Here is a 454,436-nt window from a genome sequence, read left to right on the forward strand (position 1 = left end):
TTTGTTGCCGCTGTCGAGGCAACGGGCCGAAAGACTCTGCTCATCGCGGGTGTCTGGACGAGCGTTTGTGTCGCCTTCCCCGCACTGCAAGCCAAAGCCGAAGGCTATGACGTGTTCGTTGTGATGGATGCTTCCGGCGACGTGAGCAAAATGGCGTCGAATGCGGCGATGATGCGCATGGCAAACGAAGGTATCGTGCCTGTCACCACCAACTCGATCCTCAGCGAAACACAGCGCACATGGAACCGTCCCGACGCTGCCGACTGGGGCGTTCTTTACGGTGAGGTGTCTCCCGGCTACCATGCTGTGTCAGAAAGCTTCAACCGCGCTCAGGAAGCTGCCCAAGCCGCTGAATGAGATAAAGCTTCTCAGAAGAACAGAGGCTGACACCAGTGGTCGCGCGTACTGTGCGGCCACTTCACGAGTGAGGTACTCCCCGATCGCTGGCTAGGATCTGGCGTAATTTCCGCTACTCGTTGCACCTGTCGATTGGGTTAGTTGTTATCATCTCTCTGCCAATAGACCAGCGCCGGTGGTGTGCCGCCCAAAGCTGAATGAGGGCGCTGGTGGGTGTAGAAGGTTATCCATTTCCGGAAAGCCATCTTCGTCTCGCAGCCGGTCTCCCAACCAAGCAGCTAGACGCACTCGTACTTCAGTTTCCACCAAATACTCGCGATGAAGATGTTATCGAGGAAGCGCATGTTTCCGTTCATCACGAGGCGCACAGAATCCGGCGCAGCCTGTCGGTTTAGGCGAAGGACGTGAACCGAGATCCTTGATCGGTATTTATGATCTTGCGCGGCCCGAACTCGCGGATGTCCCCGGTCAGCGCCTCAACACAGAAGTTTGCCTCCATGGTGTTCGAGATACGCCAGGTCAGGACCTTGCCAGTGTACCAATCCATGATAGCGACCAGATAAAGGCAGTCGCGCCGTATGGGGAGGTAGGGTGTATACGAGCACCCGCTGCCCGGTGGGGACATGCGCAGCATTATCCCGTGAGGGGGGGCTAGTTGGAGCGCTCTACACGCAGACCGCTGAGCAGATAGTGATAGATCTCGTGTACCTTCGATGGCCTGCTGGTTTTGTGATTTTGGTAAATCGCCATGGGCCTCATGAGGCGCACCGTCCGCCGGATACGCTTCTCGCTCACGAGGTGCCCGTCACTGCGCATGTACCAGATCACCCACTGCGCGGCAGTTTTCTGCAATGAATTCAGGTATGGTGTGGACGCGTGCTGATGAGCCGCTTAACGGGTGGGTATTCGATACCCTGCTGGACGCCAGACGCAAAATGGCGCTACGAAAGCAAAACTGTCACACCGTACTCATCGCTTGGAAACCAAACGCCGCAGGAAGCGCGACGGACGCTCGAGTATCTTGAGGGCTCTCCGCCCGGAACGATTGCCCAAAAGCACCCCTAGAGACGACCAAACGACGGACCAATGGGGGCAAGTCATACTAGGTTTCTCTGGGGATGATTTGAGCTTCCGACAAAACAAAAGCCGGTTCTAGGCTCGAAGTTTGTTAATATCGACGGAATCCAGTTTCAAGGAAGGAGTTCGTGGATCTGATTGTTGCGTTGCTCCGCCGCGACGACTTTGAGGAAAATGTCTCATGAGTGTAGACTTGTCCTGATCTGTTTGCAGTCCTTGCATTATGCTGTCGTCCGGGACGGTGATGCGTGGAGCCGACTAAAGTCCAAGGAGCGCGCCTGGGGCTGGCGATCTTCAGAGTTGCGTTATGCCGCCATCGGCGACCAGATCGATGCCCGTGGAATAGCTGCTTTCGTCGGATGCAAGAAACAGAATTGCCGAGGCCATTTCTTCCGCGCGACCTATACGGCCTAATGGGGTAAGCCTTTCAACGTGGCCGAGCGCCTCATCAGCCTCGTCTTGTGTCTCAAAGCGGTCTTTCGTGATGGGGGTGTCGATGGACCCTGGACTGAGCGTATTGACCCGGATGTTGCGATCAAGCAGTTCGTTCGCCCAGCTTCGCGCAAAAGAGCGGACCGCCGCCTTGCTTGCTGCATAGGTGCTGTGCGCTGCATATCCCTTGAGGTGCAGGTTCGAAGCGATCAGCACCACGGCACCGCCGCGCGACATCAGGGGCAACGCCTTTTGCACCGTGAAGAAGACGCCCCTCGCATTCACACCAAAGGTCATATCGAAATGATCTGGTGTTGCATCTTCAAGTGGCTGCGGTTCCACATAGCCCGCATTGGCCACGAGAATGTCGATGACGCCTTTTTCGGCGGAGACTTGAGCGTAGAGGCGATCCAGATCAGCCAAGCTCGCGACATCGCCATTCACCGTTGAAACATTCCGGCCAATCGCCAAGCGCGCGGCTTCCAGCGTCTCCGCCCTTCGCCCGGTGATGAACACATGTGCGCCTTCGGCAACAAAGCGATGCGCCGTGGCCAAACCTATTCCGCTGCTGCCGCCCGTGATGACGGCAACTTTTCCTTGTAGTCTGGCCACTGATTGACCTCCTTGTTGAAGTTGAATGTCTGCATCTCCGTAAGATGCCGTCTCCCGCTGTTCGGTTTGCGCCGCATCGAGCGCAGCCTGGAGCTGTTCATGGGAGTTTGCGCCTTCAGGCCTTGATGAAGGCAAGCAGGTCCGCGTTGATCAGGTCGGCGTGCGTCGTCGCCATGCCGTGGGGCAGTCCGTCGTAAACCTTTAGAGCGCCCTGGCTGAGCAGTTTCACGGTAGGCATCGCAGTGTTGCTGATGGGAACAACCTGATCGTCATCGCCATGCATGACCAATGTTGGCACATCGATGCTTTTCAGGTCGGCGGTGAAGTTCGTTTCCGACCAGGCCTTGATGCCGTCATAGTGCGCCTTTGCCGACCCCATCATGCCTTGACGCCACCAGTTGCGGATCGCGCCATCGCTGACCGTCGCGTCTGGCCGGTTGAAGCCGTAGAAGGGGCCGCTCGCCACGTCGAGGTAGAATTGTGCCCGATTGGCCGCCAGTCCGGAGCGGAACCCGTCGAACACTTCCATGCTCAGACCGCCCGGGTTGTCCGCGGATGCCAGCATGATCGGCGTGACCGCCCCGATTAGAACGGCCTTCGCTATCCGACCTTCCGGTTGACCATGCCGCGCCACATAGCGCGCCACTTCGCCACCACCTGTCGAGTGCCCGATATGGACCGCATCTCTCAGGTCAAGGTGCTGGGCCAGGGCCGCGACATCGGCCGCGTAGTGATCCATGTCATGGCCGTCAGAGACTTGGGCTGAGCGACCGTGACCGCGCCTGTCGTGGGCAATGACACGATAGCCATGATTAAGGAAAAACAGCATCTGGGTGTCCCAGTCGTCCGCGCTCAGCGGCCAGCCGTGGTGAAAGACGATCGGTTGAGCGTCCTTGGGACCCCAATCCTTGAAAAAAATCACTGCGCCATCTGTGGCTGTAATAGAGTTCATAATCATATTCCTTGTGTCTGAAAGAGCATCGGGAAGGTGGGTTTGTGCTGCGGCAGGAAGAACAGCGAGCGCCGCCGCACCAAGGCCCAGACTAAGGACGGCGCGGCGATCGGTTTCATAGGCGGCGTGCACGTAAAAGTCGGGTTTGGGCATGACTGCCTCCTTGAATGATTCAAAGCTCTGATCTTGCGTCCTTCGATGGTGTGCGGCATCTCCAAGGGCGGTGAGGACGTGTGCCGCATTTTTCGCGACCTCGGGCAATGATTGGCTCCCGCACTTGGATTAGAGGCGCGCAGGTTGCGTGTCCGGGCACCTGAAACCCCGCGTCTTACGCGGCGGCGAGGGCAGCCTGCATGCCGGCCCGGTCAAGCGGGATGCAATAACCCGGTGTGTCTGGCTGAAAGCGACGGCCTTCGGCCAACGGTCCGGCGTCAACAACATCAAAGCCAAACTGATCAAACAATTCGGTCACTATTTCTTTGGCCGCGGCGTTTTCACCGGCGATTGGCAATGCCCGACGCTTAGCTGCGCCAGCTGGTCGACCGTCCTTTTCAATATCAGCGGCCGCTATGGCGTTGAAGGCCTTCACAATCTGCGACTCTGGCAGATGGCGGGCAATCAGCTCGCTGCTGGTCAGCTCGCCACGATCGAGATCCTCGAGCTGTCCATCCCGAGCGGCGTAGTAGTTGTTTGCGTCCACAACGATTTTGCCTTTCAGTTCGGCAATCGGTATCGTCTGATAGGCTTTCAATGGAATGGCGATCACCACAAAATCGCCAAAGGCAGCGGCTTCGGCCGTCGTCCCTGCCTTGCAGCCTGTCGAGCCAACAAGGCTGAACAGTGTTTCCGGGCCGCGGCTGTTGGAAATCATGACATCATGCCCTGCCTTCATTGCAACGGCGGCGACGGCGCGGCCGATGAAACCCGCGCCAATAATTCCGATTTTCATGTGGATGTTCCTTAGATGAGAATTGCAGACAGGGGGGGGCGGGCTATAAGTTGAACCAGACCCTTCGTCGTGTAGCTCGCAATCGGGCGGTCGGCCGCCCGTGGGTGGGCGACGCGTCAGTGCGCATCACCCTGCGATATTTGCTGCGGCCAGAGCCGCTCCGAGGTGGCTCAGAGCCCGGCGGCAACTGCGGCGGCCTCGATCACGTCGGCCACATCTTGGGGGTGCGACAGAAACACCGAATGGCTTGCGTCGATCTCGGTTACGTCAGACCCGGCCCGGGCATACATCGAGCGCTGCAGGTCGGGATTGATCATCCGGTCCGATGTGGTGAGGACGGCAAAGCTGGGCTTGTACTGCCAGGCCGGCGCACCGATCGGAGTGCCCCAGATCTGACCATTCATCGGGATCTGCGAGATTGCCATGAACTCCGCCGTCGCTGCGGGCACATCGGCCGCGAAATCAGCCGGGAACTGTGCGGGATCGACCAGAAGGAAACCGTCCGAGGTCGCCGTGATGCTGTGCGAGGCGGGCGGCGTGCCTTCGGACATGGCCCCCAGGACGTCGCCCTCGGCGGGTGCGAAGGCGGCGACGTAGACCAGGCTGGCCACATTGGCGTGATTTCCTGCCTCGGTGATGACCGCGCCGCCGTAGCTGTGACCGACCAGAACGGCCGGGCCTGACTGGCCATCCAGAATGCGGTTGGTCGCCGCCACGTCATCGGCGACCGAGGTCATCGGCTGCTGGACGACGCTGACGGTATAGCCATCGGCCTGAAGGATTTCGGCGACCGGCTTCCAGCCCGAACCGTCGGCAAAGGCGCCGTGGACCAGGACGACATTGCGGACCGGTTCGGCAGATGCGGCTCCGGCAAGACTGGCGACAGAGACGGCGGCGAGAAGGGTTTTCGACAGGGTCATGCTATTCTCCTGCATCTTGCGGACGATGCCTGCAGACGCGTTTGCTAAAGGGGGGTAAGGTCGTGACACAAGCGATGTCACAGTTCCAACGACAGCGGAAACGATGGCTCTTCATCTTCAAGCTGCACGAAATTCAACAAGGAGCTGTCATGGCTATTGGCCCTATCGATCTGAACCTGATCAAGATCTTCAATGCCGTCTATGAGGACAGGAACCTGCTGCGTGCGGGAAAGCGGCTCAACCTGAGCGCGTCGGCTGTCAGTCATGCGCTGACCCGGCTTCGCCATGTGGTCGGCGACGAGCTGTTCGTGCGAACTCCTAGCGGCATGATGCCGACCGCCCGCGCGGACGCAATGGCACAGGATCTGACGGATTCATTGAACAGGATTGTCGCGACCCTCGGTGTGGACCCATTTAGCCCAGCCACATCGACGCGTCAGTTCGTGCTTGCCGCCAACGATCATCTCGCCTCTGTTATCATGCCCCACTTGACCCGGCTGATGAGCGCCGAAGCGCCGAGGATACAGTTGGTTGTGCGCCCGGCGACGCGGCTCGACCTGGCAGAGCAGATCGACGTCGGTCGCATCGACCTTGCCATGGGTGTATTCCAGAAAATCCCTGAGCATTTCAGATCATTTGCTCTCATGACTGAGGGCGATCTGGTCATCATGCACTCTTCGCACCCAGCCGCGGGACGCAAACTGACCCTACAGGACATGGTCACCTATCCTCTGCTGACGATCTCAGTCGGCGGAAAGGAGGAGGGCGCGGTGGACGGTTTCATTCTCGAACGAGGGCTTGCGCGTCAATCCGAGATGTTCGACCGGAATGCATTGCAGGAGGCACTGGCGACGATCGGCGCAGTTCCACGATACCACATCACGATCGCCCATTCGATGGTTATCGCTTCAGTGATGGAAAGGACGGAGATGCTCAGTATTCTGCCCTGTTCATTGGCACGCCTGTTTGTCGCAACCGACGATTTACTGATGGTTTTGCCACCCTATCCGGTCAGCCACTCAACCTTCCGCGGAATTTGGCACAACCGCAACGATCATGATCCGGCACATCTATGGTTTCGTAAAATCGTGCAGCGTGCTGTGGAGCTGATGCCAAAAGGCGTTCCTAGTTGATGCCAGAGCCAGGTCGCCAGGTTTTTGTGAATGTCCTGGGGGAGAGGTTCACTTCCATCACCCCATAATGAACGCCGTGCATCTTCACACTGCATATCCATCGTTTTCATTCATGATGCGGATCTGCCATCAGTTTTTGACGCTAGGCTCAGGAGTGCGACGCAAAGCGATACCGTATCGGATCGCCGTGCCGACCCTTCGAACGCCTTTCAACCCGCATTGTCCCGCATACCTTATAAACTGATTGCGCTTGCGCCCCCTTATGAGCCTCGCCAGAGGCCTCAAGGAAAGCACACCTGCGGTCATGTCTGACGGGATCAGCACAATGAAGGATCTGTCATGACCAATGAAACGTGCCAATTACTACTCCGCATAGACGAAACAATTGCGAGGTAGGGGTTAATATAACGGGGAGCGACTATTTTTAGGCTGAGCCCGGTTTCACCCCCTGTTCTTGGTATGTGTGCGGGCTCAGAGAAGTGATAAGTAATTGAAATCATTCGAAGTCTAAGCTATTCAAAATCCCTCGCCGCAACATTTCGTGCTTCAAGATGGTTCCCATTTACCTCGGTCTTTACTCCTTAATCGGACGCACTTTCGCCTTTGGCGAGCGCGAGAAGCCAAGGCCATTCGTCATACTTGTCACCCCTTTCGTGTAGATGAGTGTAGCGCTGGAGTGATTGCCAGGATCTGTGCCCTGAGACTGCAGCAGCTTGAGGAATATGTAGTCCCATTTCGAAAAGCCGGGATACTCCTTCGTGCCGGAGGTCGTGAAAACGCAAATCGTCGATGGCGAGTACTTTGCAAGCTCTCGTGAATGCCGCACTGATTGCATCGGTTGAAAATGGAAAAATGAACGCGCTGTTGCGAGGCATGCTGAGGGCTATGGAGCAAGCGGCGTCTGGCAGGTCACATAGGACATCGTTGCCAGCCTTGTCGCCCGGATGTTTCATGTCCTTGACCATGATCCTTTTGGCGTCGGCATCCAAGTCAGCCCATTTGATACGTGTGATCTCCTCCTGACGCCGCGTCGAAAAAAGAGCAAAGGCAGTGATCATGTGCATGGGGGCACTGGAGGGCCGCGCAGCGTGTTTTTTCGCAAAGTGTTCCATCAGGGAGTTCAGTTCAACCAAGGTGGGGCGGCGTGCGCGTGCGCGGGATTTTCCCGTGATTCCGAGTCGGTTACAGACCGCGAATGCATCCTTCATCTGTTGGTGCTCGAGCGGCATGTTCCAAGCAGGTTTGGCGATGGCGAAGACTGAGGATAGATGGGAAAGGTAGTTGCTGACCGTAGCAGCGGAGCGCTTTATGCCGAGTTCTCGTGCGAAAGCTACAATGTCCGAGCTTCGAATTTCTGCACAAAGCATGTCAGAAATGTCGAACTCCAAGATCGTCGAAAGGACTTGGGCCTTTGTTCTACCAATCTGCTTTTCGCTTTGATCGGTGTAGGTTCTGATAGCATCCGCCAGAGTTTTCTGCCGTGTCTTCAAAGCAAACAGGTTTTCGCCTGCTTTGTTCAGCTCATCGGTCCTCTTCTTGGCCCAGACTGTGGCAGCACTTTGGCGGTCGAAGGTTCGAGCTTCCCTGTAAGTGGGTCTACCCTTTTGTGTAAAGATGATCTGTACCATATAGGCGACTGAACCGTCTTTCCGGACCCGCTTTCGTATCGTAGCCATGGGTTATGACATCCTGATCTTAGTTATGACATTTGTCATGACTATAATCATAAACGGGCAAAGATGGGCAATATTCTTGTTGTGTTCTGCGTCGAGAAAGGCAGCTGATGTGGTGAAAAGTTATACAAAATCAGAGCTTTGGCGTGCGTCACGCCTATCTGTGGCGCCTATGATGGACTGGACGGATCGTCATTGCCGCTATCTGCACCGCCTGCTCAGCCGGCACACGTTGCTCTACACCGAGATGGTGACAGCGCCGGCTTTGGTGCGCGGTGGGGCACTGCATCTGCTGGACTTCAATGCCGAGGAACATCCCGTCGCACTACAACTTGGTGGATCGGATCCGGCAGAGCTGGCAAAGGCGGCAAAGCTGGGGCAGGCGGCGGGTTACGACGAGATCAATCTCAATTGTGGCTGCCCGTCTGACCGGGTGCAATCTGGCACCTTCGGGGCCATCCTGATGCAAGATCCGGGGCTTGTCGCGGAGTGCGTGCGTGCCATGCGTGAAGCGGTTGATATCGAAGTGACGGTGAAATGCCGCATTGGCGTTGATGACCAGATTGCAGAAGACGTCCTGCCCGAGTTTCTGTCGCGTGTTGGTGCAGCCGGGTGTGGGCGTTTTACGATCCACGCGCGCAAGGCTTGGCTTCAGGGTCTCAGCCCCAAGGAAAACCGTGATATTCCGCCACTTGATTACGGTTTGGTGCAGCAGATGCGCGGACTGTTTTCCGGGCTGCATCTGTCGGTGAACGGCGGCGTGACGACACTGGATCAGGCCGAGGCGTTTCTGGCAGCCGGGCTGGACGGCGTGATGATCGGCCGGTCTGCCTATCACGATCCGGCCAGCGTGCTGATAGATGCCGATCGGCGTATCTTTGGCGATACCGCTCCGGGTCATACTGCGGAAGGCGCTGTGCTGGCCATGCTGCCTTATATCGAGGCGCATCTGGCATCAGGTGGTAAGCTGGCACAAGTGACGCGGCATATGCTGGGGTTGTTTCAGGGGCGTCCCGGTGCGCGCGTCTGGCGGCGGATGCTGTCTGAGGGGGCGCATCGCAAGGGCGCTGGCACGGCGCTGGTGGAACAGGCTCTGGCTGCATTTGAACAGGCGCAGGCCGAGGCTGCGGACAGCGACGCGGCCTGAAAGCGCCATTGAAAAACGCGGACCAGAAGGCCCGCGTTTTGCAGTTGTTTCAGTCCTGTAAGTATCAGGCGACGGCTGGGCGGCGATTCAGAACCAGCGTCGTCAGCAGGAAGGCCATCAGGCCACAAACCGCAATTGCAGTGGCCATCGGCAGGGCTGTGCCATCGAAGAACGGCCCTGTCAGTGCGATCATCACCCCGCCCGCGACCATCTGCATCGTGCCCCCGATTGAGGACGCGAGGCCTGCAATATCGCCGTGTTCATCCAGCGCCAGCACCATCGAGGTCGGAATGACCAGCCCGAGGCAGGCGTTTGCCAGGATCAGGCAGCCCCCCATCACGAAAACTGAACCGAAACCGGCCAGCACCAGCAGGAACAGCAGCAGTGTGAACAGGAAGAACCCGGTCACGGCCAGTCGGACCATGCGCGACATGCCGACCTTTTGCGCGACCATGCCGGCGACCTGACTGGCGCCGAAAAAGCCGATGGCATTGACGGCAAAGGCCAACGAAAATTGTGTCTGGGTCAGCCCGAAGCTGCCCATGTAAACGAAAGAAGCAGAGGCGATGAAGACGAAAAAGCTCGCCATGCCGAAACCGCCAACCAGGGTCAGGCCCATGAAGGTCGGATCGGTGAACAGCACCTTGGCGCCCTTTGCCATATGGCTGAAGGAAATCGGTCGGCGGTTTTCTTTCGCCATCGTTTCAGGAAGCACGAACAAGGTCAGAGCGATTCCGACGGCCGCGAGCACCGCCAGCACGGCAAAGATCGCGCGCCAGTTGCCAAAGCTGAGTACGATGGTGCCGAACAACGGCGCGAGCATGGGCGAGATCGAGATGACCAGCATCACCATCGCCATCAGTTTGGTCGCGTCCGGGCCGGTATAGCGGTCCCGCACAACAGCGCGCGGGATCACCATCAGAGAGGCGCCGCCGAGACCCTGAAGAGCGCGCCAGCCGACGAGGCCGGGCAGGGTGGTGCTGAACAGCGCGCCGAGGGAGCCGATGAGGAAGATCCCAAGGCCCAGCAGCAGCGGCAGTTTGCGACCGCGGGAATCGGCGAGTGGGCCGTAGAACAGCTGCGCAAGGCCGAAGGGAATGAAATAGCCGATCAGGGTGGCCTGAACCGCGGCCTCGGTTGCGCCAAAGTCGCGGGCAAGCTGGGGTAGGGCGGGCAGGTACATATCAATCGCAAGCGGGCTGGTGAGAGCGAGAACTCCCAGCACTAGGGCAAATCTAAGCATTTGGAAAACCGGTTCTGTTTTGCGCAGTCAAGCTCTCAGGCTATCGCTGCAATGCGGCAAAGCCAAGAACGGTTACACAATTCCCTCGGTGCCTGAATGCACAGGCGGCTGTGCAGCAGCGTATTTCGACGTGCGCGCCCGAGGCAACTTCTTGCAAGTCAGCGCGAAACTTGCTTGAGGTCAGGCGCGGCGACAGGTTCACGAAAGGAACGACAATGGATGATATGGGTCTGGTGATGGCGATGTTCGCCCTGCTGGTGGTGATCGGCGGGATCGCCGGTGTGCTGGCGGGGTTGTTGGGTGTCGGGGGTGGTATCGTTCTGGTGCCGTCTTTCTTTTATGCGTTTCAGACGCTTGGATATGGCGGCCCGTCGCTGATGCAGGTCTGTCTGGGCACATCGCTGGCGACGATCATTGTCACCTCGCTGCGCTCTCTTCAAAGTCACAACAAGAAGGGCGCGGTTGACTGGTTCATCCTCAAGACCTGGGCACCCGGGATCGCCATCGGTGCGCTGATCGGTGTCTTTATCGCCTCCAAGCTGGCGTCGCGTGAATTGCAGGCGCTGTTTGGCTGTCTGGCGCTGATCATCAGCCTGTATCTGGCGTTTGGCAAAAGCGAATGGCGTATCGGAACAGAGATGCCCGGTGGGCTGACCCGCGCGATCCTGTCGCCGCTGATGGGCTTCCTGTCGGTGCTGATGGGGATCGGCGGCGGCAGCTTTGGCGTGCCGACGATGACGCTGTTTGGCCGACCGATCCACCGCGCCGTGGCGACGGCTGCGGGTTTTGGCCTGCTGATCGCGGTCCCCTCGGTGCTGGCATTCCTGCTTGTCAAGATCCCGGACGGATCGCGCCCGCCCTACAGCATCGGTGCCGTGAACCTGCCCGCGTTCTTCGTGGTGATCTGCATGACGACGCTGACCGCCCCGCTGGGGGCCAAGCTGGCCCATGCAACCGACCCCAAGCCGCTGCGCCGGATTTTTGCGGGGTTCCTCTTCCTCGTGGCACTGAACATGCTGCGCAAAACCTTCTACGGTTAAGCAAAAAGGGGGGCCTTGGCCCCCTTTTCAAATGCTCAGTCGAGGTCGCTCTGACGCCTCAGACGTCCGCTGCGTCCGCCCTTGCGTGTCGCTTTCAGCGGACCACGGGCAGGCAGCTCTGACATCACGGCGCGCCGCTCCTCCTGCGACATCTGTGACCAGCGCGTGATTTCGTCTATCGAGCGCAGGCAGCCGGTGCAGAGCCGCGCTTGCGGGTGGATGACGCAAATATTGATGCAGGGAGAGGCGACGTCCTCCCGCTGCCAGATGTCCTTGCCAGCACTCATACAGCACCCCCGCGCAGATGGCGCAGCCGGTCGAGAGCGCCTTGCAGGATATAGGACGCCGCAACATGGTCGATCACCTCGGCTCGGCGCCTGCGCGAAGTGTCGGCCTCCAGCAAGGCGCGTTCGGCGGCGACGGTGGACAGACGTTCATCCCAGTAGGAGATCGGGATCTCGGTCAGGCGCGCGAGGTTGCGCGCAAAGGCGCGGGTCGACTGACAGCGCGGCCCTTCCGAGCCGTCCATGTTGCGGGGCAGTCCCATGACGATGCCACCGATATTGCGCTTGGCCAGGATCTCCAGCAGCGCCTCTGCATCAAGGGTGAACTTGCGCCGCCGGATTGTCTCCAGCGGCGTCGCGATGCCGAGGAAGGTGTCGCTGACCGCCACACCGATGGTTTTTTCGCCAAGGTCCAGCCCGGCAATCGCGCGCATCGTGGGCAGGGCGGCGGCGAGGTCTTCAATGGTTTCGGCGATCATTCGGATATCCCAGCTTGGTTGGCGGCCCCGGCAAGCGTTGCAAGTGCCGCGTCTTTTCCGGCAAACACCTGTACCGCCTCTTTGTAAATCGCACTCGCGCGATCTTTTTGCCCCAGAACGCCAAGCGCGTTGATCAGGCGGGCCCATTCCTCGACGCTGCCACCCTGTGTGGCAAGGCGCGAGGAAAGGCCATCGACCATGCCCTGAACCATCTCCTGACGGGCCTCGGGCGTCATTTCGCCCGCCGCATCGATATCGGCGGCAGAGGGGCCTGACAGGGTTTCCTGCGGTGTGGGTTGCTGGTAGCGCGGCTGACCGGCGCGTTGCGCCACCTGATCGATCTGGCTGCGGATCGGCGGCATCCAGGGGGCATCCTCGGCACTGCGGCGCAACAGGCCATCCCAGAGACGGAAGGCGATGTCGGGCCGTCCGGTCTGTGCCATGAGCAGCCCGGTGTAATAGGTCGCCGCACCATTCGTGGGGTCGCGCTTGAGCGCATTTTGCAGCGCATCCGATGCCTCCGCCGAGATCAGGCCCCCTGCCGAGAGGATCATCATGTCGGCGTAATCGGCGTAGTCCTGCCCGGTGGCCGCCGCGCCTGCCAGCGCGATGACGCGGCTCTGCGCCTCGTACCCAGCCTTGAAGTTGCCCAGAGTGGCCTCATTCTGTGCCAGCAGGCGAAAGCCACGAATGTCGTCGGGACGGGTGGCGACGGTGGCGCGCAGCTTGTCCATCAGCTCGACGTATTCCGGCGCGGGGTTCATGTCCGGCACGCTCACGGGGCCATCCATGCGCGCCTCGGCCTGGGGTTGCGAGGGGCGGCTGTCGAGCGCGGATTTCGCAGCCAGAATGCGCGAACTGCGCGGCATGTCGGGATAGCCCGGCGCGCCCAGCCAGACGTACATGCAGAGCGCGGCGATAAACACTGTCCCCGCCAGAACCATTGCCATAGGACGGCCTGCACCGGGCGCGCGCTGCGCCGGTGCGATTTCTGTGTCGTCGGCATGACGGATCGCGGAGTCCGCGCTCAGAACCCGTCGTGAGATTTCGGTGCGCAGACGCTCTGCCTCGGGGGCGGAAATAACGCCGCGCGCCAGATCGCGGTCAACCTCGGCCAGCTGATCCCGGTAAACCCGCATGTCGAATTGCGCCGCCGGACCGGTTGCGCGGGCGCCACCATGCAGCGCCGCGCGACAGAGTAGCACCGCAACGGCGAAGGCGAGGGCAATCGAGACGAACCAGAAGACCATGCAGAGGCGACCTTTTTTTCAGCGACTTTCGTGTTGCTCCTGATCTACCCTGTGCCCGGGGTGCAAAAAAGGGGCAAATCCGCGCAACGACTGGCCATGTCGCAAGCGCACGGTATTGTGACGGTTTGCGGCGTGGCAAAGATGGGCAAAAGGCTAGGGTCTGCGAAACGGCAGGCCTTCGGTCCGCCGCTGAGTCTCATGCCCCGAAAACCATGCCGGATCACGCCCCCGGCCTTGACGCCCCCGCTGACACGATCCCAATTCCCTGCTTTCTCTGTCCCAGTGAGATGCCGATGAAACGATATTCTGCCTTTGCCATCGCCCGTGAAGCGGTTCGCCACCATACCGGGTGGGAGCGCGCATGGCGTTCGCCCAAGCCGAAGGACCGCTATGACGTGGTTATCGTCGGCGCCGGCGGGCATGGTCTGGCGACGGCCTATTACCTGGGCAAGAACTACGGCATCACCAATGTCGCGATCATCGAAAAGGGCTGGCTGGGCGGCGGCAACACTGGGCGCAATACCACCATCATCCGCTCGAACTACCTGCAGGACGACTCGGCGGCGATCTATGAAAAGGCCCGCTCGCTCTATGAGGGGCTCAGCCAGGATCTGAACTACAACGTCATGTTCAGCCCGCGCGGTGTCATCATGCTGGCGCAGACCGAGCATGAGGTGCGCGGCTACAAGCGCACCGCCCATGCCAATGCGCATCAGGGCGTCACGACGGAATACATCACCCGCGAACGCGTCAAGGAACTGGTGCCGATCATCAATATCGACGGACCGCGCTATCCGGTTCTGGGCGGGCTCTATCAGGCGCGTGGCGGCACGGCGCGTCACGATGCGGTGGCGTGGGGCTATGCAAGGGCCTGCTCCGGCATGGGCATGGACATCATTCAGCAGTGCGAAGTGACTGGCGTCGAGACGGGCGCGGATGGCAATGTCTCCGGCGTTCAAACCACCAAGGGCCGCATCGCCTGCGGCAAGCTGGGCATCGTCGTCGCCGGGCACTCCGGCGTTCTGGCGGAGATGGCCGGGTTCCGCCTGCCCATCGAGTCCGTTGCCCTGCAGGCGCTAGTCTCCGAGCCAATCAAGCCCTGTATGGATGTGGTCGTCATGGCCAACACGGTGCATGGCTATATGAGCCAGTCCGACAAAGGCGAAATGGTCATTGGCGGCGGCGCGGATGGCTACAACAATTACACGCAGCGCGGATCTTTCCACCATATCGAGGAGACTGTGCGCTCTCTGGTGGAAACCTTCCCGATGGTGTCACGGCTGAAGATGCTGCGGCAATGGGGTGGGATTGTCGACATGACGGGCGACCGTTCTCCGATCATCTCGCGCACGCCATTGGGCAATTGCTTCATCAACTGCGGCTGGGGCACCGGCGGCTTCAAGGCGATCCCGGGGTCCGGCTGGGCCATGGCCGAGATGATGTCGAAGGGTACACCCGGGCCGCTGGCCAAGGGGTTCGGGTTGGATCGGTTCCGCGAGGGGCGCTTTATCGACGAAAGCGTCGCTGCAGGCGTGGCACACTAGGGGGGAAGACCATGGCACTGGGTCATGAAACGAAGTCTTTCAGGATCCGGCCGGTCGATCGGAGATGACAATGTACGGTGGTCTTTGCTTTCCCCATCACATCCCCGCGCGCGCCAGCCGGAGGGCTGGTCGCGCAACGGTTTTTGACGGTGCTGTGTCGTTACTCCGCAGCCAGCGGAGCGATCGTCAGCTGCGACGCACTTCTGTGTGCCGCATCGATGTCGCGCACGGCGCGGCGCAGCGTATTGATCGGCGCGTTATGCACACGGCCCAATCGCTCTGCCAGACGGGCACTGTCACGTCCGGGCACCTCTTCCGCGATGGCGGCAAAGGTGAATCCCTGACGCAGCGCGGCCGCGAATTCGGGTTGAAACTTGAGGTGTCTCGACAGGCTGCCCGCGACATGGCCGAACGCCAAGGGACGCGGGGCTGCGTCCGGTTGCGCGCCCATCAGAACGTAAATCCCGGCCTCATCGGGCAAGGCGTCGAGGCTGTCGAGCACCGTGAAACGGATCGCTTTGTGAAGTGTGCCATCCAACGCACCGGTGTCAAACTCAAGGGGGAAGTCGATCGTGTCAGTCATGCTGCTCAATCTCCATCGCAGTTTCAGAAATGTCCGCGTGACGGGATCAGGGTACAGCAAATAGCTGTTTTTCCGTTAACGCGAACATATCCGAGGGGGTGGGCGCCTGCATGGTCGCCCAAATATCAAGCACAACGCGACGATCTCTACATTGGTTCCCCTGCCGCTGATCAGGCGTTGAGCGGGGCAACGGGGGCTGGCACTTTGTTCCGGAACCGAGTGACAGCATACGGCGTTCTTCTTTCGACACATGGTAGAAGAAAGAGATTAAAATGGCTGAAAGATCTGGCAACAGTGGTATCGCGTTTGTGCTTGGCGCGGTTGTCGTCGTGCTGGCGGGCCTCATCTGGTATCTCTATTCCGGCGGCGATTTGCCCGGCGCGGATGAGCCTGAAATCCAGATCAATCTGCCTGACGGCAACTGACACCACCCTTTTCCCAAATCTGTCCTATCGGCCGGTCGCGTCATGCGTCCGGCCTTTTTTCGTCCGCAAGCCAGATGTTTGCGGGTCGTTCTTCAACTACGGAGTTGCGTGATGCTGCTGCTGAATTGCCCCTGCTGCGGTGTCACCGCCGAGGAAACCGAATTCCATGGCGGCGGTGAGGCCCATGTCAAACGCGCCGGACCCGCGTCCGAGGATGCCGCGTTCGAGACCTACCTGTTTCACCGCGAAAACCCCAAGGGCGTGCATTTTGAGCGCTGGCGCCATGTCACGGGCTGCGGCAAGTGGTTTCTGGCGGCGCGCGACACCGCCACGCTTGAGGTTTTCGGCACCTACTCCGCCCAAACACTGGCCCCGCCAGAAGTTCTGCTGGCCCGGATCCGCGCCAAGCGGCCGGGCTTTACATGGCGGGATGTCCAATGATCGCCTTCTCTCAAGCAATCAAGTCACACGTATTTAACAAGGGAGCGCAGGCGCGATGAGCAGCAGGCTTGCGAAAGGCGGACGTAAGATCGACCGCAACACAAAGGTCACCTTCACCTTCAACGGACGGCAGATGCGCGGCTTTGCAGGCGACACGCTCGCCTCGGCGCTGCTGGCCAATGACCAGATGCTGGTGGGGCGGTCGTTCAAGTATCACCGCCCGCGCGGCATCGTCGCCTCGGGCGCGGAAGAACCCAACGCCCTCGTCGGTCTGGGGGAAGGTGCCCGGTTCGAGCCGAACCAGCGCGCCACCACGACCGAGCTGTTTGACGGTCTGGTCGCCACAAGCCAGAACCACTGGCCCAGCCTGGAATTCGACGTCGGTGCGATCAACAGCAAGCTGTCGCGGTTCTTTCCCGCCGGGTTCTACTACAAGACCTTCATGGGCCCGCGCGCCTTCTGGAAACATGTGTATGAGCCGATCATCCGCATGTCCGCCGGCCTCGGCAAGGCCCCCACGGAGAAGGACGCCGACACCTACGAACACCTATATGCTTTCGCTGATGTGCTGGTGATCGGCGGCGGCGTTGCGGGCCTGACGGCGGCGGCTGAGGCCGGTCGCGCCGGGGCGCGGGTGCTGCTGATGGAACAGACCGCCCATTGGGGTGGTCGCGCGCCGGTCGACGGTGGTCAGGTCAACGGCGCGCCAGTGGCCGATCATATCGACGCGCTGGTGGCCGAGCTTGCAGCCATGGAAAACGTCACGATGCGGCTGCGCTGCATGGGGGCGGGTGTCTACGATCACGGCTACGTGCTGGGCTATGAACGCCTGACTGACCACGCGCCACAATCGGGCGTGCCGCGTCATCGCCTCTGGCGGATCCGGGCGGCGCAGGTCGTGACGGCAACGGGTGCGATTGAGCGGCCTTTGTCTTTCGCGGGCAACGACATTCCCGGGGTCATGCTTGCCTCGGCTGTGCGCGACTATATCGTCGACCTCGGCGTTTCGCCCGGCGATCGGGTGGCGATTGTCACCAACAACGACGACGCTTATCGCACCGCCTTCGCGGTGAAAGACGCCGGGCTTGAGGTCGCGGTGATCCTTGACGCGCGTCCCGCTGGCGGCGGCGATCTGGCGATCCGTGCCCGCGAACTGGGGATCCGGGTCGAGGTGAACCGCGCCATCGCCCATGTCTCGGGTACTAAGCGCGTCACCGGCATTGCGATCTGCGCTCAGGCGGGCAGCGGCAGTGTGATCGAGGAGATTGCCTGCGATGCGGTCGCCATGTCGGGTGGCTGGTCGCCGGTGGTTCATCTGTGGTCGCATTGCGGCGGCAAGCTCATCTGGGATGAGGCCGGTGCCATGTTCCGACCGGATGCGGAGCGCGCGCCGACAAGCCACGACGGCAAGCCCTTCGTCATCTGCGCCGGTGCTGCCAATGGCGCCTTCAGCCTGTCCGATGTGCTGGTGGATGCGCGTGCGGCAGGCGGGTCAGCTGTTTCGGCGACCGGATATTCGGCCGGTGAGGAAGTGGCCACAACTGTCGAGGATGTCGCGGAGATTCCGCTTGCGCCCGTCTGGATCATGCCGGCAGGGGCAACTGGAAAACTGCGCTCAAAATCATGGCTGGACTATCAGAACGACGTCAAGGTTTCCGATATCCAGCTGGCCGCTCAGGAAGGTTTCGAGAGCGTCGAACATGCCAAGCGCTATACCACTTTGGGCATGGCGACGGATCAGGGTAAATTGAGCAATATCAATGGACTCGCGGTGCTTTCTAATGCGTTGAATGAAGCGATTCCGCAGGTCGGTACGACCACTTTCCGCCCGCCATATACACCGATCTCTCTCGGCTCGATTGCCGGGGCGGCGCGCGATGCGGCCTTTCAGCCGCTGCGCCGGACACCTATGCATTCCTGGCACGAGGCCAATGGCGTGAAGTGGGAACCGGTCGGTCACTGGCGTCGCCCCTTCTGCTACACACGCGACGGCGAGACTGCGCACGAGGCAGTCACCCGAGAGGTCAATGGCACGCGCAATCGCGTCGGTCTGCTGGATGCCTCGACCCTCGGCAAGCTGGTGGTCAAGGGGCCGGATGCGGGCAAGTTCCTCGACCTGCTCTACACCAACATGATGAGCACGCTGAAGCCGGGGCGCTGCCGTTACGGCCTGATGTGCGACGAAAACGGCTTTCTGATGGACGACGGAGTCGTGGCGCGGATCGACGAGAATACCTTTCTGTGTCACACCACCACCGGCGGTGCGGACCGTATCCAGGCCCATATGGAGGAATGGCTGCAAACCGAATGGTGGGACCTCAAGGTCCATGTCGTCAACGCGACCGAGCAATACGCGCAGATCGGCGTTGTCGGTCCGCAGGCGCGCCAGCTGCTTGAGGTGCTGGGCACCGCAAGCATCGATGCCGAGACGCTGCCGTTCATGGCTTGGGCCGACCGCGTCGTCGCGGGCATTCCGGTGCGGCTCTACCGCATCAGTTTCTCGGGTGAGCTGAGCTATGAGCTGGCGGTGCCCGCGGGGCAGGGTCTGGCGCTTTGGCAGTCGCTGATCGAGGCGGGGCGCGCCTTTGACGCCGTGACCTATGGCACCGAGGCGCTGCACGTCATGCGGGCTGAAAAGGGCTTCATCATGATCGGTGACGAAACCGATGGTACCGTCATCCCGCAGGACCTCAACCTCGACTGGGCGATTTCCAAGAAGAAGACGGACTTCCTCGGCAAGCGTGGCCAGACCCGCAGCTTCCTTGCGGACCCGAACCGCTGGAAGCTGGTCGGGCTGGAAACCACCGACAGCAGTGTCATCGAGGATGGCGCCTATGTGCTGGCGGAGGGTCAGAACGACAAGGATCAGCGCAACATGCAGGGACGTATCACCTCGACCTACTATTCGCCAACGCTGGGACGAGGCATCGCGATGGGTCTGCTCAAGGGCGGCATGAGCCGTCTCGGCGACGTGGTGCAGGTCACGCGGATGAGCGGCGGACCGGTGTCGGCCAAGATCGTTGATCCGGTGTTTTACGACAAGGCAGGAGACAAGCAGAATGTCTGATCTGACAGGACCGGCGCCGGTGAGCGCGCTGCACGGCGCCAGCTATGACGGCTATGTGCGCGTGGCCGAAGAACCCATGCGCGCCATGATCACCCTGCGCGGCGATATCTCGGGGACGCTTGGAAAGGCTGCCAAGGCATTGACAAGCCTGGATGTTCCCGGCCAGCGCGAAGTCACGGTGATGACCGAGAAGGCAATCGCCTGGATGTCGCCGGATGAGCTGCTGGTGATGCTGCCCTATGCGGATCTGCCAGATGCCCTTGGGACGCTGGAGCAAAAGCTCAGCGACCCAATGGCCTCGGCTGTGGATGTCAGCCATGCGCGGGCGATCTTTTCGATCACCGGCCCGGATGCATTGGTGCGCGAAGTGGTGGCCAAGCTGGCACCCGTGGACATGGCTCCGGCCCAGTTTCGCCCGGGTATGTTCCGCCGCACGCGACTGGCGCAGGTGCCCGCAGCGTTGTGGCTGCCCGCACCGGGGCGGGTGGAACTGATCTGTTTCCGCTCCGTCGCAGAATATGTTTTCACCATCCTCTGCGATGCTGCAAAACCGGGCAGTGAGGCGGGGCTTTTCGCCTGAACGCCCAGAGGGTTAGCAGGGTTGTCAGCTTTACAACCCTGCACCTCTCTGAAGGGCGCATATGCATTGTTGCACGGGGGTAGCCCCTTGACCTTCGGTGCGCAGGAATACCATCTAGGCCACATCGCATTAACGAACTCCAGAAAAGGGGGCCCACATAATGGCTTTTGAACTTCCTGATCTTCCTTACGCACACGATGCTCTTGCCGACCTCGGCATGTCCAAGGAAACGCTGGAATATCACCACGACATTCACCACAAGGCCTATGTCGATAACGGCAACAAGCTGCTGGCCGCCTCGGAATACGAGGGGATGTCGATGGAAGACGTCATCACCAGCACCTACAACCCCGACGCGGTTGCCCAGAGCGGTCTGTTCAACAACATCTCGCAACTCTGGAACCACAACCAGTTCTGGGAAATGATGAGCCCCGGCACCTCGGCAATGCCGAGCGAGCTTGAGCTGGCCCTGGCCGAGAGCTTCGGTTCGGTCGACAAGTTCAAGGAAGAATTCTCTGCCGCCGGCGCAGGTCAGTTCGGCTCCGGCTGGGCATGGCTGGTCAAGGACAAAGATGGCAGCCTGAAGGTCACCAAGACCGAAAACGGCGTCAACCCGCTGTGCTTCGGCCAGACCGCTCTGCTGGGCTGCGACGTGTGGGAACACTCCTACTACATCGACTTCCGCAACAAGCGTCCTGCCTACCTGACCAACTTCCTCGACAAGCTGGTCAACTGGGAAAACGTCGCCTCGCGCATGTGATCCGCTAAGGTCCGCAAGACACTCAAGCAAACCCCCGCGCAGCATTGCGCGGGGGTTTCGCGTTGTGGAACTCTCGCCCGGTCTTCGCGTTTTGTTGTTGAGAAACAACACAAAAGGAGACGTCCCATGACAATCCGAATGACGCCTGAGGTGAAAACGGGGGCAGTGACATGAGCGGTCTTCCACACAAAGCCTGGGTTCTGGTCGCGGATGGCGAAAAGGCCCTGTTCCTGCGTAATGTCACGGATGAGGAGGACCCCTTCCTTCAGGTGATCCGCAAGGAAGAGCAGGACAATCCCAAGGACACAGAGCAATCTGCCAATCGCCCCGGTCGGGTCAGCGACAACGGCCCCGGGCAACGCTCGGCGCTGGATGACACTGACTGGCACGAGCTGGCCAAGGAACGCTTTGCCGCCGATCTGGCGCAGATGCTGTATGAACGGGCCCACCGGGGCGCGTTTGAGCATATCGCCCTGATCGCGCCGCCCAAGACGTTGGGTGAGCTTCGCCAGGCCTTGCACCAGGAGGTCAGCGATCGTGTGATCGCAGAGGTTCCCAAGACCCTGACCAACCACCCGATCGAAGAGATCGAGCGGCAGTTGCGCAATGGTCTGATCGCGGCTTAACCCGCGATCAGCACGCCGAGGGCGTCAATCGCGGCCTCGGCATCCACCGCCGTTTGAACCATGTCGAGCATGGACGGATCGGCAAAGCCTTCCTCGACAATCTGCTGCATCATCTGCAGGAGAGGGCTCCAGTAGCCTTCGGTATTGAGCAGGATGATTGGCTTGGCATGCAGCCCCAACTGGCGCCAAGTCAGGACCTCGAAGAACTCGTCGAGCGTTCCAGCCCCACCGGGCAGCACCACGATGGCATCCGAGTTCATGAACATGACTTTCTTGCGCTCATGCATGGTTTCGGTGATCACGAAGCGGGTCAGATCGCGCTTGCCAGCCTCGGCGCTCATCAGGTGGGTAGGGATGACGCCGAAGGTCTCTGCGCCATTGGATTGGGCGGCACGCGCCACCTCACCCATCAAACCGACGTCTCCGGCACCATAGACCAGCCGCCAGTCCTTGCTGGCCAGAAGCTGACCAAAGCGGGCAGCCTGTGCCACATATGCGGGTCGCGCCCCCGGACGTGAGCCGCAATAGACACAGATGGAGGGTTTCGTCATGGCTAGGCACTCCTTGAGACCATTGCGCTTTTGACCGTTGTTAACCCGGCTGATATATGTCCTCAACCGTGTTGAGCGGCCATTGTGTTGGGGGATGACACTTGAAATCGGGCGAATTTGCAGGATGGCCGGGCATCGCCGCCGCAACGACGTTCGTCGTTGTCGGTGCCGCTGCGATCCATTTCGGTTGGATCGGCCCGACTCCGCAAGCCCCGAACGAGACGGCCACGGCAGCCTCTCCCAATGTCGCTGCGCTCGATGCTCAGCCGACGGCGCAGGCGATCGCAGCGCCCGAGACCGTATCTGCCGCCAGTGAACCGCAGTCTTCCCGCATGCCACCACTTCCCGAGCCGCCTCGTTTCGACGTTGTGCGCATCGAGCTGGATGGCTCGACGCTCGTCGCGGGCGCCGGAGCACCGGACTGGCCGGTTGCGGTACTGCTCGACGGACATGAGGTGGATCGCCCCACCATCGGGAGCGACGGGCGCTTTGTGACGTTTCTGGACCTGATGCCAAGCGATGCGCCCCGTATCATGACGCTGGTCATGCATGGCCCCAAGGGTGAGGGCGATGTCACCTCGACCGAGCAGGTGATCCTCGCGCCGAGCGCGGCAGTGATCGCCGAGGCTCAATCCGACGTTTCACAGCAAAGTGAAGAGGTTGCGGACGTAACTTCGTCCGGTACTGCAGGCGATGATACGCCAGCTCTGGTCGAGATAGCGCAGACGCTGACTCAAGCCACGGCTGCGACAGATCAGAACATCACGGGCACCCCTGTGCTGCCCGAAGCCCCGGCCAAATCCGATGACGCGCCGCAAACCGAAGCGGCCCCGGCGCAGGCGAATGACACCGCGTTGATGTCTGCGCCAACTGCAGAGGCAGGAGCCGGCGAGCAGACCACCACGGTTCTGTTGGCTGACGGCAACGGCGTCCGGGTGCTGCAGGGCGGCGCGCCCGAGGTTGCCGGGACTGTGTTGCTGGATACGATCTCATACGACACGGCTGGCGAGGTGGTCTTGTCGGGGCGCGGCACGCCCGGTGCCTTCGTGCGGATCTATCTGGATGACCTGACGAATGCGACGGCCGAGATCGCACAGGATGGCAGCTGGGGGACGACACTGCCCGAAGTCGATACTGGCGTTTATCGTCTGCGTGTCGACGAAGTCGATGGCGCGGGCGCAGTGGTCAGCCGCGTTGAGACGCCCTTCAAACGCGCCGATCAGGAGCTGGCGGCCGAGCTGAATGATGGGCTTGTATCGCAGGTGACGGTACAGCCGGGATCGACTCTTTGGGCCATTGCCCGGCAGAATTATGGGGCAGGCGTGCTCTATGTGCGTGTATTTGAAGCAAATCGCCCGCTGATCCGTGATCCGGATCTGATTTACCCCGGCCAGATCTTTACGGTGCCCGAGCCTGACTGAGGCACTGCGCGCCGGCAAACATTGCTTTCATTTCATATGGTGCGAAGCCTCTGGCCACGGCGTGCTCCGCCTGAGCTTGTCGGGTGATCCTGTCGCGACGCGCAAGCAATGTTGAACCCGCAGAGTGATAGGGTATACCGCGCTCAGAACACGACAGGACCGTGCGACGCACGCCGTCCGCGATCACGCCCCAATGAGGGGCGGCAGGCCAGCCAGAGCGCCAGCCGGAACAAGGAGCCAACTGCATGAGCCCACGACATTCGGTGACAACATCGGCCGAGATGCCCAAGAACGGTGGCAAGATCGTGGCGCGCGTGGTGCCCTATCTCTGGCCCGCCGAGCACCCCTGGATCAAGCGTCGCGTCGTGCTGTCGCTGTTTGTGCTGTTTCTCGCCAAGTTCATCGCCGTGGGAACGCCGTTTCTCTACAAGGCTGCAGTGGATGCGCTGGCCAAGGACGGAGGCGACAGCGCGGCTTGGATGCTCGGGTTTGGCGCGGTCGGGCTGACCGTGGCCTACGGGATGGCGCGTCTGATGGGCGTCGGTTTTCAGCAGCTGCGCGATGTGATCTTTGCCCGCGTCGGGCAGAGGGCGTTGCGCAAGCTGGCGCTGGAGACCTTCGTGCATATTCACCGGCTTTCGATGCGCTATCATCTCACGCGCAAGACCGGCGGGCTGAGCCGGATTGTCGAGCGTGGCGTCAAGGGCGTCGAGTTTCTTCTGCGCTTTCTGCTGTTCTCGATCGGACCGTTGATCATCGAGCTGCTGATGATCGCCATCGTCCTCGCGACATTGTTTGATATCAGTTACTTGCTGGTCGTGGCGGCGGTGATTGCGCTCTATACCCTGTTCACGTTCAAGGTGACCGAGTGGCGCGTCAAGCTGCGCAAGGTGATGAACGATCAGGACACCGACGCGAACCAGAAAGCTGTCGACAGCCTGCTGAACTTCGAGACGGTGAAGTACTTCGGCGCCGAGGCGCGTGAGGCGCGGCGTTATGATCATGCTCAGGCGGGGTATGAGGCGGCGGCGGTCAAGACCTCGTATTCATTGGCGTTTCTCAACTTTGGGCAGGCGTTCCTGATCACCATTGGCCTTGTCGCCGTGATGGTGATGGCGGCGATCGGGGTGCAGAATGGCACGCTGACGGTGGGGGATTTCGTGCTGGTGAACTCCTACATGATCCAGATTACATTGCCGCTGAACATGCTGGGCACCGTCTATCGTGAGATCCGCCAGGCGCTGATCGATATGAGCGAGATGTTCGTGCTGCTGGATCAGCCGGCCGAGGTGCAGAACAAGCCGGGTGCCAAGGCTTTGGCGGTTGCTGGCGGTGAGATCGAGCTCGACAATGTGATCTTTGGCTACGACCCGGAGCGGGTGATCCTGAAGGGCGTCTCGCTGAAGGTCGGCGCGGGGCAGAAGGTGGCTTTGGTGGGCTCTTCCGGGTCGGGGAAATCGACCATCGGGCGGTTGCTGTTCCGGTTCTATGATGTGACCGGGGGGGCGATCCGCATTGATGGGCAGGACCTGCGCGACGTCACGCAGGACAGTCTGCACGATGCCATCGGGGTGGTACCTCAGGACACTGTTTTGTTCAATGATACAGTGGGTTACAATATCGCCTATGGCCGCGATAACGCCAGTCGAGAGGAGATCGAGGTAGCGGCGCGAGCGGCGCAGATCCATGACTTTATCGTATCGTTGCCGGAGGGGTATGAGACCCGGGTCGGCGAGCGGGGGTTGAAGCTGTCGGGCGGGGAAAAACAACGGGTTGGCATTGCAAGGACGCTGTTGAAGAACCCGCCGATCCTGTTGCTGGATGAGGCGACCTCGGCCCTGGATACCGATACCGAGCGTGAGATCCAGTCGGCTCTGAACCGGGCGGGCGAGGGGCGGACTGTGTTGACCATTGCGCACCGCTTGTCGACGATTGCCGATGCGGACAGGATTGTGGTTCTGGAACAGGGGCTTGTCGTGGAAGAGGGGACGCATGTCGAGCTGTTGGAGCGCAATGGGCGGTATGCGTCGTTGTGGCAGAGGCAGTCGGCGGAGGCGGATGAGGCGGCGTGAGCTGAGAGGGGTGTGGGGGGCGCTGCCCCCGGCGCGAGCGCGCCTCCCCCCGAAGTATTTTCGGCAAGATGACGGGGATGGCGGGGTGTTTGTTGCGGTCGTTGTGTCGTTGAAAAGCGGCAAATCGGGGTGTCGGTATCTGGTCGGTATCTGAACGGTAAGGGGGCGGTGCGTTATTGTGCCGGTTTCGCCGAGGCGGCGAGCTCTGGGGTGTCTTCAAGCGGCCAGAGGATTTCGGGAGAGCGGGTGCGCCGGGCTGACCTGCGCAACGCCCAGTCCTGCGCGGCTCGGCTGCCGCGTCCGAAGGAAAGCCGCGCCAGCAGGCGCGCCAACCACTGCGCATAGGTGGTGAGCCAGACGCGCAGGGCCAGCATCGACGGCGTGAAGACCAGCGTCAGCACCGTGGCGATGCCGAGGCCGAAGACCACGGCTGTCGCCAGCTGTTTCCACCAGAGCGCCGTCGGGCTGTCGATCGAGTAGCCGCCGCCGATGAAGTCGAGGCTGAGGCCGAACATCATTGGCGCGAGGCCTGCCATGGTGGTGATGGTGGTCAGCAGCACCGGGCGGATGCGATCCTCGGCGGTGCGGATGATCGCCTCGATCCTTGGCATGTAGCCGGAATATTCCTGATAGGTGTCGATCAGCACGATGTTGTTGTTCACCACGATGCCCGCCAGCGCGACGATGCCGGTGCCGGTCATGATGATGGAGAACGCCTGATCCATCACCAGCATGCCGATGAGGACGCCTGCGGTCGACATCACCACCGCCAGCAGCACCAGCGCCGCGTTGTAGAAGCTGTTGAACTGCGCCAGCAGGATGATGAACATCAGCGCCAGCGCGGCTGAAAAGGCGGTCATCAGGAAGGTCTGGCTTTCTTCCTGATCCTCCTGATCGCCGGTCCATTGGTAGCTGACGCCGGGCGGCAGGGCGCCGCTGTCGAGCCATGTGGTGAGCTTTTCGATCCGTTCGGACGGGGTGACGGGGGCTTGGGTGATCGTGCCGGTGTCGGGGTCGGTGCGGGGGGTGGTCAGGCCGCTGGCGACGCCGGCCTTGACGTCGAAGAAGCGTTTCTGGCCGACGCGCTTGATCTGGGCCAGTCTGGCGACCGGCTGGCGGGTGATGAAGTTTGACAGCGGCACGAGGCCTTGCGGCGTGCGCACCTTGAGGGTGTCGAGGGTGGAGAGCACCCGGTCGGCCTCTGGCAGGCGCAGGCGGATCTCGATCTCCTCATCCGAGGTGTCGACGGGCATGGTGTCGAGCAGCAGGCCTTGCGTGATCAGCTGGACCATGGCGCCGACGGTGGCGACATCGGCGCCGTAGCGACCGGCCTTTTCGACGTCGACGTCGATCTGCCAGTCGATGCCGGGCAGGGGCAGGGTATCCTCGATCAGGGTCAGCCCGCCGAGGCGTTCAAATTCGGCGCGCGCGGCCTGTGTTGCGGTGATCAGCTGGTCCCAGTCGTCACCGATCAGGCGCAGGTGGACGGGCTTGGCGGAGGCGGGGCCCATGTCACCGGCAAGGATCTCGATTTTGATGCCGGGGACGGCGGCGGTGGCGGCGGTGAGCTCGTCTATCACGCGGTTGCCGTCGAGGTCGGGGCGGTCGCGGCGATCCTCCCACGGGATGATCTCAAGCTGGACCTGACCGATGGTGTCGAGGGGGGCTTCGGCGCCGCCGGTGTTGGAGTTGAGGCCGCCCTCGCCCGCGAAGGCGAAGGCGGTCTTGACGCCGGGGTGGGCGAGGACGATGGCTTCGACCTGGGCCACCAGCGCGTCCTTTTGTGACAGGCTGAGATTGCCGCGGCCGCGCACGTAGACGATGGCCTGTTCGGGTTCGCTCTCGACAAAGAACTCCACGCCTTTGCTGTGGCTGCCGTAGTAGCCGAAGGTGGCGATGATGAAGCCCACGACGGCGGCGATGGTGACCAGCGGCATGATCGGGTTGCCGGCGATGAAGTGGATCAGCCAGCCGAAGGCGGTGCGGCGGTGGCCGCCGCGGATCCGGGGGCGGCGCCAGTGCAGCCGGGCCGCGCCGAGGGTGATGGATGCGGCGAAGGCGGAGAGCAGGAACAGCAGGATGCCCGGCAGCGGCGCTAGGACGCCGGGCAGGATCGGCGCGCCGGTGAGGTAGGCGGGGTTGATCGTCTGCATGGCGCCGAGGAACATCGCGTAGAGGGCGAGGGGCACCAGCGCCGCGCGCAGACCCCAAGGCAGGGTGCGGCGCAGGGCGTCGGAGGAGCGTTCAAAGCTGCGCGAGATGCGGCCAATGACGCCGCCCATCACCGGCAGGTAGATCAGCGCCACGATCAGCGAGGCCGAGAGCACGAAGATCAGCGTCACCGGCAGCATGCCCATGAACTGGCCGACGACGCCGGGCCAGAACAGCATCGGCAGGAAGGCGCAGAGGGTCGTGGCGGTGGACGACACAACGGGCCAGAACATGCGCTTGGCGGCCTCGACATAGGCGTGCATCGGGCCTGCGCCCTCAGAGATGCGCTTGTCGGCGTATTCCACCACGACGATGGCGCCGTCGACCAGCATGCCGACGGCGAGGATCAGGCCGAACATGACGATGTTGGAGATGGTGATGTTCATCATCCCCAGCAGCACGAAGCAGAGCAGGAACGACGTCGGGATCGAGAAGCCGACCAGCAGTGCCGGCCGTGGCCCGAGGGCGGCGAGGACGACGATCATCACCAGCGCGATGGCGGTCAGCACCGAGCCTTCGAGCTGGCTGACCATGGAGGCAACGACGCGGCTTTGGTCGTTTGAGGTGCCGACATGGACGGCGGCGCGCAGCTGGTCGGGCCACTCGGCCGCGCTGTCTTCGACGAGGCGCTTCACCTCGGCGGCGGTGTCGATCAGGTTGTAACCCTTGCGCTTGACGACCTGCAGGGCGACGGTGCGCTCTCCGTTAAAGCGGGCGGTGCCGGTGCGATCCTCAAACGTGCGGCGGATGGTGGCGAGATCGCCGAGGGTCACGACGCGGTCGCCGTTGAGCTTGACCGGCAGGGCGTAGATGTCGCGCACGTCATCGAAAGAGCCGGGGATCTTGATGGCGAAGGTGCCCTGATCGCTGTCGACCTCGCCCGCCGCGATCAGCTGGTTGTTGTTGCGCACGACGGAGAGGAGTTCGTTGGCGGTGACGTTGTAGCTCTCCAGCCGGAGGGGGTCGATCAGCACCTCGACCATCTCGTCACGCTCGCCCGCGATCCCGGCTTCGAGCACGGCGTCGAGGGATTCGACCTTTTCCTGCAGGGCTTTGGCGACGCGGATCATGGTGCGTTCGGGGACCGCGCCCGTCAGGTTGACGATGATGATGGGGAATTCGGAGAAGTTGATCTCGGACACGGAATAGGTGTCGGCGCCGTCGGGGAAATCGCCCTCGGCCTTGCCCATGGCATCGCGCACGTCGGCCATGGTCTTGGTCTTGTCCCAGCCGAACTCGAACTCCAGCGCGACACCGGCGTAACCCTCGGACGCGGTGGAGGTCATGGTCTTGAGGCCGTCGAGATCGGAGAACTGCGTCTCCATCGGCTTGACCAGCAGGGTTTCGCTGTCCTGTGCCGAGATGCCGGGGAAGGGGACCGAGACGAACAGGGCCGGGATCTCGATGTCCGGCTCGCCCTCTTTCGGCAGGCTGGCGTAGGTATAGCCGCCCGCGAGCAGGGAGACGGCGATGAAGGCAAGGATCATGCGGGCGCGCGAGGCGGCCCAGTCGATGACGCTGGTCATTGGCCGGGCTCCGCGTGCAGCGCACCGGGGTCGGTGAAGCTGGCGATCACGGGAACACCGGCGACGATGTAGTCCTGACCGATGGTGATGACGTCGGCGCGGTCGGGCAGGCCGGTCAGCAGGACCCCCTCAGAGGTGTCGCGCAGCAGGGTGACGGGGGCGAAGCTGGCAATGTCGTCGGTGACGAGGCGCACGCCAAGGGTGCCTGCGTCGTTCAGGGTCAGCGCGGATTGCGGCAAGAGGTGGGCGAGGACGCCGGGTGCTTCGATCGCGATGGCGGCGGTCTGGCCGTCGCGGATGGCGAAATCGGGGTTGGGCACCGAGACTTCGACCCGGAAGGTGCGGGTGGTGGGATCGGCGGAGCGCGACAGGAAGGTGACCTGCCCCGTGACCTCATCGCCGCTGGCCGAGAGACGGGCACGGGCGGGGGCGCCGAGGCGGGCGCGTTCGACATCGGTTTCGGGCATGTAGCCGACGAGGCGGATCGGATCGAGGCCGATCACCGTGGCGCAGAGGCCGCCGGGCTGCAGGAACGAGCCAAGCTCTGCCGTGTCGGATTCGAGCAGGCCGTCGAAAGGGGCGTGAATGGCGAGACGCTCGATCTCTTTCTCGGCGGTGGCGACGGTGGCGCGGGCCGACTGGATGCGGGCGCGGGTGCTGGAGAGACCGGCGCGCGCGGCGGCGAGCGTCGCCTCGGCAGAGCGGACGGAGGCGCGGGCGGAGGCGAGGGTGGTGTTGGAGGCAAAGCCGCCAGCGGAGAGTTTTTCGGCGGCGTTATAGTTGATCTGGGCTTCCTCAAGACGGGCTTCGGCTTCGGCGACGCGGGCCTCGTCTGTGGGGGGGCCGGTTTCGGCCTCCGACAGGCCGGCCTGCGCTTCGGAGAGCGCGGTTTCGCGGGTGCCGGATTCGAGTTTGCAGAGCAGGTCGCCCTTTTGCACCATGGTGCCCTTGGCGAGGGGTTCGGATTCGACGATGGAGTTGGTCTCGGAGCGCAGATCGACGGAGCGGGCGGCCTCGGTCTGGCCGCGCAGCAGGATGGCGCTGTCGACCATCTGGGCGGTGCTGTGCAGGGCCACGACGCGGACGGGGTCGGGGGCCGGTTCTGCGTCGGGCGTGCTTGGTGGCGGGGCGGTGCTGGCGTCGTCCGAGGCGGCGTCGCTGGAGGCGGCATCAGCGGGCGGCGTCGGGGCCTCGGTGCCCTTTGCGACGGCAATGGCGCGATCCAGCCCTTCGCCGCGGGCGAAGGTCATCAGGGCGTCGCGTTCGATCAGCAGCAGATAGAGCACCGCAACGACCAGCAGAGCAGAGATAAACGGGATCAAACGCATTGTGGTGCCTATCGTTCCGGGAAAAAATCAGTGTAGCGAAGAATTGATCGCAGGTGGTTATGGTTTGCGCCAATGCAACCTTTCCTTGCGAAATTCCTAAACCAGCGCGCGAAGAATGTGCCGAGTGATACCGCAGCGCAACTCAGGGACATTGGGTAGGCGCGCGGCTGTGCGCGGGCGGCGGGACGGCGTGAGATTGCCTGCGGGGCGGGCGGCGACGGGCCTGCGGGGCGGGGCGGGCTTGGCAGGGTCGGTGGGCTGGGGTAAGAGAGGCCGAAAGTCCCGAGGAGAGTGCGCGTGAGCGAGACCGACAGTTTCATCGATGAAGTCAACGACGAGGTCCGCCGCGACCGGCTGTTCCGGGCGTTCCGGCGCTATGGCTGGATTGCCGTTGTCGGGGTGGTGGCCGTTGTCGGCACGGCCGCGTGGTTCGAATATTCCCGCAGCCAGACCGAAAGCGATGCACAGGCCTTTGGTGACGCGATCCTGAACGCTCTGGATGACGAGACCTCGGAGCAGCGGATTGCTGCGCTGAAGGCGATCCCGACCGACCGCCCCGGACAGGAGGCGCTGGTGGCGTTCCTGACCTCGTCCGAGGCAGCTGCGGGTGCGGATGACAAGACTGCCGCTGCGGATGCGCTGAATGGCGTCGGCGGTGAGGGGCTGGAGCCGTTTTATGCGCAGCTCGCTCAGTTCAAGCGCCTGATGCTGGAGACCGACACGCTGGAGCCGCAGGCCCGCCGTGAGGAATTCCGCCAGCTGGCCGCGCCGGGCAGCCCGCTGAGCCTGCTGGCGCAGGAGCAGATCGCGCTGACCTATGTGGAAGAGGGCGATACGGTGAAGGCCATCAACAGCCTGCAGGAAATCCTCGACGATGCCGAGGTGACCCAGAGCTTGCGTCAACGGGCGTCTCAGTTGATGGTGGCGCTTGGCGGCGTCCCCAATCAGGCGGGCTGAGGCGCGTGGGGGAGGCTTTGGCCTCCTCCTCTCTCTAGGATACGGCGTCAGGGGGCGTGACCCGGCAAGACGGGCCATGTGAAAACCCCCTCAGGGCCGTGACGAAACGGATCAAGTCGTGCGGGCGCGAAAGCGCGCAAACGCCACGGCAACAAGGCGAAGGCAAGGGCATGGCGAAGGCAGTGACGAATTTGAGCGGGCTTTTGGCCGGAACGGCCGTGCGGCCCCTGTTGGGCGGCAAATCGGCGCGTCTGGTGTCGCTGGGACTGCTGGCCGGTCTGGCGCTGGCAGGCTGTACCGAACGCGAAGTGCTGCTGAGCGGCCCGCGCGAGCCGCTGCGCTCGGTGATGTCGGAGCAGGTGCCGGGTGATCTGGACACGCTGCCGGTGAACCGCAGTGCGCCGATCTCTCTGCCCGGTGCGCGCACCAACGCCGACTGGCCGCAGAGCGCAGGCTCGCCCGCCAGCCGGACCACCAACGCCGCGCTGAGTGGCGCACCGCAGCTGATCTGGTCCGCCGCGATCGGGCAGGGCGATGAGCGCAAGGCGCGTATCACCTCTGATCCGGTGGTCGCAGGCGGGCGCATCTATACCATCGACAGCGGTGCCACGGTGACGGCGACGGCGCTGAACGGGCAAACGCTCTGGAGCACCAATCTGGTGCCGGCGCAGGACGCCCCCGGCTCGGCCTCGGGCGGCGGTGTGGCCTATGCCAACGGCAAGGTCTTTGTCGCCTCGGGCTATGGCACGCTGACGGCGCTGGATGCGAGCACGGGCGCGCAGATCTGGCAGCAGAAGCTGCTGGCCTCGGCCACCGGCGCGCCGGGGGTTTACGGCGATCTGGTCTATGTCACCTCCGGTGCCGATCAGGCCTGGGCGGTCGATCAGAACAATGGCCGCGTGCGCTGGCAACTGTCGGCAACGCCCAACGTCAACAATCTGGCAGGCGCACCGACGCCTGCGGTGACGGACCAGTATGTGCTGTTCGGCTTCGGCTCGGGCGAGGTGCAGACCGCGTTCCGTCAGGGCGGCATGCGGGTCTGGGACGCGCTGATTTCCGGGCGTCGTGCCGGGTTTGCACGCTCCAACATCAATTCCATCACCGGCGATCCGGTGGTCGAGGGCGATACGGTCTATGCGGGCAACCAGTCGGGCCGCACGGTCGCGCTGAACCTGAGCAGTGGCGAGCGCCTCTGGACCGCCGACGAGGGCCCGATGAACCCGGTCTGGCCTGCGGGCGGGTCGGTCTTTCTGGTCAGCGATCAGAGCGAACTTGTGCGTCTGAACGCCAGCACGGGCGAACGCATCTGGGGCGTCAAGCTGCCGTTCTTCGTCAAGGACAAGCCCAAGAAGCAAGAGGCGATCTTTGCCCACTACGGCCCGATCCTGGCCGGTGGGCGTCTGGTCGTGGCCTCCAGCGACGATCTGCTGCGCTTCTTTGATCCGGTCTCGGGGGCGCTGGTGAACACCGTTGCGCTGCCCGGTGGCGCGGCCTCGGCCCCCGTGGTGGCGGGTGGTGTCCTTTATGTTCTGTCCAAGGATGGCAAGCTGCTGGCCTATCGCTGAGGGCGCCCATCGCGGGCCGATTGGGCGTCGCTGAGGCGCGCGCACAGCCGGCCTGCGCAGACAGACCTTTCCGCGCCGGGATAATTCGTGTATCTGGCGCGGTCTAACGCTTCGGAGCATTACCTCATGTCCTTCACCCTGGCCATTGTTGGCCGTCCCAATGTCGGCAAGTCGACGCTTTTCAACCGTCTGGTTGGCAAGAAGATCGCGTTGGTCGATGACCAGCCCGGCGTGACGCGCGATCTGCGCGAGGGTCAGGGGCGGATCGGGGATATCTCCTTTACCGTCATCGACACCGCCGGTCTCGAAGATGCCACCGACGACAGCCTGCAGGGCCGGATGCGCAAGCTGACGGAACGCGCGGTCGAAATGGCCGATGTCTGCCTGTTCCTGATCGATGCCCGCGTCGGCGTCACCCCGACCGACGAAGTGCTGGCCGAGATCCTGCGCAAGAAATCCGCCCGCGTGCTGGTGGCTGCCAACAAGAGCGAAGGCCGCGCCGCCGACGCCGGTGTGATCGAGGCCTGGAGCCTTGGCCTGGGCGAGCCGATCCGCCTTTCTGCCGAGCATGGCGAGGGGATTTCTGAACTTTATTCGATGCTTATGCCGATCTCGGATGAATTCGAGAACCGCGGGCAGGACATTCAGGAATTCGCGCCGACCACCGATGTCAGTGTCTCGGACGAGGACGACGAGGGCATCGACCTTGTGGCCGCAGAGCGCGTCTGGCGTCCCTCGGTCGAGCGGCCCTTGCAGGTTGCCGTCGTGGGCCGCCCGAACGCGGGCAAGTCGACCCTGATCAACAAGATTTTGGGCCATGAGCGCCTGCTGACCGGCCCGGAAGCCGGGATCACGCGCGATTCGATCTCGGTCCAGATCGACTGGGACGGCACGCCGATGCGGGTGTTCGACACCGCCGGTATGCGCAAGAAGGCCAAGGTTCAGGACAAGCTCGAGTCGATGTCGGTCAGCGATGGCTTGCGCGCGCTCAAGTTCGCCGAAGTCGTCGTGGTGCTGCTGGATGCTGCCATTCCGTTTGAAACCCAGGATCTGCGCATCGCCGATCTGGCGGAACGCGAGGGGCGCGCCGTCGTCATCGCGGTCAACAAATGGGATATCGAGGACGAAAAGCAGGACAAGCTGAAGGCGCTGAAGGAAGACTTCGAGCGCTCTCTGCCGCAGTTGCGTGGCGCGCCGCTGGTCACCGTCTCGGCCAAGACCGGCAAGGGACTGGACCGTCTGCAACAGGCGATCGTCAAGGCGCATGAGACCTGGAACCGCCGCGTCTCGACCGGGCAGCTGAACCGCTGGCTGATTGGCATGCTGGAGCAGCACCCACCGCCCGCGCCCTCGGGCCGTCGTATCAAGCTGCGCTACATGACGCAGGCCAAGACCCGTCCGCCGGGCTTTGTGGTGATGTGTTCGCAGCCCGACAAGATGCCCGAGAGCTATTCGCGCTATCTGGTCAACGGTCTGCGCGAAAGCTTCGACATGCAGGGCACGCCGATCCGGCTGTACATGCGCGGGCAGGGCGATCAGAACCCCTTCAAGGGCCGCACCAAATCGACGCCGTCGCGGCTGCGCAAGCACCTCGGCAAGGCGCCTGCGGATCAGAAGCCGAAGCGTGGCACGCGGCCAACCGGCGGGCGGCCTCTGGGGCGCAAGCCGAAGTAAGACGCTGAGATTTAACGGATTATACGAAAAGGGCGCCGGGATGACCGGCGCCCTTTTTAGGTTTTACGCCTTGGCCAGACGGGCCTTGGCGCGGGTGTAGTTCTGCCAGCCGGTCGGGATCAGCACCAGCAGGATGACCCCGGCGAGGGCGGCAAAGATCCAGCGCCCGGCCTGCAGGTTGTCCACCAGAATGCCGAAGCTGGCCCAGATCATCGCCAGCACATAGAAGGGATAGCCCGGCCCCATGCGCGCCAGCGTCAGCGCGATCCAGCTGGCGACGATCAGAAAGGCGGCATGCACCGGCTGCACCGGCACCGCGCCATAGCCGGTGGCGACGACAGCCGTGCCGACGTTGGCGGCGGCGGTCAGCCAGCCCGCATAGAGGCCGATGGGTGCCTGCAGCCACAGCCCGTCGCGCGCAGGCGTGCGGATCAGCGCCCAGAGCGCGGTGCCCAGCATCGCCCAGATCAGCAGGGTCGCCCAGAGCGGCGACAGGTTGGCGACCGGGATCCATGTCGCCCCAATGGCGAGGCTGGCGATCAGCGGCCAGCGCACGCGGTCCCAGTCGGGATTGTCAGCGCGCTTGACCAGCCCATAGACGGCCATGACCAGCAGCCAGAGGTAAATCACGCTCCAGATCACGGCAAAGGTCCAGCCGGTGGGCTGGATCGGCGGATCATTCTGCGGGATCGGGAACTGGTCGGCGGTAAAGCCGGAAAATCCGCTCGACAGCACCGGCGAGAGCATGAAGGCCACCGTCGCGACGAGGACCAGAATTGCTTTCATCCGTTTCATTTGATTCGACCTTTCAATGTCTTGCCCAATATATACGCAAAAGGCCCCGGTGTGGTTCACCGGGGCCTTTTTGTTTTCGCGTGGAGGGGGCGCCTCAGGCCAGCGTGCCGTCAGCGGCCAGCATCGTCTTGCCGCCAAGGTAGGGATGCAGGGCGGCGGGCAGGGCGACCGAGCCGTCCTCCTGCTGGCCATTTTCCAGCACCGCGATCAGGCAGCGCCCGACAGCCAGACCCGAACCGTTCAGCGTGTGCACGAACTCGGGCTTGCCACCGCCTTCGGGACGGAAGCGGGCGTTCATGCGGCGGGCCTGAAAATCCCCACAGACCGAGACCGACGAAATCTCGCGGTAAGTATCCTGACCGGGCAGCCAGACCTCGATATCGTGGGTGCGGCGGGCGCCAAAGCCCATGTCGCCAGTGCAGAGCGCCACGGTGCGATAGGCGAGGCCGAGCTTCTCGAGAATACCCTCGGCGCAGGCGGTCATACGGTCCAGCTCAGCCCGCGAGTGATCGGGATGGGTGATCGAGACCATCTCGACCTTCTCGAACTGGTGCTGGCGCAGCATCCCGGCGGTGTCACGCCCCGCCGAGCCTGCTTCGGAGCGGAAGCACTGCGTATGGGCAACCATGCGGTTTGGCAGGGTTTTTTCGTCAACAGTGGTGCCATTGACGGTATTGGTCAGCGTCACCTCGGCGGTCGGAACCAGCCACCAGCCATCGGTGGTCTTGTAGCTGTCCTCGCCGAATTTCGGCAGCTGGCCAGTGCCATACATCATCTCTTCGCGCACAAGTACGGGCGTCCAGGTCTCGCGCAACCCGTTCTCGTCGACATGGGTGTCGAGCATGAACTGCGCCAGAGCGCGGTGAATGCGCGCAACCGGCCCCGAAAGCACGACAAAACGCGCGCCCGAGAGCTTCGCGCCCATCTCGAAGTCCATGCCGGGTACGACGCCTGCAAGCTGGTAATGCTCCTTCGGGGCGAAGGCGAAACTCGGGATGTCGCCATGCCGGCGAACCTCGACGTTGTCGCTCTCGTCCTTGCCATCGGGGGTGTCCTCGAACGGCAGGTTCGGGATGCCCATCAGCAGATCAGTGAGCTCTGCGTCCAGATCCTTGGCCTCGGCCTGCATCGCGGCGATGGAGGCCTTGGTCTCGGCCACCAGCGCGCGCAGACGCTCGAACTCAGGCTCATCGCCGGAGGCTTTTGCGCGGCCGACGTCCTTGGAGGCTTTGTTCTGCTCAGCCTGCGCGGTCTCGGCGGCATGAATGCGGGCGCGGCGCGCATCGTCCAGCGCAAGGATCTGTGACGACATGGGGGAGGCATTCCGGCGCGACAGGGCCGCATCAAAGGCAGCAGGGTTGTCACGGATGGTGCGGATATCATGCATGTCTTGCACTCCCTCATATGGATTCGTGTGCGCGTTATGCCGGATTTATTTGGCAAGCGTAACCGGGCAGATGTCGGTGGTGGACAGAGGGGGGCTCTGCCCCCGCGCCTGACGGCGCTCCCCCGGAATATGAGAGCAAGAAGAAGCCGCGTCCCCCGCTCTGAGCACGAGGCTCAGGATCAGGGTAGAGCTGGAATGCGGAACTGTGCGATCAGGGGCGCAGAGGTCCTGCTGTTTCCCTGTTTCAAATATCCTGCGGGGGTGTGGGGGGCGCAAAGCCCCCCGCGGCTGTCCTCTCCGCCTCTCGAACGGCAGGGGGATCCGCGTCGCTCATGCAGCCATGTCGCACCCGCGGCGTTGTGCCTTGCAATCTTGCCCCCTCGCACATAGGTTCCGGCGGAATTCGCATGGGCGTAGTTGCGCTTCGTGTCGGGCTATTCGCGGCGCTGTCCGCGGTGTCATATCGTCAGCGGGCCCGCCCGCTCTGTCAAAAAGAAGGAACCCCCATGCAAGGGAACGCTATCGCGCAGTTTCTGCCGCTCGTCCTGATCTTCGCGATCATGTATTTTCTGCTGATCCGTCCGCAGCAAAAGAAACTCAAGGACCACAAGAAGATGGTCGAAGGCGTGCGCCGCGGCGATCAGGTGATCACCCAGGGCGGCATCATCGGCAAGGTGTCTAAAGTGCGTGAAGACGGCGAGATCGAAGTCGAGATCGCTGAGAACGTCAAAGTGCGCGTTCTGAAGTCGACCCTCGCAAATGTGATTTCCAAGACCGAGCCGGCGGCTGCAGAGAGCAAGTAAGCTCTTCGCATCCTCGACATAACCTCGAAAGGGCCGGCAAAATGCTGCACATCGAGACGTGGAAACGGGTCCTGATCTGGGGGCTTGTTGTCCTCGGGTTGCTGCTGGCCCTTCCCAATGCCTTCTACTCCCGAGTTGAAACGTATAATGACGCCGTCGCAGCCAATGGTGGCGATGACACCGGGGTCTCCGGCTGGCCGTCGTTCCTGCCCTCCGGGCTGGTGAACCTCGGCCTCGACCTGCGGGGCGGGGCGCATCTGCTGGCAGAGGTCCGCGTGACGGATGTCTATGAGACACGGATGCAGGGCCTTTGGCCCGAGATCCGCAACCTGCTGCGCAATGAACGCGAGAAGATCGGCACCATCCGCCTGCTGACCACCACGGACGGCACGCTCAAGGTGCGCATCGGCAACGCCGATGGCATGCCAGAGGCGATGCGTCTGGTGCGCACGCTGGCGCAGCCCGTGAGCAGCCTGACTGCCGCCGGAACCGATGACATTGTCGTGACCTCTGCTGGTGATACCCTCGTCGTCGGGCTCTCGGATCCCGAAAAAGAGGCGATGGACGACCGCACTGTGCGTCAGTCGCTTGAGATCATCCGCCGCCGCATCGACGAGGTCGGCACGCGAGAGCCGACCATCCAGCGTCAGGGCACCGACCGTATCCTCATCGAAGTGCCGGGCGTCGGATCTGCGGATGAGCTCAAGAGCATCATCGGCACCACCGCTCAGCTGACTTTCCAGCCGGTCGTCAGCCGCACCAGCGATGGCAGCACCCCTCCGGGTCCCGGAGAAGAAGTGCTGCCCGCCAGTGACGAGCCCGGCACGTTCTACGTGCTCGAGACCGTTCCTGTCGTGTCGGGCGAGCAGCTGACCGACGCGCAGCCGACCTTCGATCAGAACGGGCGGCCGGCCGTCAGCTTCCGCTTCAACCCGTCGGGCGCGCGCAAGTTCGGTGACTATACCGCGCAGAACATCGGCAACCCCTTCGCCATCGTGCTGGACAACGAGGTCATCTCGGCCCCGGTCATCCAGTCGCATATCGCGGGCGGCTCTGGCATCATCACCGGCAGCTTCAGCGTCGAGGAGAGCACCAATCTGGCGGTTCTGCTGCGCGCAGGGGCGCTGCCGGCGGGGCTCGACTTTCTTGAAGAGCGCACGATCGGGCCGGAACTGGGCGCTGACAGCATCCACGCCGGGCAGATTGCCTGCCTGATAGCGGGTGTCGCAGTGCTGGTGTTCATGTTCGCCAGCTACGGGCTGTTCGGCTTTTTCGCCAACGTCGCCCTAATGATCAACGTCGGGCTGATCTTCGGCCTGCTGTCGATGATCGGCGCCACGCTGACCCTGCCGGGGATCGCGGGGATTGTGCTGACCATCGGCATGGCGGTCGACGCCAACGTGCTGGTGTTCGAGCGGATCCGCGAAGAGCTCAAGAGCGCCAAGGGGCCGGCACGGGCGATGGAGCTGGGCTATGACCGGGCGCTGTCGGCCATTGTCGACGCCAATATCACCACGTTCATCATCGCGGTGATCCTGTTCCTGCTCGGCTCTGGGCCGGTCAAGGGTTTTGCCGTCACGCTGGGCATCGGGATCCTCACGTCGGTCTTCACGGCAATCTGGGTCACGCGACTGCTGATCGTCCTGTGGTTCGAACGGGCGCGTCCCAAAACGATCGAGGTATGACATGAAACGTCTGAGACTTGTTCCCGATGAGACCCATATCGACTTCTTCAAATACCGCGGGCTGACCTTCGGGATCTCCTGCGTGGCCATGGTCGCCTCGGTGATCATCTGGGCGACGATGGGGCTGAACTTCGGCATCGACTTCCGCGGCGGCACGACGATCCGCACGGAATCCGAGAGCGCGATCTCGGTCGCTGACTACCGCGCGGCGCTGGACCCTCTCGGCCTCGGGGACGTGGTGATTTCGGAGGTCTTCGATCCGACCTTCGAGGGCACCAAGCACGTCGCCTCGGTGCGTATCCAGAGCCAGGATGAGCAGGAAAGCGTCGCCACCGATACGATTGCAAAGGTCGAGACGGCGCTGAAAACGGTGGACGAGAGCGTCCGCTTCACCTCCGTTGAATCGGTCGGTCCGAAGGTCTCGGGCGAGCTTGTGACAACGGCGCTGCTGGCGGTCGGGGCCTCCCTTGGGGCGATCCTGCTCTACATCTGGCTGCGGTTTGAATGGCAGTTCTCGCTCGGCGCGGTGTTTGCGCTGTTCCACGATGTGCTGGTGACGATCGGGATCTTTGCGCTGCTGCAGATCCGGTTCGACCTCGCGACCATCGCGGCGCTGCTGACGATCATCGGGTATTCGATCAACGACACCGTGGTCATCTTCGACCGGCTCAGGGAAAACCTGCGCAAGTTCAAGACGATGCCACTTGTCGACGTGATGAACGTATCCGTGAACGAAACGCTGAGCCGGACGCTGATGACCTCGGGCACGACGTTGATCGCGCTGATTGCGCTGCTGGTGCTGGGCGGCGACGTGATCCGTGGCTTCGTCTTTGCCATCACCTGGGGCGTCATCATCGGGACCTATTCGTCGGTCTACGTCGCCAAGAACGTGGTTCTGTGGTTCGGGGTCAAGCGCGACTGGTCCAAACCGGACAAGAGCGCGGGCAACCAGTTCGCCAATATCGACGCCTGAGGGCGTGCCGGAGGCGATGCTCGCCTCCGGCTTTTGCACCGCAGCCCGGTTTGCTCGCAAGCGCGCTGCGACGTGACGCAAGAAAGGCTGGCACATGCATCTCAATGAAATCGACTACGGAAATGCCCGCCCGATCGAGGGCTATGGCCCCGGCTTTTTCCGCATTGCGGGCGAAGTCTATCAGGGGGCGCTTCTGGTCACCGCCGACGAAACCGAAAGCTGGGGCGGTTTCGATGACATCGCGACACTCCTGACATTCGCCGGTCAGGTCGATGTGCTGTTCATTGGCAACGGTCCGTTGATGGGCCCGATCCCCAAGGCGTTCCGCGACAGCCTCGAAGAAGCCGGTATCGGGATTGAACCGATGGCGACAGATGCCGCCTGCCGCACGTTCAACGTCCTGTTGTCCGAAGGCCGCCGGGTCGCCGCGGCGCTGCTGCCGATGTGATCAGGCCATAGGCCACCCCTGAGCGCAGGCCGTGTTTGCCTCCGGCGGAAGTATTTAGGGCAAAGTGAGAGAGCGCCTCCCAGTTCCTGAGGTCAGTTCACGGCGCAGAGGCTCCCAATCATCTTGCCAAAAATACTTCCGCCGGAGGCGTGGCCGCGGGCAAGCGGCACCGGGGCCGCAGTTGATTGGGTTCGGCAAGAAGCAGGCTTTTGCGTCGAGAAGCAATGCAGTAAGCGGGGGGCATGGAACTGGTGGTCAAAGAACTTGGCGTCGCGCGCGGCGGTGTGCGGGTGCTGGAGGGGCTGTCCTTCGTGCTCGGCGCGGGGCAGGCGTTGATCTTGCGTGGGCCAAATGGATCTGGAAAAACCACCTTGCTGCGGGTGCTGGCGGGGTTGCAGCCCTCCGTGGCCGGGCGCATTTCGGTCTCTCGTGACAGCGTGGCTTATGCCTCGCATGCCGACGGCATCAAGGGCCAGCTGAGTGTCGCCGAAAACCTGCACTTCTGGGCGCGTCTGCATGCCGAGCGCGATATCACCCGCGCTTTGGAGGCGTTTGATCTGCGCGCGCTGCAGGATCGTCTGGCGGGCGCCCTGTCGGCGGGGCAGAAGCGGCGGCTGGGACTGGCGCGCCTGATGGTGACCGGGCGGCCGCTCTGGTTGCTGGATGAACCGACCGTGTCGCTCGACAGTGAGGCGGTGGCTCTGTTTGGCGCGGCGATAGAAGCGCATTTGCAGCGCGGTGGCATGGCGGTGATCGCGACGCATATCGATCTGGGGCTGACCTCCGCGCGGGTGCTGGATGTGACACCCTTCCGGGCCCGGCGTCCTGTCGGGGATGCGTTTGACGAGGCCTTTCTGTGATCGCCCTGCTGATGCGCGATCTGCGGCTGGCGGTGCGGGCCGGGGGCGGCTTTGGTCTTGGGCTGGCGTTCTTCCTGATCGTGGTGGCGCTGGTGCCGTTCAGCGTCGGGCCGGAAACCGCTCTGCTGGCGCGGATCGCTCCGGGGGTGCTATGGCTCGGGGCACTTCTGGCCTGTCTGTTGTCTCTGGACCGTATACTGGCGCTGGATTGGGAGGATGGGTCGCTCGATCTGCTGGCCACAGCCCCTATTCCGCTGGAGGGCATTGTCAGCGTCAAGGCGCTGGCGCATTGGATCACGACGGCTCTGCCGCTGGTGATCGCTGCTCCGGTGCTGGGCGTTCTGCTGTCGCTGCCTGCGCAGGGCTATCTCTGGCTGATCGTGTCGTTGCTGGTGGGCACGCCCGCGCTGAGCGTGATCGGCACGTTTGGCGCGGCGCTGACGGTCGGCATCAAGCGCGGCGGCCTGCTGCTGAGCCTGCTGGTGCTGCCGCTCTATGTGCCCGTGCTGATATTCGGCGCCGAGGTGGCCCGGCGCGGTGCCGAGGGGCAGGCAGTGCAGGTGCATTTGCTGTTGCTCGGGGCGATCACCTGCGGCGCTATGGCGCTGCTGCCCTTTGCCAGTGCGGCGGTGTTGCGGGTGAACTTGCGATAATGTGAAGTGACGCCGCCCTGGCGTCAGGTAGGGAGGGGGCATGGCCTCGATCTGGGAATATGCGAACCCGAGGAAATTCCTCGAAACCTCCGACAGGGTACTGCCCTGGCTGGCGGCGCTTGCCGGCGTTGCTCTGGTGGTCGGGCTGGTCTGGGGGTTCTTCTTCACGCCGGACGATTACCGGCAGGGCAGCACGGTCAAGATCATCTACCTGCATGTGCCGAGCGCGCTGATCGCCATCAATGGCTGGCTGATGATGCTGGTCGCCTCGCTGATCTGGCTGATCCGGCGGCACCATGTCAGCGCATTGGCCGCACGGGCGGCCGCGCCGATTGGCGCCACGATGACGGTGATCGCCCTGCTGACCGGCGCGATCTGGGGCCAGCCGATGTGGGGCACCTGGTGGGCCTGGGATCCGCGGCTGACGTCCTTTCTGATCCTGTTCCTGTTCTATCTTGGCTATATCGCCCTCTGGGCGGCGGTCGAGGATGACGATACCGCGGCGGATCTCACCTCGATCCTCTGCCTCGTCGGATCGGTGTTTGCGGTGCTCAGCCGCTATGCGGTGAACTTCTGGAATCAGGGGTTGCACCAGGGCGCGTCGCTGTCGATGGACAAGGCCGACAATGTCGCGAATGTGTTCTATCTTCCGCTGCTCGTCTGCATGGCGGCCTTTGTGCTGCTGTTTCTGGCGCTTGTGCTGCTGCGCACCCAGACCGAGATCCGGGCGCGGCGGATGCGGGCGCTGCTGGCGCGCGAGCGGATGAGCTGAAGGAGTGATAATGCCGGAACTGGGAAAATACGCGGGCGCGGTGCTGTCGTCTTACGGGCTGTCACTGCTGCTTCTGGCGCTGCTGACGGGGCTGAGCCTGTGGCGGGCGCGCCGCATGAAGGCTGCGCTGCGCAAAGTTGAAGAAAGGGTGAAGCGACATGGCTAAGATCCGGCCCCTAATGGTGCTGCCTCCGGTGATTTTCCTCGGGCTGGCAGCTCTGTTCTATTTCGGGATGCAGCGCGAGGACCCGGACCAGCTGCCCTCTGCGCTGTCGGGCAAGCAGGCGCCGCCGGTTGTGATCACCCAGCTGGGGGATCTGCCGGGCTTTGACGATGCCACACTGCGCGATGGCCAGATCAAGCTGGTCAACTTCTGGGCCAGCTGGTGCGCGCCCTGCCGGGTCGAACATCCCAACCTTTCAGCCCTGTCAGAACAGGAAGGCGTGCCGATCTACGGCGTCAACTACAAGGACAAGCCGGAAAACGCGCTCGGCTTTCTGGCAGAGCTTGGCAATCCCTATGCCGCGACCGGCGCGGATTCGCAGGGGCGCATGGCGATCAACTGGGGCCTCTACGGGGTGCCGGAAACCTATGTGATCGACGGCGAGGGGCGTGTGCTGCTGCGCTTTGCCGGCCCCGTCACGCAGCGGGTGATCCGCGAACAGATCGCGCCTCTGATCGAGGGTGCCAAAGGCGGCAGCTGAACCCGACGCGGTGTCGCCTCCCTAATCACCGTGATCTGTCATGCGCGGGTCCATCATGCCCTCTTTCACGCCATGGCGGATCAGCCAGAGGTTCACCGGATAGGCCGCAAGCAAGCCGCAACTCAGCGAAATCACCATCGAGGACCAGAACTTCCAGTCGCCCATGCCAGCATTGCCCGCCAGCAGCAGATCGACTGCGATGGCGACAATCTCCATGACGGCGATCGAGGGCGTCTCGGCCAGAAGCGCGTCGTGAAAGGCCTGGCGAAAGCCGGTGCCGCCCTGCATCTCGGGCCCGATGGTCATGGCGAACCCTGACACATAGGCCAGCACGAAGGTGATCAGCGCCGTCCAGAGATTGCCGAGGGAAAACAGACCCACTGCGATCGACACCCCGATAATTTCGCCAAAGCCGCAGCCGGAATAGCAATGCGCGACCGAGCGGAAAGCGCGCCGCCAGTCGTTGTCATCCGCAATCTCCTTGCGCCCGGACATCCAGTAGATCAGCAACCCCAGCGGGCCGGAATAGGCCACGGTAAACCCCCAGACCAGCTTCATCAGCGGCATCAGATGGGCATTCCTGACGCGGATGTCCTGTATCAGTATGATCAGACTGGGGATCATCAGCACGGCCCAGAGGCCAACGAACCAGGGGCTGGAAACGATCATCTGAATGGTCTGCACGGCATTACCTCCTCAGTTCCAACCGATCAGACCCCGACATGTTCCAAAACCCCGCATCCTTTCTACCCGTCGCCGCCGCTCCAGCGACAAAAAAAGTCAGCCGAGCACCATTTCTGACCGCCAGAGCCAGATGTCTCGCCGCTCCGCAAAGCCTGTCCTGATCACCCCGCGGCCCCAGAGCGACGCTTCCCTGTCATCTTGCCCGAAATACTTCGGGGGGCCGCAAGGCGGGGGCAGCGCCCCCTCCACCGCCCGCCCAAAAGAAAAGGGCCCCCGAAGAGGCCCTTTCCGTCACACTTTCAACTGGCTTCAGCTTTTCGCCAGGTCACGCAGCACGTAGTGCAGAACACCACCGTTCTCGACGTATTCCTTTTCGATCGCGGTATCGATCCGGCATTTCAGCTCGATGTCTTTCGAGGTGCCGTCCGGGTAGGTGATCGTGCAAGGCACGTTCGACAGCGGCTTGAGATCGCCCTCAAGACCGGTGATCGACACGGTTTCTTCACCGGTCAGCTTCAGCGACTTGCGGCTGTCGCCATTGGTGAACTCGAACGGAATGACGCCCATGCCGACGAGGTTGGAGCGGTGAATACGCTCAAAGCTCTCGGCGATGACAGCCTTGACGCCGAGCAGAGCCGTGCCTTTGGCCGCCCAGTCGCGCGACGAGCCCGCACCGTACTGTTCGCCACCGAAGATCACCAGCGGGGTGCCGTTGTCCTGATAGGCCATCGACGCGTCGTAGATCGAGGTCTGATGACCATCGGGACCGTTGGTGTAGCCACCTTCAACGCCGTCCAGCATCTCGTTCTTGATGCGGATGTTGGCGAAGGTGCCGCGCATCATGACTTCGTGGTTGCCGCGACGCGACCCGTAGGAGTTGAACTCGCGCACCGGCACCTGACGCTCGACCAGGTATTGACCGGCGGGGGTGGTTTCCTTGAACGACCCGGCAGGCGAGATGTGGTCGGTGGTGATCATGTCGCCGAGCAGAGCAAGAACGCGGGCGTCCTTGATGTCGGAGATCGTGCCGGCCTCTTGCGCCATGCCCTGGAAGTAGGGCGGGTTCTGGATGTAGGTCGAGGTCGGCGGCCAGTCGTAGGTGGCACCGCCCGACACTTCGACCGCCTGCCACTTTTCGTCGCCTTTGAAGACATCGGCGTATTTCGACAGGAAGGCTTCGCGGGTCACGACTTTTTCGACCAGCTCGGCAATTTCGGCGTCGGTGGGCCAGATGTCTTTCAGGTAGACGTCTTTGCCATCCGGCGTCTGCGCGATCGGATCGTTGGCGATGTCGATGTTCATGTCACCGGCCAGCGCATAGGCGACAACCAGCGGCGGCGAGGCCAGGTAGTTGGCGCGCACGTCGGGGCTGATGCGGCCCTCGAAGTTGCGGTTGCCCGACAGGACCGAGGTGGCGATCAGGTCGTTGTCGTTGATCGCCTTGGAGATCTCGGGCTGCAGCGGGCCGGAGTTGCCGATGCAGGTGGTGCAGCCATAGCCAACCAGGTTGAAGCCGACGGCGTCGAGATCTTCCGACAGGCCAGCCGCATCGAGGTATTGCGTGACAACCTGCGAGCCAGGCGCCAGCGAAGTCTTGACCCAGGGCTTGCGGTTCAGGCCGAGAGCGCGCGCCTTGCGTGCCACCAGACCCGCGCCGATCAGCACGTATGGGTTGGAGGTGTTGGTGCAGGACGTGATCGAGGCGATCACGACCGAGCCGTCGCGCAGCTGGTAGTCTTCGCCATCGACCGAAGCCGATTTGCGCGGATCAACGACGCTGTCGGGGGCAGGGGCTTCGTCCAGCATACGCTCGGATTCAGCGCTTTCGTCCTGACCGCGGAATTCCATCACGACCTTTTCAAAGGCGGCGGCGGCGGAGGTCAGCTTGACATAGTCCTGCGGGCGTTTCGGGCCGGAGATGGCGGGCACGATCGTGTCCATGTCCAGTTCCAGCGTCGAGGTGTAGATCGGGCTGTAGTCGGCATCGCGCCAGAAGCCGTTCTCTTTCGCATAGGCTTCGACCAGGGCGATACGGTCTTCGTCGCGGCCGGTCTGACGCAGGTAGCGCAGTGTCTCGTCGTCGATCGGGAAGAAGCCGCAGGTGGCGCCGTATTCGGGGGCCATGTTTGCGATCGTGGCCCGCTGTGCCAGCGGCAGGTTGTCGAGGCCTTCGCCGTAGAATTCGACGAACTTGCCGACAACGCCGTGCTTGCGCAGCATTTCGACGACCTTCAGCACCAGGTCGGTGCCGGTGGTGCCTTCAACCATCGCGCCGGTCAGCTTGAAGCCGACGACTTCGGGGATCAGCATCGAGATCGGCTGACCCAGCATCGCGGCCTCGGCCTCGATCCCGCCCACGCCCCAGCCAAGAACGGCCGCGCCGTTGACCATGGTAGTGTGGCTGTCGGTGCCGACGAGAGTGTCGGGATAGGCAACCTCTACGCCGTCCTGATCCTTGTCGGTCCAGACGGTCTGCGCGAGGTATTCCAGGTTGACCTGGTGGCAGATGCCGGTGCCCGGCGGCACGACGCGGAAGTTGTTGAACGCGGTCTGACCCCATTTCAGGAAGGTATACCGCTCCATGTTGCGTTCGTATTCGCGGTTCACGTTCTGCTGGAAGGCACGTGGGTTGCCGAATTCGTCGATCATCACCGAGTGGTCGATCACGAGGTCGACAGGCACCAGCGGGTTGATCTTTTTCGCGTCGCCACCCAGGGCGACGATCCCGTCACGCATCGCGGCGAGGTCGACAACGGCGGGAACGCCGGTGAAATCCTGCATCAGCACGCGGGCCGGACGGTAAGCGATTTCGCGGGGGTTCTGACCACCCTGAACGCCCCATTCGGAGAAGGCCTTGATGTCGTCAACGGTGACGGTCTTGCCGTCCTCGAAGCGCAGCATGTTCTCCAGCACCACCTTGAGCGCGGCGGGCAGCTTGGAGAATTCGCCGAGCCCGATGGCTTCGGCCTCGGGGATCGAATAATAGGCAATACTCTGGTCACCAACCGTCAGCGTCTTGCGCGTCTTGCTGGTATCCTGTCCGACTACGATGGTCATGGAGATGGCTCCCTTCCGGTATGTATGAGGGGTTCGTGCTGCTTTTGCTTCTGCCCGATTGGCGATTGGCAATCAAGAGGCTGTGCAAAATTTTAGTATACATTTGTGCACAACGGCGGAGTTTCTCTGATTTTCAAGCCCTCCTGTCCGGGGATGCGGCGATCTGTCGGGGCAATGCCTTGCCCTTGGGCGTTGGCGAGAAGCCACACTTGATCGCTGCGCACGCCCCTCTCGCAAAACCTTGATTGGCTATTTCAGGGCAGCTTGGGTAGCTAAAACAGGGACATGAACTCACCGGAGACATTGGGTATGATCGGACGGCGCGTGGCGATACTAATGGCGGGACTGCTGGCGGCGCCAGTTCTGGTCCCGACCTCGGGCGCCTTTGCGCAGGACGCGGGCGGGAAAAGCGCCGCGCCATCCCCCGTGGTGGTCGAGCTGTTTACCTCGCAGGGCTGTGCCTCCTGTCCCAATGCCGACCGCCTGATGACGCAGCTGGCGGACCGTCCTGACGTGCTGCCGCTGGCGCTGCATGTTGATTACTGGGACTACCTTGGCTGGAAAGATACGCTGGCCGACCCTCAGTATACCCGCCGCCAGAAGGCCTATGCCCGCGCGCGTGGGACGCGGATGATCTACACGCCGCAAATGGTCGTGTCGGGCACCGGGTTCGTCAAAGGCTCGCATCCGATGCAGCTGGCGGAGTACATCGACATCATGCAGAACCGGGCGCCGGAATATCAGATGGCCGTGTCGGCGATCGGTGAGGGGCGCTACCGTGTCGTGGCCCATGCCCTGAGCGGCGCCAAGACCGGGCCGATGGTGGTGCAGCTGGTTCACTACACGCCGAGCAAGACGGTGGACATCCTGCGCGGCGAAAATGCCGGGTCACAGATCACTTACGTCAACGTCGTCACCCAGTGGGCGCCCGTGGCTGAATGGGACGGCCAAGCCGATATGTCTGTCGAGATTGATGCCGGGCAGGATCAGCCCGGCGCGGTGCTGCTGCAGCGTCAGGGCTTTGGTGCGATCGAGGCTGCGGCCCGCCTGCCTGAGTGATCTTTCATCTGATATCTAAGTGAAATCAGGGGTGTAGGGTGCGAAGCTCAGCTTTCGCTGTCCTGGCTGCCGGGTTTCCAGCGGCGATGGATCCAGAACCACTGGTCAGGATATTCGCGGGTCATCGCCTCAAGTGAATCGTTGAGGGCCTGCGACATCTCGGTTGCGGTGCTGTGGGCCAGAGGCTCCTGCACCACGACGCGAAAGCTGAGGCCGTCGGGCTGGCGAATGCCATAGATCGGGATCATCAGGGCGTCGTATTTCAGGGCCATTTCCGCCGCCGATGTGGCGGTAAAGGCGGGCTGGCCGAAAAAGCTGAGTGCTGCGCCCTTGCCGAAATGCTGATCGGTCAGCATGGCGATGATATTGCCCTGACGCAGATATTTCACCATTTCGGCCAGACCGCGGCGGCCCCGGGCGAACATCGGGGTGGCGATGCTCTCCATCGCGCGGACGTAGTGACGGTTGAAATAGACGTTGTTCAGCGGACGATAGAGCGCGCCGACATTGCCGTAGCGCATGGCGACGGCGGCGCGGAAGGCGTCGTAATTGCCAAAATGCCCGGAGACCAGCACCACGGGACGCTTGGCGGCATGTGCCGCATCCAGCGCCGCAAGGCCGGGACCTTCCAGCGTGCCCTCGCCGAGGCGGGCCTTGAGCTCGGGTCCGGAGTAGATCTCGATGAGGGTGCGCCCGGCGTTGTCGGGGACGGCACGCTCCATCTCGCGAATGCGCGACGGTGCGATGTCGGGCCAGATATGGGTGAGGTTGTTGCGCACCCGGCCCCGGTAGGCGATGGGGGCGACGATCCGGCTGACCATCCAGCCCATCAGGCGCACCCGCATGGCATAGGGCAGCGCCAGTGCCAGGCGGACCAGACCGCCGAGGGCCAGGTTGACAATGTATTGGCCCGCACGCTGGCGTGGCGTCAGGTCGCTGGGTGTCATGGCGTCTCAGAGCCCCTCGGGCGGTGTCTTGGCTTCTGCGGGCAGCGCGGGGATGGCGCCGCGGGTTTCGCGGTGCCACACATAAACACCCGCCACGACGATCACAAGCGCACCGCAGATCGTCCAGGTGTCGGGGTATTCCCCGTAGGCAACGATTCCCCAGAAGGTCGCGTTGATCAGGCCGACATAGGCGAAGGGCGCCAGCATGGCGGCCTCTCCGATGGCGAGGGAGCGGATCATCATCAGTTGCGCGATGGTGCCGAGGCCCGCAATCAGCACCATCTTCAGCAGAACGCCGAGGGAGGGCGTCTGCCAATGGCCGGGCAGCAGCACGGTGATCACCAGAGCGCCCAGCAGGGCAGCGTAGAACAGCGAGGTCCAGGGATCTTCGCGCGACCCGACATAGCGCGTCGTCAGGGAGTAGCCCGCATAGGCGAAGGCCGCGATCAGGGGAAAGATCGCGTCGAGTGAGAATACCGACGAGCCGGGGCGTATGATGATCATCGCGCCGATCATTGCCGCGACGATGCCGGCAATGCGCCGAGGCCCGAGCTTTTCGCCCAGAAAAATCGCGGCCCCGAGGGTCACGAGGACAGGGTTCACATCCATGATGGCGGTGTTTTCTGCCAGCCCGTTGCGGGTGAGCCCGTAAAAAAAGCTCGCCGTGGCGGTCAGCAGGAAGGCCGAGCGCAGGAACTGCATCACCGGGTAGTGGGTCTGCGCGACGCTGCGGATGCGCGGCAGCACCAGCACGATCACCAGCAACGCCTGTCCCGCATACCGCGCCCAGAGCGCCATGACGGTGTTCGTCTCAAGCGCCACGGACTTGGCGGTGGCGTCCATCGAGGTGAAGCAGAAAACCGCAAGGATCATCATGAGAATCGCGCGGGCGTTGTTGGACATTGGGCGATCCTTGCCGACGCCGCATGTGGGGTCGGGGTGCGGGCTTGGGCAGGGGAGTCAGACGCGCAGGGGCAGTCAAACGGTTCGCCCGGACCCTAGGTGTGCGGTCGCGGCAAGTCCAGTGGTGGCGGCAGGTGCTCCCCGGTCGAGGGGGGAGCGGGTCCGGGCGCGCGGCGCGCTGCCGGGCTGGTACGTCGGCCGGAAAGGGCGCTAGCCCTCTTCCTCCTCGTCTCCGGTGAGGAGGAGGAGTTCGCCTGCGGCTTCGAGGGCGCGCACCTCGTTGACGACTTCTGTCATGGCTTCCTCGCCATCCTTGGCTTTGACCTTGCCGCGGTCCTTGACCTCCTCCCGGATGGAATCGGCAAGGCGGGCGGACATGTTGCCGAGGATGTATTCGGCGGTCTTGGCGGCTTCGGGGTCGGTTGAGGCCGCCAGCGCGGTGACCAGAATTGCCGGATCCAGACCGCGCACGATCTTGGGAATGTCGCGGGGCGCGATCCGTTGCGGGATGTTGGTATAGGTGAAGATCGCCTTGCGCACCCGTTCTGCAAAATCGGAGTCGGTCTCATCCAGGCCGGTCAGCACGTCATCGCGGGTGGCGGCGGTGGAAAAGTTGAGGATGGCGCCGACGCGTACCACAGGATCCTTGTCAAAGACACTGTCGGCGACGGCATCCAGCTGCGCCGCCAGAGAGATGCCGATCCGGTCGAGCGATTCGGCGGTGATGCCGCTGGTCAGCGACACGGCATAGGTGATGCGCCGCGCCTTGGGGCCGGGCAGCATCGACAGCAGCTTGGCCGCCTTGCCGGTGTCGAGCTTGGACAGCATCACGGCGGCGATTTCGGTGCTCTCGGAATCAAACACCGGCAGCAGCTTCTTGATGTCGAGCGCGCGCACCCGTTCCCATGGATCGCCGGTCTGGCGCACGCCGGCTTCCTTGCGCAGGCGGGCGGCGGTATGGGGGCTGATCTTGCCGTCGAGCTGCGCCAGCGCCCCGGCGAGGCCTTTCGGGAAGGTCAGGCCGAGTTCTTCGAGCTCAACGATGAATTCGTCGATGACATTGCCGAGGGTGTCGCGGTCGATATGGCGCATCGACCCGATCATCATGGTCAGATCGACCTGCAGTTCGTCCGGCAGATCCTTGAGCGGCAGGTCGGTGCCGTGTTGCAGCAAAAGCCGCACGATGATCGCCGCCTTCTGCCTGCGGTTCAACTGCCCCGGAAAGGTCGGGGGCGTCGGCGAGTATTGTGCCAGCGGCGTCAGATTGCCCATGATCCCCTCGTGTCTGGTTTCAGCCAGATAAACCGGGAAGGGTGAACAAAGGCTGAAAAGGGATGCGGTTAGGGGGGCTTCAACACGAACGCCGCGCCTGTTGCGGGCGCGGCGTGTGAATATTTCAGCAAGAAGAAGCCGGAGGCGGCTTAGCAGACTGCTGGCTTCACCTCAGCTGCGGGCCGGTGACAGCGGCCCGCAGGGCAGGGCGTCAGGCTTCGCCGAAGACGCGTTTGAAGATCGTGTCGACGTGTTTGGTGTGGTAGCCGATGTCGAATTTCTCTTCGATCTCGGCGGGGCTGAGGGCGGCAGTGACTTCGGGATCGGCCAGCAGCTCGGTCTTGAAATCAGCGCCCTTTTCCCAGACCTTCATGGCGTTGCGCTGCACCAGACGGTAGCTGTCTTCGCGGCTGACACCGGCTTGGGTGAGGGCGAGAAGCACGCGCTGGCTCATCACCAGACCGCGGAACTTGTTCATGTTGGCCAGCATGTTGTCGGGATAGATGACCAGTTTCTCGATCATGCCCGCAAGGCGGTTGAGGGCGAAATCCAGCGTCACGGTAGTGTCGGGGCCGATCGCGCGCTCAACGGAGGAGTGCGAGATGTCCCGCTCGTGCCAGAGGGTGACGTTTTCCATCGCCGGGGTCACCGACATGCGCACGAGGCGGGCGAGACCGGTCAGGTTTTCGGTCAGCACCGGGTTGCGCTTGTGCGGCATCGCGGAGGAGCCTTTCTGACCGGCGGAGAAGAACTCCTCGGCTTCCAGAACTTCGGTGCGCTGCATGTGGCGGACTTCGGTGGCGATGTTTTCCATCGACGAGGCGATGACGCCGAGGGTGGCGAAGAACATGGCGTGACGGTCGCGCGGGATCACTTGCGTCGAGATGGTTTCCGGCGTCAGGCCAAGCTGGGCGCAGACGTGTTCTTCAACCGAGGGGTCGATGTTGGCGAAGGTGCCGACAGCGCCGGAAATCGCACCGGTGGCGATCTCTTCACGGGCGGTGACAAGGCGTCTGCGGCCACGCTCCATCTCGGCGTAAAAGCGCGCGAAGGTCAGGCCCATGGTGGTCGGCTCGGCGTGGATGCCGTGGCTGCGACCAATGCGGACGGTGTCTTTATGCTCAAACGCGCGGGTCTTCAGGGCAGCCAGAACGCGGTCCATGTCGGCCAGCAGCAGGTCCGCGGCGCGGGTCAGCTGGACGTTGAAGCAGGTGTCGAGCACATCCGAGGAGGTCATGCCCTGGTGCACGAAGCGCGCGTGATCGGCGCCGACATGTTCGGCGAGGTGGGTCAGGAAGGCGATGACGTCATGCTTGGTGACGGCTTCGATCTCGTCGATGCGGGCAACGTCGAATTCCACGTCCTTGGCTTTCCAGACGGCCTCGGCGTTCTCTTTCGGGATCACGCCGATGGCGGCCAGCGCGTCGCAGGCATGGGCTTCGATCTCGAACCAGATGCGGAACTTGGTGGCGGGCTCCCAGATCGAGACCATTTCGGGGCGGGAATAGCGAGGGATCATCGGGGGCTCCTAGTTGTTTACGGGCGCGCGTGGTGCAGAGTGCATGGGCGGCGGGCGTGGCCACTGGCCAAAGGCTTTACGTCAACTTGCGCGGTCTTTACTGCCTTGACGCAAGGGCGGCAAGACCGCCGGGTGCTGTCGTCACGGGCGGAGGAGAGATAGATGCCGGAGCTGGCGGATTTTGAAGGCGCATGGCGGATCGAGCGGATCGTGCGCAATGCCATCGGTGAGGATGCGACCTTCGCAGGCGCTGCCAGATTCGTGCGCGAGGGCGACGTGCTGCGCCTGACCGAAGCCGGGCAGATGCGGATCGGCGCGCAGAGCTTTCATGCCGAGCGTCAGTATCTTTGGCAGCAGGACGGCGGGCTGATCCGACTGAACTTTGACGATGGGCGGTTCTTTCATGCCTTTGACCCTGCCGCCCCGGCCCCGCAGGCACATCACGACTGTGCGCCGGACCTCTACCGTGTGGGCTATGACTTTTCACACTGGCCCGACTGGCGCGCCGAGTGGCATGTGACGGGCCCGCGCAAGGATTATCGTATGTGTTCAAGCTATTTCCGCGACGCGGCATGAGGCTTGATTGGCGTCGCGGCCTAAGGCATTAAGGACGAAACGATGGATCCAAGGAGGAACACCCATGTCCCAAGCCGCCGACAAGGTGCTGAGCGAAGTTTTCGGCCCGCAGGAGGGCACTGCGCTGCGTCTCAAGCAGGTTGCCATGGTGCTGCTGGGCGTCGCCGTTCTGGCGCTGGCCGCCAAGATCAAGGTGCCGGTGCCCGGTTCGCCCGTTGCCATCAGCATGGGCACCTTCGCCGTGCTGAGCATTGGTGCCGCTTATGGCCCGCGCATGGGTCTGACCACGATCATGACCTGGATGCTTGTGGGCATGCTGGGCTTCGACGTCTTCCAGAGCTCGACCGCTGATCTGAACGGCGTCAGCTACATGATGGGCTCGACCGGCGGGTATCTGGTTGGCTACGTGATGGCTACGGTCCTGCTGGGCGTGCTGGCGCGGCGCGGCTGGGACAGGACGGTTGTCGGCATGGCGGCTGCGATGCTGCTGGGCAACGTGCTGATGTATGTGCCGGGCCTGCTGTGGCTGGGTGAGCTTTACGGCTGGGACAAACCGATTCTGGCCTGGGGCCTGACGCCCTTCATCCTCGGCGACGTGCTCAAGCTGGCACTGGCCGCTCTGGTGCTGCCGCTGACCTGGAAACTGATCGGCCGCGCCCGCGACTGATCACTCTATCCGCTGACTGTGACGAAGGGCGCCCGCTGTGGCGCCCTTTTTCGTTTGCGCCTCTTTTGCGCGGGAGTGGGGCGGTCTAGCCTGTTGGAATGAGAGAGATCCTGCAATCCCGACTGCCCTACGATATTCCCCAGCGCCTGCCGGGCACGGCGCCGATGGACCCTGCCGATTGGATCATGGTCGATGATGCCTTTGCCCCGCAGATGGCGCTGCGCGACGCGCTGATTGCAGAGCGCCCTGCGGAGGTGCTGGCACTGGACGTTGAGGCGCGCCCCGCAGCTGAGGAACTGCTGGCCGTCGTGCTGGGGGTTCTGTCCGGGCGCGGCGATTATAGCGTCGCTGCTGCTGACAGCGTGACCCGGCCCGACGGTGTGACAGTGCCGCTGGAGCGGGATGCGCCGATGCGCACGCTGGGGCGATTGGTGCAGCAGGATCTCTGCCTGATGGAAAAGCGCGGCGGCGAGGAGCATGTGCTGACAGCAGCGGTGCTGTGCTTTCCAGCCTATTGGACGCTGGCCGAGAAATTCCTGCGCCCCATGACGGCGATCCACACCCCTGTGCCGGAATATGACGCAGCGCTCGCGCGCAGGGTGCAGCGCTTGTTCGATGGCATTCAGGTGGGGCGTCCGATGTGGCGCGCCAATGAGCTGCGCCGCAGCGATCCCGGGTTGTTCCAGCCGCGCCCGGAGGCTGCCGAGCGCGAGCACCGGGTCGCGCCAGAGGGACCGTATCTGCGCAGCGAACGCCAGAGCCTGTGGCGGCTGGAGCAGACACGTGCCGTGGTCTTTGGCATCCACACGCACATGGTGCGGCTGCCACTATAAGGCACGCTGGGCTGACGCGAGTGACACGCCTGGGATGGTCTGCGCCGTATTTGCTCAGGCTGGGTCCAAGGGTGATTTGCGGAGCAAGGGGCGGTTTCGGTGCTTGAGCGAACACACATGAGGCCAGCAGAGGATCCTCTGCTGGCCTCATGCACTTCGGGAGTGCCTTGGCAAAGCCTTTATGGCCTGTCCGGGCGTGTCATCGCTCTGCCCAGACCCTGTGGTGTGAAGACGGGCACTTGCAGTCTGGGACGCCTCACTTCTGACGTCTGAGGGCGAGCCAGATCTGCCAGCTGCGGATATCTCCAGCAAATGCGTTCAGATCGACGATCCCTTTCACACCGGGCACGACACCGGTGCCGGTGTATTGCCAGAAGGTCCAACGCTCGCCCGGGTAGCGCTCAGAGGGGTGTCCCGCGACGGAGCGGAGCCAGAAATCATAGCCCTGCAGGGCGCCGAGGCTGTTTTCGGCGTAGAAATCCGGTGTCGTGTAGATGACGGGTGCGACGCCATAGTGCTGTTCGATGATCCGGGCGAATTGCTGGATATCGGCGCGCACGGTGGCAGCATCGGGGCGGCGCGGGCAGGTCTTGGACTGGTGGTTCCATTCCATGTCGAGCAGGGGCGGAAGATCACCCGGCACGGCGGGGACGTTCTTGATGAACCAGCGGGCCTGTTCGACCGGCGTCCGGCAGAAGTAATAGAAGTGATAGCCACCAACGGGCACGCCGGCGGCGCGCGCACTTGGGGCATTCAGCTCAAACCCCGGATCGCTGTGATCGCCGCCTTCGGTCGCCTTCAGCCAAGCGAAGTTGATGCCGTTGCGACGCGCGGTGAACCAGTCGATCTCGCCCTGATAGCGCGAGGCATCGATGCCGTGCACCGGATAGCGGTCAGGGGTGATGCCGTCCCATTCGATAGGCTTGGTATCCCCGAAATTGCCGGGCAGACCGCTGGTGCGATAATCCGCCGCGTTCAGGGGGCGAGGATCGGCCATCCGACCGCGCGAGGTTTCCTCCCGCGCCGAACACCCCAGCAGAACTGACGCTGCCAGTACGAGGGCAGCTCCGGCTTTCAGCCGACACATAAACAACCGCATTCAGAATTCCTTTGCCTCCGACGTTTCTGGGGGAGGAGCTAGCGCGATAAACGCGGATTTGTACCATTGCGTTCCAATGACTTGCGCGTTTTTTTGCGCGCCAGTCGTGGTCACTTTTATCGCAGCCGCAAAACGGGCGAAGGGGTGCCACGCGAAAGGGGCGCCCCGAAAGGCGCCCCCTCTTAAACCGAGATCCGTATAGGGATCAGCAGCTGTAGTACATCTTGTATTCGATGGGATGCGGCATGGTCTCATAGGCCAGCATCTCTTCGGTTTTCAGGTCGATATAGCCCTCGATCTGGTCTTTGGTGAAGACGTCGCCGGCCAGCAGGAAGTCCATGTCTTTCTGCAACTCGTCCAGGGCTTCGCGCAGCGAGCCGCAGACGGTCGGGATGTCGGCCAGCTCTTCCGGCGGCAGATCGTAGAGGTTCTTGTCCATGGCTTCGCCGGGATGGATCTTGTTCTTGATCCCGTCGAGGCCGGCCATGAGCAGAGCTGCGAAGCACAGGTAGGGGTTCGCCGACGGATCGGGGAAACGGGCTTCGACGCGCTTTGCCTTGGGGGATTCGGACCACGGGATCCGGACGCAGCCAGAGCGGTTGCGGGCCGAGTAGGCGCGCAGAACGGGCGCTTCAAAACCGGGGACCAGACGCTTGTAGGAGTTGGTGCCGGGGTTGGTGAAGGCGTTCAGGGCCTTGGCGTGGGTCAGGATGCCGCCGATGAAGTACAGCGCCTCGTCGGAGAGGTCGGCGTATTTGTCGCCAGCAAACAGCGGCTTGCCGTCTTTCCAGATCGACATGTTCACGTGCATGCCCGAACCGTTGTCGCCATAGATCGGCTTCGGCATGAAGGTCGCCGATTTGCCGTAAGCCTGAGCCACGTTGTGGATCACGTATTTGTACTTCTGGATCTCGTCAGCCTGCTTGGTCAGCGTGCCGAAGATCAGGCCGAGTTCGTGCTGCGACGAGGCCACTTCGTGGTGGTGCTTGTCGACCTTCATGCCCATGCGCTTCATGGTCGAGAGCATTTCGGCACGGATGTCCTGCGCGTCGTCGATCGGGTTGACCGGGAAATAGCCGCCCTTGATGCCGGGACGGTGGCCGGTGTTGCCCATCTCGTAGTCGGTGTCGGAGTTCCAGGCGGCGTCGATCGCGTCGACCTCAAACGAAACCTTATTCATTTCAACGGAGTATTTCACGTTGTCGAACAGGAAGAATTCCGCTTCGGGGCCCATGTAGGCCGCGTCACCAATGCCCGAGGACACGAGGTAAGCTTCGGCTTTTTCGGCCGTGCCGCGTGGGTCGCGGTCGTAGGCTTCGCCAGTGTCGGGTTCGACGACAGAGCAATGCAGGCAGATGGTTTTTTCTGCGTAGAACGGATCGATGTAGACCGACTCGGTGTCGGGCATCAGTTTCATGTCGGAGGCTTCGATCGACTTCCAGCCAGCAATCGACGAGCCGTCGAACATGAAGCCTTCGTCAAGGAAGTCTTCGTCGACCAGATCGGCGACAACTGTGACGTGCTGCAGCTTGCCACGCGTGTCGGTGAAGCGGATGTCGACGTAGGCGACGTCCTCATCCTTCATCAGTTTGAGAACCTTGTCCTTGCTCATTCCCTTTTCCCTTCGGTTTTGAGTCTCTTAGAAGTGCGCTGTTTTACAGAGCGTCGGTGCCGGTTTCCCCGGTCCGGATGCGGATGGCCGTCTCGATCGACGACACAAAGATCTTGCCGTCGCCGATTTTCTCGGTCTTGGCTGCATCAATGATCGCCTGAATCGCGCCATCCACCTGATCGTCGTCCAGCACTGCCTCGATTTTCACCTTCGGCAGGAAGTCGACAACATATTCGGCGCCACGATAGAGCTCGGTATGGCCTTTTTGACGGCCAAAGCCTTTGACTTCGATGACTGAGAGGCCCTGAACGCCCACGTCCTGAAGCGCCTCCTTCACTTCATCAAGCTTGAACGGCTTGATGATCGCTTCGATTTTCTTCATCGGAAACTCCTCGCAGTAACGTCGGACAGGTCAGAACACTTTCACGGCGCCCTAACAATTGAGTAATGTCAAACCGGGGGAAGAGGCCAGAGGCCACGGGAAAAAGGCGCAAGAATACTGTGCGTGTTGATTAAAATATAGGCGTTATGAAAAACACATGTCAAATCTCATGACTGGCGGACAGATGCGGACCCATGAACAGGCCGTGATCGGCGGGGGATCCGTCACCGGATTGGCGCTGATGCAGCGCGCCGGGCAAGGTGTGTTTGACGCAATTTCACAAGCTTTCCCTGAGCTGAGCGATGCTTGCGGACGGCGTGCGCTGATTCTGTGCGGACCCGGTAATAACGGCGGGGATGGTTTCGTCGTGGCGCATCTGCTGGCCGCGGCGGGATGGGCCGTGGATGTTGCCTTGCTCGGGGAGGCGGGACACCTGCCACCGGACGCTGCCGCAAACCATGCGAGATGGGTGGGGACGGGTGCGAAGCGGCGCGATGTGCTGTCGTTGGATCAGGTTGTGCCGCTGATCGCGGCGCAAGGGGCGCCCGATCTGGTGGTCGATGCGGTGTTCGGCACGGGGTTGCGCCGTGGCCTGAGCGCGGACGTGGTCGAGGCGCTGCGGGTCAGCATCGAGGCGGCCCGGCACTCCGTCGCCGTTGATATCCTCTCCGGCCTTTGTGCTGACAGTGGCAAATGGCTCGGTCAGGCGGCGGATTTGACCGTCGATCTGACGGTGACCTTCCATACCGCGAAACCGGGGCACTACCTTGCGGCAGGTGGTCGTGCGACGCGCCGCCTTGTCATCGTCGATATCGGTTTGCCGGTCCAGAGCGCGCGGATCGAGGATGCTGAGCTGATAGATGCGCCTGCGTATAGTGGCGAGGTGGCTCGAAAGGACCCCGCTTCGCACAAGTACGGTTCAGGTCACGCTCTGGTGCTGTCGGGCGGGCCGGGCCGCACCGGAGCTGCGCGTCTGGCCGCGCGTGCGGCGTTGAGGATCGGGGCAGGGCTGGTCACCATCGCCGTGCCGCCAGGCGCGCAGCAGGAAGTCGCCTGTCAGATCACCGCCATCATGCTGACGCGCGTGGCAGATTCCGAAGCCTTGGGCGTTGTCCTTGAAGATAAACGCTATTCGGCTCTCTGTCTTGGCCCCGGTCTGGGGGTAGGGGAGCGCACACGGTCGTTGGTGTCCGAGGCGCTCTCTGCCGGCAGATCGGTTGTGCTGGACGCTGACGCGCTGACGTCCTTCGCAGACGATCCGATGAGCCTGTTCGAGCAGGTGCGCGGCGCAGATGTTGTCCTGACACCCCATGGAGGAGAGTTCGCCCGCCTCTTCCCGGACTTGGCCGAGCAACTGAGGGCCGTGGCCGAAACAGGGCCGGCGGTTTCCAAAATAGACGTGGTGCGGGCCGCCGCAGCGCGGGCGGGCTGCACCGTTTTATTGAAGGGCGCTGATACGGTCATTGCTGCGCCTGACGGTCGGGTGCGGGTGCATGCCGCCTGCCGCGAACGCGCCGCCCCGTGGCTTGCGACGGCAGGGGCGGGCGATGTCCTTGCGGGTTTCGTGACTGGCCTGATGGCGCGCGGTCTGGAGCCGCTGGAGGCCGCAAGTCACGCGACCTGGCTGCATGTGGAATGCGCCCGTGCCTTCGGGCCGGGGCTGATTGCAGAGGATTTGCCAGAGGCTTTGCCGGGCGTGCTGAAGGCTTTGCTCTGACGCTGAGGCGCGGGTATCGCCCTGTGGATTTGCTATCCTGCGAGGAGAGTCGGAGGATCGGGCGGGCTCATGGTGATCCTGTCGCGAGACACGCATTTTAGCGCTTCTCTCTCATGCGTGGCTTTGCTAGAACACGCGTCACAAGTGGCGGGGCTGAGAGAGCATTGCACTTGTCGGATGCGGGTGTGGCGGAATTGGTAGACGCACCAGATTTAGGTTCTGGCGCCTAGGCGTGGGGGTTCGAGTCCCTTCACCCGCACCACTTATTGTTTTGGTTTCAAGTCAATACGAGACATTTCCCGAAGAATATCAGCTTTTAGCGCTCTGTGTCGCTCGTCCTGTTTGGCAGATTTCGTAGTTTTGGGCAGCCGTTTACGCGCGAAATACGAAGCGCGCGGGGATTCGTAATTTGTCGAGTATCCGGAAGCAGAAAACTGGCTGTTGGCAGGCGCAGATCGCGCGCCGTGGTGTCCGTAAATCCAAACTATTCGATACGAAGCAGCAGGCCAAGGATTGGCGCGCGCGAAGAATATTTGATACTCAACGCGGCCCACCCCTGCCGAAGCAGGCAGATGAGCGGCTTAGTCTGATCAGATGTGGATGGGTCGATACAGCGGCCTTTCCCGGGACGTTGGCCCCTGAATCTCGTGCCGCCAGCATCTATGTCGCTGCTCAAGGCACTGCGGTGGCGTTTGAACTGGGCGCCAGCCGGGCGCGGTAATCGCCGAAGCAGTGTTGGATCGACGACATCAAGCTGCGCTGCCGCAAGTCCGCTGCTCTATTTGGTCATTTGGGGCAAGCTCGTTTTCCTTCTTTCTTCAGGGCAGAACGTCAGGATCAACCGCTCGGAATTTCGATGACGAGATGCGGTGTGCCATCTGATGTCTTGCGTGGGGATCGACCGTCAGGGCCTACAACGCTTCTGATATGGCTACGCAGGTTTGAGAAGCTGGCGAACTGCACGATATCGACGGGTTGATCCAGCTGAAGAGAGATTTGTGTGTTTTTGCCTACCTTCGCAAGTGCCACGATCCGCCCTGTGAAGGGCTGGCTCATGTAGCGCCCTCTCACCGTCGCGTTCGGTGTGAAAGGCTCCTGCTTTGAACGTGACAGCCTCGCTTGCAACGTATTCCAGTCGCGCGATCCGTTCTGGTGAGCAATAAGCTCTAATGCCTGCGCATGGGTGAGGGGCTGCCCCTGCGCGGCAAGAGCAATCCGCAGGGCTTTGGCCTGTGATTTGGCTTGGGTCACAGAGTGCAGTTTCGTCATGCTTCCGCCCCCTCTGACATTCCGAAGCCGATGGCCTCACTGCCGACCCTTTGGCTCAGGATCATGATCCGAAGTGCGATGGCAACCACAATCCCATCCGCAATCGGGAAGGCAAACCAGATTGCCTTATCGCCGTAGAAAATTCCTAAAGTGGCAATTAGCAGAGGGCTGAGCAGGAATGGCTTGACCAAGGTGAGAGCCGCGGTGTGCAAAGGCTTTCCGATGGCCTGGAAATACAAGGCAAGGACGAGAATTGGACCAGCGAAAAGATAAAGCGGTGCCATTGGGGGCAGAACTTGACCGACCTGCGCGATGACTTCCAGATCCGTGACAAACCCACGGCCAATCCAGCAGTGTCCCGTCAACAAGATGACCTCGACCGCGGCACAATAAAGAGCTGACACAGTAAGTGCGAGCCGCAGAACGGCGTTCGAGCGCCGATAGCGTTTTGCGCCCACGTTGTTCCCGACAATGCTCTGGGTCGCCAGCGCAATGGCCATCAGCGGCATGAATGCGAAACTGAAGATCCGTGTGACGATCCCATAGGCAGCGATGCTGTCGACATAGCCCGAGGCCGAGGTCAGTCGAAGGGCCGCGATCACAGTTGCAGAAACCAATGCAATCCCTATGAAACTGAGGCTGACAGGGGCCCCAAGGGTCACTATGGCGCGCCATTTACCGATCCAACGAGAGGTTCTGAGGCCGGAAAGCGTCAAGGTGCCGGCCCCACGCCCGCGCAGGCCCAAGAGGAGCGCGAGCCCCAGAGATTGCGCGATTGCTGTCCCCCAAGCCGATCCGGCGACGCCCATGTCGAGACGCACGATCAATGCATAATTTAGCGCGATATTGGCAAAGGTGACGCCGACAGACATCAACGCCATGAGGCCCGCGCGCCCTTCATTGCGCCATGCATCTGCATGGACGCTCAGAAGCAGTTGGACAGGTGTCGCGAGGATCAGGATCGCCAGATAAGTGTAGGCCATCCGTGCAATTTCGGGTTGATTGTCCGCCAGAGCGTTGGTGATGAAACCTCCGCCAAGCCCAAAGGCGAGAATAAGGGTGATCGACAGGAACACCGCCAGTCCATGTGCTTGCGCAAAGACATCCGCTGCGTCACTGTGATGACCCGCCCCCAACTGTCGGGCCAAGAGGCTGGACATGCCCCCGCCGACAAGAGTCGAGAGGGCTATGGTGATCATGACAATCGGGAATACGACGCTGACGGCTGCAAGGGCATCGGCCCCGACAAAGTGACCCAGAAATGCAGCATCGACCACGGTCAGCAGTCCCCCCATCATCATGATGAGCATCATTGGCAGGGCATTGGTGAAAAACAGCCGTCCAGGCGAGGCCGTCAGAAATCGGTTATCGGATGCGTCTTGAAGCGACATCTTACACTCCTCAAAAGAGGCATTTCGAGAGAGATGGGAGCCTGCATTACCACCTGCGAAATGCTTCGAGGGTGAGTGTCGTTTTCAAGTTGGGCTTCACCGTGACTTACGTCCGCAGGCGGCAGGTGCCCAATACCTGTGCTTGCTGTACGGTCTTGTAGCTGGCGCTGTCAAGTTGGGGTGCGCACACCAAAGTGGACGATACACTGGGTTTTGTCGCATCCACTTGGGTCGGCTATCAAAAGAGAGTTGTTGAACGGCTTGCGCAGTGCGGAGATTGCGGTGTGTGAACCTGCCTGCAGTATGTGCGTCTACCTGCGTAGGCGGGATTCCGAAAAGATGGTTTGGCGAGACAGCTTTGCCCGTGCCTAGACCTCGATGAAGTCACAGCCGCTTTCGTTGCCTGCGGTCTTAAGCCTTTGCGACAGCGGACCTCCGCAAATTGTGCGCTCCAGATCTTGTATCCGGCCCCAGCGGTGAGGAGCCGTTCGCCCAATCTTGGCGTGATCAATCACCAGTGTGCGCTCACGGGCACAGGCATAAATCGCCTGGCGCGCACGGATCTCGTCGAGATTGAAGTCAAGCAGATCCCCGGTCTCGGAGACGCCGCCAACAGAAAAGACCGCGTGGTCGAAGCAAAGGCCATCGAAAAAGTCGCGGCTCTCGGCCCCGATCAGGTCCAGATCACGCAAGCGAACCTTGCCCCCGGCCAGCAGGATGGTGATGTGTTCGGCCATGCGCAGCGCCAGAACCACGTGGATGTTGTTGGTGGCAACTGTCAGCCCCTCGTGTCCGACAAGGGCGCGCGCCACGGCCTCGACCGTCGTGCCGGTTCCCAGCGCGACGGTCGCGCCGTTTGGGATCATTTTGGCAACCGCTGCAGCGATCCTGTTCTTTTCCTGCCGTGAGACGGAGAGGCGAGGCTGATAGTCGATATTCTCGCTCGCCGCGAGGCTCGCTCCGCCGTGGCGGCGCTTGACGATTTGGGAGTCATCAAGGGCCCGCAGATCAGATCTGAGCGTTTGGACCGTCACGCCCAGCATCTCGGAAAGGGCCGAGGCAGACAGCTCTCCGTAGCTGGAGAGCAGGTTAACAATCCGGTCACGACGTCGGGCCGCTTCGCTGGAAATCATTTTCGATCGAACCTTGTTGCACTGATCTGAAACTACAGCGGAGCACTCGAAAACTCAACGATACCTCAATGAAATAAATATTCCGGCTTGTCGCGGAACTGTCATGTCGAGCCGATAGGAAGCCCGCAAGAGAGACGAATCGACATTCCGCTCTTTCGAACGAAAATTCACTTTGGCAGGAGACTTTGATGTCCCGTTCCCTTTTGGCCGCTACCCTCTTACTGGCGCTTCCGACTCTGGCAGGCGCGGAAACCTTGACGCTCTATACGTCGCAACCGAACGAGGATGCGCAGAAAACGGTTGATGCCTTCACCGCAGCCAACCCCGACATCGAAGTGGATTGGGTCCGTGACGGCACCACCAAGCTGATGGCACGTCTGACCGCCGAGATCGAGGCCGGTCAGCCGCAAGCAGATGTGCTGCTGATCGCAGACACGGTGACCCTTGAAGGTCTGGCGCAGGCCGGTCAGCTGGCCGCTTATGCCTCGCCCGAGGAGGCAGCATACGACGCCTCGCTCTACAGCGCCGAAGGATACTATCATTCCACCAAGCTGATCACGACGGGCATCGTCTATAACACTGGTGCCGACACGGTACCGACGTCCTGGGCCGACCTTGCCAAACCCGAGATGGCCAATCTGGTCGCCATGCCGTCGCCGCTGTATTCCGGCGCCGCGTTGATCCACCTGGCCACGCTGACCGGAACCGATGGTCTGGGCTGGGACTATTACGAGGCGCTTGCAGCCAACAACACGCGCGCCGAAGGCGGCAATGGCGGCACGTTCAAGGCCGTCGCATCGGGTGAAAAGCCCTACGGTGTGCTGGTCGACTACATGGCAGTGCGGGCCAAGGCCGAGGGATCGCCCGTCGATTTCGTGTTCCCGAAAGAGGGCGTGTCCTACGTCACCGAACCTGTCGCGATCATGGCCGGCACCAAGCACATGGATGCGGCAGAAAAGTTCGTTGATTTCGTTCTTAGCGAAAAGGGTCAGGATCTTGTTGTCGACATGGGCTACATCCCCGCGCGCAACGGCGTGGCCAGCCCCGAGGGTTTCCCGGCACGTGATGCGATCAAGCTGATGGATTTCGATCCGGCCAAAGCACTGGCCGAGACGGACGCCAACAAGGCCCGCTTCGCAGAGGTGTTTGGCGTCCAATGAGAACGCCCACGTTCACCAAAGGTGGCAGCCGGTCTCTGGACCGGCTGTTGCCGCTTATTCTGCTGCCGGTGGCGCTGATCGCGCTCGGCCCGGTCGTGCGCCTGTTGCTTGAGGGCATTGGGTTTGGCGACGGCCTGACCAGCGAGCATCTGACAACGGTTCTGTCGCGGCCGTCGACGGGCACCGCGCTGCTGCATTCGCTGATCACCGCAGGCGGCGGGACAGTGCTGTCAATCCTGATCGGTGCGAGCTTTGCCTTTCTCGTCGCGCTGACGGATATCCGGGGCAAGGGAGCTTTGGTCTTTTGCCTGATGATCCCGATGATGATCCCGCCGCAGATCACCGCGCTGGCCTGGATGCAAATGGCCGGTCCGTCTTCGACCTTGCTGAAGCTTATCGGACTGGCCCCGCCCCTTGGCAGCCCGCAACCGCTGCATTCGCCCGGTGGCATCATCCTGTTGCTCGGCATCCAGCATGCGTCGCTGGTTTTCCTGACCCTGCGCGCAGGTCTGCGGATGATCCCTGCTGATCTGGTCGAGGCCGCCCGGATGTCTGGCGCGGGATCGCTGCGGGTCTGGGCGCAAACCGTCCTGCCGCTCTCAATGCCCTCTCTGATTGCTGGCGGCGCGATGGCCTTTGTCACCGCCTTGGGCAATTTCGGCATTCCCGCCATGCTGGGTATTCCCGCAGGCTACGCGACCCTGCCGACACTGATTTATCAACGCCTTGTCGGCATGGGGCCATCGGTCCTGCCCGAGGTTGCCGTGCTGTCACTGTTGATCGGTGCGGTTGCGATTTTGGGCATTCTGTTCAGCCGCTATGTTCTGTCGCGCAAGGGCTTCGGGTTGGTCGGACTGTCTGGCAATCCGCTGGCATTGTCGCTCGGGCGGGGGCGTCGCGCCATTGAAGTGCTGCTCTGGGGGTTCATCTTCGTGATCCTCGGCCTGCCTCTCTTTGCCCTGCTCGCAACCTCGCTTATCCCGGCGTATGGGGTGCCGCTGACGTTCACGACCGCCACGTTTGACGCATGGAAAGAGGTGCTGTTCGTCCAGCCGGGTACTCGGCGCGCCTATGGCAATTCGCTGATGCTCGCGACCTCTGCGGCGGCGATCCTGCTGGTGATCAGCTTGCCTCTGGCCTGGCTGATGGAGCGCCGCTCCAACCGGCTCAGCCGCATTCTGGATGCGCTGATTGACTTGCCCTATGCCTTGCCTGGTGTCGTTCTGTCGATTGCCTGCATCCTGACCTTCCTGAACCTTCCGTTCACGGACATGACGCTGTACGGCACGATCTGGATCATCCTGCTGGCCTATCTGGCGCGGTTCTTTGTGGTGATGCTGCGACCGATCCAGGCCAGCATCGCGCAGCTTGATCCGGCGATGGAGGAAGCGGCGGCCAGCGTTGGTGCGCGCCTGTCGCGGCGTCTGCGCGACATCGTTTTGCCGCTCGCGGCACCGTCTGCGGCGGCAGGGGCGATCCTAGTGTTTCTGACGGCCGTGAATGAACTGACCGTGTCGGCGTTGCTCTGGTCCTCGGGGACCGAAACGCTGGGCGTTGTCATCTACAATCTCGAAGACAGCGGTGAAACCGTCATGGCCTCGGCCCTGGCGATGTCCATCGTGCTTCTCATCGTCTTGCTCATGGGGCTGGTTCAGGCCGGGGCAAAGCGTTTTCCAAAAGGTGTCATCCCATGGCAGAGCTGAGCTTTTCCAACCTCTCCAAGCAGTTCGACGGTGTCGCCGCGCTGGACAGCATCAATGCGCAGATCACCTCGGGGGAATTCGTCGCGCTGCTGGGACCGTCGGGCTGTGGCAAGACCACGCTGCTGCGTCTGACGGCGGGGTTTGAACACCCGAGTGCAGGTGAAATCCGTATCGGCGGTCAGACGGTGGCCGGCGCGAGCCAGTTTGTGCCGCCAGAAGATCGTGGCATCGGCATCGTCTTTCAATCCTATGCCCTCTGGCCGCATAAGAGCGTGTTTTCAAATGTCTCCTATCCGCTGGAAGTGCGCCGCGTGCCGCGCGCCGAACGTGAAGCGCGCGTGGCTGAGGCGCTGTCCCTGACGGGGCTAAGCGATTTGGCGCAGCGCATGCCTTCGCAATTGTCGGGTGGTCAACGTCAACGCGTGGCTCTGGCCCGCTGTCTGGTGTTCGATCCGCGCGCGGTTCTTCTGGATGAACCGCTTGCCAACCTCGATCTGGCTCTGCGAGCCTCGATGCAGGAGGTGTTTTCGATGTTCCACCGCCGGACGGGCGCCACCATGCTCTACGTCACCCATGATCAGGGCGAGGCGCTGGCCCTCGCCGACCGGGTTGCGGTGATGGCAGCGGGCAAGATCCGGCAATTTGCAGCACCTGAGGTTCTGTACCGCGAACCTGTGGATTGCTTCGTTGCAGGGTTTGTCGGCGATGGGGCCGTGGTCTCGGCCCGACGTACAGGGCAAACCGACAGAAACCTTCTGCTGCTGAATGTCCTTGGCCAGGAGGTTCTGTCGCGCAGCGCCACGCCAGAGCCGAGCCATGTCAGCGTCCGCCCCGAGTCGATTTCTCTCAGCGATGATGCGCCGCTGCGGGCCCGTGTCACCGGCTGCACATATCTCGGCGGACAATTCCGCCTGACGCTGGATACCGCCGGTGAAACCCTTGTCGCCTTCGCCCGCCAGCGCGCCCGCATCGGGGAAACCGTCGGTGTCAGGCTGCACGATCTCTGGGCCTTTCGCGATCCTGAAGGGGTGGTGACGATGGAGAGGGCCCTGGCACATGCGTGACGATAGCCTTCAGTACGCGCCCTGGATCGAGGTTCTTTCGGGGCTCGGCGAAAAGGGACCGGCCTGCATCCGCCTGTGGACGGGGCAGGCCCTTTGGGTGCTGGATGTGGGGGTCGGACCCGAAGCCACCTCTCCCTTCAATCCGGACTGGATCGAGGGCGCCGAGCGTGTGTTCATCACCCATGATCACATCGACCACATCGGCGGGGCCGCACATGCGGTGACCGCTGGCTTGCCGATCCATTGCACCGCCCAAACAGCGCGTGCGCTTCCGCCCGGCAGCAATGTCGCGGTTCTGCCCGAAGTCGGTCGCACTGTGATTGACGGGATCAGCGTGACCACTGGTCGCAATGGTCATGCCTTGGGCGGTGTCTGGCTTCATTTCGATCTCGGGGACGGATTGTTCTTTTCCGGCGACTGGTCCGAGGAAAGCGCATGGTTCGCTTTTGATCCTCCGCCCCGCGCCCAGACAGCCCTGATCGACTCATCCTATCATCTTGATGACATTCCGCAGGCGCAGCGCATTTCGGCGCTCGATCAGATGCTGCTTGAAAATCAGGGGCGGCAGATCCTGTTTCCGGTACCGCCTTCGGGGCGGGCGGGAGAGCTGGCATTGCATCTGATGCGGTATGGCGCGGTCAGCTTTGATGACAGTTGCCGCAGGGCAGTTGATCGCGCCCTGCACAGTGGCAGCCTGAACAGCATGGCAGATCAGCTGGCCCCGCTTCTGGACGTCGGTTTTGACCCCGAAGCACGCTTTCTGCTTTGTGATACACCGAATGCGGATGCTGGCATGGCCGCACAGGTTGTGCGCGACTGGCATGACGCAGGGCGGCTGGGACGGCAGGCGATGGTGCTGTTTACCGGGCATATGACGGCCCATGCGCGGGTGATTGCGGCGGAGGGCGGGCAGTTCCTGCGCTGGAACGTCCATCCGCCGCTGTCGGAGCAGATCTCCATGGTGCGCCGTCTTGAGGCGCAGCGCTACGCACCTCTGTTTTGCTCTCAACCCGAGGACTACCTGCTGGAGCCGCGCTTTCAGGCCCAGCTTGTGCTGAACGAAAGGTGCCTGTTGTGAGCTTGCCAGCGAAGCCATTCGTGCTGATCCGCCATGGTCAGACAGATGCAAACCGCGACCTGCGCATCGCAGGCCGCACAGAGGCGCAGTTGACACAAGCAGGCCGCCGCTCGGCCCAAGCGCTGTCGGGATGGGCATGGCCCCAGGACATGATGCTGTTCGCCAGCCCTCAGCAGCGGGCGCAGGAAACGGCCCGTCTGGCCTTTCCCCATAGCAGCCCGTTTCTGCTCGAGGGATTGCGGGAACGCGACTGGGGCCAGCTGGAGAACCGCCCGGTGTCCGAGCTTTTACCACGCGACCAGACGCCAGAGGGGGGCGAGCCCTGGGCGGACATGATTGATCGCGTTCGCATGGCGATCACCGAGGCGCAGAGGTTTGCCGCTGCTCACGTGCCGGTCTGTGTCGCCCATTCGGGCGTCATCAGGGCCGTGCGCCATCTGACTGGCGGTGCCGCCGATGGCCCGTCACCCGCAAACACCACACCCTATCTATTTTCGCCCGGCCCGGAGGGTTGGCGCGAAACACTGCTGGAACAGAAAGACACACGATGGATTGCGTAATTTTCGACATCGATGGCACTCTGGCTGAATTTGATGCAGATCGCTTGGGCCATCTTGTGCATGACGAGGTCAAGCACTGGCAGAGCTTTCACGAAGAGATGGCGAGCGCCGCGGTGATCGCACCGGTCGCGCGCCTTCTGCACAAGCTCAAAGCGCAGGGCGATGCAATCGTTCTGTGTTCCGGTCGCCCCGACGGATGGCGGAGTCATACTGCAGCTTGGCTCGAACAGATGGAAATACCATATGATGCGCTCTATCTCCGCGGCCATGACGAAGATGGTGCAAGCGATCCGGAGGTAAAGCGCAGCGCACTCGCACGGATACGCGGCGATGGGTATCGCCCCTGGCTTGTGGTAGATGACCGAAGCGCTGTCGTCGCGTTCTGGCGTGACGCCGGACTGACCTGCCTGCAGTGTGCTGTTGGGGATTTCTGATCGCAACACTCGCCGTCGGCACGGGCGAAGCTGACGCGGAAGCAATACGGAGCCCTAACAGCCAGATGGAGATAAGCCTTCGCCTTGCCCGCGCGACGCTTGCCTAGCAACTGTATCCCTCACGCGGTCGAAGGCGTCCATTTCTGACGGCTTTTACACAGAGCGTGAGCAAGGTTGACCCGTTTCCGGGCGCCGGCCGTTATGATGAGCTTGTGCGGTTTCCCGGCTTTTCGCAGGCGATCCGCAAAGGTTTTCATGGTCAGGTTGTGATGCGCGGCGACCGAAGCAGCTTGGAACATCACATGCCTCAGAGCACGGCGATCGCCTGCAATAGTTCGCTTCCCAGGAAGGGTTCCACTGTTATGCACGACGGGGGCGAGCCCTACGAGAGCTGCGGCCTGTTCGCCGGTGACGGTGCCAGGCTCATGCATCTGCGCGACCAGCATTGTGCTGGCCACTGGTCCGATCCCGGGGATGGAGTGTAGAACACCAGTGGTCTTTGCCCGCAAATCGTCGAAAGATATGGCGGCACCGATTCTATCTTCCATCGCCTTGATCCGGCAGTCGAGCCGCGCCTTCAGTTCGGTATCGATGCTGTCGAACATTTCGGCTGCGCCAGGCTTCTGATGCGCGCGCATCTGTGCCAGTTGCCGTTTGCGCATCTCGACGACCTGGGCCCGCCTTGAGGTCAAAGCTCTAAGAAATCGCAGCTTTTCTGTGGGAAGGCGGCGACCAGCATCGGGTCGAAAGGCAAAGAATCGGGCAATAAGCTCCGCGTCAATTCGGTCGGTCTTTGCACGCGTGCCCCGGCTTCATGCGAACGCCCTTATCTGCACGGGCGGCACTTGCCGGGCGATGACGCCTTCTGTTTCGAGCGTTTCAAAGCAAGCGACGGCCTCTCGATCGCGGGCAAGATCCGCGATGGCCCCGTGACTGTCTGGTCCATTCGGCACGCGACATTGGAGCCCATCGGGCAGGCAATGAAGGTCCAGCCAGTCACGGCTGACGTCTATGCCGACAACGCGGCGGTGTGATAGATTGTCCATGCTCTCTTCGTTCTGGTGCGCGGTCCAGAGCGGAAGCAATCAACTCTCCGAGACGGTGCCGACAGGCTAAGAAGCGCGGTCATGCCACAAGGGTCAGACGTCGCGCACCATCCCGTCATTGTCCTGGCCAGGGAGAGTGACGGGGGTCGTTTAGCAGATGCCAGATACAGAAGGGTCAGGACCCATTGATCACCTTGTGGCTATGAGGGTGTGCATAATTCGCCGTTCCCGAACCAAAGGGGCTTGATGCGCAATCTGTATAGGCCGAGCAAGGCTCAGATAGACTCGCTTCGGCCCTATTTCGCGAAGATACATGGCGTGACGCGGGGCGATGACCTGTTGCCCGGCAGGTGTGGCTTGGCATCGCCGACAGGGGACGAGGCCTGAGCTGCATTCTCTTTACCAATTGCAATGGATTGTACTGATTTGAAACGCCGTGGGAGTATGGTCCGCACTAGACGATCTCCATCGACGCGACTGATCTCGAAGCACATCACATAACGTAGACCCTTGGGTCAACTAAGGGAGGCGTGACGTCCAATCCACGACCCCGCAGGGTACTGCGCAGCAATGACACGAGAGGGGCCAAATTGCACACAATGAGTGATGCGCGCGGCCCATACGGAGGCGAAACCGGATCGAAATCAAGTTCGGACGTTTGAAAGGCTGGAGGCTAGTGGCCACACGGTGCAAACGAAGCGCCAATGTCTTTCCCTCAGCCATTGCTCTTGCTGCGTCGCTTTTCTCTTGGTTGTGAAGCCAGAGCCTAGATAGGTTTGATCATCGAAGACATGCCCTTGAAAGGGCGGAATAGCATGAAATCGTCCAAGGACCCTTGCGAGTCCAACACGCGCAACGCTCATGGTGCACCGGTGCAGGGTACTCGGCGGAGATCCAAAACCTGTCTGACCAGCCCGCACTCGTCTGCGAGAGGAGGCGCCATCAGGCGCCCGAACCACTCGACAGAGCATTTTGTGCGGACTAACAATACGCAAGAGGTTCGGCGCAGCCCGGATTAGACATTGTGAAATCAGGAGACTGAGCAGGCAGTCGCGTCGGCACTGTCCAGTTTCGTGGAGATGGGCTTTGCCGTCTCTGCCGAAGTGTGCTGGCTGGCGAACATGGCTTTGGCCGGGACAACGGGAAAACCAAATCTCGACGAGGCGGGCCGCGACGGCTGGATTGGTGACAAAGGCACATGCGGAATTCTGGCGCGAGTTGAGAAGGATCTTACCCTTGCAAGACACCACAATGGAAAACGATATCCTTTTGCGCGCGCTGGATGACGACGGCATCTTGCGCCTGACGCTGAATGACGTGCCTCGGCGCAATGCCCTGTCCGAGGCGATGCTGGCGGCTCTGGCGGCGGCGATCGGCGAGGCTGGTTCCAATCCTGCGGTGCGCGTGATGGTTCTGACGGCGAACGGACCGGCATTTTGCGCCGGGCATGACCTTAAGGAAATGACCGCGGGCCGGGCGGATGCGGATGGCGGCAGGGCCTATTTCGCGAAGGTGATGGTGATGTGCTCCGGTGTCATGCAAGCGATTGTGACTTGCCCCAAGCCGGTGATCGCCGAGGTGACGGGGGTTGCCACTGCAGCAGGCTGTCAGCTGGTCGCCAGCTGTGATCTTGCGCTGGCCGCAGATACCGCGCAGTTCAGCACACCGGGGGTGCATATCGGGCTGTTCTGCTCCACCCCCATGGTGGCGCTGTCGCGCAATGTGGCCGACAAGCACGCGATGGAAATGCTGCTGACCGGCGATATGACCCCGGCCCGCCGTGCGGCGGAAATCGGGCTGATCAATCGCGCCGTTGCCCCGGAGACCCTGCGGCAGGCGACGATGGAGATGGCCCGCAAGATCGCCGCCAAATCCAGCATGACTCTGGCCACCGGCAAGCGCGCCTATTACGCGCAGCGCGAGATGGACCTGTCCGACGCCTATGCCTATGCCTCGGGGGTGATGGTCGACAACATGCTGGCCCGCGACGCCGAAGAGGGCATTGGCGCCTTCCTTCAAAAACGCACACCCGAATGGCAGGATGCCTGATCCCATGAGTGATAGCCCCTATGACATCGGCCTGCAGCGCAGGCCCGCCAACCACCAGCCGCTGACGCCTCTGACCTTTCTGGAGCGCGCCGCGAGCGTGTTTCCCGAGCATACGGCGATCGTGCATGGCCCGTTGCGGCGCAGCTACGGCGCTTTCTATGCCCGTGCGCGGCAGCTCGCGTCGGCGCTGGCGCAGAACGGCATCGGGCGGCGCGACACGGTGTCGGTCGTTCTGGCGAACACACCCGCGATGTTGGAGTGCCACTACGGTGTGCCGATGAGCGGAGGCGTCCTGCATTCGGTCAACACCCGTCTGGATGCCGCCAATATCGCGTTTCAGCTCGATCATACGATGTCGCGTGTGGTGATCGTGGACCGCGAGTTCATGCCGCTGTTGCAGGACGCGCTGGCCTTGGCAAAGGCCCGGCCCCTGGTGATCCAGTATGATGATGCGGAGTTTGACGGGCCAGGTGCCGATGCGGGCGTCCTCGACTATGAGGCCTTTCTTGGCAACGGGGATCCGGAGTTCGCCTGGCTGATGCCCGAGGACGAGTGGGACGCGATTGCGATCAACTATACCTCCGGGACGACGGGCGATCCCAAGGGCGTGGTCACGCATCATCGCGGGGCATATCTGCTGGCGCAGGGCAATGCGCTGACCTCGTCCATGCACAAACATGCGGTCTATCTTTGGACGCTGCCAATGTTTCACTGCAATGGCTGGTGCTTTCCCTGGACGCTGTCGGCGATCATCGGCACCCACGTCTGCCTGCGGCAGGTGCGGGCGGAACCGATCTGGAGCGCGCTGTCGGAAGAGCGTGTCACGCATCTCTGCGGTGCGCCGATTGTCATGTCGCTGATGATTTCGGCCCCTGAGGACGCGAAACGCGACCTTGCGCAGCGGGTGCAGTTTTTCACCGCCGCAGCGCCCCCGCCCGAAAAGCTGCTGGCCGAGATGAAGACGGCGGGCTTTGACGTCACGCACCTTTATGGCCTGACCGAAACCTACGGCCCGGCGGTGGTGAATGACTGGCACGACAGCTGGTCTGATCTGCCCCCCGCGCAGCAGGCGGCGCTGAAGTCCCGTCAGGGGGTGCGCTATCTGCCGCTGGAACAGCTGGACGTGCTTGACCCGGACACCATGATGCCGGTGCCGCGCGATGGCGAGACGATGGGCGAAGTGATGTTTCGGGGCAACGTCGTCATGAAGGGCTATTTCCGCAATGCCGAGGCGACGGAGGCGGCCTTTGCCGGAGGCTGGTTCCATTCCGGTGATCTGGGCGTCGTGCATCCCGATGGCTATATCCAGCTCAAGGACCGCTCAAAGGATATCATCATCTCGGGGGGCGAGAATATCTCCTCCATCGAGGTCGAGGAAGCGCTGTACCGTCATCCCGCGGTGGCTGTGGCCGCCGTGGTGGCGATGCCGCATGAGAAGTGGGGAGAGACCCCCTGCGCCTTTGTCGAGCTGGCCAGAGGACAGCAGACGGATGCCGACACCCTGAAGGCGTGGTGCCGCGCCCAGTTGGCAGCCTACAAGGTGCCCGGTCGCTTCATCTTCATGGAGATCCCCAGAACATCAACGGGGAAGATCCAGAAATTTGCGCTGCGTGAACATGCCAGGACCCTGCCACTCTGCGCGACATCGTCACCGACCGGATAGGTCTGGGGCGGCGCTTGTCTGACGGTGTTTCGCCAAGGCAGCCGGGGAGGGCGTCGTGACGGGGGGGGCCGAAGCGGGGAGGCAAAACCGAACGTCCTGCATATTTCTGAGGTGCTTTATCGCGATCAAGGTCTCGCGACCACGGGTGTTCTGGCAGGACTGAGGCATTCATTGTCTTTGGAGAACCCTCATGAAAACTCTCAGCTTGATACTTGCCGTCCTTGGATGGGCGGGCGCCGTTGCGGCCAGCGACGGGCCTCTGCCCGTCGGGGCTGGCACGCTTGATTTGCCCGGGATCGAGACCGTGGTCCTCTATCCCACCAGCAGTGCCGCCCCCACCAGCCTGCTTGCGGACAATCCGGTCTTTGTTGGCGTGCCCGTGGTCCGCGATGGCGCCGTTGCCGCCGGTGTCCATCCGGTGGCGCTGCTGTCGCATGGCTATAGCGGCCTCTGGAGGAACCAGATCTGGCTGGCGGAAGAGTTGGCGCGGGCCGGATATATCGCCGTCCTGCCCAGTCATCCGGGCACGACCTTTGGCGATATGGACCCGTCCTGGGCGCTGCACCCCGCCGACCGTCCGCAGCAGATGTCGCGTGTGCTGGACGGCCTGCTGGCAGACGCAGAGTTTGCCGCGCACATCGATGCAAGCCGAATCTCAGTGATAGGGCATTCCCTCGGGGGATCGACGGCGTTGATGATGGCGGGCGGCGTATTTTCCGGTCCGCGTCTGATGGAGGCCTGTGGGGGGAGCACCGACAAGCTGGTCTGCCTGCTCTATCGCGACGGCGGCGCGGGCCAGAGCACAACCCCGGCCTCGGCCAGAGATCCCCGGATCACGGCGGCGGTGTTGCTGGATATGGAGGGGATTCAGGGCTTTACGCCCGAAAGTCTGGCGGACCTTTCGATCCCTGTTCTGGCTCTGGCCGCTGGCATCGAAGATCCCCGGCTGCCGCTCGGCTGGGAGTCGCGGATGCAGAGCCAGCGCCTGCCGGCTGCAACCTCGCGCTACGCGGAAATGATCGGGGCGACGCATTTCACCTTTATGAGCGAGTGCAAACCGGGCGCTGAGGAGATCCTGGAGGAAGACGCCTATGTCTGTCAGGGCGAGACCGCACCGCGAGCCACCCTGCACCAGGAGATCGCGGCGATCATCCTGCGCTTTCTGAACGCCGGTACGCAGTTGGAGTCTGCCCTGCAGTCGCTCTGAAGGCGCGATTGAAGTTCGACTTGGTTTGAAAGCCGGCGTCCAGCATCACCTGAGTGACAGGAAGATCGCTGTCTCTGAGAAGGCGCATGGCCTCGCGGACCCGGTATCCGTTGACCAGATCGGTCACAGTCGTTCCATGACCCCGGTTCACGGCGTGCGAGATTTTGCGCGCCGTGATGCCGGTCCGGCGGGCAATGCGTTGCAGCGTCAGATCATGGTCGCGATACAAACCGGCCTCAAGCGCCGTTTCGACGAGGGCAAGGATGTCCTGATCGACCTCTTCCGAGGGGGTGCTGTCAGCCTGCGTCTTGTCGGGAGGGGGTGCGACATCGCTGTCCACGATGGTTTCACCGGCGCGCCCGAACAGCGCTGCGGCGAGAGCAACCAGAATAAGCCCCATCATGGCCGCAATGGCGGGTGCGGCCGTTGTCCCCGCGCGCCCTGCGAGGTCCAGCGCAACGATCGTGTCAACAAGCGCACTGAGGATCAGCAGGATCGCAACACCATAACGTGCCCTGCCGACCGTCCACTCATCGCCGATCCGGATCTGGCTCAGTGCAGTGTCGGGCAGTTTCAGCCGCAGGATCAGCAGGCCGAAGACGACAAATTCAGTGATCAGGACCGCGTCGATCGCCACAGGCAGGACAAACCACAAAACGACGACCGAGACGGGCCAGAACAGGATGCGGGCCGACACCTTGCGGCCGCGAAGGCCGTCGAAGGCTGCGAAGGCGAGGGGCGGCAGGCAGGCTGCAGACACCGGCTGAACAAACTTCACCCAGCTGAGATCCAGGCTCCATCGGAGCCCCACCAGACCCGTCTGCAGCGCGCAAAGGGCCACGAACAGCAGGAACAGCGGTTGCTTGCGCTGCGCGCCCAGCATCCGGGCAAGAAGACCGAGCAATACGGCCGTGACGATAAACGGCAAGGGTATTGAAGGCATCGGTCGGATTTTCCTTGCCGGGGGAGAGAGAGGGGGCAGCGCGGGCGCCTCTCTGCCGAACGCACTCTCTCTGGTGTCACGCACTGCGTGCCCGAGGGTGTTGGACTTGGGGGGCTTTGTCCATAGTCCTGCGCCGGGAGTGAGGCGCGCAGACCTTGCAATTTGCCCCGGCACGACGGCGTGCCGGGGCATGAGAGGGGCGAAAGCGAGGGGCTTGGCCCGAAGCTCAGGCGGCTTTGAAATCCGCGTAGCATTCGTCCAGAACCTGCCGGGTGAACCGCCCGATCGAGGCGTATTCAATCTCCGTGAGGTTGGCGAGAGAGACGCGTGCGGAGGTGTCGACGACCTCAAACCCTTTGCCGGGCAGCAGGACGACACCGGTCTCTTGTGCAAGGCGGAACAGGAAGCTGAGGCCAAGATCACTGTTGATGAACCATGCCTTGAACTCTGCCCCGTAGAGATCGCCACCGATCTCCTGAAGGTCCAGCAGGGTGTAGTAATTGACGTCGTCTGGCAGATGCCGGGCCTCGATCCCCATGTGGCTGTAGAGGGTCTGGTATCTTTTGCGGATCAGTTGTTTCGCCGCATCTTTATAGCGGTGTTCGCGGTCCATCAGGCCATGTAGGGCAAACAGCGCCATCTGCAGCTGCTGGGGCACCGAGAGACCGGCGGTGTGGTTGAGGGCCACCGCGCGACTGTCCGCGACCAGCCGGTCGATGAACTTCAGCGCCCGCGGCTCGGTTGTCAGGGAGGCGTAGCGGGTGTCCAGACGGCGTTTCGTATCCTCTGGCAGCGCGGAGAGGGCGGCCTCGAACACGTTGTCGTCGTGCAGGGCGATCACCCCGAGGCGCCAGCCGGTCGCGCCGAAGTACTTCGAGAACGAATAGACGCAGAGCGTGTTGTAGGGGCACTTGGCGAAGACCGAGACGAAATCGTCGGCGAAGGTGCCATAGACGTCATCCGTCACGATGAACAGATCCGGCCGGTGATCGCGCACCAGCGCGGCCAGTTGATCCAGCACGGCGTCCGACAGTTTCGAGGAGGGCGGATTGCTGGGGTTCACAAGGCAGAAGATCTTGATCGCCGGGTCGAGCAGCTTGTCCAGCTCTGACTGCGGCAACTGCCAGTCGTCGGTGCGATCCATGCAGATGTCGATGATGTCCAATTGGTATTCGCTCAGGATCGGAATCTCGAGGTACGGCGAAAAGATCGGGGTCGCGATGGCGATCTTGTCGCCGGGTTTGATCAGGAAATTCGCGTGCAGCGTCTGGAAGATATAGGCCATCGCGGCTGTGCCACCTTCGGTGGCGAACAGCGATGTGCTGCCGGCGGGGGGCGTCGGGCCGAACATCTCCTGCGAGAGGTAGGCTTTCACGATCTCCTCGGTATGGGTCAGCATCCGGGGCGGCGTGGGGTAGGTGCTGCCGAGAAAGGCGCTGACCACCTCGAACAGAAAGTCATCGCGGTTCAGGCCCAGCTGATCCTTCACGAAAGCGATGGCTGAGCGCAGGAAAATGATCCCGTCGCTGTCGCGGTGGTGGGTCGCATAGGCGTCGAACCTCTGAACGATGCCGTTGCGCTCAGGCAAGCCGCCAAGGCCGCTGTCGAGGTAGGAATAGGACCGCTCGGCCTCGCGCAGGGCGAAATCGCCCAAGCTGAGAAAGGCCCAGCGGGGCAGGGTGGCGAGGAAGTTCGGATTGCCGCGCCCTGCATTCAGCATCAGGCGCTGGGCATCCGAGGACGCGATGGAGATCAATTCGTCCTTGAGTTCGAAAGGGCTGAGCTGCGCAAAACGACTGTAATTTGTGTCTGGCATGAGAGTGATCTGGACCTTTTCGAGGTTATGGGGTGGCGTTCTTGGTGATGACGCCGACGATGATCGGCCCCCAGAGCGTGAGGAACACGTTGGCGACCGCATAGGTGACGGTGAAGGACACGACCGGCGTGGCGTTTCCGGCCTTTTGCAGCAGGGCGGCGAAGGCGGGGTTGGCGCTGCGCCCACCCGCGACACAGGCCAGAGCCTCGATCGGGTTGCGGATGCGCAGGACGTAGTAGGAAAAGAAGAAGGTGACGATCTGCGGGATCAGCGTGACCGCAACGCCCAGCAGCAGCAGCGTCAGCCCGTATTGCTGGATCGCGACCAGCGCCTGCGGGCCGGCGGCGATGCCGACGATCCCGACAAAGACGGCCAGCCCGAAGTCTCGCAGAAAGTTCGACGCACCGAAGGGCAGGGCGGCAAAGCGTGGATGCACACTGCGCAGCCAGCCGAACAGCAGGCCCGACAGCAGGCAACCGCCGCCGCTGCCGATGGTGATCGGCACGCCCCAGATCGTGAAATGCGCCATGCCGATCAGGATACCGATCATCATGCCGATGCCGAAGAAGATGAAGTCAGTGACCTCGGCCGCCGTGATCTTGTAGCCGATCCGGGATTGCACCCGGTCGAGATCTGCCGGGCTGCCGGTGAAGTGCAGCTCATCCCCGCTTTTCAGTTCAAGTTTGGGCAGTAGGGGCAGATCGCGCCCCATCCGCTTGACGGCCGTCAGGAAGACACCCCGGCGGGTAGCGACGTTGACGCTATCGTGGATGTCGGAAATCGCGCGGCCACTGAGGGTGCGATTGGTCAGGATGATCTCGCGCCGCTCAAGCACCAGCAGCAGGCCATCGGGGGCGACAACTTCGCGCCCCAGAACCCCGACGGCGGTTTCCAGGCCCGCGATGTTGCCGGTCAGGGCAACGGTGTCGCCCGCGTGCAGGGTCGTGTCTGCGTCGAGGGTGATGATCTCGCCCTCGCGGAAGATGGCTTCGACGGCGGCGTCCGAGAGCTGCTCATCCAGGGCCGCGGGCGTCTTGCCGATGGCGGGGCTGTCGGGGCCCATCAGATAGATGCGCGTATCAATCGCGCGCACGGCGTTGAATTCGCCCGGATCAAGCTCGGCATGGCCGCCGGACATGGTTTTCGCCAGCTTGATGGCCTCCTGGCGGACGTTCCATTTCATGATCAGCGGCAGGAACCAGCTGACCATCAGGATCGGCCCGAGCGAGCCGAAGATATAACAGACCGCATAGCCGACGGCGATATTGGACTGCATGATCTTGGTGACATCCGGCGCGAGGCCGAGCTTTGCGATCGCATCGCCCGCCGTGCCCAGAATGGCCGATTGTGTCAGCCCGCCGGCGGCCAGGCCTGCTGCCATGCCGCGATCCAGCCCGAACATCCAGGCGGCCCCCAGCACACAGATCAGGCCGACGAGGCACATCACGAAGGCCGAGGTGAGCTGGTTCAGCGAGCGCAGGTTCAGCGCGTGAAAGAACTGCGGACCGCCCTGAAAGCCGACGGCATAGATGAACAATGCAAAGAAGATCGACTTGATGCCGCCGGCGATCTGGATGTCGAGCTGGCCAATGACCACGCCCACCAGCAATGTGCCAGCAATGCCGCCGAGGACAAAAGTACCGACCTTCAGTTTGCCGACGAAATAGCCAAGGGCGATGGTGAAAAAGAGCGCCAACAAGGGCTGACTCGCGAGGAGGTCGTGTAAGACTGTCATGCTGCTCTTTCAACTTGGCTTTGGATCAGGCGACAGTCGCGCCGATCAAGGGGGCGCACCGCTTTCGACGCAGCGCGAGACCCCGTTCAAGCCAGTAGCCCGAGCGTCAGCGCCGCCCATGCAAGGGTGTCGAAAGTGTGCTCGCACGGAGCCCTGCTCGATGCACTGACGCACGTTAGCCTTGGTTGAGTTGGCGAGGATGCCGGTGGTCGCGGTGCGGAGACTGCGAAAATTGACGGGCTGTGCGCAGTACCTGCTGCACACAGCCAGACGGGATCTAGCCTTTTGGCGGGATGATATTGCGCGCTCTCAGATCTTCGAAGACAGATATGAACATCGCTTCTGTGTCGATGTGCTGATGAAAGCCATGGCGTCTTGCTTTGGAGCCATCTGCAAAAAAGTCGTAGTTCCAGCTAAAGACCGCATCAGCAAACGCCCAGGACGATACGTTTTGATATGAGGCTTCTGAAAGCGCATGCTCCGTGACGAGTTGGCTCCAGAGATCTGCCTTGTCTGCCATGAGTGTCGACAGGGTCATCGGCAGCGGCGGCGCGATCTGCAGGTCGAAATACGCCGCGATCTTCGGCCACATTTCCGACCAGCGAAACAGATCGCCGTTGGTGATGTTGAACGCCTGATTGGCGCAGGAGGGTGTGGTTGCCGCCCAGACCATGGCGCGGGCAAGCAGGCCGGCGTCTGTCATTTCGATCAGGCTGTCGTAGGCTCCCGGTTTGCCGGGGAACCGCAGCGGCACGCCAAGCGCCTTGGAGAGTGTCGCGTAGACTGCGATGGCAATCGCGAGGTTCATGGGGTTGCCCAAGCCGAACCCGATCACAACCGAGGGGCGCAGGGCAGACCAGGACCAGGTCTGGCCAACCTGCCGCGCGTCGAGGAAATCCTGCTGATCAATGTTGAATTCCGGCGGCATGTGGTTGGCATCGCTTTCGCGCGCGGGCGTTTTGAAGGGGCCAAGGTGGGCACCATAGACCTTGTAGCCCTGCATCAGATTGATGTGTTGCAATCCCGGGGCCACGGCTTCGATCACCTCGACGACATTTTTCAGCATCGCGAGGTTGGGCGCCACAAGCTCCGCCCAGGAGGGTCTGTCCTGATAGGCGGCATAGAAAATATGCGTGACATCAGTGAGATGGGAGAGCTTGGCCTGTGTTTCCTGTCTGTCCAGAAGATCGACAGGAATATAGGTGATCTGATCCGTCGATGGGCCACCACGCCGCGACAGGCCGATGATCCGCCAGTCTTCTAGGGTCAGGAGGTGATCGATCAGGTTGCCACCGATGACCCCGTTTGCCCCAACGACGAGTGCCACTTTTTCAGAATTTTGCATGTTGTCTTCCCAATCTCATTGAAACGCATTGGCTGAAACGTCACACATTAGGATGAGTGGCAGAAGTGAGTTCCATCTTCTAATATTTATAAGCAAAGGTTCTGAATATTCATGGATATGCTGCGCGCCATGGCGTCATTTGTACGCGTCGTCGATGCTGGCAGCCTGTCTGCGGCGGGCAGGGATCTGGGGGTATCGCAATCGGCGATCAGTCAGCAGATCGCAGCGTTAGAGCAGCTGCTAAAAGTGCGCTTGATCCGCAGAACAACCCGACAAATGGCGCTGACAGACGCTGGAGCCGAATACTATCGAAAGGCCCAGGCAATCCTTGAGGCCGTGCAGGAAGCCGGCGAGGCCGCGGCGGGGCATGCCGCCGCTCTCAAGGGTCGGCTGCGGATTCACGCGCCGGTCGGCTTTGGTCAGAGCTACATTGCCGATGTCGCGATCGCGTTTCAAAAGAGCCACCCGGGTGTGATCGTGGAGCTTATTCTGGACGACCGCTTCATCGATCTGACCGCAGATGCTGTTGATATTGCGATCCGTTTCGGAAACCTCGCTTCCTCAGGTCTTGTTGTGCGGCGCCTGGGGCGCATGCGGCGCATTCTGGTAGCCTCTCCGGCCTATATTGCGGAAAACGGCCACCCCGATGACGCCACCATGCTTACGCACCATGTGCAAGTCCGCTTCAACGGCGCCCCCGAGCGGGACGCGATACCCCTGATTGGTCCTGACGGGCCTCTGGAGGTGCCCGTCAGGACGGTTTTCATGGCCAACAACGCGTTTGCGCTGACCAAAGCGCTGGTCGCAGGTGTCGGTCTGGGCGGGGCACAATTGCCGCTTGTCCAGACCGAACTGGAGAGCGGAGAGCTGGTGCGTCTGATGCCTGACTTTGAATATGCACCGCTTGATGTTCATGCTGTCTATCCGTCCGGACATTTCATTCCGCAGAAGGTGAGTGCTTTCGTCCTATACCTTCAACAGGCAACCAAGGGCGTCTGGTGAGCTCGGCTTTTGTCGGGGCCGTCGGATCTTGGGACATGATCCGGAAAGATGCGGGGCGGATCTGCTGCGGAATGCTTGCCGCGCCTCAGCCATGAAGCGGTCATTTCGCCCAAATACGGATCTTCAGGCGCGGGAAAAGCTTGTTTTGCAGCGTCTCATTGACTGCGCTGAGTCAGCCGCGCAGCCCAGTCTATGGAAGGTGCCGGAGGCCACTTCTGGCCTGCCGGATCGCGCGTTGGTTGGCATCTTGTGCCAGAGGAGAAGGGCAGTTGCGCCCTACATCGCCATGCGTTCGCTGCAGCGTTCGACCCAGTCCCGGATCGCTTTGTGATCTTGCAGAATGCCCGCAAACCACTGGAAGGGCGAGGCGCAGAGCATATCGGCCGCGGTGAACCGCGCGCCCAGAAGGAAGGGGCCGCGCGCGAGCGCTTCGTCAAGGCGCGCGATCATTGCGTCGAAATCGCGAAAAGTGGCCGTGAGGGCGGGGTGATGGATCCCCATCATGTGCTGAACGATCACGGGCTCCATCACCCCCTGATAGTAAAACAGCCAGGACAGATAGGCCCCGCGTCCCGGCTCGCCCGGCAGAGGCGCCAACCCGGCTGCAGGATAGGCATCGGTCAGGTAGGTGACGATGGCCCCGCGCTCGCGAACGCTCTGGTCGCCGTCGACCAGATAGGGGACCTTTTTCTCGGGGTGCGGATTGCGCGGGTCGGGCGCGCCCGAGCCATCCTGCCGCGAGATGGAGACTTCGACCATCTCGATATCGGCCTTCAGCATGTGCACCAGAGCGACGATGGTGTCGGAGCGCGATTGCGGCGCACAATAAAGTATGGGCATGGAGAGTACCTTTCAATTTCCTGAGCGTCAGGGTAGCTCTTGGCTGCTGACAGAAAGCGGCAGTAGGATATGGCACGACAAGACCGATTAATGCGCCTTCTGGCGGCCCTTCGGCGGCTGCCAGCGCCCGTCACAGCCGCCCGGCTTGCCGCCGAGACCGAGATCTCGCAGCGCCAGCTTTATCGTGACATCGCCACCCTGCGCGCGGGCGGGCTGTTGATCGATGGCGCCGCAGGGCTGGGCTATACGTTGACAGAGGATCCGGTGCTGCCGCCGCAGAGCTTTTCGCGGTTTGAGATCGAGGCGCTGATGCTGGCGGTGAGCAGCCTTGAACATTTCAGCGATGCGCGGCTGGCCGAGGCGGGGCGCGACGCGATGGCACGGATCATCGCGACGCTGCCGGACCGGCAGGCCCGCCAGGCCATGCATCGCGCCCTGCGCAGCTGGTGGCGGCCAGATCAGAGCCGCCCTGAGATTGCGTTCGATCTGGACGTGCTGTTGCAGGCCTGTTGGGACGAGACCAGCCTTCGAATCCGGTATCGCGATCTCAAGGAGCGTGTCACGGAGCGGGAAATCTGGCCGCTTGGCGTGTCCTATGGTCCGCAGTCGCTGATGTTGCTGGGGTTTTGTCAGCTTCGGCAGGACTACCGGACCTTTTATGTGGGTCGAATCGAAACGCTTGCCCCCGGAGGCACGACGTTTCGACCGCGACGTGCGGCTTTGCTGCGCGACTATGCGGCGTCGCGGCATCCGACTGATCGCTGATGCAACAGGACAGGCGTCCGTTGAAGGTCGCGAAGCGCGGCCTCTCGCGACCGTTCGGGGGTGGATGGCTGAAAAGCCGTCTTGACTTGCCGATCTGACCGGGCGCAAGGACAGGCCTGCGTCCAGCGCCCCACCTGTCCGGGAAATACTGAAACCTTGTCCACAAATCCCTATGAAACGGTCGGCTTTTACGACTCCGCCATCGTCGCCGGCAGGCATCGCGCCATTGTCGGTGGCCGCTGGGAAGAGACCGGCCGGATCGAGATGGCGGTCCTGCAAGAGGCTGGCCTCTTGCCGCATCATCATCTGCTGGACATCGGCGCCGGGGCGCTTCGGTTGGGCTGCAAGGCCGTGCCCTATCTGGACCCGGGGCATTACTGGGCAACGGATGCCTCGCGGAAAATCCTGCTCGCGGGGTATGACAATGAGCTGGCTGATCCGGAGAGGCTGAACCCCATGCAGCTTGTCGAGGATGCGGTTTTCGAGTTTCCGGGTGTGCCGGCGATCATCACGCATGCGATCGCCTTCGCGGTCTTTCCGCATCTGACCATGGCCTATCTGCGGCGCGCCCTGACAAACCTTCGCCGGTTTGACCGGCTGGAAAGTTTTCTGTTCACGGTCTTCCTGGCCCCCGATGTCGTCACCGCAATGTCGCCCTATCGGCAGCCCGATGGCGTCGTGACCCATGACATTCGCGCGCCATATCATGTGCTTGCCGAAGACGTGGCACATTTGGCGCAGTGCAGTGGCTGGCAGGTGACACGCAGCGATGTGATGCTTCCCCGGGGGCAGGTCCTGTTCGTGGCGCAGCCAATTCGGCTCTGATCTAAGGCTCCTCCACTGCTTGGGCCGCATTGGCCAAGTCCGAGAGCGAGTCCGTGTTTTTGATGGTCCAGTAAAAAGACCTTCTGCACACCCTGCCAAAGCATATGCCGGTGGTAACTGTAGTGTCGCCATCTGCGTCGCGTCCGGAGACATTCATAGCTCCGGGCTCTGCCGCTTCGGTGTCCAAGTCACCGAAGTTGAAAGCTTGGTTTCAAGAACAGATTTGATCGATGAACCGCGAGGATAACGGGGGCGAAGCGGGCAAAGCTGTCCTCGATCGAGCAGTTCAGGTTGGCGCGGCTGAAGCCTTCGGAGGCAGAGGCGAACACCGCGATCTCGTCACAGTCCGCAGCCAGCGCCTGATCGAGACCCCGTTCGTTGGGGGTCAGGGCGGCATAGGTCACGCCGTCCTGACGACTGATCCCGGCCATCACCTGCGCTGCATCGGCCATCTGCGGCACCCAGGGGGGGCTGACAAAGCTGGTCGCCTCGATCTTGCGCAGCCCGGCGCGGGCCAGCGCGTCGATCAGGGCGATTTTCGTCTGGGTTGCAACGTGCGCCCCCAGACTTTGCAAACCGTCGCGGGGGCCGACCTCAAAGACGGTGATGGTGTCGGACATCGGGCTACCTCGCGTTGGCGTTCAGGGCTTCGGGCAGCCAGGTGACAAGGCCGGGGAACACCGCGAACAGGATCAGCACGACGACCTGGATCAGGAAGAAGGGCACGACGCCGCGATAGACCTGCCCGATGCCGATGCCTTCTGGCAGCACGCCCTTGAGGTAGAACAGCGTGTAGCCGAAGGGCGGCGTGATATAGGCCATCTGCGCGGTGATCATGAACAGCACGCCGAACCACAGCGGGTCGAAATCCAGAGCGATGATGATCGGCAGGAACACCGGCACGCAGAGCAGGATGATGCCGATTTCGTCCAGGAACAGGCCGAGGAAGACCAGCACCAGCACCATGACGCCAAGGATCAGCCAGCGTGAGGCCTCAAGATTCTCGACGAAGCCGAGCAGGGAGTCCGCGCCGCCCGTGGCCACGAAGACCGAGATGAAGGCCCGCGCCCCGATGGTGATCCACAGGATCATGGCGGTGACGCGCAGGGTGTCCGTCGCGGCCTCCGACAGCATCGACGCCGACAGGCGCCGGGTGACGATGGCCGAGATCGCGGCGCCAAGGACACCGACGGCTGCGGCCTCGGTCGGGGTGGCGATGCCGGCGTAGATCGACCCCAGCACACCGACGACGACGAAGGCGGGCAGGATCAGGCTTTTCAGCTTGGAGAGTTTGACACGCAGCGGGATCGGCACGCTTTGATCCGGCTTCGGGGCGAGTGCGGGGTTCAGCCAGGTGCGCACCAGAATGTAGAGGACGTAGGCCGAGGCCAGGATGATGCCGGGCACGATCCCGGCGGCGAACATCTTGCCGATCGAGATCTGGGCGGTGATGGCATAGACGATGGTCACGACCGAGGGCGGGATCAGGATACCGAGGGTGCCCCCGGCGCAGATCGCCCCAAGCGCCAGCGGCGGGTAATAGCCACGTGACAACATGGCGGGCAGGGCGAGGATGCCCATGGCGGCGACGGCCGCGCCGACGACCCCTGTCATGGCAGCCAGAAGCGTGCAGATGGCAATGGTGCCAACCGCCAGCCCGCCATTGACGCCGGAGAACCAGGTCTCCATCGCATCATAGAGGGCGTCGATGATCGAGGATTTCTGCAGGATCGAGGCCATCAGCACATAAAGCGGGATCGCCATCAGGGATTCCGAGGTCATTGTCTCGAACGTGTTCAGCACCGCGACGATCAGCGCCGAGGGGCCCCAGAGCAGGATCGTCGAGATGAAGGCGATGGCGCCGAGCACGAAGGCCAGACCGGCCCCGCTGAGCATGAAGGCAATGAGCGAGAGGAACATGAACGCGAGGATCAGTGTGCTTTCCATCATGCGGCTTCTTTTTGGGAGGAGAGGGTGAACCCGACATCGGCCAGTGCCTGCAACAGCAGCAACAGCGCGGCCAGCGGCAGAAACGCCTTGGCGGGCCAGATCACCGGGTTGAAGGCGGAATAGCTGGTTTCGCCATAGCTGAAGGACTGCCAGACAAGCGGCAGGCTGAACCAGAGGAGGATCGCGCCGGTGACGGCGGCAAGCACAAGCCCGGCGAGTTTCAGCGCGGTGGCAAAGCTGCCGGTCGCCTTTTCAGAAATGATGTCGACGGCGACGTGCCCGCCGAGGTGCAGCAGGTAGGGGCCGCCCAGCAGGAAGTAGGGGCCGAAGGTCAGGGTGGCGAGCTCGGGCGCCCAGGAGGTCGGGCTGTTGAACAGGTAGCGCGACAGCACCTCCCACAGCATCAGCAGGACGATGGCATAGACCAGCCATTTCGCCCCGGTGAACAGCAAACGGTTGAGCGCGGTGATGCGCTGGCACAGGAAGATCATGGACCGCTCCACATAGGGGACGCCGCAGCCCGTCGGGCGCGGCGTCTTGGGGGCTTCAGAGAAGGCGCAGCTCTTGCATCAGGGCGACCTGGGACTCCATCATGCGGGTCGACAGATTGTCCGTTGCGGCCTTCTTCCAGGATTCCACCGCCTGATTGCGGGCCTCGGCGATATCCACCGGATCGAGATCGATGATCTCGACGCCCGCGTCCTGGTACTTTTTGAGGTATTCGCCATCCGAGACGATGATGTTCTGGCGCAGACTGCCGGAAATCTCGCGCGCAGCGACGGCGAGGGCGGCCTTCTGCTGGTCATCCAGCGCGTCATAGGCCCGCGTGTTGGCGACATAGGACGTGGCGGTGGTGGGCTGGTGTATGCCGGGCAGGATCAGGTATTTCGCGACTTCCTGCAGGCCTTCTTCGTAGTTGGCCTTGATGTCGCCCCGGTCGGCAACCTCGATCAGGCCTTTGTCGAGGGCGGAATAGACCTCGGACGTGGGCAGAGGCGAGACGGCAACGCCGAAATCCCCCATGACCGCCGCGGCGAGGCCGACAAAGCGGCCCTTCAGCCCGTTCAGATCGGCGATCGTGCGGATCGGTACGGTCGAGTGCATCGGTTCCTGACCATAGACCGTCGGGGCGATATAGGTCAGCCCGGCGGGGGCATAGCTTTCGCGCGCCAGCTCCAGACCGCCGCGTTCATAGAACCACGCCTCGTACTGGTCGGGATCGGGAAAGCCGAAGGGCACGGTGGACGAAAAGCCATGCGCCGGGATCTTGCCAGCGGTGTAGCCATCAAAGGTCTTCATCATCTCGAACGCGCCGCCGCGCACGGCGTCGAAGGCCTGCGCCGAAGGCACGATCTGCCCGCCCGCGAAGGGCGTGATTTCCAGCGACCCGTTGGTCAGCTCGGCGACGCGGGCGCAGAAGGCTTCCTCGTAGATCATCGGAGTGGTGCCGCCGCCCCAGAGGGCCTGCATGCGCCATTTCGTACCGTCGGCCGCGCGGGCCCTGCCGGCTGTCAGAAGTGCGGGCGCAGCCAGAGCCGCCGCCCCAAGCCGCAGGAATGCGCGCCTTTTGGACATAGTCATCGTGTATCCTCCCTTATTTGAAGTTCAGGCGCCCTCCAGCACCTTTTTTGCGTGTGCGACACTGACGTCGCCCGCAGCAACCAGGGCCTTTGCGACCCGGTCGATCTCTGCGCCGGCTGCGCCAGCGGTAATTGCGATGTTTCTGGCGTGCAAGGCCATGTGCCCGCGCTGAATGCCCTCGGTCGAGAGCGCGCGCAGGGCGGCCATGTTCTGGGCCAGCCCGACAGCCGCCGTCACTTCGCCCAGCTGCTGGGCCGAGGTGATCTGCATCAGCCTGAGCGAGGCCTGCGCGGCGGGGTGGGTGCGGGTGGCACCGCCGACGATGCCAAGCGCCATCGGCATTTCCAACGTGCCGATCAGCGCGCCATCGGTGGCAATTTCCCAGGTGGTCAGTGAGGTATAGCGCCCCGAGCGCGCGGCATAGGCATGTGCGCCCGCCTCGATCGCGCGCCAGTCGTTGCCGGTGGCGACGACGACCGGATCAATGCCGTTCATGATGCCCTTGTTGTGGGTGGCCGCCCGGTAGGGGTCGATGAGGGCGAGGGCGCAGGCCTCGACCATGCCTTGCGCGACCTCGGCGCCGGCCAGCGTCTTGGTCGTCAGCGCCTCGGCAGGGATGCGCACGCTGGCGGTGACAAGACGGCGATCGGCGAGGTTGGACAGGATGCGCAGGCGGACCTTGCCACCGCTGATCTGCTCGACCTTCGGGGCCAGCATTTCGGCCATCGAGTTGACGGTATTGGCGCCCATGGCGTCGCGCACGTCGACCATCAGGTGCAGCACGACCATCGGACCGATGGGCGAGGTGGCAAACACCTCGATCTCGATATCCTTGCAGCCGCCGCCGAGGCCGACCAGCACGGTGTCGCGGGAATTGGCCATCTCGATCAGGGTGTCGCGCTGTGACAGCAGGCGGGCGCGGGCGCCGTAAGGATCGCTGAGGCCGACAACCTGGATCTGGGCGCGCATGATCGGCAAGGTGCTGCTGGCAGTAAATCCGCCGCCCGCCCGCGCGATCCGGGCCATGTAGGACGCCGCAGCGACGACCGAAGGCTCCTCGACCGCCATGGGGATCAGGTAGTCGCGGCCGTTGACGGTAAAGTTGGTGGCGACCCCCATGGGCAGCTCGAAGGTGCCGATGACGTTCTCGATCATGCCATTGGCCATCTCGAGCGGTAGGGCGCCAGCGCCCGCCAGCAGGGCATCGTCGGATGGGGCCAGATTGGCGCAGTCGATGATGGCGCGGCGACGCGTGGCGGGGTCCATGTCGCGCATGCCTTCGATGCGGGAATTGACGTCGGGGGTGTCCGGGGTGGGGCTGGTCATGAACGCTCCTCCTTCATGTTGCGGCAGTTATCGCGGAGAGGGGCGGGTATGTATTGGTACAGTTTGAGGAAATGTCTCTGTACTGTACCTGCTCAATTCCGGGTACACTTGGCCATGGCTCAGACAAAGACAGACCGGATTTTTCATGCCCTGCGTGAGCGGATCGAAGCCGGCGAGCTGGCCGAGGGCGTCAAGCTGATGTCCATTCGCCAGGCGGCGGCGCATTTCGATGCCTCGAAAAACATCGTGGTGACAGCTTATGACAGGCTGGTCGCCCATGGCCTTGCGGCGTCGCGTCAGGGGGCGGGATTCTATGTCACGCGCAGGCTGGCCGCCAATGCCGAGCCTTTGAACCTGCAGGAGGCCAGCGACAACATCAGCCTCCTGCACGCCCAGCTTGACCGGCCCTATACTGTGCTGGTGGGCGACGGGCGTCCCCCGGGGGCTTGGTTGCTGACCAGTGCGCCAGCGGTGACGCTGACCCATGAGGAGGTCGGCTATGGTGCGCCGCATGGCTTGCTGGCGCTGCGCGACTGCATCGCCGCCGGCCAGATCGCGGCCGGAATTGAGGTCTCTCCGGCGCAGATTGTCACGACCTTTGGTGCCAACCATGCGCTGGATCTGGTCTTGCGCCGCTTTACCCGGCCGGGCGACACCGTGCTGGTGGACGACCCGGGGTACTATCCGCTGTTCGCCAAGCTGACGTTGGCTGGTGTTACCTTCGTCGGTGTGCCCAGAACGCCGCGCGGCCCGGACCCTGCTGCGCTTGCGGCTCTGGCGGATCTGCACGGGGCGCGCCTCTTCTTCACACAGTCGCTGGCGCAGAACCCGACGGGGTGTTCCATTGACCTGCCGACGGCCCATGCCATCCTCCAGGTGGCAGCACGGCGCGACATGCTGATCATAGACGACGATCCGTTCATCGATCTGCCCGGGGTCAGTGGCACGCGTCTGGCCGAGTTGGATCAGTTCAGCCGAGTCATTCAGATCGGCACCTATTCGAAGATCCTGTCACCCTCGCTACGCTCCGGCTTCATCATTGCCAGTGCCGAGATTGCAGACAGTCTGGCCGAGCTGAAGATGATCCTGGTGGTCAACAGCTCCAGCTACACCGAGCGTCTGATCGCTCAGATCATACGCTCGCGTCGCTACGAGAAGGTGCGCACCAGTCTGGCGAGGCGTTTGGAGCGTGAGCGCAGCAACGGTATCAGCAGGCTGGAGCAGCTGGGGTTCAGTCTGTTCGCGCCTCCCTCCGGAGGGCTGTATGGCTGGATCCGATTGGCGGAGGGGACGAATGATCTTGACGTCGCGCATGCCGCGGCGGGACACGGGATCTTCCTTGCACCGGGCACCTTGTTCCGCGCGGCCGAGGACACCAGCCTGCCGGGATTGCGAGTCAACTGGAGTCGCGTGAATGACAGTCGTTTCTTCTCTTTTCTAAAGGGATTGAGGTGATTGCCCGAGTATAGGAGTGCAAGGAAAAAGCGCCCCGCATGTGCGAGAGGTCGCAGTCGTTGCAGGCTATCAGCGCTGGCAAGCCGCGGTACCGAGAGTGCAAAATCGAGTAGTCAGTGGCGTGTGAACCGCTCCTCTCTGGGCGCGTCTGCGTCGGCTCCGCTGACAAACCGTGGCTGCGAAAATTGCAGTGTCAGTCGCTATGACAGGCAGCGCCTAGGGCTGGGACACTTGATAGTCCTCTGTCGAAAGTGCCGTCATCCAGCGCGACAAAGCCGGTGAACCAGCCAAAAGGTGACTGGCGACAAAGCCCTTGCGGGTCGATAGCCAAGCCTTTTGATGGTTCTACAAGGCCGGGATAGCCGTCAGCACGCCACCTTTTGAGGTGGATCACGTGCCGAAAGCCTCCGCCCGCCTGCCCCTAATCTGCGTACTGGCGAGTCCCTTCCACCCGTATCTTTGGGTGCCGCAGACAGCGAGCGATCTGGAACGCTAGGCTGGTTGGCCTGTCCTGTGGCCCCTCTCGTAATGCGCTTTGTGCCGAGTGGAGGGGTGCTGCGTGCCGCGTGTGACGGGCACAGGATCTGCTGTGACTTGAGACAGGAAGCCAAGCCGGAGCAATCCTCCCGGCCTGATCTGGAAGGAAACGTTCTAAATGGGGAAATTTGACGCAAACATTCTCGCTGGACGTGAGTTCCTTTCGGCGTAAAGGTTAATATCTCGTTAATTTTGGCTGGAAGAGAGGGACTTGTTCCCGCTGACTGTTTGCTGAGCCCCTTGCTCGGATCCACGTTCCCTAAGGACTTCCTGTTGTGATCAAAGCACTTTTGAGCTTCGCGCTTTCCATCCTCTTTGTGACCTCGCTTTCGCTACCTGCATCGGCGCATGGCGGCGGGTGCCGCAAAAGCTCCCCTCCGGGACAGTGCTGCCATATGGAAAAAGCCGTCGGTCGGGTGCACTGCCACTAATCCTGAAGGCCTAAAACTGGCGCCGGGCGGGCCGTCACGGACTTTCTTGGCGCCGAGAGGGGTGCCGACAGTGCCGGGTTGGCCGAGACTGTTTTTGGCGCAGTGCGATCTGCAAAACTCGGGATTTTCGCGTCGGTTTGCCTGTTTGGGCGGCGGGAAAACGAAGAGCGCGCGATCCGCGCCTGGCCCTGCGGGCTTGTCGTATCCAGATCGGTTTCAGAGCGATATCACCGAAAGTGTAAAGGGTTAGAAGGGGCGCGCCATGACCTGCGATGCACTTTGGCAAATGGATGCCACGGCACTTTCACAGGCATTCTCCAGAGGCGAGACGGATCCGGTGGACGCCCTTGAGGCCTGTCTGGCGCAGATGGATCTGCTGGAGCCAATGTTGAATGCCTATACCTGCCGGGGCCCGGAGGCGCGTGGCGAAGCGGAGCGGGCGGCCCGGCGCTGGCGTGAGGGCAGGGCGCTCAGCCCGTTGGACGGGGTGCCGGTGATCGTGAAGGACAACCTCTGCGTGGCCGGAATGGCGGCATCCTGGGGCACCAGGGTGCTGGCGGGGCGGGTGTGCGCGGGCGACGAAGCGCCGGTGCAGCGCCTGCGCTCGGGCGGAATTATCGTTGTGGGCAAAGGGAATACACCGGAGTTCGCAGTCGAGGGGTATACCGGAAATCAGACGTTCGGGGCGACGGGCAATCCCTTCGCGCCGGGGCTGACGCCGGGGGGATCTTCGGGCGGGGTGGTGGCGGCTGTGGCGGCGGGCATGGCCTTTGCCGGGCTGGCCACGGATGGCGGCGGATCGATCCGGCGTCCGGCGGGCTACACCGGGCTGTTTGGGCTGAAACCGGGCATCGGGCATGTCCATCGCGCCGGGGGGCTGGCGCAACTTTTGCTGGATTTTGAAGTGGTTGGCCCTGTCGCGCGATCGCTGCGTGACCTGCGGGCAATCGATACGCTGCTGAGCGAGAAGGCCCATGAAACGGTGCGCCCCGGGCCGCGCAGGATCCTCGCCGTTGCGGCGATTTCGGACCATCGGTATGACGTCGGTATCGCGTCGGTATTTGAACAGTGCGTTTCTGAGCTGGAGGCCGCCGGTCACACGATCACGCCCGGGCCTCTGCCGGTCGATCTGGAGCCGCTGAACGCGGTCTGGGGCAGCATCGCCGAGATCGGTCTGGCCCGCCTGTTTGCCGCCGATCCGGAGGTCGCCGCCTCGGCTGCGCCGAAATACCGCGAGATGGCGCAGCGCGGCCAGAGCTATGACGCGGCCTACCTCTATGACGTGCTGACCCGGGTCTATGCGCTGCGCGAGGCGGCGCGCGATCTCTGGGGGTATGACGCTGTGCTGATGCCGACGAGTGCGGCCTACCCCTGGCCTGCGGATCAGGCCTATCCGCCCCAGATCAATGGCCATGACGTCGGCCCACGCGGCCATGCGGTCTATACCGGCTGGGTCAATGCCGCAGGGTTGCCGGCGGTGGCGTTTCCGGCGTCGGTACCCGAGGGGCTGCCGGTCGGGGTGCAGCTGATCGGGCGCATGGGCAGCGAGGCCAGCCTGATGGCCATCGCGGAGGGCGTCGCGCCGCCGTTCCGCTGGCCGGATCTGGCGCTCAGCGCAGGGTGAGGGAGACGCTGCCCAGCCCGTCGATCTGGCCGCGCACTTCGCAGGTGTCGCGGACATAGGTCAGCGGGTGCAGCGATCCGGTGATGACGATCTGACCGACCTGAAGCCCACCGCAATGCGTGCCAATCTGGCCCAGCAGCGCCACGAGGGTGGCCAGAGCAGAGCCGCCGGGCACCTCGGCAGGGCCGTCGAGCAGCAGGGTGTCGCCCGCCTGCATCCGCGCGGTGACGGTGGCAAAGTCGCGTCCGTCCCAGTTGGCGAGGGGCGTGCCGATGATCAGACCGTGGTTGATCTGGAAGTCGGCGAGTTTGGCGAGCGGGTCTTCGGCGCGCGGACCGCTGAGCCTTGTATCGACCAGCTCGATCACCGGGACGGGCTGGATGCAGCGCAGCAGGGCGGCGTCGAACCCGGCCTCCGCTGGGTCGGGCAGCGGGGCGATGATCTTCCAGCCGACCTCAAGCTCGATCCCCATCTCGTCGCCAAGCGTCACTTCGGCGCCGGAGGGCAGGGTGAATTCGGCGCGGATGGGGGCCATGGTCGGGGGGGCTGCGGATTTGCACGCGGTCTTGAACCCGGCGACGGGGCCGAGATCGGCAAGGCCAGCGATGATGCGGCTTTGCACCTGATAGGCCTCGGCCAAGGTGGCGGGTGCGGGGGCGTCCGGTGCGGCGCGGGTGCCGCTGCGATGCGCCGCGATCAGGGCGTCGGCAAAGGCGTTGAGATCGGTCATGCGGTGTCCTGAAGGAGAAGAGCGAGGCCGCGTGCCGCCTCGGGGATGGGCGCGACAAGAGCGCAGGGGGCAAGCGGGCGCAAGCGCTCTGCGGCCTCGCCCAAGGGGCCGCCGCCGATGATCACGGCCTTGGCCCCTGCGGCATGGGCGCGGTGGGTGGCGGCCAGCAGAGCGGCGTCAAGCGCGATGGTATCGTGCGACAGCGCATCGGGGTCGCCGTTGGTCAGGAAGGTGCCGAGGTACGCGCCGTTGGGGGCAGAGCTGCGCATCAGGGCGTCGATGCCGGTGACCAGCGCGGGTGTATGCGTCACCACGGCGTAGCGCCGACCACCCTGCGCAGCGGCGCGTGCCGCAGCCGCGCCGATGCCGACGACGGGAATGGAGAGGCGCGCCGCGAGGGCCGCGCGCCCGGGATCGCCAAAGGCCGAGACGATGATGCCGCCGATGCCCGGGGGGATCGGCGCGCCGCCCACGACGCTGGCGGCCGCGGCGAGGCTGTCCAGCGTGGTGATCAGGGCGGGGCCGCTGGGGGCGGTCCAGCCCCGCACGCCCGGCAGCACGCGGCGCGCGATCGCCACCATGGCCTCGGTCGTGGCGGCGTTGCTGTTGGGGTTCATCAGCAGGACACGGGGTGCGGCAGGCATCGGTTAGCCGACGGCAAGCGGCGCGTTGGCGTGGATGCAGGCCACCCGTCGGCGGGCGTTCGGCACATGCACCGGCGGCAGGGCGGCGCGGCAGCGGTCCTCGGCCAGCGGGCAGCGCGGCGCGAAGGAGCAGGCATCTGGGCGGGTCTCCAGCGCGGGCGGGGCGCCGGGGATCGCGTTTAGCCGCGCACCGCGGGCCGCGTCGTGCAGGTTCGCCGCCAGCAGGCCCCGGGTGTAGGGGTGACGCGGGTCCTTGATGATCTCGCGGGTGGTGCCTTCCTCGACGATCTGACCGGCATACATGACGGCGATGCGTTCTGAGACTTCGACCGCGACGCCGATGTCATGGGTGACGAAGATCACGCCCATGCCGAATTCCTTCTGCAGGTCGCGCAGCAGCAGCAGGATCTGGATCTGCACGGTGGCATCCAGCGCCGTCGTCGGCTCATCCGCCAACAGCAGGCGCGGACGGCAGGCCAGCGCGAGGGCGATCATCACCCGTTGCAACATGCCGCCCGAGAGTTCGTGCGGATAGTTCTTCAGGCGGCGTTCCGGCGAGGGGATGCGCACCCGGCGCAGCATGTCGAGGGCGGTCGATATGGCCTCGACCTTGCTGATGCGCTTGTGGCGCATGACCGCCTCGGCGATCTGGTCACCGACGGTATAGACCGGGTCGAGCGCCAGCCCCGGTTCCTGAAACACCATCGAGACCTCCTCGCCGCGATAGGCCTGCAGCTTGCGCCCCGAGAGGGTGAGGACATCGGTACCGTTGACCTCGATCGCGCCGTCGATCTGGGTGCGTTTGGGGGGCAGCAGGCGCAGCAGGGTCTTCAGCGTCACCGATTTGCCCGACCCGCTTTCGCCCAGCAGGGCAAGGGTTTCGCCCTGTTGCAGGGTCAGGGTCAGGTCGTTGATGGCATGCACCGTGCGCGCGCCGGTAAAGCGGACGCTGAGGTTGCGGATGTCGACGAGGTTGGTGGTCACGAGAGCACGTCCTTTCCGGCCAGTTTGTGTCCCGATCCGAGGTCATGCAGGTGACAGGCCGCCATGTGCTGGCCCCCCGCCGTCAGGGGGCGCAGGGCGGGCACCTTGGTCTTGCAGACCGAATCGACAAAGCGACAGCGGGTGTGAAAGCGGCAGCCCGGCGGCGGGTTGATCGGGTTCGGTGGATCGCCGGCAAGGGGCGGCTCTTTGGTACGGTTGTCGGGGTCCATCGAGGGCATCGCTGAAAACAGCGACTTGGTGTAGGGGTGCGCCTGCGATGACCAGATGTCATCGACGGGCGCGATCTCGACCACCTCGCCGAGGTACATCACGAGGATGCGGTCCGAGATGTAGCGCACGACGTTCAGATCGTGGCTGATGAAAATATAGGTCAGGCCGAATTCGCGGCGCAGATCGGCGAGCAGGTTCAGCACCTGCGCCTCGACCGATTTGTCGAGGGCCGAGACGGCTTCGTCCAGCACCACGAGGCGCGGCGACATGGCCAGAGCGCGGGCGATGTTGATGCGCTGACGCTGGCCGCCCGAGACTTCGTGTGGATAGCGTTGCGCGAAGCGGTCGGGGGCGAGGCCGACGCGGTCCATCAGCTTGCGCGCCCGGCCCACGGGGTCGGAGAGGCCCTGGATGCGCGCGCCGAAGGCAATCGAATCCTCGATCGTCAGGCGCGGGTTGAGCGAGGCATAGCTGTCCTGAAACACCATCTGCACACCGCGCCGCAGATCGCGCAGGGACAAGGCTCCGCCCAGATCCTGCCCGTCATAGATGATCTCTCCGCTGTCTTTTTCCAGTAGGCCGATCAGCAGCCGGGCGGTGGTGGACTTGCCGCAGCCGGACTCGCCGACGATGCCGAGGGTCTCGCCCTTGCGGACCTCGAACGACACGCCGTCGACGGCCTGCACCACGGCCTTCTTGCCGCCGAGGATGCCGCCGCGCACGGGGAAATACTTCTGCAGGTCGCGCACGATCAGCAGCGGCTGGGCCGGGCCGCCCTTGTCGGGGGCGCTGTCGGCAAGGGGGGTGGGCAAGGGGGGCGTCTGGGGTTCAGTCACGGACATTCATTGCACTCCTCACGCCATCGCTGAGCAGGTTGAGGCAGAGCGAGGTGATAAAGATCATCAGCCCCGGCAGGGCCGACAGCCAGGGGTTCACATAGATCGCGGATCTCAGCGTGTTCAGCATCAGCCCCCATTCGGGCTCAGGTGGGCGCACGCCGATGCCGAGGAACGACAGGCCAGCGGCAAGGATCATGCAGACGGAGGTCAGCGAGGTGGCATAGACGAAGATCGGCGACAGCACATTGCCGATGACATGCACCCGGATCACCGTCAGCGCACTGGCCCCCGAGGCGCGGGCGGCGTCGATATAGTCAAGCGCGCGCACGCCGGAGGTGACGGCCTCGGCCACGCGGGTCAGGGGCGGGATGAAGACGATGGTCAGCGAGACGAGCGAGTTCACGATGCCCGCGCCAAGCGCGCCGGAGATGGCGATGGCCAGCAGGACCGAGGGGAAGGCGAAGAACACGTCGACCGTGCGCATGATCAGGGTGTTAACCCAGCCGCCCGCGTAGCCTGCAACGATGCCCAGCGTACCGCCAATGAAGAAGGCCAGCACCACCGGCGTCAGGCCGATGAACAGCGTCAGCCGTCCCCCATAGATCAGCCGGGCCAGCATGTCGCGGCCCTGTTCGTCCGTGCCGAGGATATGGCCGGGGGTGCCGATGGGCTTCAGTCTGGCGATCATCGAGCCCTTGTAGGGGTCGCCGAGGCCGAGCCAGGGGGCAAAGATCGCCGACAGGATCAGCAGGGCAATGACGCTCATGCAGATCAGCGTCAGCGGGTCGCGGATCAGCCGGGCGCCGACGCCGGACCAGTAGCCCTTGCCGGCTTCGGTGACGGGCATGTCGAGGGGGTCAATGGCGGTCATGGCTCAGCTCCTCTTGATGCGCGGGTCGATGGCGGCCTGGGCGACATCGACGATCAGGTTCATGGCGACAAAGAACAGCGCCAGCACCAGGATCGTGCCCTGCAACAGCGGCAGGTCGCGCTGGAAGATGGCGTTGGACAGCAGAAAGCCGGAGCCGGGCCAGTTGAACACCGTTTCGATCAGGATTGAGCCGCCGAGAAGGTAGCCGAGCTGCAGGCCCATCACCGACAGGGCGGTGGCGGCGGCGTTGCGCGCGACATGGCGCAGCACGTCGCCCCGGCTCATCCCCTTGGCATAGAGGGCGAGGACGAAGTCCTGCGTCAGCAGATCGCCCGCGAGTGCCCGCACGGTGCGCGCCACGATGCCGATGGGCACGACCGCCAGCGTCACGGCGGGAAGGACGAGGTGGCGCATGTGCAGCCAGTCCCAGGACCAGTCCTGCGAGCCGCCGGGGCCAGCCCCCATCGAGGGCAACCAGCCGAGGTTGACGGAAAAGATGATCACCAGAACGATGCCGAGCCAGTAATTCGGCACCGACACGCCCGCGATGGAGATCGCGGTGACGACGCGGTCGATCCAGGTGTCGCGGAAATACCCGGCCAGAAAGCCGAGGAAAATACCGATGGGAAAGGCGATGACGGCGGCGCTGAAGGCCAGCAGCAGCGAGTTGTTCACGGCACCAAAGACCTCGCCTGCGACGGGGCGGCCGGTGGCGATGCTCTTGCCCATGTCGCCATGGGCGAGGTTGCCGATCCAGATGGCGTATTGAATGGGGAGGGGTTTATCGAGGCCGTAGATGGCGCGCATGGCGGCCTGTTCATCGGCGGTGGCATCCACCGGCATGATCGCGGTCAACGGATCGCCGGGGGCGATCTGGACCAGCAGAAAACAGATGACCGACACGCCGAAGGCGACCGGCAGCATCAGGATCACACGGCGCAGGAAATAGCTGAACACATGCAGCTCCTCAACAAAGCGGGGAAAAAGCCCCCCTGCCGGTGGTCCGGCAGGGGGGAGAGGTCAGATCATTCCATCGTGATGGAGGAGAAGTTCTGATACCAGTTCTGGGCCTGCACGAAGCCTTTGACCTTGGGCGACAGGGCGCGCGGTGCGACGTCGTGGGTGACCATCAGGAACAGCGCGTCGTTGACGAACTTTTCGTGGGTTTCGCGCATCACGGCGTCCTGCGCCTCGGGGTCGAAGGTGGTCTTGATCTTGTCGAACAGGGCCTGCATCTCGGGGTCGCAGTAATGGCCCCAGTTGGTGCCGTTCGGCGCGATCAGATCGCAGGACAGGTGACGGATCAGACCGGTGAAGGGGTCTTGGATGAAGTAGGTGAAGTTGATCGACTCGGCCCCCTCGACCGCCGGATCGGCAGCGCCGGCGCGCCAGAGGTTGATCATCTGGTTCCACTCGACAACCATGAACTCGACCTCGATGCCGACTTCGGCGAGGCTCTGCTGGATGTATTCGTTCATCGGCAGCGGCAGCATCTGACCCGAACCGGAGGGCGAGATCAGCGCCTTGACCTTGAGCGGGTTGTCGACGCTGTAGCCTGCTTCGGCCAGCAGCTTCTTGGCTTCTTCGGGGTCATAGCGCACGTCGAAGGTGGGTTTGCCGAACCACTGCGAGGACGGCGGCAGGAAGCCCTTGGCGGGCACCATCAGGCCGCCCAGAAGCGCGCTCATCCCGTCGCGGTCGATGGCGAGGTTGGCGGCCTTGCGCACGCGGATGTCGTTCCAGGGCGACCCTTCCAGACGCGACAGGTGCCAGGTCCAGTTGTGCGGATAGGCGTTGGAGGAGATGACAAAGCCATTGCCGGTCATCGCGGGGATGGTGTCGGGCGCGGGCGCTTCGATCCAGTCGACCTGACCGGACAGCAGGGCGGCGGCGCGGGCGTTGGGTTCGGGCAGCGGGATCAGCACCATCTTGTCGAGCTGCGGCACGCGGGTTTCGTCCCAGTAAGCCTCGTTCGGGGTCAGCTCAGCGCGTTCGCGCGGCACGAAGGTGTCGAGCTTCCACGGGCCGGTGCCGGAGGGCGACATGGCGACCTTTTCCCAGCTCTTGTCGTTGGCTTCCCAGTTCGCCTTGGAGGACATCAGGATCCAGGCCAGCTGATAGGGCAGGGTGGCGTCGGGCTCCTTGGTGATGATTTCCAGCGTGTGGTCATCAATGGCGCTGTAGCTGGCGACCGCGGGAATACGCGATTTGCCCTGAGCGGACTGGCGCGAGTCGTATTGCTCGGAGGTATCATCCAGCAGCTTGTCGAGGTTCCAGACCACATCGGCGGCAGTGAAGGGGCTGCCATCGTGGAAGGTGACGCCGTCGCGCAGCTTGAACGTCCACTTGGTCTTGTCGTCGGCGTCAACGGCCCATTCGGTGGCAAGGCCCGGGATCAGCACCGAGGGTTTGTCGGCGCTGGTCAGATCCCATTCGATCAGCGAGTCATAGACGGTATAGCCCATGAAGCGCATACCTTCGCCGCCCTGATCGGTCTGGCCGGTGGTCAGGGGGATGTCGGACGCGGTCATGCCGATGCGCAATGTGCCCTGCGCGACGGCCCCCGTGGCGCAGAGAGAGGCCGCAACAACAAGCGCCGCGAAGCCTTTCGTCAGATGTTTCATTTTAAACTCCATGTCGTCTCGGGGCAGTTATGTCGCGCCCCTTGCGCCGGAGCTTGCGCGAGGCAGAAATCGCATTCCTGCCCGAAACGGGCGCAGCTGCGGCTGAGCGACGGGAATGCGGGCGTTGCGATTATTTTGCAGGCAATTCGGCGGCGTATGGTTGCTATTTAGGCAGTTTTACCACCTTTGCAGCCCGCTTTTGCCCGGATCAGCGATCCGCAGGCCCTTGCAGCTGCTGCGGGGCGGTGTGCCTCTTGCGTGGATCGGGTGGCCGCAACGGCGACGGGCCGCTCTTTTGGAGCGGCCCGTGCGTGGCAGATCAGCGGGGTGGGCAGGCCTGTCGGAGGCTTACCAGGAGGTGATGACCGCGCCGTCGTAGGACTGCTCGATGAAGGTTTTGACCGCATCGGAGTGATAGGCGTCGACCAGAGTCTTGACCCAGGGCAGATCCTCGTCGCCTTTACGCACGACGATGATGTTCACATAGGGGCTGTCGGGCTTTTCGATGGCGATCGAATCGTCCTTGGGGCTGAGGCCGGCCGAGGTGGCGTAGTTGGTGTTGATGATCGCGATATCGACATCGGCCAGGGTGCGGGGCAGTTGCGCTGCGTCCAGCTCAAGGAACTTCAGGCCCTTGGGGTTGTCCTGAATGTCGAGCGGGCTTGGCACCAGGCCGGAGCCTTCGGTCAGCGTGATGATCCCGAGATCCTGCAGCAGCAGCAGCGCGCGGCCACCGTTGGTGGGATCGTTCGGGATGGCAACCTTGGCGTCGTCGGCCAGATCGGCGATGTCCTTGATCTTGTCGGAATAGATGCCCATCGGCGTGGTGATCGTGGTGCCGACGACGCTCAGTTCAAAGCCCCGGTCCTTCATCTGGTTGTCCAGATAGGGTTCGTGCTGGAACGAGTTCGCCTGAATGTCGCCATCGACGAGGGCCGTGTTGGGGATCACGTAGTCGGAGAATTCCACGACATCGATGTCCAGACCCATGGGCGCGGCAACCTTGGCCACTTCTTCCATGATCTGGGCATGCGGGCCGGGGGTGACGCCGACCTTGATTTCCTCAGCCATGAGCGAGGTGGCGGCCAGCGCAAGAACGGAGGTGAGAGTGGTGAGACGCAGCATAGGGATACTCCTGATAATCGGTAGGGAAAGGGGTATGCGGGAGGGGCTTATTGCCCACGGCCCTTGGGGGCGCGTTTGTCGACCCGGGCGGCAAACCATTCGCCGATGGTCTGCACGAGCTGAACGAGAACGATGAGGATGACGACCACGATGGCCATGACCTCGGGCATGAAGCGCTGATAGCCGTAGCGAATGCCCAGATCGCCGAGGCCTTCGCCGCCCACGGCCCCGACCATGGCAGAGTAGCCGATCAGGCTGACCACGGCCAGCGTCAGGCCGAGGGTGATCGAGGGCAGGGCCTCGGGGATCAGCACCTTGCGGATGATCTGCAGGGGCGTGGCACCCATTGCGCGTGCGGCTTCGATCAGGCCGCTGTCGACCTCGCGGATGGCGTTTTCGATCAGGCGCGCGATGAAGGGGACGGCGGCGATGGTCAGCGGCACGATGGCCGCAGTGGTGCCGATCGAGGTGCCCGCAACCATGCGGGTGAAGGGGATGATCGCCACCACAAGGATGATGAACGGCACCGAGCGCGCGGCATTGACCACCAGCCCCAGCACCTTGTTGATCAGGGGGCGCGACAGCAGCTCTCCCCTCTGGGAGGTGGCCAGGAAGACGCCGAGCGGCAGGCCGAAGACCGTGCCCAGTGCAGCGGAAACGGCGACCATATAGAGCGTTTGCCAGGTCGCATCGATGAGCAGGTTGATCAGGTTAGCCGACATAGCCGAGTCCTTGCGTCAGAAGTCCGTGGCGTTCGAGATAGGCGCGCGCTTCGGCGGCCCGGTCCGCATCGAGCGAGATCAGCAGATTGCCGAAGGGCTGGTCGCCGATTTCCTCGATCGCGCCGGAGAGGATGTTGACCTGCAGCCCGAGATCGCGCGTCAGGAGCGCCAGCATCGGATCGGTCGCATGTTTGCCCGCGAAGGTGACATGGATGACCTCGTCGCAGGGTCGGGCGGGGCGTGTGTCGCTGATCTTGCCCTTGATGAAGGCGGGCAGGGTGACGCCGGTCAGCCCGGACAGGAAGGACCGCGTGGTGGGGTGCTGGGGCGCGGTGAAGACGTCATAGGTCTTGCCGGCCTCCACGATCCGGCCGCCCTCGATCACGGCGACGTGGCTGGCGATATCGCGCACCACGGCCATTTCATGGGTGATCAGCAGGATCGTCAGGCCCAGCTCTCGGTTGATGTCCTTGAGCAACTCAAGCACGGTTTGCGTGGTCTCTGGGTCCAGCGCCGAGGTCGCCTCGTCCGAGAGCAGCACCTTGGGTTCGGTTGCCAGAGCCCGGGCGATGCCGACGCGCTGTTTCTGACCGCCAGAGAGTTCCGCCGGATAGCGATCGGCCTGCGCGTCCAGACCGACGCGGTGGATCAGATCGGCGACACGGGCCTTGATGCGCGCGCCGGGCACACCGGCGACCTCAAGCGGCAGGGCGATATTGCCCGCGACGGTGCGCGAGGCCAGCAGGTTGAAGTGCTGGAACACCATGCCGACGTCACGCCGGATGGCGCGCAGGGCGGTCCCCTGCGCGGCGCCGACATCCTGCCCGCCGACCAGAATCTTGCCCGAGGTGGGACGCTCCAGCCCGTTGACCATGCGCAGCATCGTTGATTTGCCCGCGCCGGAGCGGCCGATGATTCCGGTGATGGCGCCCGCGTCGACGGTCAGGGACACGTCGTCCACGGCAGAGACCATGCCGCCGCCGGGTTTCGCAAAGGCCTTTCCAACCGATTGAAAAACGATGGAGGCTCCTTGGATTTTTCTGTCTGACATCAGGGTGCGATCCAACTGGTATGAGCTTTGTTTGGAGGTCGCTAAATAGAGTTCGGCGCATAAGTTCAAGACGCCATTCCCCCAAGGGGGCGGTGATGCCACGTCCGACGTTTGCGAAACAGGGCTAATTTGAGGGCGGCGTTGCGCAGGCGCGCAGGACGCCGGGCCGCTGTTTTGACGCAGCGCTCAGCGCCGGACAAACGTTCTTCTCATGCGGTTTGCGGGGCTCTGTGCTGTGCGACGATTCGGGGGGCTCAGATGTAGATTGCGGACTTTTGGTGACGCTCACGCGGGCTTGTGCGCGCGGTGGCGGACTTCGCTGTCGGAGTGTGCTAGCGCAAGGCGGCAATACCCGTGCTCAATCCAGGACAGCCCTTCATGACCCTCCCCACTCGTGTACTTGATCACGCTCGCATCCCCGAGCTCAGCAATCCCTATTTCGGCAAGGTGCGGGATTGTTACGACCTGCCGGGCAACCGGCGGATTCTGATCACGTCTGACAGGATTTCCGCGTTTGACCGGATTCTTGCGTCGATTCCCTTCAAGGGGCAGGTTCTGACGCAGATGGCGCGCTACTGGTTCGAGCGGACGGGCGATATCTGCGAGAATCACGTGATCAGCTATCCCGATCCCAATGTCGTGCTGGCGAAGAACCTGCAGATTCTGCCGGTGGAGATCGTCGTGCGCGGCTATCTGGCGGGCACCACCAGCACCTCGATCCTGACGCGCTACAAGGCTGGCGAGCGGGTGATCTACGGACACAGCTTCCCCGAGGGGCTGCGTGCGCATGAAAAACTGCCCGAGCCGATCATCACCCCGACCACCAAGGCCTTTGACGGTGGCCATGACGCGCCGCTGACGGCCGGGGATATCCTGTCGCAGGGCTTGCTGACGCAGGCGCAATGGGACCGGGTCTCGGCCATTTCGCTGGCGCTGTTCGCCCGTGGGCAGGAGATGGCGGCCGAGCGGGGGCTGATCCTGGCCGACACCAAGTACGAATTCGGCACCGATGAGACCGGCACCATCGTGCTGGCGGACGAAATTCACACGCCGGACAGTTCGCGGTTCTGGCTGGCCGATGGCTATGCCACCGCTTTTGCCGCCGGGACGCGGCCACCGTCGTTCGACAAGGATGTCATCCGCACCTGGGTCGATGCCAGATGCGACCCCTACAAGGACGATGTGCCGACCATACCGGAGGATCTGATCGCGACCACCTCTCAGGTCTATATCGACGCCTATCAGGCCATCACCGGCCAGACGTTCGAACCGGATCTGAGCGGCGAGACGCCATTGGCGCGCATTCGAGGCAATCTGGCGCAATATTTTTCCGCCAGCTGAGACCCGAGGCGCGGGCCGGGCTGCCCTGTGGTGGCCCGGCCCGCCGGATCAGCTCGACAGGACGGCGCTTTGCACGGTTTCGTCCCATCCCAGATAGAAGCTGTCGTGATCGCGCAGCACCGGGCGCATCATCACCTTGGGCTGTGCGGCAATCTGGGCCTCGGCCTCGGAGGCCTTGAGCCAGTCGCTCAAGCCTCTGTAATCATTCGATTTACGGTCCACGAGCCGGTCGCCGAACTCAATGATCAGCTCGGCCAGTTCCGCCTCGCTCAGCGGATCGGCGCGGATATCGCGAAAGACGACCTCTCTGCCCTCTGCCTCCAGCGCCTTGCGGGCCTTCTGGCAGGTGGCGCAGGTGCTCAGTCCATAGATGATCATGTCGCAATCTCCCTCGGCGATGATCTGGCACTGTCTCGCATCGCGGCGCGCGGCACAATGCGCCGTGGCAGGACGATGCGGGCGGGGCGGCTTAATCATTCCTACACGCGGATGGGATTTCCTCGGCTCCGCAATGGCCTTTTCTGAGGAGCTTCCCTTGTTTCGTCGAGTCTATCGCGCCCTGGTCGCAGTCCTTCAGCCGGGCCTTGTGGGCCTGTTCGTCCTTGCGCTGCCGGCCCACCCGTCGCTGGCGGAGGAGCCGTCGCCGCTGATCGAAGCCGCCAAGCGCAAGATCAACCTAGCGGGACGCCAGAGGATGCTGTCGCAGCGGATCGCGATGCAGGCCTGTTTTGCGCAGTCCGGCGTTTTGTCCGAGGTCAGCCTGACACGGGGCAGAGAGGCGGCGGATCTGTTCGATCGCACGCTGGACGGTTTGCGTCTGGGCGATCAGGGGCAGGGGCTCGCGGTGGAGGTCGACCCCGAGGTGCTCGCGGGCTTGAACGCGGTGGCAGCGCTCTGGCAGGGGTATGGTGCCTCTGTCGATGGCCTTTTCGGCAGCCCCAATGAAACGGCCTTGAAGCAGATTCACAGTCACAACGGGCCCGTTCTGGTGAGCATGAACAAATCCGTCGGCGTGATGGAGCGGGTCTATGGCGAGGGATTGATCGCGCCCGAAATTGCAGCCGCCCTCAACGTCGCCGGGCGCCAGCGCATGCTGGTGATGAAGGCCGTGAAAGAGGCCTGCATGATCACCCGAGGCTATGCGCCAGAGGAGGATCGCAAAACTCTGGCCAAGACGATCTCGCTGTTCGAGAGCAGCCTTTACAAGCTGCGCCAAGGCAATGAATGGGACAACATCATCGCGCCACCGTCGTTCGAGATCGAAATGCAGCTGGATCTGGTGCAGATGATCTGGGACTGGATGTCGCCCCGGCTGAAATCTCTGGCCGATGGCGAACAGATGGCGCCAAAGGAGATGGTCGAGATGGCCTACCACGCAGAAGTGGCGCTGACGGAAATGAACACGGCGGTCTGGCTGTACGAAGCCTTCTGATCTGCCTGCGCGAACGGCCCTTCCACCGTCCTTTCTGCTGTCTTGCGGTCCAAGTGCATCGGGATCGGCGTCAATCGCACCCCGCTCCGGCGCGTTCTGGCCCTCGGATTTTCTGTTGTTTTCTCCAAAGTCATCCGCCTCAGGGGCGCCTTCGCGCTGACAGGCCCATTGATATGCCGGGGTTTTTGGTAAACCGCTGGTCGGCGCAGTGAATCCGCCTTGCACGGCAGGGGTTGACCGCATAGAAGAGCGACTGATTTTGAAGGCCGCGCGACTGGCGCGGCACCCGGCATAGAAGGACACGCAAGGATGCAGGTCACTGAGACCACGAATGAGGGCCTGAAGCGCGGCTACACGATCACCGTCCCCGCCTCTGAACTCAATGACAAAGTGAACGCCAAGCTGGCCGAAGCTCAGCCCGAAGTCGAAATGAAGGGCTTCCGCAAAGGCAAAGTGCCGATGGCGCTGCTGAAAAAGCAGTTCGGTCAGCGCATCCTGGGCGAAGCAATGCAAGAGACCATCGACGGCGCGATGTCCAAGCATTTCGAAGACAGTGGCGACCGTCCGGCGATGCAGCCGGAAGTCACCATGGTGGATGGTGAGACCTGGAAAGAGGGCGACGATGTCGTCGTCAACATGTCCTACGAAGCTCTGCCCGAGATCCCGGACGTCGATCTGAAAGCGATCGAGCTGGAAAAGCTGATCGCCAAGGCTGACGATGCGGCTGTCGACGAAGCCCTTGCGAACCTTGCTGAATCCGCTCAGGATTTCGAGGAGAAAGAGGGCGCTGCGGAAGAGGGTGACCAGGTTGTCATCGATTTCCTCGGCAAGGTTGACGGCGTTGCCTTCGACGGTGGTTCGGCCGAGGATTACCCGCTTGTGCTGGGCTCCAACAGCTTTATTCCCGGCTTTGAAGAGCAGCTGAAAGGCGTCTCCGCCGGCGAAGAGAAAGCCGTCGAAGTGTCCTTCCCCGAGGAATACGGCGCTGAGAACCTGGCCGGCAAGGCCGCTGTCTTTGAATGCAAGATCAAAGCTGTCAAAGGTCCGAAAGCTGCCGAGATCAACGACGAGCTGGCGAAGAAGTTCGGCGCCGAAGATCTGGCCGCCCTCAAAGGTCAGATTGCTGAGCGTCTGGAAGCGGAATACGCCGGTGCTGCTCGCGCCGTGATGAAGCGTAACCTGCTGGACAAGCTGGACGAAGTTGTCACCTTTGACCTGCCGCCGAGCCTGGTCACCGCAGAAGCCGACCAGATCGCGCACCAGCTGTGGCACGAAGAGCATCCCGAGGTTCATGATCACAATCATGACAGCGTCGAGACGACCGACGAGCACAAGAAGCTGGCCGAACGTCGCGTGAAGCTGGGCCTGCTGCTGGCCGAGCTGGGCCAGAAAGCCGAAGTTCAGGTGACTGACTCCGAGATGACGCAAGCGATCATGAACCAGGCGCGTCAGTACCCCGGTCAGGAACGTCAGTTCTTTGAATTCATTCAGCAAAACCAGCAGATGCAACAGCAGCTGCGGGCGCCGATCTTTGAAGATAAAGTCGTCGACTATGTCTTTGAACTGTCCACAGTGACGGAAAAAGAGATCAGCAAGGATGAGCTTCAGGCCGCTGTCGAAGCGCTCGAAGAAGACGAATAATCCTTCAGGCTTTACCGCCTGATGCGAAGGGCCGCCCGGTTGGGCGGCCCTTTTGCGTTTGTGATCTGGCGGGGATGGGGGCGGTGTCGCCCGGCTGGACTGCGAAATCGCAACGTCGGTATCGCGTCGGTATCCGGTCGGTAAGTGGGCGGTGCGATTTTGGGCCGCGTCCGCTGTGGACCTCGGGTGGGGGCGGCGCAGTTGGGCGGCGAGCAGGTTAGCGGGTGCCGATCTCGATCCGGTCGCGGCCGGCAGATTTGGCGGCATAAAGGGCGGCGTCGGCGCGGGTGTAGATATCGTCCACGGTATCGCCAAACCGCAGATCGGCCAGACCGGCGGAAAAGGAATATCTGCACGGCTTATCCGGGCCAAGGGGATCGGAGCGGCGGATGCTGTAGAGCATGCGTTCGATCACCAGTTCGGCTTCGGGCAGGCTCGCCTCGGGGAGGATCAGCATGAACTCTTCCCCGCCGATCCGCCCGAAGGTGTCGTTACGGCGCAGCATCGCCAGCAGGGTCCGGGTGAAATCGCGCAGAACGACATCGCCGCCACTGTGGCCAAAGCGGTCGTTGATGCTTTTGAAGTGATCGATGTCGAGCAGGCAGACGCAGCCGAGGTGCTCGCCGGGCGCGGTGCCCTGCGCCAGAACATCCTGAAGCCGCTGGGTGACAAAACGGCGGTTGGCGATGCCCGTCAGATCGTCCGTCTGCGAGGCCTTGATGGCGAAGTCGCGATCCTGACGCAGCAGCCGATCTTCGGCGCGCAGGCCACTGATGTCGGTGGCAATGCTGAGCAGCCAGCCATCGGCCTGAACGGTTTCGGTCATCTGCAGCCAGCGACCATCGTAGAGGTCGGTCTCGTAGCTTTTGAAGCGCGATTTGCCGCGCCGCGCCTGTGTTTCCGTCAGCCACTTTTCAAAGTTGTCCGCCTTGATGATGGTGCCGAGCTTGAGGGGGTAATTGCGCCGCATATGATCGGCCCAGGTCGGCTCCTCGTCAGGGGTGAGGCCGAAGGCGTCGCGGAAGGCCGCATTGGCATAGCGCATGCGGTCAAATCCGTCATAAAGCGCGAACATCACACCCGACCGCTCGATCAGCCCGATGAGCTGCGTGTGGGCTTCGGTCAGTGTTGCTCTGGCTTTGCGGCCCTTCGGAGCAGTCTTGCCCTGCAGAGTATCAACGGTCTTCACGGGGCCTGAGCCTTGCGAAGTGGGAGCCAAAAAAGGTCGGATCATCTATTGCCCCGAAGATGCGGACAGCAAACTGTCCTTTGCGTCGATGCTTGGTCTGTTAAGAATAGTGCCATTTCTGCATATTGGATTCAACTTTAACAATATGTTTCGACGAAGAATGCAATAATCTTGCGGCTCAACCCAGATCCGGAGACACAGCGTGGGTCACTGCCCAAATCTTACAAGTCTGCTGTGTACAGGTCGAGAGGAGTCGGCCCGCGCAGAGGGCTAACTGCGCAATCGGTGAAAAAAGGGCCACCCCGTTGTCGGGATGGCCCTTTGTCATTCTGCGAGGTCGGCCTCAGCCGAGAAGCGGTCAGTCCTTGCGGCGCGGCGCGGAAGAGCCGCCGGGCTTGGCACCGCGTGCCGGGGCACCACGGGGCTTGCCTGCGGGTTTACCGGCCGGCTTGCTGCCGGGACGGGTCACACGCTGCGAGGGGTCGGAGGCCGAGAAGCGGGGCTTGGCGGGACCGTCGGATTTGCCCTCAGCCGCTTTGCCGTAGGGTTTGCCAGCCGGTTTGCCAAAGGATTTACCCTCGGATTTGCCGAACTTGCCTTCGGGTTTGCCGTAGGACTTGCCCTCGGATTTGCCGAACTTGCCCTCAGGCTTGCCGAATTTGCCAGCGGGTTTGCTGCCCGTCGGCTTGCCAGTGTACTTGCTGACGCCGGGCAGATCGCCCGCGACCTGCGGCTTGGGCTTTTTGAAGCCAGCGGGTTTGGACGCCGGTTTGCGATCGCCGGAGTAGGGCACCTTTTCAAAGGCGCGCTTTTCCGAGCGGGGCTCGGCAGGGGCTTCGACGGCCTCGGTGCGCGGGCTATGCTGGACGGCGGCGTCCTGCGCAGGCGCGGTCTGGGCGACGGCCTCATAGGCGGGTTTCTCGGCACGCGGTTTGTCGTAGGCGGGCTTGTCGGACGCGGGCTTGTCATAGGCAGGCTTGTCGCCGCGCGGCTTGTCGAACTTGGGCTTGTCGAACTTCGGTTTGTCGAATTTCGGCTTGTCGGAGCTGGGCGCGCGGTTGGGGCGCGGCGGGGCGTCGTCCATCGGGCGGACGCCGACGCCGTCTTCAAGCTCCTGTGCGGCACCGATGGCGTTCAGGAAGCCGGGGGCGCTGGATTCGAGGATCTCGACATAGGTCTCGGAGTCCTGCACGCGGATCGCGCCGATGGATTCCTTGGTCAGGTTGCCCGAACGGCAGAGCAGCGGCAGCAGCCAGCGGGCTTCGGCCTTGTTGTCACGACCGACCGAGAGGGCGAACCACTTGGACGGGCCGAAAGGCGTGCGGTCAGCGCGTTCGCCGCGCTCAGGGCGGGTCGGGCGCTCATCCGGGTTGCCGAGCTCTTCGGGCGCCGACTGGCGCGCACGGTAGAGGCGCAGGTAGGCGGCGGCGACCTTTTCAGGGCTGTGCTGTTCGAGAAGCTTGGCCGCGAAGGTTGCGGTCTCCTCGGAGATGTCCTCGTCCCATGCAGGATCGGTGAGCAGGCGTTCTTCGTCGCGGCGCAGGATCTCGTCTGCGGTGGGGGCGACGCCCCATTCGGCCTTGATCTTGGCCCAGCCGAGCAGACGCTCGGCCTTTTTCACATCGCGCGGGCCGACGATCAGGGCAGAGATGCCCTTGCGACCGGCGCGCCCGGTGCGACCCGAACGGTGCAGCAGGGCTTCGGCGTTGGTCGGCAGATCGGCGTGGATCACCAGCTCAAGATTGGGCAGGTCGATGCCGCGGGCGGCGACGTCGGTGGCGACGCAGACGCGGGCCCGTCCGTCACGCATGGCTTGCAGCGCGTGGGTGCGTTCGTTCTGGCTCAGCTCGCCGGAAAGGCAGACGACCGAGAAACCACGGTTCGAGAAGCGCGCGGTAAGGCGGTTCACGGCGGCGCGGGTGTTGGCGAAAACGATGGCGTTTTCAGCGTCATGGTAGCGCAGGGTGTTGATGATGGCGTTTTCGCCGTCCGCCTGTGCGACGCGCAGCGCCTGATAGGTGATGTCGGAGTGCTGCTTGCCCGAGGTGGCCGTGTTGACGCGCACGGCGTCACGCTGGAACTGCTTGGCAAGGTTGGCGATCATCGGCGGCACGGTGGCCGAGAACATCAGCGTGCGGCGGTCGGCAGGGGCCTCGCCCAGCATGAACTCAAGGTCTTCGCGGAAGCCGAGGTCGAGCATCTCGTCCGCCTCATCGAGCACGACAGCGCGCAGGCTGTTCATGTCGAGCGAGCGACGCTTGATGTGGTCGACCAGACGGCCGGGGGTGCCGACAACGATATGGGCGCCGCGTTCGAGGTTGCGACGCTCTTCGCGCATGTCCATGCCGCCAACGCAGGAGGCCATGCGGACGCCGGCCTTGGCATAGAGCCAGGCCAGTTCACGCATCACCTGCAGGGCCAGTTCGCGCGTCGGCGCGATGATCAGGGCCAGCGGGGCGGCGGGGGGCGCGAGGCGATATTCGTCGCCAAGAAGGGTGTGGCCAATGGCGAGGCCAAAGCCGACGGTCTTGCCGGAGCCGGTCTGGGCGGAGACCAGAAGGTCTGCGTCCTGCAGCTCAGGTGCGGTTACGGCCTCCTGTACGGGGGTCAGGCTGTCATAGCCACGCTCGGCGAGCGCATCGGAGAGGGAAGATATCATGCTTTGGGGCGATCCGTGAGATGGCGGGCGGAGCGGGGCTGGAGAGCGCCGGGGCCGCGGAAAAAGGGACGTTTAGCTGGGAATGTTGCCGTTGTATATCTTAAACTTCATCAGATTTCCATGCGCGATTGGCAAAACGTCTTTATGACGCGCGCGCGGGCCTGTCAGCCGGGAAAGATCCGCGCCATCTCGGCGTCGAAACGCGCCCATGTCATCGAGGCGCGGTTGCCTGCAAGGCCGTGGTAGTAGGATTTGCCAGAGGCGCTCGGCAGACCTGCCCAGACCTGCGAGAGGTTGTGCATGAAATCGTGACGCGACAGCTGGTTGCTGAGGAAGTCGTGATAGCCTGCGTCCTGCAGCAGCTTGTCGGCAAAGCGGTCCTGCAGCGCGGGCGAGAAGACCTCGCGCGGATCGGTGCCGAGGCTGGCAACGAGGTATTTCAGCGTCTTGGGGATGATCTGGTAGCGGCCAATGGCGTGCTGCTGGCCGGGGGTGGCGGTGGTCCAGTCGTAAATCTCCTGGAGGGTCATCTGGGTCGGGCGCTTGGCGGGGCGCACCGTGGCGGCGTATTGCACGGCGTCATAGCCATCGCGGTGGGATTCGACGCTGGCAATCAGGTGCTTGAGGCGCTGCGCGTGGCTGCCCGAGAGCAGGGGCGTGTAGCCCGGCGCGGCGAAGGCGGCTTTGCCGCGCGACGGACGCACACGCGTCGAGGGGGCAAACAGGCTGGTGGCACTCCGGCCGCTGAACAGGCTGGAGACGTGGTTGACGACTGGTGTTTTGGCAGAAGTCTGAATGACACCAGTAGGTTGCGCGATGTTGTTCAGGGTTTGCATCAGCGGGGGCATTGCGGATTTCGGGGCAGGATCGCTCTGGGCTTGGCGCAGCAGGTCGCGGGCGACGGCGGCGGCGATGTCGCCCGCACTGGCACCGGTGTTGGTATCGGCGGGCGGTCTGTCGGCCAGCGCCTGTCCGGGGGCGACACTGCCGAGGTCAGGCAGCAGCGCCGCACGGCGCGGCTGGGCGGAGAGAGGCGCAGCCTCAGCGCCCTGAGGGGCGAGCAGGGAGACGGGGGTGGCGAGGCCGGGCGCGGCGCTGAGCCCGCCCCAGAGGGCGAGGAGGATCAGACAGCAGCGCACCTTGGCGCAAAACCTCAACAACATGGCCAGCCTTCGTTTCTACGTCGGTGTCGGCGCTGCCGAAGGGGCAGACCGGAGCCGCAGAATGGCCGGGGAGAGGTTTATATTTCGTCAGCGCGATTTCGGGAGTGGGCTGAAAATGAAAGAACCGCGCCCCTTGCAGGGCGCGGTTCCGGTCGCGGCAGACGTGGCGAAGATTACTCTTCGTCTTCGTCCGATGCGTTGTCCGAGCCGGCGTAGTCGTCGTCGTTGGCAGCGGAGCCCATGTCGTCGAACAGTTCCGAAATCTCGAATTCGGCGGCGGCTTCTTCTTCAGCAGCCAGTTCGCGGATGGATTTGCCAGCGGCCTGAACTTCGGCTTCTTCGCGGGTGCGAGCGACGTTCAGGATGACTTCGACGACCACTTCGGGGTGCAGCGTCACGTTGGCGACGTGCAGGCCCAGATCCTTGATCGGCAGCGGGATGATGACCTGCTTGCGCGCAACGGTGTAGCCGTTTTCGGTGGCGATGATGGCGACGTCACGCGGGGTGACCGAACCATACAGGTTGCCGCCATCGGAAGCTGCGCGAATCACGACGAACTTCTGTCCGTCGAGTTTCTCGCCCAGAGCTTCGGCCTCTTTTTTCGATTCGAGGTTGTTGGCTTCGAGCTGAGCTTTCTGGCCTTCGAACTGAGCCAGGTTCTCTTTCGAGGCGGTCAGGGCCTTGCCTTGCAGCAGCAGGTAGTTGCGGGCGAAACCCGGCTTGACGGAGACAACGTCTCCCATCTGGCCAAGCTTGGCGACGCGTTCGAGAAGAATGACTTGCATCTGATCGGTCTCCTTACTTCACGGCGTAGGGGAGCAGGGCGAGGAAGCGGGCGCGTTTGATGGCGCGGGCCAGCTCACGTTGCTTCTTGGCCGAGACGGCGGTGATGCGGGACGGCACGATCTTGCCACGTTCGGAAACGTAGCGCTGCAGAAGGCGCGTATCTTTGTAGTCGATCTTCGGCGCATTGTCGCCCGAGAAGGGGCAGACCTTGCGGCGGCGGAAAAATGGTTTCGTGGCCATGTGTTAGGTCCTTTCGTTCAGGCGTTGATCAACGACGTTCGCGACGACGGTCGTCACGTTCGTCACGTTTCTGCATCTGCGCGGAGGGCAGCTCGGCGTGCTCGTCGACCTTGATGGTCAGGACGCGCATCACGTCGTCGTGCAGGCGCATCAGGCGTTCCATTTCCTGCACGGCGGCCGAAGGCGCGTCGGTGCGCAGGAAGGCATAGTGGCCCTTGCGGTTCTTGTTGATCTTGTAGGCCATCGTTTTGACACCCCAGTACTCGTGATCCACGAGCGTGCCACCGTTGTCGGTGACGACGGCGCCAAAGTGTTCGATGAGGCCTTCGGCCTGCGCGTTGGAAAGATCCTGGCGCGCGATAAAGACATGCTCGTAAAGCGGCATGTGCACTCCTGTTTATATCAAGGCGCATTTCATAGGAGGGCCGGATCCTTCCGCGACCCATCCACGAGAGACTGCGCGGTTCATCATTACCTGCGGAAGGAGCCGCCCAATACACCGGATGCCCGCGCAGGGCAAGCGCCGGGGTGCGCTTTTGGCAGCCCGTTTCTGAGCCCGGTTTCTGCGGGAGGGGCCTTTTAGGGGGCGGGGTGGCAGATGCGGTTCGATTCAAGGCCTGGGTAAGATTCGGCTGTGCATTTGGCGGCACCTGCCGGGCGGCTGTTTTCGGCGGGGATATCTGCGGTTGGCCTGTGAGCGGGCCGCGACGCGGGCAGCCGACAAGGAGAGCGGTGAGATGCGCAATGGACGGTTCAGTCAGGCAGAGGGCTATCAGCGCAACTTCGTGCCCGCACACCCCAGTTCTCAGATGCCGCGCGGCGTGCCGGCGCGGTTGTGTCTGCGCTTGCTGCTGCGGCAGGCGGTTTCTGTGACGCTGGTGTTTGCGGGGCCGCTGGTGGCGGTTCTGCATGGGGCGCATCTGACGCATCTGGCGACTGGCGCTGCGCTGTGTCTGATCGGGGTTGTCGGCACGAAGCGGGTGCGCGCGGATGCGCAGCGCCATCGCAGAAGCAGTCGTCGGCCGCGCTATCGCGCGTTCGATGATCCGCGCTTTGACGGTATTCGCACGGACCGACCGCGCTACTGAGGCGCGGGGCGGCGCAACCGCGTTGAGGGCTGAGCGCGGCCTTGCTTGGCAGGGCGGCATCGCCAGCAGTGCATTGCCATATGGCGCTCTGGCCGCTATCCCCCGGCGCAACATGACGCAAGGGAGTGAGCCATGAGCCGCGCATTTGTTTTTCCCGGTCAGGGAGCCCAGACCATCGGCATGGGCAAAGCTTTGGCCGATGCCTATCCGGCGGCCCGCGCCGTCTTCGACGAGGTCGACGCGGCGCTCGGTGAAAAGCTGAGCACGCTGATCTGGGAGGGCGATCAGGACGCGCTGACCCTGACGCAGAACGCCCAGCCCGCCCTGATGGCGACCTCGCTGGCCGCGTTTCGTGCGCTGGAGGCCGAGGGTGTCAGCATCACCGACGCAAGCTTTGTCGCCGGGCACAGCCTTGGCGAATATTCCGCACTGGCCGCCGCTGGCGCGCTGAGCGTGTCGGACGCGGCGCGTCTGCTGCGCATTCGCGGCCGGGCCATGCAGGAGGCCGTGCCGGTTGGTGTCGGCGCCATGGCGGCGCTGCTGGGTCTGGACTTTGAGACGGTGCGCGAGGTCGCGGCAGAGGCCGCTCAGGGGCAGGTCTGTCAGGCCGCCAACGACAACGATCCCAGTCAGGTGGTCGTCTCGGGGGACAAGGATGCCGTCGAGCGAGCCTGCGAGATTGCCAAGGCACGCGGTGCGAAACGTGCGCTGTTGCTGCCGGTGAGCGCACCGTTCCATTGCGCGCTGATGCAGCCTGCCGCCGAGGTGATGGCCGGAGCGCTGGCCGAGGTCACGCTGAATGCGCCTGCCGTGCCGCTGGTCGCCAACGTGCGCGCCGCAGCGGTGAGCGATCCCGACGAGATCCGCGCGCTGCTGGTCGAGCAGGTCACGGGCTCGGTCCGCTGGCGCGAGAGCGTGCTGTGGATGGCCGGGCAGGGTGTCGATGAGATTTGGGAAATTGGTGCCGGGAAGGCTCTGTCGGGGATGATCCGGCGGATCGACAAGGCGGTGGCCTGCAAGGCTGTTGGCACGCCGGACGAAGTGAAGGCGGCGGTGGCCCCGAGCGAGGGCTGAGACGCTAGCGGGGGATTGTGCGGGGCTTTGCGCCCCATTGGTTAAAGTAAAAGGGGGGCTTTGCGCCCCCCGGGCCCCCCGCAGGATATTTGAAACAGGGAAACCGGGTGTAGGTGCACCCTGAGGAGAACGGTATGTTTGATCTGACAGGCAAGACGGCGCTGGTGACCGGCGCGAGCGGTGGAATCGGTGGTGAGATCGCCAAGGCGCTGCACGGCGCGGGCGCGACCGTGGGGCTGAGCGGCACACGCGTGGCGCCGCTGGAGGCGCTGGCGGCGGAGCTGGGCGAGCGGGCACATGTGTTGCCGTGCAACCTCGGGGACGCGGCGGCGGTGGATGCGCTGCCCAAGCAGGCGATCGAGGCCATGGGGTCTCTGGATATTCTGGTGAACAATGCCGGGATCACCAAGGACCAGCTGTTCATGCGGATGAGCGACGAGGACTGGCAGAGCGTCATCGACGTCAATCTGACCTCGACCATGCGGCTGTGCCGGGCTGTCATGCGGCCGATGATGAAGGCGCGTTGGGGGCGGATCATCAATATCTCCTCCATCGTCGGGACGACGGGCAATCCGGGGCAGGCGAACTATGCGGCCTCCAAGGCCGGGATGGTGGGGCTGTCGAAGTCCATCGCCTATGAAGTGGCGAGCCGGGGCATCACGGTGAACTGTGTCGCGCCGGGCTTTATCGCCACCGCGATGACCGACAAGCTGAGCGACGAGCAGAAGGCCAAGATCAACGTGCAGATCCCGGCGGCGCGCATGGGCACGCCCGAGGAGATCGCGGCGGCGGTGATCTATCTGGCGAGCGTCGAGGCCGGCTATGTCACCGGCGCAACCCTGCATGTGAATGGCGGCATGGCGATGATCTGAGGGCCGTGGCGCGGGGAATCGTGGCGAAATGCCGGGGAAAACTGCGCTGCATCCGATGCAATCGAGAGGGGCCGGATCGCTGTATCCGGCCTTTTTTTATGGCGGAATCGGCCTCGTTTGCCAGGCGCGCGCGAAAAGGCGCGGCCCGGAGCAACTTGCAGGGGGCGAGGGAACACACCAGGTTGTGAAAGCGTTTGCCTACTGCTGAGCATGTGCTATAGGCGGCGCAGATTGGCGGGGCGCTTGCAAAGGCTGTCCCCGTGCCTACGCCATGCGGCGGAGGTGTCAGCGCCCGCAAGGGCATTGGTAGATGCCCCCGGTTGGGGGCAAGACAAGAACCGGGCCCGAGGGGCCCAACTGACGTGAGGGGAATACCTATGAGCGATGTCGCAGAACGCGTGAAGAAGATCGTTGTCGAACATCTCGGCGTGGAAGAAGACAAGGTCACCGAGAACGCTTCGTTCATCGACGACCTGGGCGCAGACAGCCTCGACACCGTCGAGCTGGTCATGGCCTTCGAAGAAGAATTCGGCATCGAGATCCCCGATGACGCCGCTGAGAACATCCAGACCTTCGGCGACGCGGTCAAGTTCATCACCGAAGCCGCCTGATTTCAGGCGCTGTCCCGGCATCGCCGGGGTGAGAAGATCCTGAAAGACCCCTGCCAATTCTGGCGGGGGTCTTTTCTTTTTGCGCCACAGGTGCAGATTGGGGGAGAGTTGCGCGGGGCGCGTGGACTTTTCTGAGGGGGGATTTGCGCAGAAATGCGCCTGCTGCCTCATAGGCTTGCCCCCGGAGGCTGCGCCGGGGTATGAGCGTCGGTGAGAAAATGAGAAGGGCAGTATAGATGCGTCGTGTCGTTGTCACCGGGCTTGGGCTTGTCACTCCTCTGGCCTGCGGGGTTGAGGAAAGTTGGAGCCGCTTGCTTGCGGGTCAGTCCGGTGCGGACCGGATTGGTCAATTTGATCCCGAAGGTCTGACCACAACCTATGCCTGCGAAGTGCCGCGCGGAGATGGCAGCAACGGCACCTTCAATGCCGATGACTGGATGGAGCCGAAGGAACAGCGCAAGGTTGATACCTTTATCCTGTTCGGTGTTGCCGCCGCGCAGCAGGCCGTCGAGGACAGTGGCTGGAAGCCCACCGACATCGAGGCGCAGGCGCGCACCGGCGTGCTGATCGGTTCGGGCATCGGGGGTCTGAATTCGATCGCCAATACCGCCGTGATGATGGAAGAGAAGGGCCCGCGCCGCGTCAGCCCGTTCTTCGTGCCGGGCGCGCTGATCAACCTGATCTCGGGTCAGGTCAGCATCCGCTACGGATTTCGCGGCCCGAACCATTCGGTCGTCACCGCCTGTTCGACGGGCGCCCACGCCATTGGCGATGCGGCGCGGCTGATCCAGTGGGGAGATGCGGATGTGATGGTTGCAGGCGGCGCCGAGGCGGCGATCTGCAAGATCGGCATCGCGGGCTTCAACGCCTGCAAGGCGCTGTCGACGAAATATGCCGATGATCCCACCAAGGCCAGCCGGCCCTATGACGCGGACCGCGATGGTTTCGTGATGGGCGAGGGCGCGGGCATTGTCGTGCTGGAAGAATACGAACACGCCGTGGCGCGCGGCGCCAAGATCTATGGTGAATACCTCGGCTATGGCATGTCGGGCGATGCCTATCACATCACGGCACCTGCCGAGGATGGCGATGGCGCGCGCCGCAGCATGGAGATGGCGCTGAAGCGCGCCGGGCTGACCCCTGCGGATATCGATTACGTCAACGCGCATGGCACCTCGACCATGGCCGACACGATTGAACTGGGCGCGGTGGAGCGTCTGATGGGCGATCACGCGAGCAAGGTCACCATGTCTTCGACCAAATCGGCCACCGGGCACCTGCTGGGGGCGGCGGGCGCGATCGAGGCGATCTTCTCGATTCTGGCGATCCGCGATCAGGTCGCACCGCCGACGATCAACCTGGACAACCCGGCCGTCGAGACCAAGATCGACCTGGCGCCGAATGCCAAGGTTGAACGCAAGATCGATACCGTGCTGTCGAACTCCTTCGGCTTTGGCGGCACCAATGCCAGCCTGGTCTTCGGGAAGGTCCGCTGAATGTGGCGCTCTATCGCGTCTAACGGGATCTCGCTGCTGATCGTGCTGACGCTGCTTCTGGGCGGCGCCATCATCTACGGCAAGCGGGAATACCGTGCCGAAGGCCCGCTGAGCGAGGCGATCTGCGTGCGGGTCGCGCCGGGCGAAACCATGCGCGGTGTCTCGGCTGATCTGCAGGAACAGGGCGCCGTCAAGAGTGGTGCGCTGATGCGGGTCGGGGCCGAGTACACGGAAAAGGCCGATGACCTGAAGGCGGGGGCCTTTCTGGTGCCCGCGCGCTCCAGCATGGCCGATATCGTGGGTCTGGTGACACGCGGCGGCGCCAGCACCTGCGGCACCGAGATTGTTTATCGCGTCGGCGTGCGCTCCTCTGATGTGCTGGTGCGGGAACTGGATCCGGCGACCAGCCGCTTTATCGAACGCGCCAAGTTCGTCCCCGGCGAGGGCGATGCGCCCCAGGCCTATACCGACGTCAAGGCGCAGTCTGACACGCGCTTTCGTGTGGCGATGGCCGAAGGCGTGACCAGCTGGCAGGTGGTTCAGGTGCTGAAGGCCGCCGATGTGCTGAGCGGTGATGTGGCGACGGTGCCTGCCGAGGGCTCGCTTGCCCCTGACAGCTACGAAGTGCTGAAGGGCGATTCCCGCGAAAGCGTGCTGGAGCGTATGGCCGCCCAGCAGAGCCTGCGTCTGCAGGCCGCCTGGGAAAGCCGCGCCGACGATCTGCCGTTTGATACGCCTGAAGAGGCGCTGATCATGGCTTCGATCATTGAGAAGGAAACTGGCGTGCCGGACGAGCGTGGCATGGTCGCCAGCGTCTTTGAAAACCGTCTGCGGCGCGGCATGCGTCTGCAGACCGACCCGACGGTGATCTATGGCATCACCAAGGGCGAAGGCATTCTGGATCGCGGGCTGCGCCGCAGCGAGCTGGACCGGGCGACGCCCTACAACACCTACCAGATCGACGGCATGCCTCCGACCCCGATCGCCAACCCCGGCCGTGCCAGCATCGAGGCGGCGGTGAACCCCGAGGTCAGCGATTACGTCTACTTCGTGGCGGACGGCTCGGGTGGTCATGCCTTTGCCGAGACGCTGGAGCAGCACAATGCCAACGTCGCCAAATGGCGCCAGATCGAACAGAATGGTGCCAACCAGTAGCGTGTGATATCAATGACTTGCGGCGGCTCTGCATGAAATCCTTGAGATTTCGTAAGCCGCCGCAAACGCGCGCATTTTTGACAGAGCGCGCGCTGTAGCGTATAGATTGTGACATGCTGGAAGACATGGGTAAGCGGCCCGGGAGAGATCCCGAGGCCGTTTTTTTCGTGCCGCTCGATCGGGGACAACAAACGCACGAGGCAGAGCAAAAATGACAAACGTAACGTCCGAGAGAGAAGACACCCGTTTGCGTACGACGATCGAAACGATCGAAAGACAGGTGCTGGACATCACACAAGACCTCAAGGCGCTGCAGGACAGGGTGCGCGCCGGAGAGGTCGAGGCGGTCAGCGACGCGACCGCGATGTGCGGCGAAATCCGGTTCTGGGTCCGGTTTGCTATGGAGATGGAGGCCAAGCTAGATGAAGGAAGACAACGCAATGGAGCACCGACCTCAGGAGGCGGGGATATCGACCTCGCCGCCGCAAGGACTTCGATCGGGTGCCGACTGGATCGCCTGCGCAGATGCGGATACGCAAAGGTCGTTTCTGGATGAACTGAATGAGGGAGAGCTTCGTGCTCTCCCTTTTTTGTTCGAGTTCTGGGCCTTGCCGCATCAATTGCCGCCCGAGGGCGACTGGCGGACATGGCTGATCCTGGGCGGGCGTGGCGCGGGCAAAAGCCGCGCCGGGTCGGAATGGGTGCGCTCTCAGGTCGAGGGGGCGGGGCCGCGGGATGCGGGCAAGTGCCGCCGCATCGCGCTGGTGGCCGAAACCTTCGATCAGGCGCGCGACGTGATGATCTTCGGCGAGAGCGGCATCATGGCCTGTTCGCCCCCCGACCGCCGCCCGGTCTGGAAGGCCAGCGAGCGCAAGCTGATCTGGCCCAACGGCGCCGAGGCGCAGGCGTTTTCCGCCAGTGAACCCGAGGCGCTGCGCGGGCCGCAGTTCGACGGCGCCTGGCTGGATGAGCTGGCCAAGTGGAAGAAGGCGCAAGGCACCTGGGACATGCTGCAGTTCGCGCTGCGGCTGGGCGAGGATCCGCGGGTTTGTGTGACCACCACGCCGCGCAATGTCGGGGTGCTGAAGCAGCTGATGGCCAGCCCCTCGACCGTGGTGACGCAGGCGCCGACCGAGGCCAATCGCGCCAATCTGGCGGAGGGTTTCCTCGAAGAGGTGCGGGCGCGCTACGCGGGCACATGGCTGGGCCGGCAGGAGCTGGACGGCGTGATGCTGGCCGATACCGAAGGCGCGCTCTGGACCGAGGCGATGATTGTGGGGGCGCAGGTGGATGTGGTGCCCGCGCTGGATCGCATCGTGGTGGCGGTGGACCCGCCGGTGACGGGGCACGCTGGCTCGGACGAGTGCGGCATCGTGGTTGCCGGTGTGGTGACCAAGGGGCCGCCGCAGACATGGCGGGCTTACGTGCTGGAGGATGCGAGCGTGTCGGCGGCCAGTCCCGCGCAATGGGCCGAGGCGGCGATTGCGGCGATGGAGCGCCACGGGGCTGACAAGATCGTCGCTGAGGTCAATCAGGGCGGTGATCTGGTGGAGGCGGTGATCCGGCAGGTCGACCCACTGGCGCCGGTCAAGAAGGTGCGCGCCGCGCGGGGCAAGTCGGCGCGGGCCGAGCCGGTGGCGGCGCTCTATGAACAGGGCCGTGTGTTCCATGTTCGCGGTCTGGGTGCGCTGGAAGATCAGCTGAGCCAGATGACCATGCGTGGCTGGGAGGGGCGCGGCAGCCCGGATCGCCTCGACGCGCTGGTCTGGGCGCTGCATGAGCTGATGATCGCGGCGCAGCCGAAATGGAACCCGACGGTGCGCAGCATCTGAGACGCGCCAACTTTGCAAAGTTTGACAGGGCCCCGGGAAACCGGGGCCCTTTTTGCATATTCAGGACTTAACCCACTGAAATTGCGCAGAACGCCCATCGTACGTTGGCCCAGCCAGTTCTTAAGGAATTGCAGACAAATTATGTCTCATGGATCGCCAGACGGGTGAGCCGGAACACGCAAGCAAGGAGACGCGCATGGGGGTCATCGACTATTTCCGCCGCGACGGGGCTGCCAAGACCACCGTTGCCGCGCCGGAGCAGAAGGCTTCGGCAACCGGCAAGCTGGTGGCCTATCAAAGCTCGGGCCGGGTCGCCTGGTCGCCGCGCGATGCGGTGTCGCTGACGCGGACCGGCTTTACCGGCAATCCGGTGGGCTACCGCGCGGTCAAGATGATCGCTGAGGCCGCCGCCGCCCTGCCGCTGATCCTGCAGGACCGTCAGCGCCGCTATGAGGAGCACCCGGTGCTGTCGCTGATCCGCAAGCCGAACCAGGCGCAGGGCCGCGCCGAGATGTTCGAGGCGCTCTATGGCCACCTGCTGCTGACTGGCAACGCCTATCTCGAGGCGGTCGCCGCAGAGGAGGGCGCGCCGGTCGAGCTGCATGTGCTGCGCAGTGACCGCATGAGCCTTGTGCCGGGTGATGACGGCTGGCCGGTGGCGTTTGATTACAACGTGAACGGCAGCAAGCACCGCTTTGACGTCACCGGCGACCGGCCCGCGATCTGTCACATGAAGAGCTTTCATCCGCAGGACGACCACTATGGTCTGTCGCCGATGCAGGCGGCGGCGCAGGCGCTGGACGTGCACAACAGCGCCTCGCGCTGGTCCAAGGCGCTGCTGGACAATTCTGCGCGGCCCTCAGGCGCGATCGTCTACAAGGGGTACGAGGGCGAAGGCTCGATGACCACGGAGCAATATGACCGGCTGGTCAACGAGATGGAGATGCACCATCAGGGCGCGCGCAATGCCGGGCGGCCGATGCTGCTGGAGGGCGGGCTGGACTGGAAACCGATGGGCTTCAGCCCCTCCGACATGGAGTTCCAGAAGACCAAGGAGGCCGCCGCGCGTGAGATCGCCCTTGCCTTCGGGGTGCCGCCGATGCTGCTGGGGATCCAGGGCGACGCGACCTACGCCAATTACCAGGAGGCGCACCGGGCTTTCTTTCGTCTGACGGTGCTGCCGCTGGCAACGCGTGTCACGGCCAGCGTGGGTGAGTGGCTGGAGCGCTTTACCGGCGAGGATCTGATGCTGGGCCCCGACCTCGACAAGGTGCCGGCGCTGGCGGACGAACGCGATGCGCAGTGGCGGCGCGTCAGCGAGGCGAGCTTTCTGAGCGAGGCCGAAAAGCGGCTGATGCTGGGTCTGCCGCCGCTGGACCCCGATCATGGGTAACCCCCGCGAGGTCGCGCGGATCAGCTACGAGAGCTTTGAGTGCGCGCCCTCGCTGAAGCTGGAAGCGCATGAGCGCGTCTCAAAATTGCAGATCGACGGGTTGAACGGGCGCATCGACCGGCTGGAGATCATCATCGAACGGCTGGAGCGGCGTCTGTGGCTGACCGTCTACGGCGTCGTCGGGGTGATCCTGGCGCAGGCCTTTCAGTCGATCATCGAACGTTTGCCGTGAGGAGTACAAGATGCAGGAAATGACCAGCGGGTTGGAGCGCAAGTTCTGCCAGTTCGACGAGGGCTTGAGCGTACAGGAGGACGGTCTGTCGATCGAGGGCTACGCCTCGCGCTTTGGCGCCTGTGATCAGGGTGGCGACGTGGTGGCGCAGGGGGCCTATGCGGCCAGCCTGGCCGCGCTGGCCGCCGAGGGTCGGCGGGTCAAGATGCTGTGGCAGCACGATCCGTCCCAGCCGATCGGCGTCTGGGACGAGATCCGTGAGGATGCCACCGGCCTCTGGGTCAAGGGCCGCCTGTTGGAGAGTGTCGCCAAGGGGCGCGAGGCGGCGGCGCTGATCGGCGCTGGCGCGATTGACGGGCTGTCGATCGGCTATCGCACCAAGCGCGCCACCAAGGATACCGGAGGCCGCAGGCTTCTGACGGAACTGGAGCTTTGGGAGGTGTCGCTGGTGACCTTCCCGATGCTGCCCAGTGCACGGGTTGCCGGCAAGGGGGACACCCCGTTCGACGATGGCCTGCGCGAGCTGGCAGCGGCCTTTCGGGTCGCACGGGCCGAATTGGGCGACCGCTAGGGCGCGCGCTCACTTTCCATCACAGGAGAAGACGATGGGTATGACCGAGATCACGTCTCGGCACGGAGAGCTTGTGTCTCCCGTGGCCGAGGTGAAATCCGCCGTGACGGATTTCATGAGGGAGTTCAAGGACTTCCAGTCTGATATTCACGCAAAGCTTCAACAACAGGAAAGCCGACTGACCATGCTTGATCGCAAAACCCTGACCGCAGCGCGCCCGGCGTTGGCACGGTCCGCCGAAATCGAAGCCCCGCATCAGAAGGCCTTCAACGCCTATCTGCGCTCTGGCGATGACGATGGCCTGCGTGGCCTTGAGCTGGAGGGCAAGGCGATGTCCACGGCCGTCAATGGCGACGGCGGCTACCTGATCGATCCGATGACCTCGGAGACGATCCGCTCGGTCCTGATGGCGTCGTCCTCGATCCGCCAGATCGCCAATGTGGTGAATGTCAACGCGACGTCCTACGATGTGCTGGTGGACACGACCGATATCGGGGCGGGCTGGAACGACGAAAGCTCGGTCTCGGAAACCTCGACGCCGACGGTGGATCGCATCGCCATTCCGCTGTTCGAGCTGTCGGCGCTGCCGAAAGCCTCGCAACGTCTGCTGGATGACAGCGCCTTCGACATCGAGAGCTGGCTGGCCGAGCGCATCGCCGACAAATTCTCGCGGGCGGAGGCGGCGGCGTTCATCAGCGGTGATGGTGTCGACAAACCCACTGGTTTCCTGAACCATCCCAAGGTCGCCGATGCCAGCTGGTCCTGGGATAACCTCGGCTATATCGCGACCGGCGCGAATGGCGATTTCGATCTGAACGATCCGGCCGATGCGATCGTCGATCTGGTCTATGCACTGGGGGCGCGCTACCGCGCCAATGGCACCTTCGTGATGAACTCCAAGACGGCGGGCGCGGTGCGCAAGCTCAAGGATGCCGATGGCCGCTTCCTGTGGTCCGACAGTCTGAGCGCAGGCGAGCCGGCGCGTCTGATGGGCTATCCGGTGCTGGTGGCCGAGGACATGCCCGACATCGCCTCGGATGCCTATGCGATTGCCTTCGGGGATTTCCACGCGGGCTATACCGTGGCCGAGCGCCCCGATCTGCGTGTGCTGCGCGACCCCTTCAGCGCCAAGCCGCATGTGCTGTTCTACGCCACCAAGCGTGTCGGTGGTGACGTCAGCGATTTCGGCGCCATCAAGCTGTTGAAATTCGCCGCAGTCTAAGCGCGGCGGGTCGGTAGGGCCGGGTTTCCGGCTCTACCGGGTGCGTGTCTTCTGAATGCGTTGTCCAGCTGCTCCCTCCGTCAGAGCAACGATGGGAGACACGCGCCGGGGGGGATGACCCGGAGCGTCATGGGGTCGGGGAACACCGGCCCGGATCGTCGGAGAAACAAGATGATATTGATCGAAGAATACCAAACGCCCCAGAGCAGTCTGCCGATCGAACATTTCAAGGCGCACCTGCACCTTGGCAGCGGGTTTTCGGAAGATGCCGTTCAGGATCAGGTTCTGGAGGGATACCTGCGGGCCGCAATCTCGGCGATCGAGGGGCGGACCGGGCAGGCGCTCTACGCGCGGGATTTCGAATGGTCCGTTGGCGCGTGGGAAAGCCCGGACAGCCAGCAGTTTCCGCTGTCCCCTGTCCGCACGATCACCGAGTTCAAGATCGTCAAAGCCAACGGCGACGAGACCAGTTTCGACGTGGGCCAGTTTCAGATCGTCACCGACAGCATGTCGCCGGTGTTGCGCAGCCTGTCGGGGTCTCTGCCGACAATCCCCGAGGGCGGCAAGGCGGTTGTGCGCATGTACGCGGGCAGCGCATCGCAATGGAGCGATGTGCCCCCAGATCTGGCGCAGGCCGTGCTGCTGATGGCAGCGCATTACTACGAATACCGCAGTGATCTGTCGTTGTCGCGCGGCTGCACGCCCTTTGGGGTCACCGCCCTGATCGAGCGCTACCGCACGATCCGCATTTCGATGCGAGGCACGGCATGATCCCGCGGCTGAACCGTCAGCTGGTGCTGGAGCAGTCGATGCGCAGCGCTGACGGCGCAGGCGGGTATGCTACGATCTGGTCCGAGCTTGGCACCCTCTGGGCCGAGGTCTTGCCGGGGTCGAGCACGGTGCTGCGTCAGGGTGGTCTGACGGTGCATCGCCAGACGCTGAAGATCTCGGTGCGGGGGGTGGCAATCGGGCGGCCCAGTCGCCCGCTGCCGGGCCAGAGGTTTCGTGATGGCGGGCGTATCTACGACATCGAAGCGGTGAGCGAACGCGATGCCGAGGGTCGTTTTCTGGTCTGTACTGCGCGCGAAGAGGTGACCTCATGACCTATGCGGTGTCCGCGGCCCTGCAGGCGGCGATCTTTCAGCACCTGAGTGCAGATGCGGCGCTGGTGGCGCTGGTCGGGGCCAATATCTTTGACGCACCGCCCGCCGGCACGCCGCCCGCCACCTACGTCAGTCTGGGCGAAGAGCAGGTCAGCGACCGGTCCGACAAGACCGGAGCGGGGGCGCTGCACGATCTGACGGTCTCGGTGATCACCGAGGAGTCCGGCTTTCAGGTGGCCAAGACCATTGCCGCCGCGATCAGCGACGCGCTGGCGCAGCCCTTGCCGGCCCTGACACGCGGTTTCCTCGTCAGTCTGAACTTTCTCAAGGCGCAGGCGCGCCGCGACGAAGCCGGTGCGCTGCGCCGGATCGATCTGAAATTCCGCGCCCGCGTGCAGGACAACTGAACCTTTCCATAGGAGTAGAGAACATGGTGGCCCAGAACGGCAAGGACCTTCTGATCAAGGTGGACATGACCGGTGCCGGTCTGTTCGAGACACTGGCGGGCCTGCGGGCCACACGGCTGAGCTTCAACGCCGAAACCGTGGATGTGACCAGCCTGGACAGCACCGGCGGCTGGCGCGAACTGCTGGGGGGCGCGGGCGTCCGCTCGGCCTCGATCAGCGGCTCGGGGGTGTTCAGGGACGAGGCCAGCGATGCGCGCGCACGCCAGATCTTCTTTGACCGCGAGACGCCGGATTTTCAGGTGATCATCCCCGATTTCGGCGTGGTGGAGGGCGCGTTCCAGCTGACCTCGATCGAATATGCCGGCAGCCACGATGGTGAGGCGACCTATGAGATGTCGCTGGCCTCGGCCGGGGCGCTGAGCTTTTCGGCGCTGTGATGGCCAACCCCTGGGCAGGTGAGGTGGCGCTGGTTCTGGATGGTCAGCGCCACGTCATGAAGCTGACGCTGGGTGCCTTGGCCGAGCTGGAAGCGGGGCTTGAAACAGGCTCGCTGGTCGAGCTGGTCGAACGGTTTGAGACCGGGGGCTATTCCAGCCGCGACGTGCTGGCGCTGATCGTCGCCGGTTTGCGCGGGGGGGGCTGGCAGGGGCGGGCGTCGGATCTGCTGGCGGTCGAGATCGAAGGCGGACCACTGGGGGCAGCGCGCAAGGCGGCTGAGCTTCTGGCGCGCGCCTTTTCGCTACCGCTTGAGCGGGCATGAGCGGCTTTGACTGGCCTGCTCTGATGCAGGCGGGGCTGCGCGGACTGGGGCTGCGCCCCGACGATTTCTGGCGGCTGACCCCGGCAGAGTTGCGGCTGTTGCTGGGCAATGCGCCCGGTGCCGAGACCAGGCTGGGCCGCGCCCGGCTGGATGAATTGCTGGCGACGTATCCGGATGACGGTGTTTCGCCTCGGACGTGAGGAGCGTGGTATGGATGAGCTGAACGGCATTGAGGATCTGCAGGCGCAGGCCGAGGCACTGGACGCCAGCCTCGGAGGCGCTGCCGGCATGGCCGCCGGGTTCGATGGTGAATTGCGCCGGATGCGGTCTTCGCTGTCGGAGACTGGCAAGGACGTCCAGATCCTCGAACGCGGTCTGAGCCGGGGTTTGCGCAGGGCGCTCGACGGTGTGGTGCTGGACGGCGGCAAGCTGTCGGATGCCTTGCAGACCATGCGCAACTCGATGGTCAATTCGGCCTATTCTGCGGCGGTGCGCCCGGTCACCGATCATTTCGGAGGCCTGATGGCGCAGGGGATCGGCGCGCTGATGAAGGGCGCCTTGCCCTTCGCCGATGGCGCCAGCTTCAGTCAGGGTCGGGTGCAGCCCTTTGCCACTGGCGGGGTGGTGTCGGGTGCGACCTATTTCCCGATGCGCGGCGGCGCTGGCCTGATGGGCGAGGCGGGCCCGGAGGCGATCATGCCGCTGGCCCGCGGCGCTGATGGACGGCTCGGCGTGCGCAGCAATGGGGCGGCCGCTCCGGTCACTGTGGTGATCAATATCTCCACCCCGGATGTCGAGGGGTTCCGCCGTTCGCAAAGCCAGATTGCCGCGCAGATGGGGCGTGCCCTGACCCGCGGCCAACGCAACCGATAAGGAGCGATTCAGATGAGCTTTCATGAGGTTCGTTTCCCCACCAACCTGTCCTTTGGCGCCATCGGCGGGCCTGAGCGGCGCACCGACGTCGTCACCCTCGCCAACGGGTTTGAGGAGCGCAATACGCCCTGGCAGCATTCGCGCCGCCGCTATGATGCGGGTGCCGCGATGCGCTCGCTCGACGATATTGAGATATTGATCGCCTTTTTCGAGGCGCGGCAGGGCCAGTTGCATGGCTTTCGCTGGAAGGACTGGACGGATCACAAGTCGTGCAAGCCCAGTGACACGCCTGCCTTCGACGATCAGGTCATCGGTGCAGGGGATGGCGCGTGCCAGACTTTCCAGCTGATAAAAACCTATGCTTCGGGCGATCAGAGCTATCAGCGCCCAATTTGCAAACCTGTGGGTGGCACTGTGCAAATTGGTGTGGCGGGGGTGCAGCGTACTGAAGGTGCAGAGTTCAGCATCGATGCGACGACGGGACTTGTGACGTTCGTGACCCCGCCTGCGGCTTCGGCAGTGATCACGGCGGGCTACGAATTTGACGTGCCGGTCCGGTTCGGGTCCGACAGCTTTCAGACCTCGGCGGCGTCGTTCGGGGTGGGGGATGTGCCCGATGTCCCGGTGGTCGAGGTGCGCGTCTGATGGCCTTCAACAGCGCACTCTCCGATCACATGGCCACCGGGGCCACCACCGTCTGTCATGCCTGGGCGATCACGCGGCGGGACGCAACCGTGATGGGGTTCACCGATCACGACCAGGCCCTGTCGTTCGATGGCATCACGTTTCTGGCGGACAGCGGTTTGTCGGCCTCTGCCTTGCAGCAGAGCACTGGCCTGTCCGTCGACAACGCCGAAGCGCTGGGGGCGTTGTCTGACGCCGCCATCAGCGCGGCCGAAATCGAGGCTGGCCGCTATGACGGGGCTCAGGTTCTTGCCTGGCTGGTCAACTGGGCCGACCCGTTGCAGCGCCAGATCATCTTTCGTGGCACTATTGGCGAGCTGACGCGCTCAGGCGGGGCATTTCGCGCTGAATTGCGCGGATTGTCTGAACTGCTGAACCAGCCGATGGGCCGGGTCTACCAAAAGCCATGCTCCGCTGTCCTCGGGGATGCACGTTGCGGTGTGGACCGGACGTTGAGCGCCTATCGCACAGATGTCACTTTGATCGGAGTGGAGCATGCGCAGCGGTTCACACTTCCCCCTCTAAGCGGATTTGCCGAGGGCTGGTTTGCGCGTGGTACGTTGACCGTCCTGGACGGGGCGGCGCAGGGCCTTTCCGCTGCGATCAAGAGCGACTCGGTCGCTGCAGGCGCGCGCGTCATCGAACTGTGGATGCCTTTGCGCATGGCGCCGATGTCAGGCGCGGCGCTGCGGCTGGACGCGGGGTGTGACAAACGCTTTGCAACCTGCCGCACGAAGTTTGCAAATGGGCAGAACTACCAAGGCTTCCCCGATATTCCGGGGGATGACTGGCAAATGGTCAATCCCGGCAACAGCGCCGCCCTGAATGGAGGCAGCCGCAGGTGACGCTCACAAACCCCTATGTTGCGGCCGCGCGTGGCTGGATCGGGACGCCTTACGTGCATCAGGCCTCACGACGGGGGGCAGGCACCGATTGCCTCGGCCTGCTGCGCGGTGTCTGGCGTGAGGTGCGCGGTAGAGAGCCTGAGTTGGTGCCGCCCTATACTGCCGACTGGTCCGAACCTCAGCGCCAGGAAAGCCTTTGGCAGGCGGCAGAGCGCCATCTGGTGCCAAAGCCGCTGAGCGATGCTGCCCCCGGTGATGTGCTGTTGTTTCGCATGCGCGCCGGGGCCGTGGCCAAGCATCTTGGCATCATGGCCGAGGTTGGCGCCAGCCCCAGCTTTATCCACGCCTATTCCGGCCACGCGGTTCTGGAAAGCCCGCTCAGCGCGCCCTGGGCCCGCCGGATCGTGGCGCGTTTCGCCTTTCCCAAGGAGGGCCTGTGATGGCTACCATTCTACTTTCTGCCGCAGGTGCGGCCATTGGCGGCACTGTCGGCGGCTCCGTGCTGGGGCTCTCCGCTGCTGTAACCGGGCGTTTCGCCGGCGCTCTGCTTGGCCGTGTGATTGACCAGCGCATCATCGGCGCAGGCTCGGACGCCGTAGAGACGGGACGTGTCGCGCGCTTTCGCCTGACCGGCGCGGGCGAGGGTGATGCCCTGCCACGTGTCTATGGCCGGATGCGCATCGCGGGCCAGGTGATCTGGGCCTCGCAGTTCTCTGAGGTGTCCACGACCTCAGGCGGTGGCAAGGGCGCGCCGCGCCCGCCCAAGGTCGCCAACTTCAGCTACAGCGTCAATCTGGGCATCGGCCTGTGCGAAGGGCAGATCTCCGGGGTTGGTCGCATCTGGGCGGACGGGGCCGAAGTCTCGCCCGAGATGCTCAACATCCGCGTCTATGGCGGCAGCACGACCCAGTTGCCCGATCCCAAGATGGAGGCGATCGAGGGCGCAGGCAAAGTGCCCGCCTATCGCGGCAGTGCTTATGTCGTGATGGAGGATCTCGACCTCGCGCCCTTCGGGAACCGTATTCCGCAATTCACCTTCGAGGTACTGCGCCCCGCGCCGGTATCCCTTGCTGGGGCGAACACCGAGCCAGCATTCGCGATCCGGGGCGTGGCTCTGATGCCAGGCAGCGGCGAATATGCCCTCGCAACCTCTGCCGTCAGCTATGACTACGGTGCGGGGCGCGGGGCGCTGGCGAATGTGAATTCTCCCTCCGGCAAATCCGACCTTGCCACGTCGCTGGATCAGCTGAATACCAGCCTGCCCAACTGCGAGGCGGCGTCGCTGATCGTCAGCTGGTTCGGCGATGACCTGCGCTGTGGCAGCTGCACGATCCGGCCCAAGGTCGAACAGAACGAACACGACGGGACCGAGATGCCCTGGCAGGTCGCCGGGGTGGATCGCAGCAGCGCGCAGGTCGTCGCGCAGGACAACGAGGGCCGCCCGATCTATGGCGGGACGCCGACCGATGCCTCGGTGATCGAGGCGATCGAGGCGCTGAACGCCCAAGGCAAGGCCGTGATGTTCTATCCCTTCATGCTGATGGATCAAGGCAGCGGCAATGTCCTGCCCAATCCCTATAGCGGCAGCGCCGGACAACCTGCCTTGCCCTGGCGCGGGCGGATCACCGGGTCTGTGGCACCGAACCAGCCGGGCACGCCTGATGGGACCGCTGCGCAGGCGGTCGAGGTCAGCGCCTTTTTCGGAACCGCTGACGCCAGCGACTTCGCGATCACGCCGGGACAGGTGGTCTACACCGGCCCGGCAGAGTGGCGCTATCGCCGTTTCATCCTGCACTGCGCTGCGCTTTGTGCGGCGGCTGGCGGCGTCGACTCCTTTTGCATCGGGTCCGAAATGCGCGGCCTGACCCAGCTGCGGGGCGCGGCCAACAGCTTTCCCGCCGTCGTGGCCCTGCGCGCGCTGGCCGCTGAGGTGCGCAGCATCCTCGGCGCCGGCACCAAGATCGGCTATGCCGCCGACTGGACCGAGTATTTCGGCTATCAACCCGAGGATGCGTCGGGCGACCGGTTCTTCCATCTCGATCCGCTCTGGGCCGATGCTAACATCGATTTCGTCGGGATCGACAACTACATGCCCCTGTCCGACTGGCGCGATGGCGATGATCATCTCGATGCGGCCAGCCACACCTCGATTTATGACCCCAGCTTTCTGATGGGCAATATCGAGGGGGGCGAGCTGTTTGACTGGTATTATGCCTCGGATGCCGACCGGGCCGCGCAGCTGCGCACCCCGATCACTGATGGGGCCTACGGCGAGCCTTGGGTCTATCGCATCAAGGATGTGGCGAACTGGTGGCAGAATGCTCACCACGATCGCATTGCCGGGGTGCGTCAGGCCAGCGCCACATCCTGGGTGCCGCAGTCGAAACCGATCTGGTTCACCGAGCTTGGGTGCGCCGCCATCGACAAGGGCACCAACCAGCCCAACAAGTTCCTCGATCCGAAGTCTTCGGAATCCGCTCTGCCGTTCCATTCCAACGGGCAGCGCGATGACACGATCCAGATGCAGTATTTGCGCGCCATGTATGGCTACTGGAGCGACCCGTCGCACAACCCTTCCTCTGCCGTCTATGGCGGCCCTATGATCGACATGTCGCGCGGCTTTGTCTGGGCCTGGGATGCGCGGCCCTTTCCCTTCTTCCCCAACAACCGCGCTCTGTGGAGCGACGGCGCCAATTATCACGCCGGTCACTGGATCAACGGACGCGCGTCCAACCGCTCTCTGGCGCTGATCGTCGCCGAAATCTGCGAAGACGCCGGGCTGACCCACTACGACGTCTCCGGCCTCTATGGCAGCGTCAGCGGCTACCTCGCCGATGATGGGGGAGAAGCGCGTCGCACCCTGCAGCCCCTCATGCTGCGCTACGGTTTCGACGCTGTTGAGCGTGAGGGCCAGATCGTGTTTCGCATGCGCACCGGGCGCGCCACGGCAACTGTCGATGCGTCAGAGGTCGCTCTGCATGCCGATGTCGAAGGACGGATCGAACATCAGCGCGCCGCCGAGGCCGAGCTTGCCGGCCGGATGCGTCTGAAGTTCATAGAGGCGGAGGCCGATTTTGCCGCCATCACCGAAGAGGCCATCCTGCCGGATGAGACGAGCCGCGCCGTTGCGGGCAGTGAGATGCCGCTTGCCATGTGGCGCGGCGAGGGGCGGCAGGTGGTCGAGCGCTGGTTGACCGAATCCCGTGTGGCCCGCGATACCCTGCGTCTCGCCCTGCCGCCATCGCGCTGTGATATCGGGGCAGGGGATGTCATCTCTCTGACCGAGGCGGGACAATCTGCTCCCTACCGCATTGACCGTGCCGAGGTCGGCACGGCCACGCTGATCGAGGGGGTGCGCGTCAAACCACAGGTTTACCTGCCCGGCAAGATCGATGCCGATCCCCCCAGCAGTCTTCCGTTCCGCGCGCCGCTGCCTGTCCTGCCGCTGTTTCTCGACCTGCCGCTGATGCGCGGCGATGAGGTGCCTCATGCGCCGCATCTTGCGGTGACCAGCGATCCCTGGCCGGGCAGTGTTGCTCTCTACAGCTCTGGCAGCGACTCGGGCTATGCTCTGGATCAGGTGATCCCGGTCCGTGCGACGGTCGGCGTCACCACCACGCCGCTGGCCCGTGGCCCTGTCGGGCGCATCGACCTTGGCACGCCGCTGGGCGTCGAACTGACCTCGGGCAGCGTTTCCTCGACCGACACGGCGGGTCTGTTGTCCGGGCGCAATCTGCTGGCCATCGGCGACGGCACCCCGGAGGCGTGGGAGGTGCTGCAGTTCCGCGATGCAACGCTCACCGCCCCCGGTCACTACCTGCTCAGCCACCGTTTGCGTGGCCAGCTTGGTACCGAAACCATGATGCCCGATGTCTGGCCCGTGGGCACGTACATCGTGCTGTTGGATGGCATTCCCGACCAGATCCCCCTCGCGCCGAACCAGCGCGGTTTGCAACGTCACTACCGGATCGGTCCGGCCAATCGCAGCCCGGATGATCCGTCCTATCGCCACCTCGTGCAGGCCTTCAACGGCGTCGGCCTGCGCCCCTATGCGCCCTGTCATCTGCGCGTTGCCTCCGGCGTGCCCGGCGATCTGCACTTCACCTGGATCCGCCGCACCCGCACCGGCGGCGACAGCTGGTCCGCTCCCGACGTGCCTTTGGGAGAGGAGAGCCAGTCCTTCCTGATCAGCATCCGAAGCGCGGGCGCTCTGGTGCGCCAGCTCTTCACCGATCAGCCGCAGTGGACCTACAGCGCGCTCGATCGCAGTGCGGATGGCCTGAGTGGCGCAGCAGAGATTGAGGTGGCGCAGGTGTCTGCCAGCTATGGGGCAGGGCCCTCCGCAACGCTCTCCTTCACCGCCTGAGATACGACCTCCTGCTTGACGGCCCTTTGCAACAAGGGCCGTCAGGCTATTTCAATCGGTGATCAACCGGTTCACGGTTTTGCGTTTCCCCATCTGACGCCTTTCTGCTAATCTTGGGCTCAAACTTTGGGAACATCGCCATGGCCAACACACGCGCAAAACTTGCCGAGCTCGACCCGGTCTGGGACCGTATCGTCCGCGAAGCAAAGGCAGCCATTGCCGACGAACCGCTGCTCGGCGGTCTCATTCACAACACCGTGCTGCACCATCCCTCGCTCGAACGCGCCCTCGCCTACCGGATCTCGCTGAAGCTGGCCTCGGATGAAATGTCCGGCCAGATTCTGCGTGAGATCTGTGATGAGGCTTTCGGTGCCGACACCGGCATTGCCGCCTCGGCGCGTGCCGATATCGTCGCGACCTATGAACGCGACGCCGCCTGCCACCGCTTCATCCAGCCGCTGCTCTACTTCAAGGGCTTCCAGGCAGTGCAGGCCTATCGCGTCGGGCACTGGCTTTGGCAGCAGGGCCGCGTCGATCTGGCCTATTTCTTCCAGATGCGTTCGTCCGAGGTCTTTGGCGTCGATATCCACCCCAATGCCCGCATCGGCAAGGGCATCATGATCGACCACGCGCATTCGATCGTGGTCGGCGAAACTGCGGTCGTGGGCGACAATGTCTCGATGCTGCATTCCGTCACGCTCGGCGGCACCGGCAAGGAAGAAGAGGACCGTCACCCCAAGATCGGCAACGGCGTTCTGATCGGTGCCGGGGCCAAGGTTCTGGGCAATATCCAGATCGGCCACTGCTCCCGTATCGCCGCAGGCTCTGTGGTTCTGCACGAAGTTCCGCCCTGCAAAACCGTCGCGGGTGTGCCGGCCAAAATCGTCGGTGAAGCCGGCTGCGATCAGCCTGCTCTGGCGATGAACCAGCTGCTCGGACTGTGACAATCCGAGCCTAACCCACTGCCACGATTTCGAAAACAAACCGCCCCGGCTTTCGGGGCGGTTTGTCGTTCTGCAACCATGCGCCTGCGTATCCATAAAAAATCTGCCCCGTTGGAAAAAACCGTCATGCCTTAAATCAAAATTTACCTGCTCTCGTCAGAAACTCTGTTTACGGCAAAAGCCGAGACAAGCAGGATTGTGAGGTGTGCAGATAATGATCGAAGGCGTGACTCGTAGGGCGTCCACGATGCCAGCGATAGAAATTTCCCTGATTCGGGAACGCGGGGCCGATGAATGGCGCCTCGACGGCGTCAAATTCGCACAGGAGGCGTTTCGTCTCTCCGTGGTGCCAATGGGGGAAAAACCCCGGCTCTCAAACGCTCTCTCGCCTCAGTTTCTTGAGGCGCTCACCCCCTATCTGCCGCTGCATGACGGCGCGGACAGTCTGCTGGCCTCGTCTGTCTGCATCGAGCTGCCTGAACTGGTGCTGGGCAAGATGCGGGCGTTTTTCACCAATCGCGGTGGCAGTGTCGAACGTATGATGGTGCGCTTTCAACAGGCGCTCGGGGATCTGCAGACCATCCTGTCGCCGCATCTGCGCAACACTTCGCTGTCCAATCGCACGATGGAGATCGAGGCCGCGCGGGCCCTGTTCGATCTGCTGCATCCCTGCCTCGACTTGGCCAATGTCGAGATATCCGATCTGAGCGCTGATCAATACCAGCTGATCATGGCGCGGCTGGTGGCGCTGAAAAGCACCAAGGCCGAACTCGGGATCTTCTCGCATCTGCTGCGCAGGTTTCTCGAACGCTCCAAGCCGGGCTGGGGGGATCCGCTGCTGGCTCTCAACTCGCCCGCTGAGGAGGCCGGAGATCTGATCGAGATGGAGCCGATCTACCCCCGCTATCAACCGCTCAACGGCATCTCCTGACCAGGGGCTCGCGCGGGTCAGGCTGCCGACCTGCGTCACCGGGGGACCCTTGCCCCGGAGATACCGACGCACAGCAAAAAGGCCGCCCTCGGGGGCGGCCTTTTCAGAGCATTATTATCGGCCCAAATCAGGCCAGCATGACCATCGGGTTCTCAAGGTTCTCGACGATGGCTTTCAGCAGCTCGGCCCCAAGCGCGCCGTCGATGACGCGGTGATCGACCGACAGCGTCACGGACATCACCGTGGCGACCTCGATCTCACCGTCCGCGTTGACGACAGGCTTCTTGACGCCCGAACCGACCGCCAGGATCGCGCCTTGCGGCGGGTTGATCACGGCGTCGAAGTTGTCGATCCCGAACATGCCGAGGTTGGACACGGCGAATGAGCCGCCCTGGTACTCATGCGGCGCCAGTTTCTTGTCGCGCGCACGTCCTGCCAGATCCTTCATCTCGGCAGACAGAGCCGAGAGGGACTTCATGTCGGCATCGCGCAGAACCGGCGTGAACAGCCCGCCCTCGATGGCGACAGCCACAGCCACATCCGACGGCTTCAGCTTCAGCACCCGGTCGCCTGCCCAGACGGCATTGGCATCCGGCACCGACTGCAGCGCCAGCGCGCAGGCCTTGATGATGAAGTCGTTGATCGACAACTTCACGCCACGGCCCTCAAGCTGCTTGTTCAGCTGCGCACGGAACTTCATCAGCGCGTCCAGCTTGATATCCCGACGCAGATAGAAGTGCGGGATGGTCTGCTTGGCTTCGGTCAGGCGGGCCGCGATGGTCTTGCGCATCCCGTCCAGCTTGACCTCTTCGAAGTCGCGATCGGCGTACATCTTCAGCACCGCGTCGGTGCTCAGACCCGTCGGCATGCCGCCAGTCGCCGCGGCAGGTTTCGCCGCCGCCGCAGAAGCAGGCGCCGCCTCGGCCGATTTCGCCGGAGCCGCCTCAGCCGCCTCGACATCCGCCTTGACGATCCGCCCATGCGGGCCGGATCCCTTCAGCGTGGCGAGGTCCAGACCCTTCTGCGCTGCAATCCGCCGCGCCAGTGGCGAGGCAAAGATGCGCTCGCCATCCGCGCCCTTGGGCGAGGCCGGGGCAGGGCTCACTTCGCCCTGCGGCCCCTTCTGAGCTTCCTTGGGGGCCGGAGCGGCCTTTGAGGTCTCTTCGGGGTTCGCCTTCGCTTCGGCGGGGGCCGACGCCTTGCCGATATCGTCGGCGGTCTCGCCCTCTTCCAGCAGCACGGCAATCGGCGTGTTCACTTTCACGCCTTCGGTGCCGGCCTCGATGAGGATCTTGCCGATGACACCTTCGTCAACGGCCTCGAACTCCATCGTCGCCTTGTCGGTCTCGATCTCGGCCAGCAGATCTCCGGAGGAGACAGTGTCCCCCTCCTTGACCAGCCATTTCGCCAGCGTGCCTTCCTCCATCGTCGGAGACAGCGCAGGCATCAGGATTTCCGTAGGCATATCGCTCTCTCCCTCAGCGGTAGGTGACTTTTTTCACCGCCGCGATGACCTCTTCCGTGGTCACCAGCGCCAGCTTCTCAAGGTTCGCCGCATATGGCATCGGCACGTCCTTGCCGGTGCAGTTGATCACCGGCGCGTCGAGGTAATCGAACGCGCGCTCCATGATCACAGCCGACAGGTGGTTGCCGATGGAGCCGACGGGGAAACCTTCCTCGACGGTGACGCAACGGTTGGTCTTCATGACGGAGGCCAGCACGGTGTCGTAATCCAGCGGACGGATCGTGCGCAGATCGATCACCTCGGCGTCGATGCCCTCTTCCGCCAGCTTTTCAGCGGCTTCTAGAGCGTACTGCATGCCGATCCCGAAGGACACGATGGTGACATCCTTGCCCTCTTTCCAGATCCGGGCCTTGCCGAAGGGAATCATGAAATCGTCGATCACGGGCACGTCGAACGAGCGACCATAAAGGATCTCGTTCTCGAGGAAGATCACCGGGTTCGGATCGTTGATCGCCGTCTTCATCAGGCCTTTATAGTCGGCCGCCGAATAGGGCATCACCACCTTCAGACCCGGGATCTGCGCATACCATGCCGCATAATCCTGGCTGTGCTGGGCACCAACGCGGGCAGCCGCCCCGTTCGGGCCACGGAACACCATCGGCGCCCCCATCTGACCACCGGACATATACAGCGTCTTGGCGGCCGAGTTGATGATCTGGTCAATCGCCTGCATGGCGAAGTTGAAGGTCATGAACTCGACGATCGGTTTCAGGCCACCAAAGGCCGCACCCACCGCGATACCGGTAAAGCCGTGCTCGGTGATCGGCGTGTCGACGACGCGCTTGGGGCCGAACTCGTCCAGCATGCCCTGAGACACCTTGTACGCGCCCTGATACTCGGCGACTTCCTCGCCCATCAGGTAGACGTTCTCGTCCTTGCGCATCTCTTCCGACATCGCATCTCGCAGCGCTTCGCGCACGGTCTGCGATTTCATCTCGGTGCCCTCGGGCCAGTCGGGGCTGGCCTTGGATTTCACCTCGACGGGGGCGGCGGCTTTGGCAGGGGCCTTTTCGGCCTCTGCCTTCGGCGCCTCGTCCTTGGCGGCAGGCGCCTCGGACGTCTTGCCGATATCGTCGGCGCTCTCACCCTCTTCCAGCATCACGGCGATCGGCGTGTTCACTTTCACGCCCTCGGTGCCGGCCTCGATCAGGATCTTGCCGACGACACCTTCGTCAACGGCTTCGAACTCCATCGTCGCCTTGTCGGTCTCGATCTCCGCCAGAATATCACCGGAGGCGACGGTATCGCCTTCCTTGACCAGCCATTTCGACAGCGTGCCTTCTTCCATGGTGGGAGAGAGGGCGGGCATCAGTATTTCAGTGGGCATATGCTAGTCCTCCCTCAGGCGTCTTCGTCTTGCGGCGCCACATCGGCATAAATATCGGTCCAGAGCTCATCCACGCCGGGCTCCGGGCTTTCCTTGGCGAACTCGGCCGACTGGTTGACGATGCTCTTGATGGATTTGTCGATCTCTTTCAGATCATCCTCGGTGGCATGGCCGCCCGACACCAGCAGATCACGCACGTGATCGATGGGGTCTTTCTCGGTGCGCATCTTCTGCACTTCTTCGCGGGTGCGGTACTTCGCCGGGTCCGACATCGAGTGGCCGCGATAGCGATAGGTCTTCACTTCTAGAATGTAGGGGCCGTCACCGGCGCGGCAGTGGGCAATCGCCTTCTCGCCTGCGGCTTTCACGGCCAGCACATCCATACCATCGACCATCTCGCCGGGGATGCCATAAGGCTCACCACGCTTGAAGATCTCGGGCGACGAGGTAGAGCGTTTCTGCGAGGTGCCCATGGCGTACTGGTTGTTCTCGATGACGAAAATCACCGGAAGCTTCCAGAGCGCCGCCATGTTGAAGCTCTCGTAGACCTGACCCTGGTTTGCGGCACCATCGCCGAAATAGGTGAAGGTCACGCGGTCATTGCCAAGGTACTTGTCAGCAAAGGCGAGGCCGGCACCGATCGGCACCTGCGCGCCCACGATGCCATGCCCACCGTAGAAGTTCTTTTCCTTGGAGAACATGTGCATAGAGCCGCCTTTCCCCTTGGAATAGCCGCCCTCGCGTCCGGTCAACTCGGCCATGACCCCATCGGGGTTCATGCCGCAGGCCAGCATGTGGCCGTGATCGCGGTAAGATGTGACGCGCTTGTCGCCTTCCTCCGCTGCGGCCTCAAGGCCGACAACAACGGCTTCCTGACCGATATAGAGGTGACAGAACCCCCCGATCAGACCCATGCCATATAGCTGCCCGGCTTTTTCTTCAAAGCGGCGGATCAACAGCATGTCGTGATAGTAGGTTTTCAGCTCATCTGCCGAAATATTCGGCGTGGCTGGGGCTTTGCGGGTTGCCATATAAGGTGTCCTCCCCGTGAATCGTCGCCGATCTTGTTGATAAGCCGGTGACTCAGTGGCGCAAAACTTGGATAGTTTAATACTAAACTATCTCTTACATCAGATCCCCGCAGGATGCGAGGGCGAAAATGCCGCAACCCTGGCGGCGGCAGTGCCTTTGGCGTTCACCCCGAAACATGCGTCGCAGGGCTTCCCGTTACCATAGCCCACTCAGTCTCAACGACAATCACTCTTTGAAAGTCCGCGCGCCAGCACTGGGCCACACCCGGCAAAACCCGCACGCCCCCACCCCGTCATCTTGCCACAAATACTTCGGGGGAGGCGCCCTGCGCCGGGGGCAGAGCCCCTCTTTTGCGCGCCCGGATCCGCCAAATCGCACCGTTCAGTTACCGTTCGGATACCGACGCAATACCGACAGTCAAATCAGGCAAAATCAGCCCCTTGCCGGGATGGGTTCCCACCCGGCCGGCACAGTCTCAGGCCATGCCGATCTCAGCGCAGAACGAATTCGTCGCCTCGCACCAGACCCAGCACATCGCGGGCCTGCTGGTCCAGCAGATCGAGGTCGAGGAAGCTGTCCGACAGCCGCCGCGTGCGATTTTCCATCACCGAGATTTCGCCCTTCAGCGCCTCAAGTTGTTGTTCCAGACGGGTATTGTCGGCCTGCACGACGGCACGTTTGAACAGCCCATATTCCCCCTGCACAGCGGCAAAGGTGAAATACATCCCCAACATGAGGACGGCGGCGAAATAGAAAAACAGCCCAAATGGCGGGCGATTGTCACTGATCATGGTTGCCTCACACCCCTTCAAGGGGGTTATCGCCTCTGACGGGCGGTATCCGGCCAACATGCCACATGCGATTCGCCAAGGGAATCCCATTTTTGACGGACAGCAAAAAGGGGCGCAAAAGCGCCCCTTTTCAGTGCCATAGAGCAACAGTCTCAGCCAGCGACAGAGGCCTGGTAGATGCCATCGATTGTCTCGGCCAGGGTCGCGTCGAACTCGGCTTCGGGCTGCTGGGCCGACAGGCCCTCGGTCAGAGCGCGCGAAAAGCTCGCGATCATGCCGGTCTGTTTCGACAGGCGTGCATTGGCATCCAGACGCTCATAGCCACCCGACAGCGCGACCACTTTCATGACCGCAGGGTGATCGACCAGTGCTTTGTATTGATTGACCTTTTCCGGGATCGACAGCTTCAGCATGACCTCGACGCCCGTCGGAAGGGCGTCCAGATGCGCCAGAATTTCGTCGCGCAGAAGGTCTTCCGCTTCGGCTTTATCGGCGATTGTGATGGTGACTTCCGGCTCAAGAATCGGCATCAGGCCATGGCTCAGGATCTGCATACCGACCTCGAACTGCTGGTCGACAATCGCCTTGATCCCGACCGGGTTCGCCTCATCGACAACACTGCGCATCTTGGTGCCGAAGATGCCCTTCTTGACGGCCCGCTCGCAGAGCGCATCCAGATCCGGCATCGCCTTCATCAGCTTGACGCCATCAGCTTCGTCTTTCAAGCCCTTGTCTACCTTCAGAAAAGGCACAACCTTGGTCTCTTTCCAGAGGTATTCTGCGGTCGGCACACCGTCGATATCGCCGTCCATCGTGCGCTCGAACAGGATCGCGCCGATGACTTTTTCCCCGTTGAAAGCCGGGCTCTTGATGATCCGCGCGCGCATCTGGTGCACCAGCGAAAACATCTCTGCCTCCGAGGAATAGGCATCCTCTTCAATGCCATAGAGCTTCAGCGCTTTCGGGGTCGAGCCGCCGCTCTGATCCAGGGCCGCGATGAAACCGTCGCCGCTGCGAATCTGTTCTGCCATGGCTGCGTCGGCGCGTACCAATTCGGCCTGAGTCGTTTCCGTCATTTGCAATCGCCTGAAAATAATTGGGTTGGTGCAGGCCGCGGCGCCTCCGCGACCTTTGCCCCATGTTTAAGGGGTTGCGCCATTTCATGCAATTCAGGTTGCGCTAACGGAGGGGAGATCCCCTCCGAAGTGCGCTAATCACCCGCCCAGAGCTGCGACGCCGGGCAGGGTCTTGCCCTCCATCCACTCAAGGAAAGCGCCCCCCGCGGTCGAGATATAGGTGAAGCTCTCGGCCGCGCCACTGGCGTTCAGCGCCGCCACGGTATCGCCGCCCCCGGCGACCGAGACAAGCTTGCCGGCCTTGGTCAGCTCGGCGGCTTTCAGGGCTGCTGCATCGGTCGCCGCATTGAACGGCTCGATCTCGAAGGCACCCAAAGGACCGTTCCAGATCAAGGTCTTGGAGGTCTCGAAGGCCTCGCTGAGGCGCGCCACACTCTCGGGGCCTGCGTCCAGAATCATCGCATCCGAAGGGCACTGTGTGGCAGGCACGGTCTCGTTCTCGGCATTGGCCTTGAACTCGCGTGCGACGACGACATCGGCGGGCAGGATGATCTCGCAGCCGACATCCAGCGCCTTCAACTGGATCTGTTTCGCGATCTCGGTCATGTCGTGTTCCGCCAGCGATTTGCCGACGTCGATGCCCTGAGCGGCCAGAAACGTATTGGCCATGCCGCCGCCGATCACCAGCCGGTCGACCTTGCTCACGAGGTTGCCCAGCAGCTCCAGCTTGCTCGACACCTTGGCGCCGCCGACGACCGCGATGACCGGACGCACCGGATCGCCAAGCGCGGTTTCCAGCGCCTCCAGCTCGGCCTGCATCAGGCGGCCTGCACAGCACGGCAGCTCACGCGCCAGCGCCTCGGTTGAGGCATGGGCGCGGTGCGCGGCAGAGAAGGCATCGTTGCAATAGATGTCACCCAGCTTGGCCAACTGCTTGGCAAACTCGGTATCGTTCTTTTCCTCACCGGGCCAAAAGCGAATGTTTTCCAGCAGGATAACATCTTCATCAAGACCAGCGGCGGCCTCCAGATCCTCGGCAAAGGCGACTTTCTGGCCGAGGGCCTCTTCCAGCGCGGGCAGCACTACCTGCAGGCTCATCTCCGGCACGACCTTGCCCTTGGGGCGGCCGAAATGCGCCAGCATCAGCACCTTGCCGCCCTGCTCGAGGATGTATTTCACGCTCGGCACGATTCGCTCGATCCGGGTGGCGTCGGTGACTTTGCCATCCTCGACAGGCACGTTGATATCCACGCGGGTCAGCACCCGTTTGCCGTCAAGCTCCATGTCGTCCAGCGTTTTCCAGCCCATGCGTCCCACTCCTTGTGTAAGTTGGGCCAAGTTCTGGCGGCTTCGCGCTCTCCGGTCAACACGGGTTACTTGGCAATTGCGCCTCATAACCGTATTGCTGGCGCAAACATGAGTAAGGAGAGACTAATGGCCGATATCAAGGATCCCGAAAACACCATCCTGATGGAGCTCAAAGGCGGCACTGTCGTCATCGAGCTGCTGGCGGACGTCGCCCCCAAGCACGCCGAGCGGATGAAGGAACTGGCGCGCGCCGGCTCTTATGATGGCGTGGTCTTCCACCGCGTGATCGACGGCTTCATGGCGCAGACCGGCGATGTGGCACACGGCAACTCGACCGGCGATTTCAATCTGCGCATGGCCGGCACCGGCAGCTCGGATCTGCCCGATCTGCCCGCCGAATTCTCCAAACTGCCGCATGAGCGCGGCACTTTGGGCGCGGCCCGCAGCCAGAACCCGAACTCGGCAAACTCGCAGTTCTTCATCAACTTCAAGGACAACAGCTTCCTGAACGGCCAGTACACCGTTTATGGCCGCGTCATTGACGGGATGGAGCACGTCGACGCCATCACCCGTGGCGAGCCGCCTGCGCAGCCCGACGTGATGATCTCGGTCAAGGTGGCCTCGGATGCGTAAGCTCACGATTGCTCTGGCGACGGCAGGCTTTGCCGCGCTGGCGGGGCAGGCGGGCGCCACCGGTCTGGATATCCAGGTCGAAGGTGCCGCCAATGGCACCGTCCACGTCGAGCTGTTTGACGACGTTGCCCCCAAGCATGTCGCCCAGATCACCGCTCTGGCGGAAAAAGGTGCCTATGACGGCGTCGTTTTCCACCGTGTGATTGATGGCTTCATGGCGCAGACCGGCGACGTTCAGTACGGCAAGGTCGGCGGCGACATGAGCATGGCTGGCCGTGGCGGCAGCGATCTGCCTGATATCAAGGCAGAGTTTTCCGACAAGCCGTTCAAGCGCGGCACGGTCGGTATGGCCCGCTCGCAAAGCCCGGATTCGGCGAATTCGCAGTTCTTCATCATGTTCGCGCCCGGCGATTTCCTGAACGGCCAGTATACGGTCGTCGGCGAAGTGACGGATGGCATGGATGTGGTGGATCGGATCAAGCGCGGCGAAGGTCAGAACGGTGCCGTTGTCGGCGCCCCTGACGTGATGTCGAAAGTCACCGTGACCGAGTGATCGGGTCTGGTTTGTATTGAGAAACGGGCGTGCCACTGGCGCGCCCGTTTTGCGTTTGCGGCTCAGCCCTTGGCCGTGCCCTCGATCAGCATCTGATCAATCTCGGCACCGGAAACGGATTTCTTGAGGCGCGAGAAACTGCCATCCTCGAAAACCTCGCTCATCGCGTCGATGATGACCCGGTGGGTGATGCGCGCCAGCGAAGAGCCGAGCGAAATCCGCGCCACACCGATGCGGGCGAAATCCTCAAGCGTATAGCTGGCAAGGGTGCCGACCGTCAGCGCATTGACCGGCAGAGTGGTGCTTTCGCAGATCTTCTGCAGGTCCTCAAAGCTGGCGGGCGCGGGGACGTAGAGGCAATCGGCGCCTGCGGCCTCGAACCCGGCAAGCCGGGCAAGGGCTTCGTCCAGATCGTAATTTTCCAGCATGACGCCATCGGCGCGGGCCACCAGCACGAAATCGCGGGGCAGGGCACGCGCGGTGGCGGCGGCGGCACGGATACGCTCGATCGCGAGGTCGCGGTCATAGGAGGTCTTGGCGCCACCGATGGTGTCCTCGATGGAAATCCCGGCCAGACCGGCCTCGAACGCCAGCTTCACCGTTTCGGCCACCATGTCGGGATCGTCGCCATAGCCATTCTCGAAGTCGCCAGAGACGGGCAAATCTGTCGCCGCGACAAGGCTTTGCGCGTGGGCGAGCGCCTCGTCCCGCGACACCTGACCGTCGGGCTTGCCGATGGTGAAGCCGAAGGCCGCAGAGGAGGTGCCGATGGCACTGGCCCCCATCGCCGCCAGCATGCGAGCCGATCCGACATCCCAGGCATTGGCGAGGACAAAGGGGGTGCCGGGCTGGTGCAGGGCGCGAAACGCCGGGCCGGGGTCATGCATGTGCTGCCTCCTCTTTCACAGATCTTTGCGGTGTTGCGGGAACGGTCCTGCAATACTCCGGTCAGCGCAAGGATTTTCCGGCCTGCAGCCCAAGGGCGGCAGGCGGTGGCTGACAAGATGATCAGGAACCCGAGGCGAGCCGGATGCAATGAACACTTGGCAAACCTGTGTCTGCGCTTTATCCACGGTGCCATGAACCGGAAAAGCTGCACCCTTATTTGCTGCATTATTCCCTGCTGAGATAATCTCGCGGGCGGCTTCTTCGTTTCCAACTTCCAACGATCCTGCTAAGCCGCCTGCGCACCTGCTTGCCCCATGAGGCATGCCCGAGAGGAACGTGAGATGGTCGAGATCAAGCTGCACAATTCGCGCACCCGCAAGAAGGACATTTTCACGCCGATCGATGCGGATGACGTGCGGATGTATGTCTGTGGCCCGACCGTGTATGACCGCGCCCACCTCGGCAATGCCCGACCCGTGGTGGTGTTCGATGTGCTCTATCGCATGCTGCGCCATGTCTATGGTGCGGATCACGTCAAATATGTGCGCAATTTCACCGACGTGGACGACAAGATCAACGCCCGCGCCACCCGCGATGGACGTTCGATCCGCGAGATCACGGATGAGACGATCGGTTGGTATCATTCGGATATGGAAGCCCTCGGCACGCTGCGCCCCGACCTGGAGCCGCGCGCAACCGAGTTCATCCCGCAGATGGTGGCGATGATCGAACGGCTGATCGCGAAGGGTCATGCCTATGAAGCCGAGGGGCATGTGCTGTTCTCCGTCGGCTCCTACGCCAACTACGGAGCGCTCTCGGGACGCACGGTTGAGGACATGATCGCCGGTGCGCGGGTCGAAGTCGCGCCCTACAAGCGCGATCCGATGGATTTCGTGCTCTGGAAGCCGTCGTCCGACGATCTGCCCGGCTGGGACAGCCCTTGGGGCCGCGGGCGTCCGGGCTGGCATATCGAGTGCTCGGCCATGAGCTATGAGCTGCTGGGCGAGAGTTTCGACATTCACGGCGGCGGCATCGATCTGCAGTTTCCCCACCACGAGAACGAGATCGCGCAGAGCTGCTGCGCCCATCCCGAGGGGGGATTTGCCAACGTCTGGCTGCACAACGAGATGCTGCAGGTCGAGGGCAAGAAGATGTCCAAATCCTTAGGCAATTTCTTCACCGTGCGCGATCTGCTGGATCAGGGCGTGCCGGGCGAGGTGATCCGGATGGTGTTCCTCGGCACGCATTACGGCAAGCCAATGGACTGGACCGAGAAGAAGCGGGCCGAGGCCGAGGCGACGCTGCGGAAGTGGCGGGAAATGGTTGGTGGTGTGGCTTACCTGCCTGAAGCGGAGCGTGTCTCCGAAGCTCTGGCTGATGATCTGAACACCTCGGAAGCTATTGCGCGGCTGCACAGTTTGTACAATCAGGGGGACGCGCAGGCACTGCTCGCCTCTGCTCGGTTGATGGGCTTGCTCCGTGACGAATTGGGGCAGTGGGCTGAGGCGGCGGACGTGGACTTGTCAGGTTTCGAGGCCGCGCTCGAGACAGCGCGGGCCGAGGCGATGCAGAGCAAGGATTTCTCGCGGGTGGATGCGTTGAAGGCCGGGCTGATCGCGGCCGGTGTCGAGGTCCGCATGTCCAAAGCGGGGGTTGAGCTGCTGGCGGGGCCACAGTTCGATGCCGCCAAGCTGGAGGGGCTGGTGTGATGCGGGCTGAGACCGGGGAGAGGGGGCTGTCTGCCCCCTCTTGCGCGGGGCGCGCAATTCACCCCCGAGAATATTTCGACCAGGGAAACATGACGGTTTGGGGAGAGCTGTGATGGAGCGACTCTATTTGTACGACACCACGTTGCGCGACGGGCAGCAGACTCAGGGGGTGCAGTTTTCGACGGCCGAAAAAGTGCGGATCGCCGAGATGCTGGATGGTCTTGGGGTCGATTATATCGAGGGTGGCTGGCCGGGGGCGAACCCGACGGACAGTGCGTTCTTCGAGGCGGCGCCGGCAACCCGTGCGACGATGGCGGCCTTTGGCATGACCAAGCGTGCCGGGGTATCGGCGGAGAACGACGATGTGTTGGCGGCGGTGGTCAATGCGGGGACAGAGGCAGTCTGTCTGGTGGGCAAGGCCCATGATTTTCATGTGACGACGGCTCTGGGCATCACGCTGGAGGAGAACCTCGAGAATATCTCACGCTCCGTCGCGCATCTGGTGTCGCTGGGGCGCGAGGCGCTGTTTGATGCCGAGCATTTCTTTGATGGCTGGAAGGCAAACCGCGAGTATGCTCTGGCCTCTGTCAGGGCTGCCTATGCGGCGGGGGCGCGCTGGATCGTGCTTTGCGATACCAATGGCGGCACCCTGCCGGTGCAGATCGGCGAGATCGTGGGCGAGGTGATTGCGGCGGGCATTCCCGGGGATCATCTGGGGATCCATACCCATAATGATACCGCCAATGCTGTCGCGGGCTCTCTGGCGGCGGTGGATGCCGGCGCGCGCCAGATTCAGGGGACGCTGAACGGCTTGGGCGAGCGGTGCGGCAATGCCAATCTGATCACGCTGATCCCGACGCTGCTGCTGAAGGAGCCTTACGCGCGCCTTTATGAGACTGGGATTGACCGGGCTGCCTTGCAGAGCCTCGTCAGTGTGTCGCGCAAGCTGGATGACATCCTGAACCGGGTGCCGGTGCGCCAGGCGCCCTTTGTCGGGGCCTCGGCCTTTGCGCATAAGGCGGGGCTTCATGCCAGTGCGATCCTGAAGGATCCCTCGACCTATGAGCATATCGACCCGGGGGTCGTGGGCAATGAACGCGTCATTCCGATGTCGAACCAGGCCGGGCAGTCGAACCTGCGGCGCCGTCTGGCTGATGCCGGGGTGGCGGTGGAGAAGGGCAATCCGGCGCTGGCGGCGATTCTGAACGAGGTCAAGGCGCGTGAGGATCGCGGCTATACCTACGATTCCGCTCAGGCCAGTTTCGAGCTGCTGGCGCGGCGGGAACTGGGGCTGTTGCCGGCCTTTTTCGAGGTGGAGCGGTATCGCGTGACCATCGAGCGCCGGCGCAATCTGGCGGGGCAGATGGTCAGCCTGTCAGAGGCGGTCGTGGTTGTGAACGTCGAGGGCGAGAAGCGCCTGTCTGTCTCGGAGAGCCTGGACGAGACCGGCGCGGACCGCGGGCCGATAAACGCCTTGTCCAAGGCGCTTGCGAAGGACCTCGGCAAGTATCAGGAGATCATCGACGACATGCGTCTGGTCGACTTCAAGGTGCGCATCACGCAAGGTGGCACCGAGGCCGTGACCCGGGTCATCATCGACAGTGAGGATGACTCCGGCCATCAATGGTCGACCGTGGGCGTGTCGGCGAACATAGTTGATGCCTCGTTCGAGGCCCTGCTGGATGCGGTGATCTGGAAGCTGCTGCATGCATCGCTGAAGGTCCCTGCCTGAGGCACCCACGCGCATTGCGCCCCTAATCGGAGATTTCCTTGCCCAACTCTGCGCCTGTGTCTGACTGGACCGACGATCTGACCGCCTGTGCCTCGCTTGTTGAACGCGGTGATCCGGGGCGGTTTCGCGCTGTGATGGCGGCGCCTTTGGCGGCCCGTCTGGCGTTGTTTCCGCTTTATGCCTTCAACATCGAGGTGGCGCGTGCGCCCTGGGTAACGCAGGAGCCGATGATTGCGGAAATGCGGCTGCAATGGTGGCGGGATGCGCTGGAGGAGATCGGCGCGGGCACGGGCATTCGTCGCCATGACGTCGTGACGCCGCTGTCGCTTCGGTTGTCGCCAGAGGGGGCCGCGCAGCTGGATGCGCTGGTCGATGCGCGCCGCTGGGATGTCTGGAAGGAGCCGTTCGAGGATGCGGCGCAGTTTGAAGACTATCTCGACGTGACCAGTGGCAATCTGTTGCGGGCCGGTGCGGTGATGTTGGGGGCGAGGTTGCCGGAGGCGGTGGCCGCGGATGCGGGCTATGCCATCGGGCTGGCCAACTGGTTGCGCGCGGTGCCGGAGCTGGAAGCCTCGGGGCGGTATCCGCTGCCAGACGGGCGGCGCGAGACCGTGCAGACGCTCGCCACTGAAGGTTTGGTGCGGATTGCCAGGGCGCGTCAGGCGCGGGGCTCGGTCGATGCCGTCGCTGCGCCCTTGCTGTTCGGGGTGTCCGAGGCTCAGGCGCTGCTGAAGCAGGCAGCGCGTGAGCCCGGAGCGGTGGTCTCGGGCGCCCTTGCCGTGGCCCCGTTTCGCGAACGCATCGGGCTGGCAAAGGCGGCGCTGACCGGGCGCTGGTAGGCGCGCCCTCAGACGGTGTCTTCGTCCTTGGGGCGCATGACCAGCCAGATCAGCGCGCCACCCGCCAGAACCAGCAGTGGCACCATCGCCAGATTGACCGCCGACCAGCCCGCCTCAGGGCTGGAGCCGGCGCAGTTCATCAGACCGCCTGACGCGAGCGAGCCTATGGTCACGCCGCCGAAGACGATCAGGTCGTTCAGGCCCTGCATGCGGCCCCGCTCAGACGGCTCATGCGCACCGGACAGCATCGTCGTGGCGCCGATGAAGCCGAAGTTCCAGCCGATGCCGAGCAGGATCAGCGTGCCGAAGAAATTCTCCAGCTGCACCCCCTGAAGCGCGACAACCCCGGCGCTGCCGAGGATCAGCAGGCCCAGCCCCATGATCTTGTGCACGCCGAAACGCGCGATCAGGTGGCCGGTGAAAAAGCTCGGGACATACATCGCCAGAACGTGGCTGGTGACGACGTCCGCCGCATTGCCCTTGTCAAAGCCACACCCGACGACCGCCAGCGGGGCCGAGGTCATCACCAGGTTCATCAGCATATAGCTGACGGTGGCGACGATGACGGCGACGGCGATGCGCGGGGTGGTGATCAGCTCACGCCGGGTGCGGCCCTTTGGGGCGTCATGGGCCGGGGCGACCGGCTTGGGGATGTCGAGGAACAGGAACAGGAACGAGCCCGCGACGTTCAGCGTGATCATCGTCAGGTAGGTGCCAAGGAAGGGGATCACCATGGCGTCCGCTGTGACCTTGACCAGCTGCGGCCCGATCACCGCCGCCGCCAGCCCCCCGGCCATGACGTAGGAAATCGCCTTGGGCCGGAAGGCATCCGACGCCGTGTCCGTGGCGGCAAAGCGGTAGAACCCCTGCGCCGACATGTAGACGCCTGTCAGCAAAGAGCCGAGCAGGAAGATCGGGAAGGACGCGAGGTACAGCCCCGTCGCGCCGACGATTGCCCCGATGGTGCCGAAGAACGCGCCGGTGAAGAACCCGGTGCGGCGGCCATATTTCTGCATGATCCCCGACACCGGCGTCGCCGCCAGCATGGAGCCGAGCACCACCAGCGAAATCGGCAGCGTGGCGAGGCAGGGGGTCGGCGCAAGGCTCTGCCCGGCGAGGCCGCCGATGGTGAAAAGCATCGGCATCTGCGCGCCGAGAATGGCCTGGGCCATGACCAGCACGCGGACGTTGCGGCGGGCTCGGCTGTCGTCGGGGAGGGGGGCTGTATGTGTCATGGCGAAATCCGTAGCGACTGCGCAGGGTTCCGGCAATAGGATGTTTGTGCAAAGATTTTGCCTGTGGCGCGGCGGTGTCTGACCCGTATAGGCGCGGGCTATCTCCGCTCGATCAGATGCGCGAAGCTGCCGCTGACCCTGCCGTGACGCAAGCCCATGGGTGGCAGGTGTGTGCCTTCGGCGTCGCGGGCGGTAAACAGCGCCTCGCCCTCGGCGCGCAGGGTCGTGGCATAGTGGAACTCATGCCCGGCCCAATCGCCCGTCATTGGGCCGGCACCTGCGGACAGACGACGATAGCCGAGGTGCAGTTTGCGCTGCTGAAAGCTGGTCTCAAGCCGCAGCAGGCCTGCCATGGCGTGGCGGGTGCCTTCGGCATCGGTCAGGCCATCGCCCAGCACCATGTAGCCCCCGCATTCGCCGTACACCGGCGCGGTTTCGGCGTGACGGCGCAGGCTGGTCAGAAAGCGTGCATTGGCGGCGATTCGCCCTGCGTGCAGCTCCGGATATCCGCCCGGCAGAAAGACCAGATCGCAGGCTGGCACCGGATCATCCGCGAGCGCAGAGAAGAACGTGACAGTCGCGCCCGCTGCACGCCAGCCGGTCAGCATATGCGGATAGGCAAAGGCAAAGGCCTGGTCCTGCGCCACGGCGATATGCTGGGCGGGGGGCGGTGTCTGGGGCGGGAGTGCGGGCTCTGCGAGCGGATTGGCGAGCGCCAGTGTGGTGGCGAGATCAAAGGGCTGATCGCCCGGCGCTCCCTCTGCCAGCGCATCAGCGGCGTTCTCCAGAAAGTGCTCCAGCTCTGCGGTCTCAGCCGCCTGTACCAACCCGAGATGGCGCGAGGGCAGCGCCAGATCGGTGCGGCGGGGCAGGGTCCCGAGGACGGGCAGACCGAGGGGGGCCAGCGCCGCGCGCAGCATCCTTGCGTGGCGGGGAGAGCCGACGCGGTTCAGGATGACCCCAGCGACCCGCACGCGTGGATCAAAGCCCGCAAAGCCCGCGACCAGCGGCGCGACGCTTTGTGCCATGCGCCCGGCGTCGACAATCAGGATCACCGGCAGATCCAGCTGGCGCGCCAGATCCGCCACTGCGCCGCGCCCCTCGGGCGGGGCACCGTCGAACAGACCCATGGCGCCCTCGATCAGCAGCAGCTCGGCCGGGGCTGAGGTGGCAAGCGTGGCGATGCGTTCGGGCGACATAGCCCAGGCATCAAGGTTGAGACAGGGCTGGTGACAGGCCGCCTCGTGAAACTTCGGGTCGATATAGTCGGGGCCGGATTTCGCGCCGCGCACCTGGACTCCGTTCCGCGCGAGCATCCGGAGCAGGGCCAGCGTCACGGTCGTCTTGCCCGCACCTGAGGAGGGCGCGGCGAGGATCAGCCCCTTCACGAGACCTCGGCCGGGCGGCCCCGTCCCAGCGGGTCCAGATCGCGTGGGCTCTCGCCTGCGGCCAGCGCCTGCCAGTCCAGCACCTGACGCATCAGGACAGAGCGACCGATGCACAGGATGGCGGGCGGCTTCATGTCCGAGGCGTCGATGTCGTCTGCCAGACGGCTCAGTGTCGTCTCAAGCACCTGCTGCTCTGGCGTGGTGGCGTTGCAGACCACGGCGGCGGGCTCATCCGCGGGGCGTCCGGCCTCCATCAGTGCGTCGGCGATGCGGCGGGCGTGCTTCATGCCCATGTAGATCACGAGGACCTGCGCGCCTTCGGCAATCGCGCGCCAGTTCAGCGAACCCGGAGCCTCGCCCGACTGATCATGGCCGGTGACAAAGGTGACGGACTGGTTGACGTCACGGTGGGTGACCGGGATGCCCGCATAGGCGAGGCCGCCGATGCCCGCTGAAATGCCGGGGATGATGCGCACATTGACGCCGTGCTGAATCAGGGTCTGCGCCTCTTCCCCGCCGCGGCCAAAGACGAAGGGATCGCCGCCCTTCAGCCGCAGCACCCGCTTGCCCGCGCGGGCCAGATCGACGAGATGCAGAGAGATGTCGCTTTGCCGGGCCGAGGGTTTGCCGCCGCGCTTGCCGGCATAGATATGCTCAGCCTGCGGTGCCCATTCCAGGATCGCGCTTTGTACCAGTGCGTCATAGACCACCACATCTGCCTGGCGCAGTGCGTTCAGGGCATGAAGCGTCAGCAACCCAGGATCCCCGGGGCCTGCGCCACAGAGCCAGACCCAGCCAGGTTGGAGGGCTGGCCAGGAGCTGCCGGGCAGCGACGGGGGCAAGGAAGGTGCAGGGGGCGTTGAGTCGGTCATGCGCGAGTATAGGCCGCTCTGCCTGCGCCGCGAAAGAGCGGGTCGCAAAAAGGACGGCGATTTCAGGTGGCTGCGCGGCGGGGTGGATTTCCGTCTGCACCGGTGCGGCGGGCCGGAAAAGTGTTTGCGCCGCGCGAAGCTTGGAGGGCCAGATTCCCGTGGCATCCCGCGATGGCCCGCCTATGATCGCGCGTGATGAGCCGTAAACCCGACAGAGAGTTGCGCCGTGGCTGGACCACAGGCGCCTGCGCCACCGCTGCCCTCAAGGCCGCGTTGCAGGCGCTGTGGGGTGGCGAGACGCCGCTGCGCGTCACGATCACCCTGCCGCGCGGCGAGGTGCCGGAATTCGCGGTTGAGGCCCTTGAGGTTGGCGAGGGCTGGGCGCAGGCCGCGATCATCAAGGATGCGGGCGATGATCCGGACGTGACCCATGGCGCGCACATTGCGGTGCGGGTCACTCCGGGCGGCGCGGGCATTCGATTTCGTGCGGGCGAGGGGGTCGGCATGGTGACGCGCCCCGGCCTGCCGATTGCGCCCGGTGAGCCAGCGATCAACCCGGTGCCGCGCCAGATGATGGAGGAGGTCCTGCGCGATATGGCCGCCGCGCATGACCGCGCACTGGACGCGGAAATCACGGTCTCGGTGGCGGATGGCGCAGCGCTGGCCCTGAAGACTTGGAACCCCCGGCTGGGGATTGAGGGCGGCCTGTCGATCCTCGGCACCACCGGGATCGTGCGACCGTTTTCCTGCGCGGCCTGGATCGCCTCGATCCACCGGGGCATTGATGTGGCGCGGGCCGGAGCGCTTGCCCGTGTCGCGGGCTGCACCGGGGCGACCTCGGAACGGGTGGTGCAGGGGCTCTACGGCCTGCCGGATCACGCGATGCTGGACATGGGGGATTTCGCGGGGGGAATGCTGAAGTACATCGCCGCCCATCCGGTGCCGCATGTGACGGTTGGCGGCGGGATCGGCAAGCTGACGAAACTGGCGCAGGGGGCGGGGGATTTGCACTCTGGCCGCTCTCAGGTGGATTTCGAGGCGCTGGCCACCACGTTCGAGGCACCGGAACTGCGCCAGATGCGCACGGCGCTGGAAGTGCTGGAGCATCTGGGGCCGCGCTTTGGTGCCTGGGTCGCGGAAAAATCCCTAGACGAAGTGCGCAGGCGGTTGCCGCCCGAGGTCGGGGCCGATGTCGTGGTCATTGATCGCAAGGGCAGCGTGGTGGGACGGGCATGACCTTGTTGCTGCTGGGCGGAACCGGCGAGGCGCGCCGCCTGGGTGGCAAGCTCGCCGAAGCGGGCAGGCCCGCCATCGTCTCGCTTGCGGGGGCGGTGCGTTGCACCACCCCTCAGCCCCTTGCGAGCCGCATCGGCGGGTTCGGGGGCGAGGCTGGATTTCGGGACTATCTGGCGGAGGCCCGGATCACAGCGATCCTTGATGCCACGCACCCCTTTGCGGCCCGCATCACAGCGCGCACGGCCCGCGTCTGCGCCGATCTCGGGCTGCCCTACGCGTTGTTGAGGCGCCCGGGCTGGCAGGCGCAGCCGGGCGACAAATGGACATTTCTGGCGCAGGAAAATGCCGTCGCCCAGCACATCCAACCCGGTGCCCATGCCTTTCTGGCGACGGGGCGGCAAAGCCTGACGGGCTATGCCAACATGCTCGGTCGGCGGATGACCCTGCGGGTGATTGACCCGCCCGAGCTGCCCTTTCCATATCCCGTAGGACAGTTCCTCGTTGGGCGCCCGCCGTTTTCCCAGGCCGAAGAAGAGGCTCTGTTTCGCGCGCTGCGCATCGACTGGCTGGTCACGAAAAATGCAGGAGGCGCGGCCTCGCGCAGCAAACTGGACGCGGCGCGTGCGCTTGGCCTGCCCGTGTTGCTGATCGCCCGCCCGGATGCGCCCGAGGGCGTGACGCTGCTGCGCTCCGTCGCTGCGGCATGGGACTGGGTCTGCGCGCTATGATCCTGCTCGAGAGTGAGGCCGTGCTGGCGCAGGGGGTTGCATGGCTGGCCGACCACGACGCGGGCATGGCGCAGATTGCGGCCTCGCTGCCCTTGCCGCCGCTGCGTCGCAAGCCGCAGGGCTTTGCCAGCCTGCTGAACGCCATCACCGGGCAACAGGTGTCAACCGCGTCTGCCGCCGCGATCTGGGGGCGTATCGAAGCCGCGGGCCTGATCACACCCGAGGCCGTGCTGCTGGCGGGGGAGGACGGGCTGCGCGCGGTCGGCCTCAGCCGCCCGAAAATCCGCTATGCACTCGCCATCGCAGCCTCGGGGCTGGACTTCGCCTCCCTTGCGGACCTTCCCGACGAGGAGGTGATAGCCCGTCTCGTTGCCCTTCCCGGTATCGGGCGGTGGAGCGCCGAAATCTATGCCACCACGGCCCTCGGGCGCCCCGACATCCTGCCTGCGGGCGATCTGGCCTTGCAGGAGGCCGCCCGCCTGCTTTACCGCTTGGACGCGCGGCCAAAGGAGTTGGCCTTTCGCGCCATGGGGCAGGCCTGGTCACCCTGGCGCGGGGTTGCGGCACGACTGCTGTGGTCCTTTTACCGGGCCGAGACAAACAAAGAGGGACTTGCATGACACGGGTATTGAACGCCGAAAGAAAACTACCGGTTTCGGGAGAGACCCGCTCCATCGTGGTGTTCCTGCACGGCTATGGTGCCAATGGCGCCGACCTGCTGGGGCTGGCCGATCCGATGGGGGAACACCTGCCTGATACGCTGTTCGTGGCGCCTGACGCGCCCGAAACTGTGCCGAGTTCGCCGATGGGCTTTCAGTGGTTTCCCATCCCCTGGCTCGACGGCTCCTCTGAGGAAGAGGCCGAGCGTGGCATGGCGGCGGCGGTTCAGGACCTTGACGCGTTTCTCGATGCGCTGATGGTGGACGAAGATGTCATGCCCGAACAGGTGGCGCTTGTCGGCTTCTCGCAGGGCTCGATGATGGCGCTGCATGTCGCACCGCGCCGCGAAGACGCCGTCTCGGGCGTGGTGTCGTTCTCGGGGCGTCTGCTGCGTCCGGAAACGCTCGCGGATGAGCTGACGGTGCGGATGCCGATCCTGCTGGTGCATGGCGACGAGGATGACGTTGTGTCACCCCAGAGCCTGCCGCAGGCCGCCGAGGCGCTGCAGGAGGCGGGCTTCAAGGAAGTCTTCGCCCATATTGAAAAAGGCACGGCGCATGGCATCGCCCCTGACGGTTTGTCAGTGGCACTGGCCTTTCTGCGCGACAAATGCGGCTTCTGAAAACGATCTGATCCGGGCGCCTGCGATCAGGCGTCCGGAAACCACAGGCGGGGCTCGGCAAATTCGATCGAATTGCCCGCAGGGTCGCGCAGATAGATCGAGCGTGCGCCGCCGGGCCAGTGGAAATCCGCTTCGATCTGCTGTCCCGCAGCGCTCAGCCGTTCGACCCAATAGGTCAGCTCGGCAGCGGTCGCGGCAAAGCACATATGCCCCTCGCCCCGTGCCCCATGTGCGGGGACCGGCAGGGCGGGATTTGCCCCTCCCTCAACGGTGCGGGCGGGATTGAAGATCAGCAGCACCGTATCGCCAAGGCGATAAAAGACGTGGCGATCCTCCGATCTGGTGATCTTTTCCAGACCAAGCACGCCGCCATAAAACGCTTCGGCCGCATCGAGGTCGGAAGCGTAGAGCGCGAATTCAAGCAAAGCAGCGGGGGGCGGGCCGACAGGCGGATCTATATCAATCATGGCACGACGATATCCCGGCGGCGTCCGGTGTCAACGGGCCGATGCGCGAGCCCGCAGTGTATCGCAGCGCAAAGGCCCGGCCCGCGAGGCGGCTGCAGGTGAAATCCCGGTCTGTTTCGCGATTGTCATTTGGGCGTTACGCTGCGGGGTTAGGGCTTTGCGGCGTATCTATATATCATGGGGCTTGTCAGGCCCTTAACGCGATATATAGTCAAAGTGTTGCTGGGGCGGGGTGTCCCGCTCTGGTGCCCCACGCGGGCAGACAGGGCGGAAACGGAGTCGCAGATGGACGGAGATTTCAGAACGGAATTCGTGAGAGAGCCAGCGGCGCTGAAACAGCACCCGGCGCTAGTGTTGAACGCGGATTACCGGCCCCTGTCATATTACCCATTGTCGTTATGGCCCTGGCAGGAAGCGGTGAAGGCGGCCTGGCTGAACAGGGTGGATATCGTGGCCGAGTACGACACCTTCGTGCGAAGCCCCAGTACCCGGATACGGATCCCTTCGGTCGTTGTCCTGAAAGATTATGTCAAACCTCAAAAGCGCGTGGCCTTCACGCGCTTTAATCTTTTTCTGAGGGATGAATTCGCCTGTCAGTACTGTGGCGCACGGGGCGATCTGACCTTTGATCATGTGGTGCCCCGCGCCAGTGGCGGGATCACCAGCTGGGAAAATGTCGTGGCGGCCTGTTCCCCCTGCAACCTCAGGAAAGGCAGCAACAGTCTGCGCCGGGCGGGCATGAACCTGCGCAAGCCGCCGCGCGCGCCGGGCGCTGAAGAGCTGCGCAACATGGGTCGGCGCTTCCCGCCAAACCATCTGCACGAAAGCTGGATGGACTACCTGTACTGGGATGCTGAGCTGGAGGCCTGAGCGCCTCCAGAGACCGGCCTGCACCCAAGCCTGAAACGCAAAAGCCCCGGCAAATCGCCGGGGCTTTGTCATGTCAGAGTCGCGGCCTTAGCCTTCGGTGGGGGCGTCCGGCGTCGGGGGCGCCAGTTTCTTCGGCGCGTTCTTGCCGCCGGTCAGAGGATCGTCCTGACGCTGAACGGAGCCTTCGAAATGCGCACCGGATTCGATGGCGATGGTCTTATGAATGATGTCGCCTTCGACGCGCGCGGTCGAGGTCAGACGCACCTTGAGGCCACGCACACGACCGATGATGCGACCGTTGATCACCACGTCATCCGCAGTGACTTCACCGCGGATCGTGGCGCCTTCGCCGATGGTCAGCAGATGGGCGCGGATATCGCCCTCAATGGTGCCTTCGACCTGAATGTCACCGGTGGTCTTGAGATTGCCGGTGATGTGCAGATCAGTCGAGAGAACCGAGGCAGGAGGCTTGGCCTTGGGCGCCGTCGGTTTGTAGTCAGGGCTGGTGGCAGTCTTGGGCGCCGAAACGTCTGTGCCTGCCGAATGTGTGCTCTCGGAGGTTTTCGGTCCGGGTTCGTTGATTTTGCTCTTAGAAAACATCTTTTGCAGCCTTGATATAGGTCATCGGGTTAACAGGTTTGCCATTTACACGCACTTCATAATGCACGTGCGATCCAGTCGAGCGTCCGGTTGACCCCATATCACCGATGCGGTCACCGCGCGAGACCCTTTGGCCCACCTTCACGGAAATGCGTGACATATGACCGTAACGGGTCTCGATCCCGAAGTCGTGCTGTATCTTTACCAGTTTGCCATAGCCGTTCGACCACCCTGCATGGATGACGACGCCATCGGCGGTGGAATAAAGCGGCGTGCCGACCGGGCCTGCCAGATCCACGCCATAGTGATTGCGCCGCCCGCCGGTCTTGGGGTCGCGGCGCACGCCGAAGGGCGAGGAGTAGCGGAACGACGAGTGCACCGGGATCGCAAAGGGCGCCTTGGAGGCCGCGAGGCGGTAGAGGTTCAGTGTGTCGAGCTTGGCCAGAATGGCGTTGGCACGATCCGCATCGGGAGAGGGGAGTTCGTCCGTCATGGGGAAGGAGATTGGTGTCAGCGGGCCGCCCTGGCCGGAATAGCCGCGGCGCACCTGCTTGAGAAGGCTGTCCGTGTTCAACCCTGCGGCGCGAAACATCTTGTTCAGCGGGGCGACAGAGACATCCATTGCGTCTTCAAGCTGGTGGAAGATGGCATCGTTCTGATCCTGCATCAGAGCGATACGCTGCGACAGCTCGTCCGCCTGCAGCAGGGCGTCCTGCGCGTTGGCGTCGATCTTGTCGCGCTCCATGGCCGTGTCGGTGAGGGCGCTGGACAGGAAGGCCAGTGTGTCTTCGGCGTAGGCAGGCAGCTCTTCACGCTCGCCGCTGGCATCGGGGGCTGTGGCGGCGGTCAGCTCGGTGCGGACCTCGTCGCGTTCGCGGATGGTGCGCCGCAGTGTCGTCTGGATGACGTCGATGCCGGTCTCAAGCTCGCGGTTGCGGGCCTCGGCCTTGAGCAGTTCGGTCTGCATGTCCGAGACGCGGGCGAGTGCGGCGTTGAAGCGGTTCTGCGCCGCGAGGGCTTCGGATTCACGCAGGTCACGCTCGGTCGCCATGTCGTTGAGGCTGACCTGATAGGTGATCTGATCGCGCAGCGCCTGTTCGCGGTAGTTGCCCGATCCGATGGTGTCCATCAGCAGGATCGCGGTGGCGATGATGGTCCAGGCGACAATGCAGGCGCTGCCAGCGAGGGCGAAAAGCTGGGTTGCGGGCCGAAGCCGGATGAACCGTGTTTCGCTGTCGGAGCGTAGAAAGAGCCGACGTTCCGGAAAGTGCCGTTCAAGCACCGCATGCAAGCGGATGGCGAGCCGTGTCCTCACGAGGTCAATGTCCCTTATCGTTCCCCTGCGCCCGTCGTTCATGGTCCCCACCAGGGCGCTTGAAACCTGTTACCCAAGCGATGGTCCTGCGGCAACCGTTTTGGCCGGAGAGCCCGGGTGAGAGGCGAAAAATCGCGGATCGGGCAGGAAATCGCCGAAATGAATGGTTTTTCGGGGCGGATGGCTGGGTGAGGGGGCGTCGGTCGCGCGGGATTTCGGAGGTCAATCGCGCTCGGTCAGGGGCCAGTAGAAATCTGGCGGAAGACCGGCTTCGGCGCGTTTTTCCTCGTTGAAGGGGGGCTTCAGGGTGCCGTGGAAGTACTGGCGTACGAGGGCGTGGAACATCGGTTTGGGGTCGTGTTCGTGGCGCCCGCAGAGGTAGTGGAACCACTTCGAGCCATAGGCGACATGGGCGACCTCTTCGGCGTAGATCGTCTCAAGCGCTTCTACGGCCTGGGAAATATCGGCCTTGCGGAAGATCTCGATGATGCCGGGGGTGACGTCGAGGCCGCGGGCCTCCAGCACCATCGGCACCACGGCGAGGCGGCCAAAGAGGTCGTCCACGGTATCCTCGGCAGCGCGCCACATGCCGGCATGGGCCGGCAGCGCGCCATAGTGCGAGCCGAGCGCCTCAAGACAGTCGCACATCAGGTTGAAATGCTTGCTTTCCTCATCCGCGGCCTTGACCCAGTCGTCATAAAATCCTTGCGGCATATGCACATGGCCGAAACGGGCGATGATGTCCCAGTGCAGGTCGACGGCGTTGAGCTCGATATGCGCGACGGCATGCAGCAGGGCGATACGGCCCGGGCCGGTGCCGGGACGACGGCGGGGCACGTCACGCGGTGCGAGCAGGTCGGGCTTGACGGGACGGGCGGGTTGCAGCGGCGGTGTGGCGGTGCCGATCGGGATCGGTGCACCGGCGTCGCGTGCGGCGCGCCAGGCGGCGGCATGGGCATGAGAGAGCGCCGTCTTGGCGCGGCCGTCGGCGGTGCTCAGCACCTCGACCGCCATTTGGGTGAGGGTCTTTGCACTGGCTGGCGTCATGGCGGGGTCCTTCATCTGGGTCGGTTGCCGGGGCCGGTATAGAGGGCGCGCGGCGTCGGCGGAAGGCTCGGAAACGGCTGAATCGGGATGTCGGTATCTGGTCGGTATCGCGTCGGCAACTGAACGGTGCGAAAACGCGGTGCAGGTGCTGCGGGGGCGGCGAGGTCCGAGAGCGCGCAGGGGGGGCTCTGCCCCCGCGCCTTTGGCGCTCCCCCGGAGTATTGAGGCAAGAAGAAGGTGGTGGCGGGGCGCTTGATGGGGGGCGACGGCGGCGAAGGGGGCCGCCGTCGGGGAGGGTCAGAGTGCCTTGACGGCTTCGAGGACCTCTTCGGCGTGGCCTGCGACCTTGACCTTGGGCCAGGCGCGCACGACGGTCCCGGTCGCATCGATCAGGAAGGTGGCGCGCTCGATCCCCATGTAGGTCTTGCCGTACATGTTCTTTTCCTTGAAGACGCCCCAGTCTTCGCAGACCGTGGTATCGGCATCCGAGAGCAGTTCGGTGGCAAGCTCATGTTTGGTGCGGAATTTCTCGTGCTTGGCGATGGTGTCTTTGGAGATGCCGAGGACGCGGGCACCGGCCTGCTGGAAATCCTGCGAGAGGGCGGTGAAATCCTTGTTTTCGGTGGTGCAGCCGGGGGTGTCGTCCTTGGGGTAGAAGAACACCACCACCGGCGCCGGACGCAGGGCCGAGAGAGTGATCGTGCCGCCGCTGGTGCTGGGGAGGGTGAAATCCGGGGCGGTATCGCCTTCGATGGGCATAGTTTTGCCTTTCCTGAGGAACATTTCGTGCTTCCATATTAAGCGCTGGCGGAAGAGATTAAAGGCATCGTCTGACGTGCTTCGCTTTTTCGCGGGCAAGCGGATGGTTTGCGTGCTGTAGCGATGGCCTGAGAGCAGGGCCCTGGCGCAGTGCGGGACGTAACGGGACAGGGTATGGACGACAGGCACAGGTCTTCAGGGGCGGACCAGGAGAGCGCGGGCGATGTCGTGGACCGGGGTGGCGAGGCTGGCCCGCAGGCGACGGCTGCGCCGGGCGATCATGCGCATGCCCATGGCACGGCCGCGGGCAAGGGCGCTGCCAAGGGCGCGCGGGCGCGCAAGCGGTTCGCCTTGCCGGGCAAGCCCGTGCCTGTCGCCAGCAAGGCGGCGGCGGACCCTGCGGCGCGCAAACGCTGGCGGGCGCGTCAGCGTGCGGCGGCCGAAAGTGCCTCCGAGACGACCCCGGCGACCGAGCATGGCCGCATGGGTCCGCGACGCTATCACCACAGGCGCAAGGCCCACTGGACGCTGCGCAGCTGTTCGGCGCTGATCCTGCTGTCGCTGCGCGCGGTCTTTGCTATGGCGCTGGTGATCCTGGGGGTCACGACCTTTTATGTCGCGGGCGACAACGGCAGGCTGGAGGTGCCCGAGTGGCTGCGTGCCGAGATCGAGCGCAAGATCGAGGCGCAGACACCGGGGCTGGAGGTCGGGTTTCAACAGCTGTCGCTGGTGGTGGAGCATGGCTGGCAGCCTCGGGTGCAGCTGAGCGGTGTCACACTGGCGATGGGGGACGGGCGCACCCGGCTGACGCTGGCGGACATGTCGGCGCGCATGGCGATGGAGCCGCTGTTGCTGGGGCGGTTGCAGCCGAGGGAGATCATGCTGTCGGGGGTGCATCTGCGGGTGCGGCGCAATGCCGATGGCGATTTCGACGTGGTGTCGCATAGCGAAGCGGCTCCGCTGACGGCGCCTGCGGGCGAGGATGCCTCGGCTGCGGAGGCGGGGCGCGATGTGGCCGAGGCCATGGAGGAGCTGAAAGACCTGCTGGGCACACCGGCGCTGTCGCGTCTGCGGCGAATCGACGGGCAGGGCCTGACGATGGTCTATGAGGATTTGCGGGCGGCGCGGCGCTGGTCGCTGGATGGTGGGCGGCTGAGCCTGAGCCGGGATGGCGATAACCTGCGCATCGGTGGCGACTTTGCGCTGCTGGGGGGGCGGTCCTATGCCACGGTGATCGACACCAGCTATACGACGACGCTGAGCAGCCGGGCCGGGCAGTTTGCCCTGTCGGTGCAGGATATGCCCGCGGCGGACCTTGCGACGCAGAGCCCGGCGCTGGCCTGGCTGGGGGTGCTGGATGCGCCGCTGTCGGGCGCCCTGCGGGTGAGCTTGGACGAGACCGGGGCCGTCGGGCCGCTGAACGCGACTTTGCAAATCGGCGCCGGGGTTTTGCAACCCACCCAAGGCGCCAAGCCGATCCCGTTCAATGCGGCGCGGACCTATTTCACCTATGATCCGGCCAGCCAGTCGCTGCGTTTTTCCGAACTATCGGTCGACAGCCATTGGGTGCAGCTGGAGGCAGAGGGCGAGCTGAAGCTGACCGGCGGCGAGGGCGCGCCGGTGGCGCTGGTCGGGCAGCTGCGCGCCAGTGACGTGGTGGCCGACCCGGCGGATCTGTTCCCCGAGCCCGTGCATGTCGAGGGGGCGCAGCTGGATCTGCAGTTGCAGCTGGAGCCGTTCCGCCTCAGCCTCGGGGCGCTGACGCTGCGCCAGGGCGATCAGCGGATGGTGTTGCGCGGCGACATGGCGGCGGATGCCGGGGGCTGGGGGCTGCATCTGGACGGCCATATGGACGCGATCGAGGCGCGCACGCTGCTGAGCTACTGGCCGCCCTCGGCCGTGGGCAAGACGCGCGACTGGATCGACAAGAACGTGCAGTCCGGCACGCTGGAGAACCTGCAGCTGGGGGTGCGCGCCACGGATGGCGGCAAGCCCGACATCTATCTGGGGTTCGAGTTTCGCGATTTGACGGCAAAGTACCTCAAGACCCTGCCGCCGATCACGGGTGGGCGTGGCCATGCCAGCCTGTTGCGCAACCGTTTCGTGGTGCAGGCCGATGCGGGGCAGGTTGCCGCCCCCGAGGGCGCAGGCACCGCCGGGATGATCGATATCGCGGGCTCCTCCTTCGTGGTGGCGGATGTGACGCAAAAGCCGACCATCGGGCAGATCAACCTGCGCACGCACAGTCAGATCCGCGACATGCTGGCCCTGCTGGACGAGGAGCCGTTCCGGTTTCTGAGCAAGGCCAACAAGCCGGTTGACCTCGCCTCGGGCGAGGCTCGGGCGCAGGCCGAGATCACCCTGCCGCTGATCAAGGATCTGCCGCTGGAGCAGGTGAAGCTGAAGCTGAGTGCCGAGCTGGTTGATGTGGCCAGCGATCAGCTGCTGCCGGGCAAGACGCTGAAAGCCGAGAACCTGTCGGTGACCGGCGACACCGGGCAGCTGAAGATCGCCGGGGCCGGGACGCTGGACGGCGTGCCCTTTGAGGGCGGCTGGAGCACGGCGCTGGGCAAGGATGCCAAGGGGTCTGAGGTTGTGGCCTCGGTGACGCTGGATGACCGCTTTGCCAAGGCCTTCCTCAACGGTTTGCCCGAGGGCACGGTGGCGGGGCGCGGCACGGCGCAGCTGCGGGTCGATCTGCCGAAAGGCGGGGTGCCTGCGTTCCGGCTGACCTCGGACCTTGCGGGGCTGGGCCTGCGCATCGACGGGATCGGCTGGCGGCTGAGCGAGGCCGCCAAGGGCACGCTGGAGATCGGCGGGCAGCTGAGCACGCCGGTGTCGATCGACAAGCTGCATCTGGAGGCGCCGGGACTGGCGGCCGATGGCAAGATCGAACTGGCGGCGGATGGCAGCATGGCGGCGGCGCGGTTTTCGCGCGTGACGGTCGGGCGCTGGCTGGATGCGCCGGTGGTGCTGAGCGGGCGCGGCAAGGGCCAGTCGCCCGGCGTGGCGGTCAATGGCGGCACCTTCGATCTGCGCTATCTGCCGCAGCTGCCGTCAGGTGGTGCGGGCGGTCCGCTCTCGGTCAAGTTTGACAGGTTGCTGATTTCAAACGCGATGCGGCTGGACGGGTTCGTCGGGGATTTCTCGACCGTTGGGGGGATGCAGGGCAACTTCAGCGGCCGCATGAATGGCGGCCCGGTGGTGCAGGGCCGGGTGATCCGCGACAAGGGCGATCAGGTGATCCGCATTGACGCCGCCGATGCGGGCGCGGTGATTGCCGCCGCCGGTCTGCTGTCCAAGGGGCGCGGCGGCGCGCTTGGCCTGACGCTGAGGCCCACGGGCGAGAAGGGCAGCTTTGACGGCAAGCTGGTGGTCAAGGACCTGTCGATTCAGGATGCCCCGGCGATGGCGGCCTTGCTGAGCTCGATCAGCGTGGTCGGTCTGCTGGAGCAGATGGCGGGGCAAGGCATCCTGTTTGCCGATGTCGAGGCCGATTTCCGCCTGACGCCGGACAAGCTGTACCTGCGCAGTTCAAGCGCTGTCGGGGCGTCGATGGGGATCTCGATGGACGGCACCTATGACATGGGCAGCAAGGCGATGGACATGCAGGGTGTGGTGTCGCCCTTCTATGTGCTCAACGGCATCGGGTCGTTCCTGACCCGCAAGGGCGAGGGGCTGTTCGGCATGAACTTCACGCTGAAGGGGCCCGCCTCGGCGCCGTCGGTCGGGGTCAACCCGCTGTCGCTGCTGACGCCGGGCATGTTCCGCGAGATCTTTCGCAGGCCCGCGCCGGTGGTGCCGAAATAGCCGCAGCATTGCGAAGCGGGGCGGTTTCGGTGTAGCGCAACAGCCGCTGCCAGGAGAGACGACATGCACCTATCCGATTTCGACTTTGATCTGCCCGAGCGGCTGATTGCGACCCGCCCCGCCAAGCCCCGCTCCGCCGCGCGGCTGCTGGTGGCCGAGGGCGATGCGATCAGCGATGCGGTGGTGCGCGACCTCGGCGACTGGCTGCGCCCCGGCGACCGGCTGGTGCTGAACGACACCAAGGTGATCCCGGCGCGGCTGTCGGGCGTGCGGGCGCGGAGTTCGGACGCAGGCGACACGCAGGCGCAGATCGAGGTGACGCTGCTGGAGCCGCGCGCCGATGGCACTTGGGCCGCGCTGCTGAAGCCGCTGCGCAAGGTGAAGGAGGGCGAGGTGATCCGCTTTTCCGACCGTCTGTCGGCGGTGCTGGAGGCCAAGGAAGACGGGCAGGGCCTGTTGCGCTTTGACCTTGCGGGCGAGGATTTCGATGCCGCGCTGGCCGAGGCCGGCAACATGCCGCTGCCGCCCTATATCGCGGCGCTGCGCGCCCCCGATGCGCAGGACAAGGATGACTACCAGACCGTCTGGGCGAAGCATTCCGGGGCGGTGGCGGCGCCCACGGCCTCGCTGCATTTCGACGAGGACCTGCTGGCGCGGCTGTCGCAGATGGGCGTCGGGTTCACCCATGTGACGCTGCATGTCGGCGCGGGCACCTTTCTGCCGGTCAAGGTCGAGGATGTCACGACCCACAAGATGCATGCCGAATGGGGCCATGTCAGCGAGGCTGCCGCGGCCGAGATTGCCGCCACGAAAGCGGCGGGGGGCCGTGTCATTCCCGTCGGCACCACGGCGCTGCGCCTGATCGAGAGCGCGGCGCGCGCGACCGGCGCGATCGCGCCCTGGCAGGGCGAGACGGATATTTTCATTTATCCGGGATTTAAGTTCGCCGTCGCCGATGCGCTGATAACAAATTTTCATCTGCCCAAGAGTACATTGATGATGCTGGTCTCGGCGCTGATGGGGCAAGAGCGGGTCCGGCAGATCTACGCCCATGCGGTGACGGAAAATTACCGATTCTTCTCGTACGGAGATGCCTCTCTGTTGATCCCGCGCTCGTGACGTGAAAAAGCAGGCACTTGTTGTATCGTGTCGTGACGCGACTGAATTTGAAACTGCCGTTCTCATGACCGATTGAGCCAAGTTCTGGTTTGACCCGGTCTGTTCGGTGCCCTGAAAGGGAGAAACCGGATGATCCAGGTTCTTAGAAGCTCTTGGGCGTTGCTGCTCGGTCTGATGTTGCTGATGCTGGGCAATGGTCTGCAAGGCACCCTGCTGGGTGTGCGCGGCGAGATCGAGGGCTTTTCGACCTTCCAGATGTCGCTGGTCATGTCGACCTATTTCGCAGGCTTCCTCGGCGGGTCGCGTCTGGCGCCGGGAATGATCCGGCGGGTCGGGCATGTGCGGGTGTTTGCGGCGCTGGCCTCGTTCATCTCGGCGGTGCTGATCCTCTATCCGGCCTATGCCAACCCCTATGCCTGGATGGTCGAGCGGCTGATCATCGGCTTCTGTTTCTCGGGCGTGTACGTCACCACCGAAAGCTGGCTGAACAACGCCGCCACCAACGAAACGCGCGGCCAGTCGCTGGCGCTCTATTCCATCGTGCAGGTGCTGGGCATCCTGTCGGCGCAGGGCATCCTGCTGCTGGGCGATCCGGCGGGCTTTGTGCTGTTCATCGTGCCCTCGATCCTCGTCTCGATCTCTTTTGCGCCGATTTTGCTGTCGATCTCGCCGACCCCGGCGTTCGAGAGTACCAAGCCGATGTCGTTGAAAGAGCTGTATAAAACCTCTCCGCTGAGTATCGTCGGCGTGTTCCTGGTGGGCGGCGCGTTCTCTGCGCAGTTCGGTATGGCGGCCGTTTTCGGCACACAAGCCGGGATGAGCATTCCGCAGATTTCGCTGTTCATCTCGATGTTCTATGTCGGCGCGGTGCTGGCGCTGTTCCCGCTGGGCTGGCTGTCGGACCGCATGGACCGCCGCCTGCTGATCGGCTGCGAAGCGGTCATCGCCGGGGTCGGGGCGCTGCTGGGCTTTGTCTTTGGCGACAACTTTTACGTGCTGCTGGTGGCGGCGGCGATCATCGGCTCGATGATCAACCCGCTCTATTCGCTGCTGCTGGCCTATCTGAACGACTACCTCGACACCGATCAGATGGCGGCGGGCAGCGCGGGCATGATGTTCATCAACGGCCTCGGCGCGATCGGCGGGCCGGTGCTGACCGGCTGGGTGATGACCATGGTGGGGCCGGGTGGCTTTTTCCTGTTCATCGCAACGCTGTTGCTGGCGACCGCAGGCTACGCAGCCTACCGCATGACGCGCCGCCCGGGCATGTCCTCGGACGATACGGCGAGCTATGTTCCGGTCATGATGTCGGCCTCGCCGGTGGCAGTCGAGGCGGCGCAGGAATGGGCGGCAGAGGCGGCTGAGGATGCAGCGGCGGACGAAAGCACCGCCTGAGGGCAATGTTAGCGCCTGAAATTCCGAGATTTGGCATTTCAATATTGTAAAACCTCTGTAAGGCTGCAGCCAACGGCGTAATGGCTAATAGAGAGGAGTCCGCCATGATTGCCCCAGATGAGGTGCTTTCGTTCTGGCTTGACGAGGTTGGACCGGCCGGGTGGTACTCGGGCGGCGAAGAGATTGATCAGACCATACGCGACCGGTTCGGCGACGCCTGGCAGAATGCCTGTGACGGTGCCTTCGGGCTGTGGCTGACCTATCCCGCTGGCGCGCTGGCCTATGTCATCCTGATGGACCAGTTCCCACGCAACATGTTCCGCGGAGACGGCAAGGCGTTCAAGACCGACGGTATCGCGCTGGCCGCGGCCAAGATGGCGATCCGCCACGGCTGGGACATGCGGATCGACGAACCGGCGCGGCAGTTCTTTTACCTGCCGCTGATGCATTCGGAAAACCTCTGCGATCAGGAACGCTGCATTCGCCTGATGGTGGATCGGATGCCCGAAACCGGCGATTCCAACATGCTGCACGCACAGGCGCACCGCGAAGTGATCCGCAAGTTCGGCCGCTTTCCTTACCGCAACGAGGCGCTGGACCGCTCTTTCACCGGGCCCGAGGCCGCCTATCTCGAAGAGGGTGGCTATGGCCTGACGGTGAAAAAGCTGCAAGCCGCAGGCTGATCCGGCACCGCCCGACGACATTGACCGCCGCACCCGGAAACGGGGGCGGCGTTTTCACATGCGCCGCAGGGCAGCTTGTTGTTTGACAGCGGGCGCAGGGGTTGTGACAGTGGGCGTCAGGCCGCGTCGCCCGCTATCGGGGCGATGCATAGCAGCCTGTCAGGTGCGACCGGGCAGAAGTGCCCTGGCGTTCTTGTGGGTTGAGTAGAGATAGTTTAACGTCAAACTATATTCTGAACGAGTTTGCAGCGGAGGGGCACATGGCGTCCAAATCTTTCGATTTCATCGTGATCGGGTCGGGTCCGGGCGGGTATGTCTCGGCCATTCGTGCCGCACAGCTTGGCCTGAACGTGGCCATCATCGAGCGTGAGAACCTGGGCGGCATCTGCCTGAACTGGGGCTGTATCCCGACGAAAGCGCTGCTGCGCTCCTCCGAGGTGTTCCACCTGATGGAGCGTGCCAAGGAGTTCGGGCTGTCGGCGGACAAGTTCGACTTTGACCTTGGCGCGGTGGTCAAGCGGTCGCGCGGGGTCGCGGCGCAGATGGAAGGTGGCGTGAAGCACCTTCTGAAGAAGAACAAGGTCACGGTAATCATGGGCGTGGCGAAACTGGCCGGCAAGGGCAAGGTCTCGGTGAAGACCGACAAGGGCAGCGAAGAGCTGACGGCCAAGCACATCGTCGTCGCCACCGGCGCGCGGGCGCGTGAGCTGCCGGGCTTGGAGGCCGACGGCGATCTGGTCTGGACCTACCGCCACGCGCTGAATCCGCCGCGGATGCCGAAGAAACTGCTGGTCATCGGCTCGGGCGCGATCGGCATCGAATTTGCCAGCTTCTACAACACCTTCGGCGCCGACACGACAGTGGTTGAGGTGATGGACCGCGTCCTGCCGGTGGAGGATGCCGACATCAGCGCCTTCGCCAAGAAGCAGTTCGTCAAGCAAGGCATGAAGATCATGGAGAAATCCGGGGTCAAGCAGCTGGACCGCAGCAAAGGCAAGGTCGTCGCCCATATCGAAACCGGCGGCAAGATCGAGAAGATGGAATTCGACACCGTGATCTCGGCTGTCGGGATCGTCGGCAATACCGAAAACCTCGGGCTGGAGGATCTGGGCGTCAAGATCGACCGCACCCATGTGGTGACGGACGAGTTCTGCCGCACCTCGGTCGAGGGCCTCTATGCCATCGGCGACATCGCCGGGGCGCCCTGGCTGGCGCATAAGGCGAGCCATGAAGGCGTCATGGTGGCCGAGCTGGCGGCAGGCGGTCATCCGCATCCGATCAAGCCGGGCAGCATCGCGGGCTGCACCTATTGCCACCCGCAGGTTGCCAGCGTTGGCCTGACCGAGGCGAAGGCGAAAGAGGCGGGCTTTGAGGTCAAGGTCGGCAAGTTCCCCTTCATCGGCAACGGCAAGGCCGTGGCGCTTGGTGAGCAGGAAGGCATGGTGAAAACCGTGTTCGACGCCAAGACCGGCGAGCTGTTGGGCGCGCATATGGTTGGCGCGGAAGTGACCGAGCTGATTCAGGGCTATGTCATCGGCCGTCAGCTGGAGACGACGGAGGAAGATCTGATCAACACCGTCTTCCCGCACCCGACGCTGAGCGAAATGATGCACGAGGCGGTCCTTGCCGCCTACGGTCGCGAGATCCATATGTAATCTGTCACCAGTCGCGCAAATCTGGGGGCGTCCTGCGGGGCGCCCTTTTGCTTTTGCGCGGGTCTGGGCCGCTGCAATGCGGCGAAAACCGTTAAGTTCGTTAAATGTTCTTCAATTACCCTTGGAAGATCGGCGGGCTTAAACTAGATTTCAACCATTCACCCGAGGGGGCCTGCAATGGCGGAACAGAAGAATATCGAGGTGCGCGGCGCGCGCGAACATAACCTGAAGAATATCGACGTGGATATTCCGCGCGATCAGCTGGTGGTGATCACCGGGCTGTCGGGCTCGGGCAAGTCGAGCCTGGCGTTCGACACGATCTATGCCGAGGGCCAGCGCCGTTATGTCGAGAGCCTGTCGGCTTATGCGCGCCAGTTCCTCGACATGATGGAAAAACCGGACGTGGACCATATCAGTGGCCTGTCCCCGGCGATTTCCATCGAACAGAAGACGACCAGCAAGAACCCACGTTCGACCGTGGGGACCGTGACCGAGATTTACGACTACCTGCGGCTGCTCTACGCGCGCTCCGGCACGCCGTTCAGCCCGGCGACCGGTTTGCCGATTGAGGCGCAGCAGGTGCAGGACATGGTAGACCGCGTCATGGGCATGGAAGAGGGCACCCGCGCCTTCCTGCTGGCGCCCATCGTGCGCGACCGCAAGGGGGAATACCGCAAGGAATTCCTCGAGTTGCGCAAGCAGGGCTTTCAGCGCGTCAAGGTCGACAACACGTTTTACGAGCTCGATGAGCCGCCGAAGCTGGACAAGAAATTCCGCCATGACATCGACGTCGTCGTCGACCGGATTGTCGTGCGCGAAGGCATGGAAACGCGTCTGGCAGATTCGTTCCGCACCGCGCTGGACCTGGCTGACGGTATCGCCGTGCTGGAAACCGCGCCTCGCGAAGAGGATGGCGGCGAGGCGGAGCGGATTACCTTCAGCGAGAATTTCTCGTGTCCCGTCAGCGGGTTTTCGATACCGTCGATTGAGCCGCGGCTGTTTTCCTTCAACGCGCCGGATGGGGCCTGCCCGCATTGCGATGGGTTGGGTGTCGAGCTGTTTTTTGACGAGCGGCTGATGGTGCCCGATGCGCAGCTGAAGATTGCGGATGGCGCGATCGCTCCCTGGCGCAAAGGCAAGTCGCCGTACTTTCTGCAGACGATCGAGGCGCTGGCCAAGCACTATGGTTTCGACGCCAACACCCGTTGGAAGGACCTGTCGGCGAAGGTCCAGAAGGCGTTTCTTTACGGCTCGGGCGAGGAAGAGATCGCCTTTCGCTATGACGAGGGCGGGCGCGTCTACAACGTCACCCGCACCTTTGAGGGCGTGGTGCCGAACATGGAGCGACGCTATCGCGAGACCGACAGCAACTGGGTGCGTGAGGAGTTCGAGCGCTACCAGAACAACCGGCCCTGCGGCGTCTGCAACGGGTTCCGTCTGAAGTCCGAAGCGCTGGCGGTGAAGATCGCCGGGCTGCACGTCGGGCATGTCGTGCAGATGTCGATCCGTGAGTCGCTGGACTGGATCCAGACGGTTTCCGATCAGCTGAGCAAGCAGAAGGGCGAGATTGCCCGGCCCATTCTGAAAGAGATCCGGGAACGTCTTGGGTTCCTGAATAACGTGGGTTTGGAATACCTTACGCTGGCACGTTCAAGTGGTACTTTAAGTGGTGGCGAGAGCCAGCGCATCCGGTTGGCCAGCCAGATCGGCTCGGGCCTGACGGGCGTTTTGTATGTGCTGGATGAGCCCTCGATCGGTCTGCATCAGCGCGACAACGGGCGCTTGCTGGAGACGCTGAAGAACCTGCGCGATCAGGGCAACTCGGTGCTGGTGGTGGAGCATGATGAGGAAGCGATCCGCGAGGCGGATTATGTCTTTGATATCGGCCCCGGTGCCGGGGTGCACGGCGGCCATGTCGTGGCCAAAGGCACACCAGAGGAGATCGCGGCCAATCCGGACAGCATGACCGGGCGATATCTGTCGGGCAAGCGCGCCATCGAGGTGCCGGCAGAGCGGCGCAAGGGCAATGGCAAGTCCATCGAGGTGGTCAAGGCGACGGGCAACAACCTGAAAGACGTCTCGGTCAAGTTCCCGATGGGGATGTTTGTCTGCGTCAGTGGGGTTTCGGGGGGCGGCAAGTCGACGCTGACCATCGAGACGCTGTTCAAGACGGCCTCGATGCGGCTGAACGGGGCGCGGCAGACCCCGGCACCCTGCGAGACGATCAAGGGGCTCGAACACCTCGACAAGGTCATCGACATCGACCAGCGGGCCATCGGGCGCACGCCGCGCAGTAACCCCGCGACCTACACCGGGGCCTTCACGCCGATCCGGGACTGGTTCGCCGGTCTGCCGGAATCCAAGGCGCGTGGCTACAAGCCGGGGCGGTTCAGCTTCAACATCAAGGGCGGGCGCTGCGAAGCCTGTCAGGGCGATGGCGTCATCAAGATCGAGATGCACTTCCTTGCCGATGTTTACGTCACCTGCGAGACCTGCCGCGGCAAGCGCTACAACCGTGAGACTTTGGAAGTTAAGTTCAAGAACAAGAGCATAGCCGACGTTCTTGATATGACGGTTGAAGATGCGCAGGAGTTCTTTCAGGCGGTGCCGAACATCCGCGAGAAGATGGATGCGCTGGTGCGTGTGGGCCTTGGCTACGTCAAGGTGGGCCAGCAGGCGACGACGCTTTCGGGCGGTGAGGCGCAGCGCGTCAAGCTGTCGAAAGAGCTGTCGCGTCGGGCCACGGGGCGCACGCTCTATATCCTCGACGAGCCGACGACGGGTCTGCACTTCGAGGACGTGCGCAAGCTGCTGGAGGTGCTGCACGAGCTGGTCGATCAGGGCAATACGGTGGTGGTGATCGAGCATAACCTCGACGTCATCAAGACGGCGGACTGGATCATCGACATCGGCCCCGAGGGCGGCGATGGCGGTGGCGAGGTCGTGGCCATCGGCACGCCGGAAGACGTGGCGCAGGTCGAGGCCAGCCATACCGGACGCTACCTGAAGGATATGCTGAAGACAGCGAAGGTGGCGGCCGAATAGGCCTCCACCGCTGGAGGATGCGAAAAGGGGCGCGCTGGTGACAGCGCGCCCCTTTTGGGTTCTGGTTCAGGGAAGGCTCAGCGGACGAGGCGGGCCTGATAGAAGGTGTTGGCCTCTTGCGTGACCCGGTCGATCACTTCGCGCGTGCTGAGGCTGGCGCGGTAGATCTGACCGTCGACGTCGAAATAGACCCAACCGTCTTGCGCATTCGGCAGGCCGTAGCGCGCGGTGTTCATCAGGACCATGTATTTGTAGGGCAGCACGTCGCCGGGCTGGAAAGCCTGCGTGTCGGCAGGCTGGGTGACGGCGTCCTGATCGATCAGGGACGAGTCGTTGCTGAGATGGGCGGCGGGATTGAGATCGGTGCTGATGGGCTCGGCCGAGAGGCAGGCGATACCTTCGCTGATGGCGTCACAGCTGCGGGCATTGGCGGCGGTTGCACTCAGGGCGGGAATGGCCAGCGACAGGGCAAGCAGGGTCGGCAGGCGCAGAGCAAAATGCGTCATCATCAGGTCCGTTTCGTGTTTTGCGGTGGGGCGTTACGCGATCAGGGGGCAGCCCTGTCGCGGGCGGGAAAGGGCCGTCAGTTCAGCACGTCAGCGACGGCACCGATCAGGCGGACGATCTTCATCGTCTGGCTGTCGACCTGCACCACACGATCATCGACGCGGTAGTATACGGCACGCGGGTCGAGGCCATAGAGGCCGGGCTGGCGCACGCGGATCACATCGCTGTAGCCGGGGTCGATACGGTCGCCGATGACATAGGGCATGACTTTCTTGGCCAGGCCCGGCGGCACGCAGGCGGGGGACTTCTTCGCCAGACCCGGAGGGCAGCCACGGGTGTTGCCATGGGAGGCGGCCTTGAAGACCATCACATCGTCGGGGATCAGAGCATTGGCGGAGTGTGGCAGGGTGGCAAGGGTCGCGCTGCCGAGGGCGATTGTCAGGGCGAGGGGGATCATGCGCTTCATCTGTCTCTCCATCTGGCTTTCCCGGGGGTCGTCTGTCTTGCCGGGATGGCGTCCCGTGTCCGGGATGTCGGCTTTTTTCCGCCTGTTGAGATGTGAACGCAAGCGCGCCCCGAAAGGTTCCGGGGCGCGCTTGTCGATTTGTTAATTATGTTTTCCGAGGCCGGATCAGCGCGTGACGGTCAGCGCGGTGAACAGCCCCAGTATCGCCAGAACCGCGCCGGTGTTGTCGTTGATACGCACAACCCGGTCACCGTCGCGGCGATAGGATTCGCCCCGTGGCAGACGCGGCAGGTGGTGGTATTCACGCTCGCTCAGACGGTAGAACTTGCGGCCATCGCGGTTGTCGTGACGGCTGTCGCGCTCGTACCGGTCGTCTCTGTCGTAGCGACGGTGGTCGTCTTTCTTGTCGTGGCGACCATGGTCGTCCTTCTTGTGGCCTTTGTCATACTGCACGATGCAGCGCTGACCCTTGCCGCAGTTTTCCGAGTGATCATTGCCGCGGGCCAGAGCCGGTGCGGTGACCATCCCGAGGGCGAGGCTGCCGGCCAGAAGGGTGCGGACGGTGTTCTTTACGAAAGAGAGTGACATGGGAAGCTCCTCTTTGCCTGTGTCATGCGTTCTTGAGAGGTTAAACGCGCAAGGAGAGAGCTTCCGTCTGATCTGATTTTCCGATGGGCCGAATGTCGCCGAAGGTCAGCTGCGGCTGCGCGCGGAAAAGCGCGGCAGCATGGCGCTGAAATCCCGGCCTTTGCCGTCTTCCTCCTCGACAAAGCGGGCATAGAGCTGTTCGGCGGCGGCGCCCATGGGGGTGTCGGCGTCTGCGCCTTTCGCGGCGAGCTGTGACAGGCGCAGGTCCTTGAGCATCAGATCGGCGGCAAAGCCGGGAGCATAGCCATTGTCGGCGGGGGATTTCGGGCCGATGCCGGGGGCCGGGCAATAGGTGTTCATCGACCACGACGACCCGGAGGACGTCGAGACGACATCGAACATGGCCTGCCGGTCGAGGCCCAGCTTGTCGGCGAGGGCAAAGGCCTCGCAGGTGGCGATCATGGTGACGCCGAGGATCATGTTGTTGCAGATCTTGGCCGCCTGACCATTGCCGGAAGCGCCGCAATGCACGGCCTTCTGGCCCATGATGTCGAACAGCGGTTTCGCGGTGGCAAAGGCGGCGTCGGAGGCACCGACCATGAAGGTCAGCGTGCCGGCCTCGGCCCCGCCTGTGCCGCCGGAGACGGGCGCATCGGCGGCCAGCAGGCCCTGCGCGACGGCGAGGTCGGCAACGGCGCGGGCGCTGTCGACATCGACGGTCGAGCAGTCGATGTGGCAGGCCCCCTTGGTCATCGCTGGCAGGATCTGGGCGGCGACGCGGCGCAGGATGTCGCCGTTGGGCAACATGGTGATGACGACGTCGCGGCCCGTCGCGGCCTCGGCTGCGGTGGCGGCCATGGTGACACCGTCGAGGCTGACGTTTGCCGTGTCAAAGCCGGTGACGGCATGGCCCGCGGCGGCCAGATTGCGCGCCATCGGGGCGCCCATGTTGCCAAGTCCGATAAATCCGATGTTCATCTCTGCTCCTCCTCCCAAAGGGCGCGCGCCGCTGATCGCTCAGGGCGCGCTGTCGAATGTCAGTTCCGCTTCGCCCAGCGGGGCGAGCATGTCGGTCACGGTCTGATCGGGCACGCTTTTCAGGCCATGACGCCATTTCGGTTTGCGGTCGCGGTCGATGATCTGGGCGCGGATGCCCTCCAGAAAATCGCCATGCTCCATCGCGCGGTGGGTAAAGCGGTACTCCAGCGCCAGCGCCTCGCGCAGGCTGTGCTGGCCGTGCAGGCGCGTCAGCATCTCAAGCGCGCAGGCCATGGAGAGCGGCGCGTTGCGCTGGATCGCCTTCAGCGCGGCGGCGGCGAATTCGTCGGAGACGTCCTCCTCCAGCGCGGCGGTGATGCTGGCGAGGTCGCGGGTGGCAAACAGCGCGTCGATCAGCGCCGATTCGCCGCTGAGGCGGCCCGGCTCGGGCTTGCGCGCGGCGCTGCGGATCGCGTCGGGCTTGCCGGTGGCGATCAGCGTGGCTTTCAGTGCCTCCCATCCGGCGGCAGGGACGTAGTGATCGGCAAAACCGGCGTGAATGGCGTCCGAGGCCCCCATGCGCGCGGCGGTCAGGGCAAGGTAGTCGCCCAGACGCCCCGGGGCCTGCGCCAGCAGTAGCGAGCCGCCGACGTCCGGCACAAGGCCGATGCTGACCTCGGGCATGGCGATCTGGGTGCTGTCGCAGACGATGCGGTGACTGGCGTGGCAGCCGACCCCGACGCCCCCGCCCATGACGAACCCCTGCAGAAAGGTCACGACGGGCTTGGGATATTCGGCGAGGCGCGCGTTCATGCGGTATTCGTCGCGCCAGAAGGTGCGGCCATAGCTGTAGTCGCCGGCGGTGCCGGTCTCGTACATCTCGCGGATGTCGCCGCCGGCACAGAAGGCCTTGTCGCCCTCGGCGTCGATGATCACCAGCGCGACGGCGTCGTCATCGGCCCAGCCGGCCAGCGCCGCATCAATCGCCATCCCCATGCCGTAGGTCAGGGCGTTCAGGGCGGCCGCGCGGGTCAGGGTGATATGCCCTGCGCGACCGGTCTTGCGAATTAAGATATCACTCATGCCTTGAGCATCGTCCTTGCTGTGATCAGCCGCATGATCTCGTTCGTGCCCTCAAGGATTTCATGGACACGCAGATCCCGCACCAGTTTTTCAATTCCGTAGTCGGCAAGATAGCCGTAGCCGCCATGAAGTTGCAGACACTGATTGACGATACGAGAGCCTGCTTCGGTGACAAATTTCTTCGCCATGGCGCAGTATTTGGTGGCATCTGGTGCGCCGGTGTCAAGCTTCCACGCGGCTTGCCGCAGGAATATGCGGGCGGCCTGCAGCTCGATCTCGATATCGGCGAGGCGGAATTGCAGAGCCTGGAACTGGTCGAGGCTGGAGCCGAAGGCGCGGCGTTCGGACATATAGGTCAGCGTGGCGTTCAGCGCGGCCTGCGCCGCCCCCAGCGAACAGGCCGAAATATTCAGCCGCCCGCCGTCGAGCCCGCCCATGGCATAGGCGAATCCCTTGCCCTCGACCCCCAGCAGGTTGTCGGCGGGGACCGGGCAGGCGTCCATCTGCACGGCGCGGGTCGGCTGAGAGCGCCAGCCCATCTTCTGCTCCAGCCCGCCGAAGGACAGCCCGTCGGTGTCGGCAGGCAGATAGAGGCAGGAGATGCCGCGCGACCCGGCTTCGCCCGTGCGGGCCATCACGAGGTAGCCGTCGGAATACCCGCCGCCGGAGATGAAGGCCTTGGTGCCGGTCAGGGTGTAGCCGTCCTGCGTCCGCTCGGCCCTGGATTTCAGCGCGGCGGCGTCGGAGCCTGAGCCGGGCTCGGTCAGGCAGTAGGACAGCACGGTGTCCATCGTCAGCACGCCAGGCAGCAGCGCGTCGCGCAGGGCGTCACTGGCGTAACTGTCGAGCATCTTGGCGCACATGTTGTGGATCGAGAGAAAGGCCGCGACCGAGGGGCAGGCCATCGACAGTGCCTCGAACACCAAGGTCGCATCAAGGCGCGTCAGACCGGCGCCGCCGTTGTCTTCGCTGACATAGAGGCCGCCAAAGCCGAACTCGGCAATCTCGGGCCAGAGCGTCTTGGGGATTTCTCCCCCGTCTTCCCACGCGCGGGCGTGGGGCGCAATCTTGTCCTGCCCAAAGGCATAGGCCATGTCGAAAATGGCCTGCTGTTCGTCGCTGAGTGCGAAATCCATCTGTCTCCTCCCTCCCAGTCGGATGTGAAGCGGCACCTCCTCAAACGCCGCTCAGAGTGACAGCCGATACCGTGCGGGCGAAAAGGTCAAGGCGATGTTGAAACCGCTTCCTGATTCCATTGCGTCGCGATATGGCAGACGCTGCGCATCGCCGTCGGACCTGTAGCCGCCGGCCGGCGCCTGGATCCTTCAAATTGTCTCAAGAACCTCTCGACTGTGTCGCGTGTGGTGCCTGCTGTTTCGGCGGCCACGACAGGTATATCCAACTGTTTCCCGAAGATCTGGGCCGTGGGCTGCCCGCCCATGCTGTGGTTGCGCTGGAGGGTGAAACCTACATGCGGATGGAGGCCGGGCATTGCGCCCAGCTGATGCCGCTGCCGGGGGGCGGGCTGGCCTGTGCGGTCTACGCGGCGCGCCCGACGGCCTGCCGGGCGTTTCGCGAGGGCAGCTTTGAATGTGGGCGCAGCCGTCATCACCGCTTGGCGCAGGCGGATGCGATACGCCTGCCACTGGTGGCCATCGTCGAGGTGCTGCAACCAGGCACGCCGGCCAATTTCCCGGACGTGCCAAGCGAGGATCCCTTCGCGGCGTGACGCCGGCAGGGTGGGCGGGACCGTCTAGTCCCGCTCGTAGCTGTCGGTCGGGCGAATCTGCCAGAGCTGCCCGGTATATCCGCCGCATTTCAACAGGATCGGCTGATTGTCATCCGGTCCGCCGTTGAACACGTCCAGACACATGCCGGGGCCGTGCAGGCGGGTGCTGAGACGCAGATAGCCCAATTCGCCCTCAGTGATGCGCCACAGCTGACCGTTGAAATCGGTGCAGGGAGCCAGCTTTGCCTCGCCCCGTTGGGCGCCGCTGGTGATCACTTCGAGGCACATAGAGCCGCCGCGAAACATCGTGCTGAGCCGCCAGAAGCCATGTCCGGCTGGCTGGATGCGCCAATATTGCCCCGAGACGCCAGAGGCCGAGGCGAGGCGCGGAGTATCCGTCTTCTCGCCCCCGTTGACGATATCGAGGCTCATCTTCGGGCCCCGGAACATCGTGCTGAGCCGGTAGTAACGCTGCCCCTCAAAATCCGGTGCGGAGGCTGCATATGCAGCAACGCCAACGGTGCAGGAAACGGCAGTCGTGAACCCCATCAAGGCCTTCCTCCAGACAGGACGCATTGTCAGTCTCCTTATTCAGATCGGTGTCAGTTCTCTCAGTCTGGCTGCAAAGCGAAAAGGAAGGGTTTCGTCGCCCCATCTCACTACAAATACGAAGGGGGCAGCCAAAGGCCACCCCCGACGTGTCATCGCGGCATGAAATTTCTATTCCATGGCTTTGAAATTGAACTCGCCGCCCTCTTTGATGCCGGAAAACCACCGCGCGGTGACGGTTTTGGTCTTGGTGTAGAATTTGAAAGCGTCGGGGCCATACTGGTTGAGATCGCCGAAAGCCGACTTCTTCCAGCCGCCGAAGCTGAAGTAGGACAGCGGCACGGGAATCGGGAAGTTGATGCCGACCATGCCGACGTTGACGCGGCTGGCAAAGTCGCGCGCGGTGTCGCCATCGGCGGTGAAGATCGAGGTGCCGTTGCCGTATTCATTGTCCATGGTCAGCTTGAGCGCTTCCTCATAGGTCTCGGCGCGGACCTGGCTGAGGACCGGGCCGAAGATCTCCTGCTTGTAGATCTCCATGTCGGCGGTGACGTTGTCGAACAGCGTCGGGCCGACGAAATAGCCATCCTCATAGCCCTGCAGCGAGAAGTTGCGACCGTCGGTCACAAGCGTCGCGCCCTGCTCAACCCCGGAGGTGATCAGGCCGTTGATCTTGTCCTTGGAGGCGGCAGTGATGACGGGGCCGTAGTCGACATCTTCGCCTGCGGTGTAGGGCCCGACCTTCAGCTTTTCGATCCGCGGGATCAGCTTTTCGATCAGAATGTCGGCGGTTTCCTTACCAACGGGCACCGCGACCGAGATCGCCATGCAGCGTTCGCCAGCCGCGCCGAACCCAGAGCCGACCAGCGCATCGGCGGCCTTGTCCATATCGGCGTCGGGCATGATGATCATGTGGTTCTTGGCACCACCAAAGCATTGAGCGCGCTTACCATTTGTCGCCGCGCGGCCATAGATGTACTGCGCGATCGGGGTCGAGCCGACAAAGCCGACAGCCTGAATGGTGTCGTTGTCGAGCAGGGCATCGACGGCCTCTTTATCGCCATGCACGACCTGCAGGATACCGGCGGGCAGGCCCGCTTCGACAAACAGTTCAGCCAGACGGATGGCGCAGGAGGGGGTGCGCTCAGAGGGCTTGAGCACCATGGCGTTGCCGCAGGCAATCGCGGGGGCCATCTTCCACAGCGGGATCATCGCGGGGAAGTTGAAGGGGGTGATGCCAGCCACAACGCCGAGGGGCTGACGCATCGAATAGAGGTCGATGCCGGGGCCGCCGGAGTCCATGAACTCGCCCTTCAACATGCTGGGTGCGCCCATGCAGACTTCGACCACTTCAAGGCCGCGCTGCACGTCGCCGCGCGCGTCGGGAAGGGTCTTGCCATGTTCGCGGCTGATCAGCTCGGCCAGCTCGTCCATGTGTTCGTTGATGAGTTGTCCGAACTTCATCATGACGCGGGCGCGGCGCTGCGGGTTGGTCGCGGCCCAGCCTTTTTGCGCCTCGGCCGCCTTTGCGACGATGGCATCGACTTCGGCAGGGGTGGCCAGCGGCACGCGCGCCTGCACTTCGCCGGTGGCGGGATTGTAGACATCGCTGAAGCGGCCCGAGGTGCCGGCAACTGCGACGCCGTCGATGTAATGTTTAAGTTCTTGCATAGGATCCTCCAAGATCTGTCCCGCGTAGCGTAGTCTTGCATTTCTGCGTGATAAAGAGGAAAGTTTTCAAATAGGCTTTGCAGAAATAGCTGTACGAGGTGGCGATGAATTGGGACGATTTGCGCTATTTTCTCAGTGTGGCGCGGCTGGAGAGCCTGTCTGCCGCCGCGCGTCAGCTCAAGATCGACCCTGCCACGGTGGGGCGGCGCATCGCCCGGCTTGAGGAAGGCGTCGGCGCGGCGCTGTTTGCCAAAAGCCCGCAGGGCTATGCGCTGACCGAGGCGGGGCAACGTCTGATGCAGCACGCGGCGCGTGCCGAGACGGCGCTGATGGCGGGCGAGGCAGAGGTGGCCGGGCAGGGAGAGGCGGGGCTTTCGGGGCAGATCCGCATCGGTGCGCCGGATGGTGTCGCGAACTTTCTGCTGCCGCAGGTCTGCGCCGGGATCGTCGATGAAAACCCCGATCTGGAGGTACAGATTGTCGCCCTGCCGCGCCTGTTCAACCTGTCGCGGCGCGAGGCGGATATTGCCATCACTGTCAGCGCCCCGACCGCCGGGCGACTGACGGTGCAGAAGATCAGCGACTACCATCTGCACCTTGCCGCGACACGCGGCTACCTCGCCGAGCATCCACCGATCCGCTCGCTTCAGGATCTGCGCCAGCACCGGCTGGTGGGCTATATCCCGGATATGATCTTCGACAAGGAACTGGACTATCTGGGCGAGATCGGCGCTGAACGGGTGCCGCTGGCCTCGAACTCGGTCTCCGTGCAATTTCATTGGGTTGTGCAGGGCTGCGGCGTTGGAATAATCCATGATTTTTCCCGCATGGGCTATCCGGGGCTGGTGAAGGTGCTGCCGAAAGTGGTCAGTCTGAAGCGCAGTTTCTATCTGGTGCGCCATGCCGATGATGGTCGACTTGAGCGCATGAACCGCTTTGCGGTGCTGCTGGCTGAGCGATTGAAGGCGGAAATCGCGCGGTGCGAAGCGCTCGCTTGACTTGCGGGGCGCGCTACCGGAGGCTTGTGGTTGAGGAGTGAGCTTCAACCAAGGGAGGAATCGCATGCTGGTTCAGCAGATTCTCAAGAGTAAATCCACAGACGGTGTTTTTACCGTGACACCCGACACCCCTGTGCATGAAGTCGCGCGGCTGCTGGCGGAAAAGCGGATCGGGGGTCTGGTGGTCAGCACGGACGGCGTGCACGCAGAAGGCATCCTGTCTGAGCGCGATATCGTACGGGCCCTTGCCGTGCGCGGGGCAAGCTGTCTGGAGCTGGCGACCTCGGCGCTGATGACAAAGGACCCGGTCTGCTGCACGCTGGACATGATGTCCGACGAAGTGCTGCGCAAGATGACCGAGGGCCGGTTTCGCCACATGCCCGTGACCAAGAACGGAGAGCTGGTGGGCATCGTCACCATCGGCGATGTGGTCAAGGCGCGGCTGACGCAGTTGTCGGCCGAAAAAGACGCGCTGGAAGGCATGATCATGGGGCATTGAGCCGCATGAGCGCTTTGCACCACGAGGGGGCGTCGCCGTTGGGTGGCGCCTTTTTTGATTTTCGCCAAGGCTGCCCGAGTGATACGCCATGCCAAAGGTTTGGTGCGGGGCCTTAAAATTCCAAGACAGCCCTTGCAAAGGCGCGCGCAATATTGTTGCGTGCGGCGCAGGTAAACCCCGTGGAGAGCCCCCTCATGCGTATCGGATTGTATCCCGGAACCTTCGATCCCATCACCCTTGGCCATATTGATATCATCCGTCGCGCGGCGGCTCTGGTGGATCGTCTGGTGATTGGCGTGGCGATCAACCGCGACAAGGGGCCGTTGTTTTCACTGGAAGAGCGTGTCGAGATGATCGAGGCGGAATGCGGCGCGCTTTCAGCCCAGACCGGCACGGAGATCATCGTGCATCCCTTCGAGAACCTGCTGATCCAATGCGCCCGCGATGTCGGGGCCGGGGTCATTGTGCGGGGGCTGCGGGCCGTCGCGGATTTTGAGTACGAATATCAGATGGTTGGCATGAACCGCTCGCTCGATTCCTCGGTCGAGACGGCGTTCCTTATGGCGGACGCCAAGCATCAGGCGATCGCCTCCAAACTGGTGAAAGAGATCTGCCGGCTGAACGGGGACGTCTCGAAATTCGTCCCCGCTGCGGTCAATGACAAGCTGAAAGCGAAATACGCCTGAGCCTTACGCGCCGGGCATGTCCTGCACGGCCTTGCGGATGAACTCGGCGCAGGTGTCGGGCTGCGTGACGGGCAGCATATGCCCGCCGGGCACCAGCGTCAGTCCGATGGCGGGGTGCAGGGCGGCCAGCTCCTGTCCCTGACGGGTGTGGTCGAGGGTGCGATCCTCGGTGCCGTAGAGGACGCGCACGGGCAGGGCGAGGCTGTCATAGCGCTCGGCCATCTGCTTGAGCCCGCGACCCGAGGCCATGAAGTCCCGGCTGGTGTTGAAGAAGTGGCGCGGGCGGAGCCCAAGCAGGCCACCGCCTTGTGTCGGGGCATTGGCGGGCATGGTCTCGGGGCCATAGATCTGGTCCAGCACCACGGCGGCATTGCGAAAACCGCCAGGTGTCGCCAGCGTCCAGGCGATCAGCCAGCGCAGCCAGTTGCTGGAAATCTTCAGGTTGTTGAAGGCCGCTGCCGGGGCGGTCTTGGAGGGCAGGGTCAGCGGCGCGATCAGCGCAAGACCACGCAGCTTTTCCGGGGCCTGCAGCGCCATGGCGAGGGAAATCGCCCCGCCGAGCGAATGGCCGACAACGAGGGGCCGGTCGATCTTCAGCGCCTCGATCACCTCGAACATCAGCTGTGCGTTTTCGGGGTGGCCGGTGGGGGCGGTGTCGGGACGTTCGGAGTAGCCCATGCCGGGGCGGTCGATGGCGATGACGCGGTGATCGCGCGCAAGGTTGTCGATCACGCCGCAGTCGAAATTGCCGAGCTGGCCGCCGAGGCCGTGGATCAGCAGCACGGCGGGGCCGGTGCCACGTTCGACATAGTGCAGCTTGCCGGTGGAGATCTGGGTGAACTGGCCACGCGGAGGCACGATCTTCTCGATCCGGATTTTCCAGCGCAGGGTGTAGGAGAGCAGCCCTATGCCCCAGAGCAGGGCGATGAAGATGACGATCGCAAGAAGGGTCAGAAGTGTGTGCATGGGGTCCGTCCGGGTCTGAAAAGGTGCCCGCCGAAACTGGGCCGTCTAGCGCCAGAAGGCAATCCATTCCAGAAAGTCGGAGAATTTGCGCAGCAGAAACAGCGTGTACGCACCGCCCGCCAGTTGCGCATCGGCCACCAGCGCGGCGAGGATGACCCCGCCAAGGAGGATCGCTGTCTTGTTGCTCATCACATCCCCTTTTGCGCGACTTTTCCCCGGCCTCGGGGCTCCGGCAAAGGAAAACCCCCACCTGCGTCATACTGCAGATGGGGGTTAAAAAGCACTAACGCGCTGCGGTCTCTTAGCGGATCAGGCCGCCAACGACGCCGGCCATGTCGGCCATGCGGTTCGAGAAGCCCCACTCATTGTCGTACCAGGACAGGATGCGCACCATGGTGCCGCCGATGACCTTGGTCTGGTCCAGCGCCACGGTCGAGGAGCGCGGGTCGTGGTTGAGGTCGATCGACACCAGCTTGTCGGTGGTGACCCCGAGGATGCCCTTCAGCGGGCCGGATTCGGAGGCCTTGACGAGGGCGGCGTTGATTTCCTCGGCCGTGGTTTCGCGCGAGGCGGTGAAGGTCAGATCAACGCAGGAGACGTTGGGGGTGGGGACGCGGATCGCGACGCCGTCCAGCTTGCCCTTCAGCTCCGGCAGCACCAGACCGACGGCCTTGGCAGCACCCGTCGAGGTCGGGATCATGCTCATCGCGGCAGCGCGGGCGCGGTAGAGGTCGGAGTGCGCGCGGTCCAGCGTCGGCTGGTCGCCGGTGTAGGAGTGGATCGTGGTCATGAAGCCATGCTCGATGCCGACGGTGTCGTTCAGCACCTTGGCGACGGGCGCGAGGCAGTTGGTGGTGCAGGAGGCGTTCGAGATGACCATGTGATCCGAGGTCACCGAGGTGTGGTTCACACCGTAGACAGCGGTCACGTCAGCGTCGGTGCAGGGCGCCGAGACCAGAACGCGCGCCGAGCCGTTTTCGAGGTGACGGGCAGCAGTGTCGCGCTTGGTGAAGAAGCCGGTGCATTCCAGCGCCACGTCGACGCCGGTCCAGGGCAGTTCCTCGGGGTTGCGGATCGCGGTGATCTTGATCTGTCCGCTGCCCACATCCATCCAGTCGTCGCCGGTCTTCACCTCGCCGTTGAAACGGCCATGCACGCTGTCGTAGCGAAACAGGTGCGCGTTGGTTTCGACCGACGTCAGATCGTTGACGGCGACGACTTCGATATCGGTGCGACCGCTTTCGGCGATGGCGCGCAAGACGTTGCGCCCGATACGCCCGAAACCGTTAATCGCGACTGTGGTGACCATGGTTTTTCCCTTTTCTCGGCAGACATGCGCGAGTCTCGCCGGTTAGCGCTAACACATTGCCTTGAAAATCCACCCTTTGGGGCCAAAGGTCAAGGGCCGCGTGGGCAAACGCGAAAAGGCCCGCCGGGAGGGAACCGGCGGGCCTTTCTGGCGCGGGGGACAGGCTTAGTGCTGCAGGTGGCCGAGGGCGGCGGCAACATCGGCCATGCGGCAGGAAAAGCCCCACTCGTTGTCGTACCAGGCCAACACGCGCACAAGGCGGCCACCGGAGACCTTGGTCTGATCGGGGGCGAAGATCGAGCTGTGTTCGGTGTGGCAGAAATCGATCGAGACTTTCGGCTCGGGGTCATAGGCGAGCACGTGGCCCATGTGACCGGCGGCGGCTTCGCGCACCACTTCGTTGACGTCGTTCACGGTGACGTCCTTCTTGGCGATGAAGGTCAGATCGACGCAGGAGACGTTGGGCGTGGGCACGCGGATCGACGACCCATCCAGCTTGCCCGCCAGTTCCGGCAGCACCAGACCGATGGCCTTGGCGGCCCCGGTCGAGGTGGGGATCATGCTCATCGCGGCGGCGCGGGCACGGTAGAGATCGCTGTGGCGACGGTCCAGCGTCGGCTGGTCGCCGGTGTAGGAGTGGATCGTGGTCATGATGCCGCTCTCGATGCCGATGGCATCGTTGAGGACCTTGGCCAGAGGCGCGAGGCAGTTGGTGGTGCAGGAGCCGTTGGAGATCACGGTGTCGGTCTCGACAAGGCTGCGGTGGTTGACGCCGTAGACGATGGTTTTCGAGACGTTGGTCGCCGGGGCCGAGATCAGCACCGCCTTGGCGCCGCGTTCACGGTGGATATTCGCCTTGAGGCCGTCGTTGAACTTGCCGCTGCATTCCAGCACGACGTCGACGCCTTCCCAGTCCAACTCGGACGGATCATAGGTCGAGAAGACCTCCATCGGGCCGCGGCCGATATCCATGGTGTTGCCGGCGACCTTGATATCGCGCCCGAAGCGGCCATGCACGGAGTCATATTTCAGCAGGTGTGCGTTTGTTTCGATCGGCCCGGTGGCGTTGATCTTGACGACGTGGACGTCATTGCGGGCGGCTTCGGCGATATGCGCCAGGGTGCTACGCCCGATGCGGCCAAACCCATTGATCCCCAGTGTGATGGTCATCCCGATGTCTCCTGCATGTCAGCTTGAGGACGTCTATAGCCGCCGGACATCACAAGAGTAAGGCAAAATACCATTTAAGGACAAAGTGTTAGCGGAAACATTAACGGTTTGCTCATGGTTGCGCTAACCCTCGGGCAGGGTTCGCGCTAACTGTTTGCGCCACCAGTCCCGGGCGGCAAATTGGCGCGACGGAGAGAGAATCTCTGCGGATGCCGCGATGCAGCGTCGGGGCCAGCGGCCAGAACGCGAAAAGGCCGGGCGAGGGGGGAACCCTGCGCCCGGCCTTTTGCGATTTTGTAAGCGGGATGCCTTACAGCAGCGCTTTGACCTTAGCGGCGATGGCTTCGGCGGTGATGCCGAACTTCTCGTAGAGGGTTTCGGCGGGGGCGGAGGCACCGAAGCCGTCCATCCCGACGAAATCCGCCTTGGCCTCGCGGCCACGCTCGCCCATCAGCCACTTGTCCCAGCCCATGCGCACGCCTGCCTCGACGGCGACGCGGACGGGACCGGCGGGCAGGACGCGCTTGCGGATCGCTTCGTCCTGCGCCTCGAACAGCTCCCAGCAGGGCATGGAGACGACGCGGGTGCCGATGCCTTCGGCCTCTAGCAGCGCGCGGGCGTCCATGGCAATCGCCACTTCCGAACCGGTCGCCATCAGGATCGCCTGACGTTTGCCAGTGGCCTCGGCCATCACATAGGCGCCCTGAGCGGTCAGGTTCTTGTTCTTGTGCTCGGTGCGCAGGGTCGGCACGTTCTGACGCGTCAGCGACAGGGTCGAGGGCGTCCCGGTCTGGCTGAGCGCCAGTTCCCAGGCCTCGGCCGTCTCGATCACATCGGCGGGGCGGAACACCAGCATGTTGGGCGTGGCGCGCAGCATGGCAAGGTGTTCAACCGGCTGGTGCGTCGGGCCGTCTTCGCCCAGGCCGATGGAATCGTGGGTCATGACGTAGATGGTGGAGGTGCGCATCAGCGCGGACAGACGCATCGCGGGGCGGGCGTAGTCGGTGAAGCACATGAAGGTGCCGGAGTAGGGCTTGATGCCGCCGTGCAGCGCCATGCCGTTCATCGCCGAGGCCATGCCGTGTTCGCGGATGCCCCAGTGCACGAAGCGGCCCTTGCGGTTGTCGATGTCAAAGACGCCGAGGTCGGGCGTCAGGGTGTTGTTCGAGCCGGTCAGATCGGCAGAGCCGCCGACGGTCTCTTCCAGCACCGGGTTGATCACCTCAAGCGCCATCTCGGACGCCTTGCGGGTCGCCACGTTGGGCTGGCTTTCGGAGAGCTGCTTTTTCAGCGCGCGCACGACAGCCGCCAGTTTGTTCGGGACTTCGCCCGACAGGCGACGGTTGAATTCGCCCTGACGACGCTCGGACAGACCGGCGAACCGCTCTTGCCATTCGGTGTATTCGCTCGCGCCACGGCGGCCGATGGTTTCCCAGGCGGCTTTGATGTCGGCGGGCACTTCGAACGGGCCGGTGGTCCAGCCGTAGGCGGCCTTGGCGGCGGCCATCTGATCGGCATTGGTCAGCGCGCCGTGACCCTTGGAGGTGTCCTGAGCGGCGTGGCCAAGCGCGATATGCGTCTTGCAGGCAATCATCGAGGGCTTGTTGGACTGCTTGGCGGCCGTGATGGCGGCATCAATCGCTTCGGGATCGTGACCGTCGATCTCCTGCACATGCCAGCCCGCAGATTTGAAGCGCATCGGCTGATCGGTGCGGTCGGACAGTTCGACCTTGCCGTCGATGGTGATATTGTTGTTGTCCCAGAAGACGATGAGCTTGGACAGCTCATGACGGCCGGCCAGCGCGATGGCTTCCTGGCTGACGCCCTCCATCAGGCAGCCGTCGCCGGCGATGACATAGGTGTGGTGATCCACGACCTTCTTGGAGAACTGGGCGCGCAGCATTTCCTCGGCCATGGCAAAGCCGACCGAATTCGCCAGCCCCTGACCCAGCGGGCCAGTCGTCGTCTCGATCGCCTCGGCGAGGAAGTTTTCCGGGTGGCCAGCGGTGCGGGCGCCCCACTGACGGAAATTGCGCAGCTCCTCAATCGGGAACTGTTCGTAGCCGGTCAGGTGCAGCAGCGAATAGAGCAGCATCGAGCCGTGGCCCGCCGACAGGATAAAGCGGTCGCGGTCCGGCCAGCTGGGCTGGGCGGCGTCGAATTTCAGGTGCTTTTCAAACAGCACGGTCGCCACATCGGCCATGCCCATCGGCATGCCGGAGTGACCGGAGTTGGCAGCAGCCACGGCATCAAGTGTCAGCGCGCGGATCGCGGCGGCCTTGGACCAGTGTTCGGGATGGGCGGAGCGCAGGGCGTCAATATCCACGGCAGGTTTCCTCTGTCCTGGGGGGCGGTGATAGCCGAAATGTTAGCGCTGCTCTTAGCAGCCGCACAGCGAAAGGCAAGGATAGCCGGGGCTTCTGGCCCGAAAACGTGGGGGATTTGGGAAAATACGGAGCATTCGATAGACTTGCCTAAACTCAACGCAGATCTATGATTCGCCAGATATGTCAAAAGGCTGGGCGGATTGCTTCAGGTGACGCCGAACGATATGAAAACCCGGATGCAAGTGCGCGCGGACCGGGATAAGACAGCCGGAACCAAAGGTCGGCTTCGTGATACCCCGGGCATTTCCGGACCAATTGCGCGGGTTGGCCGCAGTTTGATGAGGGCAGATGAGTAATCTCGAAGACTTGCAGGGCCGCATTCTTGCGGCAATGGAACGGATCGGTGCCGGCCTGGATGGCCTGGAGCCCGTCAAGGAGGCGCCGCCACCGGCCGCCCCTGGCGAGAGCGCTGAGGAGCTGATGCAGGCGCTTGAGGATGAGCGCTATGTCAGCGCCCAGCTGGAAGAACGCGTGCGTGCGCTGCATGAGCGACAGGACCAGCTGGAGGCCGAGCTTGAAGCGGCGCGCAACGCGCCCGCCGTGCTGCCAGAGGACGACACTGCCGCTGAAGTGATCGCAGCCCTTGGGCAAATGGAAACTGAAATCAACAAGTTGCGGGCGGTGAACGCGCATCTGCGTGAGAACAACCGTGCGATGCGGGACGTGCTGGCCAGTGGCTCAGGCGCGGATGTCGAGCTGCTGACGACCTCGGTCGAGGCCGAGATGGATGCATTGCGCGCTGATCACGCCGCTGCTCAGGCGCAGGCCGAGGCCATTCTGGCTGCTCTTGCGCCGTTTATTGCCGAACCCGAAACCGGAGAGAGCTGATGCCCGAAGTCGAGATTTCCGTTGGTGGCCGCACCTTTGAAGTCGCTTGCCAGGAAGGCGAAGAGGCGTTTCTTCAGGCGGCTGCGGCCATGCTGGACAGCGAAGCCACGGTTCTGGTCGAGCAGACGGGGCGTATTCCTGAAACCCGCATGTTGCTGATGTCGGGCCTGATGCTGGCGGATCGCACCGCCGGGGTCGAGGACAAGGTCAAAGGCATGGAGAGCGAAATCGAGTCGCTGAAAGCTGAGCTGAAGGCGTTGAAAGACGCGCCCCCGCCAGAACCTCAGCGTATCGAAGTGCCCGTCGTGCCCAATAGCGTGACCGACACGCTGGCCGAGCTGGCCGCACAGGCCGAAGCTCTGGCAGAGCGGGTTGAAGAGCGCGCCAGCGACAGTTGATCTGTCACGTTTAAGAAGTGCAAGGTGTTGAAGATGTTTACGAAAATATGTCTGACAGTTCTCGCTCTGGGCGCGGTTGCGGCGCCTTTGGCGGCTCAGGAGAGCCCCGTCCTCAAGGCGGTTTATACCTGCGAACGCGGTGTCAAAATCCCCGTGGCCTATATCATGGGGAAAAAACCGATGGCGGTGCTTTGGGCCGAAGGGCAGCTGGTGACGCTGTCGCAGAGCAAATCGGACGCGAATGAGCCCTATCGGACGGCCCAGGGCACCTCGGGCTATGTCTGGTGGAGCGAGGGCAAAAACGGCAAACTGGACTGGTTCGACAAGGAAAAAGGCGAAGAAGTGACCCTCTTCGCCTTCTGTAAAACACCAGAATAAAAGCCGGTTCAGCCGTTGGCTGCGCGGATCTTCTCAGCGGCGTCCTTGTCATAAGCGACGCCGCTTTGTTCAAACAGCGTGTCCAGCTCGCCCGACAGGGTCATTTCGGTGATGATGTCGCAGCCACCGACGAATTCGCCTTTGACATAAAGCTGCGGAATCGTCGGCCAGTCGGAATAATCCTTGATGCCCTGACGAATGTCGGTATCGGCCAGAACGTTGACGTCGGAATAATCGACGCCCATGTAGTTCAGCACACCGGCCACGCGGCTGGAAAACCCGCACTGCGGCATTTCCTTGGTGCCCTTCATGAAGAGAACGACGTCGTTCGCTTTTACGACGTCTGAGATTTTTTCTTTTACATCAGTCATTTGGTATCTCCGTTTAGGACGGGTGCGCTGGCTGTGTCAGCCGGGCCGCACTTGATTTCTCAGGGCGCGCGGGTGGTCAGGGCGAGGGCGTGCAGCTCGCCGGCGGGGCCGTCCATCTTGCCTTTCAGCGCGGCGTAGACCTCGCGCTGTTGCTGCACCCGGTTCTTGCCGCGGAAACTTTCATCCACGATCATGGCCGAGAAATGGGCGCCGTCGTCCCCCTGCACCTCGATTTGCGCATTGGGGAAGCTTTCGCGGATAAGTGCTTCGATATCCGAGGCCTGAATTGACATGCAACTCTCTCCGTATTCGTCTTCGTGGAAAATGTAAGCCTTGCCGGTCATGCCTGCAAGAGCCGTGGTTTTGAAGGCCTGACAGGGCCGTGCGGTATCCCGTCGGTACTGCGTCGGTAACACGTCGGTATTGCAGCGCGGCATTTCAACCGGGCCGCACCCGGCTGTTCAGCTGGTGCGGCCCGAAAAAACCATCGCTTGGCGTCAGGCGAACGCCGCGCCGAAGCTGGAGCGGTAGATCGCGGCGAGGTCTGCCAACGGCGCGGACTGGCCGCCGAAATTGACATTGTCACCGCCGAACTTGCCGACGGATGTCAGCGGCACGCCGGCGCGACCGGCATTGACCATCAGCGCCTCGGCCGAGTCGAAGTTGCAGGCGATGAGGTAGCGCGCCTGATCCTCGCCAAACAGCTCGGCCTGATCCGAGGTGGAGAGGGTGACGCCGACACCGGCGGTCTCGGCCATCTCGAAGGCGGCGAGGGCGAGGCCCCCGTCCGAGAGGTCCGTGCAGGCGGTGATCCAGTCGATATTGTCGCGGATGAAGGTGCCGTTGCGCTTTTCGACCTCAAGATCGACCGGCGGTGCGTCGCCCTCAACCCGGTTGAAGACCTCGGCGAGCAGGGCTGACTGGCCAAGGTGGCTGCCGACCTCGCCGACCATCAGCAGAACGTGGCCGTCGCGGGCCTTGCCGTTGATCGCCTTGGAGGCATCGGCAATCAGGCCAACGGCGCCAATCGTCGGGGTCGGCAGGATGCCGGAGCCGTCGGTTTCGTTGTAGAGCGAGACGTTGCCCGACACGATCGGCATGTCGAGGGCCGCGACGGCAAGGCCGATACCTTCGATGGCGCCGACGAACTGGCCCATGATCTCGGGCTTTTCGGGGTTGCCGAAGTTCAGGTTGTCGGTCGAGGCGAGGGGCAGGGCGCCGACGGCACAAAGGTTGCGATAGGCCTCGGCCACCGCTTGCTTGCCGCCCTCGACCGGGTTCGCCTTGACGTAGCGCGGGGTCACGTCCGAGGTGAAGGCGAGGGCTTTTTTCGTGCCGTGTACCCGGATGATGCCTGAGCCCAGACACGGGCCTCGTGTGGTATCGGCCATCACCATCGAATCGTACTGGTCATAGACCCACTGTTTCGAGGCGTAGTTGGGCGAGGAGATCAGCGCGCGCAGCCCGTCGATGGGATCGACAGAGGCAATTTCGCCCAGCGGCTCTGCCGGCGGGGTCGGCACATGCGGGCGGTCGTATTCCGGGGCGTTGCCCGAGAGCGCGCGCAGCGGCAGATCGGCCATGACCTTGCCATTGTGTTCGATGATGAAGCGATCCTCGGCAATGGTTTCACCGACGATGGCGAAGTCGAGGTCCCATTTGTCGAAGACGGCGCGGGCGACGTCTTCTTTTTCCGGGCGCAGCACCATGAGCATGCGCTCCTGGCTCTCGGACAGCATCATCTCATAGGCGGTCATGTTTTCTTCGCGGCAGGGCACGAGGTTGAGGTTGAGCTTGACGCCCAGCTCTCCCTTGTCGCCCATTTCCACGGCAGAGCAGGTCAGACCCGCAGCGCCCATATCCTGAATAGAGATGACGGCGCCGGTCTGCATCAGTTCAAGGCAGGCCTCCATCAGGCGTTTTTCGGTGAAGGGGTCACCGACCTGAACAGTGGGGCGCTTTTCCTCGATCGTGTCGTCGAATTCGGCCGAGGCCATGGTGGCCCCGCCGACGCCGTCGCGGCCGGTTTTCGCACCGAGGTAGACGACGGGCATCCCGACACCAGAGGCGGCGGAGTAAAAGATCTTGTCAGCATCGGCCAAGCCCGCCGCGAAGGCGTTGACCAGGCAGTTGCCGTTATAGGCGGGATCAAAGCGGACTTCGCCGCCGACCGTCGGCACGCCGAAGCAGTTGCCGTAACCGCCGACACCTTCCACGACGCCGTGCACCAGTTGCTTTGTCTTGGCCAGCGAAGGGTCGCCGAAGGAGAGCGAGTTCATCGCCGCAACCGGACGCGCGCCCATGGTGAAGACATCGCGCAGGATGCCGCCGACGCCGGTGGCCGCGCCCTGATAGGGTTCGATGTAGGAGGGGTGGTTGTGGCTTTCCATCTTGAAGACGACGGCCTGACCATCGCCGATATCCACCACACCGGCGTTTTCGCCGGGACCACAGATCACTTGCGGGCCTGTGGTCGGCAGGGTGCGAAGCCATTTCTTCGACGACTTGTAAGAACAATGTTCGTTCCACATGGCCGAAAAGATGCCGAGTTCGGTGAACGTCGGTTCGCGCCCGATGATGCGCAGGACTTCGGCATATTCCTCGGGTTTGATCCCGTGGCTCGCGATCAACGCATCGGTGATTGCCGGTTCTTGCATATTTGTCCCCTCTGACGATGCGCCCCGATTTACGCGACTGACGCGCGATGGGAAAGGGCTTGACGCAAAAATGCCGCTCTTGTGGTGTCCTTGGCGCATCCGGCGGCGTAACGCGCTGCGATTTTCGCGCCTTTGGTGGGCATGCAGTACTCTCGGGGCCGAGGACGGGACAGATAGAAGGGGACGCGAGCGTGCCGCATCTCCTTTCGGGCTCCCCCCATCTGGAGCATGGATCAATCGCGCTCTGCGATCAACTGGTCGTCATGCGCCGTCAGTACTGGCCGCCATTGGGTGTCACAGGGACAAATTCGCCACGACGGTCGTAGGTGACGTTGGACGAGGCGGTGGTGCTTTTGGTCACGATCATCGGGGTGTCGCCGGGTTTGGCAGGCACGATCATGCCGCGGCGGTCATAGGTGAAAGCGGTCGTGACGGTGGTGCCTTTGGTGACGATCATCGGAGTGTCGCCAGCCTGGGCGGGCACGATCTTGCCACGGCGATCATAGGTGAGGCTGGAGACGATGGTGTGGGTCGCCGTGCTGGTCACAACTGGTGCGCTGACGTCGCCGTTTCCGGTATAGCCATTGGCAACAGCGGTGAGTGGCAGAAGTGCGGCAATAGCAGCGCCAGAGATGATTTTTGCAAACGTGTTCATGGATTTAGTCCTTATTCAGAATGTCGCCGGACGGTGTCGTCTTGGCGTCTGGTAAGGATTTAAGCGCAGCAACGGCACTCTGCGAGGGCCCGAGACGAACAGTTCACTTTGCAGAAATGCACCATCTGAAAGTGATCAATTCCGGAGGGTATACGGGGCTCGTTCTGGGCAGGTTTCCAGTGGTGAAATCATCTCTGAAAATGCAAAAGGGGGACCCGAAATATCGGATCCCCCTTATATGAGGTGGGCCGCCTGAGCAGAGGCGGCTCAGATCAAGACCAATCAGTTGTTGGTTTTGATCTCGACACCTTCTTCGGCTTGGAACGTGGCTTTGATGGCGTCATAGTCGCCCTTCATGACCAAGCTGCCGTCGGTTGTGATCGTGGTCACCGGAAGCAGAGCGCGCATGGCTGTGGTTTCCAGCGTGGAGTCCAGTGCCACTTCGGCCAGCAGGTCGCCGTTGGCCTGTTCGTAAACGCTGCTCACCGAGCCGACCGCTTTGTTGTCGCTGGAGACGACCAGTTGGCCATCCAGCGGCGATTCGACCAGTTTGGCGTTGGCCAGCAGTGTGTCGAAATCACGCTCTTGCACGGGGATCATGTCGGGGCCGTTGGCTTTGGTTGCGACGATTGCATCGCTGAAGCGTTTGGCCGGATCCATGTCGCCACGGCTGTCATAAGTCTGGTCGGTGACAACCTTGGGATTGCTTTTGTCGGCTTCAACAGACTCGACGGAAGGGACGGCTTTGCCTGTGCCTTTGAAGGTCGAATTCACGTCAGCAACCGTTTCGGCATTGGCGATGCCCGCGAGGGGGATAAGTGCTGCAACGGATGCGCCGGCGAGGAATTTTGCAAAGGTGTTCATGGTGTTACTCCTTAAGTTCGTTCGTCGTTATCGTTGAGAATGAAATGCCTCGCAGGCCAAATAGTTCCCAAAAAATGCGCTGATCTACGTCGCTGTATGGTCCAGGACCGGGCGCATATGCATACTTTCGTATGCAAAAATCCTGATTTTTCCCAAAGGTTACGGGCTCCTAGAGGCTGAGGACCGAAGCACGACATCTGCGAAAAATAAAATGCGTCTGGCCTTGGATCTCCACGGTGATGTCTGGCATGGCCTGCAGTTTTTAGGGATCCGGCTGCAACTTCAGGCGCAGTGCGGCGGCAAAACCGGGGCGGCCTGGACATATAGAAGGGGACACGGCGCGCCGCATCCCCTTTCAGGCCCCTATTGAAGGGCAGAGTGATCAATCGCCTGTGCGATCAATCTGTCTTTGGGTCGTTCAATCGAAAAGCGTCTCTTTTGCGCGGTCGCCATTCTGGGCCGGCACGATTTTGCCGCGACGGTCATAGGTGAAGTTCGTGACGACGCTTTTGCCTTTGGATTCGATCAACGGCTGGTCACCTGGTGTGGCGGGCACGATGCGGCCACGGCTGTCATAGGTGTACTGACGCTTAACCGAGGTGGCGGCGGAGTCTTGCGCCACAGCGGCGGCATTGCGGCCGGTGCCCTCAAAAGTGACGTTCTGTTCTGCGCTGGTGTTGGCAAAAGCCGACAGAGGCAGAAGGGCAACAACGGCAGCGCCGGAGAGGATTTTTGTAAAGCTGTTCATAACATTTTCCTTTTCAGTCTCGTGCCGGACGTTTCCGTCTCGGCGTCTGTTATGGATCTAGGTGCGGCAGTGGTGGTCTTGTATGGTCCGAGATGAACAGCCGGGATGCGTATATGCACAGACGGAAATGGGAACCAAATGCGATGTCGCTGCAGCGCCTGCGATTCCGTTCCTGTCGGCTGATGCGGCGTTTGGAGGGAGCGGACATATAGAAGGGGACGCGGCACGCCGCATCCCCTTTCGGGCTCCGATCCCGGAGCAGAGTGATCCGTCGCGTTCTGCGACCGATCTGTCGTTGGGTCGATCAGTCGAAGTTCGAAACCACAGCGCCGTCATTGTGCGCCGGCACGAAGTCACCGCGACGGTCATAGGTGAAGTTCGACACGACGCCCGTACCTTTGGTCACGACGAGGGGGGTATCACCGGGGGTGGCGGGCACGATGCGGCCACGGCTGTCGTAGGTGTACTGACGCTCGACCGAAGTCGTGCCGGAATCGGCTGCAACGGCGGCTGCGTTACGGCCGGTGCCTTGGAAGGTGATGTTCTGTTCTGCATTGGTGTTGGCGAAAGCCGACAGCGGCAGAAGAGCAACAACAGCAGCACCGGAGAGAATTTTTGTAAACGTGGTCATAATCATAATCCTTTTCAGAGTGTCGCCGGACGTTCCCGTCTCGGCGTCTGTGAAGGATTTATGACGCGGGCATGCTCTCTGCCACCTGCCGAGATGAACAGTTCAGTTTGCAAAAACGCACAGGGTCCCCCCCCTTGAAATCCGAGACCGGCAGTACAGCAGGTTGGGGAGCGGTTGACGTCTGACAGCACGAATCGACCGGCCTGGCACCGGGGGATATTTATGACATGTTTTCGGGGAACAAAAAAAAGGCCGGACACGAAGTCCGGCCAAGTCCAACAGGGAGGTATGAAGATGATGCGCTGGTAAGCAGCATCACCGTCGAACGCTGAAATATGCGTCGGAGTTGAAACGATCAAGTCCGAAAATACCGCCGGTTTGACATGCCTGCCATGCGTCTTGCGCAAGGGCGGACGGCGCGATCCTGCCAGCGCCAAGCCTGCAAGGGTCCGCGGCTGTGCGGAGCCGCGCAATGTATCGGGGGTGTGGTGGTTCTGAGGCCAATATCTGCGCGCAGATGTCGCGGCGATAGGGCTGGGCCGTGTACCAGACAGGCAGCGGGGCTGCCGGTCTGGTATGTGTCGTGCTCAGTTGTCGTCGGGGGTGCGTTCGCGCAGCTCACGCAGGTTACGGCGGTGGCTGATGATCTCTTCCTGGACGAAATCACGGAAGGCGGCGACGCGCTTGGAATGGCGCAGCTCCTCCGGGAAGGCGAGGAAAACGGGGACTTCGACCGACTCGATATCGGGAAAGACCCGTTCGAGATTGGGGAAATCCTCAATCAGGTAGTCGGGTAGCACGCCGATACCAAGGTCATGGATGACGCCCTGCAACACGCCGAAGTAGTTGTTGACGGTCAGATTGGAGTGCACGTCATTGGCCAGCAGCCGGTTGATCAGCGACGCCCCGGCGGAAACCTGAGGCGCGCTCGGCGCCTGGCAGATCAGACGGTGCGAGGAGAGTTCCTCAAGCCGTTCGGGGCGGCCCATCTTGGCAAGGTAGCCGGAGCTGGCATAGCAGCGCATCCGGATCGACATCAGCCGCTTGCGGATCAGGTCGGCCTGAGAGGGTTCCTTCATGCGCACGGCCACGTCGGCCTCGCGCATCGGCAGGTCGAGCACACGTTCCTCAAGCATCAGGTCGATCTTGAGGTCGGGGTACTTGTCGTAGAGCTTGGGCAGGCGCGGCGCGAGCCACAGCGTGCCGAAGCCGACGGCGGTGGTGACGCGCAGCTCTCCGAAGACCTCTTCCTCGGAATCGCGGATCCGGGCGGTGGCTGTATCGAGTCGTTTTGCCATCGAGCGCGTGGCATCGAACAGCAATTCGCCCTGCTCGGTCAGAATCAACCCGCGTGCGTGGCGGTGAAACAGGGTGGTGTTGAGGCTTTCCTCAAGACCGCGGATCTGACGCGAGACGGCTGATTGTGACAGATGCAGGGAATCCCCGGCGTGTGTGAGACTGCCAGCATCCGCGACTGCGTGGAATATTCTGAGCTTGTCCCAGTCCATATTACTCAATTCTGCTGTTGGTTCTGACGTCCGCGCAATTATTCATCGCATAAACGGCTAACGCCAGTGTTAACGGGGGTAGGGCCATTTTCTTGGGGTCCACATAGCGATGACTATAGTGCAGTAACAGGAAATTTTTGAAATTTACTTCCTAAGGTCACCCTTTGTGACCTAACCTTGCTCTATAATAAGGCAGGGGAGGCACTATTATGACTCAACCTCGGATCAGCCTGAACGACAGGTTCGACCTGACCAAGTCCCCGGTGCTGCTGAACGGTACGCAGGCACTGGTGCGGCTTATGCTGGCACAAAAAGCGCGCGATACGGCACGGGGTCTGCATACGGCAGGCTTTGTCACCGGCTATCGCGGCTCGCCTCTGGGGGCAGTGGATCAGCAGATGTTGCGGGCGCAGAAAATTCTGACCGAACACGACATACGCTTTCAGGAGGGCCTGAACGAGGATCTGGCCGCGACCGCCCTCTGGGGGGCGCAGCAGGCCGAGCTGCGCGGCGAGGGGCGTTTCGACGGCGTCTTTGGCCTATGGTACGGCAAGGGGCCGGGGGTGGATCGGTCGGGCGACGCGATGCGCCATGCCAATATGGCCGGGACGGCGGCCAATGGCGGCGTGCTGATGGCCATGGGCGATGATCACACGGGCGAGAGCAGCACCGTGCTGCACCAGAGCGAGTGGGCGCTGGTGGATGCCTATATGCCCATCGTCAGCCCCGCCGGTGTGCAGGAGATCATGGACCTCGGGATCTATGGCTATGCGCTGAGCCGGTTTTCCGGGCTCTGGGTCGGTCTGAAGACGATGAAGGACACGGTTGAGGCGACCAGCGTTGTCGATGGCGATCCTGAACGCGTGCAGATCACCCTGCCAGAGTTCGACATGCCCGAGGGCGGGTTGAACATTCGTCTGGGAGATTCCCCGCCCGCGCAGGAAGCGCGGATGATCGACTACAAGCGCTACGCGGCGGAGGCGTTCGCGCGCGCCAACCGGATCGACAAGCGGGTCTGGGGCAAGCCCGGCGCCAAGATCGGCTTTGTCGCGGCGGGCAAGAACTGGCTGGATCTGCAACATGCGCTGAGCCTGCTGGGCGTGGATGAAGCCGAGGCCGAGCGTCTGGGCATCACCACCTACAAGGTGGCGCAGGTCTGGCCGCTGGACATGCTGTCGTTTCACGAGTGGGCCGAGGGGCTGGATCTGATCGTCGTGGTCGAGGAAAAGCGCAAGCTGATCGAGGTGCAGGTCAAGGAGGCGATCTTTGACGACCGCCGGGGCCGTCGCGTCTATGGCTGGCACAAGGGCGGTGGCGCGGGCAATATGCACGGGCCGGAGCTGTTTCAGACCAAGCTGGCGCTGGACCCGGTGATGATCGCCGAACGCCTCGGCGCGATCCTGATCGAGGAGGGGCGCGACACCGACCGCATCAAGGCGGGGCTGTCGGCCCTCGGCGAGGTACGGCGCAACGACAATGTCACCGATATTGCGGCACGGCTGCCGTACTTCTGTTCGGGGTGTCCGCATAACTCCTCCACCAAGGTGCCAGAGGGCAGCCGCGCTTATGCCGGGATCGGCTGTCACTATATGGTGCAGTGGATGGACCGAAAGACCGAGGGCTTCACCCATATGGGGGCCGAGGGCGCAAACTGGATTGGCGAGGCGCCGTTTTCCACCCGCGACCATGTGTTCCAGAATCTCGGGGATGGGACGTACAACCACTCCGGCGTGCAGGCGATCCGGGCGGCTTTGGCCAGTGGCGTCAACATCACCTACAAGATCCTGTTCAACGACGCGGTGGCGATGACCGGGGGCCAGGCGAATGAGGGCGGGTTGACCGCCTATCGCATCGCACGCGAACTGCTGGCCATGGGCGTCACCCATGTCGAGGCGGTGTACGACGAGAAGGAAGAGCTGGACCTGACGTTGTTCCCCAAAGAGGTCAAGCTGAGCGAGCGGGCCGAGCTGGAGCGCGTGCAGAAGGATTGCACTAGGATCGAGGGCGTCAGCGCCATCATCTACGTGCAGACCTGCGCCGCTGAAAAACGCCGCCGTCGCAAAAAGGGCAAGTTCCCTGATCCCGACAAGCGGGTGTTCATCAATACCGACGTTTGCGAAGGCTGTGGCGATTGCGGTGTGCAGTCGAACTGTGTCTCCATCGTCCCGGTCGAGACGGAGCTGGGCCGCAAGCGGGCGATTGACCAGTCCAGCTGCAACAAGGATTTCAGCTGTGTGAAGGGCTTCTGCCCCAGCTTCGTGACGCTGGAGGGCGCCGTGGTGCGCAAGGAGGCCGCGGATACCGCCGCGCTTGAGCTGCCCGAGATGCCGAGCCCCGAGATCGCGCCGATTGTCGGCACGCATAATATCGTCCTCACCGGCGTCGGCGGCACCGGCATCGTCACCATCGGCGCCGTGTTGGCGCAGGCCGCGCAGATCGACGGCAAGGGCGCGGGCATGATGGAGATGGCGGGCCTCGCCCAGAAGGGCGGCGCGGTGCATATCCACCTGCGGCTGGCCGAAACCCCCGGCGCGATCAACGCCATCCGTGTGGCCACCGGCGAGGCGGATGCGCTGATCGGTGGCGATCTGGTGGTCTCTGCCGGGTCCAAGACGCTGGGGCTGACGCGCACCGGCAAGACCGGCGGCGTGGTGAACAGCCATGAGATCATCACCGGCGATTTCACCCGCAATACCGAGTTCGCTCTGCCCGCCGACCGGCTGGCGCTGCAATTGCAGGCGCGCCTGAACGACCGGCTGAGCCTGTTCGACAGCTCGGATCTGGCGAAGACGACGATGGGTGACAGCATCTATTCCAACATGATGCTCTGTGGCGCGGCGTGGCAAAAGGGGCTGGTGCCGCTGAGCTATGATGCGATCTCTCAGGCGATCACGCTGAACGGGCAGGCGGTGGAGGCCAACAAGCGCGCCTTCGAGATTGGCCGCTGGGCGGTGCTCTATCCCGAGCAGGCCGAGGCGCTGCTGACCCCGAAGGCCGCCGCCGCCCCGAAAACGCTGGAGGAGCGCATTGCCTTCCGCGAGACGCATCTGACGGCCTATCAGAACAAGGCCCTCGCCCGCCGCTACCGCGCGGCGGTGGAGCGTTTCACCGACCCCGCGCTGAAGGAGGCGGTGGCGAAAAGCTATCACAAGCTGCTGGCCTATAAGGACGAATACGAAGTCGCCCGGCTGCTGCGCGATACCCGCAGAAAGGCCGAGGCGGAGTTCTCGGGTGATTTCCGCATGACCTATCACCTCGCCCCGCCGGTGGTTGAGAAGACCGGGCAGGACGGGCTGCCGGTGAAGCGTACCTTCGGCCAGTGGATGGGGGTGCCGTTGTCGGTGCTGTCGCACCTCAAGGTACTGCGCGGCACACGGCTCGACATCTTCGCGCGCACCGAGGAGCGCAAGATGGAGCGCGCCCTGATCACCCAGTTCGAGGCGGATATGGAGCTGTTGCTGGCGGGCTTTGCGCCGGAACAGCACGAAACGGCCCTCGCATTGGCCGAACTGCCGCTGTCGATCCGCGGCTATGGGCCGGTGAAGGCTGCGAACGAGGCCAAGGCAGCCAAGCAGAGAGAGGCTTTGCTGGCCAGTTTGCAACACGGACCTGTGCGGGCCGCAGCCGAATAAGGGGGATCTTAAGACAATGCTGGAACGAATCCGGGGAGGCGACTAGAGAACCTGAAATGTCTGCAGATAGTCCGGACCCGATGCCATGACTGTGAATGTCCTGCCCAATCCCGATGGCCCGCGCGCCCCGACCCGGCGTCAGATCGCGCGCGAGCTGTCCTATGCCCATAGCGCCGCAACGCGCGGTGGGCGGACGGTGATCCGCGTCATGGAAAACGCGCTCGGTCGGCATGCGCTGATCCGGCGCGCCGATGGCTATGATCGTGACATGGAAGAGGCCGGGCGCGATTTCTGGTCGATCATCATGGAGCGCTACGGGCTGAGCCTGAACGTGATCGGCGGCGCGCTGGAGAATATCCCCGCCACCGGGCCGCTGATCGTGATCGCAAACCATCCCTACGGTATCCTCGACGGGCTGATGATGGGGCATATCCTGCAGGAGCGGCGCGGCGATTTTCGCATCCTCGCCAACCGGGTCTTCAACAAGTCCAGCGATCTGGACCGGGTAATCCTGCCGATCAGCTTTGACGGCACGCGCGAGGCCGTGGCGATGAACCTTGAAACCCGCAAGGAGTCGCTGCGCTACCTCGGGCAGGGCGGCGCGATGGGGATCTTTCCCGGTGGTACCGTCAGCACAGCGATCAGGCCTTTTTCGCACCCGATGGACCCCGGCTGGCGCGGCTTTACCGCTCGTATGATCGCCAAAAGCGGCGCGACGGTGGTGCCGGTGTTCTTTGACGGGCAGACCTCTCGGCTGTTCCAGATCGCCAGCCACCTGCATTCGACCCTGCGCATGGGCCTGCTGCTGCGCGAATTCAAGACGCGGATCGATCTGCCGGTGAATGCTGTGATCGGGGAGCCGATAGCGCCAGCGGTGTTGCTCGGGCTTTCGGGCGATACGAAAGCAATGATGGATTTCCTGCGCAAAGCGACCTATGAACTGTCGCCGAAGCCGCTGGAAACTTACGACTACGGCTTTGAATTTGATACCAAATATCGGGCACAATAGACTGCGGGGCGCAGATCCCGCGGCACATCAAGACAGGCGCAGAACATGGCTGTTGGGATTTTCGATTCGGGTCTGGGCGGGCTGACCGTGCTAGATGCTTGCACAAAGCGGCTGCCTGAGGTGCCCTTTGTCTATTACGGCGACAACGCCTGCGCGCCTTATGGTGTGCGCGACGCCGATGACATTCTGGAGCTGACCAAGAAGGGCACGCAGCGGCTGTTCGACGCCGGCTGCGATCTGGTGATTCTGGCCTGCAACACCGCCAGCGCCGCCGCTCTGCGCCGGATGCAGGAAAGCTGGGTGCCGCAGGACAAGCGCGTGCTCGGCGTCTTCGTGCCGCTGATCGAGGCGCTGACAGAACGGCAATGGGGTGACAATTCGCCACCCCGCGCCGTCGCTGTGGAGCATGTGGCGCTGTTCGCTACGCCCGCGACCGTGTCCAGCCGGGCGTTCCAGCGTGAACTGGCGTTCCGCGCCATCGGTGTCGATGTCGAGGCACAGGCCTGTGGCGGTCTGGTCGATGCGATCGAGGAAGGCGACATGATCCTGGCCGAGGCGCTGGTGAAATCCCATGTCGAGGCGTTGAAGCGCAAGATGCCGAAACCACAGGCCGCGATCCTTGGCTGCACCCATTATCCATTGTTGCAGGAGGTGTTTCAGGCGGCGCTCGGGGCCGATGTCTCGGTCTACAGTCAGGCCAACCTCGTGGCCGAGTCACTGGCCGATTACCTGATCCGCCGCCCGCAGATGCGTGGCCCGGGCGAGGTGTCGATGTTCCTGACCACGGGCAATCCGGGCCGGGTATCGACCCATGCGACGCAATTCCTGCGCCGACGGATCGACTTTCACGCGGCCTGAGGGCTGGCGGCGCGTTGTTGCCATTGGGCCGCGCGCCACCGAAACGTCTTGAATGCATGCGGGCCATGCCGCATGTAAGTCTCGTTTACGCTGTTGCGGGGAAACCATGACCAAGAAGATCGCTATCATCGGCGCCTCGGGCTATACCGGGGCCGAGCTTATCCGTCTGATCGCCACCCATCCGGGGATGGAGATTGCCGCCCTGGCCGCCAATTCCAAGGCGGGGCAGAGCATGGCTTCGGTCTATCCGCATTTGCGACACCTCGGGCTGCCGGATCTGGTGACCGTGGATCAGATCGACTTTGACCAGATCGACCTCGCCTTCTGCGCACTGCCGCACAAAACCAGCCAGGAAGTGATCCGTGATCTGCCGAAAACGTTGAAGATCGTCGATCTTTCGGCGGATTTCCGGCTGCGGGACCCGGCAGAGTACGAGAAATGGTATGGCAATGCCCACGCCGCGGCCGAAATGCAGGGCGAGGCGGTTTATGGCCTGACCGAGTTCTACCGGACCGAGATCGCCGCTGCGCGTCTCGTGGCCGGCACCGGTTGCAACGCCGCGACGGGTCAGTTCACCATCCGTCCGCTGATCGAAGCTGGCGTCATCGACCTCGACGAGATCATCCTCGACATGAAATGCGCTGTCTCTGGCGCCGGGCGCAGCCTGAAGGAAAACCTGCTGCACGCCGAGCTGAGTGAGGGCTACAATGCCTATGCTGTTGGCGGCACGCACCGGCATCTGGGCGAGTTCGATCAGGAGTTCTCCAAACTGGCTGGGCGCGATGTGAAGGTGCAATTCACCCCACATCTGATGCCTGCAAACCGCGGTATCTTGTGCACCGCCTACCTCAAGGGCGAGGCGCAAGCCATTCACGCCGCGCTGCAAAACGCCTATGCCGATGAGCCGTTCATCGTGGTTCTGCCGTTTGGCGAGACGCCCTCGACCCACCATATCCGCGGCTCGAATTTCGTGCATATCGGGGTGACAGGGGATCGTATCGGCGGGCGTGCGATCGTGGTCTCTGCACTGGATAACCTGTGCAAAGGCTCCAGCGGGCAGGCGATTCAGAATGCCAACCTGATGCTTGGGCTGCCTGAGACAGAGGGGCTGATGATGGCCCCGCTGTTCCCGTAAGGTCGGCTGATGCGCGGGCTGAAGAAGAAGCGCCGGATCCAGATCATCGTTCTGGCTTTCGTGGCGCTGGCAGGCTCCACCGCCTTGGTGGGCTATGCCATGCAGGACGGCATCAACTTCTTCCGCTCGCCCAGTCAGGTGATGGCCCAGGCCCCCAGCCCGAACGAGCGGTTTCGCATCGGCGGGCTGGTGGAAGAGGGTACTCTGACGCGCGACGCGGGCGAGGTGATTCACTTTGCCGTGACGGATGGCGGGGCCTCGGTTCCCGTCGTCTACAAGGGTATCCTGCCGGATCTGTTCGGCGAGGGGCAAGGCATGATCGGCACCGGACGCTACATCAACGGTGTCTTTGAAGCCACAGAAATCCTTGCCAAACATGACGAGAGCTATATGCCGAAAGAGGTCGTCGACGCGCTGAAGGAACAGGGCGTCTACAAGCCCTCCGAAGGCAGCAAGGCCGGCAGCTGAGCGACAAGCGCGCGGTGGCAGAAGGCCCGGTTAACCGGGATTGCCACATCCTTGCCACGGTGAAAATCGTGCAGGAGACGCGACCATGTCCACCGAGGTACATCGCATAGCAGAGCAAATCGTGGCGCGCGAAGGCGGCTACGCCAATGATCCCGACGATCCCGGCGGGGCGACAAATTTTGGCGTCACACTGGCCACGATGCAGCGGTTGAAACTGGATCTGAACAATGATGGCCGCGTAAACGCGCAGGACGTGAAGACACTGAGCCGTGAGCAGGCGGTTGATATTTTCGTCGATCATTATTTTCACCGCCCCGGCATTTCGAAATTACCCGAACCGCTCTGGGCCAGTGTGTTTGACATGCAGGTCAATGCCGGATCGAACGCGGTCAAGATCCTGCAACGGCTGCTCTGTCAGATGGGCTGGGCTGTCAGTGTCGACGGTGCCATTGGCCCGCAGACCCTTCGTGCCTGTGCCGCCGCGTTCGAAGACGCGGGAGAGCTGCTGCGAGACGCCTATGGGATCGCGCGGCGCAATTATTACTTTCAGATTGCGGACAAACGTGTGTCGAGCCGGAAATACGTGCGCACGCGCGCGGGAGGGAAAGGCGGCTGGATCCGCCGGGCAGAGGAATTCATCTCGCCACGCTACCACATGACCGACGCGGATTTTCAGCGGAGGGTTGCCGCATGGGCCTGATCGATCTGGTCTTTGGTGCGCTGTTCGGTGGTGGCCGCAACGTCGTGCGCGAGACGGCGGAGGTGTTTCGCGTCAATGCCGAGGCCGCCTCGCAGCGCGAGAACGACGCGGTGAACGCTGCGTTGCAGCAGCACGCGGGCGAATTCCGGGACACGCGGCAGGGCTTTGATCGCTTCATGGATGCCCTGAACCGGTTGCCGCGCCCGGCCATGGCGCTTGGGTGTATCGGGCTGATGGCGTCCTCCATGGCCAGTCCGGTTTGGTTTGCCGAGCGGATGCAGGGCCTCGCGCTGGTGCCAGAAGCGCTGTGGTGGTTGATTGGGGCTGTCGTGTCGTTTTATTTCGGGGCGCGTCATCAGGCGAAAGGGCAAGAGTTTCAGCGCGACATCGTTCAAAGCGTGGCGCGCGTGCCGCAGGTAACCGAGGCGATACAGCGGCTGGAGGAGCTGCGCTCCGGCGCGAAGCCTACTGCTTTGCTCGAGGAAGCAGCGGATTCCAACGCGGCGCTGGAGGCATGGACCCAACGCCACTGAAATCATGCGGAAAGCGGCAGGGGGGCGCGACAATTCTGTCGCGTCCATACGCGTATTTGAATTGGCTCCGGAGCGACGGGGGCCCTATAACCGGGACATGTTTACAGAGCTTGGCCATTTCACCCTGATCCTTGCCTTCGTGGTCGCGATCTTTCAGACACTCGTGCCCTTGATCGGCGCGCATAAACGCTGGCCCGGCTGGATGGCGGCAGGCGAAACGGCGGCAATTGCCCAGTTTCTGCTGGTCGGGTTTTCCTTCGCGGCTCTGATGTATGCCTTCATCACCTCGGATTTCTCGCTGCGGCTGGTGGTGGAGAATTCGCACTCCGCCAAGCCGATGCTCTACAAGGTTAGCGGAGTCTGGGGGAATCACGAAGGCTCCATGTTGCTTTGGATCCTGATTTTGGCACTGTTTGGGGCCGCAGCGGCGCTGTTCGGAACCAACCTGCCACCGACCTTGCGGGCGAGGGTGCTGGCGGTACAGGGCTCCATCGGCGTGGCGTTTCTGGCGTTCAGCCTGTTCACCTCAAACCCGTTTCTGCGCCTTGCGGTGCCACCCTTTGATGGCAATGACCTGAACCCGCTGCTGCAGGACCCCGGTTTGGCGTTTCACCCGCCGTTCCTCTACCTAGGCTACGTTGGCCTTTCGATGAGCTTTTCCTTCGCCGTGGCCGCCCTGATCGAAGGTCGGGTCGATGCTGCCTGGGGTCGTTGGGTGCGGCCCTGGACGCTGGCAGCCTGGATCTTTTTGACCATCGGCATCGCGCTCGGATCCTGGTGGGCCTATTATGAGCTGGGCTGGGGCGGTTTCTGGTTCTGGGACCCGGTCGAGAACGCCAGCTTCATGCCTTGGCTGATCGCCGGAGCCTTGCTGCATTCGGCCATCGTCGTCGAAAAGCGTGAAAGTCTGAAAGCGTGGACGGTTCTGCTGGCGATCATCGCCTTCGGCTTTTCACTGATCGGGGCATTCATCACACGCTCAGGTGTGCTCACGTCGGTTCATGCGTTTGCAACCGATCCGGAGCGGGGAGTGTTTCTGCTGGGGATCCTTGCTCTGTTCATGGGCGGCGCGCTGCTGCTCTTCGCCGCGCGGGCCGAGGCAATGACCTCCAAGGGTGTGTTCTCTCTGGTCAGCCGGGAGTCTGCTTTGGTGGTCAACAACCTTCTGCTGGGGGTTGCGGCTTTTGTCGTCTTCACTGGCACCATCTGGCCGTTGGTCGCTGAGATGTTCTTTGATCGCAAACTGTCGGTCGGCGCGCCGTTTTTCGACATGGCCTTCACGCCCTTCATGGTGGCCATTGGCGTGGCCTTGCCCATCGGGTCCATGCTGGCCTGGAAGAGAGCCAAGCTGGGCCGTGTTTTGCGCCGTCTGATGCCAGCGGCGGTGCTGGCGATTGCCGTGGCCGCGCTGGTCTGGGCGATGCAATCCGGGCGCTCGGCGCTCGGTCCTGTGGGGATGATGCTGGGAACATGGCTGGTTGTCGGGGCTGCAACGGATTTGTGGAGCCGGACCGGCACGGGTGGTTTTGCCCGGTTGCGTCGTTTGCCGCGGGCCGACTGGGGCCGGGTCGTCGCGCATGGTGGGCTCGGCGTCTGTATCGCGGGTGTATCGGCCATGCTGGCCTGGCAGCAGGAAGATATCCGTGTCGTGCAGCTGGGCGATACGGTTGATCTGGCAGGCTACCAGATCACGCTGAATGCGGTCGAGCGTGTCGAGGGACCGAACTATGTCTCGACCATGGGCGATGTGACGTTGGCGAAAGGCGGGCGCGCGATTGCAACGATGCATCCCGAAAAACGGTTCTACCCGGTGGCAGGCATGCCAACGACCGAAGCGGCGATTAACAATGGTCCGTTGCGCGATCTCTATGTCGTGATCGGGGATGAACAGGCGGGCGGCGGCTGGGCCATGCGCAGCTATTACAAGCCGTTGGCCAGCTGGATTTGGGGCGGCGCGTTGCTGATGGCACTTGGCGGCGGGCTGAGCCTGTCGGACCGACGCTACCGGGTGGCGGCAGGCGCGGCAAAGGGTGCGCACCGCGAGGTGCCAGCGGAATGAGGCGGTTCTGGCTGACGATATCGCTGCTGCTGGCGCTGGCGGCCCCGGCCTTCGCTGTGCAACCGGATGAGATCCTGAGCGATCCTGTGATGGAAGCGAGGGCGCGCGAGATTTCGCAGGGGCTGCGCTGTCTGGTGTGTCGCAATGAAAACATCGACGATTCCAACGCCGATCTCGCGCGCGACCTGCGCTTGTTGGTGCGGGAGCGGCTGGTGGCGGGGGACAGCGATGCTGAGGTCGTGGATTTCATCGTCGCGCGCTACGGTGAATATGTGCTGCTGATGCCGACGACAGGTGGGTCAAACTGGCTGCTTTGGGGCGCGGGCCCGGGGATGCTGCTGATCGGTCTGGGGATCGGAGCGTTGTTCATCCGGCGCCGTGGGCGCGCTGGTGGAGAGGCGAGCGGGCTGACGGCCGAGGAAGAAGCCAGGCTGAAGGAAATTCTGCGCGACTGACGCAGTGTTTCTGTGGGATGCTTGGCTGACTTCTGGTTCTCTCTGGCAAAGTTCATGAGGGAGGAGCCACACTGTGACTTATCAGACCATTACGCTCGATATCACTGACGACATTGCCGTTCTGAAACTGAACCGGCCGGAGGTGATGAACGCACTCAACAGCCAGATGCGGGCCGAGATCACCGATGCCGCAAGATCAGTCGCGGACAAGGCGCGTGTGCTGGTGCTCACGGCCGAGGGGCGGGCATTTTGCTCTGGTCAGGATCTGTCGGACCGGTCCAGCGTTGCGAACCCGGATCTGGAGCGGTCGCTGCGCGATGAATATCTGCCTATGCTGCGGGCCATTGTGGAATGCCCGATCCCTACGATCAGTGCTGTCAACGGTGCTGCGGCAGGCGCGGGGGCGAACCTCGCGCTCTGCGCTGATGTGGTGATCGCGACGCAGAGCGCCTATTTTCTGCAGGCGTTTTCGCGCATCGGGCTGATCCCGGATGCCGGGGGCACCTACTGGATGCCGCGCAGCATGGGCACTGCGAAGGCCATGGGGGCTGCCTTGTTTGCCGACAAGATCAGCGCGACGCAAGCCGATGACTGGGGGATGATCTGGGAAGCGGTGCCGGATGAGAGCTTTGCCGAAGTCTGGCGGGGGCGTGCCGCGCATCTGGCGACGGGGCCGACGCTGGCCTATCAGCAGATCAAGCAGGTGATCCGGGGCAACTGGGACCGCACCTTGGAAGAGCAGTTGGCGGCAGAGGGCAAGGCTCAGGGGATTTGCGGCAACTCACGCGACTTCAAGGAAGGCGTGATGTCGTTTCTGGAGAAGCGTGCGCCAAAATTCGAAGGGCGGTAGGGGGCGCTGCCCCCCGTCGCGTCGCGACGTCCCCCGAAGTATTTCGGGCAAGATGACGGGGAGGCGCGGCTGGCGGGCTTGATGTGCAATAAAAAAGGGCGGTGCATATGGCACCGCCCTTTTTTGTGTGTCGGGTCGGTCCGCTCAGCGGTTTTCGACATCCACGTAGTCGCGCATTGTGGCGCCGGTGTAGAGCTGACGTGGGCGACCGATACGCATGGTCGGATCCTCGATCATCTCTTTCCACTGCGAAATCCAGCCGATGGTGCGCGACAGCGCGAAGATCGGGGTGAACATGGACGTGGGGAAACCCATCGCCTCAAGAATGATGCCGGAGTAGAAATCGACGTTCGGGAACAGCTTCTTCTCGGTGAAGTAGGGGTCCGCGAGAGCCTGACGTTCCAGTTCCTTAGCGACTTGCAGAGTGGGGTTATCCTCGATCCCGAGCAGGTCGAGGACCTCGTCCGCGGATTCCTTCATCACGGTCGCGCGGGGGTCGAAGTTCTTGTAGACGCGGTGGCCGAAGCCCATCAGGCGGAACGGATCGTTCTTGTCCTTGGCGCGGGCAATGAATTCGGGGATCCGGTCAACGGTGCCGATTTCACGCAGCATTTCCAGGCAGGCCTGGTTTGCGCCGCCATGTGCCGGACCCCAGAGGCAGGCGATGCCCGCTGCGATACAGGCGAAGGGGTTGGCGCCCGAAGACGAGGCCAGACGCACCGTCGAGGTCGAGGCGTTCTGTTCGTGGTCGGCGTGCAGCGTGAAAATCCGGTCCATGGCGCGGGCCAAGATCGGGTTGACCTGATATTCCTCGGCCGGGACGGCAAAACACATGCGCAGGAAGTTCGACGCATAGTCTAGGTCATTGCGCGGATACACGAAGGGCTGACCGATGGTATACTTGTAGGCCATCGCGGCGATCGTCGGCATCTTGGCGATCAGGCGGATCGAGGCGACCTCGCGCTGATGCGGATCATTGATGTCGGTGGAGTCGTGGTAGAAGGCCGACATGGCGCCGACTGTACCGACCATGATTGCCATCGGGTGTGCATCGCGACGGTAGCCGGTGAAAAAGCGGTGCATCTGTTCGTGTACCATCGTGTGGTTGGTCACGATGGATTCGAATTTCTCAAGGTCCGCGCCATTGGGCAGCTCGCCGTAGAGCAGCAGGTAGCAAACTTCGAGGAAATGCGATTTCGACGCCAGCTGGTCGATCGGATAGCCGCGGTGCAGCAGGATGCCTTCTTCGCCATCGATATAGGTGATGGTCGAGTCGCAGGCGGCCGTCGACGTGAAGCTTGGATCGTAGGTGAACATGCCGGTCGTGCCGTAAAGCTTACGGATGTCGATCACGTCGGGACCGGCGGAGGGCGAAAGAACCGGGAATTCGAAGGTCTTATCCCCGACGGTTAGAGTTGCCTTTTTGTTCGTATCAGACATTTACTATTTCCCTTCCTCTTTATCCCGCGCCAGTCCAATCCGGCGCCCCTATTTCTCATGGCCAGTCTCAACGATAGGTTAAGCTGTCCCCTTGACGTCCTGAAGGCGAAGAAGTGTTTCCTCGCGGCCCAGGAGAAACATCATGTCAAATACACTGGGGGTGGCGCTGCGTCCCGCCAGCGCGGCGCGGAGAGGCCCGGCCAGTTGACCGAATTTCATCTCCCGCGCTTCGGCGAAAGCGTTCAATTCACCCTCCAGAGCTTGACGGTCCCAGCTAGCATTTTGCAGATGCGGCGTCAATTCACTCAGTATACCAAGGGATACCGCATCGAGGAATTTTGCCGCCTTTTCGTCGGGGGCAATTGGCCGGTCGGCCAGGATAAACTCTGCTTTTTCAATGAGTTCGATGTAGGTCTTGGCACGCTCCTGCAGCAGGGGCATGGCCTGGCTCAGAAGTGAAATTTTTGTGTCCGAGGGGGTCGGCTGGCCGGTCACTGCCATGAAGTCGAGCAAATCATGCAGCAGTGCAGCATTTTCAGCAGCCGCGATGTGCTGGCCGGAAATGCTTGCCAGTTTTTTGAAGTCGAACCGCGACGGGCTCTTGCCCATGCCGTCGAAACTGAACCATTCCTGCGCCTGAGCATCGGTGAAGAATTCGTCGTCGCCATGGCTCCAGCCGAGCCGCGCAAGGTAGTTGCGCATCCCAGCCGCAGGATAGCCCATGTCGCGATATTCCTCGACGCCGAGCGCGCCGTGACGTTTCGACAGCTTCTTGCCGTCGCCGCCGTGAATCAGCGGAATGTGGGCGTAAACGGGCAGGTCCCATCCCATCGCCTCGTAAATCCCCATCTGGCGGGCCGCGTTGTTGAGGTGGTCATCGCCGCGGATCACATGGGTCACGCCCATGTCGTGGTCGTCGACCACCACCGCCAGCATATAGACCGGTGTGCCGTCCGAGCGCAGCAGCACCATATCGTCGAGCTGATCGTTGCCGATTCTGACGTCGCCCTGCACCTTGTCATGGATCACGGTCTTGCCGGTCTCGGGCGTTTTCAGACGAATGACGAAAGGCAGGTCGGGGAAGGTCGACGGATCTGCATCGCGCCACGGGCTGACGAACAGGGTCGAGCGGCCCTCGGCCTTGGCGGCATCGCGGAAGGCCTGGATTTCATCCTGCGTCGAGAAGCATTTGAAGGCGCGGCCCTTTTCCAGCATCTCGAGTGCCACGGCGCGGTGACGGTCGGCGCGGTCAAACTGGCTGACGATCTCTCCGTCGTGGTCCAGACCGAGCCAGGCCAGACCGTCGATGATCGCCTGAGTGGCTTCGGGGGTGGAGCGGGCGCGATCGGTATCTTCGATCCGCAGCAGGAATTTACCGCCGTGACCACGGGCAAACAGCCAGTTGAACAGCGCAGTGCGCGCGCCACCGATGTGCAGAAATCCGGTGGGAGAGGGAGCGAAACGGGTGACGACCTGTTCAGTCACGGGCAGGGTATCCTAACGGTTGTTTAACTATGCGCCTTGTAGCGTTGCACATTGTCTATCGGCGGTCCGGAGGGGTGACAAGTGCAGCGGATCGGCGACGTCAGGTTGGCTGAGCTTTTCCGCAAGGCAGGTTCAGGCGCGGCGGGTATGATGCTGGCGCAGCGGGGGCAGTTGTTTCATTGGGTTCCGGTGTTCATGGGTATCGGGATCGGGGGCTACTTTGCCCTCAAGGTCGAACCGGCTCTGTGGATCTTGGGCTCAGCTTTGCTGCTTGCGATGATCTGCGCGGGTCTGGCTTTGCGTACCTCTGCCGTGGTGCAGCCGCTTCTGTTGGCGCTCGCTCTGGCCTTGGCGGGGGGGGGCCTTGCGGGTGCGCGCGCTCAGAGCGTCGGCGCCCCTGTTCTGGGGTGGCGCTATTATGGGCCAGTGGAAGGGCGGGTTGTCGAAATCGACCGCTCGGCCTCGGACGCGGTGCGCCTGACGTTGGATCGCGTGCATCTGGATCGGCTTGCGCCGGAAAAGACTCCGGCGCGTGTGCGGATATCGCTGCACGGACCCACCGGGACAGACCCTTTGCCGGGCATGGTGGTCATGACCACTGCGCATCTGTCGCCGCCGGGTGGCCCCGTCGAGCCCGGCGGATTTGATTTTCAGCGCCATGCCTGGTTTCAGCGTTTGGGAGCGGTGGGATACGCGCAGGTGCCACTGATGGCGCTGGAGCGGCCTGAGCCCGCAGATTTGCGCATTTTTCGCTGGAGCATGGCGCTCTCCGCCCGATTCCAGAGCGGCTTGCCGGGCGAGGCGGGGGCCTTTGCAGCCGCCGTCACGGCAGGCGATCGCTCGGGGATGGGGCAGGAGACATTGCGCGATCTTCGCGTGTCGAATCTGGCGCACCTTCTGGCGATCTCCGGGCTGCACATGGGGTTGCTGACGGGGTTCGTCTTTGCCGCCATTCGCACTGGGTTGAGCCTGTCGCGGCACGCCAGCCTGTTCTGGCCGGTCAAGATCATTGCCGCGATGGCGGCGCTGATGGCGGCAACAGGATATCTCATGCTCTCCGGCGGGAGTATCGCGACGGAGCGCGCCTTTGTCATGGTGGCCGTCGCGCTGGTTGCGGTGATGGCGCAGCGGCGCGCGATCAGTCTGCGCGCGGTGGCTCTGGCCGCGGTTCTGGTGTTGCTTCTGCGCCCCGAGGCGTTGCTCTCACCGGGGTTTCAGATGTCGTTCGCAGCGACTCTGGCCCTGATCGTCGTTTTCGGAGTGATGCGCGACAGGCAGTGGCGGCTGACCGGTTGGTGGGGGCATATCGCTGCAGTGATCCTCTCGTCAGCTGTCGCAGGCGCTGCCACCGCACCAGTCGCAGCGGCTCAGTTCAACCAGCTGGCGCACTACGGATTGCTGGCAAACTTGCTGTCTGTGCCGGTGATGGGCGTGCTGGTCATCCCTTCTGCGGTGGTTGCTGTTCTGGCGATGCCTCTTTCGCTGGAGGCACTGCCACTCTGGGTGATGGGGCTGGGCTTGAAGTGGATCCTCTGGGTTGCCCACTGGGTCGCGGGGCTTGACGGCGCGCGCAGCATGGTGCCCTCGCCACCCTCCGTTGTACTGCCGATGCTGACGCTGGGGGCTTTGGTTATGGCGCTGTGGTCGGGACGCGGCCGCTGGTTTGGCGTGCTGCCCGTCATGCTGGCCATGGTGCTCTGGGTGCAGGTTCAGCGCCCGCTGGTGGTGATCGCGGAGTCTGGCGGCCTTGTGGGTGTCATGACAGAGCAGGGCCGTGCGCTGAGTCGGGACAAGGCGCAGAGCTTTGTTGCCAGCATCTGGCTGGAGAATGACGGCGATCCCGCAACGCAGGAGTTGGCCGCACAGCGCTGGCCCCTTATTGACGGGCTAGAGGTGCGGCACTTCACAGGCCTGCGGGCGGCGGCGCAGGCTGGCCCTTGTGCGCCGGGCGGTATTCTTGTGCTCAACGTCGCCGCGAAACAGGCCCCGATGGCCACAGGCTGCAGGATTTACGACCCCGACAGCCTGCGGCGCAGTGGTGCCGTGGCGCTATGGCGCGACGGCACGGCAGTGCGGGTTGTCACCGCGCAAGAGGTAAGGGGAAAACGCTTCTGGACCCAGCCAGAGATCCACGACTCACTTGAGATGCGCTTGCAGGACCTGATGCGGCTGTTCAAGCTGCCAGAGCCAAGCAGGTCCGATCCGGACACACTGGCTCTGGCGCGATCATCTTCTCAGGTGATGGATCAGACCGACGCGTCTCAGTAGCTGCGGATCAGACCCACAAGACGGCCCTGAACACGCACCTTGTCTGCAGGTAGCACGCGTGTCGGATAGGCCGGGTTGGCGGCGACAAGTTCGACGGTGCCATCGCGACGGAACAGCTTTTTCAGTGTCGCCTCTTTCTCTTCGACCAGAGCCACGACGATATCGCCGTTATCAGCCGACGCGGTTTCGCGGATAATCACCACATCGCCATCATTGATCCCGGCTTCGACCATCGAATCGCCGTTCACTTCGAGTGCGTAGTGATCTCCGCCACGCGACAGCATGCTGCCCGGCACGGCAATGTGATACGAGACGTCGCTGATCGCGGCAATTGGCACACCGGCTGCTATCCGGCCCATCACGGGCAGCTCCATTGCATGAATCACTTCGATGCCCTGACCGGGCTCGCGCCGTGCGCCAGACTTGCCGCCACTTTCGGCGAAGTTCGGCGTAAAGACAGCAGCTGAAGAACCAGCGGTCATATTGTCCGGTAGCTTGACGATTTCGATCGCGCGGGCCCGATGCGCAAGGCGCCGGATGAAACCGCGTTCCTCAAGTGCCGTGATCAGGCGGTGGATGCCGGATTTCGACCGCAAATCCAATGCATCTTTCATTTCGTCAAACGACGGCGGTACGCTGTCGCGCTGCATACGATTGTGAATGAATACAAGTAGATCCAGCTGTTTCTTTGTCAGCATTACGGGTGCTCCTGATTTTTAACGGTTGCACGTCGTTCTATACATGTTCCCTTTTTGTGTCAACGCGTTGAGAGCAAAGGTTTATTCGTCAAACGCAAAAAAATCAGATCGGAATGTAGTGAACCGTCTCGCCAGCGACGGCTGCCGGGGCGTTCGGGGCGCGCAGGATAAGGGCGTCCGCATCTGACAGAACCGACAGCAGCGAACTGTCCTGACGGTCGGCGGCAAAGATCCCCTCAGGTGTGATGCGCCCACGCAGATAATGTTCTCGGGGGCCATTCGCGGCCAGCGGTTGGGACAGCGCGGCGGCATAGAGCTTTGCAGCACAGGCGGGCAGTCCCTGCATCGCGCGCAGCACGGGCGCGACGAAAACGTGCCCACACACAATGGCGGAGACAGGATTTCCCGGCAGGCCGATCATCATCGCGCTGCCCGTCTCAGCACTCATTTGCCCTGCCATGAGCGGTTTGCCGGGGCGCATGGCGACTTTGTAGAAACTCCGTTGCACGCCGAGTTCTTCGGCCACGGTGCCCACAAGATCGTGATCGCCAACCGAAGCGCCGCCGATTGTGATCACCAGATCAGCCCCCTGTGCCATCGTGAAGGCGGCACGCAGACTGGCGCGGGTATCGCGCGCGATCGGCAACATACGGGTGCGCGCACCGAGGCTGCGAAACAGCGCTTCGAGTGCAAAGGTATTGGAGGCGATGATCTGATCAGGGCCGGGTGTTTCTCCCGGCAGGACCAGCTCATCTCCGGTGGCGATCAGAGCCACTTCGGGGCGACGGGCAACACGCACCTGCGCGATATTCATCGACGCCAGTAATGCCAGATCCGAGGGAGAGAGAAGGCGCGGCGCCTGCATCTTGTCACCACGGCGGAAATCGGCACCCGCCGGGCGCACGTTGTCACCGCGATCCAGCCTGTCGCCAAGGGTGATCATGTTGCCGTCTCGGCGTACGTCTTCTTGAATCACGACGCGGTTGGTGCCTTTTGGCATCGGCGCGCCGGTGAAGATGCGGATCGCCTCGCCGGGTCCTGCGGTGCCGTCAAAGCGGTGGCCCGCCGCAGATTCGCCCGTGACGCGGAACTGTGCGCCGGGCTGTGCATCGCTGCCGTTCACCGCATAGCCGTCCATGGCTGACCCATCAAAGGGGGGCTGATCGCGCCCGGCAGTGACGGTTTCCGCGAGGACGCGCCCCGCGGCTGCGCGCAGCGGCACGGTTTCGGCCGGCAACGTTTTTGTCAGGGAGAATAGCGCCGAAAGCGCCTCTGAGACCGTAATCATTCCGCCTGATAACGGCCTGATTTGCCGCCCTCTTTTAGCAAAAGACGGATGCCGCCGATCTCCATCGCCTTATCGGCCGCCTTGACCATGTCGTAGATCGTCAGTGCAGCAGTCGACACCGCCGTCAGCGCCTCCATCTCGACACCCGTCTGCCCGCCGGTCTTGATCGTCGCTTCAATCCGCAGACCCGGCAGCTCGGGGTCGGCCGTGATCTCGACGGCGGCCTTGGTGATCGGCAGGGGGTGACAAAGCGGAATCAGCTCAGAGGTTTTCTTGGCCCCCATGATCCCGGCCAGCCGCGCGACGCCTGCGACATCGCCCTTCTTGGCAGTGCCTTCGGTGATCATCGCCAGGGTTTCTGGCAGCATCCTGACCCAGCCAGTCGCCACAGCCATGCGCGCTGTGGTGGGTTTGTCCGAGACATCCACCATATGCGCATCGCCCTTGCCGTCGAAATGGGTCAGTGCCATCAGATCATGCCCGTGGTCTGCGACCGGCTGAGCAGGGCGCGGGTTGCGGCCTCGACATCGTCCTGACGCATCAGGCTTTCGCCGATCAGGAAGCAACGCGCACCGAAACGGGCCAGCTCGGCCAGATCATCGGCACCGTCCAGTCCGCTCTCGGCGACGATCGTGCGATCCTCGGGCACAAGTCGCGCCAGCCGCCGCGAGGTGTCGAGCGAGGTTTCAAAGCTGCGCAGATCACGGTTGTTGATGCCGATGAGCGGGCTTTTGAGGGCACTGGCGCGCTCAAGTTCGGCTTCGTCATGCACCTCGATCAGCACGTCCATGTCCCAGTCCAGCGCGGTCTGCTCAAGCTCTTGCGCCTGTGCGTCACTGACCGAGGCCATGATGATCAGGATGGCATCGGCGTTCAGGGCGCGGGCTTCGACGACCTGATAGGGGTCGTACATGAAATCCTTGCGCAGGACCGGCAGCGAGCAGGCGGCGCGCGCCTGAGTGAGAAAGTCCTTTGCCCCCTGAAACGACGGCGTGTCGGTCAGCACCGAGAGGCAAGCCGCCCCGCCGGCCTCATAGGCTACGGCGATGGCTTCGGGATCAAAGTCAGGGCGAATCAAACCCTTGGAGGGGGAAGCTTTCTTGATTTCGGCAATCAGCCCATACCCCTCACGCGAGGCCTCGTGCAGAGCGGCAGCAAAACCGCGCACGGGGTCTGCACTGCGGGCCTCGCCCTCAAGAACGTCCTGAGGTTTGGCCAGCTTGTCGGCCTCAATCTCTTGCAGCTTGTACGCCTTGATGCGGTCCAGAACGGTTTCGCTCATGAGGGGGCTCCCGGGTTGGTCCAGTTGATTGCGTTTTCGCCTTTTCCTGTAAGCCAGTTATTGACAGTTGAAAATGGTCGCGTGCCGAAAAAACCCCGGTGTGCCGATAGCGGCGAGGGGTGCGGGCTGCTCAGGATCAGCGCATCTGGCGCGGTAATCAGCGGCGCATAGGCCTGCGCGGGCTTGCCCCAGAGCAGATAGGCGCGCGGGCGATCGTTCAGCGTTTCAAGGACCTGTCGGGTCAGGTCGCGCCAGCCGAGCTTGGCATGGGCGTTTGCCGCGCCCGCCGGCACCGAGAGCGCGGTGTTCAGCAGCAGAACCCCCTGTCGCGCCAGAAACCGCAGATCGGCATTGGGGGGGCAGGCTCCAAGATCGGCCTGCATCTCCTTGTAGATATTGGAAAGGGAGCGCGGAAGTGGGCGGACCTCCGGCTCAGCTGAAAACGCCAGACCATGGGCGTGGCCGGGGGTCGGATAGGGATCCTGACCAAGGATGACGACGCGCACGGCCTCAGGCGGCGTCAGATCCAGCGCGGCAAAGCGCTGCGCGGCGGGGGGCAGGATCTGACGGGTCTCTGCGGCAAGGGCGGCGGCAATGCGCGGATAGTCCTGGGAAAAGAACGGCAGATGGGCCCAGTCGGCGGGAATACCTGCACTCATGCTTGCGATGTAATGCGGGCGAGGGTTTCGATGCTTTTCAGAGCGGCACCACTGTCGATGCTTTCGGCAGCGATCCCAGCGGCCTCTTTCAGGTCCGTCGTGCGCCCGGCAACGACCAGAGCGGCGGCGGAGTTCAGCAAAACCGCGTCGCGATAGGCCGAGGCGGCGCCGTTCAACAGCGCCCGGAAAGCAGCGCCGTTTTCCTTTGGTGTGCCGCCGATGATCGCCTCAAAGGGATGCACAGGCAGACCGGCCTCTTCCGGGTGCAGTTCAAAGTCGCGGATGCTGCCATCTTCTTCCAGCGCCGAGATCCAGCTGATGCCGGTGATCGTCAGCTCGTCCGTGCCGTCCGAGCCGTGCACCAGCCAGGCTTTTTCAGACCCGAGCGCTCGAAGGGTCTCGGCCATCGGGCGGATCACGTCGCGGTTGAACGCACCGGTCAGCTGTCGTTTGACGCCCGCCGGATTGGTCAGCGGGCCAAGGATGTTGAAAATGGTGCGGGTGCCCAGCTCAACCCGTGTCGGGCCGACATGGGCCATGGCGGGGTGGTGCATAGGGGCCATCATGAAGGCGATACCGGCCTCGCGCAGCGCGCGCTCGACCACCTCGACCCCGACCATGACGTTGACGCCCATCTGGCTCAGCGCATCTGCAGAGCCGGATTTGGAGCTGAGGTTGCGGTTGCCGTGCTTGGCAACAGGCACCCCCGCGCCCGCCACAACAAAGGCCGTCGCGGTCGAGATGTTCAGCGTGCCCTTGCCGTCGCCGCCAGTGCCAACGATGTCGATCGCGCCCTCGGGAGCCCTGACCACATGGCATTTCGAGCGCATGACCTGCGCGGCGGCGGCATATTCATCCACCGTTTCGCCGCGTGTCCTCAGCGCCATCAGAAAGCCACCGATCTGGCTCGGGGTCGCTTCTCCCTCAAACAGGATCGCGAAGGCGCGCGCGGCCTCGTCACGGGTCAGAGGGCGTTCGGCGGCGGCGGCGATCAGCGGCTTGATGGCGTCGGACATGGGCATCTCCTCTCCCTCATCACGAGGGCGGTATCGGTCTGCCGAAGCCCCGGGAATGGGCCGGGTCCGGCGCTGTGCCCCCTTGCCTGTGCGGCGTTGCTCCGCCGATCGGCAGGTCGGCCGCAGGAGGGGTGGGGTGCGCGCCATAGATCCCGCGCTTGCAGGGCAGCGTCAAGGGCACTTTCCGCGCATCTGACGCGGCTGTCGGGGGTGACGCGCTGGCGTGATGATGCGAAGATGGGGTAAGCGGCTGGCAAGGCCAGCAGCCTAAGGTGTTGTAACAGTTGAAGGGGCGGACGTGGGACGCGGATTTTTCGCAGGGGTGATCTGGGGTGTGGGGCTGGCTGGGCTCGGCTTGGCGACAACGTCACTGAGCCTGCCATTGCCAGTTGCGGCGCCGGGCGCCAGCCCAGAGGCGGGATCAGATCAGACAACGCGTGCCGCGCCCTCTGGTCTTGAGACAGCGCCACAGGCCCGCACGCCTGACCTCTCACAAGCGCAGCAACAGGCGCAGGCGCCCCGCACCGGTCTGGCCGATGTGCCGGCCGGATCGCAGTTCAACCGTGGGCGCTCGGATGGGCCGGTGCGTCTGCCGGTTGTCGGGGGGGATCAGCCTCAGGTCAGCAGTGTCATGCGGCCGGAGGGGGCCGCGCCCGAAGCCTTTGCCTTCACCCCGGACACCACCCGCAATCCCGGTTTGCCGGATGCCACCGGCGTTGACTCGCGGTTTCCGCCTCTGCCCCAAATCGGCTCAGAGGCAGGCCCCGGTCTGGCGCTTGAGGAGGTTAGTCCCGTTCTGGCCAACCCGCTGATCCAGCCGCTTGTGGCGCCGCGTCAGGAAGGAGGGCCGGATCTGACGAACCGCCCTTCCATGCCTTCGGTCGACGCGACGCGGCAGACCCCGGTTCAACAGCCCGAGCCGACCGCCGGTTTTCCCGCGGGTGACCTCGACGCAGTGAACCAGGCCCCGGAGATCGCATTGGCCACGCCCGGTGCGCTGCCGGTGCCGCCCGAAGACCCCTCGGGCCTGCCCAGCTTGCCCGGAACGACGGCGGCGCGCAGTCCGCAAACGCCTGCCGCGCCGCGCCCCGAGATGACTCCTGAGGCTGCCCCAAGCGAAGATCTGGCGATGTCCGCACCCAGACCCTCCGCTCCGGCGCTGACGGTGACTTCCGCCGAGATCCCTGAAGGGGAGCGCGACATGGGCCCCAAAGTTGCCGCGATCGATGCCTTCGCGATGCCCTTTGACGCCAGTGATCCGCGTCCGCGCATGTCGATCGTGCTGATCGATGCGGGCACAGGGGCGGGGCTCGGCACCAGTGCTCTGCGCGATTTTCCCTACCCGGTGAGCTTTGCCGTCGATGTGACGCGCCCTGATGCCGTTGTCGCCATGGCGCGGTATCGCGCCGCCGGGTTCGAGGTGCTGGCTCTGGCCGGGTTGCCGGCGCATTACGCGGCCCGCGATATCTCTGCCGAGACTGCGGAGTGGTTCGCCCAACTGCCCGAGGTTGTCGCCGTCATGGAGGCCCGTCCCGGTGCCCTGCAACAAGGCCGTGCAGAGGCGGAGGCTTTGGCCGGCGCGCTGAGCGAAACGGGCCACGGCGTCCTGTTCTACCCTGAGGCGGGCGACACCACCCGCAAGCTGGCGGCGCGGGCAGGTGTCCCGGCCGCAACCCTGTTCCGGGACTTTGACGCTGGAGGCGAGGATGCGGCGGGAATCGGACGCTTCCTCGATGCTGCGGCGGTCCGGGCCGCGGATGAGCATGGCGTCGTCATGGTCGGGCGACTGCGGCCTGAGACCGTGTCGGCGTTGCTGGTCTGGGGCCTCGCGGATCGAGCCAGTCAGGTGCAGCTGGTGCCCGTCTCTGTGGTGCTGAAAGCGCAATCTTCGCAGCCGTGAGGGATGCGATAAGCCCTTGTCATTAAAGAAAAAGGCCGCCCACAGGGGCGGCCTTTCGTTTGTCTGAGGCGATGTCGCCTTACTGCATCTGTGCGTTGACGGCGTTCAGGGATTCCTGATTGATCCGCACGTCGGTACGGGCGCGGACATCGGCGCTGTAAGCCTGATAGATATCCTGAGCCAGCGAGCTTGAGACCTGATCCGACAGCGACTTGCGCAGTTCGGTGGTCTGGGCATTGTCCTCGGCAGGCGGGATGATCTGATCCAGACGCAGGATCAGCACGGAGTCGATGCCATCGGTGATCTGGACATCGCCCTGCTTCATGCCAAAGACCGTCTGGTTGAAACCCTGCGGCGTGCCAAGCACCGATCCATTGCGGCTGACCGAACCTTCGGACTTCAGCGTAAGGCCAAGATCTTCCAGCGTTTTGCCATCTTTCAGCTCAGCCACAAGCGCCTCAGCGCGAGCGCGCAGGCGGGCTTCGGTCTCGGCTGTGGTCCAGTCTTCGGCCACCTTGTCACGGGTTTCGGCCAACGGGATCGGCGCGGCGGGGATCACCTCCTCCAGACGCATGGCGAAGATGCCGCCGTCGTCCAGTTCGGCCACGGTGGGATAGTCGTCGGCGGTCAGCGCGGCGGCAGCCTTGGCAAAATCCGCATAGCCTGCGATGCCGTCGCTCATGCCCTGCGCCCAGTCGATGGTGCCGAGCTGCATCGGCGTCTCTTTGGCGACGTCTTCCAGTGTCGCTCCGCCTGCGAGCAGATCTTCGACCGGCTCCATCTGCTGCGCGACAAGGCGGCGCGCGGCATCGGCGGCAAGATCGGTGCGGATCGTCGCGGCGGCCTCTTCATAGTCGGTGCTGCTGGCTTGCAGAACACCGTTGACGCGGAACAGGGCCGGGCCGAGGTTGCTGTCGAGCGGGCCGACAACATCACCCTGCTGTGCGGCAAACACGGCATCGCCCGCGGCGCCAAGTTCGTCCTTGCCAAGGTCGCCAAGGTCGATGTCCGACAAGGCCAGACCGCGATCGGTGACCAGACTGTCAAAGTCCGTCTCGCCCGCATCGAGCTTGGCCTTGGCCGCTTTGGCCGCATCTTCGTCAGGAAAAACAAGACGTTCGACAAGGCGACGCTCAGGCTGTTCGAACTCGTCGAGGCGCGCGTCGTACTGCGCACGGATGGCGGCATCATCGATCTTGACCTGATCCATCACCATCTCTGGCGACAGTTCTACGTAGGTGATGCGCTTTTTCTCGGGCGCGGAGTAGTCCGCGACATGGGCATCGTAGAAGGTCTGCAACTGGTCGTCCGTCGGCGCGGGCACGGGGGCGTCGAGACTGTCGGGGGCCAGCGTGGCATAGGTCACGGCGCGCTCTTCCGCGACGTAGTTGGCCATCGTGTCTGAATAGGCGGCGGGCATCCGGGTGGCGGCGATCACGGCCGCCTGTAGCATGGAGCGCGCAGAATCCGAGCGCATGTCGGCTTCAAAATCGGCTTCGCTGATCCCGGCGCGGTCCAGAGCGAATTTGTATGTATCGCGTGAGAATTTGCCCGTAGCATCTTGGAAAGCCTGAATTTTCACGATCTGATCGCGCAGCTCGGCGTCGCCGATCGACAGGCCGATGCGGTCCGCTTCGGCATCAAGAGCGCGGTCGTTGACGAGGCTGGCGACCACCGAATTGGTGATGCCGAAAGCCTGCGCCTGGGCGAAAGTGATCGGCTGACCCAGCTGCTGCTGTAGGTTCGCAATCTGGTCCTGCACGGCGCGCGTATAGGTGTTGATGCGGATCGGCTTGCCGCCAACCTCGCCGATATTGGTCACGTTGCCGGTGAAATTGGTCGCGCCAAACCCACCAAGGCCCAGGACCAGGAGCACGAGAAGGCCCCAGACCAGCGTGTTGGATTTCTTCATCGCCATACGGCGTCCTCCGCTATTTCCGTTGCGCGCCAGAGGGTTGGCAGGCAACGCTCATGCCATGCGCCACGTTCCTCCGGGGAGGGGGCGTGGCGCGTCTGGCCCTTGTTAAAGCCTTGCCGGGTAAGGGGCAAGGCGGGGTTCTCAGCCCTGTGATGCCTGGGTGAGGCGGTCGATGAACTGGCCGATCCCGGCGGTGTCGAGATTGGCGAAGGCGATGCGCATCTGACGGGCGCCGCTGGGGTCATTTGCAGGCGTGAACATGGTGCCAGGCAACATCAGGATACCGGCCTCACGGACCAGCTGAGGGGCAAGCTCGGCCGAAGATTTCTCATTGGAATGAGACGCATAGCCGAAATAGGCCCCGGCGGAATGCAGCGTCCAGCCGACGGTCGCCAGGGCCTCGCGCCCGGCCAGCATGGCGGCGCGGCGGGCGAGGATCTCGTCCCGTTCACCGGCGAGCCATTGCGACAGGTTCTCCATCCCCCAGAGCGCTGCGATCTGGCCGAGTTGCGGCGCGCAGATGGCGACGGTATCTAGGAATTTCTCTATGTCTGCCAATGTCTTGGTCGAGGCGATCACCGCGCCTGTGCGGTGGCCGGTCAGCCGGTAGGCCTTGGAGAAGGAGTAGAGGTGGATCAGCACATCGTCCCAGTCGGGGTCGCTGAACAGGTCATGCGGCGCGCCCGAAACAGAATGAAAATCGCGGTAGGTCTCGTCCACGATGAGCTTCAGGCCATGGGCGCGGGCGAGGTCGCGGAAGGCGGCGATCAGGGCGGGTGGGTACTCCATCCCCGTCGGATTGTTCGGCGTGACCAGCACGATGGCCCGGGTGCGGGGCGTGATCAGGGCCGCCGCGCGGTCGGGATCGGGCAGCAGATCGGCCTCGCAAGGCAGCGGGACGGCGCGCACGCCTGCCATGTCGAGCCACATCTTATGGTTGAAATACCAAGGGGTTGGCAGGATGACTTCATCCCCTTCAGTGGTCAGTGCGGTGATCGTGGCGCAGAAGGCCTGGTTGCAACCGGCGGTGATGGCGACCTGAGCGTCGGCGATCTGGCCCCCATAGGCGGCGGACCAGTCGGCGGCGATACGGGCGCGCAACGCGGGCAGGCCGAGGACGGGGCCATAGAGGTGGGTCTCGGGGATTTGCAGCGCGCGGCTCATCGCCTCGATCATCGGCGCGGGGGGCGGCGCGACGGGCGCGGCCTGCGAGACGTTGATCAGGGGGCGGTCCGCCGGGAAGGTGACGCCGTCGAGCCAGCGGCGCGCCTCCATCACAGGGGGGGCGAAGGTGGCGTCGGTGCGGGTCAGCGCGTGGGTCATGCAAGCCTCGGAAAAGGTGAAATTCTGACGTCGGTATCTGGTCGGTATCTGAACGGTATCCGAACGGTGCGAAAATCGCCCGCCCGCGGGTCCGAGGAGAGGCTAGCAGGGGGCGGCGGAGAGGGAAAGCATCGCGTGCGACCCGCGCGCGACAGTCAGGCGACTGTGGCGCGAGCCGCCTCAGAGCGGCGCGGTTTCTAGGGTGTCGTAGAGGCGGCGCGAGGCGCGGATGGCGTCGTGATGGGCGCTGGCCCAGCTGACCAGCGCCACAACCGGCACCAGAGAGGATTCCCCCATCGCCGTCAGCGCATATTCGACCGAGGGCGGCTTGGTCGGGAAGACCTGCCGCGACACCAGCCCGTCGCGTTCGAGGGTGCGCAGCGACTGGGTGAGCATGCGTTTGGAGATATCGCCGATGGCGCGTTGCAGGGCGCTGAAGCGTTGCGGCGCGCGCGACAGGGCGATCAGGATCAGCAGGGTCCATTTGTCGCCGACCCGGTCGAGGATGTCGCGCACCGGGCAGCGCATCTCGTCCAGCGCGCGGGCCTCATCGGACTTGTCCCAGAAGATCTGCAGCACCGCGCGCGCGGCGGCGTCGAGGACCACTGGGTTACCTTTAGGTTCCCTTGTCATGAATTAGTGCCTCCTTACCATGCGCCTCGGGGTGGTCTACTTTTGAGACCATAGGCCGATTCGAGACTTGCCGATAGAGGGCAGGTGCGGGCCGCATAAGGAGAGAGATCATGGACGATAAGATTCTGGTAACCGGTGCTTCGGGTCAACTCGGCGCTTTGGTGGTGGATGCGCTGATCGCGCGGGTGCCGGCGGCGCAGGTTGTGGCGCTGGTGCGGCGTGAAGAGGCCGCCGAGGCGCTGCGCGCCAAGGGTGTCGAGGTGCGTCTGGCGAGCTATGACGACCGCGCCGCGCTTGAGTCCGCGTTTCAGGGTGTAGGGCGTCTGCTGCTGATCTCGGGCAATGATTTCGCCTCGCGTCTGGCGCAGCATACCACTGTGATCGAGGCGGCGCAGGCTGCGGGCGTCGGGTTTGTCGCCTATACCTCGGTGCTGCGGGCCGATACCTCTGCGCTGATGGTGGCGGATGATCACGTGCCGACAGAGGCGCTGCTTGTGGCCTCGGGGCTGGACTACGCGTTGCTGCGCAATGGTTGGTATACGGAGAATTACACCGTGTCGGCGCCGATGGCGGTGCAGCATGGCGCGCTGATCGGGGCGGCGGGTGAGGCGAAGATCGCCAGCGCGGCGCGGGCTGACTATGCCGAAGCGGCTGCGGTGGTGTTGAGTGCCGAGACGATCGAGAGCGGCAAGGTCTATGAGCTGGCGGGCAGTGAGTCCTATACGCTGGCCGAGCTGGCGGCGGTGATCAGCGACGTCTCGGGCAAGCCGGTGCCTTACGTCAATATGAGCGAGGCCGAGTACAAGGGCGCGCTGATCGGCGCGGGTCTGCCAGAGGGTCTGGCGACGCTGCTGGCCTCAAGCGATGCGGCGGCGCGTGATCATGGCGATCTGGACGGAGACGGGGCTGTGCTGGAGACGCTGATCGGGCGCAAAACGACTCCGTTGCGGGTCAGCGTTGAGGCGGCGTTGGCCTGAGAGGCTGTCGCGATCTGAGAGGGAGGGTGGGGGCGCTGCCCCCGCCTTCGGCTCCCCCGGGATATTTCTGACAGGGAAACGGAGTGGCGGGGGCACAGATTGACGGGGGCGCGGGGTGCCGGGGTGTTATTCGCGGCCGCGGTAAGGTTCGACGTATTGCAGGGCCATGTCCCAGGGGAAGAAGATCCAGGTGTCTTGCGAGACTTCGGTGATGAAGCTTTCGACCTGGGGTTTACCCTGGGGCTTGGCGTAGAGCGTGGCGAAATGCGCTTTGGGGTAGAGGGCGCGGACGAGTTCGAGGGTCTTGCCCGAGTCCACGAGGTCGTCGATCACCAGAATGCCGGTGCCATCGCCCATCATTGCCGCATCGGGGGATTTCAGGACGCTGGCCTCGGATTGGCTCTGGTGGTCGTAGGATTTGATCGAGATCGTATCGACGGTGCGGATGTCGAGTTCGCGCGCGATGATCATCGCCGGGGCCATGCCGCCGCGGGTGATGGCGACAACGGCTTTCCAGGCGCCGTCATCGGGGCCATGGCCGTCGAGCCGCCAGGCCAGGGCGCGGGCATCGCGGTGAAGCTGATCCCAGCTGACGTGGAAGCCTTTTTCGTGCGGCAGTCGATCGGTCATGGCAGGTCTCTTTCAGATCAGCTTTTGTCGATATCGGGGGCATCGACGGCTTTCATCCCGACGATGTGGTAGCCCGAATCAACGTGCAGGTTTTCGCCCGTGACCCCGGAGCCGAGATCGGACAGCAGGTAGAGCGCGGATTTGCCGACGTCGTCGATGGTGACATTGCGGCGCAGGGGCGAGTTCAGCTCGTTCCATTTCAGGATGTAGCGGAAGTCGCCGATGCCGGAGGCGGCGAGGGTGCGGATCGGGCCGGCGGAGATCGCGTTGACGCGGATGCCGTCCTTGCCGAGGTCTTCGGCGAGGTATTTCACCGAGGCCTCAAGCGCGGCCTTGGCGACGCCCATGACGTTATAATGCGGCATGACCTGTTCGGCACCGTAGTAGGTGAGGGTCAGCATCGAGCCGCCGTTGGGCATCATCTTCTCCGCACGCTGCGCCACGGCAGTGAAGGAATAGACGGAAATGTCCATTGTCAGGTTGAAATTGCCCCGGCTGGTGTCGACGTAGCGACCGCGCAATTCGTTCTTGTCCGAGAAGCCGATGGCGTGGACGATGAAGTCGATCGTCTCCCAGTCGGCTTTCAGCGCGTCGAAGGCGGCGTCGATCGAGGCTTCGTTCGAGACGTCGCAATCATAGAGCTTGGTGACGCCGAGCTGTTCCGCCAGCGGCACCACGCGTTTCTTGAACTGATCGCCCATATAGGTGAAGGCCAGTTCAGCCCCCGCGTCCGCCAGGGCTTTTGCGATGCCCCAGGCGATGGATTTGTCGTTGGCAAGGCCCATAATCAAGCCGCGCTTGCCCGCCATCAGAGTGTTCGCCATGCTGCGGTCTCCGCCCTGTAATTTCCGGTCAAACTCCTTTAGGCGATAGGGTGGGGCGCTTCAAGCCTGCCGAACGCGCCGAGGGGCGCCAATTCGGGGGCAGGGCGCAGTATTTCAGACGATGCAGGTGGCATCGTCGTGAGTGACGGAAGGGAAGCGACATGGCTGATCGTGAAGGTATATTTGCCGGGGCGGACCCGTTTGCCATTGCAAAGGACTGGCTGGCCGAGGCGACTGAGGCCGAGGTCAATGATCCCAACGCCATCGCCCTTGCCACGGTCGACGGTGAGGGCCTGCCAAATGTGCGAATGGTGCTGTTGAAGGATATTATGACAGACTCATTCGTATTTTATACGAATTACGAAAGTACCAAGGCGGGTGAGCTTGACCTCAGCGGAAAAGCTGCGTTTGTCATGCATTGGAAGAGTTTGCGTCGGCAGATTCGGGTTAGGGGTACGATTTCACGCCTTGAGGGCGCGGAAGCGGACTCCTATTTCGCGTCGCGGTCGTTGAAATCCAGATTGGGGGCATGGGCGTCGCAGCAATCGCGGCCCCTGGCCTCACGAGCGGCGCTCATGGCGGAGGTTGCAAAAGTTACGGCAACCAAGGGCATGAACCCGTCCAGACCCCCGTTCTGGGGTGGGTACCGAGTGACGCCGAGTGAGATCGAGTTTTGGGCTGATGGTGCGTTCCGGTTGCATGACCGGTTCCGCTGGACGCGCAATCCTGAGTCACAGACCTGGATTACGCAGCGTCTTAACCCTTGAATTCAGCCTCTCCGGAGGCATGAAAGCTTGATCTACCTCAGTTTTATAAGCCTAGTTGTGTGATCCGTACCGCTTGGGAACAATATTGCGGTGCGGACACGTGCAGAAAAACGGGGATAGAATTGACTCAGTTTGACGATACGACCCGGACGGTCGAAGGCCATGTAAAATGGTTTGATCCGTCCCGGGGCTTTGGCTTCGTCGTCTCAGAGGGAGGTGGATCTGATATTCTGCTGCACGCCAATGTGTTGCGGAACTTTGGACAAAGCTCAATTGCGGACGGAGCGCGGGTAGGAATTGTTGTGCAACAGACGTTAAGGGGGGAGCAGGCGGTAGAGGTCCTGCACATTGAGCCCCCCGAAGGCGCGGGCATGGCGATGCTTGAAGATTTCCGCAGTCTCGATCCTGAAATGATCCGGTCGGTTCCGATGGAACCGTCCCGGGTGAAATGGTTCGATAAAGTAAAAGGGTTCGGCTTTGCCAATGTGTTTGGCCGATCTGACGATGTTTTCATCCATGTCGAGGTGCTGCGCGCCTCGGGCCTTTCGGATCTGGCGCCCGGCGAAGCGGTGGCGTTGCGGGTCATCGACGGCAAACGCGGGCGCATGGCGACCGAGATCTGCGCATGGGAGGCCGCGCTTCGCACTGCGGACCCCTCTGCTGTGGAATCCTGCGGAGAGGCCAATGGCTGACCGGCTGCGTCCTTAGGCGCCGATCAATCGTGCACCGGAGCCTGTTTCGTGTTAGCCAACGGTGTGTAACAAACGCCGGGGAGAGCCCCGGATCTGCGCCTGAATTTCCAGGCGCATCAAAACGCGCCAGGACAGGCTCCGGCGCACAGAAAATGCAGGGAGCAGCCAAAGTGCGGTTTCAGTCGATCACTCTAGCCAGCCTCTGCCTTTTACTCACATCCCTTGTACCCGCCGCCGCGACAGAGACCTGCCGCGAGGACCGGGTGGAGCTGCGCGGGCCCTGGGGTGCGGCGCGGTTTCGCGTCGAGGTCGCCGATGATGCGACTGAGCGCGCACAGGGTCTGATGTTTCGTGAGCAGATGTCGAGCGGTGCTGGCATGCTGTTTATCTATGAGCGGCCGCAGATCGCCAATTTCTGGATGCGCAACACGCTGATCCCGCTCGACATGATCTTCATGGACCCGACCGGCAAGGTCACCGCCATCCAGCGTATGGCCAAACCCAAAGACGAGACCCCGCTGAGCGGTGGCGCGAATGTGCTCTATGTGCTCGAAATCAACGGCGGTCTGGCCGAGCGGATGGGAATCGATATCGGCAGCCAGATGCGCCATCCCGCCGTCGCGCCCGATCTGGCGGTCTGGAGCTGTGATCCTGCCGTCGCCGAGTGAGGTGCGACATCGGGTTTTACAGGGCAATTGGGGCGACTTTGAAGTTGCTGCGAAAAATCTGCGCTTTGGGCTTTTCAATCCGCGCAGGCTTCGCTAGAGACGACCTCGGTTCGGGGCGTAGCGCAGCCTGGTAGCGCATCTGTTTTGGGAACAGAGGGTCGGGAGTTCGAATCTCTCCGCCCCGACCACTTTCAGCCAGTCTTTGTGATGTGATAAGATCCCGCCTTGCGGCAGGGGTCTGATCACGCGTTTGTTGAGCGGCTTTGACTTGCCCAAGGGACGCTCTGTGGTCATACCGCCGCGACAGCCAGGACGCTCCACCCCAGCCAGATAGATGTGAGACAGACCCCGCAGGACGGGTAGGAGAGAGTTATGAGCGAACAGACGCCCGCTGTGGGCTGGATGGACACGACGCAGGCCTATGGTCGGATCAGCCGGATCCTGCACTGGGGGCTGGCGGCGCTGTTCCTGTGGCAGTTTCTGGGCATGGCGGTGAAGCTGGTGCTGGGCCGGGTGCCGCTGTCGGGGTTTTTCGTCGGGCTGCATCAGCCGGTCGGGCTGGCGATCTTTGCACTGATCGCGCTGCGGGTCCTCTGGGCGTTGCTGAACCGGGGTCATCGGCCCGGGCATGGCGCGGGCGCGCTGGGGCTGGCGGCGCGGCTGGGGCATCTGACGCTCTATACGGTGATGGTGGCGGTGCCGCTGCTGGCGCTGCTGCGCGCCTTCGGCAATACGCGCGGGTTCGCGCCCTGGGGGTTCGAGATCTTTGCGCCGCGCGCGCAGGAGATTGCGTGGATGGTCAACCTTGGCAATGCGGCGCATGGGCTGCTGGCCTGGACGCTGGCGGCGCTGATCGCGGGCCATATCGTGATGGCGCTGCTGCATCATTTCGTGCTGCGCGACGGTCTTTTGCGGCGCATGATCGGCTAGGGACGGGCTCTGCCGCTGCCATAGGCGATTCTCTGGCCGCGACCGGGGTTTCCCGCCCATCTACCAGATGTAGTGTCATGCACGTGTTGCATCTAAGGCATATTGTGCGCGCTTGGCACAAAAAATGGCAGCGGCCTGTCCACAAGGGGATGTGGACAGATTCAGGCAAAACCTGAGGTCGCTGGCCAAACGACCTGAATCTCAAGGATTTTCCATCGAGGTTTCATCCACCGGAGAATCGGTCGGGTTTACCAGCCTCTGTGAGTATTTCCGTCAACAGCAAAGATTCGCTTTTTTGCCATAACAGCGTGTTGACCGAGACCAAAAAAATACCGCAAATTGTTGCTGCAGGCGGGGTGTCCACTAGATCTAGTGGCCCCAACGGCACAAAGGACAGAGACAAAAGATCACCCTCCGGACGACCCGGTGGTGACGGCCGCGCAATGCAGGCCAAGGCTCCTTTGTGCCCGGAAACCGGCGGCATTGGTGGGGGATGACCCGGACCCGCGGACGCAAAGCGCACGCGAGGCCCGGTGGAGCATTCAGGCGCAGCTATGACGATGAGGCACAGCATATGAAGATTGACCGGACGTTCACGACGCAGGGGCAGGATGCCTATGCGGGGATCACATTCGTCACCACCACCTCGGAAATCCGCAATCCCGATGGCACGGTGGTCTTCAAGCTGGCCGATCTGGAAGTGCCGAGCAGCTGGAGCCAGGTCGCGAGCGACGTCATCGCCCAGAAATATTTCCGCAAGGCCGGCGTGCCGAGCGAGACCAAGCGCGTGCGCGAAAAAGACGTGCCGGAGTTCCTCTGGCGCTCGGTGCCCGCGCATGACGGTGTGACCTACGGTGGCGAGACCTCCTCCAAGCAAGTGTTCGACCGGCTGGCCGGAGCCTGGACCTATTGGGGCTGGAAGGGGGGCTATTTCACCTCCGAAGCCGATGCGCAGGCCTATTTCGACGAGATGCGCTTTATGCTGGCGACCCAGAAGGGCGCGCCGAACAGCCCACAGTGGTTCAACACAGGGCTGCATTGGGCCTATGGCATCGATGGTCCGGGGCAGGGTCACTACTATGTCGACTACAAGACCGGCAAGCTGACGAAATCCACCTCGGCCTATGAACATCCGCAGCCGCATGCCTGCTTCATCCAGTCGGTGAAGGATGATCTGGTGGGCGATGGCGGCATCATGGACCTGTGGGTGCGTGAGGCACGTCTGTTCAAGTATGGCTCAGGCACCGGCACCAACTTTTCCTCGCTTCGGGCGGCGAATGAGCAGCTGTCGGGCGGCGGTAAATCCTCTGGCCTGATGGGGTTCCTGAAGATCGGTGACCGGGCGGCGGGCGCGATCAAGTCGGGCGGCACCACGCGGCGGGCGGCCAAGATGGTCATCGTCGATGCCGATCACCCGGATGTGCAGGAATACATCAACTGGAAGGTGAAAGAGGAGCAGAAGGTTGCCTCGATCGTCGCCGGGTCAAAAATGCACGAGCAGAAGCTGAACGCGATCTTCAGCGCCATTCGCCTTTGGGATGGCAGCACCGAGGATGCGGTGGACCCGTCGAAAAACCCCGCTCTGAAGGATGCGATCCGCGACAGCAAGAAGACCGCGATCCCCGAGACCTACATCAAGCGCGTGCTGGATTATGCCAAGCAGGGATACACCAGCATCGAATTCCCGACCTACGACACCGATTGGGACAGCGAAGCCTATGCGAGCGTTTCGGGCCAGAACTCGAACAACTCGGTGCGGGTGACGGATGCATTTCTGAAGGCCGTTGAGGATGACGCGGATTGGGAGCTGATCCGGCGCACCGACGGCAAGGTTGCCAAGACCATCAAGGCGCGTGATCTGTGGGAAGACATCGGCCACGCGGCCTGGGCCTGCGCGGATCCGGGGATCCAGTACCACGACACCGTCAACGCCTGGCACACCTGCCCGGAAGATGGCGCGATCCGAGGTTCGAACCCGTGCTCGGAGTACATGTTCCTGGACGATACGGCGTGCAACCTGGCGTCGATGAACCTGCTGACCTTCCTCAAGGACGGCACGTTTCAGGTCGACGATTATATGCAGGCGACGCGTCTGTGGACGCTGACGCTGGAGATCAGCGTGACCATGGCGCAGTTCCCCTCCAAGGAAATCGCGCAATTGTCGTATGATTTCCGTACGTTGGGTCTGGGCTATGCGAACATCGGCGGTTTGCTGATGAACATGGGCTATTCCTATGACAGCGACGAGGGCCGTGCGCTCTGTGGTGCGCTGAGCGCGATCATGACCGGCGTCGCCTATGCGACCTCGGCTGAGGTGGCGGGCGAGCTGGGGGCGTTCTCAGGCTACGAACGCAACGCGAAACACATGCAGCGCGTCATGCGCAACCACCGCAATGCGGCCTATGGTGCGACGGACGGGTATGAGGGGTTGGCGATCAAGCCGGTGCCTCTGGACCTGACCAACTGCCCCGATCCGCGCCTGACCCAGCTTGCGATGACCGCCTGGGACGAGGCTGTGCGGCTGGGTGAGGTGCATGGCTTCCGCAATGCCCAGACCACGGTGATTGCCCCCACGGGCACCATCGGGCTGGTGATGGATTGCGACACCACGGGCATCGAGCCTGACTTTGCGCTGGTGAAATTCAAGAAGCTGGCGGGCGGCGGCTATTTCAAGATCATCAACCGCTCGGTCCCCGGCGCGCTGGCAAAGCTGGGCTATGCGCAGTCGCAGATACAGGAGATCATTGCCTATGCGGTCGGTCATGCCAGCCTGGGCAACTGCCCCGCGATCAACCACACCTCGCTGGTTGGTCATGGCTTCGGCCCGGTCGAACTGGCGAAGGTCGATGCGGCGCTGCAGGGTGCCTTCGACATCCGCTTCGTGTTCAACCAGTGGACGCTGGGCGAGGATTTCTGCAAGCAGACCCTCGGCATTCCTGAAGCCAAGCTGAACGACCCGAGCTTTGATCTGCTGCGCCATCTCGGCTTTACCAAGAAAGAGATCGAAGCGGCGAACGACCACGTTTGCGGCACGATGACGCTGGAGGGCGCGCCGTTCCTGAAGGACGCGCATCTGTCGATCTTCGATTGCGCCAACCCATGTGGGAAGACCGGCAAGCGCTACCTTTCGGTCAACAGCCACATCACCATGATGGCGGCGGCGCAGAGCTTTATCTCCGGTGCGATCTCCAAGACGATCAACATGCCGAACGACGCCACGATCGAGGACTGCAAGGCGGCCTATGCGCTGAGCTGGTCGTTGGGGATCAAGGCGAATGCGCTGTACCGCGACGGCTCCAAGCTGAGCCAGCCGCTGGCGGCGGCGCTGGTGGCTGAGGACGACGAGGCGGCGGAGGTGCTGGAGAGCGGCACACCGCAACAAAAGGCCGCCGTGCTGGCAGAGAAGATCATCGAGAAGGTGATCTACCGCGATGTCGCACGCGGCCGCGAGAAGATGCCGGAACGACGCAAGGGCTACACCCAGAAAGCCATCGTGGGCGGCCATAAGGTTTACCTTCGCACCGGTGAATACGGTGACGGCACGCTAGGCGAGATCTTCATCGACATGCACAAGGAGGGCGCGGGCTTTCGCGCCATGATGAACAACTTCGCCATCGCGGTCTCGGTCGGTCTGCAATACGGCGTGCCGCTGGAGGAATTCGTCGACGCCTTCACCTTCACCAAGTTTGAACCCGCCGGCATGGTGCAGGGTAACGACAGCATCAAGAACGCGACCTCGATCCTCGACTACATCTTCCGCGAGCTGGCGGTCAGCTATCTCGACCGCACCGACCTCGCCCATGTCAAACCGCAGGGCGCGAGCTTTGACGACCTTGGCAAGGGCGTTGAGGAAGGTGTCCACAATGTGCGCGAGATGAGCGAAGCTGCGGCCAGCAAGTCATTGCAAGTGCTGAAACAAATCAGCTCGACCGGGTATCTGCGCAAGCGGCTGCCGCAGGAGTTGATGGTGCTGAACGGTGGCGGTCTGGGCGATGTGGTCACGCTGTCGCCACGCGCGGCGCAGGTGGCGGCGACGGTCACCGCGACGGCGACCTCGACCACGGCGATCAGCGGTGGCGCGACCGGCATGGACGCCCGCGTCAAGGCCAAGATGCAGGGCTACGAGGGCGAGGCCTGCGGCGAGTGCGGCAACTACACGCTGGTGCGCAACGGCACCTGCATGAAGTGCAACACCTGCGGCGGCACCTCGGGCTGTAGCTGAGTTCTGGAATACGCGGGGCTGGCGCCGGATGCGCCGGTCCCGACATCAATGACCGTCCCGCGGCGCAAGGCGTCGCGCAGGGCAGAAGGGAACGCTCAATGGAGCTGATCGTCGGAAACACACGCCTGAGCCCGGTTGACATGCAACTGACAGAAGAGGGTGTCGTGGCAGAGGTGTCGGGGGCCGAGCTGGCCTCGGTGCTGAATGCGACCCATGGCGGCCGCATCTCGGTCGAATTGTTCGGCGAGGGGATGCCCGCGCGGCCCATGTCGGTGGCCGAGATCCGGATGCATGGCGCGTCGAGCACGGTGACGCTGCATTACGCGGGCGAGGCTGTGGTTCTCAACTGAACCTGAGTTCATAGAGTAACGGGCGCCCCGCGAAGGGCGCCCGTTTGCGTTCAGACAGACTGCATCTGGCGGGTCGCATTGGCCCAGTCCGGATCGTCGACCGCCTGCGCCAGAACGGCCGCCACGTCACCACGGGCGGCTTCGCCCTCGGGGTCGATGTCGTCACCGAAGCGGATATTGCGGTGGCCGTCGTCGTCGGTCAGCGCGATCGGGCGCAGGATGGCATAGCTCAGCCCGGAGGACTTGAGGTGGGCATCCGCGTCATGCTTGGCCTGCAGATAGTGGCCGAGCTTGCTGTCTGGATCGGGGTTTTCAGCGCCGTAGGAGCTGAGCATCACGAACCGCTTTGCACCCGCCTTGGCCGCCAGATCGACGAGGCGCTTTGCGCCATCGCGGTCGACCTTGTCGGTCATTTCGGGGCCGGTGCTGCCGCCTGAACCGGCGGCGAAGATCACGGCCTCGCAGCCCTCGCAGACGCCGTCCTGCAGGTCGGTCAGATCGCCGTGGCGCAGGGTCACGTCAGCAGGCAGGGCGCTGGTGTCGGAGCTGTCGCGCACCAGAGCGATGGGGGTATGGCCGTTGGATTTCAGCGCGTCGATCACGCGCAGGCCGGTTTTGCCGGTGGCACCGGCGACGAGGATGTTCATGACAAACTCCTGTTTTATATCTGGAATGAGGTGTGGGGCCGCGCGTGGCGCGACCCCTGTCCGTTACAGCAGCGTCAGCAGTTTGCGCGCAGCTTCTTCGGAGGAGGCAGGGTTCTGGCCGGTGACAAGCTTGCCATCCATGACCACGAAGGAGGCCCAGTCGGGACCTTTCTGGTAGTCGCCGCCATTTTCTTTCAGCATGTCTTCGACGAGGAAGGGCACCACCTTGGTGAGGCCGACGCCCTCTTCTTCGGTGTTGGTGAAGCCGGTCACGGTCTTGCCGGAGACGAGCGGCTTGCCGTCCGCGCCCTTGGTGTGGCGGAAGATGGCCGGGGCGTGGCAGACCGCACCGATGGGCATGTCCTGCGCGGCGAAGGTTTCGATCAGGGCGATGCTGTCGGAATCCTCGGCAAGGTCCCAGAGCGGGCCGTGGCCACCGGGGTAGAAGATCGCGTCATAGTCGGTTGCGGTCACATTGGTCAGCACCTGGGTATTGGCCAGGGCCGTCTGTGCGCCTTTGTCGGCTTTGAAGCGCTTGGTGGCTTCGGTCTGGGCATCCTCGGCGTCGCTGGAGGGATCGAGCGGCGGCTGACCACCTTTGGGCGAGGCGAGGGTGATGGCCGCGCCCGCGTCCTTGAAGACGTAATAGGGGGCCGCGAATTCCTCAAGCCAGAAGCCGGTCTTGTTGCCGGTGTCGCCAAGCTGGTCGTGGGAGGTGAGAATCATCAGAATTTTCATTGGGCTGTTGCCTCTGTCTTTATGGGTATTTCCGTCGCGGGACCTCTCGGCACAGGGGCAAAGGGCCGCGACCTTGCACTGCCCAACACGGGGCAGAGCGGGTTGTTCCACCGGCATCATCACGTCCGTGCGACCAGAGCCGGGTGCCGTGGCGGCAGGGGCGGCGCAACATCCGGTAGATCCCGCGCCATGGGCGGCTGAGCGGCGCATGCGGTGGCGCTGCATCGGGGCCCGCTGGCGGCGCTCTGGCAGAGCGGTACGCAGGGCGATAACATTCTCTTTATGGTTGTTAAGACTCGGTTCTTCATTTTAAACTATAGCCTTAAAGCCCGTACAGACTGGCCGCCGCATGTTCAGAGTTCTTCTTCTTGTCACGAGTGTTGTCAGTTGCCTTGCCGGTGTCAGCGCCGCTATTGCGCAGGATCTGAAGGTGACGGTGCCCTGGGCGCCCTTTGCCGGGCGCTATGAGCTTGCCCCCGATGGGACGCTCAGCGGCTATTACGCCGATCTGACGCGGCTGATTGCGGAGGAGGCGGGGCTGGAGGTCAGTTACCGCGAATATCCGCGTGTCTATGACGCCATGCGCTCGCTGGCTCTGGGCGAGACGGATATGCGGGCGGGGGTGGCGGCGCTGCCGGTGCTGGGCGAGAGCCTGCTGTCGGACCCGATCGCGGAGGCCGGGGTTTATCTGTTCGTGCGCGACGATCCCGATGTCACGCTGTCGGTGGATCAACTGGACGGGCAGAGCATCGGCGTCGTCAGTTCGGTGGCGCAGACACCGCGTGTGGTTGCCGAAAGCGGCGCCGAGGTGCGGGTCTTCGAGGATGCCTATGGCGCGTTCGGGGCGCTGGTGACGGGGCGGCTGGACGGGGTGGTGACCTCGCTCAAGCAGGCGACGGATCTGCTGCGCCGGACACGGCTGGACTACCGGGTGCAGATCTCCGGTGCGGCGCTGGAGCAGCCACAGATCTATGTCGCGGTGGCCCCGGGTCGCGCTGATCTGCTGCCCCCGATCAATGCGGCCATCGCGCGGCTTAAGGCCTCGGGCGCGTTGGACCGGCTGCTGGCGCGGTGGAATGTGATTCGCCCGGCGACGGTGCCCGATGTGCTGCGCGTCGGGGTGTCGCAGTTTCCGCCTTATCAGATTATCACCGAAACCGGGGAATTCACCGGCTATGGCGTCGAGGCGCTGCGCGATCTGGCGCGGCTGACCGGGCTGACGCTGGAGTTCCTGCCCCTCACCACCGAGGAATGGGCGGTTGGCCCGGCGCAGGACACCTATGACATGCTGCCGCCGCTGAGCATCACCGACGAAAAGCGGGTGATCATGGATTTCACCATCCCGATCCAGCAGTCGCCCTATTCCATCTTCATGCGTCAGGGCGAGGCCGCAGCGACAGGGGTCACGGGGCTGGAGGATCTGGTGGGCAAACGGGTCGGTGTGTCGGTCAACAACTGGGCGCTGCAGGTGGCGCAGCGTCAGGACGGGCTGGACCTGGTGATCTACGACACGCCCGAGGCCATGCTCTCCAGCCTGCTGGAGGGCGAGGTGACGGCGGTGCTCTACGCCACGCAGACCATGCAGCGTCTGGCCGAGGCCGAGGATGTGAGCGCAAAGATCGAGGCGGTGCAGCCGCCCTTTACGCAGTCTGAACGTGCCATTGCCCTGCGCCCCGGTCTTGCCACGATCCGCGAAAACCTCAATGCGGTGATCCCGGGGTATCTGTCCTCGGAAGCCTATCAGAACCTGCACAATCGCTGGCTGTCGCCGCCAAGCTTCTGGACGTCGCAGCGTGTCCGGCTGGCGCAGCTGGCGGGGGTCGCGTTGCTGGCGCTGATCGCCCTTGCCTTCGTCGTGCTGATCCTGCGGGGGCGTGCGGTCGCGCTGGATCATGCCCGGCGGATGGAGAGCGTCTCCAACCGCTACGGGGCGATCCTCAACACCGCGCGCAGTGGCATTCTGGCGCTGAACCGGGACGGGCGGATCGACACCGCCAACCCCGGCGCAGTGCGTATGCTGCGGCTGAGCGATCAGAACTGGCCAGCGCCCTGGCCCGCGGCGATCCGGTTTCTCGATCCCTACGACCTTTCGCCGCTGGAGGCCTCCAGCGATCCGGTGCGCCGGGCGCTGTCGGGGGCGGTGCTGAAGGGCGAAAAGGCCGTGCTGACCACCTCGGACGAGGCGGAGCCGATCCATGTGCATGTCTCGTCCTCGCCGGTCAATGACCCCTCGCAGCCCGAATTGTCGTCAGTTCTTGTGCTGGAGGACATCACCGAGCAGGAAACCGTGCGGCGTCTGGCAGAGCGGTCCAGCCGGCTGGATGCTCTGGGTCAGCTGACCGGGGGGGTGGCGCATGATTTCAACAACATCCTCGGCACCATCGAATATGCGACCGAACTCGCGATGCAGAAGACCGATGACGAGGGGCGTAAATATCTGCGCACCAGCCTCGGGTCGGTGCGGCGCGGGGCTGAGCTGACATCGCGCCTGCTGGCCTTTGCCAAGAAGCAACCGGGCAAGCGACGCTCGGTCGCGCTGATGTCCGTGTTCGGCGATCTGCGCCAGCTGGTCGAGCCGGTGCTTGAACGGTCGGTGGGCTTGCGGTTTGCGACGTTGTCGCCGGGGCTGCAGGTGTGCTGCGACCCCAGCCAGCTGGAGAACGCTCTGCTGAACCTGTGCCTGAACAGCCGCGACGCGATCGTCCAGTCGGGCAGAAGCGGCCAGATCTCGGTCAGTGTGGCGATCACGGACGAGCTGGGCATCAACGGGCGCCCTCTGGTGGCGGTCTCCGTGGTGGACGACGGGCCGGGCATGCCGCCGGAGGTGCGCGAACGCGCGACGGACCCGTTCTTTACCACCAAATCCGCCAACAAGGGCACCGGCTTGGGTCTGGCGATGGTCTATGGCTTTGCGGATCAGTCCGACGGGCGGATGGAGGTGGTGAGCGCCGTGGGCGAGGGCTGCCGCGTCACGCTCTATCTGCCGATGGGCGAGACCTCGGAAGCGGTGCCCGCGCAAGCCAATGAAACGCAGGTGCGCAACGGTGAGGGAGAGACGATCCTGATCGTCGAGGATCAGCCGGATCTGCTGGACATGCTGTCGGAGGTGCTGCGCGCGCTCGGCTATCAAGTGGTTTCGGCGCCCTCTGGCCGCGAGGCGGTGGTGCTGCTGGAGCAGGGCATCCGCTTTGATCTGCTGCTGACCGATATCGTGATGCCGGGGGGCGTCGGTGGCTATCAGCTGGCCGAACACATGCGCGGCCTCGGGATCACGCAGCCGATCGTTTATATGTCGGGGTATTCGGGGATCGGCAAGGACAGCTATCACTCGGTTCCCGGAGAGGTGCTGGCGAAACCCTGTTCGCCGTCCGAGCTGTCGGAGGTGCTGAGGCGCGCGCTTGGTTAGGCGCGCGCCTCAGGGTGTCATTTCTCTGGCATCAATCCGCGTGGGCTGAAGCGTAGCACCACCAGCAGGATGATCCCCATCACCAGCATGCGCATATGCGCGGCCGAGTTCAGCAGGTGGTCCTTGAGCGGGCCATCGGCGAAGGGCGAGGCCGCCCAGCCCATGATGTCCGGGCCCCAGTCGCCGGCCTTGACCCAGAGATACCAGACCAGAATACCGCCGAGGACCGAGCCCCAGTTGCTGCCTGACCCGCCGACGATCACCATGACGAGGATCAGGAAGGTATAGCGCAGCGGGTTGTAGCTGGCCGGGGTCATCTGCCCGTCGAGCGAGATCATCATCGCCCCCGCCAGACCGATCACCGCCGAGCCGAGCACAAAGATCTGCAGGTGGCGGCGGGTCACGTTCTTGCCCATGGCGGCGGCCGAAACCTCGTTATCGCGGATCGCGCGCATCATCCGGCCCCAAGGGGATTTCAGCGCCAGCTCGGTGCCCCAGATCAGCAGCAGGATCACCACGACGAAGAGGGCGAGGAAGGCCAGCTTCACCGTCAGCGTCGACGCGAGCGTCGGATCCATGCCCCAGCTCTGCGCCTTTGCGACGAAGCTAGCGGAGTTCTGCAGGTCGATCTCATACGGGACAGGCCAGGGGCGCGGGATGCCATTGACGTTGAGGACGCCGCGATCAAGCCACTGTTCGTTCTTCAGCACGGCGACGATGATTTCGGCAATCCCGAGCGTCGCAATGGCGAGGTAGTCCGAGCGCAGCCCAAGGGCAGTCTTGCCGACCAGCCAGGCAGCACCCGCGGCCAGCAGAGCGCCCACCGGCCAGGAGATCAGCGTCGGCCAGCCAAGCCCACCGAGGTTGCCCGCAGCGGAGGGGTTGATCGCCTCGACAGCCGTGACCGCCGGATCGAACACCCAGCGGAAGGCGAAGAAACCGACGATCAGGATCAGCGCCACCAGCAGACCGCGCAGCTTGCCCGACGTGCGCCGGTAGGCCTGAACGGCCAGCAGCACGGCGATCACCGCCACGGCGAAGGCGGTGATCAGCCCGGGCCCGCCCGCGCGAAACGCCCCCGGTGTCGGCGCGGTCGAGATCAGCACGGGCGCGAGGCCGCCGAGCGCGAGGAACCCCATGGCGCCGGCGTTGAACAGCCCGGCATAGCCCCACTGCATGTTGACGCCGAGCGCCATGATCGCCGACAGCAACCCCATGTTGAGGATGCCGAGGGTCGAATTCCAGCCCGAGGTCAGCCCCTCGATCACCAGCAGGGCGGCGAGGATGGCAAAGCAGATGGGGCCGCGCAGGGTGCTGCTCTGCCCCGGTTGATGGGTTCCGCTCATACGATTTTCCCCTTCAGAAGGCCCGTCGGCTTGAAGATCAGCACGAGGATCAGGATCGTGAAACTGACGGCGAATTTATAATCGGTGGAGAGCAGCTGGACGAGGCCGTCCGGCTCCCAGTGCGGGATCAGGTAGGTGGCGACCTTCTTCCAGGCGTAGGTCAGGCCCACCTCGGAGAAGGAAATCACAAACCCACCGAGGATCGCGCCCACCGGGCTGCCGATGCCGCCGACGATGGCAGCGGCAAAGATCGGCAGCAGCAGCTGGAAGTAGGTGAAGGCCTTGAAGGACTTGTCCAGCCCATAGAGCGTGCCCGCGATGGTCGCCAGCGCCCCGGTGATGATCCAGGTGACGGTGACGACGCGGTCGGGGTTGATGCCCGAGAGCAGGGCCAGATCCTCGTTATCAGAGAAGGCGCGCATCGATTTGCCGGTGCGGGTGCGGTTGAGGAACCAGAACAGCGCCACCATCACCAGCAGGGCGGTGACGATGGTGATGACCTGGGTCGAACGCAGGGTCAGCGGTTCGCTGAGGCCGGTCATGTCGCGCCACTGGCGGGCGCTGATGACGAAGCGTTCGCCGTCGTCAAAGGTGATCTGGTCGACGCCGATCAGAAAGCGGGTGAGGGCGTTCATCACGAACATCACCCCGACCGAGACCATGACGAGGATCACCGGCGCGGCGCGCACCTTTCGATAGAACTTGTAGACGACGCGGTCGGTCCCCAGAAGCAGCGCCGCCGTGACGATGATGCCGAAGGGCAGCGCCAGCAGGGCGGTCGGCAGCGGGCCGAGGCTGATGCCCCAGCTCTGGAACAGCCACGTGAACAGGATCACGATGCCGGTGCCAAACGCCATGGTGTCGCCATGGGCGAAGTTGGAAAACCGCAGGATCGAATAGACCAGCGTGACCCCGAGCGCGCCGAGCGCAAGCTGCGCGCCATAGGCGGTGGCGGGGATGAGGACGTAGTTGGTGAGTGCGACGAGCGCGTTGATGACATCCATCTCTCAACCCCCCAGAAAGGTGCGGCGGACCTCCGGATTGGCCAGAAGGGCCTCTCCGGTGTCGGTGTAGCGGTTTTCGCCCTGGGCGAGTACATAGCCTTTGTCCGCGATCTCAAGCGCTTGCCGGGCGTTTTGTTCGACCATCAGGATCGAGATGCCAGAGCGGGCGACCTCGATGATGCGATCAAACAGCTCGTCCATGACGATGGGGCTCACGCCTGCGGTGGGTTCGTCCAACATCAGAAGCTTGGGTTGCGTCATCAGCGCGCGCCCGACGGCGACCTGCTGGCGTTGCCCGCCCGACAGCTCGCCCGCGTTCTGGCGGCGCTTGTCCTTGAGGATCGGGAACAGATCGAAGACCTGCGCCATGGTGGCGCGGTAATCGTCGTTGCGGATGAAGGCGCCCATCTCGAGGTTTTCCTCGACCGACATGGTCGGGAAGACGTTGTTGACCTGCGGCACGAAGCCCATGCCCATCTTGACGCGATCCTGCGGCGACAGGGCGGTGATGTCCTGACCGTCCAGTGTGACCGAGCCTTCGCGCAGCGGCAGCATCCCGAAGACGGCCTTCATCGCGGTGGATTTACCAGCACCATTGGGGCCGACGATCACGGCAATTTCGCCCTTTTCGACGGTCAACGTGCAGCCGTGCAGAATGTCGGCCTTGCCGTAGCCGCCGGTCATGTTGGCGGCATTGAGATAGCTCATTGCGCGCCCTCTTTGGTTTTGTTCTTGAGGCCGGTGCCGAGGTAAGCCTCGATCACCGCTTCGTTTTCCATGATATGCGCGGCGGAGCCTTCGGCCAGCACGCGACCCTCGGCCATGACGATGACCGGGTCACACAGGCGGCCGATGAAATCCATGTCATGCTCGATGACGCAGAAGGTATAGCCGCGCTCCTTGTTGAGCCGCACGATGGCGTCGCCGATGGTGTTGAGCAGGGTGCGGTTCACGCCCGCGCCTACCTCGTCCAGAAAGACGATCTTGGCCTCGACCATCATGGTGCGACCGAGTTCCAGCAGCTTCTTCTGACCGCCGGAGAGGTTGCCTGCCTTCTCGTCGCGCAGGTGCGAGATGGTGAGGAAGTCGAGCACCTCATCGGCCTGTTTCAGCAGGGCGGCTTCGTCGTCGCGGATGCGTTTGCGCCCGATCAGCGTGTTCAGCAGCGTCTCGCCCGACTGGTGCGCGGGCACCATCATCAGGTTTTCGCGCACGGTGAGCGAGGGGAATTCATGCGCCACCTGAAAGGTGCGCAGCAGGCCCTTGTGAAACAGCTCATGCGGTTTCAGCCCGGTGATGTCTTCGCCGTCCATCGTCACGCGGCCAGAGGTTGGTTGATGAACCCCGGCGATAACGTTGAAAAGCGTGGATTTTCCGGCCCCGTTCGGGCCGATCAGACCGGTGATCGAGCCATCGGCGATCTCAAGACTTGCCCCATCGACGGCCCGGAACCCGCCGAAGGATTTCACTAGATTATCGACCCGGATCATGGGGCCCCCCGACTTTATGCGTTACACGAAGATCGCGCCGCAAAGTTCTGTTATAAATCGAAAATAGCCCGGACTGAATCCGGGCTATTTTCAGGTTGAGTAGAGATCAGCGGTATTTGACCGTGGTGATCTTGTCGTCCTTGATCTCGATCTCGCGGAAGGTGCCTGCGGCTTCGCCGTTGCCGATCAGGTTGATCGCGGTGGCGCCTTCATAGTCGATGGCGGTACCGGCTTCGATCAGCTCAAGGCCCTTGGCCAGCTCACCGGGATAGATCTTTTCGCCGGGACCGTTGGCGATTTCCATGATCTTGTCCTTGTAGACCGATGGGTCGGTGGACTCGGCGGCCTGCATCGCCAGCAGCATCAGCGCCGCGCCATCATAGGCACCGCCGGAATAGGCGGAGGAGCCGTCATAGCCTGCAGCCTCGGCCATCGAGAGGTAGGTCTGCATGCCCTGACCTTCGGAGTCGGGCAGCTGGCCGAAGGAGCCGTTGATCTCGGAGCCGAAGTTGTCCTCCAGCGTCTGGCTGACCATGCCGTCGGGGAAGACGAAGGTCTCGAACGCGCCGGAATCCAGCGCGCCGCGCAGCACGCCCGAGCCGCCCTGATCGACATACCCAGCCACGACCAGCGCATCGCCACCGGCGGAGGCGAGAGAGCCGACTTCGGCGGAATAGTCGCCTTTGCCGTCTTCATGAGCGGTCGAGATGGTGACGGTGCCGCCAGCTGCCTTGAACGCGGTTTCAAAGCTGTCGGCCAGACCCTTGCCGTAATCGTTGTTGGTATAGGTCACGGCGACGGATTTGAGGCCCTTTTCCATGAGCTCGTCGGACATGACTTCGCCCTGACGCGCGTCGGAAGGCGCGGTGCGGAAGAACAGGCCGTCGTCGTCCATCGTCGACAGAGCAGGCGAGGTGGCGGAGGGCGAGATCATCACGATGCCGTTGGGCATGGCGACGTTCTGCAGCGCGGCGGTGGTCGCACCAGAGCACATGGCGCCCAGGATGCCTTTTACGCCATCGGTGGTGACGAGGGTCTCAGCCGCAGCGGTGGCCGCTGCCGCGTCGACGCAGGTGGAATCACCGCGCACCGGGGTCACGGTATCGCCACCCAGCAGCTTGCCGGAGTCAGAGACCTCTTTCATCGCCATTTCGGCGCCTTGCGCCATGGCGGGGGCGAGCGATTCAAGCGGACCGGTAAAACCCAGCAGGACACCCATCTTGATGTCTTCTGCGTAAGACGCGCTTGCGCACAGGCTAATGGCCGCGGAGGCCAGAAGAAGCTTTTTCAATTCGTTACTCCCATGTTGGAACTTGCGTTCTGGGAAGAGATTAATTTGTGGTCAATGAAAAGGAAAGCACTGTGTTAGCGGCTAACAAAGTGTTTCTTATAGTAAAGTTTGCAAGGTTTTCGGCGACGTAGGGGAAAGGAAAAGCCCCGCCACGTATGGCAGGGCTGATCGGGCTTTTTGTGGCGAGTGCCGGGCTATTCCGCTGCGATGGCAATATCCTTGCGGCAGGCCATCAGCGGCTGGATGTGCTGGCCGAAGGCGTCGATGCCTTCGACGAAATCGTCAAAGGTCATCATGATGCCTTTCACGCCCGGCACGGCGGCGGCTTCGTCCAGCATCCGGGCGACGGTGGCGTAGGAACCGACGATCGTGCCCATGTTGAAGTTGACCGCGCCTTCGGGAAGGTTGATCGCCTTGGCGGTCGATTCCTCGCCTGCGGTGGCGTCGGCGGCGCCTTGCACGCCCATGTAGGAGAGCGCCTCCATATCCGCGCCTTCGCGGTAGCTGTCCCATTTGGCGCGCGCGGCCTCGTCCGTTTCATCGGCGATGATCATGAACAGCACATAGGCGCCAACATCACGACCGGTCTCGGCAGCCGCCTCGCTGAGGCGCGCGGCGGTGGTGGCGAAAGCGGTGGGGGTGTTGATGCCGGAGCCGAGCACGAAGGAATAGTCGGCGTAGTTCGACGAAAACGCCATGCCTGTGCCGGACTGGCCCGCCGCCACGATCTCGATCGGGCTGGAGGGTTTCGGCGAGAGCTTGCAGTCTTCCATGGTGAAGTGCTTGCCCTTGAAATCCGATGTGCCCTCGGACCACAGATCCTTCATCACCTGGACATATTCGCTGGCATATTCATAGCGATAGCCGAAGTAGTCGTCGCCGGGCCAGACGCCCATCTGGGTGTATTCATTGGGTGCCCAGCCGGTCACGATATTGATGCCGAAGCGGCCCGGTGCAACGCTGTCGATGGTCGAGGCCATGCGCGCAACGATGGCAGGGGGCAGGGTCAGGATTGCGGTCGAGGCGAAGAGCTTGATCTTGCTTGTGACGGCGGCGAGGGCCGACATCAGGGTAAAGCTCTCAAGGTTGTGGTCCCAGAATTCCGTCTCGCCACCAAAGCCGCGCAGCTTGACCATTGAGAGCGCGAAATCCAGCCCGTAGCCTTCGGCCTTTTGAACGATCACCCGGTTGAGGTCAAAAGACGGCATATATTGCGGCGACGATTTGGAAATCAGCCAGCCATTGTTCCCGATTGGAATGAAGACACCCATGTCCATGTCGAATCTCCCCTTATGTGCAGATGTTGATGGCGTGATTTTTGCATTTTTGAGGCGGGGCGTAATGTGGTGCGCTGATTATTCACGAAATGCAGCACAGAAATGTTGGGATATGCCTGCTTTTGAGGCGCGATTTCATGACGCCGAATGTGGCCAAAGGGAAACGGATTTAGCGCCGTAAATCAGTGATTTACAGCGCTGGTATGATTTGAAAAGGCATGGGGTCTTTGTGAGGCTCAATGCCCGCTATCAAGGCAAGGTCATTGGATCTCAGGCGGCCTGAGATGCCTTGGCTCCAATCCCATTTCGCGTTTTCATCAAGGGCTGGATGTATTGGCCGAATTGCTCGATCCCGATAACGAAATCATCAAATGTCAGCATGATGCCTTTCAACCCTTTGGTGGCGGCAATTTCATCCAGCATTTCAGCAACCTGTTCATAGGAGCCGATCAGTTTCAGCAATCCGGTAGGCTGGGGATTGGAAATGGCGCGGGTCAGAGCGACGGCGGTGGAGCCCTCCTTGGCGACCTTGTCCATGCCGGCCTGCGCGGCCTGCCACTCCAGCGCCTCGATATCGGTGCCCTCTTTGTAGAGGTTCCATTTGGCCCAGGCAGCTTCTTCGGTGCGGTCGGTGATGACCATCAGCAGCAGGAAGGCGCCGGTGTCGCGGCCATGCTTTTCCGCGGCGGCCGTGACCTTGGCGACCATCTCGCGGCTTTTTGTGGTCTCGTTGATGTCGCCTCCGGCACCGACGAAATTATAATCGCCATACTTGGCGACGAACTCCATGCCCTTTTCAGACTGGCCCGCTCCGACGATGGGGATGCGGTTGCCGGTGGGCTGCGGCGACAGTTTGCAGTCGTCCATCTGGAAGAAGTCGCCCTTGAAGTTGGAGGTGCCGGTGCCCCAGAGATCCTGCATGACCTGCACATATTCGCTGGCATAGTCGTAGCGGCGGGCGAAGTGTTCTGGGGTCAGCTCGATCCCCATCTGCTGGTACTCCTTTGGCTGCCAGCCGGTGACCATGTTGACGCCGAAACGGCCCGGCGCGATGGAATCGATGGTGGTGGCCATCCGCGCGGTGACGGCGGGCGGCATGGTCAGCATGGCGCAGGAGGCGAACAGCTTGATCCTGGTCGTCACGGCGGCAAGACCGGCCATGAGGGTGAAGCTTTCCAGATTGTGCACCCAGTATTCGGACGGGCCGTTGTAGCCGCGCAGCTTGATCATCGAGAGGGCGAAATCGAAGCCGAAATGTTCGGCCCGCTGCACCACGGCCTTGTTGAGATCAAAGCTCGGCATGGTTTTCGGCGAGGTGGTCGAGATCAGCCAGCCGCGGCTGCCGATCGGAATGAAGATGCCAATCTGGGTCATGTGCTACCTTTCAATGTCTCTCGACCACGGTGGGGTGGTGCGCTGGGTTGGGCTCAGCTTTCGCCAGACTGGGCTGCGGGCCAATCGACTTATTTCGCCGGGGGGCTTGAGATTTTCTCAGCCCCGGTGCGACGGGGCCTGTGTCTGCAGGGGCGAGGCGTGCCAGAACCGGCAGTGACAGCAGTGGGATCACGGCCATGCAGAGGAAGGCTGCGTGGAAATCGCCCAGAGAAACGGCAGCCGCGTCGCCCTGCAGCAGCGACAGCAGCGCCGCCGACAGCGATATGCCAAGGCCCATGGAGAGCTGCTGGAACACACCCGCCGAGGAGACGGCGCGCGACAGCTGGTGATCTGACAGCGCCGTATAGGTCAGCGTGTTTGCCGCGTTGAAATAGAGCGTGCGGATCGCCCCCGCGACGATGCAGACCGCGAGCAGAGGCAGCAATGGCCAGTTGGGCGTGATCAGAGCGAAGACGGCGACGGAGGCCGAGCCGGTCAGTGTCAGCGTGATCATCACGCAGCGAAAACCATGGCGCGCGATGAAGCCCTTGAGCAGAGGTTTCGAGGCGAAGGAGCCAAGGGCGGCGAGCGCCGAGAGCAGACCGGCGGTGATTGGGCGAAACCCCAGCCCCAGTTGCAGGATCAGCGGTGTCAGAAAGGCCATAGAGTTCAGCCCGCTGCGCCCGATGCCGCCCGCGACGACGCCGATGGCAAAGCCACGCTGCGCAAACAGCGACAGGTCTAGGGCGGGGGCCTGCATCCGGCGGGCGTGGCGGCGATAGACCAGAAACAGCGCCAGCGCGCCGCCCCCCAGACAGGCAGCACCAAGCGGGCCGAAGCGGGCATGGCCGAGCGCCTCGATCCCCAGCTGGAACAGGACCAGCGACAGCCCGGCAAGGGCGAAGCCTTTGAGATCAAAGCGTTTGGCACCCACGGGCGCCTCAGCCTCGATCAGGTGACGTGCGCCAAGGATCGCGGCGGCGCAGATCGGCAGGTTGACCAGAAACAGCAGCCGCCAATGCGCCATCTCGGCCAGTGCCGCGCCAATCAGCGGCCCGATAAGCGGCCCGATCAGCACCGGGATCGTCAGCCATGTCATCGCATCCAGCGTCCGCCCCCGGCCAAAGGCGCGCAACACGATCATGCGCCCGACGGGCGTCATCAGCGCGCCTCCGAACCCCTGGAGCAGGCGGAACGGCACCATCATCCACAGCTCCGGCATGACCGAGCACAGCACAGAGCCCGCCATGAAGACGCCCAGAGCGCCGCAGAACACCCGTCGCGCGCCAAAACGGTCGGCGAACCAGCCCGAGACCGGCATGAAGACCGCCAGACTGAGCAGATAGGCGGTGATCAGCACATGCAGCGACAGCGGCGACTGGCCCAGATCGCGGGCAATGGTCGGAATGGCGATCGTCAGCAGGGTTGAATCCACGCCCTGCATCAGAAAGGCGCAGGCCACGACGAAGGCGATCGAGATCTGGCGCCGATGAGACAGTTTGGACAAGGAACACCTCTACGTGCGACGAACAGGGCGCGTCCTGTTGGAATGGTCCGTGCGCGCGTGAGGCGTCAAAAGAGAAAAGCTAAAGCCGGCGCGCAACTTTTCTCAGCAGGGCGGTGCAAAGCTTTTCTCAGCCAGCGCCAGAGATTTCCGCATTCGGAGGCGGTGCCCGGGCGTCATAGCCTTTGCGCAACAACGACAGGAGAGGTGCGACATGGCGCGAGTTTGGGAAGAATTCCTCACGCAGGAGGACCGCGAGGTGGCGCGTCGGCGGAATTTGCGGGTGCCACACGGTCCGGGGCGGAAGACGGCGCTGCTGGTGATCGACATGCAGGTGACGGCGATTGGCGAGGACCGCCCGATTCATGAGCAGTTGGAGCGCTATCCGGGGGCCTGTGGGCCGCATGCCTGGGCGGCGATTCCGGTTCAGCAGCGGCTGCTGGCGGCGGCGCGCGCAGCGGGCATGCCGGTGATCTATTCCAAACATGTGTTCCACCCGCATACCGGCTTGGCCAAATCCGCCGCAGGCGTATTCGCCGCGAGCGATCCACGGTCGGAAATTCAGGCCGAAGTGGCGATGCAGCCGGGCGATATCCTGTTGGAAAAGCAGACTCCAAGCTGCTTCACCTTCACCAACCTGCACATGATCCTATCCGAGCTGGGCGTGGACGGGCTGCTGACCGTCGGCAACTCGACCTCGGGCTGCGTGCGCGCCTCCTGTGTCGAGGGCGAAGCCATGGGCTACAAGATGATGGTGGTCGAGGAGGGCGTGTTTGACCGCATCCAGATGAGCCATGCCGCCGCGCTGTTCGACATGCAGTTCAAGATCTGTGACGTGATCGACGAGGCGGCGGCGATGGCGATCATTGCCGGCCCCGATGCCGTGCAGAAATCTGCCTGAGGTGACGAGATGAGCCCCAATCGAACGCCTCAGGATCGCTTCAATGTCGCAGCGCTGCAACTTGGCCCGGCCTCCGCCACGATTCCCGAGACGACGGAGCGTATTGTCGCTCTGCTGGCAGAGGCGGCGGCGCGGCAGGTGAAGATCGCGGTCTTGCCTGAACTGGCGCTGACGCCTTATTTCGCCACCGAAATCCGCCCGTCGGTCGAACCCTTTGCCTCGGTTGCGCTGAATGCGGCGGCGATGGCCCGGGTCTGCGCGGCGGCGAAAGAGCATGCCATGTCCGTGGTGCTTCCTCATGCCGAAGCGCATCCGGCTGGCGTCTACAATGCCATGGCCTTTATCGATGCACAGGGGCAGGCGCGCGGGCTGTTTCGCAAGGTGCATATCCCCGGCCAGACCACGCCGGACCCCGAAAAGGAGATCACGATTCTTGAGAAACACTATTTCCTCGAGGGTGATCTGGGGTTTCCGGTCTTCGATCTGGGGGCGGCGCAGGTTGGCGGAATGATCTGCTATGATCGTCGCTTTCCCGAAAGCTACCGCGCGCTGATGCAGGCCGGGGCCGAGCTGTTCGCCGTGTCCTACAACACGCCGGTGATGAACGGCGGCACGCTGGACAAGGCGCGCGCGGCGTCGCGGCTGGCGATCTGCGGCGGCGCTTTCGCCAATGCCACCTATACGATTGCGGCGGGCAAGGCGGGCGTGGAAAGCGGCGTGACTTATATCGGCGACAGTTTCATCTGCAGCCCCGAAGGCGAGGTGATCGCCACGGCGGAGACCATGGGCGACGAGGTCGTCGTGGTCGAAGTCTCACTCTCGCATCAGGCGGCGTTGCGCGCGCGCTGGGATTTCGCTGCCAACCTGCGCCCGCAGGCCTATCAGGCACGTCCGGGCGGCGTTTCCCGCCGCTGAGGTCATGGGCGCGCGATATGCGGGCCCATGGCTATTTAGGCACTTGTCCGGACGTATGCTCATTTTATCGCCGTTCGTTGTCAGTCTCGCAGGCAGCTGTTGCAGGCCGCTTGCGGCGTCACGGCCCGCTGTGGTTCGCTAAGCTCAGGGTGGGGATCCGCCCGGTTTCGGGCTTTGTGCAACAGGTGAGAAACATGCGAAAACGAGCGCCCCTGAATGCCATTCGTGCCTTTGAGGCAACGGCGCGCCACGGCTCTGTCGTCAAGGCTGCGGACGAGCTTTGCGTCACCCCGACGGCCGTCAGCCATCAGATCCGCATGTTGGAGGAGTTCCTGCAGGTGCAGTTGTTCCTGCGCAAGAACAGCCGGATCGAGTTGACGCAGGACGCCCGCGCCAATGTCGCCCGGATCACGCAGGCGCTGGATCTGATCAACGACGCGGTGATGTCGCTGACCCAGCTTGAGGAGGACGTGCGGCGCCGTCTGACCGTCTCGGCCTCGACCTCTGTCGCCTCGCTCTGGCTGATGCCGCGGCTGGGCGAGTTCATGGTGATCGAGCCTGATGTGGATCTGAATGTACGTACCTTCATCTCGCGCCGGGAGGCTGAGGAGCAGGAGAGCGATTTTCGCATCCTGAACTGGCAGAGCGCGCTGGATTGTCAGGTCGAGCCGCTGCTGGAAGAAGAGATCGTGCCGGTCTGCGCGCCGGAGTTGGCCGCGCGCTTTGGCAATGATCCGAAAGAGATACTGGCCCATGCGCCTCTGGTGCATGTCGACCGCAATCAGGACGGGCTGGAGGGGACATATCCCGACTGGACCCGATACCTCGCGGAATATGGCGTGTCGCGGGGCGATATCTCCCATGGATCGCGTTTCAATCAGGCTTCGACGGGTATTGATGCCGCGCGTGCCGGGGCCGGGGTGATCCTGGGGCGGTCGCTGCTGACGGGACAGGCGATTGCGCGTGGCGATCTGGTCAAGGTGGCGGAAAGCTATCCGATCCGCAGCGCCTATTACCTGCTGTCGCCGTGGAAGCCCGACAGCCGCGAGACGATGCAGCGGTTCAAGGACTGGATCCTTGGCAAAGTGCGCCAGAACACGCTGGTGCATGCGGCCTGACGGCCTGTTTGCAAATTTCCCAGCAGAGTTTGCATATCCGACAGGCCGCCCATGACACGGGCGGCCTGTCGCATTTCAGTGCGGCGCAGGCTCAAGTTGGTGCAAGGATATGTTCGTCGCTCGCCTGCCAGCTCATCATCGCGGTGTCGCCGATCTGGGGGTTTTGCGCGAAATAGTCAGTGTCGCTTTGCAAAACCGTCATCTCGTCCCCGAGTGGGGTTTGCAAAGTGATGCGGACGATATTGCCCTGATATTCGATCATCGCGATCTGGCCCTCGACGCTGCGCAGACCCGTCGCGTGACCGAGCCTGCAGCGATCCGTGCGCACAGAGACCTCGCGGCCATTGCTGTTGAGCACGTTTTGCCCGCCAAGGAAGCGCGCGACAAAGGCGTTCGTCGGCGTCTCGAACACCTCGCGCACCGGGGCGGCCTGCATGATTTTGGCATCATTCATCACGACGATCATGTCCGACAGGGCCAGAGCCTCGTCCTGCGAATGGGTGACGTGGATGAAGGAGATGCCGAGCTCTTTCTGGATACGCTTCAACTCTGAGCGCATCTTGACCCGCAGGAACGGGTCCAGCGCCGACAGCGGCTCATCCAGCAGCAGCACCTTGGGCCGGGTGATCAGCGAGCGCGCCAGCGCGACGCGTTGCTGTTGGCCGCCCGACAGCTGATTGGGCAGGCGGTCGGCGAGGTGGTCCATCTGCACCAGCTCAAGATATTGGCGGGCCTGCGCGCGGCGCTCCCTGGTGGCGACGCCGCGCACCTTCAGCGAAAAGGCGACGTTGTCGAGGCAGGACAGATGCGGAAACAATGCGTAGTCCTGAAACATCATCGAGGTGCCGCGATCGACCGGCAGCTTATGGGTGACCTCTTCGCCATGGATCAGGATGGCGCCTTCGCTGACGTCCTCATGCCCGGCGAGCATGCGCAGGGTGGTGGACTTGCCGCAGCCAGACGGGCCAAGCAGACAGCAGTAACTGCCACGCGGAATGCGCAGGGAGATATCTGCGACCGCCGCAGGCCCGGTGCCGTAGCGTTTGGTCACGGCAACCAGCTCGGCATCGAAACGGTGGCCCTGCGTGGCCTGCTTGAGGTGGCTTTTGCCGGACGCGGCGGGGGCGGTTTGCGGTTTCAGCTGGATCAGGCTCATTGGGCGGTCCTTGAAGAGCGGCGCTTGGCCAGTCGCGTCATGACGAGCAGCGACGCGATGACCAGCGAGAAGGAGACGAAGGTGGTGATGGTGCCGACGGCAAAGATCACGGGAGAGGTGGCGGCGGTCAGCAGGCCGGTGATCTCCATCGGCATGGTGTTGCCGGTGCCGACGTTCAGCTGGGTCCGCGCGATTTCCTCGTAAGATGAGGTCAGCGAGGCCATGGTGATGGCAATGATGCCGGGCAGGATGATCGGCACGATCACCATCCAGAACCGCTGGCGGGCATTGGCCCCAAGATCGGTCGCGGCTTCCTCGTAGGCGGGGTTGAAGCGGCCCAGCACGATGAACATGATCAGCATGCCGAAGGGCAGGGTCCATGTCAGCTGCGCGCCGATGCCGGAGGTGAACCAGTTCACCCGCCAGCCGAGCAGGTTGAAGGTCAGCGCGATGCCGAAGCCGACGAAGATGCCCGGCAGCACCATCGAGGCGATGGCGGAATAGAACACGAGGTTGGCACCGGGAAACTTGCGTCGGTAGGCCATGCCCGCCGCGACCGAGATGATCATGCTCAGCACGGCCACGATCACCGCCATGCGGATCGAGCGGCGGAAGGCGGCGGGAATGTCGCCGACGCCTTGCCCGCCGGTGCCCTGAAACAGCACCTCGAACCAATGCGTCGACCAGCCGACCATGGGAAAGGACATGCCCCCCTGTGGCCCCTGAAACGACAGCACATAGACGCAAGCCATTGGGGCATATAGAAAGATCGCATAGCCCCCAAGCAGCGTGGCGAGGACGTAGAAGCTGAGCGGGCGTTTGCGTTTGCGGGTGGCCATGGCGGGAACCTTCCTATTTCGTCAGTTCTTTGCGGATGTCGGCAAAGCGCAGCAGGATCGCCACAAGGCCCAGCACGATGGCCAGCATCAGCACGGACTTCGCGGCGGCGGGGGGGTACTGAAAGGCGTTCAGCTCGGTCACGATAGCCATGGTGGCCGTGTTGACCTGACCGCCGGACATCGTCTTGACGATGAAAAAATCACCCATGACGGCGGTGACGACAAAGATCGTGCCGATGGCGATGCCGGGACGGGCGAGGGGCAGAATGATCTCGCGGATGATCTGGAACTCGGACGCTCCGGCGTCCTGCGCGGCCTGAATGATCGAGCGGGGCACTTTCATCATCGAATTCGAGATGGTGATCACCATCGGCATGGTCAGCAGGTGGATATAGGCGATCAGAATGGCGAATTCGGAATACATCAGCCAGCTGACAGGCTCGGTCACGATGCCGAGGCCGAGCAGCGCCTGATTGACCAGCCCCTCGCGCCCCAGCAGGGGCACCCAAGCGACGGCGCGGATCGGGCCGGAGGTCCAGAATGGAATGGCGATGGCCGCCAGCAGCATCAGGCGCACCTGCATGGAGCGGACATGGAACACCAGAAAATACGCGATTGAAAAGCCCAGGGTGAAGGTGACTACCCAGACGATCGCGACGAATTTGAACGTCGTCTCGTAGAGGTTCAGCGTCAGCTGTGACGTGAACACATCCTTCCAGGAGCCGAGGTAGATCTCGGGGAAGACTTGGGCGAAATCGTAGTCGAGGAAGCTGACGACAAAGATGATCACCAGCGGCACCAGCACCATCGCCGCAAAGATGATGCCCATCGGCGCGATCTGAAGCAGCGAAACGGCTTTGGGAGAGAGCTTCATGAAAGGCCTCCTTTATGAGCGACAGGGGGCCGTGGCGCAGGCGCGCCACGGCCAGTCGGGGATCAGGCGGCGATGAAATCCTGCCAGCGACGCACCAGATAGCGGTCCTCGTCCATCAGCGAATTCCAGATGCCGATATTGCCCATCCGGTCCCAGAGGGCGCCGCCATCGCGCACGGCGCCAGCTGTCTCCATCACCTTGCCGAAGGGGTTGAGGATGTCGGCGGTGGCGGGCTTGCCCTCGTACCAGTAGCCGTATTCGTTCTCGCTCATCAGCGGCTTCACGTTGTCGGGGACCGAGTTGTAGAAGCCCTGACGTGAGATGAAGGCGCCGACCCAGCCGGAGTTGTACCAGTTCATGTACTCGATGGCGCAGTCGCGCTGCAGACCGGTCAGATGGCCCATGCCCATCATCATGATGTACCAGCCGCGATAGCCTTCCTTCATGCCGTTGTACTTGCACTCGATTCCGCGGGTGCGGACCTCGGTCACGGCGGGGGCCCACATCGATTCAAGCACCACTTCGCCGGAGGCCATCAGCTGTACCGACTGCTCGAATGTGGTCCAGAAGCTGCGGAAATGGCCGTCCTTCTTGTAGGCGATCAGCTTGTCTATGGTGGCGTCGATCTCGGCCTTGGTCATATTGCCCTTGTCGACGTAGGTGACTTCGCCCATGGCCTCCAGCGCCATGGCGGCGTCGGGCACGCCGATCGCCACGCCGTCCTGCAGCGCCACCTTGCCGGTGAACTCCGAGCTGAGCAGATCGGCCCAGCTGGTGATCGGACGGTCGATCAGATCGGGGCGGATGCCGATGGTGTCGGCGTTGTAATAAAGCGGCACACCGACCAGCCATTCCGTTGGGGTCAGCGAGTATTCATCTGCCTTTTCAGAGGTATAGTACTGCGCCTTGATCGGCGCATAGCCCTGCATCGAATAGGCCTCGCCGCTGGGATAGGTGCCGGCGGTGAACAGCGGCACGGTCTTGTCCCACCATTTGTAGTCCTTGACCGCCAGCGGCATCAGGATGTCACGCCCGAGGAAATATTTCATCGAGGTATTGGGCAGATCGACCACATCCAGCGTATCGGCCTGCGTCAGCATGCGGTTGGTCTGGGTGGTCTGGTCGAGGGTCTGCATCTCGACCGTGAAGCCCAGATCCTTGTTGGCCTGTTCGGCGATATTGGGGATCGTCGAATAGCTTTGCCCGGCATGGACGATCTTGATGTCCTTGATGTTCTGCGCCCAGAGCATCGGTGCCGGGAACAGGCTGGCGACGCCTGCGGCGGCACCGGTTTTCAGCAAGCTGCGGCGCGACAGGCCGGTCTTTTCGGCTTTCGGTGTCTTGGGTGTCATACATCCCTCCTGCGGACGTGAGTGGCGCACGGCCCATTTTTGTGACGCCACCCCGGGTTGCCTTTGCGGCGGGCCGGGGGGCGGCTGGGTCCTTGATGCGCGTCGGTTCTGTTGGTCTTGTGGTCTGGGCTGCGTCGGGCCGCCCCTTCTCAAAGCTTCGCGGAGGCAGGCGGGATCGGGCAATTGAGGAAAACTCACGCGTGCGCTGAGGAAAGCTGCGGTGCAGCGAAACGCGGATGCTGTTTAGGTGGTCCCGACCCGTTATGCAGAGGCACGCGATGAACTTCGAACACCAGATTGACCGTCCAAACCCGCAGTCCATGACGGCCTGCGCCCTTGTGGCCGAGGTCGCCTCGGGGCGCATCAGCGCGCTGGACGTGGCCGAAGCCACCATCGCCGCCATCGCCGAGAGCGAGCCCGATGTGCAGGCCTTTGCCTATTTCGACGCCGATCTGCTGCGCGCCCAGGCCGTGGCTGTCGATGCGGGCGAGAGCCTTGGTAAGCTGGCGGGCGTGACCGTGGGCGTCAAGGATGTGATTGCCACGTTCGATATGCCGACTAGCCATAATACGAAGCGTTATGAGGGGGTTATGACGGGCGTGGATGCCGCTTGCGTCGATACCCTGCGCGCCGCCGGGGCGCTGATCGTGGGCAAGACGGTGACCACGGAATTCGCCGCCGGGCAGCGCGGTGGCAAGACGCGCAATCCGCATGACCTGACGCGCACGCCGGGGGGGTCCTCCTCTGGCTCGGCAGCGGCGGTGGCGGCGGGGATGTGCGCGGTGGCGCTCGGCACGCAGACCGGGGGCTCGACCATCCGCCCGGCGTCGTTCAACGGCATCTTCGGCTGGAAGCCGACCTGGAACGCCATCTCGCGCGAGGGGCTGAAAGTTTATTCGCTGACCTGCGACACGCTGGGTCTATATGCCCGCGAGATAGGCGATCTGCAGCTTCTTGCGGATGTATTCGACCTCGACCCGAGCCCTGAGCCGCAGAGCCTTGAGGGATTGCGCATCGCGCTGTGCCGCACGCCGGTCTGGGAGGCGACAGAGCCCTCGATGCGCGATGCCATGGCGCGGGGCGCGACCTATCTGCGCGGGCAGGGCGCGCAGGTGGTCGAGCTGGAATTGCCCTCTATCTTCAATGACCTGCATGCGGCCCATACGATCATTCTGGCGCGCGAGGGACGCAGCGCCTTCCTGAACGAAGTCCGCCGCTGCCCCGAGCTGCACGACCAGTTTCACGACATGGTTGGCAATGCCCGCCAGATCACCCCGGATCAGGCCCGCTGGGCCTATGCCCATGCCGACAGCTGTCGCGCGGCCTTTGACGAAATTGCCCAAGGCTTTGATGCGGTTATGACCCCCTCCGCCTGTGGTGAGGCGCCCGTCGGGCTGGCCTTTACCGGCGATGCGACGATGAATTCACTCTGGACGCTGCTGCAGGTGCCTGTCGTCTCGGCGCCCGGTCTGACGGGGCCGAACGGGATGCCGCTGGGTCTGTCCTTCGTCACGCGGCGCTATGCGGATCGCACCGCTCTGGTGATCGCAGGGCTGGCGGCACAGGCGATTCTGGAGGGGTGAGGAATGCTCAGCCCCTGCCAAATGAAACGTCATTCGTCCGGGCGCGGTGCTCAGCTTAGGCTTTGGGAAAACAGGGAAAAAGGAAGATGTCATGCGCCATAGCCATGTCACTCAGGCGGCTTTTCGCGATGGGATGGCCAGCCTCGCAGGGGCGGTCAATATCGTCACCACGGATGGCGAGGCGGGGCGGTCGGGCTTCACCGCGTCCGCCGTCTGCTCGGTCACCGACAGCCCGCCGACCTTGCTGGTCTGCCTGAACCGATCCTCCTCGGCGGCCCCGGCGTTTCTGGCGCATGAGGCGCTCTGCGTGAATACGGTGGGGCCTCTGCATCAGGATCTGGCGATGCTGTTCGGCGGCAAGACCCCGATGGAGGAGCGCTTTGCAAAAGCCACCTGGGGGCGCGCGGTGACGGGCGCACCGGTGCTGGAACAGGCCGTCGTCAGCTTTGACTGCATGATCACCCACCGCCACGCAGTTGGCACCCATGAGGTGCTGTTTTGCGAGGTGGTGGGCATCGTGCAGCAGGCGGGCGCTGCGGCATCAGCCTATTTCGGGCGGCGATTTCATGAGCTTAGGGTTTGACAGATGATACTGCAGGATATGGATTTCGATGGGAACACCGCGCTGAGCGAAGAGGTTACACAGGCCTGTGAGGCGCTGGCCGAGGGCAGGATCGTCGTGCTGAGCGGCACCCGGGCCGGGCCGGTTCTGGCGATGGCGGCCGAGGCGGTGACGCCAGAGCGCGTGAACTTCATGGCGCGCGAGGCCCGTGGGCTGGTCGGCATGGCGCTGACACCGCGCAAGGCGGCAATGCTGGGACTGTCGCTGCAACCGCGCCGGGGCGGCGGCGAGCGGCCGCTTTTCACCGTCTCGATCGAAGCACGCGAGGGGATCGAGACCGGAATTTCCTCGGCAGATCGGGCGCTTACGATTCTGACGGCGACTCACTGCGACACCGGAGAGCGGATCGTCACACCGGGCCATATCTTCCCCCAGATCAGTGAGGGGGATGCCGGTGCGCAGGCCGATTGCGCACTGGCTTTGCTGAAGGCGGCGGGGCTTTCCCCGGTGGCGGCGCTCTGTTCGATGATCGGGGCGGGGGGAGAGGCGCTCAGCGATGCGGACGCCGAGGCCTTTGCCAGGGCGCAGGGGCTGGTCTGTGTCGATGCCAGAGCGATTGCGCCACTGGTCTGAGGTCGAAAAATAGCACGTAATTGCAAGGGGTTGAGGGGCGCCCGTGACAGGAAAATGCAGGAAGTTTCAGAACTTGGGAAATTCCTGCTTGACGCCTGCGCACCCTCGCCATAGAACGCGCTCCACGGCAGCTACGCGGTTGTAGCTCAGTTGGTTAGAGTACCGGCCTGTCACGCCGGGGGTCGCGGGTTCGAGCCCCGTCAACCGCGCCACTGCCGTCATAGAAAAGCGTCCCCTAGGGGACGCTTTTTTCATATCTGGCAATACCTTACACCCAAACAAAAAGATCTGACCAAGAGGTCATTTTTGCATTGACGCCCCCGGCCCCTCGGTCTATTCCGCCCCACATGCGCGGTTGTAGCTCAGTTGGTTAGAGTACCGGCCTGTCACGCCGGGGGTCGCGGGTTCGAGCCCCGTCAACCGCGCCACTTATCCCCTAAAGATATCCGATTGTGACACGCCCCCTTCGGGGGGCGCGGATCTCTTTGCGTTAACGATATGTTTCGGCTGCCGGTGACGGCTTGGGGCAGGGCAGCTGGCTCCTCCCGCCTCGGTCAGAGGTTAACGCCGCGAAATCCCTCAAATCGCCCTGTCGGTATCTGGTCGGTATTGCGTCGGTATCTGAACGGTGCGGTTTTGCGCTACGCCGCCGTGGTTAACGCCCCGGCGCGAGAGCCGCATTGCGCGACCTATCGATCATCTCGATCTCTCGTGCCCGCGCACCGGCGATCAGATCGGGGATCAGCGCGGCCTCTGGCAGGTTCTTCCAGTACTTCTTCGGCATCTCGCTGAGCATCGCCTTGGGGTTCAGGCGGGCGGGGTTGAAGATGGCGGCGTAATAGGCCTTCCAGACCTCCTCCAGCGGGTCACCGGGGGCGGCGTCCTGCACGCTGGCCCCGGGGCCCTGGCGCAGGGTCTCCGTGTCCCAGTGCAGCGAGGTGTCGGGCGTCAGAATCGACCAGTGCATCGTGGCGAAACGGCCGACGAAAAAGCCAGCATTGGCGCGGGTGATGTGGTGATCGGGTTCGAACCACGCCACATAGCGCGGGCCGGTCGCGGTGCTCATCTCGCGAAAGCGCAGGAAGGCGTGCATCTTGTGCATGTCGCGGTGGACGGTCTGCGCGAGGGCGTCGATGCGGCGGCACAGCGGGTCGGTCTTGTCGTGCAGCAGGCCGGGCTGGCGCGCGACGCGCAGCAGCAGCGCATAGAGCAGGGCAAAGCGTTCGGGATCGCGGTGCAACAGCGCGCTGCGGGCGAGGGGCAGGAAGCCTTTCGGCACGGTGAGGGCGCGCGTGGGCGTCGGCAGAGGGCGCGGCGCGGGGGCGAAGAGGTCGGCGGGCTGGTCGCCGACCTGCCACAGGATCTGGTCGGCGGGCACCTCGGCCGCGGCCAGCGCCCGGGCGGCGCTGCGCCAGCCGTCGAAATCATCGGCGGCGTCGAGGCGGATCAGATGGCGGGTCATGCGGGGAACAGCTCCAGCTGTTTTGGTTTCGGCGCGATGAGGGCCTTGAGGTCGGCGCTGTCGGTCAGGGTCACGGGGCGCCAGTCCTCGCAGATGATGAAGGGGCGCAGCTTTTTCAGCGAGGTGGTGGCGCGGGCGACGTCCGACAGGCGCAGGCTGCGGTAGCGGCGCGCGGCGAGCAGGCGTTTGACGGCGGTCGGCCCGAGGCCGGGGATTCGCAGCAGCATCTCGCGCGGGGCGCGGTTCACATCCACCGGGAACTGGTCGCGGAATTTCAGCGCGTAGGCGAGCTTTGGGTCGATATCGAGGGGGAGCATGCCGCTGGGGTCGGTGACGGAGGTGACGTCGGCCAGCGAAAAATCATAGCAGCGGATCAGCCAGTCGGACTGATAGAGCCGGTGTTCGCGCAGCATCGGCGGGCGCTGCAGCGGCAGCACGGCAGAGGCGTCGGGAATCGGGCTGAAGGCGGAGTAATAGACCCGCTTGAGCCGGTGGCGCGTATAAAGCCCGGAGGCGCGGTGCACGATGTCGCGGTCGCTGGCGGCGTCGGCGCCGATGATCATCTGGGTCGACTGGCCAGCGGCAAAGGCGGGCGCGGATTTGTAGCGCCGGCGGGCATCGGCGCCGTCCTCGATCACGCTGGCCATATTGGCCATGGCGCCTTCGATCTGGGTCTCGGATTTCTCGGGGGCGAGGATTTGCAGGCCCTGTGTCGTCGGCAGCTCGACGTTGATCGAGATGCGGTCGGCGTAGCGGCCAGCCTGCGCGATCAGCGCGGGGTCGGCATCGGGGATGGTCTTGAGGTGGATATAGCCGCGAAAGTCGTGGTCTTCGCGCAGGCAACGCGCGACCTCGTTGATCTGCTCCATCGTGTAGTTGGAGCTGGCGATGATGCCGGAGGAGAGGAAGAGGCCTTCGATATAGTTGCGGCGATAGAAGCTGAGGGTGAGGTCGACGACCTCCTGCGCGGTGAAACGGGCGCGGCGGACGTTGGAGCTGCGGCGGTTGATGCAATAGTGGCAGTCGAAGATGCAGCTGTTGGTCAGCAGGATCTTGAGCAGGCTGATGCAGCGCCCGTCCGGGGCATAGGCGTGGCAGATGCCGCCGCCGGTGATCGAGCCGATGCCGGTGCCCGTGCGCGAATCGCGTTTTTTGGCGCCGGAGGAGGCGCAGGAGGCATCGTATTTCGCGGCATCCGCGAGGATGGTGAGCTTTTCGCTGGTGTCGAGCTGCGCCATGGGCGGGGTCCTTCCTGTCTCAGCCCCTTTGCGCCGTCTTTGCAAACTGCGCTGAGGCTGTTTGCAAATATGCGAGTCGGGGGATTTGTGAACAAAGATAGAACATTGGCGCGGATTTGCAAGATTTGGGTCTTGGGCCGGTGGGCCAAGGGCACTTATCCGCCGGAAGTCGCCGAGAGCGGGGACGTTTAGAGCGAGGACGGCGGTTAGGACGGGAGGGTGGAAGGTAGTGCAGATGGCAGGGTGGATGGCGGTTCAGACGGCAGCTTGGACGGCGGCGCGGACTGTCCGAGGATCCAGCCCTCCCACTGCGTGACGCGGGGCGTGTCGGGGGCGCCTGAGGGGCGGTGACCGTCGAGCACGTCGAGCATCCCGAGCAGACCGATCAGCGCATCGAAGGGATCCTCGCCAGAGGGTTTGGGACCGAAGCCATCGGTGATGCTCTCTTGCAGACCGGGGGCGAGGGTGTGACCGCGCCGGGTGATGTGCGACAGGATTGCCGGGGCGACCGAGGCGCGGCCGGTCTGGGCGCGCTTGCTCCAGCGGGGGGCGCGGGGCAGGCCGATCTGGCCGTAGACTTCGCCCGGGTAGGTCTCGGCCACGGTGATGCCGCTGCGCAGCAGCGTGTGCAGCGGGCCGTGGAAGGGCCAGAGGCTGAGCTGGGCGAGGTTGGGTTGCAGCACCTCGCGCCAGCCGGTGATCGCGCCCTTGCCGACCTGATTGCCGCCCAGCGTCCAGAACAGCGCACAGGCGGCGGGGCGGTCGGGCGTGGCGGACTCGCACGCACGCAGCAGAGCGGCGGGTCCGGGCAGGGCGAGGCCGCTGAGCAGGTGGTCGCGCTTGGTGCCGCCGGGGCGTTTTGGGTAGAAGGGACGGTGCTGCGAGATCTGCGCTGGGGTTTCGCAGACGTCGAACCATTGCTCCCACGGCGGCGTGCCGAAGGCCCTGAGGGCGGCGGGAAAATCCGACAGGCCGGTGCGCGCGCCGTAGGCCGCAGGCAGGCCGATTGGGAAGTCGAAGCCGAGGAACAGCGCGCCCGGTGCGCGGGCCTGCAGGCGGGGCAGCAGGTCCTGCGTCGGGCCGACGGGCTCAGGGGCGGTGATGTGCCAGTGATCCGCTTTGCGCAGGGCCGTGGCCATCTGGCGTTTGTCTGGGTCCATGCTCCAGTCGCAATGGGCGACAAGGGCGGGTGTCGCGAGGGGTGTCGCGGCGTGGGTGGGCCGGGGCAGCGCATCGGCGACGAGACGGGCGATTTCAGCCGCGAGTTCGGTTGCGAAATCTTCGGTGATCGCGGCGATATGGGGCGTCAGAATGGTGTTGGGCAGGGTCGCAAAGCGCGGATCGGGCGTCGGCTCATCACGGAAGACGTCGAGGGCGGCGGCCTTGATGGTGCCGCAGGTCAGCGCCTCGATCAGGGCCTCCTCGTCGATGACGGAGCCGCGGGAGATGTTGATCAGCGCGCCGTTTGGGCCGAGGGCGCGCAGGATCGTGGCGTCGATCAGGCCAGTGGTGGCCGCGCCGCCCGGGACGGCGATGATCAGGAAGTCAGAGCGTTCGGCGAGCGTGGCAAGGTCAGGCTCGTGCGGCCATGGCGCGTCGGGGCGCGGGGTGCGGGTGTGGTAGATCGGCTTGAGGCCAGCCCCGGCGAGGCGGGTCGCGATCAGCCAGCCGATGCGGCCCAAGCCCACGACACCGACGGTCTTGCCCGCGACGCGGGTGCGGTGGCCGAAGTGCGCCTGCGCCCATGTGCCGGAGCGGACATGGGCATCGGCGTGGACGAGATCGCGGGCCAGCGCATAGAGCAGAGCGATCGCCATATCGGCGGTGTCGGAAGAGACCAGCGCGCCGGTGTCGCAGAGCGCAATGCCGCGCCGGGCGAGGTCATCTTGGTCGAACCGGTCGCGCCCGGCCCCGGCCGAGACGATGCGCGTGAGGTTGGGCAGCAGGTCGAGCAGCGCGGGAGGCGCGCCGTTCACGGCAGAGGTCACGGCGCAGGTGATGGCGTCGCGGCGGGCCTGTGGCAGGGCGGCGAGCTGATCGTGCGGGATCGGTGTGCCGAGGCGGCGCAGCTGGGCCTGAACGCTGTCCATCATGGAGCCCAGCAGCGCGATATCAGGCATCTTCGGACTTGTGCATCTCGGAATCGAGGAACAGCTGGCGCGTGGTCTCCCACGCGCGCCAGACCAGTTGCTCGGTGACGCTGCGGGCCTGCTCGACATGACCGGCGCGGATTTCGGCGACCATCTCGGCGTTGCTGGTGATCATCGAGGTCAGCATCTGCGGCATCTGGCGGTAGGCGCGGTAGCGATAGCGCAGGGCCGAGACGTCGAGCTGGCTGAGCAGGCGCACCAGAACGCCGTTGCCGCAGCGATTGTGCGACAGCAGGGTCATGCGGACGTTGGCCTCGAACCCGGCGAGGGGGTCGCCGCTGGTCTGGGCGGCGCGCATGGCGTCAAGCTCCACCTCCAGCGCGGCGGCGACGCGGGCGTGATCGGGCAGCGCGGCGAGCAGGCCGGAGCAGGCGGCCTCAAGCGGGGCGCGGCAGAGCGTGATCTCGTCCAGGGTCTGGACGGAAAGCTCGGTGACGCGGGTGCCGATGCGGGGGCGGCGTTCGACAAGGCCACGGTTCTCAAGGATCTGGAAGGCCTCGCGCAGGGGCGAGCGGGAGACGCCGAACTGGGCGCAGATCTCGACCTCGCGCAGCTTTTCACCGGGCGGGAAGGTTTCGCGCACGATGGCCGCTTCGAGACGGTCGGCGACCTCAAGCCCGATGGGGCGCAGGTTCAGCTGGGCATTGAGCTGGGTCATCGTGTCAGTCACGCCGTCCGAACAGAAGGTCGGCGGCGACCACCAGAACGAGGGTCATCAGGATGGAGACGGTGGACACGGCGGCGGCCTCGGGGGTGAAATTGAAACGCAGGTAGTCAAACAGCTGGATCGGCAGGGGTGCGGACCCGGTGCCCTTGAGGATGAAGGAAATCCCGAAGGTATCAAAGCTGATGATGAAGGCGAAAACCGCCCCCGTCGAGAGGCCGGGTGCAATCAGCGGCAGAGTCACGCGACGGAAGGCAGTGTAGCGCGACGCCCCCAGCGTGCGGGCAGCGAGTTCGATCGAGTCGTCGCGCCCCTGCAGCGAGGTGTTCACGTTGAGGAAGATGAACGGCAGGGTCATCAGCACGTGGCCGGTGAACAGGGCGATCTTGTGCTCGGTGCCGACGCCGATCTCATAAAAGAAGAACAGCAGGGCGATGGCGGTCAGGATTTCCGGCAGGATCAGCGGCAGCAGGACGGCGATGCGCACCGCCTCGGCGTGTTTGCCGGCGTGGCGGGTGAAGTAGAGCGAAGCCATGGTGCCCAGCACCAGCGAGACGGCCGTCGCGCAGGCGGCCAGCGTCGCGGAATAGGCGATGGCGTTGAGGAAGATGTCGTTGTTCAGGAAGGTCCAGAACCAGCGCAGGCTGAGGCCTTGGGGCGGGAAGGTCAGGAAGTTGCCTGCGTTCAGCGAGGCGAGGACCACGACAACGATGGGTGCCAACAGGAAGACATAGACCAGCGTGCGGAACAGGGCGAGCAGGGGGGTGGCGATACGCATCTCAGGTCCACTTCATGCGGGTCAGGCGGGCGAAGATCAGCACGACGATCCCGGCGGTGACGGCAAGGATCAGCGCCATGGCCGAGCCAAAGGGCCATTGGTACTGGTCGATCAGGGCGTCAATCACCAACAGCGTGGTGGTCTTGACGCGCATGCCCCCGACAAGTGAGGGCGTGACGTAGGAGGAGATCGCCAGCACGAAGACCAGGATGCAGCCTGCCTGAACGCCGGGCATCGAGACGGGAAAGGTCACGCGGCGGAAGATGGTGAAGCGGCGTGCGCCGAGCGAGCGGGCGGCTTGGGCGATGGCGGGGTCGATGCTTTGCAGCGATGACAGCAGCGGCAGCACCATGAACGGCAGGAAGACATGCGCCAGCGCAAGGATGACGCCGAAGTTGTTGTACATCAGCGGCAGCGGCCGGTCGATCAGGCCGAGGTTGCGCAGGGACGAGTTGATGACGCCGGAGTTGCCCAGAAGGATGGTCCAGCCGTAGCTGCGCACCACGATGCCGACCAGAAGCGGTGACAGCACGATGCCATAGAGCAGACCCCGCCAGCGGCGCGAGGCGGTCGCGATATGCAGGGCGATGGGATAGCCGAGCACGAGGCAGACAAAGGTCGTCGCCATGCCCAGCGCAAGCGAGCTTGGCAGCGACAGCGCATAGTAGGGCTGGCTGAAGAACTGCTGGTAGCCCTCAAGGCTGAACCCCTGACCGTAGGGCTGGCCGTCGGCGGGGGCGCGAAAGCTCATCAGCAGGACGGTGACATACGGCAGGATCACGAAGAAGAAGATCAGCGCGGCAGTGGGGACGATCAGGAGGGTGGCGCGGAACCGCTTCATTGCGCGCTCTCCGCATCGGGCAGGGGCCAGAGGCGGGCGGGATCGAAGCAGAGACCAACCGAGTCGCCCTCGGCGAAGTGCTGCGTCGTGGGGCCGGTGACGAACAGCGGGCCGCAGTCGGTCGCGACGCTGTATTCGACATGGCCGCCGCTGAAGTAGCGCTTCTCGATCCGGCCCGGAAGCTGGCCGAGGTCGGCGCTGGTCAGGGTGATCTGTTCGGGGCGGGCCATGACGCGCAGACGGCTCTGCCCTGAGGGCGCTGGGCGCGTGATCTGCAGTGTGGCACCGCCGGGCAGGGTGACGGTGGTGCCCTGTGCATCGGTCCGGGCGATGGGGAGGTCGAGGATATTGGCGTTGCCGACAAAGCGCGCGACGCGTTCGGACGCGGGGCGGTTGTAGACATCTTCGGGGGTCGCGGCCTGCGCGATCTCGCCGTCGAACATGACGACGACGCGGTCGGACATGGTCATCGCCTCGTTCTGGTCATGGGTGACGTAGATCGTGGTGATGCCGACGCGCTTTTGCAGATCGCGGATGAAACCGCGCATCTCGTCGCGCAGCTTGGCGTCGAGGTTGGCAAGGGGTTCGTCGAGCAGCAGGATCGCAGGCTCGATCACAAGGGCGCGGGCAAGGGCGACACGCTGCTGCTGACCACCCGAGAGCTTCTTGGGGTAGCGATCAGCATAGGGGGTGAGCTGGACCATCTCCATCGCGCGGGCGACGCGCTGGGCGATCTCGGCCTTGGGGACGTGGCGCATCTCGAGCCCGAAGGCGAGGTTCTGCGTCACAGTCATATGGGGGAAGAGTGCGTAGGACTGGAAGACCATGCCGATATCGCGGTCCTCGGGCAGTTTGCGCGAGATGTCCTTGTTGTCGAAGCAGATACGACCGTCGGTGATATCCTCGAAGCCGGCGATGCATTTCAGCGTGGTCGACTTGCCGCAGCCCGAGGGGCCGAGCAGGGAGACGAATTCACCGTGGTTGACGTCGAGCGAGATCGCCTTGAGCGCGGCAGTCTTGCCGTAGAACTTCTGCAGCGAGCGGAGGGAGACTTCGGTCATGGGATGAGGGCCGTTTCTGGATGAAAAGCCCGCCCGGCAGAGAGGCAGGCCGAACCTGGAAAAAAGCCCGCCCTGCACGAGGCAGAGCGGGAAGTTGGGGAGGTAACGGGGGTTAAGCGCCGAAGATCTCGTTCCAGCGGCGCGAAATTTCTTCGGCGTTGTCGTTCATCAGGTCCCAGTCCCAAGCGATGAACTGATCCATCGCGGCACCGGAGACGGGAACGTCGCGGGCCAGATCTTCGGGCACCGTCACGGTCTTGTTGACGGGGGAGACGAAGAATTCACGCATCAGCAGATCCTGACCGACCGGGCTGAGCACGAAGTCGAGGTACTGGTAGGCCGCATCACGCGCCGGGGTGTTCTTGCAGATGTTGAAGGTCTGGTCCCACATCATCAGCCCCTCGGCGGGGATGGTGCAATCGACGGGCAGGCCCTGATTGCGCAGACGGGCAATCTCACCGAAGTCGAAGGGGGCGATGGCGATTTCGCCGGTGGCCATGGCCGTGCTCATGTTGAAGTCGGTCTGGTAGACGGGGCCGAGTTCCTTGAGCATCTCGAAGCCGGTGTCGAGATCGTCCATGCCTTTGCCGTACATCATGGAGGTCAGCATCAGGAACATCTTACCGGCGGAGTTCTTGATGTTGTAGAGACCGATGCGGCCCTTGAACTCGGGGTTCTCCCAGAGATCCTTCCACGAGGTCGGGGGGGTAGAGACCATATCGCTGCGATAGCCCAGACCGATGGGAGAGATCAGCCCGACAGCGGCCCAGCCCTTGGAGGCTTCGGTCGCGACGGGATAGAGATCGGCGTAGTTCGGCAGCTTGGCGAGGTCGAGTTCCTCGAAGTAGCCCTCAGAGCGCAGGACGGTGGCGTAGATCTCGTTCGTCATCAGGCAGCTGTAGGGCGGGTTCTCGGTGCCGGCGGCGCGCAGGTTGGTCATGTAGGTGCGCCCAAGGCCGATATCGAGCGTCGGCTCGATCCCGGTCTCTTTGGTGAAGCCGGGCACGAGGGTGTCACGCCAGAACTTTTCCCAGGACCCGCCATAGGTGGTGATCACGAGGTTTTCTGCCTGCGCATAAACCGCGGGCACGTTGAGGATGGAAGCGCCGCCCAGGGCGACAAGCGCCTTGAGCATGTGGCGACGGTTCAGTTCGATCATATGGGTGGTTCCCTGTTGCTGGGTGCCTGTACGGTGCCTTGCGGGCCCTCAGGACGTTTTTTTGCGGTAGTCGTAGTTCTTGTTGAGCCGTTCCAGCAGATACTCGCCATAGAGCACCGGCTGCATCTGCGGGGTTTCACCGGCCTCAAGCATCTGCGCTGGGCATTCCACCAGAGCACGCATCGAGGGGTCATAGAAGAACGGCTGCGAATAGCGGTCGCGGCGGCTGAGGTTCTTCACCCGGTGGGGGGTAGAGACAAAACGCCCGTTGGACCATTTCGCAAGGATATCACCGACGTTCATCACGAAGGTGCCCTCAATGGGGGGCGCGGGGATCCAGTCGCCACGCTTGTTGCGCACCTCAAGCCCGCCGACGTTGTCCTGCTTGAGCAGGGTGACAAAGCCATAGTCGGTATGGGGAGCGGAGCCGAACAGCTCTTCCTCGTCCTTCTGCTCGGGGTAGTGCAGCAGACGCAGGAACAAGGTCGGGTCCTGGAAGTGGGGGGCGAACCAATCCCGCGGCAGGCCCAGCGCTTCAGCAAGGCCTTCGGCAATGCGCGCGCCAAGCTTGGTCATCTCGGCCATATAGGCTTTGGCAGTCTGTTCGACCTCGGGGAGGCTCTCGGGGAACTGGTTGGGGCCTTGCAGCGGCTCACCGGCATGGGGGGCGCCCTCGGGCACCTCATGCATGACCATCAGGCTTTCGGACTGGTTCGGCTTGGTCACCTTGGCCACCGAAGACGTCACGATCGTCGAGGTCGACATCGGCATGTAGCCACGGTGGAACTCGTTGATCTTGAGCGCGGCCTTCTCCTCCTCGGGGAGGGCGTGGGTGGCCACGTTCATCTGCCGCATCCGCTCGACCAGGTCCTCGGGGACGCCATGGTTGGACAGATAGGCAAAGCCGGATGTTTCAAGCGCGGCCTTCAGCGCGGCAACCGCCGCGGCCCGATCCTGCTCCGATGCCTCATTTGCGAGCCCGGAAAGGTCCACGATGGGAATGTTGTCGAATTCACCTTTCACACTGCACCTCTTGTTTGCATATTGTATACCAAAATGAAGCATTGCCGTATGGGAAGCTCTGCCGGGACCGGGACGCGAAAAAATCTCGACCCCTGTGCCGTCGCGCACAAAATTGCAGCGCAGAGTCACCTTATGGTTGCACCCCTCCCTGGAAAAGGACCCCTCCTATGCCGCGTATTCCCGTTATCATCGACACTGACCCGGGGCAGGACGACGCTTTTGCGATCCTGCTGGCGCTGGGCGCCCCTGAGCTGGAGGTGCTGGGCCTGACCACGGTCGCCGGAAACATGGGGCTGGAGCAGACCACCGATAACGCCCGCCGCATTGTCGAGCTGGCCGGGCGGGGCGATCTGGCGGTGACGGCGGGCTGTCCGCGCCCCTTGCTGCGCGCGCCGCGCCCGGTGCCCGAGATCCACGGCGAGACCGGGATTGACGGCTGGGACTGGGCGCCCGCGCGTCAGGGGCCGACAGAGGGGCACGCGGTGGACTTCATCGTGCAGAGCGTGCTGGCCCATCCTGAGCCGGTGACGCTGATTGCGCTGGGCCCGCAGACCAATATCGCGATGGCTTTGCGCCGTGCGCCCGAGATGGCGCAGAATATTGCGCGCATCGTCTTCATGGGGGGCGGCTACTTTGAGGGCGGCAACATGACCCCCGCCGCCGAGTACAACATCCTTGTCGACCCAGAGGCGGCGCGCATCGTGCTGGGCGCGGGCATCCCGGTGACGGCGGTGCCGCTGGATTGCACCCACGCCGCACCCGCGCCGGTGAACTGGTCGGCCAGTCTCGCGGCCCATGGCGGCGACGTGATGCTGGCCTGCGCGGGGATGATGGAGTTCTTCGAGCGTTACGGGAATGCGAAATACGGCACCGCCTCGCGGCCGCTGCATGATGCCGTGGCAGTGGCGGCGCTGATCTGGCCCGAGCTGTTCACCGGGCGGCTCTGCCCCGTCGATGTGGAATGCGCGGGTGAGCTGACGACGGGGATGACCGTGGTCGACTGGCTGCGCCAGACCGGCAATCCCGACAATTGCCTGTGGCTGAACGGCTGCACCGACCCGGCCGAGCTTTATGCCCGGATCGAGGGCGCGTTGCTGACGCTACGCGCGCCCGTCTGAGCTTTCCGCGACGCGCTGGGACGGGAGGGGTCTGACAGCGCGTCGGGGTTCGGAAAGTGGAATGGAACTCCCGTCCGGCGGGTGTTCGTGAGGGCCGATGCCTGTCGCCTTGTTGTGGCGCGCGGCTGCGTAGATTTAAAAATACCATTTGAAATCAGATGTATGGTCATCCGTTTCGATGGAAACCAATCCCTGAGCTGAAGGGGCTGCTGACACCAAGGCATCCGCTGTTTCAATCGGAGAGAGCCTCGGCTCCATCCTGTATCGCAACGGGACGAAGCTGGCGGAATGACCCTCTATCTTGTGGCCCTTTTGGTTTTCATGATCGTCGGTGTGCCGATTGCCTTTTCGCTGGGGCTGGCCCCGGTCGCTTATCTGCTGATCAACGATCAGTGGCGGCTGATGATCGGCTTGCCGCAAAAGATGATCGCCGGGATCGACAGCTTTGTGCTGCTGACCATGCCGTTCTTCATTCTGGCGGGCAACCTGATGGATTCGGAGAACCTGACGCGTCAGGTCCTGCGCTTTGCGCAGATGCTGGTGGGCCGGGTCAAGGGCGGGCTGGCGGTGGTCAAGGGCGTCTCTTCTATGATGTTTTCCGGTGTCTCGGGGGCGGCGACGGCCGAGGCTTCGGCCATCGGGGCGGTGATGATCCCGGCGCTGTTCCTGCCGGTGATCATCGTCGGGGGCATCCGCTTGGTCGTGTTCACCCCGACCGAGGCAGTGGTGGCGCTCTGTGCGCGGCTGATCGGCACGCTGCTCTATCGCACGCTGTCGGGCTCAAGCATCGCGCAGGCCTTCTTTGACACGGCGACGATGACGGCGGGGGTGATGCTGATTGTGGCCATGGCCTCGATGAGCGCGTTCATTCTGCGGATTGAGAATATCCCGCGCGCCATTGCCATCGGCATGCGCAGCATCAGCGCACAGCCTTGGATCATGACCCTGCTGCTGAACCTCGTGCTGCTGGTGCTGGGCCTGTCTCTGGAGCCGCTGGCGGCGCTGGTGCTGGCGATGCCGATCCTGAACGAGGTGTTTGCGCTGCTGGAGATCAAAGCGGTGCAGTTCGGCGTGCTGGTCGTGCAGAACCTGATGATCGGGATGATCACGCCGCTGGTGGGGCTGTGTCTGTTCATCGTCGCGGCCATCAGCAAGCAGCGGCTGGAAAAGGTCGCCCACGCCATTCTGCCAATGATCGGCATCTGCCTGATCGTGCTGGTTCTGATCGCCTTCGTGCCTTTCCTGTCACTGCCAGCTTTCTTCCGAGCTTAAGCATGACGGACATGACCAACTCCAACACCACCAACCAGTCAACGGTGGCGGCTTTCTCGATTCTTGAGGAAGTGGCGGCGCAGTCCCAGCCCAGCCGGGTGACGGATCTGGGGATCCCGCTGGGGATGCCGCGTGCCCGGGTCTATCGTTATCTGCAGACGCTGGTCAGCCTTGGCTGTGTGCTTCAGGACCCTGTGACCGAGCGCTATCGGCTGAGGCTGAAGCTGTTTCACATCGGCCAGGCGATTGCGGATGGCACGCAGCTGACCTCGGTGACGCGGGGCCGGTGCATGCCTGCATGGTCGCCGAACTGACCGAAAGCCCCAAGGGGATCTATCCTCCGCTGGCCTCGGTTCTGTCGGCCTTCGGCACTCTGGTGACGCCGGTGCGGATCGAGCGCGCGGCAGACCCGCGCAAGCTCCGCAGCACCTGCGATATTCTGGCGCTGTTCTAGGCAGAGTATCACCGCCAGTACGTACTGAAACTGGACGGGATGAAGGTCGAGATCGTCAACGGGCTGGTCACGGCGGCGGTCAGGCCCCAGATGACAGCGCCCGTGTCACGCAAACCCGGCCTGTGCAGATCCGGGGCGCGGCGCAGGAGGTGCCGGTGTGGCAGCGCGTTAGCATCACCAGTGTCGACCGCATTGCCGGCCCGGTGATCGTCGAAGAGCGCGAAACCACGATTTTTGTCCTCTCTGGCTGTCAGGTGACCCGCCAAGAAAGCGGCAGCTTGGTTGCCGAAAAAGTCGCAACTGAAAGGGACGCAAACTGATGGACGGCGTTAAACTGCAAGTCCTCTGGAGCAACCTGATCGGGATCGTCAGCGAACAGGCCTGCGCCCTGCAACGCAACGCCTTCAGCCCCATCGTGCGCGAAGCCGGGGACCTCTCCAATGCTCTGTTCGATGAGCAGGCGCACATGGTGGCACAGGCGGTGACGGGCACGCTGGGGCACTTTTTTGACATCACCCTCCTGTCGCCGATCTTTCGCGGCGATCGCATCATCGCCTATGCCGGATCGACGATCCACCACTCTGATATCGGCGGCTATGGCATCGGATCGGGGGCCCGCGACATCCATGAGGAGGGCCTCGGGATCCTGACGATGAAGCTCTATGAGGCGGGCAGGCCGAACGAGACGCTGTTCCAGATCATCCGCCGCAATGTGCCCCCGCCGGAGGCGCTGATGGGCGATCTTGGGGCTCAGGTGTCGTAGGGCATCATCGCCTCGGACCGGCTGAACGCGCTTTGCGATCGCTATGAACTGGAGGATATTTCCGAGCTTTCACAAGGGATTATCACCCGATCCGAAAAAATGACGCGCGAGGCCATGCGCAAGCTGCCGGGCGGGACCTATCACGGGGCGTCATGCTTTGATGGGCCGGGCGGGCAGGTGATCGACCTGCAGGTGGCCGTCACTGTCGAGGCGAAAAGGGCGAGATCCTCATCGATTTGAAGGCTCTTCGCCGCCGTCTTTGATGGGGATCAACGCAGGCTCGCTGGCGCCGATCCGCCTGAAATTGCCGGAGGGTTGCGTGGTCAATGCCAAGTACCCCTCGCACGTCAATGCGCGCCATCTCGGCCGTGTGTGATCCGACGCAGATGTCGCGCGGTGTGATGGCGGCGGCGCGGCAGGGCTGTTTCTGGGCCAACCCGCGCGCGAAGGTGAAGGGGCAGAGCAGGGGGCGAATCTGTGCGTGCTGGGCACCGATCAGAGCTTCGTGGTGCAGGGCGCGAAACGGGCGCCGGCCGAGATGACCGGAGCGCGGGGCGCGCCGGAGGGTTAGGGCCGCAGAGCGCGAAACGGCGCAATTTGGCCTGTCGGTATTGCGTCGGTATCTGAACGGTATCCGAACGGTGCGATGTTTCGCAGGCGAGCGGCGGTGAACGTGACGACAGGCAGGGGCTGGCGCGGCGTCGGGCAGGCTGAAATCCGGTGGGCGAGGCGTAAAGTTTTACACATTTGCGGGAGGGTGGTGGTGTAGCGTGGCGTCAACCACCGCCGATCAGGCGTGCAAACTCGGGATGCGCTTGACGGGGCGGCCCCATGCCTGACAGAACGAACAACCAAGACGCGGCTCGCAAAGGACGCTCGATGAAATTCCGTTTCCCCATCGTCATCATCGACGAAGACTTCCGCTCCGAGAACACCTCGGGGCTTGGCATCCGGGCGCTGGCCGATGCCATCGAGGCCGAAGGCATCGAGGTGCTTGGCGTCACCAGCTATGGCGACCTGTCGCAGTTCGCCCAGCAACAAAGCCGGGCCTCGGCCTTCGTGCTGTCCATCGACGACGAAGAATTCACCGCAGGGCCAGAGCTGGACCCGGCGGTTGAAAAACTGCGCGCCTTCATCGACGAAGTGCGCTGGAAAAACGCCGATGTGCCGATCTTCCTGCACGGCGAGACCAAGACCTCGCGCCACCTGCCCAATGGCATCCTGCGCGAGCTGCACGGCTTCATCCACATGTTCGAGGACACGCCGGAGTTCGTCGCCAAGCACCTGATCCGTGAGGCGAAGGTGTATCTTGAGGGCATCAAGCCGCCGTTCTTCAAGCAGCTGCTGGAATATGCCGAGGACGGGTCCTATTCCTGGCACTGCCCGGGGCACTCGGGGGGCGTCGCCTTCCTGAAATCCCCCATCGGCCAGATGTATCACCAGTTCTACGGCGAAAACATGCTGCGCGCGGATGTCTGCAACGCGGTCGAGGAGCTGGGCCAGCTGCTGGATCACAACGGGGCGATTGGCGCGTCCGAGCGCAATGCGGCGCGCATTTTCAACGCGGACCATTGCTTTTTCGTGACCAACGGCACCAGCACCAGCAACAAGATGGTCTGGCACCACACGGTTGCGCCGGGCGATGTCGTCGTGGTGGACCGCAACTGTCACAAGTCGATCCTGCACGCCATCATCATGACCGGCGCGATCCCTGTGTTCCTGCGCCCGACGCGCAACCAGTGGGGCATCATCGGCCCGATCCAGAAGTCCGAGTTCGAGCCGGAGGCGATCCGCGCCAAGATCCGCGCCAACCCGCTGCTGAAGGATTACGACGCGGATACGGTGCGCCCGCGCATCATGACGCTGACGCAATCGACCTATGACGGCGTGCTCTATAACACCGAAGTCATCAAGGGCATGCTCGACGGCTGGATCGACAACCTGCACTTTGACGAAGCCTGGCTGCCGCATGCTGCCTTCCACCCGTTCTATGGCCAGTTCCACGCCATGGGGCTGAAACGCGGTCGCACCAAAAAGTCGATGACCTATGCGACGCAATCGGTCCACAAGCTGCTGGCCGGCATCAGTCAGGCGAGCCATGTTCTGGTGCAGGACAGCGAGGAAGTGCAGCTGGACCGGCCGCTCTTCAACGAGAGCTATCTGATGCACACCTCCACCAGCCCGCAGTATTCGATCATTGCCAGCTGCGATGTCGCGGCGGCGATGATGGAGCCTCCGGGTGGCACGGCGCTGGTCGAGGAGAGCATCGTCGAGGCGTTGGATTTCCGCCGCGCCATGGGCAAGGTCGACGAGGAATACGGTGCCGACGACTGGTGGTTCCGGGTCTGGGGCCCGGAAGATTTCGACCATACCGAAGACGGTATGGGCGAGGCCAGCGACTGGGTGTTGCAGAAGACCAACGCGGATGGCGCGATCTCGGGCGGCGGCGAGAGCTGGCACGGCTTTGGCGACATGGCCCCCGGTTTCAACATGCTGGACCCGATCAAGGCGACGATCATCACGCCGGGTCTCGACCTTGACGGGCGCTTTGACGAGAGCGGGATTCCGGCCTCCATCGTGTCGAAATACCTCGCCGAGCATGGCGTTGTCGTTGAAAAGACCGGGCTTTACAGCTTCTTCATCCTGTTCACCATCGGCATCACCAAGGGCCGCTGGAACACGCTGCTGGCCGCCTTGCAACAGTTCAAGGACGACTACGATCGCAACCAGCCGCTTTGGCGGGTGATGCCGGAGTTCTGCGCCAAGCATCCGCGCTATGAGGGCATGGGTCTGAAGGATCTGAGCCTGCATGTGCACAAGCTCTATGCCAAGTACGACGTGGCGCGGCTGTCGACCGAGATCTATCTGACGGACCACCATCCGGCGATGACGCCCTCGGATGCCTTCGCCCATATCGCGCGGCGCAAGACCCAGCGGGTGCCGATCGATGAGCTGGAGGGGCGGATCACAACCAGCCTCGTCACACCTTATCCGCCGGGGATCCCGCTGTTGATCCCGGGCGAGGTGTTCAATGCGCGCATCGTCGATTACCTGCGCTTCAACCGTGAATTCGCGCAGGAATGCCCCGGATTTGAGACCGATATTCACGGGCTGGTGCATGAAGCGGGCGCGGATGGCGAGATGCAGTATTTCGCGGATTGCGTCGCCGTCTGATCTGGCAGTGACTTTGCAAACTGGGGCCGGCACGTTGCAAAGCGTGCCGGCCCCAGCCGTTTCGACCTACGGCGGGGCAGGAAATCTGCCACGGCAGCGAGAAACTTTGCAAACTGTCACATCAGTTACGTCTGGCAGGCTTAGGGCGCAGGTCTGATTCATCGAACGGACTGACCTGAATGACCTCTCCGACTTCTGTCTCTCTGACCTCTCCCGCCCGCCGCGGCGCGGGGGGGGCGGTGCGCGATCCCTTTGCCCTGCAACGGTCGGGCGTTTTGTTTCTGGCCGGGCTGTCGGGGGTGATCAACCTGCTGATGTTGACCGGCCCGATCTTCATGATGCAGGTCTATGACCGGGTGCTGTCGAGCCGCAGTGTCGTGACGCTGCTGGTGCTGCTCGGCATGGTGCTGGCGCTTTATGGGCTGCAGGCGGTGCTGGATGGCATCCGCAGCCGGGTCGCAACGCGGATTGCGGCGCAGAGCGATGCGGCGCTGGCACCGATGGCCTTTGCCATGGCGGGGCAGCGCGCAAGAATGTCGGCGCGCGACGGCGACGGGATGCAGCCCCTGCGCGATCTCGATACCCTGCGCCAGTTCGCCGGAGGGGCAGGGCCGATTGCGCTGTGCGATCTGCCGTGGACGCCGATTTATCTGATTGCGATCAGCCTGTTCCACCCGGTGCTGGGGATGATTGCGGCGGGCGGTGCTGCGGTGCTGTTCGTGCTGACGCTGCTGACCGAGCGGTTTTCCCATCGCGCCGGCCAGAACGCTTCGGAGAAGATGTCGCAGCGCAATGCCCTGGCCGAGACCGGGATGCAGGACGCCGAAACCCTCGGCGCGCTCGGGATATTTGACCGGCTGGGCGCGACCTGGGCGACCGCGCACGCAGGGATGGTGCGCGCGCAGGTGGCGCTGGCGGATCGTGCGGGGACGCTGGCCTCGGCGGCCAAGGGGTTCCGGTTCATGCTGCAGTCGGGCACGCTGGCGGCGGGCGCCTGGCTGGTCATTCAGGGAGAGCTTTCGGCGGGCTCGATGATGGCGACGTCGGTGTTGTCGTCGCGCGCTCTGGCGCCGATCGAACAGGTGATTGCACAATGGCGCGGCTTTAGCGCGTCGCGGGCGGCGCGGGGGCGGCTGCGCGCTTCGATGGCGCTGCTGCCGAAGGGGCAGGCGGGGATCGACCTGCCGCCGCCGGTGGAAAGTTTGCAAGTTAGCAATTTGCAGGTGGTGCCGGTGGGCGGCGCGCGGCCCTTGCTGGCGGGGGTGAGCTTCGCGCTGTCGGCGGGCGACGGGCTGGGCGTGATCGGGCCGAGCGGTGCGGGAAAGACGACTTTGCTGAGGGGGCTGCTGGGGATCTGGCCGGTGAATGACGGCGCGATCCGGTTGGACGGCGCGACGCCGGACCAGTGGCAGAACGGGGTGCGCGGCTTCACCGGCTATCTGCCGCAGGAGACGCGGCTGCTGCCCGGCACTATCGCCGAAAATATCGCCGGGTTCGATCCGGCGCAGAGCACGGAGGCGGTGCTGAAGGCGGCCCAGTTGGCCGGGGTGCACGAGATGATCCTGGCGCTGCCCGAAGGCTACAACTGTCGCATCGGGGCCACCGGCACGACGCTGTCGGCGGGGCAGCGGCAGCGGCTGGCGCTGGCGCGGGCGGTCTACGGCGATCCGTTTCTGATCGTGATGGACGAGCCGAACGCGCATCTGGACGCCGAGGGCGACACGGCGCTGGCGGGGGCAATTGCCGCTCTGCGGGCTGCGGGTCAGATCGTGATCTGCATCGCGCACAGGCCGAGCGCGCTGAAGGCGCTGAACATGGTGCTGATGATCGAACAGGGGCGGATGCGCAGCTTTGGCCCCAAGGACGAGGTTCTGGGGCAGGTGGTGGCCCATCCACGGGCGGTGCAACAATGACACATTCCTATTCCACACGCGGGCTCGCGTGGTCTGCGGCGACGGTCTGCGTTGTCGGCCTGGGCGGTTTCCTCGGTTGGTCGGCCTTTGCGCCGCTGCAGTCTGCGGTGATCGGCGCGGGCACGGTCGATGTCGAGGGCGCGATCAAGCACGTCCAGCATCCAGATGGCGGCGTGGTGGCGCAGCTGCCGGTGCGCGACGGGCAGAGCGTGGCGGCGGGCGATCTGGTGCTGCTGCTGGATGACACGGGGCTGCGCGCCGATCTCGACACGATCGAGACGCGGCTGATCGAGATTGATGCGCGCCGGGCGCGGCTGCTGGCGGAACGTGACGGGCGCGATCTGGTGTTTCCGGCGGCGCTGCTGGCGCTGGCCGAAGATGCGCAGCGCGGCGAGATGGCGCGCGAGGCGATGGCGGATGAGCGGATCCTGCGCGACGGGCGGCTGGCGGGCACGCAGGCCAAGATTGCGCAGCTGCGCGAACGCATCGGCCAGCTCGGCAATGAGGCGGAGGGGCTGCGGGCACAGAAGGCGGCGGCCGAACGCTCCGGCGAACTGGTGCGCGAGGAGCTGGCGGATCTGCATCAGCTGCTGGAAAAGAGCCTGATCTCGCGCACGCGGGTCCGCTCGGTCGAGCGGGAGGCGGCCGATCTGGAGGGGCAGCTGGGGTCGCTGATTGCCGATCTCGCGCGTACCGAGGGCGAGGCGAGCGAGATCCGGTTGCAGATCCTGCAGGCCGAGCAGGACACCCTGACCGGTGTGATCGAGGAGAGCCGCACGCTGGAGGCCGAGCGCGGCGAGCTGGTGCAACGCCAGATCGCGGCGCGGGACAAGCTGGGGCGGACGCAGATGCGCGCGCCGGTGGCGGGGGTGGTGCATGAGATGGCGGTGCATACCCGGGGCGGCGTGTTGCAGGCGGGGCAGACGGCGATGTCGATCGTGCCGGCCTCGGGTGTGCTGATGATCGAGACGCGGGTGTCGCCCGCCGATATCGATCAGGTGGCCGTCGGGGATGCGGCGCGGCTGCGGCTGAGCGCCTTCAACCAGCGCCAGACGCCGGAAATCACTGGAACCGTGACACATGTGGCCGCCGATCTGAGCCATGACGCGGAGACCGGCGCGAGCTGGTACACGCTGAGGATCACGCCCGATGCGGCGGATATGGCGGGGCTGCAGGGGCTGGTGCTGAAGCCGGGGATGCCGGTGGAGGTGTTTCTGCTGGGCAGTGAGCGGACGATGCTGAGCTATCTTCTGAAACCGGTGCGCGACCAGATGCAGATGGCGCTGCGTGAGGATTAGGTGAGGCCGACGCGGCCCCAGTCTTCACGCTCGGTCGCCTGAAAGAAGGTGCGCACGAGGGGGCTGCGGCGGCGCTCTTTCAGGCAGACGGCGTATTCGGTGAGCAGGATCGCCGCGTCGCGGATCGGGCGTTCGATCAGGCGGCTGTCGTGGCCCGCCTCAAGCGCGGCACCGATGCCGAGGCCGAAGCCCTGGGCGATCATCTCGCGCACCGCGTCTTGGCGGCCGACCTCAAGCACCGCGGCGGGCTCAAGCGCGGCGGCGGCGAGGTTGGCCTCGAACACCGCGCGGGTCTGGGAGCCGCGTTCGCGCAGGATCAGACGCTCGGCCACCAGATCCGACAGCGCCACGTCGGGCCGGGTGCTGAGCGGGTGGCCGAGGGGCAGGATCGCGACCAGCGCACTGCGCGCGAAGGGCAGGGTGAACAGGCGGCTGTCCTTCGTTTCATGGGCGGTGATGCCGACATCGGCGCGGTATTCAAACAACCCCTCCAGCACCTCGGAGGAGTTGGTCACGGTCAGGCTGAAACGCAGATCGGGGCGGTCGCGCGCCAGATGCGACAGGATGCGCGCGGGCAGGATCGCGCCGTCGCCCGTGACGCGCAGAGTGCCGCCGGCGAGGGCAATGCCGGCGTGCAGCAGGTTCTGGGCCTCGCGCTCGGCCTCGAACATACGCTCGGTCACGGCGTGCAGCGATTCCCCCTCAACCGTCAGGCGGACGCCGCGGGCGCGGCGTTCGAACAGCCGTACTCCGGCGGATTGTTCCAGCCCGCGCACCTGCGCCGACAGGGTCGATTGCGTGACCGAGTTGTCGCGCGCGGCCTGCGAGAAACTGCCCGCTTCGGCGACAAGGTGGAAGGCGCGCAGTTCTGTGAGGGAGGTCATGGCGGAGCCTGTGTGGTGTCAGGCGGCCTGTCTGCCGCAGCGGTGCGACAGGGGCATGACAAAACGCGCTGCCATCGAAAATACCACTGCAATCCATTGAGACAATGATTGGCTCGGCCCGGCGTCTGTCAAGGAACTGTTAACTATCGTTCCTAAGAACCGGGGGAGTACGGACCCGCAGCCAAGCCTCTGCCGGTTCTTTTCGATGCACACAGGAAGACACCATGCCCAGCCTCACAGCCCCCCTTCTGGATTTTCTTGTCAAGCGCGGCACCGACAGCCAGAGCTTTGATTTGTCGCAACATTTCGCGGGCGAGGGCCTGACGTACACGGTCACCTCATCGAATGGCACGGTGCTGGACGCCAGCATCGACGGCGCGGTGCTGAGCCTGAACTATCACGACGCGCTGGACTACAGCGACCTTGTGATCACAGCGACCGACAGCAGCGGCCATAGCGTCAGCGAGAGCACGCGGGTGCGGGTGACGGGCGAGAACGCCTTTACCATCGCGGTGCTGCCGGACACGCAGAACTACTCGGACGTGGCGGGTGCGCCGACGATGGTGAAAATGGCGCAGTGGCTGGTCGATCACAAGGACAGCCTCGGCATCGAATTTGTCACCCATGTCGGCGATATCACCAACTCCAACCAGCAGTTCCAGTGGGACAACATCAGTCAGGGCCTGCATATTCTGGATGGCGAGATCCCCTATGCGCTGACCGCAGGCAACCACGATCAGGGCCCCGGTGGCGGCGCGCAGGCGCATGAAACCGGCTATATGGACCAGTATTTCTCGCCCGAGGCGCAGGCGGCCAACAGCGACACCTTCGGCGGCACCTATGACATGGCGCCCGAGCGCGCGCCGAACAACTTTCATACCTTCACCGCGCCCGACGGCACCGAATGGCTGGTGCTGAGCCTTGAGTTCGGCGCCTCGGATGATGTCATCCGCTGGGGCAAGGACGTGATCGAGGCGCATCTGGATCACCGTGTCATCCTGACCACCCATGCCTATATGAACTGGGCCGGGCGCCATGATGCCACGGGCCGTCCGCTGTATGGTGAGGGCACGGGCTACGACTATGGCATGGGCAGCGCGCCGGAGAATGCCAACGACGGCGAGACGATGTACCGCGAGCTGGTGCAGCCCTATTCCAACGTCACGATGACCTTTTCGGGGCATATCTTTGGCGATGGGGCCGAGACGCTGGTGTCCTATGATGCCTTCGGCAATCCGGTGCATCAGATGCTGGTCAACTACCAGAACGGTGTGTCGACCGAGATCAACGATGGCAATGGCGGCTCTGGTGCGATCCGGCTGCTGACGATCGATCCGGCAAACGGTCAGGTCTATACCTCGACCTATTTCGCGGAAGAAGAGCGCTATCTGAGCAACGACCGGGGCGACGTGCTGGATCGCGATGATCTGGCGGGGCCGTACCGGGGACAGGAAGAGACGCTGCATATGGATCTCGGCACGCCGGATCTGCATGCGATCGCCAAGGCGGGCAATGACCTCTATCTTGACGTCGAAGGCACTGGCGCGACGGTTGTGACGCTGCAAGGTGCGGCGCTGAACCCCGGTCACGACGACGGGCTGAGCTATGTCTGGCGCGACGCGGACGGCAACATCGTGGCCGAAGGCGCGACGCCTGAGCTGACGCTGGAGGCCGGTCGCCACTCCCTGACGCTGACGGTGACTGACAGCACCGGGGCGCAGTCGCGTGACAGTGTGCTGGTGGTCGTGGGCAATGACGAGACGCTGCTGGTAGACAACTTCAACGACGGTGATGCCGCGGGATGGAGTTCATTCGTCGCGGTCGATGCGGTTGAGCTGAAGCATGGCACGACGGAAGACTTCGGGATTGTCGGCCTGCCCGGCGCGCCGACCCCGGTGGCGGCGCAACAGCCCGAGGCCGTGGTGGCCGCTGTCGCGCCTTTGCTGGACGGCGATCAGGCGGTGGATGCGGTGCTGGTTGCGGCGGCGAGCCCGGCGCAGAGCCTGCTGCTCAAGCCCGGTCTGGCGGCGCAGGGCAGTCTGCGCTCCTACTCCATCGCTTTTGATCTGATGGTGCCGTCGGCGACGGCCGAGGGCTATATGGGGTTGATCCAGTCGAACCTGAGCAATGGCGATGACGCCGACATGTTCCTGCGCAAGATTGGCTCCGGTGTCGGGATCGGCACGCTGGGGGATTACGCGGGCACCATGTCGATGGACGCCTGGCACCGCGTGGTGATCACCTACGAGCATATCGGCGAGGCGGTCACGATCACCAAATACGTCGATGGTGCGGCGGTCGGCAGCCAGACGCTGAGCGGGGATGTCGCCCGCTATGCGCTGGATACGGTGAACGGCCTGGCTCTGTTTGCCGACAATGACGGCGAGACCGCGCCGGTGGCCGTGTCGGGCGTGATGGTGACAGATGCGGTGATGAGCCCGCAGCAGGTCGCCGCCCTGGGTGGCACCAGCGCCGGGGGCATCGCGGTGCCCGAGGGCGCTGAGGGGACGGCGTTTGTCGCCGATGCTGCGGGGCTGAACTCTGTTTCAGGCGCTGGCAGCCTTGTGGCGCAGGGCGGTCTGGTCGTCGCGCCGACCACGGATGTGGACCTCGGCGTGGCGATTGGGGACGAGACACCTGAGGAGCCGGAGGTGCCGGAGCTGCCCGATACCCCGGATGCGGGTGTCAGCGCTGGCGTGACCTTCCTGCCCGCGCTCAGCAAGTCGCAGTCGATGCATGTGACGGTGGACAATCCTTTCCCCGAAGGCTCGGTCATCTCGAGCTATACGCTGGTCTATGACATCCTGTTGCCGGGGCAGACGGGGGGCTGGACCTCGCTGTTCCAAGCCGACACGACGAACAAATCCGACGGCGAGCTGTTCATCAACTCGGCGGGCGGCATCGGCATCAGTGGCGATTATGAGGGCTTCGTGTCGCCCAATGAATGGCACCGGATCGCCTTCGCGATTGAGCGGGTGAATGGCGCGTCCTTCATCAGCAAGTATATCGACGGTGTGCTGGTGGGCACCACGACGACGGATGCGGGGCGCTTTGATGTCGATCTGTCCAAGGGTCTGATGCTGTTCACGGACGAGACGGACGAGACCCGCGATCTTTATATCTCAAGCGTGCTGTTCACCGACAAGGTGATGGATGCGCAGGAGATCGGCGCGCTTGGCGGCGTCACGGCGGGCGGGATCGTGGCCGAAAAGCCCTCGGATCTCAGCTTCCAGCTGGATTTCTCGGGCGACACGATTGTTGATGATTTCGACGGGGTGTCCGTGTCGGTCGGCTCGGCTGACGCGGGGGATGGCAACTTTGTCGTCAAGGGGTCCTATGCGGATCGCGTCGACGGGGTCGAGGTGTCGACCGACGCCGAGGGCCGGGTCTACGAGAGCTCCAACACCCCCGGCAATGCGCTGATCTACAGCGGTGAGGGCGCGCAGCATTGGCAGAATTACCGCTACGAGGTGACGCTGCACTCGACTGACGACGACACGATTGGCGCGGTCTTCTACTTCAAGGACGACCAGAACACCTATCGCGTGACCTTCAACGCCTCGGAAAACACCCGCCAGTTGCTGCGGATCAAGGACGGCGTCGAGACGGTGCTGGCAACCGCCCATGCCGGGATGGCCTGGAGCCGCGACGTGGCGCTGGAAATCGCGGTGAGCGACGGCGAGATCCGGGTCTTCCTCGACGGGCAATCGGTGTTCGGGACGGTGGTCGACAGTGACCCGCTGAGCGGCGGCACGGTCGGGTTCTATTCCGATTTCCAGACCTCGTCGCAGTTCGATGACGTCTATGTCGGAGCTTTGGGGCTGCGCGCCCATGCCGGCGCGGATGTCGAAGTGCTGGACGTCGATGGCGACGGCAAGGTGAGCGTGACGCTGGATGCCACCGACAGCTACGGCGGCGCGGCGATCACCGGCGTGCGCTGGCTGGCGGCGGATGGCACCGTGCTGTCGAGCGAGGCGACGGCGGAGATTGCGCTGTCGGCCACCGGCCCGCAGAAGCTGACGCTGGAGCTGACCGACGCCGAAGGCCATGTGGCGCGCGACACTGTTGAGGTGGATGCGGTCAGTGCCGAGCGGATCCTGTTCTCGGACGATTTCTCGGATGCCGGCTTCGGCGATCGCTGGAGCATCGTGGACGAGGGTGAGCGCAATGGCGTCGGCGAGGGCGGCACACTTGGCGACTGGCAGGTCATCGACGGCGCGCTGGTGCAGTTGTCGGATGTCGACAGCCGCGAGCTGACGTGGTCCTCGGCTGATGCGGCGGACGACTGGGACAAGGGCTGGTCGCCGCTGGGGGATGGCACGCATGTGCTGCGTCGCGGCACGACGGCCATTCTGTCGGCGCCCGAGGCGAAAAGCTGGACGGATTATGCTGTCGAGGCCACCATCGAGACGCCGGACACAGGCGCGCTCGGGCTGATGGTACATTATCAGGATGCGGGCAATTACTATAAGGTCGAGCTGGACGCCCAGTCCGGCACCAGCCTGTTCCAGCTGATCGAGGTCAAGGACGGGGTCGAGAAGTTCCTGACCCAGATCCCGGCGCGCTACAGCCAGAACACCGCGTTCCAGCTGCGGGTTGAGGTGGTGGGCAATGCCATTCAGGCCTCGATCGACGGTGTGGCGCTGTTTGCCTATGCCATCGAGAGCCGGGCGACGACCTCGGGGACGGTCGGGCTGTTCTCCTGGGGCAGTGCGGGGCTGAGCTTTGACGATGTGCGCGTCGTCTCGCTGGCGGGGCAGGCGGCGCCTGTCACCAACGCCAGCCCGGATGCGGTCGATGACGGCGCCTATGTTGTCGGCGCGGGCGAGGTGCTGGCGCTGGCCGCCGGTGTGCTGCTGGCCAACGATACGGACCCGGATGGCGATGCCCTGTCGATCCTGTCGGTGACCTCGGGCACGGGTGGCATCGCGACGCTGAACGAGGACGGATCTGTCCGCTTTCAGGCCGAGGCGGGGTATGTCGGGTCGGGCCATTTCACCTATGTCGTGAGCGACGGCAGGGGGGGCATGGACCAAGCGCGCGTCGATGTCATGGTGACGCCGGAGGGCGGTCTGCACACAGGGACGGCCACCGGCGGCGCGCTGTTCGGCGATGCCGATCTGGCCTCGCTGATCATCGGCGGCGTCGGGCAGGACCGGGCCTTCGGTGGGCGTGGCGATGACCATGTCGAGACCGGGCAGGGCGATGACATGGCCTCGGGTGGCTGGGGCGACGATGTGATCCTGGGCGGCGCGGGCGATGATCAGCTGTTCGGCGGGCTTGGCAATGACAGTCTCGATGGCGGTGAGGGCAGTGACATGCTGCTCGGCGGTGCTGGCGACGACATGCTGTCGGGTGGGGCCGGTTCGGACATGCTGTTTGGCGGTGCCGGCGCGGATCGTCTTGACGGCGGTGCGGGCGACGACTGGCTGACCGGGGGCGAGGGGGGCGATACCTTTGTCTTCACGCAGGCTGGCGGCACCGACGTGGTGCTGGACTTTGAGCACGGCAGTGACGTCATCGACCTGAGCGCGTTCACCGAGCTGCAGAGCTTTGCCGATCTGTCGGCCGCGATGAGCGAGATCGACGGCAGCGTGGTGCTGCATCTGGATGCGGGCACCTCGGTGACGCTGAGCGGTCTGACCCACGCGGGCCTTGATGCGGATGATTTCCGCTTTGCATGATCTGGCGCACCGGGTCCGGCCCGGTGCGTCCTTCCTCATATCTTCCAATGACTTGGCGGGTTGACCGCCGTAACTCAGAGTAGTTCTCATGACACGTTTTGCCTTTGCGCTGATGCTTGCCCCCTTCGTTCTGTCCGCCTGCAGTGGCGGGGGCGGCGGCAGCGTCGCCCAGCCCGAGACCCCGGTGGAGATGACGCAGCTGGACGGGCTGCGCGCGCTGAATGCCACCTATGGCGCAGCCGCAACCACGCCGCTGGCGGCGATGCCCGTCACGGGCAGCGCGAGCTATACCGGGGCGGCGGCCTTTGGCGGTGATACCGCGATGACCGCGCTGCTGGCGGCCCCGGAGATGACGGCGGATGTCGCGCTGACGGCGGATTTCGCCAGTGGCAAGATGACGGGCCGCATGGATAACTTTCACACCGCCGGCAACGAGGCCGTGTCTGGCGCGCTGCTGCTGAGCGGCGGTCAGATCGCGGGCACTGCGCTGGCAGGGGATCTGGCGGGCAAGGTCGGGGCGCGCGACATTGATGCTCAGCTCGCGGGGCAGTTCCTGACGGACAGCGCGCAGGCCGTGTCTGGCACCGTGGCCGGGACCGATGGGGCGGGCGCGAATTTCAGCGGCGCGTTCATTGCCAACCGCTGATCCGCGCCGCTGTGCGAGGTTTGCGCGTTCCGGAGCGATCCGGGGCGCGCTTGTGGCGTTGGGGTTGGGGCTTGGCGGCGGGGCTTTTGCTGCGACGCCCGAACAGGTGGCACTGGCCGCGCCTGCGCTGCGGCTGGCGGTACTGGGTGACGGTGGGCTGAGCGACGGTGGGCTGAGCGCGCAGGCGCGTCCGGTGGCGCGCGCCCTGTTGCAGCGTCTGGGCTATGGCGCGGCGGCGCCGGGGCTGATGCAGTATCGCTGGGGCGTCGCGCCGGTGCTGACCTATGACCCCAATATCAACGGGGGATATGCCGACAGCACGGTGCTGCTGGGCGGGCTGAATTTTGCGCTGTCGCCCGCGCTGGTGGGGCGCTCTGGCCTGATGGGCGGGCTGCGCGCCGATACGGAGGCGACCTTCGGGCTGAGCGGGCGCGTGGCGCTGGATCTTGCCGCGCGTGGGCGGATGGTGCGCGCGCTGTCCGAGGACAGCGTGAAATCGGAGGCGAGCGCGCGCCTCTGCCTGCGCCGCATGGGCCGTGCGCTGACCGAAGTGCGCGGCTGCATCGACAGGACCATCGCGCGCACGCAGCTGAGCGCGTCGGCGCAGACCGGGGTCGAGCTTGGCCTGTCGCACCCCTTTGTGGCGTCGCAGGCGCTGGCGGAGGCGGGGGTGTTTCTGCGCCACCAGCGGGTCTCCTCGGGTGGGCGGTTCGGGCAGTGGCAGGCGGGTGGCGCGCTGACGCGGATCGGGCCCGCTGGGGTGCGGCTGGATCTTGGTGCAGCGCTTGGGGCGCCGGTTGCGGATCATGCGGTGATGCGCCAGCGGGTGACGCTGGGCGTGCTGGCGCGGGTTCTGGGGGACTGGACGCGGCTGTCATTGGGCGCCGAGCAGCGCCGTGGCGGGGTCTTCCTCGGCACGCCCCGGCAGGAGATCGCCACCAGCCTGAGCCTGCAGCGCAGCTTTGCCTGGCGCGGGCGCGCCGACAGGCGGCTGGACGTGACGGTGACGGCCACGCGGGTCGCCGCCGGTCAGGCGCTGCTGAACCGGCAGGGGATTTCGGTGGATGTCGGGATGAGCTTTTAGGGCCGGCCCCGTCGTGGCGATGATCCGACGGGGCCGGGCGGTAGGACTCAGTCTTTCTTTTCGGCCTCGGTGAACAGCAGATCCGGTTCGATGCCGCGCTTTTCGGCGCTGGCGCGCACGGCGGTCTGCAGATCCGGGCTGCGTTCCAGCAGGCGGCGGAAGCGTTCCTCGTCCAGCACCAGCAGCGTGGTGGGGGCAATGGCGCGCACTTCGGTGCGGCGGGTCTTGCGGGTCAGGATCGCCATCTGACCGAACATCTCGCCCCGCCCGAGCCGCCAGCTTTGCCCGGCGGTCAGGACTTCGACGGCACCGGAGGCGATGAAGTGCACGCTCTGGGCGTTGCTGTCCTTGTGGATGATGATCTTGCCGGGGTTGACGTATTGCGTCTGCAACACGCGCCCCAGCCGCTTGAGCGCGGCATCGTCGAAATTTACGAACAGCGGGAACTGGCGCACCAGTTCGGCGCGCTGCAGGGCGATGTCGAGGGTGGGGCGATGTTCGGCGGCGGCGCGGCGCGCGCCGAGGCCCTGCATCAGCGAGGTATAGACTTCGGCGCCGATCAGGCCGTCTTCGCGCATGGCGGTGTATTCGCGCTCCTCCAGCCGCAGGGCGGTGCGGCGGATGAAGCGACGCTCCAGCTCCTCGGCGTAGCCGGGGTATTGCAGGCGCAGACCGTCGAGCGCGGTTTCCACCATCTCGACCCGGCGCGACAGCAGTTCGTGCAACAGATCGGCGACGCGGCGGCCATGGATGCGGCGGATGCGCCCGTCGATGAAGGTGCCAAGGTCGCGCAGGATCAGCTTTTGCGACAGCAGCAGCTCAAAGCGGTCGGCGGTCAGACGGGCCAGCGGGCCGGTCAGATGCAGACGCCGTTGCAGGGCAACCCCGGCCTGAAAGGCGCGCCCATAGGCGACGCTGCGGCGCGCGGCGCGCTGATAGCCGGAGCGCCCGCCGGAGCGCGCGCCCTCGATCAGCTGGTCGGCGTCCGAGAGCACGCGTTCGGCCATGCGCGAGGCAATGGTGCGTTCGCGCATGCGCGCCAGAATGGTGTCGCGTTCATGCCCCGCCAGCGCGATCAGGCCGAGGGTGATGCGGTCCCGGTCCAGAATGTCGGCACTGTCTTCGGCGGAGTCCACGGCGCCATCGAGGCGCTCACCAAAGAGCTTGGCCTCGGAACGCACGATCTCGCGCGTGAGTTCGTAATTTTCGGAGGTGCGGGCGACGTCTTCGCGCACGGTCTGCAGGGCGACGGCGACGACCTGACGCGACAGCGCCTCGTCCAGCGGCGACAGCCGGTCGAGCCCGAGACGCCCGATCACCGCGCGCAGGGTCGTCCCCTGCACGATCAGGGTGAACAGGGTAAAGCCGGTGGCCAGGATACCGACGACGCGCTTGACCTCGACCGGGACACGGAAGCTCTCGGTGACGGCAAGGGCCAGCGCCAGCGTGACGGCGCCGCGCAGGCCGCCCCAGAGGATCGCGACGCGGTAGGGGCGTTCGATATGGGGCGAGACCTTCAGCAGGGTCAGCAGCGGGATCAGCGCAAACAGGATCACGGCGCGCGAGGCGACGGCGGCCATAATGACGACGCCGACAAGGGCGACATCGCTCAGGCGGACCTCTTCCAGCAGGCGCGGGATCAGCAGGGCGGCGAGGATAAAGATCAGCGCCCCGGCCCAGTGGGCCAGCAGATCCCAGACCTCGCTCATGTTGGTCCAGGCCTGTGGCAGCAGGCGGCCCGGGCCGACAAGGTTCATCGTCAGGCCCGCGGTGACAACAGCGATGACGCCCGAGGCCCCGACGCTTTGTTCGGCGACGATATAGGCGAGGTAGGGCAGCGCCACCGAGATCGAGATCTGGGCGCGTTCGTGATGGGCAAAGACCGACATGATGCGCAGCGCCAGACGCGCTGTGATCCAGCCGGTGGCCGCGCCCCCCGCGATCAGCATGGGAAAGCGGCCGAGCGCGTCCGACAGGCTCGGGTCCGGGACGCCCAGCATCACGAAGCCCATGAACAGGCCGAACAGCGCGATGGCGGCGGCATCGTTCAGCAGGCTTTCGCCCTCAATGATGCGCGCCAGACGACGCGGTGCCGAGATGGAACGGAAGATCGAGACCACGGCTGAGGGGTCCGTGGTCGAGACGATGGCCCCGATCAGCAGGCAGGCCGCCAGCGGCAGGGCCGAGGCGAAGGCGAGGGCATAGCCCACCGTCAGCGTGGCGACGACGACGGCGACCACGGCCAGCACGAGGATCGGCACCCAGTCGTCCAGCATGCGGCGCAGGTTCATGCCCAGCGTTGCCTGAAACAGCAGCGTCGGCAGGAAGACATAGAGGAACACGTTGGACCGGATCGGCAGCCCGGTGATCGCCGCGGCGACCGGGTTCAGCGCATCTGTCAGATCGGTGCGTATCAGAAACGTGGCACCCGCCGCGATCATCATGCCGAGAACAGCCAGAATAACGCTGTAGGGCAGGCGCAGACGTGCCGCGAGGGGTTCGGCCACGCCGATGACAAGGAAGAGCGACGCGATGACCGCCGTGATCAGAATAATGTCCATGAGGTTTGAATAGCCCGAAAGTTTGCGGGGGGGAATTACCCTGCCGCAAGAAGGTTGACCTTGAGGGGCCGCAGGAGCGCGAAAGCGAGCCCGGGAGAGGCAAACTTCCGCTGAATGCGGCCTCAGGCGTCGCCGGGTACGCCGTAGGAGGGCGCGGCGCGCGGGTCGAGGGCGCGTTGCACGTAGGCCTCCAGTTGTGGGGCGTAGACCTGCCATGCAGCAGCGACGGCCTCGATCGGGCAGGCGAGGGTCCAGTCGCAGCGTAGCTCAGCCACCGGCCAGCTGACGCGGTCGACGATGAGCAGGCCAGCCGAGTGCACAGGCCCGGCCTCGCCCCCCGCCGCAAGACCGGCGCGCAGGGCGGCGATCAGGCGGTCGCCGATATGGCCGGAGTTGGCGAGAAAGCTGTCCAGAATGGCCTGCGGCACGCCGTCATTGGCCAGCAGATTGCCCGCCGAGGCGACGTTGTCGGCCTGCGCCTGCGTCCAGATGCCAAGCGACTGCGGGCCGGAGTGGATCGCGGTCTGCCCCAGAACATCCACGGCAAGCACCTGACGATAGGCGATAAAACGGCCGCGCTTCTGGACTTCGGCAATCGCCTCGGCGGCGCTCAGACCCGATTGCATCAGGTCGAGCGTCAGCGGGCCCAGCGTCGGGTCAGTGACATTCTGGCTGGCCACGGCGCCAACCCCGGCGCGCGCAAAGGCGCAGCGCGCGGCCACGGCGGGCGAGGAGGAGGCGATGGCCATGCCGAACATGCCGGTTTCAGCGCAGCGCGCCACAAGCGAGAAGGTCATCCTCAGGCGTCCGGGATCACGGCTGTGGCGTCAATCTCGACCAGCCATTCGGGACGGGCGAGGGCGCTGACCACCAGACCGGTCGACACCGGGTGCACACCTTTGATGTAGCTGCCCATGGTGCGATAGACGGCCTCTCGGTGGCGCACGTCGGTGATATAGACGACGACCTTCACCAGATGCTCCATGCGGCCCCCGGCCTCTTCGATCAGCTGGCGGATGTTCTGCATCACCTTGTGGGTCTGATCCACCGGGTCGTGGCTGTCGATGCTTTTGGCGGTGTCCAGATCCTGTGGGCACTGGCCGCGCATATAGACGGTGCTGCCACCGCGTGTCACCACCGCCTGACAGAGATCGTTGTCGAGGCTCTGTTCGGGATAGGTCAGGGCCGTGTTGAAGGGGCGGATACGGGTATGGGCCATGGGGCGCTCCGGTTTGAGGATGTCTGGGGGCAGGTCAGGGGGCGGGGGTGTCAGGGAGGGGCGGCGTCAGGGCGTGGGGGTGTAGGCGCGATAATCGCGCTGTTTGGCGATGTGGTCGGCGATATATTTGGCGTCATACCAGACGCCCCAGATAAAGGACGAGCCGCGCCGCGTCTGCCACGGCAGGCCGAGGAAATAGAGCCCCGGTTCGCTTGCGATGCCGCGCCGGTGCAGCGGGCGCCCGGTGGCGTCGCAGGCGTCGAGCTTGAGCCAGCTGTAATCGGCGCTGTAGCCGGTGGCCCAGATCACCGTGGTGATCCCGGCGGCGGCCAGATCCAGACTGCGCAGGGGATCGCGGACGCAATCGGGGTCCGGGCCGATGATATGGGCGTCGAGGTCCTGCGGCAGGTTCAGCCCGTTGCGGGCAGCATAGGCATCCGCCTCGGCCAGCAGCGCCAAATAATAGGCATCGCCGCGCGCGATGTTGTCGCCCAGATCGGCGGCGAGCTGCAGCGCCCCCTCCGCAAACCCCTCGGCCCGGCCCAGCAGTGTCATGCCCGCGGCGGCGAGCTTGCGAAAGTCGATGGTCTGGCCGCCGTTGGCGCCGCTGACGGCAATGGTGGTGTGGCGATCGCGCGGGCGCGCCTCGGCGTCCCATTTGTTCAGCACGCCCAGCCACCAGACGAAATCACGCCCGCGATAGCGCCGGGGCGGGCGGTCATGCGCGCCGACGCTGAGATAGACCTTGCGCCCGGCCTCCTGCAGTTCCTGCGCGATCTGCACCCCCGAGGAGCCCGCGCCGATCACCAGAACCGCGCCGCTCGCCAGTGCGTCGGGGTTGCGATAGGCGGCGGAGTGCATCTGCGTGATGCCGGTGGAGTCGGGGATCAGCGGTGGAAACACCGGGGTCTGAAACGCGCCGGTGGCGGCGATGACATAATCGGCCTCGATCACCCCGGCGGAGGTTTCGGCGTGAAATCCCGGCTGGCCGCTGCGGCGCGTGACCGCGCGCACCTCAACCCCGCAGCGCACGGGCGCGGCGATCCGGGCGGCATAGGCCTCAAAATAATCGGCGACCTGTTCCTTGGGGGCGAACCCGTCGGGGCCGGTGTGGGCGAAGTCCATACCGGGAAAGCGGTCGTGCCACGCCGGGCCATTGGCCACCAGCGAAGCCCAGCGCCCGGTGCGCCAGCGCTCGGCGATGCGGTCCCGCTCGAGCACGATATGAGAGATGCCGCGCGCGCTGAGGTGTTCGCTCATCGCGAGACCCGCCTGTCCGGCGCCGACGATCAGGGCCTGAGTGGTTTCGGCTGACATGGCGTGGTCCTTTCGCAGGAAGCTGGTCGCAAAGGGGGGCGGCAGGGCAGTGGTGCGGCAACTCTAACGGCGCGGGCGGTGATGCCAAGGGGCCGCGTCCTGGCGGGGCGCTGTCGCTATGCCACAGGGCCTGCTTCGGGCAAATTGCGGGCAGGGCGGCAAAACCGGGCGGTTTCATGGGATTGCAGAGGCAAAGTGCAAGGGCGCGCAGGCCAATTCGTTCTGACAAGAAATTGAACATCGCGCAGCGCAAAGGGTCCCGCCGCGTCAGAGGGCGCGCGCATCCCGAAAGGCCGACCCCGGCATAGCGGAGTTCTGCCTTTTATTAAAAGCGTTTCTAGGCCCGGGCAGGGCGCAGGGCCAGCCCCCGTGGCGACCCGTTTCAGCACAGTTGCGTGAGGGTCGCGCGATCCATGCAAGACGCGCTGCGGCGCATTCTCGACTTGCCTCTGCGGCATGGGGCTTTATCCAAGGGACTTAGCAAACTGTAAACTGAGCGTTGCCCCCGAAACCGGGGTGCGGCGCATGTCTCGAGCGCAGCGTCGGCGGCATCGAGAGAGAGGATAATGGCCAGAGACTGATGTCCCTATTTCTGATCGTCGCATTACCGTTTCTCGGGGCGCTGCTGCCCGGCCTGATGGTTCAGGCGGGCCGGCGGACGTGTACCCTCATGACCTTCCTTGTCACGGCGACGGCGCTGATTGGTCTGCTGACCCATCTGCCGGCAGTGCTGCAGGGCGAGGTGATCTCGGCCCAGATCAGCTGGCTGCCGTCGCTGGGGCTGAACGTGAACCTGTTTCTGGACGGGCTGGGGATGTTCTTTGCCTGCCTGATCCTAGGCATCGGCCTGCTGGTGATCGTCTACGCCGGGGCATACCTGTCGCGTGACGACAACATGGGCGAGTTCTTCAGCTATCTGCTGCTGTTCCAAGGCGCGATGGTCGGCATCGTGTTGTGCGACAACATCCTGATGTTGCTGGTGTTCTGGGAGCTGACCTCGCTGTCGTCCTTCCTGCTGATCGGCTTCTGGAAGCACCTGCCCGAGGGGCGTCAGGGCGCGCGCATGGCACTGGCCGTGACCGGCATGGGCGGCCTTGCGATGATCGGGGGCATGCTGCTGCTGGGTCAGATCGCGGGCAGCTATGACCTGAGCACGATCCTGCAGAACCGAGAGCTGATCCAGGCCTCGCCGCTGTATCTGCCGGCGCTGCTGCTGATCCTGCTGGGCTGTTTCACCAAATCGGCGCAGTTCCCGTTCCACTTCTGGCTGCCGCATGCCATGGCCGCACCGACGCCGGTGTCGGCCTATCTGCACTCGGCCACGATGGTGAAGGCGGGGATTTTCCTGATGGCGCGGCTCTGGCCGGTGCTGTCGGGCACGCCGGAGTGGTTCTGGATCGTCACCTCGGCCGGTCTGATCACGATGGTGCTGGGCGCGGTGATCGCGCTGTTCAAGAATGACCTCAAGGCTCTGCTGGCGTTTTCCACCGTGTCGCACCTTGGTCTGATCACGATGCTGCTGGGGATCGGCACGCCTTACGCGGCGATGGCGGCGGTGTTTCACATCTTCAACCACGCCACCTTCAAGGCGGCACTGTTCATGAGCGCGGGGATCATCGACCACGGTGCTCATACCCGCGACATCCCAAAGCTTGGTGGGTTGCGCACGCTGATGCCGGTCACCTTCGTGATCAGCGCCATTGCGTCGCTGTCGATGGCGGGGATTCCCCTGTTCAACGGCTTCCTGTCGAAAGAGATGATGCTGGAGCAGGCCGTGCACACCACGCTCTGGGGCAATCCTTGGGTGATGCCGGTGCTGGCGACCTTTGGTGCGCTGTTTTCGGCGGCCTATGCATTTCGCTATATCAGCCACGTTTTTCTGGGGCCGGAGCGGCATGATTATCCCGCGCATCCGCATGATCCCGGTTTCGGCATGTGGGGCCCGCCCGCCTTTCTGACGGTTCTGGTGATCGTCGTCGGCGTCGCGCCTTTCCTCGCCGAGCCCTTTGTGCGGCTGGTCACAAGTGCGGTTCTGGGCGGCACGGCGCCGCTGCCGGATGCCCATCTGAAGATCTGGCACGGGCTGACGCCAGCGCTCTATATGTCGGGCATCGCGGTTGTCGGCGGTCTGATCCTGCTGGCCGGGCAGCGCCCGCTGGCGCGGGTCTGGGACGCGACGCCGCGCCCGGAGGCCAAGGTCATCTTCGACGGGCTGATCGCACGCTGTGTCAGCGCCGCCCGCCGTTTGACCGAAACCCTGCACGACGGATCGCTGACCCGCTACGCTGCGATCCTGACCGTGACGGCGGTGATAGTGGGCGCTTATGCCTGGTTCTCCGGCGGCACCTCTGTCCCGACACATGAGCTGATCCCGCTGTCGCCAATGCCCGTCGCGGGCTGGCTGCTGCTGGTGAGCGCGGCGGGCTTCCTCGTCTATTGTCACCGCAACCGCCTTCTGGCGCTGGTGCTCATGGGGGTGATCGGTCTGGTTGTCTCGATCGGGTTCAACTATCTCAGCGCGCCGGACCTTGCCCTGACCCAGCTGTCGGTCGAGGTGGTGACGATCATCCTGATGCTGCTCGCGCTCAACTTTCTGCCGGACTACACCCCGGTCGAGAGCAGCTGGCCGCGCCGCATCCGCGATGGCGTGATTGCGCTGGCGGCGGGGATTTCCACCTCGCTTCTGGTCTATGGCATGCTGATCCGGGATTTCCCGTTCTCCTCGATCTCTGAGTTCCATCTGGCGAATTCCTATAAGGGCGGCGGCGGCACCAATGTCGTCAACGTGATCCTCGTCGACTTCCGGGGCTTTGATACCTTTGGCGAGATCATCGTCCTCGGGATTGCTGCGCTGATCATCTACGCCATCACCGAGGCGCTGCTGAACGGCCCGGTGCGCCGCACTCTCGCCAAGCGCGAAGCGGAGTTTCCGCTGGCCGGGGATGCGCACCCGCTGCTGATGGTGGTGATCACCCGCGTCATGCTGCCGGTGGTGCTGATGGTCGGCATCTACATCCTGCTGCGTGGCCATAACGAGCCTGGCGGCGGTTTCATCGCCGGTCTGATCGTGGCGATCGCGGTGGTGGTGCAATACATGGCCTCGGGCTTTGCCTGGGCGGATGAGCGGCAGCGCTATCCCTATCACACGATCATCGGCTCGGGTGTGCTGGTGGCGGGCCTCACCGGCATCGGCGCCTGGTTTGCGGGCCAGCCCTTCCTGACCTCGGCGTTTGGCTACTTCCGGATCCCGCCGATGGCCAAGTTCGAGCTGGCGACAGCCATGGGCTTTGACCTTGGCGTGTTCCTGGCGGTGGTCGGCGCGGTGATGCTGTCGCTTGAGAGCTTCTCGCGGCTGGCGCGGCCCGCACGGGCCAAGGTCAGCGATCACGCGATGGATATCGACCCGTCGCGCAGCGAGGCCGCGACCGGCAAGATAGACGACCCGACCCTGGGTTCAAACGGCGGAAAGGAGGCCTGAGATGGAGTTTCTGGTTGCAAGCTCAATCGGTGTGCTGACCGTCGCGGGGGTCTACCTCGTGCTGCGTCTGCGCACCTTTCCGGTGATCCTGGGCACCTCGCTGCTCAGCTATGCAGTGAACGTGTTCCTGTTCGCGACGGGGCGGCTGGTGGTCAACCGTCCGCCGATCCTGTCTGACGACGCGCTGAGCTATACCGATCCGCTGCCGCAGGCGCTGGTGCTGACCGCCATCGTGATTTCCTTCGGGATGACGGCTGTGGTGGTGATGATCGCCCTTGGCGCCTACCTCAGTTCAAACGACGACCATGTCGATGACCTCCCCGAGGGGCTGACGACAAGTGACAAAGGCGAGGGCGGCGCATGACCCACTGGATCATTACCCCGATCGTCCTGCCGGCCATGATGGCCGCCTTCAACGTGCTGGTGCTGCGGCATCACATGACGCTTGAGCGTGTCTTTTCAATGGCTTCCATGGTGGCCCTGCTGGGGATTGCCGCGGGTCTGTTCTATGGCGCTTCGGATGGCACGATGACGCTCTACCAGCTCGGCAACTGGGCGGCGCCCTTTGGCATCGTGCTGGTGGGGGACCGTCTGTCGACGCTGTTCGTGCTGCTGACGGCCATTCTGGCGGTGCTGGTGCTGCTCTATGCCATCGGCTCGGGCTGGGACAAACGTGGCAAGCATTTCCACGCGCTGTTCCAGTTTCAGGTGATGGGCATCATGGGGGCGTTCCTGACGGGGGATGCGTTCAACCTGTTCGTCTTCTTCGAGGTGCTGCTGATTGCCTCCTACGGGCTGATGATCCATGCCGGTGGCGCGGATCGGTTTCGTGTCGGTGTGCAGTATGTGGTGTTCAACCTGCTCGGCTCCACCCTGTTCCTGTTCGCGCTCGGCACAATCTATGCCGAGACGGGGACGCTGAACATGGCCGACCTCGCACAGCGTATCGCAGCACTGCCCGCCGATCACACGGCGGGGCTGCGGGTTGGTGCGGTGTTGCTGCTGATGGTCTTCGCGATCAAGGCCGCGATCCTGCCGCTGCACTTCTGGCTGCCCTCGGCCTATGCCACGGCGCCCGCGCCAGTCGCGGCGCTGTTTGCCATCATGACCAAGGTCGGCGCCTATGCGATCATCCGCTTCTTCACGCTGGTTTTCCCGCCCGAGCTGACGATCACCCAAGGCCTGTTTGACACATGGCTGCTGCCGGCGGCGCTGCTGACACTGGCGCTCGGCATGATCGGGGTTCTGGCGGCACGTCAGCTGGACCGGCTGGTGGCGTTTTCGGTGATCGGCTCGATGGGGATGCTGATGGCGGCTGTGGCTGTCTTCACCCATGCGGGCATCACCGCTGCGCTCTATTATGCGCTGAACTCGACCTTCGCGACGGCCGCGCTGTTCCTGATCGTCGACGTGGTGCGCACCCGGCGGGCCCAGAACAGCGTCGCTCTGCAGGCTGAGGCTCCGATTGCGGGGGGCGCGCTGATTGCGGGCATGTTCTTTGCCGCGGCGATTGCCATGGCGGGCCTGCCGCCGCTGTCGGGCTTTGTCGGCAAGCTTATGATCCTGGAGGCGACCTTTGACTCACCTCTTGTTTGGTGGGTCTGGGCGGTTGTCCTCGGCTCCAGCCTTGTTGCGGTCGTCGGCTTTGCCCGCGCGGGCAGCACGCTGTTCTGGAAAAGCCACGCGATCGAGGGCGACCCCTATTGCGCCGACGATCCCGAAGATGATCAGGCCGAACATGAGCTGCGCGATCCGACCGAGGCCGTGCCCGCTTTGCCGGTGATCGCCATCGGTGGCCTGCTGGCCTGCCTTGTCGCCATCACCGTCTTTGCCGGGCCGATCCAGCGCCAGCTCTCGGCCACGGCTGACCAGCTGTTTGACACGGCCCCCTATATCTCGCTGGTGCTGGAGACTCCGGGCCGCGCGATCAAGGACAGCCATGGCGCGGACGGCGAAGACCACTCGGCGGACGCCGACCACGCCGAACCCCCTGCCATGGGCGAGAAGGAGCACTGAGATGCCTGTAAAGCTGTTTCACCGCGTGTTCCCGCACCCGCTGCTGACCCTGCTTCTGGTGGTCGTGTGGTGCCTGCTGAGCAATTACCTTAGCCTTGGTACGGTGGTTTTCGGGCTGATCCTCGGCACCATCATTCCCATCGTCACGGCCGCCTACTGGCCGCGCCGTCCGTTGCTGAAGCGCCCGGTCAAGCTGGGGTTTTACGTCCTGCTGGTGATCTGGGATATCCTTGTCGCCAACGTGCAAGTGGCGCTGATCGTGGTGTTCAAGAGCAATGCCAAGATGAAGCCCAACTGGGTCACCATTCCGCTGGATATCCGTACGCCCGAGGCGATTGCGATGCTGGCCGGCACCATCACCCTGACGCCCGGCACCGTTTCGGCGGATCTGTCGGACGAGGGGCATTCCCTGCTGGTGCATGCGCTGGATGCGCCGGACCCGGACGCCGTGCGCGATGACATCAAGAACCGCTACGAACGTCGACTGAAGGAGATTTTCGAATGATCACCTATGCGCTCTATTTCGCCTTCGCCTGCGTGGGCCTGTCGCTGGTCATGGCGATGTGGCGGCTGGCCCGGGGCCCCGGGATCGGCGACCGCGTGCTGGCGCTGGATACCATGTCGGTCAATGCGGTGGCGTTGATCATCGTGATGGGCATGGCCGGTCAGACCCAGATCTATTTCGAGGCGGCACTGATCATCGCCATGCTCGGATTTGTCTCAACCGTCGCCTATGCGCGCTTTGTCCTTCGGGCGGATATCATCGAATGAGCCAGATTGCCGAAATCCTCATCACCGCTCTGATCGTCATCGGATCGCTGTTCACGCTGATCGGCTCGTTCGGTTTGGTCAAGCTGAACCTGCCGATGTCGCGCCTGCATGCCCCCACCAAGGCCGGTACGCTGGGCGTCGGGGGCATCCTGCTGGCGTCGATGGTCTATAGCTTTGCCGTCGGCCAGGGATCGCTGCATGAGCTGTTGATCGCGGCCTTCCTGTTCGTCACCGCGCCTGTGTCGGCCTATTTCATCGCCAAGGTGCATATCCACAAGGGCAAGCTGGGGCAGGAGCTGCCACCGCCGCCCGCCGACAGCATCTGGGCGACCAAGGCGAAAGCCCTGCCGGAGGAGTGAGGCGTCACTCCTCCTTTTCAGAGGTGAAGGCCAGCGGGTAGCCGTGTTCGCGGCCCAGATCATTGGCCTGCTGTACCTTCATCTCGGCCACCTCACGGGTGAAGACGGCGACGACGCAGGCGCCGCGCTGGTGCGCGGTCATCATCACCACGTCGGATTCCGCTTCGGTTATGCGAAACACCCGTCGCAGCACCTGCACGACAAATTCGCGCGGCGTGAAGTCATCGTTGAGCAGGATCACCTTATAGAGACGCGGCCGCTCGGTGCGGGTCGCGGTGGTGGTCTTGCGGTCGGTAATCACGTTTGGCATCGGATCTGTCCTTTCTCAGGCAGCCGGGGCCGCCAGATCCTCAAGGATCGGGCAGTCGGGGCGTGCGTCGCCATGGCAGCGGTGCACCAGCGTCGTCAGGGTCTTCTGCATCGCCTGCAGCTCGGCAATCTTGGCGGCGACCTTTTCCAGATTCGCCTCGGCTACGGCGCGCACATCTGCGCTGGCGCGGCTGCGATCATCGTAGAGCTCCAGCAGGGCGCGGCAATCCTCGGTGGAAAACCCGAGCGAACGGGAGCGGGCGACAAAGTTCAGCTTGTGCAGGTCTTTCTCGTCAAAGGTGCGATAGCCGTTTTCGCCGCGTCGGGGCGCAATCAGCCCGATATCCTCATAATACCGGATGGTTTTCGCGGGCAGGCCGCTGGCCGCCGCCACATCGCCGATGTTCATATCCTGTCTCCTGAAACTCTTTCGGGCAAATCCCTTGACCTTCCAGTCACTGGAAGCCCTATGTGTGGTGTCCAAGATGATTCTCCAAGACCTGTCAGGAGGCAGTCATGCGCGACACCCCAGAAAAAACCGAAACACTCCTGCGCGATCCCGTCTGTGGCATGACGGTCGATCCCAGCAAGGGAAAGCCCGAGGCTGACCTTGATGGCCAGCACTATCACTTCTGTTCCGAAGGATGCCGGACCAAGTTCCTGGCCGACCCGGAGGCCTATTTGACCGCCCGCGATCCGGTCTGCGGCATGACGGTGAACCGCGCCAATGCGCCCTACATGAGCAAACATGAGGGCCAGCGCGTCTATTTCTGCTCGGCCGGCTGTCAGCACAAATTCGACGCCGATCCCGATGCATACAGCGGAGAGCTGCCGCAGGCCGCGCCGCAACCGGCGGGCACCGAATACACCTGTCCGATGCACCCCGAGATCGTACAGGACCACCCCGGCGACTGCCCGAAATGCGGCATGGCGCTGGAGCCGATGACGCCCTCCGCCGACTCTGGTCCCAACCCCGAATACGTTGATTTCAAACGCCGCCTTCGGATCACCGGCCCGCTGGCGCTGGCTGTCTTCGTGCTGGAAATGGGCGCGCATATCGGCGTGCCTTTTGCCGACTGGATCGGACACACGCTGTTCGGCTGGTTGCAATTCGCGCTGGCCACGCCGGTGGTGCTGATCTGCTGGCCGTTCTTCAAGCGCGGCTGGGCCTCGATCACCAACCGCTCGCCCAACATGTGGACCCTGATCGCGATCGGGACGGGCGCGGCCTATCTGTTCTCGCTGGTGTCACTGCTGGCCCCTGGTCTGTTTCCGGCGGCGATGCGCGACGACATGGGGATGACGCCGGTGTATTTTGAGGCCAGCGCCGTCATCCTCGTCCTCGTGCTGATCGGTCAGGTGATGGAGCTTGCGGCCCGCGAAAAGACCGGTGATGCGATCCGTGCGCTGATGGATCTGGCCCCGAAAACCGCGCGTCGCGTGAAAGACGGGCAGGAGGAGGATGTCCCCCTCGACCAGCTCCGCTCCGGTGACACGCTGCGGGTGCGCCCGGGTGAGGCCGTGCCTGTGGATGGCACGCTGACCGAGGGCCGGTCCTCCGTCGATGAAAGCATGATCACGGGCGAGCCTGTTCCGGTCGAGAAAACCGCAGGCGATACGGTCACCGGTGGCACCCTGAACAAGACCGGCAGCTTCGTCATGCAGGCCGGAGCGGTTGGTGCCGAGACCACCTTGTCGCGCATTGTCGCCATGGTCGCCAAGGCGCAACGTTCGCGTGCGCCGATCCAGGCGATGGCGGATCGCGTCGCCAACTACTTTGTGCCTGCGGTGGTCGGCTCGGCCATCCTTGCCTTCATGCTTTGGGTAATCTTCGGCCCGCAACCCGTTCTGTCCTATGCCTTTGTTGCAGCTGTGTCGGTGCTAATCATCGCCTGTCCCTGCGCCCTTGGACTGGCCACGCCGATGTCGATCATGGTCGCCACCGGGCGCGGTGCCCATGCCGGTGTGCTGATCCGCGACGCCGAAGCGCTGGAGCGGTTCTCCAAGGTCGATGTCCTGATCGTCGACAAGACCGGCACGCTGACCGAAGGCCGCCCCAGCCTGACCGACGTCGAACCGGTCGCGGGCGGGGATGCCAGCCGTCTGCTGTCGCTTGCTGCTGCGCTTGAGCGGGGGTCCGAGCACCCTCTCGCCGAAGCCATCGTGAAAGGCGCTGAAGAGCGTGACGCGCCCCGTGCCGAGGCGCAGGATTTCGATGCCGTTACCGGCAAGGGCGTGACCGGCACGGTGGACGGGGCGCAGGTTGCCCTGGGCAATGCGGCGCTGATGCAGCAGCTTTCGGTGTCCACGCAGGCGCTGTCGGATCGTGTCGACGCGCTTCAGGCTGAGGGGAAGACTGCGATGTTTGTCAGCATCGACGGCCACTTGGCAGGCCTTGTTGCTGTGGCCGACGCGATCAAGAAGACCACGCCCGAGGCGATACGCGGCCTGCATGATGCCGGTCTGCGGATCGTCATGGCCACTGGCGACGCCGAGGCCACGGCGCGGGTCGTAGCGAAAACGCTGGGCATCGACGAAGTGCACGCGGGCCTCAGCCCCGAGGACAAGAACGCCCTCGTCACGCGCCTTCAGGGCGAAGGGCGCTCGGTCGCGATGGCCGGGGATGGCGTCAATGATGCGCCGGCACTGGCTGCGGCCGACGTTGGCATCGCCATGGGCACGGGCGCCGATGTCGCGGTTGAAAGCGCGGGCATCACGCTTGTCAAAGGCGATCTGGGGGGCATCCTGCGCGCCCGGCATCTGGCGGTCGCCACCATGCGCAACATCCGTCAGAACCTGTTCTTTGCCTTCATCTACAACACCGCCGGGGTGCCGATCGCGGCGGGCATCCTCTATCCGATGTTCGGCATCCTGATGTCGCCCATCGTCGCGGCCGCCGCGATGAGCCTGTCCTCCGTCTCGGTGATCGGCAACGCTCTGCGGCTGCGCGGAACACGTCTGTAAGGCATGAGGCCTCCTCTGGTCAGAGGGCTTTGACCAGAGGAACGTCCCATAAGTGTTTGCCGTTTCGCGTCTATTTCCAATCTGCATATCGCGTCGGATGATCCGACATAACGCGATCCTACCCAGAATCTGGTATTTCCATTGCGGGGGAAACTTGTGAAAATTCTGCTCCCGGCATTAACCATAAATCTGATTATTTGGTCCATAATTGTTAATCGCACATGGCCTATGAAGCGGTTTCCTTTTTAGTTAATTAGATCAAAAATTTAACTGTCATCCGGGTCCGCTCAGTTATTTCCTCAATATTTATCAGTACGTTGCATATCCATATACCAATGGCGAGCTGGCGTTAGTGTCGCCATATCTGACCGCGGAGGGAGACGGGCAGTCGCAATCATCCATAAGTATTATGGCGTGACGCTCAATCCTTAACCAACATGTAACTCCGGTAATTGAATTTTAATAATTTACGTGTGTTAATCTCCTCAATGGCGATTTTGTCTTGCCGTGTCTGGACGCTCTGGCGCGGCGATTGTGTGTAAATTTGGGGTCGACTGCAGCATCGCAACGGAACGAAGCGATGTGTCGGAACACTCCGAGGGATGATTGATGAGTAGTGGTACTTCCGGTTCGGGATCTTCTGGTGGCAGCCAGTCTGGCAAGACACTTCAGGGGACAGACCGCGACGAAACGCTGGTCGGCGGCAACGGCAACGATCAGATCTTTGGCGGAAATGGCCGCGACAATATCTATGGCAAGGACGGCGATGACTCGCTTTACGGCCAAGGTGGTGAAGATCGCCTCTACGGCGGCAACGGCGATGACTACATCGACGGCGGCGAGTCGCGTGACACGATCATCGCCGGGGCTGGCAATGATGATCTGCACGGCGGCGACGGCGAAGACCTGATTTATGGCGAATCCGGCGACGATACACTCGACGGTGGGCAGGGCCAGGACACGCTGTATGGCGGTGCCGGCAATGATGTTCTCAACGGCGGCGACACGGCCTGGAACAAGGGCGTCGACATCCTGTTTGGCGGCGACGGTGACGACACGCTGTCCTCCAACGGCAATCAGGATGAGCTGTACGGCGAGCAGGGCAGCGACACCTTTACCGTGATTGCGGACGGCTCGAACCTGAACAATCTCTATGTCGATGGCGGCGAGGATTGTGACAATACCGATCAGGACGTGCTCGATCTCAGCCAATATACTGCGAAATATCCCGACCTGCAGATCATCTATGAACAGGGCAATCCGCAGTCGGAAAGCGGCCGCATCCTACTCAAGACCGGCTGGGGGCAGGAGCTGGGGAGGATCACTTACAAGAATATCGAGGTCATTCGCACCGAACCCGTCGTGATCTGCTTTGCGCCGGGCACTCTGATCGCCACGATCAAGGGCGAGGTTCCGGTCGAACAGCTGCGTCCCGGCGCCCGGGTGATCACTCGTGACAATGGCATGCAGCAATTGCACTGGATCGGCACGCGCAGGTTGAACGCGGCGGAGCTGGCCATGGCGCCGCATCTGCGGCCGGTGCGGATCCGCGCCGGGGCGCTTGGCCGGGGGCTGCCGGACCGCGACCTGACCGTCAGCCCGAACCACCGGATGCTGATCCGGTCTGACCGCGCCTCACTGCTCTATGAGGAAAGCGAAGTGCTGATCGCCGCGAAACATCTGGTCGGCATGCCGGGGGTCGAACGCCTTGATCAGGCGCAGGTCACCTACATTCACCTGCTGTTCGATCAGCATGAGGTGATCCTGGCCAATGGTGCCTGGAGCGAGAGCTTCCAACCCGGTGATTATTCGATGAAGGGTCTGGCGGAGGAGCAGCGCAGCGAGGTCTACCAACTCTTCCCCGAGCTGGTCGAGGCCGAGCATCTGGCGCAGTATTCTTCGGCCCGGCGCAGCCTGAAGCATCACGAGGTCAAGGTGCTGCGTGCCGGAAACGGTATCTTCGCCTGAGCTTGCGCTCAGCGCAGGGCACGCCAGTCGGCCCAGGCTTCGGGCGTATCCAGATCGGTCAGGGCATGGCGGTCTGGCAGGGGCACCAGATCCAGACGCGCGTGATGGGCGGCGATCACCGGGCGGGCGCCCTGATCGCCGCTTATCTTTTGCAGGTCGGGGAAGAGAGCGTCGGGAAACAGCACCGGATGGCCCGGCTTCGCTCCGCTTGCCCCGCGCCCGATGCGCCCCTGCGGGGTAACGTGCGCAAGGGTCCGCAGGTCCTGCGTCGTCAGGTCAGGCATATCCGCGGGCAGGATCATCACGCCGGACAGTCCCGGCGGCAGCGCCGCCACCCCGGCACGGATCGAGGCAGCCATACCTTCAGAGGCATCGTCCACGAAAACCGGCTGAACCTGCAGCTCTGCCAATTCCGCGAGGCGCGGATGATCGGCTGAGGGCAGGGTCACGAGCACCGGCCCCAGATCTGCCGCCAGCGCGCGCTTGCACATGAGGCGCAGCAGGCTCTCGCCGTCGATCTGTTCGCGCAGCTTGTCGCCTCCGCGCATCCGAGATGAGGCACCGGCGGCCAGAACCAGAATGGCGATCATTCCGCTGCGACCTTCGCCTTCAGATCCTCAAGCACAAACAACCGGATGGCAGAGGCGAGGCCGACATCAAGTTCGCGCTTTGCGTCAATTTCGGCAGCCATCGCATTGATTGCAGTGTCTTTGTCCGCAGCTATCCTGCGAAACTCCTGCCAGAAGGCATCCTCCAGAGACACGCTGGTGCGATGGCCCCGCAGCGTGAGAGAGCGTTTCTTCGGGCGACCGCTCATTCCTCGGGGCCGTCCAGCTTGTGGCCCTCAAGGCGTGCGCTTTCCAGACGGGCGCGCTCTTCCTCCAGCGTCCGCTCGGCCTTGCTGCGCCCGAAACGGGCGGCATTGGCATCGCCCTTGGCGCGCTTTTCATCGCGGGCACGGGACTTGCGAAACTGGTTCAGGTTGGTGACTTTGCTCATCCTGCCACTCTGCCACTGCGCCGCGCGTCCGGCAAGAACACCCGGCGGAAACAAAAAGGGCGACGCCGAAAAAACCGGCGCCGCCCCCGTGATATAAAAGAAACTTAGAGATCAGTCTTTCGGGCCGATCATGTCTTCGGGCCGCACGACGCGGTCAAAGGTTTCGGCGTCGACGAAGCCGAGCGCGATGGCCTCTTCCTTCAGCGTGGTGCCGTTCTTATGCGCGGTCTTGGCGACCTTGGTGGCGTTGTCATAGCCGATGGTCGGCGCCAGCGCTGTCACCAGCATCAGCGACTCTTTCATCAGCTTGTCGATCCGCTCCACGTTGGCCTGCGTGCCGACGACCATGTTGTCTGTGAAGGCCGAGGCGCTGTCGCCCAAAAGCTGCATGGATTGCAGCACGTTGTAGGACATCATCGGGTTGTAGACGTTCAGCTCAAAATGGCCCTGGCTGCCAGCGATGCCGACGGCGGCGTCATTGCCCATGACGTGCGCGCAGACCATCGTCAGAGCCTCCGCCTGCGTCGGGTTGACCTTGCCCGGCATGATCGACGACCCCGGCTCGTTCTCCGGCAGGATCAGCTCGCCCAGACCCGAACGCGGGCCGGAGCCGAGCAGACGCATGTCGTTGGCGATCTTGAACAGCGAGGCCGCAACAGACTTCAGCGCGCCCGAGAACATGACCATCGCGTCATGGGCCGCGAGGGCTTCGAACTTGTTCGGCGCGGTGACGAAGGGCAGGCCGGTGATTTCGGCCATGTTCGCCGCGACCATCTCGCCCCAGCCTTTTTTCGTGTTGAGCCCGGTGCCGACAGCGGTGCCGCCCTGCGCCAGCTCATAGATGTCGGGCAGGCAGGATTCGACGCGCTCGATCGCTTTCTTGACCTGATGCGCATAGCCGCCGAATTCCTGGCCCAGCGTCAGCGGGGTGGCATCCTGCGTGTGGGTGCGGCCGATCTTGATGATATCCTTGAACTCTTCCGACTTCGCCGCCAGCGCGGCCTGCAGCTTGCGAAGGCCCGGCAGCAAGATGTCACGCGCCTGCATGGCAATGCCGACGTGCATGGCGGTCGGGAAGGTATCGTTGGAGGACTGACCCATGTTGCAATGGTCGTTCGGGTGCACGGGCTTCTTGCTGCCCATCACGCCGCCCATCATTTCGATCGCGCGGTTCGAGATCACCTCGTTCGCGTTCATGTTCGACTGCGTGCCCGAGCCGGTCTGCCAGACCACCAGCGGGAAGTTGTCGTCGAACTTGCCGTCGATCACTTCGGTCGCGGCGGCGATGATTGCGTCACCGATCTGCTGGTCGATATCGCCGAGGGTCAGGTTCGCCTGAGCGCAGGCTTTCTTGACCACGCCGAGGGCGCGAATGATCGGCACCGGCTGCTTTTCCCAACCAATGGGAAAGTTCATGATCGAGCGCTGAGTCTGCGCGCCCCAATATTTGTCAGCAGGAACCTCTAGCGGGCCGAAGCTGTCGGTTTCGGTGCGGGTATTGGTCATAAATCAGCTCTCCCAATGGATCTTGCGAACGTCATACCGTATCTCGCCCCGGTTTCAATGCCGTTCGCGCCAACAGTCGCACGCGCAAAGCCTGACCCGCCTCAATGCGTTGCGCGGCGAAACTCGAACACACGGGCCGGGGGAAGATTGGCCCAGACGGTGCCACGTTTGCGCGCGGTGAGGCCCATTTCGGCCTGCACCTCCGGCGGAATCGGCGCATTGGGGCTATAGGTGATCTGGGCGAAGAACCCGTCGGGGGCCATCACGTTGAAGGCGCGTCCCACCACTTCGCGCTGGATCTGGGGCCGGGCCAGCACCGGCACGCCCGAGATCACGCAGCCAAGGTTGCTGACGCCGATCTGCTCGATGTCCTGCGCCGGCTGGTTCAGCACGCGGACACCGGGAAACTTGCGCCTCAGCTCTTCGCAAAAGCGCGGGTTCAGCTCCATCAGGATCAGCCGCTCTGGCGCGACGCCACGCTCCAGCATGGCGCGGGTGAAGGATCCGGTGCCGGGCCCGATCTCAAGGATCGGTCCGACGACATCTTCGACGCCCTCTGTCATCTTGCGCGCGACGGCGGCGGAGGAGGGCGCAATCGCCGACACCTCCATCGGATTGCGCATCATCTGCCCGAGGAACACGGTAAAATCGCTGGCCACCTTGGTCGCCTCCCTTGCACTTGTCACTTTGGGCAAAGTCATACGCAGCAAAACGGTAAGGCGCACAGGGGCGTCGTGCTGAATTTACAAAAAATTCACCGAAATCAGCGCTCTAGCTGTGGCAGTCTAGGATGAGAGCAGGGCGTTCCGACCGATGGTCGCGGGCGCGGTTCGGCGTTTCTGATCGGGTTTTGCCGGGCGGAAAAGGGCCTGAAAAACGGGCGGCACGATTGAGCCTCAGCGCGCGCCGACTCAGCAAGCCGGACATGAAAACCCCCTGAACGCCGAGGGGCACACAGGGGGATGTGGCAGAGCAGAGAGCGCCGCTTACTTGCGGAACTTGTCCAGACTCACGACCTCGGCATCCTGACCCGGGCGCTTGTCGTTTTTCCGGGGGCCGTCTTTCTTCGAGCGGTCGCGCAGGGGGCGGGGCGGCTCCGGTGGGGTCGGATCGTCTTCGCCGTCCATCAGATCGTCATCCTCATCTTCCGCGCCGCCCTGCGTTTCAAAGCGCAGGCCGAATTCGACCGAGGGGTCGACAAAGGTCTGGATGGAATCGAAGGGCACGGTCATCCGTTCCGGCGCATCCCCGAAGTTCAGCGTCACGGCAAAGCCATGGTCGGTGACCTCAAGATTGTCGAACCAGTGCTGGATCACCACCGTCATTTCGTGCGGATAGCGTTCCTTCAACCAGTCGGCCAGCTCGGCCTCCGGATGGGTGGTGTCGAAGGTGATGAAGAAATGATGCGCGCCGGGCAGGCCGTTGTCGGCGATGTCCGTCAGGACCTCCTGAATGAGGCTGCGCATCGCGCGATGCATGAGATTGCCGTAGTCGATTGTGCGAGGCATGGTGTCTTCCGCTTCTTTCGGGTGAGCATAGGGGATTCGATCCAAAACGAAAGGTCGCTGCCGGAAATTTCTGTCGGATCGGCGGGTGTTGGAACGGCGGGGTCACCGCCGGGTCAGGCCATCCAGCGCCCCAGAGCCAGACCGGCCAGCGCCATGCAGGCCAGCGCAGGCAACAGGCCAAGGCGCAGCGCGAATATCAGCGCCCCCGCGATCACCAGCAGCACCAGCGCAATGGGCTGCACGCTGGCCAGGACCGGCCAGGGCAGGGCGTGATAGGTTTGCACCACGTCGAACACCACATGCAGCGTGAACCACACCGCCAGATTGGCGATGATGCCGACGACGGCGGCGGTGATGGCGCGCAGGGCGGCGGCCAGGCGGGGCTGGGTCAGCAGCCGCTCGACATAGGGCGCAAAGGCGAAAATCCACAGGAAACACGGCACGAAGGTGACCCAGAGCACCAGCACACCCGCGCCCGCGCCATAAATCGGCCCATGGCGCAGCGCTGCGGCCAGCATGCCGACAAACTGCGTCACCAGAATCAGCGGCCCCGGCGTCGTCTCGGCCAGACCGAGGGCATCGATCATCTGCTCGGCGCTCAGCCAGGCATGATCCTGCACCACGGTCTGCGTCATCCAGGCCAGCAGGGCATAGGCGCCGCCAAAGCTGATAACGGCCAGTTTTGAAAAGAAAAACCCAAGCTCGGCCAGAAAATCCGACCCCACCAGCCAGAGCGTCAGCGTCGGGGCCGCCCACAGGGTGCCCCAAATCGCTACCATGCCCATGGTCCGGCGCAGCGGCGGCGGGGCGGAGGTGTCAGGCGGCACCGGCGCTGCCGCCCCGCTCGCATTGCGCAAATAACCCCAGAGGCCTGCTCCCAGCACGATCAGCGGAAACGGCAGGCCGATGGCAAAGATCGCCAGAAAGGCCAGTGTCGCCAGTGCAAACCCCTCGCGTCCGTTCAGCGCCTTGTTCGACAGTCGTATCAGCGCCTGCAGCACGATCATCACGACCAGCGCCTTGATGCCCAGAAATGCCTGCTGCACTAGTGGCACAGCGCCCCATTCGACATAGAGGATCGCCAGCGCGCCAATCACCAAAGCGCCGGGAATGACGAAGAGCAACCCGGCCAGCAGCCCTCCCGCGACGCCGCGCAGCAGCCAGCCGCAATAGGTTGCCAGCTGCATCGCCTCGGGGCCGGGCAGCAACATGCAAAAGCTCAGCGCGCCGAGAAAGCTCTGCTCGCCGATCCAGGCCCGCCGGGCGACAAGCTCATCATGCATCACGGAAACTTGAGCCGCCGGTCCGCCAAAACTGACCACGCCAATGCGTCCAAAGGCTGCGAACATGGCAGCCAAAGACGGCGGATTCCCCTGAGGCGTCGGGTTTTGCATGGCGGCTCCTCGGCTTTGGGTCGCTTGCGGATCTTTTACGGCGCCCGACCTGCGGCGCATCCTTTGCGGCTGCCGGGGGGGTGGTCAACCCTGTTTGCAGGGCGGCTCAGCGTAACGCAGCGGTCTGGTACAGCTTGACCCGCAGACCGCCATGGGCGACCGGCGCGCCCGGCGCAAGAAAGGACAGCCCGGTGGCCTGCGCCAGCTGCGGATCACTGGTGACAATGCCGACACGCCAGCCTGAAAACCGCGTCTTCAGAACCGTGCCGAGCGTCGCATGCACCGAGAACAGCAGCTTGCGATTGCCTATCCGCTCTCCGTAAGGCGGGTTCACCATGACGATGCCGGGCTCCGCGCCCTCGGGCGGTGTCAGATCCGCGACCGAGACATTCTGGAAATCAATCGCGGCGCCCAGCCCCGCCGCCTCGGCATTGCCACGGCTCATGCGGATGGCGCCGGGGTCGCGGTCGCTGCCCTGAAACTGTGGCAGATCGCTGCGCGGGGCCGGGCAGGCGGCCTTCATGTCGGCCCAGCGATCGGCGTTGAAACTGGCCAGATCCTCAAAGGCGAAGCGGCGCGAGCGCCCCGGCATCAGACCGGCGGCCATCTCGGCCGCCTCCAGCACGAAGGTGCCCGAACCGCACATCGGATCGACCACCGCCTGGCTGCCGTCATAGCCGCACTGGCGCAGAAACAGCGCCGCCAGAGTCTCGCGCATCGGCGCCTTGCCGACAGCGGGTTTGTGGCCGCGTTTGTGCAAACTCTCGCCCGAGGTGTCGATACTGAAGGTGACGATGTCCTTCTCGATCCGCGCCCGCAGCACAAGATCGGCGGTCTTGTCGATCACCGCGCCGAACTCTTCGACCAGAGCGGTTTCGATGCGCTGCTGCGCGGCGCCGGCGTGATAGATCTTGGAGCGTTGTGAGGCCGTGACCTCGACGCGCAGAGGAACATCGGCGCGCAGCGTTTCCCCCCAGGGAAAGGCGCGCGCTTTCTTGTCGAGCTCAGCGAGGTGATAAGCGGGAAAAGAGCCTATACGCGCCAGCACACGCCCGGCGCCCCGCATCACCAGATTGGCGCGCCAGACCGTGGTCCAGTGGCCCTTGAAGGTGACACCGCCGGGCACGACGACGGCATGGGCAAAGCCATTGGCCACGGCCTCTTCGCGTAGCACGTCTTCGAGCCCGGGTGCGGAGGAGAGGAAAATTTCAAAAGGAGCTGTCATAGCCGCGTGATATCGACAATCACGGCAGGCGGCGAGGTCAAAATTCACCGAGTGAGCGACGCCAATCAGGCTTCTTCTTGCTCTCATATTCCAGGGGTGAATTGCGCCGCAGGCGCAAGAGGGGACAGCGTCCCCTGACCGAGTAAGGAAATGAAGTGCAGGTTTCTGTTGCCAGGTACCTGCGAACCCCGCCTTACGTCGCTAAACGCAAGGACTTAGGTTTCGATCACTCGAACCGCTTACGCGGCCAGAGCCATCGGAGCACGATTGTCATTTGCAATTGTACTTTTTTCGCCGGTAACGGTGGCAGACAGCCGAGACAAAGCATAACCCCTTTAGACGTTCGTCGATCCTATTTCGACCCCATGATCCCAAATGAAAGGATGTTTGGTGGAGTCGCCGGGTACCGCCCCCGGGTCCGAGCCGCTTATTACGAGCGCGTTTATGTCCATAGTCCCCGAAGGGACAACGTTGATATAGGACGGGACGCGGCGGATTCAAAGGGGGAAATCGCAGGTTTTTTCGTTCCTGCATCGCGGCGCCTGCGCAGCGCATGCTCGGGCGCGTCGAAATTGCGATCAGCGATCGTCTGACGCATGCCGCGGGCGGGGCAAAGGGGGACGCTGTCCCCCTCACTGGCCTGCCGGCCAGTTCACCCCCTGAAGTATTTTCGGCAAGATGACGGGCAGGCCGCGAGGTGTTGCGGCCTGCGCTTTGGGATCAGGCCAGGCGCACCAGTGCATGGCGTTTGCGGCCAGCGGAGAGCTTGATGGGCGTGGCGAGGGCGGCCGCGTCGAGCACGAGGCCTGCGTCGGTCAGGGGGGCGTCGTCGAGGCGGGCGCCGTTGTCCGCGATCAGGCGCTTGGCCTCCTTGCCGGAGGCGACGAGGCCGGCGCGCACCATCAGCTGCACGATCGAGATGCCGCTGCCGATCTCCTCCGCCGTCAGGTCGAGGGTGGGGAGGTCGTCCCCGACGCCGCCGTTTTCGAAAACCTCGCGGGCGGTTGCCTCTGCTGTCTGGGCGGCCTCGGTGCCGTGCAGCAGCATCGTGACTTCGTTGGCCAGGATGATCTTTGCTGCATTGATCTCGGAGCCGCCGAGCGCGCCGAGGCGGTTGCATTCGTCCAGCGGCAGCTCTGTGTAGAGCTTTAGGAAGCGGCCGACATCGTCATCCGTGGTGTTGCGCCAGAATTGCCAGAACTCGTAGGGCGACATCATCTGATCGTTCAGCCAGGTCGCGCCATTGGCCGACTTGCCCATCTTGCGCCCGTCGCTGGTGGTCAGCAGCGGGGTGGTCAGGCCGTAGATCTGCTTGTCGATGACACGGCGGGTCAGGTCGATCCCGTTGACGATATTGCCCCATTGGTCTGATCCGCCCATCTGCACCAGGCAGCCGTAGCGGCGGTTCAGCTCAAGGAAGTCGTAGGCTTGCAGGATCATGTAGTTGAATTCGAGGAAGCTGAGCGATTGCTCGCGGTCGAGGCGCGACTTGACGCTCTCGAAGCTGAGCATGCGGTTGACGCTGAAATGCCGCCCGATGTCGCGCAGGAAATCGAGGTAGTTCAGCCCGTCCAGCCATTCGGCGTTGTTCAGCATCAGCGCGCCGCTGGGGCTGTCGCCGTAGTCGAGGTAGCGCGCAAAGACGCGGCCCATGCCGTCGATATTGGCGTCGATCTGCTGGGCGTCCAGCAGCGGGCGTTCGTCCGAGCGAAAGCTGGGGTCGCCGACCTTGGTGGTGCCGCCGCCCATCAGGGTGATCGGCTTGCCGCCGAGCTTCTGGAACCAGCGCAGCAGCATGATGTTCATCAGGTGGCCGACGTGCAGCGAGGCCGCCGTCGCGTCATAGCCGATATAGCCGGGCACGACCCCCTTCACCATCGCCTCGTCAAGGCTTTGATAATCGGTGCAGTCGGCGATGAAACCGCGCGCCTGAACGGTCGCGAGGAAGTCCGACTTGGGGGTGTAGGTCATGGCTCTTGTCCCTTAATAGGTTGCGCGGCACTCTATAGACCTGAGCAGAACAAAGGAAAAGGCCATGATGGACGGTGAGGGGCTGGCGGGCGTGGTCCGCGCGCTCGGGGCGATGTCGGGCACGTCGCTGGATGGCGTCGATGCGGCGGTGATCGAGACCGACGGCGCCGCGATTCATGCCTTCGGGCCAAGCGCCTATCGCAGCTATAGCGAGGCTGAGCGGGCCGTGCTGACAGGCGTGCTCGGGCGCTGGCCGGGGCCGGGGCTGGAGGCGGCGCAGGAGGTGGTGATGCAGAGCCATGCGGAGGTGCTCTCAGGCTTTGAGGATATCGCGCTGGTCGGCTTTCATGGCCAGACCCTGGCGCATGAGCCCGCCGGGCGTGGCACCCATCAGCTGGGGGATGGCGCGGCGCTGGCCGGGCGTCTTGGTCGGCCGGTGGTCTGGGATTTCCGCACGGCCGACGTCGCGGCGGGCGGCGAGGGTGCGCCTTTGGCGCCGTTCTTTCACCATGCATGTGCGCGCTGGATGGGGGCCGGGGCGCCTCTGGCCTTTCTCAACCTTGGCGGCGTCGGCAATCTGACCTGGGTCGATCCCTCTGTCGCCGCCCCGGAGGCGCCCGGCGCCTTGCTGTCCTTTGACACCGGGCCCGCCAATGCGCCGATCAACGATCTGATGCAGGCGCGCCGGGGGCTGGCCTATGACGAGGATGCAGGACTTGCCGCACAGGGCCGCATCGATCAGGCCGTGCTGAACGCCTTCATGACTGAGGCCTATTTCGCAAGACTGCCGCCGAAGTCCTTGGATCGCAACGACTTCGGCGATCTTCTGGGTCGCGTGGCCCATCTTGAGGACGCGGATGCGGCGGCCACCCTGACGGCGATGGCGGTGCAGTCCGTGCTGCAGGGCATCGCGCAGCTGCCGACTCCGCCAGAGCGCCTTCTGGTCACTGGCGGCGGGCGTCGCAACCCGGTGATGATGGCGATGCTGCGCGCCGCGCTGTCCTGTCCGGTCGAGCCGGTCGAGGCGCATGGCCTGGATGGCGACATGCTGGAGGCGCAGGCCTTTGCCTATCTGGCGGTGCGGGTGCTGCGGGGCCTGCCGACGTCTTGCGCCACGACCACCGGCGTCGGCCAGCCCACCTGTGGCGGTGTGATCAGCCATCCGTGACCCTGATCCGCGCCCGTCCCAGCGGCGCAAGAAGCGGCGATGGCCCGCAAACAGTGGGCCGGCGCGCCACGATCACGTCCAGCCCCTTGCGCCGCGTCACGGGATCGAGATGATCCGGGGCGCGTGACCGGGAACCGACAGCCGGTCAAAACTGCGCTGTTAACGCTAACGCCCGGCATTGTGGTGGGGCTGTCTTCTGCTAATGTGCTGCTGAACAGCCGGCTTCCCTGAAACCGGCACCAGAATAAGGGCAAACCCCACGGGCCGCGGTCCGTTGCCCCTGCGGAAAGGAGCTTTGATGGTCTCTCGCGTGATTCCCGTCGATGAATTCGACCTCGTCATTTTCGGCGGCACCGGCGATCTCGCCCGCCGCAAGATCCTGCCAGCGCTGTTCCGGCGCTTTTGTGCCGGCCAGATGGAGGGCAAGTCCCGTATCATTGGCGCCGCCCGTTCGGACCACTCCACCCAGGAATTCCGTGATTTCGTCACCGAATCGATCCGTGAATTCAACGGCGGCACCCATTGCGAAGATGGCACGCTCGAGTCTTTCCTGACCCATATCGACTATGTGCAGATTGACGCGCTCGGCACCGATGGCTGGGCAGAACTGGCCGAAAAAGTTGAGGAAAAGCGCATCCGTGCGTTCTATTTCTCGGTCGCACCCAGCCTGTTTGGCGCGCTGGCCGAACGGTTGCATGAACACGGCATGGCCGATTCCGATACGCGCATCGTGGTCGAAAAACCCTTTGGGCGCGATCTTGCCTCGGCAAAGGTGCTGAACGCCGGGCTGGCGCAGCACTTCGATGAGAGCCAGATCTATCGCATCGACCACTACCTCGGCAAAGAAACCGTGCAGAACCTTATGGCTGTGCGCTTTGGCAACATGCTGTTCGAACCGCTATGGAATTCGCAATATATCGACCACATCCAGATCACCGTCTCGGAAACCGTCGGTGTCGGGGGCAGGGGCGAATACTACGACAAATCCGGCGCGATGCGCGACATGGTGCAGAACCACCTGATGCAGCTGCTCTGCCTGATCGCGATGGAGCCGCCGGCGAAATTCGACCCCGCTGCGGTGCGTGATGAAAAGCTGAAGGTGATCCGCGCCCTTGATCCGGTGCCGCAGGATGACCTCGTGCGTGGCCAGTACCTTGCCGACGGGCCGGAGAAGGAAAGTTATCTGCAGGATGTGGGCGACACCTCCAGCCTGACCGAGAGCTATATCGCCATGAAAGTGAAGATCTCCAACTGGAGATGGGCTGGCACGCCGTTCTACATGCGCACCGGCAAACGCCTCAAGGCGCGCACTTCGGAGATTGCCGTGGTGTTCAAGGAAACCCCGCACTCGATCTTTGGCCCTGAATCCGGCAATCATCGCAATATCCTGACCATCCGCCTGCAACCGAACGAGGGCATGGAACTGGGCGTGACGATCAAGGAACCCGGTCCCGGCGGCATGCGTCTGGTGGATGTCCCCCTCGACATGACCTTTGCCGATGCCCTTGGCCCCGATGCCGAGGACGTGCCCGATGCCTATGAGCGGCTGATCATGGACGTGATCCGGGGCAACCAGACCCTGTTCATGCGCGGGGATGAGGTCGAGGCCGCATGGGCCTGGGCCGACCCGATGATCGAGGGCTGGGAAGACCGCGGCGACAAGCCGAAAACCTATGAGAGCGGCTCGACCGGGCCGGAAGAAGCGCTGATGCTGATGCACCGCGACGGACGCCGCTGGAGGGAGATCCGCACATGAATTTCGTCGAATACCCCGACCGCGACATGCTGGCGATGAGCCTGGCAGACCGTATCGCCTCTGATCTTGGCGCGGCCCTGCGCCATGATGAACGCGTCACGTTCTGCGTGCCCGGCGGCACCACGCCGGGGCCGATCTTTGATGCCCTGACGGCGGTCAAGCTGGATTGGGACCGTGTCGACGTGGTGCTGAATGATGAACGCTGGGTGCCCGAAAGCAGCCCGCGCTCCAACACCGCGCTGCTGCGTCAGCGACTGCTGAGAGGGCACGCGGCCGCCGCGACCATGCTGCCGCTCTATGCCGATACCGAGCGCCCCGAAGAGGCGCTGGATGCGCTGTCCGAGGCGCTGCGCCCGCATCTGCCGATCAACGTGCTGGTGCTGGGCATGGGCGCCGACATGCACACCGCCTCGATCTTTCCAGGCGCGGATCGCCTGACCGAGGCGCTGGCCGCCGATGCACCGATCCTGCTGCCGATGCGGGCCGATGCCGCCGCCGAGCCGCGCATCACCATCACCGCCCGCTACCTGCGCGGCGCGCTGTCCACCCATGTGGTGATCACCGGCGCTGAAAAGCGTGAGGTGCTGGAACGCGCCCGTACCCTCAGCCCCGAAGAGGCCCCGATCGCAGCCGTTCTGGCCGATGCGACCGTCCATTGGGCTGAATAAGCTTCGACGTGCAATTATATGACCTAAAAGGATTTTGATAGATGTGGGAAAAGCTGACTGGCCTTGCTGACAGCCTGCGGGATCGCCCGATCCTCAGTCTCTTCAACGAGGATTCCGCGCGCTTCCAGACCTTCTCGGCCCGCGCGGAGGGTCTGCTGTTCGACTACTCCAAAACCAATATCGACGCCGATGTCATGGCTGCGCTGCTTGAGCTGTGCGAGAATGCTGACCTGGCGGGCAAGCGCGCGGCGATGTTCGGGGGCGAAAAGATCAACGACACCGAAGGCCGCGCCGTGCTGCACACCGCGCTGCGCAACCTCGACGCCACGCCAGTGATGGTGGACGGCGAAGACGTGATGCCCGGCGTCCTCGACACCCTCGCGCGGATGGAGGCCTTTGCCGACGACCTGCGCGAGGGGCGCTTTACCGGTCAGGGCGGCGCGATCACCGATGTGGTCAACATCGGCATCGGCGGCTCTGATCTCGGCCCGGTCATGCTCGATATCGCGCTCAGCCCGTACCGCGACGGCCCACGCATCCACTACGTCTCCAACGTCGACGGAGCGCACATTCACGACGCGCTGCAAGGCCTTGATCCGTCGACGACTCTGGTGATCGTCGCCTCCAAGACCTTTACCACCATCGAGACGATGACCAATGCGGAAACCGCCCGCAAATGGATGGCGCAGCAGGTCTCGGACACCGGCGCGCAATTCGCCGCCCTCAGCTCCAACCTCGAGAAGACGACGCAATGGGGCATCGATCCGTGCCGCGTTTTCGGGTTCGAGGATTGGGTCGGTGGGCGCTATTCTCTCTGGGGGCCGATTGGCCTGTCGGTGATGCTCGCCACCGGGCCCGCAACCTTCCGCGAATTGCTCAGCGGTGCGCAGGCGATGGATCACCACTTCCGCGACGCCCCGCTGGCCGACAACCTGCCGGTGCTGCTGGCCCTCACGGGTATCTGGCACAACCAGGGCCTCGGCTACGCCACCCGCGCCGTGCTGCCCTACGAGCAGCGCCTGTTGCGGCTGCCCGCCTACCTCCAGCAACTCGAGATGGAGAGCAACGGCAAGCGCGTTTCCATGGACGGCTCCGATCTGCCGGTGCACTCCGGCCCCGTCGTCTGGGGAGAGCCCGGCACCAACGGCCAGCACGCCTTCTACCAGCTGATCCACCAGGGCACCCGCGTCGTGCCCTGCGAATTCATGGCCGGGATCAAAGGCCATGAACCAGACCTTGCGCACCAGCACGATCTGCTGCTCGCCAACTGCCTGGCGCAATCCGAAGCGCTGATGCTTGGCCGTTCGCTGGAGGAGGCCACCGCCCTGATGTCAGACAAGGGCTTCACCGGCGAGGAACTCTCGCGGCAGGCCGCGCACCGTGTCTTTCCGGGCAACCGCCCCTCGACGACGTTGCTCTACCCCCAGCTCACCGCCTTCGTGCTGGGCCAGATCATCGCGCTTTATGAACACCGGGTCTTTGTCGAAGGTGTCATCCTCGGCATCAACTCCTTTGATCAGTGGGGCGTGGAGCTGGGCAAGGAACTGGCACTGAAACTCGCCCCGATCCTGTCGGGCGATCAGAGCAGCGCGGACAAGGACGGCTCGACCGCCGGCCTGATCGCCGCCATTCAAAGCGCCCGCTAAACACGCGCCATACCGCGAAAAAAGCCGGTCATGAAACGCAAGAGGCGGGGCAATGCCCCGCCTCTTTTCCTGCCTGCCCGCCGACACGGTAACGTGGGAAACCCGTCCCGACGGCAGGAGGCTCATCCCCCGGCGAACACAGGACGCCGAAGCGACCGAACGCAGTCGCCGGCGCCCCACCGGGGGATGAGTGGGGAGCCACTCGTTAACAACGCAACAGGTTACTCGTCACAAACTCGACAGACTGATACGGCTCCACACAACATCACTCGCACAAGAAGACAGGACACTGCGCCAGCGCGGGCCGCACCCTGCAAGGGCCGGGGATGCGGCCTCTGCAGGGGCGTGGGCACAAACGGGGGCCGGCTACGGGGGGCCGTCCCTGATGTGCTCGGCTCCCATCACCGATGGGTCCGCCCTCGCGACTGTGGCAGGCCAGCTTGCACTGACATGCCCGACAGTGTCCTGAACGCTGTCTTCGGATCTATCCACGACAAGCCGCGCGACAAAGTTTCATCGCGCCACATCTTTTTTCAGATTTTTCTGACAGGCGGAAATTCACACCCGCCGACGCCTTCAAATGCTGGCGTCGCGCGGCCCCGGAATATCGAAATCGTCAGGGGCCAGCGTGAACCCGGCGAAATCGAAAGCGGGCGAGACAGTGCAGCCAACCAGCGCCCAGCCCCCCATGGCGCGCGCCGCCTGCCAGTGATGCACCGGCACGATGACCTGAGGACGCGCCCCACTGGCCAGATCCGGACCAAGGCGATGCGCGGCATAGGGCCCCTCTGTGGTGTCCGACAGACGCAGTTCAACCTCGGCTCCGGCGTAGTGATGCCAGATCTCCGTGCTGTCGACGGCGTGCCAATGGCTGGCCTCGCCCTCGCGCAGCAGGAAATAGATGCAGGTCCCGGCCGGGCGGGCTTCAGTGGCTCCGGCGATCCAGGTCTGGCGGAAATGGCCGCCCTCAGGATGCGGCTGAAGATCCAGAAGGGCGATGATGTCGTCAGCGGTCATGTGGGTTCCATCTTTCTGTTGGCACAGGCTATGCAATCATAGGTTAACTGGTTTGCTCTGGTGCGCTTGACGCAGGGCAAGCAGGCAGGCTATACCGCTAAAGCCGAAAAACGAACGACCGGTTGGTTATCCCGGTCACTGTGCAAAGCACGGTAGCTAGTCGATTTTCCGAACCCACGGCAGTTGTGACCCTCATAGCCTTGGCACGCTTTGTGCCGGGCCAACCCCTGTCTTGTCTTATCGGAGCCTGCCATGACCACCAATGCCAAAGCCACCCTCATCACCGCACAGATCTTCATCTCCTGCCTGATGGCGCTGTCGATGACCTTCGCCATGTCGATCCTGCCCTTCGGCTTCTCGGAAGGCTGGTTCGCCACCTGGATGCAACGCTGGCTGACCGCCTGGCCCGTCGCGTTCGTCCTGTCCCTGATCATCGGCCCGGTGGCCTTCAAACTCGCCGGACTGACGATGCGCCTTCTGCGGCTGAAAACACCAGCCTGAGGCGCGGCCCCCTGGGGCCCTCTGCGGCCTTCTTCTTGCTTCATACTCCCGCCGGAGGCATCCGCCCTCCGCCACAGATCCCGCCCGCTGGGGCGCCTCGCCGTACCAGCCCAGCCACCAGCGCGGCCCTCTTCCGCAAATCACGCAACAACCGAAACAAAATCGCCCCGCGGCCCGGTCATGGGCCGCGGGGCGCAACGTCAGATCCAGCAAAGACAGATCAGCGTTTCAGGATCGAGCGGCCGGCGTATTCCGCCGTCTCGCCCAGCATTTCCTCGATACGGATCAGCTGGTTGTACTTCGCCAGCCGGTCAGAGCGCGCCAGCGAGCCGGTCTTGATCTGGCCGCAGTTGGTCGCCACGGCGAGGTCGGCAATCGTCGCGTCCTCGGTCTCGCCCGAGCGGTGCGACATCACGTTGGTGTAGCGGGCGCGGTGCGCCATATCGACGGCCTTCAGCGTCTCGGTCAGGGTGCCGATCTGGTTGACCTTGACCAGCATCGAGTTGGCGACGCCTTTCTCAATGCCCATTTTCAGACGGGCGGGGTTGGTGACGAACAGATCGTCGCCGACCAGCTGCACCTTGTCGCCCAGAAGATCGGTCAGCATCTTCCAGCCGTCCCAGTCATCCTCGGCCATGCCGTCTTCGATCGAGATGATCGGATAGGCATCGCAAAGCGCCTTGAGGTAGTCGGCATTTTCCTGCGAGGTCAGGGACTTGCCCTCACCCTTCATCTCGTATTTGCCGTTCTTGTAGTACTCGGTCGAGGCGCAATCGAGCGCGAGGTAGATGTCCTCACCGGGTTTGTAGCCGGCCTTCTCGATGGATTTCAGAATGAAATCGAGCGCGTCGGTGGTCGACCCAAGCTCGGGCGCGAAGCCACCTTCATCGCCGAGACCGGTCGACATACCTGCAGCGGAGAGCTCTTTTTTCAGCGTGTGGAAGACCTCGGAGCCCATGCGCACGGCGTCGCGGATATTGTCCGCAGCGACCGGCATGATCATGAATTCCTGGATGTCGATCGGGTTGTCGGCATGTTCGCCGCCGTTGATGATGTTCATCATCGGCACCGGCAGAACACGCGCCGAGGTACCGCCGACATAGCGGAACAGCGGCTGCTGGGTGAACTCGGCGGCGGCCTTGGCGACGGCGAGCGAGACACCGAGGATCGCGTTGGCGCCGAGGCGGCCCTTGTTGTCGGTGCCATCAAGCTCGATCATCGACATGTCGATGCCGACCTGATCGGTGGCTTCGAAGCCGAGCAGTTCTTCGGCAATCTCGCCGTTTACGGCGGCCACGGCCTCAAGCACGCCCTTGCCCATATAGCGGCTCTTGTCGCCATCGCGGCGCTCAACGGCTTCGTGCACGCCGGTTGAGGCGCCCGAGGGCACGGCGGCGCGGCCCATGGTGCCGTCCTCCAAGGTCACGTCGACCTCGACCGTCGGATTACCACGGCTGTCCAGAATTTCGCGGGCGAAAATGTCGATAATCGTGCTCATTGGGGCGCTTTCCCTTTGCTGTTGGGCTGTTGCAGAAGTCTTAGGCTGTCGGGGGGACTGAGGAAAGGGGCAGGGTGCATCTGTTTGCGTTAACCTGCAAAAACACCGGGGCGCGAGGCCGTCTGTGGCAGCTCAGGACGCGGACGCGGCGTTTGGGGGCGCTGCCCCCTTGAGGCCTGCGGCCTCAATTCCCCCGGAGTATGGAGGGCAAGAAGAAGATCAGTCTTTCTTGACCGGCACGCCGTAGAGTTCAAGGCGGTGCCCTTGCAGGCGGTAGCCGAGCTTGGCGGCGATCTTTTCCTGCAGGGCCTCGATCTCGGGGTCGACGAATTCGATCACTGTGCCGGTCGTCATGTCGATCAGGTGGTCGTGGTGATCGCGCTCGGCATCCTCATAGCGGGCGCGGCCATCGCCGAAGTCAACTTTTTCGAGGATGCCGGCGCTCTCGAAGGCCTTGACGGTGCGATAGACCGTGGCGAGCGAGATGCGCGGATCGCGGGCATTGGCGCGGGCGTGCAGCTCTTCGACGTCGGGGTGATCGCGCGCCTTGTCCAGCACGTCGGATATCACCCGGCGCTGTTCGGTCATGCGCAGGCCACAGGCTTCGCAGCGCGCAAGGATCGTATGTGTCTTGGCCATGCGGGATTCCGTTCGGATCTGCCCCCTGTGTCGCAGAGGAGGGGGCGGACAGGCAAGGGAATTAGGCGCTCAGCCTTCCTCGACGCGGTAATCGCGCGGCAGGCCTTGCGTGATTTGGGCCCAGTCACTGGCGGCGGCGCGGGACTGGTGCTGCTCGAAAGCGGCGCGGCTGGCGAAAACTTCCGCAACCACGAACTGGCCCGGGGTGTCTTCGCTGACCTCAAAGGACAGGCAACCGGGTTCCGCGCGGGTCAGACGGATATGCTCGGGCAGGGCGGCGCGAACAGCCGCCCGCCGATCCGCGGGGCAGGACATGGCCCCGGTCAGGCGAACCTGACCGGTTTCACTCATTCCCACTCGATTGTCCCCGGAGGTTTCGAGGTGATGTCATAGGTGCAACGGTTGATGCCCTTGACCTCGTTGATGATGCGCGTGGCGGTTTCCCCCAGAAACTCGTGGGTGAAGGGGTAGTAGTCCGCCGTCATGCCATCGACCGAGGTGACCGCGCGCAGGGCGCAGGCGAAATCATAGGTGCGACCATCGCCCATGACGCCGACAGTGCGCACGGGCAGGATCGCGACGAACGCCTGCCAGATCTCGTCGTAGAGACCATGCTTGCGGATCTGGTCGATATAGACGGCGTCGGCCTTGCGCAGGATCTCCAGCTTTTCGCGGGTGATCTCGCCGGGGCAGCGGATCGCCAGACCCGGTCCGGGGAAGGGGTGACGGCCGATGAAGCTGGCGGGCAGGCCGAGCTCGCGGCCCAGCTCACGGACTTCGTCCTTGAACAGTTCGCGCAGCGGTTCGACCAGCTTCAGGCCCATCTTCTCGGGCAGGCCACCGACGTTGTGGTGGCTCTTGATGGTGACCGAGGGGCCACCGGAAAACGACACCGATTCAATCACATCGGGGTAGAGCGTGCCCTGGGCGAGGAACTCGGCGCCCTCGATCTGGTCGGCGTATTTCTGGAACACCTCGATGAACAGGCGGCCAATGATCTTGCGCTTGGTCTCGGGGTCGGAGACGCCCTCAAGCTGGCCCAGGAACAGCTCTTGTTCCTGCGCGTGGATCACCTTGAGGTTCATGTGATCGCGGAACATCGCGACGACTTCCTCGGCCTCGTTCAGGCGCAGCAACCCGTGGTCGACGAAGACGCAGGTCAGCTGATCGCCGATCGCTTCGTGCAACAGGGCCGCCGCGACCGAGCTGTCGACGCCGCCCGAAAGCGCACAGATCACCGGCTTGTCGCCGACCTGATCCTTGATCTTGCGGATCGCTTCTTCGCGGTAGGCGTCCATCGTCCAGTCGCCGGTAAAGCCCGCGTCCTTGACGAAGTTTTCGTACAGGGTCTTGCCGTTCGGGGTGTGGTGCACCTCGGGGTGGAACTGCACCGCGTAAAAGCGGCGTTCCAGATCGGCGGTGATGGCAAAAGGCGCGCCGGGCGAGGTTGCGTAGACCTCAAAGCCGGGGGCGATATGGCTGACGTGGTCGCCGTGGCTCATCCAGACCTGTTCGCGGCCCAGTCCCCCGAGGAACCAGCCGTTCATGAAGTCGATCTTCGCTTCCGTCGGGGTGACATAGGCCCGCCCGAATTCAGCGGTATGGGATTCGCCGGCTTCCACCTTGCCACCGAGGTCATTCATCATGACCTGCTGGCCATAGCAGATGCCGAGGATCGGCACGCCGAGGTCATAGGCGGCCTTTGGCGGACGCGGCGACCCCTCCCGCACGACCGAATCCGGCCCGCCCGAGAAGATGATCGCCTTGGGGGCGAACTCGGTCAGGAAGGCGTCGGTGACGTTCTGATAGGGGTGGATTTCGCAATAGACGTTCAGCTCTCTCAGGCGACGCGCGATCAGCTGCGTTACCTGGCTGCCAAAGTCGATAATCAGGAGGCGGTCATGGGATGTCTGGCTCATGCGCTTCGATTAGTGCGCGCGCGCCAAAGGCGCAAGAGAAAGAGCGCGCTGCGCCGCTTTGCCGGGGGTGTTTACGGTCGCTTGGGGCGCATTGCATGTCGCTTTCCCCCCTCACGCGCCGCAATCTGCGCGTCTTGCGGGCGCATGGACGCGCTATCACGGGGGAAACCCTGCGGCCCGACTCGGGCTTCGGGCGAAGGGCAAGAGGACGTGCGATGACAGAAGAAGCGGCAGTTGGCGGCAAACGGGTCCGGGGCGGGGGCGGCGCAGCCCGCCGTGCCGCCCGCAGCGCAGTCAGTTTCGACTCGGCCCGTTATATCGAGCGCAACATTCCCAACCTTGAGATGCTCTCGACCGAGGCGCTCGAGATCATCGAGGCCAATGCGGAAACCGTTCTGGAAGAGATCGGCGTCAACTTCGCCAACAATCCTGCGGCGTTGCAGCGCTGGCGCGATGCCGGTGCCGATGTACAGGGCGAACGGGTGCACATCCCCCGTGGTCTGGCGCGCAAGCTTTGCGCCACGGCACCCGAGCGCTTCACCCAGCACGCCCGCAACCCCGAGCGCAACGTCGAGATCGGCGGCAAGAGCCTGGTGCTGTCCCCGGTCTATGGCCCGCCCTTCGTGCGCGACCTCGACGGCGGCCGCCGCTACGCCACGATCGAGGATTTCCGCAGCTTCGTGAAGCTCGGCTACATGTCGAAATACCTGCACCACTCCGGCGGTACGGTCTGTGAGCCGACGGACGTGCCCGTCAACAAGCGCCATTTCGACATGCTGCTGGCGCATATGACTCTGTCGGACAAACCTTTCATGGGCTCGGTCACCGAACCCAGCCGGGCGCAGGATTCGGTCGACATGTGCAAGATCCTGTTCGGAGAGGAGTTTGCCACCAACAACACCGTCATGACCTCGCTGATCAACATCAACTCGCCGCTGACCTTCGACGACACGATGATGGGCGCGTTGGAGATCTATGCCGCCAATATGCAGGCGAGCATCATCTCGCCCTTCATCGTCGGCGGGGCGATGGCGCCGGTTTCGGTCGTCGGCACCCTGACGCAGGTGCTGGCCGAGGTGCTGGCCGGGATCGCCTATTCACAGCTTGTGCGCCCCGGGGCGCCGGTGATCTTCGGCGCCTTCGTGACCACCATCGACATGAACTCCGGTGCGCCCACGTTTGGCACGCCAGAAGCCAGCCAGATCCTCTATGGTGCGGGCCAGCTGGCGCGGCGTCTGAACCTGCCGTATCGCTCCGGCGGCGGCCTCTGCGGGTCGAAATTGCCTGACGCCCAAGCGGCTTACGAGACGGCGAACACCCTGAACGCGGCGCTGCTTGGCGGCGTCAATTTCATGCTGCACGCCTGTGGCTGGCTGGAGGGTGGGCTGGTTTCCTCCTTCGAGAAATTCGTCATGGACGCCGATCAGCTCGGTATCCTGCACCGCATGGCCGCTGGCGTGCCCCATGACGAGGAGGCACAGGCGATGGACGCGATCCGCGAGGTCGGCCCCGGTGGCCACTACCTTGGCTGCTCACACACCGAACGGCACTTCCAGACGGCCTTCTGGCGCTCGGACCTGCTCGACAACAAACCGTTCGAGACCTGGTTCGACGAGGGTGCGCGGGACACTCAGGCGCTTGCCGCCGTGCGGGTGAAAAAGCTGCTCGACAGCTACCAGCAGCCCTACCTCGACCCCGCCAAGGCCGAGGCGCTGGCCGCCTATGTCGCGCGCCGCAAGGCCGAGATGCCAGACGCTTTCGCCTGACAGACCTGTCGGGCACGGGCGCTACTGCGCCTGTGCCTGCAACAGTTGCGCCTCGGCGATCATCGCCGACAGCACCTCGACATGGGCCGAGGGCACATACATGCTGGAGCGGTTGCGGCGCAAACCGTCCAGTTCCGCCTCACGCTCCCACAGCTTCATCACCGCCGCACCATGGCGCGGCAGCACGCTCGCCCCCAGCAGCGCCGCCAGATGTGCCTCGCGGCGATAGCCCTCAGCCGCGATCCGCGCCGCACGGATCAACAGGCCGGGGCGACGCAGCTGCGCCATCATCGTTTGAATATCCTGCATCGTCGTTTCCTTCGGGTTTCCCAGGTTGCAAAGAGCGGCAAATCCCCCGGCAGCAGCGCCACGAAACTTGCCCAGACCCCATCAGGATCTCACGCTACTCAACGCTGGCGCGTGTTGCGTGTGTCTTTGCGCGGCGAACGGTCCCTCAAGAATAGTTTATCATTTGGAAACAATGGTTGTGCTGAGGGTTAATAGTTAACCTTTCGGAAACCTTAACGCCGTTTGCTGTGAGTAACTATGGGGATAACTCTGAGCGCAAGGCATGGCCACCTCGTGATCGACCAGATTCACACACTCGACGCCCGGCCTGACCGACAGGCGGGGCAGGTTGCGGACATGCCGTCCTGGCTGCCCGAGGCCGTGCGCCACTACATCGCCCATATCGAAAACGGCATCACCATCCGCCAACTGGCGCGCGACGCGGGCTGCCACGCCTCGACTGTGCTCCGTCAGATCCGGCGGTACGAAACCCTGCGCGATGATCCTCTGATGGACGCCGCGCTCAGCCGGTTTGGCCGGCACGGCGAAGCTGCCCTTCGCCGGGAAAACCAACAGGAGCATGACGCTATGAAACCCACTGGCTCGACCGAATTCCACCCGCCGCTCACCGAAGCCCGCCTCAACCGCGATGCCCTGCCGGTGCTGCGCCAGCTGTCGCACCCCGGCACCGTGCTGGCTGTGGCGCAGGATATGGACAAGGCCGTGGTCGTGCGCGACCGCATCGACGGCTCGCCCGATCGGCTCGACGTGATCAACCGTGACCTTGCCGAGGCGATGGCGCTGAAGGACTGGATCGCTTGCAAAAGCACGGGCCGGGTGTCGCGCTACACCATTACTCCCGCTGGAAGAACCTCTCTCAACCTGTTGATTGCACGCTCTGAAAATGCCGCACGCGGTTTCGCGGAAGGCATGGCGAGCTTTGAGATGCGTGGCGCCCAATCCGCCCTGTCACTGGACGAGAGTGAGGAGGACACCCCCCGCAGCCGTGGCTTTGTCAACGACACGCCTGTCGCCGCGCTGGCCCGTCGGCGTGATCGCGATGGCTCGCCGTTCCTCAAGCCGGAACACGTCCGCGCCGGGGAACGTCTGCGCGAGGATTTCGAGCTGTCGCAAATGGGCGTTCAGGTCGCCCAGAACTGGGATCACTTCCTGACCGCCGGTGTCAGCAGCGGCGCGCGCAAGGGCACGGCCCGTGGCCCCGAGGCCGCCCGTGATCGCGTCGCCGCCGCTCTGGCCGAGCTCGGACCCGGCCTCAGCGATGTCGCTCTGCGCTGCTGCTGCCACCTTGAGGGGTTGGAGACGGCAGAGCGCAAGATGGGTTGGTCGGCGCGCTCGGGCAAGATCGTGCTGCGCATCGCCCTGCAGCGGCTGCATGGCCACTACAGCACCTTGCCCCGCGACAGCGGCCTCATGGGCTGAAATCAGGACAATTTGACGAAAATTGAAGCGGCTGCCCCGGCGACCTCTTGACCCGGCCATCTGCACTTCGTCCCCGTCAAAAGCCGCGCTCTCATTAATAAACGGCCCGCAGGAAGATCCCTGCGGGCCGTTTCTTTGTTTCCGAATTGGCGACAATGCCGCCTTTGGCTCTGAACTGCACCGAACCTACTGGCCCGGAACAGTCGATAAAACACCTCGGCATCAGACGGAACTTCGTCAGACCTCGACCGGCGTATCGTCAGTCACCGAGATCGCGTTCACGTCATCCTCAACGGCCTTGCGCACGCCCGCTTCGTAGTCCGGGTGCACCTTGCGCAGAACGGCGTACCACCGCTCCTTGACGGAGTCCGAGCACGGCCCCATCGCCGAGGCCATGTTGGAATGCAGACGCCCCCGTTCCTCGTCGTTCATCACCTCGGCATAAAGTGCGCGGGGCTGCACGTAATCCGCATCCGGATCGGCGGGGTCATAGCGGGCCGCATCGCCGTCGATCTTCAGCGGAGGCTCGGCCACGCTGGGATCTGCCTTGGCCGATTCGGCGTATTGGTTCGGCTCGTAATAGGCGTCGACATGGCCGGTTTTCGGCGGGAAGAACCGCATCGAGCCGTCTTTATGATAGAAATTCACATCCGCATTCTTGGCCTGGTTGGCCGGCAGCTGCTCATAATGCGTGCCCAGACGATAGCGGTGCGCATCGGCGTAGGAAAAGATCCGCCCCTGCAGCATCTTGTCCGGGCTGAAGCCGATTCCCGGCACGACGTTGGACGGGCTGTAGGCCGCATTCTCGACGTACATGAAGTAGTTCTCGGGGTTCTCGTTCATCTCGACCATGCCGACTTCGATCAGCGGATAGTCCTTGTGCGACCAGACCTTGGTCACATCGAACGGGTTGAAGGGCAGGGTGGCCGCTTCTTCCTCGGGCATGACCTGAATCATCATCTTCCATTTCGGGAAGTTGCCCTCGTCGATCGCATTATACAGGTCTTCCTGATAGCTCTCGCGGGTTTTCCCGATCAGCGTTTCCGCTTCCTGGTTGGTATAATGCTTGTGGCCCTGCTGCACCTTGAAGTGGAACTTGACCCAGAAGCGTTCGCCCGCAGCGTTCCAGGTGCTGAAGGTGTGGCTGCCGTAGCCGTTCATGTGCATCGGGTTGGTGGGAATGCCCCGGTCGGACATCAGGATCGTCACCTGATGCACCGATTCGGGCTGTGCGGCCCAGAAATCGAACATGGCTTCGGGGCTGCGCAGGTTGGTCACCGGGTGACGCTTCTGCGTGCGGATGAAGTCGGGGAACTTGTAGGGGTCACGCACGAAGAACACGGGCGTGTTGTTGCCAACCATATCCCAGTTGCCTTCTTCTGTGTAAAATTTGAACGAAAAACCACGCACATCGCGTTCGGCGTCCGCCGCGCCCAGCTCGCCCGCAACGGTCGACCAACGGCTCAGCACTTCGGTGGTCTTGCCGACCTCAGAGAAGATTTTTGCCCGCGAATACATCGAGATATCGTTGGTGATCGTCAGCTTGCCCTTGGCGCCCCAGCCCTTGGCATGCACGACACGCTCGGGGATACGCTCGCGGTTCTGGTGGGCCAGCTTTTCGATCAGCTGGTAATCCTGCATCAGAACCGGGCCGCGGTTGCCTGCGGTCAGGGAATGTTCGTTGGTCGGCATCGGCGCGCCGGCTGTCGTCGTCAGTCGCTTCTGGTCAGTCATGAGTGGCTTCCTCCAAGGCTTTGCTGAGTCAGTATGTAGGTAAAAGACCATAAGAACCAATTGCAGTTTCTAAGACTTTCGATAACCTATACTTATGGCAGTGACCCTCAGACAGCTCAGCTACTTTAAATCGCTTGCCCAACAGCGCAATTTCGGTCGCGCGGCGGAGGCTGTGCATGTCTCGCAACCCGCGCTTTCCGTTCAAATTCGCGAGATGGAGCAGACTCTGGGCGCGCCTCTGGTCGAGCGGCGCAGCCGCGATGTGGTGCTCACCCCCTTTGGCCGATCGGTGCTGGCGCAGGCCGAAAAGGTCCTGTCCGAGATGCAGGTGCTGAGCGAGATTGCCCGTTGGAACAAGGGCCTGTCGGGCGAACTTCGCCTTGGTCTGATCCCGACAATTGCGCCCTATCTGCTGCCCGCCGCACTGGCCGCGATCCGCCAGCGTGACATCGGCCTCAACGTGCAGGTCCAGGAAGGCAAGACGGCCCGCCTGATCGAGGATCTGCGCGCCGGGCGTCTGGATGCGGCCGTCGTCGCCCTGCCGCTTGAGACGAGCGAGGATCTGATCAGCCGCACCCTGTTTGAGGATCGCTTTCTGCTCGCCGGATCTGCCGCGCGTCTGGCAGCTTTGGGCGAGCGGCGCGAGAGCCTGCGTCCCGATCATATTGGCCCCGAACAGCTGATGCTGCTTGAGGAGGGCCATTGCCTGACCGATCAGGCGCTTGAGGTCTGCGGCCGCGGGCGTGGGCACGCCCAGATCAACATGGGCGCCTCGTCTCTGGCGACTCTGTCGCGCCTCGTCGCGGCGGGGTTTGGCCTGACGCTGCTGCCCGAACTGGCGCTGGCCAGCGAAGGGCAGGGCCTGTCGCTGCGCCGCTTCTCCGCGCCCGAACCCTCGCGCCAGATCGCTCTGGTGCGCCGCGCTTCCAGTCCCGATGACGGCTGGTTTCGCGCCCTCGCCACCATCCTGTCGGACGCCGGAACCGATCTGGTGGGCGCGACACGGCCCGACTGAAATCAGCGATTTCGCACCGTTCGGATACCGTTCAGATACCGACGGGATACCGACATCGAAATCCGGCGATATCAGAGCTTTGCCGCCCCATGCTCAGCCGGTCCCGACAACGAAAAAGGCCCGGAGACATCCCCGGGCCTTCGCATCTGTTTCAGGGTCTGCCGCGCCTTGGCGCCGGGCAAACCGACCTCGAGATCAGGCCGCCGCTTCTTTGGCGCCTTCGAGGTATTTGATCAGGTTTTCCGGGCTCGACTCGCCATAGGGGTCTTCGCTGTGGTTGTCGCAGATGCCGGGCTCTTCGAACCACTGCTCGACAACACCGTCATTGATGACAGCGGCATACCGCCAGGAACGCAGACCGAAGCCGAGGTTATCCTTGCGCACCAGCATACCGACGCGACGGGTGAATTCGCCCGACCCGTCCGGAATAACTTTCACGTTTTCAATGCCTTGCGCTTTGGCCCACTGGTTCATCACAAAGCTGTCGTTGACCGACATGCAATAGATTTCCTCGATCCCCAGGTCTTTGAATGTCTCGAAGTTGTTCTCGAAACCGGGCAGCTGGTAGGTCGAGCAGGTGGGGGTGAAGGCACCGGGCAGCGAGAACAGGATGACGCGCTTGCCGGCGAAATAGTCGGCGGTGGTCATGTCCTGCCAGCGGAACGGGTTCGTGCCGCCGATGCTCTCGTCGCGAACGCGGGTGCGGAAGGTCAGGTCGGGAAGCTTGGAACCGGCTTGCATGGCTATATCCTCGAAAGTTCATGAAAAGACTCGACGGTTTTCTAGAATTGTTCCAAAAACGGTGCAAGGTCGTTTCCGCGCTGCGGCATGGTTAATTGGTGCTTGAAGCCAGATTTCGCCCCTATATACAGCAATTTGGCGCATGTCTTTCTGCAGGTGCATAACGGGTTTGCGCCCCACGCAACCCTGTCATGCGGAACTGGCCCTTCACCTCACCTGTGGCTATGATAGGCCAACTTCCGATAGGAAAGGCCCTGATATGCGCGACCTGAAGATCCCCGACCAGCGTCACCCCGAAAAGGCGCACCGTCCGGACAACGCCCAGCCGAAAAAGCCAGACTGGATCCGTGTAAAGGCACCCACCTCGAAGGAATACGCCGAGACCCGCAAGATCATGCGCGACAACCGCCTGGTCACCGTCTGCGAGGAAGCCGGCTGTCCCAATGTGGGTGAGTGCTGGAGCCAGGGTCACGCCACCATGATGATCATGGGCGACATCTGTACCCGCGGCTGCACCTTCTGCAACATTGCCACCGGCCGCCCCGAGACGCTGGATGCGTTCGAACCTGGCCGTGTGGCCCATGCCGTTGAAAAGCTTGGGCTTAAGCACGTCGTCATCACCTCCGTTGATCGCGATGACCTCAAGGATGGTGGTGCCGACCACTTCGCCCAGACGATCCGTGCCATCCGCCACCGCAGCCCCGACACCACGATCGAGATCCTGACGCCGGACTTTCTGAAGTGTGATCCGTCGGTGCTGGAAACGGTTGTTGAGGCGAAGCCTGACGTCTTCAACCACAACCTCGAAACCGTGCCGGGCCTCTATCCCGAGGTCCGTCCCGGTGCCCGCTACTTCCATTCCCTGCGCCTGTTGCAGCGGGTGAAGGAGCTGGACCCGACGATCTTCACCAAATCTGGCATCATGGTCGGTTTGGGGGAGGAGCGTCCTCAGGTGATGCAGGTCATGGACGACATGCGCGCCGCCGACATCGATTTCCTGACGGTCGGCCAGTACCTGCAACCGACGCCGAAGCACCATGCGGTGGCCAAGTTCATCCACCCCGATGAATTCGCGTCCTACGAAAAAGCTGCCTACGGCAAGGGCTTCCTGATGGTCTCAGCGACGCCGCTGACCCGCTCAAGCTATCATGCGGGGGATGACTTTGCCCGGCTGCGCACTGCCCGTCTCAAGAAACTCGGACAGGCCTAAGGTTCTGTCACTAAAATGAAAAAGGCCGCGGCGCACCTTCGTGCCCGCGGCCTTTTTTGTCACTGCAGCGATGCGCTAGTTCGCTGAAACCGCCGGAACAGCCTTCACATAAGCCGCAATCGCCGCACGATCCTCATCGGTGAGGTGGGCGATATTACCGACCACATCCGCCATCTCTCCGCCGACGACGTCGAAGTCCGGGGTGAAGCCTGACTTGAGGTATTCGGCAATCTCCGATTCGGACCAGGACAGCCCGCCAGAGGTGATATTGGGAATGCTGCCCTCGCCCGACGGGTTCGGTGCACCACCGAGCCAGCGCGCCGTATCCAGTCCGCCGATGGCATTGCGCGGCGTGTGACACTCCGCACAGTGTCCGAGGCCCTCAACAAGATAACGACCGCGCTCCAGCTGCGCCGAGGATGCCTCGTCCAGTACCCAATCGTCGTTCAGGAACAACAGCTTCCATCCGCCAAGTGCGCGACGGATGTTGAAGGGAAATCCGATTTCATGGGGCTTGCTGGGCGTCGCATCGGCCGGCAGAGTCTGCATAAAGGCGTAGAGATCTGCGATGTCCTGCAGGCTGGCATGGGTGTAGGTGGTATAGGGAAACGCCGGATAGAGGTGCTGGCCGTCAGGCGAGACCCCCCGTTTCATAGCATTGGCCAGATCCTGCGCGGTCCAGCCGCCGATGCCATGTTCGACGTCGGGCGAGATGTTCGGCGCATAGAATGTCCCGAAATCGGAGGTCAGGGCCCGCCCGCCTGCCAGCACAAGCATCGCATCTTCCGCCGCATCGGGTGCCGCGTGGCAGGACGCGCAGCCAGCAGCGTAGAAGATGGTTTCCCCCTTCGCTGCGGTCCCTGTTATCCCCGCCATCGCGTCAGCAGGCAGGGTTTTCGGTGCGGTGATCCACCAGGCAAACCCAGCACCGACAATGATTAGAATGCATATTGATATCAGTATTTTACGCAAGGAAGCTCACTTTCTGCCTTAAGTCGATCTCTGGAATGTTCTATCTGCATTCGGCAGCTGCAACAGGCCTTTTGCCGAAGCGTCAGGCATAGGGTAGCAGAGGCATTCCGTCCCCGTCCTGACGAATTCGTGATCACCTGTTCAGGTTTCGCACACTGTTCGGGCGCAAACCCTCGGGAAAGCCGAACATTTTCTCCGCCCCCCAGATCGCAAGGCAAGCCACGACAACGGCCACCACGAGTATCACGCGGCCTTGGGACGGAGGATGGCGCAGCCATCGCACCGCCCGCAAAAACCACATCGGGTTCATTCGGTGAACCGGACCTTGCCGATGAAAGGCAGGTTGCGATTGCACTGCGCATAATCGATTCCATAGCCCACAACGAACTCGTCCGGGATCTCGAAGCCGATCAGGTCAGCGCGGAAATCCACCTCACGCCGGGACGGTTTGTCGAGCAGAGCTATGGTCTGTAACCGTTTGGGAAGACGGGATTTCAGCAGGCTCACCACGTGGCTGAGGGTATAGCCGGTGTCGACGATATCTTCGACCACCAGAACATTTCGTCCACCGATCTCGCCGCGCAGATCCTTGAGAATCCGCACCTCACGGCTGCTTTCCATGGCATTGCCGTAGGAGGAGGCCTCAAGAAAATCGACCTCGACATCCCGGTCGCTGAGTTCGCGCACAAGATCGGCAATGAACACGAAGGAACCGCGCAGCAATCCGACCACCACCAGCCGTTCATTGCTGGGAAAGGTTTTACGGATCTCCCGGCAGAGGGCTTCTATTCTTGCAGCAATCTCCTTGGCTGAGATCATTTCGTCGATGACATAAGGACGCGAGGTCATGCTTTCCCCTTGAATATACTCGGCCAGTGTATGACATGAAGCCCCCAAGCTAGACCACATCCAATTGCCTTCGGGAGCGACATGCCAACCCATTCAGAAACGCGGAACCTGCCCTATGGCGCGCAGCAGATGTACGATCTGGTGGCGGACGTCGGCTCTTACCCGAAATTCCTGCCGTGGTGCGCAGCGGCGCGGATTCGCGACGTGACGCCGATGGGCGATCATGAGGTGATGGAGGCGGATCTGGTGATCTCCTTCAAGGTGTTCCGCGAACGCTTTGGCAGCCGCGTCACCCTCTGGCCCGAGGCGATGAAGATCGACACCGAATACCTCGACGGGCCCTTCCGCTATATGAAGAGCACATGGGCGTTTCGCGATGTAGAAGGGGGCTGCGAGGTCGACTTTTTCGTCGACTTCGAATTCAAGAATGCCGTGCTGCGCAGCATTATCGGCGTCGTTTTCAATGAAGCGATGCAGCGCATCGTGCGCGCCTTTGAACGCCGCGCGGCCGAGCTTTACAGCTAAGCGCCCGTCACAGCGTTTCTGCGGCCGTCAGCAGCAGTGTCAGGGCGTGCTCGACACTGCGGGCCCGTACCGCTTCGCGCCCGAGCGCACCGAATTCCACCGTTTGGGACTGCGTGCCCTTGGGCGTGGTGACGGCAAAGCAGACCCGGCCTTCGGGCTTATGCTCGGATCCGCCAGGGCCCGCGATACCCGTCGTGGACACAGCAATTTCAGCGTGAAAGCGCGTGGCCGCGCCGGTGGCCATCTGACGCGCGACGGGTTCGGACACTGCGCCATGGGCGTCGAGAGTGTCGGAGTGCACCCCCAGCAGGTCCATCTTGGCCGCGTTGGAATAGCTGACCACCCCGCCCAGCACCACATCTGAACTGCCAGCGACATCCGTCAGCGCTGCGGCGACGAGGCCGCCAGTACAGCTCTCGGCGGTGGCGAGGCAGACCCCTGCGGCGCGACAGGCGGCAAGCAACGCCTGTGCCAGACAGGGGTCGAGGCGGGTGGAGGCGGGGGCCGCATCGTTCACATCAGCACCAGATGTGCAAAGGCGGCGAGGGCGATGACCAACACGGCTGCGATCACACCGGCGATCACATCGTCCAGCATCACGCCCAGCGGATCATTGCGCCGGTCCGCCCAGCCGACGGGGCCGGGTTTCCAGATATCGAACAACCGAAAGCCGAGGAACGCCGCGACCCAGCCGGGCCAGAGGGCGGTGAGATCTGCGCCGACATGCGCGGCTCCGATCGAGACAGGCAGGAAGGCGATCCAGAGGCCGACGACTTCGTCAATCACGATCTCGGAGGGGTCGTGATTGGCAAGACCCGCCGTTTCGACCCGCGTCGCCCAGAGACCCCCGACAAACGCGAGCGCTGTTGCGATCACAAGCAGCACAGGCCCGCCGATCAGATGGATCGGCCAGGCCAGAATCAGGGCGGCGAGGGTGCCCCAGGTGCCCGGAGCGGGCTTGAAGTGGCCGACGCCACCAACCGTTGCGATCAGGTGAGATATCTTCATGCGCTAATCAATGTCGCGGTGGCGATGGCCGCGATCCCTTCTTCTCTGCCCGTGAAGCCCAGCTTCTCGGAGGTGGTGGCCTTGATCGAAATCCGGTCTGCCTGCATCCCGGTGATGTCGGCCATCCTCGCCTGCATCGCACTGGCGTGGGGGCCGACCTTGGGCTGTTCGCAGATCAGCGTGCAGTCGATGTTTGAGATACGGTAGCCCTTCGTTTTGGCAAGCGCCACCGCATGCGCCAGAAAGATGTGGCTTTCGGCGCCCTTCCATTGCGGATCGGATGGCGGAAAATGGCGGCCGATATCGCCCTCGGCCAGCGCCCCGTAGATGGCGTCGGTGACCGCGTGCATGCCGACATCGGCGTCCGAGTGGCCCTTCAGCGCCTTGTCATGCGGCACCTTGATGCCACAGAGCCAGCAGCCATCGCCGGGCTCGAACGCGTGCACGTCAAAGCCGTTGCCTAGTCGAATATCCATGGATCTGTCCTGTTGTCGGTTCAAGATCGCCTCGGCCCGGGCAAAATCCTCGGGCAGGGTGATTTTCAGGTTGTCTTCGTGTCCAGCGACGATGCGCACGCTCATGCCTGCCGCGCGGGCAACTTCGACGTCGTCGGCGGCACCTCCGGGATGCGCGGCATGGGCTGCGATAAGCGGGGCAAGGCGAAAGCCCTGTGGGGTCTGGGCGCGCAGCAACCCCTCGCGGGACTGCACGCCAGAGACGTGGTCATCATCGGCCCGCCAGAGCGCATCTGTGACGGCCAGCCCGGGCGCGGCGGCCTCGGAGTGATCAAGTGCGGCGCGCACGGCGGCAACGACGCTCAGCGGCACACAGGGGCGGGCAACATCGTGGATCAGAACATTGCGCACGACAGCAGGGTCCAGTTCCGCAAGGCCCGCGCGTACCGAAGCATCGCGCGATGCACCGCCTGCAACCCGGATCACCTCTTTCGGAAGGCCGCTGACTGCCATATCATCGGGGTGCAAAACCACGATGATCGGCGAAAGCCCTGCGCGCTGAATGGCGTCTATCGTCCAGTCCGCCACACGGCGTCCGCCTAGCATCTGCCATTGCTTTGCGGTCTGTCCTTTGGCCCGGGTGCCGCGCCCGGCGGCAACAATGATCGCGGCGTCTGTCATCGTGCACTGTCTCCTCGTGTTGCCTATCCCGAATAGGGCCCTGCGACACTGAGAGCAATGGCAGGTCTCCGGGCGCGCGCCCAAAAAACGGGCAGTTGTTTGGGTCTTCTTAGCTAATGCGGTGCGGTTTTGTTGTTCTTCCTCCAATTTCGGTCTAACGCATAGGCTGTTGCTCAAGGTTTAGGCATGTCCCTCTCATCACTGAACGATAAAGCTGCAAAGCCAGTCTGTCTTGCGCCTCTGGCGGGAATTACCGATCGTCCGTTCCGCGACCTCGTGTCGGGGTTCGGTGCGGATCTGGTGGTGTCCGAGATGGTGGCCAGTCAGGAAATGGTCCAGGCCAAACCCGGTGTGCGCGAGCGCGCCGAGCTGGGCCTTAGCTCGGCACGCACCTCCGTGCAGCTGGCCGGCCGCGATCCCTACTGGATCGGTGAGGCCGCGCGCATGGTCGAGGGGCAGGGCGCGAGCATCATCGATATCAACATGGGCTGCCCAGCCAAGAAGGTCGTGGGCGGTCTGTCCGGATCAGCGCTGATGCGCGATCTGGATCATGCGCTGACGCTGGTCGAGGCCGTGGTCGCCGCCGTCGCCATTCCGGTAACGCTGAAAATGCGCCTTGGCTGGGATGATGACACCCTCAACGCCCCCGAACTGGCGCGCCGCGCCGAGGCCGCGGGGGTGCAGATGGTCACCGTTCATGGGCGTACCCGGTGCCAGTTCTACAAGGGCCGCGCCGACTGGGCCGCGATCCGCGCAGTGAAAGAGGCGGTCTCGATCCCGCTGATCGCCAATGGCGACATCACCGACAGCGCCACTGCGGCCGATGCCCTGCGTCTGTCGGGGGCGGATGGCGTGATGATCGGGCGCGGTGCGCAGGGCAGGCCCTGGCTGCTGGCACAGGTCGCGGCAGAACTTCGCGGCGAGCCAGTGCCCCAAGCGCCGAGCGGCGAGGCCCTCGTCACGCTGGTCAGTGATCACTACGAAGCGATGCTCAGCTTTTACGGCCGCGATCTGGGACAGCGCGTCTCGCGCAAGCACCTTGGCTGGTACATGGACCATACCGGGTGCACTGGCGCTCTGCGTGGGCAGATCCTGCGCTCTGGCGATGCGGCCGAGGTGTTTCGCATGCTGCCAGACGCGCTGCTGCCATCTCCCGATTTCCTTTCCTCACAGACGACAAAGGCGGCTGCTGCATGACCTCGCAGGTGACACAAATAGACGCGGACAAACTGCAGGACGCCATCAGCGACGTCGAGGAGACGCCGGTCTGGGTTTCGCTGCCGGTGCCGGCGCTGCTGCTGGACCCCGACGACAACATCGTCTCGATCAACCCGGCGGCGGAGGGGTTTCTGAACACCTCTGCCAAGTCCATTCGCGGCCAGAAGGTCTGGGAGCGGGTGATGATCGACTCGCCCCTCGAGGAAGCCTTTGAGCGGGCGCGCGCCACGGCCTCGCCGCTGTTCGTGAACGACGTCGATGTCGGCACTGGGGATCGCGCGCCGCTGCATTGCAACCTGCAGATCTCGCCTTTGTCGGATCGCCCCGGTTTCATGCTGTTCCTGATTTCGCCGCGCGAGCTGGCGGGACGGATGACGCAGGACCATTCGGTGAAGTCCGCCGCCAAATCCGCCATCGGCATGGCCGAGATGCTGGCCCATGAAATCAAGAACCCTTTGGCGGGGATCATCGGCGCGGCACAACTGCTGTCGATGAACCTCAATACCGAGGACCGGGAGCTGACCGATCTGATCGTGGCCGAAAGCCGGCGCGTGGTGAAGCTGCTGGAACAGGTCGAACAGTTCGGTAACCTAACCATGCCGGACCTGAAGCCGGTCAACCTGCATGACGTGCTGGACCGCGCGCGCCGATCGGCTCTGCTGGGCTTTGGTGGCAGCATGAAGATCGTCGAGGATTACGACCCCTCGCTGCCGCTCGCCTACGGCGACCCGGATCAGCTGCTGCAAGTCGTGCTGAACCTGCTGAAGAACGCTGCTCAGGCGGCCGGCTCGGAAGGCGGCAGGATCAGGTTGCACACCTACTTTGAGCACAGTTTCCGGCTGCGCCGCGCCGACGGCAAGGGCAAGTCTCTGCCGCTGCAGATCGAGATTGAGGATGATGGCCCCGGGCTGCCCGAAGACATCGCCGGCGACATCTTCGATCCCTTCGTCTCGGGGCGTGAAAACGGCACCGGGCTGGGGCTGGCACTGGTCAGCAAGATTATCTCGGATCACGAGGGATGGATTTCCGTCACCTCGGTTCCGGGCAAGACGGTTTTTCGAATTTCGCTGCCGCGGGCACCGAAAGAGCTTATCGATAAGGAGATGAACTGATGGACGGCACTGTTCTCGTAGCTGATGACGACCGCACGATCCGTACGGTGCTGACGCAGGCGCTGACCCGCGCGGGCTGCAAGGTTCACGCCACCTCCTCTCTGACCACGCTGATGCGGTGGGTGGGCGAGGGCAAGGGTGACGTGGTCATCTCTGATGTCATGATGCCCGATGGCAATGGCCTGGAAATGCTGCCGAAGATCGCTCAGGACCGCCCGGGCCTGCCGGTCATCGTGATCTCGGCGCAAAACACCATCATGACTGCCATTCAGGCGGCCGAGGCCGAGGCCTATGACTATCTGCCCAAGCCCTTCGATCTGCCGGACCTGATGAAGCGAACTGCACGCGCTCTGGAACAACGCCAGCGCTCGCCCTCTTCCCAGCCCAAGACCGAGGAGAAAGAACGCCCCGACGAGCTGCCTCTGGTCGGACGGACCGCAGGCATGCAAGCCCTCTATCGCCTTGTCGCCCGGGTGATGAACACCGATCTGCCCGTGCTGATCGCAGGCGAAAGCGGCACCGGCAAAAGCCTGATCGCCAAGGCCATCCACGATTTCAGTGACCGGCGCAATCTGCCCTTCATTGCCGTTTCTGCGGGCGATTTGCAGGATCTGGAGGGACCGGCGCGGGTGCTGGCACGCTCCAAGGGCGGCACGATCCTGTTTGACGAGATCGCGGATATCGACGGTGAAGTGCAGGCCCGCATCGTGCGCATGATGGACGGCCCGCAGGACATGCTGCCGCGCTTCATGGCCACCTCGCAAACCGATCTGAACCGCGCGATGGAGGACGGCGATCTGCGTCAGGATCTGTTCTACCGCCTCACCGGTGCCACGATCAACGTGCCGGCGCTGCGCGAACGCGTCGACGATATCCCGCTGCTGGTCGAGCATTTCCTGCACCGTGCCGAGCGTGAGGGCGCGATGCGTCGCTACCTGGCCGAAGATGCGCTGGAAATGATGCGCACCTACTCCTGGCCCGGCAACGTGCGCCAGCTGGAGAACGCCATCCGCCGTCTGGTGCTGACCGCGCGCACGGATGAGATCAGCCGCGTCGAAGTCGAAAGCGTTCTTGGCAACCAGCCCGAGACCGAACCGCTGATGGGCGGGGCGAGCGATACCGAAAAGCTCTCCGGCTCCGTCGCGCGCCACCTGCGCCGCTACTTCGATCTGCATGGCAACATGCTGCCGCCACCGGGCCTCTACACCCGCATTCTGAAAGAGGTCGAGATGCCTCTGATCGAAATCGCGCTGGAAGCGACAGGCGGAAATCAGGCCAAATGTGCCGACCTGCTCGGGATCAACCGCAATACTTTGCGCAAGAAGATCACCGATCTGGATATTCGCGTGACACGCCGACGCAAGTTGATGTAAAATCGCCACATAACCGTGGCCGATGGGAAACATCCCATGACGAGTCACAAAATATGGCGGCTGGCGTCTTAGGACGCCACATCAAGGCGGGGGGAGCCTGTGGCGACCCGGGCACGTAAATTGAACTGGAACCGCCTTGCGCGGTTGCAGCGTATAAGGCGCGTACAGAACGTGGCGACCTTGGGTCTGGTGACTCTTGGTCCGCTGCTGGTTCTGGCGACATTTCTGGTATTGGGTCCGCTCGACAAGGGCAGTTCGGCCATTGCTCTGCGACTCGTTGTGTTGGCCGATCTGGTCTACATCATCGTCGTCGCAGCGCTGGTCATGCAGCGCGTGGCCAAGATGGTGGCGGCGCGGCGGGCTCAGTCGGCGGGTTCTCGCCTGCACTTGCGCCTGACCGGGGTGTTCACGCTTATGGCGCTGATCCCCACGGTTTCGGTGGCTATTTTCGCAGCGCTGACGATCAACATCGGGCTTGAGGGCTGGTTCTCGGATCGGGTGCGACAGGTGGTGGGCAGCTCGCTCGCGGCCGCGCAGGCCTATGAGAACGAACACCGCAACGACATGACACAGGATGCCACAGCGCTGGCCAATCTGCTGGACGCGAGCCGCGACGCGGCCTTCTTCGTGGGCGATGCGGAGCTGCGTCAGGTGCTGACCTCCGGCCAGTCCCAGATCCAGCGCGGGCTGCGCGAGGCCTATATCATCGATGGTGCTGGCGAGATCCGGGCCCGTGGTGATCGCTCCTATCTCTTTGATTATGAAAAGCCTTCGCTGCCCAGGATGACTGAATCCCGCGAAAATGGCATCGCGATCATCGAGGATTGGGACAACAACGAATTCCGTGCGCTCGTCGCGCTGAAACGCTTTCCTGACCGCTATCTCTATGTCAGCCGTCAGGTCGACGGAAAGATCCTGAACCTGCTCGACGATACGCAGGAAACCGTCCGCCTCTACCAGCAGCTTGAGAGCGAACGGGGCAGGGTGCTCTTTGAGTTCGGTCTGCTCTATGTCGGCTTTGCCGTGATCCTGATTCTGGCTGCGATCTGGCTTGGGCTTTGGTTCGCGGAACGGCTGTCGCGCCCGGTGGGCCGGCTGACCAGTGCCGCGCAGCAGGTGGGCGCCGGTGATCTGGACGTGCGGGTCTACGAGGAGGCCGGCAATGACGAATTCGCAATGCTCAGCCGCTATTTCAACCAGATGACCCGGGAACTGAAGACGCAGCGGCAGGCGCTGCTGGACAACACCGCCCATATCGAGCTGCGCCGCCGTATGTTCGACAGCGTTCTCAGCTCCGTGACGTCGGGTGTGGTGGGGTTGGACGCGGAGGGGCATGTCACCTTCGTCAACCGCTCGGCAGAGCGGCTGCTAGATTGGCATGGCGAAAAACAGGCGCTGTCGCTGAGCATGGCGGTGCCCGAGTTCGGCCCAATGTTCGAGGCTCTGCGCAGCAGCGGTGGTCAGGTCATTCAGGAAGAGGTCAAGGTGACGCGGGGCGGCCTGCTGGAAAACCTTCTGGTGCGTATGGCGACCCGGCGCAACGAAGACGGGGTCAGCGAGGGCTACGTGGTGGCCTTTGACGATGTGACCGATCTTGTGACGGCACAACGGATGGCCGCATGGGGGGATGTGGCGCGCCGTATTGCCCATGAAATCAAGAACCCCCTGACGCCGATCAAACTTTCCGCCGAACGGATCAAGCGCAAATTCTCCCGCCATCTTGAGGCGGAGCTGAGCGGTGATCTGGAAAGTCTGACCGATGTGATTGTGCGCCAGACGGACGATCTGCGACGCATCGTCGATGAATTTTCGAAATTTGCACGGATGCCAACGCCCGAACGGCGCGATCAGGATCTTGCCGCTCTGCTGCGTGATGCGGTTCTGCTGCAGCAATCCGGGCAACCGGATGTCGGATTCACTCTCTCGGTGCCCGAAGGGGTCATTCCTGCAGAGGTCGACGCAACGATGATCAGTCAGGCGCTAACCAACCTGATCAAGAACGCGGGCGAGGCCACCGAAGTTCTGGCCGAACGCGGCGCACCTGAAGGCTGGTCGCCTCAGATCCATGTCTCTCTTGAGGTGGTGGAGACCGAGCGCCTGCCAGAGGCGGTGATCCGCATCGCCGACAATGGCATCGGGCTGCCCGAAGATCGCGTCCGGCTGTTTGAACCCTACGTGACGACACGCGACAAAGGCACCGGCCTCGGCCTGCCCATCGTCAAGAAGATCATCGAGGAGCATGGCGGATCGCTGCTGCTGGATGATGCCCCTGCATTCGAAGGCGCGCCGTCCTCTCCGGGCGGCTCCCCCCACCGCGGCGCGATGGCCGTGATACGGCTGTCGCTGAAGCCGGTCGCCGCACATAATAAGCTATGAGGTAAAGATGAGTGATATTTTGATTGTGGATGATGAGCGCGATATCCGCGCCCTGATTTCAGACATCCTGAAGGATGAAGGGTACACCACGCGTCTGGCCGGCAACTCAGATGAGTGTATGGAGCAGATCAGCGCAGAGCCTCCGGCCATGATGATCCTGGATATCTGGCTCAAGGACAGCCAGATGGACGGCATCGACATCCTGAAATCGGTCAAGCGGGACAACCCGGAAATCCCGATCATCATCATCTCCGGGCACGGCAATATCGAAATTGCGGTCGCGGCGATCAAGCAGGGCGCCTATGACTTCATCGAAAAGCCCTTTAATATCGACCAGTTGCTGGTGGTCATCGGCCGCGCCATGGAAACCAGCCGTCTGCGGCGTGAAAATACACAGCTGAAAAAGCGCGAGGTCAACGCGGCCGAGATGATCGGGGCGTCGCCGGGCTTCCGTGCCATGGTCTCGCAGCTGGACAAGGTGACGAAATCCAATGGTCGGGTGATGTTCAACGGGCCATCGGGCAGCGGCAAGGAGATCGCCGCGCGCTATGTCCACGCCAATTCTCTGCGTGCCGAGGCGCCCTTCGTGGTGGTTTCCTGCGCGCAGATCGAAGCGGACCGGATGGAGGAAGTGCTGTTCGGGCGCGAAAGCCCTGAGCGCGGGATCGAGCCGGGGCTGCTGGAGCAGGCCGACGGCGGTGTTATCTATTTCGACGAAGTCGCGGATATGCCGATCGGCACTCAGTCCAAGATCCTGCGGGTGCTGGTCGATCAGCAGTTCCTGCGGGTTGGCGGCGCGGAAAAGGTGCGGGTGGATCTGCGGGTCCTGTCCTCCACCAGCCGAGATCTGGAGCAGGAAATCCTCGGCGGCCGCTTCCGCGAGGAGCTGTTTCACCGTCTCAACGTGGTGCCGGTTTTCGTCCCCTCGCTGTCTGAGCGGCGCGACGATATTCCGGTGCTGGCGGACCACTTCATCGACGTGCTGAATGCGACACAGGGTCTGCCGCGTCGCCGCCTGTCCGAGGAGGCCGCCGCGCTGATGCAGACGATGGTCTGGCCCGGCAACGTGCGCCAGCTGCGCAACATGATCGAACGCATCCTGATCCTCGGCGATGGCACCGGCGAGATTGACGTGCGCGAAGTGCCGAGCGAAGACGACCGAAATACTGATGGTGAGGGGCGTGTGGTGCTGTCGGGCTCGCTGGCGATGCTGCCGCTGCGCGAGGCCCGCGAGGCATTTGAGCGCGAATATCTGCTGACGCAGATCAACCGCTTTGGCGGAAATATCTCGAAGACGGCGCAGTTCGTCGGGATGGAGCGCAGCGCCCTGCACCGCAAGCTGAAATCCCTCAACGTGGTGACGATGACCCGTGCCGGGGGCCGTATCGCGCGGATCGAGGACGAGATGGACGAAAGCACCACCGCTGCCGAGTGATCTCGGCGGCGGCCGCGCCGGAGCATCTAACGTACCAGGATCATTGCCCCATTGCTGATCTCGATCTTGGCGTAGCGGTTCAGGTAGGACATGCCGAGCAGGGGGGTGAAGAGCTCTCCGTCATTCACCATGGCGCGCACATTGCGATCGCTCACAGGGCCGAGGCTGACGGTATCGAGGGTGACAGGCGCCGTGCGCACCATGCCATTGGCGGTCCCTGCACTGCCGGAATAGACCAGAGCATCGGGGTCGATGCCGATGTGCTTTGCCGCTTCGCGCGTCAGGACGATATCCGTCGCGCCCGTGTCGATGAGGAAGGATTGCGCTGTGCCGTCGACCTCAAGCGTCACGTAGTAGTGGCCGTCGGCGGATTGCGGGATGCTGATACGGGTGCCGTCTTCGCTGAGGCTCTGCGCCGGGGTGAGGGTGCTGCGCACGCTGTCCCACATCCCGATGCCTGCAATGACGCCGACAAAGATCAGCGCCCAGAGCAGGGCGTGTCGCGCCATCTGACCCACGCGGTTCCTGTTGGAAACAAAGAAGTATCCTGCCACGACCAGTAGCAGAAGCAGCAGATAGGTCAGTTGTCCGAAATCAATCCCACTCATGCTTGCCGATATAGGCGCGCGCAACCCGGATGTCATCGGCCTTGCTGAAAACCATTGTGTGAAAGACGCTTGGGGTCAGGTCGCGAAGCCGAAAGCCTTCAATCCATCAAGGACGAATTGCACCGACAACGCCGCGAGCAACATGCCCAGCAGCCGGGTCACGACGTTGATGCCGGTGCGCCCGAGGATGCTCTCCAACGGGCCGGCCATCAGGAACAGTGCGAAAACCACCGCGAGAACCAGCCCCGAAACGGCCAGAACCAAGGCCAGACCGCTCAGCCCCGGGTTTTGACCCGCCAGCAGGATCACGGTGGCGATGGCTCCGGGCCCTGCAATCAGCGGAATGGCGAGGGGAAAGACGGACGGGTCGGGGGCTTCGGCCTGATCGCTCTGATCCTCACGCCGTTTGGCGCGGCGTTCAAACAGCATGTCGAGGGCCGTCAGAAACAGCAAGAGCCCGCCCGCTATCCGAAAAGCCGGCATCGAAATGCCAACGAATCCAAGCACCTGCTCGCCGAACAGCGTGAAGGCGGCGAGGATGCCGAAGGCGATGACACAGCAGCGCACGGCGATGACGCGGCGCTCTTGGCGGCTTTGCCCCTGTGTCAGGGCGATGAACAGCGGCATCATTCCGATCGGATCGATGATCACGAACAGGGTGACAAATGCGGTGATGAGGAAGGCTGTGTCCATGCGTCCTCTATGCCTTGGGGGCGGGCCTGTTGCCAAGCCCGCCGCGCTCATTCAGCAGCGGCCTTTAGTTGGCCTGTGCCTTGTCCAGCTTTTCCTGTGCCGCGATCCACATGGCCTCGGCCCGCTCTGTGGCTTCGCGCACCTCGGCGTACTTGCGGTTCCAGACAGCCAGTTCGCCGACTTTTTCCTGCTCGTACAGCGCCGGATCGGCGAGGCGGGAGGACAGCTTGTCGCCCATGTCGTTCAGCTTGGCCAGCCGCTCTTCGCATTTGCGCACGTCCGAGCGCAGGGCCATCAGAACCTCGCGCGTGGCGCGCTTGGGCTTTTCGGCAACCTTGGTCTTGTCCTTGCCACCATTGGGTTTTTCCGGCGTCAGCAGCATCTGGCGATAGGATTCCAGATCCCCCTCATAGGGGGTGACATGGCCGTCCTTGACCAGCCAGAGACGGTCCGCAACAAGGCTCAGCAGGTGCATGTCGTGGCTGACGAGGATCACTGCGCCGCTATAGGCGGTCAGCGCCTCGACCAGCGCCTCGCGGCTCTCGATGTCGAGGTGGTTGGTCGGTTCATCGAGGATCAGCATATGCGGCGCATCCAGCGTCGCCAGCAGCAGTGACAGCCGTGCCTTCTGCCCACCTGACAGGCGGCCCACTTCGGTCTCGGCCTGATCAGCGCCAAGGCCGAACCCTGCCAGACGTGCGCGCAGTTTCGCCTGCTGCTCGCCCGGACGGGCCGTCAGCAAGTGCTGCAGCGGTGTTTCGTTGACGACCAGCTCATCCACCTGGTGCTGCGCAAAGAAACCGATGCGCAACTTGTTGGAGCGGATCATCTTGCCGTCGATCAGCGCGAGACGGTCCGAGAGCATCTTCGACAGCGTCGATTTGCCCTCGCCGTTGCGCCCCAGCAGGGCGATGCGGTCGTCCTGATCGATGCGCAGGTTCATGCCGCGCAGAATGACGGTCTCGCCATAGCCGGTAGACGCCGCCTCGACCGAGATGATCGGCGGCGACAGTTCTTCGGGCTCGGGGAAGGTGAAAACCGTGCGTGCCTCATCCTCGGGCGCGGTAATTTTCTCCATCTTTTCCAGCATCTTGACGCGCGACTGGGCCTGCTTGGCTTTGCTCGCCTTGGCTTTGAAGCGGTCGACAAAGGCTTGCAGATGCTCGCGTTTCGCGTCCTGCTTCTTGGCAGCGGCGGCCAGCAGAGCGCGCTTTTCCGCCCGCTGACGCACGAACTGGTCGTAGGGCCCGGCGTAGAGCGTCAGCTTCTTCGCATCCAGATGCATGATGTGGTTCACGGCGCGGTTCAGCAGGCCGCGATCGTGCGAAATGATCAGCACGGTGTGCGGATAGCGCACCAGATAGCTCTCCAGCCAGAGCGCGCCTTCCAGATCGAGGTAGTTGGTCGGCTCGTCGAGCAGCAGGATGTCGGGCTCGGCAAACAGCACGGCCGCAAGCGCCACTCGCATCCGCCAACCGCCCGAAAAGGCGGAGCAGGGCTGCTGCTGTTCCTCATAGGTGAACCCGAGCCCCTTGAGGATCGAGCTCGCCCGCGCCTCCGCAGACCAGGCATCGATATCGGCCAGACGGGTCTGGATCTCGGCTATCCTGTTGGGATCACGGGCTGTCTCAGCCTCCTCCAGTAGTGATGCGCGCTCGGTATCGGCGGCCAGAACGGTGTTCAGCAGGCTGACCTCGTTGCCGGGCACTTCTTGCGCAACGCCGCCAATGCGCGCGCCTGCGGGCAGCGTGACCTCGCCGTTATCAAGCGGCATTTCGCCCCTGATCAGCTTGAACAGGGTCGATTTGCCGGCGCCATTGCGACCGACGATACCGACCTTGTGGCCTTCGGGAATGGTGGCAGAAGCCTCAACGATGAGAGGGCGGCCAGCGACGGAGTAGGTGATGTTCTGGATGCGTAACATGCACGCTCTCTGCCCGAAGCTGAGGGGGGCGTCAATCGGGCGTTCGCGTGACGGCCACCGGCCCGCACGCCGCGCCGCTCGAATCCCTGCGCCAAGCTTGGTTAACAAGGTCAGATGCCCGAAATTGTGACGTCGGTATCGCGTCGGTATCGGGGCGGTATGTAAACGGTGCCAGATCCTACCCGACGCGACATCTTAACGGCCCCGCACCTGATCTCAACGCCGCCGCCCCTGGCGCGCGACCCTCCCCGTCATCTTGCCGGAAATACTTCGGGGGAGCCGCAGGCGGGGGCAGCGCCCCCTGCACCAAAAGCCACCCCGCACCAGCGCCTCCCCCACATCCCGGCTTTTCAAGCGGTGCGCCCCATGCTAGGCGGGCGCGGATAATTCTGCTGCCCCGGACCCTCGGTGCGGCCCACGATAGAGAGAGATTTGACCATGGCCCTCGAACGCACCCTTTCGATCATCAAGCCCGACGCCACCCGCCGCAACCTGACCGGCAAGATCGCCGCCAAGTTCGAAGATGCCGGCCTGCGCATCGTCGCGTCCAAGCGCATCCAGATGACCCCGGCACAGGCTGGCGTCTTCTACGAAGTCCACAAAGAGCGCCCCTTCTACGGTGAGCTCTGCGAATTCATGGCCTCCGGCCCGGTTGTCGTTCAGGTTCTGGAAGGCGAAGGCGCCATCGCGAAAAACCGCGAAGTCATGGGCGCGACCAACCCCAAGGACGCAGCGCCCGGCACCGTGCGCGCCGATTTCGCCGAGTCGGTTGGTGAAAACTCCGTACACGGGTCGGATGCTGCCGATACCGCAGCGGCTGAAATCGCCTACTTCTTCTCGGGTCTCGAACTGGTCGGCTGAGCCGCTCACGCCGATCTCTGAGACACGACAAAGGCCACCCGCAAGGGTGGCCTTTTTTGCATCTCGGTTCTGACTGGCGCTCTGGGGTCAGGCCAGAGGCGGGGTGCGCTTTATCTCACGGGCGATCTCGCGCTCGATTTCCTTGCGGATCAGCGCGACGTTGCGCAGGTTGCTCTTCCAGCCGACGTCGAAGACATCGCCCAGCAGGGGCACAGAGCCCAGCAGCCAATCCGCGCTGGTGTTGAACACCATCTGGCTCAGGGCGCGTTTGCGCAGCCCCATGCGCCAGCCTTCGATCATGATCCAGACCGCGGGCAGCAGCATCACCGTGTCGCCAATCGCAGGCACAAGTCCAACGATGGAATCCACCCCGAAGCGGACCGGCGTGCCCGGCAGGCGCAGCGCACTGTCGAGCGTGCGGGCAAGACGCTCCAACCGCTCAAGCCGCTTCAGGCGGGCATGACGCTCGCTCAGCCCGGGGGGGGGCGCGTCGGCGCGCGGCTGGGGCGCTGAGGTGATGACGCCGGTCATCGCAGTTTCGCGTGCCGGGACGCTGGCGACCATGCTGTCAGTCCCGCAGGATGATATAGAGGGCGTGGATGATGCCCGGGATATAGCCGAACAGGGTCAGGATCAGGTTGATCCAGAAATGCTTGCCAAAGCCGACTTGCAGCAGCACCCCGACGGGGGGCAGGAAGATGGCGATGATGACGCGGAGCAGGTCGGCGCCGATCGGGTCACGGGTACGTTCCATTGTGGGTCGTCCTTTCCGTTTTCAGTTACAACCTTAACGGAGAAGCCTCGGGGATTGTTCCCTGTCACTGTCGGGCAATCAGGTGCGCGGTGCCGTTCCCTGCGCCATGCCCTGACGGACCCCGATCTGATCGAGGAAGGCTGCAAGCTCCTGCGGCAGCCCGGCTGACGTGCGGGCGAGGGTCTGATGTCGGGCCTGCGCACAGAGCGCATCAAAGCGCAGGCGGAGGGCGGATTTCTCGGCCGTGCTGCAATCGTTCCAGGGGCGTCCCTGCAGACCCAGAACAAGGGCGTAATAGCCAATGAAATGCGGTCGCATCCCTGTCAGCATGGCCCGCAGATAGGCCGCATCCGCGCCGATCTCGCGCAGATCTTCCGCCGAGGTGATTCCGGCGCGGGTGAAGGTTTCCTCGGTCTTGGGGCCGAGGTTGCGGATGCTGCGAATGGCGCTCATGGGGCCTAAGCTGGCCGCTGGCGCGGGCAGGGTCAAGCCTCTCTGTGCCCGGATCTGTGCTTTGCGGAACGCGGGCAGCGCTTGATGCGGGGCGCGGGGCGAAGGTAGATTACATTTTGCCGGCAGGGCGTTTAAAGCCCGTCTCGGGGCGTCCCTCCTCAGGACCGGGCCGCCCTTATCCGCAACAGAACCAGCAGGGATCACAATGACTGATTTGGACCAGGCTATGCCTTCGGGGCGCAAGCGTCTGCGGTTTCTGGAGCGGGGCACGCCGAGGCTGCTGGCGGCGGCGATGCTGGCGCTGTTCGTGGCCGCGCTGGATCAGACGATTGTCGGGCCGGTGCTGGCGGATATTCTGGCCGAGTTCGGCGGTGGCGCCTTGCTGGCCTGGGTGGCCACGGGCTTTCTGATGGCGGCGATGGTGGCCGCGCCACTTTACGGAGCGATTGCCGATATCCGGGGCCGCCGCTTTGCGCTGGTGCTGGCGAACGGGCTGTTTCTGGGCGGTTCGGTGCTGTGTGCCATTGCGCCCTCGCTGGAGTTTCTGGTCGCAGCGCGGCTGTTGCAGGGCTGTGGTGCAGGGGGCCTCGTGTCGATCCCGTTTGTCATCGTGGCCGACCGGGTGCCGATGGCGCGGCGGGCGGTGTTCAGCGCCTTCATCTCGGCCATCTATGCGGCTGCCGGTCTGATCGGCCCGCTGGCGGGGGGCGCGCTGGCGCAATACCTCAGCTGGCGGTTCGTGTTCTGGATCAACCTGTTGCCCTGCCTCGTGGTGTTCTGGGGCGTGCTGACGGCGCTGGCGCCAAGTGCGGCGCTGAAGGGGCGGCGTGTGGACTGGCTGGGCGCGCTTGTGCTGTTGGCTGCGACCTTGCCGCTGCTGCTGATCTTTGGCGCGGCGGAGGGCGAGGCCTCGGCGCAGCTGCTGCCGGTCTGGGCGCTGGTCGCGATCAGCGCTGTGTTCTGGATTGGATTCGCCCTGCGCATGACGCGGGCGCGTGATCCGCTGATCCCGCTGTCCGTGTTCACCAACCGCTCGATCGTGCTGGCCTCGCTGGGGCTGGCGGCCTGTGTCGGTACCAACCTTGGCCTCGCGATCTATCTGCCGCTGTATTTCCAGAAGGTCTACGGGCTGAGCGCGGCGCAGGCGGGACTTGGCATTCTGGCGATGATCGGCGGCGGGCTGGTGGGCGCGTTCCTGACGCCGCAGATCCTCAAGCGTCGCCCGGCCTACAAGCTGCTGGTGGTATGCGGCGCGGCGATGGCGGTGGTCTTTGCCGGTGCCGTGACGCTGGTGATGGCGACCAGCCCGTCGCTGGCGCTGCTGATCCTGCCGACCACGGGCCTCGGCATGGGGGTGGGGATGCTGTTCCCGGTGTTCGCGCTGATCGTGCAGAACGCTGCCGCGCCGGGGCAGATGGGGGCCTCGATCGGGGTGCTGTCGTTCATGCGCTCAATGGGCGGGACGATGGGCGTCACGGTCGTCGGCATGATGGCGGTCGGATCGGGGCTGGCGGCGGACACGCTGGAGGGCGCGCGCCTGCCGCTCTGGAGCTTTGGCGCGACGCTGACCGGGTTGATGATGCTTTGCCTGATCGCGATGCTGTTGCTGCCGAGCCGCCGGCTGGAGGGCTACGGCGGTCAGTCCTGAGGCGCGTCCCAACCGCTGTCGGTCTTGCGCAGGATCGGGGTGGCGAAGGCGCCCTCGACCGGTAGCGCGCTGACCATGTCACGCCAAGCATCGCCTTGCAGCATGGCCGCGCCGATGACGGTGGGCGTGATCCCGGCCTTCTCCATCAGCGCCAGAACGGCGGCCATGGAAGTGCCGGTCGAGAGCACGTCGTCGATGATGGCGATGCGCCCCGCCAGCAGGGGTTTCATCCTCGGGTCCAGGTACAGACGCTTGCCCTGACCCGGCGAGGTGATCGAGGAGAGGGGGACCGAGAGATCCTCCTCATACCAGAACTTCTTCGAGGTGCCGAGCGGGACGAGGCGGGTATGCCCAAGGCGGCGGGCGACGGCCTCGGCCAGCGGCAGGCCGAGGGTCGGCACGGCGACGATGACATCGGGGGCATGGGCGCGCAGCTGGTCGGTCAGGCGGTCTGCGACGGCATCGAGCACGGCAAAGCTCGCCTGATTGAGGATCATTGAGGCGACGCCGCGCGTGCCACCCGCCAGAGTCCGGATCGGCAGCAGCAGCTGGTGCGCCCCGAGGGCGGTGGCATAGGTTTCCTGATCGGGCTGAACGCCGGGGGTCAGGTCTGAGTGCAGGTGCTGCCAGACATCGGTTCTCATCACGCGCTTTCCCATTTCTGCGGGCACGTGTATCTGCGTGCCAAAGCCAAACTTTGCCGCAGCACTACAGAAGGACCGCCGCCCATGAAAGACACCAGCCTGATGGACGCGGATGTTTTGCGCGATCTGACCGCGCTCCGCCGCGATCTGCATGCCCACCCTGAGCTGGGGTTCGAGGAAGAGCGGACCTCGGACATCGTGGCGCGCCGTTTGCAGGCGGCAGGGCTGGAGGTGACGCGCGGGCTGGGCGGGACGGGTGTTGTCGGCACGCTGCGCAAGGGCGATGGCAACCGCGCGATCCTGCTGCGCGCCGATATGGACGCGCTGGCGATGACGGAGGTGACGGGTCTCGACTATGCCTCGACCACGCCGGGTCGGATGCATGCCTGCGGCCACGACGGGCATACCACGATGCTGCTGGGGGCGGCGGAGGCGATGGCGGGGCGGGACTTTTCCGGCACCGTGCACTTTGTCTTTCAGCCGGCCGAGGAGGGACGCGGTGGCGGTGCCAAGATGGTCGCGGATGGGTTTTTCGAGCAGTTTCCGGTGGATGCGGCCTATGGTCTGCACAATATGCCGGGGCTGGATCTGGGCGTTGTCGCGGCGGTGGAGGGGCCTCAACTGGCGAGCTCGGATCACTGGCACGCAACCTTTCGCGGGGTTGGCAGCCATGGCGCCAAGCCGCATCAGGGGCGCGACGCGGTGACGGCGATGGCGGTGTTTCTGGGGCAGGTGCACAGCATCGTCGCGCGCGAGGTCGATCCGCTGGAGCCTGCGGTGATCTCGGCCTGCGCCGTCGAGGCGGGGGATTTCAACGCGCTGAACGTGATCCCCGAGGCGGTGCGCATCGGCGGCACCGCGCGGGCCTATTCGATGGGCGTGCGCGACCAGCTGGAAGAGGCGATCGGGCGCCATGCGAAGGGCGTCGCGGCGGGCTATGGGATCGAGGTCGACTATAGCTTCACCCGGCGCATTCCGCCGGTGGTCAATGACGCGGTGCCGGTCGGTGTGGCGCAGCGTGCGGTGGTGCAGGCCTTGGGCGAGGGGGCCTTGCGCACCGCGTTCCCGCCCTCGACCGCGGGGGATGACTTTGCCGAATTCGGCAGCCGTGTGCCGGGCGCCTATGTCTGGCTCGGCATGGGCGCGATGCGCGAGAACGGCGCGCATCACGCGACGAACTATGATTTCAACGACGATTGCATCCCGGCGGGGGTCGCCTGGTGGTGCGCGGTGGTCGAGGAAGAACTGGGCCTCTAGCGGCTGAGGCCGAGGCGCAGCGCGTCGCGCAGCGCGTCCGCATCCAGCGACATGGCGACGCTGATCTCGTGCTTGCCAGGGATCAGTGCGCCGGTCGTGGGGTCGACGGCGAGGTCGTAGGTTTCCACTGTGAACAACGCAGGGTGCAGCGCGAGGAGCGGTACGCAGGGGTCATGCAGAGGGCGGCTCTCACGCCCCTTTGCGGCGTCGAAATAGGCGTCGATCAGGTCGGCGCAGGTGGTCGCGGCGCTGGTGTTGAGGGCGCGCAGGCTGGCGACGTACTCGGCATCGGCGCGGATCTGGCGCGTGGCGTCGAGGGGGATCAGCGTCAGCGGCAGACGGGCGCGCAGGACACGGGCGGCGGCCTCTGGGTCGTGGGCGATGTTGAACTCGGCGCGGGTGCCGTGGACATTGCCCGGCTCAAAGATCGCGCCGCCCATGGCGATGACGCGGCGGATGCGCGACGCGGCTTCGGGCGCGTGATCCAGCAGCAGGGCGATATTGGTCAGGGGCGCGAGGCAGAGCAGGTCGATGGTGTTTGCGTCTTTGGCCATGAGGAGGGCGGCCATGGCCTCGACTGCGGGCACAGGGCTGGGCGGCGTTGCGGCATCGGGCAGGGTGACGCCGCCGAGGCCGTCTGTGCCGTGGATCGCAAGCTCGGGGTCCGGCGCGCGGGTCAGGGGCGTTGCGGCCCCGGCGTGGACAGGTGTCTCAACCCCCGCCAGCGTGGCGATGCGCCCGGCGTTGCGGGTGGTGACGTCGAGGCCGATGTTGCCCGCGACGGTGGTCATCAGGGCGACGTCGATGCCCGGATGACGCAGGGCGTAGAGGATCGCGATGGCGTCGTCGATGCCGGGGTCCGTGTCGATGATGACGCGCATGGGGGTGGTCTTTCTTGGCAGAGGGATCAGGTGGTTGCGTCTATTTCGACGATTTTCGCCTTGAAGCGGCGGGCGATCTGCAGCGCGTCGGAGAGGGCCTTTTCGCCCTCAACCGTGGTGCAGAGGCGGTCCTGCATCAGCCATTGCCCGGCGACCATGGTGGCGCGCACATCCGTGGGCATCGTCGCGAAGGTCAGCATCGAATAGATGTCGTAGATCGGATGCAGACGCGGATCGGCTAGGGAAATGCGGATCAGGTCGGCCTGTTTGCCGGGTTCGAGCGAGCCGATGCGCTGCTCCATGCCCAGGGTCGCCGCGCCCTCGATTGTGGCCATGCGGATCACGTCGGTGCAGGGCAGCGGTTGGCGCGAGCCGCCGGCGATCTTCTGGAACATGGCGGCGGGGGCGAACTGGCTGAAAAGGTCGAGCGTATTGCCCGACATCGGCCCGTCCGTCGCGATGCCGACGTTGATGCCACGCTCCCGCAGGGCGGTGATCGGGGCGATGCCGCGTCCGGCCTTGCCGTTGGAGCGGGCGTTATAGGCGACGTGGACGCCACGTTCCGCCATCAGGTCCATGTCGGACCCGGTCGGATACATCACATGGGCGGCGATCAGGGCGGGGCGCAGCAGGCCAGCGCGGTCCGTTACCTCGACTGTTGTTGCATCAAAGGTGTCGCGGGCCCATTGCACCTCGGGCTGGGTCTCGGCCAGGTGCATCTGCACGGGCAGGCCGGGGTGGGCGTCGGACCACTCAGCAACGCGGGTCATGACCTCAAGCCCGGTGGAATAGGGCGCGTGGGGCGCGGCGGAGGCGGTGATGCGGGGGTGATCGCGGTAGAGGTCAGCCAGCGCGTCGAGGCGGGCAAAGCCTTCGTCCATCGTGGCGTGATCGGGGGCGGCGAAATTGGCCAAGGTCTGGCCGACGACGCCGCGCAGCCCGGACTGGTCCAGCACCGCGCCGATGCGATCCTCGAAATAGTACATGTCGGCGACGGTGGTGACACCGCCCCGGATCATCTCCAGTGCGGCCAGACGCGCGCCGACCTCGACGACTTCGGCGGTCACAAGCGCGCGCTCCAGAGGCAGGATGTAGCGGAACAGGCGGTCGTCGACGTCTTCGCCCAAGCCCCGGAACAGCGTCATCGGCATGTGGCAGTGCGGATTGACCATGCCGGGCATGATCAGATCGCCGCCCATGTCCTGTGCGATGCCATAACGCGCAGGGGCGGACCCCGCACCGAGGCCGAGGATCTTGCTGCCCTCGACCGCGATCCAGCCGCTGGTGATGTCGGTCATGCCCGCATCCATGGTCAGGATGCGGGCGTTGGTCAGAACGATCATGCGGGCTCGGCTGGCAGCAGGCAGCACTGTTCGGCCTGCGGGATCAGTACGGCGTTGGAGCCACTCTCGAACGGTTGGGTGAGCGGGCCATTGGCCTTCAGCTCGCCCGCGGGCGTCTCGCACTGGTACTGGTAGGCGCGTCCCAGATAGGTGCGCAGACCGAGCGTGGTAGGGATGCCGTCACCGCTGGGCGCGACCAGCAGACCTTCGGGCCGGGTGGCCAGGATGAAGTTCTGCGCGGGCACGGTAAAGGTGTCCTTGGGCAGGCTCAGCGTTGCGCCACCGGGCATTTCGGCGCGCACGGCGTCACCGGATTCCGCGATGGCTTTCATCGGGATCATGTTCTCGAAACCGACGAAATCCGCGACGAAAGCGTTGGCGGGGCGGGAATAGAGCACCTCGGGCGCGTCGAGCTGCATGATGCGGCCCGCGTTCATGATCGCGACGCGGTCGGAGATCGAAAACGCCTCCTCCTGATCGTGGGTGACGTAGAGCGCGGTGGTGCCGTTGGCCTGCTGCAGGCGGCGGATTTCGACCCGCATGTCGACGCGCAGCTTGGCGTCGAGGTTTGACAGCGGCTCGTCAAACATCAGCAGCGGCGGTTCGATCACGAGGGCACGGGCGAGGGCGACGCGCTGGCGCTGACCGCCGGAGAGGTTGGCGGGATAGCGGTCCGCCAGCGCGTTCAGGCCAACGCGGTCGATCATGTCGTTGGCGCGCGTGTTGCGCTCCTTCGTCGACACGCCGCGTTGTTTCAGCCCGAAAGCGACGTTGTCGCGCACGGTGAGGTGCGGAAACAGCGCGTAGGTCTGGAACACCAGCCCGATGTCGCGGGAATGCGCGGGCAGGCGGGTCAGGTCGCGATCGCCGAGCATGATCCTGCCCGCGGTCGGTTCCAGGAAGCCCGCGACAAGGCGCAGCGTCGTGGTCTTGCCACAGCCCGAGGAGCCGAGCAGCGAGACAAGCTCGCCTTCTGCGATATGCAGCGACAGGTCCTCAAGCACCTTGGTGGTGCCGTAGTGGGCGGTGACGTTTTCGATGGAGAGGGATACGGTCATTCGTCAGGCCCTTTACTTGGTCAGGAATGTCAGGCCGAGCGTGCGTTCAACGATGGCCATGACGGCCACCGTGACACCCATCAGCAGCACCGACACCGACGCAATGGTCGGATCGAAGAACTGCTCCATATGGGCGAGAAGCTGGATCGGGAGGGTGGAAACGCCGGGGCCGGTCAGGAAGATCGACACCGAAACGTCATTGAGAGAGGTGATGAACGCCAGGATGAAACCGGCGATGATGCCCGCCTTCACGTTCGGCAGAAGCACGGTGAAGAAGGCTTTCCAGCGTGGGCAGCCCAGGGAGACGGCGGCCTCTTCGATGGAAAAGTCGAAGGAATTCAACGAGGCACCGACGACGCGCACGCAGTAGGGCAGCACGATCAGCGCGTGACCGACCAGCAGCGACACCATGATCGGCAGGTTGATCCCCATGGCCAGCGACTTCATCAGCGAAAAACCCAGCACGATTTCCGGGATCAGGATCGGCAGCACGAAGACGTTGCCGAGAAAGCGCGGCAGCTCGACCCGGTAGCGGGCCATGGCGTAGGCGGCGGGAATGCCGATGCACATCGACAGCGCGGTGCCCCCGACCGCCAGCATCAGCGAGGTCAGGAAGGTGCGCTTGAAGGCCGAAATCTCGAACGCGTTCTGATACCAGTGCAGGGTCAGGCCGCGCGGCGGGAAAGTGAGGAAGGACGTGTCGGAAAACGACGCGCCGATGATGATGATCAGCGGGCCGACGAGGAAGAGAAACGTCAGCACTGCGAAGGCGATCAACAGCGGATGTGTCTTGCGTTGCATGAGGTTACCCCGCGACCGGATTGAGGCGATGCGCCAGTTTCGACATCACGAGGACCGTGGCCAGCGTGACCACGACCATGATCGCGGCGACGGTCGATGCGGCGACCCAGTCAAAGCGCACCATGGCGTTCTGATAGAGGAAAGTACCCATCATCATCTGACGCTCGCCCCCCAGAAGCTGCGGCGTGGCGTAGCTGGTGAACGACCCGGTGAAGACCAGCACGGAGCCGACGATCAGCCCCGGCACGGCCATCGGCAGGACGACCTGACGAAAGGCGGCAGAGGGCTTCGCCCCAAGTGAGGCGGCGGCATCGGTGAGGTCCTGCGGGATGCCTTCCAGCACGCCGACAAGGGTCAGGATCATCAGCGGCACGAACAGGTAGATCATCGCCACGATGACGGAGCCTTGGGTGTAAAGCATTGAAAACGGCTCGGTTATCGCGCCGATCCAGATCAGGAAGTTGTTCAGGATGCCGTTCTTGCCCAGGATCACCAGCCAGGCGAAGGAGCGCACGACAACCCCCGTCAGCAGCGGGAATACTGCGGCGATAATCAGCAGGCTTTTCAGCCGCCCTGGGGTCTTGGCGACGACCCAGGCGGTGGCAAAGCCGACGGCGACCGAGACGATGGTGGTGATCAGCGCGACCTCCATCGTGCGCCACAGCACCGTGGTGCGAAAGCGGGAGTTGAAGAAGGCGGCGTAGGTGGCAAACGGTCCCTTGGGGTCGCCAAACGTGGTGGCGAAGGTCGAAAGTACCGGCAGACCAAGGAACAGCAGCACGAGCAATGTGGCCGGGGTGGCCAGCGCCCAGGCGCGCAATCGGGGGGGCATGTCAGGTGTCCTTTAACAAAGCGATACGGGGCGGCTTTTCAAAACCGCCCCGCGTCAAGATCAGATCAGACCCAAAGGACTGATCAGAAACAATGGCTTACATGCCGAAGATTTCGTTCCAGCGATCGATCCAGTCGGATTTGTTCGCGTTCATCTTGGCATAGTCCATGGTGTTCAGAGCGGCAATGGCATCGGCGCCATAGGTCCACATGGCGGCCTGCTCGTCCGAGAGTTTGACGTTGGTGTTGATCGGGGCGTCAACGCCTTCTTCGGCCTGTTTCTGCTGCACTTCGTCGGACAGCAGGAAGTTGATGAACTGATAGGCCAGCTCGGGGTTTTCGGCGCCGGTGGGGATGTTGACGGTGTTCAGAACCGCGATATCGCCATCGTCCAGATCGGCCCAGGTCATTGTGGGCACGGCTTCTTTCAGGGATTTCAGGGTGAAATCCTGGGTCATGGTGACGAAGGCTTCGCCGGTCGAGATCAGGTTCACCATCTCGGAGCCGGTGTTGTAGTTCTTGGCGACGTTGGGTTCGATTGCCTTGACGGCTTCAAAGGCACCATCAGAATCCGCGTAGGCATCAACGCCCGCGTGGGTGCCGGCCTGAACGACGAACATCGGGCCTGCGGTGGTGGTGATGCCGGGCAGGGAGATCTTGCCGGCCAGGTCTTCGCGCCAGAGGTCATCCCACTTGGTGATCGGCGCGACCGTGGCGCTGTCGTAGACCACGCCAATGCGGCCAACGGTATAGGCCGGGCCAAAGCCACCCTGCGGATCGCGGGCGATTTCGTAAATGTTTTCAATGTTCGGCACCTTGGAGGCGTCGAATTTCTGGAAGGTGCCGGCCTCGACGCCGATCTGGGAATAGGCGTCGGTGAGGAATATCACGTCGACGCCCTTGTTGCCGCGCGCCTGCAGTTTGCCGAGGCGGTCGGCGTTGTTGCCGGTCTCGAAGACGACGTCGCAGCCGCACTGAGCCTTGAACGGCTCGATGATGTTCGCGTTCAGCTTGTCGCCGTTATAGCCCCACCAGGAGATGGTCAGCGTTTCCGCCTGCGCCGAAGCGGCCGAGGCGATGAGGGCGAGGGCGGAGATTTGCGCCAGTCTTTTCATTGGATTTCCCTGTCTAGGTAAGAAGTGCATGTCCAGAATCGGACGGTGATCCTGATTTATGTGACGAGTGACGTATACCTGCGGCAACCGAAAAAGCACGGGTTTGCTGATTTGGCGGGCAGTCGGAAAACTCATTTGCACACATCTTAATCGCGCACTCGCGCTTGGCGCGAGCGGGGCCTGAGGTGCACTGATCTGCGCTGTGCCGGGGCCGCGCGGGGGGCGCAGATGGTGTTGCGATGGCCGGATCGGTGTGTCGGTATCCGGTCGGTATTGCGGCGGTATCTGAACGGTGCGATTTCGCCATCACCAGACCACCGGATGGGTGGCGCCGGTGGCGACATTGACCAGCCCTTCGGGCGCGTGATCGGACGGCGCGACGAGGCACCATTTCCACGGCGAGCAGGTCAGGGTGGCCCAGGCGAGGCGCTCGGGGAAGCCGGGTTGCCAGCGCGGGTTGAAGCTCGGCTCGTACATCCACTCGATGCCCTCGGCGGCTGTCAGCAGCGCCTGCATGTCGGCGTCCAGTGCGGCGGCGGGGCGCGCGCTCATCAGACCGGCGATTTCCCAGCGGATGGTGGCGAGGACCTCGCCGCCGGAAACCAGCGCCCAGCCGCCGTCCATGTCGGCGACGGTGTTGGCGGCCAGCGCCATGGCGTCGTCGGAGGAGCCGCAGGCCCAGAGGTTGTGCTTGTCATGCGCCATCGAGCAGGCGAGCGCGGTGTCGGGTGTCCTCGGCCCGCAGCCGAGCCAGAACATCTTAGAGACCGCGCCTTGGCCGGAGAACCGGTCGATCACGGCGAATTTGGTGACGTTCTGGGCTGAGGAGCGTTGCACAGCGCCGCCCGTCACGGGCAGCTCCGTCGTCAGGAAGTCGTCGGCCCAGTGGAAGGGGCGCAGCAGGGCGGCGGTGGCGGTGCCGCGGCCCTCAGGGGCTTTGATGCGGAAGTCATCAGCCACGAGCGCGCGGCCGACGTTGATCGTCTTGCGGGCCCAGTCGGGCCAGTCGATCTGGGGGATGTCCGCCAGATACTCGGTGCCGAGGGAGACCTGCGCGCCATCGGCCCAGACCTGATCGATGCTGAAGCTGTCGACATCGTTCAGCAGCACGATATCGGCGTAGCGACCGGGGGCGATCATGCCCACCCAGGCCTCAAGCCGCATGTGGCGGGCGGGGTTGATGGTGGCGCACTGGATGGCGATTTCCGGCGCAAGGCCCGCCTTGATCGCGGTGCGCACGTTGTGATCCGTCGCGCCGGTGTTCAGCGTGTCGGTGGCGGAGCGGTCATCGGTGGCGAAGGCGACGCGGGACCAGTCCTTGAGGCCGAGGGCGAGCAGACCCGAGACCATCTCGGGCAGGGAATGGATACGCAACTCGATGAACAGACCGGCGGCGAGCTTGTCCATCGCCTCCTCAGCTGTCCACATCTCGTGGTCGGAGGAGATCCCGGCGGCGGCGAAGGCGTTGATGGTGGGCAGATCGGTGAGGCCGGCGGCGTGCCCCTCGACCACGGCGCGGCGTTCCAGCGTGGCGCGGATCATGCCCCAGAGACGCTCGTGCGAGGGGTTTTCCGGGTCGCTGACACCGGGCCAGTCCATCACCTCGTCGAGGCCGGCAACCATGCGCGAGGCATCAAGGAAATCGCGCTGCGCGTCGTAGCCGAGCCAGCCGCCGCCATGTTCATAAGCGGTCGGGGGAACGGCAGAGCCGGGCAGCGGGAAGATCTTCAGCGGCGAGCCCTGACGGCGGGCTTCGAGCCAGAAATCGAGCGTGCGGTCGGCGTTGACGTTGGAGAATTCGTGGCTGGCCTCGCAGGTCCAGGTGTTGCCGCGCGGGATGACGAGGGCCGCCTCATACTCCGGCGTCAGGTGCGAGGATTCGATGTGCTTGTGGACCTCGCCAAGGCCGGGGATGGCCGAGAGGTCGGGCAGGTTCACGCGGGTCGTGGCGGTGCCCTGCCAGCTGCCGATGGGGCCGGTATAGGCGACGCGGCGGTCCTTGATGACGATCTCACGCTCCTCGCGCCAGATCCCGGTGCCGGTGTCGAGCAGACGCCCGACGCTGAGCACGCAGTCGGCGGGGGCACGGCCAAGCGCGACCTGCACGAGGTGACGACGGATCGCGACCTCGGTTTCGGGGTTCAGGTCGACGTCGGAGGGGCTGTGCTGGGTCATCGGGGTCCTGTGGTCTTCGGTGGGCCTGCGCAGGCCCTCAGTTGAACCGGGGGTAAATCATGCGCGAAAGACCGGCAAGAGACGGCGTTGCGCGGATTTGTGTCAGGCTTGGAGCGGGTCGCGCCTCAGCTCCTGGCGCAGGAACAGCGCATAGCCGGCCAGCACCATCAGCGCGAGGGCAAACCATGTCAGGGCATAGCTGAGGTGGGCATTGCGGAACTTGATCACCGTCTGCCCGCCACGCGGCCAGCTGTCATTGTCGGTCTTTTCCTGATCGACGAAATAGGGCGCGGTGGTCAGGTCCTTGGCGGCGGCGATCTCGGCCACGTCGCGGCGATACCAGGCGCCGTCCTCGGGGCGGTTGTCCTGACTGAACAGCCAGCCTTTATCCTCGGAGATGCGCAGCAGGCCGGTGACGGTCTGCTCGCCCATGGGCGCTTTGCGGGTCGCGGGATCGCGCAGTTCCTCCGGCACGACGCCGCGGTTGATCAGCACGGTGGTGCCATCGTCGCGCAGCAGCGGCGTCAGGACCCAGTAGGCGGGGCCGAAATCGGAGGGGGTGTAGACCTGCACCTCGTCGTCGTTGAGGAAGGTGCCGTGCAGGGTGACATGGCGGTATTCATCGCCCTCGCGCGTGATCGAGGGCCACTCGGCCGCATCGGGGGCGGGCTGGGCCGGGGCGTGGACGCGGGCGTCGACACGCTCGATCAGGGCGACCTTCCAGTGCAGGCGCTTGACCTGCCATGTGCCGAGGCTTGCAAAGCCGATGACGCCGAGGGCGGCGACAAGGGTGACGATGATCAGCAGGGGCCAGCGACGGGGACGGGACATGACGCACACTCGGGACATTGGGAAGGGGAAAAACAAAAACGGGGCCGGGCGGGCCGGCCCCGTTTGAAGGGTCAGGTGAGGTCTCAGCCCTGTTGGGACTGCAGCGACATCATCTTGTCCATGTCGGGCATCGGCATCATGTTTTCGTTCATGTTGTGCATGACCCAGAGCGAGCCTGCCAGAACGATGACCAGAATGACGACGGCGAGAATGGTCGCCGCGATGGTCCAGCCGCCCTCAGCCTTGGAGTTGAGGTGCAGGAAGTAGACCAGGTGGACGATGATCTGCAGGGCCGCGAAGCCCATGATGATCCCGATCTTGATGTAGCGCGAGAAATCCGGCTCTCCCAGGATGATCCCGAAGGGGATCACCGTCAGGATGGCGGCCAGCACGAAGCCGGTCATCAGCTGGTTCATCGTACCGTGGCTATGGTTTGAATGATCGCTCATCAGATCAGCCTCACGAGATAGACAAAGGAAAAGACGCCGATCCAGATCAGGTCGAGGAAGTGCCAGAACATGCTGAGGGTCGAGAGCCGCTGCATGTTGGCCGAGGTCAGACCGTGCATGCGCAGTTGCACCATCAGCGTCACCAGCCAGATGATACCGCAGGTCACGTGCAGACCGTGGGTGCCGACCAGCACGAAGAAGGCCGACAGGAAGGCCGAGCGGTCCGGACCTGCGCCGATGTGGATCAGGTGATGGAACTCATAGATCTCCATGCCGATGAAGCCGAGGCCGAGCAGACCGGTCACGACCAGCCATTTCAGCGCATTGTCAAGGCGGTGTGCCTCGGCTTGCAGCATGGCGACGCCGAAGGTGATCGAGGAGAACAGCAGCAGGGCTGTCTCGATCAGAACGAAGTCTGCCTCGAACAGGTCTTTCGGCGCCGGGCCACCGGCGTAGTTGTAGCCAAGCACGGCATAGGTCGCGAACAGCACCCCGAAGATGATGCAATCGCTCATCAGGTAGATCCAGAAGCCGATGGGAGTCGGGCTTTCGTGGTGGTGATCGGGATGGCTGTCCGGGCCCTCGGGCCCTTTCACGGGCCCGGTGACGGGGGTGTCCAACATGGTCATGCCGTAGCTCCCTTGCTTTCGGTTTTCGCGACTTCATCAACGGGGATGTAGTAGTCACGGTTGTAGTTGAAGGTATGCGCGATGCCGATGGCGATGCAGGCAAACAGCGACAGGATCGCCAGCCACCAGATGTACCAGACCATGGCAAAGCCGAAGCCCAGAGCAAACAGCGCGATCAGCGCCCCGGTTGCCGTGCTTTTCGGCATGTGGATCGGGGTGTAGTCGGTCGACCATTTGAAGCCGGTCTGCTTCATGTGCCAGAACTCGTCGCGGCCATGAACGTGGATGACCTGCGGGAAGTTGTAGGGCTGGATCGGCGACTGCGTGGCCCATTCCAGGGTGCGCGCATTCCACGGGTCAGAGCCACAGGCCAGAGCCTTGCGGTTCTTGATCGAGACGGCGAAGCCGATGAAGGTCGACAGGATGCCGAACAGGATCAGCACGGCGCCACAGGCGGCAGCGATGAAGTAGATCTGCCAGCCGGTGTCCATGTACTGTGCCATGCGGCGCGTCGCCCCCATCAGGCCAAGCGCATAGAGCGGCATGAAGGCAAGGTAGAAGCCTGTCAGCCAGAACCAGAAGGTGCGCTTGCTCCACTTGTCGTCCAGTTTGAAGCCGAACGCCTTGGGCCACCAGTAGGTGACAGCGGCATAGACGCCAAAGACAACGCCACCGATGATCACGTTATGGAAGTGGGCGATCAGGAACAGGGTGTTGTGCAGCTGGAAGTCGACGGGCGGAATGGCGAGCATCACGCCGGTCATGCCACCGATGGTGAAGGTGACGATGAACCCGATCGTCCAGAGCATCGGCACTTCAAAGCGCACGCGACCTTTGTACATCGTGAACAGCCAGTTGAAGATCTTGGCCCCCGTGGGCACCGAGATGATCATCGTGGTGATCCCGAAGAAGGTGTTCACGCTCGCGCCCGACCCCATGGTGAAGAAGTGGTGCAGCCAGACGAGGAACGACAGGACCATGATGCAGCAGGTGGCCCAGACCATGGTCTTGTAACCGAACAGCGGTTTGCCCGAGAAGGTCGCGACGATCTCGGAATAGACGCCGAACAGCGGCAGGATCAGGATGTAGACCTCCGGGTGGCCCCAGATCCAGATCAGGTTGACGTACATCATCGCGTTGCCACCAAGGTCATTGGTGAAGAAGTGCGTGCCGAGGTAGCGATCCAGCGTCAGCAGGGTCAGCGTGGCGGTCAGCACCGGGAAGGCGGCGACGATCAGGATGTTGGTACAGAGGGCGGTCCAGGTGAAGACCGGCATGTCGAACATCTTCATGCCCGGCGCGCGCATCTTGAAGATGGTGGCGATCAGGTTGATGCCCGACAGCGTTGTGCCGATCCCGGCGATCTGCAGCGACCACAGGTAGTAATCCATCCCCGGCCCGGTCGAGAACGACGCCCCCGACAGCGGTGGAAAGGCCAGCCAGCCGACACGGGCAAATTCCCCGATGAACAGCGACACGTTGACCAGCAGCGCGCCGGCAACCGTCATCCAGAACGAGAAGTTGTTCAGGAACGGAAAGGCGACGTCGCGGGCCCCGATCTGGGTCGGCATGACAAAGTTCATGATGCCGGTGACAAAGGCCATGGCCACGAAGAAGATCATGATGACGCCATGCGCCGTAAAGACCTGATCAAAGTGGTGCGGTGGCAGATAGCCCTCGGCCCCGCCAGCCGCCAGCGCCTGTTGCGCCCGCATCATCAGCGCATCGGCAAAGCCGCGCACCATCATGATAAAGCCCAGCACCATGTACATGATGCCGATTTTCTTGTGGTCGACCGTGATGACCCAGTTCTTGTAGAACGGCACCCAGAGACGATAGCGGGTCATCACCGCCAGCAGGGCAAGCCCGCCGAGCGCGATGGCCAGGAAGGTGCCGATCAAGATCGGCTCGTGGTAGGGAATCCAGTCCAGGCTCAGCCGACCAAAGATCGGCGAGACCGTTTCCCGTGTTGTTTCAACGACTTCAGTTGACATGTCAGTTGTGCTCCATTGCGGGGGCCGAACGGGTGTTCTTGTCGACGTCGGGCTTGTCGTTGGCGTCGGTGTCGTCGTTGCCGTCGATCAGGCCTGCACCGGGCGCATCCATCAGATTGCCGAAGCCGTCGATGGCGCGCTGGCCGTCGTATTCAAAGGCCGCCTTGTCCTTGATGCCGGCCAGACCGCCGCCACCATGCATGTCGACCATCATCATCTGGTCCATGCAGACCTTGCCTTCGCCGACGCAGAGATTGCGGATGCGGTCGAACAACCCATCCTCAACGGTGCTGTAGAAAGCGACGTCATTGCCGATGGAGGGCTTCTCCAGCTCAAGATAGCTGGCGCGGGTCAGCGGGGTGTCGACGGTCTTGGCCTTGGCGATCCAGGCGTCGAAATCGGCATCTGTCATCGACTTGGCGTCGAAGGTCATCTGCGAGAAACCCGGGCCGGAGTAGTGGGCGGAGCGACCGGCGAAGGTGCCGACCTCGTCCGCGATCATGTGGATCTTGGTCTGCATGGCGGGCATCGAATAGACCATGCCCGACAGCGCCGGGATCGACAGCGTGTTCATCACGGTGCTGGAGGTCAGGCGGAAGTTCACCGGGCGATTGACCGGCATGGCCAGCTCGTTGACCGAGGCGACGCCGTATTCGGGATAGATGAACAGCCATTTCCAGTCGAGCGAGACGGCCTCGACCTCGATCGGCTCACCGGCATGGGCGAGGTCGAGCGGGCGATAGGGGTCCAGCTTGTGCGTGTAGACCCAGGTGAAGGCGCCGAGCGCGATCACGATCAGGACCGGAACACCCCAGATCAGCACTTCGAGCTTGTTCGAGTGGGTGAAGGTGGGATCGTAGTCATCGGTCTCGGGGCGGTCGGCGCGATATTTCCACGGGAAATACACAGCCATGAACAGCACCGGAAGGATCACGATGAGCATGAGAAGGACGGAGATGATCAGAAGGTTGCGCTCCTGTCCGGCGACCCAGCCGGAGGGGTGGAGCACATCGTACTGGCATCCCGACAAGGACACTGCGAGCAGCAGCATCAAGGGGATCTTGAAGGGTTTCAACACAGCTAGCCTCTTGCGCGTTTACCGGGCGCGTCTGTCGCTGACGGGCGGCCCGGAGGGAGGAGATCCGACGCGGAACGCAAAGCCGCCGCAATCGAACTTGTGCCGGGCGAATAAGCCCGTGGCGGAGCGAGCGCGAGGCGTCACACGGCCGCACCTCACGCAACTTGCCGTTTATTCACAAATGCTTGAGTTGAGATTTATGCAACCAAAGGGGGACCGGATGGGTACGGCCAGCGGCAGGTCTTTGGCGCGAAACCGGAGTCTGCGGCGTAAATTTGCTTTGCAAACAAAGGGGATTGCCGGGGCGGTCGCGATGCGCCTTCGGGCCGGTTTTCCCGCAAGGCGGGTTCGCAGGTGCAGCACGATTTCGCAGGTGCAGCATATCGACACACGCTGAGATAACACAGGTTTGAAACCAGCGCAGAGCGGCAATGACTTGGATGCAGGGCGCGCGGTGAAAATGACGCCTTCGTGCGGGCCGGGAGCGGGCGTTGTCGCACCCCCGGAGCGGTGCGGAGGGCGCGCGTGATTCACTTTTGCGGGGAGCCGACCTCAACCGGCAGGGTCAGTGCGGCCTCAAATCCCGTCGCCGCGCCGGGACGCGGAGAGCTGAGGCGCAGCGGGCTGGCGATGCGTTCGGCAATGGCCGCGACGATGGCCAGACCGAGGCCGCTGCCCTCGGCGCTGGCCTCGGCGCGCTCAAACCGCAGGGTCAGGCGCGACAGCACCTCCGGCGGTACGACGGGACTGTCGTTGGCGACGCTGAGATGACCATCGCCGCGCAGGGTGACGTCGATGGGGGTGTCGGGGGTGGCGTGGCGCAGGGCGTTGTCGATCAGGTTGCGGAACAGGATGCCGAAGGCGTCGGGGTCGAGATCCGAGAGCACGGGCGCGTCGGGCAGGCTGAGGCGGATGCGGCCCGGCGCGGCCATGCGGGTCATGTCGTCAAGGACGATGCGGGCGACGGGGCGCAGATCGGCGGCGTGCCCGAGGCGCAGACGACCGCCCTCGGCGCGGGCCAGTTGCATCAGGCGTTCGGAGAGGCGGGTCAGGCGTTTCAGCGTCGCCTCGATCTCGGCGGCGCGCTGGCGGGCGGCGGCGTCGGTGGTTTCCGATTGCAGGCGCTGCGCCTGCGCCAGCGCCCCGGCGAGCGGCGTGCGCAACTCATGCGCGGCATTGGCGGCAAAGCTGCGCTCGGCCTCGAAGGCGGAGTTCAGGCGGGCGAGCAGGGTGTTCAGGGTGGCGGCGATCGGCGTGATCTCGGAGGGCAGATCGCTGGTGGGCACGGGCGAGAGGTCGCGGGCACTGCGCGCCCCGAGGCCTTCGCGGAACCGGCGCAGCGAGGTCAGGCTGGCGCGCACCGCCCACAGGATCGCCAGCAGCGCCAGTGGGATCACCACCAGCAGTGGCAGGCCAAGACCGAACTGGATCTCGCGCGCGACGGTGCGGCGATGGTCGAGCGGTTCCGCGATGGTGATGCGCAGACTGCCCTGCAACACGTCGTCATTATAGAGACGGTGCGTGGGCGTCTGGCGAAAGCCGCGCCCGTCGTAGGGGGGGAAATCCTCGGCCTCGGCACCCTGCGATTGCAGCAGGATGCGACCATGCGCATCGCGCAGAAGATAGGTGAAGACTTCGGTGTCATCGCCCACAGAGGCGAGCCGCTGCGGTATGCCGTCGTCATCGCGCCCGACGATGTCGAGGGCGGCGAGGGGCAGGATATGCTCGGCCGTCTGGCGCAGGGCGCTGTCGAAGACCTCGTTCGTCTCATGGCGCAGGATCAGCGCGGTGATCGTGGCGACGGCGATCCAGATCAGCGCCAGCGCCGCCCCCAGCGTCAGCGAAAGGCGGCTTTGCAGGCTGCGTGGGCGCCTCATGGCGTGCCCAGTCGATAGCCCATGCCGCGCTCGGTCTCGATCACGCGGGCGCCGAGCTTTTTGCGCAAGCGGCTGACGTGGACCTCGATGGTGTTGCTTTCGACCTCGGCATCGAAGGCATAGAGCTTGTCTTCGAGTTGCGCCTTGGAGAGCAGCTGCGCGGGGCGGGTGATGAGGGCCTCGAACAGGGCCCATTCGCGCGCGGTGAGGGAGACCGGTTTGCCATCGCGTTGCAGGGACCGCGCGGCGAGGTCGATCGAGAGCGCGCCGTGCTGGATGATCGGGTTGGGATTGCCGGAATAACGCCGCGCGACCGAGCCGATGCGGGCCGAAAGCTCGGCCAGATCAAAGGGTTTGACGAGGTAGTCATCGGCCCCGGCGTTCAGCCCCTCGATGCGGTCAGACACCTGATCGAGCGCGGTCAGGATGATCACGGGGGTCACGCCGCCGCGCGCGCGCAGGGTCTTCAGAAAGCCGATGCCGCGGCCATCGGGCAGCATCAGATCCAGCAGAACAAGGTCGAAGGCGGCGCCGTTCAGGGCATCCCCGGCGGTATCAAGGCGCATCGCCCAGTCGACGGTGTGGCCATCGGCGGCGATCTGGTCGCGCACGGCGGCGCCCAGAACTCGGTCGTCCTCAATCAGAAGGATGCGCATGGGGGGTCCTGTTCCTGGCCTCGGGCGGTGCTGTGTCGCGGCTTTTTGCACGTCCCACCTGACGCAAAGCTGACGCAGGTTTGCGCGCCGCTTCAGGTTCGCGTCAGCTTGGCGGTGCAAGCAGGCTCCGTGGCAGCCGCAACAGGGAGTCTGACCCATGAAACGAGCGGTGACAATTCTTAGTTTTCTCGCAGTCGCCACGGCGGTGGCTCCGGGGATGGCGTGGGCAGAGCAGGATTGCTTCGTGCCGATGGCCAACTGGCAGTCGCGCGCGGCGGTCGTGCAGATGGCGCAGGACAATGGCTGGGCGGTGCGGCGGCTCAAGATTGATGACGGCTGCTACGAGATCCACGCGACGGACGCGCAGGGGCGGCGCATCGAGGTGACGCTGCAGCCGCAGACGCTGCAGGTTCTCAGCCTTGAAATCGAGCGGGGCGGCCGGGACCGCGATGACTGACGCGACCGGCAGGGCCGTGCGCGCGCCCGTGCCACAGACTCTCCCGAAAGCGCCGCTTGTGGCGCAGATATTGCAAAGGACATTCGCATGAAAACCCTCCTCGCGGCTCTGGCCATGACCACGGCGCTGACCCTTCCCGGCGTCGCCATGGCAAAGCAGGTGACGCTAAGCACCACGATGACCCGCTATGGCGGCGAAGGGGCCTATCTGGCGATCTATCTGACCGACGCAAAGGGCGTCTATGCGGGCAGCCTGTGGATGGCGGGCGGCAAGTCGAAATACTATCGCCATCTGAGCGACTGGTACCGCGCCACCGGGGGCGACACGGCGCAGGTCGACGGCATCACCGGGGCGAGCGTCGGGGCCGGGCGCAAGCTCGAGGTGACGGTGGATCTGGCGGATGCGCTGATCGACGCGGGCTATACGCTGCATATCGATGCCGCCGTCGAGGACATGCGCGAAAGCCCGAACGAGATTGCGGTGCCGCTGACCTCGGCCGGGGCGGGCAAGGCGGTGCAGGGGCGGCGCTATATCGCTGACTTCAGCTACGGGATGTGAGGCGAGGCGAGATGATCCGCAAGCTGCATCGTTGGCCGGGCCTTGTGGCGCTGGCTCTGCTGATCGTGCTGACGCTGAGCGGCGCGGCGCTGTCGCTGTTTCCCGCCATCGGCCGCTTGAGCGCCGTGCCGGTTGAGGCGGGGCTGAGCGTGGCCACGCTCGCCAGTCGTATCCAGAGCGTCTATCCCGGGGTCGAGCAGATCAAGCGTGCGCCCTCGGGGCAGATCACCGCCTATTGGTTTGAGGATGGCACGCCCGGCGCGGCGGTGGTCGATCCGGCGAGCGGGCAGGCCGTTGCTTCGGCTGATCCGAGCCCGGTTGAGCGCTGGCTGACCAATCTGCACCGGTCGCTGTTTCTGGGCGATGGCGGGCGTATCACCATGGCGCTTGGGGCGCTCGCGATGCTGGGGCTGGCTGTGTCGGGCGTGGCTCTGGTGCTGCGCCGCGTCGGGGGGGCACGGCGCTGGTTCACGCGGTTGCGCGGGCCGCTGGCGGGGCGGCTGCATGTCGAGATTGCGCGGATTGCGGTGCTGGGACTGGGGCTGTCGGCGCTGACGGCCCTTTGGATGACGGCCTCGACCTTTGATCTGTTGCCAGACGCCGAGGCGGTCGCGGCTTTTCCGGCCGCCGTGAGTGGCGAGATGGGCGCGCCGCTGGCCGATATGGCAGGCTTGCGCGATGTGCCGGTGGCGGCGTTGCGCGCGCTGAGCTTTCCCTATGCGGGGGACGCGACGGATGTCTACACGCTGACCACCTCCGAAGGCACCGGCTATATCGATCAGGGCACGGGAGAGCGGCTGAGCTGGGCGCAGGCCGGGGTCGGGCAGAGGATCTCGGAGACGGTGTATATGCTGCACACCGGGCAGGGCGCGGCGTTGCTGGGGGTGCTGCTGGGTCTGATGGCGCTCGGCGTGCCGGCATTGGCGGTGACGGGCGTGCTGATCTGGCTGGCCGGGCGGCGGGGCCGGGTGCGCATCCATGGCAATCACGCCGCCCGCGACGCCGAAACGATCGTGCTGGTTGGCAGTGAGGGCGGCACCACATGGGCGCTGGCCGCGACCCTGCACAAGGCGCTGAGCGGGCAGGGTCAGAGCGTGCATGTCGCGCCGATGTCGGCCTTTGCGCCGGAGCGCTACGCTCGGGCGCAGCGGATCATCGTGCTGAGCGCCACCTATGGCGACGGCGACGCCCCGGCCTCGGCGAAGGGGTTTCTCGGCCGGTTGGGCAAAAGCGCGGCCTTGCAGGGGGTGCCGATGGCAGTGCTGGGCCTTGGCGATCGCTGCTTTCCGGCGTTTTGCGGTTACGCGCAGGCGCTGGCACGCGCGGCAGAGGCGCGGGGCTGGCAGAGCCTGCTGCCGCTGACCACCATCGACCGGCAATCGCCGCAGCAGATCGCGCGGTGGGGCCGTGCGCTTGGCGCGGCGATGGGGGGCGAACTGGAGCTGGTTTATGAACCGGTACGCCCGCCGAGCCATGTGCTGAGGCTGATCTCGCGGCGCGACTACGGCGTGGCGGTGCAGGCGCCGACGGCGATCCTGCGGTTTGCGCGGCCCCGGGTGTCGCTGTGGCAGCGGATCACGGGGCGCGGCTTCGGGCGGTATCAGGCGGGCGATCTGATCGGCATCGTGCCGGAGGGATCGGCCGTGCCGCGGCTCTATTCGCTGGCTTCTGGGCAGGGCGAGGGGTTTGTCGAGATTGTCGTGCGTCTGCATCCGGGCGGGCTGTGTTCGGGCCAGCTGATGCAGATGGTGCCGGGCGACAGCGTGCAGGGATTCGTGCGGCGCAATGCGGCGTTTCATGCCGGGGCGGGGACGGCGCCGCTGATCCTGATCGGGGCGGGAACCGGCATCGGGCCGCTGGCCGGGATCATCCGTGACAACTGGCTCAAACGTCCGGTGCATCTGTTCTTCGGGATGCGCGACCCGGGCAGCGATTTTCTCTATGACGCGGAGCTGGCCTTGTGGCGGGGCGCGGGCCATCTGACGACCCTCAGCACGGCGGTGTCGCGCGGGGCGCACCCCTCATATGTGCAGGACCGGTTGCGCGCCGAGCGGGCGGAGGTGGTCACGTCAATGCAGGCGGGGGCGCGGATCATGGTCTGTGGCGGGCGCGAGATGGCGGCGGGCGTGGCCGAGGCGCTGGCCGATATCCTGACGCCGCTGGGGCTGGAGCTGAGCACGCTGAAGGCGGAGGGGCGGTATGTCGAAGATGTCTACTGATCCGGTGCGCCATGTGCTGAGCGGGGCGACGATGGGCACGCGCTGGTCGGCGCAGTTTTTCGCGCCCCATGAAGTCGACGCGCAGGTTGTGGAGCGCGCCTTGCAGGCGGCGGTGGCGCAGGTCGATGCGCAGATGTCGACCTGGAACACGGGCAGTGATCTGATGCGCCTGAACGCCGCGCCGATTGGTCTGTGGTGCCCAGTGCCGGAGCGGCTGTTTGCGGTGCTGGAGCTGGGGCTGGCGATCGGCGCGGCCTCGGGCGGGGCGTTCGACATCGGGATGGGCGACGCGGTGACGGCCTGGGGCTTTGGCGCCGAGGCGGCCTCCGCTGCGGCGATCGGCGTGGCGATGGCGGGCCGGGGGCGCGCCGCCGGGGCGCTGGAGCTGGACGCGGGACGGGTGCGCAAATCGGCTGCCGTGACGCTGGATCTGAACGGCATTGCCAAGGGCTATGGCACTGACCGGCTGGCGGAGGTGCTGATGGATTTCGGGGTCAGGGACGCTCTGGTCGGGATCGACGGCGAGATGCGCGCGCTCGGGGCCAAGCCGGACGGCACCGCCTGGAGCGTCGCGGTGGAGGCGCCGGAGATCGCGCGCCGTGCCGCCCATTCGGTGCTGGTGCTGCAGGATGCCGCCGTCGCGACCTCGGGCGATTATCGTCATTGGGTCGAGGTGGCGGGGCAGCGTCTGTCGCACACGATGGACCCGGTTCGGGGCGCGCCACTACAGCGCCCGCCTGCCTCTGTCAGCGTGATCGCGCGCAGCTGCGCCGAGGCCGATGCCTGGGCCAGTGCGCTGATGGTGCTGGGGCCGCACGCCGGGGCCAAGGTAGTGCGCCGCCATGGCCTCAGCGCGCTGTTCCTGCTGCGCGAGGCGTCGCCAGAGGCCACAGGCGGGGTCAGTGCGCTTGGCATCGGGGCGTTGTTTGAGGCGCAGGTCCCGGCAGATGAGACGATATGAGGCGGCGTTGCGGTATCGGCAAAAACCAGCGCGCCAGCTTCCAATTTGCGGTTGCGCACAGGCGCGCGGCGCAGTCAATCACTCCGGGCGGTGCCCGGTTGTTCGTGCAGCTCGTATCACATAGGAATATCGACAATGGATTTCATTAACGCCGCAATCCTCGGCATCATCGAGGGGATCACGGAATTTCTTCCGATCTCCTCCACCGGGCACCTGATCATTGCCGAACACTGGCTGGGCGGGCGCTCCGAGACCTTCAACGTGGTCATTCAGGCGGGCGCCATTCTGGCGGTGACGCTGATCTACTGGCGCCGCATCGTCAGCCTGCTGACCGGCTGGAACGACCCCGAGGCGCGGGCCTATCTGGGCAAGATCCTGATCGCCTTCGGAATCACCGGCGTGCTGGGGCTGATCGTCAAGAAGCTGGGCTTCGAGCTGCCGACCGAGATCACGCCGGTGGCCTGGGCGCTGGTCATCGGGGGCTTCTGGATGCTCGCGGCCGAGGCCTTTGCCGCCAAGCTGCCGGACCGCACGAAGGTGACGCTGACGGTGGCGATTGCGGTGGGTCTGGGGCAGATCGTGGCGGGGGTTTTTCCGGGCACCTCGCGCTCGGCCACCACGATCTTTGTGGCGATGCTGTTCGGGCTGTCAAACCGGGCGGCGGCGACCGAGTTCGCCTTTCTGGTCGGCATCCCGACGATGTATGCCGCCAGCGGCTATGAGCTGTTGTCGCAGTTCAAGGATGGCGGCGGCATCGAGGAAGACTGGACAGCGCTCGGCGTGGCCTTCGTGTTTTCCACCATCACGGCCTTCATCGCGGTGAAATGGCTGCTGGGGTTCATCCAGACGCACCGCTTCACGGCCTTCGCGATCTACCGGATCCTGTTCGGTGGCGCTTTGCTGGCCGCAGCTTCGGCGGGCTTTCTGGCCTGACCGATGGGGGCTGTCGCAGGACGGCCCCCGAGACGCGCCGGGGCTATCTCCGCAGGACGATGGCAGCGTGATAGGCCGGGTCGCCGTAGGCCGCCATACGCATGAGGGTGCCCAGATCAACCGGGATGCAATCGACATCCGCGAGGGTCTCGGCATCGTCGGGTTCGGCCCAGGGATCATTGAGCAACACGCTGCCGTTGTCTTCGGCGTGCACCAGCACCCAGTGCGGCGCATGCTCGGCGTGGGTGTGGCACTGGTCGATCAGCAGGATGACCTGCGCGCCCTCCCGGATCAGGCGGGTCAGCTCTGCGCCGGTCAGCGCCTGTGGGTGGACGCGCAGGGTGCGGCGGGCTTCGGCGCGAAATTCGGCCTGCACAAAGCGCATCAGCTCCTGCTTTTCGGCACTGTTGCCACGGTCCAGCAGGATGGCGGTGTCGCTATCGAACCAGACCTCGACAGTCAGACCGCGCCGGGCGGCGGCCAGCGCGACGCCGTAGGGATCGCAGCCGCCCGGGCCGTTCAGCCCGATCAGGGTCGTGGCTTCGCGCCAGAGGGCGATTTCGGTGCTGCGGCTGACAGTGCGCTCCAGCGCCATGGCGAGGGCGACGGGGCCACAGGTGAACCCCGTGGTCTGGGTGAACTGGCCGGTGTCATGCGGGCTGGTGATTGCTGGGCCGATCCAGTGCTGGGCATAGCCGCGCCCGGTGTCGGCAAGGTGCAGGGCGCGGATCGCCTCCGGCCAGTCGGGCGTGGCGCGGATCAGGCGGGCCTTGCGCGCGGCGGCGAAGGCCATGACAGCGGCGGCGAGGGCGGGGCGATCCGCCTCGGCGCAGTGCCAGCCGACAAGCAGCAGCATCTGAGACGTGCGCCTTTGCCGGAACACGGCATAGGCCGACACCGGATCGCCAAGGCCGACGGCGAGGATATGCGCGGCCTTCTCGTGCTCGGTCGGGGCGGCCCCGGCGGGCAGGTCGGCGCAGCTGATACGGTGGGGTTCGGTGTCGCGTGTCCGGGTCATTGCGTGACCTCCGTGGCGAGATGGGCGATGCAGTCTCCGCGTACGACAAGGCCGGGATGGCGCAGGCAGAAGACGGTGCCGGGGCGGGCGAAATAGTGCGGGTGCGGGGCGTCGGCAAGGTCCTCGGTGCTCCAGATCGCGCCGCAGAGATGGCCGGTGTCGACGCCATCGCCCAGATCAACGGCGGGTTCGAAGATGCCCGCGCGGCTGGCGTAGACGTAGTGATCGCGCCCCATGATGCGGTATTCGGTGGCGGGGGCGCGCGCAGGCAGGGCCGCATCGATCAGTCCCCAATGCGCCAGAAGCCGGCGCAATCCATCCTCTACCAGCGCGATGCCGGAGCGGGAGACCGAGCCGCCGCCGCCGAACTCTCCGCCGAGCGAGACGACCTGCTGGCGGTTCGCTTCGGAGGTCGAGAGGCGGGGATCGGGGGAGTAGTCCCAGATGACGATCCGTTCGGCCCCGAAGGCGCGGGCGGAGGCGAGGGCGGTGTCGTCGACGTCTGCCACGCCACTGCGCCGGGTCGAGACGAAGGGCAGATATTGCAGGGACGAGCCGCCGGCGTGGATGTCGTGAAAGTAGTCTGCCATGGGCAGCAGCACCGAGGAGAGGTAGTGCGCGATCGCAGCGGTTGGCCCGCCAAGCGGATCGCCGGGGAAGGCGCGGTTGAGGTTGCCTCCATCCTCGGGCGAGGTGCGCAGACCGGCGCGAAAGGCGGGCGCGTTCAGCATCGGCAGGGCGATGATGCGGCCGCGCACCTCGGCCGGGGTCAGGCTGGCCAGCAGTTTGCGGATGGCGACGGGACCTTCATATTCATCGCCATGGGTGCCGCCGGTCAGCAGGACGGTGGGGCCGGGGCCGCCAGACAGCACGGCGATGGGGATCGTCAGTACGCCGTAGGCCGAACGGTGCACGGAATGGGGCAGGCACAGATCGCCGGTCTGATAGCCTGTGGCGTCGTAGTCGACGGTGGTCCAGATCGCAGAGGGGGTCACGTCAGGGTATCCTCGGTGGCGCGGCGCGCGGCGGCGGCCCGGTAGAGCTGCAGAGCCGCCAGCATCCGCGCAGGGGGTGTGAGTGTGGTGGGAACGAAAGCGGGCAGGTCATCGCTGCGCCAGCAGGCGACGGCGTGGGGTTTGGCGTCGTGCGGTGGTTTATCCGTCGCGCAGATGGCCTGAGCCTGCGGGCAGCGGGTGCGGAAGGTGCAGCCGGAGGGTGGGGCAAGCGGGCTGGGCACCTCTCCGGTCAGTTTCATCCGGGGGCGGCTGGCAGCGGGCAAAGGCTCCAGCGTGGCGGCGATCAGGGCGCGGGTATAGGGGTGGCGCGGGCTGGCGAAGACCTGTTCGGTGGGGCCTTCCTCGACAATGCGGCCCAGATACATGACGGCGACGCGGTGCGAGATATGACGCACCAGCGACAGCCCGTGCGAGATGAACAGCAGGGCGACACCTGTCTTGGCCTGAATCTCCTGCAGCAGGTTGGCGATCTGCGCCTGCACCGAGACATCGAGCGCCGAGACCGCCTCGTCACAGACGATCAGTTCGGGTTCGACCGCGAGGGCGCGGGCAAGGGCGACACGCTGGCGCTGGCCGCCGGAGAGTTCATGGGGATAGCGTCTGCCGATCTCGGGGCGCAGGCCGACGAGGCTCAGCAGACTGTCGAGGCGGGCCGGGATGGCGGCACGCGGCGCGAGATCATGCAGCAGGATCGGCTCGGTGATCAGGGCACCGACGGTCATCGTGGGGTTCAGCGAGCCGAAGGGGTCCTGAAACACGATCTGGATCTGGCGGGCGCGGGCCTTGCCCGTCTGGGCGGTCTGGCCGTTGACCTGCATCTGGCCGGAGGTGGCCTTGTGCAGCCCGGCAACGATCCATCCCAGAGTGGACTTGCCACAGCCGGATTCCCCGACCAGCGCCAGCGTTTCGCCCTTGTGGATCGTCAGGGTGATGTCGTCCAGCGCGCGCAGCACCAGCGGTTTGCCAAAGGCGCTGCCCTTCAGGCGGAAGTCCTTGCTGAGGTGGGTGAGGTGCAGAAGGCTCATGTGCGGGCTCCCAGAGTTTCCAGCAGCGGCGCGTAATGGCAGGCGGTGAGACGCGCGGGCCCGAGGCGGCGGAGCTGGGGCCGGACGGTTTCGCATGTGCCATTGGCGAAGGGGCAGCGGGTATGAAAGTGGCATCCCGGTGGCATGTGGCGCGGATCGGGGACGGTGCCTGTGATCGGCAGCATCGGCGCGCCGCGCTGGCTGAGCTGGGGCATCGAGCCGAGCAGACCGAGCGTATAGGGATGTTCGGGGCTGTCGAAGAGGTCAGCGGCCGAGGCCATCTCGACCATCCGCCCGGCATAGAGCACGGCCACGCGGTCGGCCATTTCGGCGACGACGCCCATGTCATGGGTGATGAAGATCGTCGCCGTGCCCACCTCACGCGCGAGATCGCGGATCAGGTCGAGGATCTGCGCCTGCACGGTGACGTCGAGCGCGGTGGTCGGTTCGTCTGCGATGAGCAAGCGGGGGCGGTGGATCAGCGCCATGGCGATCAGCGCCCGCTGGCGCATCCCCCCCGACAGCTGATGCGGATAGGCGCGGGCGCGCACGTCCGGCGAGGGGATGCCGGTGGCGGCCAGAGCCTCGACCGCGCGGGTATGGGCCCGCACGCGGGGCATGTCATCGTGCAGCAGGATCGCCTCGACCAGCTGATCGCCGATGCGCTGCACGGGGTTGAGGGCGGTCGCGGGCTCCTGAAAGATCATCGCCATGTCGCGCCCCCGCAGGGCGCGCTTGTCGCGCTGGCCGAGGCTGGCCAGATCCCTGCCGTCAAAGCTGAGGTGGTCGGCGGTCATCGTGGCCGTGGGTGGCAGCAGGTTCATCAGCGCCAGTGACAGGACGGATTTGCCCGAGCCGCTTTCGCCCACGACCGCCAGCGTTTCGCCCGGGCTGACGCCGAGACTGACGCCCTGCAGGGCGGGCAAGGGCCCGTGATCGGTGCGAAAGCTGACCGACAGGTTGTCGACGCGCAGCAGGGGCGCGGTGGTCTGGGGGGCCGGCAGGCTCTGCATCTTCATTGCGCCCTCCGATCACCGGCGTCGCGCAGGGCATCGCCGAGCAGGTTGAACGACAGCACGATCGCGAAGATCAGCAGCGAGGCCGCGGTCGAGACATGCGGCGCGATGAACAGGAAGGCGCGCCCTTCGGCGGCAATACCGCCCAGCTCGGCCGTGGGCGGTTGCAGGCCCAGACCGAGAAATCCCAGGGTCGCGGCCAGCAGGATCGCATCACCAAAGGCCAGCGTCGTATAGGTCAGGATCGGTGGATAGGCATTGGCCAGCAGGTAACGCGTCAGCAGGCGGTGATCGGGCAGGCCGATGGCGCGGCCGCTCTCGATATAGTCCTGTGTCATCACCGACAGGGCTGCGCCGCGCGAAATCCTTGCGATGCCGGGCATGACCGACAGGCCGACGGCGAGGATGAGGCTGTCGAGACCCGGCCCCAGGATCGCCGCAAGTGACAGGCCGAACAGGATCGAAGGGAACGACAGTAGCACATCGACCAGGCGCATCAGCACGCCGTCGAGTTTGCGGTAGAACGCAGCGCACAGGCCAATGCTGCCGCCCAGCAGCGCGCCAAAAGCGGTTCCCGCGCAGCCGATCATCAGGGTGGTGCGCGCGCCGTAGAGCAGGCGGGTCAGCATGTCGCGCCCCTGACTGTCGGTGCCCAGCAGATGGCCGTTGCCGGGGCCTTGCAGGCGCTGGCGCAGGGCGGTTTCGTAGGGATCGAAGGACGTCAGCAGCGGCGCGAAGATTGCGGCCAGCGCAATGGCGAGCAGCAGGCCGAGGGCGAGGGCGGCCATGGGGTTGCGCCGCAGTCGGGGGGGAAGCCGTCGGGGGCGGCGCGGCAGGGTGAGGGTGTCGCTCATGTGCGGGCTCCCAGTCTGGGGTCGGCAAGTTCGTTCAGCAGGTCGACGGCGACATTGACGATGATGAAGGCCGAGGCGAGGAAGATGATCGCGCCCTGTGCCATCGGATAGTCCCCGGCGATGATCGCGCCGACCGCCAGACGCCCGACCCCGGGCCAGGAAAAGATCGTCTCGGTGACGACAGCGCCGCCCATGAGAGAGCCGATCTGCAACCCGATCAGCGTGATCACCGGCAGGATGGCGGTGCGCAATGCGTGGTTCAGCACGACGCGGGTTTCTGAGGCACCCTTGGCGCGGGCGGTGCGGACGTGATCGGCATGCAGGGCATCCGACAGGGTGGTGCGGGTCATCCGCGCGATGGGTCCGATGAGGATCAGCCCGAGGGCGGTCGCGGGCAGGGCGATGTGGCTGAGCCCGTCCAGTGTCCAGAGCGGACCTCCGCGCCCCTGGATCGGAAAGGCGCGGGTGCGCACGGCAAACTGGATCATCAGCAGGCCGACCCAGAACACCGGGATAGACACGCCCATCACGGCCAGTGTCATCACCATCCGGTCGATGATCCCGCCGCGCCTGAGCGCCGCGAGTATGCCAAGCGCCAGAGCCGTCGGCACCGCCCAGAGCATGGCGGCGCACATCAGCTCAACCGTGGGGCCGATGGCGCGCAACAGCTCGGCGCTGACGGAGGCGTTGTTGATGACGGAGTGGCCCATATCACCGGAGAGCACCCGCTGCAGATAGTAGAGGAACTGCACGATCAGCGGCTGATCCAGCCCGAGGTGACGGCGGATTGCCTCGATCTCGGCCTCGGTGCCCTGCGGGCCGGCGATGGCGACAGCGGGATCGGCGGGGATCACCTGCAGCATCAGGAAGCCGATCAGCAGAACGCCGGTCAGAACGACAAGAGAGACGGCGGCGCGGCGCAAGAGACGAACCATCATGCGGGTCTGGTCCCGAGGCGCCCTGCCAGCGCGCGGCAGGCAGGGCGGTTGCGGGTAAGCCGATTCACTTCAGCGCCAGCGACAGGCCCGTGCCGAACGCGGCACCCGAGATCCCGGCGGGCGAGAAGGGCGCGATGCGTGGCCCGAATGCGACGGTTGGTGTCTCCAGCAGCAGGGGTTTCCACAGGACGGCTTCGTGCAGGTGCTTGCCGAGGGCCATGAAGGCGGCGGAGCGCGCCGCATCCGTCGTGGCGGTATTGCCCGCCTCAAGCAGACGGTCGGTTTCGGGGTCGTTCCACATCATCCGGTTCGGCGAGGGAATGGAGGCGGAGCTGAAGTAGAGGTTCAGCGCATCGCCCGCGTTCAGATAGGGGTAATCCATCTGGAACAGGTCATAGCTTTCCTCGCGCAGCTTGGCCCAGATCGCGGTGGAATCGAACAGCTCGACCTTGAGGTCGATGCCGACCTTGCGCAGATCCCCCTGGATCGCCTCGGCCTGTTCGCGGGCGCTGTTGAAACCGTAGTAGGTCAGCGTCAGGGGCGTGCCGTCCTTCTGCCAGAAACCGTCTGAGCCCATGGTGAAGCCTGCGCCTTCCAGCAGGGTGCGGGTCTTGTCGGGATCAAAGGTGAAGGGGCTGGTGTCGGTGGTCGGATCGTAATCCAGCGCGGCTTCGGAATAGTAAGAGTCCGCCGCATCGACGGTGCCGAAGAAGATGGCATCGGCAATGGCGGACTGGTCGATGGCGTGACTGATCGCCTCGCGCACATGCACGTCGCCCATGTTGGGACGCGAGGTTTTCATGCCGACGTAGTGGGTGCGGAAACTGGCGGCAGGCTGCGCCAACTGGATCGAGGGGTCGGCCTCCAGCTGGGCGATGGACCATGAGGGCAGGGAATAGGTGGCGTCGATTTCGCCCGCCTGCAGGCTGGCGACGAGGGTCGATTCCTCGGGAATGATCTTCCAGACGACCTTGTCGACCCTGGCAGGGCCGCTGTTGCCAAGCGCGGGCGATCCCCAGTCATAACCGTCATGACGGGTCAGCACGACGGCGTCGTTGGGCTGCCAGCTGTCGAAACAGAACGCGCCGGTGCCGTTGAAGGCGGTGACGCCGAAATCATCCCCCAGAGCCTCGGCCTCAGCGGGATCGATGATGATGAAGTTGAACTGCGCCATCTGGAACAGCAGGCCCGAGCTGGGGGCGCTCAGTTTATAGACCACGGTGCTGTCGTCCGGGGCGGTGACGCTGTCGACCATGCCGGCCTTCCAGGTGCTGACATAGGGGCCATCGGGTGTCAGCCAGCGCTGCATCGAGCCGACGACATCCTGCGCCGTGAGCGCCTTGCCGTCGCAATAGGTGACGCCGGGCTTGAGGTGGAACGTATAGGTCAGGCCGTCCTCGGAAACCTCCCAGCGTTCGGCCAGTGCGGGCTCCACGGACTTGAGATCATCGCTGAGGGTCACCAGCGTGTCGCCCACCATATAGAGCACCTCGGCGGCAGCGAGAGAGCTGGAGCGCTGCGGATCATAGCGGTCGGCGTCGTAGGTGCGCCCGAGGGTGACGACGCCGGCCTGCTGGGCGAGCGCCGAGGTGGCAATGCAGCTCAGCAGCAGCGTGCCGGCGAGGCGCGACAGGGTGACGGGGGGCGGGAAAGAGGACGGACGTGGCATAGGGGGACTCCTGTTGAAGGTGGCTTGACCGCAGTGCGCACCCCTCCCAGTCCGGCAGGTCATCAGGAGGGGCGGTATCTGCGACGCGCCGCTTGGCATTTGTTTGCTTTTATTGAGACCACGATAGGCGCGTTCTGCAGCGCGGCAAAACGACGAATGGGCGTGAATTCATTCCTTTGGGGAATGAACTTCGGGGCCCTGCGCGGTCTTCGCCTCCTCCAGCATCCAGCGGCGCAGGGCGGCCAGAGCGGGCATCTCGATCTTGCGTTCGGGATGGACCAGAAAGTACGACCCCGGGGTCGGCATGGCGCGCTGAAACGGGCGGTCCAGCTCCCGGGCGTCGATGTGTTCCTGTGCCATGAAACTGGGCACCAGACCGACGCCAAGGCCATGGCGCGCGCCGCGGATGATCATGTCGAAGGTGTCGAAACGGCTGCCGCGAAAGGCGTCGGTGCTGTTCAGATCGCCCGCCTCCAGCCAGTGTTTCCAGTCGCGGGGCCGGGCGCGGTGATGCAGCAGGGGCAGCAGGTCCAGGGCGGCGGTATCCTCGGCCGCAATAAGGCCGGGGGCGCAGACAGGCGTCATCTCCTCTCCGAACAGACGGTCGGAGGGGCCGCCGGGCCAGGAGGCTTCGGCGTAGAAGATCGCCGCATCGATGTTTTCCTGCATCATGTCGAAGGGCCACTGCCGCGAGGTGACGTTCAGCGAAATGTCTGGATGGAGGGCAGTGAAGCCCGCCATGCGCGGCAGCAGCCAGTGATTGCCGAACGAGGGCAGGGTTGCGATGTTCAGCGTGACGCCACCGGGCCGGAAGGACAGCGTCTCCATCGTCGCTTCCTCCATGATTTCAAGTGCTTCGCGGATACGGCTCAGGTAATGCGCGCCTGCCTCGGTGAGCACGATACGCTGGCGGACGCGTTCGAAAAGCTGCGTGCCCAACCAGCTTTCCAGCCCGGCGATGCGCTTGGACACGGCAGACTGGCTCATGTTCAGTTCTTCGCCCGCGCGGGTGAAACTGCCATGGCGCGCCGAAGCTTCGAACACGGTGAGAGAGGGCAGCGAGGGCAGAACGCGGCGCATGGGGCCTCCTTTGCAAGACTGGAAAAAGACGACCATTTCGCCCGGCCCGGTGCAAGGGAATGTTGAGCGGGACGGCGGCGCGCGGCACGGGCTGATCACACTCTTGTCATTGCCATTCTTCGGACCACACGATAGCAATTCGCCGGACCAAGATGTCAATGAGGGAGGACATTCGATGTTTTTGACTAAAATGCACAGCGCCGCTTTGCTTGCAGGGATCGCCACGCTGGCCGCAGGGGCCGCTTTTGCCCAGACCGAAGTGAAGATCGCCTACGCACTGGCGCCGGACTCGCACTATGGTGTGGCGGCGCAGAAGTGGCAGGATACGGTCGAGGCAGAGACCGACGGCAAGTTCACGTTCCGGCATTTCCCCTCGTCAGCCCTTGGTGGCGAGCGTGAGGTGATCGAGGGGCTGCAACTGGGCACTGTCGAGGCGACGATCGTGTCGACCGGGACGCTCAGCAACTTTGTCCCCGACACTGGCGTCACCGATATTCCGTTCCTGTTCCGTAGTTTGGAGCATGCGCGTCATGTGCTGGATGGCCCGATCGGGCAGGAGATCCTGGCCAAGTTCGACGATGCCGGTCTGGTCGCCGTTGCCTGGGGCGAGCAGGGCTTTCGCCATATCACCAACAACCGCAACCCGATTGAAACGCCCGAAGATCTGGCGGGCATGAAGCTGCGGACGATGGAAAACCCGGTGCACCTGGCGGCGTTCAACGCGCTTGGCGCGGCGCCGACGCCGATGGCCTGGCCCGAGGTGATCGGGGCGCTGCAGCAAGGCACCATAGACGGGCAGGAAAACCCGCTGTCGGTGATCGTGTCGGCGAAGCTGAACGAAGTGCAGAAGTATCTGACGCTGTCGGGTCACGTCTATTCGCCCGCCATGCTGTTGATCTCCAAACCGTTCTGGGAAGGTCTGTCGGACGAGGACAAGGCCGCCTTCATGGATGGCGCGGTTCAAGGTGCGGCTGCGATGCGTGGCTTTGTCGACGATGTCGAGACCAGCGGCGTCGAGACGCTGAAAGAGCGCGGCATGGAAGTGAACACCCTGTCGGCGGAGCAGAAAGCGGCCTTCCGCGCCTCGGTCGAGAGCGCCTATGAAGAGTACTACGATATCTACGGCAAGGACCTGATCGACCGTATTTCGGCGACCGAGTAATCCTTTGACCCCACACTTGATTGGCCGGTGGCAGATGCCGCCGGCCAATTTTTGCTTTTTACCGGAGGAAAGATGCGCAGGCTGGAACGCTTATTCGTGGCGCTGAACGGAGCTGTCGTGATCGCGATGCTGTCGTCGATGGCGCTGATTGTCGGGGCCAATGTGGCACTGCGCTATACCACCAACCATTCGCTGCCCTGGGCGGACGAGGCGGCGCGCTATCTGATGATCTGGATGACCTTCGTTGGGGCCGGGCTGGCGCTGCGCTGGGGTGGCCATGTGGCGATCACCAACCTGCATGATGTGCTGAGCACCCGCAGTCAGCAGATCCTGCGCGTTGTCATCGTGCTGATATTGCTGATCTTCTTTGCCTTCATGGTGCATGTCGGCCTGCAATACATGGACCGCGCCCGGTTTCAGAAAACCCCGGCGATGCGCCTGTCGTTTCTCTATGTCTATGCCGCGATGCCGGTCGGGTTCAGCCTGCTGATCGTGCATCTGCTGCTGATCGTGGGGCCGTTCATCCGTGCGGGCCAGTATAAACAGGAAGAGGGCGACGTGAACGCCATCTCGGGTGCTGCCAATGGTTGAGATCCTCTTTGCGTCGCTGTTCGTGCTGATGGTGCTGGGCCTGCCGGTGGCCTTTGCCATGGCGATCTCGGTCTTCGTGGCGATTGGTCTGGGCAGTTCCTATCCGCAGATCGTCGTGGTGAAGGAGATGTTCTCGGGGCTCGACAGCTTTCCGCTGCTGGCGGTGCCGTTCTTCATTCTGGCCGCCGAGATCATGACCGGCGGCGCGATCACCCACACGCTGCTGCGCTTTGCCTCGCAGTTCGTCGGGCATCTGCGCGGCGGTCTGGGCTATGCCAATGTAATCTCGTCGACGATGTTCGCGGGGATCTCGGGCTCGGCTTTGGCCGACGCAGCGGGCCCCGGCGCGATGATGATCAAGATGATGGAAAAGGGCGGGTATGATCGCGCCTATGCCGGGGCGCTGACGATTTCCAGCGCGGTCATCGGGCCGATCATTCCGCCGTCCATCGTGATGATCATCTATGCACTGCAGGACGAGGCGGTCTCGGTCGGCTCGCTTTTCATGGCGGGCGTGATCCCGGGGCTGTTGCTGGGGTTGGGCAATCTTGTGGCGAATGGCGTCGTCAGCTGGAAGCGGGATTACCGCAGTGACGCGCCGCGCCCCGACCGGGCCGAGATGCTGCGCACCACCGTCAAGGCGCTGCCGGCGCTTGGGCTGATCGTGCTGATCGTCGGCGGCATCCGGGGCGGGATCTTCACGCCGACCGAGGCCTCGGTCATGGCGGTGTTCTATGCGCTGTTCTGCGGCATGGTGATCTACCGGGCGCTGCACTGGCGCGATCTGCCGGGGATCATCCTGCGGGCGGCGCTGATCAGTGCTGCGGTGCTGCTGATCCTCGGGGCGGCGCGGGCCTTTGCCTGGGTGCTGGTGATCGAGGGGCTGCCGCAGTTTCTGGCGCAGACCATCATCAGCTGGGATCTGTCGCCCATCGTCTTCCTGCTGGCGGTCAACCTGCTGATGCTGATCTTCGGGCTGTTCATGGACCCGCTGCCGGGTGTGATGATCCTGGTGCCGATCCTAGCGCCGATCAGCCATGCCCTCGGGATTGCGCCGGACCACTTTGCCATCGTTGTGATCGTGAACCTGACGCTGGGGCTGACGACGCCTCCGGTGGGCAGTCTGATCTTTGTCGTCTCCTCGGCGGCGAACCTCAAGCCAGCGGCGCTGGTGCGGGAGATGCCGCCGTTCTTTCTGGCCAACCTGATCGTGCTGATGCTGCTGACCTTCGTGCCGTTGCTGAGCACATGGCTGCCAAGGATCAGCGGTTACTGAGCGCGGCGGAACATCAGCAGTTTCGAGAGGTCATCCTTGTGCGCGCCATGGCCCTTGTCGCCATAGATGCGTACAAGGGGCATCTGGAGCTGGTCGATCGCGTCACCAAGCGCGTCGAGCTTGTCGCCAAAGCCCTGCGCCTGCCAGTGCTCGGCGTGCACCGAAATCACCGCGAGGCCACCGGGGGCGAGGATGCGCACCACCTCGTCCAGCGCCTCGGGCCCGACATGGCCTGTGGTGAAGGTCCCGGTTGAGACGGCACCGGCGTAGGTGCCATCGTCGACGGCCAAACGCTCCAGCAGGTTGCCCTCGAACAGAGTTGCGTAGATGTCTTTGCGCCGTGCCACGGCGAGCATTTCCGGCGAGAGGTCGGTGGCATCCACCGGGGTGATGTTGAGCGCGCGCAGCGCCGCGCCGCACAAGCCGGTGCCTGCGCCGAGGTCAAGGACGGGGCCGCGCCCGCCGGCGTCGGCGAAGGCTTTAGCCACGGCGCCGGGCAGGGCGAAATCCATATCGGCGGCAAAGCTGCTGTCATAGGTATCCGCCCAGACGGCATAGAGCCGCTTGCTGTCGTCGGGGGTGCGCAGTCGATAGGCGGCCTGAAGATCGGTTTTGTCTGTCATGCAAGCAGCCTAGGGGCCGGGAGGGCCCCTTGTAAACGTCTGCCTGAGGTTTGCGGGTTTTGGCCCGGTCGCTGCCTGCTTAACGGTCGTCGCGGGGTGTGCCGGTTGTGCTGGCAGCCTCAAGCCGGTCGGCCTCGGCACTGTGTTCGGCGGCGGCGGCGCTGATCTTGTGCTTGTCTTCCTCGCTGAGGGTGTCGCGGCCTGCGCCCTCAAGGTTCACCTTGACCTCGCGGCGGGCGAACTGGATGCCAGCCTTTTCAAACTCTTCCTTGACGCGGGTGTAGACCTTCTTGCGGATCATGAACTGCGCGCCGGGCTTGTGGGTGAACTTGCCCCGGATGACGATGCCGTGGTCGTTGTATTCATAGACGCCCTGGCTCTTGAACGGTTCGATGAAGCCCTGACCAAGCTCGGGGTCGTCCAGCATCTCCTGGCCGATCTTCTTGAAGATCTTGCGGACCCTTTCGACGTCGGTGTCGAAGGGCACGGTAAAGCGCAGCTTCATGATGCCCCAGTCGCGGCCATAGTTGGTCACGGTGTTGATCTCGGAATAGGGCACGATCAGCACAGGGCCCTTGGCATCGCGCAGGCGCAGCGAGCGCAGGGAAATCCGGTCGACCGTGCCGATGGAGCCGCCCGCATTGACATATTCGTTCAGCCGGAAGGCGTCGTCGATCAGGAAGAACATCCCCGAAATCACATCGCTGACCAGTTTCTGAGAGCCGAAGCCGACGGCGATGCCGATGATCCCGGCACCGGCCAGCAGCGCGGTGACATCGACGCCGAGGTTGGCGAGCACCATCAGGACCGTCATGGTGAGGACAAAGAACTGCAGCGTCACGCTGATCGGCGGCAGGATGGTCCCGAGGCGGGTTGTCGCGGGCGCGCCCATGCCCTCGCCCTCAGAGGCATGGGCGGCGTCGCCTTCGCCGGGTTGCTCTCCCGCAAGGCGGACGTTGATCAGCAGGCGCACGGCTTCCCACACCAGATAGCCGCAGACGGTGATCAGCGCGACCCGGACAACCGTGCTGGCGAGCGGTTCGCCCACCCCGGCGGTGGCCATGCCGATGGCGGTGATGTGCCAGAGGCGGGCGGTCGCCAGAATGACGGCGCCAAAGACCAGCACGCGGCCAATGCGGATATAGGCGCGGCGGCTGGCCCGGTAGGCCTGTTGCGCCATCGGGCCTTCGCCCTCCATATCCGGCATGAAGTGGCGCACGATGGCATGGATCAGGGTGTCGAGCAGCGGTGCGACCAGCACGATCACCATGCTGACGAAATGCCGACCGCCCCCCAGAACGCCGGTGGCGTTCATCACGTTGGCCCCGACACAAAAGAGGTAGGTTGCGATGATCGCGACCACGGCAAGGTAGGGATAGGCGCGGATCGACCAGGCATCGAAGCGTGTCAGTTCTCGTCTGTCACCCGCCATGATCGAGCGCCAGCCGTTGCGGGTATAGATGAACAGCAGCAGCATCCATCCGAAGAAAAGCACGTTGAACCAGTGCCAGAAACCGGGCGCACCGCCAAAGCTGCGGTTCAGGGTGGACATCGCGAAGGTGAAGCCGACGCCATAGGCGATGCCGACGAAGTTCCAGTATATCACCTTGATGATATGGTCCGGGGCGGTCAGCAGCGGCGGCTGACGGTGGGTCGACGCAAGAAAGAACCGAAGCAGGATGATGGCAAATCGCGGCACGAACACGATCCAGAAGACGATCTGCGCGACCAGTGGCACGCGCTCATCAGGCTTGAGAAGCTGCAGCACGCCATAGGCCGAGAGCGTGAATATGAGGGCGCCGATCACTTCGTATTGCATACGGGACGCGGCGTAGCGCAGGCTTTGCATCAGGTTTGTGCTGTGCTCGCGCTGCATGCGGGACTTCGGGGTGCGAAAGACAAACCAGTGCATGGCTTTACTTGCCAACATGCCAACCACGATCGCGAGGGTCGCCGCGATCAGCATGCGGCGCACGCCACCCGGCCCGAGGCGGTCGGAAAACCGCTGCAGTACCGCACCTTCGGCCGCCAGAAAATCTGGCAGGTGGGTGAAGTTGAAAACCGTCGACTGCCACATGCGCCGCATCGTTTCCGCCAGGAGGGCACTCACGCTCTCATAGGGGGAGGTGGCGGCGCTGGCTGGATCGCTGGCGACAGCGTCCAGACGCTCCAGAAGCAATGTGCGGACTTCAGCGTCCGACAGGCGGGCGATCAGCGCATTGATCGACTCCGGTGTCAGCGGATCGGGCAGGGTGATCGGCTCAGGGGCTGCCTGGGCATGGGAGGAGGTCGTGAGATTGACAGTTTGCGCCGCAACCGGAGCCGTGGCGAGCCCGGCGAGCAATACCAGAAAGGCGCCAAGACGGAAAAGAACAGCGCGCATTTTCTCTCCTGCTGCCAGCTTGCCGCAGGGTAACAATGCGCACCGGTCGTGACAATGGATCAATGCGCCGAGGGCGGCTGATTTGGGCATGGCGCGGTGCAAAACGGATCCATGCCCAAGGCCATGGCGCTAGAGGAGGGAGACCGTGCCCGTTGCAATCTCGTAGTGCGCGGCGACGGCCCTCAGGTTTCCGGCCGCTGCCAGCTCGGCCAGGATCGGCCCTTGGGTCTGGGCGCGCTCGGCATTGCTTCGGGCGTTCTGCGCTGTGGCTGCGGCCAGAAGATTTTCCGGCTCACTGGGCATGACCTCGTAGACGGCGGGGCGGATTGCGTTGACGAGGCTGGGCAGGTGGCCCGGCGGCAGGGTGTTGTCCTGGATCGACGCGATGGTAGCATCGACGGCGCCGCAGGCGCTGTGGCCAAGCACGACGATGAGCTTGATGCCAAGAACTGCGGCGCCATATTCGAGACTGGCGAGCCCGTCTTCGTTGATGAAGTTTCCGGCAAGGCGCACGACGAAAAGCGCGCCCGGCCCCTGATCAAACAGCAGTTCCGGTGCGACACGCGAATCCGAGCAGCTGACGATCGCGGCGAAGGGTTGCTGCCCGGCGGCGCGGGCGGCGCGCCCGACCGAGTGGTCGATGTTGATCGGCGCGTTGGCGATATAGCGGGCATTGCCGTCCATCAGGCGTTGCAGGGCGTCCTCAGGCGTGGCGGGTGCGGCCTCGCTGGTCTGCGCCTGCGCCGCGGAAAGCGTCGCGCCGGCGGCGGCAAGCGCCAGCGTGCCCGCCATCAAATGCCGCCGGGTGACCTTGGGGTCTGCGTGGTCGTTGCACATGTCGGTTTCCTCTTTTGGGGGTCAGTGTCTGGAATAGGTCTGAAAGAGGTGCTGCATCACCTCGCCCACGGCGGTGTCGGCGGTCCGGCCGGGGAAGTTCGTCAGCACGACGACCGCCAGATCCTGCGCAGGATCAATCACCAAGCGGGCCAGGTTCATCGCGTTCGAGCCGTTGTGTGTCAGCAACGGAGTGTCGGCCCAGTCAAAATCGACCACCCCCCAGCCGAAGCCATAGGCACCGGTGCCCGGTGTTCCCGGCGGTGGGTTGAGGCGCACAGGGGTCTGAACGTGGACGGACTGGATCACGTGCAGCGTCTCGGGCGTGACGAGGGCCGGACCCCGCCGTCCCTGACCGGCGTTCCAGCCGGCCCAGCTGGCGTAGTCCAGGACCGACATATGCACGTTGCCGGCCGGCCCGAGGATGGGCGGCATATCCGCAGCCGGTCCCCAGAGCATCGCCACGACGGCTCCGTCCGTGCCGATGCGGTGACCGATGGCGGCGTCGATGCGCCCGAAAGTGGCCTGCGGGCCGAGCCCCGCCGTCTTCAGGCCGAGGGGGTCGAAGATGCGATCGAATATCAGGGTTTCCCATGGCTGGCCGCTGACCTTTTCGATCATCGCACCCACAATCATGTAGCCGAAGTTGGAATACTGGAAGGGCGAGCCCTCAGGCACCTTCAGCTCATGGTCTTTCCAGGCATCGATCCCGCGCAGGCGCAGATCCTTCGGGTTCTCGTCAAAGGCGTTGTCGTTGAAATAGATCTCAAGCATCGGCTCGTCATCGGTCGGGATGCCGCTGCTGTGGGACAGAAGCTGCTCAAGCGTGGCGGCGGAGAGGGTATCGCTCATCCCCGGGATGTCATCGCCCAGAACCTCGCCTACGGTGGAGGTCCAGCGCAGCTGCCCCTCCTCAACCATCATGCCCGCAAGGGTCGCCGTCATGGATTTGGCGTTCGAGCCGAGGTGAAAGCGGTCCTGCAGAGTGACCGGAGTGGTGCCGCCGTAAACGCGCGTGCCCACAGCGGCGGCGGCGATGACGGTACCGTCCTGCACCACAGCGGCGGCCAGCGCAGGAAGGTCGTAGGTGGCGCGGATGTCTGACAGATAGGGCGCAATGTCGTGAGATTGCGACAGCACCGGGGGCGCGACCCCCAGCAGCAGGAGCGCGACCGCGAGCGCATTGCGTAGCCTGGTGCGGCGCGTGGCAGAGGTGCCTTGAGGGTGCATCTGGTCATGCCCTTTCCTGCGTGCCTCGCCGTTCACAGGCGGGCGGTTCAAGTATGAAGCAGGGTCATGGTAGGCAGGGGTGGATTTGGGGCGCTATCCGAAAACCGCAAATGATGCGGGCGTGGCTTTACGTGCGGATGCAGCCAGCGTGGCGGATGGCGCTTCGCCAAAATGGCGTTTGTAGTCGCCCGCAAAGCGGCCAAGATGTTCAAAGCCGAGCTGCATCGCCACTTCGGTGACGGTGGTTGCCTGTGGGTCGCCGTCGCGCAGCGCGGCGCGGGCCTTGTTGAGGCGACACAGCCGAAGATAGGCGACGGGCGACAGGCCCACATAGCCGCGAAAGGCATAGTAGAGGCTGCGTTCAGACACGCCGGTTGCCGCACAGAGGTCTGCGACGCGCGGCAGGTGGTCCTCGTCCTGCCAGTCCTCGACGCAGGTTCTGGCGGCGCGGCAGATGCGCAGCGCCCGCCAGCCCGAGGGCGGCGTGCCGGTGTCCTCCTCTGACGCGCTCATCAGCTGGAGAACCGTGTGAAACACCCGGCGCGCCAGCCTCTGATCATCCCAGTCGTGGCCCCGTGCGGTGGCGTGGCGGACGGCGCCAAGGCAGGTCGCGAGCAGACCCGAGAGGGCCGCCCTGTTATGGCTGTTGAATACCATCAGCTGCAGCGGTGCGCGGTCCCATCGTCGCGGGTTGAGCGCCCGGGCGTCGCGCATCAGGGCCGCCTGATCGAGGCTGACATAGGTGGTCTGCACGCCGCTTGGCACGAAAAGATCGAAGGCCGTGTGCTCTGGCATCAGAAAGACCTCATCCCCGACGGCGCCGGGGTGATCCGAGAAACGGAAGCCGGGATCGGCGGTGCAAAAGGAGATCGTGCAGAGATTGGCGGGCGTCACGCCCAGCTTCTGGACGGCTGTGAGCTGGCGCTCCTGCACGATCTGCAGGGTGCCGAGGTCCAGACTTGCAAAATCGGCGAGGTGCTGGCCGCGGCTGAGCTGGACACAGTCCATCTCGATCCAGGGTTGCAGGGCGGCCTGTTGCCCGACATCCGCGATATCGGCCGCATGAAACCGCGCCTTGGCGGCGATGTCTGCCACGGGTGCGGCAGTCTGGGACGCGGCTGACATCATCTGGCTCACCTCCAGGAAAGCCACCCTAGGGTGAACTGGTGCGGGTTTAACTCGCGCAAGGATTGACCCGGAGGGCGCGCGCGTCAAGGGGCGAGCAGGGTGACGACGCGGGCGGTCTAGCGCTCAGGCACGCCCTTGGCGCGCAGAAGCCGCTTTTGCGCGGCGATGCGGAAGGGGGCGTTCGGGGCGCCAAAACCGCGATAGCCTGCGTCGCGCTGCAGGATTTCAAAGAACACGCCCCCCGCAAAAGCGCGGGAGTAGCACTGGAAGAAGGCCCCGCCGTCGTCGCGGTCATAGAGCACGTTTGCCGCTTTCATCCGCGCAAGCAGGCCCGTGGGGAAGTCGAAGCGTGAGGCGAGGTCATCATAGTAGTTGGGTGGCATCGGCAGGGGGGTAAAGCCGAGGGCTGAGAGTTTCTCAAGCGTGGCGAAGATATCTTCAGTGGCCAGTGCGATGTGCTGGACCGATGCCCCGAAGGTTTCCGACAGGAATGTCCCTGCGAGGGTCCGGTGACTGTCTGCGCCATTGAGTGTCACGCGCAGCGCGCCATCGGGCGCTTCGACCACCTGAGAGCGCACCAGCCCATCGGGATCGATGACATCCACCATCGGGGATTTCTTCATGTCGAAAAGCGAGGTGTAGAACAGCGACCAGCTCAGCATTTCGTCATAGGTCATGGTCTGGGCGATGTGGTCGACCCGGGTCAGCCCGGCGCCTTCGGGGCGGCCGGAGGCTGCGAATTCGATGTCCCAGACCCGGTCCAGTCCGCTTGCCGCGTCGATGAAATGCAACACGGAGCCTGACAACCCGCGGATGGCGGGGATGTCCAGCTCTCCCGCGCCGGCGGGCTGTCTGAAGGCATCGGCCCCGAGCGCCTCGGCCCGTGCGACGACATCGGCGGCAGAGCTGACGGACAGGCCGATGTCACATATCGTCGTGCCACGGGCGGTGAAGGTCGCACCGGCGTGGCCCGTAGTCTCTTGGTTCACCACGATCCTGATATCGCCCTGCTGCCACAGCGTCACGGCCTTGTTCAGGTGACGCCCGGCACGGGCAAAACCAAGGCTCTGCAGCATGGCTTCGAGCCGCTTTGCCTCCTCCCCGCGCGAGGTGAATTCAAGGAAACTGACCCCCTCAAGCGTCACGCGCGCAGGCATCAAAGGCACATCGAGCGCGAGGTCCGGTTCCTGCCGGCGCACGTCATCCATCAGCGACACCAGTGAGCGGTAACCGTCCTGCGCTGTCGCGCGGGCCAGGCCGCCACGAAACTGGTCGTTGAAGATCTCCAGACTGACCGGGCCGCGATAGCCGGTCGCCATCACGGCGCGCATGAAGGCGGTGACGTCGAGATCACCTTCGCCGGGCATGTTGCGAAAGTGGCGCGACCAGTAGAGCAGGTCCATCTCGATCAGCGGTGCATCGGCCAGCTGGACGAAGAACACCTTGTCGCCGGGGATGCGACGTATGGTTTCGGGGTCGATCTTGCGCGCCAGCGTGTGAAAACTGTCGAGAATGATACCGATGTTGGGGTGATCCGCGCGCCGGACAATCTCCCATGCGTCGCGGTGGTCGTTGACATGTTTGCCCCAGGCCAGCGCCTCGTAGCCGACGCGGATGCCACGCCTGGCGGCGCGCGCGCCGAGCTCGGCAAAGTCATCGGCTGCGCGGTCGATGCCGCCAAGCGCCTGCGGGTGGCAGGAGGAACAGATCAGCACCAGATCTGTTCCAAGCTCTCCCATCAGATCGAATTTACGCTCGGCCCGGTCAAAGGCCTTGGCCCGCAGCGGCTCTGGCAGGCCTTCAAAGTCGCGGAAGGGCTGGAACAGCAGGATCTCCAGCCCGTGATCGCGTGCCATGCGTCCGACATCGGCGGGGCTGCCATCATAGGCGATGAAGTCCTGCTCAAAGATCTCGATGCCATCATATCCCGCAGCGGCAATGGCCTCCAGCTTTTCGGTGAGGGTGCCGGAGATGGACACAGTGGCGATGGAGGTTTTCATCACGCTCACCCCTGATAGCCAAGAAGGCGCGGCAGGAAGAGCACGAAATCTGGCACGAAGGTGATGATGATCAGGGCGACCATCAGGGCAAGGATGAAGGGCCAGATGTCGCGGATGATCCTGCCGATCGGCTGATTGGTGATGTTCGCGGTGATGAAGAGCAGCAGTCCGTAGGGTGGTGTGATCAGCCCGATCATCGTGTTCACCACGACGATGACGCCAAAATGCAGCAGGTCTATCCCCATGGCCTGCACCGAGGGAATGAGGATCGGCACGATGATCAGCAGGATCGCGCCCCCCTCCAGCACCATGCCAAGCGCGAGCAGCAGCAGGTTTATCACGATCAGAAAGCCGACGCGGCTGAGCTCGTAGTGGCTGAGCATCTCGGCGATGGTGAGCGGCAGGTTTTCCCGCGTGATCACATAGTTGAACGTGATGGCCCCGGCGACCAGAATACCCACGTTCGCAGTGGAGCGCGCCGAGCCCAGCAAGGCCTTGTAGAAGTCCTGAAAGCTGACGGAGCGATAGATCGTCACCGAAATGATCAGCGCGTAGAAGGCGGCGACGGCCGCGGCTTCGGTCGGGGTCATGATCCCGCCATAGATGCCGCCCAGCAGGATGACCGGCAGCATCAGCGCGGGCAGGGCGCGCCATGTGATGCCGGGCAATTCGCGCAGAGGGACGATTTCGTCAACGGGAAAGTTGTGTTTGCGGGCCATGATATAGTTCATCACGGCCATAGAGAAGGCCATCAGCAGACCGGGCAGCATCCCGGCGGCGAACAGAAAGCCGACCGACTGATCGGACACGATGGCGTAGAGGACCATCGGGATCGACGGCGGGATGATCGGGCCGACGGTGGCGGTGGCGGCGGTGATGGCGGCAGCATAGCTGGCAGTGTATTTTCCATCGCGGGTCATCATGTTGATGATGATCTTGCCCATGCCGACGGCATCCGCCACGGCCGAGCCGGACATGCCCGAAAAGATCAGCGACGAGACGACGTTCACATGCCCCAGACCGCCGCGATAGCGCCCGACCAGAGCCTGGGCAAACCGCAGCAGACGATCGGCAAGCGAGCCGATGTTCATGATGTCGGCGGCAAGGATGAACAGCGGGATCGCCAGAAGGGTGTAGTTGTTGAACAGGCCCTGCAACATCGTTTCAGACGCGATGGAGGGGTCGAAGCCCTTCAGGATCAGGTAGACAAAACTGCCTGCGATCATCGACAGACCGACAGAGGCGCCCATGATCGCCAGAACAGCGATCAGGATCAGGGTGAGGGTGAAGGGATCAATCATAGTCGTGGGTCTCTGCCTGTTGCGCGGTGGTGAGTTTCGCCCCGGCGCCGGTGATCCCGACCCAGGCCGAGATCAGCCCCCGCACGACAACCGAAAGCGCGAAGGGGATGTAGATCACGAACACCCAGAAGAAGGGGATGCGCATATAGGCGGTCCGCTCGCGCATCATGAAGGAGATGTAGTCCCAGCTTGCCGGGATCGTGTAGAGGAACACCGCAGCCAACGTCAGACCGGTGATCACGTCCAGCACCCGGCGCCCTTTGGGCGGCAGGCCCGAATAGAGCACGTCGAGGCGGATGACCTCGGCCTCGCGCACGACGAAGGCATAGCCGAACAGGATGCCCCAGAGCCAGGCGATGGTCACCCATTCGACCGTCCAGCCAACCGGCAGGTTCAGAAAATAGCGAAACACGATTTGCAGCAGGAAGGCCACGAACATGCTAAACAGCATCAACGCCAGCACGTTTTCCGCGCGACGGCCCAACCAGCCCAAAGTGTTTTGAAGTCGCCCCATGATGTCCCCTCCCTGGAGATCGGCAGGCGAGGGGTCCCGCCTGCCCAGCCGTCTCAGACGTGGCGCTTACTGTCCGATGGCAACGATTGCATCGACCAGACCCTCGGGCCAGTCGGCAGAGAACTTGCTGTCGGCATAGACGCCCAGCACGTGCTTCTGGAACGCGGCGTTGTCGGGCATGTAAACGTCGACGCCAGCCTCTTCGATTTTCGCGCGCAGCTCGGTTTCGAGCCGGAGGGTTTCAGCGTCCAGGTCGGCTTCGAAGTTGTCCGCACAGCCCTGCACCTTGGTCTGCTGGCTCTCGGTCAGGGAGTTCCACTTGTCGAGGCCGATGGTGAATTCGTTGGCCGCGATGACATGCGCTGTGGTGCCCATGTGGGTCATCACCTCGTAGAACTTCATGCTGTAGGTGGCGGGAAAGCCGTTGTCCTGACCGTCGATGGCGCCGGTCTGCATGGCGGTGTAGACTTCGGTGAAGGGAACCGGCACAGGCGTCGCGCCCATTGCGGTGCCGATGAACTGCCAGCCCTCGCCCGGTGGCATCCGCAGCTTCATGCCCTTGAGATCCTCGGGCGTCATGACTTCCTTGTCGCCTTTGTAGCCGATGTGACGCGCGCCGATGTAGGGATAGGCGAGGATCTTGACTTCGGCCTTGGCTTCGATTTCGGCTTCGAGATCCTTCAGGACATCGGAATCATAGACCGCGCGCATGTGGTCGTAGTCGCGAAACAGGAACGGTGTGCCGAGCACGGATGTCGAGGGGACCTGGTTGTAGAAGTCGAAGATCGCCAGATTGCCCATGTCGAGGTTGCCCCGCTGCATGGCATTCATCTCGGTGCCTTGCTTGAACAGGGTGGCGCCGAAGTAGGGCTGAAAATCGAACTCGTCTCCCAGGCAGGCGCCAAAGCTCTCTTTCAGAATGACCGATCGGGGGTCGTTCTCAGCGACGGTGTCCGAATAGATCAGTGTGACTTTGTCTTGCGCCATAGCCGCCGTGGCGGCCATCAGGGCAATGGCAGAGATTGAGATGGTCAGACGCATGGTTTCCTCCCGTTACGCGTTCAGACTTGGTTTTCAAAGGCCTCGAACGTGGCCCGCATTCGTGCGGGGTCCGGCTCGAGGCCTGAGAAGAGTTTAAAGGCGCGCACGGCCTGAAAGACCGCCATGCCAGAGCCATCCAGGACCTGGCACCCGCGTGCACGCGCCGCGCGGAGCAATTCTGTTTCCCGAGGGAAGTAGACGATATCCGCCACCCAATGGCGCGGCTGGATCAGTGCGACATCCATCGCGGTGCCGGGCAGTTTGGCCATGCCCATGGGTGTTGCGTTGACGATGCCGTCTGCAAGGTCGGCCGCCTCGGCGAGCGAGGTCGGAACCTCGGCCCCGACCTGCGCGGCGAGATCATTGGCAAGCCCTTCGTCGCGATCAAAGATGAACAGGTTTTCGGTGCCGGTGTCGCGCAGCGCATGTGCGACCGCCCCGCCAGCGCCACCTGCCCCCAGCAGAAGTACGGCCTTGCGCGAGGCATCCGGCAGGCCCCGGCGCAGACTTTCGCCAAAGCCCCAGAAATCGGTGTTGTGGCCACGCCGTTTGCCATCCTCAAACACCACGGTGTTGACGGCACCCACCCTTTGCGCGGCCGGCGACAGCGCATCCAGCAGCGCGATCACGTCGCGTTTGTACGGGAAGGTAATGTTGAGCCCGGCGTAACCTTCGGCCTCGGCGCGCGCGATCAGGGTTTCGAGGCTGGGGGCCTCTGCCATCGTGTCGGGGTCGATCAGGTCATAGGTATAGGCCAGCCCAAGTGCTGCGCCCTCGGCCATGTGCATTCCCGGCGTACGGGATTGGCCGATGCCACGCCCCACGAGACCGACGCGCACGCTGGTTTGCGGGCTCAGGCTGCCTTGCGATGTGCTGTCTGCGAGCGGGCTCGTCCCCATGGTCCGGCAATCCTCCCATTGCTGTCCGAGTCACCCCGGAGTGCTGTCAAAATGGAATCAGGAGTACATTTCGTCAAGCCTTTTGTACTTCCCGTTTAATAATGGCTGTGCTAGCTTTTCCAGATCCGAAGGAGGGTGCATGTGGGCAAGCACTTGAACGAACAAGAAAAATCAAAGAGTGGCTGGAAGCAAAATCCCGAGGCCGTGCAGCGTGATATTATCGCCGCGGCCATTTTGGAGTTTGCAAAAAGCGGATTCTCAAGCGCGAAAATCGATGACATCGCGGCCCGCACCAAGACGTCGAAGCGGATGATCTACTATTACTTCGGGGACAAGGAAGGGCTCTATATTCAGGCGCTGGAAGCCGCATACGGCAGCGTACGGGTGGGCGAGAGGGCGCTGAACCTTGACGGTATGCCACCGCTGCAGGCGCTGGAGCGGCTTGTCGCCTTCACGTTCGATCACCATCGCCGCAACCCTGATTTCATTCGCATGGTGATGATCGAAAACGTCCATCACGCCGAGCATCTGCGCAGATCCAAAGTGGTGCGCGATGTGAACCTTGGTGCGATTTCGCGGCTTCAGGGCCTGATCGAACGCGGTGAAGCGGATGGTAGCTTTCGCCCCGGCCTCAATGCGACGGAGCTGCACTGGCAGATTTCGGCACTGAGCGTTTTCAATGTCTCCAACAAGCCGACCTTTTCCGCACTTTACGGCAAGTCGCTGTTCACCGCCGCGGGCCAGAAATCCCTGCGTGAGCGCGCAGCGGAAATGATCCTGGCTGCCGTACGAAATTCAGAAGGACCGACACGATGATCAATCCCCAAATCAATGACTTCATGGCGCGCTGGACGGCCGAATGGGCAACGCTGAAACCCGGTGCGACTGCGCAGGACCGGCGTGCGAAGTTTGAAGAGGTCGCGGCCAGCATGGCTCTGTCCGCGCCCGCCGACGTCGATATGAGCGTCGAGCACTGGGTGGACAGCGACAGCTCCGCAGGCAAGGTGCGCGTCCGGGTCTATCGCCATGCCGAGGGCGGTGCGCAGCCGGTGCTGATCTATCTGCACGGGGGGGCGTTCCTGCAGGGGTCGCCCGAAACCCATTCCGACATCACGGCGCGGATTGCCGCGTGGAACCGCCAGACTGTCATCAGCCTCGACTATGCGCTGTGTCCCGAACATCCGTTCCCGGCGGCGTTCGAGCAGACCTGCGATGTGGCACGTTGGGTGCGCAGCAATGCCGAAGCGCTCGGCATCGACCCGGACAAGATCGCGATTGGTGGTGACAGCGCGGGCGGTAACCTTGCGGCGGCTGTCGCGCTGGCGTTGCGCGATGAGCTGACCTTTGCGGCGCAGTTGCTGATCTATCCCTGTACCGAGTTTGACCTGACGCGGGAGTCGATGATCGCCAATGCCGAGGCGCCGCTCTTGCAGACGAAGGGGATGCCGGTCGTGAACCGGATGTATGTCGGCGGCGAAGCGAATGAGTATCTGCTGTCGGAGGATCCGCGCGTGGCGCCGTTTGTCGCAAAGGATCACTCCGGTCTGGCCCCGGCCTTTGTGGCGGTCGCGGAAAACGACCCGCTGCGCGACAGCGGCGTTGTCTATGCCGAGGCGCTGAAGGCGGCGGGCAATGATGTCACCCTCGACTTGGGCGAGGGGCTGATCCACGGCTATCTGCGCTCGATGGAGTACTGCACCGAGGCCGAAAACAAGCTGCGCAAGATGACCACATGGCTTGCGGAGACCTGCGCATGACGCCGGCCACACCGGGCCTTGAGCGGGTCTTTCAGATCGAAGCGGAGATTGAAGCGCCGAGAGGGTCCGGGCCCAGCCCGCTTGGGGAACGCCTGCATATTCCGATCCTTGGCGGCACGGTGCGCGGGCCTCGGCTGCAGGGGCGGGTTCTGGCCGGAGGCTCGGACTGGCCTGTTGTCGGGCCCGACGGCATCAGCCGGATCGATGCGCGCTATAGCATCGAGGCCGAGGATGGCACGCTGATCTATCTGGTCAACAGGGGCATGCGCACGTCCAGCGACGCGGTGCGGCAGCGCATGAGAGCCGGAGACGTGGTGCCGCCTGAGGATTACTACATGCGCAGCGTCGCCGTATTTGACGCCCCTGACGGGCCGCATCGCTGGCTGAGCGAGCATATCTTCCTGTGCTCCGTGGCGCCTGCTGGCAAGATCGTGCGGATCGATGTGTATCTTGTGACCTGACCTTTGCCGGGCGCGGCGGATTTGGCAGGCGCTTCAAGGGCGGCTCTGCAAGGCGTCGAGCACCCCTCCCATGACCGAGGCTGTGTCGGCCCAGCGGGGCAGAGTGCGACCCAGTTGGCGGGAGCGCAGGCCGAGATCGTGGCGAGCTTCGCGGGAGGTGAGCAGGGTGCGCAGCTGTGTGGCAAAGGCCTCCGCGTCGTCCACCGGGGCCAGAAGTGCTGCATCGCCGACCGTATCGGGGACGGCGCCGGTCGCGCAGGTCACGATGGGCAAACCATGGCAGAGCGCCTCGGCCAGTGCCATCCCGTAGCCCTCATACCGCGTCGCGAGCGCAAAGATCCGGGCGCTGCGGTAGGCATCGGAGAGCGCGGCATCGCTCAACTCGCCGGCAAGCGAGATGCGCCCGACCAGCCCCAGTCCGTCGATCAGGCTGGCCAGTTCGGCCGCGACCGACGGATCATGCGTTTTGCCGACGATCTGCGCCGTCCAGTCCAGGTCCTTCAGCTGTCCCAGTGCGCGGATCAGGACGTCGTGCCCCTTGCGCTGCGCCAGCAGGCCCACCGACAGAATGCGGGGGCCGGTATCGAGGCGGGGCAGGTCGCGTGATCCGTCGTAGCCGGGCAGGGCGGTCGTGATACGCTCGGGGTCGGCTCCGAGCTGGATGTAGGTCTGGCGGGTGTGATCGCTGGTCACCACGATATGCGCGGCCTTGGCGAGATTGGCTGTCTCCTGCGCCAGAAGCCGCCTGGACTGCGTTGGGGAGAGGCCGTGCTCCAGCCCCATGGGATGATGCAGCATCGCCACGACGGGACAGCTCAGCTGAGCCAGCGCCTCGGTCGGCATCGCCCCGAAGACCAGACCGTCGAGGATCAGCGGCTCATCGGCGGGGCGTGCCTGCAGGATCTGGTCAACCTGTTGGCGGATGGTCCGGCTTTGATCGACAGCGGCGGCCTCAGCGGGAAGCACGATGTGCCGTACCTGACGGCCGGTCTTTGCGAGCTCCTCCAGCAGGCGGCGTTCATAGATGAAGCCGCCGGTTTTCTGGCGGTGATCGCCGGGGATGGCGAAGGCGCAGTCTCTCATCTGGCAAGTTGCTCCGGGTTGGTGCGCGACAGGACCCAGCGTTCCAGCATCGAGACGAGCGCGTGGGACATAACAGCGGCAAACCCGATCAGGGCGATCGCGCTCCACAGCATGTTGTAGTCCGAGGTTGAGGCGACGGTTGCCATCAGCGCGCCGATGCCGCGCCCGGTGGCCAGCCATTCAGCGGTGGTGACGGCGAGGATTGCAGCAGGAATAGCCATTCGTGCAGAGGCGAAGAAGGCCGGCAGCATGGCTGGCAGTTGCGCGCCGAACAGCCGGCGGATCGGGCTGGAGGCGTAGACGGCAAAGATGTCGAGGACTGCGCGCGGTGTGCGGGCCAGTCCCTGGCGGCAGGCCACGAGCGTCGGAAAGAAGATCATCACGGCCACCACGGTGATGGTGCCTGTCGCGCCGCGGCCAAGTGCCCAGACGATCAGGGGCGCGCTGGCGATGATCGGTATGGACCTGAGCGCGATGGCAAAGGGGATCGCCGTGGCCGAAAGGCGCGGCATCAGGGTCAGGAGCATGGCCAGAGCCGCGCCAAGCGCCAGACCGGCAAGATATCCGGGCAGCGCAAGCGACAGGGTTTCGCTGAGGGCGGCAAAGAGCTGTGCGCGGGCGGCGGGATCGGAGGTGAGAAAGCGCCAGACATCCCAAGGCCGTTTTGCGAAAAACCGAGGGAGGTCATAGGCCTGCATCGCGACATGCCAGACCGACAGTGTGACCGTGAGGGCAAGGAACGCCTGTGCGGCCCCCGTCCAGCGGCTGGAGGGATTGCCCACAGGCGCCGCGAGCAAAACCTCGGGTGGGGCGAGATCCAGACGTCTGCCCAAGGCTCCGACGGCGCTGAAGGTACAGATCGAGACACCGGCGGCGAGGAGCGCGATGCTCCATGTCGCGGGCAGATCGAGCGCGCGCAGGGCCCGCACGGTCAATACCCCCAGCCCGCGTTCTGCTCCGGTGAACTCGCCGACCATGGCCCCGAGAAAGGCGGCGGGGGCCGCGATCTGGAAGCCGGCAACAGCGTAGGGCAGCGCGGCGGGAAGTCTGACATCGCGCAGGATTATCAAACGCCCGCGCCCATAGCTGCGGATCAGGTCGAACCAGCCCTGCGGGGCGGCGCGCAACCCGACCAGCACCGGCAGGAAGGTCGTGTAATAGACCGCCAGTGCCGCGAGGGTGACCTGTGGCCCGTCGCCGGGACCGAAGAGCACGCGCAGGATTGGACCGGTCGCGACCAGAGGCAGGCAGAAAACCAGCAGGGCGAGGGTCGACACCAACCGTTCGCTGCGCGGCAGCAGCGTTGCGACAAGCGCCAGCAAGATGCCTGCGAGGTTGCCCCAGAAGAAGCCGCGCGCCGCCGCCCAGAGTGTCGTGATGAAGGCGCGCCAGAGCAGACCGGCATGGGTCAAGCTGTAATCAAGGATCTGGCTGGGGGCGGCGATCACGAAGGAACTTGCCGATATGCGGGCGAGGACTTCCCAGATCATCAGGAAAATCAGTGTGCCGGTGCCGCGTGGCAGCCGTGAAATAGCTGTGCAAATAGCACCGAGGCGGCTGGTGGCGGCGCGCTTGCGGGGGGTCATTGCGCCGGGATGCCCTCTGACGCCTGATGCAGACGAAGCGCTTGGGAGACCTGCGCGCAGATGGCGCGAAAGGCATCCGACGCCAGAACCTCAGCGGTGCGCGTCCGCGCAAGGGTGACCGCAATATCGGCGGCAACACGGGCCGGGCGCGGTGTCAGCACGATGATCCGATCTGACAGGCGCACGGCCTCGGTGACCGAATGGGTGACCAGAACCGCCGTTGCGCCCCGCGCCTCCCAGAGGGGGGGCAGTTCGGTGTTCAGGCGGTCCCGGGTCAGTTCATCCACGGCGCCGAAGGGTTCGTCGAGCAACAGCAACTCTGGCAGACCCGCCAGTGCCCGCGCTATGGCCGCACGCTGCCGCATGCCGCCCGACAGCTCTGCCGGGCGGTGACGCTCAAACCCGGAGAGGCCGACCAGCCGGATCAGCTCGGCCACCGCTGCGCGGTCTCGCGGTCTGTGGGCCAGTGAACGACCCAGGGCGACGTTGCCGGTGACCGTGCGCCAGGGCAGCAAGGCGGCGTCCTGAAACGCGACAGCCAGACCGGCGCGGCGCCGAAGCTGATCCGGGGTTTCAGTGCCGATGCGGATCTGCCCACGCGTCGGAACCTCCAGCCCGGAGATCAGCCGCAGCAGCGTGGATTTGCCACAGCCCGACGGGCCGACGAGAGCTGTCATGCTGCCACCCTGCAGGACAAGGTCAGTCGGCGCGACCGCCTCGATCTGACGTCCCGGCGCGCCAAAGCTCTTTGTCACGCCCTGCAAGGTGATGTCCTGCTGCACGCCGGACGTCATGCACGCTGCCCCAACCTAGCCATAGACCTCTTCCAAGATGGAGCGATCCCAGAGGTCCGGGCTGACCGGAGTGCCGAGCAGGGCGAGCGTTTCGATATTCGCCGCGATCGCCTCGTCGGTGAACCAGCCAAACCCCTCAGCCTCGGTCAGATCCGAGAACATCAGCGGCACCTGACGCTCGGCCTGGAGCTTCTGAGTGGCAAGGTCCAGTCCGGCATCGGGGAACATCGCGACCGTCAACTCGGCTGCGGCCTCGGGGTCCGCCTGATAGTCCTGCCAGCCGTGCACCTCGCCCCGCATCAGGGCCACCAGTTCGGCGCGACGATTGGCGAGGCTGTCTTCGGTGGTGATATAGGTCTGCGAGTGGACGGCGTAACCGTGGTCGGCCAGCAGCATGGTCACGCTCTCGACGCCCTGCATTTCCATGGCGACAGGCAGGTCGGTGGCCCAGCAAAGCAGGCAATCCACTTGTCCCTGCACCAGAGGCGCGGCGTCGTATTGCGTGGGGACGATCTCGATCTGCGAGATGTCGATGTTGTTGATGGTGCAGAGCGCCTTGAGCACCGGAGTGTTGGCCAAGGCCATACCAATGCGTTTGCCGATCAGATCGGCGGGGGTCTTGACCGGTTTGCCGGGCAGTGAGGCGATAGTGAAGGGGTTCTTCTGCATGGCGACGGCGATGATCTTGAAGGGCGCGCCTTGGGAAACGGCGGCGGCAGTATAATCCGCAGCGGAAATCCCCACGAGCGCTGTGCCGGCAACGACAGGGGGTTCAACAGGCGCGTTTGGCCCACCCGGCAGCAAGGATACTGCGAGCCCGGCGTCCCGCCAGAGCCCCTTGTCCAGAGCGATGTAGCTGCCGCCGAACTGCACGGAGTGCAACCACGACAGCTGCAGGTTGACGGCGTCTTCTGCCCGGGCGCGCGTCGGGTGCCAAAGTGCGACGCCGGCTGTGGACAGGGCTCCCCCGAGGAAGAGGCGGCGGGTCGGTTTAAGGAACGTCATGCGAAACTCCTGCAATTTAAAGAAAAGTTTAGGGTGTTCGTGTCGTCTTGCAATGGGTGTAGCTTACTTAGGGTGGGCGGTGCGCGTGCGGGTGACGAAGAATGCGCCGGGCAGTGCAGAGATCAGCGCCGCGATGCCGAATGCGATGCTGGCGGCAAGTCCGGTTTCAGGGCTGAGACCGGCCATTGGAAACAAGGCGGCCGCTGCCCCCTCTCTCCAGCCCCAGCCTGCGACAGAGGTTGGCAGAAGCATCGCGGTCAGGATCAGGGGCACGATCAGCGCCGCCATTCCTGGCGAGAGCACGCTGCCAGTGGCACGGGCGGCGGTGACGAAGGCGGCGACGGTCAGCAGAGCGATGATGAGCGAGAGCGTCGCCTGAGCCGGAAACTGATGCAACAGGGCCCTGTGCGCGGCCGTGCGCCAGGCGTCTCGGCGCTCGCCAGATCCGGCAACGGCAAGGACGCCGCCCGCCAAGAGCAGCAGAGAAAGGAGCCCGGCGGGTAGCCACAGGGCAAGGGGGACGGCTGCCGATTCCGTGAGGCGGGGGGCCGAGGATACGAGCTTCCAGCAGACACCGCAGAGCGCGACTGTCGCCATGGCGGCCTGACCGGCCACGCGCTCCAGCACCACTGCCTGTGCGGCGCGGCGCATTGTGCCGCCCTTGCGGCTGCGGACTGCGCGGGCCGCGTCGCCAAGCACGCCGCCGGGCAGGGTCTGATTGGCGAGCTGCGCGAGGTAATATTCCCGTACCGCTTCGCCCATGGGAATCCGCAGGTCCAGCGCGGCTGCGGTCATCCGCCAGCGCATGGCCGACAGCAGCGTGACGGCGTTCAGCAGGCAGAGTGTGGCGATCATCCATCCAGGCGAAACATCCGCCAGCCGTGCCAGTGCGGCGCGCCCATCGGTCAGCATCAGGCAGAGCGCGATGAGCGCTAGCGGAAAGGCGATGCGCAGCAATCTCATGATCCGTCCCCGGTTGTCGCGCTGGTCGCCGCAAGAAATCTGTCGCGAAAGGCCTGCATGGGCCAAGGGGCGAGCTCTGCGTCCGGTGTCAGGACCGGCGACCACTGCCATGTGTCGAACAGAGCAATGGCCTCGGGTGGGCCGATCAGGTGAATGGGCACATCCTTGCCGCCATATTGCGACACGAAGCCCGCCGCCTGATGGTCGCCCAGCACGACCAGCAGCGGCGCCTTCGCGCGCGGTAGCGCGGCCCATGACAGAACGGTTTGCAGGGAATAGTCCAAGGCTCTTGCGTAGTGATCGCGTATGCGATCCGGATCGGCCCAGACCTCACGTGGGGAGGGACCTGTGACGGCTGCGGCATCAAAGACGCGTCCGTCACCGATCTGATCCCATGCAACCATTTTGGGCACAGGTGTCCAGGGCGCGTGGCTGGAAATCAGGGCGACCTCGGCCATCAGCGGTGCGCCACGGGGCGCGATCCTGTCAAAGGCCGACAGTGTGTACTGGTCCGGCATGGTCACCCAGTTGAAGGGCTGGCCCTGATAGCCCAGATCCGCGGCGGCGTAGATCGACTGAAACCCAAGAACTGATCCTTCGGGCCAGGGCATGACAATGGCTGGCGCGAAGGCGGCGGTGGCGTAGCCTGCCTTCGTCGCCAAGCTGAAAAGGGATTGGCGCGGACTGGCCAGCATGGCGTTGTATCGCCGCTGATCCTGGACCTCCAGACCGGTGGCAAACGTGCCGTGGGCAAGCCAGCTCTGACCGCCAATGACGGGCGATTGTAACCAGCCTGAGCGTGCGACGAGGCCCGCTGTCTCCAGCGCAGCCATGCCAGAGCTCAGAGTGTCGGCATGGCGCGCGCCGTAGAGAGGGTTGTCGAAGGCGGCGCGACCATAGCTCTCCACGAAGACAATCACCACGTCGCGTCCTTCCAGCCGTGACAGCAGAGCGCTGTTTTCCTGCCAGGGATCATTGTCAGCGGCACGTTTGAATGCGGCCAGTTCCGCGTGAGAACGGGCAAAATCGCGCAGATGTTCGGCGGCGAGGCGGGAGGTGAAGGCGGACCCCGGTGGCTGCCAGCCGGTCCATCCGTTCAGCGCAGTACGGATTTCCGCGACACAGAGGCCGACGAACATCAGGGCGACGACTCCCGAAATCACTCTCGGCGTTTGAGGCAACTGGCTGCCGGTGCGGGCCCAGAGCCGCAGCGCAAGAAAAAGCAGCGCCGCCCCTGAAGCAAGCAGCAGCAACAGCAAAAGGCCAGCGAACACAACGCCAGTCCGTCCCACCGTGCCAGACAGCAGCTGCACCCCCGCTGGCAAAAGGTGCATATCCGCCAGAGGATCGAAGCCTCGGTCAAAAGCGGAAAAGATCGCGAAATCGGCAAGCTTCAGCACGATCATGAACGTCAGCATCAGAGACGCCAGCGCCGCCAGAGGCACGGCCCTGCGCCCTATTGCGAGACATCCCAGCAGCAGAACCGGCAGCTCCAGTGGCACGAGGCGCAAAGCCTGCCAGCTCATCGCCGAGGGGTGGTTCGGCTGGATCAGCACGAGATCGATCAGCAGGGCGGAGGAGGCCAGCGCCATGATCTGTCGCACGCTGCGTCTCATTTCCGTCTCGCCAGCCAGATGACGTCCAGCGCAAAGGACCACGTCAGCAGCCCGAGCGCGACCAGCGCGATCCATTGGCTGAGCGGAGGCGTGACGAGTGGCGCGAGCATGACGACCAGTGCGCCGATCTGGAGGACACATACCAGTTTGCGGCGAAACCGCTGGGGCAGGGGCTGTGCCAGCCAAGGCAGGGCAAAAGAGGCCAGAACGAACAGGTAGCGCATTCCGCCCAGCAGCAGGACCCAGACGCCTGCCGCCCCGCTGCGCCAGACGACCAGCGCCAGAAGCAGTCCGAAGACGGCATCGACCTCCATGTCGAAACGCGCGCCCCAGGGTCCCGCCAGCCCACTACGCCGCGCCAGGGGGCCGTCCAGGCCGTCCAGCGCCAGTGTCATCAGCGCCAGAGCAAAGATCGCCCAGCCGGTTGCGCCCTGCGTCAGGTCTGGACGCGCGATCGGCAGCAGCATCAGCGCCGCAAGAGCCAGTCGCATGAGTGTCAGCGCATTTGCAGCGCCAAGGTGAGAGCCGCTCCAGTGGCGCCACAACAACACTGCCACGGCACCGGAGCCGAGGACGAACCCCAGAACGGGAAGCCAAAAGATGCGCCCCGCGAGCACCCAGGACACCGCCAAAACCACCACTGTCAGCGCCGCTGAGAGCAGCACATGCTTGGCGATTGGGCGCAGTCCGCTTGGATGGGTCGCGGGGACGCTTTGAGGGGCGTGAGACATTTTCATCTCAAACGAAGCGTCGCCATGGGTCCTGCTGTCAACCTTGTTGCTGTTTACGTAGAGGAATACGCCGCATAGGTTGAACTGGATCAGTTCAGAGGAGTGACTGCTTTGAGGCGCATGTCACAAACCGGCGAACCGCTGCGATATGTCTCCGCTGCGCGAGCGCTGCATTGGGTGACCGCTCTGCTGGTGCTCAGCACTCTTCCGGCGGGGTTGGTGATGGTGCAGGAGGGCTTGTCGCGTCCGCTGCAGAACGGGCTTTTTCTGTATCACAAGAATATTGGTCCGATCGTGCTGATACTCGTCATGTTGCGCCTTGTGCTGCGTGTTTTGAAGCGGCCACCGCCGATGCCTGATAGCGTGTCTCGTCCTCAGGCGATTGCGGCCGGGGTTGTTCACGCCCTGCTCTATCTCACGCTGCTGCTGATGGCAGTGTCGGGCATCATTCGCGTTCAGGCGGGCGGGTATCCGATGGAATTCTGGGATCCGCTGATGGGCGGCCTGATCGGCAGAGATGAGACCCTGGCCGAGGCCGCCAGTGCATTTCACGCGCTGTGCAAAACGGTGCTGATTGTCCTGCTTGCGGGCCATGTCGGAGCCGCGATGATACACGGGCTGATCAAGCGTGACGGTGTCTTCAGCCGGATGTGGCCTCCGGTGTGAGGCGGTTGTGCGTGTTTTGCGGGGCGGGCCGTATCCCCGTGTTCTTTGGACGTCGCAAAAGAGGACTCCGGTGCGTCGCGCTGTCGTAAAGCGTCATGTTTGCGGCGCAGATGTGACGCTGAGGCGGGGCCTTTTGTGCAAAGTCTCTGAAAGCCTGAAAGGCCAACCTCACGAAAGCAGAGCGCATGATTAAAGTACTGTCCGGGATCTGGGCCCTTTTGCTGGGCATCGTCCTCATCATGCTGGGCAACGGCATGCACTTCACGCTTATCGGGTTGCGCGGCGGGATCGAGGGGTTTTCAGCCGGGGCACTGGCGATTGTCACCTCGGGATATTTCGTGGGCTTTCTGGCGGGTGCGCGGATGAGCCCCGTTCTGATCCGCAGGGTCGGTCATGTCCGCGTCTTCGCAGCGCTCGCCAGTTTCATGTCGGCAGGGCTGATCGCCTTTCCGCTGCTGACCGACCCCATCGCCTGGACCATACTGCGCTTGGCGGTGGGTTTTTGCATGTCGGGGGTCTATGTCACGGCCGAGAGCTGGCTGAACAATGCGGCCACCAATGAAACACGCGGCAAGGTTCTGTCAGCTTACATGATCGCGCAGACGCTGGGGATCATCGGCGCGCAGGGGTTGTTGAGCCTGGGCGACGCCGGGACCTCCACGCTCTTTATCGGCGCATCGATCCTTGTCTCCCTCGCCTTTGCGCCGATCCTGCTGTCCGTGGCGCCTGCGCCTGCCGTCGAGGTGGCGCGACCGATGCCTTTGCGCACCCTTTTCGCCGGCTCGCCCCTTGGCACGGTGGGGATCTTTCTGCTGGGCAGTGTCTATGCCACGCAATCCGGCATGGGGGCGGTCTTTGGCAGCCAGATCGGTCTGACGACGGCGCAGATTGCCTTGTTCATCGCGATGCTGTTTGCCGGGGCCTTGGTGCTGCAATATCCCATTGGCTGGTTGTCGGACCAGATGGACCGGCGCAAACTGATCTTCGGCGCTGCCGTTGTGGGTGCGGCCTCCTGCGGGTTGGGATGGGGGACAAGCGGCGACCTGTGGCCTCTCATGGTGGCTGCATTTTTCGCGGGCGGTGTGACCACGCCGCTCTACGCGCTGTTTCTCGCCTTCACCAATGACGCCCTTTCCGCAGAGGAGATGCCGGCGGCGTCCGGGGGCCTTGTCTTCACGTTCGGGCTGGGCGCAATTGCAGGCCCGTTGAGCACAGGTTGGGCCATGCAGGGGTTAGGGCCGTCTGCCTTTTGGCTCGTGCTCGGGACGACCTTTTGCGCCATCGCTCTTTATGCGCTCTACCGTATGACGCAGCGCGCGGTTATCCCGGTCGATGACACCGAAAGCTATCTGAATGTTCTGCCCTCAAGTTCGCCCGTCGCGGTGGAAGCTGCGGGGGTCTGGGCCGCCGAAAACGCCGAGGCGGACAGGGAGGCTGCATCGAACGTGGAAGAGCGCAACCCGGGGCAGAGCCTCAAGCGTTGATCTGAAGGAGGACGGCATGTCGCAGCCAATAGACTTTGATGAACTGGTCGTGCAGATGGCGCGCCTCTCAAAAGGGCCAGAGCGCAGGATTGTCGCGCTCGCCGGTCCGCCCGGTGCGGGCAAGAGCCATCTCTCGGCTTTGCTTCTGGAGCGTCTTCAGGTGGTGATGCCCGGGGGCGCGACGATCCTGCCGATGGACGGCTATCACTATGATGACCTGATCCTGGGGCCGCGCGGTGATCTTGCGCGCAAAGGCGCACCGCACACATTTGACGTCGGGGGATTGAAAAGCACCATCGCGCGTGTGGCGGCCGCCGATGTGCCCGTCGCGGTTCCTGTGTTCGATCGAAGCCTGGAGATCGCGCGCGCAGGCGCAAGGATCATCGGCCCCGAAGTCCCTCTGGTGATCGTCGAGGGGAATTACCTGCTGCTGAAGGATCCCGCGTGGTTGGGGCTTGAACCCTACTTTGACATGACAATGATGATCGATGTGCCTGAGGCGGTCCTGCGAAAACGGCTGCTCCGGAGGTGGGCGCATTTGCCGAAAGATGAGGCCGAGGCCAAAGTGGCGCAAAACGATCTGATCAATATGCAGCAAGTCCTTGCAAACAGTCGGCCCGCCGATTTCACGCTGAACAATTCTGCTGAGTGATCTGGGGGGGAGGACCCCCGGCACGCCAAGGCGCGAGACTGAGCGGAAATACTGCTGTCCTGCATAGACTTCGCCGCGTGTTATTGAAGATGCAAGGAACAGGGGATAAGGTCAGGGAGCCTTGCAGACGGGACATCGCCGTGACGACCACAATCAAGCTCGCTCTCGGCAGCCTTTTGATCGGGGCTCTGGTTCTTGGCCTCAAGGTTCTGGCGTGGTGGATCACAGGATCTGTCGCTCTGCTGTCGGATGCCCTTGAAAGCACCGTCAATATCGCGACCGCCATCGCGGCAATCATTGCCATTCGGATCGCCAGCCGACCCGCGGACGCCAACCACCCCTACGGTCACCACAAGGCGGAGTACTTCAGCGCGGTGCTGGAAGGGGTGATGATCATCCTCGCTGCCCTGCTGATCCTGCGCGAAGCCTATGCAGGTCTGGCAAACCCGATAGGGGTGGAAACACCTGTTTTGGGGCTGGTTCTGAATGGTGTGGCGACGGCCATCAATGGGGCCTGGGCCTGGGTCCTGATCAGCCGTGGCAAAACCCTGAAATCTCCGGCCCTTGTCGCTGATGGAAGACATCTGATCACGGATGTCTTCACCTCGGGCGGGGTGGCGCTGGGGTTGGTGCTGGCGGTTGTGACGGGATGGTGGATACTGGACCCGGCGATGGCGGCACTTGTCGCGGTGAATATCCTCTGGTCAGGCTCGAAAGTGGTCAAGGAATCCCTGAGCAGTCTGATGGATGAGGCGGTGCCCGAAGACACCCTGAAGACAGTGCAGCAGGTTATCATACGTGAGGCCGGTGGCGCGCTTGAGGCGCATGACGTGCGCACCAGACAGGCCGGGACCGTGACCTTCATCGACTTTCACCTTGTGGTTCCGGGTGAGACGACCGTGTTTGATGCCCATGAAATCTGCGATCGGGTCGAGGCTGCGCTGGCCGACGCCGTTGCAGGCGCTAGGATCACCATTCACGTCGAACCTGAACACAAGACCAAGCCAACCGGCATTGCTGTGGGATGTGACCCAGCGATGTAGACGGTCACGAGATAGGATGGCTGCGGTGCGTATCGAGTTCAGGCAACGCAAAGGCTGATTTTTGCAGCCGCTTTGTTTTCGGAATGTGGATACCCTAGGCAGCGACGTTCCTAGCCAGCATTTGTGGACTGGTTTGCGACTATTATGTTCGCAGAGGAATCAAGTCTCTCTCTGGCGACACCTCGTATACTTAAGGGGCCGCGATGAACATTTTGTTGAAGCTTGCCTCTGAGCGCAGATCCCGCAACACGAAGGCGACCATGGTCTGCTGCGTCTACAGCTTGGGCTTTTGTCGCGCCGTCATCCAACTGAGAATGACGGGGGGTGGTTCTGTCTGCCGGAAGGACCGATGTCGGCAAGTGCTTCTTGGAACGAACGGCGAGCCCAGTTGTAGCTCGGGTCCTCCTTTAGGTGGGGCACAATGAGTACAGGAAAGTGATCCTCCACTGCCGCTTGGTCCGGTCAAGTTCCGTTCGTGCCGCGCTTGTAAATCACGTCTTGGACTGAAGCGGCGTCATCTTTCCGTTAGAAATTGGATCAGGCATTCGGCGCTAATCGTAGTGCAGTTTGCGGCAGATGATAGACACCTGTGGCGCATAACGAGGACTGCCAATGTGGGGTTTTGCAGAGCCCTTCGCGATGCAGTGCAAGAAGAAAATGGTAGGGGTGTGGACAAAAGGCGTTCTCCGTATGTGGCGGCGGGTGGTCGCGAATGCTGGAACTAGTTCTACAGCGCTGTGTGGCTGTGTGGCTGTGGGGTTAAAAACAACTTATCAATTTAAGCTCAATGGCCAGACGTTTTTTAAAGCTCCGGCGGTAGGGACCGGAGCCAAAACTTTTCTCCCGTAAGTCATTGAAATATATGGCGATCTGTCGCTTCCATCCGTGCGTTATGTCACAGTCTTATGTCACACTTTCACCAAGGGGCAAATTTGCTGAAGACCCAGATGATCGTCGATCTGCCGCTGCGATTTATTGGGGGTGCCGGAGAGGGGGCCGCCTCGAATTGGGAGATCTCCCTGGCCATCAGCAACTTCACCGCTTCGCGGCAGGTTCGGTCTTGTTCTGGACCGTATTTCATGCGCTTTTGCCGCTGTCTGGTGCCCGCATTGCTGGGAGAATCGGGAAGCTGGTGAAACTCCGGCACGTGCCCAACGCTGTAAAGGGGATGGTCTTAGTTCATGCCACTGGAGCAATCCGGGAAGGCGCTTTGATCAGACGACCCTGAGTCAGAAGACCGGCCAGACAGCATAGCCGGTTGCACGCGGACAGTGCGGCGGGCGCTTTCAAGTATTGTTGGGGATCAAACAATGCCAGAGATCTGCGCGCTGACGCAAGCCACGCCTTTTTCAGACGCCGAACGCGACGCCGTTTACAAAGCCATCCATACGCGCCGCGATGTGCGCGACCAGTTCCTGCCGGATGCGATCCCGGACGAGGTGCTGAACAAGCTTCTGAATGCGGCACACCATGCGCCCTCGGTGGGCTTCATGCAGCCGTGGAACTTCATCATCCTGCGTGCGCAGGAAGACCGTGACCGCATCTGGCAAGCGTTCAGCCGGGCCAATGAAGAGGCCGCCGAGATGTTCAGCGGGGACCGTCAGGCGACGTACCGGTCGCTGAAGCTTGAGGGCATCCGCAAGGCGCCGGTGAACATCTGTGTGACCTGCGATCGCACGCGCGGCGGCGAGGTGGTGCTGGGCCGCACCCACAACCGGGACATGGACCTCTACAGTACCGTCTGCGCGATCCAGAACCTCTGGCTTGCGGCACGGGCCGAAGGCATTGGCATGGGCTGGGTCAGTATCTTTCATGATGCTGACCTGAGGACTCTGCTCAACATTCCAAAGCGGATCGCGATCGTGGGGTACCTCTGCCTCGGCTATGTCGATGAGCTGTATGAGCAGCCCGAGCTTGAGGTCAAAGGCTGGGCCCGGCGCACACCACTGGAAGATCTGATCTTCGAGGGCAAGTGGCAGGGAGAGCCCTGAGGGGCGTGGTTCTTTGCCTCCCGTGCGCCGATGGCACACGGGAGGAACACGACGCTCAGCCGCGGCCGCGATAGGGCGGGACGCCTTGATCCGGGATCCACACGTCAGCCGGCGTGGCGCCGGTTTGCCAGAAGACGTCGATCGGAATGCCACCGCGCGGATACCAGTATCCGCCGATGCGCAGCCAGCGCGGCGACAGCAGATCGACCAGGCGCCGGGCGATAGAGATCGTGCAGTCCTCGTGAAAGGCGCCGTGATTGCGGAATGCTCCGAGGAACAGCTTGAGGGATTTCGATTCAACCAGAAACGCATCGGGCACGTAGTCGATGACCAGATGCGCAAAGTCCGGCTGTCCGGTCATCGGGCAGAGAGAGGTGAACTCTGGCGCGGTGAAACGCACGCAGTAGGACACGTCGGCCTGCGGGTTGGCGACGCGCTCCAGCACGGCGTCTTCGGGGGAGGCGGGCAGGTCGGTCTTGCCGCCGAGTTGTGTCAGGTCGCTGTAGATGGTTTGCATGTGTTTCTCCTCAACCGGGTCAGACCCCGCGTTTGTTGCCCCAGAGCAGGACGTGAAGTTGCGGCAGCACCCGAGGCGCGAACCAGCCGTCAGCCATGACCTTTTCGACCAGCCAGAGCAGCTTGTCCGACAGGTCTTGCGGGTTGAGGGGAACGGAGGGATCGACCTCAGGATTGCCGGGCTGCAGATAGAGAGGCAGGGCGGGGTATCTCTCGGCCGCCTTTTGCGCCCAGACATAGTCCCGGTCGTCGAAAATAACGATTTTCATGACGACCTGCCGGGCTGTTTCCGCCGCCGCAAGGCAGCTCTCGAACGCGTCCCAGTCGACGGTTTCGCCGCTGGACGGCGGTTTCGGGCTGAGCACCAAGGTATCAAGATCCGCGAACCATGGCTTTGCGATCGAGCCTTGGGTCTCACAGGCGAAGCGGTAGCCCGCAGCGTGGCCCTGAACAATGAGCTGGCTGAAGTCCTGAATGGCGGGGTTGCCGCCCGACAGCGAGACGGTCAGCGGTTTGCCTTGTGAAAGGCGTGAGATCTCGTCCCAGACGTCATCTGTCGTCATGGCGGCCCAAGTGTGGCGAAAAGCCGGGTCCACCGCATGCAAGCTGTCACACCACGTGCAGCGATAATCGCAGCCACCCGTGCGCACAAAGACCGTAGGCTCACCGATCAGGGCGCCTTCACCCTGGATCGTCGGACCGAAGATTTCAGCGATACGCAGCCGGCTCATGGTCGGTATTCTGCCCAGGTCTTTGGCGTCTCGCTGACCTTCACCGCGGTTGTTTCCGGCCAGCGCGCAGCACACCAGTCATAGAAATACCGCGCCATGTTTTCACCCGTGGAGGGGATGTCCATGACGTCGTTCAGATGTCGATGATCGAAGGTCTCGTCGATATATGTCTTCAGTGGCTTGAGCGCGCCGTAGTCCCGCACGAACCCGTCTGCGTTCAGGGTTTGCGCCGCAAGTTCGACGATCACGACGTAGTTGTGACCATGCAGGCGCGCGCACTGGTGCCCGTTTGGCAGGTGAGACAGTTGATGCGAGGCGGAGAAGTGGAATTCCTTAGTAATCCGATACATCAGCCAAGCGCCTTTCGTGCGACAGCCTCGCTCCAGAAGTCCGGGTCCTCATAGGTCGTGGGGTCCAATACGCCAGCAAGGTGAAAGGCTTCTCGCCGCTCGACACAGGTGCCGCAGCGCCCGCAGTGGTGCGTGCCGCCCTTGTAGCAGGACCAGGTTTCAGCAAAGGGCGTGTTGTGACGCGTGCCTGCTGTCACGATGTCTGCCTTGGTCTGATGCACGAAGGGCGTATAAAGCGAAACCTCTGCATATCCGTCCAGAGCCAGCTTTTGCATGGCTTCGAACGCCTCGGTGAAGGCCGGGCGGCAGTCGGGATAGATGAAATGATCGCCGCCATGCACGGCGGCAGCCACGGCCTGATCACCGCGCGCGGCCGCAACGCCGAAGGCCACAGTCAGCATGATCGCGTTGCGGTTTGGCACCACGGTGACACGCATGCTCTCTTCAGCATAATGGCCGTCGGGAACGTCAATGTCGTCGGTCAGGGCGGACCCTGTCAGGGCGCTGCCGATTGCGCGCAGGTCGATGATGTCGTGCGGCACGTCCAGACGTCTTGCGCAGAGGGCTGCAAAGTCGAGCTCCTTGCGGTGGCGCTGACCGTAGTCGAAAGAGACGAGGCGGGTCAGCTTGTGTTCGCTTGCAACCATGTGCGCAAGCGAAACGGAATCTAATCCGCCGGAGCAGATGACGATAGTCTTCATGTTTTTACCCTTGTTTTGATGCCCGGGTAGGCTGCGACCGGGACCTGGCGAGATAGACGGAGTCGCGCCTTTTGCCAAGGGGAGGGCAGCGGAAGGCAATCTACATCACTTGTGACGAGCGTGGATTTCGCCAGATTTCAGCGGAAAGATGCCTGCTTGCATTTGTCGAAATGCCGCAGCTGGGGGGGCATGTCACGCCCCTCGCGCTTGGCGCAGCGATTGATTTGCACCAGCCGTGGCGCGGCGGCGCGACAATAACAACGCACTCCGATGCGTGTTTCCTGGATTCTTGTTGAATAAAGAGGACGAACGGCGAGGCGAAGTTTCATAATTTGATGCTTCGCGGTACGCAGCGGGCGGCAGCTGTGCGCAGGAAGCGGTTGGTGCCAGAGAGCGGCTTGGCCTGAGTCAAGACAGCGCGAACGGCCCAAAGCCGACATTCGTGCCTGGCGCAGCGAGATTGATGCTTCAGGGGGCAACGTCATCCCAAGCCGACTTCCCGGAAGCTGCCGGTCGAGCCGCCTGGGCGGCCGTCAAGCGCAGAAGCGGACGATCACCATGCAGACCGCGTCAGGAAAGACCGTCCAAGAAGTCAGCGGTCAACACGGCCCCCAGATGAAGGGAGGCCCCAAAAGTGGGGGCGAAATGGGAGCTTTTAAGGTGGCATTTTGGGCGCACTTTGCTTATCGACCTTGTTCATTTCGGGTGGGTCGATGGCACAAAGTGAACGCCAGTGGCCGTGTGTTGGAGCTTTGAAGTGCGTTGGAAGGCTTAAACTCGGCACCGCCTTGCCTTGCCTATCTTCACTGCTTAAAGTTAAAGTATAAACCAAAGCGAGCTCCCAGACCAAAAATGAAAGGTCAGCACTGCTCATGGCGTATTGCAAGGCTAGTTCTGATCGTCGAGAATCTCACGGCTATGTCTTTAAGAGTTAGGGGTTTTGATTGACTGGTGGAAAGTACATTCACGTGGTCTATTTTCTTGTCTGCATGGTTATTGTCGGCATCTGCTTGTACCGCTTCCCGCTCCTTTTGCGTGGGGAGCAAGTCGCATTCTCAAATGTTAGCGGATTTGCCACTCTCTATGGAGTGGGTTTTGCGATAATCGAAACCTTCAGGGCGCGAGCAGCCTCCCAAGAAGCAAAGGCAGCAGCCTCTGAAGCCAGCAGGAAAATAGTGAAGCTACATCAGGTGAAAGACGTCGCAAAATGTCAGATGTTAATACAAGAAGAGTTGCAGGATTTAGAAGGGAGTAAAATCCTCTCCATGGCCAGAATAACAAAGATACTGGAACTTTATACGGCCGAGTTTTCGGATAAGTATGAAGATGAAACGTCTGCGCAGAGGATTAATATCGCCGCCCTTCAGAGTCATTCGGTTTTTTCAGGGGCTAAACCGCTATCCATTCGAGCAGCCAATGACCTAAGGAAGACGCTGATGAAGATGCTTGCAGACCTATCCACAGCAGCTACGAGAAAGCTTGCGGAGGAAAGCCGTTGATACCTAAACCTATGCGTACGTTTATGACAGAAGTGTTCTCAAACACCAATTCTGGCAGGATTATCTGGCGCGAAGCCGCTGATAACGCTTATTTCGCTGCTGTTAAAGATGCCAACTTACATCTCCGCCGATTTTTTGATCCAGATTCAGGGGAAGGTGGTTTTTCGTTTCGCATGACGCGCGGAGATAAAGAGGTATTTTTTATTGTCTCCGATACTGAAGAAGAGCAGCAATTCATGGGTGACCTTTATGCCGCGGCAGGCGTTTGCTCTGCTGGCGGGGAGGCATTCTTTAATGATCTTTTCAAATGATATACCTCGGGTGGCATGGCAATACTGACAGTTCAGATCCGGGTTTTGGTGTTGAATGATTCTTCTTCATTTTTTTGATGCGCCGGACCTTACGGTGCATCTTGAAGTTTGACGGTTCTGAACGTCCGCACTGGGCTTATTTTGTTGAAAACTCAGCTGCTTGAAAATCGCCCAATAAAGTTGGAAAGTTGCCCTCGCTACTGACCTACCGGCAAACATATTTTTTGAAAGTGGGGCTATATGGTGAGTTTTTCAACAGAATAGTCTGGCCGCTGCCTGATGCCCACACACCAAAACCCCGCTGCGTCGCCTTCGCCGAAGGTTTGGGCGCTGCGCCGCCGCAAGTCTGGTCGGAGCCCAACGTTTTGAACGCTGCGAACTGCATGAATGTCGGCTAATTGCAGGTGGAGTTGCTCGGACGCTCGCCATCCAAACCAGATCGACATATGCTGCCTTAAACGATTGAGAGAATTTCGCACTGTATCACGCAGCTCTTGAGGATTTGATGTCATCAGAGACTTATTCGCCACCTGACATTTTTGATCCTCCTGAAGAGAACTCTCTCTACCCCGAGCTGTTTAGACTCCATCGCGAAATTCATGAGTTTTCTCAAAACCTGGACGATTTTCCGCGTCTTCTGGAAATCCAGAGGCGGCTAATTACGGCAATCTCAGAGGCAGAAAGGAAGATTAGGGGAGCCAAGAAGGCCAGCTCTGATCCCAGAGGTTGGCAATACGTGCGTTACAACTTCTTGTGCCTTGGGGACTGCTTAGCGTTTCTCTACATGGACAGGTTTGCCTTGAAACAAACCTTTTTCGATGTAGATACGGTAAATCCAAAGCAAAGCGGCGGCTTTATCACAGACAAGGCTGGACACGCCAATGAAGTATCCCTTCTGGAAGATGCAATCTCGCACAACGTACCCGCAGTGCTTTGCGACATTACAAATGTTCTGCGCTACGGCGATATTTGCCTGTTGGGAGACAGTGATCCCGTTCCTATCGAAATCAAATCGTCCAAGACGAAAGACCGCCGAGGCAAACGCCAAAATTCGAAGCTCAAGACTCTCTATAGCTTTCTTGCGTCGGACCGCAGTGATGATTTTCGTGGCCTGCCGGGTACAACTTTCAGGACCGAATTTTCGGTTGCTCCAAAATCGTACTCCAACCAACTGCAAGTGGCGATCGTACGAGCAAACCTAAATGGTTCTTCGAGTTTTGAGGTCGATGGATGCCTGAAGGTCGTAGTCATCATGGAAGACCCAGACTATGAGGCCCTCTTCGGTGGTTTTGACTCGCCCAGAGTTTTGGTGAACTCCGTCAATCAAATCAAAACCAATAAGTTATGGGGGTGCTACTATCCGTATCCCTTAACACTTTCAGAACCATCGCACTATGAAGGATTTGTTCGCGGCGAAATTCATATATTCACGTTGCTAGACGTGGAGGCATTTGAGGAGAAACTTGCGCTTGAGGAGGGCACGAGTCTATCGGTTGACTTGGACGAAAATGATATCCAATGCCAAATCCATTTCTCGAATTTGTTCGCGGACGAGCAAGAAGCCTACTTCATTATCGGAGAGCATATGATGTGCCGCATGTGGACAGATTTCTTGTGTCCGAGTTGGATAGTTCAGAGTTCAATATCTTCAGTTGTAAGCAATGTGGAAGCGATTAGGGAGGCAGCAGATTCGTCGTAAAAAGCATAAATTTGAAACATCATACCAGACCGCCCTGGAGTGCCCCCATCGAGTGGTCCAGTTTGAATGTTAATGCATAGTCGGTCTTTGGTCTATCGGGACGATGCTCTTGGGCGCCGGCGGCCGGTATCCCAAAGCGCTGTGTGGCCTGATAGTGTTGTAGTGACGACGCCAGCGTTCGATCAGGATCTGGGCCTCGCGTAACGTGGTGAAGACCTCGCCGTTAAGCAACTCATCCCGGAAACGGGCGTTAAAGCTCTCACAGTAGCCGTTCTCCCACGGTGAGCCTGGTGTGATGAATGCGGTTTTTGCGCCCACGGCACCGATCCAGGCACGCACCTTCTTGGCAATAAATTCTGCGCCATTGTCCGACCTTATGTATTCCGGCGGACCGCGTAGGATGAACAGATCCGTCAAAGCATCGACCACATCCGTTGAATTGAGCCTGCGTTTGACCCGGATCACCAGCGCCTCTTTCGTGAACTCATCGATGATATTCAGCGTGCGGAAGATCCGCCCGTCGTGGGTTCGGTCCTGGACAAAGTCATAGGACCAGACATGGTTCGGGCGCTCCGGCCGCAGCCGGACGCAGGAACCATCATTCAGCCAAAGTCGGCCTTTTTTGGGCTGCTTTTGCGGGACTTTAAGCCCTTCCTGCCGCCATATCCGTTCAACGCGCTTGTGATTTACATGCCAGCCACTGTTGTTCAGCAGCCCAGTGATCATGCGATATCCATAGCGCCCAAACTCTTCGGCCAACGCGGTGATGTCCTCGGTCAGCCGGGCTTCGTCCGGCAGACCACAGGGCACCTTGCGCTGCGTCGAGCGATGCTGACCCAATGTGCGGCAAACCCTGCGCTCCGATACGCTGAGGGTTTGCCGCACATGGTCGATGCACTGCCTGCGGCGGGAAGGGCTTAGAAGTTTCCCCGTGCAGCCTCGGCCAGGATCATCTTGTCCAGCGTGAGATCCGACACGGCACGCCTGAGCCGGGTATTCTCGGCCTCCAGCTCTTTCAGCCGCTTGAGTTGATCGCGGCTCATGCCGCCATACTCCTTGCGCCACCGATAGTAGGTCTGAACAGTCACACCGATCTGCCGCACGGCCTCCTGAACTGATTTGCCTTGCCCTTGCAGCACTTCAACTTGTCGCAGCTTCAGCACGATATCCTCGGGCTTCTCTCGCTTGCCAGCCATCTCGTCGTCCTCCTGAAAACGGGATAATTCTATCCCAAAAGGTGGACCACTTCAGTGGGGGCATTCCACAACGCGCTTGTGATTTACATGCCAGCCACTGTTGTTCAGCAGCCCAGTGATCATGCGATATCCATAGCGCCCAAACTCTTCGGCCAACGCGGTGATGTCCTCGGTCAGCCGGGCTTCGTCCGGCAGACCACAGAGCACCTTGCGCTGCGTCGAGCGATGCTGACCCAATGTGCGGCAAACCCTGCGCTCCGATACGCTGAGGGTTTGCCGCACATGGTCGATGCACTGCCTGCGGCGGGAAGGGCTTAGAAGTTTCCCCGTGCAGCCTCGGCCAGGATCATCTTGTCCAGCGTGAGATCCGACACGGCACGCCTGAGCCGGGTATTCTCGGCCTCCAGCTCTTTCAGCCGCTTGAGTTGATCGCGGCTCATGCCGCCATACTCCTTGCGCCACCGATAGTAGGTCTGAACAGTCACACCGATCTGCCGCACGGCCTCCTGAACTGATTTGCCTTGCCCTTGCAGCACTTCAACTTGTCGCAGCTTCAGCACGATATCCTCGGGCTTCTCTCGCTTGCCAGCCATCTCGTCGTCCTCCTGAAAACGGGATAATTCTATCCCAAAAGGTGGACCACTTCAGTGGGGGCATTCCACTGAACCGTGTCCTGATGACCCTACGTCCGCTGCCCGAGATCCGGCGCGAGAATGCAGCTCTGCGTCAGATCGCGGGCCGTCAGCGTGCCATGAAACGGGATGCCGCCGTGATCACCTCTGGCATCATCACCTTCGGGGCCGAGGCCGCGAAGATGTTCAGGTCGCTGTCGGCCTCGGAGCAGGACGCCGCATTCCTGGACCTCGCAAGGACCATCGCTGAGCTACTCGGCACGCAGCTCGAGTCCCTCGTCGTTCACCTCGATGAGACTACGATCCACGCCCATTTCACTTTGCGCGGTTACACAGACAAGGGCCTTGCCGTCAGCGCGGCGACGAAGGCGGGGACAACGGCGCGGTTGCAGGACATCGCGGCTGAGGTGATGCAGCGCTATCACGCCGGGATTGAGCGCGGGCATCGCAAGCGCGACCGTCTGGACGCGGGCGCGGACTATGCCGAGACGCTCCACCGCAGCGTGCGCGAACTGCACCAGGATCTGCCGTTGGAGCTGGAGCAGCTGAGGGCGGTCCGGGACGAGGCGCAGGCCGGGATCGAGGCGCTGAGACAGGAGAAGGCGGCGCATCAGTCAGAGCTTGATGCGCTGGTGGCTTCTGCCGCGAAAACGCGTGGGCACCTCGAAAAGCTCACCGCCCGCGCGGAGCTCGCGGAGAAGGAAGAGAAGAGGCGGCAGACCTACGAGGCGCGCCTCGAAAAGAAAGAGGCCGCGATCGCGGCGGCGACCGCCGGGTTGGCGGAGCGGGCGCGGGCGCTTGCGGCGGCAGAGGCCGACCTGGCGCAGCGTGCGGGCGTGGTAGAGGCGGCTGAGTCGGAGGCCGAGGCAAAAGCAGCGGCCGTCGCCAAGGCGGAAACGGCAGCCCGTGCGGAAGCGGCGCGCCTTGCGACCCTGGCGGACGAAGTGTCTCAGACCGAAGAGATGCTGGCTCAGGCCCGGACGGAACTGGTGGAGGAAGCGCGGGTGGTATTGGACGAAAAGGCCGAGGTCGAAACCAGCCTCGAAGCTATTCACCATGTGGTCGCGGAGATCGGGGCCGGCACGATCCGGGTGACAGACGGCGGGAAGATCATGATGGCGGATCCTGCGCCGGTACAAGCGGCGCCCAAGCGCCTGAGAGCGCGGCTGCTGCCGCCGATCCTGCGCCTCGTCCGCAAGATTGATGAGACCGAACAGCGCGCGACATGGCTCGAGACGATGATGCACCGGGTTCGCAGCCTTCTGGGCCGCCCCGACTTGCCGGAGGAAATCGAGCAGGACGCACAGGACATCACACGCGACTGGGAGCCGTGAGGGGGGAAGGGGGCAGGAGGCTCGCAAGTACCCGGAGGCTGCCGCTCGCGAGGGGGGCGAGGGCAAAGGGAGCCAGCGCGTATGTGTCGGACGTTGCAAGTGCAGCCGAGGCGATACCGTGGCACGACGCGTCTGAAACGGTTGTCCGCCGCACTTGGCGCGAATTGAAGCGTCACGAATTTATCAGCGGCGCGCCTTTACGAGGATTCGGGCCACTTCCAGCATCCGTATCTTTGCCGCGCGCCGTTCCTCGCTGTCCGGTAGGCGGGCGTCCAGCACCGCCTCTAACTGGGCCCGAGCTGCCTGTCGTGTCAAACCGTCCAGACTTAGCCCGCATCGCAGCCAGATGCCGTCAATTGCCGTGGTCATGAGATCAGACAAAAGAGCCGCATCCTCTTCCGGCAGCAGGCTGCGCAAGGGGCCGATCAGGTTGGAACGCATGCGCGCGTAGATAACCGTCTGAATGCGTTGATAGGCCGGGACATAAGGCACGCCCGCACAGAGCGCGATCCAGGCATGTGCCACCTCGGGGCGGAAGGAGGTCGGCGAGAGGTTGGTTTCCACGACCGCGTAGACACGCTCAAGTGGGGTCCGTGCTTCGCCAAGCAACAGTACGGCTTCACGCAGAAGCTCTGCGTTGGCATAGCGCAGCGCGGCCGCCAGCAGGGCTTCCTTGCTTTTAAAATAATGCAGTACGTTGGCCTTTGAGACGCCGGCCTCTTCGGCCACACGCGCCAGCGAGGTGCCATCGTTTCCGTATCGCATAAGCGCACGATAGGCGGCAGCGGCATATTCAGCGCGTCTGAGCTTGGAGATATCTCTTCGTCCCACCTTGAGCCTCCGTTGGCCTGACCTACCCGAGGGATCTTTCTAAATTAGATTGACTGTCCGATCAATCTAATTGAAAACTACAAATATGAACCATTCGGTCAATCTATTATCCAAAAGGATCATAATTCCCATGAGACAGCTTTTTTCAACCGCGGGCGTGCTTGCAATCACCTCGGTTCTTCCGGCCTACGCCGATTGCTCTTTGGTACGCCTCGCCGAACCCGGCTGGACCGACCTGGCGCTGACCACGGCAGTCACGCAGACTCTGCTTGAAGGCATGGGTCACGAGACCAAGACAGATATCTTGGGAATTCCCGTGATCTACGAGTCGATGAAGCGCAATGATATAGACGCCTTCATGGGCTACTGGGATCCCGCGATGACGACTTACTTCGACGCATACCGTGACAGTGGCGCGATCGAAACGATCCACACCAACTTGGAAGGGGCGAAGTTCACTTGGGCCGTTCCCTCCTACGTCTACGAAGCTGGCGTCCATTCTTTCGCGGATCTGTCAGCACATGCCGAGGAGTTTGATAAGAAGCTCTACGGGATCGAGCCTGGGTCAAACGACATCATGCTGGACATCGTAAACAAGGACGCGTTTGGCTTGGGGGGCTGGGACGTGGTGGAGAGCTCCGAACAAGGCATGCTGTCGCAAGTCGCCCGCCTTGAACGGCGTGAGAAGTGGATCGCTTTCCTCGCCTGGGCGCCGCATCCGATGAATACGAACTTCGACATCAAATATCTCGAAGGGGGCGATGACTACTACGGTGCCGATTTTGGTGGCGCTACCGTCTCGACCCAGGTGCGTAAAGGCTATGTTTCGGAATGCCCGCAGGTCGGCAAGTTGCTGACGCAGCTTACCTTTAACGTCGCGCTGGAAAGTGAAGGCATGGGGTATATTTTGGATGACGGGATGAGCGGGAAAGAAGCGGCACGCAAGCTCATCGCGAGCCACCCCGAAATGCTGGATGTCTGGCTCGAGGGTATCTCCACAATTGACGGCAAAGCAGCCCTGCCAGTGATAAAGGCGGACTTGGGTCTTTGAGCAACGCGACTAGTACGCAGGACCGGTTTGCAGACCTGAACGGTGTTCAGATCTGCTACAGGGAAGACGGCTCATCAAAGGCGCCTGCGGTGTTCCTCATCGCAGGGCTCGGCATGCAGTTGATCGAATGGCCGGAAGATCTTGTCGATAGACTTGCAGATGACTTCCGGGTGATCCGGCTGGACAACCGCGACATCGGTCTGTCTGGTCGATGTGGCGGCTCGTTCTCCGAAATTCCCTCCGGGTTCTCGTGGACTGGCAGCTCAAACGTCCCAGCCGCGTACGATCTGGGCGATATGGCGCATGATGTTCTGGCTCTGGCCGACCATCTGGAGATCGGGCAGTTCGCCTGCATCGGGTTCTCAATGGGAGGCATGATCGCGCAAATCCTCGCCACGCGCGCGCCGCACCGGGTTACGCGATTTGTTTCCCTGTCCAGCACCGGAGGCGACGCCACGATCACGGCAGACGAGGTATCAAAGGAGCTGATGGAGCGTTTCTTCCTGCCGTTTCCTTCGGAGGCTGAGGCAATTGAGGCCGTTGTTGAGAGCAACGCGCATTTCTCGATGGGGCTGATGCCCTCGCAAAGCCCCCAGAATCTACAACTCGCCAAGGCCATCGTCTGCCGAGCTGTGGACGACGGTGGCTACCTTCGGCAGGCATTGGCGATCACAAGCTCGCCGTCGTGGAGCGTGGCGCTGACAGGCCTGACTATTCCCGCACTTCTTCTGCACGGAGACAGGGATCCCTGCATCGATGGAGCCGCCGCTCAAAGTCTGGCACCAAGGATGCCGCAGGCGACCTTCAAGATGCTAGCTGGACTAGGGCACTGGTTAGATGGGGAAACGTGTCGATATTGTTCGGACTGGCTACGGGACTGCTCTTCCATCAAGGCACACTGAACCCCAAGAGCGGACGCTCTGCAGGACGATGCTGCCGTTGATGATGCTGCAGGCTACTCGATAGGCAGGGATGCGCAGGGAGCGGACGGTGCCAAGGAGCGGCTGGGCCAAAGGCTCGACGGAGCGAACGGCCCAATGCCGACCATCAGCCTCGGATCGGAATGCTGCAGCGCGGCCCACCGAAGCAGCCCTTCGCCGCGCTTGCGAACCCCGGCGGGGTCGGAATTTCCGCAGTGCGGGACAAAGCTGAACTTTACTCTTTTTGCAGTAATGTCTTCTATTAGGGAGACGCAGTTTCTTGTGTATTTCTGCTTTGTTCAATTCAGTTGCGACAGAAATTTGTCGGCAATCTTCAAATGGCAGTCCTTGTTTTCAGGCTTCATCCGCTCTGCCGTGCGGCACATCATGGCCCAACGCGGGTTCTTTGCGAGCGCACCTGAATGCTTGAAAATGAAACGCCAATACAATCCGTCCCAGACCTCCGTCCAAGGTCCTTTGTCCCAGTGGCTCATTTTCCGGATGTAGTTTGAGCCGGAGAAGTAAGGCTTGGTGGTGATCAACCCACCATCTGCGTGCTGGCTCATAGCGTAGACATTGGGAACCATGACCCAATCGTAGCTGTCCACGAACATCTCCATGAACCAGCGATAAATGTCGTCCGGGTCGATCTCGCACATGAACATGAAGCCGCCAAGCACCATCAGCCGCTCGATATGGTGGCAATAACCGGTCGCGAGCACGCGCCGGATCGTGCCGTCTAGCGGGGCAATGCCGGTTGTGCCGTCATAGAAGGTATGGGGCATAGGGCGGTGGTGGCCCCAATAGTTCGTACGGCGCATGGGGACACCAAGGTCGTCATAGGTGGCGCGCATAAATTCACGCCAACCGATGATTTGACGGAGGAAACCTTCCAGCGAATTCAGAGGGATATCCCTGCGCTTTGCATAAGTAAGCGTGGTGTCCAGCACCTGGCGCGGGGTGAGCAGCCCGATATTCAGCACAGGGGTTAGAATGGCATGCCAGAGCCAGCTTTCATCTGCGACAATAGCATCCTCAAAGTCGCCGAACCGGTCAAGTCGCCGCTCGAGGAACTGATCGAACCAAGCGGCGGCACCCGCGTGCGAGGTCGGATAGTAGAGCTTTTCCAAACTGCCTGTCGCGTTTGGGAATTCGGCAAGAACGCTTGCTTTTGCGGCTTCATCGATGGCGTCATGGGCGGGCCAATCGATCCAGGGCAAGCTTGCCAGCAACGTCTTTGGCACCTTCTTACGGTTGTCTTCGTCAAAGCTCCATTTCCCGCCTAGGGGTTGGTCATTCTCCATCAACACGTCCAGGCGGCGGCGCTGGCTTTTATAGAAATCTGCCATGAACCAGCGCTTACGGCCTTGCGACCATTCAAGATTGTCGGCCGGGCTGTTCAGAAAGCCAGGAGAGGGCAGGATATCAAGTTCGATGCCTGTGTCATCGGCGGCCTCACGAAGGCGACGTTCGGCAATGAAATCAACCGGGTTGGCCATGACCACTTCTGTGATTTCTTGCCCTGTTAGGTTTTCGAAAAGCCGCAGGCACGCCCCCTTTTGCCCGTCATATGGAAAGATCTCCGCGCTCAACCCTTGTTTTACCAGCGCCTGTTGATAGCGCGCCATACTGGCGCGGTGCAGCCAAAGCTTCTGACGGTGCATGTTTGCCGGATATTGTGGGTCGCCAAAGAAGAGCGGGTCTTCGAAAAGCACCACATGCTTTACAGGGTTCAGCAGGGCTGGATGGTCAGAAAATAACTGATTTGGCAGCAGGATGACGGCTTTAGTCATGAGGTGTTGGCTCAAAGTCGTTTCGCTCTGCGGGGTCTGAAAAGTCAGGAAACGCCCCTGTCATTAGGATGTCCTGCAGCGTTTAGAACAATATTTCACCTCGTCCCAGACCTTTTCCCATTTCTTGCGCCAGACAAAGGGCCGACTACAGGCGGGGCAGATCTTCTGAGGCAAATCCGATTTCTTTTGGTGTTTCACTAAGACTCTCCAAAAAACAGGCTCAATTGGTCAGAGCGTTTCGGTGAAGGCACCTTGCGCCTAGAACGGCCTTTCCGGCTAGCATGTTTGGTCACGATAGCCTCGGCCTGTGCACGAAACTACGGGCGACGCCGGACCTCCCGGATCGTTTCACGCGCGGCTTTTGCGGCTGCAATATGATCAAAAATTCGTTCGGGGTAGAACCTGCCCAGCCGGTGCCGTGCAGGCCAAGGCAGCATGATCCGCAGAACGCAGATCTAGTTTGAACCAATCAACTTACATGAGCCATCCACCTCTAGCGGTCAATCTGATCGAGTACGTCAGTCGGCTTGGATCAGATCACAAAAGTATCGCAGTGAATAATGTGTGGAGCCAAAATTTCTGCTTTGCGGTCACTCAAGCGTTGTACCGCATCCGTCAATTTCGGCTCAGTGCCGATTTGCGGCGGCGCGGCGACGTTTCGCACGAATGGCAGAACTGATCGACGTGGACGGCCCGAAGCCGCCGTTCCCTTTAAGACGCCGTCGCTGGGGTGCGGCCCGTCAGACCGGCCATTCGCTGCGCTGGCGAAACCGTGGCTTGACCTGAGGTCCGGTGAGCGGGACGAAGCCGACATTCAGTCTCCGGCCGGCATCACGCGACGGGGGTCCGCATTCCGAGTTCCTGAAAGAACCGCAACAGATAGCCATCCGGGTCAGCGACGACGAATTGCCTGTTTCCGCCCTGGTAATCGCCTATGCGGTACCACTTTTCCTCCACAGGAAGGAAAAGTGGGTGCTTGATGTTGGCAAGAGCTTCAACAAGCGGGTCTACAGAGGGCACGCGGATTTGAACATTCAGCCCCATACCAAAGGGATAGCCGACAGGAAGATACCCATCATCGAAGGTGCGGCCCTGTCCTATCTGATCAATCATCAGCTCCGCGTCGCCAAGTTGGAGATAGCAGAAGCCTTCTTCGGGACGCTCATAGGCGCACTCGAAACCAAGCACATCGCAATAGAACGCTTTTGAAAGTCGCCAATCAGAGACTGAAAACTCCGGAACCAGTGCGTTACCCAAATCATGCCCTCCAAAAATATTGGGGCAGCTTTAGCTCGAGGTGGCCTATCCGGAAAGGGCTCCTTCCGGACCCTTGCTGCGCGTGAGGGTCAACCGCCTGGTCGCCCCACACGCGGCGACGCTTCCGGCCCGAAGCGGACTTTCACCCCGGCACAAAAGCAGGTCTACTTCAGTCGCCTGCCCATTTCGACTAAACACGAAAATAGCTTACAACCATAATCAAGAGGTAATGGAGGCGGCCGAAGGAGAGTGGCCGCCATCCGTGTTCAAAGAAAAGAAAAGCCGACCGCCACTAGCATCAATGCAATCACAACGACTGCACCGACAGCGACATTGCCGCTGGCGTTGGCCTCAAAGTTTTTTCCGATTTTGATGAGGAGTTTGTTTTCTTGGCTGCTCATGCCGAGGCTCCTCAACCCATAGTGTCCAACTGCTGCTGCATTACATGCAGCCGCACCGTTTTGAACAAATTGGCCCAGTGATTGCGGTTCTTACCCAGCGAGTCAGGCGCGTTGCCAATATCACGGATGGCCTGTTTGGTTTCCGAAATCAATTCGGGCGCAAGTTCACGCCAAGAGGCCAACACATTTTCGAAACCGCCAAGCCACTCAGCGGTCCCAGTCTCAGGGTCAACAACCACAAAGTTCCTGAACGCACCCAGAATAGGAAATGCTGCACCCTTGGTAAGACGTTGGTCATGATCATCCAGTTTCGCATAGCGAAATTGGAAGCGACCTTTGCTTGGCGGTGCCTTTTCAACAATACGCAAATTCCCCGCTCGGCCACCGACCGTTTCGTTATAAACTCGGAGAAAGTCGCGCCGAATATAATCGTAAAGAACCAGTGCATCGAGAAGCAGCGGCTCAAAAGCAGCATACTTCCGCTTTGATGGGTCAGTGCGGTTATCCTCGTAGTCATCTCCGAACTTCTTGAGAGGAGCAGACCACTTCTCATACGCCGCAATGGGGTGCTTCGAGTCACGGACTGGAAAATCCGTGATGTTCATCAGTTCGAGCACTGACACCAATTCGCGTACGTCAATGTCCTTCTTGTCCGACTCCTTGAAGCCAATGTCGCCTGCCCAGTCTTGATCCTTCACAATCGCTTTGAGGGTTTCAAACGCCCCATCAAGTTCGAAGATCGAACGGGGCTGTACGGAGATCCCAGTGTTTTGCCCCCTTGCAATGTCCACGCGCAGGGTGTGGTTTTCTCCACCTTCTAGCCCAGTGATGATTTTGACTTCGACGTGCTGGCCTTCGGCGATCGAGTCATCCTCTTGGCAGTCGTAAATAATCTGGGTGGTGTGGCCGCCATTTGCGATACCATAGTCATCGTCAATCATCACATCGAAGATCCGTTTGTCGATCACCTCGATGTCTTCGGCAATGATAGTAATCCCGAGATTGAGCAAATCGAAGGTGCCCGGAAGCGCCTCTTTGCCTTCAAGGCTCGCCTTAACATCCTTGTATACCTGCCGGTTCATACCAACTGGATCACGCAAGTTCGCCCCAGTCGGAACGTCCTTGGGAAATAGGCGCGCAGGCACCAAGAAAGTATGCTTGACGATGTTCGGGAGGGTTGGGTGTTTGACGCTACGCGCCTCGGACACCTCAAACCGATACGGTTTGATAGCCATTTTTAATACTCCATTGGTCACGGTGGACCGATGTTGCGGGGCGCGATGGCCCCGGTCGGCATGATTGCCTAATCAAGAGCTAGGCCAAATCGTCCGCCAAAGCAATAACGACCGACTTCTACCACCACATGCAGTCGTCACAAGTAGTCCGACGTAAAATGTTGGGCGCAATGTAAAGGTGGTTTACGCCAAAGCAGACCTTCATTTTCAGTGCAGCGAAAGTCAGCTTCCCGCCCAGTGTCGGCGCCACGCGTCATGCTGCACCAGGTACGAAGGTCGCGAAAGGGCTGCCAGCAGATCACTGGATGGTTTGAAGTTTGCCATGAGCAGGTCGAAGCGATACCGCACCGCCGCAAGTCCGCTCCGAGCAAAGCGAACATTGCTAGCCGTGAGACGATATGGTTCTATATCAAAAAAAAGGTTGGGGCGGAATTATGAGTTGGCTAAAGCGACATACTTGGACTTTCGTTGCGTTTCCCTTGATTGCTCTCGCCTCGGGATTAACCGCGTGGGCAATTCAAGCATATGATTGCAACGGCTCGAGCACATGCGACGCAGTTCTACGGATCGTCTTTTTTGGCCCTTGTAGTGTTCTGATCTATTTCGCGGCCAACGGCACCCATCGTTTCATCACAGGCGAAGACCCCGAGTAACTTGCTATCTTTCCAGATAAGTTTGATGTCGGCTTCGTGCCGCACTGCCGCAAGTCGGTTGGGACGTCAATGCTGAATTTCAACTCCTTCCGACCTGCGATCACATCACAATTTCTGCTTCTTAACTGCCGAAACACGAGTAGCGCGCATGTGCCACTGATTTAAGGAAGTGGGTTTTTAGTCTTGCCTTTTCATTTTGTGTTTTGTTTAAGAATGATTGTGGTAGTTGTCGATAGTTAAGATGTTGATTGATAATCGAAAATCATGGAAAATAATATGCTTTATCGTGCGAAATTTGCTCTGCTCTTGTCGTTGTCTCTCGCTGCATGCGCGCCCGCGCGACCGAGCCATCAGGAAGTGTGGAACACCATTGAAGGCTGTGATGGCAAAGAATTATGCTCCCTCGCCAACTTAGCTACGTCCGAATTCAACAAGCGAGCAGGAAAACCCGCACGTGGAGGAGTTTCCATCAGGGGAGCGACGACCGATGGCAGGGTGGTGGCAGTTAAGGTCAATATTCCTGACAGTATTAAAAACGAGCCAGTCAGGGGCGGTCAAACTGTTGCGGATCAATTGGCGGATTACGTCCAGAAAGACATTTGCCGCAAGAAAGATATACGTCGTTTCATTGGTTTAGGAGGAGAGTTGCAGCTTTCTACTTTCCTACCATCTGGTGAGCGATTCTCTGAAAACTCCATAAAATCCTGCTAGAAGAAGACGAACCCACCTGCATAGCTTAAGGCTTTTCGCGATAGCTGTCTGGCTGTGACTTGTGGATTGCGATGAATTTTCTGGCGCCGGTACCTGAACTTAAGGCATTCCGCGCCTTCGCTCTCTGCATTTGCATAAGGCAGGAAAATCTGCTGTGTTTGCGGCTGACCTAGCGAATTGCTGCTTTCTCCGTAGCTACCTGCTTTCGCTAGCGGAGCTGCGGCTTGAAATATGGTCGGCCGTGGTTGAAGGGCTGATTTGCAGACCCCTCGTCCTTCTGGCCGCTGCCCTTGATCCTCGGCGCTACCAATTGCAGCGATCTCTGCCGCGTCGATGGATGTGAATGGTGATCTCGCACATGTAGTCATGCCTGCAGCTGAGATTTCATGCCGGAGCGTACGGCTGAAAGCTAAGTGATCAGAGCTTTGATCAGTGTCGATTCAGGCCTTCAACTACCGTATTCTGTGTTGCTGGTACTTTTGCAGCCTCAGAGAGCTCGGCGCAGTTCGCCCTGACCAGTGCCTCGGCGAGGGGCGGGCACACGCTGTTACCGCAGCAGCTGACCTGGACGTCTTTGGTGAAGGGCCGGAACTCCCAAGCCCCGTCGGTTTCCTGCCAGTGGCCGTCGATCACGTAGTCTGGCGGAAAGCCCTGGGCGTTGAACAGCTCGCGCGGTGTGAGCATGCGCAGGCCGATATCGGTGATGACGTAGGTGGCGCCATCGATCTCCATAGTGACGACATCGCCGCCGTCCCAGACGCCATGTGCCCGGAGGAACTCGGCCACGGCGTGGGCGCGGGGCGCGTGGGCTTCGGTGAACGACGGCACCTGCAAAGCCGCCTGAACATGCGCCATGCGATCCTTGACGGTGATTGTGTGGCAGGGCGCGTCAGTCCAGGCGCCGTCTCCGGTGCCGTAGTATTTGGCGAAGAAGGTCGCGACGGGCGTTTGCTGGCTTCCGCTGCCCGTGATCGTGGAGATTGGCTCTTTTAGATCACGGCCTGTGCTCGCGCTCCTGCGCGGGCCTCCATTCTGCTGGGCAAGGAACGCGGCAGCGACGGCGTGCTTGATACCTCCGGCGACAACGGTGCCAAGCGGCTTTGTGAGGTCAAGAGATCGAGGCGCCTGTCCCGGCCTTTCTCCGTATCCGGTCTGAATCAGCGTCGGAATGATCGCAGCGTTCTGATCCTTGCGGCTGGCGCAGATGGTGGAATGGGGCAGGGTCGCCGGGCGGCAGGCGCCGCCCTGCTGGGCATAGGTCAGCACCGGGGCGATCAACACGCTGTGGCCACCGCCGGCGAGCACGGTCGGATGCGGTGCCGTGACCGCGCTGTCGCGGCGGGCCGTTCCCTTGAGCGACATGAGGGAGGGCGCTAGCAGTCCCAGCGGCGCTGCGCCGCCGGGGCGCTTGATCCAGCTGTTGGCGGTGATCGTTGGCGCCGGGGCGCGCAGGTCGGATCCTGTTGCCCCGCCGTTGAACCGCGTCAGGCTCGGGGCCACGAGGGCCTTTTCGCCCCGGTGCGCTCCGGTGATCGTGCGCAGGGGATCGGCGAGATCTTCAACCCTCCCGCCGTGGGTGAGATTGACCAAGAAGGGGCGCTCAGCGTCTAGCACATAGCGTTTCATCCCGCGCGCGATGCGGGCGAGGGTGTTGGCCGCGAGAGGGCGCTTGGCGCGCAGGCCGTGCTTCGTTTGGATCACGGCGCTGGTGTCGAAGATCGAGGGGCAGGGCAGCGACCAGTCGATGCACTCCGCCGCTGCGCGCCATGGTTGCCGCTGACCGGACATCACCTCTGCGCTGTCCGGAGCGCCGTGCGTCGGCGCGGGCCAGACGATGGGCCTGCCGTCAAAGCGGATGATGACGAACAGACGCTTGCGGATGGTCGGGGCACCATAGTCGCAGCCGCGCAGTTCGCGGGTTTGCATCTTGCCGCCGAGGCGTCGGATCTCCTTTTGCCACGCCCGGAAGGTCTCGCCGCGCCGGTCCGGGCAGGGCATCAACCCGCGCGAGGTTTGCACCAGTGGCCCCCAGTCCTTCCATTCTTCAACGTTTTCCATGATCACGACATCAACGCGGCCACCCTTGCGCTGCAGCCGATCGATCCACCCAGGAATGATCCAGGCAAGGTCGCGGATATTGCGCTCAACGGGCTTGCCGCCCTTGGCCTTGGAAAAGTGCTTACAGTCGGGGCTGAACCACATCAGGCCGATGTGGCGGCCCTGCAGGTGGTCGAGCGGATCGATCTGGAAGACGTTCTCGGAGAGGTGCAGGGTCTCCGGGTGATTGGCGGCATGCAGCGCCAGCGCGGCGGCGTTGTGGTTGATGGCAATGTCGGGGCTGCGCCCGAGGGCCATCTCGATCCCGGTGCTGGCGCCACCTCCGCCCGCGAAGCTGTCGACGATCAGCGGGCGGGCGTCGGGGTACACGGGACTGGGTGAGATGTCGGCCAGAAGGCCGAAGAGGTCGGAGCCGTCCATCACGCCATTCCCAGCGCTTCTTTGTACATCTCCAGCACGGCCTCTTCCTCGGCAATGTCGTCAGGCTCGCGCATGCGCAGGGCGATAACGCGGCGGATGATCTTGGTGTCGTAGCCGCGGCCCTTGGCTTCTGCGAAGACCTCCTTTTGCTGGTCGGCGCGCTCTTTCTTCTCAGCCGCCAGCCGTTCTATCCGTTCGATGAATGCGCGCAACTCGGCACCGGTGACGCGGAAGGCGTTATCGCGAACGGCCTTGTCGGCCTCGGTTTCTTTCATCGGCGTCTTGCCGGTGGGGTGGTCTGACATGGGGTGTCCCTTTGGTGCGGGGTAAATGGCGCAATCGAGCTTGGCGCAGGCATCGCGCTGGCCTGCAGCATTGGCGGGGTCGTAGACGGTGGGCGCTGCAACAACGGCCCATATCGCTATGGCAGCCAGCGCGCCGATGGCGGCGAATGTTTGCCATTTGAGGTCAGGTGCTTTGGACATGATGGCTCCTAGCGCGGGGCTGCGATCTTGCCGGTCCAGACGTCGAACTCGGTGATCAGGATGCTGAACCTGGCGAGGGCCTGCGCGTCACTGTGCAGGTCGGCGCGACTGAGAATGTTGCACTGGTCGCGCAGCCAAGCTGCCGTGAAGTCCTCGGTGAAGAAGCTGGCGCTGTAGCCGCATTGCTCCGAGGCGAAGCGCTGGAAGCGCGCATCCTTGCAGAGCAAGGCAGCCTGCGTCCCGGCGGGCAGATCTGTGAAGGCGGGGCGTCTGGCGGTGCGGGTCATGTCTGCCCTCCGACAAGAGCGGCCAGTAGCGGGCTCACGATGAGCCGCCAAACTGCGAAGCCAGTGCCGTAGAACAAGATCAGGCTGGCCAGCACGATGAGGATGCGCTGCGAGCGGACCGAGCGGCGGGCAAGGGAGTTCAGTGTCCGCTGCCATAGTGACAGGGTTGTAGATGTCGTGCTGATCGGGTGGCCGGACATAGGGATCTCCATCGGCCAGCAGAGCATGCGGCCGTCAGCGCTGAAGTGCGCCGGCTGAAAATGATGATTGGAAAAAGAGCCGGGCGGTTAGGCCCCGGCTGGCGCGCTCTCGAAGGTCACCGCACGGGCGGCCCGCTTCCACGCGCGGAAGGCATCTGCCTCGTCGTGCCCGGAGGCGCTGACGCCATGCAGGCTGATCTCGAACAGGTGGAGCGCGTGCGGTGTTTCGGGCGGTGCGTCATAGCGACCACCGGTCTCGACGATCTCGCTGACCAACGCGTCGCGCTGTCCGGCGGGATCGAGGCATTCGAGGTTGGTGAGGAACGCGGCGAGGCGGTTGTGCAGGGCATCAAGGGTCATGCCGCGCCTCCGCTACTCCGCCGCGCGATGATCTCGGCGAGACGCTGTTGGGTGCGCTGGCAATGCGGCTGGATCTGCTCTGCGACGGTGCCAACGGCTGGCATGGCCTGGCCGAGAGTGCGGCCTCGGGCGGAGCTGGTTTGATCGTGTTGAGGTGTCAGGCGGGCGAGGCGCTCGGGGTCGATCTCTTGGCCACGGGCGGCCTTGGCGGATGCCCAGTTTGCCGCTCTGGCGGCGGGGGAGCGCGCGATCAAGTTGGTGGTGCAGATGTGGGCGTAGTAGTCGGTGAGGGTAGGCGGATGCATGTGAGGCTCCATCATGTGATGGAATGCTCATACTACGCAAAATGCTTACTGCAAATCAAAAAAGTAAACAAATTGCTTACTGAAGACCCTGGTGCCGATTATCAAGTCTGGTACGGAGGGTGAACGGAAGGTGTGACCTTAGTCTCGCTCAGGAGGTTGCAGAAGATTCGAAGCAACCGCATCGCGTCAAGCAGACACCAGATGGACGGTATCTTGGCTCTACTTTCGAAAGGAGCTTTCTGAAGGACTCGCCTAGAGTTCTTTGGAAATCCTTGTTGGCAAATCATCAGTCATGCCGAAATATAGAAATTCAAGCGACAAGCCATACGTTTTGCGTAGTCTCTTAGCGCTTTGAAGCGACAGATCGCGCGTGCCGCCCTCAAATGGCCCGTATGTCTGCATCGAGAGCCCAGCTCTTTCTGCAAATTCCTTTTTTTCAAGGCGCAAAATCTCTCGAACCCGTTTGAGACGGGCCGCGACTGCTTCTCTCTTGTCTTCCATTTCCTCAAGCATGACGGCCATCATAGGCATCATTTGAAGACTATCACTGAACATTTTGCTTATTTACATGGTAAGCAAAATGCGTAGTAGTGCTCGGCATGGAAATTGAGTTCAAGACCGTTTCAGATTTCATTGATGGTATCACTCGAGCGCGGTTCGAGGCGGCGCTGCATCACAAAATTCAAGTTGTAACACGCGCCATTTCTGACAATCGAATGCCTGCTCACTGGTTTTTTGAGCGCGGCGACCTGTGTGCTGGAGTTAGTGCCGCGGTTCCAAAGCGACTCTTGAGGCAATCGCTTCACCGAATAGCGACCACGACTACGCAGATCGTTGAATTTGATGTCCTGCAAGAACCTCACTGCGACGCGTCTAGGGAGTGTTTTGAGTGATGCTTCGCGATCGGTCACATCAGTTTTCCTGTTTGGCGTGCCTAACATGTACGCCTGAATTTGCCCGAATGGGCTTCATCTGTCCCGCGAAACCGTCAGGAGAGTTTCCCCATGCGTAATGTGCGCCCTGCGTCGATTCAGTCGGCGGTCCAGTCCTCGATGCGAGCGGGCGGCGGCCTAGAGGCCGTCGCCAATGACCTCGGCGTCGGGGTGTCGACGTTGTCCCACGGCACCGAGTTGTCCGAACAGCGCCCCGGCGGGTTGGGTGTGAACTACCTCGACCGGCTCGGGCGGATCTCGCCGAAGGCGGCGGTGCCGATCGCGCAGCACTTCGCGGCGCTCGGCGGCGGGGTGTTCCATCCGCTGGAGGTTGAGGGCCGGCTGGCCTCGGACATCCACCAGATCACCCGGGATTTCTCGGATGTGCTGCAGCGCCATGGCGAGGCGCATTCGCCAAGTTCGGAGAACCCGAACGATTACACCCCGAAAGAGGCGATGGCGCAGGTGGTCGAGCTGGACCAGATGGTTTGCGCCGCGATGAACTTCCGCGCGGCTCTGCTGCAGAAAGCAGGCGTCTCCATGGTGCCATCGCAGGCGCGTGCTCAATGACGCGGGGCCTGATTTTGGAGGTGTCGGCATGGACATCCTGACCGAAGAGGAGCGCCGTTTGATCGATGAAGCTCTGGCGCGCATCCCGGAAGAGGCGCGTCGCGTGCCAACCGGCGTAAGCGGTATGGACCCGGACTACGTCTGGGACCCCAAGACCCAGCGGATCATCACGCGCAACGAGGTCTTCGCCGGTGGCTATCGGACGATGACCCTGCGCAACGTCCGCAGCCCCGAGGATCGCATGAAGGATCGCGAGATCTCTCTCGATATCCGCGACGGGCTGAGCTTCAGCGAGATCTCTCTGCTGCGCCACACCAGCCGCGAGCGCATCCAGCGCGTGGCGCGCGAGTACGGCATAGAGGTGGCGCGTGCCAAGCCAGCGCCGCGCCAGAAGACCGCGTCGGGCAATGACGACGATATCACCCGCAAGATCCTGACCTTCGTGGATGGGGAGCGCGGCTTGACCGAGATCGCGCGCCTCGCGGGCTGCCACAAGGACGCGGTGCGGCTGCGTCGGGACCGGCTGGGGCTCAACATCCCGGCGGCAAATCGGGGGCAGGCGGCATGAACATGCAGGCCTATACCCCCCTGTGGCGGGGCGCCTGCGCTGCGACGTGCCGCGCGCCGCCGTGATCTGCGCCCTCTTTAAGGACTGACATCACAACACGGAACACACCGCGCAGTGCGCGCGGCGTTGATGCGGCTTCGGTCCATCGACGCTTTTGGGCTGTCTGGAGGACAGGATGCAAAACACAGCGATGAGAGAAGATGCTTCGGCCGCTTCGATACCGGACGGAGGCTTCACGGCCCCCGAGGGCTGCCGCCTGATCGTCAGGGCGGACTGGGAGCGTCAGCGGTGGGACTGGCTGGAGGGCGTGCGCCGCGATGGCGGCCCCGGTGGTCTCAGCCCCACGGCGCGGCTGCTGGCGCATGCGCTGGTTCTGGACTTTGCCAACCATCGCACCGCGCGGTGCGATCCGACGATTGCCGAGATCGCCTCGGCCATGGGCACCTCGGCGGCGACCGTCAAGCGGGCTCTGGCGGACCTTGAGGCAGGGCGCTGGATCGTGCGGGACTCCGGGCGCGGCAAAGGCCGTCACAGTCGCTACGGCTTTCTGACACGGGCCAAAATCGTCCAGCTGAAAGGGGTCAGAACTGAGCCATCAAAAGGCGGCAGCGATGCCCCTGCTAAAGGGTGCAGGAATGAGCCATCAAAAGGGGGCACGAATGAGCCATCCCCCACGACCAAAAGGGGTCAGATTTGCTCAGTTGATGGGTCAGATATGAGCCATCCCTATAATAAGGATAAACCATATAAGAACCATAAGGGGCGCGAGGGTGCGCACCAGCGCTCAAAAAACCCGATGGTTTGCAAGCGAGCCGAGGACGCTGTGCGCAGCTTTCGAGGGGGTCGCTCCGAGGCTTTCGCCGAGCTTCCCGGCTACGTCCTGAACCACATCATCGCCGCAGACCTGCTGACGCCGGATGAGCGTCAGACGTCGGGCATTTTCTGAGAATGGAGGCGCTGGCCATGACCGAGGATCTCAAGACAGAAACCAAGCGCGACCGGGTGCGTCGCCTGCTGCTGACACCGATGGCCGAGCTCGGCTTCCGGTTCCCGAAGGCAGTGAGCGCCGAGGACGGCCAACGCAAGCTGGACCGCATCGCCGATGACCTGGCCTACATGGCCGATGACCGCCTTCAGCTGCGGATGCTGCCGGTCCTGCGGACCAAGGGGCAGGGCAGCGCGCGCAACTTCTGGCCCGACCACGCGACCTTCATCGCCTATGCCCAGATCGCCCAGCCGCGCCCCCTCAGCGAGATGCCGGGCATTGCGAGCTGGTTCGGCAGCGTCGCCGGTCAGCAAGCGCTCGACGGCGGCCGCCTTGTCGCCGAGTTCCGGTTCTGGCTGGAGAAGAACCGCCCGCCGCAGGGCGAGGCTGAGAAGCGCCGTGTGGCGTCGAAGGGCGCTGAGGACCAGAGCCGCGTGACGCGGATCCGGGAGCGCCTGAGCCATAACCTCGCGGTCGACGTGATTGATCGCGGCTGGCTCGCAGAGTTCGAGCAGAGTGAGGCCCGGGCCATGGCTCTGGTCGACGCAAAACGGGGAGAAGTGGCATGACGGTGCAGATGCCGATCCGGGCGACCCGGCGCAGCCATGACATGCGCGAGGTCAGCATTCTCCAGCTGATCGAGTGGGCGTTCCAGCGCGAGAAGGTGCGCATCGACTTTGACCAAGGCACCCAGCAGCGTCCGCAAGGCGCGCTCAAGGGCTACGGCATGGAGCACATCCTGATGCGCCAGGCGGAGCTCGGCTGCCGCGTTGACGGCGGCGGCACCTCGGAGCCGCACCCGGACGCAGACGCGGTCGCAGACGCTTTGGCGGTGCTGCCCGAGGGCCACGGCGGCCAACGCATGGCGATGCGCATCGGCGAGCTTGCGAGGGCAGGGCAGGTGCCGAGCTGGCACATCCCCGAGAAGACCCGCGTCGTGCCCTGCGAATGGCGCACCACCAAGCACGGCACCTTCGCGCAGACTGAGAGCGCCGGGATGCTGAGCTACATGAGCCGGGGCAAACTGCGCGAGGTCGAGGTCAAATACTGCCCGATCACCATCCAGAACCATCCGGGCGATGCGGCGGCTCTGCGGCGGGAATATCTCGGCTGGTGGGGTGCGCTGCTGGAGCTGCGCGATACCTTCCGGATCTACGGCGGGTTGACCTCCTATGTCGTGACGGAGGCGATGCCACCGCGCACGCCATGGAAGGACGCGACGCGCTGATCGCGAGCGGGCGGCCCCCAGCGTTGGGGGCTGCCGATCGAGGTGTTTCACCGCGTAGGGGGGGGGCTATCCGAAAATCTGAGCGCAAGCACGTTGACCGGTTACATAACAGTTGTTTTCGTACGCGCCGAATTGGAGAAAAAAGCCCACTTTCAGTAGGTTAAGGTTAGGTTTTGTTTGTGAGGTTACGGTTGGTGAATTTTGCTTGCTTCTATTCCGGGAAACCCCGTAGCAGTTCAATCGCATCCCGGAGTTTTGCCATCGGCGATGCCTTTCTGTACACGCGCTCGTGGGTGTCTTTGCCCTCATGACCTACGAGGTCCCTGACGATGCCTTCGTCAACTTCGCAATTTTCGAGTGCGTTCTGAACGTAGTGGCGGAGACTGTGGAATGTGAGCTTCGCACCATCCAGCCCGAGTGTTTCATCGACAATGTCTCGCATTCTCCGGCCCACCTTTCTGCCGAGGTTGCCCTTTGATTGCTGAGATAGATCAGGGAAAAGATACCGCTTCTTGGAGGATCTTGCCTTGGCAACATGCTCCAAGAAGCCCAAATTTATCAGGCTGCTGTGAATCGGAACTAGGCGGACAGATGACAGATTTTTTACGCGGCGGATCTCAGAATCTTCTATTGAAAAGCACATAATGCCGTCGACATCTATGATGTCGGAGGGGGCGAGGCCGGCAATCTCCTCACGTCGGGCGCCGGTGACAGCACCAATCAATGGGCACCAAAAAATACCGTTGCGATATATCTTCGGCCCCGATCGGGTTTGAAATCGCTCAGAGTACGAGCCTTTCCATACGGGCGAGTCGAATAGCGTCACCAGCTGCTCTTCACTGAAAGCGTCTCGCTTATCGCGTGCCCGCACGGTTTCCTTCCGCTTTAGCTTTCCGGGATTGAGCCTCCGGTCCACAGCGATTCCTTCACCATCCGCCCACTCTGCGATCTGCCCCAGGTGTTCCAAGTGCCGGTTGATGGTCCCAACAGACAGTCCGACCTTCTCAGCAGGCAAGGTGGCTGCCTTCGCCATGATCTGCTCGCGCGATGCCGTGCTATCTTTTGGGCTTTTGCCCCAACTCTTCGGGATCTGATAGACTGCTGAGCGAAAACTGGTGACATGAGATTGCCGGATTTCACTTACCTTTTGAATACCGGTCAGGAGCGTGAAGAGGGATGCGAAGCTTTGATATTGCCGGAGGGTCTTTTCTTCTATGCCGTCCTCGCGCTTGATCGCATTCATTCTTTCAACGACCGCAGTGATCGACGGATCGAGGCCGGTGTCCTCTACTGGTGCGGGGTTCTCAGCCTTAGGCGAAGGCGGTTCTGACACCTCAAGGAAGGAAGTCACGTTTTTTGCCAGTGTGTCGGCAACCTCTTCGATCGCGTGCAAGGCGTCTGGGTGGCGCTCCCAAGCTGCACGTTTCCCGGAGATCCAGAGGTTGGCAATCTTGGCATAATCGAGAGCAGCTATGGTGCCCTCATGACCAGTAAGGTCCCGGTAATCCCGGCAAATGATGCGCCGGCGCGCCTCACTGGCCAAATCGCGGCGGATCAGCTCCACGTTGGATTTTATCAAATCGTCAGAGATTGAATGCCCCGGATCATTCAGGGCGGTTTCAGCCACATGCTTCCAGGCAGCAGCCATTGCTGCATCATGGCGCGCATCATCAGCCGGTGAGAGAGAATCAACACGCCTCAAGAGCTGGAGCTGCTCAATTTTCTCATGCTCAACCTGCACAACGCGTGACAACCATTTGCGCGCGTCTTCAGCCGTCATCTCTTTGGCGTTGACCTGATCCATAATGCTATCGCTCTCCGCAGTGATCTTGCGAGACAGCATAACAGCAATCCTGAAATCAGTCGTCCTCAGGGAGAGCCGGATATGTGCGATTCTTGTGGATTGTCGATGAATTAGCCGCCGCCATTGATAGACGTTCCCTCGCTTTGTGAGGTGGGGCTGACCCTTCATCTTGTCGTCCGATCCTTGTCAGGTACGGACGGAATTGCGACTAAGGTATGTCACATACCTATGTCACACCTACGAAGCCACTAGGCTAACTTCGCAATGTTTCCAATACCTTAAGAGGGGTATTGGCTCCGGCGGTAGGGATCGAACCTACGACCAATTGATTAACAGTCAACTGCTCTACCGCTGAGCTACGCCGGAACATGCGGGCCTTATAGTAATCGGATTCTGTGGCCGCAAGAGACTTTTTGCCTGCGAAGAGATATTTTTTGGACCCAAGCATTTCCTCTGCTGATGGGCCTGCTCAAAACTCCAACAAACGTTGGAAAATTGCCTCTGCATGGAGGGGGCCAACTGGGGCGACCTTCTTTTTCCCCGTCAGGTCAATGAGATGCGCAAGAACATTTCGGGTCGCCGCGGGAAGAAGATGAGAGGGGGTATCGTTGTAAATGAGCGCAGCGAGCTGCTCGGCAGTAGCGCTTTGAGTCGTCAGTGCGTCGAGCAGGGACGCCTCACGCGCATTCCTGTGGGCGATCAGCCAAGCCAGGCGGTCTTGTGGATCTGTCACTGCAGGACCGTGGCCTGGAAGGAAAACGTCAGTCTTCATTGACTTCAGTTTCTCGCAGGAGCTCATGAAGTCCGTCAGGTCGCCGTCGGGCGGGGAGACGAGCGAAGAAGACCATCCCATCACAAGGTCACCGGTGAAAATAATGCCATTCAGATCAAAGCACAGATGGTTGCCAAAGTGCCCAGGCGTCCAAAGCGCCCGCATCTGCCATCTATCCCCGCTCAGGAGAGCACCATCCGGAACGACATGATCGGGGATGAAGTGCAGGTCCGTTCCCTCGCCGCCCCCCAAATCTGACACTGCGGCAAGCTGCTGCATGATCTCTGAGCGCCCGGAATGCGCGTCTCCATAAGCAAAAACCGGGGCACCTGTAATCTCGGAGAGAGGGCGGGCCAGGGGCGAGTGATCCAGATGCGCGTGCGTGACAAGAATATGCGTGATCCTCTGCTGCGGCCGAATGGCTTGCAGAATGGCCTCCAAATGCGCCGGATTATCCGGGCCTGGATCGATCACTGCCAATCCGCCTTGTCCCACCAGGTATGTATTGGTGCCCGGGCCGGTAAAGGGAGAGGGGTTTGGCGCCAGCAAACGGCGCACGTCTGGCGCAACGTCGACAGGGGTTCCCGGGCGCCCCAAGCCCATAGCGGCGGATAAGGTGTCGGTTGGCTGCATGGCGCTTTTCTCCTGTCGCGGACAGGCTTAGGTTAACGCATGTTCTTTAGTTGGCTCAAACAATATGTCCCTCGGGGACTTTACGGTCGGGCAGCGCTGATTCTCGTGCTGCCGGTCGTCACATTGCAACTTGTCGTCTCGGTCGTCTTCATTCAGCGGCATTTCGAAGGCGTCACCGTTCAGATGACCGACAGCATAAGCCGTGACGTGCGCCTTATACTGAACGATCCCGAAGGCGGCGGCCGTCCCGAGATGGCTGGCATTCTCGGAATAGGTATCCAGACGGTGCCCGTCGGCTCGGTTCCGACTGCGGATAATGCGCGGTGGTATGATTTGTCCGGCCGGGTCGTGATCCGAACCCTTCACAGCGTGGTGCCCGAGATCGACGCCGTGGTCTTGCCGGATGACCATGTCGTTCACGCGTATATCGTGCGAGGGCCCGAGGCGCTGCTGCTGAGCTTTCAACGCGCCCGGGTCTCGGCCTCGAACCCGCATCAATTGCTGGTGAACATGTTGGTTTTCGGCGTTCTGATGACGCTGATTTCCTTCATCTATCTGCGCAACCAGCTGCGCCCGATCACCCGGCTGGCCAAGGCGGCTGAGGCATTCGGCAAGGGGCGGCACATCCCCTACCGGCCTGGTGGGGCAGTTGAGGTCCGCGCCGCAGGCAATGCTTTTCTGGAGATGCGCGGCCGCATCGAACGCCAGATCGAACAACGCACTCTGATGCTCTCTGGTGTCAGCCATGATCTGCGCACACCGCTGACGCGGATGCGTCTGGCGCTGTCGATGCTCGAGGACGAGGACCGCATCGGGCTGGAGCGCGACGTTGACGACATGCAGAGGATGTTGGACGAGTTCCTGTCCTTTGCGCGCGGCACGGCAGAGGAACTTGCGCAGGACGTCGATCCCATCGAGCTTGTGCGTGTAATTGTCAGTGACGCGCAGCGGGGTGGACAGAATGTGACGCTGGTTCACGCTGTCGGGGCCGGACAGATGCCATTGCGTCCGCAGGCGGTACGCCGCGCGGTTGATAATCTGATCGGAAATGCTGTCCGCTACGGCTCACGCGCAGAGGTTCATATTGATCTGACGCCGCGCAGCCTGCGCATTCGTGTGGAGGATGATGGCCCCGGCATTCCCGCGTCGCGACGTGAGGAGGCTGCCCGCCCCTTTACGCGTCTGGAACCGGCGCGCAATCAGAACAAGGGAACTGGTGTGGGGCTAGGGCTTTCAATCGCCACAGACATAGCGCGCGCCCACGGTGGTGTGTTGCGATTGACCCAGAGCGAGACCCTCGGAGGACTTCGGGCAGACATCGTTATCGCCCGCTGAAATGGCGCAATTGATACGGGAAACTCTCGCCTGAGCGCGCGGCCTGCCAACAACACCGAAGATATGAGTCAGGCTTGGATGGGGGCGATGCCAAGCGCGCGACTTTTATAAGCAGGACAGGCTGGGTCGTTTCCTGACCTTGGCAATTCGTTTGAATTTCGATCTGGTGGCGGTGGCCCAGGTCGGGATACCGAACGCGGCGCCAGAGCGACTAAATTAGGCGAAATCCAATCTCTGCGACGATTTCTCGAACAAGGGCGTGCCGGAAATCTTCAGGTGGGAACAAAAGCGGAAACTGAGGCTTTTGTCCATGCGGGGCGGCTGGCGCCACGGGACCATCAAAAAGGTAGGCGCATGTATAATTCTGTCTTTCAGTCGGCGATGCAGTGGCAAGCTGCGGCGATGAGCGCAATGAAAATGAGTATGTCAGCTGCAGCGGTTATTCAGGTGCGCACGATGCAGATGTCACTCGGGACGATGAAGCCCGCCGAGGCTATACGCATGGTGCTTGAAAAGCCGTCTGTTCTTATGCGTGCCGTTGAACTGTCGGCGCGCGCTCTTGGTGAGAACAAGGGGCTGGCGGCGGCGACTATCGCCGGCATTGCCCCCATCCAGCAAGCAACGCAAGCTAATGCCAAGCGGTTAAGTGCCAAGGTTACCTCGACTTCAAAGCGGAAAGGCTGAGAAAATGTCATTCGCGCAGGGATAGTATAGCCATCATGTTATTTGTGGCATGAATTGTTGGACTTGAAGAGATAAAATTTCCGTCGCGTCCGGCTCTACATATTGAAATATGAATCCGCCAATTGCCCTAATCGTTCATTGACATTTTCTGCAACGTTGGGTGTTGGCGGTCTCTGGCTCGCCATGATATCGCGTTGCGCCGTTCTTCTATGGTATTAATGGCCGAGCGAAGCAATATTCAGCGCTGATGTGAGTAATCGACGCGTCTTGACTGACTATGCCTTTGGTACGCCGTTCCAAGATCCCATTGCTACATAGCTGATGTGGCTGGGGTCATCCCGCCTTCCTCCATTGGTCCGAATCCAATTGAGGTGGACTGAAGTGCGCCGGGCGAGGGGCGTCAGCGTGCATATGCTGTATTAGCCAAAATTTTTTGCTAGAGCGCGGAAGGCGGCGCAAACGGTGTCGACGATCGAAGTTAACGGCATGGGGGCAAGTATTGAAGCCTTTTCTGTCGGCCATTCTACCAACCGAGCTCGAAGCCTTCTTCGTCGCAACGGTGCGAACTTAGCCGAGCGGTGGTTAATGGATGGCTGTTGATCATTGATTAAGATGGTCGGACGGGCGTCTATATTGCCCATGGTTATCCAAAGGGCTGGTGCAAATCGGCAAACTAAAACTACGTCAGGGGAGCATGGATTTGTGGCAGAGCACCCGTCAACGCGGCAGTCGCATCGAAACTCACCGGTGAGACGGCATTTTCCATCCCACCGGTGCTCTAACCGGCGGCTCTAACAGGCTGCTGAAGAAGTCGGGCTCGAAGGACGCTGTTCCTGCCGCCATGATTTAAAGGCGGCTCTCTACGGCATCGGCGGCAGACTCCGGGTCTGGATCGCCGTTTCCGTCATGCCGCCAAGAGTTTCGGCAGCCTTGCGAGGTTGCAGGCCGCCATGGTCATCGTGAACTGCGCCCGGACCCTGTCGAGGCCGCGGTGAACCGTCTGAGCCATGCCGCCCACGCTCTTGATCCAGCCGAAGGACTCCTCGATCTTCTTTCTGCACCTTTGGGACAAGGCGTAGCCGGGATGCTAGGTGGTCCGCCCGTCGATGGCGGAATGTCGGGCCTTCTTCGCGACATGTGGTGTCACGATCATTCGCCTGAGGGCGGCGACAAAGTCGGCGCTGTCATATCCCTTGTCGGCCCCGAGCGTCAGGCGCCGAGTCGAGCCCGGTGAGTGGCTATTGATCATCTTGAGCGCCGCCTTGCGCTCGCCATGGCCGTCGGCGTGGGTCAGGTCCGCCTGTACGACCAGGCCGTTGCGGCTCTCTATCAGCGTATGGCCCATGAAGCACAGCATCGCCGCGGCGCCTTCTCGTGGAGACGGGCATCGGGGTCCGTCACCGACGCATGGGTCGTGTTCGAGCACTTCTCGCCTCGGAAGTTCACTTCGGCGTTGCGCGTCTGACGGGGCTTGTTGGGCATCGGCTGGGTCTCGGTCTGCTGGTCGGTGTCGCGGGGACTCTTGGGTTGGTGGCGGCGGGCCGTCGGGATGGTCGTCGTAATCGGGCGGCGGGCTGTCCTTCGGCTGAAAACGCTTCGTGGAGGCCCACGCCTTCACCAGGGTGCCGTCGACCGAAAAGTGCTCGTCCGATAGAAGCGGCTTGACCTCAGGGCCTCACAAGACACCGTGCCGTTGAACACGCGGGGCCAGGCATGAAGCGCGCCACAGACACCAATCAGCCGGTGATCCAACATATAAGCAGCGCCGTGAGCATGCCTGTCAGCGACATCTACCGGCTCTGCGCGCGGCCTTGACCGTTGCGCCGGATTGCGCGGGATGCTGGCGGAATAAGGCAGTGTCGACGCGGCCCACGACGCCGAGATCCAGCCCATGGCGCAGGTGGCCCGCAATGCGCGGACCTGAACACTCATCTCAACACATCCCGGCCGCTGCAGATCGGCCCGTGACCATGGAGGCGCGTATGCATTACGCAGACGACGACACAGAGCTGATTTCAGAGACATGGTGTTATCCGCTGCAGTGGGGCGACACACTGTCAAACCACGACTGGATACCGCTCTATATCAACCGGCTGCTGACCTCGGATTTCATCGCCTATTCGGTGGCCGAGGGCCGGCGCGCCGATATCGCCACCGCGTTAATCCTTTGGTCGGAGAGCTTCAAGCAGGGCCCGGCAGGCACGCTGCCCGATGACCATGTCCAACTTGCGCAGATCGCGCGGTTCCGTTCCGACATCGAGGGCTGGAACGCGGCGCGCGATGGCGTGTTGCACGGCTGGCAGGCAAAGCAGATCGACGGCGAAAGCAACCGATCCCGCACGTGGACCCAGCGGGTGCGCTGGCGCGGCGTCGGCGAGTGCCGGCTATTGGCTGGCCAGTCAGGCGCGTGAGATCACGGTCGCACCCGGCGCGTCGCTCGGCAGCATCGGGGCGGGTGTGATGACGGGCGCCCATATGCAGCCGGGGCAAAGGTCGGGGATCCAGCTCTATGACTTCATCTCGCCGCACGCCCGTGCCAAGTGGCCCGACCCCTCGACGGAAGAGGGCCGCACCGAGATCCTGCGCAGTCTGGGCGAGGCCGAGGCACGGTTCCATGTCGCGGCAGCGGCGGGCCGGGGCATGACACTAGACGATCTGCGCAGCCGCGCCATCGTGACGGAGGGTGTGAGAGACGGCGGCGCATTGTTCGACGGTGCCGAGGCGGTGAAGCGCGGGCTTGCCGATCGCGAGGAAAGTCGCATGGCGTTTTATACGCGTATCCTCGGGACATATGCCCCCGCGGCGCGCAAGACGGCGGGGCGCTGTGCACTGGCGCGGGCTGCAGTGGCGGGCGCGGTGTTCTAGGGTCAGGATGCATTGATTTTAGCCTAGCGGTCTGTTTCATGGAGCCCCAAACGGAGGGGTCACATGAGCGATCTATACTGGCTGAACGACGAACAGATGGCCAAGCTGGAGCCCTTCTTCCCGAAGTCCCACGGCAATCCGCGTGTTGACGACAGGCGTGTTCTGAGCGGTATAATATTCATAAATCGCAATGGATTACGGTGGCGGGATGCCCCTGAGGCCTACGGCCCTCACAAGACCCTCTGCAGTCGATGGAAGCGGTGGAGCGAGAAGGGCATCTTCGCTCAGATGCTGCTGGAACTGGCCGATCGGGGCGGTACGACCGATACGCTGATGATCGATGCAACCCATCTCAAGACGCACCGGACGGCCTCCAGTCTGGGGCTGAAAAAGGGGGGGCGCGGCCGCCTGATTGGCCGCACCAAGGGTGGAATGAATTCCAAGCTGCACACCGTCACGGATGCCCAGGGTCGTCCCCTGCGGATGTTCCTGACGGCGGGCCAGCGTAGTGATTACATCGGCGCACGGGCGCTTCTGGACGGTCTGCCGCCTGCCAGACACATGCTGGCGGACCGGGGCTATGATGCAGACTGGTATCGCGAAGCGCTTGAAAACATGGGTATCACGCCATGCATACCGGCAAGGAAGGGCCGCAAGGTTCAGATCCGACACGACGAAGTTCGCTATCGCAAACGCCACAAGATCGAGAACAGTTTTGCCAGGCTCAAGGACTGGCGCCGTGTTGCGACCCGCTACGACAGATGCCCGAAGGTCTTCCTCTCCGCATGCGCATTGCCCGCCGTCGTTATGTTCTGGTTATGAATCCTGACCCTAATTCATAACATTGCCCGCCGGTTGCTTCACCACAACCTCTGGCGACGGTATCTTTCGACGTTCATTAAATAGCAGTTCGATGCTGGACAAAGTGTATGCAACGATTAGAAGAAATATGAAAACCCTGCACTAACCATTCTATTCAACAGCAGGCCACATAAAGACATCAGTTATAGATGAATGAAATTACCTCAACCAACCGTCTAACATATCTCGAAACTGCGCGTGGTATCGCGTCAGTGATTGTCGTTTTTCACCATTTTCTGCTCGGTTTTTTTCCGCTGCTTAAAACATCTGTAACGCAGGGTGGGTTGGCAGGGACGCCACTCTATGTGCTCGTAAATGGTCTTGGAGCAGTTGCGTTTTTCTTCGTGCTCTCGGGCTTTGTGCTAACGCGAAAGTTTTATCAGAAGTTCTTGATCCAGGACCTCGCGGCGTCATTACTGAAGCGATTACCGCGCCTGATGCTTCCAGCTGCACTAAGCGTGATGATTGGCGCCGCAATTGTAATTTACTATCCCGAGGCGCACGGTGCGGCCGCCCAGCTTACAGGTTCGGACTGGCTTGCAGCTTTCGCATACGCCGGATTTCCTAAGGACTTCATTCCGAGTTTCTCGGACGCAGCGGCAAATTCTCTTCTAGTCTTTCTTCGGCCGGGCCATGCATACTACAATTCTAATCTCTGGACGATGGTTTACGAGTTCTACGGTAGCTTGATAGTCTTCGCGATCGTGGCGATAAGTGTCGCGCTATTTTTTAGCAAACATTCCAGTGTCATCCTGATCCACATATTTCTTGCCGTGCTTTTTCTTGTGTTGCCTCTGATGATGTACGTGCCCTTCGTGATTGGTTCGCTGCTCGCCTTTCTTCACAGCAAGCGATCCATGCTGTTTAAGCTCCGTCCTTGGTCGGTAGCCGTGCTGGTTCTCACTATGCTCGCGGGCTATTCATTCGACAGCTGGTACGCAATCATCATCGCCTCCACTGCGACGATGATTTTACTTCTTGGCATCACCTCTCTGGAGAAGAAGTTAAGCGGCCCTTTTGGACTATTCCTTGGGCGATTGTCTTTCCCTCTCTACCTCGTTCACGTGCTGGTAATCCTTAGCGTGACCAGTGCAGCTTATACCGTTCTTACAGTACAAGGGGTGCCACTCTGGGGAGTGCTGATGCTTTGTCTCGCACTAACGTGGGCAGTGTCTCTGCTTGCAGCGCTGCCATTCATGGCGCTTGAGAGCTTCTGGGTTACAGCGCTAAACCGCTGGTCACGTGCATTGGTTCGCCAATTCGTGAGATAGGGCGATCCGCGCACTGAATGAAATGTCGGCGCGCCTACAGTCACATGAAAACCGTCTAAAACAACAGTCCTTCGTTGCTGTGCCAAACGTCCTTCAAGGTGTATGCATGCGTGAGCCCTTTGCGGGTGGCCTAACAGGCAGCTTCGGACATTTGCCGCATCCTAGACCGGGCAGGCAGCACAGCCGCGCGCCCTTCTTTGATCCTTGCCAACCCTTGAAAGCGTCAAGTCGCTCTCCCGACCTCGGCAAACTCCTTGGGAAAGGGCTGCGCCCCGAACCGCCGTAGGGGACGTTTGCAGCATCCTTACCTTTGGTCATCAGAAAGGGATTTGACAATTTCTGGCCTCCACTAGGTTAAGTGAGAGAGCGGAATACGTTGATGTTTTGCTTTTTTCTGAATTTATCGGACTATTATCTTGCTCAAACTTCTATGCTAGATGCATGAAAACCGGCTGGAGCACGGTCAACCAATCACGCGCAGCGATGTGCGGGAAATGTGTGGAACACGACACGGAATGACGATGCAGCACGACTTTCAGGATGACATCGACGCAATCGGGCGGAGCAAAATCGTCCCTACCTTGCTTGAGACTGTCATATTGGCCACTGGGATGGGGTTTGCAGCCGTCGCCCGCGTCACCCAATCTCGCTGGGTGACCTGCCGAGCTCTCGATCATATATCTTTCGGCCTCACACCAGGCGATGAGTTGGAAGTGGAGAGCACGCTATGTCATGAGGTCAGGCAGTATGACCGTGAAATTGTCATAGACGATGTTGCCACTGACCCGATCTACGTCAATCACCACTGTCCAGCCCGATATGGCTTTCGCAGCTACATCTCGGTGCCGATCCGCAGAGCGGATGGGGCATTTTTTGGGACGCTCTGCGCCATTGATCCAGCGCCGCGCAATCTGAAGGAAGACCGCATCCTGTCGATGTTTCGGCTTTTTGCCAAGATGATTGGCGAGAGCCTTGATGCCGAAGAGGCGCTGTCGCAGAGTCAGGTTGAACTGACACGCGAACGCACGATTGCTGGCGTGCAGGAACAGTTCATTGCAATTCTCGCCCATGATCTTCGGAATCCGATCAGTGCATTGACTGCCGGTCTTCGCATGATCGAGAAAGGCGATATCGATAGCCGTGGTTTGGAGCTCGTCGACCTGATGCGGGGCTCGGTCAATCGCATGGGGTTGCTGATCGAAAACCTGTTGGATCAGGCGCGCAAGCGCAATGGCGCGGGAATCGTCATCGAGCGGATACAAACCGATGACCTGAGCAAAACACTTGAACAGATCATCGCGGAGCTTCAGGCCGTTGCCCCGGACAGGAAAATTGAAGCAGACATCGACCTGCCTGTTTCTGTCCATTGCGATTCCCCGCGAGTGTCGCAACTCTTTTCAAACCTCCTCGCCAATGCGCTGACACATGGTGCGCAAGGAGCCGCGATTCAGGTCAAAGCGCGCGCCACTGAACAAAGCTTCACACTCTCCGTCGCGAACTGCGGTGAGAAAATCGCTGACGAAATGTTGCCGAACCTGTTCAAGCCGTTCGAGCGGGGCGACGTTCGCCCGAGCCGGGAGGGCTTGGGCCTTGGCCTGTTCATCGCATCAGAAATCGCGCGCGGCCATGATGGCACGTTGAACGTGGAATCCACCGACGACGAAACGGTATTCACGTTTCAAATGCCTAACGTCTAGGGCCGATGGTTCGTCAGGAGCAGGTGGCGCTCATCTGTTCTTTGACCAAAGATAGGGCGTTGTTCGCTATTCGCGGCATCTGATACCCTGTCAGCACAACGACATACACTGAACCCACGCATGCCGCTTTGGCGCGCGCCGCCCTCTGATTTATCCCCACTTTTTCACACCACCCACACCTCGACCGCCCGGCGCGGCCGGGGCCGTACTGCTGCGTGCGCGCAGCCCTTCCACAGTAGCTACCCCCATGAAAAACCTCGATGACCTGCGCCGCGCCCGCAAAGCCGCCGCCGACCAGATGCAGCAAGCCGCGCTGAAGCTCGGCGAGCTGGAAGGCGAGACGGAAGTCGACGATCAGGCGCTGGCCACGGCGCAGACCGATTTTGATGGTGCTGACGCCGAGTTTCAGGCTGCATATTGCGCGGTCAGCATTCTCGTCGGGGCGTCCAATACGCGGGGGCTGATCCTGCATGGCCGGGGGATCAGGACCAGCGATATCCGGGTGATCTACAGCGTGTTCCAGGACAGCACGAACCCCGAAAGCATCGGCGTCGCCTTCCGCGATCTGTCGCACTCCAAGCTGGGCTTTCTTGAGGTCTTCGGGGCCGCGAAGAGCTTTGCCCAGGATCCAGCCTTGGCGAAGAACTGGTTCTTCGACAATGAGATCGACGCGCTGCGGGCCTTCCGGTTCTCTGTCGTCGGGGTGAGTATCTGGCCCACAAACGAAGGCAATACGCCCAGCGTGATCCATTCGATCTCGGTCCTGGCCCCGTTCACGTCGGGCGGCGAGCCTCTCAGCATCACCCGCTCTGGTGAGGACGGAACCAAGGTCACCCAGCTGCAGCCGGGTCTTGCCGTCGCCGTGCAGCTGCGGGGGACCAAGGGGCTTGTGGTCGACAATATGGTGATCGAGAGCACCGCCGCGTCGGATGCGCTGCTGGACATCCGCAATTGCGACGGGTTTGAGATCGGCACCCTTCATTTTGAGGGGGTCGAGCTGACCGCGCGATATGCCGCTCTGGTTGCTCTGCAGGAGAGCTTCGGCCGCATCGGTGCGATCACCGGGTACGACATTGCGACCGGTGGTATCAGTCTGGCCACGGACACCTGCATCATTCGCGGGCAGGGCGATGCCTTTGTGGATTGCAACGTGATCTCTCTCACGGGCAAGCATTATCCAGGGGCGAGCGTGAGCATCGTGCGCGCCGCACAGGGCAATATCGCGCGCATCAACAAGTGGGTCGATAAGGTTGTCCCCTCGGGCACCGGCGGGAATTACGTTCTCGGCGCGCCGCATCTGCCGGTGACGGACTACACGCCGGGCGGGGTGCATATCCCGCTGATCTCGCATTTTGACGGGATCGAAGTCCTGCCTGCTGTTGCGGCGCAGGGCGTCGGATCGACGGTTGTCGATGCCGCCGGGGGGGAAGTCGTTCTGACCTTCAACGAGTTCAGGGATAGCTGTGCGATGTATGACCCGGCAACGGGCACGGTGATCATCCCGCGCTCGGGGGTTTACAGGGTCAGCGCGAAGGTCAAGGCGGAGGATGGCTTCACGGCCACGGTCGTCATTCGCCGCAATGGCACCGATATTCTGAACAAGTGGACCCATAACGCGGAGGGCGATCCCGAGCAGGACACCCTCAACCAGAGCCACGGCCCTGACATGTTGTTGAACGCGGGCGACACGCTGAAGCTCTACCTGAGGTCCGGGCGCGCGCGGATCGACATCACCTGTAACTTCTCTGTCGTGTGGAGTGCGTGA

At 63.2% G+C, this 454,436-nt stretch carries 419 protein-coding genes, 5 tRNA genes, 1 other RNA gene, 6 pseudogenes and 1 riboswitch (1 of these 432 running past the window's edge); of the genes and pseudogenes, 202 read left to right on the forward strand and 229 right to left on the reverse strand.

Annotated features, from left to right (window positions below; genetic code table 11):
* On the forward strand, positions 1-357 hold the 3' end of the coding sequence (locus F3W81_RS01900) for an isochorismatase family protein (RefSeq protein WP_226941810.1). Its footprint begins 435 nt before the window's first position; 357 of the gene's 792 nt are visible here — the last part of the coding sequence; its start codon lies beyond the left edge, outside the window; its stop codon occupies positions 355-357.
* 391 nt (positions 358-748) lie between these two features.
* Here the strand turns inward: F3W81_RS01900 and F3W81_RS01910 are convergent, their stop codons facing one another.
* Positions 749-904, reverse strand: a complete 156-nt coding sequence (locus tag F3W81_RS01910; RefSeq protein WP_193081982.1) for a DDE-type integrase/transposase/recombinase — start codon at positions 902-904, stop codon at positions 749-751.
* Positions 905-1,238: 334 nt separating this feature from the next.
* Here F3W81_RS01910 and F3W81_RS20685 point away from each other — a divergent pair.
* Positions 1,239-1,422, forward strand: a pseudogene (locus tag F3W81_RS20685) (IS3 family transposase); the annotation flags it as partial.
* Between the two features lie 306 nt (positions 1,423-1,728).
* Here the strand turns inward: F3W81_RS20685 and F3W81_RS01915 are convergent.
* The 4 genes from F3W81_RS01915 to F3W81_RS01930 form a co-directional block, all read right to left on the reverse strand.
* On the reverse strand, positions 1,729-2,478 hold the full coding sequence (locus tag F3W81_RS01915) for an SDR family NAD(P)-dependent oxidoreductase (protein ID WP_193081983.1): 750 nt from the start codon (positions 2,476-2,478) through the stop codon (positions 1,729-1,731).
* 115 nt (positions 2,479-2,593) lie between these two features.
* A complete protein-coding gene (locus F3W81_RS01920; RefSeq protein ID WP_193081984.1) occupies positions 2,594-3,583 on the reverse strand; it encodes an alpha/beta fold hydrolase in 990 nt (329 codons plus the stop codon).
* Between the two features lie 175 nt (positions 3,584-3,758).
* Positions 3,759-4,379: an NADPH-dependent F420 reductase gene (locus F3W81_RS01925; protein ID WP_193081985.1), complete on the reverse strand. Its 621-nt coding sequence runs from the start codon at positions 4,377-4,379 to the stop codon at positions 3,759-3,761.
* A 170-nt stretch (positions 4,380-4,549) separates the two neighbouring features.
* The gene (locus F3W81_RS01930) at positions 4,550-5,299 is read right to left on the reverse strand and encodes an alpha/beta fold hydrolase (RefSeq protein ID WP_226941812.1); all 750 of its coding nucleotides are present in this window, start codon (positions 5,297-5,299) and stop codon (positions 4,550-4,552) included.
* Between the two features lie 62 nt (positions 5,300-5,361).
* Here F3W81_RS01930 and F3W81_RS01935 point away from each other — a divergent pair, with 62 nt between their 5' ends.
* On the forward strand, positions 5,362-6,432 hold the full coding sequence (locus F3W81_RS01935) for a LysR family transcriptional regulator (RefSeq protein ID WP_226941813.1): 1,071 nt from the start codon (positions 5,362-5,364) through the stop codon (positions 6,430-6,432).
* Between the two features lie 581 nt (positions 6,433-7,013).
* On the opposite strand, the gene F3W81_RS01940 is transcribed toward F3W81_RS01935, so the two are convergent.
* Positions 7,014-8,108 (reverse strand): site-specific integrase, encoded by a 1,095-nt coding sequence (locus F3W81_RS01940; protein WP_193081989.1) that lies wholly within the window; start codon positions 8,106-8,108, stop codon positions 7,014-7,016.
* A gap of 169 nt (positions 8,109-8,277) precedes the next feature.
* Here F3W81_RS01940 and dusA point away from each other — a divergent pair, with 169 nt between their 5' ends.
* Entirely contained in the window at positions 8,278-9,252 is a 975-nt protein-coding gene (dusA, locus tag F3W81_RS01945; RefSeq protein ID WP_264298883.1) for a tRNA dihydrouridine(20/20a) synthase DusA, read from the forward strand.
* A 64-nt stretch (positions 9,253-9,316) separates the two neighbouring features.
* Here dusA and F3W81_RS01950 read toward each other — a convergent pair whose 3' ends face one another.
* A complete protein-coding gene (locus F3W81_RS01950; protein WP_319022282.1) occupies positions 9,317-10,477 on the reverse strand; it encodes a multidrug effflux MFS transporter in 1,161 nt (386 codons plus the stop codon).
* Between the two features lie 233 nt (positions 10,478-10,710).
* Between F3W81_RS01950 and F3W81_RS01955 the strand changes: the two genes are divergently transcribed.
* Positions 10,711-11,535: a sulfite exporter TauE/SafE family protein gene (locus F3W81_RS01955; protein ID WP_193081991.1), complete on the forward strand. Its 825-nt coding sequence runs from the start codon at positions 10,711-10,713 to the stop codon at positions 11,533-11,535.
* A 35-nt stretch (positions 11,536-11,570) separates the two neighbouring features.
* Here F3W81_RS01955 and F3W81_RS01960 read toward each other — a convergent pair whose 3' ends face one another.
* From F3W81_RS01960 to ccmI, 3 genes are read right to left on the reverse strand one after another with little or no spacing between them, the layout of a single operon-like run.
* Complete coding sequence (locus tag F3W81_RS01960; RefSeq protein WP_193081992.1) at positions 11,571-11,822, reverse strand: DUF1289 domain-containing protein; 252 nt, start codon at positions 11,820-11,822, stop codon at positions 11,571-11,573.
* Positions 11,819-12,298, reverse strand: coding sequence for a Holliday junction resolvase RuvX (gene ruvX / locus F3W81_RS01965; protein ID WP_193081993.1), 480 nt, complete (start codon positions 12,296-12,298; stop codon positions 11,819-11,821). The genes F3W81_RS01960 and ruvX overlap by 4 nt, the downstream gene beginning before the upstream one ends.
* The gene (gene ccmI, locus F3W81_RS01970; protein ID WP_193081994.1) at positions 12,295-13,548 is read right to left on the reverse strand and encodes a c-type cytochrome biogenesis protein CcmI; all 1,254 of its coding nucleotides are present in this window, start codon (positions 13,546-13,548) and stop codon (positions 12,295-12,297) included. The genes ruvX and ccmI overlap by 4 nt, the downstream gene beginning before the upstream one ends.
* 293 nt (positions 13,549-13,841) lie before the next feature.
* Between ccmI and F3W81_RS01975 the strand changes: the two genes are divergently transcribed.
* Positions 13,842-15,092, forward strand: a complete 1,251-nt coding sequence (locus F3W81_RS01975) for a sarcosine oxidase subunit beta family protein (RefSeq protein ID WP_193081995.1) — start codon at positions 13,842-13,844, stop codon at positions 15,090-15,092.
* 160 nt (positions 15,093-15,252) lie between these two features.
* On the opposite strand, the gene F3W81_RS01980 is transcribed toward F3W81_RS01975, so the two are convergent.
* Positions 15,253-15,675, reverse strand: a complete 423-nt coding sequence (locus F3W81_RS01980; protein WP_193081996.1) for a hypothetical protein — start codon at positions 15,673-15,675, stop codon at positions 15,253-15,255.
* 272 nt (positions 15,676-15,947) lie between these two features.
* Here F3W81_RS01980 and F3W81_RS01985 point away from each other — a divergent pair, with 272 nt between their 5' ends.
* The 6 genes from F3W81_RS01985 (at position 15,948) to F3W81_RS02010 (ending at position 21,574) form a co-directional block, all read left to right on the forward strand.
* Entirely contained in the window at positions 15,948-16,100 is a 153-nt protein-coding gene (locus tag F3W81_RS01985; RefSeq protein ID WP_193081998.1) for a hypothetical protein, read from the forward strand.
* Positions 16,101-16,211: 111 nt separating this feature from the next.
* Positions 16,212-16,541 (forward strand): sarcosine oxidase subunit delta, encoded by a 330-nt coding sequence (locus F3W81_RS01990; protein WP_193082000.1) that lies wholly within the window; start codon positions 16,212-16,214, stop codon positions 16,539-16,541.
* A 55-nt stretch (positions 16,542-16,596) separates the two neighbouring features.
* On the forward strand, positions 16,597-19,608 hold the full coding sequence (locus F3W81_RS01995) for a sarcosine oxidase subunit alpha family protein (protein ID WP_193082002.1): 3,012 nt from the start codon (positions 16,597-16,599) through the stop codon (positions 19,606-19,608).
* Positions 19,601-20,188, forward strand: a complete 588-nt coding sequence (locus F3W81_RS02000) for a sarcosine oxidase subunit gamma (protein ID WP_193082004.1) — start codon at positions 19,601-19,603, stop codon at positions 20,186-20,188. Before F3W81_RS01995 ends, F3W81_RS02000 begins: the two co-directional genes overlap by 8 nt.
* Before the next feature lie 160 nt (positions 20,189-20,348).
* The gene (locus F3W81_RS02005; protein ID WP_193082005.1) at positions 20,349-20,948 is read left to right on the forward strand and encodes a superoxide dismutase; all 600 of its coding nucleotides are present in this window, start codon (positions 20,349-20,351) and stop codon (positions 20,946-20,948) included.
* Between the two features lie 170 nt (positions 20,949-21,118).
* A complete protein-coding gene (locus F3W81_RS02010; protein ID WP_193082007.1) occupies positions 21,119-21,574 on the forward strand; it encodes a host attachment family protein in 456 nt (151 codons plus the stop codon).
* Here F3W81_RS02010 and F3W81_RS02015 read toward each other — a convergent pair.
* Positions 21,571-22,125, reverse strand: coding sequence for an LOG family protein (locus F3W81_RS02015; RefSeq protein ID WP_193082009.1), 555 nt, complete (start codon positions 22,123-22,125; stop codon positions 21,571-21,573). The genes F3W81_RS02010 and F3W81_RS02015 overlap by 4 nt on opposite strands.
* 101 nt (positions 22,126-22,226) lie before the next feature.
* On the opposite strand from F3W81_RS02015, the gene F3W81_RS02020 reads away from it, so the two are divergent.
* Positions 22,227-23,546 carry a LysM peptidoglycan-binding domain-containing protein gene (locus F3W81_RS02020; RefSeq protein WP_193082011.1) on the forward strand — a complete coding sequence of 440 codons (1,320 nt, stop codon included), beginning with the start codon at positions 22,227-22,229 and terminating at the stop codon, positions 23,544-23,546.
* Between the two features lie 281 nt (positions 23,547-23,827).
* A complete protein-coding gene (locus tag F3W81_RS02025) occupies positions 23,828-25,618 on the forward strand; it encodes an ABCB family ABC transporter ATP-binding protein/permease (protein WP_407692471.1) in 1,791 nt (596 codons plus the stop codon).
* 173 nt (positions 25,619-25,791) lie between these two features.
* Here F3W81_RS02025 and F3W81_RS02030 read toward each other — a convergent pair whose 3' ends face one another.
* Positions 25,792-29,355 (reverse strand): efflux RND transporter permease subunit, encoded by a 3,564-nt coding sequence (locus F3W81_RS02030; RefSeq protein ID WP_193082014.1) that lies wholly within the window; start codon positions 29,353-29,355, stop codon positions 25,792-25,794.
* Positions 29,352-30,683 (reverse strand): efflux RND transporter periplasmic adaptor subunit, encoded by a 1,332-nt coding sequence (locus tag F3W81_RS02035; protein WP_193082016.1) that lies wholly within the window; start codon positions 30,681-30,683, stop codon positions 29,352-29,354. Before F3W81_RS02035 ends, F3W81_RS02030 begins: the two co-directional genes overlap by 4 nt.
* Before the next feature lie 297 nt (positions 30,684-30,980).
* Here F3W81_RS02035 and F3W81_RS02040 point away from each other — a divergent pair, with 297 nt between their 5' ends.
* The 3 genes from F3W81_RS02040 (at position 30,981) to der (ending at position 34,879) form a co-directional block, all read left to right on the forward strand.
* Positions 30,981-31,640, forward strand: coding sequence for a tetratricopeptide repeat protein (locus tag F3W81_RS02040; protein ID WP_193082018.1), 660 nt, complete (start codon positions 30,981-30,983; stop codon positions 31,638-31,640).
* 218 nt (positions 31,641-31,858) lie between these two features.
* On the forward strand, positions 31,859-33,205 hold the full coding sequence (locus F3W81_RS02045) for an outer membrane protein assembly factor BamB family protein (RefSeq protein ID WP_226941814.1): 1,347 nt from the start codon (positions 31,859-31,861) through the stop codon (positions 33,203-33,205).
* Between the two features lie 126 nt (positions 33,206-33,331).
* The gene (der, locus tag F3W81_RS02050) at positions 33,332-34,879 is read left to right on the forward strand and encodes a ribosome biogenesis GTPase Der (RefSeq protein ID WP_193082022.1); all 1,548 of its coding nucleotides are present in this window, start codon (positions 33,332-33,334) and stop codon (positions 34,877-34,879) included.
* Positions 34,880-34,942: 63 nt separating this feature from the next.
* Here der and F3W81_RS02055 read toward each other — a convergent pair whose 3' ends face one another.
* Both F3W81_RS02055 and serS read right to left on the reverse strand, forming a co-directional pair.
* The gene (locus tag F3W81_RS02055; RefSeq protein WP_193082023.1) at positions 34,943-35,674 is read right to left on the reverse strand and encodes a TspO/MBR family protein; all 732 of its coding nucleotides are present in this window, start codon (positions 35,672-35,674) and stop codon (positions 34,943-34,945) included.
* 94 nt (positions 35,675-35,768) lie between these two features.
* Positions 35,769-37,061, reverse strand: coding sequence for a serine--tRNA ligase (gene serS / locus F3W81_RS02060; RefSeq protein WP_193082025.1), 1,293 nt, complete (start codon positions 37,059-37,061; stop codon positions 35,769-35,771).
* A gap of 506 nt (positions 37,062-37,567) precedes the next feature.
* Between serS and yajC the strand changes: the two genes are divergently transcribed.
* The 9 genes from yajC to F3W81_RS02105 all read left to right on the forward strand — a co-directional run bounded on the left by yajC (position 37,568) and on the right by F3W81_RS02105 (position 43,959).
* Complete coding sequence (gene yajC, locus F3W81_RS02065) at positions 37,568-37,864, forward strand: preprotein translocase subunit YajC (protein WP_193083566.1); 297 nt, start codon at positions 37,568-37,570, stop codon at positions 37,862-37,864.
* A gap of 41 nt (positions 37,865-37,905) precedes the next feature.
* Positions 37,906-39,549, forward strand: coding sequence for a protein translocase subunit SecD (gene secD / locus F3W81_RS02070; RefSeq protein WP_193082026.1), 1,644 nt, complete (start codon positions 37,906-37,908; stop codon positions 39,547-39,549).
* Position 39,550: 1 nt separating this feature from the next.
* Positions 39,551-40,522 (forward strand): protein translocase subunit SecF, encoded by a 972-nt coding sequence (gene secF / locus F3W81_RS02075; RefSeq protein WP_193082027.1) that lies wholly within the window; start codon positions 39,551-39,553, stop codon positions 40,520-40,522.
* Positions 40,523-40,616: 94 nt separating this feature from the next.
* A complete protein-coding gene (locus tag F3W81_RS02080; protein ID WP_193082028.1) occupies positions 40,617-40,970 on the forward strand; it encodes an Mth938-like domain-containing protein in 354 nt (117 codons plus the stop codon).
* Positions 40,971-41,212: 242 nt separating this feature from the next.
* Positions 41,213-41,830 carry a heme ABC exporter ATP-binding protein CcmA gene (gene ccmA / locus F3W81_RS02085; protein ID WP_193082029.1) on the forward strand — a complete coding sequence of 206 codons (618 nt, stop codon included), beginning with the start codon at positions 41,213-41,215 and terminating at the stop codon, positions 41,828-41,830.
* Positions 41,827-42,483 carry a heme exporter protein CcmB gene (ccmB, locus tag F3W81_RS02090; RefSeq protein WP_193082030.1) on the forward strand — a complete coding sequence of 219 codons (657 nt, stop codon included), beginning with the start codon at positions 41,827-41,829 and terminating at the stop codon, positions 42,481-42,483. The genes ccmA and ccmB overlap by 4 nt, the downstream gene beginning before the upstream one ends.
* A 40-nt stretch (positions 42,484-42,523) precedes the next feature.
* Positions 42,524-43,255: a heme ABC transporter permease gene (locus tag F3W81_RS02095; protein WP_193082031.1), complete on the forward strand. Its 732-nt coding sequence runs from the start codon at positions 42,524-42,526 to the stop codon at positions 43,253-43,255.
* Positions 43,256-43,265: 10 nt separating this feature from the next.
* The gene (ccmD, locus tag F3W81_RS02100) at positions 43,266-43,421 is read left to right on the forward strand and encodes a heme exporter protein CcmD (RefSeq protein WP_407692455.1); all 156 of its coding nucleotides are present in this window, start codon (positions 43,266-43,268) and stop codon (positions 43,419-43,421) included.
* Positions 43,414-43,959, forward strand: a complete 546-nt coding sequence (locus tag F3W81_RS02105; RefSeq protein WP_193082032.1) for a DsbE family thiol:disulfide interchange protein — start codon at positions 43,414-43,416, stop codon at positions 43,957-43,959. Before ccmD ends, F3W81_RS02105 begins: the two co-directional genes overlap by 8 nt.
* 21 nt (positions 43,960-43,980) lie before the next feature.
* On the opposite strand, the gene F3W81_RS02110 is transcribed toward F3W81_RS02105, so the two are convergent.
* Positions 43,981-44,643, reverse strand: a complete 663-nt coding sequence (locus F3W81_RS02110; RefSeq protein WP_226941815.1) for a DUF4396 domain-containing protein — start codon at positions 44,641-44,643, stop codon at positions 43,981-43,983.
* 309 nt (positions 44,644-44,952) lie between these two features.
* A complete protein-coding gene (gene acnA, locus F3W81_RS02115) occupies positions 44,953-47,700 on the reverse strand; it encodes an aconitate hydratase AcnA (RefSeq protein WP_193082033.1) in 2,748 nt (915 codons plus the stop codon).
* Between the two features lie 309 nt (positions 47,701-48,009).
* Between acnA and F3W81_RS02120 the strand changes: the two genes are divergently transcribed.
* Positions 48,010-48,759 (forward strand): DUF1223 domain-containing protein, encoded by a 750-nt coding sequence (locus F3W81_RS02120; protein WP_226941816.1) that lies wholly within the window; start codon positions 48,010-48,012, stop codon positions 48,757-48,759.
* A gap of 47 nt (positions 48,760-48,806) precedes the next feature.
* On the opposite strand, the gene F3W81_RS02125 is transcribed toward F3W81_RS02120, so the two are convergent.
* The 4 genes from F3W81_RS02125 to purB all read right to left on the reverse strand — a co-directional run bounded on the left by F3W81_RS02125 (position 48,807) and on the right by purB (position 53,400).
* On the reverse strand, positions 48,807-49,706 hold the full coding sequence (locus tag F3W81_RS02125; protein WP_193082035.1) for a lysophospholipid acyltransferase family protein: 900 nt from the start codon (positions 49,704-49,706) through the stop codon (positions 48,807-48,809).
* A 6-nt stretch (positions 49,707-49,712) separates the two neighbouring features.
* Entirely contained in the window at positions 49,713-50,609 is an 897-nt protein-coding gene (locus F3W81_RS02130; protein WP_193082037.1) for a DMT family transporter, read from the reverse strand.
* 210 nt (positions 50,610-50,819) lie between these two features.
* The gene (locus F3W81_RS02135; RefSeq protein WP_193082038.1) at positions 50,820-51,881 is read right to left on the reverse strand and encodes a flagellar motor switch protein FliG; all 1,062 of its coding nucleotides are present in this window, start codon (positions 51,879-51,881) and stop codon (positions 50,820-50,822) included.
* A gap of 211 nt (positions 51,882-52,092) precedes the next feature.
* On the reverse strand, positions 52,093-53,400 hold the full coding sequence (gene purB, locus F3W81_RS02140) for an adenylosuccinate lyase (RefSeq protein WP_193082039.1): 1,308 nt from the start codon (positions 53,398-53,400) through the stop codon (positions 52,093-52,095).
* 162 nt (positions 53,401-53,562) lie between these two features.
* Between purB and F3W81_RS02145 the strand changes: the two genes are divergently transcribed.
* From F3W81_RS02145 to F3W81_RS02155, 3 genes are all read left to right on the forward strand, one after another.
* On the forward strand, positions 53,563-53,976 hold the full coding sequence (locus F3W81_RS02145; RefSeq protein WP_193082040.1) for a DUF6314 family protein: 414 nt from the start codon (positions 53,563-53,565) through the stop codon (positions 53,974-53,976).
* 64 nt (positions 53,977-54,040) lie between these two features.
* Entirely contained in the window at positions 54,041-54,643 is a 603-nt protein-coding gene (locus F3W81_RS02150; protein WP_193082041.1) for a biotin transporter BioY, read from the forward strand.
* A gap of 98 nt (positions 54,644-54,741) precedes the next feature.
* Positions 54,742-55,476, forward strand: a complete 735-nt coding sequence (locus F3W81_RS02155) for a heme-dependent oxidative N-demethylase family protein (RefSeq protein ID WP_193082042.1) — start codon at positions 54,742-54,744, stop codon at positions 55,474-55,476.
* 256 nt (positions 55,477-55,732) lie between these two features.
* On the opposite strand, the gene F3W81_RS02160 is transcribed toward F3W81_RS02155, so the two are convergent.
* The 3 genes from F3W81_RS02160 to F3W81_RS02170 form a co-directional block, all read right to left on the reverse strand.
* Positions 55,733-56,575 (reverse strand): glycoside hydrolase family 25 protein, encoded by an 843-nt coding sequence (locus F3W81_RS02160; protein ID WP_407692456.1) that lies wholly within the window; start codon positions 56,573-56,575, stop codon positions 55,733-55,735.
* Positions 56,576-56,780: 205 nt separating this feature from the next.
* A complete protein-coding gene (gene glnA / locus F3W81_RS02165) occupies positions 56,781-58,187 on the reverse strand; it encodes a type I glutamate--ammonia ligase (RefSeq protein WP_193082043.1) in 1,407 nt (468 codons plus the stop codon).
* A 43-nt stretch (positions 58,188-58,230) separates the two neighbouring features.
* A complete protein-coding gene (locus tag F3W81_RS02170; protein ID WP_193082044.1) occupies positions 58,231-58,569 on the reverse strand; it encodes a P-II family nitrogen regulator in 339 nt (112 codons plus the stop codon).
* A gap of 157 nt (positions 58,570-58,726) precedes the next feature.
* Between F3W81_RS02170 and F3W81_RS02175 the strand changes: the two genes are divergently transcribed.
* Both F3W81_RS02175 and F3W81_RS02180 read left to right on the forward strand, forming a co-directional pair.
* Complete coding sequence (locus F3W81_RS02175; RefSeq protein ID WP_193082045.1) at positions 58,727-60,286, forward strand: NAD(P)H-hydrate dehydratase; 1,560 nt, start codon at positions 58,727-58,729, stop codon at positions 60,284-60,286.
* A 179-nt stretch (positions 60,287-60,465) separates the two neighbouring features.
* Positions 60,466-60,548: transfer RNA gene (locus F3W81_RS02180), tRNA-Leu, on the forward strand.
* 575 nt (positions 60,549-61,123) lie between these two features.
* Here the strand turns inward: F3W81_RS02180 and F3W81_RS02185 are convergent.
* From F3W81_RS02185 to F3W81_RS02195, 3 genes are all read right to left on the reverse strand, one after another.
* Positions 61,124-61,555, reverse strand: coding sequence for a glyoxalase superfamily protein (locus F3W81_RS02185; protein WP_193082046.1), 432 nt, complete (start codon positions 61,553-61,555; stop codon positions 61,124-61,126).
* Positions 61,552-62,946, reverse strand: a complete 1,395-nt coding sequence (locus tag F3W81_RS02190) for an MATE family efflux transporter (RefSeq protein WP_193082047.1) — start codon at positions 62,944-62,946, stop codon at positions 61,552-61,554. The genes F3W81_RS02185 and F3W81_RS02190 overlap by 4 nt, the downstream gene beginning before the upstream one ends.
* Positions 62,947-63,314: 368 nt before the next feature.
* Positions 63,315-64,079, reverse strand: coding sequence for a DeoR/GlpR family DNA-binding transcription regulator (locus F3W81_RS02195; protein WP_193082049.1), 765 nt, complete (start codon positions 64,077-64,079; stop codon positions 63,315-63,317).
* A gap of 188 nt (positions 64,080-64,267) precedes the next feature.
* Here F3W81_RS02195 and F3W81_RS02200 point away from each other — a divergent pair, with 188 nt between their 5' ends.
* Genes F3W81_RS02200 through F3W81_RS02225 form a run of 6 tightly spaced genes read left to right on the forward strand, consistent with a single transcriptional unit; the run spans position 64,268 to position 70,078 of the window.
* Positions 64,268-65,239, forward strand: coding sequence for an ABC transporter substrate-binding protein (locus tag F3W81_RS02200; RefSeq protein WP_193082051.1), 972 nt, complete (start codon positions 64,268-64,270; stop codon positions 65,237-65,239).
* Positions 65,236-66,942: an ABC transporter permease gene (locus F3W81_RS02205; protein ID WP_193082053.1), complete on the forward strand. Its 1,707-nt coding sequence runs from the start codon at positions 65,236-65,238 to the stop codon at positions 66,940-66,942. Before F3W81_RS02200 ends, F3W81_RS02205 begins: the two co-directional genes overlap by 4 nt.
* Positions 66,930-68,006, forward strand: a complete 1,077-nt coding sequence (locus F3W81_RS02210) for an ABC transporter ATP-binding protein (protein ID WP_193082054.1) — start codon at positions 66,930-66,932, stop codon at positions 68,004-68,006. The genes F3W81_RS02205 and F3W81_RS02210 overlap by 13 nt, the downstream gene beginning before the upstream one ends.
* The gene (locus tag F3W81_RS02215) at positions 67,999-69,084 is read left to right on the forward strand and encodes an MBL fold metallo-hydrolase (protein WP_193082055.1); all 1,086 of its coding nucleotides are present in this window, start codon (positions 67,999-68,001) and stop codon (positions 69,082-69,084) included. Before F3W81_RS02210 ends, F3W81_RS02215 begins: the two co-directional genes overlap by 8 nt.
* Positions 69,081-69,644, forward strand: coding sequence for a histidine phosphatase family protein (locus F3W81_RS02220; RefSeq protein WP_193082056.1), 564 nt, complete (start codon positions 69,081-69,083; stop codon positions 69,642-69,644). Before F3W81_RS02215 ends, F3W81_RS02220 begins: the two co-directional genes overlap by 4 nt.
* Positions 69,632-70,078, forward strand: a complete 447-nt coding sequence (locus F3W81_RS02225; protein WP_193082057.1) for a phosphatase domain-containing protein — start codon at positions 69,632-69,634, stop codon at positions 70,076-70,078. Before F3W81_RS02220 ends, F3W81_RS02225 begins: the two co-directional genes overlap by 13 nt.
* A 119-nt stretch (positions 70,079-70,197) precedes the next feature.
* Here F3W81_RS02225 and F3W81_RS02230 read toward each other — a convergent pair whose 3' ends face one another.
* Together F3W81_RS02230 and F3W81_RS21095 are read right to left on the reverse strand one after the other, a co-directional pair.
* The gene (locus tag F3W81_RS02230; RefSeq protein ID WP_264298884.1) at positions 70,198-70,740 is read right to left on the reverse strand and encodes a transposase; all 543 of its coding nucleotides are present in this window, start codon (positions 70,738-70,740) and stop codon (positions 70,198-70,200) included.
* A gap of 24 nt (positions 70,741-70,764) precedes the next feature.
* Positions 70,765-70,860, reverse strand: a pseudogene (locus tag F3W81_RS21095) (hypothetical protein); the annotation flags it as partial.
* Between the two features lie 63 nt (positions 70,861-70,923).
* Here F3W81_RS21095 and F3W81_RS20690 point away from each other — a divergent pair.
* From F3W81_RS20690 to F3W81_RS02250, 5 genes and pseudogenes are all read left to right on the forward strand, one after another.
* Positions 70,924-71,112, forward strand: a complete 189-nt coding sequence (locus F3W81_RS20690) for a hypothetical protein (protein WP_226941817.1) — start codon at positions 70,924-70,926, stop codon at positions 71,110-71,112.
* Between the two features lie 625 nt (positions 71,113-71,737).
* Positions 71,738-71,881 (forward strand): annotated as a pseudogene (locus F3W81_RS21100) (IS5/IS1182 family transposase); the annotation flags it as partial.
* Between the two features lie 494 nt (positions 71,882-72,375).
* The gene (locus F3W81_RS02240; protein WP_193083573.1) at positions 72,376-73,173 is read left to right on the forward strand and encodes an enoyl-CoA hydratase; all 798 of its coding nucleotides are present in this window, start codon (positions 72,376-72,378) and stop codon (positions 73,171-73,173) included.
* 4 nt (positions 73,174-73,177) lie between these two features.
* Positions 73,178-74,836 carry an acyl-CoA synthetase gene (locus F3W81_RS02245; RefSeq protein ID WP_193082058.1) on the forward strand — a complete coding sequence of 553 codons (1,659 nt, stop codon included), beginning with the start codon at positions 73,178-73,180 and terminating at the stop codon, positions 74,834-74,836.
* A gap of 190 nt (positions 74,837-75,026) precedes the next feature.
* Complete coding sequence (locus tag F3W81_RS02250) at positions 75,027-76,043, forward strand: alpha/beta hydrolase family protein (RefSeq protein WP_193082059.1); 1,017 nt, start codon at positions 75,027-75,029, stop codon at positions 76,041-76,043.
* Here F3W81_RS02250 and F3W81_RS02255 read toward each other — a convergent pair.
* From F3W81_RS02255 to F3W81_RS02270, 4 genes are all read right to left on the reverse strand, one after another.
* Positions 75,985-77,178 carry a helix-turn-helix domain-containing protein gene (locus F3W81_RS02255; protein ID WP_193082060.1) on the reverse strand — a complete coding sequence of 398 codons (1,194 nt, stop codon included), beginning with the start codon at positions 77,176-77,178 and terminating at the stop codon, positions 75,985-75,987. The genes F3W81_RS02250 and F3W81_RS02255 overlap by 59 nt on opposite strands.
* 34 nt (positions 77,179-77,212) lie before the next feature.
* Positions 77,213-78,802 carry a bifunctional aspartate transaminase/aspartate 4-decarboxylase gene (locus tag F3W81_RS02260; protein ID WP_193082061.1) on the reverse strand — a complete coding sequence of 530 codons (1,590 nt, stop codon included), beginning with the start codon at positions 78,800-78,802 and terminating at the stop codon, positions 77,213-77,215.
* A gap of 25 nt (positions 78,803-78,827) precedes the next feature.
* Entirely contained in the window at positions 78,828-80,537 is a 1,710-nt protein-coding gene (gene aspT / locus F3W81_RS02265; RefSeq protein WP_193082062.1) for an aspartate-alanine antiporter, read from the reverse strand.
* A 277-nt stretch (positions 80,538-80,814) separates the two neighbouring features.
* Complete coding sequence (locus F3W81_RS02270; protein ID WP_193082063.1) at positions 80,815-81,882, reverse strand: SDR family oxidoreductase; 1,068 nt, start codon at positions 81,880-81,882, stop codon at positions 80,815-80,817.
* A gap of 111 nt (positions 81,883-81,993) precedes the next feature.
* Between F3W81_RS02270 and F3W81_RS02275 the strand changes: the two genes are divergently transcribed.
* Positions 81,994-82,884, forward strand: coding sequence for a LysR family transcriptional regulator (locus F3W81_RS02275; RefSeq protein WP_193082064.1), 891 nt, complete (start codon positions 81,994-81,996; stop codon positions 82,882-82,884).
* Positions 82,885-83,160: 276 nt separating this feature from the next.
* Here F3W81_RS02275 and F3W81_RS02280 read toward each other — a convergent pair whose 3' ends face one another.
* The gene (locus F3W81_RS02280) at positions 83,161-83,724 is read right to left on the reverse strand and encodes a glutathione S-transferase family protein (protein ID WP_193082065.1); all 564 of its coding nucleotides are present in this window, start codon (positions 83,722-83,724) and stop codon (positions 83,161-83,163) included.
* Between the two features lie 69 nt (positions 83,725-83,793).
* On the opposite strand from F3W81_RS02280, the gene F3W81_RS02285 reads away from it, so the two are divergent.
* Positions 83,794-84,489 (forward strand): helix-turn-helix transcriptional regulator, encoded by a 696-nt coding sequence (locus F3W81_RS02285; RefSeq protein WP_193082066.1) that lies wholly within the window; start codon positions 83,794-83,796, stop codon positions 84,487-84,489.
* Between the two features lie 156 nt (positions 84,490-84,645).
* Positions 84,646-85,314: a class I SAM-dependent methyltransferase gene (locus tag F3W81_RS02290; RefSeq protein WP_193082067.1), complete on the forward strand. Its 669-nt coding sequence runs from the start codon at positions 84,646-84,648 to the stop codon at positions 85,312-85,314.
* A 188-nt stretch (positions 85,315-85,502) separates the two neighbouring features.
* On the opposite strand, the gene F3W81_RS02295 is transcribed toward F3W81_RS02290, so the two are convergent.
* Genes F3W81_RS02295 through F3W81_RS02315 form a run of 5 tightly spaced genes read right to left on the reverse strand, consistent with a single transcriptional unit; the run spans position 85,503 to position 90,171 of the window.
* Complete coding sequence (locus F3W81_RS02295; protein ID WP_193082068.1) at positions 85,503-85,934, reverse strand: beta/alpha barrel domain-containing protein; 432 nt, start codon at positions 85,932-85,934, stop codon at positions 85,503-85,505.
* A 4-nt stretch (positions 85,935-85,938) separates the two neighbouring features.
* Positions 85,939-87,264: a TRAP transporter large permease gene (locus F3W81_RS02300; protein WP_226941818.1), complete on the reverse strand. Its 1,326-nt coding sequence runs from the start codon at positions 87,262-87,264 to the stop codon at positions 85,939-85,941.
* Positions 87,261-87,755 (reverse strand): TRAP transporter small permease subunit, encoded by a 495-nt coding sequence (locus F3W81_RS02305; RefSeq protein ID WP_193082069.1) that lies wholly within the window; start codon positions 87,753-87,755, stop codon positions 87,261-87,263. Before F3W81_RS02305 ends, F3W81_RS02300 begins: the two co-directional genes overlap by 4 nt.
* Positions 87,756-87,810: 55 nt before the next feature.
* The gene (gene dctP / locus F3W81_RS02310) at positions 87,811-88,845 is read right to left on the reverse strand and encodes a TRAP transporter substrate-binding protein DctP (protein WP_193082070.1); all 1,035 of its coding nucleotides are present in this window, start codon (positions 88,843-88,845) and stop codon (positions 87,811-87,813) included.
* Between the two features lie 24 nt (positions 88,846-88,869).
* A complete protein-coding gene (locus F3W81_RS02315) occupies positions 88,870-90,171 on the reverse strand; it encodes a hydroxymethylglutaryl-CoA reductase, degradative (protein ID WP_193082071.1) in 1,302 nt (433 codons plus the stop codon).
* 114 nt (positions 90,172-90,285) lie between these two features.
* Between F3W81_RS02315 and F3W81_RS02320 the strand changes: the two genes are divergently transcribed.
* Both F3W81_RS02320 and F3W81_RS02325 read left to right on the forward strand, forming a co-directional pair.
* Positions 90,286-91,626 (forward strand): aminotransferase-like domain-containing protein, encoded by a 1,341-nt coding sequence (locus F3W81_RS02320; protein ID WP_193082072.1) that lies wholly within the window; start codon positions 90,286-90,288, stop codon positions 91,624-91,626.
* A gap of 1,230 nt (positions 91,627-92,856) precedes the next feature.
* On the forward strand, positions 92,857-94,218 hold the full coding sequence (locus F3W81_RS02325) for an amidase (protein ID WP_193082073.1): 1,362 nt from the start codon (positions 92,857-92,859) through the stop codon (positions 94,216-94,218).
* Here the strand turns inward: F3W81_RS02325 and F3W81_RS02330 are convergent.
* The 10 genes from F3W81_RS02330 to F3W81_RS02375 form a co-directional block, all read right to left on the reverse strand.
* Entirely contained in the window at positions 94,205-94,948 is a 744-nt protein-coding gene (locus F3W81_RS02330; protein WP_193082074.1) for a hydratase, read from the reverse strand. The two genes, F3W81_RS02325 and F3W81_RS02330, sit on opposite strands and share 14 nt — an antisense overlap.
* Positions 94,945-95,592: an aspartate/glutamate racemase family protein gene (locus tag F3W81_RS02335; RefSeq protein WP_226941819.1), complete on the reverse strand. Its 648-nt coding sequence runs from the start codon at positions 95,590-95,592 to the stop codon at positions 94,945-94,947. Before F3W81_RS02335 ends, F3W81_RS02330 begins: the two co-directional genes overlap by 4 nt.
* Positions 95,593-95,595: 3 nt before the next feature.
* On the reverse strand, positions 95,596-96,576 hold the full coding sequence (locus F3W81_RS02340; protein WP_193082075.1) for an ABC transporter ATP-binding protein: 981 nt from the start codon (positions 96,574-96,576) through the stop codon (positions 95,596-95,598).
* Positions 96,573-97,649: an ABC transporter ATP-binding protein gene (locus F3W81_RS02345; protein WP_193082076.1), complete on the reverse strand. Its 1,077-nt coding sequence runs from the start codon at positions 97,647-97,649 to the stop codon at positions 96,573-96,575. The genes F3W81_RS02340 and F3W81_RS02345 overlap by 4 nt, the downstream gene beginning before the upstream one ends.
* On the reverse strand, positions 97,636-98,517 hold the full coding sequence (locus F3W81_RS02350) for an ABC transporter permease (RefSeq protein WP_193082077.1): 882 nt from the start codon (positions 98,515-98,517) through the stop codon (positions 97,636-97,638). Before F3W81_RS02350 ends, F3W81_RS02345 begins: the two co-directional genes overlap by 14 nt.
* A gap of 3 nt (positions 98,518-98,520) precedes the next feature.
* Entirely contained in the window at positions 98,521-99,474 is a 954-nt protein-coding gene (locus F3W81_RS02355) for an ABC transporter permease (protein WP_193082078.1), read from the reverse strand.
* Positions 99,475-99,542: 68 nt separating this feature from the next.
* Positions 99,543-101,141, reverse strand: a complete 1,599-nt coding sequence (locus F3W81_RS02360; protein ID WP_193082079.1) for an ABC transporter substrate-binding protein — start codon at positions 101,139-101,141, stop codon at positions 99,543-99,545.
* A gap of 348 nt (positions 101,142-101,489) precedes the next feature.
* Positions 101,490-102,266 (reverse strand): MetQ/NlpA family ABC transporter substrate-binding protein, encoded by a 777-nt coding sequence (locus F3W81_RS02365; RefSeq protein ID WP_193082080.1) that lies wholly within the window; start codon positions 102,264-102,266, stop codon positions 101,490-101,492.
* 47 nt (positions 102,267-102,313) lie between these two features.
* Entirely contained in the window at positions 102,314-102,988 is a 675-nt protein-coding gene (locus F3W81_RS02370; RefSeq protein ID WP_193082081.1) for a methionine ABC transporter permease, read from the reverse strand.
* Positions 102,978-104,039: a methionine ABC transporter ATP-binding protein gene (locus F3W81_RS02375; protein ID WP_193082082.1), complete on the reverse strand. Its 1,062-nt coding sequence runs from the start codon at positions 104,037-104,039 to the stop codon at positions 102,978-102,980. The genes F3W81_RS02370 and F3W81_RS02375 overlap by 11 nt, the downstream gene beginning before the upstream one ends.
* Before the next feature lie 378 nt (positions 104,040-104,417).
* Here F3W81_RS02375 and F3W81_RS02380 point away from each other — a divergent pair, with 378 nt between their 5' ends.
* Entirely contained in the window at positions 104,418-105,380 is a 963-nt protein-coding gene (locus F3W81_RS02380) for a phosphoribosylaminoimidazolesuccinocarboxamide synthase (RefSeq protein ID WP_193082083.1), read from the forward strand.
* Between the two features lie 48 nt (positions 105,381-105,428).
* On the opposite strand, the gene F3W81_RS02385 is transcribed toward F3W81_RS02380, so the two are convergent.
* Positions 105,429-105,758 carry an arsenate reductase family protein gene (locus tag F3W81_RS02385; protein ID WP_193082084.1) on the reverse strand — a complete coding sequence of 110 codons (330 nt, stop codon included), beginning with the start codon at positions 105,756-105,758 and terminating at the stop codon, positions 105,429-105,431.
* Positions 105,759-105,915: 157 nt separating this feature from the next.
* On the opposite strand from F3W81_RS02385, the gene F3W81_RS02390 reads away from it, so the two are divergent.
* On the forward strand, positions 105,916-106,812 hold the full coding sequence (locus tag F3W81_RS02390) for a type IV pili methyl-accepting chemotaxis transducer N-terminal domain-containing protein (RefSeq protein WP_193082085.1): 897 nt from the start codon (positions 105,916-105,918) through the stop codon (positions 106,810-106,812).
* 309 nt (positions 106,813-107,121) lie between these two features.
* Positions 107,122-108,453, forward strand: coding sequence for a trigger factor (gene tig, locus F3W81_RS02395; protein ID WP_193082086.1), 1,332 nt, complete (start codon positions 107,122-107,124; stop codon positions 108,451-108,453).
* Positions 108,454-108,670: 217 nt separating this feature from the next.
* On the opposite strand, the gene F3W81_RS02400 is transcribed toward tig, so the two are convergent.
* The 6 genes from F3W81_RS02400 to rpsF form a co-directional block, all read right to left on the reverse strand.
* Positions 108,671-109,642, reverse strand: coding sequence for a GGDEF domain-containing protein (locus tag F3W81_RS02400; RefSeq protein ID WP_226941820.1), 972 nt, complete (start codon positions 109,640-109,642; stop codon positions 108,671-108,673).
* Between the two features lie 358 nt (positions 109,643-110,000).
* The gene (locus tag F3W81_RS02405) at positions 110,001-112,301 is read right to left on the reverse strand and encodes a DEAD/DEAH box helicase (protein WP_193082088.1); all 2,301 of its coding nucleotides are present in this window, start codon (positions 112,299-112,301) and stop codon (positions 110,001-110,003) included.
* Between the two features lie 164 nt (positions 112,302-112,465).
* Entirely contained in the window at positions 112,466-113,464 is a 999-nt protein-coding gene (locus F3W81_RS02410) for a lysozyme family protein (protein WP_193082089.1), read from the reverse strand.
* A gap of 173 nt (positions 113,465-113,637) precedes the next feature.
* On the reverse strand, positions 113,638-114,249 hold the full coding sequence (rplI, locus tag F3W81_RS02415; RefSeq protein WP_193082090.1) for a 50S ribosomal protein L9: 612 nt from the start codon (positions 114,247-114,249) through the stop codon (positions 113,638-113,640).
* Positions 114,250-114,262: 13 nt separating this feature from the next.
* The gene (gene rpsR, locus F3W81_RS02420; protein ID WP_116133697.1) at positions 114,263-114,490 is read right to left on the reverse strand and encodes a 30S ribosomal protein S18; all 228 of its coding nucleotides are present in this window, start codon (positions 114,488-114,490) and stop codon (positions 114,263-114,265) included.
* Between the two features lie 28 nt (positions 114,491-114,518).
* Entirely contained in the window at positions 114,519-114,875 is a 357-nt protein-coding gene (gene rpsF / locus F3W81_RS02425) for a 30S ribosomal protein S6 (protein ID WP_119398210.1), read from the reverse strand.
* A 352-nt stretch (positions 114,876-115,227) separates the two neighbouring features.
* On the opposite strand from rpsF, the gene F3W81_RS02430 reads away from it, so the two are divergent.
* The 25 genes from F3W81_RS02430 (at position 115,228) to F3W81_RS02550 (ending at position 136,949) form a co-directional block, all read left to right on the forward strand.
* Positions 115,228-115,578: a hypothetical protein gene (locus F3W81_RS02430; protein ID WP_193082091.1), complete on the forward strand. Its 351-nt coding sequence runs from the start codon at positions 115,228-115,230 to the stop codon at positions 115,576-115,578.
* Between the two features lie 132 nt (positions 115,579-115,710).
* On the forward strand, positions 115,711-116,652 hold the full coding sequence (gene fabD / locus F3W81_RS02435; protein ID WP_193082092.1) for an ACP S-malonyltransferase: 942 nt from the start codon (positions 115,711-115,713) through the stop codon (positions 116,650-116,652).
* 134 nt (positions 116,653-116,786) lie between these two features.
* Positions 116,787-117,524, forward strand: a complete 738-nt coding sequence (fabG, locus tag F3W81_RS02440; protein WP_193082093.1) for a 3-oxoacyl-[acyl-carrier-protein] reductase — start codon at positions 116,787-116,789, stop codon at positions 117,522-117,524.
* Positions 117,525-117,901: 377 nt separating this feature from the next.
* Positions 117,902-118,135 carry an acyl carrier protein gene (locus F3W81_RS02445; protein WP_193082094.1) on the forward strand — a complete coding sequence of 78 codons (234 nt, stop codon included), beginning with the start codon at positions 117,902-117,904 and terminating at the stop codon, positions 118,133-118,135.
* A 236-nt stretch (positions 118,136-118,371) separates the two neighbouring features.
* The gene (fabF, locus tag F3W81_RS02450; RefSeq protein WP_193082095.1) at positions 118,372-119,631 is read left to right on the forward strand and encodes a beta-ketoacyl-ACP synthase II; all 1,260 of its coding nucleotides are present in this window, start codon (positions 118,372-118,374) and stop codon (positions 119,629-119,631) included.
* The gene (gene mltG, locus F3W81_RS02455) at positions 119,632-120,786 is read left to right on the forward strand and encodes an endolytic transglycosylase MltG (protein WP_193082096.1); all 1,155 of its coding nucleotides are present in this window, start codon (positions 119,632-119,634) and stop codon (positions 120,784-120,786) included.
* 247 nt (positions 120,787-121,033) lie between these two features.
* Entirely contained in the window at positions 121,034-121,342 is a 309-nt protein-coding gene (locus F3W81_RS02460; protein WP_226942005.1) for a hypothetical protein, read from the forward strand.
* The gene (locus F3W81_RS02465; RefSeq protein WP_193083576.1) at positions 121,227-122,618 is read left to right on the forward strand and encodes a DNA-packaging protein; all 1,392 of its coding nucleotides are present in this window, start codon (positions 121,227-121,229) and stop codon (positions 122,616-122,618) included. The genes F3W81_RS02460 and F3W81_RS02465 overlap by 116 nt, the downstream gene beginning before the upstream one ends.
* 196 nt (positions 122,619-122,814) lie before the next feature.
* Positions 122,815-124,011 (forward strand): phage portal protein, encoded by a 1,197-nt coding sequence (locus F3W81_RS02470; RefSeq protein ID WP_193082097.1) that lies wholly within the window; start codon positions 122,815-122,817, stop codon positions 124,009-124,011.
* Positions 124,004-124,243: a GTA head formation protein, RCAP_rcc01685 family gene (locus F3W81_RS02475; RefSeq protein ID WP_193082098.1), complete on the forward strand. Its 240-nt coding sequence runs from the start codon at positions 124,004-124,006 to the stop codon at positions 124,241-124,243. Before F3W81_RS02470 ends, F3W81_RS02475 begins: the two co-directional genes overlap by 8 nt.
* A gap of 10 nt (positions 124,244-124,253) precedes the next feature.
* Complete coding sequence (locus F3W81_RS02480) at positions 124,254-124,814, forward strand: HK97 family phage prohead protease (protein WP_193082099.1); 561 nt, start codon at positions 124,254-124,256, stop codon at positions 124,812-124,814.
* Positions 124,815-124,848: 34 nt separating this feature from the next.
* Positions 124,849-126,036: a phage major capsid protein gene (locus F3W81_RS02485; RefSeq protein ID WP_193082100.1), complete on the forward strand. Its 1,188-nt coding sequence runs from the start codon at positions 124,849-124,851 to the stop codon at positions 126,034-126,036.
* Positions 126,037-126,207: 171 nt separating this feature from the next.
* Entirely contained in the window at positions 126,208-126,807 is a 600-nt protein-coding gene (locus F3W81_RS02490; RefSeq protein WP_193082101.1) for a head-tail connector protein, read from the forward strand.
* A complete protein-coding gene (locus tag F3W81_RS02495; protein WP_193082102.1) occupies positions 126,804-127,139 on the forward strand; it encodes a phage head closure protein in 336 nt (111 codons plus the stop codon). Before F3W81_RS02490 ends, F3W81_RS02495 begins: the two co-directional genes overlap by 4 nt.
* A complete protein-coding gene (locus tag F3W81_RS02500; RefSeq protein ID WP_193082103.1) occupies positions 127,136-127,546 on the forward strand; it encodes a DUF3168 domain-containing protein in 411 nt (136 codons plus the stop codon). Before F3W81_RS02495 ends, F3W81_RS02500 begins: the two co-directional genes overlap by 4 nt.
* Before the next feature lie 23 nt (positions 127,547-127,569).
* Positions 127,570-127,983: a phage major tail protein, TP901-1 family gene (locus F3W81_RS02505; RefSeq protein WP_193082104.1), complete on the forward strand. Its 414-nt coding sequence runs from the start codon at positions 127,570-127,572 to the stop codon at positions 127,981-127,983.
* Entirely contained in the window at positions 127,983-128,306 is a 324-nt protein-coding gene (locus F3W81_RS02510) for a gene transfer agent family protein (protein ID WP_193082105.1), read from the forward strand. Before F3W81_RS02505 ends, F3W81_RS02510 begins: the two co-directional genes overlap by 1 nt.
* Entirely contained in the window at positions 128,303-128,506 is a 204-nt protein-coding gene (locus F3W81_RS02515) for a rcc01693 family protein (protein WP_193082106.1), read from the forward strand. Before F3W81_RS02510 ends, F3W81_RS02515 begins: the two co-directional genes overlap by 4 nt.
* Before the next feature lie 10 nt (positions 128,507-128,516).
* Positions 128,517-129,179, forward strand: a complete 663-nt coding sequence (locus F3W81_RS02520; protein WP_193082107.1) for a phage tail tape measure protein — start codon at positions 128,517-128,519, stop codon at positions 129,177-129,179.
* Positions 129,180-129,191: 12 nt separating this feature from the next.
* Positions 129,192-129,824, forward strand: coding sequence for a DUF2460 domain-containing protein (locus F3W81_RS02525; protein WP_193082108.1), 633 nt, complete (start codon positions 129,192-129,194; stop codon positions 129,822-129,824).
* Positions 129,824-130,708, forward strand: a complete 885-nt coding sequence (locus F3W81_RS02530) for a DUF2163 domain-containing protein (RefSeq protein WP_193082109.1) — start codon at positions 129,824-129,826, stop codon at positions 130,706-130,708. Before F3W81_RS02525 ends, F3W81_RS02530 begins: the two co-directional genes overlap by 1 nt.
* Positions 130,705-131,148 carry an NlpC/P60 family protein gene (locus F3W81_RS02535; RefSeq protein WP_193082110.1) on the forward strand — a complete coding sequence of 148 codons (444 nt, stop codon included), beginning with the start codon at positions 130,705-130,707 and terminating at the stop codon, positions 131,146-131,148. The genes F3W81_RS02530 and F3W81_RS02535 overlap by 4 nt, the downstream gene beginning before the upstream one ends.
* Positions 131,148-135,074 carry a baseplate multidomain protein megatron gene (locus tag F3W81_RS02540; RefSeq protein WP_193082111.1) on the forward strand — a complete coding sequence of 1,309 codons (3,927 nt, stop codon included), beginning with the start codon at positions 131,148-131,150 and terminating at the stop codon, positions 135,072-135,074. The genes F3W81_RS02535 and F3W81_RS02540 overlap by 1 nt, the downstream gene beginning before the upstream one ends.
* Before the next feature lie 140 nt (positions 135,075-135,214).
* Positions 135,215-136,018 (forward strand): serine O-acetyltransferase, encoded by an 804-nt coding sequence (cysE, locus tag F3W81_RS02545; protein ID WP_193082112.1) that lies wholly within the window; start codon positions 135,215-135,217, stop codon positions 136,016-136,018.
* Between the two features lie 247 nt (positions 136,019-136,265).
* Complete coding sequence (locus F3W81_RS02550; RefSeq protein ID WP_193082113.1) at positions 136,266-136,949, forward strand: hypothetical protein; 684 nt, start codon at positions 136,266-136,268, stop codon at positions 136,947-136,949.
* A gap of 127 nt (positions 136,950-137,076) precedes the next feature.
* Here the strand turns inward: F3W81_RS02550 and F3W81_RS02555 are convergent, their stop codons facing one another.
* The 6 genes from F3W81_RS02555 to F3W81_RS02580 form a co-directional block, all read right to left on the reverse strand.
* On the reverse strand, positions 137,077-138,414 hold the full coding sequence (locus tag F3W81_RS02555) for a pyruvate dehydrogenase complex dihydrolipoamide acetyltransferase (protein ID WP_193082114.1): 1,338 nt from the start codon (positions 138,412-138,414) through the stop codon (positions 137,077-137,079).
* Between the two features lie 13 nt (positions 138,415-138,427).
* On the reverse strand, positions 138,428-139,801 hold the full coding sequence (locus F3W81_RS02560; RefSeq protein WP_193082115.1) for a pyruvate dehydrogenase complex E1 component subunit beta: 1,374 nt from the start codon (positions 139,799-139,801) through the stop codon (positions 138,428-138,430).
* A gap of 14 nt (positions 139,802-139,815) precedes the next feature.
* A complete protein-coding gene (pdhA, locus tag F3W81_RS02565; RefSeq protein WP_193082116.1) occupies positions 139,816-140,832 on the reverse strand; it encodes a pyruvate dehydrogenase (acetyl-transferring) E1 component subunit alpha in 1,017 nt (338 codons plus the stop codon).
* Positions 140,833-141,324: 492 nt separating this feature from the next.
* Positions 141,325-141,624 carry an FtsB family cell division protein gene (locus F3W81_RS02570; RefSeq protein ID WP_193082117.1) on the reverse strand — a complete coding sequence of 100 codons (300 nt, stop codon included), beginning with the start codon at positions 141,622-141,624 and terminating at the stop codon, positions 141,325-141,327.
* 152 nt (positions 141,625-141,776) lie between these two features.
* Positions 141,777-142,700, reverse strand: coding sequence for a fructose bisphosphate aldolase (locus tag F3W81_RS02575; protein WP_226941821.1), 924 nt, complete (start codon positions 142,698-142,700; stop codon positions 141,777-141,779).
* Positions 142,701-142,838: 138 nt separating this feature from the next.
* Positions 142,839-144,008: a phosphoglycerate kinase gene (locus tag F3W81_RS02580; protein ID WP_193082118.1), complete on the reverse strand. Its 1,170-nt coding sequence runs from the start codon at positions 144,006-144,008 to the stop codon at positions 142,839-142,841.
* A 126-nt stretch (positions 144,009-144,134) separates the two neighbouring features.
* Between F3W81_RS02580 and F3W81_RS02585 the strand changes: the two genes are divergently transcribed.
* The gene (locus F3W81_RS02585) at positions 144,135-144,641 is read left to right on the forward strand and encodes a peptidylprolyl isomerase (protein ID WP_193082119.1); all 507 of its coding nucleotides are present in this window, start codon (positions 144,135-144,137) and stop codon (positions 144,639-144,641) included.
* Positions 144,634-145,194, forward strand: coding sequence for a peptidylprolyl isomerase (locus F3W81_RS02590; RefSeq protein ID WP_193082120.1), 561 nt, complete (start codon positions 144,634-144,636; stop codon positions 145,192-145,194). The genes F3W81_RS02585 and F3W81_RS02590 overlap by 8 nt, the downstream gene beginning before the upstream one ends.
* Before the next feature lie 62 nt (positions 145,195-145,256).
* Here the strand turns inward: F3W81_RS02590 and F3W81_RS02595 are convergent, their stop codons facing one another.
* Entirely contained in the window at positions 145,257-146,081 is an 825-nt protein-coding gene (locus F3W81_RS02595) for an isocitrate lyase/PEP mutase family protein (protein WP_193082121.1), read from the reverse strand.
* A 342-nt stretch (positions 146,082-146,423) separates the two neighbouring features.
* Here F3W81_RS02595 and cysS point away from each other — a divergent pair, with 342 nt between their 5' ends.
* The 3 genes from cysS (at position 146,424) to F3W81_RS02610 (ending at position 150,362) form a co-directional block, all read left to right on the forward strand.
* A complete protein-coding gene (gene cysS, locus F3W81_RS02600; protein WP_193082122.1) occupies positions 146,424-147,791 on the forward strand; it encodes a cysteine--tRNA ligase in 1,368 nt (455 codons plus the stop codon).
* A 112-nt stretch (positions 147,792-147,903) separates the two neighbouring features.
* A complete protein-coding gene (cimA, locus tag F3W81_RS02605) occupies positions 147,904-149,523 on the forward strand; it encodes a citramalate synthase (RefSeq protein WP_193082123.1) in 1,620 nt (539 codons plus the stop codon).
* 38 nt (positions 149,524-149,561) lie between these two features.
* A complete protein-coding gene (locus F3W81_RS02610; RefSeq protein WP_226941822.1) occupies positions 149,562-150,362 on the forward strand; it encodes a squalene/phytoene synthase family protein in 801 nt (266 codons plus the stop codon).
* A gap of 8 nt (positions 150,363-150,370) precedes the next feature.
* Here the strand turns inward: F3W81_RS02610 and F3W81_RS02615 are convergent, their stop codons facing one another.
* The 3 genes from F3W81_RS02615 to cobA form a co-directional block, all read right to left on the reverse strand.
* A complete protein-coding gene (locus F3W81_RS02615; protein WP_193082124.1) occupies positions 150,371-151,597 on the reverse strand; it encodes an MFS transporter in 1,227 nt (408 codons plus the stop codon).
* 98 nt (positions 151,598-151,695) lie between these two features.
* On the reverse strand, positions 151,696-152,985 hold the full coding sequence (locus F3W81_RS02620) for a cobyrinate a,c-diamide synthase (RefSeq protein ID WP_193082125.1): 1,290 nt from the start codon (positions 152,983-152,985) through the stop codon (positions 151,696-151,698).
* Positions 152,982-153,857 carry a uroporphyrinogen-III C-methyltransferase gene (cobA, locus tag F3W81_RS02625; RefSeq protein ID WP_193082126.1) on the reverse strand — a complete coding sequence of 292 codons (876 nt, stop codon included), beginning with the start codon at positions 153,855-153,857 and terminating at the stop codon, positions 152,982-152,984. Before cobA ends, F3W81_RS02620 begins: the two co-directional genes overlap by 4 nt.
* A gap of 195 nt (positions 153,858-154,052) precedes the next feature.
* Between cobA and F3W81_RS02630 the strand changes: the two genes are divergently transcribed.
* Genes F3W81_RS02630 through F3W81_RS02645 form a run of 4 tightly spaced genes read left to right on the forward strand, consistent with a single transcriptional unit; the run spans position 154,053 to position 157,103 of the window.
* On the forward strand, positions 154,053-155,093 hold the full coding sequence (locus F3W81_RS02630; protein WP_193082127.1) for a cobalt-precorrin-5B (C(1))-methyltransferase: 1,041 nt from the start codon (positions 154,053-154,055) through the stop codon (positions 155,091-155,093).
* Positions 155,090-155,821, forward strand: coding sequence for a cobalt-precorrin-6A reductase (locus F3W81_RS02635; protein ID WP_193082128.1), 732 nt, complete (start codon positions 155,090-155,092; stop codon positions 155,819-155,821). The genes F3W81_RS02630 and F3W81_RS02635 overlap by 4 nt, the downstream gene beginning before the upstream one ends.
* Positions 155,809-156,441, forward strand: coding sequence for a DNA-3-methyladenine glycosylase family protein (locus F3W81_RS02640; protein ID WP_193083580.1), 633 nt, complete (start codon positions 155,809-155,811; stop codon positions 156,439-156,441). Before F3W81_RS02635 ends, F3W81_RS02640 begins: the two co-directional genes overlap by 13 nt.
* A complete protein-coding gene (locus F3W81_RS02645; RefSeq protein WP_193082129.1) occupies positions 156,438-157,103 on the forward strand; it encodes an alpha/beta hydrolase in 666 nt (221 codons plus the stop codon). The genes F3W81_RS02640 and F3W81_RS02645 overlap by 4 nt, the downstream gene beginning before the upstream one ends.
* Positions 157,104-157,129: 26 nt before the next feature.
* Here F3W81_RS02645 and F3W81_RS02650 read toward each other — a convergent pair whose 3' ends face one another.
* Complete coding sequence (locus F3W81_RS02650) at positions 157,130-157,570, reverse strand: VOC family protein (protein ID WP_193082130.1); 441 nt, start codon at positions 157,568-157,570, stop codon at positions 157,130-157,132.
* Between the two features lie 285 nt (positions 157,571-157,855).
* Here F3W81_RS02650 and F3W81_RS02655 point away from each other — a divergent pair, with 285 nt between their 5' ends.
* Positions 157,856-158,440: an HNH endonuclease gene (locus F3W81_RS02655; RefSeq protein ID WP_193082131.1), complete on the forward strand. Its 585-nt coding sequence runs from the start codon at positions 157,856-157,858 to the stop codon at positions 158,438-158,440.
* An 87-nt stretch (positions 158,441-158,527) separates the two neighbouring features.
* On the opposite strand, the gene F3W81_RS02660 is transcribed toward F3W81_RS02655, so the two are convergent.
* From F3W81_RS02660 to F3W81_RS02675, 4 genes are all read right to left on the reverse strand, one after another.
* Positions 158,528-159,040 carry a bactofilin family protein gene (locus F3W81_RS02660; protein ID WP_193082132.1) on the reverse strand — a complete coding sequence of 171 codons (513 nt, stop codon included), beginning with the start codon at positions 159,038-159,040 and terminating at the stop codon, positions 158,528-158,530.
* Positions 159,030-160,355: a M23 family metallopeptidase gene (locus F3W81_RS02665; protein WP_193082133.1), complete on the reverse strand. Its 1,326-nt coding sequence runs from the start codon at positions 160,353-160,355 to the stop codon at positions 159,030-159,032. The genes F3W81_RS02660 and F3W81_RS02665 overlap by 11 nt, the downstream gene beginning before the upstream one ends.
* 222 nt (positions 160,356-160,577) lie before the next feature.
* Entirely contained in the window at positions 160,578-161,402 is an 825-nt protein-coding gene (locus F3W81_RS02670; RefSeq protein WP_226941823.1) for a ferritin-like domain-containing protein, read from the reverse strand.
* Positions 161,403-161,699: 297 nt separating this feature from the next.
* Positions 161,700-162,161 carry a peroxiredoxin gene (locus F3W81_RS02675; RefSeq protein ID WP_193082134.1) on the reverse strand — a complete coding sequence of 154 codons (462 nt, stop codon included), beginning with the start codon at positions 162,159-162,161 and terminating at the stop codon, positions 161,700-161,702.
* Positions 162,162-162,335: 174 nt separating this feature from the next.
* Here F3W81_RS02675 and F3W81_RS02680 point away from each other — a divergent pair, with 174 nt between their 5' ends.
* The 6 genes from F3W81_RS02680 to uvrA all read left to right on the forward strand — a co-directional run bounded on the left by F3W81_RS02680 (position 162,336) and on the right by uvrA (position 173,868).
* A complete protein-coding gene (locus F3W81_RS02680) occupies positions 162,336-165,971 on the forward strand; it encodes a YhdP family protein (protein ID WP_193082135.1) in 3,636 nt (1,211 codons plus the stop codon).
* Between the two features lie 63 nt (positions 165,972-166,034).
* Positions 166,035-167,090, forward strand: a complete 1,056-nt coding sequence (gene queA / locus F3W81_RS02685) for a tRNA preQ1(34) S-adenosylmethionine ribosyltransferase-isomerase QueA (RefSeq protein ID WP_193082136.1) — start codon at positions 166,035-166,037, stop codon at positions 167,088-167,090.
* Positions 167,091-167,219: 129 nt separating this feature from the next.
* Positions 167,220-168,485: an MFS transporter gene (locus tag F3W81_RS02690; RefSeq protein WP_193082137.1), complete on the forward strand. Its 1,266-nt coding sequence runs from the start codon at positions 167,220-167,222 to the stop codon at positions 168,483-168,485.
* Positions 168,486-168,589: 104 nt separating this feature from the next.
* A complete protein-coding gene (locus tag F3W81_RS02695; RefSeq protein WP_193082138.1) occupies positions 168,590-169,168 on the forward strand; it encodes a DUF924 family protein in 579 nt (192 codons plus the stop codon).
* A 260-nt stretch (positions 169,169-169,428) separates the two neighbouring features.
* On the forward strand, positions 169,429-170,823 hold the full coding sequence (gene lpdA / locus F3W81_RS02700) for a dihydrolipoyl dehydrogenase (protein ID WP_193082139.1): 1,395 nt from the start codon (positions 169,429-169,431) through the stop codon (positions 170,821-170,823).
* 177 nt (positions 170,824-171,000) lie between these two features.
* Positions 171,001-173,868, forward strand: a complete 2,868-nt coding sequence (gene uvrA / locus F3W81_RS02705) for an excinuclease ABC subunit UvrA (RefSeq protein WP_193082140.1) — start codon at positions 171,001-171,003, stop codon at positions 173,866-173,868.
* Between the two features lie 77 nt (positions 173,869-173,945).
* Here uvrA and F3W81_RS02710 read toward each other — a convergent pair whose 3' ends face one another.
* The 6 genes from F3W81_RS02710 to F3W81_RS02730 form a co-directional block, all read right to left on the reverse strand.
* The gene (locus F3W81_RS02710; protein WP_193082141.1) at positions 173,946-174,374 is read right to left on the reverse strand and encodes a hypothetical protein; all 429 of its coding nucleotides are present in this window, start codon (positions 174,372-174,374) and stop codon (positions 173,946-173,948) included.
* A 77-nt stretch (positions 174,375-174,451) separates the two neighbouring features.
* Positions 174,452-174,841, reverse strand: coding sequence for a hypothetical protein (locus F3W81_RS02715; protein WP_226941824.1), 390 nt, complete (start codon positions 174,839-174,841; stop codon positions 174,452-174,454).
* A 165-nt stretch (positions 174,842-175,006) separates the two neighbouring features.
* On the reverse strand, positions 175,007-175,429 hold the full coding sequence (locus tag F3W81_RS02720; protein ID WP_193082142.1) for an RcnB family protein: 423 nt from the start codon (positions 175,427-175,429) through the stop codon (positions 175,007-175,009).
* A 105-nt stretch (positions 175,430-175,534) separates the two neighbouring features.
* Positions 175,535-176,407: a 3-hydroxyisobutyrate dehydrogenase gene (gene mmsB, locus F3W81_RS20695; RefSeq protein WP_226941825.1), complete on the reverse strand. Its 873-nt coding sequence runs from the start codon at positions 176,405-176,407 to the stop codon at positions 175,535-175,537.
* A gap of 39 nt (positions 176,408-176,446) precedes the next feature.
* Entirely contained in the window at positions 176,447-177,490 is a 1,044-nt protein-coding gene (locus F3W81_RS20700; RefSeq protein WP_226941826.1) for an enoyl-CoA hydratase/isomerase family protein, read from the reverse strand.
* Entirely contained in the window at positions 177,487-178,626 is a 1,140-nt protein-coding gene (locus tag F3W81_RS02730; RefSeq protein ID WP_193082143.1) for an acyl-CoA dehydrogenase family protein, read from the reverse strand. Before F3W81_RS02730 ends, F3W81_RS20700 begins: the two co-directional genes overlap by 4 nt.
* A gap of 194 nt (positions 178,627-178,820) precedes the next feature.
* Between F3W81_RS02730 and F3W81_RS02735 the strand changes: the two genes are divergently transcribed.
* Entirely contained in the window at positions 178,821-179,219 is a 399-nt protein-coding gene (locus tag F3W81_RS02735) for a YkgJ family cysteine cluster protein (RefSeq protein WP_193082144.1), read from the forward strand.
* 24 nt (positions 179,220-179,243) lie between these two features.
* Here F3W81_RS02735 and F3W81_RS02740 read toward each other — a convergent pair whose 3' ends face one another.
* Positions 179,244-179,768, reverse strand: coding sequence for an RICIN domain-containing protein (locus tag F3W81_RS02740; protein ID WP_193082145.1), 525 nt, complete (start codon positions 179,766-179,768; stop codon positions 179,244-179,246).
* Between the two features lie 171 nt (positions 179,769-179,939).
* Positions 179,940-181,439 (reverse strand): CoA-acylating methylmalonate-semialdehyde dehydrogenase, encoded by a 1,500-nt coding sequence (locus tag F3W81_RS02745; protein ID WP_193082146.1) that lies wholly within the window; start codon positions 181,437-181,439, stop codon positions 179,940-179,942.
* Positions 181,440-181,543: 104 nt separating this feature from the next.
* On the opposite strand from F3W81_RS02745, the gene F3W81_RS02750 reads away from it, so the two are divergent.
* The 3 genes from F3W81_RS02750 (at position 181,544) to coaD (ending at position 183,622) form a co-directional block, all read left to right on the forward strand.
* A complete protein-coding gene (locus tag F3W81_RS02750; protein ID WP_193082147.1) occupies positions 181,544-182,437 on the forward strand; it encodes a LysR family transcriptional regulator in 894 nt (297 codons plus the stop codon).
* A gap of 64 nt (positions 182,438-182,501) precedes the next feature.
* Complete coding sequence (locus F3W81_RS02755; protein WP_193082148.1) at positions 182,502-182,936, forward strand: CBS domain-containing protein; 435 nt, start codon at positions 182,502-182,504, stop codon at positions 182,934-182,936.
* 194 nt (positions 182,937-183,130) lie between these two features.
* Positions 183,131-183,622 carry a pantetheine-phosphate adenylyltransferase gene (coaD, locus tag F3W81_RS02760; RefSeq protein ID WP_193082149.1) on the forward strand — a complete coding sequence of 164 codons (492 nt, stop codon included), beginning with the start codon at positions 183,131-183,133 and terminating at the stop codon, positions 183,620-183,622.
* Positions 183,623-183,625: 3 nt separating this feature from the next.
* Here coaD and F3W81_RS02765 read toward each other — a convergent pair whose 3' ends face one another.
* From F3W81_RS02765 to tkt, 5 genes are all read right to left on the reverse strand, one after another.
* Positions 183,626-184,588 (reverse strand): alpha/beta fold hydrolase, encoded by a 963-nt coding sequence (locus F3W81_RS02765; RefSeq protein ID WP_226941827.1) that lies wholly within the window; start codon positions 184,586-184,588, stop codon positions 183,626-183,628.
* 45 nt (positions 184,589-184,633) lie between these two features.
* A complete protein-coding gene (locus F3W81_RS02770; RefSeq protein ID WP_193082150.1) occupies positions 184,634-184,777 on the reverse strand; it encodes a hypothetical protein in 144 nt (47 codons plus the stop codon).
* Between the two features lie 112 nt (positions 184,778-184,889).
* The gene (gap, locus tag F3W81_RS02775; protein ID WP_193082151.1) at positions 184,890-185,897 is read right to left on the reverse strand and encodes a type I glyceraldehyde-3-phosphate dehydrogenase; all 1,008 of its coding nucleotides are present in this window, start codon (positions 185,895-185,897) and stop codon (positions 184,890-184,892) included.
* Positions 185,898-186,062: 165 nt separating this feature from the next.
* A complete protein-coding gene (gap, locus tag F3W81_RS02780; RefSeq protein WP_193082152.1) occupies positions 186,063-187,067 on the reverse strand; it encodes a type I glyceraldehyde-3-phosphate dehydrogenase in 1,005 nt (334 codons plus the stop codon).
* 310 nt (positions 187,068-187,377) lie between these two features.
* Positions 187,378-189,393 carry a transketolase gene (gene tkt / locus F3W81_RS02785; protein WP_193082153.1) on the reverse strand — a complete coding sequence of 672 codons (2,016 nt, stop codon included), beginning with the start codon at positions 189,391-189,393 and terminating at the stop codon, positions 187,378-187,380.
* Positions 189,394-189,742: 349 nt separating this feature from the next.
* Here tkt and F3W81_RS02790 point away from each other — a divergent pair, with 349 nt between their 5' ends.
* From F3W81_RS02790 to F3W81_RS02800, 3 genes are read left to right on the forward strand one after another with little or no spacing between them, the layout of a single operon-like run.
* Positions 189,743-190,282 carry a hypothetical protein gene (locus tag F3W81_RS02790; protein ID WP_193082154.1) on the forward strand — a complete coding sequence of 180 codons (540 nt, stop codon included), beginning with the start codon at positions 189,743-189,745 and terminating at the stop codon, positions 190,280-190,282.
* The gene (locus tag F3W81_RS02795) at positions 190,282-190,680 is read left to right on the forward strand and encodes a cell division protein ZapA (protein WP_193082155.1); all 399 of its coding nucleotides are present in this window, start codon (positions 190,282-190,284) and stop codon (positions 190,678-190,680) included. Before F3W81_RS02790 ends, F3W81_RS02795 begins: the two co-directional genes overlap by 1 nt.
* 33 nt (positions 190,681-190,713) lie before the next feature.
* A complete protein-coding gene (locus F3W81_RS02800; RefSeq protein ID WP_193082156.1) occupies positions 190,714-191,058 on the forward strand; it encodes an MliC family protein in 345 nt (114 codons plus the stop codon).
* A gap of 8 nt (positions 191,059-191,066) precedes the next feature.
* Here F3W81_RS02800 and grxD read toward each other — a convergent pair whose 3' ends face one another.
* The 8 genes from grxD to F3W81_RS02840 form a co-directional block, all read right to left on the reverse strand.
* The gene (grxD, locus tag F3W81_RS02805) at positions 191,067-191,429 is read right to left on the reverse strand and encodes a Grx4 family monothiol glutaredoxin (protein WP_193082157.1); all 363 of its coding nucleotides are present in this window, start codon (positions 191,427-191,429) and stop codon (positions 191,067-191,069) included.
* A gap of 59 nt (positions 191,430-191,488) precedes the next feature.
* On the reverse strand, positions 191,489-191,722 hold the full coding sequence (locus tag F3W81_RS02810; RefSeq protein WP_119398138.1) for a BolA/IbaG family iron-sulfur metabolism protein: 234 nt from the start codon (positions 191,720-191,722) through the stop codon (positions 191,489-191,491).
* A 204-nt stretch (positions 191,723-191,926) separates the two neighbouring features.
* Positions 191,927-194,086: a phosphoribosylformylglycinamidine synthase subunit PurL gene (gene purL / locus F3W81_RS02815; protein ID WP_193082158.1), complete on the reverse strand. Its 2,160-nt coding sequence runs from the start codon at positions 194,084-194,086 to the stop codon at positions 191,927-191,929.
* Positions 194,087-194,357: 271 nt separating this feature from the next.
* A complete protein-coding gene (locus tag F3W81_RS02820; protein WP_193082159.1) occupies positions 194,358-194,741 on the reverse strand; it encodes a hypothetical protein in 384 nt (127 codons plus the stop codon).
* 282 nt (positions 194,742-195,023) lie between these two features.
* Positions 195,024-195,605, reverse strand: coding sequence for a hypothetical protein (locus tag F3W81_RS02825; RefSeq protein WP_193082160.1), 582 nt, complete (start codon positions 195,603-195,605; stop codon positions 195,024-195,026).
* A 418-nt stretch (positions 195,606-196,023) separates the two neighbouring features.
* Complete coding sequence (locus F3W81_RS02830; RefSeq protein WP_193082161.1) at positions 196,024-196,353, reverse strand: hypothetical protein; 330 nt, start codon at positions 196,351-196,353, stop codon at positions 196,024-196,026.
* A 304-nt stretch (positions 196,354-196,657) separates the two neighbouring features.
* Positions 196,658-196,984 carry a hypothetical protein gene (locus F3W81_RS02835; protein ID WP_193082162.1) on the reverse strand — a complete coding sequence of 109 codons (327 nt, stop codon included), beginning with the start codon at positions 196,982-196,984 and terminating at the stop codon, positions 196,658-196,660.
* Between the two features lie 587 nt (positions 196,985-197,571).
* Complete coding sequence (locus F3W81_RS02840) at positions 197,572-198,492, reverse strand: LysR family transcriptional regulator (RefSeq protein WP_193082163.1); 921 nt, start codon at positions 198,490-198,492, stop codon at positions 197,572-197,574.
* A gap of 209 nt (positions 198,493-198,701) precedes the next feature.
* Here F3W81_RS02840 and F3W81_RS02845 point away from each other — a divergent pair, with 209 nt between their 5' ends.
* The 10 genes from F3W81_RS02845 to F3W81_RS02890 all read left to right on the forward strand — a co-directional run bounded on the left by F3W81_RS02845 (position 198,702) and on the right by F3W81_RS02890 (position 210,191).
* The gene (locus F3W81_RS02845) at positions 198,702-202,124 is read left to right on the forward strand and encodes an indolepyruvate ferredoxin oxidoreductase family protein (protein ID WP_193082164.1); all 3,423 of its coding nucleotides are present in this window, start codon (positions 198,702-198,704) and stop codon (positions 202,122-202,124) included.
* Between the two features lie 85 nt (positions 202,125-202,209).
* Complete coding sequence (locus tag F3W81_RS02850) at positions 202,210-203,133, forward strand: lysophospholipid acyltransferase family protein (RefSeq protein ID WP_193082165.1); 924 nt, start codon at positions 202,210-202,212, stop codon at positions 203,131-203,133.
* Positions 203,134-203,178: 45 nt separating this feature from the next.
* Entirely contained in the window at positions 203,179-203,991 is an 813-nt protein-coding gene (locus F3W81_RS02855) for a glutamate racemase (RefSeq protein ID WP_193082166.1), read from the forward strand.
* Between the two features lie 106 nt (positions 203,992-204,097).
* Entirely contained in the window at positions 204,098-205,126 is a 1,029-nt protein-coding gene (argC, locus tag F3W81_RS02860) for an N-acetyl-gamma-glutamyl-phosphate reductase (RefSeq protein WP_193082167.1), read from the forward strand.
* A 9-nt stretch (positions 205,127-205,135) separates the two neighbouring features.
* Entirely contained in the window at positions 205,136-205,594 is a 459-nt protein-coding gene (ccmE, locus tag F3W81_RS02865; RefSeq protein WP_193082168.1) for a cytochrome c maturation protein CcmE, read from the forward strand.
* Between the two features lie 85 nt (positions 205,595-205,679).
* On the forward strand, positions 205,680-206,294 hold the full coding sequence (locus F3W81_RS02870; protein WP_193082169.1) for a holin-associated N-acetylmuramidase: 615 nt from the start codon (positions 205,680-205,682) through the stop codon (positions 206,292-206,294).
* Complete coding sequence (locus F3W81_RS02875; protein ID WP_193082170.1) at positions 206,285-206,827, forward strand: holin family protein; 543 nt, start codon at positions 206,285-206,287, stop codon at positions 206,825-206,827. The genes F3W81_RS02870 and F3W81_RS02875 overlap by 10 nt, the downstream gene beginning before the upstream one ends.
* Positions 206,828-206,924: 97 nt before the next feature.
* Complete coding sequence (locus F3W81_RS02880; RefSeq protein ID WP_193082171.1) at positions 206,925-208,886, forward strand: heme lyase CcmF/NrfE family subunit; 1,962 nt, start codon at positions 206,925-206,927, stop codon at positions 208,884-208,886.
* Entirely contained in the window at positions 208,883-209,341 is a 459-nt protein-coding gene (locus F3W81_RS02885; RefSeq protein WP_193082172.1) for a cytochrome c-type biogenesis protein, read from the forward strand. The genes F3W81_RS02880 and F3W81_RS02885 overlap by 4 nt, the downstream gene beginning before the upstream one ends.
* Before the next feature lie 73 nt (positions 209,342-209,414).
* On the forward strand, positions 209,415-210,191 hold the full coding sequence (locus F3W81_RS02890; protein ID WP_193082173.1) for an enoyl-CoA hydratase-related protein: 777 nt from the start codon (positions 209,415-209,417) through the stop codon (positions 210,189-210,191).
* A gap of 144 nt (positions 210,192-210,335) precedes the next feature.
* On the opposite strand, the gene gltA is transcribed toward F3W81_RS02890, so the two are convergent.
* Positions 210,336-211,631, reverse strand: a complete 1,296-nt coding sequence (gene gltA, locus F3W81_RS02895; RefSeq protein WP_193082174.1) for a citrate synthase — start codon at positions 211,629-211,631, stop codon at positions 210,336-210,338.
* Between the two features lie 78 nt (positions 211,632-211,709).
* Positions 211,710-213,116 carry a glutamate--tRNA ligase gene (gene gltX, locus F3W81_RS02900; RefSeq protein WP_193082175.1) on the reverse strand — a complete coding sequence of 469 codons (1,407 nt, stop codon included), beginning with the start codon at positions 213,114-213,116 and terminating at the stop codon, positions 211,710-211,712.
* A 147-nt stretch (positions 213,117-213,263) separates the two neighbouring features.
* On the opposite strand from gltX, the gene F3W81_RS02905 reads away from it, so the two are divergent.
* Positions 213,264-215,384 carry a ComEC/Rec2 family competence protein gene (locus F3W81_RS02905; RefSeq protein WP_193082176.1) on the forward strand — a complete coding sequence of 707 codons (2,121 nt, stop codon included), beginning with the start codon at positions 213,264-213,266 and terminating at the stop codon, positions 215,382-215,384.
* Here F3W81_RS02905 and lexA read toward each other — a convergent pair.
* From lexA to trpD, 6 genes are all read right to left on the reverse strand, one after another.
* Positions 215,378-216,082: a transcriptional repressor LexA gene (lexA, locus tag F3W81_RS02910; protein WP_193082177.1), complete on the reverse strand. Its 705-nt coding sequence runs from the start codon at positions 216,080-216,082 to the stop codon at positions 215,378-215,380. The two genes, F3W81_RS02905 and lexA, sit on opposite strands and share 7 nt — an antisense overlap.
* Positions 216,083-216,185: 103 nt before the next feature.
* Positions 216,186-217,370: a molybdopterin molybdotransferase MoeA gene (locus F3W81_RS02915; protein ID WP_193082178.1), complete on the reverse strand. Its 1,185-nt coding sequence runs from the start codon at positions 217,368-217,370 to the stop codon at positions 216,186-216,188.
* Positions 217,367-217,843, reverse strand: a complete 477-nt coding sequence (moaC, locus tag F3W81_RS02920; protein WP_193083587.1) for a cyclic pyranopterin monophosphate synthase MoaC — start codon at positions 217,841-217,843, stop codon at positions 217,367-217,369. Before moaC ends, F3W81_RS02915 begins: the two co-directional genes overlap by 4 nt.
* Positions 217,840-218,652 (reverse strand): indole-3-glycerol phosphate synthase TrpC, encoded by an 813-nt coding sequence (trpC, locus tag F3W81_RS02925; protein WP_193082179.1) that lies wholly within the window; start codon positions 218,650-218,652, stop codon positions 217,840-217,842. The genes moaC and trpC overlap by 4 nt, the downstream gene beginning before the upstream one ends.
* On the reverse strand, positions 218,649-219,311 hold the full coding sequence (locus F3W81_RS02930) for a uracil-DNA glycosylase (RefSeq protein ID WP_193082180.1): 663 nt from the start codon (positions 219,309-219,311) through the stop codon (positions 218,649-218,651). Before F3W81_RS02930 ends, trpC begins: the two co-directional genes overlap by 4 nt.
* Positions 219,308-220,327, reverse strand: a complete 1,020-nt coding sequence (gene trpD / locus F3W81_RS02935; RefSeq protein WP_193082181.1) for an anthranilate phosphoribosyltransferase — start codon at positions 220,325-220,327, stop codon at positions 219,308-219,310. Before trpD ends, F3W81_RS02930 begins: the two co-directional genes overlap by 4 nt.
* Before the next feature lie 298 nt (positions 220,328-220,625).
* On the opposite strand from trpD, the gene F3W81_RS02940 reads away from it, so the two are divergent.
* A complete protein-coding gene (locus F3W81_RS02940) occupies positions 220,626-222,227 on the forward strand; it encodes a divergent polysaccharide deacetylase family protein (RefSeq protein WP_193082182.1) in 1,602 nt (533 codons plus the stop codon).
* Positions 222,228-222,306: 79 nt separating this feature from the next.
* Here F3W81_RS02940 and F3W81_RS02945 read toward each other — a convergent pair whose 3' ends face one another.
* From F3W81_RS02945 to F3W81_RS02955, 3 genes are all read right to left on the reverse strand, one after another.
* The gene (locus F3W81_RS02945; protein ID WP_193082183.1) at positions 222,307-224,145 is read right to left on the reverse strand and encodes a peptidyl-prolyl cis-trans isomerase; all 1,839 of its coding nucleotides are present in this window, start codon (positions 224,143-224,145) and stop codon (positions 222,307-222,309) included.
* A 141-nt stretch (positions 224,146-224,286) separates the two neighbouring features.
* Complete coding sequence (locus tag F3W81_RS02950; RefSeq protein ID WP_193082184.1) at positions 224,287-225,468, reverse strand: aminotransferase; 1,182 nt, start codon at positions 225,466-225,468, stop codon at positions 224,287-224,289.
* 180 nt (positions 225,469-225,648) lie between these two features.
* Positions 225,649-226,101: a winged helix-turn-helix transcriptional regulator gene (locus F3W81_RS02955; protein WP_193082185.1), complete on the reverse strand. Its 453-nt coding sequence runs from the start codon at positions 226,099-226,101 to the stop codon at positions 225,649-225,651.
* 110 nt (positions 226,102-226,211) lie between these two features.
* Between F3W81_RS02955 and F3W81_RS02960 the strand changes: the two genes are divergently transcribed.
* Positions 226,212-227,078, forward strand: coding sequence for an SDR family oxidoreductase (locus tag F3W81_RS02960; RefSeq protein WP_193082186.1), 867 nt, complete (start codon positions 226,212-226,214; stop codon positions 227,076-227,078).
* A gap of 126 nt (positions 227,079-227,204) precedes the next feature.
* Here the strand turns inward: F3W81_RS02960 and gpt are convergent, their stop codons facing one another.
* Together gpt and fabI are read right to left on the reverse strand one after the other, a co-directional pair.
* Positions 227,205-227,708 (reverse strand): xanthine phosphoribosyltransferase, encoded by a 504-nt coding sequence (gene gpt, locus F3W81_RS02965; protein WP_193082187.1) that lies wholly within the window; start codon positions 227,706-227,708, stop codon positions 227,205-227,207.
* Positions 227,709-227,725: 17 nt separating this feature from the next.
* On the reverse strand, positions 227,726-228,532 hold the full coding sequence (gene fabI / locus F3W81_RS02970) for an enoyl-ACP reductase FabI (RefSeq protein ID WP_193082188.1): 807 nt from the start codon (positions 228,530-228,532) through the stop codon (positions 227,726-227,728).
* Between the two features lie 161 nt (positions 228,533-228,693).
* On the opposite strand from fabI, the gene pdxH reads away from it, so the two are divergent.
* The 7 genes from pdxH (at position 228,694) to F3W81_RS03005 (ending at position 236,161) form a co-directional block, all read left to right on the forward strand.
* A complete protein-coding gene (gene pdxH / locus F3W81_RS02975; RefSeq protein ID WP_193082189.1) occupies positions 228,694-229,299 on the forward strand; it encodes a pyridoxamine 5'-phosphate oxidase in 606 nt (201 codons plus the stop codon).
* 122 nt (positions 229,300-229,421) lie between these two features.
* A complete protein-coding gene (locus F3W81_RS02980) occupies positions 229,422-229,991 on the forward strand; it encodes a cold-shock protein (RefSeq protein WP_193082190.1) in 570 nt (189 codons plus the stop codon).
* A gap of 152 nt (positions 229,992-230,143) precedes the next feature.
* On the forward strand, positions 230,144-230,659 hold the full coding sequence (locus tag F3W81_RS02985; RefSeq protein WP_193082191.1) for a DUF192 domain-containing protein: 516 nt from the start codon (positions 230,144-230,146) through the stop codon (positions 230,657-230,659).
* Between the two features lie 111 nt (positions 230,660-230,770).
* Positions 230,771-230,847: transfer RNA gene (locus F3W81_RS02990), tRNA-Pro, on the forward strand.
* Between the two features lie 184 nt (positions 230,848-231,031).
* Positions 231,032-231,589: a cytochrome b gene (locus F3W81_RS02995; RefSeq protein WP_226941828.1), complete on the forward strand. Its 558-nt coding sequence runs from the start codon at positions 231,032-231,034 to the stop codon at positions 231,587-231,589.
* Positions 231,590-232,163: 574 nt separating this feature from the next.
* The gene (locus tag F3W81_RS03000) at positions 232,164-235,811 is read left to right on the forward strand and encodes a vitamin B12-dependent ribonucleotide reductase (RefSeq protein WP_193082192.1); all 3,648 of its coding nucleotides are present in this window, start codon (positions 232,164-232,166) and stop codon (positions 235,809-235,811) included.
* A 98-nt stretch (positions 235,812-235,909) separates the two neighbouring features.
* A complete protein-coding gene (locus F3W81_RS03005) occupies positions 235,910-236,161 on the forward strand; it encodes a hypothetical protein (protein ID WP_193082193.1) in 252 nt (83 codons plus the stop codon).
* Positions 236,162-236,211: 50 nt separating this feature from the next.
* On the opposite strand, the gene F3W81_RS03010 is transcribed toward F3W81_RS03005, so the two are convergent.
* Both F3W81_RS03010 and F3W81_RS03015 read right to left on the reverse strand, forming a co-directional pair.
* Positions 236,212-236,808, reverse strand: a complete 597-nt coding sequence (locus F3W81_RS03010; RefSeq protein ID WP_193082194.1) for an SDR family oxidoreductase — start codon at positions 236,806-236,808, stop codon at positions 236,212-236,214.
* A 63-nt stretch (positions 236,809-236,871) separates the two neighbouring features.
* On the reverse strand, positions 236,872-237,546 hold the full coding sequence (locus F3W81_RS03015; protein ID WP_193082195.1) for a type 1 glutamine amidotransferase domain-containing protein: 675 nt from the start codon (positions 237,544-237,546) through the stop codon (positions 236,872-236,874).
* Positions 237,547-237,895: 349 nt separating this feature from the next.
* On the opposite strand from F3W81_RS03015, the gene F3W81_RS03020 reads away from it, so the two are divergent.
* Positions 237,896-240,952 (forward strand): transporter substrate-binding domain-containing protein, encoded by a 3,057-nt coding sequence (locus F3W81_RS03020; protein ID WP_193082196.1) that lies wholly within the window; start codon positions 237,896-237,898, stop codon positions 240,950-240,952.
* A 17-nt stretch (positions 240,953-240,969) separates the two neighbouring features.
* Here F3W81_RS03020 and F3W81_RS03025 read toward each other — a convergent pair whose 3' ends face one another.
* From F3W81_RS03025 to F3W81_RS03060, 8 genes are all read right to left on the reverse strand, one after another.
* Positions 240,970-242,298, reverse strand: a complete 1,329-nt coding sequence (locus F3W81_RS03025; protein WP_193082197.1) for a branched-chain amino acid ABC transporter permease — start codon at positions 242,296-242,298, stop codon at positions 240,970-240,972.
* Positions 242,295-243,302 (reverse strand): branched-chain amino acid ABC transporter permease, encoded by a 1,008-nt coding sequence (locus F3W81_RS03030; RefSeq protein ID WP_193082198.1) that lies wholly within the window; start codon positions 243,300-243,302, stop codon positions 242,295-242,297. The genes F3W81_RS03025 and F3W81_RS03030 overlap by 4 nt, the downstream gene beginning before the upstream one ends.
* Positions 243,303-243,305: 3 nt before the next feature.
* The gene (locus F3W81_RS03035; RefSeq protein WP_193082199.1) at positions 243,306-244,010 is read right to left on the reverse strand and encodes an ABC transporter ATP-binding protein; all 705 of its coding nucleotides are present in this window, start codon (positions 244,008-244,010) and stop codon (positions 243,306-243,308) included.
* On the reverse strand, positions 244,007-244,792 hold the full coding sequence (locus F3W81_RS03040) for an ABC transporter ATP-binding protein (RefSeq protein WP_193082200.1): 786 nt from the start codon (positions 244,790-244,792) through the stop codon (positions 244,007-244,009). Before F3W81_RS03040 ends, F3W81_RS03035 begins: the two co-directional genes overlap by 4 nt.
* A gap of 106 nt (positions 244,793-244,898) precedes the next feature.
* The gene (locus tag F3W81_RS03045) at positions 244,899-246,083 is read right to left on the reverse strand and encodes an ABC transporter substrate-binding protein (RefSeq protein ID WP_193082201.1); all 1,185 of its coding nucleotides are present in this window, start codon (positions 246,081-246,083) and stop codon (positions 244,899-244,901) included.
* A 194-nt stretch (positions 246,084-246,277) separates the two neighbouring features.
* Positions 246,278-247,360 carry a pyrimidine utilization protein A gene (gene rutA, locus F3W81_RS03050; protein WP_193082202.1) on the reverse strand — a complete coding sequence of 361 codons (1,083 nt, stop codon included), beginning with the start codon at positions 247,358-247,360 and terminating at the stop codon, positions 246,278-246,280.
* Between the two features lie 270 nt (positions 247,361-247,630).
* The gene (gene rutA / locus F3W81_RS03055; protein WP_193082203.1) at positions 247,631-248,734 is read right to left on the reverse strand and encodes a pyrimidine utilization protein A; all 1,104 of its coding nucleotides are present in this window, start codon (positions 248,732-248,734) and stop codon (positions 247,631-247,633) included.
* A gap of 10 nt (positions 248,735-248,744) precedes the next feature.
* On the reverse strand, positions 248,745-250,241 hold the full coding sequence (locus tag F3W81_RS03060) for an MFS transporter (RefSeq protein ID WP_193082204.1): 1,497 nt from the start codon (positions 250,239-250,241) through the stop codon (positions 248,745-248,747).
* A gap of 211 nt (positions 250,242-250,452) precedes the next feature.
* Between F3W81_RS03060 and F3W81_RS03065 the strand changes: the two genes are divergently transcribed.
* From F3W81_RS03065 to F3W81_RS03075, 3 genes are all read left to right on the forward strand, one after another.
* Positions 250,453-251,139, forward strand: a complete 687-nt coding sequence (locus tag F3W81_RS03065; protein ID WP_193082205.1) for an isochorismatase family protein — start codon at positions 250,453-250,455, stop codon at positions 251,137-251,139.
* Positions 251,140-251,148: 9 nt separating this feature from the next.
* The gene (locus tag F3W81_RS03070) at positions 251,149-252,054 is read left to right on the forward strand and encodes a nitrilase-related carbon-nitrogen hydrolase (protein WP_193082206.1); all 906 of its coding nucleotides are present in this window, start codon (positions 251,149-251,151) and stop codon (positions 252,052-252,054) included.
* Positions 252,055-252,248: 194 nt separating this feature from the next.
* The gene (locus F3W81_RS03075) at positions 252,249-253,172 is read left to right on the forward strand and encodes a LysR substrate-binding domain-containing protein (protein WP_193082207.1); all 924 of its coding nucleotides are present in this window, start codon (positions 252,249-252,251) and stop codon (positions 253,170-253,172) included.
* Between the two features lie 91 nt (positions 253,173-253,263).
* Here F3W81_RS03075 and F3W81_RS03080 read toward each other — a convergent pair whose 3' ends face one another.
* The 4 genes from F3W81_RS03080 to F3W81_RS03095 form a co-directional block, all read right to left on the reverse strand.
* Positions 253,264-254,328, reverse strand: coding sequence for an ABC transporter ATP-binding protein (locus F3W81_RS03080; RefSeq protein ID WP_193082208.1), 1,065 nt, complete (start codon positions 254,326-254,328; stop codon positions 253,264-253,266).
* Positions 254,325-255,167, reverse strand: a complete 843-nt coding sequence (locus F3W81_RS03085) for an ABC transporter permease (protein WP_193082209.1) — start codon at positions 255,165-255,167, stop codon at positions 254,325-254,327. The genes F3W81_RS03080 and F3W81_RS03085 overlap by 4 nt, the downstream gene beginning before the upstream one ends.
* 13 nt (positions 255,168-255,180) lie before the next feature.
* Complete coding sequence (locus F3W81_RS03090) at positions 255,181-256,041, reverse strand: ABC transporter permease (RefSeq protein WP_193082210.1); 861 nt, start codon at positions 256,039-256,041, stop codon at positions 255,181-255,183.
* Positions 256,042-256,103: 62 nt separating this feature from the next.
* The gene (locus tag F3W81_RS03095) at positions 256,104-257,393 is read right to left on the reverse strand and encodes an ABC transporter substrate-binding protein (protein ID WP_193082211.1); all 1,290 of its coding nucleotides are present in this window, start codon (positions 257,391-257,393) and stop codon (positions 256,104-256,106) included.
* Between the two features lie 278 nt (positions 257,394-257,671).
* Here F3W81_RS03095 and F3W81_RS03100 point away from each other — a divergent pair, with 278 nt between their 5' ends.
* The 5 genes from F3W81_RS03100 to F3W81_RS03120 all read left to right on the forward strand — a co-directional run bounded on the left by F3W81_RS03100 (position 257,672) and on the right by F3W81_RS03120 (position 260,599).
* Positions 257,672-258,976 (forward strand): amidase, encoded by a 1,305-nt coding sequence (locus F3W81_RS03100; RefSeq protein WP_193082212.1) that lies wholly within the window; start codon positions 257,672-257,674, stop codon positions 258,974-258,976.
* Between the two features lie 91 nt (positions 258,977-259,067).
* Positions 259,068-259,559 (forward strand): flavin reductase, encoded by a 492-nt coding sequence (locus F3W81_RS03105; protein WP_193082213.1) that lies wholly within the window; start codon positions 259,068-259,070, stop codon positions 259,557-259,559.
* A gap of 3 nt (positions 259,560-259,562) precedes the next feature.
* Positions 259,563-260,171: a 3,4-dihydroxy-2-butanone-4-phosphate synthase gene (locus tag F3W81_RS03110; RefSeq protein WP_193082214.1), complete on the forward strand. Its 609-nt coding sequence runs from the start codon at positions 259,563-259,565 to the stop codon at positions 260,169-260,171.
* Positions 260,172-260,306: 135 nt separating this feature from the next.
* Positions 260,307-260,383: transfer RNA gene (locus F3W81_RS03115), tRNA-Asp, on the forward strand.
* Positions 260,384-260,522: 139 nt separating this feature from the next.
* Positions 260,523-260,599 (forward strand) — tRNA-Asp (locus F3W81_RS03120).
* 227 nt (positions 260,600-260,826) lie between these two features.
* Here F3W81_RS03120 and F3W81_RS03125 read toward each other — a convergent pair.
* The 9 genes from F3W81_RS03125 to F3W81_RS03165 all read right to left on the reverse strand — a co-directional run bounded on the left by F3W81_RS03125 (position 260,827) and on the right by F3W81_RS03165 (position 270,547).
* Complete coding sequence (locus F3W81_RS03125) at positions 260,827-261,633, reverse strand: TIGR03915 family putative DNA repair protein (protein ID WP_193082215.1); 807 nt, start codon at positions 261,631-261,633, stop codon at positions 260,827-260,829.
* Positions 261,630-262,871 carry a putative DNA modification/repair radical SAM protein gene (locus F3W81_RS03130; protein WP_193082216.1) on the reverse strand — a complete coding sequence of 414 codons (1,242 nt, stop codon included), beginning with the start codon at positions 262,869-262,871 and terminating at the stop codon, positions 261,630-261,632. Before F3W81_RS03130 ends, F3W81_RS03125 begins: the two co-directional genes overlap by 4 nt.
* 206 nt (positions 262,872-263,077) lie before the next feature.
* Positions 263,078-264,991, reverse strand: coding sequence for an NAD(P)-dependent oxidoreductase (locus F3W81_RS03135; protein ID WP_193082217.1), 1,914 nt, complete (start codon positions 264,989-264,991; stop codon positions 263,078-263,080).
* The gene (locus F3W81_RS03140) at positions 264,984-265,679 is read right to left on the reverse strand and encodes a GntR family transcriptional regulator (RefSeq protein WP_193082218.1); all 696 of its coding nucleotides are present in this window, start codon (positions 265,677-265,679) and stop codon (positions 264,984-264,986) included. Before F3W81_RS03140 ends, F3W81_RS03135 begins: the two co-directional genes overlap by 8 nt.
* Positions 265,680-265,683: 4 nt before the next feature.
* Positions 265,684-266,463 (reverse strand): ABC transporter permease, encoded by a 780-nt coding sequence (locus F3W81_RS03145; protein ID WP_193082219.1) that lies wholly within the window; start codon positions 266,461-266,463, stop codon positions 265,684-265,686.
* Between the two features lies 1 nt (position 266,464).
* Positions 266,465-267,304 (reverse strand): ABC transporter permease, encoded by an 840-nt coding sequence (locus F3W81_RS03150; RefSeq protein WP_193082220.1) that lies wholly within the window; start codon positions 267,302-267,304, stop codon positions 266,465-266,467.
* Entirely contained in the window at positions 267,301-268,365 is a 1,065-nt protein-coding gene (locus tag F3W81_RS03155) for an ABC transporter ATP-binding protein (RefSeq protein ID WP_193082221.1), read from the reverse strand. The genes F3W81_RS03150 and F3W81_RS03155 overlap by 4 nt, the downstream gene beginning before the upstream one ends.
* A gap of 112 nt (positions 268,366-268,477) precedes the next feature.
* On the reverse strand, positions 268,478-269,524 hold the full coding sequence (locus tag F3W81_RS03160; protein ID WP_193082222.1) for an ABC transporter substrate-binding protein: 1,047 nt from the start codon (positions 269,522-269,524) through the stop codon (positions 268,478-268,480).
* A gap of 48 nt (positions 269,525-269,572) precedes the next feature.
* Positions 269,573-270,547: an isopenicillin N synthase family dioxygenase gene (locus tag F3W81_RS03165; RefSeq protein ID WP_226941829.1), complete on the reverse strand. Its 975-nt coding sequence runs from the start codon at positions 270,545-270,547 to the stop codon at positions 269,573-269,575.
* A 167-nt stretch (positions 270,548-270,714) separates the two neighbouring features.
* On the opposite strand from F3W81_RS03165, the gene F3W81_RS03170 reads away from it, so the two are divergent.
* The 9 genes and pseudogenes from F3W81_RS03170 (at position 270,715) to F3W81_RS03215 (ending at position 280,539) form a co-directional block, all read left to right on the forward strand.
* Positions 270,715-271,665, forward strand: coding sequence for a nucleoside hydrolase (locus tag F3W81_RS03170; RefSeq protein WP_193082224.1), 951 nt, complete (start codon positions 270,715-270,717; stop codon positions 271,663-271,665).
* Between the two features lie 288 nt (positions 271,666-271,953).
* On the forward strand, positions 271,954-272,937 hold the full coding sequence (locus F3W81_RS03175; protein ID WP_193082225.1) for a TRAP transporter large permease subunit: 984 nt from the start codon (positions 271,954-271,956) through the stop codon (positions 272,935-272,937).
* Positions 272,938-272,939: 2 nt separating this feature from the next.
* Positions 272,940-273,251, forward strand: coding sequence for a helix-turn-helix domain-containing protein (locus tag F3W81_RS03180; RefSeq protein WP_226941830.1), 312 nt, complete (start codon positions 272,940-272,942; stop codon positions 273,249-273,251).
* On the forward strand, positions 273,236-273,391 hold the full coding sequence (locus tag F3W81_RS03185) for a hypothetical protein (protein WP_193082227.1): 156 nt from the start codon (positions 273,236-273,238) through the stop codon (positions 273,389-273,391). Before F3W81_RS03180 ends, F3W81_RS03185 begins: the two co-directional genes overlap by 16 nt.
* A gap of 122 nt (positions 273,392-273,513) precedes the next feature.
* Complete coding sequence (locus F3W81_RS20985) at positions 273,514-273,711, forward strand: hypothetical protein (RefSeq protein ID WP_264298885.1); 198 nt, start codon at positions 273,514-273,516, stop codon at positions 273,709-273,711.
* Positions 273,711-274,394 (forward strand): annotated as a pseudogene (locus F3W81_RS20710) (hydantoinase B/oxoprolinase family protein). Before F3W81_RS20985 ends, F3W81_RS20710 begins: the two are co-directional and overlap by 1 nt.
* A 639-nt stretch (positions 274,395-275,033) precedes the next feature.
* Positions 275,034-277,328, forward strand: coding sequence for an arginine/lysine/ornithine decarboxylase (locus tag F3W81_RS03205; RefSeq protein ID WP_193082230.1), 2,295 nt, complete (start codon positions 275,034-275,036; stop codon positions 277,326-277,328).
* Positions 277,329-277,507: 179 nt separating this feature from the next.
* Complete coding sequence (locus F3W81_RS03210; protein WP_193082231.1) at positions 277,508-279,241, forward strand: type I secretion system permease/ATPase; 1,734 nt, start codon at positions 277,508-277,510, stop codon at positions 279,239-279,241.
* The gene (locus F3W81_RS03215; protein WP_193082232.1) at positions 279,238-280,539 is read left to right on the forward strand and encodes an HlyD family type I secretion periplasmic adaptor subunit; all 1,302 of its coding nucleotides are present in this window, start codon (positions 279,238-279,240) and stop codon (positions 280,537-280,539) included. Before F3W81_RS03210 ends, F3W81_RS03215 begins: the two co-directional genes overlap by 4 nt.
* On the opposite strand, the gene F3W81_RS03220 is transcribed toward F3W81_RS03215, so the two are convergent.
* Positions 280,536-281,423 (reverse strand): LysR family transcriptional regulator, encoded by an 888-nt coding sequence (locus F3W81_RS03220; protein WP_226941831.1) that lies wholly within the window; start codon positions 281,421-281,423, stop codon positions 280,536-280,538. The genes F3W81_RS03215 and F3W81_RS03220 overlap by 4 nt on opposite strands.
* A 224-nt stretch (positions 281,424-281,647) precedes the next feature.
* On the opposite strand from F3W81_RS03220, the gene F3W81_RS03225 reads away from it, so the two are divergent.
* From F3W81_RS03225 to F3W81_RS03235, 3 genes are all read left to right on the forward strand, one after another.
* Entirely contained in the window at positions 281,648-287,107 is a 5,460-nt protein-coding gene (locus tag F3W81_RS03225) for an Ig-like domain-containing protein (protein ID WP_193082233.1), read from the forward strand.
* Between the two features lie 88 nt (positions 287,108-287,195).
* Positions 287,196-287,753 (forward strand): transferrin-binding protein-like solute binding protein, encoded by a 558-nt coding sequence (locus F3W81_RS03230; RefSeq protein ID WP_193082234.1) that lies wholly within the window; start codon positions 287,196-287,198, stop codon positions 287,751-287,753.
* A gap of 52 nt (positions 287,754-287,805) precedes the next feature.
* Positions 287,806-288,837, forward strand: coding sequence for a hypothetical protein (locus F3W81_RS03235; protein WP_193082235.1), 1,032 nt, complete (start codon positions 287,806-287,808; stop codon positions 288,835-288,837).
* Between the two features lie 47 nt (positions 288,838-288,884).
* Here the strand turns inward: F3W81_RS03235 and F3W81_RS03240 are convergent, their stop codons facing one another.
* The 4 genes from F3W81_RS03240 to F3W81_RS03255 all read right to left on the reverse strand — a co-directional run bounded on the left by F3W81_RS03240 (position 288,885) and on the right by F3W81_RS03255 (position 293,934).
* Entirely contained in the window at positions 288,885-291,398 is a 2,514-nt protein-coding gene (locus F3W81_RS03240) for a cation:proton antiporter (protein ID WP_193082236.1), read from the reverse strand.
* Between the two features lie 122 nt (positions 291,399-291,520).
* Positions 291,521-292,195 carry a DUF1028 domain-containing protein gene (locus tag F3W81_RS03245; protein WP_193082237.1) on the reverse strand — a complete coding sequence of 225 codons (675 nt, stop codon included), beginning with the start codon at positions 292,193-292,195 and terminating at the stop codon, positions 291,521-291,523.
* Between the two features lie 2 nt (positions 292,196-292,197).
* Positions 292,198-292,617, reverse strand: coding sequence for a RidA family protein (locus F3W81_RS03250; protein ID WP_193082238.1), 420 nt, complete (start codon positions 292,615-292,617; stop codon positions 292,198-292,200).
* Positions 292,618-292,683: 66 nt separating this feature from the next.
* Positions 292,684-293,934, reverse strand: a complete 1,251-nt coding sequence (locus F3W81_RS03255) for a flavin-containing monooxygenase (RefSeq protein WP_193082239.1) — start codon at positions 293,932-293,934, stop codon at positions 292,684-292,686.
* 580 nt (positions 293,935-294,514) lie between these two features.
* Between F3W81_RS03255 and F3W81_RS03260 the strand changes: the two genes are divergently transcribed.
* From F3W81_RS03260 to F3W81_RS03285, 6 genes are read left to right on the forward strand one after another with little or no spacing between them, the layout of a single operon-like run.
* Positions 294,515-297,412 (forward strand): monovalent cation/H+ antiporter subunit A, encoded by a 2,898-nt coding sequence (locus tag F3W81_RS03260; RefSeq protein WP_193082240.1) that lies wholly within the window; start codon positions 294,515-294,517, stop codon positions 297,410-297,412.
* A 1-nt stretch (position 297,413) separates the two neighbouring features.
* Positions 297,414-297,776, forward strand: a complete 363-nt coding sequence (locus F3W81_RS03265; protein ID WP_193082241.1) for a Na+/H+ antiporter subunit C — start codon at positions 297,414-297,416, stop codon at positions 297,774-297,776.
* A complete protein-coding gene (locus tag F3W81_RS03270) occupies positions 297,773-299,428 on the forward strand; it encodes a monovalent cation/H+ antiporter subunit D (protein ID WP_193082242.1) in 1,656 nt (551 codons plus the stop codon). Before F3W81_RS03265 ends, F3W81_RS03270 begins: the two co-directional genes overlap by 4 nt.
* A 1-nt stretch (position 299,429) precedes the next feature.
* Entirely contained in the window at positions 299,430-299,933 is a 504-nt protein-coding gene (locus F3W81_RS03275; protein WP_193082243.1) for a Na+/H+ antiporter subunit E, read from the forward strand.
* Positions 299,930-300,199 (forward strand): K+/H+ antiporter subunit F, encoded by a 270-nt coding sequence (locus F3W81_RS03280; RefSeq protein ID WP_193082244.1) that lies wholly within the window; start codon positions 299,930-299,932, stop codon positions 300,197-300,199. The genes F3W81_RS03275 and F3W81_RS03280 overlap by 4 nt, the downstream gene beginning before the upstream one ends.
* Positions 300,196-300,558, forward strand: coding sequence for a Na+/H+ antiporter subunit G (locus F3W81_RS03285; protein ID WP_193082245.1), 363 nt, complete (start codon positions 300,196-300,198; stop codon positions 300,556-300,558). Before F3W81_RS03280 ends, F3W81_RS03285 begins: the two co-directional genes overlap by 4 nt.
* Positions 300,559-300,562: 4 nt before the next feature.
* Here the strand turns inward: F3W81_RS03285 and F3W81_RS03290 are convergent, their stop codons facing one another.
* Positions 300,563-300,868 (reverse strand): ATP-dependent Clp protease adaptor ClpS, encoded by a 306-nt coding sequence (locus tag F3W81_RS03290; protein WP_193082246.1) that lies wholly within the window; start codon positions 300,866-300,868, stop codon positions 300,563-300,565.
* Positions 300,869-300,883: 15 nt separating this feature from the next.
* Positions 300,884-301,276: a Cu(I)-responsive transcriptional regulator gene (cueR, locus tag F3W81_RS03295; RefSeq protein ID WP_193082247.1), complete on the reverse strand. Its 393-nt coding sequence runs from the start codon at positions 301,274-301,276 to the stop codon at positions 300,884-300,886.
* Between the two features lie 107 nt (positions 301,277-301,383).
* Between cueR and F3W81_RS03300 the strand changes: the two genes are divergently transcribed.
* Together F3W81_RS03300 and F3W81_RS03305 are read left to right on the forward strand one after the other, a co-directional pair.
* Positions 301,384-303,831, forward strand: a complete 2,448-nt coding sequence (locus F3W81_RS03300) for a heavy metal translocating P-type ATPase (RefSeq protein WP_193082248.1) — start codon at positions 301,384-301,386, stop codon at positions 303,829-303,831.
* 609 nt (positions 303,832-304,440) lie between these two features.
* The gene (locus tag F3W81_RS03305; RefSeq protein WP_193082249.1) at positions 304,441-305,799 is read left to right on the forward strand and encodes a Hint domain-containing protein; all 1,359 of its coding nucleotides are present in this window, start codon (positions 304,441-304,443) and stop codon (positions 305,797-305,799) included.
* Between the two features lie 8 nt (positions 305,800-305,807).
* Here the strand turns inward: F3W81_RS03305 and F3W81_RS03310 are convergent, their stop codons facing one another.
* From F3W81_RS03310 to tyrS, 10 genes are all read right to left on the reverse strand, one after another.
* Positions 305,808-306,389: a nucleotidyltransferase family protein gene (locus F3W81_RS03310; protein WP_193082250.1), complete on the reverse strand. Its 582-nt coding sequence runs from the start codon at positions 306,387-306,389 to the stop codon at positions 305,808-305,810.
* Positions 306,386-306,616, reverse strand: a complete 231-nt coding sequence (locus F3W81_RS03315) for a ribbon-helix-helix domain-containing protein (RefSeq protein WP_193082251.1) — start codon at positions 306,614-306,616, stop codon at positions 306,386-306,388. The genes F3W81_RS03310 and F3W81_RS03315 overlap by 4 nt, the downstream gene beginning before the upstream one ends.
* A complete protein-coding gene (locus tag F3W81_RS03320; RefSeq protein ID WP_193082252.1) occupies positions 306,613-306,798 on the reverse strand; it encodes a DUF4169 family protein in 186 nt (61 codons plus the stop codon). Before F3W81_RS03320 ends, F3W81_RS03315 begins: the two co-directional genes overlap by 4 nt.
* 111 nt (positions 306,799-306,909) lie before the next feature.
* The gene (fumC, locus tag F3W81_RS03325) at positions 306,910-308,304 is read right to left on the reverse strand and encodes a class II fumarate hydratase (protein ID WP_193082253.1); all 1,395 of its coding nucleotides are present in this window, start codon (positions 308,302-308,304) and stop codon (positions 306,910-306,912) included.
* Positions 308,305-308,405: 101 nt separating this feature from the next.
* Positions 308,406-308,963 (reverse strand): class I SAM-dependent methyltransferase, encoded by a 558-nt coding sequence (locus tag F3W81_RS03330; protein ID WP_193082254.1) that lies wholly within the window; start codon positions 308,961-308,963, stop codon positions 308,406-308,408.
* A gap of 327 nt (positions 308,964-309,290) precedes the next feature.
* A complete protein-coding gene (locus F3W81_RS03335; protein WP_193082255.1) occupies positions 309,291-309,812 on the reverse strand; it encodes an SspB family protein in 522 nt (173 codons plus the stop codon).
* 113 nt (positions 309,813-309,925) lie between these two features.
* Positions 309,926-311,206 carry a chromate efflux transporter gene (gene chrA / locus F3W81_RS03340; protein ID WP_407692457.1) on the reverse strand — a complete coding sequence of 427 codons (1,281 nt, stop codon included), beginning with the start codon at positions 311,204-311,206 and terminating at the stop codon, positions 309,926-309,928.
* A gap of 106 nt (positions 311,207-311,312) precedes the next feature.
* On the reverse strand, positions 311,313-312,431 hold the full coding sequence (locus F3W81_RS03345; RefSeq protein WP_193082256.1) for a THUMP domain-containing class I SAM-dependent RNA methyltransferase: 1,119 nt from the start codon (positions 312,429-312,431) through the stop codon (positions 311,313-311,315).
* Between the two features lie 154 nt (positions 312,432-312,585).
* Positions 312,586-312,937: a transfer-messenger RNA gene (gene ssrA / locus F3W81_RS03350) on the reverse strand.
* Between the two features lie 214 nt (positions 312,938-313,151).
* Positions 313,152-314,402: a tyrosine--tRNA ligase gene (gene tyrS / locus F3W81_RS03355; RefSeq protein ID WP_193082257.1), complete on the reverse strand. Its 1,251-nt coding sequence runs from the start codon at positions 314,400-314,402 to the stop codon at positions 313,152-313,154.
* Between the two features lie 64 nt (positions 314,403-314,466).
* Between tyrS and F3W81_RS03360 the strand changes: the two genes are divergently transcribed.
* From F3W81_RS03360 to pgi, 4 genes are all read left to right on the forward strand, one after another.
* A complete protein-coding gene (locus F3W81_RS03360) occupies positions 314,467-315,570 on the forward strand; it encodes an anhydro-N-acetylmuramic acid kinase (RefSeq protein ID WP_226941832.1) in 1,104 nt (367 codons plus the stop codon).
* 298 nt (positions 315,571-315,868) lie between these two features.
* A complete protein-coding gene (zwf, locus tag F3W81_RS03365; RefSeq protein WP_193082258.1) occupies positions 315,869-317,326 on the forward strand; it encodes a glucose-6-phosphate dehydrogenase in 1,458 nt (485 codons plus the stop codon).
* On the forward strand, positions 317,323-317,994 hold the full coding sequence (gene pgl / locus F3W81_RS03370) for a 6-phosphogluconolactonase (protein WP_193082259.1): 672 nt from the start codon (positions 317,323-317,325) through the stop codon (positions 317,992-317,994). The genes zwf and pgl overlap by 4 nt, the downstream gene beginning before the upstream one ends.
* 41 nt (positions 317,995-318,035) lie before the next feature.
* Positions 318,036-319,640, forward strand: a complete 1,605-nt coding sequence (gene pgi / locus F3W81_RS03375) for a glucose-6-phosphate isomerase (RefSeq protein ID WP_193082260.1) — start codon at positions 318,036-318,038, stop codon at positions 319,638-319,640.
* Positions 319,641-320,216: 576 nt separating this feature from the next.
* Here pgi and F3W81_RS03380 read toward each other — a convergent pair.
* A complete protein-coding gene (locus F3W81_RS03380; protein WP_193082261.1) occupies positions 320,217-320,657 on the reverse strand; it encodes a cupin domain-containing protein in 441 nt (146 codons plus the stop codon).
* Positions 320,658-320,909: 252 nt separating this feature from the next.
* Between F3W81_RS03380 and F3W81_RS03385 the strand changes: the two genes are divergently transcribed.
* Positions 320,910-321,158, forward strand: coding sequence for a DUF2798 domain-containing protein (locus F3W81_RS03385; protein WP_193082262.1), 249 nt, complete (start codon positions 320,910-320,912; stop codon positions 321,156-321,158).
* 220 nt (positions 321,159-321,378) lie between these two features.
* Here the strand turns inward: F3W81_RS03385 and eno are convergent, their stop codons facing one another.
* The 4 genes from eno to guaA form a co-directional block, all read right to left on the reverse strand.
* The gene (gene eno / locus F3W81_RS03390) at positions 321,379-322,656 is read right to left on the reverse strand and encodes a phosphopyruvate hydratase (RefSeq protein ID WP_193082263.1); all 1,278 of its coding nucleotides are present in this window, start codon (positions 322,654-322,656) and stop codon (positions 321,379-321,381) included.
* A gap of 219 nt (positions 322,657-322,875) precedes the next feature.
* Complete coding sequence (locus F3W81_RS03395; protein WP_193082264.1) at positions 322,876-323,295, reverse strand: Fur family transcriptional regulator; 420 nt, start codon at positions 323,293-323,295, stop codon at positions 322,876-322,878.
* Positions 323,296-323,364: 69 nt separating this feature from the next.
* On the reverse strand, positions 323,365-323,646 hold the full coding sequence (locus F3W81_RS03400; protein WP_193082265.1) for a putative quinol monooxygenase: 282 nt from the start codon (positions 323,644-323,646) through the stop codon (positions 323,365-323,367).
* Positions 323,643-325,214 (reverse strand): glutamine-hydrolyzing GMP synthase, encoded by a 1,572-nt coding sequence (gene guaA, locus F3W81_RS03405; RefSeq protein WP_193082266.1) that lies wholly within the window; start codon positions 325,212-325,214, stop codon positions 323,643-323,645. The genes F3W81_RS03400 and guaA overlap by 4 nt, the downstream gene beginning before the upstream one ends.
* 215 nt (positions 325,215-325,429) lie before the next feature.
* Between guaA and F3W81_RS03410 the strand changes: the two genes are divergently transcribed.
* The gene (locus tag F3W81_RS03410) at positions 325,430-326,980 is read left to right on the forward strand and encodes a trimethylamine methyltransferase family protein (protein ID WP_193082267.1); all 1,551 of its coding nucleotides are present in this window, start codon (positions 325,430-325,432) and stop codon (positions 326,978-326,980) included.
* 21 nt (positions 326,981-327,001) lie between these two features.
* Here the strand turns inward: F3W81_RS03410 and F3W81_RS03415 are convergent, their stop codons facing one another.
* Positions 327,002-327,289 (reverse strand): DUF6477 family protein, encoded by a 288-nt coding sequence (locus F3W81_RS03415; RefSeq protein ID WP_193082268.1) that lies wholly within the window; start codon positions 327,287-327,289, stop codon positions 327,002-327,004.
* A gap of 336 nt (positions 327,290-327,625) precedes the next feature.
* Between F3W81_RS03415 and F3W81_RS03420 the strand changes: the two genes are divergently transcribed.
* Positions 327,626-328,708 carry a DUF6456 domain-containing protein gene (locus F3W81_RS03420; RefSeq protein ID WP_193083597.1) on the forward strand — a complete coding sequence of 361 codons (1,083 nt, stop codon included), beginning with the start codon at positions 327,626-327,628 and terminating at the stop codon, positions 328,706-328,708.
* A gap of 237 nt (positions 328,709-328,945) precedes the next feature.
* Here the strand turns inward: F3W81_RS03420 and F3W81_RS03425 are convergent, their stop codons facing one another.
* Positions 328,946-330,442, reverse strand: a complete 1,497-nt coding sequence (locus tag F3W81_RS03425; protein ID WP_193082269.1) for a catalase — start codon at positions 330,440-330,442, stop codon at positions 328,946-328,948.
* A 94-nt stretch (positions 330,443-330,536) separates the two neighbouring features.
* Between F3W81_RS03425 and F3W81_RS03430 the strand changes: the two genes are divergently transcribed.
* Entirely contained in the window at positions 330,537-331,457 is a 921-nt protein-coding gene (locus tag F3W81_RS03430) for a hydrogen peroxide-inducible genes activator (protein WP_193082270.1), read from the forward strand.
* A 195-nt stretch (positions 331,458-331,652) separates the two neighbouring features.
* On the opposite strand, the gene F3W81_RS03435 is transcribed toward F3W81_RS03430, so the two are convergent.
* Complete coding sequence (locus F3W81_RS03435) at positions 331,653-332,198, reverse strand: peroxiredoxin (protein ID WP_193082271.1); 546 nt, start codon at positions 332,196-332,198, stop codon at positions 331,653-331,655.
* Between the two features lie 259 nt (positions 332,199-332,457).
* Here F3W81_RS03435 and lipA point away from each other — a divergent pair, with 259 nt between their 5' ends.
* Positions 332,458-333,408 carry a lipoyl synthase gene (gene lipA, locus F3W81_RS03440; RefSeq protein WP_193082272.1) on the forward strand — a complete coding sequence of 317 codons (951 nt, stop codon included), beginning with the start codon at positions 332,458-332,460 and terminating at the stop codon, positions 333,406-333,408.
* Between the two features lie 75 nt (positions 333,409-333,483).
* Here lipA and F3W81_RS03445 read toward each other — a convergent pair whose 3' ends face one another.
* Positions 333,484-334,380, reverse strand: a complete 897-nt coding sequence (locus tag F3W81_RS03445; RefSeq protein ID WP_226941833.1) for a c-type cytochrome — start codon at positions 334,378-334,380, stop codon at positions 333,484-333,486.
* Positions 334,381-334,686: 306 nt separating this feature from the next.
* A complete protein-coding gene (hpt, locus tag F3W81_RS03450; protein WP_193082274.1) occupies positions 334,687-335,229 on the reverse strand; it encodes a hypoxanthine phosphoribosyltransferase in 543 nt (180 codons plus the stop codon).
* An 81-nt stretch (positions 335,230-335,310) separates the two neighbouring features.
* Here hpt and F3W81_RS03455 point away from each other — a divergent pair, with 81 nt between their 5' ends.
* Positions 335,311-335,754 (forward strand): type II toxin-antitoxin system RatA family toxin, encoded by a 444-nt coding sequence (locus tag F3W81_RS03455; RefSeq protein ID WP_193082275.1) that lies wholly within the window; start codon positions 335,311-335,313, stop codon positions 335,752-335,754.
* A 7-nt stretch (positions 335,755-335,761) separates the two neighbouring features.
* Here F3W81_RS03455 and F3W81_RS03460 read toward each other — a convergent pair whose 3' ends face one another.
* Genes F3W81_RS03460 through F3W81_RS03470 form a run of 3 tightly spaced genes read right to left on the reverse strand, consistent with a single transcriptional unit; the run spans position 335,762 to position 337,898 of the window.
* Positions 335,762-336,271, reverse strand: coding sequence for a CinA family protein (locus tag F3W81_RS03460; protein ID WP_226941834.1), 510 nt, complete (start codon positions 336,269-336,271; stop codon positions 335,762-335,764).
* Positions 336,268-336,762, reverse strand: coding sequence for a phosphatidylglycerophosphatase A family protein (locus tag F3W81_RS03465; RefSeq protein ID WP_193082276.1), 495 nt, complete (start codon positions 336,760-336,762; stop codon positions 336,268-336,270). Before F3W81_RS03465 ends, F3W81_RS03460 begins: the two co-directional genes overlap by 4 nt.
* On the reverse strand, positions 336,759-337,898 hold the full coding sequence (locus F3W81_RS03470; protein ID WP_193082277.1) for a bifunctional 2-C-methyl-D-erythritol 4-phosphate cytidylyltransferase/2-C-methyl-D-erythritol 2,4-cyclodiphosphate synthase: 1,140 nt from the start codon (positions 337,896-337,898) through the stop codon (positions 336,759-336,761). The genes F3W81_RS03465 and F3W81_RS03470 overlap by 4 nt, the downstream gene beginning before the upstream one ends.
* Positions 337,899-338,084: 186 nt before the next feature.
* Between F3W81_RS03470 and dusB the strand changes: the two genes are divergently transcribed.
* From dusB to ntrX, 5 genes are all read left to right on the forward strand, one after another.
* Positions 338,085-339,095 (forward strand): tRNA dihydrouridine synthase DusB, encoded by a 1,011-nt coding sequence (gene dusB, locus F3W81_RS03475; RefSeq protein WP_193082278.1) that lies wholly within the window; start codon positions 338,085-338,087, stop codon positions 339,093-339,095.
* A gap of 17 nt (positions 339,096-339,112) precedes the next feature.
* The gene (locus tag F3W81_RS03480) at positions 339,113-340,228 is read left to right on the forward strand and encodes a two-component system sensor histidine kinase NtrB (RefSeq protein WP_407692472.1); all 1,116 of its coding nucleotides are present in this window, start codon (positions 339,113-339,115) and stop codon (positions 340,226-340,228) included.
* Positions 340,228-341,601 (forward strand): response regulator, encoded by a 1,374-nt coding sequence (locus F3W81_RS03485; RefSeq protein ID WP_193082279.1) that lies wholly within the window; start codon positions 340,228-340,230, stop codon positions 341,599-341,601. Before F3W81_RS03480 ends, F3W81_RS03485 begins: the two co-directional genes overlap by 1 nt.
* Before the next feature lie 99 nt (positions 341,602-341,700).
* On the forward strand, positions 341,701-343,977 hold the full coding sequence (locus tag F3W81_RS03490; RefSeq protein WP_193082280.1) for a sensor histidine kinase NtrY-like: 2,277 nt from the start codon (positions 341,701-341,703) through the stop codon (positions 343,975-343,977).
* A 7-nt stretch (positions 343,978-343,984) separates the two neighbouring features.
* Entirely contained in the window at positions 343,985-345,412 is a 1,428-nt protein-coding gene (ntrX, locus tag F3W81_RS03495) for a nitrogen assimilation response regulator NtrX (RefSeq protein WP_193082281.1), read from the forward strand.
* 26 nt (positions 345,413-345,438) lie between these two features.
* Here the strand turns inward: ntrX and F3W81_RS03500 are convergent, their stop codons facing one another.
* The 3 genes from F3W81_RS03500 to F3W81_RS03510 form a co-directional block, all read right to left on the reverse strand.
* Positions 345,439-346,020: a retropepsin-like aspartic protease family protein gene (locus tag F3W81_RS03500; RefSeq protein WP_193082282.1), complete on the reverse strand. Its 582-nt coding sequence runs from the start codon at positions 346,018-346,020 to the stop codon at positions 345,439-345,441.
* A gap of 75 nt (positions 346,021-346,095) precedes the next feature.
* The gene (locus F3W81_RS03505; RefSeq protein ID WP_193082283.1) at positions 346,096-346,713 is read right to left on the reverse strand and encodes a MarC family protein; all 618 of its coding nucleotides are present in this window, start codon (positions 346,711-346,713) and stop codon (positions 346,096-346,098) included.
* 64 nt (positions 346,714-346,777) lie between these two features.
* A complete protein-coding gene (locus F3W81_RS03510) occupies positions 346,778-348,637 on the reverse strand; it encodes an ABC-F family ATP-binding cassette domain-containing protein (protein WP_193082284.1) in 1,860 nt (619 codons plus the stop codon).
* A gap of 438 nt (positions 348,638-349,075) precedes the next feature.
* Here F3W81_RS03510 and ndk point away from each other — a divergent pair, with 438 nt between their 5' ends.
* Complete coding sequence (gene ndk, locus F3W81_RS03515) at positions 349,076-349,498, forward strand: nucleoside-diphosphate kinase (RefSeq protein WP_193082285.1); 423 nt, start codon at positions 349,076-349,078, stop codon at positions 349,496-349,498.
* An 87-nt stretch (positions 349,499-349,585) separates the two neighbouring features.
* On the opposite strand, the gene F3W81_RS03520 is transcribed toward ndk, so the two are convergent.
* The 3 genes from F3W81_RS03520 to F3W81_RS03530 all read right to left on the reverse strand — a co-directional run bounded on the left by F3W81_RS03520 (position 349,586) and on the right by F3W81_RS03530 (position 350,705).
* On the reverse strand, positions 349,586-350,062 hold the full coding sequence (locus F3W81_RS03520; protein ID WP_226941836.1) for a DUF4112 domain-containing protein: 477 nt from the start codon (positions 350,060-350,062) through the stop codon (positions 349,586-349,588).
* A gap of 4 nt (positions 350,063-350,066) precedes the next feature.
* Positions 350,067-350,252 (reverse strand): YqaE/Pmp3 family membrane protein, encoded by a 186-nt coding sequence (locus F3W81_RS03525; RefSeq protein ID WP_193082286.1) that lies wholly within the window; start codon positions 350,250-350,252, stop codon positions 350,067-350,069.
* A 78-nt stretch (positions 350,253-350,330) separates the two neighbouring features.
* On the reverse strand, positions 350,331-350,705 hold the full coding sequence (locus F3W81_RS03530; RefSeq protein WP_193082287.1) for a TfoX/Sxy family protein: 375 nt from the start codon (positions 350,703-350,705) through the stop codon (positions 350,331-350,333).
* A 205-nt stretch (positions 350,706-350,910) separates the two neighbouring features.
* Here F3W81_RS03530 and F3W81_RS03535 point away from each other — a divergent pair, with 205 nt between their 5' ends.
* Positions 350,911-352,353: an MFS transporter gene (locus F3W81_RS03535; RefSeq protein ID WP_193082288.1), complete on the forward strand. Its 1,443-nt coding sequence runs from the start codon at positions 350,911-350,913 to the stop codon at positions 352,351-352,353.
* Here the strand turns inward: F3W81_RS03535 and F3W81_RS03540 are convergent.
* Positions 352,344-352,997 carry a phosphoribosyltransferase gene (locus F3W81_RS03540; RefSeq protein ID WP_193082289.1) on the reverse strand — a complete coding sequence of 218 codons (654 nt, stop codon included), beginning with the start codon at positions 352,995-352,997 and terminating at the stop codon, positions 352,344-352,346. The genes F3W81_RS03535 and F3W81_RS03540 overlap by 10 nt on opposite strands.
* Positions 352,998-353,081: 84 nt before the next feature.
* Here F3W81_RS03540 and F3W81_RS03545 point away from each other — a divergent pair, with 84 nt between their 5' ends.
* Positions 353,082-354,254 (forward strand): amidohydrolase, encoded by a 1,173-nt coding sequence (locus F3W81_RS03545; RefSeq protein WP_226941837.1) that lies wholly within the window; start codon positions 353,082-353,084, stop codon positions 354,252-354,254.
* Here F3W81_RS03545 and F3W81_RS03550 read toward each other — a convergent pair.
* From F3W81_RS03550 to F3W81_RS03615, 14 genes are all read right to left on the reverse strand, one after another.
* Positions 354,251-355,135 carry a nucleoside hydrolase gene (locus tag F3W81_RS03550; protein ID WP_193082290.1) on the reverse strand — a complete coding sequence of 295 codons (885 nt, stop codon included), beginning with the start codon at positions 355,133-355,135 and terminating at the stop codon, positions 354,251-354,253. The genes F3W81_RS03545 and F3W81_RS03550 overlap by 4 nt on opposite strands.
* Before the next feature lie 26 nt (positions 355,136-355,161).
* Positions 355,162-356,478: an amidohydrolase family protein gene (locus F3W81_RS03555; RefSeq protein WP_193082291.1), complete on the reverse strand. Its 1,317-nt coding sequence runs from the start codon at positions 356,476-356,478 to the stop codon at positions 355,162-355,164.
* Positions 356,475-357,536 carry an ABC transporter ATP-binding protein gene (locus F3W81_RS03560; protein ID WP_193082292.1) on the reverse strand — a complete coding sequence of 354 codons (1,062 nt, stop codon included), beginning with the start codon at positions 357,534-357,536 and terminating at the stop codon, positions 356,475-356,477. Before F3W81_RS03560 ends, F3W81_RS03555 begins: the two co-directional genes overlap by 4 nt.
* 12 nt (positions 357,537-357,548) lie before the next feature.
* Positions 357,549-358,337 (reverse strand): ABC transporter permease, encoded by a 789-nt coding sequence (locus F3W81_RS03565; protein ID WP_193082293.1) that lies wholly within the window; start codon positions 358,335-358,337, stop codon positions 357,549-357,551.
* Between the two features lie 4 nt (positions 358,338-358,341).
* Positions 358,342-359,169 (reverse strand): ABC transporter permease, encoded by an 828-nt coding sequence (locus F3W81_RS03570; protein ID WP_193082294.1) that lies wholly within the window; start codon positions 359,167-359,169, stop codon positions 358,342-358,344.
* A gap of 97 nt (positions 359,170-359,266) precedes the next feature.
* Complete coding sequence (locus F3W81_RS03575) at positions 359,267-360,283, reverse strand: ABC transporter substrate-binding protein (RefSeq protein ID WP_193082295.1); 1,017 nt, start codon at positions 360,281-360,283, stop codon at positions 359,267-359,269.
* Positions 360,284-360,589: 306 nt separating this feature from the next.
* Entirely contained in the window at positions 360,590-362,458 is a 1,869-nt protein-coding gene (locus F3W81_RS03580; protein ID WP_193082296.1) for an adenine deaminase, read from the reverse strand.
* Positions 362,459-362,560: 102 nt separating this feature from the next.
* Positions 362,561-363,289, reverse strand: coding sequence for an SURF1 family protein (locus F3W81_RS03585; RefSeq protein ID WP_193082297.1), 729 nt, complete (start codon positions 363,287-363,289; stop codon positions 362,561-362,563).
* A gap of 83 nt (positions 363,290-363,372) precedes the next feature.
* Positions 363,373-363,738: a cytochrome o ubiquinol oxidase subunit IV gene (cyoD, locus tag F3W81_RS03590; protein ID WP_193082298.1), complete on the reverse strand. Its 366-nt coding sequence runs from the start codon at positions 363,736-363,738 to the stop codon at positions 363,373-363,375.
* A complete protein-coding gene (cyoC, locus tag F3W81_RS03595; protein ID WP_193083606.1) occupies positions 363,738-364,361 on the reverse strand; it encodes a cytochrome o ubiquinol oxidase subunit III in 624 nt (207 codons plus the stop codon). The genes cyoD and cyoC overlap by 1 nt, the downstream gene beginning before the upstream one ends.
* Before the next feature lie 2 nt (positions 364,362-364,363).
* On the reverse strand, positions 364,364-366,361 hold the full coding sequence (gene cyoB / locus F3W81_RS03600; RefSeq protein WP_193082299.1) for a cytochrome o ubiquinol oxidase subunit I: 1,998 nt from the start codon (positions 366,359-366,361) through the stop codon (positions 364,364-364,366).
* A gap of 1 nt (position 366,362) precedes the next feature.
* Positions 366,363-367,412: a ubiquinol oxidase subunit II gene (cyoA, locus tag F3W81_RS03605; protein ID WP_193082300.1), complete on the reverse strand. Its 1,050-nt coding sequence runs from the start codon at positions 367,410-367,412 to the stop codon at positions 366,363-366,365.
* Positions 367,413-367,969: 557 nt separating this feature from the next.
* Positions 367,970-369,316, reverse strand: a complete 1,347-nt coding sequence (locus F3W81_RS03610; protein ID WP_193082301.1) for an ATP-binding protein — start codon at positions 369,314-369,316, stop codon at positions 367,970-367,972.
* Positions 369,313-369,972 carry a response regulator transcription factor gene (locus tag F3W81_RS03615; protein WP_193082302.1) on the reverse strand — a complete coding sequence of 220 codons (660 nt, stop codon included), beginning with the start codon at positions 369,970-369,972 and terminating at the stop codon, positions 369,313-369,315. Before F3W81_RS03615 ends, F3W81_RS03610 begins: the two co-directional genes overlap by 4 nt.
* Before the next feature lie 157 nt (positions 369,973-370,129).
* Between F3W81_RS03615 and F3W81_RS03620 the strand changes: the two genes are divergently transcribed.
* The 5 genes from F3W81_RS03620 (at position 370,130) to F3W81_RS03640 (ending at position 375,100) form a co-directional block, all read left to right on the forward strand.
* Entirely contained in the window at positions 370,130-370,429 is a 300-nt protein-coding gene (locus tag F3W81_RS03620; protein WP_193082303.1) for a PepSY domain-containing protein, read from the forward strand.
* A gap of 87 nt (positions 370,430-370,516) precedes the next feature.
* A complete protein-coding gene (locus tag F3W81_RS03625; protein ID WP_193082304.1) occupies positions 370,517-370,987 on the forward strand; it encodes a DUF2271 domain-containing protein in 471 nt (156 codons plus the stop codon).
* A gap of 11 nt (positions 370,988-370,998) precedes the next feature.
* Positions 370,999-373,206, forward strand: coding sequence for a PepSY domain-containing protein (locus tag F3W81_RS03630; protein ID WP_193082305.1), 2,208 nt, complete (start codon positions 370,999-371,001; stop codon positions 373,204-373,206).
* A complete protein-coding gene (locus F3W81_RS03635; protein ID WP_193082306.1) occupies positions 373,187-374,167 on the forward strand; it encodes an FAD:protein FMN transferase in 981 nt (326 codons plus the stop codon). The genes F3W81_RS03630 and F3W81_RS03635 overlap by 20 nt, the downstream gene beginning before the upstream one ends.
* A 135-nt stretch (positions 374,168-374,302) precedes the next feature.
* Positions 374,303-375,100, forward strand: coding sequence for an undecaprenyl-diphosphate phosphatase (locus F3W81_RS03640; RefSeq protein ID WP_193082307.1), 798 nt, complete (start codon positions 374,303-374,305; stop codon positions 375,098-375,100).
* Between the two features lie 43 nt (positions 375,101-375,143).
* On the opposite strand, the gene F3W81_RS03645 is transcribed toward F3W81_RS03640, so the two are convergent.
* From F3W81_RS03645 to F3W81_RS03680, 8 genes are all read right to left on the reverse strand, one after another.
* Positions 375,144-376,118: a peptidase C39 family protein gene (locus tag F3W81_RS03645; RefSeq protein ID WP_193082308.1), complete on the reverse strand. Its 975-nt coding sequence runs from the start codon at positions 376,116-376,118 to the stop codon at positions 375,144-375,146.
* Positions 376,115-377,113, reverse strand: a complete 999-nt coding sequence (locus F3W81_RS03650) for a succinylglutamate desuccinylase/aspartoacylase family protein (protein ID WP_193082309.1) — start codon at positions 377,111-377,113, stop codon at positions 376,115-376,117. Before F3W81_RS03650 ends, F3W81_RS03645 begins: the two co-directional genes overlap by 4 nt.
* Positions 377,110-378,159: an ABC transporter ATP-binding protein gene (locus F3W81_RS03655; RefSeq protein ID WP_193082310.1), complete on the reverse strand. Its 1,050-nt coding sequence runs from the start codon at positions 378,157-378,159 to the stop codon at positions 377,110-377,112. Before F3W81_RS03655 ends, F3W81_RS03650 begins: the two co-directional genes overlap by 4 nt.
* Positions 378,156-379,178: an ABC transporter ATP-binding protein gene (locus F3W81_RS03660; protein ID WP_226941838.1), complete on the reverse strand. Its 1,023-nt coding sequence runs from the start codon at positions 379,176-379,178 to the stop codon at positions 378,156-378,158. The genes F3W81_RS03655 and F3W81_RS03660 overlap by 4 nt, the downstream gene beginning before the upstream one ends.
* A complete protein-coding gene (locus F3W81_RS03665) occupies positions 379,175-380,029 on the reverse strand; it encodes an ABC transporter permease (RefSeq protein ID WP_193082311.1) in 855 nt (284 codons plus the stop codon). Before F3W81_RS03665 ends, F3W81_RS03660 begins: the two co-directional genes overlap by 4 nt.
* Entirely contained in the window at positions 380,026-380,967 is a 942-nt protein-coding gene (locus tag F3W81_RS03670) for an ABC transporter permease (protein WP_193082312.1), read from the reverse strand. The genes F3W81_RS03665 and F3W81_RS03670 overlap by 4 nt, the downstream gene beginning before the upstream one ends.
* 64 nt (positions 380,968-381,031) lie before the next feature.
* Positions 381,032-382,636 carry an ABC transporter substrate-binding protein gene (locus F3W81_RS03675; protein WP_193082313.1) on the reverse strand — a complete coding sequence of 535 codons (1,605 nt, stop codon included), beginning with the start codon at positions 382,634-382,636 and terminating at the stop codon, positions 381,032-381,034.
* A gap of 168 nt (positions 382,637-382,804) precedes the next feature.
* Positions 382,805-383,716 (reverse strand): LysR substrate-binding domain-containing protein, encoded by a 912-nt coding sequence (locus F3W81_RS03680; RefSeq protein WP_193082314.1) that lies wholly within the window; start codon positions 383,714-383,716, stop codon positions 382,805-382,807.
* Positions 383,717-383,891: 175 nt separating this feature from the next.
* Between F3W81_RS03680 and F3W81_RS03685 the strand changes: the two genes are divergently transcribed.
* From F3W81_RS03685 to F3W81_RS03695, 3 genes are all read left to right on the forward strand, one after another.
* Positions 383,892-384,878, forward strand: a complete 987-nt coding sequence (locus F3W81_RS03685; RefSeq protein WP_193082315.1) for a TRAP transporter substrate-binding protein — start codon at positions 383,892-383,894, stop codon at positions 384,876-384,878.
* Positions 384,879-384,950: 72 nt separating this feature from the next.
* Positions 384,951-385,469 carry a TRAP transporter small permease gene (locus tag F3W81_RS03690; RefSeq protein ID WP_193082316.1) on the forward strand — a complete coding sequence of 173 codons (519 nt, stop codon included), beginning with the start codon at positions 384,951-384,953 and terminating at the stop codon, positions 385,467-385,469.
* The gene (locus F3W81_RS03695) at positions 385,462-386,745 is read left to right on the forward strand and encodes a TRAP transporter large permease (protein ID WP_193082317.1); all 1,284 of its coding nucleotides are present in this window, start codon (positions 385,462-385,464) and stop codon (positions 386,743-386,745) included. The genes F3W81_RS03690 and F3W81_RS03695 overlap by 8 nt, the downstream gene beginning before the upstream one ends.
* Here the strand turns inward: F3W81_RS03695 and F3W81_RS03700 are convergent.
* From F3W81_RS03700 to F3W81_RS03745, 10 genes are all read right to left on the reverse strand, one after another.
* Positions 386,739-387,368: a class I SAM-dependent DNA methyltransferase gene (locus tag F3W81_RS03700; RefSeq protein WP_193082318.1), complete on the reverse strand. Its 630-nt coding sequence runs from the start codon at positions 387,366-387,368 to the stop codon at positions 386,739-386,741. The two genes, F3W81_RS03695 and F3W81_RS03700, sit on opposite strands and share 7 nt — an antisense overlap.
* A 79-nt stretch (positions 387,369-387,447) precedes the next feature.
* Entirely contained in the window at positions 387,448-389,751 is a 2,304-nt protein-coding gene (locus tag F3W81_RS03705) for a mechanosensitive ion channel family protein (RefSeq protein WP_193082319.1), read from the reverse strand.
* A gap of 129 nt (positions 389,752-389,880) precedes the next feature.
* Entirely contained in the window at positions 389,881-390,588 is a 708-nt protein-coding gene (locus tag F3W81_RS03710) for a carbonic anhydrase (protein WP_193082320.1), read from the reverse strand.
* Positions 390,589-390,609: 21 nt separating this feature from the next.
* Positions 390,610-391,815: a serine hydrolase domain-containing protein gene (locus F3W81_RS03715; protein ID WP_193082321.1), complete on the reverse strand. Its 1,206-nt coding sequence runs from the start codon at positions 391,813-391,815 to the stop codon at positions 390,610-390,612.
* Between the two features lie 93 nt (positions 391,816-391,908).
* Entirely contained in the window at positions 391,909-392,943 is a 1,035-nt protein-coding gene (locus F3W81_RS03720) for a helix-turn-helix domain-containing protein (protein ID WP_193082322.1), read from the reverse strand.
* A 116-nt stretch (positions 392,944-393,059) separates the two neighbouring features.
* Positions 393,060-394,943: a bifunctional sugar phosphate isomerase/epimerase/4-hydroxyphenylpyruvate dioxygenase family protein gene (locus tag F3W81_RS03725; protein ID WP_193082323.1), complete on the reverse strand. Its 1,884-nt coding sequence runs from the start codon at positions 394,941-394,943 to the stop codon at positions 393,060-393,062.
* 5 nt (positions 394,944-394,948) lie between these two features.
* The gene (locus tag F3W81_RS03730; RefSeq protein WP_193082324.1) at positions 394,949-396,244 is read right to left on the reverse strand and encodes a TRAP transporter large permease; all 1,296 of its coding nucleotides are present in this window, start codon (positions 396,242-396,244) and stop codon (positions 394,949-394,951) included.
* Positions 396,237-396,758 (reverse strand): TRAP transporter small permease, encoded by a 522-nt coding sequence (locus F3W81_RS03735; RefSeq protein ID WP_193082325.1) that lies wholly within the window; start codon positions 396,756-396,758, stop codon positions 396,237-396,239. The genes F3W81_RS03730 and F3W81_RS03735 overlap by 8 nt, the downstream gene beginning before the upstream one ends.
* 66 nt (positions 396,759-396,824) lie before the next feature.
* A complete protein-coding gene (gene dctP, locus F3W81_RS03740) occupies positions 396,825-397,799 on the reverse strand; it encodes a TRAP transporter substrate-binding protein DctP (RefSeq protein ID WP_193082326.1) in 975 nt (324 codons plus the stop codon).
* A gap of 20 nt (positions 397,800-397,819) precedes the next feature.
* Positions 397,820-398,698, reverse strand: a complete 879-nt coding sequence (locus tag F3W81_RS03745; RefSeq protein ID WP_193082327.1) for a shikimate dehydrogenase — start codon at positions 398,696-398,698, stop codon at positions 397,820-397,822.
* 141 nt (positions 398,699-398,839) lie between these two features.
* Here F3W81_RS03745 and F3W81_RS03750 point away from each other — a divergent pair, with 141 nt between their 5' ends.
* Genes F3W81_RS03750 through F3W81_RS03760 form a run of 3 tightly spaced genes read left to right on the forward strand, consistent with a single transcriptional unit; the run spans position 398,840 to position 400,916 of the window.
* Positions 398,840-399,514 carry a TetR/AcrR family transcriptional regulator gene (locus F3W81_RS03750; protein ID WP_226941839.1) on the forward strand — a complete coding sequence of 225 codons (675 nt, stop codon included), beginning with the start codon at positions 398,840-398,842 and terminating at the stop codon, positions 399,512-399,514.
* A complete protein-coding gene (locus tag F3W81_RS03755) occupies positions 399,511-400,455 on the forward strand; it encodes an alpha/beta hydrolase (protein WP_193082328.1) in 945 nt (314 codons plus the stop codon). The genes F3W81_RS03750 and F3W81_RS03755 overlap by 4 nt, the downstream gene beginning before the upstream one ends.
* Complete coding sequence (locus tag F3W81_RS03760; protein WP_193082329.1) at positions 400,452-400,916, forward strand: DUF3237 domain-containing protein; 465 nt, start codon at positions 400,452-400,454, stop codon at positions 400,914-400,916. The genes F3W81_RS03755 and F3W81_RS03760 overlap by 4 nt, the downstream gene beginning before the upstream one ends.
* Positions 400,917-400,949: 33 nt before the next feature.
* Here the strand turns inward: F3W81_RS03760 and F3W81_RS03765 are convergent, their stop codons facing one another.
* The 7 genes from F3W81_RS03765 to F3W81_RS03795 all read right to left on the reverse strand — a co-directional run bounded on the left by F3W81_RS03765 (position 400,950) and on the right by F3W81_RS03795 (position 408,694).
* Positions 400,950-401,999, reverse strand: coding sequence for a glycosyltransferase family 4 protein (locus tag F3W81_RS03765; RefSeq protein ID WP_193082330.1), 1,050 nt, complete (start codon positions 401,997-401,999; stop codon positions 400,950-400,952).
* Positions 401,996-403,585, reverse strand: coding sequence for an ABC transporter permease (locus F3W81_RS03770; protein WP_193082331.1), 1,590 nt, complete (start codon positions 403,583-403,585; stop codon positions 401,996-401,998). Before F3W81_RS03770 ends, F3W81_RS03765 begins: the two co-directional genes overlap by 4 nt.
* Complete coding sequence (locus tag F3W81_RS03775) at positions 403,582-404,379, reverse strand: ABC transporter ATP-binding protein (RefSeq protein ID WP_193082332.1); 798 nt, start codon at positions 404,377-404,379, stop codon at positions 403,582-403,584. The genes F3W81_RS03770 and F3W81_RS03775 overlap by 4 nt, the downstream gene beginning before the upstream one ends.
* 15 nt (positions 404,380-404,394) lie before the next feature.
* Complete coding sequence (locus tag F3W81_RS03780; protein ID WP_193082333.1) at positions 404,395-405,384, reverse strand: ABC transporter substrate-binding protein; 990 nt, start codon at positions 405,382-405,384, stop codon at positions 404,395-404,397.
* Positions 405,385-405,447: 63 nt separating this feature from the next.
* A complete protein-coding gene (locus tag F3W81_RS03785) occupies positions 405,448-406,347 on the reverse strand; it encodes a lysylphosphatidylglycerol synthase transmembrane domain-containing protein (RefSeq protein WP_193082334.1) in 900 nt (299 codons plus the stop codon).
* Positions 406,344-407,951: a sulfatase-like hydrolase/transferase gene (locus F3W81_RS03790; RefSeq protein ID WP_226941840.1), complete on the reverse strand. Its 1,608-nt coding sequence runs from the start codon at positions 407,949-407,951 to the stop codon at positions 406,344-406,346. The genes F3W81_RS03785 and F3W81_RS03790 overlap by 4 nt, the downstream gene beginning before the upstream one ends.
* An 8-nt stretch (positions 407,952-407,959) precedes the next feature.
* Positions 407,960-408,694: a CDP-alcohol phosphatidyltransferase family protein gene (locus F3W81_RS03795; protein ID WP_193082336.1), complete on the reverse strand. Its 735-nt coding sequence runs from the start codon at positions 408,692-408,694 to the stop codon at positions 407,960-407,962.
* A 177-nt stretch (positions 408,695-408,871) separates the two neighbouring features.
* Here F3W81_RS03795 and F3W81_RS03800 point away from each other — a divergent pair, with 177 nt between their 5' ends.
* The 5 genes from F3W81_RS03800 (at position 408,872) to bluB (ending at position 414,530) form a co-directional block, all read left to right on the forward strand.
* Complete coding sequence (locus F3W81_RS03800) at positions 408,872-409,360, forward strand: cytochrome b (RefSeq protein ID WP_264298886.1); 489 nt, start codon at positions 408,872-408,874, stop codon at positions 409,358-409,360.
* Between the two features lie 185 nt (positions 409,361-409,545).
* Positions 409,546-410,844 (forward strand): MFS transporter, encoded by a 1,299-nt coding sequence (locus F3W81_RS03805; protein ID WP_193082337.1) that lies wholly within the window; start codon positions 409,546-409,548, stop codon positions 410,842-410,844.
* Positions 410,845-410,860: 16 nt separating this feature from the next.
* On the forward strand, positions 410,861-411,496 hold the full coding sequence (locus F3W81_RS03810) for a nucleoside/nucleotide kinase family protein (protein ID WP_193082338.1): 636 nt from the start codon (positions 410,861-410,863) through the stop codon (positions 411,494-411,496).
* A gap of 140 nt (positions 411,497-411,636) precedes the next feature.
* Positions 411,637-412,539, forward strand: coding sequence for a cation diffusion facilitator family transporter (locus tag F3W81_RS03815; RefSeq protein ID WP_226941841.1), 903 nt, complete (start codon positions 411,637-411,639; stop codon positions 412,537-412,539).
* Between the two features lie 1,081 nt (positions 412,540-413,620).
* Positions 413,621-413,799: riboswitch (cobalamin riboswitch) on the forward strand.
* Between the two features lie 50 nt (positions 413,800-413,849).
* A complete protein-coding gene (gene bluB / locus F3W81_RS03820) occupies positions 413,850-414,530 on the forward strand; it encodes a 5,6-dimethylbenzimidazole synthase (RefSeq protein ID WP_193082340.1) in 681 nt (226 codons plus the stop codon).
* Between the two features lie 55 nt (positions 414,531-414,585).
* Here bluB and queF read toward each other — a convergent pair whose 3' ends face one another.
* Genes queF through queC form a run of 4 tightly spaced genes read right to left on the reverse strand, consistent with a single transcriptional unit; the run spans position 414,586 to position 416,828 of the window.
* Positions 414,586-415,047, reverse strand: a complete 462-nt coding sequence (gene queF, locus F3W81_RS03825) for a preQ(1) synthase (RefSeq protein WP_193082341.1) — start codon at positions 415,045-415,047, stop codon at positions 414,586-414,588.
* Positions 415,048-415,066: 19 nt separating this feature from the next.
* Positions 415,067-415,777 carry a 7-carboxy-7-deazaguanine synthase QueE gene (gene queE / locus F3W81_RS03830; protein ID WP_193082342.1) on the reverse strand — a complete coding sequence of 237 codons (711 nt, stop codon included), beginning with the start codon at positions 415,775-415,777 and terminating at the stop codon, positions 415,067-415,069.
* The gene (gene queD, locus F3W81_RS03835) at positions 415,774-416,127 is read right to left on the reverse strand and encodes a 6-carboxytetrahydropterin synthase QueD (protein ID WP_193082343.1); all 354 of its coding nucleotides are present in this window, start codon (positions 416,125-416,127) and stop codon (positions 415,774-415,776) included. Before queD ends, queE begins: the two co-directional genes overlap by 4 nt.
* A complete protein-coding gene (queC, locus tag F3W81_RS03840; protein ID WP_193082344.1) occupies positions 416,127-416,828 on the reverse strand; it encodes a 7-cyano-7-deazaguanine synthase QueC in 702 nt (233 codons plus the stop codon). The genes queD and queC overlap by 1 nt, the downstream gene beginning before the upstream one ends.
* A 944-nt stretch (positions 416,829-417,772) precedes the next feature.
* On the opposite strand from queC, the gene F3W81_RS03845 reads away from it, so the two are divergent.
* From F3W81_RS03845 to F3W81_RS03855, 3 genes are all read left to right on the forward strand, one after another.
* On the forward strand, positions 417,773-418,327 hold the full coding sequence (locus F3W81_RS03845) for a hypothetical protein (protein ID WP_193082345.1): 555 nt from the start codon (positions 417,773-417,775) through the stop codon (positions 418,325-418,327).
* A 23-nt stretch (positions 418,328-418,350) separates the two neighbouring features.
* Positions 418,351-418,638, forward strand: coding sequence for a hypothetical protein (locus F3W81_RS03850; protein WP_193082346.1), 288 nt, complete (start codon positions 418,351-418,353; stop codon positions 418,636-418,638).
* A 505-nt stretch (positions 418,639-419,143) separates the two neighbouring features.
* On the forward strand, positions 419,144-420,337 hold the full coding sequence (locus tag F3W81_RS03855; protein WP_193082347.1) for a hypothetical protein: 1,194 nt from the start codon (positions 419,144-419,146) through the stop codon (positions 420,335-420,337).
* Positions 420,338-420,406: 69 nt separating this feature from the next.
* Here F3W81_RS03855 and F3W81_RS03860 read toward each other — a convergent pair.
* Together F3W81_RS03860 and F3W81_RS20715 are read right to left on the reverse strand one after the other, a co-directional pair.
* A protein-coding gene (locus F3W81_RS03860) for an IS3 family transposase (protein WP_193080726.1) occupies positions 420,407-421,533 on the reverse strand; the annotation gives its coding sequence in 2 pieces (ribosomal slippage) (positions 420,407-421,269 and positions 421,269-421,533; 1,128 coding nt in all).
* A gap of 69 nt (positions 421,534-421,602) precedes the next feature.
* Positions 421,603-422,126 (reverse strand): annotated as a pseudogene (locus tag F3W81_RS20715) (transposase); the annotation flags it as partial.
* A gap of 83 nt (positions 422,127-422,209) precedes the next feature.
* Here F3W81_RS20715 and F3W81_RS03875 point away from each other — a divergent pair.
* Positions 422,210-423,499, forward strand: a complete 1,290-nt coding sequence (locus F3W81_RS03875; RefSeq protein ID WP_193082350.1) for a plasmid recombination protein — start codon at positions 422,210-422,212, stop codon at positions 423,497-423,499.
* 183 nt (positions 423,500-423,682) lie between these two features.
* Here the strand turns inward: F3W81_RS03875 and betI are convergent, their stop codons facing one another.
* Positions 423,683-424,330 carry a transcriptional regulator BetI gene (gene betI / locus F3W81_RS03880; RefSeq protein ID WP_193082351.1) on the reverse strand — a complete coding sequence of 216 codons (648 nt, stop codon included), beginning with the start codon at positions 424,328-424,330 and terminating at the stop codon, positions 423,683-423,685.
* A 130-nt stretch (positions 424,331-424,460) separates the two neighbouring features.
* Here betI and choX point away from each other — a divergent pair, with 130 nt between their 5' ends.
* Both choX and F3W81_RS03890 read left to right on the forward strand, forming a co-directional pair.
* Positions 424,461-425,381, forward strand: coding sequence for a choline ABC transporter substrate-binding protein (choX, locus tag F3W81_RS03885; protein ID WP_193082352.1), 921 nt, complete (start codon positions 424,461-424,463; stop codon positions 425,379-425,381).
* Positions 425,378-426,283: an alpha/beta fold hydrolase gene (locus tag F3W81_RS03890; protein WP_193082353.1), complete on the forward strand. Its 906-nt coding sequence runs from the start codon at positions 425,378-425,380 to the stop codon at positions 426,281-426,283. Before choX ends, F3W81_RS03890 begins: the two co-directional genes overlap by 4 nt.
* A gap of 317 nt (positions 426,284-426,600) precedes the next feature.
* On the opposite strand, the gene F3W81_RS03895 is transcribed toward F3W81_RS03890, so the two are convergent.
* The 5 genes from F3W81_RS03895 to F3W81_RS03910 all read right to left on the reverse strand — a co-directional run bounded on the left by F3W81_RS03895 (position 426,601) and on the right by F3W81_RS03910 (position 430,987).
* Positions 426,601-428,094 carry a cryptochrome/photolyase family protein gene (locus tag F3W81_RS03895; RefSeq protein WP_193082354.1) on the reverse strand — a complete coding sequence of 498 codons (1,494 nt, stop codon included), beginning with the start codon at positions 428,092-428,094 and terminating at the stop codon, positions 426,601-426,603.
* A gap of 63 nt (positions 428,095-428,157) precedes the next feature.
* Positions 428,158-428,292: a DUF2256 domain-containing protein gene (locus F3W81_RS03900; protein ID WP_193082355.1), complete on the reverse strand. Its 135-nt coding sequence runs from the start codon at positions 428,290-428,292 to the stop codon at positions 428,158-428,160.
* A 633-nt stretch (positions 428,293-428,925) separates the two neighbouring features.
* Complete coding sequence (locus F3W81_RS03905) at positions 428,926-429,351, reverse strand: bleomycin resistance protein (RefSeq protein WP_193082356.1); 426 nt, start codon at positions 429,349-429,351, stop codon at positions 428,926-428,928.
* A gap of 266 nt (positions 429,352-429,617) precedes the next feature.
* Complete coding sequence (locus F3W81_RS20990; protein ID WP_264298887.1) at positions 429,618-429,752, reverse strand: hypothetical protein; 135 nt, start codon at positions 429,750-429,752, stop codon at positions 429,618-429,620.
* Between the two features lie 11 nt (positions 429,753-429,763).
* Positions 429,764-430,987, reverse strand: a complete 1,224-nt coding sequence (locus F3W81_RS03910; protein ID WP_193082357.1) for an AIPR family protein — start codon at positions 430,985-430,987, stop codon at positions 429,764-429,766.
* Between the two features lie 917 nt (positions 430,988-431,904).
* Between F3W81_RS03910 and F3W81_RS03915 the strand changes: the two genes are divergently transcribed.
* Positions 431,905-432,351, forward strand: coding sequence for a hypothetical protein (locus F3W81_RS03915; protein ID WP_193082358.1), 447 nt, complete (start codon positions 431,905-431,907; stop codon positions 432,349-432,351).
* 429 nt (positions 432,352-432,780) lie between these two features.
* Here the strand turns inward: F3W81_RS03915 and F3W81_RS03920 are convergent, their stop codons facing one another.
* From F3W81_RS03920 to F3W81_RS03955, 8 genes are all read right to left on the reverse strand, one after another.
* The gene (locus tag F3W81_RS03920; RefSeq protein WP_193082359.1) at positions 432,781-434,829 is read right to left on the reverse strand and encodes a DNA cytosine methyltransferase; all 2,049 of its coding nucleotides are present in this window, start codon (positions 434,827-434,829) and stop codon (positions 432,781-432,783) included.
* Positions 434,829-435,104, reverse strand: a complete 276-nt coding sequence (locus F3W81_RS03925) for a DUF2312 domain-containing protein (RefSeq protein ID WP_193083613.1) — start codon at positions 435,102-435,104, stop codon at positions 434,829-434,831. Before F3W81_RS03925 ends, F3W81_RS03920 begins: the two co-directional genes overlap by 1 nt.
* 218 nt (positions 435,105-435,322) lie before the next feature.
* Positions 435,323-435,601 carry a hypothetical protein gene (locus F3W81_RS03930; RefSeq protein WP_193082360.1) on the reverse strand — a complete coding sequence of 93 codons (279 nt, stop codon included), beginning with the start codon at positions 435,599-435,601 and terminating at the stop codon, positions 435,323-435,325.
* Complete coding sequence (locus F3W81_RS03935; RefSeq protein ID WP_193082361.1) at positions 435,598-435,828, reverse strand: hypothetical protein; 231 nt, start codon at positions 435,826-435,828, stop codon at positions 435,598-435,600. Before F3W81_RS03935 ends, F3W81_RS03930 begins: the two co-directional genes overlap by 4 nt.
* A gap of 60 nt (positions 435,829-435,888) precedes the next feature.
* A complete protein-coding gene (locus F3W81_RS03940) occupies positions 435,889-436,161 on the reverse strand; it encodes a hypothetical protein (protein ID WP_193082362.1) in 273 nt (90 codons plus the stop codon).
* Positions 436,158-436,466 carry a hypothetical protein gene (locus tag F3W81_RS03945; protein ID WP_193082363.1) on the reverse strand — a complete coding sequence of 103 codons (309 nt, stop codon included), beginning with the start codon at positions 436,464-436,466 and terminating at the stop codon, positions 436,158-436,160. Before F3W81_RS03945 ends, F3W81_RS03940 begins: the two co-directional genes overlap by 4 nt.
* 252 nt (positions 436,467-436,718) lie before the next feature.
* Positions 436,719-436,988 (reverse strand): helix-turn-helix domain-containing protein, encoded by a 270-nt coding sequence (locus tag F3W81_RS03950; RefSeq protein WP_226941842.1) that lies wholly within the window; start codon positions 436,986-436,988, stop codon positions 436,719-436,721.
* Positions 436,989-437,089: 101 nt separating this feature from the next.
* Entirely contained in the window at positions 437,090-437,377 is a 288-nt protein-coding gene (locus F3W81_RS03955; RefSeq protein ID WP_193082365.1) for a hypothetical protein, read from the reverse strand.
* Between the two features lie 93 nt (positions 437,378-437,470).
* Between F3W81_RS03955 and F3W81_RS03960 the strand changes: the two genes are divergently transcribed.
* The 5 genes from F3W81_RS03960 to F3W81_RS03980 all read left to right on the forward strand — a co-directional run bounded on the left by F3W81_RS03960 (position 437,471) and on the right by F3W81_RS03980 (position 440,749).
* Complete coding sequence (locus F3W81_RS03960) at positions 437,471-437,968, forward strand: hypothetical protein (protein WP_193082366.1); 498 nt, start codon at positions 437,471-437,473, stop codon at positions 437,966-437,968.
* 28 nt (positions 437,969-437,996) lie between these two features.
* On the forward strand, positions 437,997-438,536 hold the full coding sequence (locus F3W81_RS03965) for a hypothetical protein (RefSeq protein WP_193082367.1): 540 nt from the start codon (positions 437,997-437,999) through the stop codon (positions 438,534-438,536).
* A gap of 190 nt (positions 438,537-438,726) precedes the next feature.
* On the forward strand, positions 438,727-439,482 hold the full coding sequence (locus F3W81_RS03970; protein WP_226941843.1) for a helix-turn-helix domain-containing protein: 756 nt from the start codon (positions 438,727-438,729) through the stop codon (positions 439,480-439,482).
* Between the two features lie 17 nt (positions 439,483-439,499).
* Positions 439,500-440,090: a hypothetical protein gene (locus tag F3W81_RS03975; protein WP_193082369.1), complete on the forward strand. Its 591-nt coding sequence runs from the start codon at positions 439,500-439,502 to the stop codon at positions 440,088-440,090.
* Positions 440,087-440,749, forward strand: a complete 663-nt coding sequence (locus F3W81_RS03980; RefSeq protein ID WP_193082370.1) for a hypothetical protein — start codon at positions 440,087-440,089, stop codon at positions 440,747-440,749. The genes F3W81_RS03975 and F3W81_RS03980 overlap by 4 nt, the downstream gene beginning before the upstream one ends.
* Before the next feature lie 211 nt (positions 440,750-440,960).
* Here F3W81_RS03980 and F3W81_RS03985 read toward each other — a convergent pair whose 3' ends face one another.
* The 3 genes from F3W81_RS03985 to F3W81_RS03995 form a co-directional block, all read right to left on the reverse strand.
* A complete protein-coding gene (locus F3W81_RS03985; RefSeq protein WP_226941844.1) occupies positions 440,961-442,592 on the reverse strand; it encodes a site-specific integrase in 1,632 nt (543 codons plus the stop codon).
* Between the two features lie 252 nt (positions 442,593-442,844).
* A tRNA-Asn gene (locus F3W81_RS03990) sits at positions 442,845-442,919 on the reverse strand.
* Positions 442,920-443,022: 103 nt separating this feature from the next.
* A complete protein-coding gene (locus tag F3W81_RS03995; RefSeq protein ID WP_407692458.1) occupies positions 443,023-443,958 on the reverse strand; it encodes an MBL fold metallo-hydrolase in 936 nt (311 codons plus the stop codon).
* A gap of 39 nt (positions 443,959-443,997) precedes the next feature.
* Between F3W81_RS03995 and F3W81_RS04000 the strand changes: the two genes are divergently transcribed.
* Complete coding sequence (locus tag F3W81_RS04000; protein WP_193082372.1) at positions 443,998-445,293, forward strand: ATP-binding protein; 1,296 nt, start codon at positions 443,998-444,000, stop codon at positions 445,291-445,293.
* 354 nt (positions 445,294-445,647) lie between these two features.
* The gene (locus tag F3W81_RS04005; protein ID WP_193082373.1) at positions 445,648-445,977 is read left to right on the forward strand and encodes a hypothetical protein; all 330 of its coding nucleotides are present in this window, start codon (positions 445,648-445,650) and stop codon (positions 445,975-445,977) included.
* 904 nt (positions 445,978-446,881) lie between these two features.
* On the opposite strand, the pseudogene F3W81_RS04010 reads toward F3W81_RS04005, so the two are convergent.
* Positions 446,882-447,646, reverse strand: a pseudogene (locus F3W81_RS04010) (IS5 family transposase); the annotation flags it as partial.
* Positions 447,647-447,959: 313 nt separating this feature from the next.
* On the opposite strand from F3W81_RS04010, the gene F3W81_RS20720 reads away from it, so the two are divergent.
* The 6 genes from F3W81_RS20720 (at position 447,960) to F3W81_RS04035 (ending at position 454,436) form a co-directional block, all read left to right on the forward strand.
* Complete coding sequence (locus tag F3W81_RS20720) at positions 447,960-448,388, forward strand: hypothetical protein (RefSeq protein ID WP_319022291.1); 429 nt, start codon at positions 447,960-447,962, stop codon at positions 448,386-448,388.
* Position 448,389: 1 nt separating this feature from the next.
* Positions 448,390-448,842 carry a Clp protease/crotonase-like domain-containing protein gene (locus F3W81_RS04015; RefSeq protein ID WP_319022316.1) on the forward strand — a complete coding sequence of 151 codons (453 nt, stop codon included), beginning with the start codon at positions 448,390-448,392 and terminating at the stop codon, positions 448,840-448,842.
* Between the two features lie 63 nt (positions 448,843-448,905).
* A complete protein-coding gene (locus F3W81_RS04020) occupies positions 448,906-449,664 on the forward strand; it encodes an IS5 family transposase (protein ID WP_193082375.1) in 759 nt (252 codons plus the stop codon).
* A gap of 188 nt (positions 449,665-449,852) precedes the next feature.
* On the forward strand, positions 449,853-450,974 hold the full coding sequence (locus F3W81_RS04025) for an acyltransferase family protein (RefSeq protein ID WP_193082376.1): 1,122 nt from the start codon (positions 449,853-449,855) through the stop codon (positions 450,972-450,974).
* A 515-nt stretch (positions 450,975-451,489) separates the two neighbouring features.
* Entirely contained in the window at positions 451,490-452,671 is a 1,182-nt protein-coding gene (locus F3W81_RS04030; protein ID WP_193082377.1) for a GAF domain-containing sensor histidine kinase, read from the forward strand.
* 247 nt (positions 452,672-452,918) lie between these two features.
* Positions 452,919-454,436, forward strand: coding sequence for a hypothetical protein (locus F3W81_RS04035; protein WP_193082378.1), 1,518 nt, complete (start codon positions 452,919-452,921; stop codon positions 454,434-454,436).

The sequence above is a fragment of the Pseudooceanicola spongiae genome, from assembly GCF_014899185.1.
Taxonomy (GTDB): domain Bacteria; phylum Pseudomonadota; class Alphaproteobacteria; order Rhodobacterales; family Rhodobacteraceae; genus Pseudooceanicola; species Pseudooceanicola spongiae.

Excerpts from the sequence above, each read along its gene's own strand:
- F3W81_RS01910 (WP_193081982.1), bottom strand. The coding sequence starts at position 904 with ATGGATTGGTACACTGGCAAGGTCCTGACCTGGCGTATCTCGAACACC.
- F3W81_RS01920 (WP_193081984.1), bottom strand. The coding sequence starts at position 3,583 with ATGCCCAAACCCGACTTTTACGTGCACGCCGCCTATGAAACCGATCGC.
- F3W81_RS01925 (WP_193081985.1), bottom strand. The coding sequence starts at position 4,379 with ATGAAAATCGGAATTATTGGCGCGGGTTTCATCGGCCGCGCCGTCGCC.
- F3W81_RS01930 (WP_226941812.1), bottom strand. The coding sequence starts at position 5,299 with ATGACCCTGTCGAAAACCCTTCTCGCCGCCGTCTCTGTCGCCAGTCTT.
- F3W81_RS01940 (WP_193081989.1), bottom strand. The coding sequence starts at position 8,108 with ATGGCTACGATACGAAAGCGGGTCCGGAAAGACGGTTCAGTCGCCTAT.
- dusA (WP_264298883.1), top strand. The coding sequence starts at position 8,278 with ATGATGGACTGGACGGATCGTCATTGCCGCTATCTGCACCGCCTGCTC.
- F3W81_RS01955 (WP_193081991.1), top strand. The coding sequence starts at position 10,711 with ATGGATGATATGGGTCTGGTGATGGCGATGTTCGCCCTGCTGGTGGTG.
- F3W81_RS01960 (WP_193081992.1), bottom strand. The coding sequence starts at position 11,822 with ATGAGTGCTGGCAAGGACATCTGGCAGCGGGAGGACGTCGCCTCTCCC.
- ruvX (WP_193081993.1), bottom strand. The coding sequence starts at position 12,298 with ATGATCGCCGAAACCATTGAAGACCTCGCCGCCGCCCTGCCCACGATG.
- ccmI (WP_193081994.1), bottom strand. The coding sequence starts at position 13,548 with ATGGTCTTCTGGTTCGTCTCGATTGCCCTCGCCTTCGCCGTTGCGGTG.
- F3W81_RS01975 (WP_193081995.1), top strand. The coding sequence starts at position 13,842 with ATGAAACGATATTCTGCCTTTGCCATCGCCCGTGAAGCGGTTCGCCAC.
- F3W81_RS01980 (WP_193081996.1), bottom strand. The coding sequence starts at position 15,675 with ATGACTGACACGATCGACTTCCCCCTTGAGTTTGACACCGGTGCGTTG.
- F3W81_RS01985 (WP_193081998.1), top strand. The coding sequence starts at position 15,948 with ATGGCTGAAAGATCTGGCAACAGTGGTATCGCGTTTGTGCTTGGCGCG.
- F3W81_RS01990 (WP_193082000.1), top strand. The coding sequence starts at position 16,212 with ATGCTGCTGCTGAATTGCCCCTGCTGCGGTGTCACCGCCGAGGAAACC.
- F3W81_RS01995 (WP_193082002.1), top strand. The coding sequence starts at position 16,597 with ATGAGCAGCAGGCTTGCGAAAGGCGGACGTAAGATCGACCGCAACACA.
- F3W81_RS02000 (WP_193082004.1), top strand. The coding sequence starts at position 19,601 with ATGTCTGATCTGACAGGACCGGCGCCGGTGAGCGCGCTGCACGGCGCC.
- F3W81_RS02005 (WP_193082005.1), top strand. The coding sequence starts at position 20,349 with ATGGCTTTTGAACTTCCTGATCTTCCTTACGCACACGATGCTCTTGCC.
- F3W81_RS02010 (WP_193082007.1), top strand. The coding sequence starts at position 21,119 with ATGAGCGGTCTTCCACACAAAGCCTGGGTTCTGGTCGCGGATGGCGAA.
- F3W81_RS02015 (WP_193082009.1), bottom strand. The coding sequence starts at position 22,125 with ATGACGAAACCCTCCATCTGTGTCTATTGCGGCTCACGTCCGGGGGCG.
- F3W81_RS02025 (WP_407692471.1), top strand. The coding sequence starts at position 23,828 with ATGCCCAAGAACGGTGGCAAGATCGTGGCGCGCGTGGTGCCCTATCTC.
- F3W81_RS02030 (WP_193082014.1), bottom strand. The coding sequence starts at position 29,355 with ATGACCAGCGTCATCGACTGGGCCGCCTCGCGCGCCCGCATGATCCTT.
- F3W81_RS02035 (WP_193082016.1), bottom strand. The coding sequence starts at position 30,683 with ATGCGTTTGATCCCGTTTATCTCTGCTCTGCTGGTCGTTGCGGTGCTC.
- der (WP_193082022.1), top strand. The coding sequence starts at position 33,332 with ATGTCCTTCACCCTGGCCATTGTTGGCCGTCCCAATGTCGGCAAGTCG.
- F3W81_RS02055 (WP_193082023.1), bottom strand. The coding sequence starts at position 35,674 with ATGAAACGGATGAAAGCAATTCTGGTCCTCGTCGCGACGGTGGCCTTC.
- serS (WP_193082025.1), bottom strand. The coding sequence starts at position 37,061 with ATGCATGATATCCGCACCATCCGTGACAACCCTGCTGCCTTTGATGCG.
- yajC (WP_193083566.1), top strand. The coding sequence starts at position 37,568 with ATGCAAGGGAACGCTATCGCGCAGTTTCTGCCGCTCGTCCTGATCTTC.
- secD (WP_193082026.1), top strand. The coding sequence starts at position 37,906 with ATGCTGCACATCGAGACGTGGAAACGGGTCCTGATCTGGGGGCTTGTT.
- secF (WP_193082027.1), top strand. The coding sequence starts at position 39,551 with ATGAAACGTCTGAGACTTGTTCCCGATGAGACCCATATCGACTTCTTC.
- F3W81_RS02080 (WP_193082028.1), top strand. The coding sequence starts at position 40,617 with ATGCATCTCAATGAAATCGACTACGGAAATGCCCGCCCGATCGAGGGC.
- ccmA (WP_193082029.1), top strand. The coding sequence starts at position 41,213 with ATGGAACTGGTGGTCAAAGAACTTGGCGTCGCGCGCGGCGGTGTGCGG.
- F3W81_RS02095 (WP_193082031.1), top strand. The coding sequence starts at position 42,524 with ATGGCCTCGATCTGGGAATATGCGAACCCGAGGAAATTCCTCGAAACC.
- ccmD (WP_407692455.1), top strand. The coding sequence starts at position 43,266 with ATGCCGGAACTGGGAAAATACGCGGGCGCGGTGCTGTCGTCTTACGGG.
- F3W81_RS02105 (WP_193082032.1), top strand. The coding sequence starts at position 43,414 with ATGGCTAAGATCCGGCCCCTAATGGTGCTGCCTCCGGTGATTTTCCTC.
- acnA (WP_193082033.1), bottom strand. The coding sequence starts at position 47,700 with ATGACCATCGTAGTCGGACAGGATACCAGCAAGACGCGCAAGACGCTG.
- F3W81_RS02120 (WP_226941816.1), top strand. The coding sequence starts at position 48,010 with ATGATCGGACGGCGCGTGGCGATACTAATGGCGGGACTGCTGGCGGCG.
- F3W81_RS02125 (WP_193082035.1), bottom strand. The coding sequence starts at position 49,706 with ATGACACCCAGCGACCTGACGCCACGCCAGCGTGCGGGCCAATACATT.
- F3W81_RS02130 (WP_193082037.1), bottom strand. The coding sequence starts at position 50,609 with ATGTCCAACAACGCCCGCGCGATTCTCATGATGATCCTTGCGGTTTTC.
- F3W81_RS02135 (WP_193082038.1), bottom strand. The coding sequence starts at position 51,881 with ATGGGCAATCTGACGCCGCTGGCACAATACTCGCCGACGCCCCCGACC.
- purB (WP_193082039.1), bottom strand. The coding sequence starts at position 53,400 with ATGATCCCTCGCTATTCCCGCCCCGAAATGGTCTCGATCTGGGAGCCC.
- F3W81_RS02145 (WP_193082040.1), top strand. The coding sequence starts at position 53,563 with ATGCCGGAGCTGGCGGATTTTGAAGGCGCATGGCGGATCGAGCGGATC.
- F3W81_RS02150 (WP_193082041.1), top strand. The coding sequence starts at position 54,041 with ATGTCCCAAGCCGCCGACAAGGTGCTGAGCGAAGTTTTCGGCCCGCAG.
- F3W81_RS02155 (WP_193082042.1), top strand. The coding sequence starts at position 54,742 with ATGAGAGAGATCCTGCAATCCCGACTGCCCTACGATATTCCCCAGCGC.
- F3W81_RS02160 (WP_407692456.1), bottom strand. The coding sequence starts at position 56,575 with ATGCGGTTGTTTATGTGTCGGCTGAAAGCCGGAGCTGCCCTCGTACTG.
- glnA (WP_193082043.1), bottom strand. The coding sequence starts at position 58,187 with ATGAGCAAGGACAAGGTTCTCAAACTGATGAAGGATGAGGACGTCGCC.
- F3W81_RS02170 (WP_193082044.1), bottom strand. The coding sequence starts at position 58,569 with ATGAAGAAAATCGAAGCGATCATCAAGCCGTTCAAGCTTGATGAAGTG.
- F3W81_RS02175 (WP_193082045.1), top strand. The coding sequence starts at position 58,727 with ATGTCAAATCTCATGACTGGCGGACAGATGCGGACCCATGAACAGGCC.
- F3W81_RS02185 (WP_193082046.1), bottom strand. The coding sequence starts at position 61,555 with ATGACGAAACTGCACTCTGTGACCCAAGCCAAATCACAGGCCAAAGCC.
- F3W81_RS02190 (WP_193082047.1), bottom strand. The coding sequence starts at position 62,946 with ATGTCGCTTCAAGACGCATCCGATAACCGATTTCTGACGGCCTCGCCT.
- F3W81_RS02195 (WP_193082049.1), bottom strand. The coding sequence starts at position 64,079 with ATGATTTCCAGCGAAGCGGCCCGACGTCGTGACCGGATTGTTAACCTG.
- F3W81_RS02200 (WP_193082051.1), top strand. The coding sequence starts at position 64,268 with ATGTCCCGTTCCCTTTTGGCCGCTACCCTCTTACTGGCGCTTCCGACT.
- F3W81_RS02205 (WP_193082053.1), top strand. The coding sequence starts at position 65,236 with ATGAGAACGCCCACGTTCACCAAAGGTGGCAGCCGGTCTCTGGACCGG.
- F3W81_RS02210 (WP_193082054.1), top strand. The coding sequence starts at position 66,930 with ATGGCAGAGCTGAGCTTTTCCAACCTCTCCAAGCAGTTCGACGGTGTC.
- F3W81_RS02215 (WP_193082055.1), top strand. The coding sequence starts at position 67,999 with ATGCGTGACGATAGCCTTCAGTACGCGCCCTGGATCGAGGTTCTTTCG.
- F3W81_RS02225 (WP_193082057.1), top strand. The coding sequence starts at position 69,632 with ATGGATTGCGTAATTTTCGACATCGATGGCACTCTGGCTGAATTTGAT.
- F3W81_RS02230 (WP_264298884.1), bottom strand. The coding sequence starts at position 70,740 with ATGCGCAAACGGCAACTGGCACAGATGCGCGCGCATCAGAAGCCTGGC.
- F3W81_RS02240 (WP_193083573.1), top strand. The coding sequence starts at position 72,376 with ATGGAAAACGATATCCTTTTGCGCGCGCTGGATGACGACGGCATCTTG.
- F3W81_RS02245 (WP_193082058.1), top strand. The coding sequence starts at position 73,178 with ATGAGTGATAGCCCCTATGACATCGGCCTGCAGCGCAGGCCCGCCAAC.
- F3W81_RS02250 (WP_193082059.1), top strand. The coding sequence starts at position 75,027 with ATGAAAACTCTCAGCTTGATACTTGCCGTCCTTGGATGGGCGGGCGCC.
- F3W81_RS02255 (WP_193082060.1), bottom strand. The coding sequence starts at position 77,178 with ATGCCCCGGCACGCCGTCGTGCCGGGGCAAATTGCAAGGTCTGCGCGC.
- F3W81_RS02260 (WP_193082061.1), bottom strand. The coding sequence starts at position 78,802 with ATGCCAGACACAAATTACAGTCGTTTTGCGCAGCTCAGCCCTTTCGAA.
- aspT (WP_193082062.1), bottom strand. The coding sequence starts at position 80,537 with ATGACAGTCTTACACGACCTCCTCGCGAGTCAGCCCTTGTTGGCGCTC.
- F3W81_RS02270 (WP_193082063.1), bottom strand. The coding sequence starts at position 81,882 with ATGCAAAATTCTGAAAAAGTGGCACTCGTCGTTGGGGCAAACGGGGTC.
- F3W81_RS02275 (WP_193082064.1), top strand. The coding sequence starts at position 81,994 with ATGGATATGCTGCGCGCCATGGCGTCATTTGTACGCGTCGTCGATGCT.
- F3W81_RS02280 (WP_193082065.1), bottom strand. The coding sequence starts at position 83,724 with ATGCCCATACTTTATTGTGCGCCGCAATCGCGCTCCGACACCATCGTC.
- F3W81_RS02285 (WP_193082066.1), top strand. The coding sequence starts at position 83,794 with ATGGCACGACAAGACCGATTAATGCGCCTTCTGGCGGCCCTTCGGCGG.
- F3W81_RS02295 (WP_193082068.1), bottom strand. The coding sequence starts at position 85,934 with ATGTCCGACACCATCACCGTCTTTGAGGTCGGCCCCCGCGACGGTTTG.
- F3W81_RS02300 (WP_226941818.1), bottom strand. The coding sequence starts at position 87,264 with ATGATGGAAAGCACACTGATCCTCGCGTTCATGTTCCTCTCGCTCATT.
- F3W81_RS02305 (WP_193082069.1), bottom strand. The coding sequence starts at position 87,755 with ATGATCTTCCTGTGCCAGCGCATCACCGCGCTCAACCGTTTGCTGTTC.
- dctP (WP_193082070.1), bottom strand. The coding sequence starts at position 88,845 with ATGACTATGTCCAAAAGGCGCGCATTCCTGCGGCTTGGGGCGGCGGCT.
- F3W81_RS02315 (WP_193082071.1), bottom strand. The coding sequence starts at position 90,171 with ATGACCAGCCCCACCCCGGACACCCCCGACGTCAATTCCCGCATCGAA.
- F3W81_RS02320 (WP_193082072.1), top strand. The coding sequence starts at position 90,286 with ATGGCTCAGACAAAGACAGACCGGATTTTTCATGCCCTGCGTGAGCGG.
- F3W81_RS02325 (WP_193082073.1), top strand. The coding sequence starts at position 92,857 with ATGACCTGCGATGCACTTTGGCAAATGGATGCCACGGCACTTTCACAG.
- F3W81_RS02330 (WP_193082074.1), bottom strand. The coding sequence starts at position 94,948 with ATGACCGATCTCAACGCCTTTGCCGACGCCCTGATCGCGGCGCATCGC.
- F3W81_RS02335 (WP_226941819.1), bottom strand. The coding sequence starts at position 95,592 with ATGCCTGCCGCACCCCGTGTCCTGCTGATGAACCCCAACAGCAACGCC.
- F3W81_RS02345 (WP_193082076.1), bottom strand. The coding sequence starts at position 97,649 with ATGTCCGTGACTGAACCCCAGACGCCCCCCTTGCCCACCCCCCTTGCC.
- F3W81_RS02350 (WP_193082077.1), bottom strand. The coding sequence starts at position 98,517 with ATGACCGCCATTGACCCCCTCGACATGCCCGTCACCGAAGCCGGCAAG.
- F3W81_RS02360 (WP_193082079.1), bottom strand. The coding sequence starts at position 101,141 with ATGAAACATCTGACGAAAGGCTTCGCGGCGCTTGTTGTTGCGGCCTCT.
- F3W81_RS02365 (WP_193082080.1), bottom strand. The coding sequence starts at position 102,266 with ATGCTGCGTCTCACCACTCTCACCTCCGTTCTTGCGCTGGCCGCCACC.
- F3W81_RS02370 (WP_193082081.1), bottom strand. The coding sequence starts at position 102,988 with ATGTCGGCTAACCTGATCAACCTGCTCATCGATGCGACCTGGCAAACG.
- F3W81_RS02375 (WP_193082082.1), bottom strand. The coding sequence starts at position 104,039 with ATGTCAGACAGAAAAATCCAAGGAGCCTCCATCGTTTTTCAATCGGTT.
- F3W81_RS02380 (WP_193082083.1), top strand. The coding sequence starts at position 104,418 with ATGACCCTCCCCACTCGTGTACTTGATCACGCTCGCATCCCCGAGCTC.
- F3W81_RS02385 (WP_193082084.1), bottom strand. The coding sequence starts at position 105,758 with ATGATCATCTATGGACTGAGCACCTGCGCCACCTGCCAGAAGGCCCGC.
- tig (WP_193082086.1), top strand. The coding sequence starts at position 107,122 with ATGCAGGTCACTGAGACCACGAATGAGGGCCTGAAGCGCGGCTACACG.
- F3W81_RS02405 (WP_193082088.1), bottom strand. The coding sequence starts at position 112,301 with ATGATATCTTCCCTCTCCGATGCGCTCGCCGAGCGTGGCTATGACAGC.
- F3W81_RS02410 (WP_193082089.1), bottom strand. The coding sequence starts at position 113,464 with ATGTTGTTGAGGTTTTGCGCCAAGGTGCGCTGCTGTCTGATCCTCCTC.
- rplI (WP_193082090.1), bottom strand. The coding sequence starts at position 114,249 with ATGCAAGTCATTCTTCTCGAACGCGTCGCCAAGCTTGGCCAGATGGGA.
- rpsR (WP_116133697.1), bottom strand. The coding sequence starts at position 114,490 with ATGGCCACGAAACCATTTTTCCGCCGCCGCAAGGTCTGCCCCTTCTCG.
- rpsF (WP_119398210.1), bottom strand. The coding sequence starts at position 114,875 with ATGCCGCTTTACGAGCATGTCTTTATCGCGCGCCAGGATCTTTCCAAC.
- F3W81_RS02430 (WP_193082091.1), top strand. The coding sequence starts at position 115,228 with ATGCGCAATGGACGGTTCAGTCAGGCAGAGGGCTATCAGCGCAACTTC.
- fabD (WP_193082092.1), top strand. The coding sequence starts at position 115,711 with ATGAGCCGCGCATTTGTTTTTCCCGGTCAGGGAGCCCAGACCATCGGC.
- fabG (WP_193082093.1), top strand. The coding sequence starts at position 116,787 with ATGTTTGATCTGACAGGCAAGACGGCGCTGGTGACCGGCGCGAGCGGT.
- F3W81_RS02445 (WP_193082094.1), top strand. The coding sequence starts at position 117,902 with ATGAGCGATGTCGCAGAACGCGTGAAGAAGATCGTTGTCGAACATCTC.
- fabF (WP_193082095.1), top strand. The coding sequence starts at position 118,372 with ATGCGTCGTGTCGTTGTCACCGGGCTTGGGCTTGTCACTCCTCTGGCC.
- mltG (WP_193082096.1), top strand. The coding sequence starts at position 119,632 with ATGTGGCGCTCTATCGCGTCTAACGGGATCTCGCTGCTGATCGTGCTG.
- F3W81_RS02465 (WP_193083576.1), top strand. The coding sequence starts at position 121,227 with ATGGAGCACCGACCTCAGGAGGCGGGGATATCGACCTCGCCGCCGCAA.
- F3W81_RS02470 (WP_193082097.1), top strand. The coding sequence starts at position 122,815 with ATGGGGGTCATCGACTATTTCCGCCGCGACGGGGCTGCCAAGACCACC.
- F3W81_RS02475 (WP_193082098.1), top strand. The coding sequence starts at position 124,004 with ATGGGTAACCCCCGCGAGGTCGCGCGGATCAGCTACGAGAGCTTTGAG.
- F3W81_RS02480 (WP_193082099.1), top strand. The coding sequence starts at position 124,254 with ATGCAGGAAATGACCAGCGGGTTGGAGCGCAAGTTCTGCCAGTTCGAC.
- F3W81_RS02485 (WP_193082100.1), top strand. The coding sequence starts at position 124,849 with ATGGGTATGACCGAGATCACGTCTCGGCACGGAGAGCTTGTGTCTCCC.
- F3W81_RS02490 (WP_193082101.1), top strand. The coding sequence starts at position 126,208 with ATGATATTGATCGAAGAATACCAAACGCCCCAGAGCAGTCTGCCGATC.
- F3W81_RS02495 (WP_193082102.1), top strand. The coding sequence starts at position 126,804 with ATGATCCCGCGGCTGAACCGTCAGCTGGTGCTGGAGCAGTCGATGCGC.
- F3W81_RS02500 (WP_193082103.1), top strand. The coding sequence starts at position 127,136 with ATGACCTATGCGGTGTCCGCGGCCCTGCAGGCGGCGATCTTTCAGCAC.
- F3W81_RS02505 (WP_193082104.1), top strand. The coding sequence starts at position 127,570 with ATGGTGGCCCAGAACGGCAAGGACCTTCTGATCAAGGTGGACATGACC.
- F3W81_RS02510 (WP_193082105.1), top strand. The coding sequence starts at position 127,983 with ATGGCCAACCCCTGGGCAGGTGAGGTGGCGCTGGTTCTGGATGGTCAG.
- F3W81_RS02515 (WP_193082106.1), top strand. The coding sequence starts at position 128,303 with ATGAGCGGCTTTGACTGGCCTGCTCTGATGCAGGCGGGGCTGCGCGGA.
- F3W81_RS02520 (WP_193082107.1), top strand. The coding sequence starts at position 128,517 with ATGGATGAGCTGAACGGCATTGAGGATCTGCAGGCGCAGGCCGAGGCA.
- F3W81_RS02525 (WP_193082108.1), top strand. The coding sequence starts at position 129,192 with ATGAGCTTTCATGAGGTTCGTTTCCCCACCAACCTGTCCTTTGGCGCC.
- F3W81_RS02530 (WP_193082109.1), top strand. The coding sequence starts at position 129,824 with ATGGCCTTCAACAGCGCACTCTCCGATCACATGGCCACCGGGGCCACC.
- F3W81_RS02540 (WP_193082111.1), top strand. The coding sequence starts at position 131,148 with ATGGCTACCATTCTACTTTCTGCCGCAGGTGCGGCCATTGGCGGCACT.
- cysE (WP_193082112.1), top strand. The coding sequence starts at position 135,215 with ATGGCCAACACACGCGCAAAACTTGCCGAGCTCGACCCGGTCTGGGAC.
- F3W81_RS02550 (WP_193082113.1), top strand. The coding sequence starts at position 136,266 with ATGCCAGCGATAGAAATTTCCCTGATTCGGGAACGCGGGGCCGATGAA.
- F3W81_RS02555 (WP_193082114.1), bottom strand. The coding sequence starts at position 138,414 with ATGCCTACGGAAATCCTGATGCCTGCGCTGTCTCCGACGATGGAGGAA.
- F3W81_RS02560 (WP_193082115.1), bottom strand. The coding sequence starts at position 139,801 with ATGCCCACTGAAATACTGATGCCCGCCCTCTCTCCCACCATGGAAGAA.
- pdhA (WP_193082116.1), bottom strand. The coding sequence starts at position 140,832 with ATGGCAACCCGCAAAGCCCCAGCCACGCCGAATATTTCGGCAGATGAG.
- F3W81_RS02570 (WP_193082117.1), bottom strand. The coding sequence starts at position 141,624 with ATGATCAGTGACAATCGCCCGCCATTTGGGCTGTTTTTCTATTTCGCC.
- F3W81_RS02575 (WP_226941821.1), bottom strand. The coding sequence starts at position 142,700 with ATGACGGAAACGACTCAGGCCGAATTGGTACGCGCCGACGCAGCCATG.
- F3W81_RS02580 (WP_193082118.1), bottom strand. The coding sequence starts at position 144,008 with ATGGGCTGGAAAACGCTGGACGACATGGAGCTTGACGGCAAACGGGTG.
- F3W81_RS02585 (WP_193082119.1), top strand. The coding sequence starts at position 144,135 with ATGGCCGATATCAAGGATCCCGAAAACACCATCCTGATGGAGCTCAAA.
- F3W81_RS02590 (WP_193082120.1), top strand. The coding sequence starts at position 144,634 with ATGCGTAAGCTCACGATTGCTCTGGCGACGGCAGGCTTTGCCGCGCTG.
- F3W81_RS02595 (WP_193082121.1), bottom strand. The coding sequence starts at position 146,081 with ATGCATGACCCCGGCCCGGCGTTTCGCGCCCTGCACCAGCCCGGCACC.
- cysS (WP_193082122.1), top strand. The coding sequence starts at position 146,424 with ATGGTCGAGATCAAGCTGCACAATTCGCGCACCCGCAAGAAGGACATT.
- cimA (WP_193082123.1), top strand. The coding sequence starts at position 147,904 with ATGGAGCGACTCTATTTGTACGACACCACGTTGCGCGACGGGCAGCAG.
- F3W81_RS02615 (WP_193082124.1), bottom strand. The coding sequence starts at position 151,597 with ATGACACATACAGCCCCCCTCCCCGACGACAGCCGAGCCCGCCGCAAC.
- cobA (WP_193082126.1), bottom strand. The coding sequence starts at position 153,857 with ATGACCGACTCAACGCCCCCTGCACCTTCCTTGCCCCCGTCGCTGCCC.
- F3W81_RS02630 (WP_193082127.1), top strand. The coding sequence starts at position 154,053 with ATGAGCCGTAAACCCGACAGAGAGTTGCGCCGTGGCTGGACCACAGGC.
- F3W81_RS02635 (WP_193082128.1), top strand. The coding sequence starts at position 155,090 with ATGACCTTGTTGCTGCTGGGCGGAACCGGCGAGGCGCGCCGCCTGGGT.
- F3W81_RS02645 (WP_193082129.1), top strand. The coding sequence starts at position 156,438 with ATGACACGGGTATTGAACGCCGAAAGAAAACTACCGGTTTCGGGAGAG.
- F3W81_RS02650 (WP_193082130.1), bottom strand. The coding sequence starts at position 157,570 with ATGATTGATATAGATCCGCCTGTCGGCCCGCCCCCCGCTGCTTTGCTT.
- F3W81_RS02655 (WP_193082131.1), top strand. The coding sequence starts at position 157,856 with ATGGACGGAGATTTCAGAACGGAATTCGTGAGAGAGCCAGCGGCGCTG.
- F3W81_RS02660 (WP_193082132.1), bottom strand. The coding sequence starts at position 159,040 with ATGTTTTCTAAGAGCAAAATCAACGAACCCGGACCGAAAACCTCCGAG.
- F3W81_RS02670 (WP_226941823.1), bottom strand. The coding sequence starts at position 161,402 with ATGACGCCAGCCAGTGCAAAGACCCTCACCCAAATGGCGGTCGAGGTG.
- F3W81_RS02675 (WP_193082134.1), bottom strand. The coding sequence starts at position 162,161 with ATGCCCATCGAAGGCGATACCGCCCCGGATTTCACCCTCCCCAGCACC.
- F3W81_RS02680 (WP_193082135.1), top strand. The coding sequence starts at position 162,336 with ATGGACGACAGGCACAGGTCTTCAGGGGCGGACCAGGAGAGCGCGGGC.
- queA (WP_193082136.1), top strand. The coding sequence starts at position 166,035 with ATGCACCTATCCGATTTCGACTTTGATCTGCCCGAGCGGCTGATTGCG.
- F3W81_RS02690 (WP_193082137.1), top strand. The coding sequence starts at position 167,220 with ATGATCCAGGTTCTTAGAAGCTCTTGGGCGTTGCTGCTCGGTCTGATG.
- F3W81_RS02695 (WP_193082138.1), top strand. The coding sequence starts at position 168,590 with ATGATTGCCCCAGATGAGGTGCTTTCGTTCTGGCTTGACGAGGTTGGA.
- lpdA (WP_193082139.1), top strand. The coding sequence starts at position 169,429 with ATGGCGTCCAAATCTTTCGATTTCATCGTGATCGGGTCGGGTCCGGGC.
- uvrA (WP_193082140.1), top strand. The coding sequence starts at position 171,001 with ATGGCGGAACAGAAGAATATCGAGGTGCGCGGCGCGCGCGAACATAAC.
- F3W81_RS02710 (WP_193082141.1), bottom strand. The coding sequence starts at position 174,374 with ATGACGCATTTTGCTCTGCGCCTGCCGACCCTGCTTGCCCTGTCGCTG.
- F3W81_RS02715 (WP_226941824.1), bottom strand. The coding sequence starts at position 174,841 with ATGAAGCGCATGATCCCCCTCGCCCTGACAATCGCCCTCGGCAGCGCG.
- F3W81_RS02720 (WP_193082142.1), bottom strand. The coding sequence starts at position 175,429 with ATGTCACTCTCTTTCGTAAAGAACACCGTCCGCACCCTTCTGGCCGGC.
- mmsB (WP_226941825.1), bottom strand. The coding sequence starts at position 176,407 with ATGAACATCGGATTTATCGGACTTGGCAACATGGGCGCCCCGATGGCG.
- F3W81_RS20700 (WP_226941826.1), bottom strand. The coding sequence starts at position 177,490 with ATGAGTGATATCTTAATTCGCAAGACCGGTCGCGCAGGGCATATCACC.
- F3W81_RS02730 (WP_193082143.1), bottom strand. The coding sequence starts at position 178,626 with ATGGATTTCGCACTCAGCGACGAACAGCAGGCCATTTTCGACATGGCC.
- F3W81_RS02740 (WP_193082145.1), bottom strand. The coding sequence starts at position 179,768 with ATGGGGTTCACGACTGCCGTTTCCTGCACCGTTGGCGTTGCTGCATAT.
- F3W81_RS02745 (WP_193082146.1), bottom strand. The coding sequence starts at position 181,439 with ATGCAAGAACTTAAACATTACATCGACGGCGTCGCAGTTGCCGGCACC.
- F3W81_RS02750 (WP_193082147.1), top strand. The coding sequence starts at position 181,544 with ATGAATTGGGACGATTTGCGCTATTTTCTCAGTGTGGCGCGGCTGGAG.
- F3W81_RS02755 (WP_193082148.1), top strand. The coding sequence starts at position 182,502 with ATGCTGGTTCAGCAGATTCTCAAGAGTAAATCCACAGACGGTGTTTTT.
- coaD (WP_193082149.1), top strand. The coding sequence starts at position 183,131 with ATGCGTATCGGATTGTATCCCGGAACCTTCGATCCCATCACCCTTGGC.
- F3W81_RS02765 (WP_226941827.1), bottom strand. The coding sequence starts at position 184,588 with ATGCACACACTTCTGACCCTTCTTGCGATCGTCATCTTCATCGCCCTG.
- F3W81_RS02770 (WP_193082150.1), bottom strand. The coding sequence starts at position 184,777 with ATGAGCAACAAGACAGCGATCCTCCTTGGCGGGGTCATCCTCGCCGCG.
- gap (WP_193082151.1), bottom strand. The coding sequence starts at position 185,897 with ATGGTCACCACAGTCGCGATTAACGGTTTCGGGCGTATCGGGCGCAAC.
- gap (WP_193082152.1), bottom strand. The coding sequence starts at position 187,067 with ATGACCATCACACTGGGGATCAATGGGTTTGGCCGCATCGGGCGTAGC.
- F3W81_RS02790 (WP_193082154.1), top strand. The coding sequence starts at position 189,743 with ATGAGTAATCTCGAAGACTTGCAGGGCCGCATTCTTGCGGCAATGGAA.
- F3W81_RS02795 (WP_193082155.1), top strand. The coding sequence starts at position 190,282 with ATGCCCGAAGTCGAGATTTCCGTTGGTGGCCGCACCTTTGAAGTCGCT.
- F3W81_RS02800 (WP_193082156.1), top strand. The coding sequence starts at position 190,714 with ATGTTTACGAAAATATGTCTGACAGTTCTCGCTCTGGGCGCGGTTGCG.
- grxD (WP_193082157.1), bottom strand. The coding sequence starts at position 191,429 with ATGACTGATGTAAAAGAAAAAATCTCAGACGTCGTAAAAGCGAACGAC.
- F3W81_RS02810 (WP_119398138.1), bottom strand. The coding sequence starts at position 191,722 with ATGTCAATTCAGGCCTCGGATATCGAAGCACTTATCCGCGAAAGCTTC.
- purL (WP_193082158.1), bottom strand. The coding sequence starts at position 194,086 with ATGCAAGAACCGGCAATCACCGATGCGTTGATCGCGAGCCACGGGATC.
- F3W81_RS02820 (WP_193082159.1), bottom strand. The coding sequence starts at position 194,741 with ATGAACACGTTTGCAAAAATCATCTCTGGCGCTGCTATTGCCGCACTT.
- F3W81_RS02825 (WP_193082160.1), bottom strand. The coding sequence starts at position 195,605 with ATGAACACCTTTGCAAAATTCCTCGCCGGCGCATCCGTTGCAGCACTT.
- F3W81_RS02830 (WP_193082161.1), bottom strand. The coding sequence starts at position 196,353 with ATGAACAGCTTTACAAAAATCCTCTCCGGCGCTGCCGTTGTTGCCCTT.
- F3W81_RS02835 (WP_193082162.1), bottom strand. The coding sequence starts at position 196,984 with ATGACCACGTTTACAAAAATTCTCTCCGGTGCTGCTGTTGTTGCTCTT.
- F3W81_RS02840 (WP_193082163.1), bottom strand. The coding sequence starts at position 198,492 with ATGGACTGGGACAAGCTCAGAATATTCCACGCAGTCGCGGATGCTGGC.
- F3W81_RS02845 (WP_193082164.1), top strand. The coding sequence starts at position 198,702 with ATGACTCAACCTCGGATCAGCCTGAACGACAGGTTCGACCTGACCAAG.
- F3W81_RS02850 (WP_193082165.1), top strand. The coding sequence starts at position 202,210 with ATGACTGTGAATGTCCTGCCCAATCCCGATGGCCCGCGCGCCCCGACC.
- F3W81_RS02855 (WP_193082166.1), top strand. The coding sequence starts at position 203,179 with ATGGCTGTTGGGATTTTCGATTCGGGTCTGGGCGGGCTGACCGTGCTA.
- argC (WP_193082167.1), top strand. The coding sequence starts at position 204,098 with ATGACCAAGAAGATCGCTATCATCGGCGCCTCGGGCTATACCGGGGCC.
- ccmE (WP_193082168.1), top strand. The coding sequence starts at position 205,136 with ATGCGCGGGCTGAAGAAGAAGCGCCGGATCCAGATCATCGTTCTGGCT.
- F3W81_RS02870 (WP_193082169.1), top strand. The coding sequence starts at position 205,680 with ATGTCCACCGAGGTACATCGCATAGCAGAGCAAATCGTGGCGCGCGAA.
- F3W81_RS02875 (WP_193082170.1), top strand. The coding sequence starts at position 206,285 with ATGGGCCTGATCGATCTGGTCTTTGGTGCGCTGTTCGGTGGTGGCCGC.
- F3W81_RS02880 (WP_193082171.1), top strand. The coding sequence starts at position 206,925 with ATGTTTACAGAGCTTGGCCATTTCACCCTGATCCTTGCCTTCGTGGTC.
- F3W81_RS02885 (WP_193082172.1), top strand. The coding sequence starts at position 208,883 with ATGAGGCGGTTCTGGCTGACGATATCGCTGCTGCTGGCGCTGGCGGCC.
- gltA (WP_193082174.1), bottom strand. The coding sequence starts at position 211,631 with ATGTCTGATACGAACAAAAAGGCAACTCTAACCGTCGGGGATAAGACC.
- F3W81_RS02905 (WP_193082176.1), top strand. The coding sequence starts at position 213,264 with ATGATGCTGGCGCAGCGGGGGCAGTTGTTTCATTGGGTTCCGGTGTTC.
- lexA (WP_193082177.1), bottom strand. The coding sequence starts at position 216,082 with ATGCTGACAAAGAAACAGCTGGATCTACTTGTATTCATTCACAATCGT.
- F3W81_RS02915 (WP_193082178.1), bottom strand. The coding sequence starts at position 217,370 with ATGATTACGGTCTCAGAGGCGCTTTCGGCGCTATTCTCCCTGACAAAA.
- trpC (WP_193082179.1), bottom strand. The coding sequence starts at position 218,652 with ATGAGCGAAACCGTTCTGGACCGCATCAAGGCGTACAAGCTGCAAGAG.
- F3W81_RS02930 (WP_193082180.1), bottom strand. The coding sequence starts at position 219,311 with ATGAGTGCAGGTATTCCCGCCGACTGGGCCCATCTGCCGTTCTTTTCC.
- trpD (WP_193082181.1), bottom strand. The coding sequence starts at position 220,327 with ATGTCCGACGCCATCAAGCCGCTGATCGCCGCCGCCGCCGAACGCCCT.
- F3W81_RS02945 (WP_193082183.1), bottom strand. The coding sequence starts at position 224,145 with ATGGCGATGAAGAAATCCAACACGCTGGTCTGGGGCCTTCTCGTGCTC.
- F3W81_RS02950 (WP_193082184.1), bottom strand. The coding sequence starts at position 225,468 with ATGACCCACGCGCTGACCCGCACCGACGCCACCTTCGCCCCCCCTGTG.
- F3W81_RS02955 (WP_193082185.1), bottom strand. The coding sequence starts at position 226,101 with ATGACAAGGGAACCTAAAGGTAACCCAGTGGTCCTCGACGCCGCCGCG.
- F3W81_RS02960 (WP_193082186.1), top strand. The coding sequence starts at position 226,212 with ATGGACGATAAGATTCTGGTAACCGGTGCTTCGGGTCAACTCGGCGCT.
- gpt (WP_193082187.1), bottom strand. The coding sequence starts at position 227,708 with ATGACCGATCGACTGCCGCACGAAAAAGGCTTCCACGTCAGCTGGGAT.
- fabI (WP_193082188.1), bottom strand. The coding sequence starts at position 228,532 with ATGGCGAACACTCTGATGGCGGGCAAGCGCGGCTTGATTATGGGCCTT.
- pdxH (WP_193082189.1), top strand. The coding sequence starts at position 228,694 with ATGGCTGATCGTGAAGGTATATTTGCCGGGGCGGACCCGTTTGCCATT.
- F3W81_RS02985 (WP_193082191.1), top strand. The coding sequence starts at position 230,144 with ATGCAGGGAGCAGCCAAAGTGCGGTTTCAGTCGATCACTCTAGCCAGC.
- F3W81_RS02995 (WP_226941828.1), top strand. The coding sequence starts at position 231,032 with ATGAGCGAACAGACGCCCGCTGTGGGCTGGATGGACACGACGCAGGCC.
- F3W81_RS03000 (WP_193082192.1), top strand. The coding sequence starts at position 232,164 with ATGAAGATTGACCGGACGTTCACGACGCAGGGGCAGGATGCCTATGCG.
- F3W81_RS03005 (WP_193082193.1), top strand. The coding sequence starts at position 235,910 with ATGGAGCTGATCGTCGGAAACACACGCCTGAGCCCGGTTGACATGCAA.
- F3W81_RS03010 (WP_193082194.1), bottom strand. The coding sequence starts at position 236,808 with ATGAACATCCTCGTCGCCGGTGCCACCGGCAAAACCGGCCTGCGCGTG.
- F3W81_RS03015 (WP_193082195.1), bottom strand. The coding sequence starts at position 237,546 with ATGAAAATTCTGATGATTCTCACCTCCCACGACCAGCTTGGCGACACC.
- F3W81_RS03020 (WP_193082196.1), top strand. The coding sequence starts at position 237,896 with ATGTTCAGAGTTCTTCTTCTTGTCACGAGTGTTGTCAGTTGCCTTGCC.
- F3W81_RS03025 (WP_193082197.1), bottom strand. The coding sequence starts at position 242,298 with ATGAGCGGAACCCATCAACCGGGGCAGAGCAGCACCCTGCGCGGCCCC.
- F3W81_RS03030 (WP_193082198.1), bottom strand. The coding sequence starts at position 243,302 with ATGGATGTCATCAACGCGCTCGTCGCACTCACCAACTACGTCCTCATC.
- F3W81_RS03035 (WP_193082199.1), bottom strand. The coding sequence starts at position 244,010 with ATGAGCTATCTCAATGCCGCCAACATGACCGGCGGCTACGGCAAGGCC.
- F3W81_RS03040 (WP_193082200.1), bottom strand. The coding sequence starts at position 244,792 with ATGATCCGGGTCGATAATCTAGTGAAATCCTTCGGCGGGTTCCGGGCC.
- rutA (WP_193082202.1), bottom strand. The coding sequence starts at position 247,360 with ATGGACATGGGTGTCTTCATTCCAATCGGGAACAATGGCTGGCTGATT.
- rutA (WP_193082203.1), bottom strand. The coding sequence starts at position 248,734 with ATGACCCAGATTGGCATCTTCATTCCGATCGGCAGCCGCGGCTGGCTG.
- F3W81_RS03065 (WP_193082205.1), top strand. The coding sequence starts at position 250,453 with ATGGCGCGAGTTTGGGAAGAATTCCTCACGCAGGAGGACCGCGAGGTG.
- F3W81_RS03070 (WP_193082206.1), top strand. The coding sequence starts at position 251,149 with ATGAGCCCCAATCGAACGCCTCAGGATCGCTTCAATGTCGCAGCGCTG.
- F3W81_RS03075 (WP_193082207.1), top strand. The coding sequence starts at position 252,249 with ATGCGAAAACGAGCGCCCCTGAATGCCATTCGTGCCTTTGAGGCAACG.
- F3W81_RS03080 (WP_193082208.1), bottom strand. The coding sequence starts at position 254,328 with ATGAGCCTGATCCAGCTGAAACCGCAAACCGCCCCCGCCGCGTCCGGC.
- F3W81_RS03085 (WP_193082209.1), bottom strand. The coding sequence starts at position 255,167 with ATGGCCACCCGCAAACGCAAACGCCCGCTCAGCTTCTACGTCCTCGCC.
- F3W81_RS03090 (WP_193082210.1), bottom strand. The coding sequence starts at position 256,041 with ATGAAGCTCTCTCCCAAAGCCGTTTCGCTGCTTCAGATCGCGCCGATG.
- F3W81_RS03095 (WP_193082211.1), bottom strand. The coding sequence starts at position 257,393 with ATGACACCCAAGACACCGAAAGCCGAAAAGACCGGCCTGTCGCGCCGC.
- F3W81_RS03100 (WP_193082212.1), top strand. The coding sequence starts at position 257,672 with ATGAACTTCGAACACCAGATTGACCGTCCAAACCCGCAGTCCATGACG.
- F3W81_RS03105 (WP_193082213.1), top strand. The coding sequence starts at position 259,068 with ATGCGCCATAGCCATGTCACTCAGGCGGCTTTTCGCGATGGGATGGCC.
- F3W81_RS03110 (WP_193082214.1), top strand. The coding sequence starts at position 259,563 with ATGATACTGCAGGATATGGATTTCGATGGGAACACCGCGCTGAGCGAA.
- F3W81_RS03125 (WP_193082215.1), bottom strand. The coding sequence starts at position 261,633 with ATGACCCGCCATCTGATCCGCCTCGACGCCGCCGATGATTTCGACGGC.
- F3W81_RS03130 (WP_193082216.1), bottom strand. The coding sequence starts at position 262,871 with ATGGCGCAGCTCGACACCAGCGAAAAGCTCACCATCCTCGCGGATGCC.
- F3W81_RS03135 (WP_193082217.1), bottom strand. The coding sequence starts at position 264,991 with ATGCCTGATATCGCGCTGCTGGGCTCCATGATGGACAGCGTTCAGGCC.
- F3W81_RS03140 (WP_193082218.1), bottom strand. The coding sequence starts at position 265,679 with ATGACCCAGCTCAATGCCCAGCTGAACCTGCGCCCCATCGGGCTTGAG.
- F3W81_RS03145 (WP_193082219.1), bottom strand. The coding sequence starts at position 266,463 with ATGCGTATCGCCACCCCCCTGCTCGCCCTGTTCCGCACGCTGGTCTAT.
- F3W81_RS03150 (WP_193082220.1), bottom strand. The coding sequence starts at position 267,304 with ATGAAGCGGTTCCGCGCCACCCTCCTGATCGTCCCCACTGCCGCGCTG.
- F3W81_RS03155 (WP_193082221.1), bottom strand. The coding sequence starts at position 268,365 with ATGACCGAAGTCTCCCTCCGCTCGCTGCAGAAGTTCTACGGCAAGACT.
- F3W81_RS03160 (WP_193082222.1), bottom strand. The coding sequence starts at position 269,524 with ATGATCGAACTGAACCGTCGCCACATGCTCAAGGCGCTTGTCGCCCTG.
- F3W81_RS03170 (WP_193082224.1), top strand. The coding sequence starts at position 270,715 with ATGCCGCGTATTCCCGTTATCATCGACACTGACCCGGGGCAGGACGAC.
- F3W81_RS03175 (WP_193082225.1), top strand. The coding sequence starts at position 271,954 with ATGACCCTCTATCTTGTGGCCCTTTTGGTTTTCATGATCGTCGGTGTG.
- F3W81_RS03180 (WP_226941830.1), top strand. The coding sequence starts at position 272,940 with ATGACGGACATGACCAACTCCAACACCACCAACCAGTCAACGGTGGCG.
- F3W81_RS03185 (WP_193082227.1), top strand. The coding sequence starts at position 273,236 with ATGGTCGCCGAACTGACCGAAAGCCCCAAGGGGATCTATCCTCCGCTG.
- F3W81_RS03205 (WP_193082230.1), top strand. The coding sequence starts at position 275,034 with ATGAAATTCCGTTTCCCCATCGTCATCATCGACGAAGACTTCCGCTCC.
- F3W81_RS03210 (WP_193082231.1), top strand. The coding sequence starts at position 277,508 with ATGACCTCTCCGACTTCTGTCTCTCTGACCTCTCCCGCCCGCCGCGGC.
- F3W81_RS03215 (WP_193082232.1), top strand. The coding sequence starts at position 279,238 with ATGACACATTCCTATTCCACACGCGGGCTCGCGTGGTCTGCGGCGACG.
- F3W81_RS03220 (WP_226941831.1), bottom strand. The coding sequence starts at position 281,423 with ATGACCTCCCTCACAGAACTGCGCGCCTTCCACCTTGTCGCCGAAGCG.
- F3W81_RS03225 (WP_193082233.1), top strand. The coding sequence starts at position 281,648 with ATGCCCAGCCTCACAGCCCCCCTTCTGGATTTTCTTGTCAAGCGCGGC.
- F3W81_RS03230 (WP_193082234.1), top strand. The coding sequence starts at position 287,196 with ATGACACGTTTTGCCTTTGCGCTGATGCTTGCCCCCTTCGTTCTGTCC.
- F3W81_RS03240 (WP_193082236.1), bottom strand. The coding sequence starts at position 291,398 with ATGGACATTATTCTGATCACGGCGGTCATCGCGTCGCTCTTCCTTGTC.
- F3W81_RS03245 (WP_193082237.1), bottom strand. The coding sequence starts at position 292,195 with ATGACCTTCTCGCTTGTGGCGCGCTGCGCTGAAACCGGCATGTTCGGC.
- F3W81_RS03250 (WP_193082238.1), bottom strand. The coding sequence starts at position 292,617 with ATGGCCCATACCCGTATCCGCCCCTTCAACACGGCCCTGACCTATCCC.
- F3W81_RS03255 (WP_193082239.1), bottom strand. The coding sequence starts at position 293,934 with ATGTCAGCCGAAACCACTCAGGCCCTGATCGTCGGCGCCGGACAGGCG.
- F3W81_RS03260 (WP_193082240.1), top strand. The coding sequence starts at position 294,515 with ATGTCCCTATTTCTGATCGTCGCATTACCGTTTCTCGGGGCGCTGCTG.
- F3W81_RS03265 (WP_193082241.1), top strand. The coding sequence starts at position 297,414 with ATGGAGTTTCTGGTTGCAAGCTCAATCGGTGTGCTGACCGTCGCGGGG.
- F3W81_RS03270 (WP_193082242.1), top strand. The coding sequence starts at position 297,773 with ATGACCCACTGGATCATTACCCCGATCGTCCTGCCGGCCATGATGGCC.
- F3W81_RS03275 (WP_193082243.1), top strand. The coding sequence starts at position 299,430 with ATGCCTGTAAAGCTGTTTCACCGCGTGTTCCCGCACCCGCTGCTGACC.
- F3W81_RS03280 (WP_193082244.1), top strand. The coding sequence starts at position 299,930 with ATGATCACCTATGCGCTCTATTTCGCCTTCGCCTGCGTGGGCCTGTCG.
- F3W81_RS03285 (WP_193082245.1), top strand. The coding sequence starts at position 300,196 with ATGAGCCAGATTGCCGAAATCCTCATCACCGCTCTGATCGTCATCGGA.
- F3W81_RS03290 (WP_193082246.1), bottom strand. The coding sequence starts at position 300,868 with ATGCCAAACGTGATTACCGACCGCAAGACCACCACCGCGACCCGCACC.
- cueR (WP_193082247.1), bottom strand. The coding sequence starts at position 301,276 with ATGAACATCGGCGATGTGGCGGCGGCCAGCGGCCTGCCCGCGAAAACC.
- F3W81_RS03300 (WP_193082248.1), top strand. The coding sequence starts at position 301,384 with ATGCGCGACACCCCAGAAAAAACCGAAACACTCCTGCGCGATCCCGTC.
- F3W81_RS03305 (WP_193082249.1), top strand. The coding sequence starts at position 304,441 with ATGAGTAGTGGTACTTCCGGTTCGGGATCTTCTGGTGGCAGCCAGTCT.
- F3W81_RS03310 (WP_193082250.1), bottom strand. The coding sequence starts at position 306,389 with ATGATCGCCATTCTGGTTCTGGCCGCCGGTGCCTCATCTCGGATGCGC.
- F3W81_RS03315 (WP_193082251.1), bottom strand. The coding sequence starts at position 306,616 with ATGAGCGGTCGCCCGAAGAAACGCTCTCTCACGCTGCGGGGCCATCGC.
- F3W81_RS03320 (WP_193082252.1), bottom strand. The coding sequence starts at position 306,798 with ATGAGCAAAGTCACCAACCTGAACCAGTTTCGCAAGTCCCGTGCCCGC.
- fumC (WP_193082253.1), bottom strand. The coding sequence starts at position 308,304 with ATGACCAATACCCGCACCGAAACCGACAGCTTCGGCCCGCTAGAGGTT.
- F3W81_RS03335 (WP_193082255.1), bottom strand. The coding sequence starts at position 309,812 with ATGCCTCGCACAATCGACTACGGCAATCTCATGCATCGCGCGATGCGC.
- chrA (WP_407692457.1), bottom strand. The coding sequence starts at position 311,206 with ATGCAAAACCCGACGCCTCAGGGGAATCCGCCGTCTTTGGCTGCCATG.
- F3W81_RS03345 (WP_193082256.1), bottom strand. The coding sequence starts at position 312,431 with ATGACAGCTCCTTTTGAAATTTTCCTCTCCTCCGCACCCGGGCTCGAA.
- tyrS (WP_193082257.1), bottom strand. The coding sequence starts at position 314,402 with ATGACCTACACCCCCAAGTCGGACTTCCTCGCGACCGTTCAGGCGCGC.
- F3W81_RS03360 (WP_226941832.1), top strand. The coding sequence starts at position 314,467 with ATGATGGACGGTGAGGGGCTGGCGGGCGTGGTCCGCGCGCTCGGGGCG.
- zwf (WP_193082258.1), top strand. The coding sequence starts at position 315,869 with ATGGTCTCTCGCGTGATTCCCGTCGATGAATTCGACCTCGTCATTTTC.
- pgl (WP_193082259.1), top strand. The coding sequence starts at position 317,323 with ATGAATTTCGTCGAATACCCCGACCGCGACATGCTGGCGATGAGCCTG.
- pgi (WP_193082260.1), top strand. The coding sequence starts at position 318,036 with ATGTGGGAAAAGCTGACTGGCCTTGCTGACAGCCTGCGGGATCGCCCG.
- F3W81_RS03380 (WP_193082261.1), bottom strand. The coding sequence starts at position 320,657 with ATGACCGCTGACGACATCATCGCCCTTCTGGATCTTCAGCCGCATCCT.
- F3W81_RS03385 (WP_193082262.1), top strand. The coding sequence starts at position 320,910 with ATGACCACCAATGCCAAAGCCACCCTCATCACCGCACAGATCTTCATC.
- eno (WP_193082263.1), bottom strand. The coding sequence starts at position 322,656 with ATGAGCACGATTATCGACATTTTCGCCCGCGAAATTCTGGACAGCCGT.
- F3W81_RS03395 (WP_193082264.1), bottom strand. The coding sequence starts at position 323,295 with ATGGCCAAGACACATACGATCCTTGCGCGCTGCGAAGCCTGTGGCCTG.
- F3W81_RS03400 (WP_193082265.1), bottom strand. The coding sequence starts at position 323,646 with ATGAGTGAAACCGGTCAGGTTCGCCTGACCGGGGCCATGTCCTGCCCC.
- guaA (WP_193082266.1), bottom strand. The coding sequence starts at position 325,214 with ATGAGCCAGACATCCCATGACCGCCTCCTGATTATCGACTTTGGCAGC.
- F3W81_RS03410 (WP_193082267.1), top strand. The coding sequence starts at position 325,430 with ATGACAGAAGAAGCGGCAGTTGGCGGCAAACGGGTCCGGGGCGGGGGC.
- F3W81_RS03415 (WP_193082268.1), bottom strand. The coding sequence starts at position 327,289 with ATGCAGGATATTCAAACGATGATGGCGCAGCTGCGTCGCCCCGGCCTG.
- F3W81_RS03420 (WP_193083597.1), top strand. The coding sequence starts at position 327,626 with ATGCCGTCCTGGCTGCCCGAGGCCGTGCGCCACTACATCGCCCATATC.
- F3W81_RS03425 (WP_193082269.1), bottom strand. The coding sequence starts at position 330,442 with ATGACTGACCAGAAGCGACTGACGACGACAGCCGGCGCGCCGATGCCG.
- F3W81_RS03430 (WP_193082270.1), top strand. The coding sequence starts at position 330,537 with ATGGCAGTGACCCTCAGACAGCTCAGCTACTTTAAATCGCTTGCCCAA.
- F3W81_RS03435 (WP_193082271.1), bottom strand. The coding sequence starts at position 332,198 with ATGCAAGCCGGTTCCAAGCTTCCCGACCTGACCTTCCGCACCCGCGTT.
- lipA (WP_193082272.1), top strand. The coding sequence starts at position 332,458 with ATGCGCGACCTGAAGATCCCCGACCAGCGTCACCCCGAAAAGGCGCAC.
- hpt (WP_193082274.1), bottom strand. The coding sequence starts at position 335,229 with ATGACCTCGCGTCCTTATGTCATCGACGAAATGATCTCAGCCAAGGAG.
- F3W81_RS03455 (WP_193082275.1), top strand. The coding sequence starts at position 335,311 with ATGCCAACCCATTCAGAAACGCGGAACCTGCCCTATGGCGCGCAGCAG.
- F3W81_RS03465 (WP_193082276.1), bottom strand. The coding sequence starts at position 336,762 with ATGAAGATATCTCACCTGATCGCAACGGTTGGTGGCGTCGGCCACTTC.
- F3W81_RS03470 (WP_193082277.1), bottom strand. The coding sequence starts at position 337,898 with ATGACAGACGCCGCGATCATTGTTGCCGCCGGGCGCGGCACCCGGGCC.
- dusB (WP_193082278.1), top strand. The coding sequence starts at position 338,085 with ATGTCCCTCTCATCACTGAACGATAAAGCTGCAAAGCCAGTCTGTCTT.
- F3W81_RS03485 (WP_193082279.1), top strand. The coding sequence starts at position 340,228 with ATGGACGGCACTGTTCTCGTAGCTGATGACGACCGCACGATCCGTACG.
- ntrX (WP_193082281.1), top strand. The coding sequence starts at position 343,985 with ATGAGTGATATTTTGATTGTGGATGATGAGCGCGATATCCGCGCCCTG.
- F3W81_RS03500 (WP_193082282.1), bottom strand. The coding sequence starts at position 346,020 with ATGAGTGGGATTGATTTCGGACAACTGACCTATCTGCTGCTTCTGCTA.
- F3W81_RS03505 (WP_193082283.1), bottom strand. The coding sequence starts at position 346,713 with ATGGACACAGCCTTCCTCATCACCGCATTTGTCACCCTGTTCGTGATC.
- F3W81_RS03510 (WP_193082284.1), bottom strand. The coding sequence starts at position 348,637 with ATGTTACGCATCCAGAACATCACCTACTCCGTCGCTGGCCGCCCTCTC.
- ndk (WP_193082285.1), top strand. The coding sequence starts at position 349,076 with ATGGCCCTCGAACGCACCCTTTCGATCATCAAGCCCGACGCCACCCGC.
- F3W81_RS03520 (WP_226941836.1), bottom strand. The coding sequence starts at position 350,062 with ATGGTCGCCAGCGTCCCGGCACGCGAAACTGCGATGACCGGCGTCATC.
- F3W81_RS03525 (WP_193082286.1), bottom strand. The coding sequence starts at position 350,252 with ATGGAACGTACCCGTGACCCGATCGGCGCCGACCTGCTCCGCGTCATC.
- F3W81_RS03530 (WP_193082287.1), bottom strand. The coding sequence starts at position 350,705 with ATGAGCGCCATTCGCAGCATCCGCAACCTCGGCCCCAAGACCGAGGAA.
- F3W81_RS03535 (WP_193082288.1), top strand. The coding sequence starts at position 350,911 with ATGACTGATTTGGACCAGGCTATGCCTTCGGGGCGCAAGCGTCTGCGG.
- F3W81_RS03540 (WP_193082289.1), bottom strand. The coding sequence starts at position 352,997 with ATGAGAACCGATGTCTGGCAGCACCTGCACTCAGACCTGACCCCCGGC.
- F3W81_RS03545 (WP_226941837.1), top strand. The coding sequence starts at position 353,082 with ATGAAAGACACCAGCCTGATGGACGCGGATGTTTTGCGCGATCTGACC.
- F3W81_RS03550 (WP_193082290.1), bottom strand. The coding sequence starts at position 355,135 with ATGCGCGTCATCATCGACACGGACCCCGGCATCGACGACGCCATCGCG.
- F3W81_RS03555 (WP_193082291.1), bottom strand. The coding sequence starts at position 356,478 with ATGATCGTTCTGACCAACGCCCGCATCCTGACCATGGATGCGGGCATG.
- F3W81_RS03560 (WP_193082292.1), bottom strand. The coding sequence starts at position 357,536 with ATGACCGTATCCCTCTCCATCGAAAACGTCACCGCCCACTACGGCACC.
- F3W81_RS03565 (WP_193082293.1), bottom strand. The coding sequence starts at position 358,337 with ATGCAACGCAAGACACATCCGCTGTTGATCGCCTTCGCAGTGCTGACG.
- F3W81_RS03570 (WP_193082294.1), bottom strand. The coding sequence starts at position 359,169 with ATGCCCCCCCGATTGCGCGCCTGGGCGCTGGCCACCCCGGCCACATTG.
- F3W81_RS03575 (WP_193082295.1), bottom strand. The coding sequence starts at position 360,283 with ATGAAAAGACTGGCGCAAATCTCCGCCCTCGCCCTCATCGCCTCGGCC.
- F3W81_RS03580 (WP_193082296.1), bottom strand. The coding sequence starts at position 362,458 with ATGACCCAGCACAGCCCCTCCGACGTCGACCTGAACCCCGAAACCGAG.
- F3W81_RS03585 (WP_193082297.1), bottom strand. The coding sequence starts at position 363,289 with ATGTCCCGTCCCCGTCGCTGGCCCCTGCTGATCATCGTCACCCTTGTC.
- cyoD (WP_193082298.1), bottom strand. The coding sequence starts at position 363,738 with ATGAGCGATCATTCAAACCATAGCCACGGTACGATGAACCAGCTGATG.
- cyoC (WP_193083606.1), bottom strand. The coding sequence starts at position 364,361 with ATGTTGGACACCCCCGTCACCGGGCCCGTGAAAGGGCCCGAGGGCCCG.
- cyoB (WP_193082299.1), bottom strand. The coding sequence starts at position 366,361 with ATGTCAACTGAAGTCGTTGAAACAACACGGGAAACGGTCTCGCCGATC.
- cyoA (WP_193082300.1), bottom strand. The coding sequence starts at position 367,412 with ATGCTGCTGCTCGCAGTGTCCTTGTCGGGATGCCAGTACGATGTGCTC.
- F3W81_RS03610 (WP_193082301.1), bottom strand. The coding sequence starts at position 369,316 with ATGAGGCGCCCACGCAGCCTGCAAAGCCGCCTTTCGCTGACGCTGGGG.
- F3W81_RS03615 (WP_193082302.1), bottom strand. The coding sequence starts at position 369,972 with ATGCGCATCCTTCTGATTGAGGACGACCGAGTTCTGGGCGCCGCCGTG.
- F3W81_RS03620 (WP_193082303.1), top strand. The coding sequence starts at position 370,130 with ATGAAACGAGCGGTGACAATTCTTAGTTTTCTCGCAGTCGCCACGGCG.
- F3W81_RS03625 (WP_193082304.1), top strand. The coding sequence starts at position 370,517 with ATGAAAACCCTCCTCGCGGCTCTGGCCATGACCACGGCGCTGACCCTT.
- F3W81_RS03630 (WP_193082305.1), top strand. The coding sequence starts at position 370,999 with ATGATCCGCAAGCTGCATCGTTGGCCGGGCCTTGTGGCGCTGGCTCTG.
- F3W81_RS03635 (WP_193082306.1), top strand. The coding sequence starts at position 373,187 with ATGTCGAAGATGTCTACTGATCCGGTGCGCCATGTGCTGAGCGGGGCG.
- F3W81_RS03640 (WP_193082307.1), top strand. The coding sequence starts at position 374,303 with ATGGATTTCATTAACGCCGCAATCCTCGGCATCATCGAGGGGATCACG.
- F3W81_RS03645 (WP_193082308.1), bottom strand. The coding sequence starts at position 376,118 with ATGACCCGGACACGCGACACCGAACCCCACCGTATCAGCTGCGCCGAC.
- F3W81_RS03655 (WP_193082310.1), bottom strand. The coding sequence starts at position 378,159 with ATGAGCCTTCTGCACCTCACCCACCTCAGCAAGGACTTCCGCCTGAAG.
- F3W81_RS03660 (WP_226941838.1), bottom strand. The coding sequence starts at position 379,178 with ATGAAGATGCAGAGCCTGCCGGCCCCCCAGACCACCGCGCCCCTGCTG.
- F3W81_RS03665 (WP_193082311.1), bottom strand. The coding sequence starts at position 380,029 with ATGAGCGACACCCTCACCCTGCCGCGCCGCCCCCGACGGCTTCCCCCC.
- F3W81_RS03670 (WP_193082312.1), bottom strand. The coding sequence starts at position 380,967 with ATGATGGTTCGTCTCTTGCGCCGCGCCGCCGTCTCTCTTGTCGTTCTG.
- F3W81_RS03675 (WP_193082313.1), bottom strand. The coding sequence starts at position 382,636 with ATGCCACGTCCGTCCTCTTTCCCGCCCCCCGTCACCCTGTCGCGCCTC.
- F3W81_RS03680 (WP_193082314.1), bottom strand. The coding sequence starts at position 383,716 with ATGCGCCGCGTTCTGCCCTCGCTGCCCTCTCTCACCGTGTTCGAAGCT.
- F3W81_RS03685 (WP_193082315.1), top strand. The coding sequence starts at position 383,892 with ATGTTTTTGACTAAAATGCACAGCGCCGCTTTGCTTGCAGGGATCGCC.
- F3W81_RS03690 (WP_193082316.1), top strand. The coding sequence starts at position 384,951 with ATGCGCAGGCTGGAACGCTTATTCGTGGCGCTGAACGGAGCTGTCGTG.
- F3W81_RS03695 (WP_193082317.1), top strand. The coding sequence starts at position 385,462 with ATGGTTGAGATCCTCTTTGCGTCGCTGTTCGTGCTGATGGTGCTGGGC.
- F3W81_RS03700 (WP_193082318.1), bottom strand. The coding sequence starts at position 387,368 with ATGACAGACAAAACCGATCTTCAGGCCGCCTATCGACTGCGCACCCCC.
- F3W81_RS03705 (WP_193082319.1), bottom strand. The coding sequence starts at position 389,751 with ATGCGCGCTGTTCTTTTCCGTCTTGGCGCCTTTCTGGTATTGCTCGCC.
- F3W81_RS03710 (WP_193082320.1), bottom strand. The coding sequence starts at position 390,588 with ATGTGCAACGACCACGCAGACCCCAAGGTCACCCGGCGGCATTTGATG.
- F3W81_RS03715 (WP_193082321.1), bottom strand. The coding sequence starts at position 391,815 with ATGCACCCTCAAGGCACCTCTGCCACGCGCCGCACCAGGCTACGCAAT.
- F3W81_RS03720 (WP_193082322.1), bottom strand. The coding sequence starts at position 392,943 with ATGATGTCAGCCGCGTCCCAGACTGCCGCACCCGTGGCAGACATCGCC.
- F3W81_RS03725 (WP_193082323.1), bottom strand. The coding sequence starts at position 394,943 with ATGAAAACCTCCATCGCCACTGTGTCCATCTCCGGCACCCTCACCGAA.
- F3W81_RS03730 (WP_193082324.1), bottom strand. The coding sequence starts at position 396,244 with ATGATTGATCCCTTCACCCTCACCCTGATCCTGATCGCTGTTCTGGCG.
- F3W81_RS03735 (WP_193082325.1), bottom strand. The coding sequence starts at position 396,758 with ATGGGGCGACTTCAAAACACTTTGGGCTGGTTGGGCCGTCGCGCGGAA.
- dctP (WP_193082326.1), bottom strand. The coding sequence starts at position 397,799 with ATGCGTCTGACCATCTCAATCTCTGCCATTGCCCTGATGGCCGCCACG.
- F3W81_RS03745 (WP_193082327.1), bottom strand. The coding sequence starts at position 398,698 with ATGGGGACGAGCCCGCTCGCAGACAGCACATCGCAAGGCAGCCTGAGC.
- F3W81_RS03755 (WP_193082328.1), top strand. The coding sequence starts at position 399,511 with ATGATCAATCCCCAAATCAATGACTTCATGGCGCGCTGGACGGCCGAA.
- F3W81_RS03760 (WP_193082329.1), top strand. The coding sequence starts at position 400,452 with ATGACGCCGGCCACACCGGGCCTTGAGCGGGTCTTTCAGATCGAAGCG.
- F3W81_RS03765 (WP_193082330.1), bottom strand. The coding sequence starts at position 401,999 with ATGAGAGACTGCGCCTTCGCCATCCCCGGCGATCACCGCCAGAAAACC.
- F3W81_RS03770 (WP_193082331.1), bottom strand. The coding sequence starts at position 403,585 with ATGACCCCCCGCAAGCGCGCCGCCACCAGCCGCCTCGGTGCTATTTGC.
- F3W81_RS03775 (WP_193082332.1), bottom strand. The coding sequence starts at position 404,379 with ATGACGTCCGGCGTGCAGCAGGACATCACCTTGCAGGGCGTGACAAAG.
- F3W81_RS03780 (WP_193082333.1), bottom strand. The coding sequence starts at position 405,384 with ATGACGTTCCTTAAACCGACCCGCCGCCTCTTCCTCGGGGGAGCCCTG.
- F3W81_RS03785 (WP_193082334.1), bottom strand. The coding sequence starts at position 406,347 with ATGAGATTGCTGCGCATCGCCTTTCCGCTAGCGCTCATCGCGCTCTGC.
- F3W81_RS03795 (WP_193082336.1), bottom strand. The coding sequence starts at position 408,694 with ATGTCTCACGCCCCTCAAAGCGTCCCCGCGACCCATCCAAGCGGACTG.
- F3W81_RS03805 (WP_193082337.1), top strand. The coding sequence starts at position 409,546 with ATGATTAAAGTACTGTCCGGGATCTGGGCCCTTTTGCTGGGCATCGTC.
- F3W81_RS03810 (WP_193082338.1), top strand. The coding sequence starts at position 410,861 with ATGTCGCAGCCAATAGACTTTGATGAACTGGTCGTGCAGATGGCGCGC.
- bluB (WP_193082340.1), top strand. The coding sequence starts at position 413,850 with ATGCCAGAGATCTGCGCGCTGACGCAAGCCACGCCTTTTTCAGACGCC.
- queF (WP_193082341.1), bottom strand. The coding sequence starts at position 415,047 with ATGCAAACCATCTACAGCGACCTGACACAACTCGGCGGCAAGACCGAC.
- queE (WP_193082342.1), bottom strand. The coding sequence starts at position 415,777 with ATGAGCCGGCTGCGTATCGCTGAAATCTTCGGTCCGACGATCCAGGGT.
- queD (WP_193082343.1), bottom strand. The coding sequence starts at position 416,127 with ATGTATCGGATTACTAAGGAATTCCACTTCTCCGCCTCGCATCAACTG.
- queC (WP_193082344.1), bottom strand. The coding sequence starts at position 416,828 with ATGAAGACTATCGTCATCTGCTCCGGCGGATTAGATTCCGTTTCGCTT.
- F3W81_RS03850 (WP_193082346.1), top strand. The coding sequence starts at position 418,351 with ATGACAGAAGTGTTCTCAAACACCAATTCTGGCAGGATTATCTGGCGC.
- F3W81_RS03855 (WP_193082347.1), top strand. The coding sequence starts at position 419,144 with ATGTCATCAGAGACTTATTCGCCACCTGACATTTTTGATCCTCCTGAA.
- F3W81_RS03875 (WP_193082350.1), top strand. The coding sequence starts at position 422,210 with ATGACCCTACGTCCGCTGCCCGAGATCCGGCGCGAGAATGCAGCTCTG.
- choX (WP_193082352.1), top strand. The coding sequence starts at position 424,461 with ATGAGACAGCTTTTTTCAACCGCGGGCGTGCTTGCAATCACCTCGGTT.
- F3W81_RS03895 (WP_193082354.1), bottom strand. The coding sequence starts at position 428,094 with ATGACTAAAGCCGTCATCCTGCTGCCAAATCAGTTATTTTCTGACCAT.
- F3W81_RS20990 (WP_264298887.1), bottom strand. The coding sequence starts at position 429,752 with ATGAGCAGCCAAGAAAACAAACTCCTCATCAAAATCGGAAAAAACTTT.
- F3W81_RS03910 (WP_193082357.1), bottom strand. The coding sequence starts at position 430,987 with ATGGCTATCAAACCGTATCGGTTTGAGGTGTCCGAGGCGCGTAGCGTC.
- F3W81_RS03915 (WP_193082358.1), top strand. The coding sequence starts at position 431,905 with ATGGAAAATAATATGCTTTATCGTGCGAAATTTGCTCTGCTCTTGTCG.
- F3W81_RS03920 (WP_193082359.1), bottom strand. The coding sequence starts at position 434,829 with ATGGACGGCTCCGACCTCTTCGGCCTTCTGGCCGACATCTCACCCAGT.
- F3W81_RS03925 (WP_193083613.1), bottom strand. The coding sequence starts at position 435,104 with ATGAAAGAAACCGAGGCCGACAAGGCCGTTCGCGATAACGCCTTCCGC.
- F3W81_RS03930 (WP_193082360.1), bottom strand. The coding sequence starts at position 435,601 with ATGACCCGCACCGCCAGACGCCCCGCCTTCACAGATCTGCCCGCCGGG.
- F3W81_RS03935 (WP_193082361.1), bottom strand. The coding sequence starts at position 435,828 with ATGCTCTGCTGGCCGATGGAGATCCCTATGTCCGGCCACCCGATCAGC.
- F3W81_RS03940 (WP_193082362.1), bottom strand. The coding sequence starts at position 436,161 with ATGACCCTTGATGCCCTGCACAACCGCCTCGCCGCGTTCCTCACCAAC.
- F3W81_RS03945 (WP_193082363.1), bottom strand. The coding sequence starts at position 436,466 with ATGCATCCGCCTACCCTCACCGACTACTACGCCCACATCTGCACCACC.
- F3W81_RS03950 (WP_226941842.1), bottom strand. The coding sequence starts at position 436,988 with ATGGCCGTCATGCTTGAGGAAATGGAAGACAAGAGAGAAGCAGTCGCG.
- F3W81_RS03960 (WP_193082366.1), top strand. The coding sequence starts at position 437,471 with ATGCGTAATGTGCGCCCTGCGTCGATTCAGTCGGCGGTCCAGTCCTCG.
- F3W81_RS03965 (WP_193082367.1), top strand. The coding sequence starts at position 437,997 with ATGGACATCCTGACCGAAGAGGAGCGCCGTTTGATCGATGAAGCTCTG.
- F3W81_RS03970 (WP_226941843.1), top strand. The coding sequence starts at position 438,727 with ATGAGAGAAGATGCTTCGGCCGCTTCGATACCGGACGGAGGCTTCACG.
- F3W81_RS03975 (WP_193082369.1), top strand. The coding sequence starts at position 439,500 with ATGACCGAGGATCTCAAGACAGAAACCAAGCGCGACCGGGTGCGTCGC.
- F3W81_RS03980 (WP_193082370.1), top strand. The coding sequence starts at position 440,087 with ATGACGGTGCAGATGCCGATCCGGGCGACCCGGCGCAGCCATGACATG.
- F3W81_RS03985 (WP_226941844.1), bottom strand. The coding sequence starts at position 442,592 with ATGCTGTCTCGCAAGATCACTGCGGAGAGCGATAGCATTATGGATCAG.
- F3W81_RS03995 (WP_407692458.1), bottom strand. The coding sequence starts at position 443,958 with ATGCAGCCAACCGACACCTTATCCGCCGCTATGGGCTTGGGGCGCCCG.
- F3W81_RS04000 (WP_193082372.1), top strand. The coding sequence starts at position 443,998 with ATGTTCTTTAGTTGGCTCAAACAATATGTCCCTCGGGGACTTTACGGT.
- F3W81_RS04005 (WP_193082373.1), top strand. The coding sequence starts at position 445,648 with ATGTATAATTCTGTCTTTCAGTCGGCGATGCAGTGGCAAGCTGCGGCG.
- F3W81_RS20720 (WP_319022291.1), top strand. The coding sequence starts at position 447,960 with ATGCATTACGCAGACGACGACACAGAGCTGATTTCAGAGACATGGTGT.
- F3W81_RS04020 (WP_193082375.1), top strand. The coding sequence starts at position 448,906 with ATGAGCGATCTATACTGGCTGAACGACGAACAGATGGCCAAGCTGGAG.
- F3W81_RS04025 (WP_193082376.1), top strand. The coding sequence starts at position 449,853 with ATGAATGAAATTACCTCAACCAACCGTCTAACATATCTCGAAACTGCG.
- F3W81_RS04030 (WP_193082377.1), top strand. The coding sequence starts at position 451,490 with ATGACGATGCAGCACGACTTTCAGGATGACATCGACGCAATCGGGCGG.
- F3W81_RS04035 (WP_193082378.1), top strand. The coding sequence starts at position 452,919 with ATGAAAAACCTCGATGACCTGCGCCGCGCCCGCAAAGCCGCCGCCGAC.